Source organism: Comamonas brasiliensis (assembly GCF_018292285.1).
GTDB classification, from domain to species: domain Bacteria; phylum Pseudomonadota; class Gammaproteobacteria; order Burkholderiales; family Burkholderiaceae_C; genus Comamonas; species Comamonas brasiliensis.
In genome coordinates, this window is record NZ_JAANES010000002.1 from 275650 (window position 1) to 733841 (window position 458192).

Annotated in this window: 406 protein-coding genes, 4 tRNA genes and 1 other RNA gene (2 of these 411 only partly in view); 165 read left to right on the top strand and 246 right to left on the bottom strand. The window is 62.4% G+C overall.

Annotated elements, in window-relative coordinates:
• From DJFAAGMI_RS09680 to DJFAAGMI_RS09695, 4 genes are all read right to left on the bottom strand, one after another.
• Positions 1-866 carry the beginning of a BbrUII/HgiDII family restriction enzyme gene (locus tag DJFAAGMI_RS09680; RefSeq protein WP_211456980.1) on the bottom strand. The gene continues 1165 nt to the left of window position 1, outside the view, so only the first 866 of its 2031 coding nucleotides appear in the window; its start codon is at positions 864-866; the stop codon falls past the left edge of the window.
• A 267-nt stretch (positions 867-1133) separates the two neighbouring features.
• The gene (locus DJFAAGMI_RS09685; protein WP_249334123.1) at positions 1134-1652 is read right to left on the bottom strand and encodes a hypothetical protein; all 519 of its coding nucleotides are present in this window, start codon (positions 1650-1652) and stop codon (positions 1134-1136) included.
• 64 nt (positions 1653-1716) lie between these two features.
• Positions 1717-2058, bottom strand: coding sequence for a helix-turn-helix domain-containing protein (locus DJFAAGMI_RS09690; RefSeq protein WP_211456981.1), 342 nt, complete (start codon positions 2056-2058; stop codon positions 1717-1719).
• 213 nt (positions 2059-2271) lie between these two features.
• On the bottom strand, positions 2272-2583 hold the full coding sequence (locus DJFAAGMI_RS09695; protein ID WP_249334125.1) for a hypothetical protein: 312 nt from the start codon (positions 2581-2583) through the stop codon (positions 2272-2274).
• Positions 2584-2834: 251 nt separating this feature from the next.
• Here DJFAAGMI_RS09695 and DJFAAGMI_RS09700 point away from each other — a divergent pair, with 251 nt between their 5' ends.
• From DJFAAGMI_RS09700 to DJFAAGMI_RS09770, 15 genes are all read left to right on the top strand, one after another.
• Positions 2835-3296, top strand: coding sequence for a hypothetical protein (locus tag DJFAAGMI_RS09700; RefSeq protein WP_211456982.1), 462 nt, complete (start codon positions 2835-2837; stop codon positions 3294-3296).
• A 7-nt stretch (positions 3297-3303) separates the two neighbouring features.
• Positions 3304-3864: an Ogr/Delta-like zinc finger protein gene (locus tag DJFAAGMI_RS09705; protein WP_211456983.1), complete on the top strand. Its 561-nt coding sequence runs from the start codon at positions 3304-3306 to the stop codon at positions 3862-3864.
• Between the two features lie 94 nt (positions 3865-3958).
• Entirely contained in the window at positions 3959-4297 is a 339-nt protein-coding gene (locus tag DJFAAGMI_RS09710; RefSeq protein ID WP_211456984.1) for a hypothetical protein, read from the top strand.
• Entirely contained in the window at positions 4294-4437 is a 144-nt protein-coding gene (locus DJFAAGMI_RS09715; RefSeq protein ID WP_211456985.1) for a hypothetical protein, read from the top strand. The genes DJFAAGMI_RS09710 and DJFAAGMI_RS09715 overlap by 4 nt, the downstream gene beginning before the upstream one ends.
• Entirely contained in the window at positions 4438-5046 is a 609-nt protein-coding gene (locus DJFAAGMI_RS09720; protein ID WP_211456986.1) for a hypothetical protein, read from the top strand. It abuts the gene before it with no gap.
• A 6-nt stretch (positions 5047-5052) separates the two neighbouring features.
• Positions 5053-7155: a replication endonuclease gene (locus DJFAAGMI_RS09725; protein WP_211456987.1), complete on the top strand. Its 2103-nt coding sequence runs from the start codon at positions 5053-5055 to the stop codon at positions 7153-7155.
• Between the two features lie 21 nt (positions 7156-7176).
• Positions 7177-7404 carry a hypothetical protein gene (locus tag DJFAAGMI_RS09730; protein ID WP_050872404.1) on the top strand — a complete coding sequence of 76 codons (228 nt, stop codon included), beginning with the start codon at positions 7177-7179 and terminating at the stop codon, positions 7402-7404.
• Between the two features lie 26 nt (positions 7405-7430).
• Positions 7431-7631, top strand: a complete 201-nt coding sequence (locus DJFAAGMI_RS09735) for a hypothetical protein (protein WP_043375036.1) — start codon at positions 7431-7433, stop codon at positions 7629-7631.
• 3 nt (positions 7632-7634) lie between these two features.
• Entirely contained in the window at positions 7635-8012 is a 378-nt protein-coding gene (locus tag DJFAAGMI_RS09740; RefSeq protein WP_211456988.1) for a hypothetical protein, read from the top strand.
• Positions 8009-8527: a DUF4406 domain-containing protein gene (locus DJFAAGMI_RS09745; protein ID WP_211456989.1), complete on the top strand. Its 519-nt coding sequence runs from the start codon at positions 8009-8011 to the stop codon at positions 8525-8527. Before DJFAAGMI_RS09740 ends, DJFAAGMI_RS09745 begins: the two co-directional genes overlap by 4 nt.
• 17 nt (positions 8528-8544) lie before the next feature.
• Entirely contained in the window at positions 8545-8781 is a 237-nt protein-coding gene (locus DJFAAGMI_RS09750) for a hypothetical protein (protein ID WP_211456990.1), read from the top strand.
• A complete protein-coding gene (locus DJFAAGMI_RS09755) occupies positions 8766-9884 on the top strand; it encodes a tyrosine-type recombinase/integrase (protein ID WP_211456991.1) in 1119 nt (372 codons plus the stop codon). Before DJFAAGMI_RS09750 ends, DJFAAGMI_RS09755 begins: the two co-directional genes overlap by 16 nt.
• 329 nt (positions 9885-10213) lie before the next feature.
• Positions 10214-10588, top strand: coding sequence for a DUF6864 domain-containing function (locus DJFAAGMI_RS09760; protein WP_211456992.1), 375 nt, complete (start codon positions 10214-10216; stop codon positions 10586-10588).
• Entirely contained in the window at positions 10575-10841 is a 267-nt protein-coding gene (locus DJFAAGMI_RS09765) for a hypothetical protein (RefSeq protein WP_211456993.1), read from the top strand. Before DJFAAGMI_RS09760 ends, DJFAAGMI_RS09765 begins: the two co-directional genes overlap by 14 nt.
• A gap of 806 nt (positions 10842-11647) precedes the next feature.
• Positions 11648-12487 carry an AlpA family phage regulatory protein gene (locus DJFAAGMI_RS09770; protein WP_211456994.1) on the top strand — a complete coding sequence of 280 codons (840 nt, stop codon included), beginning with the start codon at positions 11648-11650 and terminating at the stop codon, positions 12485-12487.
• 561 nt (positions 12488-13048) lie between these two features.
• Here the strand turns inward: DJFAAGMI_RS09770 and DJFAAGMI_RS09775 are convergent.
• The 7 genes from DJFAAGMI_RS09775 to DJFAAGMI_RS09805 form a co-directional block, all read right to left on the bottom strand.
• A complete protein-coding gene (locus tag DJFAAGMI_RS09775; protein ID WP_211456995.1) occupies positions 13049-13552 on the bottom strand; it encodes a macro domain-containing protein in 504 nt (167 codons plus the stop codon).
• A 637-nt stretch (positions 13553-14189) separates the two neighbouring features.
• The gene (locus tag DJFAAGMI_RS09780; RefSeq protein WP_211456996.1) at positions 14190-14861 is read right to left on the bottom strand and encodes an NAD(P)H-binding protein; all 672 of its coding nucleotides are present in this window, start codon (positions 14859-14861) and stop codon (positions 14190-14192) included.
• A gap of 355 nt (positions 14862-15216) precedes the next feature.
• Positions 15217-15561 carry a DUF4148 domain-containing protein gene (locus DJFAAGMI_RS09785; RefSeq protein WP_211456997.1) on the bottom strand — a complete coding sequence of 115 codons (345 nt, stop codon included), beginning with the start codon at positions 15559-15561 and terminating at the stop codon, positions 15217-15219.
• 224 nt (positions 15562-15785) lie between these two features.
• Complete coding sequence (locus DJFAAGMI_RS09790; RefSeq protein ID WP_211456998.1) at positions 15786-16403, bottom strand: YdeI/OmpD-associated family protein; 618 nt, start codon at positions 16401-16403, stop codon at positions 15786-15788.
• A 150-nt stretch (positions 16404-16553) separates the two neighbouring features.
• A complete protein-coding gene (gene chrA, locus DJFAAGMI_RS09795; protein ID WP_043006376.1) occupies positions 16554-17912 on the bottom strand; it encodes a chromate efflux transporter in 1359 nt (452 codons plus the stop codon).
• 342 nt (positions 17913-18254) lie between these two features.
• On the bottom strand, positions 18255-19538 hold the full coding sequence (locus DJFAAGMI_RS09800; RefSeq protein ID WP_211456999.1) for a TolB-like translocation protein: 1284 nt from the start codon (positions 19536-19538) through the stop codon (positions 18255-18257).
• Between the two features lie 79 nt (positions 19539-19617).
• Positions 19618-20616 (bottom strand): Bug family tripartite tricarboxylate transporter substrate binding protein, encoded by a 999-nt coding sequence (locus tag DJFAAGMI_RS09805; protein WP_211457000.1) that lies wholly within the window; start codon positions 20614-20616, stop codon positions 19618-19620.
• A gap of 168 nt (positions 20617-20784) precedes the next feature.
• Between DJFAAGMI_RS09805 and DJFAAGMI_RS09810 the strand changes: the two genes are divergently transcribed.
• Positions 20785-21675 (top strand): LysR family transcriptional regulator, encoded by an 891-nt coding sequence (locus tag DJFAAGMI_RS09810; protein WP_211457001.1) that lies wholly within the window; start codon positions 20785-20787, stop codon positions 21673-21675.
• A 128-nt stretch (positions 21676-21803) separates the two neighbouring features.
• On the opposite strand, the gene DJFAAGMI_RS09815 is transcribed toward DJFAAGMI_RS09810, so the two are convergent.
• The 9 genes from DJFAAGMI_RS09815 to arsC all read right to left on the bottom strand — a co-directional run bounded on the left by DJFAAGMI_RS09815 (position 21804) and on the right by arsC (position 31590).
• Positions 21804-22088 carry an MliC family protein gene (locus DJFAAGMI_RS09815; protein ID WP_230630214.1) on the bottom strand — a complete coding sequence of 95 codons (285 nt, stop codon included), beginning with the start codon at positions 22086-22088 and terminating at the stop codon, positions 21804-21806.
• Between the two features lie 135 nt (positions 22089-22223).
• Positions 22224-23693: a sensor domain-containing diguanylate cyclase gene (locus tag DJFAAGMI_RS09820; protein ID WP_211457002.1), complete on the bottom strand. Its 1470-nt coding sequence runs from the start codon at positions 23691-23693 to the stop codon at positions 22224-22226.
• Positions 23694-23813: 120 nt separating this feature from the next.
• Positions 23814-24836, bottom strand: coding sequence for a sensor domain-containing diguanylate cyclase (locus DJFAAGMI_RS09825; RefSeq protein WP_211457003.1), 1023 nt, complete (start codon positions 24834-24836; stop codon positions 23814-23816).
• A 156-nt stretch (positions 24837-24992) separates the two neighbouring features.
• On the bottom strand, positions 24993-26360 hold the full coding sequence (locus tag DJFAAGMI_RS09830; RefSeq protein WP_211457004.1) for an ATP-binding protein: 1368 nt from the start codon (positions 26358-26360) through the stop codon (positions 24993-24995).
• A complete protein-coding gene (locus tag DJFAAGMI_RS09835; protein WP_003051565.1) occupies positions 26357-27016 on the bottom strand; it encodes a response regulator in 660 nt (219 codons plus the stop codon). The genes DJFAAGMI_RS09830 and DJFAAGMI_RS09835 overlap by 4 nt, the downstream gene beginning before the upstream one ends.
• A gap of 157 nt (positions 27017-27173) precedes the next feature.
• Entirely contained in the window at positions 27174-27578 is a 405-nt protein-coding gene (locus DJFAAGMI_RS09840) for a hypothetical protein (protein ID WP_003051562.1), read from the bottom strand.
• An 87-nt stretch (positions 27579-27665) separates the two neighbouring features.
• Entirely contained in the window at positions 27666-29219 is a 1554-nt protein-coding gene (locus tag DJFAAGMI_RS09845) for a phosphatase domain-containing protein (protein WP_211457005.1), read from the bottom strand.
• A 282-nt stretch (positions 29220-29501) separates the two neighbouring features.
• Positions 29502-31037 (bottom strand): Do family serine endopeptidase, encoded by a 1536-nt coding sequence (locus DJFAAGMI_RS09850; protein WP_211457006.1) that lies wholly within the window; start codon positions 31035-31037, stop codon positions 29502-29504.
• Positions 31038-31209: 172 nt separating this feature from the next.
• Complete coding sequence (arsC, locus tag DJFAAGMI_RS09855) at positions 31210-31590, bottom strand: arsenate reductase (glutaredoxin) (protein WP_211457007.1); 381 nt, start codon at positions 31588-31590, stop codon at positions 31210-31212.
• 122 nt (positions 31591-31712) lie between these two features.
• Between arsC and DJFAAGMI_RS09860 the strand changes: the two genes are divergently transcribed.
• The gene (locus tag DJFAAGMI_RS09860) at positions 31713-32723 is read left to right on the top strand and encodes a Bug family tripartite tricarboxylate transporter substrate binding protein (protein ID WP_211457008.1); all 1011 of its coding nucleotides are present in this window, start codon (positions 31713-31715) and stop codon (positions 32721-32723) included.
• Positions 32724-32741: 18 nt separating this feature from the next.
• Here the strand turns inward: DJFAAGMI_RS09860 and DJFAAGMI_RS09865 are convergent, their stop codons facing one another.
• The 9 genes from DJFAAGMI_RS09865 to DJFAAGMI_RS09905 all read right to left on the bottom strand — a co-directional run bounded on the left by DJFAAGMI_RS09865 (position 32742) and on the right by DJFAAGMI_RS09905 (position 41884).
• A complete protein-coding gene (locus tag DJFAAGMI_RS09865; protein WP_211457009.1) occupies positions 32742-34094 on the bottom strand; it encodes a nucleobase:cation symporter-2 family protein in 1353 nt (450 codons plus the stop codon).
• A 286-nt stretch (positions 34095-34380) separates the two neighbouring features.
• Positions 34381-35769 carry an 8-oxoguanine deaminase gene (locus DJFAAGMI_RS09870; RefSeq protein ID WP_211457010.1) on the bottom strand — a complete coding sequence of 463 codons (1389 nt, stop codon included), beginning with the start codon at positions 35767-35769 and terminating at the stop codon, positions 34381-34383.
• Between the two features lie 102 nt (positions 35770-35871).
• On the bottom strand, positions 35872-36780 hold the full coding sequence (locus DJFAAGMI_RS09875) for a LysR family transcriptional regulator (RefSeq protein ID WP_039049770.1): 909 nt from the start codon (positions 36778-36780) through the stop codon (positions 35872-35874).
• A gap of 51 nt (positions 36781-36831) precedes the next feature.
• Complete coding sequence (locus DJFAAGMI_RS09880) at positions 36832-37593, bottom strand: lysophospholipid acyltransferase family protein (protein WP_211457011.1); 762 nt, start codon at positions 37591-37593, stop codon at positions 36832-36834.
• 186 nt (positions 37594-37779) lie between these two features.
• Positions 37780-39072, bottom strand: a complete 1293-nt coding sequence (locus DJFAAGMI_RS09885) for a dihydroorotase (RefSeq protein ID WP_211457012.1) — start codon at positions 39070-39072, stop codon at positions 37780-37782.
• 223 nt (positions 39073-39295) lie between these two features.
• A complete protein-coding gene (locus DJFAAGMI_RS09890; protein WP_211457013.1) occupies positions 39296-40258 on the bottom strand; it encodes an aspartate carbamoyltransferase catalytic subunit in 963 nt (320 codons plus the stop codon).
• Between the two features lie 2 nt (positions 40259-40260).
• Positions 40261-40779, bottom strand: coding sequence for a bifunctional pyr operon transcriptional regulator/uracil phosphoribosyltransferase PyrR (gene pyrR / locus DJFAAGMI_RS09895; protein WP_034366447.1), 519 nt, complete (start codon positions 40777-40779; stop codon positions 40261-40263).
• Positions 40776-41288, bottom strand: coding sequence for a Holliday junction resolvase RuvX (gene ruvX, locus DJFAAGMI_RS09900; RefSeq protein WP_039049773.1), 513 nt, complete (start codon positions 41286-41288; stop codon positions 40776-40778). Before ruvX ends, pyrR begins: the two co-directional genes overlap by 4 nt.
• Positions 41285-41884 (bottom strand): YqgE/AlgH family protein, encoded by a 600-nt coding sequence (locus DJFAAGMI_RS09905; protein WP_003071169.1) that lies wholly within the window; start codon positions 41882-41884, stop codon positions 41285-41287. The genes ruvX and DJFAAGMI_RS09905 overlap by 4 nt, the downstream gene beginning before the upstream one ends.
• A 22-nt stretch (positions 41885-41906) precedes the next feature.
• Between DJFAAGMI_RS09905 and DJFAAGMI_RS09910 the strand changes: the two genes are divergently transcribed.
• The gene (locus tag DJFAAGMI_RS09910; RefSeq protein WP_211457014.1) at positions 41907-43397 is read left to right on the top strand and encodes a cryptochrome/photolyase family protein; all 1491 of its coding nucleotides are present in this window, start codon (positions 41907-41909) and stop codon (positions 43395-43397) included.
• A gap of 217 nt (positions 43398-43614) precedes the next feature.
• Here the strand turns inward: DJFAAGMI_RS09910 and DJFAAGMI_RS09915 are convergent, their stop codons facing one another.
• Genes DJFAAGMI_RS09915 through DJFAAGMI_RS09940 form a run of 6 tightly spaced genes read right to left on the bottom strand, consistent with a single transcriptional unit; the run spans position 43615 to position 54170 of the window.
• Positions 43615-50334 carry an Hpt domain-containing protein gene (locus tag DJFAAGMI_RS09915; RefSeq protein WP_211457015.1) on the bottom strand — a complete coding sequence of 2240 codons (6720 nt, stop codon included), beginning with the start codon at positions 50332-50334 and terminating at the stop codon, positions 43615-43617.
• Between the two features lie 59 nt (positions 50335-50393).
• Positions 50394-52637 (bottom strand): methyl-accepting chemotaxis protein, encoded by a 2244-nt coding sequence (locus tag DJFAAGMI_RS09920; protein WP_211457016.1) that lies wholly within the window; start codon positions 52635-52637, stop codon positions 50394-50396.
• Between the two features lie 19 nt (positions 52638-52656).
• Entirely contained in the window at positions 52657-53184 is a 528-nt protein-coding gene (locus DJFAAGMI_RS09925) for a chemotaxis protein CheW (RefSeq protein ID WP_211457017.1), read from the bottom strand.
• Between the two features lie 15 nt (positions 53185-53199).
• Positions 53200-53562, bottom strand: coding sequence for a response regulator (locus DJFAAGMI_RS09930; protein WP_003051510.1), 363 nt, complete (start codon positions 53560-53562; stop codon positions 53200-53202).
• Complete coding sequence (locus DJFAAGMI_RS09935) at positions 53562-53966, bottom strand: response regulator (protein ID WP_043006395.1); 405 nt, start codon at positions 53964-53966, stop codon at positions 53562-53564. Before DJFAAGMI_RS09935 ends, DJFAAGMI_RS09930 begins: the two co-directional genes overlap by 1 nt.
• A gap of 51 nt (positions 53967-54017) precedes the next feature.
• Entirely contained in the window at positions 54018-54170 is a 153-nt protein-coding gene (locus DJFAAGMI_RS09940; RefSeq protein WP_034399566.1) for a rubredoxin, read from the bottom strand.
• A 115-nt stretch (positions 54171-54285) separates the two neighbouring features.
• Here DJFAAGMI_RS09940 and thiD point away from each other — a divergent pair, with 115 nt between their 5' ends.
• Both thiD and hemL read left to right on the top strand, forming a co-directional pair.
• Positions 54286-55254 carry a bifunctional hydroxymethylpyrimidine kinase/phosphomethylpyrimidine kinase gene (thiD, locus tag DJFAAGMI_RS09945; RefSeq protein WP_211457018.1) on the top strand — a complete coding sequence of 323 codons (969 nt, stop codon included), beginning with the start codon at positions 54286-54288 and terminating at the stop codon, positions 55252-55254.
• Entirely contained in the window at positions 55238-56542 is a 1305-nt protein-coding gene (gene hemL, locus DJFAAGMI_RS09950; RefSeq protein WP_211457019.1) for a glutamate-1-semialdehyde 2,1-aminomutase, read from the top strand. Before thiD ends, hemL begins: the two co-directional genes overlap by 17 nt.
• A 163-nt stretch (positions 56543-56705) precedes the next feature.
• Here hemL and DJFAAGMI_RS09955 read toward each other — a convergent pair whose 3' ends face one another.
• The 8 genes from DJFAAGMI_RS09955 to DJFAAGMI_RS09990 form a co-directional block, all read right to left on the bottom strand.
• Positions 56706-57341 carry a DNA-3-methyladenine glycosylase I gene (locus DJFAAGMI_RS09955; protein WP_211457020.1) on the bottom strand — a complete coding sequence of 212 codons (636 nt, stop codon included), beginning with the start codon at positions 57339-57341 and terminating at the stop codon, positions 56706-56708.
• A 138-nt stretch (positions 57342-57479) separates the two neighbouring features.
• On the bottom strand, positions 57480-58964 hold the full coding sequence (locus DJFAAGMI_RS09960) for an amino acid permease (protein ID WP_211457021.1): 1485 nt from the start codon (positions 58962-58964) through the stop codon (positions 57480-57482).
• 569 nt (positions 58965-59533) lie between these two features.
• Positions 59534-60244, bottom strand: a complete 711-nt coding sequence (locus tag DJFAAGMI_RS09965; protein ID WP_249334130.1) for a phosphatase PAP2 family protein — start codon at positions 60242-60244, stop codon at positions 59534-59536.
• A 113-nt stretch (positions 60245-60357) separates the two neighbouring features.
• Positions 60358-60810, bottom strand: a complete 453-nt coding sequence (locus tag DJFAAGMI_RS09970; protein WP_211457022.1) for a c-type cytochrome — start codon at positions 60808-60810, stop codon at positions 60358-60360.
• Between the two features lie 190 nt (positions 60811-61000).
• On the bottom strand, positions 61001-62599 hold the full coding sequence (purH, locus tag DJFAAGMI_RS09975; protein ID WP_211457023.1) for a bifunctional phosphoribosylaminoimidazolecarboxamide formyltransferase/IMP cyclohydrolase: 1599 nt from the start codon (positions 62597-62599) through the stop codon (positions 61001-61003).
• An 86-nt stretch (positions 62600-62685) separates the two neighbouring features.
• The gene (locus DJFAAGMI_RS09980; protein WP_003051481.1) at positions 62686-62919 is read right to left on the bottom strand and encodes a Fis family transcriptional regulator; all 234 of its coding nucleotides are present in this window, start codon (positions 62917-62919) and stop codon (positions 62686-62688) included.
• Positions 62916-63980 (bottom strand): tRNA dihydrouridine synthase DusB, encoded by a 1065-nt coding sequence (gene dusB, locus DJFAAGMI_RS09985; RefSeq protein WP_211457024.1) that lies wholly within the window; start codon positions 63978-63980, stop codon positions 62916-62918. The genes DJFAAGMI_RS09980 and dusB overlap by 4 nt, the downstream gene beginning before the upstream one ends.
• Before the next feature lie 153 nt (positions 63981-64133).
• Positions 64134-64898: a M15 family metallopeptidase gene (locus DJFAAGMI_RS09990; RefSeq protein ID WP_249334132.1), complete on the bottom strand. Its 765-nt coding sequence runs from the start codon at positions 64896-64898 to the stop codon at positions 64134-64136.
• Positions 64899-65077: 179 nt separating this feature from the next.
• Here DJFAAGMI_RS09990 and DJFAAGMI_RS09995 point away from each other — a divergent pair, with 179 nt between their 5' ends.
• Complete coding sequence (locus tag DJFAAGMI_RS09995; RefSeq protein WP_211457026.1) at positions 65078-65599, top strand: YqaA family protein; 522 nt, start codon at positions 65078-65080, stop codon at positions 65597-65599.
• 1 nt (position 65600) lies between these two features.
• Here DJFAAGMI_RS09995 and DJFAAGMI_RS10000 read toward each other — a convergent pair whose 3' ends face one another.
• The 10 genes from DJFAAGMI_RS10000 to DJFAAGMI_RS10045 all read right to left on the bottom strand — a co-directional run bounded on the left by DJFAAGMI_RS10000 (position 65601) and on the right by DJFAAGMI_RS10045 (position 79482).
• A complete protein-coding gene (locus DJFAAGMI_RS10000) occupies positions 65601-66953 on the bottom strand; it encodes a carbohydrate porin (RefSeq protein WP_249334134.1) in 1353 nt (450 codons plus the stop codon).
• A 243-nt stretch (positions 66954-67196) separates the two neighbouring features.
• Positions 67197-67808 carry a response regulator transcription factor gene (locus DJFAAGMI_RS10005; RefSeq protein ID WP_249334136.1) on the bottom strand — a complete coding sequence of 204 codons (612 nt, stop codon included), beginning with the start codon at positions 67806-67808 and terminating at the stop codon, positions 67197-67199.
• Position 67809: 1 nt separating this feature from the next.
• A complete protein-coding gene (locus tag DJFAAGMI_RS10010) occupies positions 67810-68907 on the bottom strand; it encodes a sensor histidine kinase (protein ID WP_211457410.1) in 1098 nt (365 codons plus the stop codon).
• Between the two features lie 101 nt (positions 68908-69008).
• The gene (locus tag DJFAAGMI_RS10015) at positions 69009-70346 is read right to left on the bottom strand and encodes a TolC family protein (protein WP_211457028.1); all 1338 of its coding nucleotides are present in this window, start codon (positions 70344-70346) and stop codon (positions 69009-69011) included.
• Positions 70347-70374: 28 nt separating this feature from the next.
• A complete protein-coding gene (locus DJFAAGMI_RS10020; RefSeq protein WP_211457029.1) occupies positions 70375-73545 on the bottom strand; it encodes an efflux RND transporter permease subunit in 3171 nt (1056 codons plus the stop codon).
• A complete protein-coding gene (locus DJFAAGMI_RS10025; protein ID WP_211457030.1) occupies positions 73542-74687 on the bottom strand; it encodes an efflux RND transporter periplasmic adaptor subunit in 1146 nt (381 codons plus the stop codon). The genes DJFAAGMI_RS10020 and DJFAAGMI_RS10025 overlap by 4 nt, the downstream gene beginning before the upstream one ends.
• A 392-nt stretch (positions 74688-75079) precedes the next feature.
• On the bottom strand, positions 75080-76087 hold the full coding sequence (locus DJFAAGMI_RS10030; protein WP_211457031.1) for a tripartite tricarboxylate transporter substrate binding protein: 1008 nt from the start codon (positions 76085-76087) through the stop codon (positions 75080-75082).
• A gap of 1 nt (position 76088) precedes the next feature.
• A complete protein-coding gene (gene nadC, locus DJFAAGMI_RS10035) occupies positions 76089-76958 on the bottom strand; it encodes a carboxylating nicotinate-nucleotide diphosphorylase (RefSeq protein WP_211457032.1) in 870 nt (289 codons plus the stop codon).
• A gap of 151 nt (positions 76959-77109) precedes the next feature.
• Positions 77110-78048, bottom strand: coding sequence for an NUDIX hydrolase (locus DJFAAGMI_RS10040; RefSeq protein ID WP_211457033.1), 939 nt, complete (start codon positions 78046-78048; stop codon positions 77110-77112).
• 45 nt (positions 78049-78093) lie between these two features.
• Positions 78094-79482 carry a sensor domain-containing diguanylate cyclase gene (locus tag DJFAAGMI_RS10045; protein ID WP_211457034.1) on the bottom strand — a complete coding sequence of 463 codons (1389 nt, stop codon included), beginning with the start codon at positions 79480-79482 and terminating at the stop codon, positions 78094-78096.
• A 480-nt stretch (positions 79483-79962) separates the two neighbouring features.
• On the opposite strand from DJFAAGMI_RS10045, the gene DJFAAGMI_RS10050 reads away from it, so the two are divergent.
• Both DJFAAGMI_RS10050 and DJFAAGMI_RS10055 read left to right on the top strand, forming a co-directional pair.
• Positions 79963-80871 carry an SDR family NAD(P)-dependent oxidoreductase gene (locus tag DJFAAGMI_RS10050; RefSeq protein WP_249334140.1) on the top strand — a complete coding sequence of 303 codons (909 nt, stop codon included), beginning with the start codon at positions 79963-79965 and terminating at the stop codon, positions 80869-80871.
• Positions 80868-81791, top strand: a complete 924-nt coding sequence (locus tag DJFAAGMI_RS10055) for an NAD-dependent epimerase/dehydratase family protein (protein ID WP_211457035.1) — start codon at positions 80868-80870, stop codon at positions 81789-81791. Before DJFAAGMI_RS10050 ends, DJFAAGMI_RS10055 begins: the two co-directional genes overlap by 4 nt.
• A gap of 107 nt (positions 81792-81898) precedes the next feature.
• Here DJFAAGMI_RS10055 and ychF read toward each other — a convergent pair whose 3' ends face one another.
• The 3 genes from ychF to DJFAAGMI_RS10070 all read right to left on the bottom strand — a co-directional run bounded on the left by ychF (position 81899) and on the right by DJFAAGMI_RS10070 (position 84586).
• Complete coding sequence (gene ychF, locus DJFAAGMI_RS10060) at positions 81899-82993, bottom strand: redox-regulated ATPase YchF (protein ID WP_211457036.1); 1095 nt, start codon at positions 82991-82993, stop codon at positions 81899-81901.
• Between the two features lie 265 nt (positions 82994-83258).
• Entirely contained in the window at positions 83259-83582 is a 324-nt protein-coding gene (locus DJFAAGMI_RS10065; RefSeq protein WP_211457037.1) for a hypothetical protein, read from the bottom strand.
• A 116-nt stretch (positions 83583-83698) separates the two neighbouring features.
• Entirely contained in the window at positions 83699-84586 is an 888-nt protein-coding gene (locus tag DJFAAGMI_RS10070; protein WP_211457038.1) for an MOSC domain-containing protein, read from the bottom strand.
• Positions 84587-84749: 163 nt separating this feature from the next.
• On the opposite strand from DJFAAGMI_RS10070, the gene DJFAAGMI_RS10075 reads away from it, so the two are divergent.
• The 7 genes from DJFAAGMI_RS10075 (at position 84750) to DJFAAGMI_RS10105 (ending at position 91381) form a co-directional block, all read left to right on the top strand.
• Complete coding sequence (locus DJFAAGMI_RS10075) at positions 84750-85877, top strand: FAD-dependent monooxygenase (RefSeq protein WP_211457039.1); 1128 nt, start codon at positions 84750-84752, stop codon at positions 85875-85877.
• 127 nt (positions 85878-86004) lie between these two features.
• Positions 86005-86712 carry a DsbC family protein gene (locus DJFAAGMI_RS10080; protein WP_087080495.1) on the top strand — a complete coding sequence of 236 codons (708 nt, stop codon included), beginning with the start codon at positions 86005-86007 and terminating at the stop codon, positions 86710-86712.
• Positions 86713-86806: 94 nt separating this feature from the next.
• The gene (locus tag DJFAAGMI_RS10085) at positions 86807-88624 is read left to right on the top strand and encodes a M61 family metallopeptidase (RefSeq protein ID WP_211457040.1); all 1818 of its coding nucleotides are present in this window, start codon (positions 86807-86809) and stop codon (positions 88622-88624) included.
• An 86-nt stretch (positions 88625-88710) separates the two neighbouring features.
• Positions 88711-89490 (top strand): enoyl-CoA hydratase, encoded by a 780-nt coding sequence (locus tag DJFAAGMI_RS10090; RefSeq protein WP_211457041.1) that lies wholly within the window; start codon positions 88711-88713, stop codon positions 89488-89490.
• 73 nt (positions 89491-89563) lie between these two features.
• Positions 89564-89640, top strand: a tRNA-Met gene (locus tag DJFAAGMI_RS10095).
• 121 nt (positions 89641-89761) lie between these two features.
• Positions 89762-89838 (top strand) — tRNA-Met (locus DJFAAGMI_RS10100).
• A 373-nt stretch (positions 89839-90211) separates the two neighbouring features.
• Positions 90212-91381, top strand: a complete 1170-nt coding sequence (locus DJFAAGMI_RS10105; RefSeq protein WP_003051435.1) for an MFS transporter — start codon at positions 90212-90214, stop codon at positions 91379-91381.
• Between the two features lie 150 nt (positions 91382-91531).
• Here DJFAAGMI_RS10105 and DJFAAGMI_RS10110 read toward each other — a convergent pair whose 3' ends face one another.
• Positions 91532-92437: a LysR family transcriptional regulator gene (locus DJFAAGMI_RS10110; protein WP_211457042.1), complete on the bottom strand. Its 906-nt coding sequence runs from the start codon at positions 92435-92437 to the stop codon at positions 91532-91534.
• A 113-nt stretch (positions 92438-92550) separates the two neighbouring features.
• On the opposite strand from DJFAAGMI_RS10110, the gene mdlC reads away from it, so the two are divergent.
• Complete coding sequence (mdlC, locus tag DJFAAGMI_RS10115) at positions 92551-94164, top strand: benzoylformate decarboxylase (protein ID WP_211457043.1); 1614 nt, start codon at positions 92551-92553, stop codon at positions 94162-94164.
• 119 nt (positions 94165-94283) lie between these two features.
• Positions 94284-95285, top strand: coding sequence for a Bug family tripartite tricarboxylate transporter substrate binding protein (locus DJFAAGMI_RS10120; RefSeq protein WP_211457044.1), 1002 nt, complete (start codon positions 94284-94286; stop codon positions 95283-95285).
• Positions 95286-95452: 167 nt separating this feature from the next.
• On the opposite strand, the gene DJFAAGMI_RS10125 is transcribed toward DJFAAGMI_RS10120, so the two are convergent.
• Positions 95453-96325 carry a TOBE domain-containing protein gene (locus tag DJFAAGMI_RS10125; protein WP_249334142.1) on the bottom strand — a complete coding sequence of 291 codons (873 nt, stop codon included), beginning with the start codon at positions 96323-96325 and terminating at the stop codon, positions 95453-95455.
• A 97-nt stretch (positions 96326-96422) separates the two neighbouring features.
• On the opposite strand from DJFAAGMI_RS10125, the gene modA reads away from it, so the two are divergent.
• The 13 genes from modA to DJFAAGMI_RS10190 all read left to right on the top strand — a co-directional run bounded on the left by modA (position 96423) and on the right by DJFAAGMI_RS10190 (position 112437).
• Positions 96423-97229 (top strand): molybdate ABC transporter substrate-binding protein, encoded by an 807-nt coding sequence (gene modA, locus DJFAAGMI_RS10130; protein WP_211457045.1) that lies wholly within the window; start codon positions 96423-96425, stop codon positions 97227-97229.
• 183 nt (positions 97230-97412) lie between these two features.
• Complete coding sequence (gene modB / locus DJFAAGMI_RS10135) at positions 97413-98093, top strand: molybdate ABC transporter permease subunit (protein WP_211457046.1); 681 nt, start codon at positions 97413-97415, stop codon at positions 98091-98093.
• Positions 98090-99175 carry a molybdenum ABC transporter ATP-binding protein gene (modC, locus tag DJFAAGMI_RS10140; protein WP_211457047.1) on the top strand — a complete coding sequence of 362 codons (1086 nt, stop codon included), beginning with the start codon at positions 98090-98092 and terminating at the stop codon, positions 99173-99175. Before modB ends, modC begins: the two co-directional genes overlap by 4 nt.
• 380 nt (positions 99176-99555) lie before the next feature.
• The gene (fdnG, locus tag DJFAAGMI_RS10145) at positions 99556-102609 is read left to right on the top strand and encodes a formate dehydrogenase-N subunit alpha (RefSeq protein ID WP_211457048.1); all 3054 of its coding nucleotides are present in this window, start codon (positions 99556-99558) and stop codon (positions 102607-102609) included.
• Between the two features lie 11 nt (positions 102610-102620).
• Entirely contained in the window at positions 102621-103526 is a 906-nt protein-coding gene (gene fdxH / locus DJFAAGMI_RS10150) for a formate dehydrogenase subunit beta (RefSeq protein ID WP_211457049.1), read from the top strand.
• On the top strand, positions 103523-104185 hold the full coding sequence (locus tag DJFAAGMI_RS10155; protein ID WP_211457050.1) for a formate dehydrogenase subunit gamma: 663 nt from the start codon (positions 103523-103525) through the stop codon (positions 104183-104185). Before fdxH ends, DJFAAGMI_RS10155 begins: the two co-directional genes overlap by 4 nt.
• On the top strand, positions 104182-105132 hold the full coding sequence (gene fdhE / locus DJFAAGMI_RS10160; protein WP_211457051.1) for a formate dehydrogenase accessory protein FdhE: 951 nt from the start codon (positions 104182-104184) through the stop codon (positions 105130-105132). The genes DJFAAGMI_RS10155 and fdhE overlap by 4 nt, the downstream gene beginning before the upstream one ends.
• A gap of 75 nt (positions 105133-105207) precedes the next feature.
• Positions 105208-106071, top strand: a complete 864-nt coding sequence (gene fdhD, locus DJFAAGMI_RS10165; protein ID WP_211457052.1) for a formate dehydrogenase accessory sulfurtransferase FdhD — start codon at positions 105208-105210, stop codon at positions 106069-106071.
• Positions 106072-106167: 96 nt separating this feature from the next.
• On the top strand, positions 106168-106572 hold the full coding sequence (locus DJFAAGMI_RS10170; RefSeq protein ID WP_211457053.1) for a hypothetical protein: 405 nt from the start codon (positions 106168-106170) through the stop codon (positions 106570-106572).
• A gap of 157 nt (positions 106573-106729) precedes the next feature.
• Complete coding sequence (gene miaB, locus DJFAAGMI_RS10175; protein ID WP_211457054.1) at positions 106730-108058, top strand: tRNA (N6-isopentenyl adenosine(37)-C2)-methylthiotransferase MiaB; 1329 nt, start codon at positions 106730-106732, stop codon at positions 108056-108058.
• Between the two features lie 187 nt (positions 108059-108245).
• Positions 108246-110558 carry a hypothetical protein gene (locus DJFAAGMI_RS10180; RefSeq protein WP_211457055.1) on the top strand — a complete coding sequence of 771 codons (2313 nt, stop codon included), beginning with the start codon at positions 108246-108248 and terminating at the stop codon, positions 110556-110558.
• Positions 110540-111742 carry a hypothetical protein gene (locus DJFAAGMI_RS10185; RefSeq protein WP_211457056.1) on the top strand — a complete coding sequence of 401 codons (1203 nt, stop codon included), beginning with the start codon at positions 110540-110542 and terminating at the stop codon, positions 111740-111742. The genes DJFAAGMI_RS10180 and DJFAAGMI_RS10185 overlap by 19 nt, the downstream gene beginning before the upstream one ends.
• Complete coding sequence (locus DJFAAGMI_RS10190; RefSeq protein ID WP_211457057.1) at positions 111739-112437, top strand: DUF1266 domain-containing protein; 699 nt, start codon at positions 111739-111741, stop codon at positions 112435-112437. Before DJFAAGMI_RS10185 ends, DJFAAGMI_RS10190 begins: the two co-directional genes overlap by 4 nt.
• Before the next feature lie 63 nt (positions 112438-112500).
• Here DJFAAGMI_RS10190 and DJFAAGMI_RS10195 read toward each other — a convergent pair whose 3' ends face one another.
• Together DJFAAGMI_RS10195 and ffh are read right to left on the bottom strand one after the other, a co-directional pair.
• The gene (locus DJFAAGMI_RS10195; protein ID WP_043005608.1) at positions 112501-113079 is read right to left on the bottom strand and encodes a C40 family peptidase; all 579 of its coding nucleotides are present in this window, start codon (positions 113077-113079) and stop codon (positions 112501-112503) included.
• 253 nt (positions 113080-113332) lie between these two features.
• Positions 113333-114724 carry a signal recognition particle protein gene (ffh, locus tag DJFAAGMI_RS10200; RefSeq protein ID WP_003070990.1) on the bottom strand — a complete coding sequence of 464 codons (1392 nt, stop codon included), beginning with the start codon at positions 114722-114724 and terminating at the stop codon, positions 113333-113335.
• 453 nt (positions 114725-115177) lie between these two features.
• Here ffh and DJFAAGMI_RS10205 point away from each other — a divergent pair, with 453 nt between their 5' ends.
• From DJFAAGMI_RS10205 to DJFAAGMI_RS10235, 7 genes are all read left to right on the top strand, one after another.
• Positions 115178-115984 (top strand): cytochrome C assembly family protein, encoded by an 807-nt coding sequence (locus tag DJFAAGMI_RS10205; RefSeq protein WP_211457058.1) that lies wholly within the window; start codon positions 115178-115180, stop codon positions 115982-115984.
• Entirely contained in the window at positions 115981-116226 is a 246-nt protein-coding gene (locus DJFAAGMI_RS10210) for a PP0621 family protein (RefSeq protein WP_211457059.1), read from the top strand. The genes DJFAAGMI_RS10205 and DJFAAGMI_RS10210 overlap by 4 nt, the downstream gene beginning before the upstream one ends.
• A gap of 4 nt (positions 116227-116230) precedes the next feature.
• On the top strand, positions 116231-118036 hold the full coding sequence (locus DJFAAGMI_RS10215; RefSeq protein ID WP_211457060.1) for a sensor histidine kinase: 1806 nt from the start codon (positions 116231-116233) through the stop codon (positions 118034-118036).
• A 5-nt stretch (positions 118037-118041) separates the two neighbouring features.
• Positions 118042-119550 carry a sigma-54-dependent transcriptional regulator gene (locus DJFAAGMI_RS10220; RefSeq protein WP_419095608.1) on the top strand — a complete coding sequence of 503 codons (1509 nt, stop codon included), beginning with the start codon at positions 118042-118044 and terminating at the stop codon, positions 119548-119550.
• On the top strand, positions 119543-120169 hold the full coding sequence (gene ampD, locus DJFAAGMI_RS10225) for a 1,6-anhydro-N-acetylmuramyl-L-alanine amidase AmpD (protein ID WP_211457061.1): 627 nt from the start codon (positions 119543-119545) through the stop codon (positions 120167-120169). The genes DJFAAGMI_RS10220 and ampD overlap by 8 nt, the downstream gene beginning before the upstream one ends.
• 506 nt (positions 120170-120675) lie before the next feature.
• Positions 120676-123585 (top strand): ribonucleoside-diphosphate reductase subunit alpha, encoded by a 2910-nt coding sequence (locus tag DJFAAGMI_RS10230; RefSeq protein WP_211457062.1) that lies wholly within the window; start codon positions 120676-120678, stop codon positions 123583-123585.
• Between the two features lie 226 nt (positions 123586-123811).
• Positions 123812-124903 carry a ribonucleotide-diphosphate reductase subunit beta gene (locus DJFAAGMI_RS10235; RefSeq protein ID WP_003070968.1) on the top strand — a complete coding sequence of 364 codons (1092 nt, stop codon included), beginning with the start codon at positions 123812-123814 and terminating at the stop codon, positions 124901-124903.
• Between the two features lie 796 nt (positions 124904-125699).
• Here DJFAAGMI_RS10235 and DJFAAGMI_RS10245 read toward each other — a convergent pair.
• From DJFAAGMI_RS10245 to DJFAAGMI_RS10280, 8 genes are all read right to left on the bottom strand, one after another.
• Entirely contained in the window at positions 125700-126599 is a 900-nt protein-coding gene (locus DJFAAGMI_RS10245; protein ID WP_211457064.1) for a carbohydrate kinase family protein, read from the bottom strand.
• Between the two features lie 111 nt (positions 126600-126710).
• Positions 126711-127994, bottom strand: coding sequence for a zinc-ribbon and DUF3426 domain-containing protein (locus DJFAAGMI_RS10250; protein WP_211457065.1), 1284 nt, complete (start codon positions 127992-127994; stop codon positions 126711-126713).
• A 61-nt stretch (positions 127995-128055) separates the two neighbouring features.
• Entirely contained in the window at positions 128056-128946 is an 891-nt protein-coding gene (gene prmA, locus DJFAAGMI_RS10255) for a 50S ribosomal protein L11 methyltransferase (RefSeq protein ID WP_167004443.1), read from the bottom strand.
• A 144-nt stretch (positions 128947-129090) separates the two neighbouring features.
• Positions 129091-130449 carry an acetyl-CoA carboxylase biotin carboxylase subunit gene (accC, locus tag DJFAAGMI_RS10260; RefSeq protein WP_043006024.1) on the bottom strand — a complete coding sequence of 453 codons (1359 nt, stop codon included), beginning with the start codon at positions 130447-130449 and terminating at the stop codon, positions 129091-129093.
• Between the two features lie 124 nt (positions 130450-130573).
• Positions 130574-131029 (bottom strand): acetyl-CoA carboxylase biotin carboxyl carrier protein, encoded by a 456-nt coding sequence (accB, locus tag DJFAAGMI_RS10265; RefSeq protein WP_043006025.1) that lies wholly within the window; start codon positions 131027-131029, stop codon positions 130574-130576.
• Positions 131030-131176: 147 nt separating this feature from the next.
• Positions 131177-131728, bottom strand: coding sequence for a TlpA family protein disulfide reductase (locus DJFAAGMI_RS10270; RefSeq protein ID WP_211457066.1), 552 nt, complete (start codon positions 131726-131728; stop codon positions 131177-131179).
• A complete protein-coding gene (locus tag DJFAAGMI_RS10275) occupies positions 131721-132323 on the bottom strand; it encodes a hypothetical protein (protein ID WP_211457067.1) in 603 nt (200 codons plus the stop codon). The genes DJFAAGMI_RS10270 and DJFAAGMI_RS10275 overlap by 8 nt, the downstream gene beginning before the upstream one ends.
• Entirely contained in the window at positions 132320-132598 is a 279-nt protein-coding gene (locus DJFAAGMI_RS10280) for a hypothetical protein (protein WP_211457068.1), read from the bottom strand. The genes DJFAAGMI_RS10275 and DJFAAGMI_RS10280 overlap by 4 nt, the downstream gene beginning before the upstream one ends.
• On the opposite strand from DJFAAGMI_RS10280, the gene mpl reads away from it, so the two are divergent.
• Positions 132597-134015 carry a UDP-N-acetylmuramate:L-alanyl-gamma-D-glutamyl-meso-diaminopimelate ligase gene (gene mpl, locus DJFAAGMI_RS10285; protein WP_211457069.1) on the top strand — a complete coding sequence of 473 codons (1419 nt, stop codon included), beginning with the start codon at positions 132597-132599 and terminating at the stop codon, positions 134013-134015. The genes DJFAAGMI_RS10280 and mpl overlap by 2 nt on opposite strands.
• A 144-nt stretch (positions 134016-134159) precedes the next feature.
• Here mpl and DJFAAGMI_RS10290 read toward each other — a convergent pair whose 3' ends face one another.
• Positions 134160-134477, bottom strand: coding sequence for a hypothetical protein (locus DJFAAGMI_RS10290; RefSeq protein WP_167004434.1), 318 nt, complete (start codon positions 134475-134477; stop codon positions 134160-134162).
• Between the two features lie 381 nt (positions 134478-134858).
• On the opposite strand from DJFAAGMI_RS10290, the gene DJFAAGMI_RS10295 reads away from it, so the two are divergent.
• Positions 134859-135230: a YqcC family protein gene (locus tag DJFAAGMI_RS10295; protein ID WP_043006034.1), complete on the top strand. Its 372-nt coding sequence runs from the start codon at positions 134859-134861 to the stop codon at positions 135228-135230.
• 94 nt (positions 135231-135324) lie between these two features.
• Here the strand turns inward: DJFAAGMI_RS10295 and DJFAAGMI_RS10300 are convergent, their stop codons facing one another.
• From DJFAAGMI_RS10300 to rodA, 3 genes are all read right to left on the bottom strand, one after another.
• Positions 135325-136485, bottom strand: a complete 1161-nt coding sequence (locus DJFAAGMI_RS10300; protein WP_249334144.1) for a 3-deoxy-7-phosphoheptulonate synthase — start codon at positions 136483-136485, stop codon at positions 135325-135327.
• A 534-nt stretch (positions 136486-137019) separates the two neighbouring features.
• Positions 137020-138480 (bottom strand): metalloprotease TldD, encoded by a 1461-nt coding sequence (gene tldD / locus DJFAAGMI_RS10305; RefSeq protein ID WP_003051333.1) that lies wholly within the window; start codon positions 138478-138480, stop codon positions 137020-137022.
• A 383-nt stretch (positions 138481-138863) separates the two neighbouring features.
• Positions 138864-140045, bottom strand: a complete 1182-nt coding sequence (rodA, locus tag DJFAAGMI_RS10310; protein ID WP_003051327.1) for a rod shape-determining protein RodA — start codon at positions 140043-140045, stop codon at positions 138864-138866.
• Positions 140046-140223: 178 nt separating this feature from the next.
• On the opposite strand from rodA, the gene DJFAAGMI_RS10315 reads away from it, so the two are divergent.
• From DJFAAGMI_RS10315 to ruvC, 6 genes are all read left to right on the top strand, one after another.
• Positions 140224-140808: a YqiA/YcfP family alpha/beta fold hydrolase gene (locus DJFAAGMI_RS10315; protein ID WP_211457070.1), complete on the top strand. Its 585-nt coding sequence runs from the start codon at positions 140224-140226 to the stop codon at positions 140806-140808.
• A gap of 158 nt (positions 140809-140966) precedes the next feature.
• Complete coding sequence (locus tag DJFAAGMI_RS10320) at positions 140967-143036, top strand: ribonuclease catalytic domain-containing protein (RefSeq protein ID WP_211457071.1); 2070 nt, start codon at positions 140967-140969, stop codon at positions 143034-143036.
• 29 nt (positions 143037-143065) lie between these two features.
• Positions 143066-143926, top strand: a complete 861-nt coding sequence (locus tag DJFAAGMI_RS10325) for an energy transducer TonB (RefSeq protein ID WP_211457072.1) — start codon at positions 143066-143068, stop codon at positions 143924-143926.
• Positions 143927-143973: 47 nt separating this feature from the next.
• The gene (gene aroE / locus DJFAAGMI_RS10330) at positions 143974-144840 is read left to right on the top strand and encodes a shikimate dehydrogenase (protein ID WP_211457073.1); all 867 of its coding nucleotides are present in this window, start codon (positions 143974-143976) and stop codon (positions 144838-144840) included.
• Between the two features lie 13 nt (positions 144841-144853).
• Entirely contained in the window at positions 144854-145582 is a 729-nt protein-coding gene (gene mtgA / locus DJFAAGMI_RS10335) for a monofunctional biosynthetic peptidoglycan transglycosylase (protein ID WP_211457074.1), read from the top strand.
• Between the two features lie 124 nt (positions 145583-145706).
• A complete protein-coding gene (gene ruvC / locus DJFAAGMI_RS10340) occupies positions 145707-146255 on the top strand; it encodes a crossover junction endodeoxyribonuclease RuvC (RefSeq protein WP_211457075.1) in 549 nt (182 codons plus the stop codon).
• 117 nt (positions 146256-146372) lie between these two features.
• Here the strand turns inward: ruvC and DJFAAGMI_RS10345 are convergent, their stop codons facing one another.
• From DJFAAGMI_RS10345 to DJFAAGMI_RS10505, 33 genes are all read right to left on the bottom strand, one after another.
• The gene (locus DJFAAGMI_RS10345; protein WP_211457076.1) at positions 146373-146789 is read right to left on the bottom strand and encodes an RcnB family protein; all 417 of its coding nucleotides are present in this window, start codon (positions 146787-146789) and stop codon (positions 146373-146375) included.
• A 202-nt stretch (positions 146790-146991) separates the two neighbouring features.
• The gene (locus DJFAAGMI_RS10350; RefSeq protein WP_211457077.1) at positions 146992-147168 is read right to left on the bottom strand and encodes a hypothetical protein; all 177 of its coding nucleotides are present in this window, start codon (positions 147166-147168) and stop codon (positions 146992-146994) included.
• Positions 147169-147178: 10 nt separating this feature from the next.
• A complete protein-coding gene (gene lpxC / locus DJFAAGMI_RS10355) occupies positions 147179-148102 on the bottom strand; it encodes a UDP-3-O-acyl-N-acetylglucosamine deacetylase (RefSeq protein WP_211457078.1) in 924 nt (307 codons plus the stop codon).
• Between the two features lie 249 nt (positions 148103-148351).
• Positions 148352-149545 (bottom strand): cell division protein FtsZ, encoded by a 1194-nt coding sequence (gene ftsZ / locus DJFAAGMI_RS10360; protein ID WP_003051295.1) that lies wholly within the window; start codon positions 149543-149545, stop codon positions 148352-148354.
• Between the two features lie 146 nt (positions 149546-149691).
• The gene (gene ftsA, locus DJFAAGMI_RS10365; protein ID WP_003051293.1) at positions 149692-150921 is read right to left on the bottom strand and encodes a cell division protein FtsA; all 1230 of its coding nucleotides are present in this window, start codon (positions 150919-150921) and stop codon (positions 149692-149694) included.
• A 72-nt stretch (positions 150922-150993) separates the two neighbouring features.
• Positions 150994-151803 carry a cell division protein FtsQ/DivIB gene (locus tag DJFAAGMI_RS10370; RefSeq protein WP_003051290.1) on the bottom strand — a complete coding sequence of 270 codons (810 nt, stop codon included), beginning with the start codon at positions 151801-151803 and terminating at the stop codon, positions 150994-150996.
• On the bottom strand, positions 151800-152771 hold the full coding sequence (locus DJFAAGMI_RS10375; protein ID WP_211457079.1) for a D-alanine--D-alanine ligase: 972 nt from the start codon (positions 152769-152771) through the stop codon (positions 151800-151802). The genes DJFAAGMI_RS10370 and DJFAAGMI_RS10375 overlap by 4 nt, the downstream gene beginning before the upstream one ends.
• The gene (gene murC / locus DJFAAGMI_RS10380; RefSeq protein WP_211457080.1) at positions 152768-154201 is read right to left on the bottom strand and encodes a UDP-N-acetylmuramate--L-alanine ligase; all 1434 of its coding nucleotides are present in this window, start codon (positions 154199-154201) and stop codon (positions 152768-152770) included. Before murC ends, DJFAAGMI_RS10375 begins: the two co-directional genes overlap by 4 nt.
• Positions 154198-155283, bottom strand: a complete 1086-nt coding sequence (gene murG, locus DJFAAGMI_RS10385) for an undecaprenyldiphospho-muramoylpentapeptide beta-N-acetylglucosaminyltransferase (protein ID WP_211457081.1) — start codon at positions 155281-155283, stop codon at positions 154198-154200. The genes murC and murG overlap by 4 nt, the downstream gene beginning before the upstream one ends.
• The gene (ftsW, locus tag DJFAAGMI_RS10390; RefSeq protein WP_003051279.1) at positions 155280-156551 is read right to left on the bottom strand and encodes a putative lipid II flippase FtsW; all 1272 of its coding nucleotides are present in this window, start codon (positions 156549-156551) and stop codon (positions 155280-155282) included. Before ftsW ends, murG begins: the two co-directional genes overlap by 4 nt.
• Positions 156548-158458, bottom strand: a complete 1911-nt coding sequence (murD, locus tag DJFAAGMI_RS10395) for a UDP-N-acetylmuramoyl-L-alanine--D-glutamate ligase (protein ID WP_211457082.1) — start codon at positions 158456-158458, stop codon at positions 156548-156550. Before murD ends, ftsW begins: the two co-directional genes overlap by 4 nt.
• 5 nt (positions 158459-158463) lie before the next feature.
• Positions 158464-159642, bottom strand: a complete 1179-nt coding sequence (gene mraY, locus DJFAAGMI_RS10400) for a phospho-N-acetylmuramoyl-pentapeptide-transferase (protein WP_211457083.1) — start codon at positions 159640-159642, stop codon at positions 158464-158466.
• Positions 159633-161060 carry a UDP-N-acetylmuramoyl-tripeptide--D-alanyl-D-alanine ligase gene (locus DJFAAGMI_RS10405; protein ID WP_211457084.1) on the bottom strand — a complete coding sequence of 476 codons (1428 nt, stop codon included), beginning with the start codon at positions 161058-161060 and terminating at the stop codon, positions 159633-159635. The genes mraY and DJFAAGMI_RS10405 overlap by 10 nt, the downstream gene beginning before the upstream one ends.
• Positions 161057-162562 (bottom strand): UDP-N-acetylmuramoyl-L-alanyl-D-glutamate--2,6-diaminopimelate ligase, encoded by a 1506-nt coding sequence (locus DJFAAGMI_RS10410; protein WP_211457085.1) that lies wholly within the window; start codon positions 162560-162562, stop codon positions 161057-161059. Before DJFAAGMI_RS10410 ends, DJFAAGMI_RS10405 begins: the two co-directional genes overlap by 4 nt.
• Positions 162559-164307 carry a peptidoglycan D,D-transpeptidase FtsI family protein gene (locus DJFAAGMI_RS10415; RefSeq protein ID WP_043006065.1) on the bottom strand — a complete coding sequence of 583 codons (1749 nt, stop codon included), beginning with the start codon at positions 164305-164307 and terminating at the stop codon, positions 162559-162561. The genes DJFAAGMI_RS10410 and DJFAAGMI_RS10415 overlap by 4 nt, the downstream gene beginning before the upstream one ends.
• Entirely contained in the window at positions 164304-164585 is a 282-nt protein-coding gene (gene ftsL / locus DJFAAGMI_RS10420; protein ID WP_211457086.1) for a cell division protein FtsL, read from the bottom strand. Before ftsL ends, DJFAAGMI_RS10415 begins: the two co-directional genes overlap by 4 nt.
• Positions 164586-164628: 43 nt before the next feature.
• Positions 164629-165558 carry a 16S rRNA (cytosine(1402)-N(4))-methyltransferase RsmH gene (rsmH, locus tag DJFAAGMI_RS10425; protein WP_211457087.1) on the bottom strand — a complete coding sequence of 310 codons (930 nt, stop codon included), beginning with the start codon at positions 165556-165558 and terminating at the stop codon, positions 164629-164631.
• Positions 165559-165567: 9 nt separating this feature from the next.
• Positions 165568-165996, bottom strand: a complete 429-nt coding sequence (mraZ, locus tag DJFAAGMI_RS10430) for a division/cell wall cluster transcriptional repressor MraZ (RefSeq protein ID WP_003051254.1) — start codon at positions 165994-165996, stop codon at positions 165568-165570.
• A gap of 355 nt (positions 165997-166351) precedes the next feature.
• A complete protein-coding gene (gene hslU, locus DJFAAGMI_RS10435) occupies positions 166352-167671 on the bottom strand; it encodes an ATP-dependent protease ATPase subunit HslU (RefSeq protein WP_211457088.1) in 1320 nt (439 codons plus the stop codon).
• A 76-nt stretch (positions 167672-167747) separates the two neighbouring features.
• Complete coding sequence (gene hslV, locus DJFAAGMI_RS10440; RefSeq protein WP_003051248.1) at positions 167748-168293, bottom strand: ATP-dependent protease subunit HslV; 546 nt, start codon at positions 168291-168293, stop codon at positions 167748-167750.
• Between the two features lie 100 nt (positions 168294-168393).
• Positions 168394-170121: an STAS domain-containing protein gene (locus tag DJFAAGMI_RS10445; RefSeq protein WP_211457089.1), complete on the bottom strand. Its 1728-nt coding sequence runs from the start codon at positions 170119-170121 to the stop codon at positions 168394-168396.
• A 46-nt stretch (positions 170122-170167) separates the two neighbouring features.
• On the bottom strand, positions 170168-170911 hold the full coding sequence (gene dksA / locus DJFAAGMI_RS10450) for an RNA polymerase-binding protein DksA (protein WP_211457090.1): 744 nt from the start codon (positions 170909-170911) through the stop codon (positions 170168-170170).
• 254 nt (positions 170912-171165) lie between these two features.
• Positions 171166-172287, bottom strand: coding sequence for a CobW family GTP-binding protein (locus DJFAAGMI_RS10455; protein ID WP_211457091.1), 1122 nt, complete (start codon positions 172285-172287; stop codon positions 171166-171168).
• 212 nt (positions 172288-172499) lie between these two features.
• Complete coding sequence (locus DJFAAGMI_RS10460) at positions 172500-173546, bottom strand: tyrosine recombinase XerC (RefSeq protein ID WP_211457092.1); 1047 nt, start codon at positions 173544-173546, stop codon at positions 172500-172502.
• A gap of 24 nt (positions 173547-173570) precedes the next feature.
• Positions 173571-174284 (bottom strand): DUF484 family protein, encoded by a 714-nt coding sequence (locus DJFAAGMI_RS10465; protein WP_003051227.1) that lies wholly within the window; start codon positions 174282-174284, stop codon positions 173571-173573.
• Complete coding sequence (gene dapF / locus DJFAAGMI_RS10470; protein ID WP_211457093.1) at positions 174281-175159, bottom strand: diaminopimelate epimerase; 879 nt, start codon at positions 175157-175159, stop codon at positions 174281-174283. Before dapF ends, DJFAAGMI_RS10465 begins: the two co-directional genes overlap by 4 nt.
• Before the next feature lie 50 nt (positions 175160-175209).
• Positions 175210-175776 (bottom strand): MarR family winged helix-turn-helix transcriptional regulator, encoded by a 567-nt coding sequence (locus DJFAAGMI_RS10475; protein WP_211457094.1) that lies wholly within the window; start codon positions 175774-175776, stop codon positions 175210-175212.
• A gap of 96 nt (positions 175777-175872) precedes the next feature.
• Positions 175873-177636: an acyl-CoA dehydrogenase family protein gene (locus tag DJFAAGMI_RS10480; RefSeq protein ID WP_211457095.1), complete on the bottom strand. Its 1764-nt coding sequence runs from the start codon at positions 177634-177636 to the stop codon at positions 175873-175875.
• A 168-nt stretch (positions 177637-177804) separates the two neighbouring features.
• The gene (locus tag DJFAAGMI_RS10485; protein WP_211457096.1) at positions 177805-178812 is read right to left on the bottom strand and encodes a Bug family tripartite tricarboxylate transporter substrate binding protein; all 1008 of its coding nucleotides are present in this window, start codon (positions 178810-178812) and stop codon (positions 177805-177807) included.
• Positions 178813-178901: 89 nt separating this feature from the next.
• Positions 178902-179909, bottom strand: a complete 1008-nt coding sequence (locus DJFAAGMI_RS10490) for a Bug family tripartite tricarboxylate transporter substrate binding protein (protein WP_211457097.1) — start codon at positions 179907-179909, stop codon at positions 178902-178904.
• A gap of 96 nt (positions 179910-180005) precedes the next feature.
• Positions 180006-180773 (bottom strand): SDR family NAD(P)-dependent oxidoreductase, encoded by a 768-nt coding sequence (locus DJFAAGMI_RS10495; protein ID WP_211457098.1) that lies wholly within the window; start codon positions 180771-180773, stop codon positions 180006-180008.
• 60 nt (positions 180774-180833) lie between these two features.
• The gene (locus DJFAAGMI_RS10500; RefSeq protein ID WP_211457099.1) at positions 180834-182738 is read right to left on the bottom strand and encodes a feruloyl-CoA synthase; all 1905 of its coding nucleotides are present in this window, start codon (positions 182736-182738) and stop codon (positions 180834-180836) included.
• 38 nt (positions 182739-182776) lie between these two features.
• Positions 182777-183559 (bottom strand): crotonase/enoyl-CoA hydratase family protein, encoded by a 783-nt coding sequence (locus DJFAAGMI_RS10505; RefSeq protein WP_211457100.1) that lies wholly within the window; start codon positions 183557-183559, stop codon positions 182777-182779.
• Between the two features lie 158 nt (positions 183560-183717).
• Between DJFAAGMI_RS10505 and DJFAAGMI_RS10510 the strand changes: the two genes are divergently transcribed.
• The gene (locus DJFAAGMI_RS10510) at positions 183718-185412 is read left to right on the top strand and encodes an MBL fold metallo-hydrolase (RefSeq protein WP_211457101.1); all 1695 of its coding nucleotides are present in this window, start codon (positions 183718-183720) and stop codon (positions 185410-185412) included.
• A 66-nt stretch (positions 185413-185478) separates the two neighbouring features.
• Complete coding sequence (locus DJFAAGMI_RS10515; protein ID WP_043008211.1) at positions 185479-186246, top strand: pseudouridine synthase; 768 nt, start codon at positions 185479-185481, stop codon at positions 186244-186246.
• A 57-nt stretch (positions 186247-186303) separates the two neighbouring features.
• On the opposite strand, the gene DJFAAGMI_RS10520 is transcribed toward DJFAAGMI_RS10515, so the two are convergent.
• Positions 186304-187332: a Bug family tripartite tricarboxylate transporter substrate binding protein gene (locus DJFAAGMI_RS10520; protein WP_211457102.1), complete on the bottom strand. Its 1029-nt coding sequence runs from the start codon at positions 187330-187332 to the stop codon at positions 186304-186306.
• Between the two features lie 27 nt (positions 187333-187359).
• A complete protein-coding gene (locus DJFAAGMI_RS10525; RefSeq protein WP_211457103.1) occupies positions 187360-187845 on the bottom strand; it encodes a DUF3237 domain-containing protein in 486 nt (161 codons plus the stop codon).
• A gap of 100 nt (positions 187846-187945) precedes the next feature.
• Here DJFAAGMI_RS10525 and DJFAAGMI_RS10530 point away from each other — a divergent pair, with 100 nt between their 5' ends.
• Positions 187946-188746 (top strand): helix-turn-helix transcriptional regulator, encoded by an 801-nt coding sequence (locus tag DJFAAGMI_RS10530; RefSeq protein ID WP_211457104.1) that lies wholly within the window; start codon positions 187946-187948, stop codon positions 188744-188746.
• A 41-nt stretch (positions 188747-188787) separates the two neighbouring features.
• Here DJFAAGMI_RS10530 and rnpB read toward each other — a convergent pair.
• Positions 188788-189125: RNase P RNA component class A (gene rnpB, locus DJFAAGMI_RS10535), an RNA gene on the bottom strand.
• A 21-nt stretch (positions 189126-189146) separates the two neighbouring features.
• Positions 189147-189971: an AraC family transcriptional regulator gene (locus tag DJFAAGMI_RS10540; protein ID WP_211457105.1), complete on the bottom strand. Its 825-nt coding sequence runs from the start codon at positions 189969-189971 to the stop codon at positions 189147-189149.
• 91 nt (positions 189972-190062) lie between these two features.
• On the opposite strand from DJFAAGMI_RS10540, the gene DJFAAGMI_RS10545 reads away from it, so the two are divergent.
• Positions 190063-190977, top strand: a complete 915-nt coding sequence (locus tag DJFAAGMI_RS10545; protein ID WP_211457106.1) for a DMT family transporter — start codon at positions 190063-190065, stop codon at positions 190975-190977.
• Here the strand turns inward: DJFAAGMI_RS10545 and DJFAAGMI_RS10550 are convergent.
• A complete protein-coding gene (locus DJFAAGMI_RS10550) occupies positions 190961-191125 on the bottom strand; it encodes a hypothetical protein (RefSeq protein ID WP_223305621.1) in 165 nt (54 codons plus the stop codon). The two genes, DJFAAGMI_RS10545 and DJFAAGMI_RS10550, sit on opposite strands and share 17 nt — an antisense overlap.
• A 414-nt stretch (positions 191126-191539) precedes the next feature.
• Between DJFAAGMI_RS10550 and DJFAAGMI_RS10555 the strand changes: the two genes are divergently transcribed.
• The 3 genes from DJFAAGMI_RS10555 (at position 191540) to DJFAAGMI_RS10565 (ending at position 194990) form a co-directional block, all read left to right on the top strand.
• Complete coding sequence (locus DJFAAGMI_RS10555) at positions 191540-192859, top strand: MFS transporter (RefSeq protein WP_211457107.1); 1320 nt, start codon at positions 191540-191542, stop codon at positions 192857-192859.
• A gap of 74 nt (positions 192860-192933) precedes the next feature.
• Positions 192934-193611, top strand: coding sequence for a DUF2848 domain-containing protein (locus DJFAAGMI_RS10560; RefSeq protein WP_034377128.1), 678 nt, complete (start codon positions 192934-192936; stop codon positions 193609-193611).
• A 14-nt stretch (positions 193612-193625) separates the two neighbouring features.
• Positions 193626-194990 carry an amidase gene (locus tag DJFAAGMI_RS10565; protein ID WP_211457108.1) on the top strand — a complete coding sequence of 455 codons (1365 nt, stop codon included), beginning with the start codon at positions 193626-193628 and terminating at the stop codon, positions 194988-194990.
• 174 nt (positions 194991-195164) lie between these two features.
• Here the strand turns inward: DJFAAGMI_RS10565 and DJFAAGMI_RS10570 are convergent, their stop codons facing one another.
• Complete coding sequence (locus DJFAAGMI_RS10570) at positions 195165-196106, bottom strand: LysR family transcriptional regulator (RefSeq protein WP_167004329.1); 942 nt, start codon at positions 196104-196106, stop codon at positions 195165-195167.
• A 156-nt stretch (positions 196107-196262) separates the two neighbouring features.
• Between DJFAAGMI_RS10570 and cysK the strand changes: the two genes are divergently transcribed.
• From cysK to DJFAAGMI_RS10585, 3 genes are all read left to right on the top strand, one after another.
• On the top strand, positions 196263-197183 hold the full coding sequence (gene cysK, locus DJFAAGMI_RS10575) for a cysteine synthase A (protein ID WP_057093557.1): 921 nt from the start codon (positions 196263-196265) through the stop codon (positions 197181-197183).
• Between the two features lie 216 nt (positions 197184-197399).
• Positions 197400-199244 (top strand): ABC transporter ATP-binding protein, encoded by a 1845-nt coding sequence (locus DJFAAGMI_RS10580; RefSeq protein ID WP_211457109.1) that lies wholly within the window; start codon positions 197400-197402, stop codon positions 199242-199244.
• A 232-nt stretch (positions 199245-199476) separates the two neighbouring features.
• Positions 199477-200718, top strand: a complete 1242-nt coding sequence (locus tag DJFAAGMI_RS10585; protein WP_211457110.1) for a helix-turn-helix transcriptional regulator — start codon at positions 199477-199479, stop codon at positions 200716-200718.
• Between the two features lie 78 nt (positions 200719-200796).
• On the opposite strand, the gene DJFAAGMI_RS10590 is transcribed toward DJFAAGMI_RS10585, so the two are convergent.
• Together DJFAAGMI_RS10590 and DJFAAGMI_RS10595 are read right to left on the bottom strand one after the other, a co-directional pair.
• The gene (locus DJFAAGMI_RS10590) at positions 200797-201741 is read right to left on the bottom strand and encodes a LysR family transcriptional regulator (RefSeq protein ID WP_211457111.1); all 945 of its coding nucleotides are present in this window, start codon (positions 201739-201741) and stop codon (positions 200797-200799) included.
• A 15-nt stretch (positions 201742-201756) separates the two neighbouring features.
• Positions 201757-202731, bottom strand: coding sequence for a quinone oxidoreductase family protein (locus DJFAAGMI_RS10595; RefSeq protein WP_211457112.1), 975 nt, complete (start codon positions 202729-202731; stop codon positions 201757-201759).
• Between the two features lie 393 nt (positions 202732-203124).
• On the opposite strand from DJFAAGMI_RS10595, the gene DJFAAGMI_RS10600 reads away from it, so the two are divergent.
• Genes DJFAAGMI_RS10600 through DJFAAGMI_RS10615 form a run of 4 tightly spaced genes read left to right on the top strand, consistent with a single transcriptional unit; the run spans position 203125 to position 208376 of the window.
• Positions 203125-203391 (top strand): DUF2164 domain-containing protein, encoded by a 267-nt coding sequence (locus DJFAAGMI_RS10600; RefSeq protein ID WP_043375203.1) that lies wholly within the window; start codon positions 203125-203127, stop codon positions 203389-203391.
• Positions 203392-203395: 4 nt separating this feature from the next.
• Positions 203396-203671 (top strand): hypothetical protein, encoded by a 276-nt coding sequence (locus DJFAAGMI_RS10605; protein ID WP_249334146.1) that lies wholly within the window; start codon positions 203396-203398, stop codon positions 203669-203671.
• Between the two features lie 29 nt (positions 203672-203700).
• Positions 203701-204945: an exonuclease subunit SbcD gene (sbcD, locus tag DJFAAGMI_RS10610; protein ID WP_211457114.1), complete on the top strand. Its 1245-nt coding sequence runs from the start codon at positions 203701-203703 to the stop codon at positions 204943-204945.
• Positions 204942-208376 (top strand): SbcC/MukB-like Walker B domain-containing protein, encoded by a 3435-nt coding sequence (locus DJFAAGMI_RS10615; protein ID WP_211457115.1) that lies wholly within the window; start codon positions 204942-204944, stop codon positions 208374-208376. Before sbcD ends, DJFAAGMI_RS10615 begins: the two co-directional genes overlap by 4 nt.
• Before the next feature lie 8 nt (positions 208377-208384).
• Here the strand turns inward: DJFAAGMI_RS10615 and DJFAAGMI_RS10620 are convergent, their stop codons facing one another.
• Positions 208385-209419 carry a dioxygenase family protein gene (locus tag DJFAAGMI_RS10620; RefSeq protein WP_211457116.1) on the bottom strand — a complete coding sequence of 345 codons (1035 nt, stop codon included), beginning with the start codon at positions 209417-209419 and terminating at the stop codon, positions 208385-208387.
• A gap of 208 nt (positions 209420-209627) precedes the next feature.
• Here DJFAAGMI_RS10620 and DJFAAGMI_RS10625 point away from each other — a divergent pair, with 208 nt between their 5' ends.
• Positions 209628-211412 (top strand): NAD(P)/FAD-dependent oxidoreductase, encoded by a 1785-nt coding sequence (locus tag DJFAAGMI_RS10625; RefSeq protein ID WP_211457117.1) that lies wholly within the window; start codon positions 209628-209630, stop codon positions 211410-211412.
• Between the two features lie 173 nt (positions 211413-211585).
• On the top strand, positions 211586-212140 hold the full coding sequence (locus DJFAAGMI_RS10630; protein ID WP_211457118.1) for a hypothetical protein: 555 nt from the start codon (positions 211586-211588) through the stop codon (positions 212138-212140).
• An 18-nt stretch (positions 212141-212158) separates the two neighbouring features.
• On the opposite strand, the gene DJFAAGMI_RS10635 is transcribed toward DJFAAGMI_RS10630, so the two are convergent.
• The 6 genes from DJFAAGMI_RS10635 to pyrC form a co-directional block, all read right to left on the bottom strand.
• Positions 212159-212953 (bottom strand): oxepin-CoA hydrolase, alternative type, encoded by a 795-nt coding sequence (locus tag DJFAAGMI_RS10635; RefSeq protein WP_211457119.1) that lies wholly within the window; start codon positions 212951-212953, stop codon positions 212159-212161.
• Between the two features lie 86 nt (positions 212954-213039).
• A complete protein-coding gene (locus DJFAAGMI_RS10640; protein WP_003068115.1) occupies positions 213040-213408 on the bottom strand; it encodes a YXWGXW repeat-containing protein in 369 nt (122 codons plus the stop codon).
• Between the two features lie 124 nt (positions 213409-213532).
• A complete protein-coding gene (gene htpX / locus DJFAAGMI_RS10645; protein WP_003051126.1) occupies positions 213533-214405 on the bottom strand; it encodes a protease HtpX in 873 nt (290 codons plus the stop codon).
• A 73-nt stretch (positions 214406-214478) separates the two neighbouring features.
• On the bottom strand, positions 214479-215297 hold the full coding sequence (locus tag DJFAAGMI_RS10650) for a DUF3025 domain-containing protein (RefSeq protein WP_211457120.1): 819 nt from the start codon (positions 215295-215297) through the stop codon (positions 214479-214481).
• Positions 215298-215311: 14 nt separating this feature from the next.
• On the bottom strand, positions 215312-216181 hold the full coding sequence (locus tag DJFAAGMI_RS10655) for an NYN domain-containing protein (RefSeq protein ID WP_211457121.1): 870 nt from the start codon (positions 216179-216181) through the stop codon (positions 215312-215314).
• A 149-nt stretch (positions 216182-216330) separates the two neighbouring features.
• Positions 216331-217377 (bottom strand): dihydroorotase, encoded by a 1047-nt coding sequence (gene pyrC / locus DJFAAGMI_RS10660; protein ID WP_043008166.1) that lies wholly within the window; start codon positions 217375-217377, stop codon positions 216331-216333.
• A 129-nt stretch (positions 217378-217506) separates the two neighbouring features.
• Between pyrC and DJFAAGMI_RS10665 the strand changes: the two genes are divergently transcribed.
• Together DJFAAGMI_RS10665 and rocF are read left to right on the top strand one after the other, a co-directional pair.
• Positions 217507-218613, top strand: a complete 1107-nt coding sequence (locus DJFAAGMI_RS10665; protein WP_211457122.1) for an ornithine cyclodeaminase — start codon at positions 217507-217509, stop codon at positions 218611-218613.
• Positions 218614-218626: 13 nt separating this feature from the next.
• On the top strand, positions 218627-219580 hold the full coding sequence (rocF, locus tag DJFAAGMI_RS10670; RefSeq protein WP_211457124.1) for an arginase: 954 nt from the start codon (positions 218627-218629) through the stop codon (positions 219578-219580).
• A 78-nt stretch (positions 219581-219658) separates the two neighbouring features.
• Here the strand turns inward: rocF and DJFAAGMI_RS10675 are convergent, their stop codons facing one another.
• The 5 genes from DJFAAGMI_RS10675 to DJFAAGMI_RS10695 all read right to left on the bottom strand — a co-directional run bounded on the left by DJFAAGMI_RS10675 (position 219659) and on the right by DJFAAGMI_RS10695 (position 224241).
• Positions 219659-220396 carry an amino acid ABC transporter ATP-binding protein gene (locus DJFAAGMI_RS10675; RefSeq protein WP_003051120.1) on the bottom strand — a complete coding sequence of 246 codons (738 nt, stop codon included), beginning with the start codon at positions 220394-220396 and terminating at the stop codon, positions 219659-219661.
• A gap of 24 nt (positions 220397-220420) precedes the next feature.
• Entirely contained in the window at positions 220421-221092 is a 672-nt protein-coding gene (locus DJFAAGMI_RS10680; RefSeq protein WP_043008631.1) for an amino acid ABC transporter permease, read from the bottom strand.
• 1 nt (position 221093) lies between these two features.
• Positions 221094-221846, bottom strand: a complete 753-nt coding sequence (locus DJFAAGMI_RS10685) for an amino acid ABC transporter permease (protein ID WP_043008634.1) — start codon at positions 221844-221846, stop codon at positions 221094-221096.
• Positions 221847-221960: 114 nt separating this feature from the next.
• Positions 221961-222860: a transporter substrate-binding domain-containing protein gene (locus tag DJFAAGMI_RS10690; RefSeq protein WP_003051113.1), complete on the bottom strand. Its 900-nt coding sequence runs from the start codon at positions 222858-222860 to the stop codon at positions 221961-221963.
• Positions 222861-223290: 430 nt separating this feature from the next.
• Positions 223291-224241: a LysR substrate-binding domain-containing protein gene (locus tag DJFAAGMI_RS10695; protein ID WP_003051111.1), complete on the bottom strand. Its 951-nt coding sequence runs from the start codon at positions 224239-224241 to the stop codon at positions 223291-223293.
• 424 nt (positions 224242-224665) lie between these two features.
• Between DJFAAGMI_RS10695 and DJFAAGMI_RS10700 the strand changes: the two genes are divergently transcribed.
• The 3 genes from DJFAAGMI_RS10700 (at position 224666) to DJFAAGMI_RS10710 (ending at position 227729) form a co-directional block, all read left to right on the top strand.
• Positions 224666-225229, top strand: a complete 564-nt coding sequence (locus DJFAAGMI_RS10700; RefSeq protein WP_211457125.1) for a TRAP transporter small permease — start codon at positions 224666-224668, stop codon at positions 225227-225229.
• Positions 225226-226524, top strand: coding sequence for a TRAP transporter large permease (locus tag DJFAAGMI_RS10705; RefSeq protein ID WP_043008640.1), 1299 nt, complete (start codon positions 225226-225228; stop codon positions 226522-226524). Before DJFAAGMI_RS10700 ends, DJFAAGMI_RS10705 begins: the two co-directional genes overlap by 4 nt.
• A 167-nt stretch (positions 226525-226691) precedes the next feature.
• Positions 226692-227729: a DctP family TRAP transporter solute-binding subunit gene (locus DJFAAGMI_RS10710; RefSeq protein WP_043008642.1), complete on the top strand. Its 1038-nt coding sequence runs from the start codon at positions 226692-226694 to the stop codon at positions 227727-227729.
• An 88-nt stretch (positions 227730-227817) separates the two neighbouring features.
• On the opposite strand, the gene DJFAAGMI_RS25045 is transcribed toward DJFAAGMI_RS10710, so the two are convergent.
• The 10 genes from DJFAAGMI_RS25045 to DJFAAGMI_RS10760 all read right to left on the bottom strand — a co-directional run bounded on the left by DJFAAGMI_RS25045 (position 227818) and on the right by DJFAAGMI_RS10760 (position 238828).
• Positions 227818-229134, bottom strand: coding sequence for a PIN domain-containing protein (locus tag DJFAAGMI_RS25045; RefSeq protein WP_211457126.1), 1317 nt, complete (start codon positions 229132-229134; stop codon positions 227818-227820).
• Positions 229135-229241: 107 nt separating this feature from the next.
• Positions 229242-230183 (bottom strand): 2-hydroxyacid dehydrogenase, encoded by a 942-nt coding sequence (locus DJFAAGMI_RS10720; protein WP_211457127.1) that lies wholly within the window; start codon positions 230181-230183, stop codon positions 229242-229244.
• Between the two features lie 93 nt (positions 230184-230276).
• Positions 230277-231245 (bottom strand): PDR/VanB family oxidoreductase, encoded by a 969-nt coding sequence (locus DJFAAGMI_RS10725; RefSeq protein WP_211457128.1) that lies wholly within the window; start codon positions 231243-231245, stop codon positions 230277-230279.
• A gap of 30 nt (positions 231246-231275) precedes the next feature.
• Positions 231276-232355, bottom strand: coding sequence for a Rieske 2Fe-2S domain-containing protein (locus DJFAAGMI_RS10730; RefSeq protein WP_211457129.1), 1080 nt, complete (start codon positions 232353-232355; stop codon positions 231276-231278).
• A gap of 14 nt (positions 232356-232369) precedes the next feature.
• A complete protein-coding gene (locus tag DJFAAGMI_RS10735; protein ID WP_211457130.1) occupies positions 232370-233725 on the bottom strand; it encodes an MFS transporter in 1356 nt (451 codons plus the stop codon).
• A gap of 140 nt (positions 233726-233865) precedes the next feature.
• Positions 233866-234345, bottom strand: a complete 480-nt coding sequence (locus DJFAAGMI_RS10740; RefSeq protein WP_003081275.1) for a MarR family winged helix-turn-helix transcriptional regulator — start codon at positions 234343-234345, stop codon at positions 233866-233868.
• A gap of 108 nt (positions 234346-234453) precedes the next feature.
• Complete coding sequence (locus DJFAAGMI_RS10745) at positions 234454-235530, bottom strand: aromatic ring-hydroxylating dioxygenase subunit alpha (RefSeq protein WP_211457131.1); 1077 nt, start codon at positions 235528-235530, stop codon at positions 234454-234456.
• 72 nt (positions 235531-235602) lie between these two features.
• Positions 235603-236367 (bottom strand): GntR family transcriptional regulator, encoded by a 765-nt coding sequence (locus DJFAAGMI_RS10750; protein ID WP_211457132.1) that lies wholly within the window; start codon positions 236365-236367, stop codon positions 235603-235605.
• A gap of 182 nt (positions 236368-236549) precedes the next feature.
• On the bottom strand, positions 236550-238379 hold the full coding sequence (locus DJFAAGMI_RS10755) for an ABCB family ABC transporter ATP-binding protein/permease (RefSeq protein WP_211457133.1): 1830 nt from the start codon (positions 238377-238379) through the stop codon (positions 236550-236552).
• Positions 238337-238828: a hypothetical protein gene (locus DJFAAGMI_RS10760; protein ID WP_211457134.1), complete on the bottom strand. Its 492-nt coding sequence runs from the start codon at positions 238826-238828 to the stop codon at positions 238337-238339. The genes DJFAAGMI_RS10755 and DJFAAGMI_RS10760 overlap by 43 nt, the downstream gene beginning before the upstream one ends.
• 212 nt (positions 238829-239040) lie before the next feature.
• Here DJFAAGMI_RS10760 and DJFAAGMI_RS10765 point away from each other — a divergent pair, with 212 nt between their 5' ends.
• Complete coding sequence (locus DJFAAGMI_RS10765; protein ID WP_211457135.1) at positions 239041-239508, top strand: acyl-CoA thioesterase; 468 nt, start codon at positions 239041-239043, stop codon at positions 239506-239508.
• A gap of 68 nt (positions 239509-239576) precedes the next feature.
• Here the strand turns inward: DJFAAGMI_RS10765 and DJFAAGMI_RS10770 are convergent, their stop codons facing one another.
• The 14 genes from DJFAAGMI_RS10770 to argB all read right to left on the bottom strand — a co-directional run bounded on the left by DJFAAGMI_RS10770 (position 239577) and on the right by argB (position 255660).
• Complete coding sequence (locus DJFAAGMI_RS10770) at positions 239577-240215, bottom strand: bactofilin family protein (RefSeq protein WP_211457136.1); 639 nt, start codon at positions 240213-240215, stop codon at positions 239577-239579.
• A gap of 241 nt (positions 240216-240456) precedes the next feature.
• Positions 240457-240969 (bottom strand): thioesterase family protein, encoded by a 513-nt coding sequence (locus tag DJFAAGMI_RS10775; protein ID WP_211457137.1) that lies wholly within the window; start codon positions 240967-240969, stop codon positions 240457-240459.
• 345 nt (positions 240970-241314) lie between these two features.
• Complete coding sequence (locus tag DJFAAGMI_RS10780; RefSeq protein WP_211457138.1) at positions 241315-242109, bottom strand: enoyl-CoA hydratase; 795 nt, start codon at positions 242107-242109, stop codon at positions 241315-241317.
• Between the two features lie 46 nt (positions 242110-242155).
• Positions 242156-242989 (bottom strand): acyl-CoA thioesterase, encoded by an 834-nt coding sequence (locus DJFAAGMI_RS10785; protein ID WP_211457139.1) that lies wholly within the window; start codon positions 242987-242989, stop codon positions 242156-242158.
• A gap of 37 nt (positions 242990-243026) precedes the next feature.
• Positions 243027-243992 carry an alpha/beta hydrolase family protein gene (locus DJFAAGMI_RS10790; protein ID WP_211457140.1) on the bottom strand — a complete coding sequence of 322 codons (966 nt, stop codon included), beginning with the start codon at positions 243990-243992 and terminating at the stop codon, positions 243027-243029.
• Between the two features lie 14 nt (positions 243993-244006).
• A complete protein-coding gene (locus DJFAAGMI_RS10795) occupies positions 244007-245203 on the bottom strand; it encodes an acetyl-CoA C-acyltransferase (protein WP_211457141.1) in 1197 nt (398 codons plus the stop codon).
• Positions 245204-245383: 180 nt separating this feature from the next.
• The gene (locus tag DJFAAGMI_RS10800; RefSeq protein WP_211457142.1) at positions 245384-247786 is read right to left on the bottom strand and encodes a 3-hydroxyacyl-CoA dehydrogenase/enoyl-CoA hydratase family protein; all 2403 of its coding nucleotides are present in this window, start codon (positions 247784-247786) and stop codon (positions 245384-245386) included.
• A gap of 201 nt (positions 247787-247987) precedes the next feature.
• Positions 247988-248431 (bottom strand): DUF2147 domain-containing protein, encoded by a 444-nt coding sequence (locus DJFAAGMI_RS10805; protein ID WP_043006786.1) that lies wholly within the window; start codon positions 248429-248431, stop codon positions 247988-247990.
• Between the two features lie 87 nt (positions 248432-248518).
• The gene (locus tag DJFAAGMI_RS10810; RefSeq protein WP_211457143.1) at positions 248519-250315 is read right to left on the bottom strand and encodes an acyl-CoA dehydrogenase C-terminal domain-containing protein; all 1797 of its coding nucleotides are present in this window, start codon (positions 250313-250315) and stop codon (positions 248519-248521) included.
• A 74-nt stretch (positions 250316-250389) separates the two neighbouring features.
• Complete coding sequence (locus DJFAAGMI_RS10815) at positions 250390-251196, bottom strand: TetR/AcrR family transcriptional regulator (protein WP_167004217.1); 807 nt, start codon at positions 251194-251196, stop codon at positions 250390-250392.
• Positions 251197-251383: 187 nt separating this feature from the next.
• Entirely contained in the window at positions 251384-252079 is a 696-nt protein-coding gene (slmA, locus tag DJFAAGMI_RS10820; RefSeq protein WP_019044025.1) for a nucleoid occlusion factor SlmA, read from the bottom strand.
• Positions 252080-252254: 175 nt separating this feature from the next.
• Positions 252255-253754 carry a sensor histidine kinase gene (locus DJFAAGMI_RS10825; protein ID WP_211457144.1) on the bottom strand — a complete coding sequence of 500 codons (1500 nt, stop codon included), beginning with the start codon at positions 253752-253754 and terminating at the stop codon, positions 252255-252257.
• A 129-nt stretch (positions 253755-253883) separates the two neighbouring features.
• A complete protein-coding gene (locus tag DJFAAGMI_RS10830) occupies positions 253884-254603 on the bottom strand; it encodes a response regulator transcription factor (RefSeq protein WP_003051054.1) in 720 nt (239 codons plus the stop codon).
• A gap of 157 nt (positions 254604-254760) precedes the next feature.
• Complete coding sequence (argB, locus tag DJFAAGMI_RS10835) at positions 254761-255660, bottom strand: acetylglutamate kinase (protein ID WP_167004212.1); 900 nt, start codon at positions 255658-255660, stop codon at positions 254761-254763.
• A 148-nt stretch (positions 255661-255808) separates the two neighbouring features.
• Between argB and DJFAAGMI_RS10840 the strand changes: the two genes are divergently transcribed.
• On the top strand, positions 255809-256918 hold the full coding sequence (locus tag DJFAAGMI_RS10840) for an MraY family glycosyltransferase (RefSeq protein ID WP_211457145.1): 1110 nt from the start codon (positions 255809-255811) through the stop codon (positions 256916-256918).
• Here DJFAAGMI_RS10840 and DJFAAGMI_RS10845 read toward each other — a convergent pair.
• The 12 genes from DJFAAGMI_RS10845 to glyQ form a co-directional block, all read right to left on the bottom strand.
• Positions 256904-257404, bottom strand: coding sequence for a WbuC family cupin fold metalloprotein (locus tag DJFAAGMI_RS10845; protein WP_211457146.1), 501 nt, complete (start codon positions 257402-257404; stop codon positions 256904-256906). The two genes, DJFAAGMI_RS10840 and DJFAAGMI_RS10845, sit on opposite strands and share 15 nt — an antisense overlap.
• Positions 257405-257406: 2 nt before the next feature.
• Positions 257407-258597, bottom strand: a complete 1191-nt coding sequence (locus tag DJFAAGMI_RS10850) for a glycosyltransferase family 4 protein (protein ID WP_211457147.1) — start codon at positions 258595-258597, stop codon at positions 257407-257409.
• Between the two features lie 15 nt (positions 258598-258612).
• Positions 258613-259743, bottom strand: coding sequence for a non-hydrolyzing UDP-N-acetylglucosamine 2-epimerase (gene wecB / locus DJFAAGMI_RS10855; protein ID WP_211457148.1), 1131 nt, complete (start codon positions 259741-259743; stop codon positions 258613-258615).
• 4 nt (positions 259744-259747) lie between these two features.
• Positions 259748-260791, bottom strand: coding sequence for a polysaccharide biosynthesis protein (locus DJFAAGMI_RS10860; RefSeq protein WP_211457149.1), 1044 nt, complete (start codon positions 260789-260791; stop codon positions 259748-259750).
• A gap of 24 nt (positions 260792-260815) precedes the next feature.
• Entirely contained in the window at positions 260816-261676 is an 861-nt protein-coding gene (locus tag DJFAAGMI_RS10865) for a dTDP-4-dehydrorhamnose reductase family protein (protein ID WP_211457150.1), read from the bottom strand.
• The gene (locus DJFAAGMI_RS10870) at positions 261666-262703 is read right to left on the bottom strand and encodes a glycosyltransferase (protein ID WP_211457151.1); all 1038 of its coding nucleotides are present in this window, start codon (positions 262701-262703) and stop codon (positions 261666-261668) included. The genes DJFAAGMI_RS10865 and DJFAAGMI_RS10870 overlap by 11 nt, the downstream gene beginning before the upstream one ends.
• Positions 262693-263874: a glycosyltransferase family 4 protein gene (locus tag DJFAAGMI_RS10875; RefSeq protein ID WP_211457152.1), complete on the bottom strand. Its 1182-nt coding sequence runs from the start codon at positions 263872-263874 to the stop codon at positions 262693-262695. The genes DJFAAGMI_RS10870 and DJFAAGMI_RS10875 overlap by 11 nt, the downstream gene beginning before the upstream one ends.
• Complete coding sequence (locus DJFAAGMI_RS10880; protein WP_211457153.1) at positions 263871-265217, bottom strand: oligosaccharide repeat unit polymerase; 1347 nt, start codon at positions 265215-265217, stop codon at positions 263871-263873. The genes DJFAAGMI_RS10875 and DJFAAGMI_RS10880 overlap by 4 nt, the downstream gene beginning before the upstream one ends.
• Entirely contained in the window at positions 265196-266476 is a 1281-nt protein-coding gene (locus DJFAAGMI_RS25180) for a lipopolysaccharide biosynthesis protein (protein ID WP_211457154.1), read from the bottom strand. The genes DJFAAGMI_RS10880 and DJFAAGMI_RS25180 overlap by 22 nt, the downstream gene beginning before the upstream one ends.
• Complete coding sequence (locus DJFAAGMI_RS10890; protein ID WP_211457416.1) at positions 266477-267904, bottom strand: mannose-1-phosphate guanylyltransferase/mannose-6-phosphate isomerase; 1428 nt, start codon at positions 267902-267904, stop codon at positions 266477-266479.
• 83 nt (positions 267905-267987) lie between these two features.
• The gene (glyS, locus tag DJFAAGMI_RS10895) at positions 267988-270102 is read right to left on the bottom strand and encodes a glycine--tRNA ligase subunit beta (RefSeq protein WP_211457155.1); all 2115 of its coding nucleotides are present in this window, start codon (positions 270100-270102) and stop codon (positions 267988-267990) included.
• An 87-nt stretch (positions 270103-270189) separates the two neighbouring features.
• The gene (glyQ, locus tag DJFAAGMI_RS10900) at positions 270190-271128 is read right to left on the bottom strand and encodes a glycine--tRNA ligase subunit alpha (protein WP_003068041.1); all 939 of its coding nucleotides are present in this window, start codon (positions 271126-271128) and stop codon (positions 270190-270192) included.
• 390 nt (positions 271129-271518) lie between these two features.
• Between glyQ and DJFAAGMI_RS10905 the strand changes: the two genes are divergently transcribed.
• The 3 genes from DJFAAGMI_RS10905 to DJFAAGMI_RS10915 all read left to right on the top strand — a co-directional run bounded on the left by DJFAAGMI_RS10905 (position 271519) and on the right by DJFAAGMI_RS10915 (position 274224).
• Positions 271519-272628 carry an SPFH and helix-turn-helix domain-containing protein gene (locus DJFAAGMI_RS10905; protein ID WP_211457156.1) on the top strand — a complete coding sequence of 370 codons (1110 nt, stop codon included), beginning with the start codon at positions 271519-271521 and terminating at the stop codon, positions 272626-272628.
• Between the two features lie 29 nt (positions 272629-272657).
• Entirely contained in the window at positions 272658-273041 is a 384-nt protein-coding gene (locus DJFAAGMI_RS10910) for a bleomycin resistance protein (RefSeq protein WP_043006820.1), read from the top strand.
• Between the two features lie 88 nt (positions 273042-273129).
• Positions 273130-274224 carry a TFIIB-type zinc ribbon-containing protein gene (locus DJFAAGMI_RS10915; protein ID WP_211457157.1) on the top strand — a complete coding sequence of 365 codons (1095 nt, stop codon included), beginning with the start codon at positions 273130-273132 and terminating at the stop codon, positions 274222-274224.
• Positions 274225-274330: 106 nt separating this feature from the next.
• Here DJFAAGMI_RS10915 and DJFAAGMI_RS10920 read toward each other — a convergent pair whose 3' ends face one another.
• The 4 genes from DJFAAGMI_RS10920 to DJFAAGMI_RS10935 form a co-directional block, all read right to left on the bottom strand.
• On the bottom strand, positions 274331-275446 hold the full coding sequence (locus DJFAAGMI_RS10920; RefSeq protein ID WP_211457158.1) for a TIGR03364 family FAD-dependent oxidoreductase: 1116 nt from the start codon (positions 275444-275446) through the stop codon (positions 274331-274333).
• Positions 275447-275543: 97 nt separating this feature from the next.
• A complete protein-coding gene (locus DJFAAGMI_RS10925; RefSeq protein WP_211457159.1) occupies positions 275544-277301 on the bottom strand; it encodes a putative 2-aminoethylphosphonate ABC transporter permease subunit in 1758 nt (585 codons plus the stop codon).
• Between the two features lie 2 nt (positions 277302-277303).
• Positions 277304-278380 carry an ABC transporter ATP-binding protein gene (locus DJFAAGMI_RS10930; RefSeq protein WP_211457160.1) on the bottom strand — a complete coding sequence of 359 codons (1077 nt, stop codon included), beginning with the start codon at positions 278378-278380 and terminating at the stop codon, positions 277304-277306.
• Between the two features lie 201 nt (positions 278381-278581).
• Positions 278582-279631: a putative 2-aminoethylphosphonate ABC transporter substrate-binding protein gene (locus DJFAAGMI_RS10935; RefSeq protein WP_211457161.1), complete on the bottom strand. Its 1050-nt coding sequence runs from the start codon at positions 279629-279631 to the stop codon at positions 278582-278584.
• A gap of 346 nt (positions 279632-279977) precedes the next feature.
• Between DJFAAGMI_RS10935 and DJFAAGMI_RS10940 the strand changes: the two genes are divergently transcribed.
• Entirely contained in the window at positions 279978-280844 is an 867-nt protein-coding gene (locus DJFAAGMI_RS10940; RefSeq protein WP_211457162.1) for a LysR substrate-binding domain-containing protein, read from the top strand.
• Here the strand turns inward: DJFAAGMI_RS10940 and rfbC are convergent.
• The 5 genes from rfbC to DJFAAGMI_RS10965 form a co-directional block, all read right to left on the bottom strand.
• On the bottom strand, positions 280841-281392 hold the full coding sequence (gene rfbC, locus DJFAAGMI_RS10945) for a dTDP-4-dehydrorhamnose 3,5-epimerase (RefSeq protein WP_211457163.1): 552 nt from the start codon (positions 281390-281392) through the stop codon (positions 280841-280843). The genes DJFAAGMI_RS10940 and rfbC overlap by 4 nt on opposite strands.
• Positions 281389-282279 (bottom strand): glucose-1-phosphate thymidylyltransferase RfbA, encoded by an 891-nt coding sequence (rfbA, locus tag DJFAAGMI_RS10950; protein WP_211457164.1) that lies wholly within the window; start codon positions 282277-282279, stop codon positions 281389-281391. The genes rfbC and rfbA overlap by 4 nt, the downstream gene beginning before the upstream one ends.
• A 62-nt stretch (positions 282280-282341) precedes the next feature.
• Positions 282342-283247: a dTDP-4-dehydrorhamnose reductase gene (gene rfbD / locus DJFAAGMI_RS10955; protein WP_211457165.1), complete on the bottom strand. Its 906-nt coding sequence runs from the start codon at positions 283245-283247 to the stop codon at positions 282342-282344.
• Positions 283244-284314: a dTDP-glucose 4,6-dehydratase gene (gene rfbB, locus DJFAAGMI_RS10960; protein ID WP_211457166.1), complete on the bottom strand. Its 1071-nt coding sequence runs from the start codon at positions 284312-284314 to the stop codon at positions 283244-283246. Before rfbB ends, rfbD begins: the two co-directional genes overlap by 4 nt.
• 55 nt (positions 284315-284369) lie before the next feature.
• Complete coding sequence (locus DJFAAGMI_RS10965) at positions 284370-285143, bottom strand: type III pantothenate kinase (protein ID WP_211457167.1); 774 nt, start codon at positions 285141-285143, stop codon at positions 284370-284372.
• A gap of 170 nt (positions 285144-285313) precedes the next feature.
• Between DJFAAGMI_RS10965 and lysM the strand changes: the two genes are divergently transcribed.
• Both lysM and galE read left to right on the top strand, forming a co-directional pair.
• Positions 285314-285784 carry a peptidoglycan-binding protein LysM gene (gene lysM / locus DJFAAGMI_RS10970; protein ID WP_211457168.1) on the top strand — a complete coding sequence of 157 codons (471 nt, stop codon included), beginning with the start codon at positions 285314-285316 and terminating at the stop codon, positions 285782-285784.
• 82 nt (positions 285785-285866) lie between these two features.
• Positions 285867-286877 (top strand): UDP-glucose 4-epimerase GalE, encoded by a 1011-nt coding sequence (gene galE, locus DJFAAGMI_RS10975; RefSeq protein WP_211457169.1) that lies wholly within the window; start codon positions 285867-285869, stop codon positions 286875-286877.
• Between the two features lie 24 nt (positions 286878-286901).
• On the opposite strand, the gene DJFAAGMI_RS10980 is transcribed toward galE, so the two are convergent.
• The 10 genes from DJFAAGMI_RS10980 to DJFAAGMI_RS11025 all read right to left on the bottom strand — a co-directional run bounded on the left by DJFAAGMI_RS10980 (position 286902) and on the right by DJFAAGMI_RS11025 (position 296057).
• Positions 286902-287318 carry a rhodanese-like domain-containing protein gene (locus DJFAAGMI_RS10980; RefSeq protein WP_211457170.1) on the bottom strand — a complete coding sequence of 139 codons (417 nt, stop codon included), beginning with the start codon at positions 287316-287318 and terminating at the stop codon, positions 286902-286904.
• Between the two features lie 26 nt (positions 287319-287344).
• Entirely contained in the window at positions 287345-288328 is a 984-nt protein-coding gene (locus DJFAAGMI_RS10985; RefSeq protein WP_211457171.1) for a M48 family metallopeptidase, read from the bottom strand.
• A gap of 13 nt (positions 288329-288341) precedes the next feature.
• Positions 288342-289082 (bottom strand): lysophospholipid acyltransferase family protein, encoded by a 741-nt coding sequence (locus DJFAAGMI_RS10990; protein ID WP_211457172.1) that lies wholly within the window; start codon positions 289080-289082, stop codon positions 288342-288344.
• 131 nt (positions 289083-289213) lie between these two features.
• Positions 289214-289801 carry a D-glycero-alpha-D-manno-heptose-1,7-bisphosphate 7-phosphatase gene (locus tag DJFAAGMI_RS10995; RefSeq protein WP_211457173.1) on the bottom strand — a complete coding sequence of 196 codons (588 nt, stop codon included), beginning with the start codon at positions 289799-289801 and terminating at the stop codon, positions 289214-289216.
• A gap of 78 nt (positions 289802-289879) precedes the next feature.
• Positions 289880-291103: a beta-ketoacyl-ACP synthase I gene (fabB, locus tag DJFAAGMI_RS11000; protein ID WP_114863304.1), complete on the bottom strand. Its 1224-nt coding sequence runs from the start codon at positions 291101-291103 to the stop codon at positions 289880-289882.
• On the bottom strand, positions 291100-291624 hold the full coding sequence (gene fabA / locus DJFAAGMI_RS11005; protein WP_003050986.1) for a 3-hydroxyacyl-[acyl-carrier-protein] dehydratase FabA: 525 nt from the start codon (positions 291622-291624) through the stop codon (positions 291100-291102). Before fabA ends, fabB begins: the two co-directional genes overlap by 4 nt.
• A gap of 218 nt (positions 291625-291842) precedes the next feature.
• Entirely contained in the window at positions 291843-293486 is a 1644-nt protein-coding gene (gene lnt, locus DJFAAGMI_RS11010; protein ID WP_419095609.1) for an apolipoprotein N-acyltransferase, read from the bottom strand.
• 152 nt (positions 293487-293638) lie between these two features.
• The gene (locus DJFAAGMI_RS11015; RefSeq protein ID WP_211457174.1) at positions 293639-294520 is read right to left on the bottom strand and encodes an HlyC/CorC family transporter; all 882 of its coding nucleotides are present in this window, start codon (positions 294518-294520) and stop codon (positions 293639-293641) included.
• 188 nt (positions 294521-294708) lie between these two features.
• Positions 294709-295431, bottom strand: coding sequence for a GNAT family N-acetyltransferase (locus tag DJFAAGMI_RS11020; RefSeq protein WP_211457175.1), 723 nt, complete (start codon positions 295429-295431; stop codon positions 294709-294711).
• 143 nt (positions 295432-295574) lie between these two features.
• Positions 295575-296057 carry an Lrp/AsnC family transcriptional regulator gene (locus tag DJFAAGMI_RS11025; protein ID WP_003050977.1) on the bottom strand — a complete coding sequence of 161 codons (483 nt, stop codon included), beginning with the start codon at positions 296055-296057 and terminating at the stop codon, positions 295575-295577.
• 219 nt (positions 296058-296276) lie between these two features.
• Here DJFAAGMI_RS11025 and hppD point away from each other — a divergent pair, with 219 nt between their 5' ends.
• The 4 genes from hppD (at position 296277) to DJFAAGMI_RS11045 (ending at position 302399) form a co-directional block, all read left to right on the top strand.
• Entirely contained in the window at positions 296277-297398 is a 1122-nt protein-coding gene (hppD, locus tag DJFAAGMI_RS11030; RefSeq protein ID WP_043006862.1) for a 4-hydroxyphenylpyruvate dioxygenase, read from the top strand.
• Positions 297399-297696: 298 nt separating this feature from the next.
• Positions 297697-298731, top strand: coding sequence for a Bug family tripartite tricarboxylate transporter substrate binding protein (locus tag DJFAAGMI_RS11035; protein WP_211457176.1), 1035 nt, complete (start codon positions 297697-297699; stop codon positions 298729-298731).
• Positions 298732-298825: 94 nt separating this feature from the next.
• Entirely contained in the window at positions 298826-299710 is an 885-nt protein-coding gene (gene phhA, locus DJFAAGMI_RS11040) for a phenylalanine 4-monooxygenase (RefSeq protein ID WP_211457177.1), read from the top strand.
• 241 nt (positions 299711-299951) lie between these two features.
• Complete coding sequence (locus tag DJFAAGMI_RS11045) at positions 299952-302399, top strand: DUF3772 domain-containing protein (protein ID WP_211457178.1); 2448 nt, start codon at positions 299952-299954, stop codon at positions 302397-302399.
• On the opposite strand, the gene DJFAAGMI_RS11050 is transcribed toward DJFAAGMI_RS11045, so the two are convergent.
• Positions 302339-303334 (bottom strand): esterase/lipase family protein, encoded by a 996-nt coding sequence (locus DJFAAGMI_RS11050; protein WP_211457179.1) that lies wholly within the window; start codon positions 303332-303334, stop codon positions 302339-302341. The genes DJFAAGMI_RS11045 and DJFAAGMI_RS11050 overlap by 61 nt on opposite strands.
• Before the next feature lie 184 nt (positions 303335-303518).
• Between DJFAAGMI_RS11050 and DJFAAGMI_RS11055 the strand changes: the two genes are divergently transcribed.
• The 5 genes from DJFAAGMI_RS11055 to DJFAAGMI_RS11075 all read left to right on the top strand — a co-directional run bounded on the left by DJFAAGMI_RS11055 (position 303519) and on the right by DJFAAGMI_RS11075 (position 307119).
• Positions 303519-305228 carry an AMP-binding protein gene (locus tag DJFAAGMI_RS11055; protein WP_211457418.1) on the top strand — a complete coding sequence of 570 codons (1710 nt, stop codon included), beginning with the start codon at positions 303519-303521 and terminating at the stop codon, positions 305226-305228.
• Between the two features lie 66 nt (positions 305229-305294).
• A tRNA-Val gene (locus DJFAAGMI_RS11060) sits at positions 305295-305369 on the top strand.
• Between the two features lie 6 nt (positions 305370-305375).
• Positions 305376-305450 (top strand) — tRNA-Val (locus DJFAAGMI_RS11065).
• A gap of 159 nt (positions 305451-305609) precedes the next feature.
• Positions 305610-306062 (top strand): bacteriohemerythrin, encoded by a 453-nt coding sequence (locus DJFAAGMI_RS11070; protein ID WP_211457180.1) that lies wholly within the window; start codon positions 305610-305612, stop codon positions 306060-306062.
• A 94-nt stretch (positions 306063-306156) separates the two neighbouring features.
• Positions 306157-307119 (top strand): MBL fold metallo-hydrolase, encoded by a 963-nt coding sequence (locus tag DJFAAGMI_RS11075; protein WP_211457181.1) that lies wholly within the window; start codon positions 306157-306159, stop codon positions 307117-307119.
• Between the two features lie 7 nt (positions 307120-307126).
• Here the strand turns inward: DJFAAGMI_RS11075 and DJFAAGMI_RS11080 are convergent, their stop codons facing one another.
• Both DJFAAGMI_RS11080 and DJFAAGMI_RS11085 read right to left on the bottom strand, forming a co-directional pair.
• Positions 307127-307402, bottom strand: coding sequence for a DUF2798 domain-containing protein (locus DJFAAGMI_RS11080; RefSeq protein ID WP_211457182.1), 276 nt, complete (start codon positions 307400-307402; stop codon positions 307127-307129).
• On the bottom strand, positions 307395-308195 hold the full coding sequence (locus tag DJFAAGMI_RS11085; protein WP_211457183.1) for a siderophore-interacting protein: 801 nt from the start codon (positions 308193-308195) through the stop codon (positions 307395-307397). The genes DJFAAGMI_RS11080 and DJFAAGMI_RS11085 overlap by 8 nt, the downstream gene beginning before the upstream one ends.
• A gap of 67 nt (positions 308196-308262) precedes the next feature.
• Here DJFAAGMI_RS11085 and DJFAAGMI_RS11090 point away from each other — a divergent pair, with 67 nt between their 5' ends.
• From DJFAAGMI_RS11090 to DJFAAGMI_RS11100, 3 genes are all read left to right on the top strand, one after another.
• Complete coding sequence (locus DJFAAGMI_RS11090) at positions 308263-308706, top strand: MarR family winged helix-turn-helix transcriptional regulator (RefSeq protein WP_043007802.1); 444 nt, start codon at positions 308263-308265, stop codon at positions 308704-308706.
• A gap of 338 nt (positions 308707-309044) precedes the next feature.
• Positions 309045-311360 carry a catecholate siderophore receptor Fiu gene (locus DJFAAGMI_RS11095; RefSeq protein ID WP_211457184.1) on the top strand — a complete coding sequence of 772 codons (2316 nt, stop codon included), beginning with the start codon at positions 309045-309047 and terminating at the stop codon, positions 311358-311360.
• Between the two features lie 213 nt (positions 311361-311573).
• Positions 311574-312254 (top strand): Fe2+-dependent dioxygenase, encoded by a 681-nt coding sequence (locus DJFAAGMI_RS11100; RefSeq protein ID WP_043007806.1) that lies wholly within the window; start codon positions 311574-311576, stop codon positions 312252-312254.
• Between the two features lie 15 nt (positions 312255-312269).
• Here the strand turns inward: DJFAAGMI_RS11100 and DJFAAGMI_RS11105 are convergent, their stop codons facing one another.
• From DJFAAGMI_RS11105 to DJFAAGMI_RS11115, 3 genes are all read right to left on the bottom strand, one after another.
• A complete protein-coding gene (locus DJFAAGMI_RS11105; RefSeq protein WP_211457185.1) occupies positions 312270-312842 on the bottom strand; it encodes a DUF4124 domain-containing protein in 573 nt (190 codons plus the stop codon).
• Positions 312843-313051: 209 nt separating this feature from the next.
• Positions 313052-315232: a TonB-dependent receptor domain-containing protein gene (locus DJFAAGMI_RS11110; RefSeq protein ID WP_211457186.1), complete on the bottom strand. Its 2181-nt coding sequence runs from the start codon at positions 315230-315232 to the stop codon at positions 313052-313054.
• A 370-nt stretch (positions 315233-315602) separates the two neighbouring features.
• Positions 315603-317582: a lytic transglycosylase domain-containing protein gene (locus DJFAAGMI_RS11115; protein ID WP_211457187.1), complete on the bottom strand. Its 1980-nt coding sequence runs from the start codon at positions 317580-317582 to the stop codon at positions 315603-315605.
• A gap of 15 nt (positions 317583-317597) precedes the next feature.
• On the opposite strand from DJFAAGMI_RS11115, the gene DJFAAGMI_RS11120 reads away from it, so the two are divergent.
• Together DJFAAGMI_RS11120 and DJFAAGMI_RS11125 are read left to right on the top strand one after the other, a co-directional pair.
• A complete protein-coding gene (locus tag DJFAAGMI_RS11120; RefSeq protein ID WP_019044041.1) occupies positions 317598-318170 on the top strand; it encodes a 5-formyltetrahydrofolate cyclo-ligase in 573 nt (190 codons plus the stop codon).
• Between the two features lie 19 nt (positions 318171-318189).
• A complete protein-coding gene (locus tag DJFAAGMI_RS11125) occupies positions 318190-318450 on the top strand; it encodes a hypothetical protein (RefSeq protein ID WP_211457188.1) in 261 nt (86 codons plus the stop codon).
• A gap of 117 nt (positions 318451-318567) precedes the next feature.
• Here the strand turns inward: DJFAAGMI_RS11125 and queC are convergent, their stop codons facing one another.
• Positions 318568-319329 (bottom strand): 7-cyano-7-deazaguanine synthase QueC, encoded by a 762-nt coding sequence (gene queC, locus DJFAAGMI_RS11130; protein WP_211457189.1) that lies wholly within the window; start codon positions 319327-319329, stop codon positions 318568-318570.
• Positions 319330-319445: 116 nt separating this feature from the next.
• Between queC and DJFAAGMI_RS11135 the strand changes: the two genes are divergently transcribed.
• From DJFAAGMI_RS11135 to adhP, 3 genes are all read left to right on the top strand, one after another.
• Positions 319446-320126 (top strand): glutathione S-transferase family protein, encoded by a 681-nt coding sequence (locus DJFAAGMI_RS11135; protein ID WP_211457190.1) that lies wholly within the window; start codon positions 319446-319448, stop codon positions 320124-320126.
• A 59-nt stretch (positions 320127-320185) separates the two neighbouring features.
• Positions 320186-321448 carry a multifunctional CCA addition/repair protein gene (locus tag DJFAAGMI_RS11140; protein WP_211457191.1) on the top strand — a complete coding sequence of 421 codons (1263 nt, stop codon included), beginning with the start codon at positions 320186-320188 and terminating at the stop codon, positions 321446-321448.
• 237 nt (positions 321449-321685) lie between these two features.
• On the top strand, positions 321686-322720 hold the full coding sequence (gene adhP / locus DJFAAGMI_RS11145) for an alcohol dehydrogenase AdhP (RefSeq protein WP_211457192.1): 1035 nt from the start codon (positions 321686-321688) through the stop codon (positions 322718-322720).
• A gap of 55 nt (positions 322721-322775) precedes the next feature.
• Here the strand turns inward: adhP and trxC are convergent, their stop codons facing one another.
• Complete coding sequence (trxC, locus tag DJFAAGMI_RS11150; protein ID WP_211457193.1) at positions 322776-323210, bottom strand: thioredoxin TrxC; 435 nt, start codon at positions 323208-323210, stop codon at positions 322776-322778.
• Positions 323211-323409: 199 nt separating this feature from the next.
• Complete coding sequence (locus tag DJFAAGMI_RS11155; protein WP_012839950.1) at positions 323410-323610, bottom strand: DUF2905 domain-containing protein; 201 nt, start codon at positions 323608-323610, stop codon at positions 323410-323412.
• 208 nt (positions 323611-323818) lie between these two features.
• Here DJFAAGMI_RS11155 and DJFAAGMI_RS11160 point away from each other — a divergent pair, with 208 nt between their 5' ends.
• On the top strand, positions 323819-324805 hold the full coding sequence (locus tag DJFAAGMI_RS11160) for a Bug family tripartite tricarboxylate transporter substrate binding protein (protein ID WP_003073508.1): 987 nt from the start codon (positions 323819-323821) through the stop codon (positions 324803-324805).
• 29 nt (positions 324806-324834) lie between these two features.
• Here DJFAAGMI_RS11160 and DJFAAGMI_RS11165 read toward each other — a convergent pair whose 3' ends face one another.
• Positions 324835-325962: a class I SAM-dependent methyltransferase gene (locus DJFAAGMI_RS11165; RefSeq protein WP_172590566.1), complete on the bottom strand. Its 1128-nt coding sequence runs from the start codon at positions 325960-325962 to the stop codon at positions 324835-324837.
• A gap of 9 nt (positions 325963-325971) precedes the next feature.
• Between DJFAAGMI_RS11165 and DJFAAGMI_RS11170 the strand changes: the two genes are divergently transcribed.
• From DJFAAGMI_RS11170 to DJFAAGMI_RS11200, 7 genes are all read left to right on the top strand, one after another.
• Positions 325972-326757 (top strand): SDR family oxidoreductase, encoded by a 786-nt coding sequence (locus tag DJFAAGMI_RS11170; protein WP_003073512.1) that lies wholly within the window; start codon positions 325972-325974, stop codon positions 326755-326757.
• A 25-nt stretch (positions 326758-326782) separates the two neighbouring features.
• Positions 326783-327154 carry a dihydroneopterin aldolase gene (locus DJFAAGMI_RS11175; RefSeq protein WP_003050921.1) on the top strand — a complete coding sequence of 124 codons (372 nt, stop codon included), beginning with the start codon at positions 326783-326785 and terminating at the stop codon, positions 327152-327154.
• Positions 327148-328143 carry a tRNA 2-thiocytidine(32) synthetase TtcA gene (gene ttcA, locus DJFAAGMI_RS11180; RefSeq protein WP_211457194.1) on the top strand — a complete coding sequence of 332 codons (996 nt, stop codon included), beginning with the start codon at positions 327148-327150 and terminating at the stop codon, positions 328141-328143. The genes DJFAAGMI_RS11175 and ttcA overlap by 7 nt, the downstream gene beginning before the upstream one ends.
• A gap of 83 nt (positions 328144-328226) precedes the next feature.
• Positions 328227-328958, top strand: coding sequence for a DUF4136 domain-containing protein (locus DJFAAGMI_RS11185; RefSeq protein ID WP_003073515.1), 732 nt, complete (start codon positions 328227-328229; stop codon positions 328956-328958).
• Between the two features lie 102 nt (positions 328959-329060).
• Positions 329061-329543: a YjjA family protein gene (locus DJFAAGMI_RS11190; RefSeq protein WP_003050913.1), complete on the top strand. Its 483-nt coding sequence runs from the start codon at positions 329061-329063 to the stop codon at positions 329541-329543.
• A gap of 212 nt (positions 329544-329755) precedes the next feature.
• Positions 329756-330397 (top strand): histidine phosphatase family protein, encoded by a 642-nt coding sequence (locus DJFAAGMI_RS11195; protein WP_003073518.1) that lies wholly within the window; start codon positions 329756-329758, stop codon positions 330395-330397.
• On the top strand, positions 330381-331565 hold the full coding sequence (locus tag DJFAAGMI_RS11200) for a DSD1 family PLP-dependent enzyme (protein WP_211457195.1): 1185 nt from the start codon (positions 330381-330383) through the stop codon (positions 331563-331565). The genes DJFAAGMI_RS11195 and DJFAAGMI_RS11200 overlap by 17 nt, the downstream gene beginning before the upstream one ends.
• A gap of 139 nt (positions 331566-331704) precedes the next feature.
• On the opposite strand, the gene DJFAAGMI_RS11205 is transcribed toward DJFAAGMI_RS11200, so the two are convergent.
• The 9 genes from DJFAAGMI_RS11205 to DJFAAGMI_RS11245 all read right to left on the bottom strand — a co-directional run bounded on the left by DJFAAGMI_RS11205 (position 331705) and on the right by DJFAAGMI_RS11245 (position 341473).
• Positions 331705-333072: an LLM class flavin-dependent oxidoreductase gene (locus tag DJFAAGMI_RS11205; protein WP_211457196.1), complete on the bottom strand. Its 1368-nt coding sequence runs from the start codon at positions 333070-333072 to the stop codon at positions 331705-331707.
• Positions 333073-333097: 25 nt separating this feature from the next.
• Positions 333098-333958 (bottom strand): ABC transporter ATP-binding protein, encoded by an 861-nt coding sequence (locus DJFAAGMI_RS11210; protein WP_211457197.1) that lies wholly within the window; start codon positions 333956-333958, stop codon positions 333098-333100.
• 37 nt (positions 333959-333995) lie between these two features.
• Positions 333996-334772 (bottom strand): ABC transporter permease, encoded by a 777-nt coding sequence (locus DJFAAGMI_RS11215; RefSeq protein WP_211457198.1) that lies wholly within the window; start codon positions 334770-334772, stop codon positions 333996-333998.
• A complete protein-coding gene (locus DJFAAGMI_RS11220) occupies positions 334769-335617 on the bottom strand; it encodes an ABC transporter permease (RefSeq protein ID WP_211457199.1) in 849 nt (282 codons plus the stop codon). The genes DJFAAGMI_RS11215 and DJFAAGMI_RS11220 overlap by 4 nt, the downstream gene beginning before the upstream one ends.
• Positions 335617-336735, bottom strand: coding sequence for an ABC transporter substrate-binding protein (locus DJFAAGMI_RS11225; RefSeq protein ID WP_034391158.1), 1119 nt, complete (start codon positions 336733-336735; stop codon positions 335617-335619). The genes DJFAAGMI_RS11220 and DJFAAGMI_RS11225 overlap by 1 nt, the downstream gene beginning before the upstream one ends.
• A gap of 102 nt (positions 336736-336837) precedes the next feature.
• Positions 336838-338346, bottom strand: coding sequence for an amidohydrolase family protein (locus DJFAAGMI_RS11230; RefSeq protein ID WP_034391161.1), 1509 nt, complete (start codon positions 338344-338346; stop codon positions 336838-336840).
• 138 nt (positions 338347-338484) lie between these two features.
• A complete protein-coding gene (locus tag DJFAAGMI_RS11235) occupies positions 338485-339240 on the bottom strand; it encodes a phosphoribosyltransferase (protein ID WP_211457200.1) in 756 nt (251 codons plus the stop codon).
• Between the two features lie 7 nt (positions 339241-339247).
• Positions 339248-340477, bottom strand: a complete 1230-nt coding sequence (locus tag DJFAAGMI_RS11240; RefSeq protein ID WP_211457201.1) for a M20 aminoacylase family protein — start codon at positions 340475-340477, stop codon at positions 339248-339250.
• A gap of 3 nt (positions 340478-340480) precedes the next feature.
• Positions 340481-341473 carry a Bug family tripartite tricarboxylate transporter substrate binding protein gene (locus DJFAAGMI_RS11245; protein ID WP_205244651.1) on the bottom strand — a complete coding sequence of 331 codons (993 nt, stop codon included), beginning with the start codon at positions 341471-341473 and terminating at the stop codon, positions 340481-340483.
• Positions 341474-341735: 262 nt separating this feature from the next.
• Between DJFAAGMI_RS11245 and DJFAAGMI_RS11250 the strand changes: the two genes are divergently transcribed.
• The 5 genes from DJFAAGMI_RS11250 to DJFAAGMI_RS11270 all read left to right on the top strand — a co-directional run bounded on the left by DJFAAGMI_RS11250 (position 341736) and on the right by DJFAAGMI_RS11270 (position 348270).
• Complete coding sequence (locus tag DJFAAGMI_RS11250) at positions 341736-343538, top strand: lysoplasmalogenase family protein (protein ID WP_211457202.1); 1803 nt, start codon at positions 341736-341738, stop codon at positions 343536-343538.
• Between the two features lie 390 nt (positions 343539-343928).
• Complete coding sequence (locus DJFAAGMI_RS11255; RefSeq protein WP_211457203.1) at positions 343929-344126, top strand: hypothetical protein; 198 nt, start codon at positions 343929-343931, stop codon at positions 344124-344126.
• A 236-nt stretch (positions 344127-344362) separates the two neighbouring features.
• Complete coding sequence (locus tag DJFAAGMI_RS11260; RefSeq protein WP_211457204.1) at positions 344363-344686, top strand: hypothetical protein; 324 nt, start codon at positions 344363-344365, stop codon at positions 344684-344686.
• Positions 344687-344698: 12 nt separating this feature from the next.
• The gene (gene mgtA / locus DJFAAGMI_RS11265) at positions 344699-347446 is read left to right on the top strand and encodes a magnesium-translocating P-type ATPase (RefSeq protein ID WP_211457205.1); all 2748 of its coding nucleotides are present in this window, start codon (positions 344699-344701) and stop codon (positions 347444-347446) included.
• A 104-nt stretch (positions 347447-347550) separates the two neighbouring features.
• Positions 347551-348270, top strand: coding sequence for an MgtC/SapB family protein (locus DJFAAGMI_RS11270; RefSeq protein WP_211457206.1), 720 nt, complete (start codon positions 347551-347553; stop codon positions 348268-348270).
• A gap of 112 nt (positions 348271-348382) precedes the next feature.
• On the opposite strand, the gene ruvB is transcribed toward DJFAAGMI_RS11270, so the two are convergent.
• On the bottom strand, positions 348383-349480 hold the full coding sequence (ruvB, locus tag DJFAAGMI_RS11275; protein WP_003050864.1) for a Holliday junction branch migration DNA helicase RuvB: 1098 nt from the start codon (positions 349478-349480) through the stop codon (positions 348383-348385).
• 185 nt (positions 349481-349665) lie between these two features.
• On the opposite strand from ruvB, the gene DJFAAGMI_RS11280 reads away from it, so the two are divergent.
• Positions 349666-351909 carry a ParB/Srx family N-terminal domain-containing protein gene (locus DJFAAGMI_RS11280; protein WP_211457207.1) on the top strand — a complete coding sequence of 748 codons (2244 nt, stop codon included), beginning with the start codon at positions 349666-349668 and terminating at the stop codon, positions 351907-351909.
• A 119-nt stretch (positions 351910-352028) separates the two neighbouring features.
• The gene (locus DJFAAGMI_RS11285) at positions 352029-352565 is read left to right on the top strand and encodes a peroxiredoxin (RefSeq protein WP_211457208.1); all 537 of its coding nucleotides are present in this window, start codon (positions 352029-352031) and stop codon (positions 352563-352565) included.
• 27 nt (positions 352566-352592) lie between these two features.
• On the opposite strand, the gene DJFAAGMI_RS11290 is transcribed toward DJFAAGMI_RS11285, so the two are convergent.
• Positions 352593-354158 carry a trypsin-like serine peptidase gene (locus tag DJFAAGMI_RS11290; RefSeq protein WP_211457209.1) on the bottom strand — a complete coding sequence of 522 codons (1566 nt, stop codon included), beginning with the start codon at positions 354156-354158 and terminating at the stop codon, positions 352593-352595.
• A gap of 49 nt (positions 354159-354207) precedes the next feature.
• Positions 354208-354783: a Holliday junction branch migration protein RuvA gene (gene ruvA / locus DJFAAGMI_RS11295; protein ID WP_003050853.1), complete on the bottom strand. Its 576-nt coding sequence runs from the start codon at positions 354781-354783 to the stop codon at positions 354208-354210.
• A gap of 49 nt (positions 354784-354832) precedes the next feature.
• Here ruvA and DJFAAGMI_RS11300 point away from each other — a divergent pair, with 49 nt between their 5' ends.
• Both DJFAAGMI_RS11300 and ybeY read left to right on the top strand, forming a co-directional pair.
• The gene (locus DJFAAGMI_RS11300; RefSeq protein ID WP_211457210.1) at positions 354833-355846 is read left to right on the top strand and encodes a PhoH family protein; all 1014 of its coding nucleotides are present in this window, start codon (positions 354833-354835) and stop codon (positions 355844-355846) included.
• A 49-nt stretch (positions 355847-355895) separates the two neighbouring features.
• Positions 355896-356354, top strand: coding sequence for an rRNA maturation RNase YbeY (gene ybeY / locus DJFAAGMI_RS11305; protein WP_003050847.1), 459 nt, complete (start codon positions 355896-355898; stop codon positions 356352-356354).
• Positions 356355-356499: 145 nt separating this feature from the next.
• On the opposite strand, the gene DJFAAGMI_RS11310 is transcribed toward ybeY, so the two are convergent.
• Complete coding sequence (locus DJFAAGMI_RS11310; RefSeq protein ID WP_211457211.1) at positions 356500-357483, bottom strand: Bug family tripartite tricarboxylate transporter substrate binding protein; 984 nt, start codon at positions 357481-357483, stop codon at positions 356500-356502.
• A gap of 189 nt (positions 357484-357672) precedes the next feature.
• Here DJFAAGMI_RS11310 and DJFAAGMI_RS11315 point away from each other — a divergent pair, with 189 nt between their 5' ends.
• Complete coding sequence (locus tag DJFAAGMI_RS11315) at positions 357673-358437, top strand: sulfite exporter TauE/SafE family protein (protein WP_211457212.1); 765 nt, start codon at positions 357673-357675, stop codon at positions 358435-358437.
• Between the two features lie 101 nt (positions 358438-358538).
• Here the strand turns inward: DJFAAGMI_RS11315 and dbpA are convergent, their stop codons facing one another.
• On the bottom strand, positions 358539-359948 hold the full coding sequence (gene dbpA, locus DJFAAGMI_RS11320) for an ATP-dependent RNA helicase DbpA (RefSeq protein ID WP_211457213.1): 1410 nt from the start codon (positions 359946-359948) through the stop codon (positions 358539-358541).
• A 163-nt stretch (positions 359949-360111) separates the two neighbouring features.
• Between dbpA and DJFAAGMI_RS11325 the strand changes: the two genes are divergently transcribed.
• The gene (locus DJFAAGMI_RS11325) at positions 360112-361437 is read left to right on the top strand and encodes an amidohydrolase (protein WP_211457214.1); all 1326 of its coding nucleotides are present in this window, start codon (positions 360112-360114) and stop codon (positions 361435-361437) included.
• Positions 361438-361468: 31 nt separating this feature from the next.
• On the opposite strand, the gene DJFAAGMI_RS11330 is transcribed toward DJFAAGMI_RS11325, so the two are convergent.
• From DJFAAGMI_RS11330 to DJFAAGMI_RS11340, 3 genes are read right to left on the bottom strand one after another with little or no spacing between them, the layout of a single operon-like run.
• On the bottom strand, positions 361469-363250 hold the full coding sequence (locus DJFAAGMI_RS11330) for a dipeptidase (protein ID WP_211457215.1): 1782 nt from the start codon (positions 363248-363250) through the stop codon (positions 361469-361471).
• A 54-nt stretch (positions 363251-363304) separates the two neighbouring features.
• The gene (gene dtd / locus DJFAAGMI_RS11335; RefSeq protein WP_211457216.1) at positions 363305-363754 is read right to left on the bottom strand and encodes a D-aminoacyl-tRNA deacylase; all 450 of its coding nucleotides are present in this window, start codon (positions 363752-363754) and stop codon (positions 363305-363307) included.
• Complete coding sequence (locus tag DJFAAGMI_RS11340; RefSeq protein ID WP_211457217.1) at positions 363751-364725, bottom strand: cation diffusion facilitator family transporter; 975 nt, start codon at positions 364723-364725, stop codon at positions 363751-363753. Before DJFAAGMI_RS11340 ends, dtd begins: the two co-directional genes overlap by 4 nt.
• A gap of 159 nt (positions 364726-364884) precedes the next feature.
• Between DJFAAGMI_RS11340 and DJFAAGMI_RS11345 the strand changes: the two genes are divergently transcribed.
• From DJFAAGMI_RS11345 to DJFAAGMI_RS11355, 3 genes are read left to right on the top strand one after another with little or no spacing between them, the layout of a single operon-like run.
• Positions 364885-366963, top strand: a complete 2079-nt coding sequence (locus tag DJFAAGMI_RS11345) for a putative bifunctional diguanylate cyclase/phosphodiesterase (RefSeq protein WP_211457218.1) — start codon at positions 364885-364887, stop codon at positions 366961-366963.
• Positions 366964-367008: 45 nt separating this feature from the next.
• On the top strand, positions 367009-368460 hold the full coding sequence (locus DJFAAGMI_RS11350) for an AMP nucleosidase (RefSeq protein ID WP_211457219.1): 1452 nt from the start codon (positions 367009-367011) through the stop codon (positions 368458-368460).
• A 9-nt stretch (positions 368461-368469) separates the two neighbouring features.
• Positions 368470-369684, top strand: coding sequence for a GGDEF domain-containing protein (locus tag DJFAAGMI_RS11355; protein ID WP_211457220.1), 1215 nt, complete (start codon positions 368470-368472; stop codon positions 369682-369684).
• Position 369685: 1 nt separating this feature from the next.
• Here DJFAAGMI_RS11355 and DJFAAGMI_RS11360 read toward each other — a convergent pair whose 3' ends face one another.
• Positions 369686-371278, bottom strand: coding sequence for a GMC family oxidoreductase (locus DJFAAGMI_RS11360; RefSeq protein ID WP_211457221.1), 1593 nt, complete (start codon positions 371276-371278; stop codon positions 369686-369688).
• A gap of 197 nt (positions 371279-371475) precedes the next feature.
• On the opposite strand from DJFAAGMI_RS11360, the gene DJFAAGMI_RS11365 reads away from it, so the two are divergent.
• The 5 genes from DJFAAGMI_RS11365 (at position 371476) to DJFAAGMI_RS11385 (ending at position 375648) form a co-directional block, all read left to right on the top strand.
• Positions 371476-372324: a 3-hydroxybutyryl-CoA dehydrogenase gene (locus tag DJFAAGMI_RS11365; RefSeq protein WP_211457222.1), complete on the top strand. Its 849-nt coding sequence runs from the start codon at positions 371476-371478 to the stop codon at positions 372322-372324.
• Between the two features lie 75 nt (positions 372325-372399).
• On the top strand, positions 372400-373215 hold the full coding sequence (locus DJFAAGMI_RS11370; protein WP_211457223.1) for a crotonase/enoyl-CoA hydratase family protein: 816 nt from the start codon (positions 372400-372402) through the stop codon (positions 373213-373215).
• A gap of 21 nt (positions 373216-373236) precedes the next feature.
• On the top strand, positions 373237-374562 hold the full coding sequence (locus DJFAAGMI_RS11375; protein ID WP_211457224.1) for a serine hydrolase domain-containing protein: 1326 nt from the start codon (positions 373237-373239) through the stop codon (positions 374560-374562).
• Positions 374563-374705: 143 nt separating this feature from the next.
• Complete coding sequence (locus DJFAAGMI_RS11380; protein ID WP_211457225.1) at positions 374706-375179, top strand: MarR family winged helix-turn-helix transcriptional regulator; 474 nt, start codon at positions 374706-374708, stop codon at positions 375177-375179.
• A gap of 52 nt (positions 375180-375231) precedes the next feature.
• Entirely contained in the window at positions 375232-375648 is a 417-nt protein-coding gene (locus DJFAAGMI_RS11385; RefSeq protein ID WP_057093717.1) for an organic hydroperoxide resistance protein, read from the top strand.
• Here DJFAAGMI_RS11385 and DJFAAGMI_RS11390 read toward each other — a convergent pair.
• A complete protein-coding gene (locus tag DJFAAGMI_RS11390; protein ID WP_211457226.1) occupies positions 375645-376310 on the bottom strand; it encodes a 2'-5' RNA ligase family protein in 666 nt (221 codons plus the stop codon). The two genes, DJFAAGMI_RS11385 and DJFAAGMI_RS11390, sit on opposite strands and share 4 nt — an antisense overlap.
• Before the next feature lie 178 nt (positions 376311-376488).
• On the opposite strand from DJFAAGMI_RS11390, the gene DJFAAGMI_RS11395 reads away from it, so the two are divergent.
• Positions 376489-377523, top strand: a complete 1035-nt coding sequence (locus DJFAAGMI_RS11395) for a serine/threonine protein kinase (RefSeq protein ID WP_211457227.1) — start codon at positions 376489-376491, stop codon at positions 377521-377523.
• Between the two features lie 22 nt (positions 377524-377545).
• Here DJFAAGMI_RS11395 and DJFAAGMI_RS11400 read toward each other — a convergent pair whose 3' ends face one another.
• A complete protein-coding gene (locus tag DJFAAGMI_RS11400; protein WP_211457228.1) occupies positions 377546-378007 on the bottom strand; it encodes a hypothetical protein in 462 nt (153 codons plus the stop codon).
• Between the two features lie 21 nt (positions 378008-378028).
• On the bottom strand, positions 378029-378763 hold the full coding sequence (locus tag DJFAAGMI_RS11405) for a TetR/AcrR family transcriptional regulator (protein ID WP_249334152.1): 735 nt from the start codon (positions 378761-378763) through the stop codon (positions 378029-378031).
• Between the two features lie 93 nt (positions 378764-378856).
• Between DJFAAGMI_RS11405 and DJFAAGMI_RS11410 the strand changes: the two genes are divergently transcribed.
• The gene (locus tag DJFAAGMI_RS11410; RefSeq protein WP_211457229.1) at positions 378857-380065 is read left to right on the top strand and encodes an MFS transporter; all 1209 of its coding nucleotides are present in this window, start codon (positions 378857-378859) and stop codon (positions 380063-380065) included.
• Positions 380066-380071: 6 nt separating this feature from the next.
• On the opposite strand, the gene soxR is transcribed toward DJFAAGMI_RS11410, so the two are convergent.
• Positions 380072-380539, bottom strand: a complete 468-nt coding sequence (gene soxR / locus DJFAAGMI_RS11415) for a redox-sensitive transcriptional activator SoxR (protein WP_211457230.1) — start codon at positions 380537-380539, stop codon at positions 380072-380074.
• Positions 380540-380740: 201 nt separating this feature from the next.
• Here soxR and DJFAAGMI_RS11420 point away from each other — a divergent pair, with 201 nt between their 5' ends.
• Positions 380741-381235, top strand: coding sequence for a RidA family protein (locus DJFAAGMI_RS11420; protein WP_211457231.1), 495 nt, complete (start codon positions 380741-380743; stop codon positions 381233-381235).
• Positions 381236-381254: 19 nt separating this feature from the next.
• Entirely contained in the window at positions 381255-382463 is a 1209-nt protein-coding gene (locus tag DJFAAGMI_RS11425; protein ID WP_211457232.1) for an MFS transporter, read from the top strand.
• Positions 382464-382577: 114 nt separating this feature from the next.
• On the opposite strand, the gene htpG is transcribed toward DJFAAGMI_RS11425, so the two are convergent.
• The 3 genes from htpG to DJFAAGMI_RS11440 form a co-directional block, all read right to left on the bottom strand.
• Complete coding sequence (gene htpG, locus DJFAAGMI_RS11430) at positions 382578-384527, bottom strand: molecular chaperone HtpG (protein ID WP_211457233.1); 1950 nt, start codon at positions 384525-384527, stop codon at positions 382578-382580.
• A gap of 323 nt (positions 384528-384850) precedes the next feature.
• Positions 384851-386818, bottom strand: a complete 1968-nt coding sequence (locus DJFAAGMI_RS25060; RefSeq protein ID WP_249334154.1) for a pseudouridine synthase — start codon at positions 386816-386818, stop codon at positions 384851-384853.
• A gap of 84 nt (positions 386819-386902) precedes the next feature.
• On the bottom strand, positions 386903-387634 hold the full coding sequence (locus DJFAAGMI_RS11440) for a Crp/Fnr family transcriptional regulator (RefSeq protein ID WP_029158367.1): 732 nt from the start codon (positions 387632-387634) through the stop codon (positions 386903-386905).
• A 226-nt stretch (positions 387635-387860) separates the two neighbouring features.
• Here DJFAAGMI_RS11440 and DJFAAGMI_RS11445 point away from each other — a divergent pair, with 226 nt between their 5' ends.
• The 8 genes from DJFAAGMI_RS11445 to DJFAAGMI_RS11480 all read left to right on the top strand — a co-directional run bounded on the left by DJFAAGMI_RS11445 (position 387861) and on the right by DJFAAGMI_RS11480 (position 397811).
• Positions 387861-389798, top strand: coding sequence for an AMP-dependent synthetase/ligase (locus DJFAAGMI_RS11445; protein ID WP_211457234.1), 1938 nt, complete (start codon positions 387861-387863; stop codon positions 389796-389798).
• An 11-nt stretch (positions 389799-389809) separates the two neighbouring features.
• Complete coding sequence (locus DJFAAGMI_RS11450) at positions 389810-390595, top strand: ABC transporter ATP-binding protein (RefSeq protein ID WP_003073630.1); 786 nt, start codon at positions 389810-389812, stop codon at positions 390593-390595.
• Positions 390596-390605: 10 nt separating this feature from the next.
• Positions 390606-391535 (top strand): branched-chain amino acid ABC transporter permease, encoded by a 930-nt coding sequence (locus DJFAAGMI_RS11455; RefSeq protein ID WP_211457235.1) that lies wholly within the window; start codon positions 390606-390608, stop codon positions 391533-391535.
• 17 nt (positions 391536-391552) lie between these two features.
• Complete coding sequence (locus DJFAAGMI_RS11460; protein WP_211457236.1) at positions 391553-392617, top strand: branched-chain amino acid ABC transporter permease; 1065 nt, start codon at positions 391553-391555, stop codon at positions 392615-392617.
• A gap of 167 nt (positions 392618-392784) precedes the next feature.
• A complete protein-coding gene (locus DJFAAGMI_RS11465; RefSeq protein ID WP_211457237.1) occupies positions 392785-394101 on the top strand; it encodes an ABC transporter substrate-binding protein in 1317 nt (438 codons plus the stop codon).
• A 199-nt stretch (positions 394102-394300) separates the two neighbouring features.
• Positions 394301-395140, top strand: a complete 840-nt coding sequence (locus DJFAAGMI_RS11470; RefSeq protein ID WP_003050780.1) for an ABC transporter ATP-binding protein — start codon at positions 394301-394303, stop codon at positions 395138-395140.
• A 160-nt stretch (positions 395141-395300) separates the two neighbouring features.
• Positions 395301-396548: a phenylacetate--CoA ligase family protein gene (locus DJFAAGMI_RS11475; RefSeq protein ID WP_211457238.1), complete on the top strand. Its 1248-nt coding sequence runs from the start codon at positions 395301-395303 to the stop codon at positions 396546-396548.
• A 273-nt stretch (positions 396549-396821) separates the two neighbouring features.
• Positions 396822-397811, top strand: a complete 990-nt coding sequence (locus DJFAAGMI_RS11480) for a tripartite tricarboxylate transporter substrate-binding protein (RefSeq protein WP_003073641.1) — start codon at positions 396822-396824, stop codon at positions 397809-397811.
• Between the two features lie 73 nt (positions 397812-397884).
• On the opposite strand, the gene DJFAAGMI_RS11485 is transcribed toward DJFAAGMI_RS11480, so the two are convergent.
• From DJFAAGMI_RS11485 to DJFAAGMI_RS11495, 3 genes are all read right to left on the bottom strand, one after another.
• Positions 397885-398205 (bottom strand): DUF1840 domain-containing protein, encoded by a 321-nt coding sequence (locus DJFAAGMI_RS11485; RefSeq protein ID WP_211457239.1) that lies wholly within the window; start codon positions 398203-398205, stop codon positions 397885-397887.
• Positions 398206-398216: 11 nt separating this feature from the next.
• Positions 398217-399488, bottom strand: coding sequence for an SAM-dependent methyltransferase (locus DJFAAGMI_RS11490; protein ID WP_211457240.1), 1272 nt, complete (start codon positions 399486-399488; stop codon positions 398217-398219).
• Between the two features lie 75 nt (positions 399489-399563).
• Positions 399564-400181 carry a hypothetical protein gene (locus tag DJFAAGMI_RS11495; protein WP_043004021.1) on the bottom strand — a complete coding sequence of 206 codons (618 nt, stop codon included), beginning with the start codon at positions 400179-400181 and terminating at the stop codon, positions 399564-399566.
• A 42-nt stretch (positions 400182-400223) separates the two neighbouring features.
• Here DJFAAGMI_RS11495 and DJFAAGMI_RS11500 point away from each other — a divergent pair, with 42 nt between their 5' ends.
• A complete protein-coding gene (locus DJFAAGMI_RS11500; protein ID WP_211457241.1) occupies positions 400224-401405 on the top strand; it encodes an aminopeptidase in 1182 nt (393 codons plus the stop codon).
• Between the two features lie 104 nt (positions 401406-401509).
• Positions 401510-403207 (top strand): phosphoethanolamine transferase, encoded by a 1698-nt coding sequence (locus DJFAAGMI_RS11505; protein ID WP_211457242.1) that lies wholly within the window; start codon positions 401510-401512, stop codon positions 403205-403207.
• 101 nt (positions 403208-403308) lie between these two features.
• On the opposite strand, the gene DJFAAGMI_RS11510 is transcribed toward DJFAAGMI_RS11505, so the two are convergent.
• The 5 genes from DJFAAGMI_RS11510 to DJFAAGMI_RS11530 are packed head-to-tail and all read right to left on the bottom strand — an operon-like array spanning position 403309 to position 407607.
• On the bottom strand, positions 403309-404079 hold the full coding sequence (locus tag DJFAAGMI_RS11510; protein ID WP_003050766.1) for an ABC transporter permease: 771 nt from the start codon (positions 404077-404079) through the stop codon (positions 403309-403311).
• 8 nt (positions 404080-404087) lie between these two features.
• On the bottom strand, positions 404088-404936 hold the full coding sequence (locus DJFAAGMI_RS11515) for an ABC transporter ATP-binding protein (protein WP_211457243.1): 849 nt from the start codon (positions 404934-404936) through the stop codon (positions 404088-404090).
• Between the two features lie 57 nt (positions 404937-404993).
• Entirely contained in the window at positions 404994-406022 is a 1029-nt protein-coding gene (locus DJFAAGMI_RS11520) for an ABC transporter substrate-binding protein (RefSeq protein ID WP_211457244.1), read from the bottom strand.
• 53 nt (positions 406023-406075) lie between these two features.
• Positions 406076-406576: a nucleoside deaminase gene (locus DJFAAGMI_RS11525; RefSeq protein ID WP_211457245.1), complete on the bottom strand. Its 501-nt coding sequence runs from the start codon at positions 406574-406576 to the stop codon at positions 406076-406078.
• 14 nt (positions 406577-406590) lie between these two features.
• Complete coding sequence (locus DJFAAGMI_RS11530; protein ID WP_211457246.1) at positions 406591-407607, bottom strand: ABC transporter substrate-binding protein; 1017 nt, start codon at positions 407605-407607, stop codon at positions 406591-406593.
• A gap of 474 nt (positions 407608-408081) precedes the next feature.
• On the opposite strand from DJFAAGMI_RS11530, the gene DJFAAGMI_RS11535 reads away from it, so the two are divergent.
• Positions 408082-409080, top strand: a complete 999-nt coding sequence (locus DJFAAGMI_RS11535; protein ID WP_211457247.1) for an isopenicillin N synthase family dioxygenase — start codon at positions 408082-408084, stop codon at positions 409078-409080.
• A 224-nt stretch (positions 409081-409304) separates the two neighbouring features.
• Here the strand turns inward: DJFAAGMI_RS11535 and DJFAAGMI_RS11540 are convergent, their stop codons facing one another.
• The 6 genes from DJFAAGMI_RS11540 to DJFAAGMI_RS11565 form a co-directional block, all read right to left on the bottom strand.
• The gene (locus tag DJFAAGMI_RS11540; protein WP_003050754.1) at positions 409305-409559 is read right to left on the bottom strand and encodes an acyl-CoA-binding protein; all 255 of its coding nucleotides are present in this window, start codon (positions 409557-409559) and stop codon (positions 409305-409307) included.
• Between the two features lie 183 nt (positions 409560-409742).
• Positions 409743-410948: a porin gene (locus DJFAAGMI_RS11545; protein WP_211457248.1), complete on the bottom strand. Its 1206-nt coding sequence runs from the start codon at positions 410946-410948 to the stop codon at positions 409743-409745.
• A gap of 250 nt (positions 410949-411198) precedes the next feature.
• Positions 411199-412170, bottom strand: a complete 972-nt coding sequence (locus tag DJFAAGMI_RS11550; RefSeq protein WP_211457249.1) for a quinone oxidoreductase family protein — start codon at positions 412168-412170, stop codon at positions 411199-411201.
• A gap of 107 nt (positions 412171-412277) precedes the next feature.
• Positions 412278-413246, bottom strand: a complete 969-nt coding sequence (locus DJFAAGMI_RS11555) for a Bug family tripartite tricarboxylate transporter substrate binding protein (protein ID WP_211457250.1) — start codon at positions 413244-413246, stop codon at positions 412278-412280.
• A gap of 17 nt (positions 413247-413263) precedes the next feature.
• Complete coding sequence (locus tag DJFAAGMI_RS11560) at positions 413264-414322, bottom strand: beta-keto acid cleavage family enzyme (protein WP_012840017.1); 1059 nt, start codon at positions 414320-414322, stop codon at positions 413264-413266.
• Between the two features lie 117 nt (positions 414323-414439).
• Positions 414440-415288: a TauD/TfdA dioxygenase family protein gene (locus tag DJFAAGMI_RS11565; protein ID WP_211457251.1), complete on the bottom strand. Its 849-nt coding sequence runs from the start codon at positions 415286-415288 to the stop codon at positions 414440-414442.
• 157 nt (positions 415289-415445) lie between these two features.
• Between DJFAAGMI_RS11565 and DJFAAGMI_RS11570 the strand changes: the two genes are divergently transcribed.
• Positions 415446-416480, top strand: a complete 1035-nt coding sequence (locus DJFAAGMI_RS11570) for an AraC family transcriptional regulator (RefSeq protein WP_211457252.1) — start codon at positions 415446-415448, stop codon at positions 416478-416480.
• Here DJFAAGMI_RS11570 and DJFAAGMI_RS11575 read toward each other — a convergent pair.
• Both DJFAAGMI_RS11575 and DJFAAGMI_RS11580 read right to left on the bottom strand, forming a co-directional pair.
• Positions 416467-417678, bottom strand: coding sequence for a M20 aminoacylase family protein (locus tag DJFAAGMI_RS11575; RefSeq protein WP_211457253.1), 1212 nt, complete (start codon positions 417676-417678; stop codon positions 416467-416469). The genes DJFAAGMI_RS11570 and DJFAAGMI_RS11575 overlap by 14 nt on opposite strands.
• Positions 417679-417762: 84 nt before the next feature.
• Complete coding sequence (locus DJFAAGMI_RS11580) at positions 417763-418926, bottom strand: ABC transporter substrate-binding protein (protein WP_211457254.1); 1164 nt, start codon at positions 418924-418926, stop codon at positions 417763-417765.
• Between the two features lie 161 nt (positions 418927-419087).
• Here DJFAAGMI_RS11580 and DJFAAGMI_RS11585 point away from each other — a divergent pair, with 161 nt between their 5' ends.
• The 5 genes from DJFAAGMI_RS11585 to DJFAAGMI_RS11605 all read left to right on the top strand — a co-directional run bounded on the left by DJFAAGMI_RS11585 (position 419088) and on the right by DJFAAGMI_RS11605 (position 425891).
• The gene (locus DJFAAGMI_RS11585; protein ID WP_211457255.1) at positions 419088-421151 is read left to right on the top strand and encodes a molybdopterin-containing oxidoreductase family protein; all 2064 of its coding nucleotides are present in this window, start codon (positions 419088-419090) and stop codon (positions 421149-421151) included.
• A gap of 144 nt (positions 421152-421295) precedes the next feature.
• Positions 421296-422906, top strand: a complete 1611-nt coding sequence (locus DJFAAGMI_RS11590) for a sensor domain-containing diguanylate cyclase (RefSeq protein ID WP_211457256.1) — start codon at positions 421296-421298, stop codon at positions 422904-422906.
• 297 nt (positions 422907-423203) lie between these two features.
• Positions 423204-424799 (top strand): flavin monoamine oxidase family protein, encoded by a 1596-nt coding sequence (locus DJFAAGMI_RS11595; RefSeq protein WP_211457257.1) that lies wholly within the window; start codon positions 423204-423206, stop codon positions 424797-424799.
• A gap of 30 nt (positions 424800-424829) precedes the next feature.
• Positions 424830-425327, top strand: a complete 498-nt coding sequence (locus DJFAAGMI_RS11600) for a c-type cytochrome (RefSeq protein ID WP_211457258.1) — start codon at positions 424830-424832, stop codon at positions 425325-425327.
• Positions 425328-425345: 18 nt separating this feature from the next.
• Positions 425346-425891, top strand: coding sequence for a RidA family protein (locus DJFAAGMI_RS11605; protein WP_211457259.1), 546 nt, complete (start codon positions 425346-425348; stop codon positions 425889-425891).
• A gap of 64 nt (positions 425892-425955) precedes the next feature.
• On the opposite strand, the gene DJFAAGMI_RS11610 is transcribed toward DJFAAGMI_RS11605, so the two are convergent.
• The 5 genes from DJFAAGMI_RS11610 to DJFAAGMI_RS11630 all read right to left on the bottom strand — a co-directional run bounded on the left by DJFAAGMI_RS11610 (position 425956) and on the right by DJFAAGMI_RS11630 (position 431503).
• Complete coding sequence (locus tag DJFAAGMI_RS11610; RefSeq protein ID WP_211457260.1) at positions 425956-427590, bottom strand: MFS transporter; 1635 nt, start codon at positions 427588-427590, stop codon at positions 425956-425958.
• A complete protein-coding gene (locus tag DJFAAGMI_RS11615) occupies positions 427580-427990 on the bottom strand; it encodes a DoxX family protein (RefSeq protein ID WP_211457261.1) in 411 nt (136 codons plus the stop codon). The genes DJFAAGMI_RS11610 and DJFAAGMI_RS11615 overlap by 11 nt, the downstream gene beginning before the upstream one ends.
• A 1-nt stretch (position 427991) precedes the next feature.
• On the bottom strand, positions 427992-429881 hold the full coding sequence (locus DJFAAGMI_RS11620) for an amidohydrolase (protein WP_211457262.1): 1890 nt from the start codon (positions 429879-429881) through the stop codon (positions 427992-427994).
• 157 nt (positions 429882-430038) lie between these two features.
• Positions 430039-430716 (bottom strand): isochorismatase family protein, encoded by a 678-nt coding sequence (locus DJFAAGMI_RS11625; protein WP_211457263.1) that lies wholly within the window; start codon positions 430714-430716, stop codon positions 430039-430041.
• Between the two features lie 61 nt (positions 430717-430777).
• The gene (locus DJFAAGMI_RS11630; protein WP_211457264.1) at positions 430778-431503 is read right to left on the bottom strand and encodes a pirin family protein; all 726 of its coding nucleotides are present in this window, start codon (positions 431501-431503) and stop codon (positions 430778-430780) included.
• Positions 431504-431681: 178 nt separating this feature from the next.
• Here DJFAAGMI_RS11630 and DJFAAGMI_RS11635 point away from each other — a divergent pair, with 178 nt between their 5' ends.
• Entirely contained in the window at positions 431682-432584 is a 903-nt protein-coding gene (locus DJFAAGMI_RS11635; RefSeq protein WP_003050708.1) for a LysR family transcriptional regulator, read from the top strand.
• A 109-nt stretch (positions 432585-432693) separates the two neighbouring features.
• Here the strand turns inward: DJFAAGMI_RS11635 and DJFAAGMI_RS11640 are convergent, their stop codons facing one another.
• The 3 genes from DJFAAGMI_RS11640 to DJFAAGMI_RS11650 form a co-directional block, all read right to left on the bottom strand.
• Positions 432694-433668 carry a Bug family tripartite tricarboxylate transporter substrate binding protein gene (locus tag DJFAAGMI_RS11640; RefSeq protein WP_043003993.1) on the bottom strand — a complete coding sequence of 325 codons (975 nt, stop codon included), beginning with the start codon at positions 433666-433668 and terminating at the stop codon, positions 432694-432696.
• 100 nt (positions 433669-433768) lie between these two features.
• Entirely contained in the window at positions 433769-434791 is a 1023-nt protein-coding gene (locus tag DJFAAGMI_RS11645) for a TraB/GumN family protein (protein ID WP_249334156.1), read from the bottom strand.
• Between the two features lie 24 nt (positions 434792-434815).
• Entirely contained in the window at positions 434816-435886 is a 1071-nt protein-coding gene (locus DJFAAGMI_RS11650; protein ID WP_211457266.1) for a fumarylacetoacetate hydrolase family protein, read from the bottom strand.
• Positions 435887-435995: 109 nt separating this feature from the next.
• Here DJFAAGMI_RS11650 and DJFAAGMI_RS11655 point away from each other — a divergent pair, with 109 nt between their 5' ends.
• The 3 genes from DJFAAGMI_RS11655 (at position 435996) to DJFAAGMI_RS11665 (ending at position 438549) form a co-directional block, all read left to right on the top strand.
• Positions 435996-436787 carry an IclR family transcriptional regulator gene (locus DJFAAGMI_RS11655; protein WP_211457267.1) on the top strand — a complete coding sequence of 264 codons (792 nt, stop codon included), beginning with the start codon at positions 435996-435998 and terminating at the stop codon, positions 436785-436787.
• A 25-nt stretch (positions 436788-436812) separates the two neighbouring features.
• On the top strand, positions 436813-437964 hold the full coding sequence (locus DJFAAGMI_RS11660) for a DUF3108 domain-containing protein (RefSeq protein ID WP_211457268.1): 1152 nt from the start codon (positions 436813-436815) through the stop codon (positions 437962-437964).
• A gap of 285 nt (positions 437965-438249) precedes the next feature.
• Positions 438250-438549: a BTH_I0359 family protein gene (locus DJFAAGMI_RS11665; protein ID WP_003050692.1), complete on the top strand. Its 300-nt coding sequence runs from the start codon at positions 438250-438252 to the stop codon at positions 438547-438549.
• An 84-nt stretch (positions 438550-438633) separates the two neighbouring features.
• Here the strand turns inward: DJFAAGMI_RS11665 and DJFAAGMI_RS11670 are convergent, their stop codons facing one another.
• Both DJFAAGMI_RS11670 and DJFAAGMI_RS11675 read right to left on the bottom strand, forming a co-directional pair.
• Complete coding sequence (locus DJFAAGMI_RS11670; protein WP_211457269.1) at positions 438634-438867, bottom strand: hypothetical protein; 234 nt, start codon at positions 438865-438867, stop codon at positions 438634-438636.
• A gap of 8 nt (positions 438868-438875) precedes the next feature.
• Entirely contained in the window at positions 438876-439976 is a 1101-nt protein-coding gene (locus DJFAAGMI_RS11675; RefSeq protein WP_211457270.1) for an AbrB family transcriptional regulator, read from the bottom strand.
• Positions 439977-440123: 147 nt separating this feature from the next.
• Between DJFAAGMI_RS11675 and DJFAAGMI_RS11680 the strand changes: the two genes are divergently transcribed.
• Positions 440124-441020: a ChaN family lipoprotein gene (locus tag DJFAAGMI_RS11680; protein ID WP_211457271.1), complete on the top strand. Its 897-nt coding sequence runs from the start codon at positions 440124-440126 to the stop codon at positions 441018-441020.
• Positions 441021-441044: 24 nt separating this feature from the next.
• Here DJFAAGMI_RS11680 and DJFAAGMI_RS11685 read toward each other — a convergent pair whose 3' ends face one another.
• Positions 441045-443747, bottom strand: a complete 2703-nt coding sequence (locus DJFAAGMI_RS11685; RefSeq protein ID WP_211457272.1) for a GGDEF and EAL domain-containing protein — start codon at positions 443745-443747, stop codon at positions 441045-441047.
• Positions 443748-443798: 51 nt separating this feature from the next.
• Between DJFAAGMI_RS11685 and purU the strand changes: the two genes are divergently transcribed.
• The 6 genes from purU (at position 443799) to DJFAAGMI_RS11715 (ending at position 451859) form a co-directional block, all read left to right on the top strand.
• Positions 443799-444647 (top strand): formyltetrahydrofolate deformylase, encoded by an 849-nt coding sequence (gene purU / locus DJFAAGMI_RS11690; protein WP_003050678.1) that lies wholly within the window; start codon positions 443799-443801, stop codon positions 444645-444647.
• Positions 444648-444671: 24 nt separating this feature from the next.
• Entirely contained in the window at positions 444672-445574 is a 903-nt protein-coding gene (locus DJFAAGMI_RS11695) for a LysR substrate-binding domain-containing protein (protein ID WP_003050675.1), read from the top strand.
• 80 nt (positions 445575-445654) lie between these two features.
• Positions 445655-447574 (top strand): UvrD-helicase domain-containing protein, encoded by a 1920-nt coding sequence (locus DJFAAGMI_RS11700; protein ID WP_211457273.1) that lies wholly within the window; start codon positions 445655-445657, stop codon positions 447572-447574.
• Between the two features lie 156 nt (positions 447575-447730).
• Entirely contained in the window at positions 447731-448849 is a 1119-nt protein-coding gene (locus DJFAAGMI_RS11705; RefSeq protein WP_211457274.1) for an ABC transporter substrate-binding protein, read from the top strand.
• Between the two features lie 138 nt (positions 448850-448987).
• Positions 448988-450535: an FAD-linked oxidase C-terminal domain-containing protein gene (locus DJFAAGMI_RS11710; protein WP_052223838.1), complete on the top strand. Its 1548-nt coding sequence runs from the start codon at positions 448988-448990 to the stop codon at positions 450533-450535.
• A gap of 52 nt (positions 450536-450587) precedes the next feature.
• Entirely contained in the window at positions 450588-451859 is a 1272-nt protein-coding gene (locus DJFAAGMI_RS11715; protein ID WP_211457275.1) for a PQQ-dependent sugar dehydrogenase, read from the top strand.
• 24 nt (positions 451860-451883) lie between these two features.
• Here DJFAAGMI_RS11715 and DJFAAGMI_RS11720 read toward each other — a convergent pair whose 3' ends face one another.
• From DJFAAGMI_RS11720 to DJFAAGMI_RS11735, 4 genes are all read right to left on the bottom strand, one after another.
• On the bottom strand, positions 451884-453215 hold the full coding sequence (locus DJFAAGMI_RS11720) for a D-serine ammonia-lyase (RefSeq protein ID WP_211457276.1): 1332 nt from the start codon (positions 453213-453215) through the stop codon (positions 451884-451886).
• A gap of 70 nt (positions 453216-453285) precedes the next feature.
• The gene (locus DJFAAGMI_RS11725) at positions 453286-455520 is read right to left on the bottom strand and encodes a phosphocholine-specific phospholipase C (protein ID WP_211457277.1); all 2235 of its coding nucleotides are present in this window, start codon (positions 455518-455520) and stop codon (positions 453286-453288) included.
• A gap of 25 nt (positions 455521-455545) precedes the next feature.
• Positions 455546-455719 carry a hypothetical protein gene (locus DJFAAGMI_RS11730; RefSeq protein ID WP_211457278.1) on the bottom strand — a complete coding sequence of 58 codons (174 nt, stop codon included), beginning with the start codon at positions 455717-455719 and terminating at the stop codon, positions 455546-455548.
• Positions 455720-455947: 228 nt separating this feature from the next.
• Positions 455948-458192, bottom strand: the 3' portion of a protein-coding gene (locus tag DJFAAGMI_RS11735) for an efflux RND transporter permease subunit (RefSeq protein WP_211457279.1). It continues 878 nt past the right edge of the window; only the last 2245 of its 3123 coding nucleotides appear in the window; the start codon falls outside the window, past its right edge; it ends in the stop codon at positions 455948-455950.

Sequence of the window (458192 nt, forward strand, 5' to 3'; positions counted from 1 at the left end):
GGACGTGCCGCTGTACCCAGCCATCCACGAACTTTCCACTCTTGACCATCAACATTAACTACATCATTAATAGTAGCTTTATATTTAATATTTTCACACGCAGAAACGATTTCAGAGTGCTCACTTCCGAACTCCCATAGAAACTCAATTTTTGCTAGATCATCACGATCACTTGCATTCACATGGTGATTATCAATAATGACATCAAATGGCCCAATCCCCGGAGTTTTAGTACCAAGAATAGAAAATCGCCTTGCTATTCTTTTGACGAGAGCATTAGAAGTATTTTTAACTCTATGGGTCTTTAGATTCGTTAAAATTATCTTCGTGCCTCTTTCCTCTCCCAGATAAGAAATTGGAATTGGACGATATGGCTCTTTCTTTTCTATTGCTTCCTCAATATCAGGAACGGACATTCTGAAACCATGCTTTTGTCCATTTTTAGATGTATGAATCTCAACAGTATCTGCAATTGAAAAGAGAGAGAGTTTACCAATCCCTTTTCTTCCCATATAGTCTCGTCCACGAGGAGACTTAGTGCCTTCTTTCTTCCGCTTGTCATACCCAACGGTAAGAAATCTCTCATTGATTGCGGCAAGATCCATTCCTATGCCATCGTCAATGATTTCTATCATCTGGGGTTGCAACTTTATTTTTACTGAATCAGAGTCAGCATCCCATGCATTTGCGACGACTTCAGACAAAACTGCAGCAGCATTGCTATAAAGACGAATACCCAAATGATCTAAAACTCTTAATCCGATATGCATTATATACGGACTCTCGCCATTATTAGTAGATGTCAACATTGCTTCATACACAGGAGCAATCTGACTATTATCTTCACTCAAAACAACATCATTCATATACCACCCTGTACAAATATAATCTTCTGTTGAATTACAATTTTGTTGCAATCAATAAGATATATCAACATACTGATTTTCTAACGTATTACCTTGCATGAGCTTTTGGTCAATTGTGTTGACAATACCAGCATCAGAAGCCACGCGGCTCATTGTAACCATGTGTGTCACTTCAATATATAAACGCCTATTGACTTTTGCGCTTATGTTCGACCTAAAAGCAGACGGCAGCAAGATTTATGCTGGAGTGGGCTAGTCCAAGCAGATTCAGAGAAATATCTGCACTAGCGTTGAAGTGGGGCCGGTGGTCAGCCCAACGCGCTTGCCGGCAAATTTGCCGTCCCGGACAGGATCGCCGTTCTTGACGCTTTCCAGCAACTGACGTGCGGCGTCCTCGCCAAGCGCATAGGTCAATACCTGAGCGGCCAACTGCAAGTTTTCGGCGTTCTTTACTTCAAAGGTCTCGCCGTCGTCGTCCCTGAAAAACTCCCAATACACGTTCACGCGACCGCGGCGGAATTCAAGGCCAAATTCCGGCCCGCACACGCTCTTGCCGCACTTGTCGGTCAGAAAGCTATAGCCCTTGCCATCATTGAGGCGGGTTTCGCTGACCACAGGGCGGCCAACGGCGGCGATCAATCCGGCCTCATCCAGCTGCGCTTGTTGGCTTCCCCCGGCATTGCTGCCGTTCTGCTGCGAGCAACCTACGAGCAAACCCAATACAGCAACGCCCAAGGCTGTGAAAAGACCTCGCCGTGCTAAACGAGTGTTCTCTAAAACCAGCATTGCACTCCCCCTCTTGAATGAGCTGCAGTCTCTCCGGACCGTCAGCTGCATAGTCAGTTCTTAGTTAAGTCTCTTTCGGGAGAAAAATAACTCGGGCCATCGCTTCAAGTGCGCTGCGTCCATCTGGCGAGCCATTGCGCCACGCTTGCAGCAGTTCACGCTCAGCGGGCGCAAGCGTGCTTTCCGATGCATTGGCCCTCTGTCCCGTGACCACATAGAGCACATCTACACCAAGACCGGCCATTAGCGCCAAAACGCCAGCATTTGGGGTGGCTTCGCCTTTCTCCCATTTGAGCAAAGCACCTCTCGAGACATTGCATGCCTCTGCAAATGCAAGCTGTGGCATATCCAGGCGAAAGCGCTCTTCTTTGATTCGCTCGCCTATAAGCTCACAAAATTCATCCATGATGTATTGACACGCTCACTTTTGTGAGCGAAGATGCAGTTACGTTGTAAATCTCAGTTCTCATCGTACATGACCACCATCACCACCCCGGCAGGCCGTGCGTGTGCAAATCGAGGAACTCGCTGTACCGGTGGTTCTTCCGTGCAGCGCTACACCCTCAAGCTCGTGCGCAAGAGCATGCGACCTGCGGCGTTGCGTGCAGCGGCTGGCAGGTCAGGAAAAGATGGCGTCGCATTCTTCACGCATTCCGATCGTGTCCAGAAGCTGCTCCTGCAAATTGATGGCTTCCAGTGTAGAGATCAAGTGCATGAACTCACCCATGCCACTGGCAATGACGTGCCGGTAGATCTGGCCCGACTCGTTGCGAAGGCCAATAACTCTGTCCTTACCAGTTCCGCGCCACTCGATATGGGATTGAGCTTCGACCATGGCCATGATGTGCTGGTCGTCAACGCGTGGAGCTACCCCCTCCAGGAGCTTTGTCTGCATTCCTGCCTCTCCGGGTTTGATGTTGTATTGCTTCATTGTGCCGTCAGACAGCTGCGCATAACAACGTGTGGCTGGCAAGTTGCCGAGCTGCCAGGGACGGCATCCATAAGGCTGGCACATGCGTCGCACAGGGTGATGAAGCGCAACCGGCCGGATACACAGGGCTGCTCACGCTTGGATGCTTCAAAAAATGAAGCTCGCAGCCGCATTGATGCGGCTTCCTGTGGTGTAGCGCATTTGCCTCTATCCGCTCCATCTGCAAGCTGCAACAGCCCAGCTCAACGTACATGACCACCACTCACAACCAGCAGACCATCACACCGCATACGCATCTGGTCGTATCGGCTGTGAACAAGCCCATCGCCATACGCCTGGGCCAGCAAGAGCTGGACGAAGTGCTGCAATTGGCCCGCGCAGAGGACCGCCCTGCAGGCAACTTTGCCCGCATGGTCTACCTGCTGGGTCTGGCCGTGTACCGCGAGCAAGGCTTTCTGACGCTGCAGGCCGATGTGGCCCAGCCCGCCCGCAGCCGCTGGCAGGCCGCCAGTGGTCTGGTCAATGAAAAGCCGATTGCCATGCGCCTGCCACCCGCTGAACAGGCCGATGTCGAAGAAATGGCCCGCAACGAATCGCGCCGCCCCGGCAACTTTGCGCGGGCCGTGTTTCGCATGGGCATGCCGATCTACCGCCAACGCATACAGCAGCGCGCTGTGCCCTCGCCCGCTGTGGGTGCTGTCAGCTATGAATGAGGTGCCCATGGTCGAAAACGATCCTTTCAATGCAGAGCCCGGTCTGCAGGCGCATCGTAGTTTTGCGCAGGCTGCCCTGGGCGTAGGCGTGCGTAAGGTCAGCATGGGCGTGGTGGAGTCTCAGGCTGTGGGACAAACCGGGCAAGGCTGTAACACCGCGAACGGACAAGCTCAGGCGCCCGCCAAGAAGCAGCCGCCGCTTGTTCTGGAAACCAAGCCCAAGAGCATTCCGCGTGACAGAACCCGGCTGCGCTGCCCGCATTGCAAGTCGCCTTGCAACTCGCGCACCAGCTTTGAAACCAGCGCGCTGACTCGCACCTTCATCTATTGCTGCACCAACTACGAGTGCGGCCATACGTTCAAGGCAGTCATGGAGATTCACTACACGATCTCCCCCAGCGCCACCCCTGACCCGTCAGTGAACCTGCCCATATCCACCCATGTGCGCCGTGACTTGGTACGTACCCAGATGGATGTGGCGCGGTCTGCAGAGCATGTGCCCGAGCACACCGAGCCGGTAACGGGCGACCTGTTCGCAGGCATACCGCCCGACCCGCCGCGCACCTAGCGCCCTAACCGCTTCCCCCTTTTCCACACCGCTGACAGAGCCAGTTTGCTGGCCCTGCGGCCCTTTTCACGCCCAAAAACCGGAGGAACCAGCCATGACACAAGCCTTGAATGTCGTTCAACCCAAGCCATTGGCTGAGCGCGTCTCAGTTGTTGACCGCATAGACCTTGGCAAGAACACATGGATAAGCGTCTGGGCTATGTCCAGTGCGGACGGCCAGCGCGGCCATGTCTCCATTAGCTTCCATGCCGACGGCGGTGCGGCGCGCTTCGTATCCGACCTTGAATTGCCAGTGGATGCTGCGTCAAAGCTCGGTGCCCTGCTGTGTGTCGCGGTCGAGTCAGTCGAGGTCATAAAAGAAATGTCTGCGGCGCAATGGGAGCGCTTTAAAGAGTTTCGAGCAGCGGCCGAGGCCCAAGGCGGTGCCGCATGAGCCGCTTTGCTATCACCCACATCGACAAGGACTATGTGCGCCGCCGCATGGTGATTGGTGCGCCCAACAACGCCATGGCCAGGGATTGCGCAGTGCGTATCTATGGCGCCGCATGGTTCATGAGCTGCGTGAGGGTCTGAATGAACGCCCCGATGCGCAATGCCTTGGTCATGCTGTCGCCCAAGCTGGCACCCGCTGACGCGGTGCTGGCTGATGGTCAGTCTGCGGGCGCTGCTGTGCTTCTGCCTGCGGCTGTGGAGCTGCTGCGCATCACCAATGGAGAGTGGTTTCCGCCATTTCCCGGTTACAGGGTCGTGCAGCTGCTGGAAAGCCTGCTGCGCATTGGCAAGGACAAGCAGATACCTCTGCACACCAGCCGGGAGGCAATGCGTGACTTCGCAGAGATTGACGCCATCCTGCGAGCCGCAACTGAGCAGGAGACTCGCAAAAACGCCGTGGCCGTGCCGCCCTCGTATGAAACGCGCGCGCAGTTGTACCGGCTGCGTAAGGACTTCCGCAAGAAGTCAGGCCATGGCTATATCGACGCAGAAAACAGTGAATGGCATGCCCTTCCCGTCCGCATTCGCATGGCTTTGCTGTTGCTGTGCGGTGTGGATGGCGACATTGACGCCCTGGCCAACCGCGACTTTCAGTCCATGCCGCCACCTGAGCGGCAAGCCATCAAAACAGAGGTGCGCCTTGCCAAGCGTCACTTTGAGCGCGTCAGGGCGCTGGGAAGCGTCTGGTAGATCGCCATGGCCAAGATACTGCGCGAACTGCCCAAAGGGCTTGCCGACTGGAAAAAGAGCAAGCCACAGCTGCGCCATGTGGCGGAGCATCTGGAACGCATCATTGACGATGCGCCTGAGACATGGCGCGCAGTCATTCGCACTCGCTTCAAAAAGATTGAGCCGGTGCCGCCCATGGGTGCAGATGCCAGCGAGCTGGCTAAGTGGGACCTGGAGCAGCCGCCCGAGTGGGTCAAGGCCTGGGACGGCCTCAAGGATTTGGCCGCATTCCAGGATGCCTACGGCGATGCCATGCGCTGGAATCTGGATGACCACGACATTTGCAAATGGGCCAAGGCGCTGGCAGACCAAGCGGGAGAGCTGGAGGCCATTTGCGTGGCCGATGAAACAGCGCTGCGCGCAGAAGAAGCCGAGCGGCGTAGCGCCCAGGGCAAGTATCTGACCGAGGACGAGCAGAACGCCCAGGCGGCCCGCAGTGTTGCCCGCAGGGTGGATGCCATTCGCATGCTGGTCCGCATGATTGGCGTGGATGAGGACAAGCCCATCAAGGGGCTGCCTGCCGTCAAACGAGCACAAGACCCGCGCTGGTGGCGTAGGCGTCTGCGCACCCATGTGGCCCGTGTGGTGGAGGGCGGGCACATCCGTCTTGGCATGGTGCACCGCGCCAGTGGTGGCTATGTCAGCCATCTGGGCCTCATGCGCCGTACCCATCAAATCAAGCGCAACGCGGACGGTTTGGCTCGCACCCTCTACACCAACGAGGCGGGACAGGTCTTCAATCTGGCCGAGCTGGCTGCGCTTGGCACTTCCAATCCCGTGGTGCGCGGTGGTGAGCTGATGACCCGCATCCGTGGCGCCGAGGAATATGCGGACGCCCGCGCCCATGTGGGCCTGTTTCTCACGCTGACGCTGCCAAGCCGCTTTCACCCCGTCAAGCTGGGCAAGAGCGGGCGCCCTATGCCCAATGAAAAGTACGTGCCGGGCCTGACGCCCCGCGATGGCCAGAACTGGCTTTGCAAGAACTGGCAGCGCCTGCGCAGCGCCGCCAAGCGCAAGAAGATCGGCATGTATGGCCTGCGTGTGGCTGAGCCCCACCACGATGCCACGCCGCACTGGCATGCGCTGGTCTGGGTCGAATGCGAAGAGGATGCCGTCCGCCTGGAAGCGCTGATTCGCAAATACTGGCTTGAAGACGATGGCGATGAGCCGGGTGCACAAAAGAACCGTGTCTGCATCAAGCGCATGCTGGCAGGTGGCGCCGCTGGCTATGTGGCCAAGTACATCGCCAAATCTGTGGGCCACCATGCCCTGGCTGAGCACACGGACGTTGTGCAAGGTCATGAAGTGCAGATTGCTCTGGACCTGGACAAGCCTGAGCAGCCCGAGAGCAATGCATCCGACAAGGACGGGTTTGCAGGTTATCGCCGCGTGGATGCATGGGCCAGTCATTGGGGCATTCGTCAGTTTCAAACCATTGGCATGCCCAGCGTGACTGTGTGGCGCGAGCTGCGCCGCGTCAGCAAGGACCAGCTGGAACTGTTTAGCCGCGAAGGCGACCGCGAAACCAGCCGCGCTTACACCGCCTGCCATCGCCACGGCGACATGCGCGCGAACTGGTGCTTGTTCATGGAGGCTATGGGCGGCCATGCCTGCAAGCGTCATGAGTGGCATCTGCGCGTTGTGCATCGCACGCCGGAGGCTGGTGCCGTCAATCAGTACGGTGAAGAAGTCACACAGGGAAGCGTTGCAGGTCTGACCCCGCAGCGCGGACGCATGCGCGGCCGCTGGCTCGTCAGCCGCCGCATTGCATGGACCCCCTACGTATCGACATTTGCAGCTGACAACAGCGCTGAAACCACCCAAGGGGACGAAGTGGCGCAGGGCACAGGCGAGGCCGTGTCCCGGCCGCCGCTGGCGGCCCCTTGGACTCGTTTCAATAACTGTACGGCCCGGCTCACGGGCAAGACCGCCAAGGCCTTTTTCGGGCGCGGCGATCACGAGGCAGAGGACTGGACCAGCCCTGACAGCCCCGATTCGGTGCTCTACCAGCCCAAAACGATGGCCCAGCGCTTCCAGCAAGCGGCCCATTTCTTCCAAACCACCCATTGATCCATCACAGGAGGACTCGTCATGCCCGCAAAACGCACCGAACCCAGCCGCGCTGCCGTCAATCCGGCCGCTGGCTTCAAGTACACGCGCGCCGAGAGCACTGATTTGGCCAAGCGCTTTGCCGCCATCCGCCGCGAGCAAGCCAAGGCCCAGCGCGAAGCCGCTGCCGCTGAGTTCGCACAGGCCCAGCAGTCGCTGGAGCTGGAGCCGACCGCCCAGGTTGTCCCACTTTTCAAGCACGCCGTCTAACCCAACTCACATCAGGAGGTAACACCATGGACCAGAACATCACAGCCCTGCATAGCTATCGCGCCATCCTCATTCCTGCCGACGCTTCCAGCAACGTGGAAGCACTGGCCGACGCGGGCCTGCTGCCCACCATTCGCGTCAAGGCAAGCAATGCCACCCAGGCCGAAGTCAACGCGCATGTGGCCAGCGGCCAGGGCGTGCTGCGCGTTGAGCGCGTGGAGGGCTGAGCAATGAATCAAATTCACACTGGCGGCCCAGCATTTCCCGAAAAACAGCGCCTGCTTGGGCATCTGGGGTCTGAATATGAAGTTCCGACTCCCGGAATGACCATGCGCGACTATTTCATGGCCCATGCGCCAGCAGTGCCGCAGCCTTGGTTTGAGCCAGTAATGGCGAACGCATGCCCGTCCGACAAGTGGCAAGGCGATGACGGAAAGCCCTACGAATCTGCGCGCCGAGCCGAGAACGAATGCGGCGACTGCTACAGCAACGTGAATGAGGCGGCCCAGAAAGCATGGGAAGCGGAGCGCCAGAAGCAGCGATACATCCAGTGGCCTGCTGCATGGGCAGACGCCATTCTGGCAACTCGTGCGGAGGTCCTGCGATGAACACGCTGAACCTCATTCGACTGATCGTCCTCAAGCTGGTGCTGCTCGGCGGCGGCGCCATGGGCTGGGCCTTTGCGCGCCACTACATCGCAGACAGGGTACGCCACATGGGCCAGATACTGCTGGGCAAGCAAGACCTGCGCTGCATCTTCTCCATGCTGGAGGTCATGCAGGCCCGCCAGAGCGCAAAGCGTGTGTATCTGTCCGGCCCCATGAGTGGCCTGCCAGAGCTGAACTACCCGACCTTCAACGACAAGGCCACCGAGCTTCGTGCGCGCGGCTGGCATGTGGAGAACCCGGCAGAGAACCCGCCACCGCCCTGCGGCTCCTGGCGCGGCTATATGCGGATGGCCCTGTGGCAGCTGGTGAGCTGCGAGGCCATCTACCTGCTGCCCGGCTGGGAAAACAGCAAGGGCGCTCGCCTGGAATACAGCATTGCCCAGTCCCTGGGCCTGGAAGTGATCGAGGCCGCAATCAGCATCCACATCAACAGAACAAACAAGGCCGCCGCCTGAGCAAAGGAGAAATGAACATGAATCAATCGAACTGGGTCACCATCGCAAAGGCCGGCGCAGACACAGGACTGCCGGAATCCTTTTTCAACGAACGCACCGGGCTTTCCGGCATCTGGCCAGAGGGGCCAGTCTGGAAGTGGTTTGAAGGCCGCAAGCTCATCAACATGAACGGGTTCTATTCGCTGGTTGACAAGTCGCCCAGCGTCCGCAGCAACCGAGGCCGCAAAAAGGCGAAGACATGCCAAGAGCAGTAACCAGAACCACAGGGGTGATTGTTCGGGAGTCACACCTGCAGATCGACCTGCGCGCCCAGGGCTTCGGGCGCGAGCGCCTGGACTTGGCGCCGACGCCGGCAAATATCCAGTACGCAGCCCGGCTGCGGCTGGAGATTCTGGCCAAGATCGAGCGCGGGGCATTTGCCCTAGCAGACTACTTCCCGGACTCACCGCGCGCGGTCAAGGATGCGCAGTCCCTCACCTTCAAACAGTTGGCCGGTGAGTGGCTGCGCGTAAAAAAGCCGCAAGTACAGCACAGCACTTTTCACCACTATGAGCAGACCTTGACCAGCTACCACTACAACGAGCTGATGGAAATGCGGCTGGCCAGCCTGGACTACCGCGCGTTGATGAAGCTGCTGGCGGACTTCCCGTCCAATGGCAAGACCTTCAACAACGTGGCCACCGTGTTGCGCCAGGTGCTGGAATATGGGTTCAAGGCCAAGCTCCTGGCAGAGCCGTTGCATGACCATGTGCAGATGCGCCGCCATCAGAAGCCAGGGCCGGACCCGTTTCCGCTGCATGAGGTCAATCAGATCATCCAGTCCATGCCTGCCGGTCAGGCTCGCAACTATTTCGAGCTGGCTTTTTTCTCGGGCATGCGGCCGTCCGAGCAGATTGCAATGCAGTGGAGCAAGGTGGACCTCAGGGCCGGAAAAATGCTGGTCGATGCCGCCAGGACGCGCGGCGAAGAAAAGGGGACCAAGACCGGCAACACTCGCACCGTGGAATTGACGGCCAATGCCCTGGAGGCATTGCGCCGCCAAAAAGCAAGCAGCCACAAGAATGCCGTCTATGTGTTTGAGACTGAGCAGGGCAAGCCTTTTGGATCCACTGACATTCCGCTGGATGCATGGTGGCGCCCCACGGTCAGCGCGCTCGGGCTGCGTTACCGAGATGCCCGGCAGACCCGCCACACCTTTGCGACCATGTGCCTGATGGCTGGCATCACGCCGGGCTGGGTGGCCATGCAGATGGGGCACTCCATCGAGATGTTCTTCCGCGTGTACAGCCGATGGATTCAAGGTGCAGACCAAGGCGCAGAGCGCCGCAAGCTGGATGCGTTTATTGCTCAAAATTAAGGCACTTCGACTTAAATTTTGGACTCTAGACACGTTCGCAACTTCAAGTACGAGTGGTTAACCTATCGTACAGAACGCCTACGCAGCAAAGGAGAATGCCCTAAGCTGGGTTCGGGTACCACGACAAAATGCTCACCTTGCTGGGGCTATGGAACTGATGCCAATACGTGCCGATCAGGCGAATTTTTAAGAACAGCCATTAAAGCAAAAACCTCATCAACGCTCTAAAACTGAAACCATAGGAACTTAAGTCAGAAGCGATGCTCAATTTGCTTGAGCTTCGAGTTATAGTACCTGTAACGGAAAGTTATTTAACTAAGGAGCTATCTGTGATTACCATTAAGACTGGAGGCAAAGATGTTTTGGATTCTAAAACATTTTTGTCATTAGACCTTGGAGAAACGACAATTACTCTAGGACAGGGTAATGAAGCTCTTTCTTTCATTTTTAATTTCATCACAGCAGACGACCAAGATCCAAAGATTGGGTATCAGGCTATTGATGAAAAAACTCTTAAGATTAGCCTTACCAACTGGAAAACACCACTAGGCGCAACGCTAACTGAACCCACACATGTTGGGACATTTTCAAACAGAAACCTTTACATCATGTTTTACGTAAAAAAGGTTGGAAGCGTTGGAGAGTATCGGGAGATCACATTCACTGCATATCTTGGCGAGGAAGTGAATGATGGCAAAAATTGACGTAAGGACAACCGTAACAGCACCAGCCGAAATTAATATTCCACTTATTCGAGCTGATCATGCAGGCACATCAAGTGTTTTCAGAGTTTGTTTTGAAGTATCTCTTTCTATATTCTCGACACTAACAGGATATACATTGGGACTAAATCAAGCACAGCCTATACATTGGTTATTTATTGCCGTTTGCTTTTTTGCTGCTATTGCATTTTTAGTACTAAGCTATAAATTCGGAAAGGCATCTAAAGTTTCTTAAAAATAACGATTCCATTTCTGTTTATTTTTCTATCTAAATTTAGTACAGCATAAAATTGCATGTTTTTTAAGAAAATAAAGCACGCCATATCAACAATGCTGGGACATGCTATGGGACACAGAGAGCGAAATACAGGAAATTCAGCGAGGCTTAGCCTGTGCTCCTAGAGGGAGAAATTCTAGGAATTTGACTGAAACAATGAAGTAACGGGTTCGATTCCTGTCGGGGGGACCAAATTCAAGGCCGCGAAGGTGCATAACCTTCCGGCCTTTTTCTTTTTTCCCTCTGCAGACTTCAATTGGAAGTACGCTGAAGCCCGTAGACAGTGCCTCAATCCGAGGACTTCCTGGGGCACATTTGGGGCATATCTCATTTGCCCATGCATTCAGCCATCAAGAACCGATAGGCGCGCAGGCCCAGATTCGCCTGATCTTTGGCGTTTGCCTGCGCCGGTTCTCACTACCCAGCGCCCTCCCTGCTGTTCGGTGGAAGCACATTTCACTTGACTCCCCCTCAGGCAGCTCATCAAACAGTCCGACAACTTGGCTGAAGTGCCCTCTTCCAGTCCAAGCCGGAAGGACTCGTGCTCGACCGATGGGGTCGCAATTGCAACTGCACGAAGCATCAGGCGTGGCAAGGACGTCAAGGACGAAAGGTGGTCAAGCGAAAACCGTGAAATAAAAATCGTTCGTATTTCACAGCAATGTTAGAGTCTCGCCTACATTGAACACAACTATCGAAAATCAATACTTATTGCATCGATCAACTACGCTTCATTCACCCGACGTCCGAGCTAGAGAGACCATATGCCGAGGAAAAGCACGTTACGCTCCACCAAGCATGTCATTCCCATGGATGAGGTTCTGGCACGGACAGCGCTTTCCAAGTCAACGCTCTACAAGCTTTTGCGGCAAGACAAGTTTCCCCATCCCACGCCGATGAGCAACAGAAGCATTGGCTGGTTCGAGGTTGATGTCGAAAACTGGCTGCAAGGCAGCAAAGCAAATCGTCAAGCGAACCTCGCGCTTCCCGTTATCTACATGGCAGGCAAAATGGGAGGGCCTGAAGGCAATCAGAAGCCAGACAGCAATTTCTCTTGCTGGCGAATCTTCGACGTTTCCAGATCCAGTGCTCGCGGATATCTGGGAACTGAAAGTTCGGAAACCGATGTGCTGATTGCTCCGCCGCGAGAAATGGTCTTTCACGGAACGCGTACGAGGTTCATGTATTCAGGTCCCTGGAAAGCTCAGAGCATCGACCACGGATACCCGAATGGCGCCAGCTCATCCTCGCCCGATAGAGCTCAGAATGCCGCATACCGTGGAGCTCTTCAAGGCATCTCACGGGCCGATGTCGTTGTGGCCTATCTCGAAGACCTCGAAGCCTATGGCACCATGGTTGAGATCGGCTACGCACGTGCGACAAACAAGAGGGTGATTGTGATTACTTCACCAGCACTTCATAAGCCACCGCTCAACAACGGCTGGGGCAGCGGGCTCTGGTTTGCGATCAGGGCGGCCGACCGGCATATTGAATTACCCGATCGGCCCGGCAGCACACCAAAGGATCACTGGCGCTTGGCCCATGCACATGCAGCAATGACCATTTCGGAGTGGTATCCGAACACCATAGCCCACGCCCCCTGAGCGCCTGTTTTCCACCGACCCACAAGAGACAAAAGCTGTGCCCTCCATTAGCTTGAAACCTCGCATGTTTCATGCTCTGCCACTTCTTGAAGGTCTCAAACGCGCCAGCAACGGCAGAGTTTCGCCCCCATAGAACATGACCGACATCGCCAATGCTTGCCCGATGCCTGGCAGGCGGCCGCAGCGATGCGCGGCAACAGATTGCCCTTGCCGGCTATTGCCAAGAGTAAGGGCTCTGATATCGTTTTGCGCCGCAACCTCGCAGACGGACATCCGCTTGAGCAATCCGGTTTGCCGTTCAAGGCATAGCGATGCTCCAAGGCACTACTCAACCACTCCAATGCATTCAATCGAACCGCCTGCCCCACAGCAGTCGGTGGCTGACTGGCTCAGGGTTTGAGAGATCGAGTACCTGCATGCGCGTCGAATCACTCCGTCTCCCGCCTAGCCTAGAGAAGGCGCAGACCGCGGACGCGGCACAGGCGTGCAATAGCAGCGCGATGCCGAGCATAAAAAAGGCAGCTGAAAAGCTGCCTTGCACTGCGAAGTTGAAGTTGCCGATCAAAGGCCCTCGTCGGCCTTCTCCCCCTTGCGGTAAGTCGAATAAATGATCACCGGGATGCCTGCCTCACCAAGGTACTGAGAAATAAGAGGTTTCACATCCTCCCATTCCAGGCCACCCACACCGGTTGCAAGACGGGGCAATGCAACGCTTTGGATTTTCTCTTCCTTGATATATCTCGACAGGTTCTGCAGTGCGCGGCGCACGTTTTCCACGCTCGCTTTGCCGGGCTTGGCGCCAGGCCCCTGCCCCATCGTGTTCTGTGTGACCAGATTGATGATCTTGCGCACACCGCCACCTTCCTGCACGCCCGTCCAACCCCAGACATCACCGGGAACAATGGACTTGTTGCGCGTGTCGTGACGGTAATCCTTCACCAGAGAGGGCCAGCGCTCACGCAAGGCCAGAGCCAGGCCACTGTCAAAGGGATCGAACGCCGAGATACCGTGCCCCAGCAAATCTGCATTGCTCAAGAGAATATCGCCGCTAACTTCCTTGATCATCAATTACTCCTTTGTCGGTGACATAATAATTATCTGCATTCACAATTGCATATATTTAAATGGAGATCTCCAAATGGAAAACTGACTACAGGCAATTCGATGAAATAGTCATGAATTATTTAAGAATAAAGTTAACCACTCCCATTTAAAACAAATCTTCACTTGATTTCATTGATTTAAATCAGAATCAGTTCAAAGAAAATACTAATACAAAATCTCTTTTTCATATGCTCATCCAGTCTGCCACTCGCGCCGCAAGATGTGACGCCGCAACTGCAGATGTCTCTCTGCAGAGGTCCCTGCACACCTGAGCAGCAGAGACCGAGCCGGCCAGTTCATGCTGCACACCAGAAGCTTATGCTGAAAATAAAACTGCCGAGAAGCTTTTCTCTCCCATGAATACCAATAAAGATGCAGCCGAATGCTATCGCCAAGTATTCAATCAGCACTGAAAATAGCGACCCAACTTTGAAGTTTTGGTATTGACGCCACTTTCATTCATCGCTTTAACAATGACGAATGCGGACATGCGTCCAAGGCTTTCATTGCGTTTCATGAAAAGAACCTGGCCGTGTTCTCTTTTTTACCGAACCGAAGAATCAGCCGTCAGAGTTCTATTTCCATCATGCCGTCGACTTCAGCGGCCGACCTCCAGGCGAGCCATCTCGTCCGAAGCCAGAACGACCAGCCCCAGTGCCACCGGTACGGTATGCAACAGCGCCAAAGCGACTGCCCGCGCACGGACTGGTCGGTACTTGCCGGGGAGCAGCGGAGCCAACAGCCTGGCGATTGGAATTGCAAACCGCTCGCCAAGGCGCGGCGGTTGCTGCAGGCCATCACGTTTATCGAGAAGCAGCGATGGTTGGGCGATCACCAGCGCCAGGAGATCCAGAGCCTTCAACGCATCCTCCAGCTCGCCCTTGACGCGGTTGTAGAACGTCGAAGAGCGTGCGCTGGCACCCACGGCACTGACCAGACCCACTCGCCGGGCTCCCGCAGCCACCGCCGCCCTGGCTACGGCCAGATTTGCGTTCAGGTCGACGGCACGGAATGCGTCTTGGCTACCCGCCACCTTGATGGTCGTCCCCAAAGCCAGATAGACCTCATCGACCTCAGGCAGCGCGGGAAGGTGGCTGAAATCGACGATATGCACCTGAAGCTTGGGATGGCGGATGTTCAGCGTCCGACGACTCAGCGCATGTATCTGCTCGACCTGTGCGTCGACCAGCAAGGCTTGAAGCATCATGCTGCCGACCAGGCCCGTCGCGCCCGCCAGCAACACTCTTCTTCCATTGGACTGTGTGGTCATGACAGTAGCTCTCAACCCAAACGCATCGTATGGCGGCGGTTCGGGCGCCTGTCCGCTCCAGCCGTAAAACCGTCGATGGACAAGCTCAGGAATTATCAACGTCGATCACACAAGGCGACCACTCATCCTCGCATCACCAGCATTCTCATAGCGGCGGCGAGCTGAGCCAGCGCGTTTCATTATCCAGGAAAGAGCAACTGATCATGCCCCCTCGCCCAGACTCGTGCGCAGACATGCCCGAGGACTGCAGACCGACTTGCAGATGTGCAAACATCCTTTCCGCCTGCACATTCTGCCGCTCAATGTGAGTTTGCTTGGGCCAGACACTCGCACTTGCTGCTGGCGCCAACTTTCTCTAGCCCGAGATGGACCGCAGGCGCGCCTCTCGCGCGGACGGCGATTCGTCACGCAATTCCTGAATCACTTGCTCGCGGGTTTTGCTGGACCCGCTGCGGGGAATCTCTCTCGGAAAACTGCTTTCGCCAAACGACAGACCTCCCTGCTTGAGGGCTGCTTCGGTCTCGGCTTTGACCTGTGCCCGGGTTTTCTGGCTCACGAAATGGTCCGGATGAACGGTCACGCCTTGTTCATTGTTTGCCGGATGCTCATAGGCGGCAGAGGCTGTACCCGGAAGAGCAAGTGTGACGGCTGTGGCCACACCGGCCAGTGCAAGGGACAGTGAAATGCGATGTTGAGACATGGTTGGCTCCAAAAAAAGTCTAGGGAACACAACTCCTTGGCCTGCTTCAAGCTGAGGAGAAGATGTGTTGATGCTAGAGATCGGAGCCCATCAAAATCAGGACAGCGCGATGACATTCCTGTCAGCTCTGCCGCAGCCTTGGCGCATGACTCGGAGGCTTGGCCACCGCCGCCCGAGCACGGGCAGCTCAACGCCCAAAACAAGGGCGTACACGTGTCGCGCCATCAAGCCTTGGGGTGGGGTTTGAAGATATGGATGGCCTCACCGCGAGCAAGCATCGCCACCAACTGCTCGATGCGCCTGGCACGTGTCTCGGCCTTGGCGGCCGTCTGGATACGCCACAGTATCGCGTAGCGATTGGAGGCGTTGAGGCCGGCAAAAAAAGCCTTGGCCAAAGGCTCGGCTTCCAGCGCAGCCTGCAGGTCCTCGGGTACGGTGGAGGTACGCGCACCGTCATAGGCGCGCGCCCAGCGCCCGTCAGCCTTGGCTGCCTCTATCTGGGCCTGACCCGGTGCCTGCATGCGGCCCGCCTCAATAAGAGCCTGCACCTTCTCGACATTGATCTTTGACCAGACGCTGCGCGCGCGACGCGGCGTGAAGCGCTGAAGATAGTGCTGGTCGTCGAGACTTTTCTTCTGTCCATCGATCCAGCCCCAGCACAGCGCAATCTCCACCGCCTCGGGATAGGTGACACTGGGCTCATTGGCTCCTCGCTTGGCGATCTTGAGCCAGAGCCCTTCGGAAGCAGCGTGATTCTTCTTCAGCCAGGCCTCGAAGGCTTTGGCGCTCTTGAACAGGGTCGGAGCCAATTCGAGCGGGATGACAGATTTGACGGAAGGCATCACCTGGACCTATGCGGCATGAGTACCAGCGCGGCTCGTGCCAAGGAAACGGGAGCCTGGTGGATGGTACGGGAGGTCAAGTTTAACCAGAGCTCCCGGCCAGTGGCAGTCGCTGGACGCCCATGACTTCCCCCAGTGCAAGGTCTTGGCCTATCTCCACAATTGCATGAGCAGCCCCATCATCCCGGCAGCGATGATGACGTAGATGACATTGATCTTGAAGCGGAGCAAGGCGATGCCTGCTGCCAGCCCGATGGCAATCGAGGGCCACTCCATGTGCCCTGCAAAGCCTTGGGGCCAAATGACGTGGTAGGCAAAGAAGACGGCCAGATTCAGGATGACTCCCACGACCGCAGCGGTGATGCCGACCAATGGCGCAGTGAACTTCAGCTTGCCGTGGGTGGACTCTATGAAGGGGCCGCCCAGCAAAATGAAAAAGAACGACGGTAGAAAAGTGAAGAAGGTCGCGATCACTGCCGCGACGACTCCGGCCAGCAGCAGCGAGTCCGCACCGAAGATCGCTTTGGTCCAGCCGCCTACAAAGGCCACAAAGGACACCACCATGATGAGAGGGCCTGGAGTGGTCTCTCCCAAAGCCAGGCCATCGATCATTTGCGTTGCAGTCAACCAATGGAAGTTCTCCACCGCGCCCTGGTAAACATAGGGCAGCACCGCATATGCGCCCCCAAAGGTCATCAGCGCGGCCTTGGTGAAGAACCACCCCATTTGCACCAAGGCAGACTCCAGGCCAAACGCCGTGGCGAGCACGCCCATCACGCTGGTCCACAGCGTCAGGCAGACCAGCAATACCCGCCAGAATCCTCGCCAGGAAAATCGCGCATGCGGCGGAGTGGGAGTGTCGTCATCGATCAATGCAGCCCCTGGTGACTGATGCGCATTGCCTTTTTCATGGCTGGAGCCACCAAAGACCTCGGGACGCAATTTCCCCCCTATGAAGCCGATGGCTGCAGCCGCAATGACGATGAGCGGAAACGGAATATTGAGTGTGAATATGGCGAGAAAGGCAGCTGCCGCAATGCCCCAATGCCAGCTGCTCTTGAGCGATCTGGAGCCCACCCGGTAGGCGGCCTGTGCCACAAGCGCCGTCACCGCTGGTTTGATGCCGTAGAAGAAGCCCGCAATCAGCGGTATGTCGCCATGGGCCATATACAGCCAGGCCAGAGCCATGATGATGAACAGCGACGGCAGGACAAAGAGAACCCCTGCCAGAATTCCGCCCCATGTCCGGTGCAGCAACCACCCCAGGTAGGTGGCAAGCTGTTGAGCCTCTGGCCCCGGCAACAGCATGCAGTAGTTCAGGGCGTGGAGAAATCGCTTCTCGGAAATCCATCGACGCCGATCCACCAGCTCCTCATGCATGAGTGCTATTTGACCTGCTGGGCCGCCAAAGCTGATGAAGCCCAGCTTCAACCAGAAACGCAGCGCTTCTGAAAGCGAAAGAGAGACGGGCGCAACCGGATCGGTGGGCCTGGGCAAAGCGGTGTCCATAAAAGCTCCATAGGGAATATCCAGCTCTTGGACGGGACACCGTCTACCCTTGCGGGACGGGAGGCTGCTTTCCCGATGCAGAAATTCTAGCCCAGTCGCCCGGGCGCTCGTACATGCCGAGGACAAAGTCTGCAGTCACCGAGATCAGCGCCAGCACATGGAACACAACCGCACTTGCTGTGTTCCAGCGAAAAAAGCATGTCAGCCCTCTACGCCCAGGGCTTCTTCGCCTCAGATATCTCCTGCAGACGAAGCCACCAGGCGCCAGAGTTTTCACTCCCTTGAGGCACAGTGCAGCTCGGATCGCCAAAATCTCATCACCGATAAAGCTGCTTTCAGTCTTCAGGCTGCATCCACAATCGACGAGACATCCAGCACATACATCTGGCGTTGGCCCTCGTGCACCGAGTCAATGCAGACCTGCTTGCCATCCCGACTCCAGCGTGGGTGCAGGTCACAGCGGTTTTCCTTGCTCAGTTCCGGAGTGGCATAGAAGCTGCCCAGATTGCGACGCTGGCCGGTCTGCATGTCGAACAGGAACAGAAAGCGCTCGTGCGTGCTGTCGTCTGGATAGGTATCACTGAGCATCCAGCGGGTACTGACCGGAGAGAAGGTCATATGGCCGTTTTCCACCAGCACATCGCGGCCGATCACCAGTACCTCGCCTTCGTCGACATCGTGGTAGAGGTGATAGTGGATCTCGCCGGCATGCGGCCCCCAGACGATGATGTGCTCGTTGTCCTGCCACAGCGGGTGAGAGATCTGGTACTCCGACTTTTCATAGTCAAACGTGCCCACCGCATCGGGGTCGAAGTCGTCGGCCAGTTGCGGCAGCGGATGATCGGAGCACTCCAGCAGGCGCATGTCGGAGCCGTCCGGATTCATGGTGATCAGGCGGTGCAGAAAGCAGGTCTCGTCCTTCACGCGCTCTGTCCAGCGATGCAGAAAAAGTATGCGTGAGGAGGCCGGATTGACCTCGATATGACTCACCCAGTGGATGGCCTTGTCCATCGAAGCCACTGGATGGAATGCCTTGAGTTGCGCATAGCTGACCAGTAGCCGGGCATCGCCTGTCGCCAGCTCCATGCGCCAGATGCCGTCATCGGCGGGCGCCAGAGGCAACTCAAACGGCTGGCCCGGCTCGCTGTAGCCAATGGTCTCGTGCGTGATGTAAAGGCGCCGGTAGTTGACCGACAGTGCCCAGTCACTGCTGGGTGCCACCACGTACACGGGCATGGGCAGAACGCGGTGCTCTTGCGTATCCACATCCACCACCACGGCGCCAAAGCCCGGGTAAGGAGCGGTCATATCGCCCGTGCGATCGTTATAGATCAGCTTGCGGCCCGAGGCACCATCCAGCCATTGCAGCTGGCTGCCCATCTGGAAGTTCCAGGCGCCAGTCTCGCCCACCGCGTGAAAGCGGTCGCTGTCCTGGGTGTCGAAATAGCCGATCGTGGCCCTGGCCTCTGGGGTCAGATAGATGTCCATCCAGGGTGTTTGCTGCGCCGCGAGCAGGCTATTGCTTCTGTCCCAGTTGGACTTGTTGTAGTAGCCGAAGAAGTGGTGCAGGCTGCTGCTGCCCACGCGTCGGCAGGGAACAAAGGAAGAGTCAAGGGAAGTAGTCATTGGATGTCAAGCAGTAGCGTCGCAGCGCCGGGCTGCGACTCGAAAGCGGTTCCAGGCCTGCACAGAGGCCCGGCTCTGGTCAGTTCGCCGTGATCTTTCCGGCAGCGATCACCTGATCCCAGCGCTGTTTTTCCCTGGCCACAAAGCTCTGCGCTTCTGGCAAGGTATTGGCCACGGCACTCATCCCCTGCTCTTGCAGCCCCTTGCGGAACTCGGGCGTATTGACCACCTTGCGGATGTCTTCGCTAAGCTTCTGCACCACGGCCTGGGGCACCTTGGAAGACACGGCGACCGTGGTCCACGACGTGGCCACATAGTCCTTCATCCCAGCCTCGCTGGCCGTCGGAACATCCGGCAATGCCGCCAGGCGTTCATTGCCGGTCACCGCCAGCGCCTTGAGCTTGCCGCCCTTGACGTGCGCCAGCACTGTCGGAGGGTTCTCGAACATCAACTGGATCTGGCCACCCAGCAAATCGTTGAGCGCTGCCGAGCTGCCACGATAGGGAACATGAACGATAGGCGCACCGGACTGCAGCTTGTACAGCTCCCCCATCATGTGAACCGACGAGCCCACGCCGGCAGAGCCAAAATTGATGCTGCCTGGCTCCTGCTTGGCAAGCGCGGTCAGCTCCTGCAGGTTCCTGACTGGCAGATTGGGGGTTGCCACCACCACATGAGGCATCTCTGCCAGCACGGTGACAACGCGCAGCTCCTTGGCGGGGTCGTAAGGCAGTTTTTTGTAGACAGCGTAGGCAGCATGCAGTCCTATGGACCCCACCATCAGCGTATAGCCATCCGCGGACTGGTCGGACACGTATTTCCCGCCCAGATGACCGCCCGCCCCAGGCTTGTTTTCCACCACCACTGGCTGGTTCCACAGACGACCCAGCCTATCGGCGAGCATGCGGGCTTGTACATCCGAGCTGCCACCTGCAGTGAACGGCACGATGATGCGAATCTGACGAGCAGGATTGGGATATGCAGAGCTTCCTTCAGCCTGGGCAGAACCGATTCCTGCCAGTGTTGCGGCAGCCAGCACACCCAGACACAGAGAGCGACGAGCGCTAATGCAAACCATCTAATGACTCCTTGGATTTATTTCTGCGCTCTCGATGCCAGAGAACGCATGCATTGTTTCGTTGGAAGTCAGTGTAGAAAGCCAGCTCTACTCAGAAAAATTCATTTTTCAAACCTACCTATACGCGGCTGGTATACCCTTGCATCTCACCATCGAACCGCCTGCGCCATGCCACGCCCCTTGAGTTTTAAGGAAATCGAAGCCTTTCGTGCCGTGATGCAAACCGGCACCACGACCGCTGCAGCCCAGTTGCTGCACACCACGCAGCCATCCATCAGCCGCCTGCTGGCTCAGATGCAGACAGGCGCGGGCCTGAAGCTGTTTGACATGCATAAAGGACGGCTGCGCCCGACCGCAGAGGCAAGAGAGCTGTTCTCGACCGTGCAGCAGCACTTCGTCGGTCTGGACCGCATAGAGCGCGACCTGCAGGGGCTGCGGCAATTCGGTGCCGGTACCTTGCGCATAGGCTGCACTCCGGCACTGGGCTTGTCCATTGTTCCTGCGGCACTGCACAACTTTTTGCCCTACTACCCGGGCACCCACATCAGCCTGCAGACGCTAGGCACCACGCATCTTCGGGAAGGGCTGCTGCACGGTCAGTTCGATCTGGTGGTCAGCACCATGGCCATTGGCTCGCCCGAGCTCAACGCAAGCGTGCTGCATCAGACCCGTGCAGTGTGCGTCATGCATCCAGGCCATCCGCTGGCGCAGCGCAGCAGCCTGCATGTCAAAGATCTGGAGGGCCAGCTGCTGCTGACCTTGAATTCGGACGACAACATCTACCTGCAGCTTCAGCGAACCATGCTCGAGCATGACGTCCGTCCAAGCTCAACCGTCGAAACCACCTACTCCTCCACCATCTGCTGCCTAGCTGCGCAAGGTACGGGATTGGGTGTGGTTAATCCCTATGTGGCGGCAACGTTTGCCTCAAGCCTCTGTATCAAGCCCTTTCTCCCCGAATGCTCCGTAGAAGTCGTGCTGGCACTGCCAGGCCATTCCGCCCCTTCGGAGCGCACGCAACGCTTTATCGAGGAGTTGCAAAAGCAGCTGACAGCATAAGGCGATCAGATTCGCGAAAAAGGCCGGTCTCTCACCCGGCCTGCCGCATCAGAGACGGCGCGGCTATAGGCCTGTACCCTCGACCGAGCCCATAGACTGGAATGGAGTGATGACAGGCAAGCTCGGTCTCAACGGGCCTTGCATTGAATCGGCACCATGCGGCCGATCTCCACCGTCAGGTCCAGCCCTTTGCCTCGAATGGTGTTGGGCCCGTTGCTGTACACAAACCCGGAACCGCTGGGTTGCTGCGACAACTCAACGCTTTGACCGCCACGTATCAGGACCGCCTTGCTGCTGGCCGGCAAAAAGCGCACCGAGATCGATTCTCCATTGGTACAGGTGAAGGCTACTTCACGCTCCGCATCCCGAGGTGGCACAGCACTGCAGGCACTGACAGCGATGGCGATGAACAAGGCGGATCCGGCGACTCTCATAGATTTCTCCCCTGACATTTCAAAGCAGGACCGAGGCAGTCATTGGGCAATATGTGCGGTCGATGCCAGTTTCAACGTCTGCCGAGCGATCTGGACCGCGTCGCCCAACCTGATTCAGGCAGGGCTCACACGCCTGTCGCGCTCCTTGTCCCGATACAGGCGCGCCTTTTCAGCATACATCGCCTTGTCGGCCCCCTGAACAATGCTCTCTATAGAGGTTCCCTCCTGGCCGCAGGCATGGCCCATCGAGACCTGAATACTGTGGCCCGGATAGAACTGATTGTTCAACTCCAGCAAGGACAAGATGCGCTCCTGCAATGCCACGGCACCGCGCTCATCGGTTCCCGGCAGGAGCACAACAAACTCGTCGCCGCCGATACGAGCTGCGCAGGCCGGCGCATCGACGGCCTTGGTCAGAACCTCTCCCATACGCCTCAGCATGGCATCGCCTGCCGTATGCCCATGTTCGTCGTTGACGACCTTGAGGCCATTCATATCTATGGCGATCATGGACAACGGCCAGGGGCCCTTGCGCGACAACCGGTTCAGTTCTTCGGTATAAAAAGCGCGGTTGCGCAACTGTGTAAGTACATCGTGCTTGCCCAGATATTCAAGATAAGCCTCAGCCTTCTTGCGCGCCGTGATATCCACCAGCGACAGCAACACCAAGCCCCATTTTTCAGCGTGGCTGCTCATAATGGCGAACTCCATGTGAATATGGAGCACATCACCGGCCAGTCCGTAGTTCACCACTTCCCGCTGCTGCACCAGCTTGCCATCCCACAGGTCTATCAGTTGCTCGGCAAACGAGTCATACATTTCGCCCCTGAAAACCCTGGACAGGTTCTGCAGCAGCTGCTGCTTGCTCTCGGCACCGAACATCTGCAGCGTCTGGCGATTCACATCAAGGACCTGGATCTCCTGCATGCAGCGCGTCACGAACTCCGGGTGCACCTTCAGAAAGGTTCTGAAATCGGTGATCCCGCGCGCCCGAACATCGTCCATCAGGCGCTTGACCACGCTGAAGTCCTCAACCCACAGCGACACCGGAGAGTACTCGAACAGGTCCCTGGCGTACTGCTCGCTGCTCTGCAGCCGCGTCGTGCTCTGCACTTCGGCCGTCACATCCTCCAGGGAGACCAGCACCCGACTCCAGCTTTGCTCGTAGCCCGGCAGCACACGTGCCCTCACCTGCACATCGAGTCGCCGCCCATCTAGGGCATAGTTGACCGAACGGGTCTCGAAACTCAGCACTCCGTCCCAGAGAGCGAGCAGCTCGTTCATGATGCTGTCGAGCATGTCGCCGCGAAAGACTTCGTTCAGCCGGCTCTTCAGGGTTTGCTCGTCTGCGGCCTTGAACAGATCCAGCGTGTATTGGTTGACCCGCAGCACCTTGTAGGACTGACTGCACAGCTTGAGCCGCTCCGGATCCTCTCTGAGGAAGCTCAGCAGATCGCTGACCCCATCCGCTCGCCACTGATCGAATATCTGTCTGAGGCCGCTGTAATCCTCCATCCAGAGCGATACCGGAGCCAGGTTGAACATATCCTCGAAGTCCAGACCTTCAGCGAGAGAATTTTTCACAAACGATACCTCCGTCAACAATTATTACCGAGACGACGGGCCTGTGCGCATGCTCTCTTGCGCAGGGTCGATGGGCTATCCCGGCGCCATAAAAAAAGACTCCCGCAGGAGTCTCTCGGCTCAGATCGCCTCGGGCAGCCTCTGCCTTGCGGCTTTTACCTTGTACATGGCGGCATCGGCTTTCTGCAGAGCATCGTCCACATCGGTCTCATCGGGCATCAAGCAGACCATGCCCACGCTGGCGCCGGCATAGTCGATCTTGCGCCCGTCGGCCAGCTGCAAGCTGGCGACAGAGGCCTTGCTCAGCCTGAGCTGCATCTCCCTGATCACGCTGTCACCGTCCTCATCGAGCAAAGGCCCTGTGCCGACCATGACGAATTCATCGCCGCCAAAGCGAGCCAGCATGTCACTGCTACGCAGGCCGGCGCGCAATTGCTCGGCCATGACTCGCAGCAATGCATCCCCGGCTTCATGACCAAACTGGTCATTGATCTGCTTGAAGCGATCAAGGTCCACGAAGCCCACCAGCACCCATTCACGGGTGCGTCGGCAATGGGCGATGAGCCGGTTGAGTTCCTCGGTCACGCAGCGGCGATTGGGCAATCCGGTCAGGGCATCAAGCATGGCGAGCGAAGCCAGCTCCTCGTTGGCATGCTGCAGCGAGCGCACCAGCTGCTCGCGCTCTGCAAAGCCCGCGATGATCTTGGCGAACAGGCGCAGCAAATCCTCGGCCTCGCCCGCCAGCGCAACGGAGTGATCGCTGGCGGCACACAAAGTGCCGAACAATGCGCCATCGGAAAAGCGCACGGGCGTGCTCACATAGGTCTGGATACCCAGCTGGCGCGCGGCATCCGAGTCGCCCCAGCACTCGGCCACATTGCCGGTATAGCTGCGCCCTTCATCGAGCGAGCGCTTGCACAAGGTGTCGTTCCACGGCACCTCCAGTCCTTCGGGAATCGTCATCCCTCCAGTGTTGAGCGAATACAGCACATTCTGAATGCCGCGTCCCTCGTCCACGGTGGTGAGATAGGCCGACTCGAGATCCGTTACTTCGACCATGATTTCCAGCAGAGGCCGCGTGAAGCTGGGCAGATTCTGAGAATTGGATACGGTCTGGGAAAGGCGCTGAACAATTGATGGCATGGTGCAATTTTGGGGAAGGAACACACGACAAGTGCGGCTGCTCAAACAAGGTCTGAAGTCTCGACATCATCACTTGCATGCGGCTCAGACAATCCGCCAATCATGCAATGAAAGCCGGATTTCAACGCCCGTATTTTCATGCAATCGACTGTGGGACTAGGCCTGAGGCCAGATCACTCTGACACGCAGGCCGCCCAGTTGCGGTGACTCGTCAAGCAAAAGCTCAGCACCACTGCTTTTTGCAATGCTCTGCACAATTGCTAGCCCCAGTCCACTGCCGCCGGCCATGCCACCAGCTCCCTGACCACGCACAAAGCGCTGCAGAACGCGCTGGCGCTCGGCCGCGGCGATGCCAGCGCCCGAATCCTCCACCACCAGCGCCCGGCCTTGCTCGTCCTGCAGCCAGCCCACGTCGACACGCCCGCCTGCAGGCACGTACTTGATCGCGTTGTCCAGCAGATTTCGCAGCAGTACTGCCAGCGCCTCCGTGTCTGCAGGCACGCTGAATGAGGACTGCTGCTGCGGCTCCTCACTCAAACCCATGTCCAGCCCTTTGGCCTGGGCTTCCGGTGCGGCATCCACCAGAGCCTGTTCAACCAGCAAGCGCAAGTCGGCCAGCGGTACGCCTTCGGTCTGCGGCTTGGCCTCCTGCCTGGCCAATGCCAGCAATTGCTCCACCAGGCGTCTGGCGCGCTCGATACCTTCCGCGAGGCGCGCCTGCGCAGCCTCACGCTCGGTGCTGTCCGTAGCTTTGCGCAGCAGCTGCAATTGCAGCTGCAGGGCGGCCAGCGGCGAGCGCAACTCATGTGCTGCGTCTGCCACGAAATTCTGCTGAGTCTCAAAAGCCTCGCGCACACGCTGCAGCAAGCTGTTGAACTCCTGCACCAGAGGGCGCATTTCATCCGGCAAATCATGCTCCGCAACCGGCGCCAGATCCTGGGGCTGACGCAGGGCCAACTCCCTGCGCACCCGCTGCACGGGCGTCAGCGAACGGCGAATCACCCACCACACAGCCAAAGCCAGCAGCGGCAGCAGCAAGACCACAGGCAGCAGGCTTCGCCAGGCCGCAGCGCGCGCCAGAAGCTGACGCACGCGCATGTCCTGGGCAACCTGAATCACCTGAGAGCGTGTCTGCAGCGAGAACACACGATAGGTGGTGCCACGCGCTGGCACATCGGCAAAGCCAAGCACAGCCATCTGGGGCAAAGCCTCGCCCAGGGCCGACTCGAAGACTCTCAGGCCCTCATTGGTCCAGACCTGCACGATGAATTCGTTGTTCTCATCTTCGGGCGGTGCCCCCTGCGCCCGGCCTTTGACATCGACTGGCAGACCCGCTCGCAGCGCAAACGCCGTCTGCTGCATCTGGTAATCGAACAAGGTATCGGTCTGCTCCAGTGCATTGCGATAGGCAAATGCCCCCTGCAGAACAGCTACCAGCAAAATCGCCATGCCGATGAACAGCAGCAGACGTCCGCCCAGCGAACCGGGTAGCTTCAGCCGCTTCAATGCCTGGTTTTTGCTCATGGTCTGGGCACCATATATCCAAGACCGCGCACATTGAGCACTGCTGCGGCACCGAGCTTTTTACGCAGCCCGTGGATATAGACCTCCACGGCATTGCTGCTGACCTCATCGCCCCAACCGTAAAGCTTGTCTTCGAGCTGCTGGCGCGACAGCGTGGCCCCGGGCCTTGCCAGCAATGCCTGCAGCACCGCCCATTCACGGCCTGACAGGGTGACCGGCTGACCATTCACGCTGGCTTCGCGGGTATTGGGGTTCAGCATAATGCCGCCATGCTCGTACACAGCCTCCAGATGCCCGGCCGCGCGGCGTGCCAATGCACGAATGCGAGCCAGCAGCTCATCCATGTCATAAGGTTTGATGACATAGTCATCGGCCCCTGCGTCCAGGCCTGCAATGCGATCACGCACTCCATCACGCGCCGTGGCGACCAGCACGGGCGTTGCGTCCTTGCGCGCGCGCAGCTGGCGCAGCACCTGCAGGCCGTCCATTTCCGGCAGCCCCAGATCGAGCAGAACCAGATCGTACTGATGCCCGCGCAAGGCCGTATCGGCCCGGGCTCCGTCCTGAACCCAGTCCACCACATAGCCTTCGCCACGCAGCAGTGCCTGCACGGCCTGGCCGATCATGGTGTCATCTTCAACGAGCAGTAAACGCATGGCGCAAGGATAGCGCCGCTAACGCGGGAATGCCCGGTACCAGAAACAAAGGGTGCATCGCAAGCCACCTGCATGCATGCACGCAAGGCGAAACGTGACAAGCGATGCAGCCTCACCCCAAGTGGGCAAGCCGCCGCCTCACATGAAGGGCTGCCGGTTACACCGCAGCTTCGATGCCCGGCATCGCCATACGCGCCTTGGTCAATGCCATGCCCAGGTTGGCAGTACGGCGGCAGACAAAGACAGCCACATAGTCGGGGACTGCCTTGCTGCGCAGAAAGACATGAATCAGGTTATCGCTGTTGATGATGATTTCCTGAAAGTAGTGATGGCCATCATCGCTGATGCCGCGCGAACGCTTGAACAAGGTCTCGATCATGGAGACATTGGGGCCGTTGAACAGATCGGCCGTGGCAGCCGCCACCAGATCAATCACTTCGCGCGGATGGGAATCCACGGTGCGAATCGATAGCAGCATGCCTGAGGCAGCATCCACATAACCAGCGGCCAGACATTCAGGCACCGAAGCCACGGCCTGCGTCAACACAGCATCCAAACTCATTGGGTTCTCTCTTTCCTATTGCTTATCTTTGGCGTCATGCCCCCTTTCGCCGTCGGCAGGGAACATGTCAAAGCGGTCTTGAAAACATCACGCCATCTTTTGCAGCAATGCGTTTTCGAATTCGTATAGCAGCGCCTCCTGCGCCTCGGACTGCACGTACTGCGCGTCAATCAATCGCACGCGACGCAAAGCCTCTTCGGCAGTCAGGCCCTCGCGCACCAGCCAGGCCGCCAGCACGGTGCCGGTGCGACCCAATCCGGCCAGACAGTGCACGGCCAACACCTCGCCACGACGCAGGGCGGCAGACATGCGCGCCAGCAGCATCTGCATCTGCGCCACGGTCGGCGGCTCGTGGTCATAGACCGGCAGGTGAAAGTTCCTGAGTCCGTTGCGGGCCAGAGCTTCCTGCGGAAAATCCCTCTCTGTCAGCGTGATCAGCATGGTGACGCCGCAGCGGCCCAAGGCCTTGAGATCGGCGTCCATGTCGTGCACCACGCCTGGCCAGGGAGTACCTGCCAGCCGCCCTGGCACCAGCCAGGAAAATCCGCTCGGACCACGGCTGGCTGGCACGGCATTTTCAGCGGCCTGCAATGGCTGCATTTCCATCAGCACGGCCGCATTGACGGGGCGAGGCTGATAACGGTCTCTAGCGGTCGTGTCAGATACCGCAAGCGCTGCGGCCGCGACCGTCCTAGGCGCCGCAGGCTCTGATGCCGATACAGGCTTTGCCGCAGGCAGTACGGGTTCCACGACTTCGCTCGCGGCTGAAGACGATATGCAGGGGTCGGCAAATTCAGCAATGGCGGCCAGAGCTGCGGCAGGCAAGGGAGGCGGCGGCAGCACATCGTCGGCCAGCTCATGCACAGGCGTTCCCGGCATGGGGACGGCGCAGCTGCCGCTGCGCACAAACTGCTGACCGGCAGAGCTGAGCGGATGCTGGATGAACTCCGCCATTGCCGCAGCTTCCTGGATACGCCCGCCGGCGAGCAACAGCATCTGCTGCGCAGCTGCCTGCGCATGCTGCTGTTGGTGCGTGACCAGCAGCACACTGCGCTGCTGACCGATCTGCTTGATCACGTCCAGCAGCAAAAAAGCCTCATAGCCCTCCAGCTCGGCCGTGGGCTCATCGATCATCAACACCGCCGGCCTGGCCCAGGCCTCGCGCAAAATGGCCACGGCACGTTGCTGCACCGCACTCAACAGCATGGTGGGCTTGTCCAGTACCTGGGCCAGCTCGGCCAAGCCATAGTGCTGCAGCTGCTCGCTCACCCAATGGCGCCATTGCAGTGGTGCACGTGACTCGCTCTGGCGCGCCTTTTCGATCAGCGCATCAAGGGTGTTGGCGCGCATCAGCCTGGCATGCTGCTGCACCAGACGAGGCAAGGCCTGCTCGCCATCGGCACTCAGAGGCATGTGCATTGGATGATCGGCATAGACCACCTGCCCCCAGCTGCGAAAGCGCGGATTGCTCGCATTCAGTCCAGCCAGCGTGCGCAGCAGCGTGGACTTGCCCGTGCCCGCAGGACCCATCAAAGCGGTTACGCCTGATTGCGGCAGCGTGAAATCCACTTCGGCCAGAACCACTCGTGGACCAAATGAAGCGCCCAGGCCTTGCACTTGCAGACTGTGTTGCTGATCCAAGAATGTCCCCTTCGCAGCGCCTGCTTCGAGGGCCGTCACGATTTGTTTGCGGTCACACCGAATCGCCACCGCATGACGCCAAAAAGGCGAATGAATGTTTTGGCCGGCAGTCTATGGCATTACATCCTCAGCAACTCGTTACCTCTGGAAACATGACAACAACATGGGGAAATCCACTTAAAAATCATTTATTTAGATGTTTTTTGTTTTAAATCAATAAAAGCAGATAAAGAAAAACCGCAACCGGAGCGGTTGCGGTTTTCTGCGTAGTCAAGGCGCCAATCAACCCAGTCGCACCGGCACAAAGATCTTGTTGCCATCGCGCCAGATCAGCACGGCCACGGTCTTGTCCGCCTTGGCGACTGCGGCCCGCACCTCGTCGATATTCCCGGCAGGTGCGCCGTTGATGGACAGCAGCACATCACCCTGGCTGATGCCTGCGGCAGCAGCCGGACCGCTGGCCTGGGCCACCAGCAGACCGGAATCCACGCCGATCTGCTGCTTCTCCTCGGGCTGCAGGGGGCGCAACGCCAGACCCAGCTTGCCCTTGTCACCATCGGGTGAGGACTTGGCCACCTTCACCGCCTTGTCACTGGCATCGCCCAGGGTCGCGCTCAGGGTCTTGGATTCACCCTTGCGCCAGACTTCCAGCGTCACCTTCTGCCCGGGCAGGGCCTGGCCGATGAAGGCTGGCAGATCGCCGGAGCCAACCACAGGCTTGCCATCCACCTTGCGCACCACATCGCCCGGCTCCAGCCCGGCCTTGGCGGCGGGGCCGTTCTTTTCGACACTGGCCACCAATGCACCTTCCGGCTTGTCCAGCTTGAAGGAGTCGGCAAAGGCCTGGTTGACCTCCTGCACGCTCACGCCCAGCTTGGCATGCTGTGCCTTGCCTGTTGTCTGAATCTGCTGTTGCACACGGGTTGCTAGTTCGATGGGAATCGCAAACGACACCCCCTGATAGCCCCCCGAGCGGGTGTAGATCTGGCTGTTGATGCCAACGACCTCGCCCTGAGCATTGAACAGCGGGCCACCGGAATTGCCGGGGTTGATTGCCACGTCCGTCTGCAGAAAAGGCACAAAGGAGTCATCAGGCAGAGAACGCCCCTTGGCACTCACCACACCGGCCGTCACGCTGTTTTCAAATCCGAAGGGCGAGCCTATCGCCAGCACCCAGTCCCCCACACGCAGCTGGCTGGTCTGGCCCAGCTTGACCGTGGGCAGGCCGCTGGCGTCAATCTTGAGTACCGCCACATCGGTCTTGGGGTCGGCTCCCAGCACCTTGGCCCTGAACTCGCGGCGGTCGTTGAGCTTGACCGTCACTTCCTTGGCTCCGCGCACCACATGGGCGTTGGTCAGAATCACGCCATCGCTGGACACGATAAAGCCCGAGCCCTGTCCGCGCATGGGTGTATCGGGCTGCTGCGCACGCGGCCCCATGCCCTGACCACCTGGCATACCTGGAATGCCGAACTGGCGGAAGAATTCAAAGAAGGGATCGTCAGGACTGATGCCCGGGCCCTGTTGCTGACGTTCGCTGGCCTGGTCGCCTTCATCGTCGCTCATGGCACGAGAGGAACCCACCACGCTGATATTGACCACGGCCGCGCCGTTACGTGCCGTGATATCCGCAAAATTGGGAGCATTCACCGCAGGCAGGTTAAGCGCTGCGGGCTGTGCAGCCACAGCAGACTCGGTAGCCTGGGCTGCGCTGCGGGTTCCCACCAGACCGGCACCGGTGGCGCCCAGTGCGCCAATCGCACCAGCAGCCACCAGGGCCATCACCAGTCGGCGAGGCGTGGACAGAATTGTGTTCATGGTCATCCTTTCAAAGAAAAGCACCGGATCGGTGTCATTGAAGGGAAGTTTGACCATCCACACTTAGGCGAGACTTAGGCGCTCGCGGTTTTCCGCAGGGCTCCTGAATCGGCAGCCACCGCCACTTGCCGCCCCGTGAGCTCAGGCCTCTTGCGCCTGAGACTCGCCTCACTCAGATCAGCTCCAGCACCAGCTCCGGCGGACGGCACAGCTTGGCGCCCTTGGGCGTGACCACGATAGGGCGATTGAGCAGCACCGGATGCGCAGCCACGGCCTGAATCAGCTGCACATCGCTGACAGCGGCGTTGTCCAGACCCAGTTCCTTGAACTGGGCCTCCTTGCTGCGCAGCAAGTCACGCACAGGCACGCCCAGATGCGCCACCAGCTCGGCCAGCTCGGGCGCAGTCAGTGGCGTGGCGAGGTAATCCACGATATTGGGCTCGATGCCCCGCTCGCGCAGCAATGCCAGTGCACCACGCGAATTGCTGCAGCGGTTGTTGTGGAAGATGGTGATGTCGGGACGGTTCACGGGGGTGTCTGTACTTGTGCTCATGGCTGCAGTGTAGCGAGCCCGGCTTTGCCCGCAGTCGCTGCATAGCAGCTATGCCGGCAGCGCCAGAGCCAGGCTGTGCGCCATCTCATAGACTGTCTGCAAAACATCAACAGGAGACATCAATGACCGCTTTCACCGAGCGCGAGCCCCTGACGCTGACCCGTCGCCAATGGAGCCAATGGGCTGCAGCAGCCGCCCTGGGAGGGCTGGCCGGGACAGCCCTGGCGCAAGATGCCAAATATCCCGCCAAGGCCATACGCCTGGTCATTCCGTTCACTCCCGGCGGCTCTGCCGACATTCTTGGACGTGCCATCGGTCACGAGCTGACCCTGGCCTGGAGCCAGAGCGTGGTGCCGGAAAACGTTGCCGGCGCGGGCGGCAGCATTGGCGCGGACCGCGTGGCCAAGGCCGGTGCCGATGGCTACACCCTGCTCATGGGCCATGTGGGCACGCTGGCCGTCACTCCCACGCTCTACCCCAGACTGCCTTACGACCCTATCAAGAGCTTTACGCCCCTGGCCTGGGTGGCGCGTGTGCCCAATGTGCTGGTCGTGCATCCTTCGCTGCCGGTCCATGATCTGGCATCGTTCATCAGCTACGCCAAGGCCAATCCCGGAGCGGTGAACTTCAGCTCGGGCGGCAACGGCAGCGCCGCGCATATGACCATGGCCTATCTGAGCCTGCAAGCAGGGCTGAAGATGCAGCATGTGCCCTACAAGGGCACGGCCCCGGCCGTCAATGATCTGGTCGCCGGTCAGGTGCAGGCCCTGTTCACCGGCATTCCCGCCGTGCTGGCGCAGATCCGCGCAGGCCAGATCAAGGCGATAGCTGTGTCATCACCGCAACGCATCCCTGCGCTGTCCAATGTGCCCACCGTGGCCGAAGCAGGCCTGCCCGGCTTCGAGGCCGACCAATGGTATGGCGTGGTCGGCCCGGCCAACATGCCTGCCGATGTGGTCGCCAGAATCAATCAGCAGATCAATGCTTCACTCAAAAGCCCGGCCATTCTGGAGCGTCTGCAAAGCGAAGGCGCCCAGCCCATGCCCAGCACGCCCAAGGTCTTTGGCGATCTGATCGCCAAGGACCTTGCGCGCTGGCGCAAGGTCATCATCGACAGCAAGATGACGCTGTGAGCGGGCAGCACGGAGGCGTCAGGCCGTAGCAGAAGTGGCGGCTACGGCAGCCGTCGCCGGCTCCAGCTCTTCCTCATGCGCATCGAGCTCGCGCCCCGGCAGCAGCAGATTCAGGCCTACGGCCACCAGCGCACCCACGGTGATGCCCGAGCCGAAAACCTCGCGTACAAAGGCCGGCATCTTGGACAGCAGATCGGGCCGCACCGTCACGGCCAGGCCACAACCCAGCGAGACCGCAATGATCAGACCGCTGCGGCGTGTTTGCTCGGCGCTGCTGAGCATGCGGATGCCGGCCAGGATGATCATGGCAAACATCATCAGACCCGCGCCGCCAAGCACGGGCTGGGGAATCGTCACCACCAGCGCGCCCAGCACCGGGAACAGTCCGGCCAGCAGCAGCATCACGCCGGTCAGCATCACCACATGGCGGCTGGCCACGCCGGTGAGCGAAACCACGCCCACGTTCTGCGCGAAGGTGGAAACCGGCGGGCTCGACATCACGGCAGCAAAGGCCGAGCCCACGCCGTCGCACAACATGCCGCTGGCCAGGCGCTTGCCGCGGATCGGCGTCTGCGTTGCCGCTCCCAGTGCCATGAAAGTGCCCGTGGTCTCGACAATGGTCACGAGAAAGGCGATGGACATGGCAACGATGCCCGATACCGGAAAGCTCATGCCGAAATGCAGCGGCTGCGGAATCGCGAAGATCGGCGCTTCGCGCACCTGGGTGAAGTCGATCAGACCCAGGGCCAGGCACAGCAGATAACCGCAGGCAATCCCCAGAACCACGGCCGATGCCGAAATCACGCCCTTGCCCCATTGCACAAAGCCGATCACCAGCGCCAGCACAAAGCCCGCAATCGCCAGATTGCCCACGGCGCCGTAGCTGCCGCTGCCCACGCCGCCTGCGGCCCAGTCCACGGCGACGGGCGTGAGCGACAGCCCGATCATGGTCACGACCACGCTGGTCACGGTATGCGGAAAGAAGCGACGGATCACCGGCATGAAAAAGCTGCCGATGATCATCACCAGCGAGCCCACCAATGAAGAGCCCAGGATGCCGGGAACGCCATGCTCCAGCCCCACGCTGATGCCCGCGCCGACAAAAGCAAAGCTTGTACCCATCACGCAAGGCAGGCGTATGCCGACAGGCCCCACGCCGCGGCACTGGATGATGGTGACGACGCCCGAGCCCAGCAAAGCCGCATTGACCAGGGCCACGATCTGGTCGGCCGGCAGCTTGAGCGCACCGCCGAACACCAGCGGTACGGCGATGATGCCGCCCAGCGCGGCGAGCAGATGCTGCAGCGAAAGCAGCGTGGTGGTGATGAGGCTGGGCGGACGGTCTTCCACCCCGTAAAGCAGTTTTTCCATGGTCTTGTCTCCTGTTTTTTAGGTATGCAATCGCCGGGGAATAGGCTTCCCCGCGAAGGCCACAAGACTAAGCACGCAACCGGGAGCTCTCATATGCCGTTGCCGATACAGCCCATGCGCGGCGCCGTATAGCTTGTCCGGTATCGAGAAAGAATTTCTGGCACTCCAAGTCACCTGACACCAGTCCCGAGCCCACTTTTCTTCCAGTGCCGCAAAGGCTTGGAATCTCTCTCACACCGATGTCCGGCCATCGCAATGGACCCGCGATGGCCGTCACCGAAAAGTCTCAATGTCCTGCTGCAGCCCGCTCGAACAGGCTGCGCGCAAGATTGCGGTGCTGGCCCAGCACCACGGGCAGGTCGGCAGTCAGCAGGCGTCCATCCTCGACCACCACGCGGCCGTTGATGACGCTGCTGGACACATTGGCCGGCGTGCAGAACACCAGCGCCGCCACGGGGTCGTGGCCTGCGCCCGCATAGCCGACAGCCTCCATGTCGAAGGCCACGAAGTCGGCCGACATGCCGGGGGCCAGCGCGCCGATGTCGTCGCGGTTGAGCACGCGTGCACCGCCCAGCGTGGCAATTTCCAGTGCCTCGCGGGCACTCATGGCCGCCGGGCCGTAGCCTACGCGCTGCAGCAGCATGGCCTGGCGCGCCTCGCCCAGCATGTGGGCTCCGTCGTTCGATGCGCTGCCGTCCACACCCAGGGCCACGGGCACGCCCGCATCGCGCATGCTGCGAATGGGCGCAATGCCCGAGGCCAGGCGCATGTTGGAGCATGGGCAGTGCGCCACACCGGTGCCGGTGCGCGCAAACAGCGCAATGCCTTCGGGATCGAGCTTGACGCAATGCGCATGCCAGACGTCGCGCCCCACCCAGCCCAGGTCCTCGGCGTATTGCGCCGGGGTCAGGCCGAACTTCTCCCGCGAGAAAGCCACGTCGTTGTCGTTCTCGGCCAGATGGGTGTGCAGCGAGACGCCGTGCGCACGCGCCAGCACCGCCGATTCGCGCATCAGATCGCGGGTCACCGAGAACGGCGAACAGGGCGCCAGCACCACGCGCAGCATGGAGTGGCGCGAGCCATCGTGATACTGCTGAATCAGTCGCAGGCTGTCGCGCAAAATGGCCTCTTCCTCCTCAACCACCACATCGGGTGGCAAGCCGCCCTTGCTGCGGCCCAAGCTCATGGAGCCGCGTGCGGCGTGAAAGCGCATGCCCATCTGCTGCGCAGCCGCAATGGAGTCGTCCAGGCGCGAGCCATTGGGAAACAGGTACAGATGGTCGCTGGTCGTGGTGCAGCCCGACAGCATGAGTTCGGCCATGGCGGTCTGGGTCGAGACATGGATCATCTCGGGTGTCAGGTGCGACCACAGCATGTAGAGGTTCTGCAGCCACGAGAACAGCTCGGCATCCTGAGCGGCCGGCACGGCACGCGTCAGGCTCTGATACATGTGGTGGTGGGTGTTGACCAGGCCCGGCGTCACGACCTTGCCGCGCATGTCCAGCACGCGCGCCTGGCCCTCGTCTGCCATGCGGCGATACTGCGCCGGCAGCTCGGCCGTGGCGCCCACCCACAGCAGGGCTGGGCCGTCCGCCACCAGAGCGCCATCTTTGATCTCGCGGCGCTGCGCATCCATGGTGACCAGTACGTCGGCATTCAGGGCTATCAGGGTCATGGTTTCTTTCTCTCTAAACAAGAAGCGCAAGTCTAGAGAGCCGCCCAGGCGCGCGATAGCGCTGAATTCCGCCAACCATGTCCACAAAATGTGGACAAAGAATCAGTGTTTTCTGGCGTAGAGCCGCGCCAGCGCGGATTCGATGCTTGCCGCCATGAGTGCTGCGGCGGCACTCAGCTCCGCGCCCTTGCGCACGAACAGCATCAGAGTCTGGCGCTGCAGATGTGCGTCGCGCAGAGGCACGAAACTGAGCGAGCCGCGATCCAGCTCCTCCAGCACATCCAGCGCGTTGAGCAGGGCAATGCCTTCGCCCAGCATGACCAGGCGCTGTATCAAGGCCATGGAGGTGGACTCGGCCACCGGCGTCACCTCGATGGCACTGCGCGCGAAGGCTTCGTTGAGCAGACTGCGTATGGTCAGGGCAGGTGCCGGCAGAATCAGCGGATGACCCACGCATTCGCTGAGCAGCAGCGACGACTGATGGGCCAGTGGGTGCTTGACCGGCAGGATGGCTCCGATCTGCCATTCGCTGGCTGCCAGCATGCGCAAACCGGGTCTGGGCGCCAGATCGTAGGCAAGACCCAGGTCCACCTCCCCTGCTTCCACGGCAGACACAATGGCCTGTATGGGCAGGTCGATGACACGCACGACCATCCCCGGATGGCTGCTGCGAAAGTCATGCACCAGCGATGGCAGCAAGGAGCCCGCCAGGCCCGACGTCGCCGCCACCGTGATCTCGCCGCGTCTCATGCCCTTGAAGTCGGCAATGCGCTCGCGCAGCGCTGCATGTTCGCGCAAGGTGCTGCGCACATGGGTCAGCACCATCTCACCCAGAGGCGTCAGGCGTAGGCGATTGTGGATGCGGTCGAACAGCGGCGCACCCAGTTCGGCCTCCAGATCGAGGATCTGCCGGTTCACGGCCGTGGGAGCCACATGCAGGTACTCGGCCGCCTTGCGGATGGAGCCGCGGCGGACCACTTCATCGAGATAGCGCAAAACTCTGGCGTGCATGCGCGCAGCCTACACGGGTTTGACCGACCGCGGAAAGCGCCGGCAGAGCACCTAGCTCTGGCGCAGCCTGTCCACCTCGGTGTGCAGGTCCTTGGCCCAGGCGCGGCGGTCGCGTCCCTGGGCAGTCTCTGCCTCGCCGTAATGCACCACGGCAATCAGCTGGTCCGAGCAAAGCACGCGCCAGATGGAGCCCAGCAGGGTCTCGTCGCCCACATAGGTGGCGGCATAGCTGGTGCCGCCGGTTTTGCCATCGACAAAGCGCAGCCCCACGGGCTGCACCGGCGCATCGCATTGCACGGCGGCTTCGAGCAGATTGGAGTGAAACGAGAGCAGGCTGCGCCCGTCACCCGTCGTCCCCTCGGGGAAGACGGCCAGGATTTCGCCGCGTTTGAAGGCCTCTTCCATGGCACCCACCATGCGCACTGCATCGCGGCGCGAGCTGCGCTGGATGTAGAGCGTGCCCGCTGCCGTCGCCAGCGTGCCGATGATGGGCCAGCCCTTGACATCGGACTTGGAGATGAAGCGGCAATGGCGTGCCGCATGCAGCAGGGGAATATCGAGCCAGGAGATATGGTTGCTGACCATCAGCACCGGCCCTTTGGCTGGCGGCAGGCCTCTGACCTCCAGCTGCACCCCGGCGCGCAGCAGCAGCGCTGCGGCCCAGGCCTGCACATGCTCGTGCTGCTGCTGGTAGTGCAGCTGCGGAAAGCGAAACGCCACGATCCAGGCGCCCTTGGCCACATGGGCCAGCAGACGCAGTCCGCGCCAGACTGCGCGCAAGCCGGTTCTGATTTTGTGCAAGCCGTTTGCCATGATTCTCAAAGAGTTTAGCGACTCGCCCCGCACAAGTTGCACCAACTTGAAACCGGCAAGCGCCTAAGACTGGCGCAATGCAAAGTCAGAGGCACCGAGCAAGCGCCGCCACGCACCGAGGGTGTCGCCCCCTCCCGATGCAACGCATCGAGAGAGGGGGAAGCGGCAAAGCCGCTCAGGGGGAGCCTATCGTTGATAAGCGACAGCGCCGTCAACGATAGTCGTTACCACGCGCGCAGGCAGCTCGTAGCCATTGAAGGGAGTGCTCTTGCCCTGGCTCTGCAGCGCCTTGGGATCAACCGTCCACTCGGCCTCGGGGTCGACGATGCACAGATCAGCCACGCCGCCCACGCTGAGCTGCCCCAGCAGGGACTGCTGCTCGCCCAGCGCACTGCCCAGCACGGCCACGGGCGCCGAAGTCACGACTGCCAATGCGCGGTTCAGCGGCACCTTGTAGTCACGGCTCCACTTCACGGCGATGGACAGCAGCAGCTCCACGCCGGTTGCACCGGGTTCGGCTTCGGCAAAAGGCAGCACCTTGGCGTCTTCGTCCACCGGGCAGTGATCGGACACCAGCGCATCGATGGTGCCGTCCGCCAGTGCGGCAGACAGCGCATCGCGGTCGCGCTGCTGGCGCAGCACGGGCACCACACGGGCGCTGCTGTCGAAGTAACCGATATCGTTCTCGGTCAACAGCAGCGAGTTGATGGACACGTCGGCGGTCACGTTCAGGCCTTCGGCCTTGGCCCGGCGCACCAGCTCCACGCCTGCTGCGCTGGAGATGCGGCACAGGTGAATCCGGGTCTGCGAGCCACGGATCAGCTCGAAGATGGTGTGCAGCGCAATCGTCTCCGCCGCCACGGACACCCCGGCCAGACCCATGCGGGTCGCCAGCGCGCCACTGGCGGCCACGCCCTTGCCCAGATCCTTGTCCTGCGGGCGCAGCCACACGGCATAGCCAAAGGTGTTGGCGTAGCTCAGCGCACGGCTGAGCGTGGTGATGCTGGACAGCGGCACGTCCGCCTGACCGAAGGCCACGCAGCCGGACTCGGTCAGCTCGGCCATCTCGGTGAGCGTTTCGCCCTTGAGGCCTACGGTCAGTGCTCCCATGGGGAACAGACGCGACTTGTGCTGCTTCTCGGCACGGAACTTGAGCATTTCCACCAGGCCCTGCTCGTCGAGCACGGGCTCGGTATCGGGCGGGCAGACCAGGCTGGTCACGCCGCCGGCCACGGCAGCCGCCATCTCGGACTGCAGCATGCCTTCATGCTCGTGACCGGGCTCGCGCAGGCGCACGGCCAGGTCCACCAGACCGGGCAGCACCCACTGGCCCGAGGCGTCGATTTCACGCTCGGCCACAAAACCCTCAGGCACCGTGCCGATGGCGGCGATCACGCTGCCATCGATGGCGATATCGGCCTGCTGGTCGAAACCTCGTGCCGGGTCCATCACCCGGCCATTGCGAATCAGAATCTTCATGGTTTGGCACCAAATTGGCTGCCAGCCCTTGCCACACAAGCGCTAGCAGCTACAAAAAACATATTGAACCCAATGCCACCCTGCCCTGTGTACCGGCCAGCTGCCGCGAGAGACGCCGAGCAAGAGCCGCCTCGCGGCGAGGGCGTCGTCCCCCTTCCCGCAGCAGCGCTGCGAGAGAAGGGGGAAGCGGCGCAGCCGCTCAGGGGGATGGCCTGATGTCCCATCAAGCCTCATTCCCCGCGACGATGGACATGACAGCCATGCGCACGGCGATGCCGAAGGTCACCTGAGACAGGATCACGGCCTGCGGTCCGTCCACCACGGCGGAGTCGATCTCCACGCCGCGGTTGATGGGGCCGGGGTGCATGACGATGGCATCGGGCTTGGCCAGCTCCAGGCGCTTTTCGGTCAGGCCGAAGCTCTTGAAGTATTCCTGGCTCGAAGGCAGCAGCGCGCCACTCATGCGCTCGTTCTGCAGGCGCAGCATGATGATGACGTCGCAGTCCTTGATGCCCTCCTCCAGATTGTGGAAGACGCGCACGCCCATGCTAGCCATGTCCGAGGGCACCAGAGTACGCGGGCCGACCACGCGCACCTCGGCAGCGCCGAGCGTGGTCAGGGCGTGGATGTCCGAGCGCGCCACGCGCGAGTGCAGCACGTCGCCCACGATGGCCACGCGCAGATTGGAGAAATCCTGCTTGTAATGGCGGATGGTGTACATGTCCAGCAGGCCCTGGGTGGGGTGGGCATGGCGGCCGTCGCCGGCATTGACCACATGCACATGGGGCGCCACATGCTTGGCGATCAGATAGGGAGCACCGGACTCGCTGTGGCGCACGACAAAGATGTCGGCCGCCATGGCCGAGAGGTTGTCGATGGTGTCCAGCAGGGTCTCGCCCTTGCTGGCCGAGCTGCGCGCGATGTCCAGGTTGAACACATCGGCCGACAGGCGCTTGGCCGCAATCTCGAAGGTGGTGCGGGTACGCGTGCTGTTCTCGAAGAAGAGATTGAACACGCTCTTGCCGCGCAGCAGAGGCACCTTCTTGACTTCACGGTCGTTGACGCTGACGAAGTTGCTGGCCGTGTCGAGAATCTGGGTCAGGATGTTCTTGGACAGGCCTTCGGTGGAGAGCAGGTGGATCAGCTCGCCGTTCTTGTTGAGTTGGGGGTTGCGCTTGTACAGCACGATCAGGCCTCTTGAATGCGGAAGTGGAAAACACCGCTCTCGTCGCGCGCCAGCGCCAGGGAACGGTCGGCCGGCAGCGCCACGCGCGCTGCGGCAAAGTCGGCCTGGATGGGCAGCTCGCGCCCTCCCCGGTCCACCAGGACGGCCAGTCGCACGCTGGCGGGACGGCCGTAGTCATAGAGTTCGTTGAGCACGGCGCGCACGGTGCGGCCGGTGTAGAGCACATCGTCCAGCACCAGCACATCGGCGCCGTTCACATCGAAGGCAATCTGGGTCTGGGCGCTGGAAGCCATGCCGCGCTGGGCAAAATCGTCGCGGTGCAGCGAGGAAGACAGCACGCTGGGCTTGCCCTTGAGGTTCAGATCCTTGTGCAGACGCTCGACCAGCCAGGCCCCGCCCGAGGTTATGCCCGCCAGACGGGTATTGGGGCCCATGATGCGCTGCACGCCGCGCAGCAGCTCGCTATACAGGGCTTCGGCGTCCAGGATCAGGCTGCCCTGACCTGCAATGGTTTCACTCATGGGAGACTCCTCAAAAACTGTTCAAGAATGATGCAGGCCGAAGCCGCGTCGGCGTCGCGTGCGCCACCCGCCAGGGCTTCGGTCGTGCTGTAGCGTTCGTCCACCTCGTACACCGGCAGCTTGAAGCGGCTTCTGAGCTGGCGGCCGAATTTCAGGGCCCGGGCCGTGTTCTCGTGCGCCGCGCCATCGGGGTGGTAGGGCACGCCTATCACCAGGGCATTGGGCTGCCACTCGCGGATCAGCTTCTCCACTGCGGCCAGGCGTGCATCCGCCCCTTCGGCCTTGATGGTGGGCAGCGGGTTGGCGCCGCCCAGCACGCGGTTGCCCGAGGCGCAACCCGTGCGCTTGATGCCGAAGTCAAAACCCAGGAACTGCTGGAAATGGGCCGGCACCTCGGGCTTTTGCGGTGCGGGTGCCGCTGCAGGCCTGGCAGCCGCATTTTCGGCCGAGGAAAAAGTCGAGGAAAAGGCCGCATCGGCGGCCTTGTTGGAAGAGGAAATATCGTTCATGCGCGACCCGACTCAGGGGACAGCATCCAGCGCTGCAGACCCAGCAGGCCCAGGGCGCGGTCATAGCGCTCGTCCACCGGGGTGCTGAAGATCACCTCGGGGTCGGCTTCCACGGTCAACCAGGCGTTTTCGCCGATTTCGGATTCGAGCTGGCCTTCATCCCAGGAGGAGTAACCCAGCGTGACCAGCACGCGCCTGGGGCCGGCACCGTCCGACAGGGCTTCGAGCACATCCTTGGACGTGGTCATCTCCAGACCGCCTGGAATGGTCATGGTCGAGGCATAGGCCGATTCGTTCTCGGGTGCGCCTTCGATGACCATGGGCTCATGCAGCACAAAGCCGCGATCGGTCTGCACCGGGCCACCGGTAAAGACCTGCTGATCGCGCAAATCATCGCGTTTGAGACCCAAATCCACTTTTTGCAGCAGGCCTTGCAGGCTGAGCTTGGAGGGCTTGTTGATAATCAGACCGAGCGCGCCACGCTCGCTATGCTCGCACAGGTAAACAACGCTGCGCGAAAACGACTCATCTTCCAGGCCGGGCATGGCAATCAGGAAGTGGTGCGTCAAGTTGATAGGCGCAGATTCTGCAGACATGCAGCGATTTTAATGGCGATCCATGACTCCTTCTTACCCTGTGGGCTTGATCTGGCTGCGGCGCGACCTGCGCCTGGCCGATAACGCGGCCCTTTATCATGCATTGCAGCAATGTGAAAAGCTGTATTGCGTCTTTGTCTTCGACGACAGCATTCTTGCCGCCCTGCCCCGCGCCGACCGCCGCGTGGAATTCATCTGCCAGAGTCTGTCCGAGCTGGATGCGGCCCTGCGCGAGACCACGGGGCGCCCGCAGACAGGGCTGATCACGCGGCGCGGTCTGCCCCAGGACATCATCCCGGCCCTGGCCCGGCAGCTGGGCGCGGGTGCGGTCTTCTGCAACGACGACGACGAACCGGCGGCTCTCGCCCGCGATGCCCATGTGGCGCGCAGCCTCAAGAGCCAGGGGCAGTTGCTGCTGCGCTTCAAGGACCACCGCATCTTTGCGCGCGACGAGGTGCTGACCCAGAGCCTGTCGCCGTTTTCGGTCTTCACGCCTTACAAGAATGCCTGGCTGCGGAAAATCACGCCGTTCTATCTCTCGGCCTACCCCAGCGAGCGCGATCTGGCGAGCAAGCTGGCCGACCTGCCGGACACCGAGCGCCGCGCGATTCCCACGGCTGCGGATCTGGGATTTGCCCCAGACACGCTGGCCGGCCTGCGCCTGCCCACCGGAGTCAGCGGTGCGCGCCAGTTGCTGGCCGATTTTCTGCCGCGCCTGCCGCAGTACAAGACGGCGCGCGACTTTCCTGCCCTCAAGGGGCCCAGCTATCTCAGCGTCCATCTGCGCTTCGGCACCGTGTCGATACGCGAGCTGGCCCGGCTCGCCCATGAGGCGACGCACAACGAGGACTGGTCTGCCGCAGCGCGCGAAGGGGCGGCCACCTGGCTCAGCGAGCTGATCTGGCGCGACTTCTACTTCCAGATCCTGGCCCACCAACCCTATGTCGTGGAACGCAGCTTCAAGCCAGCCTATGACGCTATCGAATGGGAGACGGGAGCCGAAGCCGACGCCCTCTTTGCCGCCTGGTGCGAAGGCCGCACCGGCTACCCGCTGGTCGATGCCGCCATGCGCCAGCTCAATACCAGCGGCTATATGCACAACCGGCTGCGCATGGTCACGGCCAGCTTTCTGGTCAAGGACCTGGGTCTGGACTGGCGCCGGGGCGAAGCCTATTTCGCCGAAAAGCTCAATGACTTCGATCTGGCGGCCAATAACGGCGGCTGGCAATGGGCGGCCTCCACGGGCTGCGATGCCCAGCCCTGGTTCCGCATCTTCAACCCGGTGACCCAGAGCGAGAAGTTCGATCCGGACGGCAAGTTCATCGTGCGCTACGCGCCCGAGCTGACGCCCTTGCCGGCCAAACTGCGGCATGCTCCCTGGCTGGCCAAGCCGCTGGAACTGGCCGAAGCAGGCATCGCACTGGGGCGCGACTATCCCTTGCCCGTCGTGGATCATGCGGCGGCGCGGGAGAAAACCCTGGCGCGCTACGGAATCCTCAAGAAGGAATCCTGATCTGCCTTTCTGCCTTTCTGCCTCCTGCCTTCAGGCCCTGTGATGGTCCTGCCCAAAGGCACGGTACATGCTGCTTTACACGAGGCTGTCAGGTGGCCAGTAGGATCGCTTTCAAAAAAAGAAGCAGCTTGCGCAAGTCCCTCCTACATTTCAGACTGATATCAACCTGAAATGCAATACTGACCGGCGCAAGCCGCTTCCTTATCAGGAGCAGTGCTTATTCGACCACCACTCCCGGCTCCTCGGCAGGCCCGCCAAGCGGGCTGCGCTCGGGTGCAGGACCGCTGCGCTGCAGTGCGTAATGCCGGATCAGGCCCAGCAGTTCCTCATCGGAATAGGGCTTGCCCAGATAGTGATTGGCACCCAGATCACGGGCCATTTCACGGTGCTTCTGGGCAATGCGTGAAGTGATCATGACCACGGGCAGGCCTTCCAGCGTCTGATCGGCGCGGATATTGCGCAGCAGATCGAAGCCGTCCATGCGCGGCATTTCGATGTCCGACAGCACCAGGGTCGGGCGCTCGTCCTGCAGACGCTCCATGGCTTGCAGGCCGTCGGCAGCCAGCGTGACTCGGTAGCCTTCGCGCTGCAGCAGACGCTGGGTGACACGGCGCACGGTGATGGAGTCATCCACCACCAGCACCAGCGGCACCGTGGTCTGCGCGGCATCGGCGCCGAGCAGATCGACGCCGCCGGCCTCGGCCTGCTGGCCGCCCTCGGCTGCTGCCTGCTCGGCCCTGGCCAGCATGGCGCGCACATGCTCGCCATGGACGTTGGCCAGCGCCACCGGGTTGTAGATCTGCACGACAGCACCCGAGGGCAGCACGGACATGCCGGTCAGGCCCGGCAGGCGCGACAGCTGCGGGCCCAGGTTCTTGATCACCACTTCCTGGTTGCCCAGCACTTCGTCCACATGCAGCGCCACGCGCTGCGAGGCACTGCGCACAATCACCACAGGGCGCGTGCGGCCGAGGTTCTCCTCGCTGCGCAGCGAGGTCTGCCACAGCGCGCCGGCCCAGTAAAAAGGCATGACTTCGCTGCCGTCCTGGAACTCCTGCCGGCGATAGCTTTCCTCCAGCACATCGACGGGTACGCGGCGCACGATTTCCACCAGATTGGCGGGCACGCCCATGGACACGGCACCCATGCGCAGCATCACCACCTGGGTCACGGCCGTGGTCAGCGGCAGTACCAGACGGAAGGCGCTGCCCCTGCCGGGCTCGGTATGGGTCTCGATACGACCGCCCAGGGCATTGACCTCGGAGCGCACCACATCCATGCCGATGCCGCGACCGGCAACGCCCGTCACCTCGGTGGCCGTGGTGAAGCCCGGCTCGAAGATCAGGCGCGCAGCATCTTCCAGCGTCATGGGACGCTCATCAGCCCACAGCTTGAGGCTGAGGGCCTTGCTGCGAATCCGCTCCAGGTCCAGGCCGGCGCCGTCGTCTTCCACCGACAGTGCCACGTCGTTGCGCTCCTGGCTCAGCACGATCTCGATCGTGCCAACAGCCGGCTTGCCCAGCGCCTCGCGCTGCTCGGGCGATTCAATGCCGTGAGCCACGCAGTTGCGCAGCAGATGCTCGAAGGCCGGCATCATGCGCTCCAGCATGCCGCGGTCCATTTCGATGGTGCCACCCAGAATGTTCAGGCGCACCTGCTTGCCCATCTCCTTGGAGGTCTGGCGCACCACGGCATACAGTCGCTCGGCAAAGGAGTCGAACTCCACCATGCGCGTGCGCAGCAGATCGCGCTGCAGATCGCGCGCCTGCCGGCCCTGGGCCACCAGATCGTCTTCGGCAGCCGCCAGATCCCGCTGCAGATTGCGCTGCACCGTGGCCACGTCGTTGACCGACTCGGCCATCATGCGCGTGAGTTCCTGCACGCGCGTGAAGCGGTCGAACTCCAGCGGATCAAAGCCGGCCGCCGTGTCCTTGGACAGGGCCAGACGCGACTGCATCTGGCTTTCGGCCTGCACCTCGATGTCGCGCAGCTGCGTGCGCAGACGCTCCAGGTTACCCGTCAGATCATGGAGCGCCGAGCGGGCCTGCGACAGACGCGCATCGACACGCGAGCGCGCAATCAACACTTCGCCGGTCTGGGAAATCAGGCGGTCCAGCAGTTGGGCACGCACGCGCACGGTCTGCTGCGAGGCGGCGCGTGGCACCACCGGCGCCGGCAGCTGAATCGCCTGCGCGGTCTCTGCGGCGCTCTTCTCGCCGGCCTCGGCAGCCGTCGCGGTCGGCGTCGCCTCGGTCTCTGCCGCCCCCAGATGCAGCGCTGCCTGTGCCAGATGGTCGTCCAGCTGCGCCAGCGGCTGCTCGGGCTCCTGCTCGCCGGCCATGCGCAGCACATCAAAGCTGGCCTGCAAAGCGTCGAAACTGCTCAGCAGCGGCTCTATTGCGTCGGCAGCGGGACGCTCTTGGTCGATGCGTTCCACCGCCGATTCCAGACGGTGGGCCATTTCGCCCATGCGCATGGCACCCGCCAGGCGGGCGCTGCCCTTGATGGTGTGCAGGGCACGCAGGGCTTCGTTGCGGGCTTCATCCAGCGCCGGGCGACCATGCCAGCGGCGCAGTGCAGCGCCGAGCTTGGGCAACAGGTCGATGGCTTCTTCCTCGAAGATGGGGAACAGGTCGGGATCGACCTGATCGAGCACATCGATGTCGTCTTCGTCATCGCCGGCATGCACCGCCAGTGCGATGGCTTCATCGATACGGCGCTGCAGCTCGGCCTCATGCTCCACGCTGCCTCCGGCAGGGACCATGGAATATGGCGGTTGCTGCGCTGGCGGCGGCGCCACATCCAGCAAGGGGTCGGCTGCCGCTGCATTCACGGCTTCCTCGGCGGGCTCCACGGCAGAGGCTTCGGCTTCGGCTTCGGCTTCGGCTTCGGCTTCGGCTTCGGCTTCGGCATGCTGGGGCATAGCCGCTTCCTCGGACAACTCGGCGGCAAAGTCCAGCGGCAAATCCTTGGGATCGGCCGGCTGCTGCAGCGCCTGCACCTCGGGCCACTCGGCCTCGTCCAGCCCGGCCAGATCGACCGGCTCGAGATCGAGCGGCTCGGCCAGGGCGCTGGCATCGATGGGGGTGTCCAGAATTTCGCGCAGCGCCTCTTCGACAGCCGGCAGTGCCTCCTTGAGAAAGCCCGCGGCAAACTGATGCAGCAGACGGCGCACCTCATCGGAGGCGCTCAGGCATTGCTGAATCTGCAGTGCGCTGGCGTAGCCCTGAGGCTGCAGATGCAGAAGTGCATGCTCGAGCAGGCGTGCCAGCTCCGACAAGGCCTTGAAGCCCACGGTGCCGGAGCTGCCTGCCAGCGAATGCGCCAGCGCGATTGCATCGTCGGGAATGGCTTCGGCCGGCTCCAGCAACCACTGCTGCAACACCTCGCCGAGACGCTCGGACCAGTCGTCTGCTTCATTGAGATAGACGTTGTACAGCGCTGCGCTGATGCGCAGGCCGTCGATATTGCGATAGCCGTCGTCCGGCTCGGCTGGCTGCTCGGGCTGCTGCTCCGTCGCCGGGACTTCAGGCTCTGCTGCCTGAGCCGGCTCTTCGGCCACGACTGGCTCGGGCGCACCATCCAGCAAGGCTTCAATCGCCTCCAGCTCAAGCACTGCCTCTGCGGACGGCAACTCGGTCGCAGTGTCCACGGCGACCGTCTCCACGGAAGCCGCATCTGCGGAGGCCGTCTCAACGGAGGCCGTATCCGCCTCCAGGGCGGTCTGCACGGCAATGGCAGCCTGTTCGCTTTCGCGCATGGCCGCTTCGAAGGCGGCGAAGTCCAGCTCCTGCACCTCGTCCGCACTGCTGCTTTGCTCTGGCGAGGGCTGAGCCTCGATCACGGCATCGACAGCAGCGCCTTCGGTCTGCTCTGGCGCTGGCTCGCCTTCCGACTCCAGCGTGGGCAGCGCGGATGCGTCGAGCAGCTCCGGGGCCGCCAGCTGCTGCAGCAGATCGTCGGGAATATCCAGCTGCGGCAAGGCAAAGTCGGTCGTTGTCGCCTCAGGGTCAGAAACAGGCTCCTGCCCGGGCACGGAAGACAGCTCCTCCAGGGAGAAGTCCAGTTCCGGCATGGCAAATGCGGGCTCGCTCCGGGCAGTCTGGGCATCGGAGCCGTGCTCTGCAGCCTCGGCTTCGAACTCCTGCGGCCATTCCTGCACTTCGGCGGCCAGCGCGGGAGGCAGCTCTGGCACTGGCTCGTGCGCTGCAGCTGCTTCCACCTCGGCCACGTCCCACACCGGCTCCGTGCGCTCCGCGCGCTCGGAGCGACGTGGGACCAGGGCCACGTCGGCACGCTCGCCCTGCAGACGCATGGCGTCGGCGGCAGCTCGGAAGGCCGTGGCCGACCAGTTCTGCGCCTGCCGGTTCTCGATATCCTGGGCCCAGGCAGCAAAGGCTTTCAGGGCATCCTGAGCCAGCTGCTGCATGGCCTGCGGCATGGGCCGCTGCTCTGCCAGCCAGGCATTGAGCATCTGCTCCATGGCCCAGCCGGCTTCGCCAAACTCATCCAGCCCCACCATGCGCGAGCTGCCCTTGAGCGTGTGAAACGCACGGCGCAGCGTGGTCTGCTCGCTCAGATTGCCGGGCTCATCGGCCAGAGCCTGAAGAGCCTGCAGGCCGTTATCCACGACTTCACGGGCTTCCTCCAGGAAGATGGACAGCAGCTCATCATCGCCATCCAGCTCTTCGGCGCTCAGCTCGGCAACAGCGGACAGGGGCTCTGTCGCAGCAACTGCGGCGCTGCCCGGGCCGGCCGGATCCTGGCCTGCATGAGAAGCGGTGACGGCCTCATCCGCTGCCGGTCTGCCCGATTGCATGTCCGCAAACACCTGGGCCATGGCATCAGCCAGGGCATCGGAGCCTGCCACCGCCGGCTCGGACGCCACAGGCGCAGGCCTTGCCTCGAAGTCGGGCAAGGCACCTGGCTCGGTTGCGGCCCAGGGCGGGGTATCCTCATCGTCTGTGAGCCCAACCTGCAAGGGCTGCGGCTGTGCCGCAGGCTGCACTTCGGTGGGCGGCGGCGGTGCGGCGACCGAAGGCTCGATGGCCACTGCAGCTGTTGGGATGGCTGCTGTGGCAACCGCTGCGACCGCAGGCTGCGCGGATGGCACGCCATCCATGGGAATATCCACGGTCGGCCGGAAAGCTTCGGGGCCGCGACTGCGGCTGTGACCCATGACGATGCGTAGCTCGTCCTTTTCCTCGTCATAGACAAACAGCTTGCGCGCCATATTGCGCTGGTAGCTGAGCATGTCGATGAGAAAGCCCATGGCACCCAGGCTGCTGCCCAGCTTCTCGAAGATACGGGGCTGATTCTCGACCGCCACCTCGCCAAGCATCAGATGCTCGACGGTGTCACGCATGCGCTGCATGGCGGTCGCGGCCTGCTCGAAGCCCAGCACCGACAGCACGCCGCGCATCTGCGCCATCTGGCCCGGCACCGAGGCCAGCACCGAGATGTCGGAGGGGTTGCGAAAGAACAGATCCAGCTGCTTCTCTGCCTCGCCCAGGGTGATGCGCAGCTCGCCAACCACCGATCCCATGGTCTGCTGGTCGCTGGCCTGACGGTAGAGCTCCTCCATCCAGATTTCCAGCGGCTCGGACTGCGCGCCATGCAACGCTGCATCCAGGCGCTGGACCAGCACGCTGGACTGGGCGGCCTGTATCTCGTCGTCATGCCCGGCGGTCATGAAGCTGGCCTGCAGATACAGCACTGCGGTCGCCACCTCCATGGCCAGCTCGGCCGGTGGTGGCTCGCCAATGCGCTCCACCGTCTCGGCGACACGAATCAGTGCGCGCGCCAGACCGTGACTGACAGGCTGCAACTTGACCAGCGACTCGGACACCAGCCCGAACTGCTCGGCCATGGACCGGATCTTGCTGCGGTCGCCGCCGGCGACCGCTGACCAGGTTTCGGCGGCGGCGGCAATGCGCTTGCGCGCCTGCACCAGCACCGAGGGATCGAAACGCCCATAGCGCGCCACGTGGTAGTCCACCACCGGCATGTGCTCCATGGCATAAGCCTCGTGCACGGCCTTCAGGCTCTCGCCAGCCTGCTCGCGGGGCTTGGCCTGCGCGCAGAAGAACATCAAATCCTGCAGCAGGCGGGCGGGCGGAAGGCTGTCGCCCTTGGCCATGCTGGCGTACTGCATGAGCACGCGCGAAGCCATGCGCTTGACATAGATGTCGGCGGTAATGAGTCCGCGCGCCAGGCCGTCAAAGAAGGCTGCGGCAATCTTCCAGAAACTGCGCGCCGCCACATCTTCGGGCTGAGCGGCCGCAAAGCGCCGGCAGAGCTCGCACATCTGCGCAGCTGCCTCACGGTCGTCGCTCTTGACCATGCGCAGCACCACGCCGTCCAGCATGGCACGTGCATGCGGGCCATAGGCCAGCGGCTCGGGCATGGTTCCGGTCCAACGGGGCTCGCGCGCACGGCGCTCCGCAGGCCACAGGTCTGCCGGGTGCGCCTTGTCATTGCCGGCCAGCACCTGGGTCTCGCGGTACTGGGGGAACAAGGCTACGGCCGAGACCTGCTGACCGGCCAGCACGGCCTCCAGGAATTCCATCAGCGCAAAGTGCGTGCGCTCCAGCGTGGTCGCCGCCTCCTGCGTGCAGTATTCGGGACGCTGTACAAAGCGGTTGACTGCAGCTTCCATGCTGCGCATCACCTGCGCCGGAGCGGTGACGCCCACCATCTCCAGGGCGCCGCAGGCCTGGTGCAGCTGCTGGCGAGCAATGCGCAGTGCCGATGTATCCAACTCCTCAAGATCAGACAAACGGGCTGCATCCGCATCGCGCATGAAACGGTTCACCGCCTTGGACGCTGCCTCCAGCGACTTGCGCACTTCATCGAGCACCCAGGCCAGCGGGCCCAGGTCCTGCTCTGCAGTTGCAGACATGGCTGCACGTATTGGCGAGTCGTCAACCACTGACATGCTCTAGTTCCTTAACCCTCAAGGGTCGTGCATTTTTATGAGAGAAAGAGCCAGTCAAATCAGGCAATCTTGAATCGGGAAACGGACTGACGCAGCTCTTCAGCCATATGGGAGAGCTCGCGCACCTGCTGTGCAGTGGTACGGGTGCCCTCGCCGGTTTGCTCGGTCACGGCAAAAATGTGCTGAATGTTTTCCGCCACGCCGTTGGCCATATTGGCTTCACGCGAAGTGGAGTTGGAAATCTGCTCGATCAGCTCGGCCAGTCGGCGCGACACGCTGTCGATTTCAGACAGTGCGGTACCCGCAGAGTCGGACAGACGGGCTCCTTCGACCACGCCCTGGGTAGAACGCTCCATGGCGGCCACGGCATCCTGGGTATCGGTCTGAATGGCCTTCACCAGCGCGGCAATCTGTCGCGTGGCGTCGGCGGAGCGTTCCGCCAGACGCTGCACTTCTTCGGCCACCACCGAGAAGCCGCGACCGGCTTCACCGGCGGACGCGGCCTGAATGGCGGCGTTCAGCGCCAGCACGTTGGTCTGCTCGGTAATGTCCGAAATCAGTTCGGTAATTTCACCGATCTCCTGGGACGATTCGCCAAGGCGCTTGATTCGCTTGGAAGTGTCCTGAATCTGATCGCGGATGGAGTTCATGCCGCCGATGGCGTTCTGCACGGCCTTGAGACCCGAATCCGCAGCCTGCAGCGACTGACGGGCCACCTGGGCCGATTCCTGCGCCTGGGCAGAGACGTTGTTGATACGGCCGGCCATGTCCAGAATCGATTTGCCGGTTTCGCGAATTTCATGCAGCTGCTCGTTCGATGCTGCCAGCAGCTCGGTCGAGGTGACGTCCACCTGCTCGGTGGTCTGGGCCACGCGGGTCACGGTGTTCTGCACCGAACCCACCAGAGCGCGCAGCTCTTCCACCGTGTAGTTCACCGAGTCGGCAATCGCGCCGGTAATGTCCTCGGTCACGGTGGCTTCCTGCGTCAGATCGCCTTCGGCCACCGATTGCAGCTCGTTCATCAAACGCAGAATCGCCGCCTGGTTGGCGTCGTTGATGCGCTTGGCTTCCTGCTCCTGCAAACGGGCATCGACCTGGTGGCGCTCGGCTTCCTGCTGACGCGCACGGCTGTCCAGCAGCTGCACGCGCGAGATGCCGATACCGCTCAGAACCGCGGCCAGAATGGCCACGGCCAGCAGCGCCAGCTGCAGCATGCTGGCTCCGCCCAGTCCCTGCAGCGCCGTCTGCAGCTGCTCCAGCTGCTGACGCAGCGGTTCGCTGTCGTTGTTGATGCTGGCCTGCGCTTCACGGGCCGACACCAGACCTTGCAGATTGCCCAGAATGGCGCTGGCCTGCGTACGCGTGTCGTCGTACTGCTTGATCAGCGTCTCGAGCTGTTCGCGCACCTGGGGATCGCGTGCCGCCGAAAGCCGCATTTCGGCACTGCCGTTGAGCAGACCTTCGGAGATTTCCTTGAAGGAGTTCAAGTCCTTGCCGAGCAGGAACACCGCCTCGGGGCTCACGCCCTCCAGGGTCTGAAACTCGTTGGCAGACTTGGCAATCCGCTGAGTCAGCATCACCAGCTGGCCGGCAGCAGAGATCTCGGCCGCGCCGGCGCCCTGCTGCAGCTTCAGCGAGGAAATGGTTTCAGCGGTTTCCAGCAGGTCGGAGGACTGACGGTTGATGGTGCGCAGCGCCTCGCCCACCTGGGTCAGCGTCTTTTGCTGTCCGAGAATCAGCCCCGCACTCTTTTCCGCGCGCTCCATCAGGGTGCTGATGGAGCTGAGCTCGTCCTGCAAGCCGCCGCTCAGCGCATTCACGCCCAGATCGGAATCGCCGCCAGCCAGCGCTCGTACGTTGCGCGCCAGAACGCCGGCGCTGTCCTTGACGTCGGCAAACGCAGGAGCGGCCCCCGTCATGGCGATGGAGACCGACTTGGCCAGACGCTGCGACTGCATCAGCGCCTGACCGGTTGCCGCCAGCTGCTGGTTGGAGTTGTTGGCTTCGCGCAGCATCCAGGCCGACAGCACCACCAGCACCAGCACCGAGCCACCCAGCAGGGTGAACAGGGTGCGCTGGTGCTTGGCGGTCGTGGCCGTGCCGAGAATGGGCAGACTCACCAGCTCATCCGCACGGGCAGCCTCCTCGACGCCGAAGACGGAAGGTGCCCCCTGCACGCTGTTGAGCGAGCCGTCATACAGATCCTGTACGACCGTGTCTCCCATCATGCTGCTATCACCACTGGCGGCTGCCGCGATGGGCTTGCGTCGGAACAACTGATTTATTTTCTGTGCAAAGGACATAGCGCTGTATCCAGGAACCTCAAGCACGAATGCTCAAAAATTTGGCGGTTTGAGACAGGGGCTGCAATTTCAGCTCCTGCCAGCGGCGGCCGCTCGCATCGATATGGACGGCTCCAAAGAAACTCGGGGAGTGATCAGGCGCGGGCTCGGACCTGGAAAAAGCGTCTGCGGCACGCAGGCCCAGCAGACGATCGGCCAGCAGGGCTGCGTTGACCTCCAGAGCCGGATTGAAGGCCAGTAGACTGCAATCCATCAGCTCCTGCTCATTGCGGGCGTTGCCATGGCCCAGCAACTGGGCCAGGTCCACAACGCCCATCAGGGAGCCGCGCAGATTGGCGATGCCCAGAAACCAGGCCTGTGTGTAGGGGACGGGCTGAACGCCAGTCCAGGGGAAGATCTCTCCCGCCTGATTCAGCGGCAGCAAATAGTCCCGTCCGCCAGCCTGGACTGCCAGCCAGGCAGCCACGCTGACGCCTTCGCTGCGTGCTGCCTGCAGGCGCCCGGCCAGACGGGATTGAAGATCTCGGAGGGCTTCGCGGTTCGCCATAAGCAGCGCAGCTCGTTATAGAGCGGCGATCTTGGCTTGCAGCTCGGCGGCATCCACGGGCTTGGTGATATAGCCACGTGCGCCCTGGCGCATGCCCCAGACCCGGTCGGTTTCCTGATTCTTGCTGGTGCACATGATGATGGGCACATCGGCATACAGGGGATCGCGCGAGATGGCGCGCGTCAGCTGAAAGCCGTTCTGTCCGGGCATGACCACGTCCATCAGGATCAGATCTGGCTTGTCTTCGGCCAGACGCTTCATGGCTTCCTCGCCGTTTTCCGCAGTGCGCACCTGCAGGCCCTGCTTTTGCAGGATATCGCTCAGAGCCATCAGCTCCGTCTTGGAATCGTCAACGACCAGAACTTTTTGAATTGTCATCATGCAGCTCCCACATCTGCAGCTTGCAGCGCGAACTGTTGTACGGCTTGCAGCAATTGATCTTTGGTGAAGGGTTTGGTCAGGTAGTCCTGACAGCCCACCATGCGTCCACGGGCCTTGTCGAACACACCGTCCTTGGATGACAACATCACGACGGGCGTATTGGCAAAACGCGCATTGCGCTTGATGATGGCGCAGGTCTGATAGCCGTCGAGCTTGGGCATCAGAATGTCGCAGAAGATGAGTTGCGGCTGGTAGTCGTTGACCTTGGACAAGGCATCGAAGCCGTCATCGGCCAGAAGAACCTCGTAACCACCTTGCTTGAGGAAAATTTCAGCGCTGCGGCGGATGGTATTGCTGTCATCCACGACCAGAACGCGCAAAGGCGCAGCAGGTGCTGTCACGGTGAAATCCCTCCCAATTCGGTCGTCAATGGAATCGAGTGTCTCTGGCACTCAGATTTCCACCATTTCAAAGTCTTCCTTGCGCGCACCGCATTCCGGGCAGGTCCAGTTCATGGGCACATCTTCCCAGCGGGTGTTCGGAGCAATTCCATGTTCGGGGCAGCCTTGGGCTTCGTCATAAAGCCAGCCACAGGTCAAACACATCCAGGTTTTAGGGTCAGTCACAGCTTAAAGGGGCTTCACATAGAATGCAACGATTGTATCTAGTCACAACCCCGGCTCCCACCCTTGCATTCCCGGGTGCAAACTGGGGTGCGCCATGGCATTGAACCCCATCTCCTCCTCCCCCCCTCGCCGCACCCGCCAGGAAGAAGCGACAGAATCCGCTCCTGTCTGCGTGCTGTCCTTCAACAGCAGTGACCCCAGCGGAGCCAGCGGACTCTCGGCCGACATCGCCACCATCTCCTCCATCGGCGGTCATGCGCTGCCGGTGGCCTGCGGCGCCTACGCCAGAGACACGGCGCGCATCTACGAGCACTTTGCACTCGACGACGATGCGGTGACCGAGCAGGCGCGCACGGTGCTGGAGGACATTGCCGTCACCGCCATCAAGGTCGGTTTCGTGGGTAGCCCCGCCAATCTGGCGGCCATCGCCACGATCTCGTCGGACTACCCCGACATTCCCATCATCAGCTACATGCCGGACCTGTCCTGGTGGGAGGACGACAAGCAGGATCAGTACCTCGACGCGTTCAAGGAGCTTGTCCTGCCTCAAACCTCGGTGTTGGTTGGAAACCACAACACGCTGTGGCGCTGGCTGCTGCCGGACTGGGAAAACAGCCGTGCGCCCACGGCGCGTGACATTGCCATGGCCGCCGAGGCACTGGAAGTGCCTTATGTGCTGGTGACCGGCATCCCGCTGCCCGACCAGTTCGTGGACAACGTGCTGACCACGGCCCAGTCCGTATTGGGCAACAGCAAGTACGAGATGTTTGACGCCACGTTCACAGGTGCCGGTGATACGCTGTCCGCAGCGATCACGGCCCTGCTGGCCACCGGCAACGACCTGGGCGCTGCGACCCTGGAGGCGCTGGAATACCTGGACCACAGCCTGGATGCAGGCTTTCGCCCCGGCATGGGCCACTACCTGCCGGATCGTCTTTTCTGGGCACAGCCCACCGAGGACGAGGAGTCCGAAGACGAGCAGGCCGAAGACTCCACCGATGACGAACCCGACTCCAAGCCGATTGAAGGCTTTGTGATTCCCTCTCATGACACAAAACACTGATCTGAATACTGCACTGTTCGAGCGCGCCAAGGGCGTGATCCCCGGTGGCGTGAACTCGCCCGTGCGCGCGTTTGCCGCCGTGGGCGGCACGCCGCGCTTCGTCAAGCGTGCGCAAGGCGCTTATTTCTGGGACCAGAACGATCAGCAGTTCAACGACTACATCGGCAGCTGGGGCCCCATGATCCTGGGCCATGGCCACCCCGAAGTGGTCGAGGCCGTGCAGGCCGCAGTGCTCGAAGGCTTCAGCTTTGGCGCTCCCACCGAGCGCGAAGTGGTGCTGGCCGAGAAGATTCGCGCCCTCGTGCCGAGCATGGACATGGTGCGTCTGGTCAGCTCCGGCACCGAAGCCGGCATGAGCGCGCTGCGCCTGGCGCGCGGCTACACCGGCCGCAACAAGATCATCAAGTTCAACGGCTGCTACCACGGCCATGCGGACTCGCTGCTGGTCAAGGCCGGCTCGGGTCTGGCCACCTTCGGCGCCTCGTCCTCGGCCGGTGTGCCCGCCGATGTGGCCAAGGACACCATCGTGCTGGAGTACAACGACATCGCCCAGCTCGAAGAGGCCTTTGCCAAAATGGGCGGCGACATCGCCTGCGTCATCATGGAGCCGATTGCCGGCAATATGAACTTTGTGCGCGCCTCGGTGGACTTCACCCGCCGCATCTCCGAGCTGACCCGCGAACATGGCGCGCTGCTGATCTATGACGAAGTCATGACGGGCTTCCGTGTGGCCCTGGGCAGCGCACAAAGCCTGTATGCCAAGGAGATCGAAGGCTTTGCACCCGACATCACCGTGATGGGCAAGGTCATCGGCGGCGGCATGCCCATGGCGGCCTTCGGTGCCCGCCGCGAGATCATGGAAAAGCTCTCGCCGCTGGGCCCCGTCTACCAGGCCGGCACGCTGTCGGGCAACCCGATTGCCACGGCCTGCGGCCTGAAGACACTGGAGCTGATCAGCCGCCCCGGCTTCCACGCCGAGCTGCACCTCAAGACCGGTCACCTGATGCAAGGCCTGAAGGCCGAAGCCAATGCCGCCGGCATTCCCTTCAGCGTGGACTGGCAAGGCGGACTGTTCGGCTTCTACTTCCTGCCCGAGCTACCCACGCACTACGCCCAGGTCATGAAGACCGACGGCAAGGTCTTCAACAAGTTCTACCACGGCATGCTGGAGCGCGGCCACTACTTTGCTCCGGCGCTGTACGAGGCCGGCTTTGTCAGCGCCGCGCACAGCGACGAAGACATCGACCGCACCATTGAAGCGGCACGCGAAGTCTTCAAGACACTGTAAATCTCAGCCCGCCCACCAGGCCCTGCAGCCTATGTCTGCAGGGCTTTTTGTTTTTTGCGGCAGACGGTGACCGGACCTCGGCAGCCGGCCATCCCGGCCCAGCCATCGATGCCCTGCAAGCCACACGCCTGGGACAGCTGCCGGGGCCCACTCTGGAAGTTGCTCAGGGCCGCTGGAAAGCGGCTCTGGCGCGCTCCACTTCGGCTCTGGTGATGCAGCCCGGCGCATGGTCGTTGACCATGCCCATGGCCTGCATCAGCGCATACATGGTGGTCGGCCCGACAAACTTCCAGCCGCGCTTCTTGAGTTCCTTGGACAGGGATTGCGACTCCGGCGTCTGGGCCTGAATGGTCGTTCCCGTCGATGGCACAACCGGCTGATAACGCCAGAAGAACGCGGCCAGCGAGCCTTCGGACTGGACCATTTCGATGGCCCTCTGGGCGTTGTTGATCACGGCCTCGATCTTGCCGCGGTGGCGCACGATGCCCGCGTCCTGCAGCAGGCGCTGCACATCGGCCTCGCCGAACTGCGCGACGCGCCGGAAATCGAAACCCGCAAAGGCGGCCCGAAAGTTCTCGCGCTTGTTGAGAATGGTCAGCCAGCTGAGGCCGGACTGAAAGCCTTCCAGGCAGAGTTTCTCGAACAGGCGCTGATCGCTGTCCACCGGGAATCCCCATTCCCGGTCGTGATAGTGCACATAGCCCGGCGTGGCCAGACACCAGCGGCAGCGCTGCTGGCCATCTTCTGCGGACTGTGTGGGGGAGCGGGTCGGCGTGGTCTCGGTGGGTTCGGTACTCATGCCCAGCACTCTAACCAATGCAAAAGCCCTGCAGGGCGTTCCGTGCAGGGCTTTTGTTTTGATAGCTTCTTGCGACTGATATCAAACGATTTCAGATACAAAACATATTGAAATCAAGCAATACCATGCGCTTGTAGCTCACTTTTTATCCGCCTGAGCCAGGCGCGAATGGCGCATGCCATAGGCCATGTAGATCACCGCACCCAGCGCCATCCAGCCCAGAAAGCGCAGCCAGGTCAGCGTGGTCAGATTCAACATCAGATAAAAGCACAGCAGGGCCGAAAGCAGGGGCAGCACCGGCACCCAGGGCACGCGGTAACCGGTGCCGGCGTCAGGGCGCTTCCTGCGCAGCAGCAGCACGCCGATGCTGACCAGCACAAAGGCCGACAGCGTGCCGATGTTGATCATCTCCTCCAGCAGCTCCACCTTGGTGAAGCCCGCCAGGACCGCGACCACGGCGCCCACCATCAGTTGCAGGCGTACCGGCGTCTTGCGCCTGGCCGAGGTCACGCTCCAGCTGCGCGGCAGCAGGCCGTCACGCGACAACGCCATCAGGATCCGGGCCGAGCCCATGAGCAGCACCATGACCACCGTGGTCAGGCCCAGCAGCACGCCCACGGCGATCACCTGGGCGGCCCAGTTAGCGCCCACGCTGATGAAGGCGGTGGCCAGCGAGGGATTCTCGGCCTTGGCCAGCTCGGTATAAGGCACCATGCCGGTCAGCGCCAGCGTGACCAGGATGTAGAGCAGGGTCACCAGCGCCAGGCCGCCGAAGATGCCGCGCGGCAGCGTTTTCTGTGGCTCCCTGACTTCTTCGGCCGAGGTGGCGACCACGTCGAAGCCGATGAAGGCAAAGAACACCAGCGATGCGCCCGAAATCACGCCCAGCCAGCCGTACTGACTGGGGCGGGCACCGAACAGCCAGGCCAGCATGGGCTGGCCCCAGACATCGGCGGTCACGCCATGGCCTGCCACGGGCGGCTGGGCCGGCGGCACAAAGGGCGTGAAATTCTTCAGGTCCATATAGGTGAAGCCCACCACGATCACGAACAGGGTGATGGCGATCTTGATCAGGGTGAACACATTGTTGACGCGGGCCGACTCCTGCGTGCCCAGGATCAGCAGACCGGTGAACACCGCCACGATGAAGAACGGCCCCCACTCCAGGCTGATGGCTCCCAGATGCAGGGTGCTGGGAATGTCCACGCCTGCCGTGGCAAACACCGTGGACAGGTAGATGCCCCAGTACTTGGCGATCACCGCGCCGGCGGCAATCATCTCCAGCAGCAGATTCCAGCCGATGATCCAGGCCACGCCCTCGCCCAGCGTCAGATAGGTATAGGTATAGGCGCTGCCCGTGACCGGCACGCTGGAGGCGAACTCCGCATAGCACATGGTGGCCAGCGCGCAGGTGGCGGCCGCCAGGATGAAGGAGAAAATCACGGCCGGCCCGGCAAAGCTGCCCGCCGCGCGCGCGCCCACCGAGAAAATGCCGGCGCCCACAGCCACGGCCACGCCGAGAATCATCAGGTCGAACGCGCCCAGGCTACGTTGAAGTTGACGGCCCGGCTCGTCCGAATCGGCCAGCGCCTGTTCAATGGTTTTGGTTTTCAGCCACTGCATGCATATCTCCAGGCTTTGAGAACGTGTTTACGATCTCTACGCAGCCGCGTTGGCGCGCAATCGGGATGAGTTCGAAGCGATGGCTCGCCGCTTGCACCGGGGTGCAAGCAAGAGACAGCGCGCAGCAAATCGCCCGATTTCGCTCCAACCCTCCGGGACAGTGTCTTTGCGGGCAGTCTGCGGCGTTGCCTCGCCGGCCGCGCGAATCCTCGCAATAGCAGAGCTATTGCTGCGGTATCGCGCCTAGCATCCCATCCCGCAAAGCCTCTGTCGCGGCGCGAGGAGGTCGTAAACACGTTCTTAGCCACGCTTTTGGCGCGGCGCTTTCGGCCTGGTCCTTTTGTTCAAAACAGCATCCTAGGGATTTCACCAATAACGCGCAGATTCCCTGCAGCATCACCAGTCCGATTGCATGTTTTGTGCACGTCCGGCAGCACAGCCTTCGCAAAACCGACTAGCCAGTCGAGCGCTTCACGAAGCCTGCACAGGGCGCATGAACAGCGCCGCAGAACTGCATGCAAGCGATCACTGACGCAGGATTCGCAATCGGCCGGGCCTGCCCCGAAGACTCAGATACGCGGCGGCTGCGGCGGCACATCGGCCGGGCGAATCAGCACGCAGAGAACGGCCGTCAGCAGCAATGCCGTGACCACGTCCAGCACATGGTGCTGGTGCACCAGCATGGTGGAGGCGCAGATGGCCACACTCCACAGCACCATGAGCACGCACAGCGCGCGGCGACCGCGCGGCCATTGCGCCTGGCAGATGGCCAGACAGGTCAGCGCCGTGTAGACGATGTGCAGCGAGGGCAGCAGATTGTGCGGCTGGTCCACGAAGAACATGGTCGAGAAAATGCTGCGATAGGGCTCCAGCTCGGGGATCACGCGGTCGAAGGCCAGATTCGCCGGAAACAGCACAAAGACCAGGCCGCAGATCAGCGTGCCCAGCACCTGGCGCTTGCCCAGCGCCGCCGTGTCGGGCTGACCCACCAGCCAGAACGGCAGGGCCAGAAACGGGAAAAAAGAGAAATAGACAAAGATGAATTCCGGCACCAGCGGAATCATCGCGTCCCAGCGCGTGATGAAGTCATAGCGATGATCGCGCAGGCTGGCCAGCCAGTTGGCCGTGGGGTAGATCGCGTAGGTGGCGATATTCACCCAGATGGCCCAGAAGACAAAGCCGCGCTGGCGGGCCTGGGCATGCACAGGCCTGTGCAGGGCTTGATCGGCTTGGCTCACCACAGAAGCGGGCGCGGGCACGGGCGCGGGCGGTTTTCTCATGTGCGGATTATGAAAGCAAGGCCGGCCGCCCTGCGCAGGCTGCAAAGCAAAAAAGGCCACCAGCGCCAAGCGCTGGCAGCCTTTGAATTCACGCCGGATCTCGGCAACCCGGCCTATTGAGCCGCAACCGATGGCGCCTGAGCCGACAGCACCCAGCGGGCCATCTGCAGAGCATCGGCCTCGCTGATTTGCGGGTGGCGCGGCATGATCACATTGCCCCAGACACCCACGCTGCCGCTGCGAATCTTGTCTGCCAGATAGCTCTGGGCATCGGCTTGCGAGCCGTACTTCTGTGCGATCTCCGTAAAGCCCGGGCCCACAAATTTGCGGTCCAGACCATGGCAGCGCATGCAATCTGCGCCCTCCACCAGCTTTCGGGCCGCCGCCAGCTCGGGCTTGGCTGCCACCAGCGCATCGGCGGCCTTCTCGGCTGTGCTGACCCGCATGATGCGCCAGCCAATATTGGCCACGCCCAGGGCCGACGCCAGCATGACCAGCCCGATCAGCCAGCCAATCCAGCGCGGCCTGGGCGGATAGTTTTCTTCGTTGTCGATGGGATCTGTCATACCAAGCAATCACAGCTAAAAAGACAATGGCCAGCGAACGCCAGCCATTGAGCACATTACCCGAACAGGCATGTCCCATCAAAGGGACAGCGAGCAAGAGCCGCCTCGCAGCGAGGCTGTCGTCCCCCTCCGCGGCGCGCAGCGCCAGAAAGGGGGAAGGCGCGATAGCGCCTCAGGGGGTGTTTCCTGATCAATGCCTGAAATGACGCACGCCGGTGAACACCATGGCCACACCACGCTCGTTGGCAGCATCGATCACTTCCTGATCGCGCATGGAGCCGCCGGGCTGGGCCACGCAGGTTGCGCCTGCATCGACCACCACGTCCAGACCGTCACGGAAGGGGAAGAAGGCATCCGACGCCACGACAGTGTTCTGCAGCGACAGCTTGGCGGCTTCGGCCTTGATGGAGGCGATGCGGGCCGAATCCAGGCGCGACATCTGGCCGGCACCCACGCCCATGGTCATGCCGTTCTTGCAGAAAACGATGGCGTTGGACTTGACGAACTTGGCCACATTCCAGGCGAACAGCAGGTCGTTCAGCTCTTCGGGCGTGGGCTGCTTGACGGTCACGACCTTCAGGTCGGCCAGCTTGAGCTCGTGGTTGTCGGAGGTCTGCAGCAGCAGGCCCGAGCCGATGCGCTTGGACTCGATGGCGTTGCGGCCGTTGTCCCAGTCGGTTGCGCCGCCGGCGGGCAGAGCGATCTTCATCAGGCGCACATTGACCTTAGCCTTGAAGATTTCCAGGGCTTCGGCGCTGAAGTCAGGAGCCATCAGCACTTCGACGAACTGCTTGGACACGGCTTCGGCAGCAGCCTTGTCCACGGGGCGGTTGAAGGCGATGATGCCGCCGAAGGCGCTGGTGGGGTCGGTCTGGAAGGCCTTGGAATAGGCTTCGAAAGCATTGGCGCCCACGGCCACGCCGCAGGGGTTGGCGTGCTTGACGATCACGCAGGCAGGGGTGTCAAAGCTCTTGACGCATTCCCAGGCCGCATCGGCGTCGGCGATATTGTTGTAGCTCAGCTCCTTGCCCTGCAGCTGCACGCCCGTGGCCAGCGAGCCGGGAGCGGGGTACAGGTCGCGGTACCAGGCGGCTTGCTGGTGGCTGTTTTCACCGTAGCGCAGATCCTGCACCTTGATGAAATGGCCGTTGGACTGGCCGCCGAACAGAGCGCGCTCGGGCACATATTCTTCGCTGAGCTTTTCGTCTTCGAACTTGACGCTGGACAGGTAGTCGCTGATCGCTCCGTCGTACTGGGCAATGCGGTTGAAGGCCGCCACGGACAGTGCAAAACGCAGCTTGTTGGACAGCTTGCCGTTCGCCTTGAGTTCGGCCAGCACAGCTTCGTACTGGTCGGCGGCAGTGACCACGCCCACATCCTTCCAGTTCTTGGCGGCGGAGCGCACCATGGCGGGGCCGCCGATGTCGATGTTCTCGATGGCGTCGGCCAGGGTGCAGCCCGCCTTGGCCACGGTGGCTTCGAAGGGATAGAGATTGACCACCAGCAGGTCGATGGTCTCGATGCCATGTTCCTTGAGCGCGGCCATGTGCTCGGGCAGGTCACGGCGAGCCAGCAGACCGCCGTGCACCATGGGGTGCAGGGTCTTGACGCGGCCATCCAGCATTTCGGGGAATCGGGTGACTTCAGCGACTTCGGTCACGGGCAGGCCCTTGTCGGCCAGCAGCTTGGCAGTGCCACCGGTGGACAGCAGCTGCACGCCAAGAGCGTGCAGGGCCTGCGCAAATTCGACGATACCGGTCTTGTCAGAGACGGAGATCAGAGCTTTCATGGGCGTCAATTCAAAGTTTGGATAAAAACAAGCTGCAAGTGCAGATGGATCAGCGCTTGCAGCTATGGATTCGGTAGCCTCGTCGTTCAGAGCAACTCGTGATCGACCAGCTTTTTGCGCAGGGTGTTGCGGTTCAGGCCCAGCCATTCGGCGGCGCGCGACTGGTTGTTGTCGGCCTGGCCCATCACCACTTCCAGCAGCGGCTTTTCAACCAGACGAATCACCATGTCGTAGACATTGGCTGGTGTTTCGCCCTCGAGATCGCGGAAATAGCCCTCCAGGCTATCGCGAACGACTTGTTCTAAATTCTGATGGCTCATGCAGTCATTTCTGCCGGTTCATCCAGCTCGCTGCTTGCTTCAGCAGCGGCCGTGGCCGCCGGGATACGATCCATCTGCTGCCCCAAGGCATCCAGATAGTCGGCCACGGCCTGCCATTGCACCGCACAGTCCTCAATGGTGTTGATGTGTTTTCTGAACTCTTCCCCGCCCGGCAGAGCACGCAGATACCACGCAATATGCTTGCGGGCACTGCGCACGCCGGTTCCCTCGCCGTACAGGCTGTAGTGATCTTGCAGATGCTCGAGCAGCAGGCGGCGCAGCTCGGCTACCAGGGGCGCAGCCATATGCTCGCCGGTGGCCAGAAAGTGCGCAATCTCGCGGAAGATCCACGGCCTGCCCTGCGCTGCGCGGCCGACCATGATGGCGTCCGCCCCCGTGTAGGCCAGCACATCGCGGGCTTTTTCGGGGCTGTTGATATCGCCGTTGGCCACCACCGGCACCCGGACCGCCTGCTTGACGGCCGCAATCGTGTCGTACTCGGCAAAGCCCTTGTAGCCCTGCTCGCGCGTGCGTCCGTGCACCGTCAGCATCTGGATGCCGACATCCTCGAACTGGCGCGCCAGCAAGACAGCGTTCTTGTGTGTGTCGCACCAGCCCGTGCGCATCTTCAGGGTGACGGGCACGTTGTAGGGGCGTGCGGCCTCCACAACGGCCTGGGCAATTTCCACGGCCAGCGGCTCGTTCTGCATCAGGGCGGAGCCCGCCCATTTGTTGCAGACCTTCTTGGCCGGGCAGCCCATGTTGATGTCGATGATCTGCGCGCCGCGCTCGATGTTGTAGACGGCGGCTTCGGCCATCATGAGCGCTTCGGTACCGGCGATCTGCACGGCAATCGGCCCGGGCTCGCCTTCATGGTTGGCACGGCGGCTGGTCTTGAGACTGTTCCACAGATCCTTGCGGCTGGTCACCATCTCGCTGACCGCATAGCCGGCCCCCAAGGCCTTGCACAGCTGACGAAACGGCCGGTCCGTCACTCCCGCCATGGGAGCGACAAACAGACGATTTGCCAATGGAATATGACCAATGTGCAGGGCGGGCATGGAGAAATCTGGCTTCGGCGGCAGACAGGGTCTGGCGCAAACCGGGCGCTGGAAAAGAGGGCCGGATTATACCTGCCCAAAATTTCAGCAGAACCAAACGCCATGCATCACCCTGCGGGTCGAATCACTATCGGGTGCTGCGGCGCCGGCGCTTCAGTTGCTGCGCACCGGCATGTCGAAGTACTTCTCGGGATAGGGCTCTCCGACCAGCGTGTAGTGCCACCACTCCTCGGGCAGATTCTTCCAGCCGTTGCGCTGCATCAGGCTGCGCAGCCAGCGCCGGTTGTGCTGCACATCGGGCGACTGCTGGGCATTGTCGGTATGCGACTGCTCGTCAAACAGATCGAAGGGCGTGCCCATGTCCACCTCGATGCCTTCGGCCAGCGGGCCGCGCACCCACTTGCTGGCGCGCCTGGCATCCACCACCAGCAGCGTCACGTCCACGGTGCTGGCACGGCTGTGACCCGACTTCTCGGCGATATAGCCGCGCTTGAACAGCTCGCTCTTGGGCACGCGCGGGTAATACATGTCCTTGTTCTTCTGGTCGGCCAGATCACGACCCCAGCGCACAAAGTCGTCGACGGCCTTCTGCGGGCGGTAGCAGTCGTAGACCTTCAGGGCCAGGCCCTGCCCGGCCAGCTCGCTTTGAGCGGCGGCCAGGGATTCGGCGGCCGCGCGGCTGAGCCAGCATTCCCCGGCCTCATAGCCGGCCACGGGGCGGCCCAGGAAGTTGTGGCGCGTGGCATAGCGCATATCCTGGCGCACGCCCGGAGCCCGCGTCGCCAGCGGCACCAGATCGGCGGTGACTGCGGTTGCAGGTCTGGCACCAGATGGCGCTATGGTCTTGATTCCATTGACACAACCAGCTATCAAAAGCAAAGCAACAATCAGGCCTGCTGCCTGACTTGGTCGCGTCATTTTTTTCAGAGGGCCCAAAGCCATTCTTACTCCCATTAATCTGGCGTTACCGGACAACACCCGTGTACGCATTTGTAAAGGCAACCATACATCAGCAGCCTGCCACTATGGCTCATGACTGATGAATGACAGGAGGCAAAATTCAGGGAATTGGATGAGCCGCCTAAACTAGCCGCCCTATGGAAGCATGGATACATCAGTTGCTGCAATGGCTGACCCTGCCCGAGATGGGCCTGAGCACCGTGTTTGTCGTGGCCCTGGTCTCGGCCACCCTGCTGCCGCTGGGCTCCGAGCCCGTGGTGGCCGCACTGGTCTCAGCCAACCCCGACCTGTTCTGGCCCGCCATTGTGGTCGCCACCGCAGGCAACACGTTGGGAGGGGCCATCAGTTGGTGGATGGGACTGGCCGCCCACCAGGCTTGGAACAAGGCCAAAAAGCTGCGTCGGCATGGAGAGCCGCCCCCCCAGAACATGCACCACAAGTCGCGCTGGAACCGCATCGCCCGTTACTGGCTACGCAAGTACGGCGCCAAGGCCTGCCTGCTGAGCTGGCTGCCCGTCGTCGGCGACCCACTGTGTGCGGTCGCCGGCTGGGTGCGCCTGCCTTTCTGGCCCTGCGTCGCCTATATGGCAGTTGGAAAATTCCTGCGCTACGCCTTGATGACGGCAGGCCTGCACCAGATCATCCTGCGGTTTTTCTAGATCAGAACTCGGTATGCAAACGCACAGCCAGTGCGTTGACGGGTCCACGGTCCGCGTTGTATGCAGGGTTGCGGATATGCTGCCAGTCAAAGCTGATGCTGGATTGTTTGCTGATCCCCACGCTGTAGAACATCTCCAGAATGTTCTCAGGCTTATAGCTCAGACGCCCGTCGCCAATAAACGGACCCGTCCCGCCCTTTGCCAGATACTGGCGGTGTGTGGACGAAAGGAAATTGCGCGCCACGCCAACACCCAGCGTATCGTTCGCTCTTCCCCATTTGCGCCCCTGAATCAGCAGGCCTGCAGAAAGCGAGCGGTCGATTTCCGTGAAGGCATAGATTTCCGTTTTGCCATCCGCCCAGCTGCCACGAGCAAACAGGCCCACGTCATCGCTCAATGCCTGCTCCAGGTTGATGCCGACACCATGCTTGCTTCTGGCACCGTAGCGCGCGGCATTGAGATCAGGCACCCCTCCGGTCTGCGCCGCCAAGTTCAGGGCATCGTCATAGCGGGTCATCACAGCGTGGTTGCGGAATACCAAAGCCCGCAACTTGCCCGGCTGGCCCGCCAGCGTGTGCGCGTGAGCAACTTCCAGCTGATCGCCATAGTGTTTGAAAAATCGATAGTCCAGCGGCTGACCGTTGGGCTCCTTGGGCTGGATGAAGCGGCCGAAACGCACCTCCCAGTCATCGTGAAACCATTCGAGCACCGCACCCCAGCTATAGCCCCTGGCATCGGCTGCATAGTCAAACGCGCCTTGAGTCATCAGCGACCAATTCATGAACTGCGTGCGCGGATCATGGTTGTAGCGGTTGTCGTCAAAGACATCGATGACCGCCAGATTACCCACGGTGAGCACAGTACGACGCTTGTCCACCATGCCTGCCAACTGCCTTGCCTCTGACTCCACGGCCTCTTGCTCGCCGCCATGGCTCCAGGTCTGGCGCAAGAAGGCTCGGGCGCGATAAAGCTTCAATCTTGCGCCCGAAGTTTTAGCCAATTCCCCATTGGTAAAACCGCCCAGGCCAGTCAGTCCCGACAGCGGAATGCCCTGCGCGCCTTCCAGATCAAGATAGACCTCAGCCCCGGCCCAGGGACGGTATCCGAAAGATGCAGTGGTCGTGAAGGAGTAGCTGCGTTCACGCTCTGGCCGCAGGCTTTTCTCTCCGGTATAGGGGGCAAAAAAGGACGGTTTGCGCTGCCAGACATAGGTGGCCTGGAACTTGGCATTCCACTTCTCAGGCTCTATGGTTTCCCCACTCAAATCAGCTACCGGCCCTGCAGCAGCAGCTTCACTGCCGACCTGAGCTGACGCTGCACTCTGCTGCGCATGAGCGGTCAAACCCCATGTCATGCACAAGGACACCAAGCTACCGGTGCAAAGCTTGCCGAAAAAATTTTTGTTATTGAATGTTCTTTGCTGACGCATTGACAGCTCCTGGCGAGCCATCCATTGTGAACTGGCAACCCGCACATGCTCCAGAAAATTCATGCGCGATCGGCACATGGAAACCGACACGAACAAGTTTTACGTTCACCGTACAGGCACCTGCGACCCAGAAGGTGACTGCCCTGTGGGCCAACTAAGCGCCCACAATCAGCGAATGCTCAGCTTCTCCAGCATGCGCACCAAGTCGGCGACCGAGCCGGCCCCCATCTTGCGCATGGCTTGAGAGCGCCTGACCTTGATCGTGATTTCGCTGACATCCAACTCGCCTGCGATCTGCTTGTTGAGCAGGCCTCGCACCACTCCAGTCAACACGGACTGCTCTCCACTGGACAGCGAATTCCAACGCGAACGCAGCTCCAGCAACTGCCCATCCTGCGCACGGCGCTGGCGATCAATGGCAATGCCTTGCTGTATGGCATCCAGCAAATCCTGATCGCGAAACGGCTTGGGCAGAAACTCTATGGCCCCGGTCTTCATGGCTTCCACACTCATGGGAATATCGCCATGCCCGGTAATGAAGATGGTGGGAAAACGCAAACCCAGCTCCAGCATCTGTCGCCTGAACTCCAGGCCGCTTTGGCCTGGCATGCGAATGTCCAGCACCAGGCAGGCAGGCCCTTCAGGCGGGCTCAGTTCCAGATGCGTGAGGAAGTCCCGCGTTGCACCAAATGCCGATACGGACAAGCCCACGGACAGCAGCAAATCTTCGATGGCGACACGCACCGAGGCATCGTCATCGATCACATATACGGTTTCCATCTCAGCCAAGCTTTTTCCCTCCTGCTGCATCCCCTGCAGCCACGAAAGAGGCGATGGTGACATGGAACACAACTCCGCTGCGGTCGTCCTCACGATCGGTGGCCCAGATACGGCCACCATTGGCTTCCGCCATATTGCGGCAGATGTTCAGTCCCAGTCCCATACCCTCGCGCTTGGTAGTCCAGAAGGCATCGAAGAGATGGCTTTTTGCAGACATTGACAGCCCTTCCCCGGCGTCCGTCACCGTCAGCTCCAGCTGCTGTCCCAGGGACTGCGTGGCAACCATGATGCGCCGCTGCACGACCGGTGTGTCCTGCATGGCGTCCATCGCATTGAGCAGCAGATTGCCCAGTACCTGCAGAAACTGCACGCGGTCGCACCATGCTGGCGCCAACCCTGAGGCCAGTTGCAAGTCCATGGCAATGGAGCGCTGATTCAGATCGGCCCCCGAAAGATGCACCATCTCGCGCACGGCGTCATTCAGATCGAACTTCTGCTTGCTTGGTGCCTCGCCACGCGCCATGGAACGGATGCGCGCAATGACATCGCTGGCCCGCTGGGCATCGCCGAGGATGCGCTCCAGCGCCTGACCCGCCTTTTCAAGATTCGGCGGCTGCTGGGCCAGCCAGCGCTGGCAGGCATTGCCGCTGGTGACAATGGCTGCCAGCGGCTGGTTGACCTCATGCGCAATCGAGGCAGTCACCTGCCCCAGGCTCGTGGCCTGGGTGATGCGCAGCAGCTGGGTCTGTGCCGCATGCGCGGCATTCTGGGCCGCAACCATCTTCAGGCCCAGATAGGCCGTAATCACGATGGCCAGAATGCTGATACCGGTATTGATAAGCCCCGTGCGATAAGCACCAGCCGGGGTCAATGCAAAGCTGGCCAGGGTCAGTGCGATGCACAAGCCCGTGATGGCGATCACCAGCAGAGGATTGAACCAGCGCACTGCTACCAGAATGATGGCCGTATGAAAAACAGCTGCTGCCACCGCGTATTCGGTCAGCGTATCCAGCGCAAAAATGACGGCCATGGCCGCAGCCATGGCAAGCAGGATCAAGGCCTGGCGCAGATGCAGAAAGCGTTGCGGTTCGGCGGTCATGGCGTGCAAGGTCGTGCTCAGAACGTGAAAGATTCGACGATTGTGACTCATGGCACAGCGCATGATGTGCGCCCGCCGTCCCTGCTCGCCCGATTCACCCGTCACAGCGCAGGCCGCTGACCTATGCTCAGTTGCAGATCGACCGTGGCCTTGGCCAGATCGGCTTCGGCCTGCAGATAGCCCAGATAGGCATCATCGGCCGAGCGCTGAGCCGACAGCAACTCCAGCAACGAAGCTTCGCCATGGCGGTAGGACAGGCGAATGCTCTCCAGCACGCGCTGCGCATCAGTCAGCACATTGCTGCGGTAGCGATCCACGTTCTCCCTTGCTGCAGCAAAGCGGAAATAGGCCGAGCGCACATCGGTCTCGGCCTTGTGCTGCGACTGCTGCAGGCCCAGCATGGCCTGAGTCACGACAGCCTCGGCCTGCAGCACCTCGCCACGGTTCAGGCGCGAGAACGGAATCGGCACGCTGACCGATACCGACAGCATGCGCGAGCGGTTGCCCGCGTCATAAGGGTTGCCCTGGTTGTCGACGCCCGCAACCGTGGCCGGGATGGTGGCCATGCCCACGGCCAGCGTGGGATTGACCCAGCGGTTGGCCTGCGCCACGCCGGCGTTGTCGCGCGCATTGTCCAGCGTGGCCTGGGCCACCCGCACATCGCTGCGCGCATCAAGCGCCTGAACCACCAAAGCCTCGATGTTCTTGTTGTTGGCAAAGGGCTGGAAATCGCATTGCAGGTCTTCCGAGCTGAAAACCTCGGACAGCCTGCGTCCCAGAGGAACGCTCAGTGCCAGACGCGAAGTCTGGGCATCGGCACGTGCCTGAGTGACATCGGTCTGAAACTGGTCGCGCTCCACGCGCGACTGCCGCCATTCCACGGCACCGATGTCGCCAGCCTTGCGTCGCACCTCGTTGGCCTTGACCACATCGGACAGTGCCTTGAGTGTCTGCTCCTTGCGCTGCAGCGCCTGCTGGTCGCGGCAGGCCTGGGTGAAGTCCTGGGCCGCATCGGAAAACAGCTGAGTGCGAAAGCCCTCGACACCGGCTTCAGCCAGTCTCATCTGACTGCGCGCGGCACGGACGCGGGCCGAGCGCTTGCCGCCGGTCTCCAGTTCCATGCTGACTTCGTAGTTGCGGTTCAGTGGGCGCGGCGTACCGGCTCTGACCTGCTCACGCGAGACGCCCAGCGTCAGCTGCGGATCGGGACGTATGCCCGAGATACCGATGCCAGCCCTGGCCGACACCACGTTCTGTTGCTGGGACTGCAGGTCTAGGCTGTTCTGCTCGACAGCGCTCAGATAGTCGGCAAAGTTCAGCCCCGCTGCTGCTGACAGTGCCGGAGCCTGCGCGGCAGTCTGCGCCAGCGCAGCACCGCCCAGGCCCAGCGCTGCCAGCAGCAGGGTCAGGCACTTGAGGGAAGAAATGGGAAATTGCATGCTATGTCCAGTTTGATCGGCAACCCGCTCAGGGAGCCATGCGCTCCGCAGCGGCAACAGTCGTCACCGGGCCTTCGCTGTCATCGTCGAGTTCGCCTCGCTCGGCGGCGCGCCTGCGCTTGCGCTCGGCCGCACGCTGGGCACGCAGCTCGATCACGTAATAGAGGTTGGGCAGCAGCAGTAAGGTCAGCAGCGTGGCACTGACCAGGCCGCAGACCACCACGGTGGCCAGGGGCCGCTGCACATCGCTGCCCAGGCCCGTGGCCAGCATGGCCGGCGTGAGGCCGAAGGCCGCCACCGTGGCCGTCATCAGCACCGGGCGCATGCGACTCGAAGCTCCTTCATGTACCGCAGCACGCAAATCCAGTCCGTCCTCCCGGCGCAGCCGGTTGATCTGCGAGACCATGAGCACCCCTGACAGCACGGCCACGCCGAACAGCGCAATAAAGCCCACGGCGCTGGAGACATTGAGCGTCATGCCGCGCAAATGCAGGCCCGCAAAGCCGCCGATCATGGCCAGCGGCACCACGCCCAGCACCAAGAGCGGCTGGCGCAGATTGCCGAACTCGCCGAACAGCAGCACCAGCATGATGCCCAGCGTCAGCGGCAGAATGACCAGCAACCGCGCCTCGGCGCGCTGCAGGTTCTCGAACTGGCCGCCCCACTCGATGTGGATCTTCTGGCGGTCGTATTGGAGCTGGGCGTCGATGGCGTCGTGTGCATCCTTCAGAAAGCCCGCGAGGTCACGATCGCGCACATTGAGCTTGACCAGGATGTGGCGCTCGCCGCCCTCACGCACGATGACACTCTGACCCACGGTGGTGCTGATGCGCGCCACCTCGGCCAGCGGCACCTGGGCGCCATTGGCAGCGGCCAGGCGCAGCGCACCTATGGACTCCGGGCTGTTGCGCGTGCCGGGCGCAAAGCGCACTGTCATGTCGTAGCTACGCTCGCCCACATAGAGCTGGCCGATGGAAGCACCGCCCACGCCGGTGGAGATCAGCTGCGCCACTTCGGCCGCGTTGATGCCGTAGCGTGCAGCGGCCGCACGGTCCAGATCGATGCGCAGATTGGGCAGCGGCGGCTCGATGTCCACGGCCACATCGGCCGCGCCGGGAACCTTGGACAGAATGGCCACCATTTCATCAGCAACGCGTCGGTCCTCGGCCAGGTCCTGCCCATAGACCTTGACGGTCAGATCGCTGTGGGCACCCGAGAGCTTGTCCTGCACGCCGTCGATCATGGGCTGCATGAAGCCCACGGTATAGCCGGGCAGCTTCTCAAAACGCTGGGCCATCTTGGCGATCAGCTGCTGCTTGGTCAGTCCGGATTTCCATTCGCCATAGGGATACAAACCCACGCTGGCCTCGATGTGCGAGGGCGTCCAGTAGTCCGTGCCATCGTCGTTGCGCCCCGTCTGGGTCACGATATAGGACACCTCAGGAAACTCCAGCGTGGTGCGGCGCAGCTCATCGGCCATGTCGCGCGCCTTGTCCAACGTGATGCCGGGCGGCATCTGCACCTGCAGCCAGATCGAGCCCTCGTCCAGATAGGGCAGGAAGTCACGGCCTATGGTTCCAGCCAGCAGCACCAACGCCACCAGCGCCGCAGCTACCGCTCCGACCAGCCAGCGCATCTGTCCCACGGCAACGCCGAGGAAGTGGTCGTAGCGCTCACCCAACCAATGCAGCACGGGGTTGTGGAAGATCTTGCGCGGTTTGCGGAACGCCAGCCAGGCCAGAGCCGGCGTGAGCAGCAACGCCACAGCCAAAGCACCTACCAGGGCCGCCCCCACGGCGCTGGCCATGGGCGAAAATAGCTTGTACTCGATGCGCTCGAAGCCAAACAGCGGCAGATAGGCAGCGGCGATCACGCACATGCCGAAGAAGATGGGGCGTGCGACCTGCAGCGTGGCTGAAATCGCGTCACGCGGTGTCAGATGCCGATTCTGCTCGGCCTCGCGCCGCCGCAGAATGTTCTCGACCACCACCACCGAGCCATCGACCAGAATGCCGAAGTCAATGGCTCCCAGCGACAACAGGTTGGCCGGAATCTTAGCGTGATGCATGAACACAAAGGCCAGCAGCAGCGCCATGGGAATCGTCAGCGCCACGATCAATGCCGCACGCGGACTGCCCAGGAACAGCAGCAGCACCAAGGTCACCACAATCATGCCCTCGGCCAAAGTCTTGCCCACGGTATGCGTGGTGCGCTCAATCAGCGTGGTGCGATCCAGGTAGGGTACGACCTTGACATCGGCAGGCAGCAGCTTTTCATTGAGCTCCTTCACCGCGGCGTGAATGCCTTCCAGTGCCTGCGATGGGTTGGCCCCCTTGAGCAGCAGCACAATGCCTTCCAACGTGTCGGAGTTGTCGTCCTTGCCCAGAATGCCGCGACGCTCCACATTGCCGTAGGTCAGGCGCCCCAGGTCCTTGACCAGGATGGGCGTGCCGTTGTCCGAGGTCTTGACCACCACATTGCCCATGTCGTCCAGCGAGCGCAGCAGACCCACGCCGCGCACCACATAGGAGACCTCGCCACGGTCGATGACACTGCCGCCACCGCTGGCATTGTTGGCATTGATGGCCTCGATCACCTGCGACAGGGTCAAACCATATTGCAGCAGACGCGCGGGATCGAGCTCCAGCATGAACTGCGTGGTCAGACCGCCAAAATTGGTCACGTCCACCACGGACTGGGCTTTCTTGAGGCGCGGAATCACCACCCATTGCTGCAGCTCAGACAGCTCGCGCAGGCTGTGCGTGGCGCTTTCCAGCGTGTAGCGATAGACCTCGCCCGTGGGCGAGCTGTAGGGGTCCAGCGAAGCGCGCGCGCCATAGGGCAGATCGACCTCATCCATACGCTCCTTGAGGCGCTGGCGTGCCCAGTAGCCATCAACTCCGTCCTCGAACACCACGGTGATCAACGACAGGCCGAACAGGCTGCGCGAGCGCAGCACATGCATGGCCGGCGTGGCCAGCAGTGCACGCTCCAGCGGAATCGTGATCTGCTGCTCGATTTCCTCGGCCGCCAGGCCGGGCACCTGGGTGACGATCTGCGAGGTCACGTCGGCGATGTCCGGGTAGGCTTCCAACGGCAGCTGCTTCCAGCTGAACACGCCATACAGGGCCGCGAAAATGAAGATCAGCCAGACCACGCCGCGGCGGGCAAAGCTGAGATTGACGATGCGCTCGATCATTGCAGCAGCACTCCACCGTTGACGACGATGCGCTCGCCTGCCGCCAGGCCAGAACGGATCTCGACCTTGCCATCCTGCTGCACGCCAACCTGCACGTCACGCGGCTCGAAGCGCGCCCCCTTGCCCGTGCGGCCCTTGTCCACAAACACCCGCGTACTCACATTGCCCTGCAACAGCGCCGTGGCCGGCACCATGAGGGCATCGCGCCCCGGGCCATCAAAGCTCACGCGCGCAAACATGCCGGGGCGCAACCGGCCCTCGCGGTTGTCCACGGCCACGCGCACCTTGACGCTGCGCGTGGCGGTATCGACGATCTCGCCCACATACTGCACACGGCCTTCAAGCTTGAGATCGGGATAGGCTGTCAGCGCAATGTGCGCCTCCTGGCCCACATCCACATGGGCCAGATCGCGCTCGGGCACGTTGGCACTGAGCCAGACCTTGCTGAGGTCGGCCACGGTCATCACCGAAGCATTCACATCGTTCCAGTAACCGCCTTGCGAGCCCTCCATCTCCACCACCCGACCGCTGATGGGAGACTTGACCACATAGCTGCCGCGCGAGCTGGCTTGCACATCGGCGCCCAGCTGGGACAGCCGGTCTGTCGCGGCGCGCGCATCAGCACTGGCTGCGGCCAGCGACTGCTGCGCAGCTTCATAGTCCTTACGCGCTGCAATTTCTGCATCGAACAGCAGTTTCTGGCGATCAAACTCCTGCTTCGCATGCAAGAGCGCGGACTGCGCCTTGGCGTTGTCGGCGCGAGCGCTGGAGATATCGGACGAATCCATGGTGATCAACGCTTCGCCAGCTTTGACAGGGTCACCCAGTTGGCGATGCAGGCGCACCAGACGACCGGCAACCGGCGGCGTGATCTTGACCAGCTTCTCGGGTTCGGCCTCGATATTGGCGGTGGCGGAGATCAGCGTCTGCATCTGCTCCTGCGTGACTTCGGCCAGCTTCAGTTGTGCCAGCACCGGTGATTGCGCTGGCACCACGACCAGATTGCCTTCGCGACGCAAAGCTGTCTGGCTATCGGCATCGGTGGCCGGGGCTTGTTTGTCCCCAGTGCATGCGCTGAGAGCCAGGCACAGCAGCAGACATGCGGCCCCCACGGGGCGATGAAAATTCAGAACTGGTTTCATAAGAAGCAAACAGTGGCATCAATATGGTCAGGGCAGATCCCGGCCCGAGGCCGATGCTGCCCTGTCCTCACAACTCCTTCGTGACAGGAGCACGCGTGCAGCGAAACAGATAAGCACAAAGACACGGGCAAGGCCGTGCTCCATGGCACCGCAAATCCAATGGAAACCCCTCCTTAAGATGGACGGCAAGGTCTGCTGCCCTGCTCCTAGCCTCAAATTATCAAATCCGGCCTGCAACAAAGCGAGTCTTCCTTGGGAAGATGGGACTGTTTTTTAGTTGGCCTCGTCTATACCTTGGTATAGCCAGTTCGTCACAGGCCTGAAACAAAACAGGCTACCGCCGGTAGCCTGTCAGAACACTTCAACCAGGGGCAACAAGCGCCCGGTACGTCTCAGTCTGCCTTGAGCCCAAGCTGCGCCGTCACAGCCGCATAGCGTTCCATATCTGCCTCAATGAGCTGACCGAACTGTTCCGAGCTTTGACGAACCAAGGTGTAGCCTTGCGTGCGCAAAGACTGCTGCATCGCCGGCTCGGCCAAGATCTGCGTCAACTCCCGATGCAAACGGACAACAGCCGCCTCTGGTGTTGCTGCTGGAGCCAGCAAGCCATGCCGCTGCTCCACGGCAAAGCCTGTCACACCCTGCTCGGCCAGGGTCGGAACATCTGGCAGAGATGCCACGCGAGTCGATGCCGTGACGGCAATCGCCCGTGCACGCCCGGCATCAATCAATGGCGTCGCACTGCTGGCCGTCACCATGCCCAGCGGAACCTGGGCCGCAGCCACTGCCGTGATGGCCGGGCCGCAGCCCTTGTAAGGCACATGCTGCATGCTGGCGCCAGTGACCTGAGCCAGCATCTCGCCCGCCATATGCTGGGGCGTACCGTTGCCGCAACTGGCGAAGGCCAGCGGTCTGTCGTGTGAGGCCTGTGCCAGCATATCCGCCAGGCTGTGAATGCCGCTGGACTCAGGAACCACCAACACCGAAGCAATGGTGCCCGCATTGAACACTGCCTTGAAGTCTTTGAGCGGATCAAAGCCCAACTCTCGGTACACACCAGGGTTGATGGCAAAAGAGCTATTAGCCATTAGCAGGCTCGTACCATCGGGTGCGGCCTCGGCCACAATGCGTGCACCGATGTTGCCGCTGGCCCCCGGGCGGTTGTCCACCACCACGCTCTGGCCTATGCGCTCCTGCAGGGCCGTGCCCAGTCGGCGGGCCAGCAGATCCGTGCCGCCGCCGGGCGGAAAGGTCACGACGATGGTGATGGGCTTGTCAAAGCGCATCGCAGCCGCCGCACCGGTATGCGACTGCCACAGGCCGGCAGCGGCCACGGCCAGCAGTGCGGCAGCCGCCATCCAGAGGCGGCGAGCGGCCGGTCCTGCCGTGAGACGCGCCATCTCAGGCATCCAGGCCAATGTCGAGCACGCGTGCGCTGTGCGTGAGCCAGCCCACGGCGATCTGCTCGACCCCCGTGGCGGCCACGGCTGCTGCGGTCTCTGGCGTGATACGGCCCGAGGCTTCGGTGATGGCCCGGCCCTTGCACATGGCCACCGCCGTGCGCAGATCCTCCAGGCTCATATTGTCCAGCAGCACCACATCCACGCCCAGTTGCAGCGCCACCTCGAGTTGCGCCAGCGTATCGACCTCCAGCTCGATCTTGACCATATGGCCCACACCGGCACGGGCGCGCCCCACGGCCGTGGCCACATCGCCGGCCAGGGCAATGTGGTTGTCCTTGATGAGCACGGCGTCATCCAGGCCAAAGCGATGGTTGCTGCCGCCTCCGACGCGCACGGCGTATTTCTGCAAGGCACGCAGGCCCGGCATGGTCTTGCGCGTGCAGGTCACCCGCGTGCCGAAGGGCTCGATGGCCCGGGCAATCGAATGCGTGGCCGTGGCCACGCCGCTGAGATGGCAGAGGTAATTGAGCGCCGTGCGCTCGGCCGTGAGCATGGCCCGGCTCTTGCCGCGAATGCGGGCGATCTCCATGCCGGGCTGCAGCAACGTGCCGTCTGCGCAGCGGACATCAAACTCCAGGCGGCCGTCCATCAGTACAAAGGCCAGGCGCGCCAGATCGAGCCCGGCCAGCACGCCCTCCTGCCTGGCCATCAGGCGCAGCTCATTCACGGCGTCGGCGGGAACGATGGTGTCGGTGCTCAGGTCTCCGGCGCGCCCCAGGTCTTCCAGCAAGGCCATGCGCACCAGCGGCTCCAGCATCACATCGGGCAGGGAAGGAATGGGCAGGGCCGCAATTTTATTAATGCTCATTTTGAGTATTTATAGTTCAATAAAAAGCGCGAAGGCGTCCGGATCAATGCCGCAGCTCGCGCAAGCCGACTTATGCTAAATCTGAGCATTATTTAAGTCAAGCCGCTGCCGCAGTGAAAACAGTCCTTCATCCACAGCAGGGATCAGGCAGTCAATGACTTCTGGCCAGCGGCAGCTTGTTGCCCGCGATGGCGCGCTCCAGCATCACATTGCGCCGGAAGCGGAACAGCTTGGCCGGGCGGCCCGCGCCCACGGCCGTCACCTGGCCGGTTTCCTCCACCAGCGCCTGCTGCTCGATCAGGCGGCGGAAGTTCTGCTTGTGCAGACCGCGCCCGGCCAGCGCCTCCACGGTCTGCTGCAGCTGCAGCAGCGAGAATTCTTCGGGCATCAGCTCGAACACCACGGGCCGGTACTTGATCTTGGCGCGCAAGCGGGCCATGCCGGTGGCGAGAATGCGGCGGTGGTCGTTGCTCATGGCCGCACCGGGCAGCAGTGAAGCGGTGGCATCGCCCTCCCCCTCTCCCCAGGCTTCGGGCACCACGGCGGCCTCGAACAGCAGCTCGTAGCGCTGCAGCACCAGCTCCTCGTTCCACTCGTGCTCATCGAGACCAAAAGTCATGGCCGCTCTTTGCCATCTGGCGCTTCTGGCCACGCTGTCCGAAGCGCTTTCGCTCCAGGCATGCAGCGCTGGCGCAATGCGTTCGGCGATCACGCCGGGCATGCCTTCGCGCCAGTCCTCCCAGGGGAAGTAGCGGTACCAGTCCTGCCAGCCCGGCTGGGCGGCACCGGTCTCGTCCAGCTCCTGCGTCAGCGCCAGATAGCTGATGGAGATGACATGCATGCCCAGTTGCTGCGAGCGCTCGCGATCCGCAAAGGTATAGAGCTGCTCCACAAAGCCCAGCGGATGATGGGTCTGCTTCTCCACCCAGGCGCGCAGGCTGGCCTGCAGCGAGCGGTGGTTGCTGGTAAAGGGCCCGGCAGGCAAGGCCCGCCCGGACCCGGTGGTCAGGATACGGGGCTGGCCACCCGTGACGGCGACCAGCACTGCCACCAGATCGGCCTGCACGGAATGCAGTTCTGAATTGTTCAAACCACTCAAAAGCTTTGGAGACAAGGACGGGAGGAAAGGCAAATTCTACGGTGAGGCAGACCCTGTCCAGGGCTTGTCCGGGCTCTGCCCTGAAAAGGCCAGGGCATCGCGCTGTGCCAGAGCCTCGGGCACCTGCACCAGCGGCATGTTCATCGACCCCGTGGCAACGGCCACCTGGTTGCGTCCTCTGTGCTTGGCCCGGTAAAGCGCTGCATCGGCACGCCTGAGCAGATCGTCCTCGGTCTCGCCAGGCTCCCAGAGCCCGACCCCCAGGGAAAGGGTGAAACGTCCGACTTCGGGATCGGAGCAGGCCTCCACGGCGCCCCGAATGCGCTCGGCCAGGCTCACGGCCACGCCGAGGCTGGCATCCGAGAGAATGATCAGAAACTCCTCGCCGCCCCAGCGCACGGCGTGGTCGTAGCGCCGAACCTTGCCGGAAAGCACCTGCGCCACCATCTTCAGCACGCGGTCTCCGGCGACATGGCCGAAGCGGTCGTTGACCTGCTTGAAGAGATCGATATCGCCGAGAATCACGCCATAGGGACGCAGCTGGTTCTGGGCCTGCAGCTGGCTGCGCTTGAGCTCGGCCTCGCCCGCATGGCGATTGAGCAAGCCGGTCAGCTTGTCCCGGTTGGCGCGCTCGCGCAGCTCCATCTCTCGCTTGACCATGCGGCTGATGTCCTTGGATGCCCCCACATAGTGGCTGACCTGGCCCGACTCATCGCGCAGGGCCGCAATGCTTTGCTCGGCGTAGTACACGCCGCCACTCTTGTGGCGGTTGATGAAGGTGGCGCGAAAGTTGTGCCCCAGACTCAGGGCCTCCTGCAGCTGGGCATAGAACTCGGGCTCGTGCAGGCCCGAGCGCAGCATCTCGGTGGGCTGGCCCAGCAGTTCCGCCGCGCTATAGCCCGTCAGGGCTTCAAAAGCCTGGTTGACGAAGACGATGGTGGAGTTGCGGTCCGTGATCAGAATGCCATCATTGGCCGCATTCAAGGCCCTGGCCAGCAGCGCGCGCTCCTGCTCGGCCTGCACGCGCTCCGAGATATCGCGCTGCACGGCCACAAAATGCCGGATCACGCCCTGATCGTCACGCACCGGAGAGATGTTCCACTCCACGTGGTAGCTACCGCCATCCTTGCGGTAGTTCACCACACTGCCCTGGAACGGCAGGCCCTGCTCCAGCGAGTCATGCAGACGCTGCAACACCTGCTGGTCCGTGAGAGGCCCTTGCAGCATGCGCGGCGAGCGGCCCAGCAGCTCCGCTTCGGCATATCCGGTCATCTCGCACAGGGCCGCATTGCAGTACTCGATCACCGGCCCTTCGCCGCCCAGACTGGCATCGGTAATCATCACCGCACAGAAGGACTGGCCCATGGCGATCTCCAGCAACTGGCCGGTGATGGTTCGCTTTGCGGTGGCATTGGCACGAATCATGTTGGGGACCTCGAACGCGCTTGCAGTCGTGAGGGCTCATTATTCGTTACTTTGCGTCACTTGCGTATACCAAGAATACAAGGCCGGCTCGCCCGCACCGGGCGGCGCTCAGCCCGGCCACGGCGCATGCATCAGCCTCAAACTCTAGGGCTTTTCCCGTAGCCGCCCTGCCTGCCCCCTCTTCCCGCGCGTATCACCCAAGCACCCGGACGTCGATAGTCCGAACCGGGTATATCCAATCCCTGTCTGACACGAATACTGAAGACAGCTCCGGCGACACCAGCCGATTTTCCGGCCTGCCCTCGGCGGCCCGTGGCAAGACGCCACGGTGCCCCTGCTGGCGGTCGGCCGCAGCATGACTGCCGCCCGATCGGGCTTGCCGGAGCCGCTGCATGGCAGGACCGGGAAGTGCCGCCACTCCGGCACTGGTCCCAGCCATTTCCATATTTCAACAAACACAGATGAATGGAAGAAAGCTAGATGATTGACTTCAAAGGTAGAACCGTTCTGGTGACAGGCGGTGGCTCCGGCATAGGGCGTGCGGTTGCCGAGGCATTCGGCCAGGCCGGTGCGCGCGTCGTGATTGCCGAAATCAAGCCCGAGCTGGTTGCCGATGCGCGCGAATCGCTGAAGCAAGCCGGCATCGAGGCGCTGGTGGTGCAGGGCGACATGACCCGTGAAGCCGATGTGCGCGCCCTGGCGCAGACCATAGAGCAGCGCTACGGCAGCCTGGATGTGCTGGTCAACAACGTGGGGGACTTTGTCATCGCCAAGCGCTTCGAGGAGTTCAGCGATGAGGAGATCGACAAGGTGTATGCGCTGAACATGCGCCATGTCTTCAGCGTCACCCGGGCCATGATCCCGCTGCTGCGCAGGAACGCTCCCGGCTCCAGCATCATCAGCATCTCCTCCATCGAGGCCTTGCGCGGTGCTCCGACCTGCGCCGCCTACTCGGCCTTCAAGGCCGCTGTCGGCGGCTTCTCGCGCACCCTGGCACTGGAGCTGGGCCCCGAAGGCATCCGCGTCAATGTGATCGCCCCCGAGACCACCGAAACCCCTCAGGTGCCGGTGAGTCTGGCCATCCCTGAAGGCAACAAACACCATATCCCGCGCTGGATCCCGCTGGGCCGCTTCGGCCAGCCCAGCGACTGTGCAGGCGCGGCCCTGTATCTGGCCAGCCCCCTAGCCTCCTGGGTCACCGGCACCACGCTCAGCGTGGACGGAGGGGCATTGGCTGCCGGAGGCTGGATGCAGGCTCCCGGCGGAGTCTGGACCGTCATTCCGGTCATCACAGGCACCGGCTTTGTGGATTCCAATGCCGACAACTCCATTCCCACGGCGATCTTCGACCGCACCGAAACCCTTCAAACCACCACCGAGTCCGCATGAAAATTCTTGTCGTCGGAGGCACAGGCCTTCTGGGCGGTCACGCCGCCCTTCACCTTCAGTCCCTGGGTCATCAGGTCAGCATCGCCGCACGCAAGCCGGCGCCAGCCGGCACCCCCATGGCGCAGCTGCCCTTCAAGGCCATCGATTACGTGTCCGGCCACACCCGCCCTGAAGAGCTGCAAGGCTTCGATGCTCTGGTGTTTGCTGCAGGCAATGACATCCGCCATGTACCGCCCGACTCGGATGCGGCAACCCACTGGCTGCACGCCAACGGCGAGGCCCTGCCCCGCTTCTTTGCCCTGGCACGCGATGCCGGCGTGCGCAAGGCCGTGCTGATCGGCAGCTTCTACCCCCAGCTGGATATCCGGCTGACCGAGAGCGACCCCTATGTGCGATCGCGCCATCTGGCCTGCGTGGGAGTCCGCGCACTGGCGGCCCCGGGCTTCGAGGTCTGCAGCCTGAACGCGCCCTTCATGGTCGGCGCCGTACCCGGTCTGGCCAGCCCCATCTTTGAAGCCTATACCGCCTATGCCCAAGGCCTTCTCGGCGACATGCCGGTCTTCGGCCCCACGGGCGGCACCAACTTCATGTCGGTACGCTCGCTGTCCGAGGCCATAGCCGGTGCGCTGGAAAATGGCGAATCGGGCAAGGCCTATTTGCTGGGCGATGAAAACCTGCGCTTTGCCGACTTCTTCAAGCTGTTCTTCGAAGCCGTGGGCAGCGACGCCAAAGTGCCCGAAAAAGACCAGAACCACCCGCTGATGCCCGATGAAGTGCTCTACGTCGGGCGCGGCACCCCCGTCAACTATCAGCCAAGCGCTGAAACGCAAAAGCATCTGAACTACCGCCGCAACGACATCCGGGCCGCCGTGCGAGAAGCTGTGAAACAGGTGCTGGGCGCACAGCTCCAGTCAGCCTGATCAGTCCGGCCCGGCGCCCTCAGCCGCCAGCCGATGCCGAAACAGGCAATAAAAAAGCCCCGCCATGACCGGCGGGGCTTTTTTGGCGCTGCACTACGCAGCAGGCGTCAGACGTTGAACAGGAAGTTCATCACATCGCCGTCCTTGACGATGTATTCCTTGCCTTCGGCGCGCATCTTGCCGGCGTCCTTGGCACCCTGCTCGCCCTTGAAAGCGATGTAGTCCTCAAAGGCAATGGTCTGGGCACGGATGAAGCCGCGCTCGAAGTCGCCGTGGATCACGCCCGCAGCCTGGGGGGCCGTGGCGCCCACGCGCACGGTCCAGGCACGCACTTCCTTTTCACCGGCGGTGAAATAGGTCTGCAGGCCCAGCAGCTTGAAGCCGGCACGGATCAGGCGGTTCAGGCCCGGCTCTTCCAGACCCAGCTCCTGCAGGAACATGTCGCGGTCTTCATCTTCCATCTCGGACATTTCGGCCTCGATCTTGGCACAGATGGCCACCACGGGTGCGCCCTGGGCTTCGGCGTATTCCTTGAGACGATCCAGCAGAGGATTGTTCTCAAAGCCGTCTTCGGAGACATTGCCCACGAACATGGCAGGCTTGGCGGTGATCAGGCAGAAAGGCTTGAGCAGGGGCGCGTCTTCCTTGGACACGGCCACCACGCGAGCGGGCTTGCCTTCATTCAGGGCAGCCTGAATGGGCGTCAGCAGTGCCACCAGCTTGGCGGCTTCCTTGTCGTTACCAGACTTGGCGGCCTTGCTGTAGCGGTTCAGCGCCTTTTCCACCGTGGCCAGGTCGGCCAGGCACAGCTCGGTCTGAATGACTTCGATGTCGGAAATCGGATCCACCTTGCCTGCCACGTGGATCACGTTGGGATCTTCGAAGCAACGCACCACGTTGACAATGGCGTCGGTCTCGCGGATATGGGCCAGGAACTGGTTGCCCAGACCTTCGCCCTTGGAGGCGCCAGCCACCAGGCCGGCGATGTCCACAAACTCCACGATGGCAGGAACGACGCGCTCGGGCTTGACGATCTCGGAGAGCTGATCCAGGCGCGGATCTGGCACTTCCACGACGCCGGTATTAGGTTCGATCGTGCAGAAGGGGTAGTTCTCGGCGGCGATGCCGGCCTTGGTCAGCGCGTTGAAAAGAGTGGACTTGCCCACGTTGGGCAGGCCCACGATGCCGCATTTGAGGCTCATGGAAATTCCTTATGTATCAATGCACTATCGAGCACCACACCCATGTGGCGGAAGTGCCCGATCCGCATCGGCGCGAATCTGGTTCTTCTGAAGCGTGACCTCTGGGCACTCTGTTCGTGCAGAGTTTCGTCCCGGTTTGGCCACGGAAAGCCCATGATTGTAATGACCCGGCAATCTCTGCTCTTGTGCGGTAGATTGCGCCGCCCTTGCAGCTGCAAAGCAAAAAGCCCGCCGCAAGGCAGGCTTGAGAGAGAAAGATGCCGAATCAGCTCGCGCTCAGCACCGGCGAGCCAGTCCGCATGGGGCCAAACAACTGCTCCAGCCCTGCGGTCTCTTCCAGCCGCCGGAACTGGGACTGCGAGCGGCACAGGTACTTGGTCATGCAGGGAGTCTGGCAGCCGCGCATCAGGGCCGGCACCTTCTGGGCAAACTCCAGCACCCAGTCTCCGGACTCGCAGCCTATATGGCCATGGCCGTCCGGCAGGCTGAAGTCGCCGTCAGGCGCACGAAACGTCAGACGGGCGATCTTTCCGGCAAAGGCGCTGCTGCCGGTGAGAACCACGAAATCGCCGGATTTGAATTCAGTCATGCTGCCCTCCCCTCTTTGCTGCTGCCAATGGCCTTATTGGACACTGGTTCGTGGACATCACTATTACAGAGAAGCCCCAAGTCCTTGAAAGACAAAGGCTTACATATTCAGGAGCCTCAATCAAAGCGCAGATTGCCCGCCAGCTGCTGGCCCACGGCCAGTTCGGCCCCTGCATCGGCGACATCGGACAGGCCCAGCACCATCGCATTCATGCCAAAAGTAATGGCGCCATCCACACGAGGGTCCTGGCGGTAACCGGAAATTGAATCCCCAACGGCAGTGCCGGGCACGGCGGTATCGGGGTCCACATCGGGAATCGGGCAGCGCGTACAGGGCTTACAGGGCTTCAGGCTCAGGCCAGGCAGCTCCTGCAGATCCAGCTGCTCCACGCGGTCTTCATCGTGGGCCTCCATATCGGCAATCACGATATTCGGACGAAAGCGCCGTGCATCGACGGCAGCTTCGCCGGCCTGCGTGAGTCGCTGGTTGAGATCGTCCACGGCCGACTGGCTGAGCAGCAGCAGGGGGTAGCCGTCGGCAAAGTGCACCGGGGCATCGCCATCACCCACCCAGCGCTCGCTGGCCCGGCGCGGCCGGGAGGCATCGAAGCGCACCAGGCGGCAATCCTCGGCCAGCACCTGGCTCAGCCATCTGCGCGCGGGCTGCGCCCATTCACCGAGATCCCAGGCATCGACCGTGTCCTTCCAGACCCGAACGCGGCATTGGCCGCCCTGCAGTTCCAAGGGAATCTGCAGGCTGTCCATGCCCGGAAAATGCAGCAGCAAATACGCATCCGTAATCTCGGGCCGGATCAAAGCCATGCGCGGATGACTGCGCTGGGTCAAAAAAACTCCATTCGCATCCACCACCATCCAGTGCCTGTCCCATTGAAGGCCATGGCGCGAGAGCCTGGCCCTGGGCAGGGCAATGCCGGCACAGGACTTGACAGGGTAGATCCACAGTTCGGCAATCCTGCCCTGCACGTCATAGCTGGAGTCGGTCATCACATCTCCTTCGATTACGGATTCTTCATCATTTTGCCGTCAATCCCTTGCCTGATATCCGCAGGCCGCTATCAACAACATAGTTGCCCGCAACGGGTTGTCAACGGGCCTGAGGTTTCCTCTATGAGCGCAGGCCCTGTCCGCGCCTCCTACAATGCCGGACATGGCGCAAACCTTTGATGTATGTATTCGTGGAGCCGGCATTGCGGGCCGGACCTTGGCTCTTTTGCTGGCGCGTGAGCGTCTGCGTGTCGCGCTAGTGGTGCCGCCGCAGCCTCGATCCCAGCAGCACAAGGATGTGCGTGCCTATGCGCTCAATGCCAGCTCCAGGACCGTGCTGCAGTCGCTGCGCTGCTGGCCCGACGAGCAGGATGCGACGCCCGTGCTCGGCATGCAGGTGTTTGGCGATCTCGACGGCCAGATTCAGTTCAATGCAGCGTCCCAGGACGTTCAGGCCCTGGCCTGGATCGTCGACGTGCCTGCGCTGGAGCAGCGCTTGGCCGAGGCCGTGCGCTATCAGCCTCAGGTGGAGATCGTCACGGAACCCGCAGAGGCCGCCCTCACCGCCGTCTGCGAAGGCCGTCACAGCAGCTCACGCAGCGAATTCGGCGTGGAGTTCTCCGTCACGCCCTATTCCCAGCACGCAATTGCCACACGCCTGCGCTGCGAGCTGCCCCATGGCGGCATTGCGCGCCAGTGGTTCACTCCCGAAGGGATTCTGGCCTTTCTGCCTTTGGGCGGGGTCGAAGGTCACGAAGTGGCCGTGGTCTGGTCGCTGGAACATTCGCTGGTGCCCGACTGGCTGGAAAGCGATGAAGAGAGCTTCACCACCCGCCTGCAATCCATCAGCCAGGACGCACTGGGCCAGCTCGAGCTGGTGGCCGAACGTGCCACCTGGCCGCTGCAGCAGGCCGTGGCCGACCGCTGGTGCGGACCGCTGGACAGGAACAGCCAGCAAAGCTGGGTGCTGGCAGGTGACGCCGCCCACAACGTCCATCCGCTGGCCGGCCAGGGTCTGAACCTGGGCCTTGGCGATGTACAGGCGCTGGCGCGCATTTTTCAGGAGCGCGACTACTGGCGCAGCCCCGCAGACCTGAAACTGCTGCGCCAGTACGAGCGCGAGCGCAAGGCGGCCCTGGCCCCCATGGGTCTGGCCATGGACGGACTGCAGCAGCTGTTTGCCCGCCCAGAAGTGCCGGTGCAGATGCTGCGCAACTGGGGCATGAAGGGCTTCGAGCGCAGCGGCCCGCTCAAGTCCTGGATGGCCCGGCAGGCCATGGGCCTGCTCTGAAAAACGCGCTCGGGGAACCCTTGGCGCGGCCTGCACTCCAAGCAACAGATCTGCCATCCGTGTACCGTGGATGGCAGCCGACCTCAATCCTTTCGCGCTGCAGCCCGCTGCAGCCAAGACACCATCCATGAAACTTGTTGCCTGCCTGCTGGCCACCGCCAGCCTGACCTTCGGCCTGAGCGTGCACGCCCAGGACGCCAACCTCAAGAAGACGCTGACCGAGCGCATTCCCCAGCTCGAGAAGATCGACGAGGTGCGCTCCACCCCCATGAGCGGCCTGTACGAGGTGCGCGTGGGCACGGACATCTTCTACACCGATGCCAAGGGCAACTATTTGATTCAGGGTGAGCTGATCGACACCAAGGCGCGCCGCAACCTGACAGAAGACCGCATGACACAGCTCACGGCCGTGGACTTCAAGCAGTTGCCCATCAAGGACGCCATCACCATCGTGCACGGCAAGGGCGAGCGCAAGATGGCCGTGTTTGAAGACCCGAACTGCGGCTACTGCAAGCGCTTCGAAAAAGATCTGCAGAGCGTGGACAACGTCACCATCTATCTCTTCCTCTACCCCATCCTGAGCCCGGACTCGGCCGAGAAGTCGCGCAATATCTGGTGTGCCAAGGATCAGGCCAAGGCCTGGCAGGATCAGATGCTGAACAGCAAGAACGCGGCTGCCGCCCAGTGCGACCCCGCTGCCATCCAGCGCAATCTGGCTTTCGGCCGCAAGTACAAGATCACCGGCACCCCCACCGTGATCTTCTCCAACAATGTGCGTGTGCCCGGCGCCATCTCGGCTGCCGAGGTCGAAAAGCACCTGGCCGCCGCCAAGTAATCTCTGTCTCATTGCCGGAGCAGCGCGCACCTGATGCAGTTTCAGGCGCGCTGCGCTAGGTTCGCATGCTCCGGCCCGCATTTCTGGAGCTGCCATGACCTCTGTTCTCAACACATCCGGCATTCGCCCCGACATCCGCTTCGTCGTGCAGGCCAACGCGGTGGACGCCCATCTTTTCGATGTGCAGCTGCATATCGCCCGGCCCAAGGCGCAGCAGCTGCTGTCGCTGCCGGTGTGGATTCCTGGCAGCTATCTGGTGCGCGAGTTCTCCAAGAACCTGCAAGGCTTGAGAGCCGTGCAGAACGACCAGCCCGTGGCCGTTCTTCAACTCAGCAAAAATCAATGGGAAATTACCTGCAACGCAGACTCAGCATGCGTTGTAAGCTATCAAGTTTGCGCCTACGACACCTCGGTGCGCACGGCCTGGCTGGATCGCCGCCGCGGTTTCTTCAACGGCACCAGCCTGTGCCTGCGCGTTCATGGCCAGGAAGAGCGCCCCCATGCGCTGGAACTGCTTGGCAGCCCCGCCACCGAGGGCTGGCAGGTGGCCACCGGCCTGAAGCCGGCACAGGTCGACGCCAACGGCTTCGGCCTCTACCAGGCAGCCCACTACGACGAGCTGGTGGACTGCCCCGTCGAAATGGGCAGGTTCTGGCGCGGCAGCTTTGAGGCCGGCGGCGTGCCCCATGAATTTGTGGTCGCTGGTGCAGCGCCCAGCTTTGATGGCGAGCGCCTGCTGGCCGATACGAAAAAGATCTGCGAAGCCGAGATCGCCTTCTGGCATGCCGACGGCAGCCAGCCGCCCATGGACCGCTATGTCTTCATGCTCAATGTGGTGGATGACAACTATGGCGGGCTCGAACACTGCAACAGCACGGCGCTGATCTGCGGCCGCCGCGATCTGCCGCGCAAGGGTGAGGCCAAGGCCGGCGAAGGCTATAACACCTTGCTGGGCCTGATCAGCCACGAGTACTTCCACACCTGGAACGTCAAGCGCTTGCGCCCGGCCGAGCTGGCCCGCTACGACTACGAGCAGGAGAACTACACCGAGCTGCTGTGGTTCTTCGAGGGCTTTACCAGCTACTACGACGATCTGTTCCTGCGCCGTGCCGGACTGCTGGACAACAGCCAGTACCTCAAGCTCGTCACGCGCACCATCAACCAGGTGCTGCAGACACCGGGCCGCCTGGTGCAATCCGTGGCCGAGGCCAGCTTCGATGCCTGGGTCAAGTATTACCGCCAGGACGAGAACACCGCCAATCACACGGTCAGCTACTACACCAAGGGCTCGCTGGTTGCCCTGTGCCTGGATCTGGCCCTGCGCGCCAATGGCACGAGCAGCCTGGACGATGTGATGCGCGGTCTGTGGCGCAAGAGCGAAGGCGGCCCCATCAGCGAAGCCGATGTGCTGGCCGTGGTCAGCGAAGTGGGCAACCCCGACATTGCCGGACAGCTGCAGACCTGGGTGCATTCCACCGGCGAGCTGCCGCTGCGCGAGCTGCTGGCCACGCATGGGATCAAGAGCAGGGCCGAGCCTGCACAACTGGCCCAGAAGCTGGGTCTGCGGGTGCAGGAAAACCATAGCGTGCAGATCAAGACCGTGCTGCGCGGCGGTGCGGCCGAACAAGCCGGCATGATGGCTGCAGACGAGTGGCTGGCCGTTGACGTCAATGGCCAGTGCTGGCGCATCAGCAAGCTCGACGATGTGTTGCTGTACGCGGCCGGAGCCGATCAGCTCACCGCCTGGGTGGCACGCGACCAGCAGATTCTGCAGCTGACGCTGAATCTGGGCGGCCTGCTCGCCAAAGCCGCCAGCGAGGATGCAGATAGCGCCAGCCCCATCAGCAATCTGGGGCTTGAAATCAGCGACAAGGCCGCGGCAGAGCGCTGGCTGACGGGCCTTGCGGCCTGAACCAGCCCGCTGCTGCGCGACAGCCGGCAGCCAGACTCAGCGGTTATTCTTGGCAGCAGCGATTCATTCTTTAGCAGGAGACAAACTTGGCCTACGAAACCATCGAAGTCCGCGTGGAAGCGGAAAAAGTCGGCATCATCACGCTGAACCGTCCCAAGCAGCTCAATGCCCTGAACGACCAGCTCATGGACGAACTGGGCGATGCGCTCAGGAAGTTCGATGCCGACAAAAGCATTGGCTGCATGATCATCACCGGCAGCGAACGTGCTTTTGCCGCCGGTGCAGACATCGGTGCCATGGCCAAGTACAGCTTTGCCGACGCCTACGGCGGCGACTACATCACGCGCAACTGGGAAACCATTCGCAGCATCCGCAAGCCCGTGATTGCCGCCGTCAGCGGCTTTGCCCTGGGCGGTGGCTGCGAGCTGGCGATGATGTGCGACTTCATCATCGCCGCCGACAATGCCAAGTTCGGCCAGCCCGAAATCAAGCTGGGCGTGATTCCCGGTGCCGGCGGCACGCAGCGCCTGCCGCGTGCCGTGGGCAAGGCCAAGGCCATGGACATGGCGCTGACAGCCCGCATGATGGACGCCACGGAAGCCGAGCGTGCCGGCCTGGTCAGCCGCGTCGTGCCTTTTGACAAGCTCATGGAAGAGACACTGGGCGCCGCCATCGTCATCAGCGGCTTCTCCCAGCTGGCCGTGATGGCAGCCAAGGAGTCCGTGAACCGCGCCTTCGAAAGCGGACTGTCCGACGGCGTGATGTTCGAGCGCCGCCTGTTCCACGCCCTGTTCGCCACCCAGGACCAGAAGGAGGGCATGGACGCCTTTGTGAACAAGCGCCCCGCCAACTTCACCCACCAGTAAGCAGCAGATTTTTCGCGAGAAATTTCGGCAAACCGATTGAAGCAGCGATTTTTTGCATATAATCGCTGTCTTCGGTCGTGTAGCTCAGTTGGTTAGAGCGCAGCATTCATAATGCTGATGTCGCAGGTTCAAGTCCCGCCCCGACCACCAGACAGGAAACCGCAGTGTTTGCAAAAGCACTGCGGTTTTTTCTTTGCCTGGTGCTGCCGGATAAAAAAATTCCCAAGTTTGCCGCCGGACCACTGTTTTACCTCTAGAATTGCGCACTGTCGGTCGTATAGCTCAGTTGGTTAGAGCGCAGCATTCATAATGCTGATGTCGCAGGTTCGAGTCCCGCTACGACCACCAAATACAAGCCCCAGTTGCTCACGCAGCTGGGGCTTTTCGCTTTTTACAGAGGCGACATGGCGCCGCACTGCCCTTTCTGCCCTGCAGAAATCAGCGCAGATCGCGCCGCCATGCTCCAGCCGCTCAAACTCCCCTTCAAGGACTTTTTCGTGCCCGTTGCACCTCAAGGATGCCGCACGCACGCTGCGTGCCCGCGCGCTGGTCTTGCGCCCAGCGAGGGCCTGCTTTTTTCTGCAAAAGCCGGCCAGCAGGCACCCAAAGTCCGTCTTCGCTCAAGGACTCTCCCGTGACCACACAAACCACAGGCGCCGTGGCAGGCATAGCCGCGCCCGCCGCTCCAACAGAAGTCAACGGATACAGCTGGAAAGCACTCATGGGTTCGGCCGTCGGCTACGCCATGGACGGCTTCGACCTGCTGATTCTGGGCTTCATGCTCTCGGCCATCTCCAAGGACCTGAACCTCACGCCCGGCCAGGCCGGCTCTCTCGTGACCTGGACCTTGATCGGCGCCGTCTTCGGCGGCATCGTCTTCGGCATGCTCAGCGACAAATACGGCCGCATCCGCGTGCTGACCTGGACGATTGTGCTGTTTGCCGTCTTTACCGGCCTGTGCGCTTTTGCACAAGGCTATTGGGACTTGCTGATCTACCGCACCATTGCCGGCATCGGCCTGGGGGGAGAGTTCGGCATCGGCATGGCTCTGGCCGCCGAAGCCTGGCCCGCACGCCATCGCGCACGCGTCTCGTCCTATGTGGCGCTGGGCTGGCAACTGGGCGTGCTGGGCGCAGCCATGCTCACCCCGCTGCTGCTGCCTTCCATCGGCTGGCGCGGCATGTTTCTGGTCGGCGTGATTCCCGCTGTGGTGGCCTGGGTCATACGCAACAAGCTGCATGAGCCCGAAGTGTTCGTGGCACGCAGCAAGAAGGAGCAGCCCTCGGCCATGCAATGCCTGAAGCTGCTGATGAAGGACAAGGCCACGCGCAAGATCAGCCTGGGCGTGATCGTGCTGACCTCGGTGCAGAACTTCGGCTACTACGGCATCATGATCTGGATGCCCAGCTTTCTGTCCAAGCAGATGGGCTTCAGCCTGACCAAGTCGTCGGTGTGGACGGCCGTCACCATCATCGGCATGTCGCTGGGTATCTGGGTCTTCGGCCAGCTGGCCGACCGCATCGGCCGCAAGCCCACTTTCCTGATCTTCCAGGTTGGCTCCGTGATCTCGGTGCTGGCCTATTCCCAGCTCACCGATGCCACGGCCATGCTGTGGGTGGGTGCCATCATGGGCCTGTGTGTCAACGGCATGATGGGCGGCTATGGCGCCGTCATCAGCGAAGCCTATCCCACCGAAGCCCGCGCCACGGCACAGAACGTGCTGTTCAACATCGGCCGCGCCGTCGGCGGCCTGGGCCCGGTCGTCATCGGTGCGCTGGCCATGGCCTACTCCTTCCAGGTGGCGATTGCGCTGCTGGCAGCCATCTATGTGCTGGACATGCTGGCCACGGTGTTTCTGATTCCCGAGCTCAAGGGCAAGGAACTTCAGTAAGAATCGCTGCCACCGCAATCCTGCAAAGCGCCAGAGCCTGAAAAGCCTGGCGCTTTTTTCATGACCGACGGGCTGCCCCAGGCCGCAAGCGGCTCCCTCGAAATGTCCGGCGCGAGCGCAAGCGCGTGGGCTTTTGATGAGCCGGGCACACTATCTGCGCTGCCGGAACACTTCGCTGACCAGCTCCCGCAACCACTGGTTCGCGGGCTCCCGGGCAAAGCGCCAGCTCCAGTGCAGCGACACATCGAAGGCACTCTCGGGCAGATCGGCCTGCAGCACCACATAGCCGCCCTGTGCCTCAAAGGTTTCGGCAATCTCGGCAGGCATGATGACGGCCAGATCCGTCTGGTGCACGATGGAGGGCACGGCCATGAAGTGTGCCGCCGACAGGCGCACCTGATCCTGCAGCTCGAGCTTGCGCAGAATGCGCAGCGTCTCGGAGTGCGAGCGCACGGCCACATAGTCGAGACCGCGCAAATGCTCGGCATCCAGCCTCCGGGACTTCAGGCCTCTGAGCACCGGATGCCCCTGACGCAGCAATAACGCGTAGTGATCGGAAAGCAGCACCTTCTGCTGCGTACCCGTCACACCGGGCAGAAAACCTATCGCGATATCCAGGGAGCCACGATCCAGCGCATCGGCAATCTCGCCCATGGGCATGGGCAGGGTTTCCAGCTGCACATGGGGCGCCCGCCCGCGCAAGGCCTGCATCAGCGGCGGCAGGAAGCGCGCTTCGCCGATATCGCTGAGGTGAATGCGAAAGCACTGATTCGCCTGCAAGGGGTCGAAGGTGTGCGCCTCCGCCAGAGCCACTTCCAGGGTTGCCAGCGCCGTCCTTACCGCCTGCGCCAGCCGCTCGGCACGCGGCGTGGGGCGCACGCCGCCATGCATGCGCTCGAACAGCGGGTCGCCCAGCAACTGGCGCAGCCGCGTCACCGCCTGGCTGGCCGCGGGCTGAGACAGGCCCAGCTCCTGCGAAGCACGGCTGACGCTGCCATGGCGAAACACCGCATCGAAAACACGCAGCAGATTGAGATCCAGGCCCGATATATCCATAAAACGAATATCTCTTAGATGCTTTATTCAATTGCTGGAAATTATGCCGACATGCAAGATAGGCCTGAAGCGCTCCCCCCCCACGAAGAGCGGCCAGATCAAGGAAATCTACTGTGCAAGTCACGTCTCAAGTCGCCACCCCGTCCGATAGCTACACCGTTCGCCACGCCGTCATCGCCATGCTGCGCGAGCTGGGCATGACCCGCATCTTTGGCAACCCCGGCTCGACAGAGCTGCCGCTGTTTCGCGACTACCCCGAGGATTTCTCCTATGAGCTGGGCCTGCAGGAGGCCGTGGTCGTGGGCATGGCCGATGGCTATGCCCAGGCCACACGCAATGCCAGCTTTGTGAATCTGCACTCCGCCGCCGGTGTCGGTCACGCCATGGCCAATATCTTCACGGCCTTCAAGAACCGCACGCCCATGATCATCACGGCCGGCCAGCAGGCGCGCTCGCTGCTGCAGTTCGACCCGTTTCTGCACTCGCGCGATGCCGCCGAGCTGCCCAAGCCCTATGTGAAATGGAGCTGCGAGCCGGCCCGCGCCGAGGACGTGCCCCAGGCACTGGCCCGTGCCTACTACATCGCCATGCAGGAGCCGCGCGGCCCGGTGTTCGTCTCGATTCCCGCGGACGACTGGGATAAGCCCTGCGAACCTGTCACGCTGCGCCACGTAGGCTTCGAGACCCGCCCCAACCCGCAGACGCTCAGCGCTATCGGCGAGGCGCTGGATGCGTCCCGCTCCCCGGCCTTTGTGGTCGGTGCGGCCGTGGATCGCGGCCAGGCCTGGGATGCGGTCGTGGCGCTGGCCGAGCGCCATCAGGCCCGCGTTTTCGTGGCCCCCATGAGCGGGCGCTGCAGCTTCCCCGAGGATCACCCCCTGTTCGCCGGCTTTCTGCCTGCCATGCGCGAGCGCATCGTGGAACTGCTGGGCAGCCACGACAAGATTTTTGCGCTGGGCGCAGCTGCCTTCACCTATCACGTCGAAGGCGCGGGCCCCTTCATCCCCGTGGGCTCCGAGCTGTTTCAGCTGATTGACGATCCCGCCATTGCTGCCTGGGCCCCCGTGGGCACGGCGGCCGTGGGCAATATCCGCCTGGGCGTGCAGGAGTTGCTCGATCGCCCCCGCATCGCCGAGCGCCCCGCCCCGGCGCGCAAGCCCGCACCGGCCACTCCCGCAGCCCCTGCGGCTGGCGAACGCATGTCGGTAGCCTATGCCATGCACACCCTGGCCAGCGTGCGTGATCCGCAAAGCATCATCGTGGAGGAAGCCCCCAGCTCGCGCCCCACGATTCAGACCCATCTGCCCATCTTCCACAGCGAGACCTTCTTCACCATGTGCAGCGGCGGCCTGGGCCACAGCATGCCCGCAGCGGTCGGCGTGGCCATGGCCAAACCCGAAAAAAAGGTGATCGCCGTCATCGGCGACGGCTCGGCGATGTATGCGATTCAGGCCCTGTGGAGTGCCGCCAATCTGCGCCTGCCCATCACCTTTGTGATCCTGAAAAACCGCCGCTATGCGGCACTGCAGGATTTCTCCAAGGTGTTTGGCTACCGCGACGGCGAAAAGGTCGAAGGCACGGAGCTGCCCGATATCGACTTTGTGGCCATGGCCAAGGGTCATGGCTGCGACGGTGTGCATGTCGAGAACGCCGCCGAACTGGCGCAGGTGCTCAAGCAGGCCATTGCCCATCCACGCCCCATCGTGGTGGAAGTCGAGGTGGCCTGACCGCTTTCCCGAGCCGCTTCGCGCCTTGCCTTCTTTGAGGGCGAAGACGGCTTTCTCGCAATGCCCCAAGCGGGCATGGCAACGCTCACAAACAGAATCCAAACAGGAGACAAAAAACCATGGCCTCAAAGCCTGTCATCAATCGCCTGCGCCGTCTGGGCCTGGCTGCTCTTCCAGCCCTGCTCTGCGGCGCCTTTGCCACCACTGCCACGGCCTCCGACAAATGGCCGGATCGCCCCATCCGCCTGATCGTGAACTTCGCCCCCGGCGGTGCGGCCGATGTGATGGGACGCGCGATTTCTCCCACCATGAGCCAGGTGCTCGGCCAATCCGTGGTGGTGGACAACAAGCCTGGGGCCAACGGCAATATCGGCATCGGCGAAACCGTGCGCTCGGCCAAGGATGGCTACACGCTGCTGCTGAGCAGCGGCGGCGGCATCAGCATCAATCCGCTGATCTACAGCAAGCTGCCTTTCAATCCCGAAAAAGACCTGATTCCCGTGGCCGCCGTGGCACGCGTTCATGTGTTTCTGGAAACCAACCCCAGCCTGCCCGTGAGCAATGTGCAGGACTTCATCAAGCACCTGCAGGCCAATCCCGGCAAGCTCTCCTATGGCTCGCCCGGCCCCGGCAGCTCGCCCCATCTGGCCGGCGAGATGTTCAAGCGCGCAGCCAAGGTCGATGCCAGCCATATCCCCTACAAGGGTGCCGGCCCGGCCCTGACCGATGTGCTCAGCGGCCAGTTGCAGTACTGGTTCGATCCGGGTCCCGGCCTCAAGCAGGTGGAGGCCGGCAAGCTCAAACTGCTGGCCATCGGCAGCCCACAGCGCTCTCCTCTGTACCCCAAGGTCCCCACGCTGGCCGAAAGCGGCCTGCCCGGCTTTGATGCCGACACGCTGTTCGGCATCTATGCTCCCACCGGCACTCCGGCCCCCGTGGTGGAGGCCGTGCGCGCCGCCGTGCTCAAGGCTCTGGAGCAGAAGAACGTGATCGAGGTGCTGCAAGGCCTGGGCTCGACGCCCGAGCCTCGCATGAGCCGCCAGGATTTCGTGGACCATCACGCCAAGGAACGCGCGCGCTTCGCTCCGCTGATCAAGGAAATCGGCTTGAAGGTGGACTAGAGAATTTCGACTCAATGCGGGAGTCCGGTTGCCCGAACACTCCCTTTTGGCCGCTCGTCTGCAAGGACCAGCGGCCTTTTTTTACCACTCTTGCGCAGACCGGCATGCACGAGAGGCATGCCCATCGACGGACACCAGACCCGACCCGTCGGGACGCAGGCCGTGCTTCAGTGGGATGCCACCGCCACCACCACCGCAGACTCGGCCACTTCGAGCCAGACATGGTCATTGGCCACCAGCCCGCTCATGGCAGGTGCAAAGCCCACGATCTGCGCGCCCCAGCCCAGGCGGCAGATGGCCTCGTCGCTGGCCAGGCTTTCTTCGGTCACCGTGGCTGCGCCATAGGTCGCGCGCTGCACCACGGCCGGCCAGAGATTGATGGGCTGCGAGGCCGCCGCAGGCCGCTCCTGCCCCAGCCAGACCTTGACCGCCGTGGCCTTGCACAGCGCCAGCACCTGCACGCCGGGCGCCAGACCCAGCAGCTCATAGCTTTCGGGCGTGATGCGCGCGGCAATCGTCCAGTCCGAGCCCGCATCGCTTGCGGCACGCAGCCAGACACGAATCTGCCCGCCGATGGACTCGACCTTGAGCACGCTGCAAGGCCACTGGTTGCGCATGCTGGTCATCAGGCCCAGATTGGGCTGGCCGCCACCGGGCGTGCCGGCCTGCATGCGCTGCAGCAATTCGCTACGCAGGCGCATCATGGCCTCGGCAGCATGCAGCAACTCCTCGCCCGCCGGCGTGATCTGTGCGCCGCCGCCCCCGGCGCCGCCCACACTGCGCTCGACCAGCGGCACGCCGGCCAGATTGGTCAGGGTGTCGATGGCCTGCCATGCCGCCTTGTAGCTCACGCCCACATCGCGTGCGGCCTGGGAGATCGAGCCACTATGCGCAATGCCGCGCAGGATGGCGATGCGGCGATCGGCCATGTCGTAGCCCAGCGCCTGGGAGACCGAATCGGACGATAGCGCACCACCCTGGCCGGCCTCGTCGTCGGGCATATCCAGTTGTTCTTGTTCGAGATTTTCTGTGTCAGACATAGGCCGCCATCATGCCTTGACAGCCAATTTCCTCGCTCGACCTCAGTTGTTCATTCACGTTACACTCGCTATTCCATCAATGAATAGCGAAATCTCAATGACTCAGATCACTGCCCGCACCACCGGTTTCTCCTTTCAGCTGGCCCGCTCTGCGGCCGTGATCGCGACCGTGACCAGTTCGGCCGTGCTGGGCCTGTGGTCTGCGCAAGCACAGGCGGCCGAAGTGGCGGTCGCCGTGGCGGCCAACTTCACCGCGCCCATGAAGAAGATTGCGACCGAGTTCGAAAAGGACACCGGCCACAAGGCCGAGCTGTCGTTTGGCGCCACCGGAAAGTTCTACGCCCAGATCAACAACGGCGCGCCGTTCGGCATTCTGCTGGCCGCCGACGACACCACGCCTGAAAAGCTGGCCAAGGAAGGCAAGGGCGTGGCCGATTCGCGCTTTACCTACGCCATCGGCACCCTGGTGCTGTGGAGCCCCAAGGCCGGTTATGTGGACGACAAGGGCGAAGTGCTCAAGACCGGCGACTACAAGCACATCGCGATCGCCAACCCCAAGCTGGCCCCATACGGCACGGCGGCCATGGAAGTGCTGAACAAGCTCGGCCTGAGCGCACAGGTGCAGCCCAAGGTGGTGATGGGCGAGAACATTGCCCAGACCTATCAGTTCGCGGCCACCGGCAATGCGCAGCTGGGTTTTGTGGCCCTGTCCCAGGTCATGGAAAGCGGCAAGATCCGCGAGGGTTCTGCCTGGCAGGTGCCCGGCAACATGCATGAGCCCATTCGCCAGGACGCCATCGTGCTCAACGGCGCCAAGGACAACGAGGCCGCCACCGCTCTGATGAAGTACCTGCGCAGCCCCAAGGCGCACGACATCATCCGCTCCTACGGCTATAGCTTCTGACGCCTGATCGGCAAGCGCTAGAGCCCGCCTCAACCCAGCGATCCGCTCTACCCTTGGCGCTGCTCGGCTAAGCTGGGCACTCCAAGGGTCTTTTTTTGCGGCCTGTGCGGATCGGGAAGGGTGCGGGGTCGATGGAGACATCCCTCGCGCATCCCGGTTTGCGCCAGTCCTGTTTTTGATTCCATGCAACTGAATGCCGAAGACTACGCAGCCATCTGGCTCACGCTCAAGCTTGCGGGCGTGACCACCGTGCTGCTCATGCTGCTGTGCACGCCACTGGCCTGGTGGCTGGCCCATACCCGTTCGCGCTGGCGCGGCCCGATCGGTGCGGTCGTGGCGCTGCCGCTGGTGCTGCCGCCCACCGTCATCGGGTTCTATCTGCTGGTCACCATGGGCCCCAACGGCCCCATAGGCAAGCTCACGCAGGCCATGGGCCTGGGCAATCTGCCGTTCACCTTTGCCGGCCTGGTGGTGGGCTCGCTGATCTACTCCATGCCGTTCACCGTGCAACCGCTGCAGCGTGCGTTTGAAGCCCTGGGCCCGCGCCCCATAGAGGCGGCTGCCAGCCTGGGCGCCAGCCCCCTGGACCGCTTTCTGACCGTGGCCCTGCCGCTGGCGCGGCCCGGCTTCATCACCGCCGCCGTGCTGACCTTTGCCCACACCGTGGGCGAATTCGGTGTGGTGCTGATGCTGGGCGGCAACATCCCCGGCGTCACACGCGTGGTCTCGGTACAGATCTACGACCATGTGGAAGCCATGGAGTACGGCCACGCCCATCTGCTGGCGGCCGGAATGGTGGTGTTCTCCTTCATCGTGCTGCTGGCCCTGAACTGGCTGCAACCCAAAGCGGAGCGCCGCGCATGACCGCTGCCCACTTCATCACCGCCCAGCTCAAGCTGACCCGGCCGGACTTTGCACTCGATGTGGATCTGCAGCTTCCCGGCCACGGAGTGACGGCACTGTTCGGCCCCTCGGGCTGCGGCAAGACCACCTGCCTGCGCAGCCTCGCCGGACTGGAGCGGGCCCAAGGCCGCGTCACCGTCAACCAGACCGTATGGCAGGACGATGCCGGCCGGCAATGGCTGCCCACACACCAGCGCGCGCTCGGCTATGTGTTCCAGGAGGCCAGCCTGTTTCCGCATCTTTCGGTGCAGCGCAATATCGATTACGGACTCAGGCGCACGCCGCAGGAACGCCGCAAGGTCTCCAAGGAAAGAGCCGTCGAACTGCTGGGCATTGCCCACCTGATGGAGCGCATGCCCGCCACGCTCTCGGGTGGCGAGCGCCAGCGCGTGGCGATTGCAAGAGCGCTGGCCACCAGCCCCGAAGTGCTGCTGATGGACGAGCCGCTGGCCGCGCTCGATGCCCAGCGCAAGGCCGAAGTCCTGCCCTATCTGGAGCAGCTGCAGCGTCATCTGCAGATTCCCGTCATCTACGTCAGCCACTCCATGGACGAGGTCGCACGCCTGGCCCAGCACATGGTGCTGCTTGGCGCGGGCAAGGTGCTGGCGCAGGGCTCCGTCACCGAGCTGCTGTCCAGCCTTGATCTGCCGCTGGCCCATGGCGACGTGGCCTCCAGTGTGGTGCATGCCACGGTGCATGACCATGACGCCGCCGATCATCTGAGCACCCTGGTTTTTGACGGAGGCCGGCTGCAACTCGTCATGGCCCGCCCGCGCGAACCCGGCAGCACGGTGCCGCTGCGCGTGCAGGCGCGCGATGTCAGCCTCAGCCTGCTCAGGCCCGAAGGCAGCAGCATTCTCAACATCCTGCCGGTGCAGGTGCTGGACCTGCGCGAAGACGGGCCGGGCCAGGTCATGGTCTCGCTGCAGGCGGGCGGCACGCGGCTGCTGGCCAGAATCACCCAGCACTCGGCCCGGGCCTTGCAGCTGCAGCCCGGCATGCCGGTGTATGCCCAGATCAAGGGCATGGCGCTGCTGGACTAAGTGCTTGATGAATATCAAGAATTCTCCGTGTCATACCCGAGGCCTGCGCTAGCCTTTGCTGGACAAACATTCGCTTACTGAATAGATTCGCCATCCTTTGACTTTTATCTAAAAGTCATATGACAAAAAGCTTGAGGGCTTTTGTCGCGCATCCTCGCTTTGCGAACCGAGCTGTGTCAGCCGGTTCAATTGCTTGCCATTGGCATCCCTCAACATTCGACGTGGCCCGTGAGGTCCGGCAATGCGTGAGCAATCGTCAAGGTCGAGGCCCCGAGTCCGGGCTGTTCCCCCGGCTCACGGGTGGCTGCATCTGCGCATGCCGCCGCCTGCAAACCTAACGCCCTCCATGGTCATGGGAGCGCGGTTGAAGAAAACAACACATGATGAATCACGGCAGAAGACGTTTCTTCAAGCTGTGCGGTGCCGGTGTCGCCGGCGCCACTGCTGCATCCCTGGGCTTCGCCCCCTCTGTGGCCTTAGCCACCTTACCCCGCCAGTACAAGCTGCTGCGCGCCAAGGAAACCCGCAACAACTGCACCTACTGCTCAGTGGGTTGCGGCATGCTGATGTACAGCCTGGGTGACGGCGCCAAGAACGCCAAGTCCAGGATCTTCCACATCGAGGGCGACCCCGACCACCCCGTCAGTCGCGGCTCTCTGTGCCCCAAGGGGGCTGGTGCCCTGGACTACATCCACTCCGACCAGCGCCTGAAATACCCCGAGGTGCGTGAAGCCGGCAGCAACGAGTGGAAGCGCATCAGTTGGGACGAAGCCAACGAACGCATCGCGCGCCTGCTCAAGGACGATCGCGATGCCAACTTCATCGAAAAGAACGACAAGGGCCAGCGCGTCAACCGCTGGCTCAGCACCGGCATGCTGGCATCATCGGCCGCCTCCAACGAAACCGGCATCCTAGACTTTCGCTTCGGCCGAGCGTTGGGCATGGTGGGCTTCGACTGCCAGGCCCGCCTGTGCCACGGCCCCACGGTGTCGGCCCTGGCGCCCTCTTTTGGTCGCGGCGCGATGACCAATCACTGGGTAGACATCAAGAACGCCAATGTGATCCTGGTCATGGGCGGCAACCCTGCCGAAGCCCACCCCGTGGGCTTCAAGTGGGCCATCGAAGCCAAGATCCACAACAAGGCCCACCTCATGGTGGTGGATCCGCGCTTCAACCGCACCGCGTCGGTGGCCGACTTCTACGCTCCCATCCGTGCGGGCTCGGACGCCGCCTTTCTCATGGGCGTGGTCAACTACCTGCTGCAGCACGACAAGATCCAGCACGAATACGTCAAGGCCTACACCAATGCCAGCCTGATCGTGCGCGAGGACTATGGCTTCGACGAAGGCCTGTTCAGCGGCTACGACGCCGACAAAAAGGCCTACGACAAATCCAGCTGGACCTATGAGCGCAATGCCGAAGGTCATGCGTTGACCGACGAGAGCCTTCAGCACCCGCGCTGCGTGCTGAATCTGCTGAAAAAGCATGTGGAGCGCTACACGCCCGAGATGGTTGAAACCATCACCGGCACCAAGATAGCGGACTTTCTACATGTCTGCGAACAACTGGCCAGCACCTGCGTGCCGGACCGCACGGCCACCTTCCTCTACGCCCTGGGCTGGACCCACCACACGGCCGGCGCGCAAATCATCCGCGGCGCGGCCATGATCCAGCTGCTGCTGGGCAATATCGGCATGGCCGGCGGCGGCGTCAACGCGCTGCGCGGTCACTCCAACATCCAGGGCTATACCGATCTGGGCCTGCTCTCGACGCGCCTGCCCGGCTACCTGAACCTGCCCGAGGACAGGCAGCAGACCATAGAGCAGTACCTGGCGGACGCCACGCCCAAGGCCGACCTGCCCGGCCAGGTCAACTACTGGAAGAACACGCCCAAGTTCTTCGTCAGCCTGATGAAGGACCTGTACGGCGAGCATGCCACGCGCGAGAACAGCTGGGGCTACGACTGGCTGCCCAAGTGGGACCGCAGCTACGACATGCTGGCCTATTTCGATCTGATGTACCGCGGCAAGGTCAACGGCTACATCGCACAGGGCTTCAACCCCGTGGCCGCCATGCCCGACTCGGGCAAGATCCGCGACGCCCTGTCCAAGCTGAAGTTCCTCGTCATCATCGATCCGCTGCAGACCGAGACCTCCACCTTCTGGAAGAACCACGGCGAATTCAACAACGTGGACCCCGCGAAGATCCAGACCACGGTGTTCCGCCTGCCCTCTTCCTGCTTTGCCGAGGAGAACGGCGCCATCGTCAACTCCGGCCGCTGGCTGCAATGGCACTGGGCCGCGCAGGAGCCGCCCTTCGAGGCGCGCCACGACGGCCGCATCCTGGGCGGCATCTTCATGAAGCTGCGCGAGCTGTACGCCAAGGAAGGCGGCACCTGCCCCGAGCCCTTGATGAATATGCGCTGGGACTACCACGACCCTCACGACCCCCATCCCGAGGAAGTGGCCAAGGAAGCCAACGGCTACGCACTCGCTGACCTGTTCGACGACAGCGGCAAGCTGATCGCCAGAAAGGGCGAGCTGCTGTCCGACTTCGGCATGCTGCGCGACGACGGCACGACCTCCAGCTACTGCTGGATCTTTGCCGGCTCGTGGACAGAGGCCGGCAACCAGATGGCCCGCCGCGACAACACCGACACCGGCCTGGGCAACACGCCGGGCTGGGCCTGGGCCTGGCCGGCTAACCGCCGTCTGCTCTACAACCGCGCATCGGCCGACCCGGCCGGCAGGCCCTGGGATCCCAAACGCCAGATCCTGCATTGGGACGGCCGCAAATGGGGCGGCTCCGACGTGCCCGACTATCCCTTGACCGCCGCACCCAACAGCGGCGTGAACCCCTTCATCATGCAGCCCGAGGGCCTGGGACGCCTGTTCTCCGCCAAGGGCATGAACGACGGTCCCTTCCCCGAACACTACGAGCCCACCGAAAGCCCGATTGCAGCCAATCCGCTGCACCCCAAGGTCAGCAAGAGCCCCGTGGCGCGCGTGTTCGCTGACGACGCGGCGCGCATGGGATCGCGCGAGCAGTTCCCCTATGTAGCCACGACTTACTCGATTACCGAGATGTTCCGTCACTGGACCAAGCACTCGCGTCTGAACGCCATCGTGCAGCCTGAGCAGTTCATCGAGCTATCGGAGAAGCTTGCGGACCAGAAAGGCATCAAGGCCGGGGACATGATCCGCGTCTCCAGCAAGCGCGGTCATATCAAGGGCAAGGCCGTGGTGACCAAGCGCGTGATGACGCTGCAGGTCGATGGTCAGGAGATCGAGCAGATCGGCATCCCCTGCCACTGGGGCTACGAAGGCACGACGCGCAAGGGCTATCTGGCCAATACGCTGAGCCCCGGCATCGGCGATGCCAATGCCCAGACCCCCGAGTTCAAGGCCTTTCTGGTCAACATCGAAAAGGCATAAGGCGAGCACCCATGACCATGCAATCCCAAGATATCGTGCGGCGCTCGGCCACCAACGAGCTCACACCCGCCGCGCACGCCCGTGACCACAAGGCAGAGGTCGCCAAACTCATCGACGTCAGCATCTGCATTGGCTGCAAGGCCTGCCAGGTGGCCTGCAGCGAATGGAACGATCTGCGCGACGATGTGGGCGAGAACTTCGGCGTCTACGACAACCCGCGCGATCTTTCGCCCGAGAGCTGGACGCTGATGCGCTTCGACGAGTATGTCAACGAGCAGGGCAAGCTGGAGTGGCTGATCCGCAAGGACGGCTGCATGCACTGCGAAGACCCGGGCTGTCTGAAGGCCTGCCCCCAGCCCGGTGCCATCGTGCAGTACGCCAACGGCATCGTGGACTTCCAGTCCGAGCAATGCATTGGCTGCGGCTACTGCGTGGCCGGCTGCCCCTTCAACATCCCTCGCATCAGCAAGAAGGACAACAAAGCCTACAAGTGCACGCTGTGCTCCGACCGCGTGGCTGTGGGTCAGGAGCCGGCCTGCGTCAAGACCTGCCCCACAGGCGCCATTGCGTTCGGCAGCAAGGACGACATGCTGGTCAAGGCCGAAGGTCGCGTTCAGGAAATGAAGACCCGCGGCTTTGACCAAGCTGGCATCTACGACCCGCAAGGCGTGGGTGGCACCCATGTGATGTATGTGCTGCACCATTCCGACCAGCCCGAGCTCTATCACAAGCTGCCCAAGGATCCCAAGATCAGCGCCGTGGTCGAGGGCTGGAAGGGCTGGTTCAAGCCGCTGGCCGCCCTGGGCTTCGTGGCCACACTGGCCGGTGCCGCAGCCCATTACATGGCTACTGGCCCCAACGAAATCGACGAAGACGATGCCGGCGAGGATTGCGCCAAGAAAGGAGAAACGGCATGAAAAAAGATCGCATGATCTTGCGAACCCCACTGCCTGATCGCCTCTGCCACTGGGCCATGGTGGTGTGTTTCTTCCTGGTCGCCATGTCGGGCCTGTCCTGGGTCTTTCCCAGCCTGAACTGGCTCAATAGTGTCTTCGGCACGCCGCAGCTGGCACGGTTGCTGCACCCCTTCTTCGGTATCGTGGTGTTTGTTGCCCTGGTCTATCTGTTCGTGCGGTTTGTGAAATACAACCTGTTCGTCAAGGAAGACCGCATCTGGGTGGAAAACGTGAAATCGGTGGTGGCAGGAGATCACAGCCAGCGGCTGCGCATCGGCAAGTACAACGCCGGCCAGAAACTGCTGTTCTGGGGCATCATGAGCCTGATCTGCGTGCTGCTGTTCACGGGCCTGGTGATCTGGCGCGCCTACTTCGCCCATCTGTTCCCTATCCCCGTGCTACGTGTCGCGCTGCTGCTGCACGCTCTGGCGGGCGTGGGCCTGATATTGCTGATCCTAGGCCATATCTATCTGGCCTTCTGGGTCAAGGGATCGATACGCGGCATGGTCACCGGCTATGTCAGCCATGCCTGGGCCCGCGCCCACCACGACCGCTGGCATGAGGAGATCAGCACCAAACCTGCGGCAGCAGGCAAGGCCAAGACAGGGAGAACACGATGAGCATCCATCTGGTTCCCGAATCCGAACGCTCGCCCGGTGTGGGCCATATCGCCCCCCTGCGGCTGCCCGCCGCCAAGCTGCCCTATGCCCATCGCGCCAGCCGCCTGCAGCATCTGGCCCAGGGCCATGCCATGGGCGAGTATCTGCTGTGGGCCGCCGAGATGGCCAGCGCCCAGCAGGCCACGGCCAAGGCCCTGCCCCTGCCCGAGCAGGAAGCCGCTGGGCTGGGCGCGGCCCTACAACAGCGCACGCAAGCGCCTTTGCATTCGGCCCAGTGGCCACGCTCGGCGCACTGGCTGGCCTTGCTCGACGAGCTGCTGAACCGCATGACCCAGCAGCCCCGCATGCAGACTGCCGCCATTCGCCAAGCATTGGAGTGCTTGCAACAGGCCGATATCACGCAACGCCAGGCCTGGGCCGATGCCCTGCTGACAGCGTTGCGCAGCGAAGCCCTGACTGACGACACGGTCCTGCCCGAAGCGGGCGTGGCCCAGCTACTGTGGAGCGCGCTGTCGCTGTACTGGCGCCAGTTAGCCAGTCAGCTGCCTGCCGCAGGTCGGGCCGAGCCGGGCGAGCAACGGCATCTCTGCCCCGTCTGCGGCCATGTGCCCACCGGCAGCCTGGTGCTCGGTGGCGCCCAGACCGGCGTGCGCTATCTGCAATGCAGCCTGTGCGAATGCCAGTGGCATGTGGTGCGCAGCAAGTGCAGCAACTGCGACAGCACGCATGCACTGGACTACTGGTGCCTGGAAGACGAAAAAGCGCCCATCAAGGCCGAGGGCTGCAACGAATGCCAGACCTACCTCAAGGCCTTCTACCAGCCGGCGGACCACCAGCTGGAACTGGTGGCCGACGACCTAGCCAGTCTGGCATTGGATGCAGAGATGGAGGAAAAAGAGCTTGCGCGCAGCGGCATCAACCCGCTGATGCTGCCGCTGCTGGCCTAGGCCCGCTGTGCAAAGCCCCGAGCCGCAGTCCGCCCCTTGCCGGCAAGGGATGCACCTGCTGACTATCATCGGCCCATGACCGAGTCCTCCTGCCCCATCCCGGCCCAGCCGATCGCACCGCTGCACACCCGTGCCGTGCGCTTCTTCAACGCCGGGCAGCAGGAACGGCAGGAGCGCGTGCTGGCGGCCGAGGTACCGATCGCACTGGTCTTCAACGGCATCTCGCATGCGGTGATGATGGGCTCGCCCACCGATGCGGAGGACTTTGCCCTGGGCTTTGCGCTGACCGAAGGCATCATCGACAGCGCTGAAGACTGCTACGGCATCGAAGCCCGCGCCATCTCTGCCGCCGCGGCCGGTCTGCCCGAAGGCATGGACGGCATGGAAGTGCAGCTCGACATCGCCTCGCGCTGCTTTGCGCGACTCAAGGACAGGCGCCGCAGCATGACGGGCCGCACGGGCTGCGGCGTCTGCGGAGTGGAGAGCTTTGCGGCGCTGGATCTGTCGTTTGACGCCCTGCCGCCCCAGGACTGGCTGGAGCAGGTCGATGCCGCCACCGTGCTCAAGGCGATCGGCGCCCTGGCCCCGCATCAGATCCTGAATGCCGAGGCCGGCGCCATCCATGCCGCAGGCTGGGCCACGCTGGCGGGCGACATCACGGACGTGCTGGAAGACGTGGGCCGCCACAATGCGCTGGACAAGCTGGTCGGCCGGCTGGCGCGCACGGGCCGCCTCGGCGAGCCCGGCTTTGTACTGCTGTCAAGCCGCGGCAGCCATGAGCTGGTGCGCAAATGCGCCAAGGTCGGCATCGCGGCGCTGGCCACGATTTCGGCCCCCACGGACATGGGCGTGCGCATGGCGGAGCTGACCGGACTGCGTTTCTGGGGGCTGTGCCGCCCGCCCCGGGCCGTGCTCTATGCCGCAGGCGGCAAAGCCTGAGCAAGCCCTGCTGCCAAACTCCAGCCTCTAGAATCACGGCATTGCGGCCATGACTCCAGCTCTGACCGCCCCACGATCAGCCCCTGGATATACACCATGAACCGCTGCACCACCACCCGCTTCAGCCGTCGCTACGTGGCCTGCGCCCTGCTGGCCGCTGCCGCCAGTGCCGGCCTGCCGGCCCTGGCCCAGGGCCTGCCCTCGGACGAGACGCGCAACTTCCCGCCGACAGTCCAGTTCGGCGAGCTGACGGTGACCAACTTCCCAGAAGTGGCCATCAACGGCACGGCCATCCGCACCACGCCGGGCTTTCGCCTGTTCAGCCGCGAGCGCAGCATTGTTTTTGCCAGCAACTATGCAGGCCAGAAGATGCTGGTGGGCTATGTGATCGAGCCACAGACCCAGGGTCTGCACACGGCCTGGATTCTGACCCCTGCCGAGATCGAGAAATACAAGCCGATTCAGCCGCGCACCCTGCTGCAGCGCGTTTTCGGCAGCTGAGTTCGGCCCGCGCCGACCGCTATTGATTAAAGAGCTGCTTGCGCTTTTTCTGCAAGCTTCTCGAACTGTTTCCATATCCAAATCGAGTGATGGCAGGCGCCAGCCGCTATCACTTTGTGCTTGCAGATACTGCAGGCCCACCTGACAAGAGCGCCCCATGAGCAAGAAAGTCTTTATCAAAACCTTTGGCTGCCAGATGAACGAGTACGACTCGGACAAGATGGCCGATGTGCTGGGCGCGGCCCAGGGTTACGAGCCCACGCAGAACGTGGACGAGGCCGATCTGATCCTCTTCAACACCTGCTCGGTGCGCGAGAAGGCCCAGGAAAAAGTGTTCAGCGATCTGGGCCGCATCCGCCATCTCAAGGAAAAAGGCGTGCTGATCGGCGTGGGCGGCTGCGTGGCCAGCCAGGAAGGTGCCGAGATCATCAAACGCGCTCCGTTCGTGGACGTGGTCTTCGGCCCCCAGACCCTGCACCGCCTGCCCGAGCTGCTCAATCAGCGTGCGGCCAAGGCCAAGCCCCAGGTCGATATCTCCTTCCCCGAAATCGAGAAGTTCGACCACCTGCCGCCGGCACGCGTGGAAGGCGCCTCGGCCTTTGTCTCCATCATGGAAGGCTGCTCCAAGTACTGCAGCTACTGCGTCGTGCCCTATACGCGCGGCGAGGAAGTCAGCCGCCCGTTCGAGGACGTGCTGGTGGAAGTCGCGGGCCTGGCCGAGCAGGGCGTGAAGGAAATCACGCTGCTGGGCCAGAACGTCAACGCCTACCTGGGCAAGATGGGCGACACCAGCGAGATGGCCGACTTCGCGCTGCTGCTGGAATACGTGGCCGAGATTCCCGGCATCGAGCGCATCCGCTACACCACTAGCCACCCCAACGAATTCACGCCGCGCCTGATCGAGGCCTACGCCAAGATTCCGCAGCTGGTCAGCCACCTGCACCTGCCCGTGCAGCATGGCAGCGACAAGATTCTCATGGCCATGAAGCGCGGCTACACGGCCATGGAATACAAGAGCACCATCCGCAAGCTGCGTGCCATCCGTCCCGACCTGGCCATGAGCAGCGACTTCATCGTGGGCTTTCCCGGCGAGACCGAGGAAGACTTCCAGAAGATGATGAAGCTCATCCACGATGTGCGCTTCGACAACTCGTTCAGCTTCATCTTCAGCCCCCGCCCCGGCACGCCGGCGGCCAACCTGCAGGACGACACGCCGCACGAGGTCAAGCTGCGCCGCCTACAGGAGCTGCAGGCCGTGATCAACAACAACATCAAGGAGATCAGCGAGGAGCGCGTCGGCACCGTGCAACGCCTGTTGATCGAGGGCGTGAGCAAGCGTGACGGCAGCGAACTGATGGGCCGCACCTATTGCAACCGCGTGGTCAACTTCCCCGGTAACGAGCGTTTGATCGGACAGATGGTGGACGTGAAGATTACCGAAGCCAAGGCTTACACCTTGCGCGGCGAAGTCCTGGTCAAGGATTGATGGCCCGACATTCCCTGGCCTCATCTACCCGAAGCCTGCCGGCCATGCCGCGCAGGCTTTTTTCATGACTGGTTATAAATTCTGTAACAAATGGTGATGCCTTGCCGGATGGCACACGCCTCTTCAATCCGCCGCTAGGATGGTGGCCTATTGGGGCCAAGCTGCCTCGGATTGAACTCTGGACACCATGAACCAAACTGCTGCACTGCAGGGCGATGCCATCTACGCCCTGCTGGATCAAGCCCATGAGCTACTGAACGACTACAACGACGACAAGCCCGGCAGCATCAGCCGCCAGGACCGCATCGCCGCAGCGGTGGAGTTGATGGGGCAACAGAACTTTGCCCCAGCCACCGTGCAGGAGCTTGAACGCGTTCACGACTTCTGGCTCTACCTCGATCAGCCCGAAGCGGCCAACACCTTGCTGCAGCAGCATCGCGCCGCCGTTCTTTCCGGCGCCGACGAGCTGAGTCCTGCCGAAGCGATGCTGCGCCTGAGCCTCAGCGACATCCAGAGCCGCATGGGCTTTGACCAGCCCTCCGCGCAAGCCTTGCTGGGTGCGGCGGCACAAGCCATTGCCCGGCTGCCCGAGGATGTGGACAGCGACAACTACTGGCATGGCTGGCACTGGATGGCCTCGCAGCTCCAGGCCTGGGACGCTGCGGCCACGGGCCTTGAGCTGCAACGCGCCCAGGAGCGTCGCAACCCCGATCTGGCCGAAGATGCGGCCTATCTCGATGCCATCGTCTGCGTTCGCAAGGCGGAAATGGCCCAGAAAAGCGGCCACGCCAGCGAGGCTGCCAGCCTCGTGCAAAACGCCATCAATATATTGCGCGATGCTGCGCCCGATCAGCAGGTGGACTTTGACCGCTGGATGACACTGGCCGACCATGTGCTGCCGCTGGCCCCGCAAAGCCTGCCCGCGCTGCTCATGGCCTGCGAGCAACAGCTCGCCCGCCTGGAGAACCCGCCCCCATCGCAGGCCGTCAAGGCGCATCGCCAGGTCAAGATCGTGCGACTGCAAGCCCAGGCCTGTGCGCAGGCCGGTCAGCTGGAGGCCGCATTGCAGCTGGCGCCTCAGGGACACTTCGGCCTGACGGATGACTCGGGCGATCCCTTCAGCGCTTCCCAACTGGATTGGCTGGTGCAGACCGGCCGCTTGAAGGAAGCCGCCGATCTGGCGCTGGAGAGCGTACTCCACGCTCGCCCCGTCTCGGCCGTGGCCGCTTTTCAGCTCGCCAAGGAACAGTTCAGCAACGACCCGGCCAACGCCATCACCTGGGCGCTGGTTCTGGCCATGGGCCAGACCGACGAGGACATGCGCCAGTTGCTCGCACAAGAGGAAGTGCCGCTGCACCCGGCGGATTTCTATCTGAACATGGTGCGCGCAGCCCAGCCGGCCCATCCGGTGCTGGCTCTGCTCGACGGCCTGCGTCTGGCACGCAAGCGCCAGATGGAGCAGGCTCTGCCGCTGCTGGAAATTGGCGTGGGCCAGCACCCCGAGATGGCCGACAGCGACAAGTTGCCCACGCTCTGGGCGGCGCGCTTTGCCGCACTGCCGCTGGAAGAAGCGCTGGCCCGCCCCTTCCCCGACGCCCATGGCGCGCACTGGTGCTATGCCGCCGGCGTGGTCCTGGACGATGCCGACGATCTGGCGCCGCTGATGGGCGGCAAGAAGAAGGTGCCGGCACAGGAGGTGCGCGAGCCTCTGGTCGTGCGCTACTACGAGCAGGGCCTGGCCCGCTTCGAGCATTTCTGGGCCAGCGGCCAGGGCCGCTTCAAGGACGCCGACCTGCATGTCTATTCCATGCTGTGCAACAACCTGGCCATCAAGTACCGCTTCATGGACCGCTACGACGAGGCCGCCGAGCTGCACCACAAGGGGCTGGGCAGCAGCCCGTTTGCCGAGCACCACAACGGCCTGCTGTGGTGTGCCGTGGGCAAGGACGACGACGCGCAGACCGTGGTCGAGGCCGAGCGCCTGTGGCATTTCGCCCAGGAGCATGGCTACAGCCGTCATGAGCCCACGCGCTATTTCTCCACCGTCGCGCTGTCGCTCTACAAGCTCGACCGCGATGACGAGATCAGCATCTGGATGGAGCGTCTGGACCAGTGGTTCCACGACCTCGACGAGGAAGAGCAGCGCGACGTACGCCGCAACTACCTGGCGTCCCTGATGTCCATGCTGGACTTTTTCTCGAGCACACGCCCCGAGCTGGTGCTGCCGCGTCTGCGCACGCACCAGCAGGAGATCATTGCGCTGCAGGACTGCTATCCGCTGCGCCGCCTGGCCTGTGCGCTGGAAGCCTATCCCGAGCTTCTGGAAGAGTCCGTGGCGCTGCACAAGCAGGCCAACAGCTATCTGGACCAGGACGACGACGAAGACGAGCGGCGCATGTCGCAGTCCGGCATCGAGCGTGCCGAGCGCAAGCTGGCCGAGCGCGATGCCCAGGCCGGTGCTGCAGCATCGGGTCGCAAGCCATGGTGGAAATTCTGGTGAATCAGGTCATAGAGAAAACCGCTGCCGCCAGCGCCTACAAGGCGCGCGATGTGGTCAACGCGCCGGCCATCAAGCAGCGCATCAAGGAGCGCAGCATGGAGCGCGGCGACGCCGCCGATGTCGCCGCCTGGCTGGGCAACCACTTCTACCGCCATGTGGTGGGCAATCTGCAGGCCGACGAGCCTGCCGTGCTGCGCATTGCCGACGTCCGGCAGTTGCAGGAGCTGGCCGGCCGCCAGGAGCCGCCGGCCTGGGCGCTGGAGCGGCTGGCGCGCAAGCAGGCCGGCTTCGAGCTGCCCGACCTCTGGTGGGTGCAGCCTGACAGCGCCGCCCTGCTGGCGCTGGAGACACGGCTGGTGGAATTTCTCTCCACCCGCAAGGGCACCTCTCTCGAAGGCAAGCTGCAGCGCGTGAACTGCCCACAGGCGCTGGCGCGCTGGACGCTGGAGCATCTGGCTTTCGAGAAAAAACAGAACAGCGGCCGGGTTGAACACAGCTCGGGCGCCGTGCACGGACTGCTGCGTGGCCAGCACGGCACCTTTGTGGAGTTTGACGGCACAAGTGCGCAGATGCGCCAGGAAATGGCCTACGAAAGCCAGATGATGGGCCACTGCGTGGGCCAGTTTGCCAACCGCAAGTCCTTCAGCGGCGGCTATGGAGAACATTACGCTGAGGGTCTCGAGTCGGGGCGCATGCGGCTGTTCAGCTACCGCACGGGCACTGCACAGCCCCGCATCACCGTCAATGCCTATGTGCAAAAGGACGGCAAGCTTCAGATCGAACAGATCAAGGGCAAGCAGAACCGACCGCCGATTGCACGCTATATGCCCGATGTGGTGACTCTGCTCAACCATCTGCCGCTCAATGACGAGGTGCCCGAGGACGCACTGTCCATGGGCATTGTGCGCCGCCCGCCCGAGCTGCTGAAGTCCCATCCGGGGCTGGCGCCCTGGTGCTCGGTGCAGGAGCTGCAGACCGATGCCGAGCAGCTGTGGCTGATGCAACAACACCCCGCACTGCTGCCGCAGCTCAATCTGCAGTCGCCGCTGATGCAGTGGATGGTGGCGGCACGCAAGGACTCGCTGGACAGCGAAGTCATCGAGCGCATGCCCAAATCCGCCGCGCTGAAGCAGACCTTGCTGATGGCCAGAAAACGCCCCGGCCGCCAGGGAGTTCGCTCATGAACGCATGGACGATTCTGCTGCTTGTCGTGGCCGTGATTTTCTGGGTGCTGCGCGGCGGCTTCAAGCGCCTCAAGGAGGCCAAGCAGCGCGGCGACATCATCAGCTACCAGGCCGGCAGCCAGGAGCGCAACTGGGCTCTGGCCCTGGCCCACCCCATGGCCTACCACGCCATGCAGGGCGGCTTTGCCAGCGATCTGCATGGCGCCGACGATGCGCTGGCCAAGCAGCTGCGCCCCATGATCCTGCACCATCTGGGCCTGCGCACCGACCTCAGCGACGAACAGGTGCGCCAGCAGCTGCCCGATGCCATGCGCCAGCGCTGGTTCATGCTGGATCTGCAGCGCCTGCAGCGCAGCGACGATGCGCGCGCCGCCATGGCGTTTGCCTGCGCGCGCGTGACCTTTTTTGTGCGCAGCGCCAGGCTGCTGGACTGGGTGGACGAAGCCCTGCACTGGGACATCCTGCAGCTCAATGCCCAGCGCGCCCAGCAATGCTTCGACAGCTGGCTGGCCTTCGGCCAGGCCTATGCCCAGGGCCGCACCCAATGGCTGGCGCAGGGCCGCAGCGATGTGCTGGGCAAGGCCTTCACGATCGAAGAGGTGGCCCAGTGGGTGACGCAGGAGCAGCACCCCTGGCATGCGATGCGCTGGGATCTGCCGCTGAGCGGCGATGGGGCTGCAGCACCCGCGGCATAGGCAGACAATGCACGTAAAAAAGGGACTGCCAGGCAGTCCCTTTTCGCATTCGCCGCGCGCCGCTCAGGCAAAGATGCTGCGCGCTTCGGTGAATCGCTTGGCGAAGTACACATTGTCCATGCGCACCCGCTGCACCGTCCCGCCGCTGGACGGCGCGTGCACAAACTGTCCGTTGCCGACAAAAATGCCCATATGGGAATAGCGCCCGCCCAGAGTGTTGAAGAACACGAAGTCGCCGCGCATCAGGTCGCGCCCGTCCACCGGATTGCTGGCCTGTGCCCATTGCGATGTGGTTCGGGGCAGACGGGTTTCCGTGATGCCGCCAACGGCCCACTGGATAAGTCCGCTGCAGTCAAAACCGCCCTCGGGGGAGTTGCCGCCGTAGGTGTAGGGCGTGTTGACCACCAGCATGGTGCGCGCCAGCAGGGACTCGCGCAGCTCGGCATCCAGGCTCAGCGCATTGAGCGGGCGCACCGATGAGCCGCCTTGCGCGGCAGGCCGTGGTTTGTCCCTGGTGGTGGAGCAGCCTGCCAGCAGTGCAAGCAGCGAGCCCGCCAGCAGCAGCGCGCTGCGGCGCTCCAGACATTGAGGCAGAGCTTGCCGCTGCCCCGCCTCCACGAAAGTCCTGTCTTGTAGCTTCATGGAAAGGCATGTTCTCAGAAAGCCGCCTGCACATCCAGCAATTGCCCCGGATTGGCGCGCTTCTTTACAAAAAAGTGAGCTGCTAACGCCTGCCAGATCAATGATTCAGATGTATTTCTCATCCAAACCAAGATCTGACCTGCGTCAGCTGCTCACTTTTTATAGATCGCTGATCTCACCCCCAACTCAGGGACAGCGAGGCTGTCGCGCCCGGCCAGGGGAAGCCGCGCAGCGGCTCAGGGGGAATCAAATATCAGAACGGCAGCTTGGGCATGCCGCCGCCGCCCATCATGCCCTTCATGGCCTTCATGCCGCCCATCTTCTTCATCATCTTCATCAGGCCGCCGCCCTTGAACTTCTTCATCATGGTCTGCATCTGCTCGAACTCCTTGAGCAGGCGGTTGACTTCCTGCACCTGCACGCCGGCGCCGTCGGCGATACGCTTCTTGCGCGTGGCCTTGATCAGGGCGGGGTTCTTGCGTTCCTTGAAGGTCATGGAGCAGATGATGCCTTCCTTGCGCTTGATCTCGCGCTCGGCCTTGTCCATATCGACCTGACCGGCCTTGCCGGCCAGCTCTGCGGGCAGCTTGTCCATCAGGGTCGAGAGACCGCCCATCTGCTTCATCTGCTGCAGCTGGGCCAGAAAGTCGTTGAGGTCGAAGCCGTCGCCGCTCTTGAGCTTCTCGGCCATCTTCTGCGCGGCTTCCATGTCCACGCCCTTGGTGACCTGCTCGACCAGGGCCACGATGTCGCCCATGCCCAGCACGCGCTGTGCGTGGCGGTCGGCGTCAAAGACTTCCAGGCCGTCGATCTTTTCCGAGACGCCGGCGAACTTGATCGGCGCGCCCGTGATCTGGCGCACCGACAGCGCCGCACCGCCGCGCGAATCGCCGTCGAGCTTGGTCAGCACGATACCGGTCAGCGGCAGTGCTTCCTTGAAGGCCTTGGCGGTGTTGACCGCATCCTGACCCTGCATGGCATCGACCACGAACAGGGTTTCGACAGGCTTGAGCGTGGCGTGCAAATCCTTGATTTCGGCCATCAGCAGCTCGTCGATGGCCAGACGGCCGGCCGTATCCACCAGCAGCACATCGAAGAAATGCTTCTTGGCGTAGTCGATCGCGGCCACGGCGATATCGTGGGGCTTCTGGTCGGGCGTGGAAGGAAACCACTCGGCACCGGCCTGGGCCGTGACGGTCTTGAGCTGCTCGATGGCCGCGGGGCGATACACGTCACCCGAGACCGTGAGCACCTTTTTCTTGCGCTTCTCGATCAGATGCTTGGCCAGCTTGGCCGTGGTGGTGGTCTTGCCCGCGCCCTGCAGGCCGGCCATCAGAATGACGGCGGGCGGCTGGGCATTGAGGTTGATGTCGGCCACCCCTTCGCCCATGGTCGCCGCCAACTCCTTGTTGACGATGGACACCAGCACCTGGCCGGGCTGCAGCGAGCTGATGACTTCCTGGCCCAGCGCCTTTTCCTTGACGCGGGCGATGAAGTCGCGCACCACGGGCAGGGCCACGTCGGCCTCCAGCAAGGCCATGCGCACTTCGCGCAGCATGTCCTGGACGTTGGATTCGGTGATGCGGGCCTGGCCGCGCATCTCCTTGACAAGGCGCGAGAGTTTATCGGTGAGTGCGGAGGCCATAAGCAAAAAGCATTCGAAAGTTATGGATGGGGAGTCGTGCGCGAGCGCGGCACGGGTCTCCGGGCAGCTTGCAGGCCGAACCTGGCGGGACCCAGACGGGCGGGACGAAGCGGCATGAACCCGCATTTTACCCGCTGCCCTTCGCGAACGATGCCTGCAGGCTTGCCGTGACCTGCCCCGGGCGCGCAAAGCCCGTGCAACCCCTTCCCAAAGGCGGGGCAGGCCCGCAAGAGAGCGACCCGAAGCACTCTGCAAGACCTTGGGCATCGCGGGAGATTGCGCCAGCCCGGCTACCGGCCGCGAGGCGAAAGCCCTTGGAAATGGGGTTAGGCGGCTGCCCAGGCGCTCAAACCCGGGGCGCAAGCGGCTTCGGCTGCGCTTTATGCGCAAATTTGACGCATGGCAGCATCCTGCAAAGCATGAGTGCAGGCCTGCGGCACTATCATAGAAAGCATGCTTTCCCAACCGCTCACTGCAGCTGGCCCCATTGGCTGGATTCTGGCCCTGGCAGCAGCCATTGCCTATGCCATCCCTGCACTTGCCAGCCGGCATCTGCAAGAAACCGGCGCCCGCCGCTGCCTGCGCCTGGCCTGGGCAGTGCATGCCCTGCTGCTGGGCTGGGGCCTGCTGGGCGAGCAGCCGCGCTTCGGCTTCGCCCCCGCGCTCTCGATCACCGCCTGGCTGGTGCTGACCGTGTACGTGGTCGAGCAGCAGCTGTACCCGCAGCTGCGCTCACGCTGGCCGCTGTCCATACTGGGAAGTGTGGCTGTGCTTCTGGCCGTGGTGTTTCCCGGCACTCCGCTGCATGTCAACGCCTCGGCCTGGCTGCCGCTGCATCTGGCCCTGGGCATTGCTTCCTACGGCCTGTTTGCTGCAGCCGTCGTGCACGGGGCGCTGATGAGCCATGCCGAGCGGCAGATGCGCCAGGGCGGCGACCATGACAGCGGACTGCCTCTGCTGACGCTGGAGCGGCTGACCTTCCGCTTTGTCGGTGCCGGCTTTGTGCTGCTGACCGCCACGCTGGCCGCAGGCTGGCTGTTTGGCGAGCAGCTCTACGGCAAGGCCTGGGTGTGGAATCACAAATCCGTTTTCTCGCTGCTGTCCTGGCTGGCTTTCGCCGTGCTGCTGTTCGGGCGCAAGCGATTTGGCTGGCGCGGCCAGAGCGCCGTGCGCGTTCTCTATATCGGCGCCATCTTTCTGCTGCTGGCCTATGTCGGCTCGCGCTTTGTGATTGAAGTCCTGCTGGAGCGCGCGGCATGAAGTATTTGCTGGTCCTGCTGGTCGTGGTGGTGGCTGTCGGCATCTGGCGCAGCAAGCGCCGCGCCGAAGCGGCAGAGCCCACCCGGACGGCCACCACTCTCCCGAAAGCTCAGACCATGGTGGCCTGCGCACACTGCGGCCTGCACCTGCCGCAAGCCGATGCCGTAAGCGATGCCTCGGGCCAGAGCTTCTGCAGCGCAGAGCATCGCCGCCTGGCCCAGCAAGACACCGGCAGCCACTGATCCCATGGTGAACTCCGCCTCACCCTGGCAGCACACCGCCATTCCACTGGATGCGGCCATCAGCCGGCGCGCGGACGCCAGCCTCAACGCCCCGTTTGTGCGCCTGTGGCAGGCCTTCCTCAGCGGCCGCGTGCTGCTGGCACTGGCCCTCATCCTGCTTCAGACGCTGAACCTGCAGCTGCAGAACATCAGCTCGCCCCTGGCCTGGCTGATCTGCTTCACCTATCTGGCGCTCACCGTGGTGCTGCGTCTGGCTGCAGCACGGCATTTGCCAGCACCTCGCGCCGCCCTGCAATGGCTGCCCGTGATCGGCGTCGACATCGCGGTGATCTTTCTGCTGCAGATCTTTCAGGTCGGCTCGCTCAACTACATGGCGCTGCTGGCCATTCCGGTCCTGATCTCCTCGGCGCTGGGCGGACTGATGCTGGCCTTTGGCGCCACGGCCGGCATCACGCTGCTGACGCTGGCCTACACCTTCTGGCAATACCATGGCGGCCTCAACGACGGCGCCCAGTCCTATTACCAGGCGGCTTTCTCCTGCGCCGGCTATTTCTGCGTGGCCTATCTCACGCACGAACTGGCCAAGCGTGTCCGGCGCGAGCGCTCCCAGGCCTTGTTCGACCGCCTGCGCACCCAAACCCAGGAGCAGGTCAACAGCCTGGTGATCAACCACTTCTCCGACGGGGTGCTGGTGGTCGACTCCAGCCTGCAAGTGCTGCAGGCCAATCCTGCCGCGCTGCAGCTGCTGGGCCTGGCCATGGATCACCCCCAGCCTTTTTCCCTGCAGGCCCACAGCTGGTGGGAGCCGCTGGCGCATGCGACACAGGCCAGCTTCGCCCATGCCCGCCCGCTGTCCGCCACCATCCATCTGCAGGCCCATGAGCGCCACGGCGCCACGGGCATCCATGTGCGCACACGCATCACCGAGGTTTCGGCACCCTACCTGGACGAGGGCCCGCAAGCGCAAGCCAGCCACTCGCTTTGTGTCATGTTTCTTCACGACCTGCGCGAAATGGAGGCGCAGCTGCGCACCGAAAAGCTGGCCTCCATGGGCCGCATGTCGGCCGCCGTGGCGCATGAGATACGCAACCCTCTGGCCGCCATCACCCAGGCCAACGCGCTGCTGGCCGAAGACCTGAGCAGCCAGCCCGGCCCCCAGCAGCTATGCCGCATCGTGGGCCAGAATGCCGACCGGCTAGCCCGCATTGCCGAAGAGATCCTCAATCTGGCGCGCGTACAACAGGACTCGGAAACCCATCAGGGTCAGTCGCTGCCGCTGGACAATCTGCTGGCCCAGATCAGCCATGAATGGCGCATGCAGGCCACGCCATCCCGCCAGCTCTTGCTGCGGCTCAATGCCACGGCCCGCCATATCCTGTTTGATGAAGAGCATCTGCGCCGCGTACTGATCAACCTGCTGGACAATGCCCAGCGCCACCGCAGCAACGCCGGCCATGAGACGGGCCTGCAGCTGATCAGCGGCCATGGGCCTTTGAACGGCCAGCTCCAGGGTCTCGCGCCGCAGGATGACGTCTGCTGGTTCATGGTCTGGAGTGACGGGGCACCGCTGGATTCCAGCGTCGAGCGCCATCTGTTCGAGCCCTTCTTCTCCTCCCAGAGCCGCTCCAGCGGCCTTGGACTCTATATCTGCCGCGAGCTCTGCCAGCGCTACGATGCCTCCATCAGCTATCAGCGCCTGAGCCTGCGCACGCCGCAAAGCGATGTGGACGGCAACGCCTTTATCGTGACTCTGCGCAGCGGCCCTGCCTCGCTCGCAAGCCACGGCCTGTTTGACTCGATCATGGTGTAAGCCCAGTGACATCCTCGCCTCACTCCTCCGCAGCAGCCAGCATTCTCGTGGTCGACGATGAACCCGATCTGCGCACGCTCTACGAGCTGACGCTGCTTCGCGAAGGCTACCGCGTGGAAACCGCAGGCTCGGTCCAGGAAGGCAGGGCCCAGTTGCAGGAGCGCCATTTCGATGTGGTGATCACCGATATGCGCCTGCCCGACGGGATCGGCATGGAGCTCTTGCTGCAGCTGCGCGATCCCTCGCGCAGCGAGCGCTGCATCGTCATGACGGCCTACGGCTCGGCCGAGAACGCCGTGGAAGCCTTGCGCGCCGGTGCCTTCGACTATCTGACCAAGCCCGTGGACCTGCGCCAGTTCCGCCAGGTCGTGGCCTCGGCTGTGCAAGGCATGGGCGCAGTGCTCAAACCCGGCAATCCACAGGCCGGCGGCAGCGCACCGGCCCATGACGCGGGGCCGGCAGCCCAGCCGGACGCCCTGGAAGCGCTGGTGGGCAACTCTCAGGCCATGCAACGCGTCAAGCAGCGCATCGCCAAGGTTGCCAAGGGCATGGCTCCCGTGCTGATCCACGGTGAATCCGGCACGGGCAAGGAACTGGTGGCGCGCGCCCTGCATGCCTGCAGCCAGCGGGCCGACGGCCCCATGGTCGCCGTCAACTGCGGCGCCATCCCGGAAAACCTGCTCGAAGCCGAATTCTTCGGCGCCCGCAAGGGCTCCTATACCGGAGCCACGCAGGACAGGCCCGGCTACTTTCAGGCCGCTCAGGGCGGCACCCTGTTTCTCGACGAGATCGGCGATCTTCCCCTGGCCATGCAGGCCAAGCTGCTGCGCGCCATCCAGGAGCGCAAGATCCGCCCGCTGGGCAGCACCCAGGAAGAAGCTGTCGATGTGCGCATCCTCAGCGCCACCCACCGCGACCTGAGCGCGCAAGTGCAGTCCGGCAATTTCCGCCAGGACCTGTTCTACCGGCTCAACGTCATCGAAATCGAGCTGCCCGCGCTGCGCGAGCGCCGCGAAGACCTGGGCCAGCTCTGCCAGGCTTTGCTGCAAAAGCTGGCCCGCGAGTCCGGACTGGCCACGCCGGAGCTGGACGAGATCAGCCTCGGCCAGATCGCCGGACTGCCGCTGCCCGGCAATGTGCGCGAGCTGGAGAACGTGCTGCACCGCGCCATTGCACTGGGCGATGAGGGCCCGCTGCGCCTGCCCGAATCCGGCCCCGGCGCCGGTGCTTCGGCAGCGACGCCAGCCCCGGCCTCCGGCACTCAGGCATCGGAGACCGGTGCACCGGCACCCCATCACGCCGGCAGTCCGGCCACGCTGCCCGAGGATCTGCAAGGCTGGCTCGACGAACAGGAGCGCAGCATCCTGGTCCGTGCCCTGCAGGACAACGGCTTCAACCGCACGGCCACCGCGGCCAGGCTGGGCATCAGCCTGCGCCAGATCCGCTATCGCATCGACCGGCTGGGCATAGACCTGCCGGCCGAAGGCTGCAAACAACAGAACGACAATGCCTGATCCCGCCCCCCTCGCTCAGGACCTGCCGCAGCCGCTGTGGCAGGCAGGCTGGTATGGCGCGGCGCGCCACCTGGTCTCGCCCAATTTCGGCCCGCGCCCCGAGGGGGCACAGATCGACCTTGTCGTCCTCCACTCCATCAGCCTGCCGCCGGGCCAGTACGGCACGGGCGCGGTGCAGCAACTGTTCACCAACCAGCTCGACTGGGACGCCCATCCTTATTACCAGGGCATTCGCGGCCTCGAAGTCTCGTCCCATTTCTTTGTCACACGCCAGGGCGAGATCTGGCAGTTCGTCAGCTGCGACGACCGCGCCTGGCATGCCGGCGTGAGCCAGTGGCGCGGGCGCGATCGCTGCAACGACGACTCCATCGGCATCGAGCTGGAAGGCCTCGAAGGCCTGAGCTTCGAAGCCCCCCAGTACCAGGCCCTGAAGCAGCTTTGCAGCGCCATCGCCGCGCAATACCCGGTGCACTACATCGCCGGGCACGAGCACATCGCCCCCGGACGCAAGCAGGACCCTGGCCCGGGCTTTGACTGGCAGCGTCTGCAGCAGCAGCTGGGCAGCGCGGACGGCTCCCAGTCATGGGAATTTCCGCCGCACGCTTCACCGCGGCCCTGATCTTTTCATAGCAGCTTCCGCACGCTATCTCTTGAATTCCTGGTGATTTAGCACTGAAGTCTCCTGATGACAGGCGTCAGGCGCTCCTCTTTTTGTAGGCCCGCATCATCCACCGCTTCTGCACCTGGAGGCGGCATGTCAATGGCGCGCGCGCAACAACTGTAGCCTGCATCAAACACGCAAATTTTTTACATATTTCCGGCCCGCGCTCCCGCCGCGCGCAACCGCGCCACAGGCCTTTATTCATGCGGGATGAAGTCATTTTTTTCAGCTGTCAAGCGGTGGCCGAAATGTCAGATTCAGTAGTTTCATCAGGTCAGCCAGTTTTAAGCGCGATACACTACCGGTAGTGTTTAAGGGCGCCTCAGACCCCATATCTAGTGTTTACAAGTTGTGCACACCCTGTGCAAACCATGTGTAGACCAAGGCGCCGAATCGTGTTTTTGATGGCCTGCCCACAGTGCAGGCCTTTGTCTGCCTATCCACATACTGACTCAGAGGAACTTATGCAAGAAGCGTTGAACTCACTGCCTTCTGCCGCACCTGCCGGTGCAGCCAATTCTTCCTCCCCCAATGACAGCTACCAGATCATCCGCCGCAGCGGCGATGTGGTGGCTTTCGCACCCCAGAAGATTGCCGTGGCCCTGACCAAGGCTTTCCTGGCCGTGCGCGGCGCGCAGGGCGCGGCTTCCGCCAGCGTGCGTGACACCGTCAACGAACTCACCGACGGCGTGGTGCGCGCCCTGGTGCGTTCGCGTCCCGATGGCGGCACCTTCCATATCGAAGATGTGCAGGACCAGGTCGAACTGGGCCTGATGCGCGCCGGTCACCAGGACGTGGCCCGCGCCTATGTGCTGTACCGCGAGCGCCGCAACCAGGAACGTGCCGAGCAGAAGAAGGTCGCCGAAGTGGCTGCCGCCGCCGCCTCGAAACCCGTGCTGCATGTGACCGACAACGGCCAGCGCGTGCCGCTGAACCAGGAGCGTCTGGAAGCCCTGATCGTCGCTTCCTGCGGCAATCTGAATGCCGACATCCAGTCCGGCCCCATCGTGGCCGAAACCCTGCGCAATCTGTATGACGGCGTGCCTCTGGCCGAGGTCTACAAGGCGTCCATCCTGGCCGCCCGTACGCTGATCGAAAAAGACCCCGACTACACCTACGTCACCGCCCGCCTGCTGCTGCACACCATCGTGCGCGAAGTCATGGGCCGCGACGTGCAGCCCGCAGAAATGCAGGCCGCCTATGCCGACTACTTCCCCGGCTTTGTGCAAAAGGGCGTGGACAACGAGCTGCTCAACCCCGAGCTGCTGAACTACGACCTGCCCCGTCTGGCCAAGGCCCTGAAGGCCGAGCGCGACGAACAGTTCGACTATCTGGGTCTGCAGACCCTGTACGACCGCTACTTCCTGCACGTGCGCAAGACCCGCATCGAGCTGCCCCAGTCCTTCTTCATGCGCGTGGCCATGGGCCTGGCACTGAACGAGCCCGACCGCAACGCCCGTGCCATCGAGTTCTACGAACTGCTGTCGTCCTTCGACTTCATGTCGTCCACTCCCACGCTGTTCAACAGCGGCACGCTGCGTTCGCAGCTGTCGTCCTGCTACCTGACCACCGTGCCCGACGATCTGGACGGCATCTACGAATCCATCAAGGAAAACGCTCTGCTGTCCAAGTTTGCCGGCGGCCTGGGCAATGACTGGACCCGTGTGCGTGCCCTGGGCTCGCGCATCAAGGGCACCAACGGCGAATCGCAAGGCGTGGTTCCCTTCCTCAAGGTGGTCAACGACACGGCCGTCGCCGTGAACCAGGGCGGCAAGCGCAAGGGCGCTGTCTGTACCTATCTGGAATCCTGGCACCTGGACATCGAAGAATTCCTGGAGCTGCGCAAGAACACCGGCGACGACCGCCGCCGCACCCACGACATGAACACGGCGAACTGGATTCCCGACCTGTTCATGAAGCGCGTGATGGAAGCAGGCCAGTGGACCCTGTTCTCGCCCGCCGACGCTCCCGATCTGCACGATCTGTACGGCGAAGCCTTCGAGAAGGCCTACACCGCCTATGAAGCCAAGACCGACAGCGGCGAGCTCAAGCTGTTCAAGCGCGTGCCTGCCGTGGATCTGTGGCGCAAGATGCTCTCGATGCTGTTCGAGACCGGCCATCCCTGGATCACCTTCAAGGACCCTTGCAACATCCGCTCGCCCCAGCAGCACGTGGGTGTGGTGCACTCGTCCAACCTGTGCACCGAGATCACGCTCAACACCAGCGACACCGAAACCGCTGTCTGCAACCTGGGCTCGGTGAACCTGGTCCAGCACATCAAGGACGGCAAGATCGACCACGACAAGCTGCGCAAGACCGTGAACACGGCCATGCGCATGCTGGACAACGTGATCGACATCAACTACTACGCCGTGCAAAAGGCCAAGGACTCCAATCTGCGCCATCGCCCCGTGGGCATGGGCCTGATGGGTTTCCAGGATGCGCTGTATGAAATGCGCACCGCCTACGCCAGCCAGGGCGCCGTCGAGTTCGCCGACGAAGCCATGGAAGCCATCTGCTACTACGCTTACTGGGCATCGACCGAGCTGTCCAAGGAACGCGGCACCTACTCCACCTTCAAGGGCTCGCTGTGGGATCAGGGCATCCTGCCCCCCGACACCCTGAAGCTGCTGGAAAAGGCCCGCGGCGGCTATGTGGAAGTGGATCGCTCCGCCAAGCTGGACTGGGACGCCCTGCGCGCCAAGATCGCCAAGGACGGCATGCGCAACTCCAACTGCGTGGCCATCGCCCCCACCGCCACCATCTCCAACATCGTGGGTGTGGATGCCTCGATCGAGCCTTCGTTCGGCAACCTGTCCGTGAAGTCCAATCTGTCGGGCGAATTCACCGTCATCAACCAGTACTTGGTGCGCGACCTCAAGCGCCTGGGCCTGTGGGACGACGTGATGGTCATGGATCTCAAGCATTTCGACGGCTCGCTGCGCGCCATCGACCGCGTGCCGCAAGAGATCAAGAACCTCTACGCCACCGCGTTCGAAGTCTCGCCCGAATGGCTTGTGGAAGCCGCCTCGCGCCGCCAGAAGTGGATCGACCAGGCCCAGAGCCTGAACATCTACATGGCCGGTGCATCGGGCAAGAAGCTGCACGACACCTACATGCTGGCCTGGCTGCGCGGTCTGAAGACCACCTACTACCTGCGCACCACCAGCGCGACCAATATCGAGAAGTCCACCGTGCAAAGCCGTGTGCTGAACGCCGTGTCCTCCGGCGCTCCTGCCGCTTCGGCAGCCCCTGCGGCCAAGCCTGCGGTCAGCGCACTGGAAGCGGCTGCCGCCGCTGCCCGTGCCCAGGCACCCGCCACGGACATCAAGTTCTGCGCGATTGACGATCCTGGTTGCGAGGCTTGCCAGTAATTGACTGGCTCCCCCTGAGGCGCTTGGCCTAGGCGGCCCCCGCGCCTTCCCCCTCTCTCGATGCGTTGCATCGGGAGGGGGACGACACCTTCGCTGCGAGACGGCTCTTGCTTGGTGTCTTTGGTTTGGAATGCGCCAGTTTTTTAGTGGTGCCTGCCAAATAGATAAATCAGAAGGCTGGATGTCGATTGCACTGCACCCAGCTTTTGCCCTTGAAGGAATAAATATGCTGAGCTTTGACGACGACACCTTTGCCTCTTCCGCCACCAGCGCAGAAGCCGGCGCGTCCACCAGCACTCACAAGCGCGTGAATGCCGCAGACAAGCGCATCATCAACGCCAAGACCGACGTGAACCAGCTGGTTCCCTTCAAGTACAAGTGGGCCTGGGAAAAGTATCTGGCCACCTGCGCCAACCACTGGATGCCGCAGGAAGTGAACATGACGCGCGACATCGCGCTGTGGAAGGACCCCAACGGCCTGACCGAAGACGAGCGCCGCATCGTCAAGCGCAACCTGGGCTTCTTTGTGACGGCCGATTCGCTGGCCGCCAACAACATCGTGCTGGGCACCTACCGCCACATCACGGCACCCGAATGCCGCCAGTTCCTGCTGCGCCAGGCTTTCGAGGAAGCCATCCACACCCATGCCTACCAGTACATCGTGGAATCGCTGGGTCTGGATGAATCGGAAATCTTCAACGCCTACAACGAAGTCCAATCCATCCGCGACAAGGACGAGTTCCTGATCCCCTTCATCGAAGCGATCATGGACCCCAACTTCCACACCGGCACGCCCGAAACCGACCAGACTCTGCTGAAGTCGCTGATCGTTTTTGCCTGCCTGATGGAAGGTCTGTTCTTCTACGTGGGCTTCACGCAGATCCTGGCCCTGGGCCGCCAGAACAAGATGACGGGCGCTGCCGAGCAGTACCAGTACATCCTGCGCGACGAGTCCATGCACTGCAACTTCGGCATCGATCTGATCAACCAGCTCAAGCTCGAGAACCCCCATCTGTGGACGGCCGAGTTCAAGCAGGAAATCACGGAGCTGTTCCAGAAGGCCGTGGAGCTCGAATATCGCTACGCCGAAGACACCATGCCGCGCGGCGTGCTGGGCATGAATGCATCCATGTTCAAGGGCTATCTGCGCTACATCGCCAACCGCCGTGCCACGCAGATCGGTCTTGAAGAGCTGTTCCCCGGTGAAGAAAATCCCTTCCCCTGGATGAGCGAAATGATCGATTTGAAGAAAGAACGTAACTTCTTTGAGACACGAGTGATCGAGTATCAGACCGGAGGCGCACTTTCTTGGGATTAATTGCTTCTAAGCAGGCACAATGCGAGTCATGACTTGCTTCACTTCATTGCTACAAAAAACTGAGATTTTTGGCGTGAAGCAAATTTGTGTTCCTAGCGATGCGTAACTCCACATCGCTTTGAATCGTCCGGCACTGCAAAGAGCCGGACGTCTTATGCAAATCAACGAAGGAGAAAATGATGGCAACTGCGAAGAAGACGGCCGCCAAGGCCACAACCGAGAAAAAGACACCTGCCAAGAAGGCGGCCGCGCCCAAGGCTGAAGCTGTGAAGAAAACAGCTGCAACCAAGACTGCTGCCCCCAAGGCTGCTGCTCCTGCAAAGGCTGCACCGAAGAAGGCCGCAACTGCTGCCAAGGCNGCTGCTCCCAAGAAGGCTGCAACAACCGCTAAGGCTGCTGCTCCTGCCAAGGCNGCTGCTCCCAAGAAGGCTGCAACGACTGCCAAGGCNGCTGCTCCTGCCAAGGCTGCCGCTCCCAAGAAGGCTGTAGCTGCCAAGGCTGCCGCCCCCAAGAAGGCTGCAACTGCTGCCAAGGCCGCAGCTCCCAAGAAGGCTGCAAATGGTGCCAAGGCTGCTCCCAAGAAGGCTGCCACACCTGCACCTGCCGCCGTGACCGAAACCACCGCACCCGTGGCGCAGACCCGCCTGGCACCTCAAGCCGCCTGGCCCTTCCCCACAGGTAACAAGCCCTGATCGGTTCGCTGACCTGCACGCCATAAAAAAGCCCGAGCTCTCTTGCGAGAGCCGGGCTTTTTTACATGCGCCGCGATCAGTACCCTCAGGGCACTAATATCGCATCAGGGCTGGAAGTCCAGCTGATAGTTCTGCGGGCCGCGTTGCGCAATCTTCAGCGCCCCCAAGCGGTTGCCCAGTTCGGCGCAGCGCAGCAGATCCCAGCCACGTTCCAGACCAAACAGGAAAGCACCGCGCCAGGCATCGCCACAACCCGTGGGGTCAACCACAGCGGCGGGCTTCACCGGCGCCACCAGGGTCTTCTCACCCTGCTGCCAGACTTCGCAGCCTTCGGCACCCAGGGTCACGACCAGGCCGCGCACCTTGCGCGAGATCTCGTCAAAGCTCAGGCCCGTGCGCTCGCTGAGCATCTTGCCTTCATAGTCGTTCACCGCCACCCAGTCAGCCTGCTCGATAAAGGCCTTGAGTTCATCGCCGTTGAACATGGGCAGGCCCTGACCCGGATCGAACACGAAAGGAATGCCTGCAGCCTTGAACTGGGCGGCGTGGTCGATCATGGCCTGGCGGCCATCGGGAGCAATGATGCCGACCTTGACCTCGGCGGCCATATCGGCCGTGATCCGGTTCTCGTGCGCCTGCATCATGGCTCCAGGATGGAAGGCCGTGATCTGGTTGTTGTCACGATCGGTCATGATCATGCACTGCGCGGTGTGCGTACTCTGCAGCTGGCCCACATGGCGGGTTTCGATACCCAGGTCCCTGAAACGCTGCACATAGTCCTCGCCGTCGCTGCCCACCATGGCCATGGGGTGAGCATCGCCACCGAGCAGCCTCAGGCTATAGGCAATATTGCCGGCGCAACCGCCAAAATCGCGGCGCAGCGTGGGCACCAGAAACGACACATTGAGGATGTGCAGCTGGTCGGGAAGAATCTGGTCGGCAAAACGACCTTCAAAGGTCATGATGTTGTCGAATGCCAGCGACCCGCAGATCAAAGCGGCCATGGTGCGTTCTCTTTCAGAAATGAATGAAGGGGGGCTTGCGCCAACAAGGATGTACAACGGGCATTTCTATTGACGAGACACCTTGCCTGATCCGAATTGGCACAAGCCGTATTAGGGGTAAAAAACCAGCGCCCGGTAACCCGCCACGGCAGCGCCAAGATCCTGCACTTGCACAGGCACGTTGACGCTCCACTCCTGGCGGGCTTGCAGCTGCTCCGGGGCACCCAGAGGCTTCAGGTCGATGACTCGGCGCAGCAAGGGTCTGTCCTGCGCATCGGTCAGGGTCAGCTCGGCCATGGGCATGGCCACCGGTACATCGGAGCGATTCTCAAGGGTCAGGCTCCACTGGTACTGACGGGCATCGGCAAGCTGCTTGAAGCCCGAGCCACTGATCACCACGTCGGCAATCGCGCGGCGGGCCTGCAGCTCGCAGCCTGCCAGACTGCAGGCCTTGGCCAGCACGGGAGCCAGTGCCGGATACTGCGCTGCCAGCACATCGCGCTGCTGCCAGGCATGCTGTCCGACGACACCGGCAACAGCCAGCAGCGAACCCAGCACCAGCGCCACGCGCATTCCTGCCGAGTGCCAGAAGGCCTTCCGGCGGGCCTGGCGCACAAAGCCAGGCTCATCGCCTGCAATGGCAACAGCCTCATCCTGATCCGCATCCGTGACGGCCTGCGCCCGGTCCCTGGCGGGTTGTATATCGCCGATATCGGCGTGCAGCGGCGCCTCGCTCCGGGCTTTATCCTCGAGGCCATGCTCGGCCTCGGGCATCAGGGCCTCGCTTGGCGGCGGCGATACCAGCAGCTCCGGCTCCAGCGCCGGCTCGGCGGGAGCGGGAATATCACGGGTTTGCAGCCTGTCTTCCGGCTCCCTCACCTCGGGATGAGGCTCATGCCGAGCAGCCTCTGCATCCTCTTCAGTCAGAGGACGCGCCTGATCGACAAACGAGGACTGTCCATCCGCCATCCCGGACATGGACCCAGAAGGCTCTGGTTCGGAAACCACATCGGCAGGCTCCGCTGCCGGCGCGGCTTCTGCGGTCTGAGCAGCAGTCGCTGCCGCGTCTACCCAATCCGAAGCCGAATCCTGCGGGGCCTCAGCCTTCTGCGCATCGGAGGCGGGAGCATCTGCGGCATCCTCATCCTGCTGCGGCCAAGTCGGCGCCGGCTGTTCGTCCGCTTTCGTCGGCAGCACCTCCTGGACGGCCGGCTTCTGCGGCGCATCAGCCGCTTCCGGCTGCAGCAGTTCGTCGGGCACGGACTGCAAATCCTGCGAGGCATCAAAGACGCTTTGGCACATCCCGCAGCGCACCCAGCCCTGCGAGATACGCAGCTGGTCGGCAACCACTTTGAAGCGGGTTCCACAGGAAGGGCAACGGGTGACTTGGCTCATCAAGATGTCATTGTAGGCAGCAACCACCCGCACACCTGCTGGCGGCGGGTCTGTCTCGCGATCAAGCCGCGCGCCGGGCGGTCATGAGAATCCAGCCGTCCTCGCTATCGGCCACCTCGAGCTTGAGGTAGGGCGCATAAGCCTCTTTCAGCTCGTCGGCCTGGCGCTCCAGAATGCCAGCCAGCACCAGATTGCCACCGGCCTGCACCCGGCCGCACAGCAGCGGAGCCAGCACCTTGAGCGGAGTGGCCAGGATATTGGCCAGCACGGTCTGGTACTCGCCATCGGCCGCATCGGGCAGACCGGCCTTGACCTCCACATGATTGGCGCTGCTGTTGTAGTTGGTCGACTCCACGGCGGCAGGATCGATGTCCACCGCATCCACATCGGTCGCGCCGAACTTGGCGGCACCAATGGCCAGGATGCCCGAGCCGCAGCCGTAGTCCAGCGTGCGTCCCAGAGTCGCCTGGGGCTGGCGCGCAATCCAGCGCAGACACATGCGGGTGGTGGGATGGGTGCCGGTACCGAAAGCCAGACCGGGGTCCAGACGGATGCTGACCTTGGCCTGCTCGGGCAGCTCGTGCCAGGTGGGCACGATCCAGAACTCGGGCGTGATGTCCACGGGCTCGAACTGCGACTGCGTCAGGCGCACCCAGTCCTGCTCGGGCACGGGCTTGACGGCCAGAATCTTGCAGCCTTCGAAAAAGTCCTGCGGCAGCAGCAGATCACGCGCCTCGGTAGCCGCGGCTTCGCTGGGATAGAGGGCGATCACGCGGCTGCGGTTCCAGCCTTCCTTGGGCGCGGGCATGCCGGGCTCGCCGAACAGCGCCTGCTCGGCCTCGGTCTGCGCATCGGCATCTTCGACGGACACGCTCAATGCATCGAGTGCATCCAGCGCTTCGCTAATGGTTTCGACCCGATCTTCGGGGCACAGCAGGCTCAGCTCGAACATGGCCATCCTTTCTAGCAACTGCGTCATTCATGTCAAGCCGGGGCCGAAGACGAGAACGCAAGTTGTACTTTCCTGAAAAACGAAAATGCTGGCCTCCGTTGCCAGAGGCCAGCATGGGAACTCAGAGCTGCAAGGCTCCTGATCTCATCGCTTGTTGGGCGTGCGATGCGTCAGCCACTCTTCCAGGTAGTGGATGTTGGTGCCGCCTTCCATGAACTTGGAGTCGACCATCAAATCCTGGTGCAGCGGGATATTGGTGTTGATGCCTTCCACCACGGTCTCCAGCAAGGCGGTACGCATGCGGGCCATGGCCTGCTCGCGGGTGTCGCCATAGGCGATGATCTTGCCGATCATGGAGTCGTAGTTGGGCGGCACAAAGTAGTTGTTGTACACATGGGTGTCCACACGCACGCCAGGACCGCCTGGAGCATGCCACATGGAGATGCGACCGGGCGAGGGGATAAACTTGTACGGATCTTCCGCGTTCACACGGCACTCGATGGCGTGGCCCTTGAACTCGATCTGGCGCTGTGTGAAAGGCATCTTCTCGCCGGCCGCGATCATGATCTGGGTGCGCACGATGTCGATGCCCGTGATCAGCTCGGTGATGGGATGCTCCACCTGCACGCGGGTGTTCATCTCGATGAAGTAGAACTCGCCGTTCTCGTACAGGAACTCGAAGGTACCCGCACCGCGATAGCCGATCTTCTTGCAGGCCGCGGCGCAGCGCTCGCCGATCTTCTCGATCAGACGGCGGGGAATGCCGGGTGCCGGAGCTTCCTCGATCACCTTCTGGTGGCGACGCTGCATGGAGCAGTCGCGCTCGCCCAGATACACGGCGTTCTTGTGCGTATCGGCCAGCACCTGGATTTCCACGTGACGTGGGTTCTGCAGGTACTTTTCCATGTAGACGGCAGGATTGCCGAAAGCAGCGCCGGCTTCAGCCTTGGTCATCTGCACGGCATTGATCAGTGCAGCTTCGGTGTGCACCACGCGCATGCCGCGACCGCCGCCGCCGCCCGAGGCCTTGATGATCACGGGATAACCGATGGTCTTGGCAATGCGCTTGATGAGTGCGGGATCGTCGGGCAGTTCGCCGTCCGAGCCGGGCACGCAAGGCACGCCGGCCTTGATCATGGCTTGCTTGGCCGACACCTTGTCACCCATGGTGCGGATGTTCTCGGGCGTCGGGCCGATAAAAGTGAAACCGCTCTTTTCCACGCGCTCGGCAAAGTCGGCGTTCTCGGACAGGAAACCGTAGCCGGGGTGGATGGCTTCCGCATCAGTCACCTCGGCAGCCGAAATGATGGCCGGCATGTTGAGGTAGGACAGCGGGGAAGGAGCCGGGCCGATACACACGGCCTCATCGGCCAGCTTGACGTACTTGGCATCACGGTCGGCTTCGGAATACACCATCACCGCCTTGATACCCAGCTCACGGCAAGCGCGCTGGATGCGCAGGGCGATCTCGCCCCGGTTGGCAACCAAAATTTTCTTAAACATGAAGTTCCTCGCAGCTTGGTGCCTGTGCCGCAGCACAGACCACTGCCAATGACTCAGTCGCGCAGCCAGTGGCTAGCGCACCTCGGCGCTGCGATGCGAACTGCATGCAACGCCTCATGATCTATCACTCGATCACGAACAGAGGCTGGCCGTATTCCACAGCCTGGCCGTTTTCACCCAGAACGCGAACGATGGTGCCGGTCTTGTCGGCTTCGATTTCGTTGAGGATCTTCATGGCTTCGACGATGCAGATGGTGTCGCCTTCCTTGACCTGGCTGCCCACATCCACAAAGGCCTTGGCGCCGGGGCTGGAGGCACGGTAGAAGGTACCGACCATGGGCGACTTGACCACATGACCTTCTGCAACGGCCGGAGCGGCCACTGGTGTGGCGGCTGCGGGAGCGGCAGCCACGGGGGCGGCCATCATGGGAGCAGCTTGCACGGGGGCAGCGACGTATTGGTGGACCACACCTTCGCTCTTGACGATACGGACCTTGCCCTCTGCTTCGGTGATCTCCAGTTCCGACACATTCGATTCGGACACCAGATCAATAAGGGTCTTGAGTTTTCGCAAATCCATGGGAGCTCCAGCGACGTAATTCTAAACAGGGCGCGAATTTACCTCAAATCCGGCCTTCTGCGTGCATTGGCAGATATTTTTCACTAACGTCGCCATGGAATTTAGTTACCTACACTTTTCTGACGACAAGAGCAATGTTCGTTCGCTCTATTTGCTCCAATCTGTCAGATCTTCGCGGGAAAGCTCGCCTATTTTACGTTGTCGCACTTGCCCCTTCGCGTCAAAAAGAACCGTGAACGGCAGGCCACCCTGCAAGTTACCGAGGCTACGGGTCAGCCCCAATCCCCCTTGCATGGCGATGGCTACCGGAAATTGCACGGGTTGGCGCTGCAAAAAACGCATCACTGCTTCGGATTTGTCGACCGCCAACCCCACGACCTGAATGCCTTTTGCGCCCTGCTGCGCCGCAAACTCGCTGAGCATGGGCAGCTCCTTGACACAGGGCGGACACCAGGTGGCCCAGAAGTTCACCAGCAGGGGACGGCCCTGCAAGCCAGCCATGGCAAAAGGCTTGCCATCGGGGGTTTCAAACGTCTGACTCCATAACTGAGCCTCGACGCCAGGGCCCATGGCCTGCGGCTGGCTGCGCCACCAGGCCACACCGGCGCCGGCCCCGGCCGCCACTGCGGCCACCGCGCCGGTCAGCCACAGACGGCGAGAGCCATTGGTCGACTTGTTCTCAGGGGTGTTTTCACTCATCGCGGCTCTCCTGCAGCAGCTTGCGCAAGGCCTTGGCATCGCCACGCGGGCTGCGGCCATGGCTGTCGGGCTTCATGGCGCCGCGCATATCGTCATGATCGTAGACCAGCAGGTGCACGCCCACGGTTTCGTTGATCGGCTTGCACAGTGCGTGAACGGAAAGCGCCTCGACCGGCTTGCCCTGAAAGCCGGTGACCGTGCTCGGCTCGTACTGCACATGATTGTTGATGAGCGCTATTTCGGCTGACTTGGGATCGTCGCAGAACAGCTGCAGATAGATGTCCGACAGCCGCGTGGCCGTGCCGCGCCAGACGGCTCCGGCCAGATGCGGGCGAAACTCCTGCAGCCTGTCCATCCAGACCAGGGCCAGCTCGCGCAGCGCCTGAAGCTCCTGCGGCTGCGTGTCGCCGCAGAACAGCTCTATATATTCGCGCACCGCCTCTTCAAGCTGGTCGTTATCAGGCAGCGCCGAGCGGCCGGGCAGGCCGAGCTGACGCACGGCCCGCTGCTTGGCAGGACCCCATTCCAGGCCTTCCTCCACCACCAGACGGGCCGCTGTCTGAGCGATTTCAGCAGTCACGTTATCCAAACTCATAGCGCCATTTCATCACGCCCGCCGCAGCAAGCGCAGCAGGTCATGCACGCATTGTGACCCAGATGAATGACCGCACTTTGACCTGGCCCGTAGAGGTCAATGTTTTGATAGCTGCTAGCACCCGCTTTGTATGGAACTGAAAGTAAAAACACATTTAGATCTATATAGATCATGCGCAGTAAGCTATCAATTTGATAAGAAAGGTTACCGCCAGCGCCCAGGCGGGCCATGGCTTGCCGCCAGGTCATGCCGGCAAACGTAGAATCCCCGGCCATGCACATACATATTCTGGGCATTTGCGGCACCTTCATGGGGGGCCTGGCCGCCTTGGCACGAGAAGCCGGTCACAAGGTGACGGGCTGCGATTCCGGCGTTTACCCGCCGATGAGCGATCAGCTGCGCCAGCTGGGCATCGAGCTGATCGAGGGCTATGGCGCCGACCAGATCGCACTCAAGCCCGATATGTATGTGGTCGGCAACGTGGTCAGCCGCAAGCGCCTGGCCGACGGCTCACCCAAGTTTCCGCTGATGGAAGCGATTCTGGACACTGGCGCCGCCTATACCAGCGGTCCGCAATGGCTGGCCGAGCATGTGCTGCACGGTCGCCATGTGCTGGCCGTGGCCGGCACCCACGGCAAGACGACCACCACCTCCATGCTGACCTGGGTGCTGGAGTGCGCGGGGCTGCAGCCCGGGTTTCTGGTCGGCGGCGTACCGCTGGACTTCGGCATCTCCGCCCGCCTGGGTGCGGCCAAGCGCCCTGTCACAGGCCCTGGCCCCGTGGGCAATCAGCCAGTGTTCGTGATCGAGGCCGATGAATACGACACCGCATTCTTCGACAAGCGCAGCAAGTTCGTGCACTACCGCCCTCGTACGGCCGTGCTCAACAACCTGGAGTTTGATCACGCCGACATCTTCGACGATCTGGCGGCCATCGAGCGCCAGTTCCACCATCTGGTGCGCACCGTGCCGTCGACCGGCCGCGTGGTGAGCAATGGTCTGGAAGAAAGCCTGAGCCGCGTGCTGGCCCAGGGCTGTTGGAGCGAAGTGCGCAGCTTCGGCGCCACTGTCAGCGATTTCAGCGCCGATGGCGATCCCGGCGACTTTGCCGTGCTGCATCGCGGCAACAAAGTGGCGCAGCTGCGCTGGAGCCTGACCGGCGTGCACAACCAGCTCAATGCGCTGGCCGCAATCGCCGCCGCCGATCATCTGGGCGTCAGCGCCGAGGTGGCTTGCGAAGCCCTGTCGCGCTTTCAGAACGTCAAGCGCCGCATGGAGCTGCGCGGTACGGTCAACGGCATCGAGGTCTATGACGACTTCGCGCACCACCCCACAGCCATCCGCACCACCCTGGACGGCCTGCGCCGCAAGCTGGGTGCGCAGGCCCGCATCCTGGCGGTATTCGAGCCGCGCAGCAACACCATGAAGCTTGGCACCATGAAAAGCCAGCTGCCCTGGTCGCTGGAAAGTGCCGATCTGGTCTTCTGCCACACTGCGGGCCTGGACTGGGATGCCGCCGAAGCGCTTGAATCCATGGGCGTGGGCCCCGGCCAGCGCGCTCAGGTCGCCGGAGATATCGAGACCCTGATAGCGCAGATCACCGCTGTCGCACGCCCCGGCGACCATATCGTCTGCATGAGCAACGGCGGCTTTGGCGGCATACACGCCAAGCTGCTCGAAGCGCTGAAATAAGTCCGAATAAAAGCAAATGCCCGCTCAACGCGGGCATTTTTCATTGCTCGGGAACAGACCAAGCCAGAGACGCCAAGCAAGGGCCGCCCCGCAGCAAAGGCGTCGTCCCCCCTGGGGGGAAGCCGCAAAGCGGCTCAGGGGGGATCAATAGCTAATCGACATCGCCGGCACATCCACCCGGATCAAGGGTTTGGCCAGTACGGCCTGGGCAGCCAGGGCATAGCTGTTGCGCCAGTCCTGGTTATCAAACAGCTCGGGACGATTGCGTGCCTCTCGCGCCACCACCACCAGCTTGTCGGCCAGCAACACCTTGCCGGTAGCCCGCAAAGGCTCGCATTCGAGCGAGACAAACTGCTGGTCCAGCCAGCGTCGGCCTTCGTCCGAACTCACAGGGGACAGCGACTGGGTATCGACCCGGTATTCACGGTCGCCATCCAAAACCACGATTACTTCACTACGCATAAATCTCCTCTGACCTGGTGACTCTTGCACCATTCGTTGTCGTGGCCACAGCTTAATGGTGACCGCGGTGCTGAAGACGCTGCAAGCTGACGGCTTGCAAACAGCTGCGGCAAACAATGCAGGCCTCAAGGGCTTGCATCAAGCATCACAGTGGTTACGGAAACATGGGCTGCAAAGCCATGCAAAATCATTAAATTTCATAGCATCATCCGCATGCTTCGCATGAATATAAGGGCAAAACTGTGTTTTTCAAGTGCCATTACGGTCTCGTAACCCGCCAGTTATCGACATGGTGTGCCCTGTCTTGAAAATGCCAGCAGAGCACTCACATACTGGGCAACTCTTTGCCGAATGCCGGCAATGCCTTCAGGAACCATCACCATGACCGCTGAAAACATCCACCAAGAAATACGCGAGCATCTGCTGCAGCTGGAGGCCGAACTTCAAGTCCAGAAACTCTGGTCTGCCGTTGCTCCGGACCCCAAGGCACTGGAATCCACCACACCCTTCATGTACGACACACTCAAGCTGCACGAGTGGCTGCAATGGGTGTTCATCCCGCGCCTGCGCGCCGTGATCGATGCCAAGGGCAGCCTGCCCCACCAAAGCCATGTCTATCCGCTGGCCGATCACGAGTGGCAGCAGCGTACCGACTTTGATAAGCAGCATCTGCTGCGCCTTCTCAATCGCATCGATGCCACGCTCAACGGCTGCGATATGACGCCTGAGCCGGCACCAGACACCAAGCACTGAGCCGGCAGACAACCCGCTCCACTCCATCTGGAAAACCAAACAGGCCACAGGGAACACTCCCTGTGGCCTGCGTCGTTCATGCCCGCTCTGTCGATCAGGCGGGTACTTCGGCTTCCTGCTTGCATGCAGCCGCGGCCGCACGGCGCTGGCTCACGGCCTGCGACAGCTCTTGCAGCGTTGCCAGGGAATCGTCCCAGCCCAGGCAGGCATCGGTAATGCTCTGGCCGTAGGTCAGATCGCAGACCTCGTCCTTGCCGGGAGTGAACTTCTGTGCACCGCCGATCAGGTGGCCTTCGATCATCACGCCGAACACGCTGCTGGAGCCACCGGCGATCTGCGCCGCGATATCGCGGGCCACATCCTTCTGGCGTTCATGCTGCTTGTTGCTGTTGGCATGGCTGCAATCCACCATCAGCGAAGGCGTAAGGCCAGCAGCCTCCAGATCCCGGCAGGCGGCCGCCACATGCTCGGCATCGTAGTTGGGGGTCTTGCCGCCGCGCAGAATCACGTGGCAGTCCTGGTTGCCTCCCGTGTGCACGATGGCGACCTGGCCGTTCTTGTGCACCGACAGGAAGTGGTGACCGCGGCTGGCCGACTGAATCGCATCGGTGGCAATGCGGATATTGCCGTCCGTGCCGTTCTTGAAACCGATCGGAGCCGAGATGCCCGAGGCCAGTTCGCGGTGCACCTGGCTTTCCGTGGTGCGGGCACCGATGGCGCCCCAGCTGATCAGATCGCCGATGTACTGGGGCGAGATCACGTCCAGGAACTCGCTGGCCGCAGGCACACCCAGGCGGTTGATGTCGATCAGCAGCTGGCGCGCGATGCGCAGGCCTTCGTCGATGCGGTAGCTCTGATCCAGGTAGGGATCATTGATCAGTCCCTTCCAGCCCACGGTGGTACGGGGCTTCTCGAAGTACACGCGCATCACCACTTCCAGCGTGTCCTTGTACTGCTCGCGCACGGCGGCCAGGCGGCGGGCGTAGTCCAGGGCAGCGGCCGGATCGTGAATCGAGCAAGGACCGACGATGACCAGCAGACGGTCATCCTGCGCACGCATGATGTTGTGGATGCTGCGACGGGTGTCGCTGATCAGCGTCTCCACGGCGGTGCCGCGAATGGGGAAGAAGCGGATGAGGTGCTCTGGAGGAGGTAACACTGTGATTTCCTTGATACGTGCGTCGTCGGTCTGGCCTGTCTTGGGAGAGCCGGCGCGATACCAGGAATCGGTGGATGAAGTGTTCAGAGCAGTCATGGCTATCTTTCGTGAGGTGTTTGATCGTTGAAAACCGGGGGTGCTGAAACGTAGGGGTGAAAAAAAACCGCCGGGCTTTGCAGCTTCGGCGGTTCTTTGGGAGGTGTTTGCAGGGTGCGCGCGTTTACCTCTCAGCCGCCGGGGGCGAGAACCAAAAGTAAAAGAAATAGGCGCGTTGCGTTTGCATGTCTTTCAATGTAGCACAGCTCTTTTGCATTGCAACATCCGTGGCCGGCGCAGTTGTTCTGTCAAAAACAGGTTTCCCCTCTGACATGACGCATTTTTCATTATTTTCTTTCATGCAATTTTTTTGCGTTTTTTTTATTTTTTCAGAATTTTATTGATATAAATTTCCAAAAATCCAGATTGAATGCAATCTTTCAGCGAATCGACAATATTCACGCTCAGACATCAAAACACCCTCAAAAGACCCTGCTGGCAGACGATTACCGCACCCAGAAACGACAAGACCCCGGTCTGCCATGCAGAGCGGGGTCTTGCTTTCGGCGGGAAGACCCGCCGGGGGAATCTCCGTCAGGCCGTGCCGCCGACCGTCAGGCCGTCGATGCGCAGCGTGGGCTGGCCCACGCCCACAGGCACGCTCTGACCTTCCTTGCCGCAGGTGCCCACGCCCGAGTCCAGGCGCATGTCGTTGCCTATCATGCTGATGTGCTTGAGCGACTCCGGGCCGCTTCCGATGATGGTAGCGCCCTTGACGGGGTACTGGATCTTGCCGTTTTCCACCCAGTAGGCTTCGCTGGCGGAGAACACGAACTTGCCGCTGGTGATGTCCACCTGACCACCGCCGAAGTTGGTGGCGTACAGGCCCTTCTTGATGGAGCCGATGATCTCCTGCGGATCCTTGTCGCCACCCAGCATGTAGGTGTTGGTCATGCGCGGCATGGGGATGTGGGCGTAGCTTTCGCGACGGCCATTGCCCGTGGGCTTGACGCCCATCAGGCGCGCATTCATCGAGTCCTGGATATAGCCCTTGAGAATGCCGTCCTCGATCAGCACATTGCTCTGGCTGACATGGCCTTCGTCGTCCACGTTCAAGGAGCCGCGGCGATCGGCAATCGTGCCGTCGTCCAGCACGGTCACGCCCTTTGCGGCCACGCGCTGACCGATACGACCGCTGAAGGCGCTGGAGCCCTTGCGGTTGAAGTCGCCTTCCAGGCCGTGGCCCACAGCCTCGTGGAACAACACGCCGGGCCAGCCCGAGCCCAGCACCACCGTCATCACGCCTGCCGGTGCGGGACGCGATTCGAGGTTGACCAGGGCCGCGTGCACGGCCTCGTCCACATACTGGCTGATCTGTTCGTCGCTGAAATAGGCCAAGCCGAAGCGACCGCCACCACCGGAGGAGCCCACCTCGCGGCGGCCCTTCTGCTCGGCGATCACCGTCACCGACAGGCGCACCAGCGGGCGCACGTCGGCCGCCAGCGTGCCGTCTGCGCGGGCCACCAGCACCACATCGTATTCACTGGCAAGGCCGGCCATGACCTGCACCACGCGCGGGTCCTTGGCGCGGGCCAGCTTTTCCACCTTGCCCAGCAGTTCAACCTTGGCCGTGCTGTCAAGCGTGCTGATGGGGTCCAGCTCAGGATACAGGGAGCGGCTTTGCGCAATCTTCTGAGCCCCTGCCTTGACGCGGCGCGTCTGGGTCGCGCTGGAGATGGAGCGCACGGTGCGTGCAGCATCCAGCAGCGAGGCTTCGGAAATGTCGTCGGAATAGGCAAACGCCGTCTTCTCGCCGCTGACCGCGCGAACACCGACACCCTGATCGATGGAGAAGGAGCCGGTCTTGACGATGCCTTCTTCCAGACTCCAGCCCTCGGCGCGGGTGTACTGGAAGTAGAGATCGGCGTCGTCCACCTGGTGCGAGCGAATTTCGGCAAGCGCACGCGCAAGATGGGTTTCGTCCAGGCCGAAGGGCTCAAGCAGCAACTGACGGGCCGTGGCCAAGCGTTCGATGGTGGGTTCGCGGGAAATCATGAGAGCATTGTAGAGATAGCTGCAAGTCCTGACTTGTCTCGGGCTGCGCATAAAAAAGAGCGGAATGCTGCCCCACCAGGCTGAACAACATTCCGCTCCATTCACTTAGCTTCTCACTTGCCGGGTTCCGCCCTGCCCGCTTTGCATGGCAGAACCCCACCTGGGTCTTTGCCGCTCCCGCTTGATCGGTCTTTTGACCCCCAGAACCGTTTGTAAACGCTGTTTACAGTCCAGGCAAGGCCCTGGACGGAACTACTGACATTTTTCAACGATCTAAGCCTGCCGCCCCGCCGCGCAATTTCCCATAAAACCATTACTCAAAGCTTGCAAAGCATGAGATAGCAGCTCTTTTTTTAAGAGCACAGCAGCCCGATCACGGGTCTTCACGCATGGGGAATATGCCCATCACCGCCGGGCAGTTGCCGCTGTGCCCGCGACACCGACATCAAAACGCCCAGCGCCAGCCCCAGCGTGACCATGGCTGTGCCGCCATAGCTGATGAAAGGCAGGGGCACGCCCACCACCGGCAGGATGCCGCTGACCATGCCCATGTTCACGAACGCATAGGTGAAAAAGATCATGGCCACGGCAGCCGCCATCAGCCGGCCGAACAGCGAGTTGGCGTTCATGGAAATGGCCAGCCCGCGCCAGACCAACAGCAAGAAGCCGACGATGATGAACAGATTGCCTATCAGGCCGAACTCTTCGGAATAGGCGGCAAAGATGAAGTCGGTGGTGCGCTCGGGAATGAATTCCAGGTGGGTCTGCGTGCCTGCCATGAAACCCTTGCCCCAGACGCCGCCCGAACCGATGGCGATCATGCCCTGAATGATGTGAAATCCCTTGCCCAGGGGATCGCGCGTGGGGTCCAGCAAGGTGCACACGCGTGTGCGCTGATAGTCATGCAGAAAATACCAGCTCACGCCATCGGCGCAGAGCTGGGGCTCGAACCAGACGATAAGGAAAATGCCGACCACGGCCAGCAGCACGGGCGGCACGATGAGCTTCCAGGGCAGGCCGGCAAAAAAGATCACGGACAGGCCGGCTGCCATCACCAGCAGCGAGGTGCCCAGATCGGGCTGCTTCATGATCAGGCCCACGGGCACCATCAACAGCACAAAGGCGATGACAAAGTCCGAGGCGCGCAGATTGCCCTCGCGGCGCTGGAACCACCAGGCCAGCATCAGCGGCGTGGCGATCTTCAAAAGCTCCGAGGGCTGAATCACTACCCCCACGTTCACCCAGCGCGTGGCCCCCTTCTTGGTGATACCGAACAAGGCTACCGCCACCAGCAGCACCACGCCCAGGGTGTACAGCGGCACAGCCACCTTCATCAATTGCTGGGGGGATATCTGGGCCAGCACGAACAGCAGACCCGCTGCAATCAGCATATTGCGTCCATGGTCCACAAAACGCGTGCCGTGATCGAAACCCGCCGAATACATGGCCAGCAGCCCTGCCCCCGCCAGCATGGCGATGAAGAGAAGCAACAGGAAGTCAAAGCCGCGAAACAGCGGAACAATGCGTTGCAGCAGCGAGGGCTTATCGAATTCGATGGCGGACATGGGCCGCAATTATCGGGGGAGCCGGCTGCCGTGCAGTCTGCAGGGTTGAGCTTTGCTGACGGCTCAGCACTGCCTGACCCCATTCACCCTGTCATAGGCCTGCACCGCCTGATAGTCTTGAGGCAGACAGTCCACAATGGCCGTGACCAAAGCGCATTCACAAGAGGAGATTGCCACCATGACAACCACCCACCTGCTGTACCTGCACGGCTTTCGCTCCTCCCCCCAGTCCAACAAGGCACGCATCATGGCGGACTATGTGGGTGCCAGGCATTCCAAGGTACGCTGGTGGTGCCCGCAGTTGCCGCCCTCGCCGCGCGAAGCGGCAGCCGTGATCGTCGAGGGCATCGCCAACTGGCCGCGCCAGAACATGGCCGTCATGGGCTCGTCGCTGGGCGGCTATTACGCCAGCTGGGTGGCCCAGCTGGCGCGCTGCAAGAGCGTGATGATCAACCCCGCCGTGAACCCGGCCCGCGACCTGGAAAAATACATAGGCGAGCAGTCCAGCTGGCATGACCCCGAGGAAACCTTCTTCTTTCGTCCCGAGTACATCGAGGAACTGCGCCAGCTCGACACCCGCACCATGACGCCTGCAGCGCCCGAGATGGTGTTGATCGCCCAGGGCGACGAGGTGCTGGACTGGAACGAAATGAGCGAGCGCTACCCTCACGCCCTGCAACTGGTGCAGGAAGGCGGTGACCACGCCCTGAGCAACTTTGCCGAGTACCTGGACCGGATCGACGAATTTCTGGCGTTGGCCTGATTCCCTACGGGCGCCATGCGCCGTCCTCCCGACAGCAGCTGCCGCACTGCAGATCGCCCCTTTGTTCGCAGCGCCCGCCTCAGATATTGACCGATCTCAGGCATGAACTGAATCACTTCTGAGCGCCGAATGTTCGGCTCGTGGGAAAATGCGCGGTTATGCACGCACTGTTTGAAGAAGCCGGCAAATTTCTGGCCGGGCGCATCCTCTCCGAAGCCGAATCCTCGGCCCAAGTCGAACTGGACTCGGGCAAGCGGGTCAAGGTCAAGGCCGCCAATATCCTGCTCAAGTTCGAGAAGCCGGCCCCTGCCGAGCTGATCGCTCAGGGCCAGGCCCAGGCCGCCGAGATCGATCTGGATCTGGCCTGGGAATTTGCGCCCGAGGAAGAGTTCGGCTTTGCCGACCTGGCGCGTGATTATTTCTCCGAATCCGCGACGCTGGCCCAGCAGGCCGGCGCGCTGTTCTGCCTGTACGACGCACCGCATTATTTCCGTCGTGCAGGCAAGGGCCGCTTCAAGAAGGCCCCTGCGGAAATCCTGCAGCAAGCCCTGGCTGCCATCGAGAAGAAAAAGCAGATCCAGGCGCAGATCGATGCCTGGGCAGAGGAGCTGGGCCGCGGCGAGTGCCCGCAGGCGATTCGCGAACAGCTCTACAAGATTCTGTTCAAGCCCGACAAGAACGCTCCCGAATACAAGGCCGTGGTCGACGCCAGCCGCGCCACCAAGCTGGCCCCTCTGGAGCTGCTGCACCGCGCCGGCGCCATCGACTCTTCCTACCAGTTCCACTGGAAGCGTTTCCTGTTTGACAACTTCCCCAAGGGCACGGGCTTCCCCGCCGTGCAGGCTCCCCAGCCGCCGGCCGATCTGCCCGTGGCCAATGTGCAAGCTTTCTCCATCGACGACTCGGCCACCACCGAAATCGACGATGCGCTGTCCGTCACCGGCCTGGGCACGGGCACCGTCACCGTGGGCATCCACATTGCCGCTCCCGGTCTGGCCATCACGCCCGGAGGCGAGCTGGACAAGCTGGGCCGCGCCCGCCTGTCCACCGTCTACATGCCCGGCTACAAGATCACCATGCTGCCCGACGACGTGGTGCATATCTACACGCTGGACGAGGGCCGCTCCAACCCTGCAGTCTCGCTGTATGTGCAGATCAACGAGGAGACGCTGGAGACCATCTCCAGCGAAACCCGTCTCGAGCGCGTGCCCGTGGAAGTCAACTTCCGCTACGACAAGCTCGATCACATCGTCACCGAGGAATGGCTGACCGACTCCTCAATCCAGGTTGAAAACACGCCTGACTCCTTGCTGGGCAAGCGCAAGGAGCTCACCTTTTTGCAGCGCTGGTCCAAATTCCTCAAGGCCAATCGCGAAGTGGTGCGCGGCAAGCCCGAGAACTTCAACCGCCCGGACTACAACTTCCGCCTCGTCGGCAACGACGGTGCCGAGCCCAACGGCAGCGAGCAGGTCCAGATCACCGTGCGCAAGCGCGGCGCACCGCTGGATCTGATCGTGGCCGAGGCAGCCATCGTGGCCAACAGCACCTGGGGCCTGATGCTGGCCGAGCATGGTGTACCCGGCATCTATCGCAGCCAGGCCAGCCTGGCACCTGGCGTCAAGGTGCGCATGAGCACCAAGGCCTTGCCGCATGCCGGCATCGGCGTGAAAGCCTACTCCTGGGCCACCTCCCCGCTGCGCCGCTATGTGGATCTGGTCAACCAGTGGCAGATCATTGCCTGTGCCCGCCACGGCAAGACGGCGGCCCTGGCCGCCCCGTTCAAGCCCAAGGATGCCGAGCTGTTCGGCATCATCAGCAGCTTTGACGGCGCCTACAGCGCCTACAACGGCTATCAGGCCGGCATGGAGCGCTTCTGGACGCTCAAGTATCTGGAGCAGAACGGCATTACCGAGCTCACGGCCAGCGTCTTCAAGGAAGGCCCCAACGGCTCCTTCCTGGTGCGCGCCGACAATCTGCCGCTGGTGCTGCCCGTGCTGGGTGCGCAGAATCTGCCGCGCGGAGCCCATGTGCGCGTCAGGCTCGGCGAGATCGACGAGATCTCGCTGGACATCTCGGGCACGCTGATCGAGCGCCTGGATGCAGGCGCCGAGGCCGGGAGCGACAGCGAGGACAGCGGCGAGGACGATGACGACGCCGTGGCCGGCCCCATCTCCATTGCGGTGGACATGAACGACGCCGATCCCGCTGCAGACCAGCCAAAGTCCTGATCTCCACCCCTCATCGCCCTGACGCTGCCGTGAAACTGCCCACCTCTCTTCAACGACTGAGTACGCTGCAACTGGCGCTGGGCGTGTCCATCGCCGTCCATGCCGTGTTGCTGACCATCCGGTTCGTGGATCCGGAAAGCTTCGAGCGCGTGTTTCAGGACACGCCGCTGGAAGTGATTCTGGTCAACGCCCGCGCCAACGAAGTGCCGGACAAGGCGCAGGCCATCGCCCAGACCTCGCTGGCCGGCGGCGGCGATGCGGACCAGGGCCGGGCCACCAGCCCCATGCCCTACTCGGCCCTGACAGCCATAGGTGACGACTTCGAGGAAAAGCAGCGCCAGCTTGATGCCATGCAGGAGCAGCAGCACCAGTTGCTGACGCAGCTGCGCCAGCAGGTGGCCGCGCTACCGCCCATCGATCCCCGCCTGAGCGCCGAGAACAAGGCCCTGGAAGCCCAGGAAGAAAAGCGCCTGCAGCTCATCAAGCTGCTGGCCGAGATTGAAAAGCGCATCAACGAAGAAAATGCGCGGCCCAAGAAGCGCTATATCAGTCCAGCCACCAAGGAGGCCGTGTACGCCGTCTACTACGACGCGCTGCGCCGCAAGGTGGAAGACAAAGGCACGGAAAACTTTCCCGAAAACAAGGGCAAGAAGCTGTATGGCGAGCTGGTCATGATCCTGACCGTGAACCATGACGGCCGCGTACTCTCCACCGAAGTCGTGCAGGGTTCGGGCAACCGCATGCTCGATACCCGTGCCGAGGCTATCGCCCGGGCCGCCGGCCCCTACGGCCACTTCGGCCCGGCCATGCGAACCAAGGCCGATCAGATCGCCGTCGTCTCGCGCTTCAGATTCACACGCGAGCAGATACTGGAAACCAGCGTCCAATAAACCCCTTCACCAGCCTTTTCAGCGGGCTGCCCGGCGGCCCTTTAACCATGAGCGCCACTTCCGATCGATACTGCGTCATGGGCAACCCCGTTGCCCATAGCCGCTCCCCCTGGATTCATGCCCGCTTTGCCGAGTTGACCGGCCAGCCCGTCAGCTACGAACGCGCCCTGGTGCCGCTGGATGGCTTTGCCGATTTTGTGCGCGACTTTGCCGCGCGCGGCGGCAAGGGCTGCAATGTGACCGTGCCCTTCAAGCTGCAGGCAGCCGAGCTGGCCACCAGCGCCAGCGAGCGCGTACGTCTGGCGGGTGCCGCCAACACTCTGGTATTCAGTGCCAACGGCATTCATGCCGACAACACAGACGGCCTGGGCATCGTGGCCGACATCACCCGCAATGCCGGCGTGCCCATCGCCGGGCGCGATGTGCTGCTGCTGGGTGCGGGTGGCGCAGCAGCCGGGGCACTCGGTTCGCTGATCGAGCAACAGCCGCACCGCGTCGTCGTCACCAACCGCACACAGGCCAAGGCCGTGGCGCTGATTGAGCAGCACGCGACCATTGCCGCACTACATAAAGTAGAGCTGGTAGCACTTGAAAGACAAGTGCTTGAGACCGATTTGACCCAAAACTTCGACATCGTCATCAACGCCACGGCCAGCAGTCTGGCCGGGGCTGATGTGCCCGCACCCACCAGCGTGCTGCACGCACGCAGTCTGGCCTACGACATGATGTATGGCCCCGCCGCCCAGAATTTTCTGAACTGGGCCAGCAGTCATGGCGCGCTGGCGCGTGATGGCCTGGGCATGCTGGTGGAGCAGGCCGCCGAGTCCTTTGCGCTCTGGCGCGGCGTGCGTCCGCCCTCTGCGCAAGTCCTGGCCGAGTTGCGCGCTCTGCTGCACGCCGAAGCCGCTCACTAAACCCCACTCCACCATGAAAGCTCTCGGCCGACTGCTATTGCTGGTGCTTTGCGCCACCCTGCTGCTGCAATTGTTTTTTGTGGCACGCATCGCAGTCATGGCCTGGCTGGATCCGGAGTCCACCAGCTATCAGCGCTCCGAAGCCTGGCAGCTTGCGCAAAGCAGCGAGGGCCTGCGCTGGCGCCAGCAATGGGTGGACTATGACCAGATCTCCGGCAACCTCAAGCGCGCGGTGATTGCTTCCGAAGATGCCGGCTTCATGGAGCATCATGGCGTGGAATGGGATGCTGTTCAGAAGGCCTGGCAGCGCAACGCCAAAGCCGAGGCCAGAGCCATGCAGGCAGACAAAGCCGGAAGCCACAGCAAGCCCGCCAAGATCTATGGCGGCTCCACCATCACCCAGCAGCTGGCCAAGAACCTGCTGCTGTCGGGCGAGCGCAATTTTCTGCGCAAGGGCCAGGAGCTGGTGCTGGCGCAATTGCTGGAGCTGATGCTGAGCAAGCAGCGCATTCTGGAGATCTACCTCAACAATGTGGAATGGGGCCAGGGCGTGTTCGGCGCCGAGGCCGCCGCCCGGCACTACTTCCGCAAGAGTGCGGCCCAGCTCAATGCAGCTGAGGCGGCACGACTGGCCGCCATGCTCCCGGCGCCCAAGCGCTTCGAGAAAATGCCGCAATCGCGTTATCTGGCGCAGCGCAGCCGCACGATTGCACGCTATATACCGATGGTGACATCCCCCTGAGGCGCTTCGCCTGGGCGGCCCCGCACCTTCCCCCGGAAAAGACGGCAGCATCGCCGCGAGGCGGCTCTTGCTTGCAGTCACCCGCATGGAGTGTGAAGGGTTTGTACGTGGATAATCGACAGCCATGCGAATTCTCGGAATCGACCCCGGTCTGCAGACCACGGGTTTTGGCGTCATCGATATGGAAGGCCAGCGCCTGTCCTATGTGGCCAGCGGCACCATATGCACCAACAAGATGGAACTCGGCGACCTGCCGGGCCGTCTCAAGGTGCTGTTCGACGGCATTTCCGAAGTCGCCTCGCGCTACCAGCCCGAGGTGGCGGCCGTGGAAATCGTCTTCGTCAACGTCAACCCGCAGTCCACGCTGCTGCTGGGCCAGGCCCGCGGCGCGGCGCTGACGGCCCTGGTCAACGCCAATCTCGCGGTTTCCGAGTACACCGCACTGCAGATGAAAAAAGCCGTGGTAGGCCATGGCCGCGCGGCCAAGAGCCAGATTCAGGAAATGGTCAAGCGCCTGCTGCAACTGCCCGGCCTGCCCGGCACCGATGCCGCCGACGCACTGGGACTGGCCATCACCCATGCCCACGCGGCTGCCGCCATGGGGCTGATGGCCAAGTCCACCGATCTGCGCCGCAAGCAACATGCCATGTACCGGGGCGGACGGGTTTATTGAGTTCCTGGGGCGCCTCTGCCACTGCCTGTCACCCCTGAATTGGACTGCTTGCAGGACTTTCCAGATACAAAAAAGCCGCGGCATGTCGCGGCTTTTTTGTGGTCGGGGTAATGAGCTTTAGTAATTGCCCAGCACCATGGAAGCGATCACGCCGGTGGCGATGGCCACCAGCAGATAGTCGCCGCCGTTCTGAATCCAGTGATAGCCGCGCGGCGGCGCCGACAGACGGTGACCGCGCCAGTCATTCACCACATAGTGCTGGCTGCGGTATTGCGGCGGCACGCGACTGCCTTTGTACCAGTTGTGGTCGGGACCGCCGCCACGGCGGCCGTTGTCGTGGCGCTCCGCACGCCGGTCATAGCGCTGGTCATGCCGGCCACGATCATCATGACGACCGTCATGACGCATGTCCTGCGGCCCATGACCATTGCCACGGCCGGGGGGCGGTCCGGGCTGTGCCTGTACGGCCAGACTGCCCAGACCCAGGCAGGCGGCAACGGAGGCGGAAAGAATGCGGGTAGTCAAACGGGACATGGAGACTCCTTTGTCGAATCGTTTCAGTCAACAAGGTGTGCGGCCCATCATTGCGACCGCAGCCCGTCCATCTTCACCCCATTTCGGCAGCGCACGGCGTGAGCCAATACCGATTTACCACTTTTTGCCAGCCGTTTACAGAACAGAAACCAATGAAACGCCTGTCGGGCTTGCGCAAGCAGCTATCAATATGAATAGCTTCTCAAACGATGCGCCCCACCAACATCACGGCAAAAAAGGCCAGACCGGCGATCACCGTCCACTTGAACAACAGGAAGCCCAGGCGCTTGTAGTGCGCCTTGCCGGTTCCCAGATAGAAGGCAAAGCTCAGCGCCGAAGCCAGAATCAGCAGGCTGGCCAGCCAGCGAAAGATCAGCATGAATTCCCGCTCACCAGGCCTGGGCAGGGATGGCAAAGCCCTGAGGAGCTTGGCGCTCGCTCTCGAAGGTCACCATCTCCCAGGTCTCGGGCTGGGCGATCATGGCGCGCAGCAGCTTGTTGTTCAGGCCGTGACCCGAACGGAAGGCGCTGTAGGCACCGAGAATGGGCTTGCCGATCAGATACAGATCGCCGATCGCATCGAGGATCTTGTGCTTGGCAAACTCGTCGTCATAGCGCAGGCCGTCGCTGTTCAGGACCTTGTAGTCATCCATGACGATGGCGTTGTCCAGCCCGCCGCCCAGTGCCAGACCGTTGTTGCGCAACATTTCCACATCCTTGGTGAAGCCGAAGGTGCGCGCGCGAGCGATATCGCGTGTGTAGTTGTCCAGACCCATGTCGAACTCCACGCACTGACCCGTGGAATCCACGGCGGGGTGAGCGAAGTCGATCTCGAAACGCAGCTTGAAGCCATGGTAGGGATCGAAGCGCGCCCACTTGAGGTTCTGCCCCTCGCCTTCGCGCACCTCGATCGGGCTCTTGATGCGGATAAAGCGCTTGGGCACCTTCTGCAGCTCGATTCCGGCGCTTTGCAGCAGAAACACGAACGAAGACGAGGACCCATCGAGAATCGGCACTTCTTCGGCCGTGATGTCCACATAGAGGTTGTCGATTCCCAGACCGGCGATGGCTGACATCAGGTGCTCGACCGTATGCACCTTGGCGCCGCCGCTGCCAATGGTGGAGGCCATGCGCGTATCGGTCACGGCCTCGGCGGAAATAGGGATATCCACAGGCTCAGGCAAGTCCACGCGACGGAACACGATGCCGGTATCAGGCTGGGCAGGGCGCAGCGTCAACTCGACACGCTGGCCGCTGTGCAGGCCCACGCCTACGGCACGGGAAATGGTCTTGATGGTACGTTGCTGAAGCATGCTGGTATTTTAAATGGGACAACCCCGAGCCGGCTTACGCCAACCCAGGGTTGTCTTAATCGCTGCGATACAGCGAACTGATGGGCCTTCAGTCCTTAACGAACCAAAGGCCTTTGCGGCTGACCTCTCAAATACTGACGCACTCGAAGGCAGAGACACCGAGGAAGGGCCGCCCCGCACCAAGGGTGTCGTCCCCCTCCGGCGCAAAGCGCCAGAGAGGGGGAAGCGGCAAAGCCGCTCAGGGGGAGCTTAATCAGCCTGCTTGCGCAGGAAGGCAGGGATCTCCACATCGTCCATGCCGCCAGATGCCAGAGCGCTCACACGCTCCGAAGCCTGGGTGCGGTTGGTACGCCAGACGCTGGGCACATTGGTGTTGGCCGTGCCGTATTCCATGCCGCCCAGGGGAGGTAGGCCCACGGCCACGTTGTCGGTACCGGTACGCAGGCCGCCTTGCACCACCTGGATGTTCTGGCGACGCACATTGGGACGCGACAGGCCGGTAGCCACCACCGTCACGCGGATCTCGTCACCCAGCGAGTCATCGTAGGCTGCGCCATAGATCACGTGGGCATCGGGAGACGCGTAAGCGTTGATGGTGGACATGGCCAGACGCGACTCGGACAGCTTCAGGCTGCCCTTGGCGGCCGTCACCAGCACCAGCACGCCCTTGGCGCCGGACAGGTCGATACCCTCCAGCAGCGGGCAGGCCACAGCCTGCTCGGCGGCGATACGGGCACGATCGGGACCGGCGGCCTTGGCCGTGCCCATCATGGCCTTGCCGGGTTCGCCCATCACGGTGCGCACGTCTTCGAAGTCGACGTTCACATGGCCGTACTCGTTGATGATTTCGGCAATGCCGCCCACGGCGTTCTTCAGAACGTCGTTGGCATGGGCAAAAGCCTCGTCCTGGGAGATATCGTCGCCCAGCACATCGAGCAGCTTTTCATTGAGCACAACTATCAGCGAGTCCACATTCGCTTCCAGCTCGGCCAGGCCGGCGTCAGCGTTCTGCATGCGGCGGCCACCTTCCCACTCGAAAGGCTTGGTCACCACACCCACCGTCAGAATGCCCATTTCCTTGGCCACTCGTGCGATCACAGGCGATGCACCGGTACCCGTACCACCACCCATGCCTGCCGTAATGAAGAGCATGTGCGCGCCTTCGATGGCAGCGCGAATATCTTCCACAGCAGCTTCTGCAGCGTCGCGACCCTTGTCGGGCTTGCTGCCGGCACCCAGGCCGCTGCCACCCAGATGGATGGTGCGGTGAGCGCGGCTGCGCAACAGAGCTTGAGCATCGGTATTGGCCGTAATGAATTCGACGCCCTGGACGCTGCGTTCGATCATGTGGTCGACGGCATTGCCGCCGCCACCGCCGACGCCGATCACCTTGATCTGCGTGCCTTGGTTGAATTCTTCGGTTTCAATCATGTCGATAGGCATGGTGGTGCTCCTGTTCTCTAGTGGTGGTTTGTCGCTGCTGTGGAAAAGAAATTTCGAACTCTTGATGTCTTCGCGGTCTTCGTCGTCGATGCCGCGAAAAATCCATCGATGGTGGTCCGGTGATGAACATGCGATAGGTGCTCATATCAGAAGTTCCCCACGATGAAGTCTTTGAACCGGCCGAAGGCGGTCTTCATGGAACCGCTCTTCTGGGCCACCTTGTAGCCACGCAGACGTGCCAGACGCGCTTCGTCCAGCAGGCCCATCACGGTGGCGGCCCGGGGTTGGGCGACCATGTCGGCCAGCGCGCCGGAATATTTGGGAAGACCGCGACGCACGGGCTTGAGGAAGATGTCTTCGCCCAGCTCGATCATTCCGGGCATGACGGCGCTGCCGCCCGTGAGCACGATGCCCGAGGACAGCACTTCTTCGTAGCCCGACTCGCGGATGACCTGCTGCACCAGCGAGAAGATCTCTTCCACGCGGGGCTCGATCACGCCGGCCAGGGCCTGCTTGCTGATCATGCGCGGGCTGCGGTCACCCAGGCCCGGCACTTCGACCTGGGCATCGGGATCAGCCAGCAATTGCTTGGCATAGCCGCTCTCGACCTTGATGTCCTCGGCATCCTTGGTGGGAGTGCGCAAGGCCATGGCGATATCGCTGGTGATCAGGTCGCCGGCAATCGGTATCACGGCCGTGTGGCGAATCGCACCGCCGGTGAAGATGGCCACATCGGTCGCGCCCGCGCCGATATCCACCACGGCCACGCCCAGCTCGCGCTCGTCGTCGGTCAGCACGGCCTGGGCCGATGCCAGCGGGTTGAGCAGCAACTGCTCGACTTCCAGGCCGCAGCGGCGCACGCATTTGATGATGTTCTCGGCCGCGCTCTGGGCACCGGTCACGATATGAATCTTGGCTTCAAGGCGAATGCCGCTCATGCCGATGGGCTCGCGCACCTCGTGGCCGTCGATGACGAACTCCTGCGCCTCGACCAGCAGCAGGCGCTGGTCGGACGAGATATTGATGGCCTTGGCGGTTTCCATCACGCGGGCCATATCGGTGGACGAGACCTCCTTGTCCTTGATGGCCACCATGCCGCTGGAATTCAGGCCGCGGATATGGCTGCCGGTAATGCCGGTGCACACGCGCTGAATCTTGCAGTCGGCCATCAGCTCGGCCTCTTTGAGGGCCTGCTGGATGCTCTGCACGGTCGCATCGATGTTCACGACCACGCCGCGCTTCAAGCCGTTGCTGGGGGCGACGCCCAGGCCCGCCAGCTTCAGCTCGCCATTGGACATGACCTCGGCCACCACCGCCATGACCTTGGCCGTGCCGATATCCAGCCCAACAATCACATCCTTGTATTCTCTTGCCATATCAGCTTCCGCCCCCGGTAGGTTCTGTCTTGTCTTTGTGTGCGCCTTGCATGTCTGTTCCCCTGCTCCCGCTCATCGTCTGGCCCTGGCAGCAGCTGCCGGCGCGGAGGTTCCAGTGGTCACGCCCTTGAGTCGCAAGGCATAGCCGTCTTCGTAACGCAGGTCTGCAGACTCCACTGCTGCAGCCGAGCGCTTGTATTGAGATGTGATCTGAGGCAACGTGCGCACGAAGCGCTGCACACGCTGCAATATGTCTTCGGTGGTGCCGCCGCCCAGTGTCAGCAGTGCATCGTTGTCCAGCACGAGTTCCCAGCTGCCACGCGCATCCAGGGTCAGGCTGTCCAACTCCACATCGAGCGGCTTCAGTGCCGGCGCCAGTGCGTGATACATCCGCAGCACACGCGGGGCCGAGCCCTCGGGGCCCTGCAGACGCGGCAGTCCTTCTCGGTCCAGCTCGCCCAGATTGGCTTCGAACACTTCGCCGGCCTTGTTGACCAGGCCGGTGCCGGTCTCGGGGCCCCAGAAGGCCTCGGCCACATGCTCCTTGAGCGCCACGCGCAAGCCGTTCGGATACTCGCGGCGCACCTGCGCCTCCTGTACCCAGGGCACCTGCTCGAATGCGTGCTGCGCCGCCTTCAAGTCCACCGTGAAGAAATTGCCCTTGAGCACCGGTGCCACATTGGCACGCAGCGTCACGGCGTTGTTATGCACCAGCTCGCCTTCCACCACGATGCGGCCGATATTGAAGGCCGGAGTTCGCATCAACCACCATCCCACGGCCATCACGCACGCCGTCAAGCACCCCATGAACATCACCGTGGCAGTGATGTTCATGAGCTTGACGTCGAACGGGACGACGGCTGTGGGCTGGCTGCGGTTCATGGCTGCTCCGCTTCTCCATCCAGCGTGCTCATGGCCAGGATGCCAAGGCACAGGTTCTCGTAGCTCACGCCGGAGGCGCGCGCCGCCATGGGGACCAGAGAATGCCCGGTCATGCCTGGCGAGGTGTTGATCTCCAGCAAGAAAGGCTTGCGGTCGCTGGCGCGAATCATGATGTCGGCACGCGCCCAGCCGCGGCAGCCCAGGGTGCGGAAGGCTTTCTCCACGATGCGCTGGATCTCGGCTTCCTCGGCAGCTGGCAAGCCGCTCGGGCAGTGGTACTGCGTCGTATCGGTGAAGTACTTGTTCTGATAGTCGTAGTTGCCTTCGGGCGCCACGATGCGGATCACCGGCAGCGCAGCGGCCTTCGCTCCCGAGCCCAGCACGGGGCAGGTGGTCTCGTCGCCGGCAATGAACTGCTCGCACAGCACTTCTGCGTCGTACTGGGCCGCCAGCTCGTAGGCCCTGGCGCATTCGTCGGCATCCATCACCTTGGTCAGGCCGATGCTGGAGCCGTCGCGTGCAGGCTTGACGATCATGGGAGCGCCCAGCGCCTGCAATGCGGCGCGTGTGGCTTCGGCCGAATCGACCATGCGCCAGTCCGGCGTGGGCAGACCTTCAAAGCGCCAGATGCGCTTGGTCATGATCTTGTCCATGGCGATGCTGGAAGCCATCACGCCCGAACCCGTATAGGGAATGTCCAGCAACTCCAGCGCGCCCTGCACCGTGCCGTCCTCGCCGTAGCGGCCATGCAGCGCGATGAAGCAGCGGTCGAAGCCTTGCACCTTGAGCTGGTCCAGGCCCTGCTCGGCAGGGTCGAACTTGTGGGCATCGACGCCCTTGGACTGCAGTGCGGCCAGCACGCCGGTGCCGGACATCAGCGAGACCTCGCGCTCGGACGAGCGCCCCCCCATGAGCACTGCGACCTTGCCCAGTGCCTTCACGTCGATATTGGAACCAAACATGCTCATTGCGCGCTCCCTGCGGGCGCAGCCGGCTCTTGTTTTTGAAGCATTTCAACCAGTTTCCCGGGTACGGCACCAATCGATCCCGCTCCCATGCACAGCAATACATCACCTGCTTGCGCATTGGCGGCGATGGCTGCCGGCATATCGGCAATGTTTTCCACAAATACAGGCTCGACTTTGCCCGCCACGCGCAAAGCGCGGGCCAGGGAGCGACCGTCGGCAGCCACGATGGGAGCCTCGCCTGCGGCATAGACCTCGGCCAGCAGCACCGAATCGGCGCTGCCTATGACTTTCACGAAGTCCTCGAAGCAGTCGCGTGTACGGCTGTAGCGATGCGGCTGGAAGGCCAGCACCAAGCGCTGACCCGGGAAAGCACCACGTGCCGCAGCCAGCGTGGCGGCCATTTCCACGGGGTGGTGACCGTAGTCGTCAATGACGGTGAACATGCCGCCATTGGCAGCCGGCAGCTCGCCATAGCGCTGGAAGCGCCGTCCCACGCCCTTGAAGCCTTCCAGCGCACGCAGCAGCGCTTCATCGGAAATCTCGAGCTCCATGGCGACCGCCACGGCAGACAGGGCGTTGAGCACGTTGTGCTCGCCGGGCAGGCTCAGCACGACTTCGAGGTCGGGGTAGCTCTGTCCGTTCTGGCGGCGCACGGTAAAGCGCATGCGGCCGGCTTCGGCACGGACGTTCACGGCTCGCACCTGGGCGTCTTCGGCAAAGCCGTAGGTCGTGACCGGGCGGGCCAGCCTGGGCAATATCTCGCGAACGGCAGGGCTGTCGACGCAGAGAATGGCACGGCCGTAAAACGGCATGCGGTGCAGAAAGTCGACAAAAGCCTGCTTGAGACGGCCAAAGTCATGGCCGTAGGTTTCCATGTGGTCGGCGTCGATATTGGTGACGACGGCCATCACGGGCAACAGGTTCAGGAAAGAAGCATCGGACTCGTCGGCCTCGACCACGATGTAGTCGCCGTGACCCAGCTTGGCATTCGCGCCGGCGCTGTTGAGCTTGCCGCCGATCACGAAAGTGGGATCCAGGCCGGCCTCGGCCAGCACGCTGGTCACCAGGCTGGTGGTGGTGGTCTTGCCATGCGCGCCGGCAATGGCGATGCCCTGCTTGAAGCGCATCAGCTCGGCCAGCATCAGGGCACGGGGAACCACCGGAATCTTTTTCTCGCGGGCCGCCAGAACTTCGGGGTTGTCGCCCTGCACGGCCGTGGAGGTCACCACGGCATCGGTGCCGGCGACGTTCTCGGCCGCATGACCGACAAAGGTCTTGATGCCCAGGCCGGCCAGGCGGCGCAGCGTGGCGCTGTCAGCCAGGTCGGAGCCCGAAATGGCGTAACCCAGGTTGTGCAGAACCTCTGCAATACCGCTCATGCCGGCGCCGCCAATACCGACAAAGTGAATGTGATGAATGGCGTGTTTCATGCTGCCAACTCCTCACAAGCGGCGACCACCTTCGCGGTGGCATCAGTCTTTTGCATTTTCTTCGCGAGTTCAGCGCGCTCCAACAGCGTCGCACGCTGCATATTTTGTAGCATTTCCGCCAACCCTTGGGCGCTCAAAGTACTTTGAGGCTGTAACCAACCGCCACCGGCATCCACAAGGAAGCGGGCATTGCTGGTCTGGTGGTCATCCACCGCCGCCGGGAAGGGCACATAGACCGCAGCAGCCCCTACGGCAGCGATCTCGGTCACGGTGCTGGCACCGGCACGGCAGACGACGAGATCGGCATCGGCAAAAGCCTTGGCCGTGTCGTCGATGAAAGGAGTCAGCTCGGCCTGCACGCCTGCAGCCTGATAGTTGGCACGCAGCGCATCGATCTGGGCGGTACCGCTTTGGTGCAACACCACGGGGCGCTGATCGACAGGCATCAGAGCCAGAGCCTGGGGCACGATCTCATTGAGCGCCCTGGCTCCCAGGCTGCCGCCCACGACCAGCAGCTTGAGCGGGCCGCTGCGGCCGGCAAAGCGCCGGGCCGGCTCGGCCTGCTCCAGAAACGCCTGACGCAGCGGGTTGCCCACCCATTCGCCCTTGGCAAACACCTTGGGGAAAGCCGTGAACACGCGCTTGGCCACCTTGGCCACGACCTTGTTGGCCATGCCGGCCACGGAGTTCTGCTCGTGCAGCACCACGGGCACGCCGGACAGCGCGGCCATCAGGCCTCCAGGCACGGTGAGATAACCGCCCAGGCCGATGACCACATCGGGCTGCACGCGCCTGATGACGCTGCGCGCCTGTGCAAAGGCCTTGGCGAGCTTGAAGGGCAGCTGCAGCAAAGTCTTGACGCCCTTGCCGCGCACGCCGCCGAACTCGATGGTCTCCAGTGCGAAGCCCTGTGGGGGCACGATGCGCGACTCCATGGAGCCCGGCGCGCCCAGCCAGTGCACATTCCAGCCGCGTGCACGCAGTTCCTGCGCCACGGCCAGCCCGGGGAAGATATGGCCGCCGGTCCCGCCGGCGATCACCAGCGCGGTGCGCTGCCTGTTTTGCTGAACGGGAAGCGTCATGCGTGACCTCCCTTCATCAGCAGCTTGTTTTCGTAATCGACTCGGAGCACCACAGCTATCGCAATCAAATTCATCAAAATGGCCGAACCGCCAAAACTCATCAACGGCAGAGTCAGACCTTTGGTTGGCAGGGCGCCCAGATTCACGCCCATGTTGATAAAGGCCTGGAAGCCCATCCAGATCGCTACGCCCTCTGCCACCAGGCCCGCAAAGACACGGTCCAGCGCGATGGCCTGACGCCCGATCAGCATGATGCGGCGGGTCAGCCAGAAGAAGACTGCCGCAATCAGCAGCAGACCGACCAGACCGAATTCCTCGCCGATCACGGCCAGCAGAAAGTCGGTATGCGCTTCGGGCAGCCAGTGCAGTTTTTCCACGCTGCGGCCCAGGCCCACGCCAAAGATCTCGCCCCGCCCGATGGCGATCAGCGCATGCGAGAGCTGGTAGCCCTTGCCCAGCGCATGCTTTTCATCCCAGGGATCGAGGTAGGCAAAAATACGTTCGCGACGCCACTCAGAGGTGGCGATGATCATGCCGAAGGCCAGCACCACCAGCAGCGCGATGATGAAGAACATGCGCGCATTCACGCCGCCCAGGAACAGAATGCCCATGGAGATCACGACGATCACCATGAAGGCCCCCATGTCGGGCTCGGCCAGCAGCAGCACACCCACCACGACCACGGCCAGCCCCATGGGCAGCACGGCGCGGAAGAAGCGCTCCTTGACCTCCATCTTGCGCACCATGTAGTCGGCCGCATAGATCAGGATGGAGAACTTGGCCAGCTCGGAAGGCTGGAAGTTCATGATGCCCAGCGACAGCCAGCGCCGTGCGCCGTTGACCACCGTGCCCACATGCGGAATCAGCACCGCCACCAGCAGCACGATGGAGATCAGGAACAGCTTGCGCGCCACCTTCTCCCAGACATTCATGGGTACCTGGAAGGCCAGCAGCGCGGCCACAAAAGCCATGCCTATGGACATGGTGTGGCGCAGCAGGAAGTGATAGGGCTCGATCTTGCCGAAGCGCGGGTTGTCGGGCATCGCAATCGATGCCGAATACACCATGACCAGACTCCAGGACAGCAAGGCGATGACGACCCAGATCAGAGCCTGGTCCAGCCCCAGGACGCTGGCGGGCGTGCGGGTCGGACGGTCGTACACGGGCCCGCCAACGCGCACCGGCAGCACGTCGATGGGCTTGTCCCCGACCGTGCGGAACCACGAACGCATGCGGCCGGAGAGGCTGGTCATGAAGGCGGCTGTCATGCGCCGTCCTCCAGTTGCTGGCCGGCTTCCAGCGCCAGCTCGCGCACCGCTTCCACAAACTGGTGAGCGCGATCCGCATAATCCTTGAACATGTCCATGCTTGCGCAGGCCGGCGAGAGCAGCACCGCATCATTGGCATGGGCCAGACGCGCGGCCTGCTGCACGGCATCCTGCATGGTGCCAGCATCGACCAGGGTCACGCCGGTGTCGCCCAGGGCCTCACGAATCTGCGGCGCGTCCTGGCCGATCAGCACGGCCGCGCGCACATAGCGCGAGACGGGAGCAGCCAGCGGCGTGAAGTCCTGGCCCTTGCCCAGACCGCCCAGAATCACCACGATGCGGTGGTCCGGCCCCAGGCCCATGAGGGCGGCCACGGTGGCGCCCACATTCGTGCCCTTGCTGTCGTCAAAGTATTCGACATCGCTCACCCGGCCCACGGGCTGCACGCGGTGCGGCTCGCCCCGGTATTCGCGCAGGCCGTAGAGCAGCGGTGCCAGCGTGCATCCCGCACCGGTCGCCAGCGCCAGGGCAGAAAGTGCATTGATGGCGTTGTGGCGGCCGCGGATGCGCAGCGCATCGGCGGGCATCAGGCGCACGATGTGCAGATCGTCGACGTTCTTGCCCTTGCTGGTTTCGTCGGCCTCGTGGGCACGCACCAGCCAGGTCATGCCGTTGACCACCTCCAGACCGAAGTCGCCGGGGCGGCGCGGCATGTCGCCGCCAAAGGTGACATGGGCGCGTTGGAAAGTCTTGCCGCGCTTGCCGGGTACCGCCACGGGCGCGGGCAACATGGCCATGACGACGGGATCTTCGCGGTTGAGGACCATCAGAGCCTGCTCGCCAAAGACATGGGCCTTGGCGTCGGCATAGGCCTGCATGCCTCCATGCCAGTCCAGATGGTCCTGGGTGATATTGAGCACCGTGGCCGCCGTGGGCTCGAAGCCGTGGCAGTCATCGAGCTGGAAGCTGGACAGCTCCAGCACCCAGGCTTGGGGCAGAGTCTCGGCATCAATGCGACCGGACAGGGTGTCGAGCAGCGTGGGACCGATATTTCCGGCCACGCCCACGCTCAATCCGCCATGCTCCAGCAGCTGACCGGTCAGCGAGGTGACCGTGGTCTTGCCATTGGTGCCGGTGATGCCCAGCACCTTGGGCGCATAGCCATGAGCCTCGCGCAGGCCCTTGAGCGCAAAGGCAAACAGGTCCAGCTCGCCCCCCGTGGGCAGGCCGATGCTGCGCGCGGCATTGAAGACCGGCGCCACGCTGGCCGGGCTCAGGCCCGGCGAACGATAGACGGAGCTCAGGCTCTGGCCGTCGACCAGCGCCGCCGTGAACTCGCCTGCGACAAAGCGCGCGCCGGGCAGCTCGGTCTGCAGCGCAGACAGATAGGGAGGCGCTTCGCGGGTGTCTGCCACCGTGACCTCGGCACCGGCACGCACGCACCAGCGAGCCATGGCAATGCCCGAGATGCCCAGACCCAGAATCAGCACGCGCTGACCCTGCAGATGCTGGGCCGCGCCTTGCGGCCAATGCACGGGGACAGGCGGCAGTTCCACCGCCTCCTGCTGCTCGGCTTCGGGCTGCGGCTCGGCGGCAGTCACTTCGGCGTCGGCCGCGTCGGAGATGCTGGGATCGGCAAAGATCTGTGCCACAAAGGCGGCCGCATCCCTGGCGGCCGTCAAGGTGGAGATATCGGGCACCGGCTCGGCATCCAGCGTCTTGGCGATGATGGCTGGCGCTTCCATTTCAGGAGCTTCTTGCGCTTGCCCCTGAATCACTTCAGACATATTTTCATCTGAAATGCTTTGCAGATCAGCGATAGGCGCTTGCATTTGCATAGCATCCACCCCCGCATCCGCATCCGGCTGCAGAACCTGATCGTCGAGCTTGAGGTCTTCGGCTTGCATGGCGACTACCTCAGCTTCAGGGTGGACAGGCCCAGCAGGCACAGCAGCATGGTGATGATCCAGAAGCGGATCACGACCTGGGTCTCCTTCCAGCCGCTCTTTTCAAAGTGGTGGTGCAGCGGCGCCATCTTCAGCAGACGACGGCCCTCGCCATAGCGTTTCTTGGTGTACTTGAAGTAAGTCACCTGCAGCATCACCGAGATGGCTTCTGCCACAAAGATGCCGCCCATCACGGCCAGCACGATTTCCTGGCGCACGATCACGGCAATCGTACCGAGAGCAGCGCCCAGCGCCAGCGCGCCCACGTCGCCCATGAAGACCTGGGCGGGGTGTGCGTTGAACCAGAGAAAAGCCAGACCGGCGCCCGCCATGGCGCCGCAGAACACCATCAGCTCGCCCGTGCCGGGGATGCTGGGAAACAGCAGATAGCGCGCATAGGTGGCGTTGCCGGTCACATAGGCAAAGATGCCCAGGGCCGTGCCGACCATGATGACGGGCATGATGGCCAGGCCATCGAGGCCGTCGGTCAGATTCACGGCATTGCTGGCGCCCACGATGACCAGATAGGTCATGACGATGAAGCCCAGCACGCCCAGCGGGTAGCTGACTTCCTTGAAGAAGGGCACCATCAAGCCGGCCTTGGGCGGCAGGTCCATGGAAAAGCCCGACTGCACCCAGGAGATGAACAGGCCGAAAACCTCGGCGTTGTTGTTCTCGGAAATGCAGAACACCAGATACAGCGCAGCCAGCAGGCCGATGACGGATTGCCAGAAATACTTCTCGCCCGAGCGCATGCCCTCGGGGTCCTTGTTGACGACCTTGCGCCAGTCGTCCACCCAGCCAATCGCACCAAAGCCCAGCGTGACCAGCAGCACGATCCAGACAAAGCGGTTGGACAGGTCAAACCACAGCAGGGTGGAGACGGCAATCGAGAACAGAATCAGCACGCCGCCCATGGTGGGCGTGCCGCTTTTGACCAGATGGGTCTCCATGCCGTAGCCGCGCACGGGCTGACCGATCTTGAGTGCGGTCAGCATGCGAATCGCCTTGGGGCCGACGATCAGGCCGATCAGCAAGGCGGTGACGGCGGCCAGCACGGCACGCAGCGTCAGGTATTGAAAGACGCGCAGAAAGCCGAAATCCGGCGAAAGCCCTTGCAGCCATTGAGCCAGCATCAGCAGCATGCGGCCTCCCCGCAGTTGCCCTGCTTGTTGTCTGCGCAGGCTTCAATGCTCTGCACCACTTGCTCCATCTTCATGAACCGCGAACCCTTGACCAAAACGCTACCTACCTTGGGTAAAACTGCGCACACCGCCTGCTGAAGGGCGGCCATGCTATCAAAATGCCTAGCGCCACTGCCGAAGGCAGAGGCCGCAAACGCGCTTTGCTCGCCCAGAGCAAAGAAATGGGCAATACCTGCCTGCTGCGCCAGCGCGCCGGCCTCGGCATGGAACTGCGGGCCGTTGTCGCCGACCTCGCCCATATCGCCCAGCACCAGCAACTGCGGCGCAGGCAGCTCGGCGAGCACCGCAATGGCCGCGGCCACGGAGTCGGGATTGGCGTTATAGGTGTCGTCCACCACGGTCACGCTGCGGCCCGCGAGTTGCACGGCCAGCGCGCGCGAACGGCCGGTCACGGGCTCGAAGCCGGACAGTCCCTTCGCAATGGCCGCCAGAGACACACCTGCGGCATGGGCACAGGCAGCCGCGGCCAGTGCGTTGCGCACGTTGTGGCGGCCGGCAATATGCAGCTGCACGGCTGCCACGCCTTGCGGCGTGTGCAGTGCAAAGCTCCAGGCGCCGTCGGCCCAGACCACATCACTGGCAAAAACCTGGGCACCGGCAGCGGCCTCGCCAAACATCAGGCAGGGGCGGCCGACAGCCAGCTGCGTCCACAGCGGGGTGTACGTATCGCCGGCGGGGAAGACGGCCACGCCGTCCCGGGGCAGAAAGCCCAGCACCGAGCCGTTTTCACGCGCCACGGCTTCCACCGTGCCCATGAACTCCTGGTGTTCGCGCTGGGCGTTGTTGACCAGGGCCACCGTGGGCTGGCCGATGGCGGCCAGCTCGGCGATCTCGCCGGGATGGTTCATGCCCATCTCCAGCACCGCAATACGATGCGCGCCCGTCATGCGCAGCAGGTTCAGCGGCATGCCGATGGAGTTGTTGAAATTGCCGCGCGTGGCCAGCGCCGCCTCGCCCTGCGCGCCCACATGCGCGCGCAGGATGGAGGCAATCATCTGCGTGACGGTGGTCTTGCCATTGCTGCCGGTCACGGCAATCAGCGGCAGATCGAACTGCGCACGCCAGGCCCGCGCCAGCGCACCCAGCGCCAGCAGGGTGTCCGGAACTTCGATGCCGGCCATGCCTGCGGCCTCCAGTCCGTGGCTGGCAACAGCAGCCACGGCACCTGCGGCCTGCGCCTGGGACAGAAAATCATGGGCGTCAAAACGCTCGCCCTTCAGTGCCACGAACAAGTCCCCGTCCTGCAGCGTGCGCGTATCGGTGTGCACGCGTGCCAGCTCCAGCTGGCCGTTGCCGACCAGGCGGACTTGGGGGATATGCGTCTGGATCAGCTCCAGCGCTTTTGCCAGGGTCATCATGACCGAATCTTTCCTTCGCGGGCTGCGAGCGCCTTGTGCGCCTCAGCCATGTCGGAGAACGGATGGCGCACGCCCTTCGTCTCCTGATAGTCCTCATGTCCCTTGCCGGCAATCAGCACCACATCGCGCGCATCGGCACGGGCAATGGCTTGGGCAATGGCCGCCGCGCGGTCGGCCTGAACATGCAATGTCTCTCCCGCCTGCATGCCGGCCAGAATCTGGTCGATGATGCTTTCGGGCACTTCACTGCGCGGGTTGTCGCTGGTGACGAAAACGCCGTCGGCATTCGCCTGGGCGGCCTGCCCCATCAACGGGCGCTTGCTGTTGTCCCTGTCACCGCCGCAGCCGAACACGCACCACAGCTTGCCCTGGCGCTGCCGGGCGGCGGGCTGCAGGGCGCGCAAGGCTTTCTCCAGCGCATCCGGGGTATGGGCATAGTCCACGGCCACCAGAGGCTGGCCGGGCTTGACGATCTGCTGCATGCGACCGGGCACGGGCTCCAGATGGGCACAGGCAGCCACAGCCTCTTCCAGCGTCAGGCCCAGGCAACGCAGAGCGGCCAGTACCCCCAGCAGGTTGGAGACGTTGTACTGACCGACCAGACGCGTATTCATGCGCAGGCTGTGACCGGCTTCCAGCACGGTAAAGCTCAGGCCCTCGTCGCCCAGACCGATGTCCTTGGCCTGCAGGCGTGCCGGCCCCTGGATGGAGACACTCCACACATCCATTGCGCGACCCTGCAGCCTGGCCCAGAGCCTGGCGCCGTGTGTGTCATCGATATTGACCACGGCCGCCGGCAGGCCGGGCCAGTCGAACAGCTGGGCCTTGGCCTGCCAGTAGGCATCCATGCTGCCGTGGTAGTCCAGGTGGTCCTGCGTGAAATTGGTGAACAGAGCCACGCGAATCTTGCTGCCGTCCAGGCGGTGCTCGACGATGCCGATGGACGAAGCCTCGATGGCGCAGGCCGCGAGGCCCTGGTCGGCGTAGCTGCGGAACACGCGCTGCAGCAGCACCGGATCCGGCGTGGTCATGCCCGTCGACTCCAGTGCAGGCGGCACGCCCACACCCAGGGTGCCGACCAACGCGCAACCGGTGCGGGTGTTCAACGTCACTTTCGAGAGCGCATGCGCCAGCCACCAGGCGGTGGTGGTCTTGCCATTGGTGCCGGTCACGGCCAGCACGTCGAGCTCGCCACTGGGATGCGCAAACCATTGGTCGGCAATCAGCCCGGTCGCAGCTTTCAGGCCCTTGAGCGCGGCAATGTGGTCGCCACTCAGATCAAAGGCCTGCAGGCCATCGGCCTCCACCAGCACGGCAGCGGCGCCCTGGGCCAGAGCCTGGTCCACATAGGCCCGGCCATCGGTGGCCGCACCGGGCCAGGCGACAAAGGCATCGCCGGCCTTGACCTTGCGGCTATCGGTCTGCAGTTCACCCTGCACGCGGCTGCGCAGCCAGGCGACGGCCTCGGCTGCATTGTTCAGGATTTGAATGGGGGTGCTCATAGCACAGGCTCCTCAGCGGGTGCAGCCACGATCTGAGGCTTGACTTCCTTGTCGGGCTGAACGCCCATGAAACGCAATGTCTGCTGGACCACGTCCGCAAACACGGGACCGGCCACCGTGCCGCCGTAGTAGGAACCGGCCGTAGGCTCGTCCACCATCACGGCCACGATGATGCGCGGCTTGTCGATGGGGGCGATGCCCGTGAACCAGGCACGGTACTTGCCCGCGGCATAGCTCTTGCCCACCTGCTTGCGGGCCGTGCCCGATTTGCCGCCGATGGTGTAGCCCTCGGCCTGGGCCTTCTGGCCGGTACCGCCAGGGCCTGCGGCCATGCGCAGCATGTGCAGCACCGCCTCGGCGTTTTCCTTGGAGATCACGCGCACGCCCACAGGAGGCTCGGTCGTTTTCAGAATCGTCGAGGGAATGACATTGCCCTCGTTGGAGAACACGGTATAGGAGCGCGCCATCTGGAACAGCGAGGCCGACAGGCCGTAGCCATAGGACATGGTGGCCTGCTCGATGGGCTTCCAGGTCTTCCAGGCACGCAGACGACCCGAGACCGCGCCCGGGAACTGAATCTGCGGCTTCTGGCCAAAGCCCAGGGCGCTGAAGTACTCCCACATTTCCTGGGGCGACAGCCTTTGCGCGACCTTGGTCGCCCCCACGTTGCTGGACTTCTGGATCACGCCCTCCACCGTCAGCGCGCCGTAGTTGTGCGTGTCGGTGATGGTGGATCCCGTCACCGTGTAGCGGCCGGGCGAGGTATCGATGATGGTGGACGGCTTGACGCGCTTGAGCTCCAGTGCCGTGGCAATGGTGATGGGCTTCATGGTCGAGCCGGGCTCGAAGGTGTCGGTCAGCGCGCGATTGCGCAGCTGCTCGCCCGTCAGGTTCTTGCGATGGCCGGGGTCATAGCTGGGATAGTTCGCCAGGGCCAGCAGCTCGCCGGTATGTGCGTCCATCACCACCACGCTGCCGGCCTTGGCTTTTTGCGACTCCACCTGCTGCTTGAGCTTCTGGTAGGCGTAGTACTGAACCTTGCTGTCGATGGACAGCTGAATGTCCTGACCGTCCTGAGGCGGCACTTCCTCGCCCACGCCTTCGACCACACGGCCCAGGCGGTCCTTGATCACGCGACGCGAACCGGGCCGTCCCGCCAGTTCCTTGTCAAAGGCCAGCTCCATGCCTTCCTGACCATGGTCTTCCACATTGGTGAAGCCCACGATATGCGCCGCCGACTCGCCTTCGGGATACTGGCGCTTGTATTCCTTGCGGTTGTAGATGCCCTTGATATTGAGCGCCACGATCTTCTGGCCCACGTCCCAGTCCAGCTGGCGTTTGACCCAGACAAAGGTCTTGTCCTCGACATCCAGCTTCTCCATCAGGGAGCGCAGCGGCATGTCCATGAGACGCGCCACCTCCTTGAGCTTTTGCTGCACGTCGGGATCCTTCAGATCCACGTCTTCCGGAATGGCCCAGATGCTGGCCGCCGGCACGCTGGAGGCAAGGATCAGTCCGTTGCGATCCAGCAAACGGCCACGGTTGGCCGGCAGCTCCAGGGTACGCGCAAAGCGCACCAGACCCTGGCGCTTGAAAAAGTCGTTGCCGAACACCTGCACATAGGCGGCACGCGCGCCCAGGCCCACAAAGCCCAGCGCCAGCGCCGCCACGATGAACTTGCTGCGCCACAGCGGCGTCTTGGAGGCCAGCAGTGGACTGGTGGTGTAGAGCACGCTGCGTGTCATCGCACCGCTCCCGCTGCAGACTCCTGCACATACTGGGTGATCGCGGGCGAAGCGGGCTTCATCTGGAGCTTTTCGCGCGCCATGGTCTCGATGCGCTGGGGCGTGGCCTGAGCACGCTTTTCCACCTGCAGCCGCAGCTGGTCGGTCGCCAGACGACGCGCCTCTGCCTCGGCGCGGTCCAGCTCGGTGAACAGGCGACGCGACTCATACTGGGTATGCACCAGAAAAATGGCACTGGTCATGACCGCCAGCAGCAGCAGCAGGTTTATGCGCAGCATGGCAGCCCTCCCGCAGCCATGCTCGAGGCGGCATGGCGATGCATCATGCAGGCACCTCGGTGCGCTCGGCGACGCGCATCACGGCAGAGCGCGAGCGCGGATTGGCATCCACCTCGGCAGCGCTGGGCTTGATGCGCTCCAGCGCCTTCAGTCGCATCGGCGTGGGAGGCGCAAACGGCGCACGACGGTCGTAGACCTCCTTGGAGTGCTTGGCAATGAACTGCTTGACGATGCGATCTTCCAGCGAGTGGAAGCTGATAACAGCCAGGCGGCCGCCAGGCGCCAGCACGCGCAGACTGGCTTCTAGCGCTTGCTCAAGCTCCTGAAGCTCGGCATTGATGAAAATCCGAAGAGCCTGGAAGGTCCGTGTTGCCGGGTTCTGCCCAGCCTCGCGGGTCTTGACCGCGCCAGCCACGAGTTGGGCCAGCTCGGCAGTGGTGCGTAATGGGCCCTGGCTCTCGCGCCTAGCAACAATCGCCTTTGCAATGGGGCCAGCAAACCGTTCTTCGCCGTAGTCACGTATCACCTCCGCAATCTGCTGCACTTCCGCATCTTCAAGCCACTCGGCAACGCTTTGGCCACGCGTGGTGTCCATGCGCATGTCGAGGGGGCCGTCAAAGCGGAAGCTGAAGCCCCGGTCCGGGTTGTCGATCTGCGGCGAGCTCACGCCCAGGTCCATCAACACCCCTTGCACACTGCCTTCGGGCAGCTCGCCCAGATGGCGAAATCCTTCATGCCGAATCGAAAAACGCGCATCGGTGATGCGCGCCGCCTCAGCAATTGCGTCCGGGTCTTTGTCGAACGCAATCAAACGCCCATCCGGCCCCAGCCTTCGCAAAATGAGCCGGGAATGACCGCCCCGACCGAACGTCGCATCGACCCACTGGCCGGCAGGCGGCTCAGCGGCACCACCCAGCAGGGCGTCCACGGCCTCGTCCAGCAAGACGGTGATATGTTGCAACGGCTGATTCACAAGCACTTCCTACAAAACAAAATCCTGGAAAGCCGCCGGCATCGGTTGCTGGCGCGCTTCCGCTTCGCGCATTTCATAAGTGGCCTTGTCCCAGACCTCGAAATGCGCCCCCATGCCCAGCATCAAGACCTCTTTGGTCAGACCTGTGGCCTCACGCAACTCGGGCGAAATCAGCAGCCGACCGGTTGCATCCATCTCCGCATCCATGGCATTGCCCAGAAAAATCCGCTTCCACCACTGAGCCGTAATGGGCAGTTGCGCGACACGCTCGCGAAACTGCAGCCACTCGGGGCGCGGAAACAGCAACAGACAGCCATCGGGATGCTTGGTGAAAGTGACCTGACCCTCAGCCAAGGACAAAAGGGCGTCACGATGCCGGGTCGGCACTGAAAGCCGCCCCTTTCCATCGAGATTCAGCGAAGACGCCCCTTGAAACACGGCTGGTTACTCCGGTCATCTGGAGCCGCTCACTCCCCAAAAATGGGACGCGAGGGCAGCTTTCACCACTTAATTGCACTTTTTTGCACTGTAGCAGCAATTTCAGGTGATTCCAAACCCGAAGGAACAATTATTTGCAATGAAATCAAGCACTTAGAGAGAAAAAGAAAAGCCTCATTCCGAAAATACCTTTCCTTTACAAGCACTTAGCAAAGTCAATGCAAGTGGACTCTCATTAGGTGGCGTCAATTGCAACCATTCAATTCAATGGAAAGAACTGATTGAAGTCTCGACCTTCTCCTACAAATGCAAACTGCCCGCACAGGCGGGCAGCTGGTTTCAAGCGCTGCGTTCCTTACAGAATGAAGCGCGACAGATCCTCATCCTTGCTCAGCACCTGCAGGCGCTGATCGACATAGGCTGCATCGATGACCACGGTCTGACCCGAAAGCCTGGCCGCATCGAAGCTGACCTCGTCAAGCAGACGCTCCATCACAGTGGACAGACGCCGCGCACCGATGTTCTCGGTACTCTCGTTGACGTCAAAGGCAATCGTCGCCAGACGCGTGATGCCCTCGGGCTTGAACTCCAGGGTCACGCCTTCGGTCGCCAGCAGCGCCTGGTATTGCTTGACCAGGGAGGCGTGAGTCTGCATGAGAATCGCCTCGAAGTCCTGCACCGACAGAGATTCCAGTTCCACGCGAATGGGAAAGCGCCCCTGCAGCTCGGGAATCAGGTCGCTGGGCTTGGACAGATGGAAAGCGCCCGAAGCGATGAACAGAATGTGGTCTGTCTTGACCACACCGTACTTGGTCGAGACGCTGGTGCCCTCGACCAGCGGCAGCAGATCGCGCTGCACGCCCTGGCGCGAGACGTCGGAGCCGCTGGTTTCCTGACGCGTCGCCACCTTGTCGATTTCATCGATGAAGACAATGCCGTTCTGCTCGGCATTGGCAATGGCGCGGGTCTTGACGTCTTCCTCGTTGACCATCTTGGCCGCTTCCTCGTCGGTCAGCAGCTTCATGGCCTCGGCGATCTTGAGCTTGCGCGTCTTGCGCTTTTCCTGGCCCATGTGGCTGAACATGCCGCGCAGCTGCTCGGCCATCTCCTCCATGCCCTGGGGGCCCATGATCTGCACCTGGGGCATCTGCTCGGCGATGTCGATCTCGATTTCCTTGTCGTCGAGCTGACCTTCGCGCAGCTTCTTGCGGAAAACCTGGCGCGCCGTGTTGTCGGCCGGCACTTCGCCGGTGCGAGCCTGCGGGATCAGCACGTCGAGAATGCGTTCCTCGGCAGCGTCTTCGGCGCGGGCACGCATCTTCTTCATGTCCGACTCGCGCGTCTGCTTGACGGCGACCTCGGCCAGATCGCGGATGATGGCATCCACGTCCTTGCCCACATAGCCCACCTCGGTGAACTTGGTCGCCTCGACCTTGATGAAGGGGGCATCGGCGAGCTTTGCCAGGCGGCGGGCGATCTCCGTCTTGCCCACGCCCGTAGGGCCGATCATCAGAATGTTCTTGGGCGTGATTTCCTGGCGCAGGCCCTCGGGCACCTGCTGACGGCGCCAGCGATTGCGCAAGGCAATCGACACCGCGCGCTTGGCACCATGCTGGCCGACGATGTGCTTGTCCAGCTCGGAGACGATCTCCTGGGGAGTCATGGCAGAAGACATGTGAATTCTCAGTCAAATATGCCTCTAACGCCTATCAATAAAGCGCTAGCAGCTATCAATTTGGATAGACGAGTGCTTACAGCGTCTCGATCGTGTGATTCATATTGGTGTAGATGCACAGCTCGCCGGCAATCGCCAGGGATTTGCGCACCACATCCTCGGCCGACAGCTCGGTATTGTTCAGCAAGGCCTTGGCGGCGGAATGCGCATAGGCACCGCCGGAGCCGATGGCCACGATGCCCTGCTCGGGCTCAAGAACGTCGCCATTGCCGGTGATGATGAGCGAGGTCGTCGCATCGGCGACTGCCAGCATGGCTTCGAGCTTGCGCAGCACACGGTCGGTACGCCACTCCTTGGTCAGCTCGATCGCGGCGCGGGTCAGATTGCCCTGGTGTTTTTCCAGCTTGGCCTCGAAGCGCTCGAACAGCGTGAAGGCATCTGCGGTGGCCCCCGCAAAACCCGCCAGCACCTTGCCGTGATAGAGCTTGCGCACCTTGCGCGCCGTGCCCTTGATGACGATGTTGCCCAATGTGACCTGACCATCACCGCCGATGGCGACTTGCACGCCCTCGGGTGTCTGGCGGCGCACGCTCAAAATGGTGGTGCCGTGAAACTGTTCCATCTGCTGCAGATGGGGGCTGCCCGCGGCAACCTCAAGAGCGTCGGCAAAAAGAAATTGCAGGGCTCACAAGCACGGGGCACTGCAAAGCGGCCCAAGCCGACTAATCCCGCCTTGGAAGCACCTGGGCGTGCTCCTGAATGCCCACCACATTGAAGAACACCGCCAGCAGCTGATGCAGCTGACTGAACTGAAGCACATGACCCAGCTCCTGCATCTGAGCCGACCAGTTCAGCACCGAGCCGGCGGCCGCAAAGTCCATGCGCACCAGACGCGTACAGTCAATCGCGATAGCTTCGCCAAGCTTGGCCTTCTCCTGCACTTCGGCCAGCCAGGGCAATGCGTCGCCGTCTATCACGCCTTGCAGCGCAAAACGTGGCTTGTGCTCTTTCCACAGCATGCCGGGCTGAAGCGTATCCGGCCCCAGAAGCCGGCTGTCCTGGGCACGCGGGTTCTGCGCCTGCCCTTCGTTCGCATACGCGCACAGCGGATCTTCCCAGGACGGCGGCGACAACTCGTAGGTCACGCAGTAGTCGAGCGCCGTCAGCTCAAATTCGTCCTGCAGATGCATCAGGCGCTGCATGGCCAGACGCAAATACCACCAGTCCTGATCGACAGAGCGGTTGCCGGACGGGGTGTGCTTGCTGAGCACCGCCAGCAATCTCTCGTGACCGGCAAAAACCAGAGATCCTTTTTCGTCAGCCCAGCGCTGCGCCGCATCCAGCAGCGGTTTCTGGACGCCGGAGCCAAAGCCTTCCAGAGCGCTCCAGTCCATGACTGCACCGCCGACGCTGCGCGCCTTGTTGGCCAGCAAGGCCTTGAAGCCGGATTCATCCAGCTGCACCGGCGCCTGCCAGCGCAGGCCTGTCGACGCGGCAGCGGCATCCGACGGGGTTTCGCTGAGTCGGCCTGCCTGCTGCGGCATCACAAACCACTGCGGGGCCGAGCGACCGAAGCGCGCCACGAAGTCCATGGCCGCGTCTTCGAACCGGGCCTGCATGCCGGCCGCACGGTACATGTCCAGCAAGGCCAGCCAGACCTGCAGCTGCGCTGGCGTATCCTGGACGCGCTCGGCAATCAAGGCCTTGAGACAGGCCTCTGCCGCAGCGTTATCACCGCTGGCAAACACAATCGCGGCATCCTCCAGCGCGGCGTCGTGCTCGAAGCGCGCAAAGGATGGCGGCACCATATTGATATCGGTCGGGGCTGAAACCTCGGTCGTCGCAAACCCCGGCGAAAAATCCGTCTCGCCACGCAGACCGGGCATGCCCGCGGGATGGCCCTGCCCTCCCGACGGCGGCAGCTTGAGGTCGCTGGGCAACACATCCTGCAGCAAAGGCAGGGTGCTAATCGAAGGCGGCTGGGTTTTGAACACCGAAGGCATGGTGTTCCCCTCCTCGGGCAGCTGCAGCGGCATGGTCGCGGCATCGGCAGCCTGCTTGCCGCGCCACCATTGCTGGGCCATCTGCGCTTCGATCTCGTCGATCTTCTTGATCGTCTCCGCGCGCTCGCCGGGCACGGAGCTTTGGGCGGTATGCAAAAAAGAGGACGCCGCCAGCGGCGTGGGCGTATCGAGGGGTGCCCTGGCGCTCAGCGCCGCCTTGGACAACTGGGCCTGACGCAGCTTGCGCAGCTGCTCAAACTCGCGCTTGCGCACAAAGTCGTTCTGGCGCTTGCGCTCCAGCATTTCCTTGAGCGCCTGCTTGCTGTACTGGCTCTCTTCGCTGTCCTGGTTGAGATTCTCCAAATCGGACCAGTTCACGGTCGGGTGACGCACAAAACGCGCCACCTTGGACAGCAGCCCTCCCGATTTGTTTTCTTCTTTCACCATGGTCCTCTAGTTTGCTGCCTGCTGCCCCACCAACACCTGACGCAGATCAATCGCCGTACATCTTCTGCTTGAGCTCACGGCGCTGCTGGGCTTCCAGCGACAGTGTAGCCGTGGGACGCGCCAGCAGTCGACCGACGCCGATGGGCTCGCCGGTTTCATCGCAGTAGCCGTAGTCGCCGGCATCAATGCGGGCGATGGACTGGTCGATCTTCTTGAGCAGCTTGCGCTCGCGGTCGCGGGTGCGCAGCTCGAGAGCATGCTCTTCCTCGATGGTGGCGCGATCGGCGGGATCGGGCACCACCACGGTGTCTTCACGCAGGTTTTCTGCGGTTTCACCGGCGTTCACATGCATGTCGTTCTTGAGCGCGACCAGCTTGCGACGGAAGTACGCCAGCTGTGCGTCGTTCATGTAATCGTCATCGGACATGGCCAGCACTTCAGCATCGGTCAGCTCCTCTACCGACTTGGTCTTCCATGCGTTGGCCAGCTTGGGGTCTTTCTTGGGCACAGCTTGCTTTGTGTTGGTCATTGCTTTCGTATCTCTCATGGTTGCCGCTGCCTTGGCTACCGAAGCGGCCACGGGCGGAACATCTGTTTCAGGCTGCCGCGCAGGAGGCGATGCAGAACGCTTGGATCTGGACGATTTGGAAGAGTTTTCCGTTGCTGCAGGTGCCAGCACCGGGTTGTCCAACGCGGCGTCCACCAAAGAGGTCTCGACGCTGCGGGTGTGCACAGCCGCTGCCGCAGTCTTGACTGCAGCCTTGGGCGGTTTACTTTTCACAGCGGTCACGTCCTGTCTCCTTACAGTACAGAGCCCTTTCCGGGCCGGATTGCTCCAACACCCTCTTTAGGGGCGGCATTGTAGCCACGCAACTCACCCCTGCCCGTCTCCGTTGCACATACCCCACAATTTGCAACAATGCCTGCGCCTGTTTCGAGCAGTTTGCGAGAAATAACAGACAAAAAAAACGGCCTGCTTGGCAGGCCGTCAGTGATTGTCAGCAAACCGTTAGCTTTCGCCAAAACGGCAGGCAAACCCAGGGTTTACACCAGACATTGGTCCAGTCCCTGGCGCAGGATGTCCTGGGGCAGATCGATACCGATGAAGACCATTTTGCTTACACGCTTTTCGTCGGCTTCCCACTCCGGGCCCAGATCGCTGCCCATGAGCTGGTGCACGCCCTGGAAGATGACCTTGCGGCTGGTGCCCTTCATGTCAAGCACGCCCTTGTAGCGCAACATCTTGGGGCCGTAGATATTGACGATGGCGCCCAGAAAGTCTTCCAGCTTGGCAGGGTCGAACGCGCGATCGGCGCGGTAGACGAAGCTCTTCACATCATCGTCGTGGTGATGGTGGTGCGGGTGATTGCAGTGCTCGCCATGTTCGTGGTCATGGTGGTCGTGGCCGCAATGCTCGTCATGCTGGTGTCCATGGTCGTGATCGTGCTCACATTGGCCGTGGTCATGGTCGCAGGCACTGTGGTCATGATGATCGTGCTCGTGACCCTCTTCCTTGAGAAAGTCGGGGTCGATGTCCAGCTTGGCGTTCAGGTTGAAGCCACGCAGATCGAACACTTCGCTCAGGGGCACATCGCCAAAATGTACGGCGCGAATGGGTGCGCGTGGGTTCATGTGCTTGAGACGATGGATCAGAGCCTCTTTTTCCGCTTCCGTCACCAGATCGGTCTTGGACAGGAACATCTGGTCGGCAAAGCCCACCTGGCGGCGCGCTTCCTGACGATCGTCGAGCTGCTGGTTGGAATGCTTGGCATCCACCAGAGTGATGATGGAGTCGATCAGATAGGTCTCGGCGATCTCGTCATCCATGAAGAAGGTCTGGGCCACGGGACCGGGATCGGCCAGGCCGGTGGTCTCGATCACGATGCGGTCGAAGTCCACCAGTCCCTTGCGGCGCTTGGCGGCCAGCAGTTGCAAGGCCTCGCGCAGATCTTCACGGATGGTGCAGCAGATGCAGCCGTTGCTCATCTGCAGAATCTGTTCTTTCGACTCGGTCTTGAGAATATCGGTGTCGATGTTCTCCTCGCCGAATTCGTTCTCGATCACGGCAATCTTCATGCCGTGGGATTCGTGCAGCACGCGCTTGAGCAGCGTGGTCTTGCCCGAGCCCAGAAAGCCCGTGAGGATGGTGACTGGAATGAGAGCCATGCGTTGAAACCTCTTGCTGCGGCCAGCCGCCACATGCGGCTGTCCAAAAAACACCTGGGCGGCGCATCCCTATGCGCGCTCCGGTGATAACAGCTGGGGAGTGTAGCGGCGCTTTCAAGCGCGCATGGGCAGCAGGGGCGGCATATATTTTATTAAAAATACACCTCAAACGCTTACCCAATAAGCGCTTAAAGCTATCAAAAAAGGACTTCTCAGTCCTCTTCCTTGTCCTCGGGCTTGCGGCGTGCCCCGGGTTGCTCGGCTGCGCTGCTGCGCTGGGCACGCGGGTGGGCTTTTTCATAGGCCTGGGCCAGGTGCTGAAAATCCAGGCGCGTGTAGATCTGCGTGGTGGCGATGCTGGCGTGCCCGAGCAACTCCTGCACGGCACGCAGATCGCCACTGGACTGCAGCATATGACTGGCAAAGGAGTGGCGCAGCACATGCGGATGCACGCCGGAGGCCAGCCCCGCCCGCTGGCCGCGCAGCTTGAGCCGTGACCAGACCGACTGGCTGCCGAGCCGTTCACCTCGACGACCGATGAACAAGGCCGCCTCGTCCTGCGCCTTGAACTGTGCCGCCCCGGTCAGCGCGCTGCTGCGCAGCGCCAGCCAGCGCTGCAAGGCCTCGATCGCCATGCGCCCCACGGGCACGATGCGGCGCTTGCTGCCCTTGCCCTGCACATGGGCGTCGCCCGCTTCCAGGTCGATCCAGCCTCTGCCTTGCTGCAGGCTTTGCTGGTCCGGCCTCAGATCCAGCCCTACCAGCTCGGCCACACGCAGGCCGCAGCTGTAGAGCAGCTCGGTCATGGCGACGTCGCGTGCCTCCATCCACGGATCGGCCTCGGGGTTCTGAAAGCTGGCCAGTTGCACGGCGTCGTCCACGGCCAGTGCCTTGGGCAGGGGCTTGGCAGCCTTGGGGCCGCGCACCCCCTCCACGGGATTGAACGGCACCAGCTCCCGCTGGGCCGCCCAGCGGAAAAAGCTGCGCCAGCCCGAAAGAATCAGTGCGATGCCGCGTGCGCTGCGGCCGGCGCTATGCATTTGCGCAGCAAAGCGGCGGATATGCGCCGGCTGCAGCGCCAAGAGCTCCTGGTCTGCTGCCTGCGCCAAGCTCTGCAGCTTGATCAGGTCCAGTGCATACAGCGTATGCGTGCGATCGGCCAGGCGCTTTTGCACCCGCACATGCTCCAGATAGCTGTGGACAACTTCCGGCAGCTGCGCGTACCGCTCCTCAAAAGAGAGCTGCTCGCGCTCTTGCATCAACGCCTGCAACCTTTTGCAGCGTCAGCCGTGCGCCAGCGTCAGCGTCGGAGCACGCATGCGCGAGAGCGAGGCACTGGCCAGCTCGGAGATACGCGAGAGAAACTCCAGCCCCATGGTGGCATCGAAGCGCAGCGGATCGGGCGAACCCAGCACCAGCATGCCGAAGGCATTGGAAGTGCTGTCCATCGCGCCATCATGCAGAGTCAGCAGCGCGACCGACTGCACAGCGTTCGGATTAGGCAGCCAGGTCACGGGCTCGAAGCCCATATTGGGACCGCAAAACGGCATCGTGAGCGACGAGGCAAAGGCCTTGGCATCATCGCTCACTCCCATGGTGTAGACGGTACCGCTGTGCGCACCCGCCACATTCCACAGACGCAGCGCGACCTGGGGCACATCGAAGGTGTGCTGCAGGCTGGCGGTGAGCGCATGGGGCAGCTCGCGCAGGTCCTGCACCTTGACCAGGGCATGGGTCCACTGATGAATCTTGTTGGCGATGGAGGCGTTTTCGCTGCCATGGCGCACCATGTCCATGATGCGATGCTCCAGACCCTTGATCTTTTCGCGCAGCATCTCTGCCTGACGCTCCTGCAGGCTGACGGCACGCGGGCCGTGGCCGCTGATCAGGCGCACGCTCGTCAGCATTTCGGCATGGCGCTCGAAGAAGTCGGGATTTTCCTGGAGATAGTCGGCAATCGACTCTTCAGTCATGGCGGTGTCGGTCAAGCTGTTCATAAGGTATCAGGTATGTCGATCTGGCCTTCAAAAACAAATTCGGCTGGGCCTGTCATGCGCACGCGATCCTGCGCTGCGCCGGCCCATTCAATGGTCAGCAGACCGCCTCGGGTATGCACATCCACGCGCTGATCCAGCAGACCCCAGCCAATGCCTGCCACCACAGCGGCGCAGGCCCCTGTGCCGCATGCCAGGGTCTCGCCGGCACCGCGTTCATAGACGCGCAAATTGACTTCGCCGCGGTTGACGATCTGCATGAAGCCCGCGTTCACGCGCTGAGGGAAACGGGTATGGCTCTCGATCAGCGGTCCGTGGACCTCCAACGCAGCGGCATTCACGTCGTCCACCAGTTGCACCGCGTGCGGGTTGCCCATGGAAACAGGCGCTATCCAGACTGTAGCTGGCTGGACAGGCGTATCAAGCGTCAGCGGCCATTTTTGCGCTGAGCCCAAAGTTTCGGCCTGCAGACCCTCAGTCGAGAAAGGCACCTTGACCGGGTCCAGCTGGGGCGCCCCCATATCGACCGTGACGCGGCCATTGCCATGGATTTCGGGAGCGATGACGCCTGAGAGCGTCTGCACGCGGATCACGCTCTTGTCGGTCAGGCCCTTGTCATGCACATAGCGCGCAAAGCAGCGCGCGCCGTTACCGCATTGCTCGACCTCTCCCCCATCGGCGTTGTGGATGACATATTCAAAGTCCACGCCTTCCGAGGGCGCCGGGCGCACGGTCAGGATCTGGTCGGCGCCTACGCCAAAGTGACGGTTGGCCAGGTAGCGGTACTGGGCGGCACTCAGGCCCAGACGAGCCTGGGTCTCGTCGAGCACGACAAAGTCGTTGCCCGCGCCTTGCATCTTGGTAAAGCGAATCTGCATGATGCCGCACATTATCGCGCCGGGCGCAGGATCTGCGCCATGCCACGAGATCAGCGGTACAGCTTTTGCAACAACTCCATGAGCTGCGCCTGCTCGGTCGCACTCAGATGCGCGATGGAGCGAGCCTCACTGCTCTTGAGTTCGGGCTCGGCGGTGTCCACCAGTTCGCCCCCGGCGGCGGTCAGATACAGCCCTGTGGCGCGCCCGTCACGCGGATGTGGACGCCGTTCCAGAAAACCGCGTTTGCCCAGTGCATCAATCATGCCCACCATATTGGGCGGCAGCACGGCCAGTTGCTGGCAGAGCTGGCGCGAGGTGATGCCCGGATTGCTGCCCACCAGCGACAGCACGGAGAACTCGACGATCTTGAGGTCAAAGCGCTCCATGCAGCGCATGAAGACGCTCACCAGCGACAGCGAGGCACGCCTGGCGTTGTAGCCCAGCAGCGACTCCAGAAAGCTGGCATCAACCTGATCGACCGCAAAGACCTCGGCAGCGCTGCCGGAATCGTTCTCCGGGCCCGAACCGGCCGCCTCGGCCTCGGCCTCTCTGGAGCGAGAACTACGCGCAGGGCGCACAGGTTTGGATTCTGATTCGGCAGTCTTGTGAGCGAGCATTGGGGATGTCAACTTCGATGGCAAAAGAGCAATCCAGGAGCGCGATGAAAAGACTGCAATTGTGCCGGTCTTGCCTGCATCTTGCAGCCTTTTTGGTCAGTGAGCAGGGCTGAACAGCTGGTTGCCGTGTACGACGGAAGCCTGCGCCCACTGCGCCTTCATCAGACCCAGACGCCAGTCCATCTCGGGCAGGATGCGCTGCTGCACCTGCTTGCATGGACCTTGCCAGCGCTCGCCGTCGCTACCCTCGGTGGCCGCAATACGTGCCCAGGCCCAGCCCAGCAACACCACGGCCACACTGCGCAGATAGTCATCGGCCACGCGCCAGGCCAGGGTGTCATCCTCCTTGCAAGCCTGTGCCAGCACCGTGGTGAAGTAGCGCAGTTGGGCCAGGCAGCGCAGCACCTCCGCATCCAGCGCCCGGCCTGCATCCAGGCTTTTGCGCAGGCCCAGCAGCCATTGCCCCATGGCCTGGCCGCCATCGGGCAAAACCTTGCGCACCAGCAGGTCGATGGCCTGAATCTCGTTGGTGCCCTCGTAAATCATGGCCACGCGCGAATCGCGCACGATCTGCTCTATGCCCCACTCGCGGATGTAGCCATGACCGCCAAATACCTGCAGACAGGCGCTGGCCCCCTCGAAAGCCTGTTGGGTCCAGGCGGACTTGAGTATGGGCGTGATCAGGCTGCACCACTGCTGGGCCAGCTCGCGCTCACGGGCGCTTTCGGCATGTCGCGCCACATCGAGATAGATACCGGTCTGGTAGGCCAGCACGCGCCCGCCATCCACCCAGGCACGCTGCAGATCTAGCGTACGGCGAATAGCCGGATGCTCGATGATCAGATCCGCTGCATCATTCGGGCCACGCGAGTCCGGCACCGCCCCCGGTGCGCGCATCTGGCGGCGCTCCAGCGCATAGGCATGGGCCTTCTGCCATGCTGCATCCAGCAGACCTATGCCCTGCAGTGCCACATGCAGACGCGCGGCATTCATCATGACGAACATGGCGTTCAGCCCCGCGCCGGGCTGACCGATCAGCCACCCCTGAGCCGCCTCAAAACGCATCACGCAGGTGGGGCTGCCATGCAGGCCCATCTTCTCCTCGATGCGCTCGCAGACCACGCCGTTGCGCTCGCCACCCGGCAGCAGCTTAGGCACGAGAAACAGCGACAGGCCCCTGGGCCCGGCCGGAGCTCCGGGCAGACGCGCCAGCACCAGATGCACGATGTTCGCGCTCAGGTCATGCTCACCGCCGGAGATGAAAATCTTGCTGCCACTGATCTCGAAGCGCTCGCCCAGCTCAGATTCACCAGTCGGCACGGCCTGGGTGCGAACCTGTCCCAGATCGCTGCCCGCATGGGCCTCCGTCAGGCACATGGTAGCCAGCCATTCGCCGCTGGCTACCTTGGGCAGATAGGCACTCTTCAAGGCCTCGCTGCCATGGTGCTTGAGACACTCATAAGCGCCATGCAGCAAGCCCGGAGCCATGGTCCAGCCATGGTTGGCGGCACTCAGCCATTCATAGAGCACACCTTCCAGCACCCAGGGCAGCCCCTGACCACCGTCCTCCTCGGCACAGGCCAGCGCAGGCCAGCCCGCCTGCCAGAAGTCCTGATAGGCCGTCGCAAAACCGGGTGGCGTAGCGACTTGACCGCCCTCAAACCTAGCTCCGGTCTCGTCGCCAGAACGTGACAGCGGAGCCACCACCTCGCCCACCCATTTGCCGGCCTCTTCCAGTACCTGCTGCATCAGCGCCTGATCCGTTGCGGCATGCGCCGGCAAGCGCTGCAACTGCTCATCGGCCTTGAGTACATCAAAAAGAAGAAACGCGTTATCGGTGCTGAGGGGCAAATAGGACATACAAAACCGGCTGCGACGCAGCAAATGAAAATCTCTAAATAACGCCCCATACGCGCCGAGCGCGGCCCATGCCATAGATGCCAAGCAAGGGCCGCCCCGCCGCGAAGGCATCGTCCCCCTCCCGCGCAGCGAGAGAGGGGGAAGCCGCGAAGCGGCTCAGGGGGTGTATCAGGTATCCGCAGTAAAGCCGATCTGCTTGACCAGCGGCCCCCAACGCTCGAACTCCGCCTGCTGCGAACGGGCCATCTCCTCGGGCGTGGAGCTGGTGGCAATCAGGCCGACCACACCCACGCTTTCCTTGAGAGCCTCGCTCTTGAGTGCAGCCGTGATGGCCGTATGGGCGCGTGCACGCACATCGGCGGGCGTCTTGGCATTGGCATAGAAGCCAAACCATTCCTCAGCCGTCAGATCGGCAAAACCCTGCTCGGCAAACGTGGGCACATTGGGCAGATAGGGGTTGCGCTGCGGGCCACTGGTGGCCAGCACGCGCAGCTTGCCGGCCTTGTAGTAACTCAGGAAGTCACCGCTGGGGCCCATCACGGCAGCAATCTGGCCACCGGCCAGATCGGACACGGCAGGCGCCGTGCCACGATAAGGCACATGGCTGAGTTTGATGCCGGAACGCAGGCTGAGCAGGGAGCCGATCAGATGCGGCTGGGTGCCCGCACCGGGGCTGCCGAAGCTGGCCTTGTCAGGGTTGTTCTTGCACCAGGCCAGGAAGTCCTTGAGCGTCTTGACCTCGGCCGGCACGGCGGGGCCGACGGCCAGACCGTGGTGCATGATGGCTCCGATGGAGATCGGCTCGAAGTCCTTGGCCTGATAGGTCAGCTTGCTGTAGATATGCGGGTAGATGGAGAAGGCCGAGACCTGGGACAGCACGATGACCGAGCCATCGCCCACGGAGTTGCGCAGATTCTCCAGCGCGATGCGACCACCGGCACCGGGCTTGTTCTCCACCACGCCCATGTTCTTGGAGTAGCTGGTGCCGCCGATCTTTTCCGCCACGCGGCGGGCCACCGAGTCCCCGGCGCTGCCTGCGGGAAAGCCGTACAGGATACGCACCTGCTCCAGCGGGCCGCTGCCCTGGGCATAGGCGCTGCGGCCGGCGATGCCGCCGAATGCGGCCAGGGCGGCTCCAGCGCCCAGGCCTTTGACGAAATTGCGACGATCTTGCATGTTTGTCTCCTCTATTGTTCGATCACTATGTGCAGGCTTGAGCCCGTCTGAAAAATCCCGACCCGAATGCTATTCGATACTGGGGGCCCTCAGGAGTCCCCCGTGAAACCGATCTGTTTGACCAGGGGGCCCCAGCGCTCGAACTCGGCCTGCTGCGAACGGGCCATTTCCTCAGGCGTGGAGCTGGTGGCAATCAGGCCGACCACGCCCAGGCTTTCCTTGAGCGCATCGCTCTTGAGCGCTGTCGTGATGGCCATATGAGCGCGTGCACGCACATCGGCGGGCGTTTTGGCATTGGCATAGAAGCCAAACCATTCCTCAGCCGTCAGATCGGCAAAACCCTGCTCGGCAAACGTGGGCACATTGGGCAGATAGGGATTGCGCTGCGGCCCGCTGGTGGCCAGCACGCGCAGCTTGCCGGCCTTGTAATAGCTCAGATAGTCGCCGCAAGTGCCCATGATGGCTGCGATCTGGCCGCCCACAACGTCCGAGACGCCGGGAGCCATGCCGCGATAAGGCGCATGGCTGAGCTTGACGCCCGAGCGCAGGCTGAGCAAAGCCCCCAGCAGATGCGGCTGACTGCCGGCGCCGGGGCTGCCGAAGCTGGCCTTGTCGGGGTTGTTCTTGCACCAGGCCAGAAAATCCTTGAGCGTCTTGACCTCGGCCGGCACGGCGGGGCCGACCGCCAGGCCATGGTGCATGATGGCGCCGATGGAAATCGGCTCGAAATCCTTGGCCTGATAGGTCAGCTTGCTGTAGATATGCGGGTAGATGGAGAAGGCCGAGACCTGGGACAGCGCAATCACCGAGCCATCGCCCACGGAGTTGCGCAGGTTCTCAAGCGCGATGCGGCCACCGGCACCGGGCTTGTTTTCCACCACGCCCATATTTCTGGTGTAGCTGCTGCCGCCCATTTTTTCGGCCACACGGCGGGCCACCGAGTCACCAGCACTGCCTGCGGGAAAACCGTACAGAATGCGCACCTGCTCCAGCGGGCCGCTGCCCTGGGCATAGGCGCTGCGGCTGGCGAAGCCGCCGAATGCTGCCAGCGCTGCGCCAGCGCCCATACCTTTGACGAAATTGCGACGACCTTGCATGACTTGTCTCCTGCTTGAAATACGGACTCTTCGGTCCTGTGGAATCAATACACGTCTCGATAGCAAACAAACGGGCTGTCAGCAGCCCGCACTGCCTCAGCGCGGAGCCATGCGCAGCGCACCATCCAGGCGAATCACCTCGCCATTGAGATGATCGTTATGCACGATATGCACGGCCAGGTCGGCAAACTCCGAAGGCTTGCCCAGGCGCGAAGGGAAGGGAATGGACGCAGCCAGCGACTGCTGCACGGGCTCGGGCAATTCCTTCATCAACGGCGTGGCGAACAGGCCTGGCGCCACGGTACAGACACGAATGCCGTGCTGGGCCAGGTCACGCGCCATGGGCAGCGTCATGCCGACCAGTCCGCCCTTGGATGCGCTGTAGGCCTGCTGCCCCACCTGGCCGTCAAAGGCTGCCACCGAGGCGGTATAGAGAATCACGCCACGGGCGCCATCCTCCAGCGCCGCCAGCTTGGCGCAGCGTGCGGCAAACAGTCGCGTCATGTTGTAGCTGCCGATAAGGTTGACGCGAATCACGCGCTCAAAGTCTTCCAGCGGTGCGGGCTCGCCATCGCGGCCGATCACGCGCTTGGCCGTCCCGATGCCGGCCACATTCATGAGAATGCGCGCATCGCCACCCCATTGCTCGCGAACGGCATCCAGTGCAGCCGTCACGCTGGCCGCATCGCAGATATCGCACTCCAGCGCCAGTCCGCCGATCTCGGCGGCCACCGCCTTGGCCTTGTCGATCTGACGATCCAGCACGGCAACCCTGGCGCCTGCGGCAGCCAGCGCACGCGCCGTGGCTTCGCCCAGGCCCGAGGCCCCCCCGGTCACGATGGCAATCTGATCCTGAACTTGCATATCACTATCCTTTCAAAAGCTGCTTGCGCTTTCTGTTATCGGGCTCAAGCCGGTACGGGCTCAGAGATTCGGCTTCAGGATCAGGGCCAGTGTTTCGTCATACAGGCCGCTCACCACATCGGCACGGTGCTGGAGCACGGCACGCTGGTTGATGGAGCCCTTGTCCGTGACTTCGCCCAGGTCCAGCGATGGCGGCTTGATCGCCGCCACTGCACGCGCAATGCGGGTGGCGCTGCCGGTCGCCGTTTGCGCCAGCTGGTTCAGAACCGTCTGCAGATGCTGCTGCACCGGCTCGCTGTGCATGATCTGCTCCAGCGTCGCTCCCGCTGCCAGGCCGCTCAAGGCCGCACAGGCCGGGGTCCCGAAAACGATGGCACCGACCTCCTTGCGATCCAGGCCGGTCAGCACCACGTCCTGGATATAGGGCGCGCCTGCGTGAATGATCCTCGCGCGCAACGGCCCCACGTTGACGAATGTGCCCGTAGCCAGCTTGAAGTCTTCGGCAATGCGGCCATCGAAGCGCAGACCCTGGTCTCTATCCTGCGGGTCGCGCCACTGCACGGCGTCGCCGGTGCGGAAAAATCCGTCCTCGTCAAATGCCTCTGCCGTGGCTTCGGGCGCGCGCCAGTAGCCGGGCGTGACGTTCGGCCCGCGATAGCGGACCTCCAGCTTGCCATCCACGGGCGCCAGCTTGAGCTCCAGACCCGGCACCGGTACGCCCAGGTCTCCGGAGCGCACGTCGGGACGGTTGATGAACAGGGCCGATGGCGAGGACTCGGTCATACCCAGTCCTGTTCCCATCACGATGCGCTCGCCGCACTCGGCCTCCTGCGTGCGGTGCAGGCTATCCCAGACGGGCTGCGCCAGAGAGGCTCCGGCATAGAAGAACAGCTTGACGCGCTTGAGCAGGCTGCTGCGCAGCTGCGCATCGCTCTCCATGGCGCGGGCGATGTATTCAAAGCCGGTGGGTACGTTGAAGTAAACGGTAGGTGAGAGCTCGCGCAGATTGCGCAGCGTCTCGGCAATGCCCGTCGCCGTCGGCTTGCCTTCATCAATGTAGACCGTGCCGCCGTGGTAGAGCGCAAGGCCGATGTTCTTGTTGCCGCCAAAAGTGTGGTTCCAAGGCAGCCAGTCCACCAGCACGGGCGGGCCTTGGACCATATCGGGCATGGTCTGGGCAATCTGCTGCTGGTTGGCACACCACATTCCGTGGGTGTTGATGACGGCCTTGGGCAGCTTGGTCGATCCCGAGGTGAATAGAAACTTGGTAATGGTGTCGGGCCCGGTGGCCTGCATGGCAGCATCCACTGCAGCTGTGGGCTCGGTCGCCAGCAGGTCGGCAAACAAGGTGCAGCTCGGGGCCTCGACGGTGGGCTTGCGGTACACCACCTCACAGCCCTCGGGCAGCACGGCGCGTACCGCTTTGTCATAGCGCGCCGCATCGGCAGCAAAGATCAGGCCGGGCGTGAGCGTATCGACCACATGGCGCAACTTGGCGTAATCGGTGCTGACCAGGGAGTAGGCCGTGGAGACCGAGCAATAGGGCACGCCCGCATACAAGCAGCCCATGGCCAGCATGGCATGGTCCAGGTCGTTCTCGCTGAGGATGATGACGGGTCGCTCTGCCGAGAGTTTTCTGTCCGCCAGTGCCTGCGCAATGCCGCGTGCCGCAGCCAGCGTCTGGGCATAGCTGATGCGTTGCCAGTCTCCTGTGCTGCCGTCGGCCAATCGCTGCCGCTGGGCGATGAAGGTCTGCTGCGGCGTGGTCTGCGCCCAGTGCACCAGCCTGTCCGTCATACGCGCTGCATGCCCTGCCAGCTCCTGGTCGGAGCGCACGTAGAAAGTGCCGTCGCCCGCTTCCCTGACCCGGATGCTGCGCACACCGAACTCCAGCTCGCGGTAGCGGGGCCTGTCCCCCTCTGCCACCTGGCCCAGGGCCTGCATGGCTGTGTCTGTCTCCTGCATTGTCTTTGTCTCCACAGCGTTGTTTTTTGAGCTTGCTTTCAGTCCTTGCTGACCTTGGCGGCCCGCCCGGACAGAAATTCCTGCAAACGGAACTTGGCTTCTGGCGCGCTCTGCGCCACGGCGGCCATCAGAGCTTCGGTCATCAGCCCCTGATCGGCAGGCTGATCGGCAATCCGGGGCAGCGCATGCATGAGCGCGTAATTGGTCATGGGGGCGTTTTCGGCAATGCGCAGCGCCAGCTCCACAGCCTTGTCCAGCGCATGTCCTTCTGGCACCAGATATTGCGACAGACCGATACGCTCGCCTTCTTCGGCCTTGTACACACGGCCCGTGAACATCATGTCGGCCATGCGCGCCGCACCGATCAGGCGCGGGATGCGCACCGAGCCGCCGCCGCCGACAAAAATGCCGCGCGAGCCTTCTGGCAAGGCATAGAAGGTGCTGCTGTCGGCCACACGGATATGACAAGCACTGGCCAGCTCCAGACCGCCGCCCACCACGGCGCCATGCAGGGCGGCGACCACGGGCACCGCGCCGAACTGCACCTGACGCAAGGCCTCATGCCACATGCGCGAATGCAGAACGCCCTGGGCCGCATCGCGCTCGCTGAGCTCGCTCAGATCCAGGCCGGCGCAGAAATGCGGGCCATCGCCATCCACCACGGCCGCGCGCACGCTGGTGGGGAGATTCATGAATACATCGCGCAGACCCAGCACCAGTCCATCGGACAAAGCATTGCGCTTGGCAGCGCGCATCAGGCGAATGACGGCAACCTGTTCGGCTTCGCCACGGAACTCAACTGCAATTTCTTTATGAGTCATAACCATTCCTTTTGCATCATTATTGTTATTTCAAATAACTAAATGCAAGACATCCTCAGAGGTTTGCTCTCAGTGCTTTCCCCGATTCGGGCGCCGTTGTGCGCAACTAGTCCAGGCGTGACAGGCACGAAGCCTGCGACTTCGCATAATGTGACCTCATGACATCAACCAGCCAGCCCCGTCCCAGCCAGCTCCTTCTGCCCCAGCGCGAACCGGTGCCCACGCGTGACGCCTCGACCTTGCTGTTGCTGCGCGACTGCGCCGACGGCAACGGTTTCGAAGTGCTGATGACGCGACGCGCCGATCAGGGTATTTTTGCCAATGCCTATGTGTTTCCTGGCGGAGGCCTCGAGGATCAGGACGCGGCCCCTGCCAACCACGCGTTGGCGCGGGTTCGTCCCACCATGGCGGAGATTGCCGGCACCGGCCGCATCACACAGGCATTGGCAGGCATTCGCGAGACGTTTGAGGAGCTGGGCATCCTACTGGCCTATGACCAGGCCGGCCGGCCCGTGCCTGCGGCCGAAGTCGAGCAGCTGGACCGCAAGGCATCGCTGTACGAGCAATGCCGCGCGCGCGGCTGGAGCCTGGCCGTGGATCAGCTCTGGTATCTGGCCCACTGGACGGCGCCGCTGAACCTGGCAAAGCGCTTCAACGTGCCGTTTTTCGTGGCCCGCATGCCCGAGGGTCAGACGGCGGTGGCTGACGAGACCGAGCAGTTCGAGCCCACCTGGATCCGCCCCCAGCAAGCCCTACAGCGCTTCGAGGAAAAGGAATTGTTCATCCTCTTCCCTACCCAGCGCACCTTGCAGCGCCTGACGGGCTATGCCGACACGCAGGCCGTGCTGGATGCCCTGCAGGGTGAAAAGCCGCTATGGCACGCCCACCCTCGTGCGGGCTATCTCAAGGGGCAGGACACAAGACAGCTGGAAACCGATACGGCCTACGGCGAACTGGAGATGGTCCACCCCGACGGCCAGGCCGCCCACCATCTCGACTGGCAGTTTGAAAAAGCCGTGCCGCTGCGCAAGAACCTGATGCGTCTGACGGCCCCCAACCCCGGCATGATGACCGGCCCCGGCACCAACAGCTATCTGGTCGGCGATGCGCATACCGGCTATATCGCCATCGACCCCGGACCGAACGATGCCGAACATCTGCAGCGACTGCACGATGCCGCCGGCGGCGATATCCGCTACATCGTCTGCACCCATTCCCACCCCGATCACTCGCCGGGTGCCGCACCGCTGCAGGCCATGGTCCTGCTCTCCGGCCATGCCAGCCCCCCCATCATGGGCCTGCCGTCTGCGCCCACGGCACGTGCCAACAGCCGCTTCAGACCCGAGGTGACACTGCAGGACGGAGAGCGCATCACACTTCGCGGACAAGGGGAAGAAGGCGAAATCACGCATACGCTGCAAGCCATCTTCACGCCCGGCCACGCGGCCAACCACCTGTGCTTTCTGCTGGTGGAGGACGCACTGCTATTCAGTGGCGATCACATCCTCAATGGCAGTACCACCGTCATCAGCCCGCCGGACGGCAACATGATCGATTACCTCGATTCGCTGGACCGGCTGCACTCCATGTGTCTGGAGTACGACATTCGCTACATCCTGCCTGCCCACGGCTATGTGCTGGGCTTTGCGCAGCATCAGATCACCCGCCTCAAGGCCCACCGCCTGGCGCGCGAGGCCAAGGTGCATCAGGCCATGCGTACCAAGCCGGACGGCAGCATTCAGGACTGGGTGGCGATTGCCTATGCCGACACGCCGCAAGCGCTGTGGCCCGTGGCCCAGCAATCGTTGCTGGCGCATGTGGAGCGCATCCAGAAGCTCTGCCTGGGCCGATAGCGCGCCGCAAGCGCCGCGCTAGACCTGTGGACAACTAGGACATGGCCGGAGCATTAAGCTCTCGCCATGTCTGAATCCCTGCCTGAACAAGAAAGCATCCGCCTGGCCAAGCGCCTGGCGGAGCAAGAACAATGCTCGCGCCGCGAGGCCGAGCTCCATATCGTCGCGGGCAATGTCCAGGTGGATGGCAAAGTGGTGCAAGTGCCCGAAACACGTGTCCGCCCCGACCAGGTAGTGGTCCTGCGCAAGGACGCCAAGCCTGAAGCCATTCCGCCCGTCACCATCCTGATGAACAAGCCCGCGGGCATGACCCAGGGCAAGGCCTATGGCCGCGTGCGCAGCGCGCATTCGCTGCTGAGCGAGGACACCAAGGCCAAGCTGGACACGCCCATGCCCCAGCTAGTGCTGGACCATCACTTCAGGAATCTGGAGTCGTTTCTGACGATTCCGCTGCCTGCCAGCGGTCTCATCGTCTACACCCAGGACAAGCGCGTGGCACGCAAGCTGGCCGAGGAAGGCATGTGGCTGGAGCAGGAAATCATCGTCGGCGTGGAGGGCCAGATCATTGAAGATGGCCTGGAGATCCTGTACGAAGGTCTACCCATTCCCGGCGGCAACGGCCATCGCCGCATGCCTCCCTGCCATGTCAGCTGGCAAAGCGAAAACCATCTGCGCTTCGCTCTCAAGGGCATTGCGCCCGAAGAGATCGAGAAGATGTGCGCCGCCATCGGCCTGACGGTGCTCAGCATGCGCCGGCTGCGCCTTGGCCGCGTATCGCTGGCCAAGGTACCCGAGGGCCAGTGGCGCTATCTGATGCCCTGGGAAAGGTTCTGAGCGGAACCGCCTTCGCGTGCCGCCAACCGGACTCGGCCGCGGCACGCACCGATTCGTTCAATCCGCCTTGAAGCCCGTCGCAGCCACCGCCTTGCCCCATTTGACGGTATCGGCAGCAATGATGTCGGCAAACTGCTGCGCGCTGGTGCCCGTAACTCTGAAGCCTGCCTCCTGCAGCCGCGCCCTGCCGTCGCCCGATTGCAGGACCTTGAGCAGATCGGCATTGAGCTTGCTCACCACCTCCGCAGGTGTCCTGGCGGGCGCAACGATGCCGAACCAGGAGCTGAATTCCAGGTTGCCAAAGCCCTGCTCCTTCATGGTCGGCAACTCGGGCAACTGCTCCACACGCGCGCTGCCCGTGCTTCCCAGGGCCACCAGCTTGCCGGCGCGCACCTGCGGGATTGCCATGCCGGAGGAAGCAAACACCCCCTGCACATCGCCGCTGAAGATGCCGCTCAAGGCATCCGAAGTGCTCTTGTAGTGCACCACCTCGGGTTTGGACTGCACGGCATCGCCAAACATATAGGCCCCGAAATGCCCCGGCGTGCCCGCTCCGAAAGTGGCCATGAACAAGCCGTTTTGCTGCCGGGTCCAGGCCACAAAGTCCCTGACGTTGCGCGCCTTGACCTTTTCGGGATTGACCAGCAGCACGAAGTCGGAGCTCACCACCTGGCTGACGGGGGCGAAATCCTTGCGCGGCTGGTAGGCAAGCCGTTGGTAGGTATTGGGCGCAATGCTGAGCTGTCCGGTCTCGGCCAGCATGATGGTGTAGCCGTCGGCCGGCGCGCGCGCCGCCTCGCTGGCTGCGATCAGGCCGGCGGCACCGGGCTTGTTGTCCACCACCACGCCCACGCCGCCCCATGCTTCAGAGAGCTTCTGTGCGAGCAGGCGGGCCACTACATCGGGTCCCGTGCCCGCCGGAAAGCCCACGATCATGCGCACCGTCTTGCTCGGATAAGCCGTCTGGGCCTGAGCGACGCCCAGGGCTGCACTGCCGCCGGCCAGCAGTGCCAGGGCCATCAGCCGACGTCGCCAGGCCCGTGCAGAAGCGGGTCCGGGCAGGTTCTGGACTTGCAGTACTTTCATGTTTTGTCTCCTTGTTGCGATGCTGTTTCACAGCACTTCGAAAAACCGCATGACGACCTGCTCCGGAAAGCGCGCTCCCGCGCCCACGAACAGGCGCTGCCCCAGCCAGGCAAAGCGCTTGGAGGCCGTTTCAAAGCGGGGCGCACAGCGAAAGTAGATCGCCGAGGGATCGACGCTCTCGCCGCGGCGCAGACGCTGCATCAGCTCGGCCGGCCCGGTGCGCAAGGCATGGTTGCTCACATAGATCAAATCGCCGCCGTCGGTTTCGATGACATAGCGCGCGTCCAGCTCGGCCATTTCCTCGCTGACCAGCAGCTGGAAGTCGGCCCCGCCCGGCAGCACACGCGCCGACCAGTCCTCTCCCTGCACCTGGCCGCCGACGATGGGAATCACACGCCGCAAGCCGCGTGTCGTTTCTCCCACCTCCTGCGCCGGCCCCACCTGCACGCGAAATTCGGCAAAGTGGCGCAGCCCTGGAGCGGCAATCTGGAAATCATGGTTTGGCGACAGCATTGCTCTCCTTGCGATGTCTAAGCACAGGAACATGAGCGTAAGCACTGTTGAAGATTTCGCTGTCCCCCAAGAAGATGACAGCCCACGCCAAGACACACCGATGAGAACCTGGACGCTACCTTCGACGAATGACGCCATGCCGGCCAGCGGCATGGCCCAGGCCAGCACCTTGCTGGCCGGTCTGGTGGAGCATCTGGGACAGAGCTGTTTTGCCCAGGCCGCACTGGAGCAGTTGAGCGCCATCGCGCCCACGGCCTCGCTGTCGGTGTATCGCATCGGCAGCTGCCGGCCGCGGCTGTTTCTGTCGGCCTCCCAGGGCGTTGCGGACACCACACGCCAGTGCTGGAGTGCCTATCTCTCGGGGCCTCAGCACGAGGACAGAAGCTGGGGCCAGGAATGGCCCGGACATATGCGGATGTCAGGCGCCCGCAATCTGGTCCATGTGCAGGCCAACGAGGTCACGCCCTTGCATCGCCAGTGCGTGTATGACGCGCATGACGTGGCTGAGCGCATCTCGATTGCCGAGCCCGGTTCCGACGGCTCGGTGTTTGCCGTCAACCTCTATCGCCATGCTCACCAGAAACCCTTTGCCGACCGGCATCTGAGCGACTTCGCGGACCTATCCAGCGCCCTGATGGCCCTGACGCACAAGCACCTGGCGCTGACGGCGGACATGGCTGCTGGAGATGAGAGGTGGCCGGCTCGCCTGCAGGAGCTGGCACCGGGTCTGACGGCGCGCGAACTCGAGGTCTGCCTGCGCCTGCTGCGCGGCATGACCCAGGACGGCATCGCGGCCGATCTCGGGGTGAGCGCAGCCACGGTCAAGACCTATCGCAACCGCGCCTTTGCGCGGCTCGATATCCACCACCGCCATCAGCTGTTCGCGCTGATGGTGGAGTGAATGCAGTGGATTCGCCGGACTGTGCCCCGCCGAGGAAGAAGATGTGAAGTGCGCCGATAAGCCGGATTCTGTGCACAACGGTTGCCCGCCATGTGACCGCCATTAATCTTGGCCATCAGTCGCCTGATGGCTCGGTGCTACCTACCCGCACACTCCGGGGGCCCCGTCAACGTGTGCCTACTTGGTATTGCTGCGCGTAGAGATTGCCCGTTTCACCCTGGTTGGTCTGCCTTGCGGCACTCCTGCCAGACTCGTCTCTGTTGCTCTGATCCTCACCTCACGGTGGACAGCTGTTAGCTGCTACGCCGCCCTATGCAGTCCGGACGTTCCTCCAGTACGGCCTTTCGGCACTTGTACCAGCGGCGGTCTGGCGCACTTCACGGCGCGCATTATCCCGCGTTCAGAAAGAACTTGCACAGAACTCGCGCCTGAACTGCTCGGGAGGCAGGCCTGATTCGCGCTGGAACATGGCAATAAAGGCCGATGGCGTGCTGTAACCAAGGTCGTAGGCGATCTGCTGCACGGTGTGGCCGGCCTCCAGCGCGTCGATCGCCTGCAGATAGCGCATGCGCTGGCGCCATTCCCCCAGACTCATGCCCAGCTCGCGCTGGCAGTGGCGGGCCAGGGTTCGTTCCGTCATGTGCACGGTCTCTGCCCATTCGGCCAGGCTGCGGTGGTCGTCGGGGCGCGACTGCATGGCGTCCAGCACCTGCACCAGCGCGGGATGCCGGGCCACGGGCAGAAAGCTCAGCTCCAGCGGCGTGGCTCGCAACTGGTCATGCACCACCCGGGCCAGCCGCAGATCGGCGTCCGTCACCGGAATCTGCACGCCCCTGGCACCGAAGTCCGCGAGCACGGCTTTGACGATGGGTCCCAGGCGCATACAGCCCGCCGTCTGCGGCAGGTCCGCACACAGATCGGGGGCCAGATAGACGGAGCGGTACTGCACCGCATGCTGCAGATAGCAGCTGTGCACCACGCCCGGCGGAATCCACACCCCGTGCTGCGGCGGACACAGGATATGGCCGCTGGGCACATCCATGCTCAGACTGCCGTGGGCCGCATAGTTCAGATGCCCCCAGCGGTGGCTGTGCGGCGGAGCCTCGCTGTGTTCGCCGAACTCGTCATAGCGAAAGTAATAGCTGCCAGGCACTGTGTCGGTGTCCAGTATCTGTACGGCGTACCGCTTGGCGGCCGGGCCGGGAGTCGAAGCAAAGGCTGGCATGGGTTCGTCCGGCTTGAGTTATGAAATGTCTGAAATCAGCAATGCGCTTCAAATACGTCAAGCGCATCATAAGCACCTCAAGGAGTTTCATATGGGTGCATACCTATTACCACTGGGCGCGGTGCTGATCTGGTCGGTCAACACCGTGGTCAGCAAGCTGGCCGCAGACAGCATCAGCGCGGCCGAGATCGGGTTTTTTCGCTGGCTGGTGGCGGCCGTGCTGTTCACGCCCTTCGTCCTGCCCTCGATCTGGCGCCAGCGCGCCGACATCAAGCCCCTGCTGCCACGGATAGTGGTGCTGGGCGTGCTGGGCATGGTCATCTACCAAAGCCTGGCCTACTACGCCGCCCACTTCACCACGGCCACGCACATGGGCATCATCGGCTCGCTCACGCCCATGCTGGTGCTGGCCCTGGCCGTGTTCATGCTGGGCCAGCCGCTGACGCATGGCGGCATCTGGGGTTCATTGCTGGCAATTCTGGGAGTCGCGCTGGTGGTTTCATCGGGCCGGCTCAGCCATCTGGCTTCCGAGGGCCTGAACCTGGGCGACGCCATGATGTTCCTGGCCATGCTGGCCTATGCGGTCTACAACATCCTGCTCAAGCGCTGGCCCATGCCGCGCCTGGCCACGGTGCAGCTGCTGTATCTGCAGGTGCTGGTTGCCGTGGTCGTGCAGTTCCCGCTCTATCTCTTCTCGCCCAAGACCGGGCTTGACGCCGGCAATCTGCCGCTGGTGGGCTATGCCGGCATCATGGCCTCCATTGCCGCGCCGCTGCTGTGGATGAAGGCGGTGCAGACGCTGGGCCCCGGGCGATCGAGCATGTTCTTCAATCTGATTCCGGTATTCACCGCCCTGATTGCAGCCTTCGCCCTGAACGAGCCCCTGGCGGCCTACCACGCCGTGGGCGGCATCATGACGATTGCCGGTCTGCTGCTGGCCGAACTCTGGAAAGCCCCGCTGCGCGCGCGTCCCGCCCTGGCCTGCGGTGCTAAAGCAGCAGATTGAGAATCGCGTAGCTCATCAGCGACAGCAGACTCACCACGAACACCAGCATGACCCAGGGGCCCCAGCGCTGCTCGCGCCAGGAAAAACCGACCAGCAGGCCTACGCAACAGACCCCCAGCAGCACCAGAATTGTGTTGAACGTGAGCAAGAGCAGTCCTCCCTCAAACAGACTTTGCCTCATTGTTCCCGATTGCAGGCCCAAGGGGAAACACCATCTCCCCTGGTCTTGATGTGAATCAATCACCAATCTCTGGCACCAGGCGCAGACCCGGGCTTTGAGCGGCCCGGCAGCGCGATCCGGAGCGCATGAATCCTAGGGTTTTCCCGCGCCTTATCGGTGCACGCCTGCCTCATGCCGGTGCACAGCCCGCACCACCTCTGCTCATAAGAATTTGCATTCAGGGCCGCTCAGAATTTCTTGTTGGACAGCCCCTCGCTGCCTTTCGATACTGCCGCCACAGGAACACCGGCCCGCGCCGCATTCCACTGTTCCAAGACACACAGGAGCGCCAGCAAAAGCGCCCCATGTGCCCGCTGCACTTTCGCATACAGGAGACTCCCCATGAGCAGCCCGGCTTCCGCCACCCACCCTCTTGCCGGCCATGCCGGTGCGCACGCGCACCCCGACATGGACGCCACCTACCGCAAGATCACCTGGCGCCTGATCCCCTTTCTGGTCTTTCTCTTTGTCCTGGCCTGGATAGACCGCGTCAACGTCGGCTTCGCCAAGCTGCAGATGCTGCAGGACCTGCAGTTCAGCGAGGCTGTCTACGGCCTGGGCGCCGGCATCTTCTTCATCGGCTACTTCCTGTTCGAAGTGCCCAGCAACCTGCTGCTGGAGAAGATCGGCGCACGCAAGACGCTGGCGCGCATCACCATCCTCTGGGGCGCGGCGTCCATGGCCATGGCCTATGTGACCACGCCCACCATGTTCTATGTGCTGCGCTTCATCCTGGGCGTGGTCGAGGCGGGCTTCTTCCCCGGCGTGGTGCTGTATCTGACCTACTGGTTCCCGGCCCGCCACCGCGCCCGCATCAACGGTCTGTTCATGACCTCGTTCGCCATCGCCGGCGCCGTGGGCGGCCCGATCGCAGGCGCCATCATGAACGGCATGCAGGACGTGGGCCATCTGGCCAACTGGCAATGGCTGTTCATCCTTGAAGGCATTCCCTCGGTGATCGCCGGCTTCTTCGTGCTGGCCTGGCTGCCCGAGAAGCCCGAGAACGCCAAGTGGCTGAGCGTCGCCGAGCAGCGCGCCGTCAGCGCCGCCGTGGCCCAGGAGAGCCAGCAGGGCCACAAGCAGCATTCCTTCGCCGATGCCTGCCGCAACTACCGCGTCTGGCTGTGCGCTGCCGTGTACTTCTGCATCGTCAGCGGCAACGCCACGATCGCCTTCTGGTCGCCGTCCATCATCAAGGAGATCGGCATCCAGAACAATCTGCAGATCGGCCTGATCTCGGCCATTCCCTTTCTCGCCGGCACGCTGGCCATGGTCTGGAACGGCATGCATTCGGACAAGACCGGCGAGCGCCGCATGCACAGCGCCATCGCCGCCTTGATCGCCGCAGCAGGCCTGATCCTGACCGGCATGTTCCTGCACAACGCCGTGCTGGCCCTGTGCGCGCTGACGCTGGCCTCCGTCGGCATCCTCGCCGCCTTCCCCGTGTTCTGGTCCATCCCCTCAGCCTTTCTGGCCGGCACGGCGGCCGCCGGCGGCATCGCCCTCATCAACTCCGTTGGCAACCTGGCCGGCTTTGTGGCGCCCTACATGATCGGCGCGCTCAAGACCAGCACCGGCTCGCTGTCCTCGGGGCTGTACTTCGTGGCCGCGCTGGAGTTCCTCGCCGCCTTCCTGGTCGTGCTCTTCGTCAAGAAGCAGTGACCGCCTGACGCTGCCTGCGCAGCGCCGCCATGCGGGGCCCAAGGCCCCGCCTTCCCCTTTTTGAGCTTTCCGCCATGCAACTGCAATTCACCACCCCCGAAGGCCAGACCCTGGCCCCCATCTTCGACACCCTGATCGTCGCCGGCTGGGCCGGACGCGACCATGCGGCCATCGAACACCACATCGAAGAGCTTGCCGCGCTCGGCATTCCGCGCCCCAGCGCCGTGCCGCTGTACTACCGCATCGCCAGCAACCAGTTGAGCCAGAGCAGCACGCTGCAGGTACTCGGCCCGGACTCCTCGGGCGAGGCCGAGGTCTTCGTCTTCAGCCATGACGGCGAGATGTTCGTGAGCCTGGCCTCGGACCACACCGATCGCAAGCTCGAAGCCTATAGCGTTGCCTTCTCCAAGCAGGCCTGCATCAAGCCCGTGGCCACCCAGGCCTGGCGCTTTGCCGATGTGGCCGGCCACTGGGACGAGCTGATCCTGCGCTCCTGGATCGTGGAGGACGGCCGCGAAGTGCTGTACCAGGAAGGCACGCTGGCCAGCCTGCGCACGCCCCAGGACCTGATCGCGGGCTACACCGGCGGCCAGAGCCAGCTGCCCGAAGGCAGCGGCATGACCTGCGGCACCATGGCCGCCATCGGCGGCATCCGCCCTGCCACGCAGTTCGCCATGGAGCTGTACGACCCGCGCAGCCAGCGCAGCATCCGCCACCGCTACCGCAGCGAGCTGCTGGACATCGTCGCCTGAACACGGAGCTACCCATGACTTCAGTCTCTCCCCGCCTGGACCAGGTCTCCGAGCGCCTGGCCCAAGGCCAGACCAGCGCCGTGCAACTGGCCGAGCAGGCACTGGAGCGCGCCACGCAAGGCGAAGGCCCGCGCGTCTTCACGCGCCTGCTGCCCGAGCAGGCCCTGGCCGAAGCCCGCGCCAGCGATGTGCTGCGCGCGGCCGGCCTGGCACGCTCGCCCCTCGAAGGCCTGCCCATCTCGGTCAAGGATCTGTTCGACATCGAGGGCCACCCCACGCTGGGCGGCTCCAGGCTGCTGGCCTATGCCGCACCCGCCACGCAGACGGCCGAAGTCGTGCAGCGCCTGCGCCACGCGGGTGCGGTCATCGTGGGCACGACCAATATGACCGAGTTCGCCTACTCGGGCCTGGGGCTGAATCCGCACTACGGCACGCCGCGCAATCCCTGGCAACGTGAAAACGACGGCGGCCGCATTCCTGGCGGCTCGTCCTCGGGCGCGGCCATCTCGGTGACCGACGGCATGGCGCTGGCCGCCATCGGCTCGGACACCGGCGGCTCGGTGCGTATTCCCTCGGCGCTGTGCGGCCTGACCGGCTTCAAGCCCACGGCGCGCCGCGTTTCCATGCAGGGCGTGCTGCCGCTGTCGGCTAATCTGGACTCCATCGGACCGCTGGCGCCCAGCGTGCGCTGCTGCGCCGCGCTGGACGCGGTGCTGTCGGGCCAATCGCATGGCGAACTGCGCGCAGCCTCGCTGCAGGGCCTGCGCCTGCTGGCGCCCACGAATGTGGTGCTGGACGGCATGGACAGCGCTGTGGCCGCGGCCTGGCAGCGCGCGCTGTCGCTGCTGTATGCGGCCGGCGTGCAGATCACCGAGGCCGTGGTGCCGCCCTTCTCCGAGCTTGCGCAGATCAATGCCAAGGGCGGCTTCACGGCCGCCGAGGCCTGGGCCTGGCACCGCAGCCATATCGACGGTGCCGGCCGCCTGGCCGAATACGATCCGCGCGTGGGCACGCGCATTCTGCGCGGCAAGGACATCAGCGCGGCCGACTATATCGAGCTGCTGGCGCTCCGCCAGCAGTGGATTGCCCGCGTCGAGGCGCAGATGGCCGATCACGACCTGATGCTCATGCCCACGGTGCCCGTGATCGCGCCCAAGATTGCCGAGCTGCAGGCCAGCGACGAAGCCTATTTCGCGGCCAACGGGCTGATGCTGCGCAATCCCACGCTGATCAACTTCCTCGACGGCTGCGCGGTGTCCCTGCCCTGCCACCGCGCGGGCGAAGCGCCCGTGGGCCTGAGCCTGGCCGGCACGGCCGGTCAGGACCAACGCCTGCTGTCAGTGGCATTGGCGGTGGAGACCCTGCTCGCCCAAGCCTGATTGCTGAGCAAAAAACAGGAGCTGCTAGCACTTGACTGCAATCGATTTCAGATAGAAAACACTCTGAAATCGATTGGCATCAGGCGCTAGCAGCTCCTTTTTTATTCAGTACTGAGGCACACCCCATGCTCGGCAGGCATTGGCGCCAGCACCATTGGTGCCTGCTCCTGCGCTTTATGCGTCCCCTGCCAGACGGGCGCCCGGCAGCCGCGCCACAGCCTGGCCGTGGTTCAGCGCAAACGCCGTGGCCACCTCTTCGGCGGCGCGCACCACGGTTTCGGCCAGCGGGTTCTGGTGATCGTTGCGCCAGCAGGCCATCAGCGGCAGCGAAGGAAACTCGCGATCTACGCGCAGCAGGCGCAGACGCTGCTCGGCCAGCTCGCGCTGGATGATGGCCGGCGGCACGGCCGCCACGCCCAGGCCGTCGCAGACCACGCGAATCATGGTCGCCACCGAGGCAATGCAGTTCATGTGCGGCGAGGCGTTGCCTTCGGCGCTGAACAGTTGCTCGATCACCGCATACGGCTCGGAGCCGCGCGCAAAGCTCATGATGGGAAAAGCCGCCAGCTCGGCCAGGCTCAGGGTCTCGTCGCCTATGCCCAGCTTGGGGCTGCCCACCCAGGCCATGGCGAACTCGCCCAGCGACAGATTGGCAATGGCACCGCCGGACACGGGCTTGGCCTGCAGCGAGACATCGAGCTGGCCCTTGAGAAGCTGCTCCGACATATGGATGGTGGTGTCGCAGGCGATCTCCACCTGCAGGCGCGGATAGCGCTGCTGCAGCAGCGCGAGAAAGTCGGGGAACCAGCTATGCACGATGGATTCGATGGCGCCGATGCGGATCACGCCCGCATAGGCCTGCTTGTCCAGCATGTCCTCGCGCATCTCGCGCATCAGCCTGAGCATGCGCTCGGCATGCACCAGGGCCTTGGCACCGTCGGCCGTCAGCGTGACCTCGCGCACGCCGCGGTCGAACAGGCGCACGCCGAACTCCTGCTCCAGCGTGGCGATGCGGCTGGAGACGGCCGCCTGTGTGGTGAACAGCCGCTCGGCCGTCATGCGGAAGTTGCGCAGCTCGGCCAGCAGCACAAAGGTTTCCAGAAACCGTAGATTCATGGGCCGATGTTAATCACCGCCCGCTGCCTTGCCCACTTTTCGGGTCATATCGATATAGCCCATTCGCAGAACGCTTGCGTGCACAATGCTCTGTGTCTGCGCAGACAGCCTGCGCTGCGATCCACTGTCCCACCATCCCTTATTCGCGGAGGTCCGATGAGAGCTGACAACATTCTGCAAACGATTGGCGACACGCCCGTCATTCACATCAACCGTCTGTTCGGCAGCAATACCAACGTCTGGATCAAGTCCGAGCGCAGCAACCCGGGCGGCTCCATCAAGGATCGTATTGCGCTGTCCATGGTGGAAGATGCCGAGAAGTCCGGTGCGCTCAAGCCCGGCGGCGTCATCATCGAGCCCACCAGCGGCAACACCGGCGTGGGCCTGGCCCTGGTCGCGGCCGTCAAGGGCTACAAGCTGATCCTGGTCATGCCCGAGAGCATGAGCATCGAGCGCCGCCGCCTGATGCTGGCCTATGGCGCATCCTTTGACCTGACTCCCAAGGAAAAAGGCATGAAGGGCGCCATCGCCCGCGCCCAGGAACTGGCCGCCCAGACGCCCGGCGCCTGGATTCCCCAGCAGTTCGAGAACCCCGCCAACGTGGCCGTCCATGAGGCCACCACGGCCCAGGAAATCCTGCGCGACTTCCCCGACGGCATCGACGCCTTCATCACCGGCGTGGGCACGGGCGGTCACCTGTCCGGCGTGGCCAAGGTGCTCAAGGCCAAGTTCCCCAATCTCAAGGTCTATGCGGTCGAGCCGGCCGCATCGCCCGTGATCTCCGGCGGTCAGCCCGCGCCCCACCCCATCCAGGGTATCGGCGCCGGCTTTGTGCCCAAGAATCTGGACGTCAGCCTGCTCGACGGCGTGATCCAGGTGGAGGCCGAGCCCGCACGCGAATACGCGCGCCGCGCCGCTCGCGAGGAAGGCCTGCTGGTCGGCATCTCCTCTGGCGCCACGCTGGCCGCCATTGCCCAGAAGCTGCCCGAGCTGCCGCCCAGTGCCAAGGTGCTGGGCTTTGCCTACGACACGGGCGAGCGCTATCTGTCTGTGGAAGGCTTCCTGCCCAACGCCTGATCGCGCCGCGCGCTTTCCTGCCACGCCGCACAAGATGCGGCGTTTTTCATGCCCGTCGCCAACCTTGCGCATAGCCCGAGTTCGCTGCGCGGTCATCGGCCCATGCCAATGGCCCATGGGACAAGCGGTCATCTGGTCCCCTTGACACCAAACCAGGTCACTCCCCTACCATGGGGACAAGATATGCCACAAGCATGACACGGGAGTATTTCCATCTTGTTCCGATTTTTTGAAAAACAGGTAGCCCCCTATCCCAGCCAGGAGCCCAAGGTTCCGCCCAAGGGATTCTTTGCCTTTGTCTGGGCCTGTACCCAGGGCATGCGCGGCTGGATTGGCCTGATGACCCTGACCTCGGCCCTGCTGGCCGCCTACGAAGCGGTGCTGTTTGCCATCATGGGGCGCGTGGTGGATTGGCTGGGCACGGTCTCGCCCGCCAACTTCTGGGCCGAACAACAGGCCACGGTGCTGGGCATTGCCGCCATCCTGCTTGGCAGCGTGGCGCTGCTGGCCCTGCACACCACCGTGATGCACCAGGTGCTGGCCATCAACTTCCCCATGCGGCTGCGCTGGGTGTTCCACAAGCTGATGCTGGGCCAGAGCATGTCCTTCTATGCGGACGAGTTTGCCGGCCGCATCACCACCAAGATCATGCAGACCGCGCTGTCGGTGCGCGAAGTGGTGTTCATGGTGGTGGACGTGTTTGTGGGCGTGGGCGTCTACATGATCGGCATTCTGATCCTGGCCGCCAGCTTCGAGTGGCGGCTGATGATTCCGTTTGCGCTGTGGTTCTTCGCCTATGCCGCTGCCTGCTTCTATTTCGTGCCGCGCCTGGGCCAGATCGGCAAGGAGCAGGCCGATGCGCGCTCCATGATGACGGGCCGCGTCACCGATGCCTATACCAATATCGCCACCGTCAAGCTGTTTGCCCACACGCGCCGCGAAGCAGAATACGCGCGCAATGCCATGGAGGCCTTCAAGGCCACGGGCTATGCGCAGATGCGTCTGGTCAGCCTGTTCGAGATCACCAACCACCTGATGATTGCCCTGCTGCTGCTGGGCAGCGGCGGCACGGCGCTGTATCTGTGGACGCAGGGTCAGGCCTCCGCCGGCGTGGTGGCGGCCGTGATTGCCATGGCGCTGCGGCTGATGGGCTACTCGCACTGGGTAATGTGGCAGATGACGGGCCTGTTCGAGAACGTGGGCACCATCCAGGACGGCATCACCACGCTGACCAAGCCGCGTACCATCGTCGATGCTCCCTCGGCCAAGCCGCTGCAGGTCACCCGGGGGGCGATTGCCTTCGAGGATGTGAGCTTTGGCTACAAGGCGGACGGCAAAAAGGTGCTGGACCATCTGAACCTGCACATCCGTCCCGGCGAACGCATCGGCCTGATCGGCCGTTCGGGCGCGGGCAAGTCCACGCTGGTCAATCTGCTGCTGCGCTTTCACGAGCCGCAAAGCGGGCGCATCACCATCGACGGCCAGGACATCCGCAGCGTGACGCAGGACAGCCTGCGCAGCGCCATCGGCATGGTGACGCAGGACACCTCGCTGCTGCACCGCTCCATGCGCGACAACATCCTCTATGGTCGCCCGGACGCCAGCGAAGCCGAGATGCACGCCGCGGCCGACAAGGCAGAGGCGTCGGACTTCATCGCCACGCTGACCGACCTCAAGGGCCGCAGCGGCTACGACGCCCAGGTCGGCGAGCGCGGCGTCAAGCTCTCGGGCGGCCAGCGCCAGCGTGTGGCGATTGCACGCGTGATGCTCAAGGACGCGCCCATTTTGCTGCTCGACGAAGCCACCAGCGCGCTGGACAGCGAGGTGGAAGCCGCCATCCAGGAAAGCCTGGATTCGCTGATGGACGGCAAGACCGTGATCGCCATTGCCCACCGTCTGTCCACCATCGCGGCCATGGATCGCCTGATCGTGATGAACGAAGGCCATATCGTGGAGGAAGGCACGCACCAGCAACTGCTGCAGCGCGGCGGTATCTACGCCAAGCTCTGGGCGCACCAGAGCGGCGGCTTTCTGGCCGACCAGGACGAGGCCGTGCAATAAGCCGACGAGCCGGCCTGCCTGCAGCATGACATACAGCAGCGCAGCCGGCTTGGTGCCCGGGGCTGACGACTCCCGGGTTGTCGCCGCGAGGTGGCCAGCAAAACCTGGCCCTTGCATACCGAAGAAGCCGCAGTCCGGGGGGCAGCCAACTGCATGCACCAAGGTTGAAGTCTTGTGAATCGAAGCCGGGCAATGAGGCGCTGATAATGCGATCCAGCAAGAGGTCAACGCAATGAGCCCCACCTACGGCAAACTGAAACCCATCGATTACGCACAAGCTTCCACGAGTTTTGCAATCAAGGATGGCCCGCTATCCGCCATTCAGAGCCCAGCGACCGAAGAGCTGATCAGCGCGGAGCGTTTCAGCGAATTCATCAATCACCTCTATGACGCGGCTTCCCTGCCGGAAGCCTGGGTATCTTGCCTGGAAGTGATTCGCACGCATATGCGCAGCAATTTTGCCGTGCTGATCATCCGCCAGACCGAGGGCGACAATATCGGCCTGGTGGTCACCGCGTCTGGTGGGCTCAAGGACTTGCTCACACATGATGTCTACAGCGAGCACAGCCCGTTTCTTGGCATGCCCAAGGAGCAATTCAAGACCATTCCGGACCTGATGTCCGAAAGCGAATGGCGCAGCAGCATCTATTACAAGGACTGGTGCCGTGTGCACAATATTTTCCATGTAATGGCTGCCGATATCGTGACCACCGATGGCAGCGTCTACGGCCTGCGGATCACGCGTCCCGAGTCGGAACCCGCCTTCAGCCAGAGGGATCTGGATCTGGGGCGCATGATCATGCCGCATATCCGCCGTGCGCTGAACATGCATCTGGCGCTGCACCATGACCGCCAGGTCATGTCGCTGTACAGCAGCGTCACGGCACGCCTGATGGTCGGTGTCGTCATCCTCGACCAGAATGGCCAGTTGCTGGAAAGCAATCCTGCGGCCAAAGGCATTCTCGATGCCCAGGACGGCATCCGGATCTCCGGCAGCATGCTGGAGGCTGAATATGCGAGCGACAACCGCAAGCTCCAGCGCCTGATCAAGGATGCCTTGCTGTCCTCCCGGACATCAACCTCGGTCATGACCGAAGGCATCTCGATTGCGCGTCCTTCGGGTCAGCTCAACTGGGGGCTTGTCGTACAGAGCATTTCCTCGGATGAAAAAGCAGAGGCCAAGAGCCGTCCCTGCGTCGCGGTGTTCATGCGCAACACCGATGGCAAGGCCGATCCGTCCGCGCATCTGGCCCAGCAGCTGTTTCAGCTCACGTCGGCGGAGACCGCTCTGGTGATCCAGCTGACCCATGGCCTGACGCTGGAGGAGGCCGCCAAAGCGCTGGGCATCCGCCTCAATACCGCAAGAGCTCACCTGCGTTCCATCTTCTCCAAGACCGGCGCCCGCCGCCAGAGCGAGCTGGTACGCTTCTTTCTCAATAGCGCGGCCTGGCTGGGAAGCAAGAGCGGCAACTAGCCCTTGCGCGGCAACCGCGCCGCAGTCCTTGTGCGGCCCGCCCTCATCGCCCTGGAGCAGCGGGACAGGCAGGGTTCCTCAGCGGTCTGCGGGCCGCCAGGGCGCTGCCGCAAAAGCCTCGGTCATCCATTGCTTGAACGCCTTCATGGCGCCCGTGTTGTACTGCCCCGATGGGCGCACCAGGTGGATGCCGCCGGCTTCCCCCAGCGTCCATTGCGGCAATATGCGGACGAGCTCTCCGGCATGGATGGAGGGCATGAGGTGCCAGTCGCTGCCGGCGATGATGCCCACACCTTTGAGAGCCGCATGAAGCAGCGCTTCATTGTCGTTGCTGAGCATGGAACCGCTGACGCGCACCGATTCGACCACCCTGGCTGAGCGCTTGCCTGCGGACCTGACGAGCCGCCATTGCGGAAAATCCAGCAGACCGGTGTAGCCCAGACAGTTGTGACGGGCGAGATCCTCGGGTCTGCGGGGTGCTTCATGGCGCTCGAGATAGCGGGCGGATGCACACAGAAGACGGTACTGGTCGCACAGTCGCGTGGCCACCAGCCGGCTGTCCGACAGATGGCCGATGCGTATGGCGGCATCAAAACGCTCTCCCACGATGTCCACGATGCGGTCGCTGTACTCCACTTCGAGCACGACCTCCGGATAGGCCAGGGAAAAATCGGCCAGCATGGGACTGATCCAGCGCCGCCCCATCGACGCGGGTATGGACAGGCGCAGGCGTCCTCGCGTTTCCTGAGCTCCCTGCGCCGCTTCCTGCTCCGCCTCACGAATCAGGAGGCTGGCCTGACGCACCTTCTCGACCAGCCGCAGGCCTTCGCTGGTGAAATGCAGCTGACGCGTGGTGCGCTCCACCAGCCGCACGCCCAGTCTTCGCTCGAGAGCCTGCATGCGCTTGGAAAGCACCGAAGGATGGCGCCCGAGAGACCGTCCCGCAGCGGCAAATGAACCCTGCTCTGCCAGTGCGAGCAGCGTGGCGAGCTCGTCCGTGCGCTGACTGTCGAGTATGTCCATGGTGTCTGTGGCGATTCAGGGAATGAGGATGATCGATCCTTGCGAGCGGCCTAGCTCCAGGTCCGCGTGCGCCGCAGCTGCATCCTTGAGCGCGTAGCTTTTCCAGACGTGGGGCCTGAGTATGCCGGCGGCGATGGCATCCAGCACGTCCTGCGCGCGGCCCTGGTATTCCTCTATCGTTGCCGTATGTGCAGCCAGCGAAGGGCGGGTCAGAAACAGCGAACCTTTGGCATTGAGCACTCCCGGCTCAACGGCCGGCGGCAAGCCCGAGGTGGCGCCAAACGACACCATCAGCCCTCTGGGCCGCAGGCAGTCCAGCGAGGCGGAGAAGGTGTCTTTTCCAATGGGGTCGTAAACCACGTCCACCTTGCTCCCCTGCGTGGCCTGCATCACCTGCGATGGCAGCGACTGCGCCTCGAAGACAAACACCTGGTCGCAGCCTGCAGCCTTGGCGCGCTCCACGCTGGCCGGCTTGGAAACGACGCCCAGTACCTGGGCCCCCAGGTGCTTTGCCCAGGCGCACATCAGCTGCCCCAGCGCCCCCGCCGCGCCATAGATCAGCACGCGGCTGCCCTGCTTCACCTGGCCGGTGCTCTTGAGCAGATACTGGGCCGTGATGCCCTTGAACAGGACCGACGCGGCAACGTCATCCCCGAGTGCGTCCGGGAGCCTGATCAGGCGATCGGCGGGGAACAGGCGCGCACTGGCATAGGCGCCAAGCGGCCCGGTGGCGTAGCCGACGCGATCCCCGGACTTCAGACCCGACACTCCGGCCCCCACTGCGGCCACGATCCCCGCACCTTCCAGGCCCAGCCCCGAAGGCAATGCAATCGGAACCAGGCCCTTGCGCTGGCTGACATCCAGAGGATTGACGCCGATGGCGGTCTGCTCGAGAAGAACCTCGCCCGGCCCCGGCGATGGCAGATCCAGCGTTTCGAGCTGCATCACTTCGGGCGCACCTGCGCTGTAGATTCGAATGGCGAGGGCCATGGCTTTTCCTTGGCAATGATGAAGAGGCCATGGTATTCATGCCACCTGCCTGCATCAACACGAGCACATGCACATGATAAGTGCATGTGATGCAGCAATATCTGCATGCTGACATGCACCAGGGCCGGCAGCCAAAATCAGACACTCTTGGCCCATCGCCAGCCGCGAGGCGACGCAGCGGCCTGCCTGAACAAGAGTACCGAGCCCGCGTCCATCCATGAAAGACTGCATGCCAGGCCGCGCAGCGACAGGCGGTTGCAGCAGTGAAGGCGGCCAGAAATGCATCGACTTGCAACACCGCTCGTTCAGGAGCCGATGAAACATCGATACGCCACAATAATCCTTGTCCATCAGACGCTTGAAGCGCCAGAAATTTACAGGAACGCTTGATCGATGAGCATAGAACTCCCCAAACACGCACAGCAGCAGGCCATTGCCTCCATAGAACGCTATTTCCGCGAAAACATGGACGAGCCCATAGGCAATATGCAATCCGGGGCCCTGCTGAATTTCTTTCTCGCGGAAATAGGCCCCAGCATCTACAACCGTGCCGTGGCCGATGTGCAGGAGAACCTGCAGGCCAGGCTGCAGGAGTTGGACTATGAGGTGGGCAAGGAGGAGTTCAGCTACTGGACGGCCAAGCGCGCTGGCAGGCGCTGAGATGATGTCCGCACGGCGCCTGCAGGCAGCTCTGCGGCCAGACCAGCCGCCACCGCCTGTGGCGACGCTGGTGGCGCTGGCCAAGGCACTCAGGGATGAAGGCATGACCCAGGCCGCGCTCTACCGCCTGTTCCAGGCCGAACATGCGCGCTCGGATCTCGACGAACGGCATCTGGAGGCACTGGCCGGGACCATGGATCTGATCTGGGGCGGCGGCTGGGCCAAAGGCCGTGCCTTGTTCGGACAGGAGCTTTCGCAAGAACGGCTGAACAGCGAGTAAGTCGGGGCCGGCTGGCATACCATCGCCGCATGCGTCTTCTCCATACCTCCGACTGGCATCTGGGCCAGCACTTCATGGGCCGCAGCCGTCAGGCCGAGCATCAGGCCCTGATCGACTGGTTGCTCACCCAGGTCCAGACCCATGCCGTGGATGCCGTGCTGATCGCCGGCGACATCTTCGACACCGGAGCCCCGCCCAGCTATGCCCGCGAGCTGTACAACCAGCTCATCGTGGGCCTGCACGACGCTGGTGCGGCCTTGCTGCTGCTGGCCGGCAATCATGACTCGGTCAGCGTGCTCGATGAAAGCCGCGAGCTGCTGAGCTACCTGGGCGCCCAGGTGGTCAGCTCGACCGGCGATGAGGCCCGGCATGTGCTCACGCTGCCGCTGCGCGGCACGGCCCGCAAGCCGGGCTGCATCGTCTGCGCCCTGCCCTTCATCCGCCCGCGTGATGTGCAGCAAAGCCAGGCCGGGCAAAGCGCGCAGGACAAGCAGCAGGCACTGCAAACCGCGATAGCTGCCACCTACCAGCGCGTGTATGCCGCCGCCCTTCAGACTCAGAAGGAGATACAGGCCAGCAACGGCGAACTGCTGCCCATCATTGCCACCGGTCATCTGACCACGGTGGGCGCCAGCAGCAATGAATCGGTACGTGAGATCTATGTGGGCGCACTGGAGGCCTTTCCGACCAATGCCTTCCCGCCTGCCTGCTATATCGCCCTTGGCCATATCCACAAGCCGCAGCTCGTCGGCGGACTCGATCACATTCGCTACAGCGGCTCTCCCATCGCGCTGGGCTTTGACGAAGCCAGGCAGACCAAGCAGGTCCTGCTGGTGGATCTGAATGCCGACGGTCTGCAGACCGTCACCGCTCTGCCCGTGCCGGTGTTCCAGCCCATGGCCTCCATCACCGGTAGCCTGGCGCAGATGCCTGACTTGCTGGGATCTGCCTCGGCCCAGGCACAGGCCGGTCGACCGGTCTGGCTGGAAGTGACGGTACAGGAAGACGACTATCTCTCCGACCTCACGGCGCGCGTGCAAGCCATGGCCGAGTCACTGCCCGTGGAGATTCTGCGCATCAAGCGCCAGCGCGGCCAGGGTGCGGCGCAGCTGTCCGGCGAGGCCCGCGAGTCGCTGGATGAACTCACCCCGCTCGATGTGTTTGCACGCCGACTGGCCCTGGAGAGCCTGGAGCCGCCACTGCAATCGGCGCTGACCGAGCGCTATCAACAGGTGCTGCAGGGTCTCCATGACCAGCCGGGAGCTGTCGCATGAGAATTCTCAAACTGCGGCTGAAGAACCTGAACTCGCTCAAGGGCGAGTGGAACATCGACTTCACCGCCGCCCCCTTTGCCGGCAACGGCCTGTTTGCCATCACCGGCCCCACGGGCGCGGGCAAGTCCACGCTGCTCGATGCCATCTGCCTGGCGCTTTACCACCAGACGCCTCGGCTTGACAAAATTAACAAAGGCGACAACGACATCATCACCCGGCACACTGCCGATTGCTTGGCCGAAGTGGAGTTTGAAGTCAAAGGAGTGGCCTATCGCGCCTTCTGGAGCCAGCGTCGCGCCCATAACAGGTCTGACGGGAAGCTTCAAGATCCCATTGTGGAGCTGGCGCATGTTGCTGACGGCAGCATCATTACGACGCGCATCAGCGATAAGCCGAATCACATCGCCCACATTACTGGACTTAATTTCGAGCGCTTCACCAAGTCCATGCTGCTGGCCCAGGGAGGCTTTGCCGCTTTCCTGCAGGCCACGCCCAATGAGCGTGCCGAGCTGCTCGAAGAGCTGACCGGCACCGATATTTACGGCCGCATCTCGGAGAGCGTCTTTGCACGCGCGCGCGACGCACGCCAGGCCCTGGAAAAGCAGCAGGCCCAGGCCCAGGGCATGCAATTGCTGGATGTCAGCACGCGCGAACAGCTGCTGTCCCAGGCCGCGCTGCTGCAGACCGGCTTGACGGATCTGCAGACACGCCACCAGCAACTGCAAACCGTGCAACGCTGGCAGGCACAGACCATGCAGGCCATGGAGGACGTGGAGCAGGCACGCAATGCACAAGCGAACGCCCAGCAAGCGCTGACTGATGCCGCACATGATTTGCTGCGCCTGCAGGCCCACGGACCCGCGCAGGCAATCCGGCCCGTGCATCAGCGCTGGCAGCAGGCGCAAGAACAGCAAAGCGCACAAGTTGCACAGCTGCAGCAGCTGCATGCGCTGCGGCTGCAGGCCCGGGGCGCGCAATGGCAGCAACACCAACAGGCCCGGCAACTGGCTGGCGATCAGCTGCAGCACTCAAGGCTGCAGCTGGAGTCTGCACAGGCCCGGCAGGCCGACTTGACGGCCTGGCAGCAGGCCCATGCCAGCCATGCCCTGCTGGGTGAAAACCTCAGCGGCTGGCGCGAGCAGCTGCAGCAAGCTCAGCAACTGCAGCAGCAAGCCGCTCAGACAAAAGCGCAGGCAATGCAGTTGCAGCAAGTCGCCCTGCAGCTGCAGCAGCAAGTCGAGGCACAGACACAGCAAGGCGCGCAGTCGACACGGCAAGCCGCCCTGGCGCTGCAACAGCAACAGGCCGCTGAACAAGACCTGCAGCGGCAGCTGGCCATGCATGGCAGCCTGCCTCAGCTGCGCAGCCACTGGCAAACCGCAGAGCGCCAGCTGCATCACTGGCAGCAGTTGCAGGAGCACGCTGCGCTGCGCCAGCCCCTGGATGCACAGCAGCAGCGCCATGCGCAGGCGCTGAACGCCGTTGAAGCCCGCATCCAGGAGCAGCTTGCGCAACGCGATGACCTGCGTGCGCAGTACAAGGCACTCAAGGACAAGGTGAGCGACAAGCAAGCCCTGCTTGACCAGGAGCGCCTCATCCAAAGCCTGCAAGACCACCGCGCTGCGCTGCAACCCGGCGAAGCCTGTCCGCTGTGCGGGTCTCAGGATCACCCGGCCATCACCGAGTACACGGGGCTGGATGTCTCCGCTACCGCTGCTGCACTGCAGCAGGCACAGAGCGCGCTGGAATCGCTGCAACGCCAGGGCGAGCAGCTGAACACTGCGCTGGCCACTGCCCAGGGCCAGCAGCACCAGCAGCAGGAACAGCACCAGGCCATTGCTCAGCAGATTGAAAAATGGCTGGCACGCTGGGCCGATCTACGTGCACAGAGCACAGTGCCGCTGGATGAGGCGGCATGGCAGCAGCCCGAGTCACTGCGCACCGCGTACGCTGAAGCCACGCAGCAGATCGCAAGGCTGCAGCAGAACATGGCCGATGCCGAGGCCGCCGAACGCCGGCTGCAACAGGCCAAAGAGGCATGCCAGACGGCCTTGCAACACCAGCAGCAGATCGAGCATGCACAGGCCAGCACCCGGCAGTCTCTGCAGAGCAATCTGAGCCAGCAGGAGCAGACCGCTCAGGCACTGCAAGCCCTGGAGCAGCAGGCCGGCAACCTGCAGACCCGCTTGCAGCAAGCCCTGCAGAAGGCGGGCCATGCATTGCCCGATGGCCCGGACACGACAGACTGGCTGGCTGCGCGCCAGCAGGAATGGCAGCAATGGCAGCGCCAGCAACAGGCAATGCAAGAGCTGACCCAGCAGATCGATCTGCTGCAACGCCAGGTCGTGCAGGCCGCAGAGGATGCCGAGCACTGGCAGCAACGCAGCCAGGCCCTGCCCGATCTGCCCGCCGACGCCAGCGCCGGTGCAGCGCCACCCGCCGCCACGCTGCAAGACTGCAAAATCCTGCTCGAGCAGACTGCGCAGCAACTGGCCACGCTGCAAGGTCAGGCAAGCCAGGCACAAGCCACCCTCGAGCAGCTACATCAATCGACGCAGCAGACCCAGGCCGAATGGCAGCAAGCACTGCAGGCCAGCCCGTTTGCCGACGAAGCTCAGTACGCCGCCGCCCTGCTGCGCGATGCCGAACAGCAGCGACTGCAGGCGCTCAGCGAACAGCTGCACGGAGCAGCGCAGCGCGCCACCACCTTGCTGGCCGATGCCAGCCAGCGACTGGCCGCATTGCAGGCCCAGGCGCTCAGCGAGGAAGCGCCCGAAGCCATTACCGAGCAGCTCACGCAACTGGAGGCCGAGCGCAACCAGCAGGCCGAACAGCTGGGCGCTCACCGCGCCCGCCTCCACGATGACGACCAGCGCCGCGCAGGCCAGCAAGCCTTGTTGGCCCAGATTGCCGAGCAGGAACAGGACAGCGATCTCTGGCAACACCTGGACAGCCTGATCGGCTCCGCCAGAGGCGACAAATTCCGCAAGTTTGCCCAGGGGCTGACGCTAGACCATCTGCTGCATCTGGCCAACCGGCACCTGGAGCGCCTGCACGGTCGCTATCTGCTGCGGCGCAAGCCCACGGGCGAGCTGGAACTGGACATCGTGGACGGCTGGCAGGGCGATGTGGCGCGCGACACGCGCACGCTCTCGGGTGGCGAGGCCTTTCTCGTCAGCCTGGCACTGGCGCTGGCGCTGTCGGATCTGGTCAGCAGCAAGACCTCGATTGACTCGCTATTCCTGGACGAAGGCTTCGGCACGCTGGACGGCGACACGCTGGAGATCGCCCTGGCCGCGCTAGACGCACTCAACGCCAGCGGCAAGATGATTGGCGTCATCAGTCATGTGGAAGCGCTCAAGGAGCGTATTCCGGCGCAGATCCGCGTGGAAAAAGCAGCCGGAATCGGTTACTCCAGACTGGTGATCTGAAGCCTGGTTCAGGTGCCGGGCGGAGGTGGCGGCATCATGCCCGGGCGCGGCGGCCGCATGCCGCCGGGCCGCCCCGGACCTCCTGGCCCACCCGGGCCGCCTGGCGGCATGGAGCCCTTGACCTGGCAGAGCTTGTCGGCACTGTCGCTGCGCACCACCACGGTCTTCGATGCCAGCATCACCCCACCCAGGTTCTGCACATCGAAGACATAAGGCGTCTTGTCCGGCTCCTGCCCGAGCACGTTGTCCACATCCAGGCGGGTATCGGGCTGGCCCTTGTCCTTGTAAAGCGGTGCCTGCGCAAAGATCTCGCTGTTGAGCGCATCGCTGAACAACAGCTGGCTGGTCAGCCACGATGCAGCGCTGTCCGCCGGGTCGTAGCTGCCTTGCAGAATGCGAAAGTGCACATGCACGGCACGGCCGCGATACCAGCCGGGGTAGCAGCTGTCGAAGCGCGCCACGCCATTGCCGTCGGTGCGCTGATAGCCGCGAAAGAACTTCTTGTTCACATCGGCGGCATCGTTGTTGCACATGCGGTGAATCTGGCCGGAGTAACCGCCCGTGTGATTGGTATGCCAGATCTCCACAATCGTGCCCGCCACCGGCTCGCAGCGCTCGTTGACCACGCGAATCTGCATATGCAGCGGCAGGCCATCCCAGCCATCGCTGACATCCATGCGCTCGGGCGACAGCGTGTGGCAAGGGCCGATGGTGGCCTCGCAGGTCAGGCGGCAACCGCCCGCCAGCCCGGCCGCAGCAAATGGATTGATGCCGCGCACGGCAGCGGTGATGGCCTTGGTACCGCCGCCGAGCCAGGGAGCAGCGGCCTTCGCCGCGCCGGCCGTGGCCGGCGCTGCTGCCGAACCGATTGCGGCGGGCGCGGCACGACCGGGCAATGGCATGAAGGGAAGCGCCCCCAGCAGGGCTGCGGATTGCCGCAGCCAGCTTCTGCGCGAGGTTGCGCACGCGGCCGGTACAAGCGTTTCGGATGAGGAGTGCGGCTGGGTCATGGGCGATAAGGACTCGTCTGTGAATCGCACCATGCTAGCGCCACAGCCGCCAACGCAGTCAGCGCCTGCCTCATCTTTACCGATGCTATACAAAAATGCTTTTCATGCCTTTTCTATAAAGCGTTATGCGCTACTGTTTTTGATAGTTTCACCGATCAGACGCCAAGGTCACCCCGCCGGCGCCAAGCCGGCCCAAAGGCTTTGGCTTACCATCCAGACCCTTGCTTGATAGGTACAAGCCATGATCCGGATCGCAGAACTCAAACTCCCTCTCTCGGCGGTTGAATACCACCCCGAGAACCACACCGAATATCAGCCCACGGACCAGCTCACCCAGCTCGCGGCCGAGCGTCTGGGCATTCCATCCTCCGCCATTGCCAAGCTGCATGTGCACAAGCGCAGCTTCGATGCGCGCAAGGCCGAGTTGCTGGCCGTCTACATCGTCGATATCACGCTGGCCGACGAGGGCCAGGAGGCCGCGCTGCTGACGCAGTTTGCCGACCATCCCCATGTCAACCCGACGCCAGACATGAGCTGGCAGCCCGTGGGCCAGGCCCCGGCCGATCTGGACGAGCGCCCCGTGGTCGTGGGCTTTGGCCCCTGCGGCATGTTTGCCGGGCTGGTGCTGGCCCAGATGGGCTTCAGGCCCATCGTGCTGGAGCGCGGCAAGACCGTGCGCGAGCGCACCAAGGACACCTGGCGCCTGTGGCGCAAGCGCGAGCTGACGCCCGAGTCCAATGTGCAGTACGGTGAAGGCGGCGCCGGCACCTTCTCAGACGGCAAGCTCTACAGCCAGATCAAGGACCCGCGCCATCTGGGCCGCAAGGTACTGACCGAGTTCGTGACCTATGGTGCACCGCCCGAAATTCTCTACGCGGCTCACCCCCATATCGGCACTTTCAAGCTGGTCAAGCTGGTCGAAGGCATTCGCGAGGAAATCGTGCGCCTGGGCGGCGAAATCCGCTTCGAGCAGCGCGTGACCGATGTGCAGATCGAAGAGGTCGACGGCCAGCGCCAACTGGTCGGCCTGCAGGTGCTCGACCAGGCCACGGGCCAAAGCTATGCACTGCCGACCCATCATGCCGTGATGGCTCTGGGCCACAGCTCGCGCGACACTTTTGCCATGTTCTACGAGCGCGGCGTGGCCATGGAGGCCAAGCCCTTCTCCGTGGGCTTTCGCATCGAACATCCGCAAAGCGTGATCGACCGCGCCCGCTGGGGCAAGGATGCCGGCCATCCGCTGCTGGGCGCCGCCGACTACAAGCTGGTGCACCATGCCAAAAACGGCCGCGCCGTCTACAGCTTCTGCATGTGCCCGGGCGGCACCGTGGTGGCCGCGACCAGTGAACCCGGGCGCGTCGTCACCAACGGCATGAGCCAGTATTCGCGCGCCGAGCGCAATGCCAATGCCGGCATGGTCTGCGCCATCAGCCCCGAGGACTACCCTCAAGACGCCGAGAGCTTTGCCTGGGCCTTTGACGGCAAGACCTTTGGCGTCGAAAAGCTGCAAAAAGGCGAGCATCACCCGCTCTCCGGCATTGTGCTGCAGCGCCAACTGGAGTCCAAAGCCTATGTGCTCGGCGGCCAGAACTACAGTGCGCCCGGCCAGCTCGTGGGCGACTTTGTGACGGGCAAGCCATCCACCGAATTTGGCGAAGTTCAGCCTTCCTACAAGCCCGGCATCAGCCTCGGCGATCTGCACCAGGCCCTGCCCGCCTATGCGATCGAAGCCATGCGCGAGGCCCTGCCCGCCTTTGGCAAGAAGATTCGCGGCTACGACATGAAGGATGCCGTGCTGACCGGCGTGGAAACCCGCACCTCGTCCCCGGTCAAGATCGGCCGCGGCGCCGACTTCCAGAGCGACAACACGCGCGGTCTGTACCCGGCCGGCGAAGGTGCCAGTTACGCGGGCGGCATTCTGTCGGCCGGTGTGGACGGCATCAAGGTCGGCGAGGCCGTGGCTGCGGCGATTCTCGGCGTGGCAGTCCCCTCCTCGGGCGCACGCGGCTCGGGCGGCGCCCTGTAAGCCACGCGGCCTGCCTCTCGTTGCTCGCGAGGCATGCCAGCCCCGGCTGGCTGCCTTTGAGGGGCGCGAGCACACCGCAGGTCATGGCTCTTACAAGTTTTTGGACGCTGACTGACATTGCGCCAGGCTCGGCATCGGTACGCTGGGGACTTCATCGCACGCCAAGCGTCACCATGAAACCTCTGCGACTCGCACCTGCCTCTGTAACCCTGGGACTGGCCTGCTGGCTGGCTGCCGCCAGTGCCAGCGCTCAAACCAGTGATTCCACTGCCGCCGACAAGCCCTCTGCGCTGTCGGGCTGGATGTTTGGCTACGCCCCCCTGGACTGGCATTTCTCCGATGCCAAAAAGGAAAACGATTTCGAGCCTGACGAACAAAAGCATGCCTATGTCTGGCTGATCCAGGCCGAGAAGGAGCTGGACGAACGCCATATCGCAGGCTTTGCCTATTTCAAGAATTCATTCGGTCAGCCCAGCCAGTACGCCTACTATGGCTGGCGCTTCAGGCCCTTCGACAGCGTGCCAGGCCTTTTCTTCAAGGTTACGGGCGGCATCATTCACGGCTACAAGTTTCCGTACAACAAGAAGATCCCGTTCAACAACCGGCATGGCTGGGGCATCACGGCCATTCCGGCCGTGGGCTATGACTTCAACCGGAACTGGGGAGCCCAGATCAATGTGCTGGGCAATGCCGGCGTGATGTTCCAGCTCAACTACACGGTTCGCTAGGTCGCCAGGAGCGCTCCATCAGGCTCCGCGCAGCCTGGCAAAGTCGGGCGCACGCTTTTCCAGAAAGGCCGCAATGCCTTCGCGGGACTCCTCGCTGCCCTGGGCCTCGACCATGTAGTCAGCCTCCAGCGCCAGCTGCTGCTCCAGGCTGTGGCTGTGAGCCACCCGGCACAGTGCCTTGATACGCGCGGTCGCCACCTCGGGCCCCTGGGCCAGTTGCCGCGCCAGTTCCAGCGCTTGGGCCAGTGCCTGACCCGGCTCCGTCAAGCGGTTGACGCAGCCATACGCATGCATGCGCTCACCGCTGATGCGCTCACCCGTCAGGCAGAGCTCGGTCAACAACTGACGGGACATGAACTCAGCCAGAAACGAGGTCGCGCCGCCGTCGGGGGTGAGGCCGACCTTCACATAGGCCACCGAGAAAACCGCAGACCTTGCCGCCACCAGCATGTCGCAAGCCATTGCCAGAGACAGGCCCGCACCTGCGGCGGCACCTTCCACCGCCGCAATCACGGGCTTGGGGCAGTCGCGTATGGCACGCATCAGATGGTTGAGATCCTCGAGCCTGATACGGCGTTCGGCCAGCGGCATCTCGCGCCGCGTTGCCAGCTGGTTCAGATCGCCGCCAGCGCAGAAATGACCGCCCTCGCCCGTGAGGATCACGGCGGCCACCGAGGCATCGGTGCCGGCCGTACGCAACGCTTCCATGACCGCGTGGTAATACTCGGGCGACAGCGCATTGCGCGCGGCCTGGTTGTTGTTGGAGAGAACGAGAACAGCGCCTTCGCGGCGGGTGACAAGAGCAGGATTCACGGCAAACCTCCTGCATCCGACTCTAGCGATGCCGGCGTGGCCCGCCTAGCGGGCTTGTGCCATTTCTTGTCACCTAGCGGACGCCCTCAGCGGCGCGGCCCCCAATGGCCACCGCCATGATGCCAGCCTCCAGGGCCATGGTTCCAGCCCCCTTCATGCCATCCGTAACCGGGACGTGGCGGCATGGCCCAGCGACCGGGACGCCAGTTGTAGCGTCCGCCGCCCCAGCCCCAGGAGCCGCCGATCCAGACATAGGCCGGCGAGGGAGCCACCGGGATCACCTCGTTGATCAGGGGAGGCGGGGCCATGGGTGCATAGACGTCGCCCGCAACCACCTCGGTTCCATAAGCCGGATAGGCCGGGGCCACCACACAGCCAGTAAGCAGGGCAGCGGAGCCGCCCAGCAGCAAGACCGGCAGCAGGCGGCGGGTCATGGTTTGAGAGATGAAGGACATCACAACTCCTGAAAGTCCGGGGACATGTATATGCTCTTACAACGCAAAAGCCCCTGCCGGTTGTTGACAGGGGCTTGTGAAGCAGCGGTAAAGACCGGCTACTGCCGTTTACACATGTGTAAGCTTAACGGGCGTTTTGCAGTGCAGCAATGCGCTGCTCGATGGGCGGGTGGGTGGAGAACAGCTGGCCGATGCCGCCGGCAATGCCCATGGCCGCCACGCTCTTGGGCAGCTCGCCCGGATGCATGCCGCCCAGGCGGGCCAGCGCATTCATCATGGGCTGCTTGCGACCCATGAGCTGTGCGGCACCCGCGTCAGCACGGAACTCGCGCTGACGCGAGAACCAGGCCACGATGATGGCGGCGACAAAGCCCAGCAAGATATCCAGCACCACGGTGGTGATCATGTAGCCGATGCCGGGGCCCGAGCTTTGCTCATCGTTGCGGCGCAGAAAGGAGTCGACCGCATAGCCGATCACACGCGAGAGGAAGACCACAAAGGTGTTCATCACGCCCTGGATCAGCGTCATGGTGACCATGTCGCCATTGGCGATGTGGGCCACTTCGTGACCGATCACGGCCTCGACCTCTTCACGCGTCATGCCTTCGAGCAGACCGGTGGACACCGCCACCAGGGCCGAGTTCTTGAAGGCGCCGGTCGCAAAGGCGTTGGGCTCGCCCTCATAGATGCCGACTTCGGGCATGCCGATGCCGGCCTTCTCGGCAAAGCCGCGCACGGTGTTGACGATCCAGGCCTCATCGGCATTGCGCGGCTCGTTGATGACCTGCACGCCCGATGTCCACTTGGCCATGGGCTTGGAGATCAGCAGCGAGATGATGGCGCCGCCAAAGCCCATGATGAAGGCAAAGCCCAGCAGGGCGCCCAGATTGAGGCCGTTGGCAGTGAGGTAGCGGTTGACGCCCAGCAAGCTGGCGACAATGCCCAATACCGCCACCACGGCGATATTGGTCAGTAGAAATAAGGCAATACGTTTCATCGAGGGTGTACTCCACACAGGGGACAAAATGACCAGAACCCTTGAGGCACCGCCTGTGCAGGGCGAATGCGCATCAAGCCAGTTCTCTTTCTGGCGGTACCCGTTGTTGTGTTGTTTGTGCGGTACGTGGGGCTCGGAAAACTAGAGAGTCATCATAGAAGGAAAAGTTCTGGTTTTGCAGGCACCAGTCCGGGATTCCCAATATGGGAATTGGTAGATAGGGCTTGTCGGCCAGATTGCAAGCCTGTGTGCGCAGCTGTTCGCACAACCAGCCATCGGCCTCGACCGGCGACGCCAGGCGCGGCGCCTGCTCAGTCGGTACACAGATCACATGCGCCGTGATGGCCTTGCGCGGCTGGACCAGCTTTTCCAGCAGGGCATGGCCTATGGGCAGGAAGCGCGCCTGCTGCCACAGCGCCCGCCGGCCCACGAACAGCTCCTGCCAGCGCTTGTCGCGCAGCGCATCGCACAGAGCCTGAGGCGCCAGCAGCAGGCCGCCGTTCTCGTCCAGCACCGTGATCGAGTCGCGCAGGCGCCCGCGCTGCGCACCCACGCCCTGGCGTGCGATCTCGGCCGCCTGCAATGCATTGAGCCGCTGCTTGAGCAGCGGCCAGTGCAGCCAGATCAGGCCGTTGAAGAAATCATGCAGATTGTCGCGTGTGGGAATGCAGCGCCGGCTGTGGATAAATGCCTCATAGGCTTGGCCGGCAGGCAGCTGCAGCTGATCGACGAACTGCCAGCCCGGCAGCAGTCCGTGGGCGGCAGCCACCTCCTGCAAGGCCCGGGCCACGCCGGCGCCGTCCAGCACCCGGTCATGCACTTGGCGGCCCAACACCTGCAGCGGGGCCAGCCAGGGCGGCTGCCAGTCAATGGCCCAATCTACCGTCTGCATTGCAGCGGGCTGCATCAAGGCTGCAGACCACGCAGATCGCGCACTGCGACGCGGGCCGTGCCTTCGTCGCGCAGCTCGAACACCTGGGTCGCGGCCATGAGCTTGGTCAGCGATGCATAGCCATAGTTGCGTGCATCGAAGGACAGCTTGTTGCCGATATGCGTGCCCACCGCCGCCACACGCGCCCAGCCGGCCTCGTCCTGCGTCGCCTTGACGGCATCGCGGAGCATGGCAATGAGCTGCCTGTCTTCCTTGAGCATGTGCGAGGGCACGCGCAGCGTGGTGCAGGCCGGTGCGGCCACACCGGTGCCGCCAGCCACCCGGCCATTGCCGGCGTTGGGGCTCGATCCCTGCGGCTGGCTTGCCGCGGGAACGGCACGCGGTACGGCTTCGGCTTCCAGAGCCTCGCGGCGTTCGCTGCGGCTGACAATGCCGTCGCCCAGCTCCTTGAGCGCATCGAAATACAGAAAGCGCGAGCAGGCGTTGACAAAAGCCCTGGGCGTCTGCTCGGCCCCGAATCCATAGACAGCAGCGCCCTTGGCGCGCAAATGCATGACCAGCGGGGTGAAGTCGGCATCTGACGAGACGATTCCGAAGGCATCGGGCTTTTCGGTATAGAGCAGCTCCATGGCATCCACCGTCATGGCCATGTCGGTCGCGTTCTTGCCCTTGGAGTAATCGAACTGCTGCATGGGCCGCACGGCATATTCGAGCAGCTTGCTCTGCCAGCCATGCAGACCGGCCTTGGTCCAGTTGCCATAGGCACGGCGGATATTGATCAGGCCGAAGGTGGACAGCTCGGTCAATATCTCGTCAATCATCTCCGCGGGCGCGTTGTCCGCATCGATCAGCAAGGCAATCCTGGGCTGGACATCGTTGGGCATGCAATCTCCTGAGCGCTGTTTGGCCAAGCCTAACCGAGGCCTTGCGTAAAGCCAAATTAAAAAAGGAGCAGCTTGCGCAACTCCTTTCTTGATTTCAGACCGAAAACACCTTTAATTCAAGTGAACACAGGCGCTTGCAGCTACTGTTTTTAATCCAGCATCTTCCAGGGCAATGCTTCGCCAAAGCGCAGGGGCTTGAGCTGCGCACCTTCGCCGTATTCAAAGCTCACGGGAGGTGTCCAGCTTTCCTTGACCAGGGTGATGGTGTCGGTGTTGCGGGGCAGGCCGTAGAAATCGGCGCCGTTGAAGGAGGCAAAGGCTTCCAGCTTGTCCAGGGCGCCAACGCCGTCAAACACCTCCGCATACATCTCGATGGCGGCGTGGGCGCTGTAGCAGCCGGCGCAGCCGGTCGCGGCTTCCTTCAGGTGCGCGGCATGGGGAGCGCTGTCCGTGCCCAGGAAGAACTTGCTGCTGCCGCTGGTGGCGGCCTGCACCAGTGCCAGGCGATGGGTTTCGCGCTTGAGGACCGGCAGGCAATAGAAGTGCGGGCGCACGCCGCCCAGGAAGATGGCATTGCGGTTGAACAGCAAATGCTGGGGCGTGATGGTGGCCGCCAGAAAATCGTCGGCAGCGGCCACGTACTCGGCGGCTTCCTTGGTCGTCACATGCTCCATGACGATCTTGAGCTCGGGGAAATCCTTGCGCAGAGGCTTGAGCTGCTGCTCGATGAACACGGCCTCGCGGTCGAACAGGTCGATGCTCTGATCGGTCACTTCACCGTGCACCAGTAGCACCAGGCCTTCGCGCTGCATGGCCTGCAGCGTCGGGTAGATCTTGCGCAGATCGGTCACGCCATGGTCGGAATTGGTCGTGGCCCCTGCGGGGTACAGCTTGCAGGCCACCACGCCGGCCGCCTTGGCTCGCACGATTTCCTCGGGGCCCAGGTTGTCCGTCAGATACAGCGTCATCAGCGGCTGGAACCGGCTGCCTGCAGGCACGGCCGACAGAATGCGGGCGCGGTAGTCCGCTGCCATCTCCGCCGTGGTGACCGGGGGCTTGAGGTTGGGCATGATGATGGCACGGCCCATCTGGCGGGCAGTGTGCGGCACCACGCAGCGCATGGCATCGCCATCGCGCACATGCAAGTGCCAATCATCGGGGCGGGTAATCGTGATGGTCTGAGTCATGGCCGATATTGTCCCATCTTCCCTGACGGCAAGGCCGCACCCGACCCCGCAAGAGCAGCGCTCCCACGGCGGTCACAGGCTCTTCTCTCTGGCATTTGGCGCAAAAATCCTCAAAAATGAAGCCAAGGAGGAGGTCTTATGTCTGTTCCTCAAGCTCTGGCCAACACACCATTGCGCACCGACTTTCTCAGCGCCAGCGACGCTGCCCGGCTGGTCGCGCGCATCGGCATCACCCAGGTGCTGCGCCTGGTCAGCGAAGCCCTGGAGGCCGATTTCGGCCGCTGGCAGGACTTCGACAAAAGCGCACGTACGGCTGCCCATTCGGCCAGCGGCGTGATCGAGCTGATGCCTGTGGCCGATGCACGGGACTACGCCTTCAAATACGTCAACGGCCATCCGCACAATCCGCGCCTGGGCCTGCCCACGGTGATGGCTTTCGGCGCGCTGGCCGATGTCGCCACCGGCATGCCGCGCTTTGTCAGCGAGCTGACGCTGACCACGGCCTTGCGCACTGCAGCCACATCGGCCATGGCAGCGCGCCATCTGGCACGCGCAGGCAACCGCAGCATGGCGCTGATCGGCAATGGCTCGCAAAGCGAATTTCAGGCACTGGCCTTCATGGAACTGCTGGGCGTGCGCGAGCTGCGCCTGTTCGACATCGACCCGGCCGCCTCGCAAAAGCTGCTGCGCAACCTGCAGCCGTTCCTGCCCGGCTTCTGCGCCACGGCCATTGTCTGCGCCAGCGTGCGGGATGCCGTGGCCGGCACCGACATCGTGACTACCGCCACCGCCGACAAGACCCGCGCCACCATCATCCCCGGCCATCTGCTGGAGCCCGGCATGCATATCAATGCCGTGGGCGGCGACTGCCCCGGCAAGACGGAGTTCGATGCCAGCGCCCTGCAGCGTGCGCAGGTCTTCGTCGAGTACGAGCCGCAGACGCGCGTCGAAGGCGAGCTGCAACAGATGCCGGCCGACTTTGCCGTGACCGAGCTGTGGCGCGTGCTGCAGAAGCTGGCGCCGGGCCGGACATCGGATGCCCAGATCACCTTGTTCGACTCCGTGGGCTTCGCGCTGGAGGATTACTCGGCGCTGCGCACCATGCACCGCCTGGCAGGCGAGGCGGGCCTGCTGTCGCAGATCGAGCTGGTGCCTGAACTCGCCGACCCCAAGGATTTGTTTGCCATGGTGAGACAGGCAGCCAGTCCTCAGATCATCAATCTTGCAGCGCGCAGAACGGCCTGAAGCGGAGCGGCTTATGACACACACTTTGTCCACACTGATAGGCCTGCCCACCGATGTCGGCGCTTCACGCCTGGGCGCCGCCATGGGGCCCGACGCACTGCGCGTGGCCCAGCTCGGTCCGGCGCTTGAACGACTGGGCGTGCAGGTCAGCGATCTGGGCAACCTGGCCGGCCCCGGCAATCCGCGTGGCGCGCGCGATGCCCAGGGCCTGCGCAATCTGGCCGAATGCCTGAGCTGGAACCAGATCGCCCATGACGCGGTACTGCAGGTGCTGCAGCAAAACCGGCTGCCCATACTGCTGGGCGGCGACCACACGCTGGCCACGGGCTCCATCAGCGCCGTGGCCCGCCATTGCCGCGCCACGGGCAAGCAGCTGCGCGTGCTCTGGCTGGATGCCCATTCGGACTGCAACACCCCCGACAGTTCGCCCACGGGCAATCTGCACGGCATGCCGGTTTCAAGCCTCTGCGGACTGGGGCCGGCGCAGCTGGCTGCGCTGTCCGGGGCAACTCCCGCCCTGCCCGCTTCATCGTTCTGCCAGATCGGGCTGCGCAGCGTGGACGAGAGCGAGAAGCACATGATTCGCGAGCTGGGGCTGGAGGTCTACGACATGCGCGCCATCGACGAGCTGGGCATGCGTGAAGTGATGCGCCGCTCCCTGGTCAGCCTGCTGGGGCGCAACGACAGGGACATCCATCTGCATCTGAGTTTCGACGTGGACTTCCTGGACCCCGATATTGCCCCCGGCACGGGAACGCCGGTACGCGGCGGCCCCACCTACCGCGAGGCCCAACTGTGCATGGAAATGATTGCCGACACCGGTCGCCTTGCATCGCTGGACATCGTGGAGCTGAATCCGGCACTGGACCTGCGCAACCAGACGGCGGAGCTGGTGGTGGATCTGGTGCAAAGCCTGTTTGGTCAGAGCACGCTGATGCGCGAGCCTCGCGGCGTGCTGCAATGCTGAGCGACTCAGTCTGAGTCTGGCGAGAGGCCATGAAAAAAGGCGCTCCTGGGAGCGCCTTTTTTCGGCTTGCCTGCGGCATCAATGCTGCAGGATCTTGTTGAGAAATTCCTTGGTACGCGGCTGACGGTTTTCGGGATGGCCGAAAAACTCTTCCTTGCTGCAGTCTTCCAGGATCTTGCCGCCTACGTCCATGAAGATCACACGGCTGGCCACCTTGCGTGCAAAACCCATTTCGTGGGTCACGCACATCATGGTCATGCCTTCGTTGGCCAGGCCCATCATCACGTCCAGCACTTCGCCCACCATTTCCGGGTCCAGCGCCGAAGTGGGTTCGTCGAACAGCATCACGATGGGATCCATGGACAGAGCGCGCGCAATGGCCACGCGCTGCTGCTGGCCACCGGAGAGCTGACCGGGGAACTTGTCCTTGTGAGCGGTCAGGCCCACGCGGTCCAGCATCTTGAGGCCACGGGTCTTGGCATCGGCCGCGCTGCGGCCCAGCACCTTCATCTGCGCGATGGTCAAGTTCTCCGTCACCGACAGATGAGGGAACAGCTCAAAGTGCTGGAACACCATGCCCACGCGGCTGCGCAGCTTGGGCAGATCGGTCTTGGGATCGTGCACGGCCGTGCCGTCCACAAAGATCTCGCCCTTCTGGAAGGGCTCCAGCGCATTGATGGTCTTGATCAGCGTGGACTTGCCAGAGCCCGAAGGGCCGCACACCACCACCACCTCGCCCTTGTTGATATTGGTGGAGCAATCGGACAGCACCTGAAAGCTGCCGTACCACTTGGAAACGTTCTTGAGTTCAATCATTGCAATTCCTCAAAGGGAGCCGGCTTAACGGATGATGGCGATCTTCTTGTGCAGACGCTTGACGAACCAAGACAGTGCAAAGCAGATCACAAAATAGGTCACGGCAGCCGCCAGATAGGACTCGATGGGTCGGCCATAGTTCTTGCCGGCAATTTCGAAGCCCTTGAGCATGTCGTAGGCGCCGATCGCATAGACCAGCGAAGTATCCTGAAACAGGATGATGGTCTGGGTCAGCAGCACGGGCAGCATGTTTCGGAAGGCCTGAGGCAGCACCACCAGACGCATGTTCTGACCATAGGTCATGCCCAGTGCCTGGCCCGCAAACACCTGTCCACGTGGAATGGACTGGATGCCGGCACGCATGATTTCAGAGAAATATGCGGCTTCGAAGGCCACGAAGGTGATGATGGCCGAAGTCTCCGCGCCGATGGGCTTGCCGATCAGCATGGGCATCAGCAGGAAGAACCACAGGATCACCATCACCAGCGGGATGGAGCGCATGCCGTTGACATAGATGGTGGCGGGCAGCTCCAACCACTTCTTGCCCGACAGGCGCATCAGCGCCAGCAAGGTGCCGAAGAAGATGCCGCCCAGCGTGGCGACCACCGTCAGGAACACGCTGAAATACAGCCCCTTCAGCACAAAGTTGCTGAACAGTTCCAACGAGAAAAACGACCAGTCGAGGTTGAGATTCATATCAGTGGCCTCCACCGCTGGCTGCAATCAGGCCGGGAACGCGAGAACGCTTCTCGATGAAGGCCATGATGCGGTTGATGATGAAGGCAGAAATCACATACAGACCCGTGACAGCCAGATAGATCTCGACGCCGCGCGCCGTTTCTTCCTGTGCCTGCATGGCGAACATGGTCAGCTCGGCCACGGACACGGCAAATGCCACGGACGAGTTCTTGAACACGTTCATGGCCTCGCTGGTCAGCGGCGGGATGATGATGCGAAACGCCATCGGCAGCAGCACATAGCGGTAGGTCTGGAAGGTCGTGAAACCTACGGCCATACCGGCGTAGCGCTGGCCTCGCGGCAGGGCCTGAATACCGGATCGCACCTGCTCGGCAATACGCGCCGAGGTGAAGAAACCGATGGCAAACACCACCAGCACAAAGCCCGGCAGGGACTTCATTGCAGGGAAGATGGCCGGAACCACGTGATACCAGATGAACACCTGGACCAGCAAGGGAATATTGCGGAACAACTCCACCCAGGCATTGCCCAGGCGCACGATCCACGGACGGTCGGGCAAGGTACGCAAGGTACCAATGACTGCGCCCAGCACCAGGGCAATGACCAGCGACAGCAAAGCCACCGCCACGGTCCAGCCCCAGGCCGACATCATCCAGTCCAGATAGGTGATGTCACCGTTCTTGCCAAAACAACTCTGCCCGACCTCTTGGGTAATGGTGTCCTCACAGAACACCTGCCAATCCCAACTCATACGAGCACCTCTTTCATTCTTGGTTTATGAGGGCAAACGCTCACACCGGCCCTCGCAACAAAAAAGCCCCTTCTAACCGCTTGGCAGAAGGGGCGGTACACCTATTGGGCGGGATTACTTGACTTCGTAAGCTTCCATGGGCTTGTCGTTGGGGTGAGCCCACGCATCCTTGGTGGCAGCCGACAGTGGCAGACCCACCTTCACGTTGTTGGGAGGAATGGGCTGCAGGAACCACTTGTCGTACAGCTTGGTCAGGGAGCCATCCTTGATCTGACGCACGATGGATTCGTCCACGGCCTTCTTGAAGGCGGGATCGTCCTTGCGCATCATGCAGGCAATGGGTTCCACCGACAGCACTTCACCCACGATTTTGTAATCGTTGGGGGCCTTGGACTTGGAGATGTTGGCGGCCAGGATGGAGCCGTCCATGATGAAGGCGTCGGCACGGCCGGTTTCCAGCATCAGGAAGCTGTCGGCGTGATCCTTGCCCATGACTTCCTTGAAGGTCAGGCCGTCGGCGCGCTTGTTCTTGCGCAGGGTCTGCACGGAAGTGGTGCCCGTCGTGGTCACGATGGTCTTGCCGTTCAGGTCCTTGATGCCGGTGATGCCCGAGTTGGCACGGGTGGCGATGCGCACTTCTTCCACATAGGTGGTGAAGGCAAAGGCTGCGTCCTTCTGACGAGCCGTGTTGTTGGTGGTGGAGCCGCATTCGATGTCCACGGTGCCGTTCTGCACCAGAGGAATACGGTTTTGCGAGGTCACGGGCTGGTACTTCACTTCCAGCGCTGTCAGGCCCAGTTGCTTCTGGATGTCCTTGAGGATGCGCTCACCCATTTCGGTATGGAAGCCCACATATTTGCCATTGCCCAGCGTATAGCCCAGGCCGGACGACTCACGCACGCCCAGAGTGACGCTGCCGGTGGACTTGATCTTGGCCAGGGTGTCATTGGCCTGTGCAAACACGGTGCCAGTTGCCAGTGCGGTTACGGCGATGGCCAACAAATGCTTCTTCATACGGATCTCCTATTGGTAAGGACCAAAAACGCTTGCCACTCCTTAACGCATCGCCCTTTGTGAGGGTGGACAGGTTGCGTTAACAAATGTACCGCACACATTGTGCAGTCATGAAGATGGCTGGATTGCAATCATTTCTAAGACTTTTCCCGTAGGGAATTCAGGAAGGCAACCACCTACTCACCGCCTCAATCTTGTGTTGCAAAGCAGCACCTCTTTTTGTGCAAGCTGCGAACTCTAATGCTTTCGTGATTTCACAAGCCAATGCCGATGGCAAAAATCCTTATGCGCAACTTGCATATTCAGTATTTACCCGATGCATAACATTAGGGTTTTCACCAGTAAAACGCCCAAAATCACTCAAACCCGGTCACACAAGCAAGAAAAGGGCCAATTGGCCCTTTTGGAAGAAAAGCAACACTCGGTCGGGTTACACAGCCTTGACCTCGCCACCCGCAATCTCGCCCTGCTCCTTGAGGAAGTTCCAGAGCGCGGCAGCTCCTCCCTGTGGTGCATCGCCCGTGGGTTTTTCCCGATAGGCCCGCACTTCCATGTCCATCTGGAAACCGGTCACGCCCTCGGGCACGGCGCGCACCAGACGGCCGGACTCCAGCTCGCCACGCACCGCGCTATAGGGCAAAAAGGCCACGCCATGACCTTCAAGCGCCATGGCCTTGAGGCCTTCGGCCATATCGGTTTCATAGACACGCTCGAGGTGCACGGCCTCGGACGCTTCCTTGAGGATCAGCTCCGTCACGCGGCCCAGGTAGGCGCCGGCGGCATAGCCCAGGTATGGCAGCGGCTGGCCCTGGCGGCCGGGCAGCGCAAAGATGGGGTTGCCGTTCTCGTCGGGCTTGGAGTAGGGAGCCAGCACCTCATGCCCCAAGCTCACCATTTCATAGCGCGATGGGTCCAGCTGGAAAGGCTGGGAAGAGTGGTAGTAGGCAATCAGCAGATCGCAGCCGCCTTCCACGAGGCGCATCACCGCATCATGCACATTGAGGGCGAACAGACGGCTGCGGAAAGGGCCGAACTTCTCATGCACGGCCGACACCCAGTTCGGAAAGAACGTGAACGCCAGCGTATGCGGCACGGCAAAGCCCACCATGCCCTTGCCGGCACTGACGTGGGCACGCAGCATGGTCCGGGTGCTCTGCAGGGACTGCAGAATCTCCAGCGCCTGCTCGTACATGGTCTTGCCTGCTGGTGTCAGTCGCGTCGGGTACGAGCTTCTGTCGACCAGATCCGTGCCCGCCCAGGCCTCCAGCGCCTGGATGCGGCGCGAGAACGCAGGCTGCGTCACGTGGCGCAGCTGGGCCGAGCGGCTGAAACTGCGGGTTTCAGCAAGGCTGACAAAATCTTCAAGCCATTTGGTTTCCATAGACTCTCATTATCCGCTGCCCTGCACCAAAGCTGTGCAACGGAGGTAATCCTTGTTGGCTGCTAAACGGGATGCAGCACGGACTCGGCGCCAAGCCTGCCGTGCTCGTCAGACCCTAGGGTAATGCCTGCTGCACGACGTAAGCCATGCGACATAGATACCTTGATAATATTTGCTCACATCTATCCGGTGTGTCTACTCGCTCCAAGCCATCCCGGTGCACAACGCCGTGAAGGTCAAGGAACAACATAAGGACTTACGCAAACCAGATTGCAACAACGGCCTGCCTCCTGAGGCAATCGTGTTGCCTGAACCCGTTTTGCGTAAGTCGTGAACATAAGGGCATTTTCATCGAGTGCGCGCGGATCACGCCATTCAGGCGAGCTGCCCTGACCCCTGTGTGTTTTTCTGACTTTCCGCGTTCATGTCCTCCACTCCTCCCGAGACCGATGGTGGTGCCGATACCGGCGCGCGCCCGGACGAGCCTCGCTCCCTGCGCATTGAAGACTGGCTGACCGTGATCATCATGGCCGCTCTGGCCCTGATCACCTTTGCCAATGTGCTGGTGCGCTATTTCACCAACTCCTCCTTTGCCTGGACCGAGGAAATCTCGGTCTTTCTGATGATCTTGCTGGCTCTGGTCGCAGGCTCTGCCGCCGTGGCGCGCAATCAGCATATCCGCATCGAGTTTTTCTCGGACAGCGGCTCCGTCCAGCGCCGCAAGGCTCTGGCCCGTTTCGGCTCGCTGATGGTGGCGCTGCTGTTTGCCATCATTGCCGTGCTCAGCGTGCGCGTGGTCTGGGACGACTTCCGCTTCGAGGAAACCTCGCCCGGCATCGGCCTGCCGCAGTGGTGGTATTCGATCTGGCTGCCCGTGGTCTCCGCCCTGATCACGCTGCGCGCCATCGGCCTGTTCATCCGCCAGGGCAAGCCCGGCGCCTTCCCTGACGAGCCCGTGGAAAAAGACCACAGCAAGGAGATCGCATGATCGCCACCTTGCTGTTCGTGGCCTTTCTGGGCCTGATGTTCATCGGCGTACCCATTGGCGCGGCCCTCGGCCTGGCCGGGGCGGCCGCGATTGCCCTGGCCAATGCCGATACGCAGTGGTTCGGCCTGCTGGCCGTGCCGCAGAATTTCTATGCCGGGCTGGGCAAATATCCGCTGCTGGCGATTCCCATGTTCGTGCTCGTGGGCTCCATCTTCGATCGCTCGGGCGTTGCCCTGAGGCTGGTGAACTTTGCTGTGGCCATCGTGGGCCGCGGCCCCGGCATGCTGCCGCTGGTGGCGATTGCCGTGGCCATGTTCCTGGGCGGCATCTCCGGCTCCGGGCCGGCCAATGCGGCGGCCGTGGGCGGCGTGATGATTGCCGCCATGAGCCGCGCGGGCTATCCCAAGAGCTTCTCTGCCAGCGTGGTCGGAGCGGCCGCAGCGACGGACATTCTGATTCCGCCTTCGGTGGCTTTCATCATCTACTCGGTGCTGGTGCCCGGTGCTTCGGTGCCGGCCCTGTTCGCGGCCGGCATGATTCCCGGCGTGCTGGCGGGTATCGCGCTCATCATTCCCGCCGTGTGGATGTCGCGCAAGCACAAGATGGGCGCACTCGAAGCCTCCATGCCCCGCCCTCCGTTCTGGAAGAGCCTGCGCGAGGCCTCCTGGGGCCTGGCGGCTCCAGTGCTGATCCTGGGCGGCATGCGCATGGGCTGGTTCACGCCCACCGAAGCCGCCGTGGTTGCCGTGTTCTACGGCCTGTTCGTCGGCATGGTGATTCACCGCACCATCGGCGTGCGCGACCTGTTCCCGATTCTGCGCGAAGCGGGCGAGCTGTCGGCCGTGATCCTGCTGGTCGTGTCGCTGGCCGGCATTTTTGCCTTCTCGCTGTCCACCCTGGGCGTGATCGATCCGGTGGCCAATGCCATCGTGAATTCCGGTCTCGGCGAATACGGCGTGCTGGGTCTGCTGATCCTGCTGCTGATCACCGTGGGCATGTTCCTCGACGGCATCTCGATCTTCCTGATCTTTGTGCCGCTGCTGCTGCCCATCATGAATCACTACCAGTGGGACCCCGTCTGGTTTGGCGTGATCCTCACGCTCAAGGTGGCACTGGGCCAGTTCACGCCGCCACTGGCCGTGAACCTGATGGTCAGCTGCCGCATCGCGGGCGTGCGCATGGAGTCCACCGTGCGCTGGGTAGGCTGGATGCTGCTGTCCATGTTCGTCGTGATGATTCTGGTCATTGCCTTCCCGCAGCTTGCTCTGTGGCTGCCCGCAAAGATGGGGTACTAGCCTCCCCTGAGCGGCTTTGCCGCATCCCCTCTCTCTTCGGGGGGGACGACACCAGCGCGGCGGGGCGGCCCTTGCGCGGTGTCTACTGAGATGGGCCGTGCTTATTCAATGTGCAATGCATCTAACAAGCAAAGCATTTTTTCGTTTCTAAAAGGGAGACAAACCAAATGAAACTTCGTACCTTCCTCGCATCTGCCGTGGCGACAGCCGCCGCACTGGCTTTCGCATCGCCCATGGCCATGGCCCAGGCCAAGTACAAGAGCGAATACCGCATGTCCCTGGTGCTGGGCACGGCCTTCCCCTGGGGCAAGGGTGGCGAGTTGTGGGCCGACAAGGTGCGCGAACGCACCCAGGGCCGCATCAACATCAAGCTCTACCCCGGCACATCGCTGGTGCAGGGCGACCAGACGCGTGAGTTCTCCGCACTGCGCCAGGGCGTGATCGACATGGCCGTGGGCTCGACCATCAACTGGTCGCCCCAGGTCAAGTCGCTGAACCTGTTCTCCATGCCCTTCCTCTTCCCCAACTTCAAGGCCGTGGATGCCGTGACCCAGGGCGAAGTGGGCCAGGAAATCTTCAAGACCCTGGAAAAAGGCGGCGTCGTGCCTCTGGCCTGGGGTGAGAACGGCTACCGCGAAATCTCCAACTCCAAGCACGCCATCAAGACGCCTGCCGACCTCAAGGGCATGAAGATCCGCGTCGTGGGCTCGCCCCTGTTCCTGGACACCTTCACGGCCCTGGGCGCCAACCCCACGCAGATGAGCTGGGCCGATGCCCAGCCGGCCATGGCCAGCGGCGCCGTGGACGGCCAGGAGAACCCCATCGGCGTGTACATGGCCGCCAAGCTGCAGTCCGTGGGCCAGAAGCATCTGACCATGTGGGGCTACATGAACGACCCGCTGATCTTCGTCGTCAACAAGGACGTGTGGGCCAGCTGGACACCTGCCGACCAGGCCATCGTCAAGCAGGCCGCGCTGGATGCCGCCAAGGAAGAAATCGCCATTGCACGCAAGGGCCTGGTCGAGGCCGACAAGCCTCTGCTCAAGGACCTGGCCGGCCTCGGCGTGACCGTGACCACGCCTAACGCTGCCGAGCGCGAAGCCTTTGTGAAGGCCACGCGCCCCGTCTACGACAAGTGGAAGAGCCAGATCGGCGCACCGCTGGTCGACAAGGCCGAAAAGGCCATTGCTGCTAGTCAGAAATAATCTGCACACTTCATGAAAATCCCCGCCAGAGCGATCTGTGCGGGGATTCTTCATCTCTTAATCATTCAAGAAGCCAGCACATGCTGCCTTACTGCCGGTAGGACAGCTTTGATCCAGACTCATCCAGGCGGATATCACCTCGCGTCTGAAGCAGCGCATACACCTTCTGCACAATCGGTGCCTCAAGATTTTCGCTACGGGTCATCGCCTTGATGGCGTTGAGTAGAGCCGCAGGCTTTGCTGGACGATTTTGATTTTCACGCCAAGTGGTAAGCAGCCGATATGCATACTGTGCCGCCGATGGGTTCAGCAATCCTGCAGGAACGGCAGCGCTCTGAGACTTGACCTTGGCTGATGCGGGTTTGACTGCCGTCGCGTTTACGGGTGACGTTGAGGCCATGGGCTTGCTCACAACGCCCGCCTTAGCTGTAGACACTGCTGCGACTGTGCTCCTCTTCGGCAAGGGCTCGGAACGAGGAGAGGCCTCTGCCGTTTTTAGCACTGCACCCGCACTCGCACCAGACGCTTTTGCCGCAGAAACAGGCTCTGCAACCTTAGCCATAGACACACCAAGCCGCATTGCATCAAACCCCAGTAGCTTGGCATGCTTAATCATTGGCTCGTAGCCTAGATCGTTGGCTACAACGACCAGACGCTTTCCCCTCTTGGAAGCCAGGTAGCCACAATAGAACGAAAGCTGAAAGTCCAGTGAATTTTTACCGGCCTGTACTGATGGCACCGAGGTAAAGCGCTCTCCTAGCGCTTGATAGCCTGCATCCATTTGTTTTTGATGAGGGCCATGCAAAAGCCAGACATGCGTACAGTCGGGCACCATGGCTTGCACTTCACTCCAGGCTGGCTGGACGTTTTCCCAATCAATCAGAACGTGCACGCTATCGGCACTCTCCGCTTTTGTCGCTGCGGCGTTCGCCTCACTCGCATGAACGCAGGCATCCGACATGCCGTGCAACTCAATTGCCTCCTCTTGGACAGGTGTCACAGCATTCTGAACCGATAAGGCCGCCGGATGCTTTTGCGCATTCTTGAGGAGCTTCTGACCCACGGCCTGAGGAATATCGATACCAAGCTGATCCGCAAGCTGCAACAAATATAGCAACACATCTGCAATCTCATCGGCCGCCTTGGCTTTTTGCACAGGATCGACCTTGACACCTTGGGACTGCTGCGGCGTCATCCACTGAAAGATCTCCAGCAATTCGGCGCTTTCGACCATCAACGCCATTGCCAGGTTCTTCGGGGTATGAAACTCCTGCCAGTGACGCTCGCTGGCAAACTCCTTTAGTTGCTGCTGCAATGCGCTCAAATCCATGAATGCCCTCTCGTTGCTTCTTGCCCGCGCTTGTACCAGAAGGTAGACAAGCACGGCAAGCAGCAAGACCTTCATCTACTCAAAATCAATAGCAACCCATGCACTCTGTAGATATATTTCAGCATTAAATCATCTCAATATTGATATCTATAAAGCGCAAACAGCTTTCAATTCAATAGCATTCAGATGGGTGAGACCAAGGGCTTGCCATCCAGATGGCAGCGCATATTGGCGATGAAGCGGTCCACCGAGTTCTGCACGGCCTCGGGCGACCAACCGCCCACATGGGGCGTCAGCACCACGGCGTCCAGATCGATGAGCTGCTGCGGCGGCTGCGGCTCGCTTTCGTAGACATCCAGTCCGGCACCAGCCAGACGGCCTGCACGCACGGCTTCGGCCAGCGCCTCGGTATCGACCACCGAGCCGCGCGCGATATTCACCAGCACGCCTTTTTCGCCCAGGGCATCGAGCACCTCTGCATTGATCAGATGGCGCGTGCCCGCGCCGCCCGGCGTGGCCACAAGCAGCACATCGGCCCAGGTAGCCAGCGCCAGCAGATCGTCAAAGTAGCGGTAGTCGACGCCCTCGCGCGGCTTGCGGTTGTGATAGCCGACGGGCATGTCGAAGGCGGCTGCGCGCCTGGCGATCTTGGCGCCGATCTGGCCCAGCCCCACGATGCCCAGGCGCTTGCCCGAGACATTGGCCGGCAGCGGCAGGGCCGAGCGCCAGATGCCGGCACGCGTGGCCTTGTCCAGCTTGACGATGCCGCGCACCGCGGCGATCAGCAGACCCATGGCGTGGTCGGCCACGCAGTCGTCGTTGGTGCCCACGCCGTTGCCGACGGCAATCCCGTGCGCCTTGGCATGGGCCACGTCGATGTTCTCGTAGCCCGCGCCCATGGCGCAGACCAGCGAAAGCCCGGGCATGCGCTTCATCTGCGCGGCCGACAGGCCCGTCGCACCAATCGTGCACACGCATTGCACGCGCGCGCCGTGGGCGGCGATTGCGGCCTCGGCCTGATCGGCCTCGGGCGCATAGATCACATCAAAGTCGGCAAAGGTCTGCTCCATCTGCTGCAGATGGGCGGGGACCTGGAGATTCAGAACTAGCAGGACAGGCTTCATGGCGGGAACGCGGCGCTTTCATGGAAAACGCCTATTTTGAGCAGGCTGCGCCAGCCCTGCCCGCGCATGGTCAAAGCCTGCCCGATCCGCTGGTCACAGATCCAGCACCAGACGGCCGGACCTGGCGCGCGAGCAGCAAGGCAGGAACTGGTCATTGGCCGCCTGCTCGTCTTCGGTGAGATACATATCGCGGTGATCGGGCTGACCCGAGATGACGCGTGTCAGGCAGGTGCCGCAGACGCCCTGCTCGCACGAGGTCTGAACGCAGACGCCGATGGACTCCAGCGCCTGCACCACGGTCTGCGCCGGCGTGACGCGCACCACCTGGCCGCTGCTGGCGACTTCCACCTCGAAGCTCTCGTCGTCGGCGCGGTGCTCCACTTCGGCGGCAAAGAACTCGTAGTGCAGCTGCTCCGCAGGCCACCCCGCCTCTCGCGCCGTGTCGAGCACGGCGTCCATGAAGCCCTTGGGCCCGCACACATACAGATGCTGACCCTGCTCTCTTTGCTGCAGCAATTCGCTCAAACCCAGCGACGACTTTCCATTCGCGTCATCCACATGGATCTGCGCCTTGTCAGCCCATTGCGCAGTCTCGATGGTCTGGGCGAAAGCCATGCGCTCGCGCGAGCGGCCGCAGTAGTGCAAGGCGAACTCCGCACCGTCGCTCGCCAGCTTGCGCGCCATGGCCAGAATCGGCGTGATGCCTATGCCGCCTGCCAGCAGCAAATGCTTGCGGGCCGGCGCATGCAGCTCGAAATGGTTGCGCGGGTGGCTGATGGTGATCTGCTGGCCGGCCTGCAGCTGCTCGTGCACGGCCGCCGAGCCACCGCGCGAGGCAGGCTCGCGCAGCACGGCAATCACATAGCGATCCAGCTCGGCGGGATCGTTGCTCAGCGAATACTGGCGCACCAGCCCGCCAGGCAGGTGCACATCGATGTGCGAGCCGGCGCTGAACGGCGCCAGGCTGGCGCCTTCCAGAGCCCGCAATTCCAGGCTGCAGATACCGGCTGCCTGCTCCTGCTTGTGCGCAATGCGCACTTCGAACGTGGTTTCAGTCTTCATCTCGGGTACTTCTCTTTTGCTTGTGCGTCGCTAGGCCAGCGCCTGCGAGGCTTGCGCGCCGGCCTGGCGCAACCGCTCAATCACGCGCCGCGCACGGTTGGGCCCCACATCCACGTGGATATCCACCACGGCGCGTGAACCAAACCGCTGCTGGTTGCGGAACTGGGCTTCGATGACCACCTTGTCTTCCTCGAAAGTGGCCGCCGTCTGATCGATCACCAGCTGTGTGGTGTCCTGCATCTGCGGATGCGGATTGGTCGCAATCGTCCAGAAGTAATGCGCGCTGGTCTCCGTCTCCGGCGTCACGCCGTGAAAGCCGCGCATATGGAATCCTTCTCGAGCCGGGTTGTCCAGCCTGTCCTGGCCCGCATCCATGGCACCGGTCCAGATACGCACATGCGAGGGATGGAACTCCACTTCCTGCCAACGGTCGATGCGGCCCTGAAAAGGCCAGGCCTGTGCATAAGTAGGTGGGGGATCAGAGTCCGGCATCCAGCGCACCACCTTCACGCTGTCCCCGTCCTGGCTGACCTTGAGATCTGCGTTCATATGCACGCGGGCGTTGCCGCCGATGGTCTTGAGGTGCACATAGCCCAGATGGCTCAGGTCCAGCAGGTTGTCGTGAATCAGCTGATACGGAGCGTCGTAGTGGTACACGCCGCCGCCAAAACGATATTGCGGGTCGCTGTGCACGGCATAGGCCGGCGGCTCCGTTCCCGGCACGGAATCCGGCGTCGCGCCCATCCAGATCCAGAGAATCTGGTCGCGCTCACGCAGCTCGAAGGACTTCACGCAGGCCTTGGCCGGAATCCGTTCCTGGCCCGGTATTTCGAGGCACTGCCCCTCATGGCTGAAGAGCAGGCCATGGTAGCCGCAGCGCAGACCCGCAGCTTCCACCGTGCCGCAGGACAGCGGCAGCTCGCGGTGGCAGCAGCGATCCTCAAGCGCCGCGACCCGGCCATCTTCCGTGCGGAACAGGACCACCGGCTGGCCCAGCAAGGTACGCGCCACCGGCTGGTCCTTCAGCTCCCAGGCAAAGCCCGCCACGTACCATTGATCCAGCGGAAAGGCAGGCGCGACTGCGCTCATGGTGTGAGAAATTTGGTTCATCGAAGTCTCCCTGGTCAATGAGCGGCCACTGTTTCGGACGTGGTGCGCCTGGGCGCGACCTGCGGGCCGGCAATACGGTGCATGGACACGATGACGGCAGCCAGGACAAACGCCATGCCATAACCCAGGTACAGCTGGTCGGGCGACCAGGCCGCATCCAGCAGGCCGCCGGCCACCAGTGGCGACACAATCGCCCCGATGCGACCGATGCCGATGCCCCAGCCCACACCGGTGGCGCGCACATCGCTGCCGTAGACCACCGGCGCAATCGCATAGAGGCCGGCCACGCAGGCATTCACGAACACGCCGATCAGGAAGGCCAGCGTGTACGACATCCACAGCGCACCGGAGCTGCCCACCAGAAAGCACAGCAGCACTGCCGTCACCAGCATGAAGACCGCCAGCGCACGGTGAATCGCAAAGCGCGCCGCCAGCAGACCCAGCAAGGTCGCGCCCAGAATGCCGCCAAGGCTCAGCAGCACACCCGTGGTCACGCCCTGCTCGGGCGTCAGGCCCGAGGCAGCCAGCAGCTTGGGAGTCCAGCTCATCACGAAATAGAAGCCGAACATCACCGAGAAGAAGGACAGCCAGACCAGCAACGTGGGGCGCAGCAGCTTGGGAGACAGCAGCTGCAAAGGCCCCATGCGCTTGCTTTCACCGATGCCTGCCACCACGGCCTGAGGCAGGGAGCCCAGTGCGGGCAGGCCCATCTTGCGGATCAGGGCATTGAGACGCTGCAGCGCATTGGCGGGCCGCTTGACCAGCAGAAAGTCCATGGACTCCGGCAAGGCAAACCAGGCCAGAACCAGCACCGCCAGCGTGGAAAAGCCGCCAAACATGAAGACGGAGCGCCAGCCATGGTGGGCCAGCAGCCAGACCGCAATACTGCCGCCGATGGTTGCGCCCAGCGCATAGCCGGTCGATTGCAGCGTGACCGCCAGACTGCGCCAGCGCAGCGAGGCATATTCGCTGGCAATCACGTTGCTGCACGCCAGAATGCCGCCCACGCCCAGGCCCGTGATCACGCGCAGCACCGCAAGCTGCGTCGGCGTCTGGCTCCAGGCCGAAGCCAGCATGCCCAGCCCGGACACGGCCAGGCACAGCAGAATCAGGGGACGGCGCCCCAGCCTGTCGGCCATGGGTGCCAGCAGCAGCGAACCTGCGGCCATGCCGAAGAGGCCGGCACTGAGCAAAAAGCCCAGCTCCGATCCGCTGAGCTTCCAGTGCCCGGACACCGCCGAAGCCGTGAAGGCCATCACCAGCACGTCAAAACCATCGATCATGTTCAGGGCCATGCATACCGCGATGACCGACCATTGGAAGGTCGTCATGGGCCGCTGGTCCAGATGCGCGCGCAAATCCTGTTCCATCGTTGTCTCCTTGTTTTTTATCATTCATTCAGCATACTGAATCACATTCAGTTTACTGAATGAACTCTTGATCCAGCACAAGTGAATTCCCTAGTCGCGCCGGCTTGATCGTGGTGAAGCCGCCGAGCCAGAACGGGCTGTTAGCCGTTGATCGCCGCTTGCTCGCCGGCTTCAGTGCTGTCGTGCAACTGCACGAACTTGCGCAGCAGACGCTTGAACTCCGCCTGCTCTTCGGGCTCCAGCGCGGAAAGCATCCGCTGCTGCAGCTCGTAGACATTGGGCACAAACGCGGCCAGCATGGCTTCGCCCTCGGTGGTCAGACTCAGACGGCGCTGACGCCTGGGCAGCAACTCGCGATGAATCCAGCCCTTGCTTTCCAGACGCGCAGCGATATCGGCCGTGGTCGAGTTGTCCAGCGCGACAAGACGCGCCAGCGTCACCTGGTCGATGCCGGGAGACTCCTGCAGCATGCGCAGGATGGCGTATTGAACCGGCGTCACATCGGGGCCCAGCACTTCTCGAAACAGCAGCGCAGCAATCTGCTGGGCTCGTCGAATCAGATGACCTGGCTGGTCGTAGAGATCCAGGGAAAGCGGGTTGGGTGTGGTGGGCGATTCCATGCAGCAGCGTAGCAAGGGCAGCGCTGACTATGGACAGCGCTGACTCCGATTCGGGGAGCTGCAAGATTACTCCATCTACAGACATGATCTGCCCCTACCTGCCGCCGCTCAAGCCAGCGCCGCAACGCGCGACTCGTTTTTCTCCTCGTCGATCAGGCGCTCGATGATCTTGCGCGACTGCACGCCGCCGGCATCGATATTGAGCTTGAGCAGCTGACGCTGCGGATAGTCCTCGAGATTGCGCTGCTGCAGCTCCAGCATCTCCAGGTCTTCGCTGAAGATCTTGTGCTGGCCCTGCTTGATGGCTGCCGTCACCGATGCATCGCCGGGATTGAACTTGCGCGCCATGCCCCAGAAGTACCACATGCTGCCGTCGGTCTCGGGCGTGATGAAGTCCACCACCATGCTGTAGACCTTGTGCTCGTCCGCTGCGTCATAGCCGCCCTTGCCGGCATGTGCCACACCGACTTCGATCAGCACATGGCTGGGAGGGGTGAAGCGGCAGACTTGCCAGCGGTCCACAGGCACGTCATCGGCCAGACCGTTGCTGCGCAGAGCCATCTTCCAGAACGGAGGTGCCTCGATGTTTTCCATGAAGCGGCTGGTGACCACTTCGCTGTCACCCAAGACTTCAGTCTTGCAGGGCGTCTCGTCGATCTCGGCCTGACCGATGCTGCTGGCATGCACATAGGTCTCATGGGTCAGGTCCATAAGGTTGTCGATCATCAGGCGATAGTCGGCCTTGATGTGAAACAGGCCGCCGTCGTAGGCCCACTCGGGGTTGTCATGCCATTGGAGATCCGGGATCAGCGCTGTATCGGCCGCATCCTTGTCGCCCGGCCATACCCAGACAAAGCCGTAACGCTCTTCCACCGGATAGCTCTTGATGGCAGGAAAGCCGCGCACGCGCTGGCCGGGCATGGCAACCGTCTTGCCGTCGCAGCCCATCTCCAGCCCGTGATAGCCGCAGACCAGCTTGCCTTCACAGACGCGGCCCAGTGACAGCGGTGCACCACGATGCGGACAGAAGTCTTCGACGGCGGCCATCTTGCCTTCCAGTGCACGGTAGAAAACCATGCGCTCGCCACAGATCTGGCGCCCCAGCGGCTTGTCCGTGACCTCGGCTGCGGTGGCCGCCACATACCAGGTGTTGCGGGGATAAATGGCTTGTGCCTGATGGTTCATCGTGGATGTCTCCTTGTATTTATCGGTCGGGGGTTTTGATCCGGCGCAGCCTGCGGCGCGGCAGACCGGCCGTCAGCGGCTGGCGCGAATCAGTTGCGCACCGGGTACGCGTGTGGTCTCGGGCGAGCGCATGGCTTCGCGCAGATTGCGCCGCGCAATGCGCGAGTGCTCTTTCATCAGCGCCTCGGCACGCGCGCCTTCGCGGTGCTCGATGGCGTCAATCACTTCACGGTGCTGCTCCTGCGCCAGGATCAGGCTGCGAAGCGCGCGCGGAGACTCGGAGTCGGCCACCACAAAGCCCGAGGGGGAGGCAAAGGGCAGGCGCTTGACCCGCTCCAGCTCGCGCTGCATGAAGCTGCTGCCCGACATCTCCAGCAGGATGTCGTGAAATTCGGAGTTCAGGGCCACATAGGCGGAAAACGCTTCGTCGCCCCAGTTCTGGGCATCCAGCACACGGTCGATGGCATCGAGGCAGCGCGTGGCCCGCGCCAGCAGGGCTTCATCCACCCCGCGCTCGGCCGCCATGCGCGCCGCCAGGCCTTCCAGCGTGCCGCGCAGCTCGATGGCGTCCGACACATCGGCTTCGGACAGCACGCGCACCTTGTAGCCGCGCCCGCCAGCCGTGGCTTCCAGCATGCCCTCCTGCTCAAGCCGCATCAGCGCTGCACGTATGGGAGTACGGGAGATACCCAGACGCTCGGCCAGCACCAGCTCGGAGATGCGCTCGCCGGCAGCCATCTCGCCGGCAAGAATCATTTCGCGCAGTTGCAGCTGCGCCTTCACGACCTGGGAATGGTTTTCTTCCGCAGCAGCAGCGGTGGCAATGGAGGGTGGCATGTCTCGCGGGGTATTTAGTTCTTGGTAGACGGAAGAAATGTATACATAAAAATCAAAAAACAGCGATTTAATTGCAAATTCAAGGGTAAACACCTAACAACATGTATACATAAAAGCAAAGCGATCAAAAAGAAAGCCACCCGAAGGTGGCTTATCAAACGTCTGGCGAAAGGTAACCGTACTCAGGCGGAAATCTCCGATGACTCCGCCTGGTTGAGCTGCATATTCCACATGCTGGAGTAACGCCCTCCGGCGGCAAGCAACTCCTCGTGCGTGCCGCGCTCGATGATGCGGCCGCTGTCCATGACCAGGATTTCATGCGCTTCGACCACGGTGGACAGGCGGTGGGCAATGACCAGAGAGGTCTTGCCCTGCGCCGCGCTGCGCAGCTCGTTCTGGATGGCGCGCTCGTTGGCGCTGTCCAGTGCCGAAGTCGCTTCGTCGAAGATCAGAATCGGTGGATTCTTGAGCAGGGTGCGCGCGATGGCCACACGCTGCTTTTCACCGCCCGATAGCTTGAGGCCGCGCTCGCCCACTCGCGTGGCATAGCCCTGGGGCGTGCGCTCGATGAAGTCATGGATGCGTGCGGCCTTGGCCGCTGCAACCACCTGCTCCTGCGAGGCGCCCGGTTGCCCATAGGCAATGTTGTAGGCCACCGTGTCGTTGAACAGCACCGTGTCCTGCGGAACGATGCCCACGCAGTGCCGCACGCTGCTCTGGGTCACCGTGCGGATGTCTTGCCCGGCAATGCGCACATGACCGCCCTGCACGTCATAGAAGCGAAACAGCAGACGCGCCAGCGTGCTCTTGCCCGAACCCGAGGGACCGACCACGGCCACGGTCTTGCCTGCAGGAATGGTGAAGCTCACATCGTGCAGGATGGGGCGCGCGCTATCGTAGGCAAACTGCACGTTCTCAAACCGCACTTCAGGCGGGGGATTGTCGATATGCAAGGGCTGGGCGCCAGGCGCATCGGACACTTCGCGCTCCTTGTCCATGAGCGTGAACATGCGGTTCAGGTCGGTCAGGCTCTGCTTGATCTCGCGGTAGATCACGCCCAGGAAATTCAGCGGAATGTAGAGCTGAATCATGAAGGCGTTGATCATGACCAGATCGCCCAGCGTCAGCCTGCCGTCGACCACGCCCTGCGTGGCCCGCCACAGAATGGCCACCAGCGCAGCACCGATGATGAGCTGCTGGCCGCAGTTGAGCATGGACAGCGTGGTCTGGCTCTTGAGCCGCACGCGGCGCAGGCTCTCGAGGTTCTCGTCGTAGCGCGCGGACTCGAACTGTTCGTTGTTGAAGTACTTGACGGTCTCGTAATTGAGCAGGGAGTCGATGGCCTTGGTATGGGCCGCCGACTCCTGCGCATTGGCCTCTTTTCTGAAGCGGGTGCGCCACTCCGTCACGGTGACCGTGAAGCCGATATAGAACACCAGCGCTGCCAGCGTGATGACGGCAAACCAGATGTCGAAACGCACGGCCAGAATACCCAGCACCAGCGCCATCTCAATCAGCGTGGGCAGTATGGAGTAGAGCGAATATGAGATCAGCGACTCGGTGCTACGCACCCCGCGCTCGATGTCGCGCGTCATGCCACCGGTCTGACGCTCCAGATGAAAACGCAGGCTCAGGGCATGCAGATGCTCGAAGGTCGACAGCGCGATCGAGCGCGATGCACCCTGCGTGGCCTTGGAAAAAACCAGATCCCGCAACTCGGTGAACATGGTGGAGGAAAAGCGCAGCAATCCATAGGCCGCCAGCAGCCCCACGGGGACCACCAGCACGGCCTGCGCCTGCCCGGGCTTGATATCCAGCGCATCGACCAGATGCTTGAGCAGGATGGGCACGCCCACATTGGCCAGCTTGGCGCAGATCATGAACACCAGCGCTGCCAGCGCATGCCATTTGTAGCGCCAGATATAGGGAAAGAGGCGACGCAGCGTGGCGCCGTCTGACTGGTTTGCCGCTATTGCGGCTTCTTCAGGGGTTGCAGGTAACTGTGAACGCATTGTGGGGCTGTGTCGCCCTGCAGGCAGTCGGAGCCGCGGTAGAGGGCGTCTATTTCTATGACGGGAATCTGGGTACCTGCGAATTCTGCCTGTCCCGTCACTTTTGCGCTCACCCAGACCAGGGTGAAGGGCTGCAGCAACTGTCTGTCATACGGGCCAGCACCGCAGGCCTTGAAGAAGCCGGCCTCGCGCGGCCAGGACAGAAACCCCTGCTCATTGAACTCGGCATGCAGCAGAACCATGCAATCGCGCTGCTCGCTGACGGCCTCTATGGTGCGCAACCCGCCGGCCCAGCAGACACGCGCATTCAGTGCACCGGCCTGCAAGGCCTGCCGCGGCGACAGCTCGGTGAACGGCCCCGCCAGTGCCGCTGCACCGGTCAAGGGCTCCGGATGGCAAGATGGCTGCACGGCCTGTACAAGTGGCTTGAGCGACGTTGCAGATGTCACATCGTCTCTACCCGATACTGGGGCTTTTACCGGATGGCTGCTGCAGGCCGACAGCAGCACACTCAGACCCAAGCCCATCCACCACAAACACCGTCCCATAGTTACCCCCTACTTACTTGCCCGAACCGTCGCTAGTGGCTTTCTCCCGTCGACATGGTAGAAACCCGATGTTGAGGGACAATTCAATCTTTCCATTCGTGTCACAGATTTCCATGCCCCCCCGTTCGCCCGACCTTCCCAGCGTTGCCCTGCCCGCCGACAAGGAACTGGTTCTCAAAGTCGTGCCCATGCCTGCCGATGTCAATGCCAATGGCGACATCTTCGGTGGCTGGGTCATGGCGCAGGTGGACTTGGCCGGCTCGGTGCTGCCGCAGCGTATCAGCCATACCCGCATGGTGACCGTGGCCGTCAACGAATTCATCTTCAAGCAACCCGTGCGCGTGGGCGACATTCTGTCCTTTTACGCCGGCGTGCAGCATGTGGGCCGCACCTCGGTCGCTGTGGATGTGGAGGTCTTTGCCGAGCGTTTTTCCGACCAGGGCAAATATGTGAAGGTGACCGAAGCCCGTCTGACCTATGTGGCCATTGATGCCACCGGCAAGCCCCAGTCTCTGCCGGATACCGAGCAGACGCGCGCCTGGCGCGAAAAAATCCAGGCTCAGGCGGCCACGAAGAGCTGATCCACGCCATCGAGCATGAAAAAAGCGACCTCGGAAGGTCGCTTTTTTCATGGGCTGTGCGCAGAGATTCAGGCGACTGCAGCGCTACCCGTGGTTTCACTGCTGCTGGCTGCAGCCGTTGCCGTGCTGCTGCCGGCACTGCTCTTGCTCCAGGCCGAAGCGGAGGTGCTGCCTGCACTGCTGTTGCTGGAGCTGGTTCCTGCCTCAATTTGCCCCGTCAGCTCCCCGCCCTCTTCGATCACCACCTTGCCATAGCGGATCTTGCCGCTGACCTTGCCAGAGCCATAGATCACCAGCTTTTCACGGACGGTGAGCGAGCCGTCGAACTTGCCATGGATTTCTGCGATATCGATCTCGGCCGTGCCATGAAAAGCACCCTGCTCGGCGATCTTGATGACGCGGGAATTCATGGTCGCCTCGACCGTTCCTTCCACCACCAGGGTGTCGCAATCCGTGATCTCCACGCCTTTGAGCTTGATGTTCGGGCCGACGGTAAGCTTGCTGCCACCGGTTTCCTCTGCCACAGGCGCAGCGGGAGCTGCCGAGGCGCGCATGGAGCTGGAAGGCGCCGTGCCAAGGCCTGCACTGCTCAAAGAGCTGGCACCCGATGTCGCTGTGGCATTCGCTGTCGAAAGCCCGGTGACGGAATTGCGTGGAGGAAAGCTATCGTTTTCACGTTTGCCGAAGAACGGGTTTTGCACAGCCATGGCAGGAATCTCCTAGTCAGAAAACGCCATCCTATGCAGCATAAGCAGCAACATTTGCCCTTATCTCGCAATAACGGTAAGCAAAGCTTTCACAAGTTTCAGTTACTTGCATGCATTGCCTGATCTCACACAATGAAAGATCTGGCTGCATCCGGGCAAGCGTTCACTTGCCTTGTTTTTACGCATTTCGATCTCTACCCCATATTTCGCAAGCGCCAGACGCTCTCTTTTCTGAACAGCGTCAAGAGACGATATAGGCGGCCGTGCCGGTAGACAGCAACTCGCCGTCCACGGACAGAAACTCCATCTGGGTATTCGCCACCCGTGAGCCCAGGCGCAGCACTCTGGCGGTGAGCAGAAACTCCTTGCCGATGCCGGGGCGCATATAGTCCACACGCAGATCAATCGTTCCCAGCCGGGAAAACCGATGCAGTCTTTGCGCCGGCGTATCGTCCATATGCTTGGCCGCAATGGCCGCCATCACAGCCAGCCCGCCCATGGAATCCAGGCCGGCGCTGATCACGCCGCCATGAATGCGTTGGTAAGCCGAATGTCCGATCAGATCGGGTCTCATGGCGATATGCCCCTGCACCAGCGTGGGCGTGATCTCGCCGATCTTCAGACCGATCGTCTGATTGAAGGCCACGCGCGTTTCAAAGATCTCGCGCAAGCCGGAGATGAACTCAGGCTCGAACTGAACGGACTCTGCAGTCTCCTGCGCTGAGTTGCGGGATGGAACGGAACTAGATGTCATAGGCAACCCCCGAAAAATTGGTCAAAGAAAAATCGCCCGACAAGGGGCGATTTTCAGATCGGCACAGCTACAGGCTGGCGAAGCTGGCCTGGATTCGGCACTTGCCGGAATCCGGGCGGCGTTTTGGCGAAACCGCCACCCATCGCTGCGCTCGTCATGCTGCCGCAAGGTCTGACTTCAGCACTGGCTGAAGTCAGGGTGGCGTTTTTGGCGAAACCGCCACCCATCACTGCGCTCGTCCTGCTGCCGCAAGGTCTGACTTCAGCACTGGCTGAAGTCAGGGTGGCGTTTTTGGCGAAACCGCCACCCATCGCTGCGCTCGTCTTGCTTCCGCAAGGTCTGACTTCAGCACTGGCTGAAGTCAGGGTGGCGTTTTTCCATGAAGGCTGTCAGGGCTTCCTTGGCCGCGGGCTCGCGCAGCATGCGGGCGAAGACCGCGCCCTCTTCCACAATACGCTCGCCCACTGCCTTGGCCTGACCGCCCTTCATCAGGCGCTTGGTCTCGATCAGCGAGGACAGGGGTTTGCGCGCCAGCTTTCTGGCCTGGGCCTGCGCCACGGCATTGCATTCGCTGGGAGGCACCACGCGGTTGATCAGACCCACTTCCAGTGCGGCTTCCGCCATGAAGGGCTCGCCCAGCAGCAAGGCCTCGGCGGCACGGTGGTAGCCCAGCATCTGGGGCAGAAGCAGGCTGGAAGCGGCTTCGGGGCATACGCCCAGGTTGATGAAGGGCAGCGAGAACGCGGCGTTGTCGCCGGCATAGACCAGATCGCAGTGCAGCAGCAGCGTCGTGCCGATGCCCACGGCCGGGCCGCAGACTGCAGCAATCAGCGGCTTGGGAAAGGCCGAGACTTCCTGCAGAAAACGCCACACGGGGGCATCGGCCCCCATGGCATCGGGGGTGGCCGCCTGCTTAAGGAAGTCCGCAATATCGTTGCCTGCGCTGAAGATGGCGATGTCGCCCTGAAATACCACCACGCGCACGCCTGCGTCGACCTTGGCGGCCGCCAGTGCATCCGCCATCTGTGTGTACATGGCCTCGGTGAAGGAGTTCTTCTTCGTCGCGCGGTTGAAGGTGATGGTGCACACGCCCTCTTCGGTGTGCACCAGGATGTCCTGGCTATCCTGGGTATTGCTCATGGTCTTGCCTTGTGAATGATGTGAACAGCTTGCCGGTTTCGGCGCGCTATTCCTTGTAGTAAACAATCTGGTGGCTGGTTGCCAGCATCTGGCCGGACTGGCTCCACAGCTGGGCCGTCTGGTCGAAAAAGCCGTTGCGGAACTCCTGCCCGCGCGCCTGCGCCAGCAGCAGTCCGTCGCCCGCTTCGGCCAGTTCCTCGCGCCCGGCATGGAAGTAGACCGTGATGGACACCGTGCCCGCAGGCACGCGCTTGGAGCGGCGCAGCCACGCCCGCGGAAAGAAGACGTCGGAGACCGCAGCCAGCGACGCGAAATCCAGCGGACGCGGCGGATTGTCTCTCACCCAGAGCCGCGTCAGACTGTCGCGCTCGGCACCGTCCTCCTCACGCGGCAGGATGCCGTCCACAAATCGCATCTCGTAGCGGGTCAGCCACTCGGAGGCCTTGAATAGCGGCGGCACGCACTCCACCTCGGCAGCAGCCCGGACCTCGGGCATGGGCATATCGCTGACGCTCCAGGTCTGGCGACGCACCGCCGTCACGGCCGTGGCCGTGGTCACGATCTGCGGCTGGCCTTCGGCATCGGGCTGGGTGATGGTCAGCAACCAGTGCTGGGTGGAGCGGTTGGTACGCACCGGCCTGGCCTCGATCTCGAAAGCGCCCGGCCCAACGGCTGCCGCATAGTTGACGGTGATGGACAGCGGATCGCCCAGGCACTGCGGGTGCTGCTGAATGGCCTGCACCAGGCTGGCCGCCGTGATGCCGCCATAAGGGCCGACCATATTCCAGTAATCGGGCGAAGCCGTTCCCTGGTACTGATTGGGCACTCCCGTAGCGCTCAGCGCCACGGCACGATCAAAGGGGTGGAGGTCTGTGCTCATGATTGGCAGTGTTGCCCAAGGGCGGGAATGAAAGCCGTCAAACAGGTGACTCATGCGGCCCGAACAAGGGTTTGCCTGGGCCGCGATCACCGTTGCGCCAGCTCTGCAGCAAAGGCAGCAGGGGCTGCCACAGTAGCTCGCGCATCTCTTCCTTGAAATACCCCAGATGGCCTATGCGTCCGGCAGGAGCCAGCCCCGGGTCCACACGCTCCAGCGTGCTGGGCGCACTTTTGTACCAGTCCACCAGCGCTTGCACGCTGGCCAGCGACATCATTTCGTCGTCCTCGAAATACAGCGCATGCAAGGGGTAGTGGGCTGCTGCATAGGCCTCGGCCGCCCAGCGCCCCTCCACCCCCATGGCGTACAGAGGATTCAGACACCAGCGACGCCATTGCCAGATCACGCCTGCCGGCAGATCGCCCACAATGCCCAGCTTGCGTCCGGGAAACGCGCCGTACAAAGCCGTGACCAGCGGGGCGACACCCCACCAGAACAGCCTGATCATGCGCCGGGTGGGCGCCGCGTTGTCGCGCCAGTAGCCGCTGCCGCTGCCCACGGACAGCAAGCCGTTGATGGGCAGGGGGATGGAAGCCAGCCCCGGCAGTTGCGAGCCCACGCTATGGCCGATCCAGATCAGCGGCTGCTCGGGAAACTGCTGCTTGAGCTGCGCTGCCACCAGCTCGCAGTCCTTGGCCCAGTCCAGCAAGTCGGCCCTGGCGTCACGCAGCGGCACCTGCAGCGACAGGCCATGGCCACGGTAGTCGAAGGTGGTGACGCCATAGCCCTGCTCCGCGAGCCATCGGGCAAAGGCCTGGTAATAGCTTTGCTGCACGCCCATGGCGCCAGCCACCACCACCTGCGCCAGCGGCGCTACCGCCCTGGGCTGACACTGGCGCAGCGCCAGATGGGCCGAGCCCACGGAGATGGGCAAGGCCATCTCCGTCCATTGCACAGCGGCCTGCTGCGGAACCGACACAGAGGCTTGCGACTGGGCGGTATGCATGGCGGCTGCGGCGTTCAGACGCGCTCGAAGATGCCTGCCGCACCCTGCCCCATGCCCACGCACATGGTCACCATGCCGTACTTGAGCTGCTTGCGTTGCAGCGCATGCACCACGGTGGCGGCGCGGATGGCGCCGGTTGCCCCCAGAGGATGGCCCAGTGCAATCGCACCGCCCATGGGGTTGACCTTGCTCTGGTCCAGACCCAGGGTGTTGATGACGGCCAGGGACTGGGCCGCAAAAGCTTCGTTGAGCTCGTACCAGTCGATATCGTCCTGCTTGAGACCTGCGTAGCGCAGCGCGGCGGGAATGGCCTCGATGGGACCAATGCCCATGATGGCGGGCGGCACGCCCTTGCTGGCATAGCTGACAAAACGCGCCAGCGGCGTCAGGCCAAAACGCTTGACGGCGTCGCCGCTGGCAATGATCAGCGCGCCCGCGCCGTCGCTGGTCTGAGAGCTGTTGCCCGCAGTGACCGAGCCGCGCGCCGCAAACACGGTGCGCAGCTTGGCCAGGCCTTCGAGGCTGGTATCGGGGCGCGGGCCTTCGTCCAGACTCACGGTGCGCGTGCTGGCCACGGTTTCGCCTGTGGCGATGTTCAGCGTGCGGTCGGTGACTTCGATCGGCGTAATCTCGGCGGCAAACTCGCCGGCCTGCTGCGCGGCGATCGCGCGGCGGTGCGATTCGAGTGCAAACGCATCCTGCGCCTCGCGCGAGACCTTCCATTGCTGGGCCACCTTCTCTGCCGTCAGGCCCATGCCGTAGGCAATGCCCACATCGCCATCGCGCTCGAAGATGCTGGGCGAGAGGCTGGGCGCATTGCCCATCATGGGCACCATGCTCATGCTCTCCACACCGGCAGCAATCATCACATCGGCTTCACCGACGCGGATACGGTCCGCCGCCATGGCCACGGCCGACAGACCGGAGGCGCAGAAGCGGTTGACGGTGATGCCGCCGATGCTGGTGGGCAGCCCTGCCAGCACGGCACCGATACGCGCCACATTCAGGCCCTGCTGGGCTTCGGGAATCGCGCAGCCGCAGACGATGTCCTCGATCGCCTTGGGGTCCAGCCCGGGCACCTGGGCCAGCGCCGCCTTGAGCGTGGTGGCCAGCAGATCGTCGGGACGGTAGTTGCGGAAAAAACCCTTGTGCGAGCGACCGATGGGCGTGCGCGTGGCAGCAACGATATAGGCGTCTTGTACTTGTTTCATGACCAAATTCCTTGGTTGTCTCTTAGCTCTTTAACCTGTGTGCAAGGCTTCAATTGCTTCGCGGCGCATATCAGCAGCCAGCGAGCAAGGGCCGCCCCGCAGCGTTGCTGGCGTCCCCCTTCCCGCAAAGCGAGAGAAGGGGGAAGGCGCGCAGCGACTCAGGGGGATGCTCATATCAAATCAGTTGCGAACCGGCTTGCCGGTATTCAACATGCCCAGGATTCGTTCATGGGTCTTGGGGTGGGCAATCAGATGACAGAAAGCCTTGCGCTCCAGGCTCATCAGATAGGCCTCATCCACCAGCGTGCCGGCATCGACATCGCCGCCACAGACCACATTGGCGATCAGGCCCGCAATATGCTGGTCGAACTCGCTGATGAAGCCGCCGTCGCGCATATTCACCAGCGAACCCTTGATCGTTGCCTGGCCGCTACGGCCCGCCACGGGGAAGCTACGCTTGTGCGGCGCACGCCAGCCGCCGGCCGCCATGGCCTTGGCCTCGTTGATGGCCACGAACAGCACCTCGTCCTTGTGGGCCACGACGATGTCGCTGTCCAGCAGATAGCCGAGCTTGCGCGACTCCAGCGCGCTGGTCCCCACCTTGGCCATGGCCGCGGCCGTGAAGCCTTCGGTCAGGAAGGGCAGCAAATCCTTGCCGGTGCTGGTGGCCGCATTCTCGGCAGCACGGCGCGCGATATAGGTCAGGCCGCCGGCGCCGGGCACCAGACCCACGCCGACTTCCACCAGGCCGATATAGCTTTCCATGTGGGCCACGCGACGCGCCGAGTAAACCGCCATCTCGCAGCCGCCGCCCAGCGCCAGCCCGTGAATGGCAGACACCACGGGCACCTGTGCATAACGCAGGCGCAGCATCAGATTCTGCAGCTCCTGCTCGATGCTCTCGATGGCGTCCGCTCCACCGATCACAAAGGCAGGCATGGTGGCCTCCAGGTCGGCGCCCACGCTGAAGGGCGCATCGCCGGACCAGATGACCATGCCGTCGAAGTCGCTCTCGGCCGTATCCACCGCCTCCATCAGACCTTCCATGACTTCGGGGCTGATGGCATGCATCTTGTTCTTGATGCTGGCGATCAGGACCTTGCCGTCCAGCGTCCAGGTGCGCAGCGCCCTGGTTTCGGCAATCGTCGTGCCAGCCGTCTGCCAGTCGGGCAGATCGGTTTCACCCAGCAGTTTCTCGGGGAAGAGCTGGCGCTCGTACACGGGCAGCACACGGCGCGGCACAAACCTGTTCTGTGCAGGGCTCCACGAGCCATTGCCCGTATGCACGCCGCCGGCCTCGGCCACCGGACCCTCGAAGACCCATCGGGGCAGCGGCGCCTTGCACAGCGCCTTGCCGGCGTCGATATCCTCCTGGACCATCCTGGCCACCTCCAGCCAGCCGGCTTCCTGCCACAGCTCGAACGGGCCCTGCTTCATGCCGAAGCCCCAGCGCATGGCCTGGTCCACATCGCGTGCGCAATCGGCAATGGATTGCAGATGCACGGCGGCATAGTGGAAGCTATTGCGCAAAATGGCCCAGAGGAACTGGCCCTCCTTGCCCTCGGCATTGCGCAGCAGCTTCAGGCGCTCTGCAGCGGGCTTTTTGAGCATGCGGCCGTAGACCTCGTCGGCCTTGCCGCCTGCGGGAATGTAGTCCTCGCTGTCGAGCTCGAACTGGAAGATGTCGCGGCCGACCTTTTTGTAGAAGCCCTTCTTGGTCTTCTGGCCCAGGTTGCCCAGCTCGATCAGCTTGGCCAGCACGGGCGGCGTGCCGAAGCTGCCGTAGAAGGGATCGGTCTCCAGGCTCAGATTGTCCTGCAGCGTCTTGACGACATGGGCCATGGTGTCCAGGCCCACCACGTCGGCAGTGCGGAAGGTGCCCGAGGAAGCACGGCCCAGCTTCTTGCCCGTGAGGTCGTCCACCACATCGAAGGACAGACCGAAGTTCTCGACCTCCTTCATCGTGGAAAGCATGCCGGCGATACCGATGCGGTTGGCAATGAAGTTGGGTGTGTCGTGCGCACGGACCACGCCCTTGCCCAGCGTGCTGGTGACAAAGGCTTCGAGCTGGTCCAGCACCTCGGCCTGCGTGGTGGGCGTGTTGATTAGCTCCACCAGCTGCATATAGCGCGGCGGGTTGAAGAAGTGGATGCCGCAAAAGCGCGGCTTGATGGCGTCGGGCAAGGCCTCGGACAGCTTGGTGATCGACAGGCCCGAGGTATTGGATGCCAGCAGTGCATGCTTGGCGACGAAGGGCGCGATCTTGTGATACAGGTCCAGCTTCCAGTCCATGCGCTCTGCAATGGCCTCGATCACCAGGTCGCAGCCCTTGAGCAGCTTCATATGCTCTTCGTAGTTGGCCGGCTGGATCAGCTCCACATCCTCGGCCACGCCGATCGGCGAAGGCTTGAGCTTTTTCAGATTGGCAATGGCACGCTCTGCAATGCCGCTCTTGGAGCCTTCCTTGGCCGGGAGGTCAAACAAAATGACCGGCACCTTGACGTTGACCAGATGGGCGGCGATCTGCGCACCCATCACGCCCGCGCCCAGCACGGCGACTTTTTTCACATTGAATCGGGACATGATTGCATTCATTTCAGTTATTCATAATGCGCACGGCGCATGAAACTGGCGCGCCCCAGATCAGGGCAGCCGAGCAAGGGCCTCGGCCGGCCGCACCGCCCCGCAGCAAGGGCTGCGTCCACTCCACCAGCGCGTAGCGCGAAAGAGAGGGGGAAGGCGCGCAGCCGTCCAGGCGCAGCGACTCAGGGGGCTTCATTTCAATTACTGAACGCGGATCCAGGTCTGGGTACGCCAGAAAGGACCAATGGAGCCACGCACTTCCAGCTTCTGGCCTTCGTCGATGGGCGTCAGGCGCACGGCATAGGTCTTGCCGTTTTCGGGATCGAGAATCCTGCCGCCTTCCCAGACCTCCTTGCCTTCGACCTTTTTGACGCCGCTGATCAGCGTCATGCCCACCACGGGCTTGTCCTTGAGCTCGTCCTTGCACTCGGTGCACAGCGCATTCGGGTCCGCGCCCTTGCGCAGCAGGGCCTCGACCTTGCCCGTGACCACGCCGCCGGCCTCGGTGATCTTCACCTGCGCCTTGGGCGTGTTTTCCTTTTCATCCATGCTGCGCCAGGTGCCTACGGGCGACATCTGCGCCCAGGCTGCGGACATGCTACCCGCTACCAATACAAGAGCTGCTACCGCTTTGATCTTCTTCATTTCCGAGTCCTTTATATTCAAAACAAGGGATGAATAAGCGCATGCTGCTACTCTTTAAATAGCGAAGCAGCACGCACCTGCGGAACATCAGGCCAGGGCCGCGTCGCTGTCCATCAGCGACTGGCTGCCAGCGCGAGCAGTGCGCATCAGCGTCGCCGTCTCGGGGAACAGCTTGGCGAAGTAAAAGCGCGCGGTCTGCAGCTTGCCCAAGTAGAAGGGATCTGCATTGCCGGCCGCGATCTCGCGCAGCGCCACCTGGGCCATGCGGGCAAACAGGTAGCCGAAGACCAGATGGCCGGCCACACGCAGATAGTCCACAGCGGCGGCGCCGACTTCGTCGGGGTTCTGCATGCCCTTGAAACCGATCTCGGTGGTGAACTTGGTCATCTGCTCGCCCAGCACGGCAATCGGCGTGATGAACTCGCTCATCTTCTCGTTGACGCCTTCTTCCTCCACCAGTTGGGCGATCAGCTTGCCGAACTTCTTGAGCGTCGCGCCCTGGTTACCCAGGATCTTGCGGCCCAGCAGATCCAGCGCCTGGATGCCGTTCGTGCCTTCATAGATCATGTTGATGCGCGCATCGCGCACAAACTGCTCCATGCCCCATTCCTTGATGAAGCCGTGGCCGCCGAAGACCTGCTGGCTCAGCGTCGTCGCCGTCCAGCCGTTGTCGGTGATGAAGGCCTTGACGATGGGCGTCAGCAATGCCACCAGCTCGCCGCTGTCCTTGCGTACCTTCTCGTCGGGGTGGTGCAGCTCCTTGTCCAGCAGCAGACCGCAGAAGGTGGACAACGCGCGACCGCCTTCGGCATAGGCCTTGGCCGTGAGCAGCATGCGGCGCACATCGGGGTGGACGATGATGGGATCGGCCGGCTTGTCCTTGGCCTTCACGCCCGACAAGCTGCGCATCTGCAGGCGGTCCTTGGCATAGGCCAGCGCATTCTGGTAGGCCACTTCGGTCAGCCCCAGCGACTGGTTGCCCACGCCCAGACGGGCCGCGTTCATCATCACGAACATGGCCTGCAGACCCTTGTTGGGCTCACCCACCAGGGTGCCGATGGCACCGTCGATATTGATCTGGGCCGTGGCATTGCCGTGAATGCCCATCTTGTGCTCCAGCGCACCGCAGAAGATGGGATTGCGCTCGCCCAGCGAGCCATCGGCCTTCACCTTGAACTTGGGCACGACGAACAGGCTGATGCCCTTGGAGCCGACGGGCGCATCGGGCAGACGCGCCAGCACCAGGTGCACGATGTTGCTGGTGAAGTCATGCTCGCCGGCCGAGATGAAGATCTTGTTGCCGGTGATCTTGTAGCTGCCGTCTGCCTGAGGTTCGGCCTTGGTGCGCAGCATGCCCAGGTCGGTGCCGCAATGGGGCTCGGTCAGGCACATGGTGCCGGTCCACTCGCCGCTGGTCAGCTTGCCCAGGTAGATCTTCTTCTGCTCCGGCGTGCCGTAGGCATGCAGGGCCTCATAGGCGCCGTGCGACAGGCCGGGATACATGGTCCAGGCCTGGTTGGCGCTGTTGAGCATTTCATACAGCGCCGAATTGAGCACGAAGGGCAGGCCCTGCCCGCCATACTCCGGATCGCAGGACAGAGCAGGCCAGCCGCCTTCGATGAACTGCGCATAGGCCTGCTTGAAGCCCTTGGGCGTGGTGACCTCGTGGGTCTCCTTGTTCAGCGTGCAGCCCTCTTCATCGCCGGAGATATTCAATGGGAACGCGACATTCGCCGCAAATTTGCCCGCCTCCTCGACCACCGCGTTGATGGTGTCGGCATCGACCTCCGCGTACTTGGGAATCTGCTGGTAGGTCTCGGTGACCTTGAAGACCTCGTGCATGAGGAATTGCATGTCACGCAGTGGCGGGTTGTAGCTGGGCATGGGTCGTCTCCTGTGATGGTTGCGCGTTGAACGGTTTGCTTTTGGTTGTGAACTGACGCAGGTTGCGGACGGCCTCAGGCGGCCGGCGGCTCGCTGGCATAGCGCGCCAGAATATTGTTGAAGCCTGCATGGGCCCGCTCGATCGAGCCCTCGCTATGCAGAAAGCGGGCCTCGTAGTGCAGGGCCAGAATCAGGCCGTGAATCTCGAACAGCAACTGGCTGGCGTCCGCATCGGCACGCAGATCGCCGCATTCCTGGCTTTGCACGATGGTGCGGCGCATGGCGGCCAGCCAGGTGCTGACGGACTCGGCCAGCGCATCGCGCACCGGCCCCGTACGATCGTCGAACTCCACCGCCCCGCTGATATAGATGCAGCCGGAATCGATCTCCATGGAGGTGCGCTTCATCCAGTTGCCAAACAGCTCGCGCAGACGCGGAATGCCGCGCGGCGCCTCGATGGCGGGGTAGAAGACTTCCTGCTCGAAGCGGTCGTGGTACTCGTGCACCACGGAGATCTGCAATTCCTCACGCGAGCCGAAATGGGCAAACACGCCCGATTTGCTCATGCCCGTGAGCTCGGCAATCGCGCCAATGGACAGGCCTTCCAGGCCGATATGGGTTGCCAGATTGAGCGCCGCCTCCACAATCGTGGCCTTGGTCTGCTGGCCTTTGGCGAGCGAGCGGCCCGCAGACCGGGCGGCTGCAGCCTCGGCGGCCTTACTGGGGCTAACCGCAGCTTGCGCCGGAGCGTGCAGCTTGCGAGACTTTGCGCTAGTCTTCGCAGTCCCGGCCTCCCCGTGCTGCCCCGAACGGCCGGCCCTATGCGCCGCATCCCTGACTGCGGGAGAAGTGGAAGAACGGGAAACGGGAGACGAGGCCATGAAACTCTCAATAAAACGAACGTTCGTTCTATTTTGCACAGTTTCCAGCCTGTTTTGACTGCGTCAAGGGTAAATACTTAGGCTTTTTCTCGCCAGGTTTTCGCCGGCTCTCGTCCCTCGAGATGCAACAAAAAACGCCGCCAGTCCGGGGACTGCGGCGTTCTTGAAGAAGTGCCCGGGAAGGGACTCAGACCACGACCATCATGGCCAGGCTGGCATCCAGATGCTCGGTAGGCAGGCGGCGAAAGCCCGAGCGGGCATAGCGCTGCAAACGGCCCAGCGCAAATGAAGTCAGCACACTGGCCGCGACCGATGCCTCGGCCGTCGGCGCAGCAGAACCCATGGCGCCGGCCGCAGGACGCAGGCATTGGCGCAAGGTGGACTCGATGCGGTCAAAGAACTGGTTCATGCGGGTCTGCAGACGCTCGTGCTCGAAAACAATGGCGTCGCCGACCATCACGCGCACCATGCCGGGATTCTTTTCGCCGAACTGCAGCAGCAATGCCACCACGCGGTTGGCATTGCGCACGCCCGTGATCGGGTCATGCGCAGCCTCGGGCACATCGCGGCCCACGATCTGCTGCACCAATGTGAAGACGGACTGCTCGATGAACTCGATCAGGCCTTCGAACATTTGGGCCTTGCTGGCGAAGTGACGGTACAGCGCCGCCTCGCTCACACTCAAATGGGCTGCCAGGGCTGCCGTGGTAATGCGATCGGCACCCGGCTTTTCCAGCATGGAGGCCAGTGCCTGCAGGATTTGCTCGCGGCGTTCGCCGGGCTTGGGACGCTTGCGCGCGGGAGCCATGGCGGGAGCGGCAGGACTGTCCTCCGCGGGATTTTCAATATTGGAAACAGGCGACAGGACTTCAGACTCAGACATAGGCGACTCAGTATTTATTAGCAATTTTCTCACAGCCAGTTGCACTGTTAAGCACACGACTATCCTTACCGGCAGGCGTCAGGTGCGTCAAACCAACCTTAATAAACAGCAGGCTTGCGGTCTCCACCCCAACTTTCACCCCCGCTCTCACCAACACGCAAGCGTAACCGAGAAATTAACCTTTGAGAGCTTCAGATACCGTTTGAATGCCTTCTGAAACTGATTGAACCGGAATTTCAAGTCTTACTAATAAGCCTTTACCGAAACTTCCATCTGCAAAACTCAGTACACCTTGATGCAATTGCGTTATTTCGTCTGCAATTGCGAGGCCCAAACCGGTGCCCTCTTCGACTACGCCCTGGGCGCGATAAAAGCGCTGGGTAATCTGGCTGCGCTCTTCCTCGGGCACGCCAGGTCCGTCATCGTCAACCTCGACAAAAGCCCATTGCTGCACACCCGCCATCTGCAGCAAGGTGGCATCGTCCGTGCCCACGGGCCGGGGGCGCAGACCGCAGCGCAAGGTGACGCTGCCGCCTCGGGGCGTGTACTTGATGGCGTTTTCCACCAGGTTGGAAACCAGCTCGCGCAACAGCCAGCTATGGCCCCAGACCGATGCCGGCTCGACCTCCAGACCGAAGTCCAGCTCCTTGATCGACGCGCGATCGATAAAGCTCTCGAGCATGCTCTCGCAGAGTTCCTTGAGATCCACCTCCTGCAGCGGCTGCACCTCGGCATTGCGCGCATCGGCACGCGACAGGGCCAGCAACTGACGCGCCAGCTGCGAGGTGCGCCGCGTTGCATCACGCAATTGCTCGATCTGCTCCACCGTGAGCACGACGTGTGCCGGCTCCCCGGTCCTCTTGGCCAGGCGTCTGGCCTCCTGGCCGCTCAAGGCCCAGGCTTCCACCTGGGTCTGCAAGGCCGCCAGCGGCGTGCGCAGCTGATGGGCCGCATCGGCGACGAAACGGCGCTGGCCCTCGGCCTGCGCATTGACCAGCGAGAACAGCCGATTGAGCGAGCGCACCAGGGGCCGCACCTCGGCCGGCGAAGTCTGCTCGTCAATCGGGCTCAGATCGCGCGGCGAGCGGCGCTCGACCGCCTGAGTCAGCTTGTGCAGCGGCTTGAAGGCCCGGCTTACCGACCAGTAAATGGCCACGGCCGCGCCCGCGATCAGCAGCAGATTGGGCAGCAGCACATGCATCAGCAACTGGCGCACCCATTGCTGGCGCACATCGCTGCTGTCGGCCAGCATGACGACCATTTCGCCGGCGCCATAGGTTTCGGCCTTGAGCACGGCAACGCGATAAGTCACCCCGTCATGCTCCTGGCTATGGAATTCCGCCGTGCCGGTCGCCGGCACATCGAAGCTGATCCAGGCATCCCCGGCCACCACATTGCCTTGCAGATCGCCCACGGCATAGCCGGCTTCGTCGCCCTGATTGCGCAAAAAGTCTTCGACACTGGGCGTCAGCGACACCAGCGGCGGCGTGCCGTCCGCAATCGAAGGCGCTAGCACCGAGTCGGCCAGCGCCGGCAGCAGGCGCAGCAAGCGCTGGTCATGCTGGGTGGACGCCTCGTCCGCGGCGCTGTAGCTGAACCAGCCGCCCATGGCCGCCAGCAGCATCAGCGGCACCAAAAGCAGAACCAGCAGCCGAAAACGCAGATTGGCGGTCATTAATGCTTATTGAATGAAACTTTGAGTATTCTATTTTCATAGCTGCAAGCGCTTCATTAATAACCAGTTCAGCTATATAAATAACCAAATCCCATATCAATCGGGCGCAAGCAGCTATCAAATAGAGAATCAAACGGATTCTGGCATCAGCTCCAGCCGATAACCGAAGCCGCGAATGGAACGCAGGGCCACGCCATGCGGCTCCAGTTTGCTGCGCAGGCGGGACACATAAACTTCCACGGCATTCGGCGTGATTTCACGGTCCCAGCCGGTCAGGGCCTGCAGCAGCTTCTCCTTGCTGGCGGGCTTGGGAGCATTGAGCAGCAGATACTCCAGCACCGTCCATTCACGCGGCCCCAGATCAATGGGCAGCAGGCGGCCTTCGGTCTCACCCTCCTGAGGCAACTGGCGCGCGCCGGCACGACGGCCCGCCGTATCCAGTTCGATGCAGCCGAAGTTCAGCACTGCCGAAGTCGCCGCCTGCGAGCGGCGCATCAGCGCACGCAGGCGCGCCAGCAACTCGGGCAGCTCGAAAGGCTTGACCATATAGTCGTCGGCGCCCCAGTCCAGGCCCTGCACCCGGTCCTGCAGCGCATCGCGCGCCGTGAGGATCAGCACCGGCATGGCCTTGCTCTCCACATCGCTGCTGCGCAGGCGGCGTGTCAGCTCCAGGCCATTGATGCCAGGCAGGCCGATATCGATCACCGCCACGTCAAACGCCTCCTGGGCCAGCACCTCCAGCGCGCGCTCGGCGCTGCCCACCCAGTCCACGGCATAACCGGCATCGGAAAGACCCAGCTTGATACCGCTGGCCACCATCACATCATCTTCCACCAGAAGCAAACGCATAAAGTCCTACCTCGCTCAAAAACAAAAGCCGCCCAAAGGCGGCTTGCGGCAGAGTCTCGAGCACGGCTCCGCCCGGGAAAGCCCTGCGGCGATGTTAACGCCATATGTGAAAAGTCACTCGAGAAGAGCAACCACATGTCAGGGCCAGACAGGCTCATCAATGACTGCGAATCATCGTGCCATACGCTTGGTCCGTCAAAATTTCCAGCAGCATGGAGTGCGGCACGCGTCCATCGATGATGTGCACCGCATTCACGCCGGCCTTGGCAGCGTCCAGGGCGCCGGCAATCTTGGGCAACATGCCGCCGGAAATCGTGCCGTCGGCAAACAGGCCATCAATCTCGCGCGCCGTCAGATCCGTCAGCAGATTGCCGGCCTTGTCCAGCACACCCGGAGTGTTGGTTAAAAGCACCAGCTTTTCAGCTTGCAACACTGTTGCGAGTTTGCTTGCAACCACGTCGGCGTTGATGTTGTAACTTTCATTCTCTTCACCAAAACCGATAGGGCTGATCACCGGAATGAACGCATCGTCCTGCAGCGCCTTCACCACGCTGGGGTCGATGGCAACGATGTCACCCACCTGACCCACATCGTGCTCGATGCTTGGATCCTTGTTGTCCAGCATCTTGAGCTTCTTGGCGCGAATCAAGCCGCCATCACGCCCCGTCAGGCCCACGGCCTTGCCACCCGCCTGATGGATCAGACCCACGATGTCCTGCTGAACCTCGCCAGCCAGCACCCACTCCACCACTTCCATGGTTTCTTCATCCGTGACACGCATGCCCTGAATGAATTCACCCTTCTTGCCAAGACGGCCCAGCGCCGCCTCGATCTGAGGTCCACCACCATGAACCACCACCGGGTTAATCCCCACCAGCTTGAGCAACACCACATCTTCCGCAAAGTCGGCCTGCAAGGCAGGATCGGTCATGGCGTTGCCGCCATACTTGATGACCATGGTCTTGCCATGGAACTTGCGGATATAGGGCAGTGCTTGCGCCAGGATTTCAGCTTTGTCGCGGGGTGCGATCTGGGTGGTGGGGTCAATGGTGGTCATAGATCAAGGCTCTGTCCCGTGGGACAATGTTCAAGTCAGATGGGCTGCATTGTGCCGCAAATGCTCTTGGAGACGAGCAAGATGCCAACTTCCCCGAGTCAGCTACCATCGATATAAAACATAAAACGATTCCACATCCACTCACTCCATGAATTCGATAATTCTCTCTGTTCAAGAGTTATTCAGGTATGACGCGTTTCTTGCAGGTTTGGCTTCGTTTATCACCTGCGTGTTGCTGGTTACCACCCAAAAATGGCATGGGAGCTTTTCCATGGACTCTAGTAGTGGGGTACAGAAGGTTCACACCACCCCGACTCCACGAATTGGTGGCATCGGTATTGCCATAGGCGTCTTTGCAGGTTTCGCGGCCTCGAGCCATGATGCAGCTGCCGCAGAGAAGCGAATGATTCTTAGTGCTATCCTCATGGCAGGGATACCCGCTTTCATTTTTGGCCTTTTGGAAGATTTGACAAAAAAGGTATCGGTAAAAATCCGTCTCCTAGCCACCATGGCCTCTGGCGTTCTAGGCTGGGGAATTACAGGAACATCGCTCACCCACGTCGATATTCCTGGCCTTGATTTCTTACTGGGCTTTACCATCATCTCCGTGATATTTACTGCCATCGCTGTTGGCGGGGTTGCCAACTCTATCAACATCATTGATGGCCTGAACGGTCTTACAGCGGGCACCGCAATGATTATTCTTGCCGCCTTCGGTATCATCGCAAGGCTGGTGGGGGATATCCCTCTTGCCTTTACCTGCTTGATTATTGCGGGTTCTGTTGCAGGTTTCTTTTTTGTCAACTGGCCAAAGGGAAAGATATTTTTGGGAGACGGAGGCGCGTATTTTCTTGGGTTTACACTGGCATGGATTGCCGTGCTTCTTCCAGAGCGCAATCATTCTGTTTCCCCATGGACCAGCCTGCTGGTTTGCTCCTATCCTATTATTGAAGTAGGCTTTAGCATTTTGCGGCGATCTCTCCGAGAAGGCTATAGTCCAACTGAGCCGGACTTCTTTCACCTGCACTCTTTGGCCAACAAACGCTGGGCACGAAAAATATTCTCCAATTTTTCAAAGCCTATGCAAAACGGGTTAACCGCCCCTTTTCTCTGGATCTATGCAGCAATCCCCTGCACATTGGCAGTCCTGACCTATCAGAGCAAACTATTGACTGCTGCGTCTTTCATACTCAGCTCTTTATGCTATTTGATGTTCTATCGAAAGCTGGCATTCTTCAGATGGCTACCCAGGAAGTGACACATGCTTCTTCAAGGCCTCCAGGTAAATCTGACCTTCTTGAGTCATTTCCTCGGGAGCCCAGGAGGCGAAATACTTAGGAGCTTCCGGATCGAAGGGCCCCCCCTTCATTTCAAGCAATATAGAGCCGCTTTCAAGTGAAATGACTGTGTGCCATTGCCCCGGCTGAACCTCGACCCCCACGGCCACGTCCAGCTCCTCTGCGTGATTTCCTGCGCCGAATAGGTGAACAGCCTGCACTTCCCCTTTGCTTCCAAACACCATGAAAGCCAGCAAACCCTTGATGGCAATCAGAGTCTCCGCCCCCTGGTAGGGGCCGTGGCAGTGAGGCCTTAGATAGCTATCGGGCTCAATCGCATTGAAGAATCGCTGGCATGCCTCCTGATAGTCAGCGTGCAGGTTCTTGTGCTTTCGCCTTCTGGGATTGGATTTAGCCTCATCTATCAATGAGCCCATCAAATCCCCAGAGAAAACTCGTACCGACATTATTATCTTTCTAGTTCCTGAACGATTTGTCTCACAGCCTGCGAAGGCGAAAACATTTTTTCATATACAGCTCTACATCTTTTCTGAAAATCGGCATCCGTCTCGACAGAATTGATCAAAGCATTAGCCTTTCGCTCTAAGTCCAGGATGTCAGCGCTCTCGCAAGCCACACCAACACCTTCGCTCCTTATGATCTCCGCAAGATCATTGCCAGGGTTTATGTTTGCCAGAACGGGAATGCCGCTTTGCATATATGAAAGAAATTTCCCGGGAATGTTGTGGGATTTATGCCTCTGGTCCAAAGAAACAATACCTGCGAAGCATTGCTCATAAAGTGCAGGAATCTCATCAGGATGGATCTCATCCTTGAATTCCATGTTATCCAAAGACCTTCTCCGAGATTCCTCAGCCAGCCTTTTGGCCTCACTACCACGACCAACAAACAAAAATCCAATATCGCGACGATCTTTAAGTTTTTCTGCCAGATCTATCAGGATATCCATTCCCTGAGCGACGCCCATATTCCCAGCATACACAAATATCTTTCGACCAGCCAGAGTCGTCCTATTGATCGATATCGAGCAACTACCTGGCTTCGTATCCGCAAGCCAGTTCTGAAGCACCACCAGCTTTTTTCCCTTGCCCTTTTTCCAATCCTCAAAATATGCGATGTTCCCAGGAGTTTGAACGCCGATGATATCGGCCACAGAATATTGATAGCGGGCCACTGCGCTGAAGAAACGGTAAATAATTCCCCTTCCCATCAAGCCCATATCAACAGCCCACTCAGGGAATATATCTCTTATTATCAGATAACCTTTGCAATCACTGGCTTTCTTCAAGTCATTGACAAAAGGCGCATGAAATATGGAAGGGGCATACCAAGCAACGCCATCCCATTTTTCGTGACGCAAAGGGGACTTTTTATAGCCCCTTTTCATAAAAAATGGCATCAGAAATTCTGACAATGTTCTTCTCGCGTAACTAACGTCCTTTGTTTTAGGGGACTTCAGCCTCAAGACCTGGAAACCATCCATTTTTTCAAGAAGAAAATCCTCCTTAATTTCCCAGGATGGAAGAATGACCGTCAACTGATGGCCTTGTAAAGTAAACTCACGCGATAAATCCCTGAGCTGAACAGCTCCAGAACTCCGCAATGGAGGAAAAGTGTCAGCGATCAGGGCTATTTTCATCGGTCCGAGCCAAATTTAGTACTTTTTCCAGATTACCCGATTCACATAATCGGTATAGCTGTGAATGATACGAAGCACTTTGTCGCTTACATTTGGCATGCTGTAATCTGCTACTTGAAGCAACAGTCGTTCATCGCCGCGCGGCTGATTCTGCAAGATCGCCAGTCCCTGCAACACTCGCTCCTCTTCCAAACCAACCAGCATCACCGCAGCTTCTTCCATGCCTTCATGACGCTCCTGCGCCTCGCGCAGGTTTAGCGCAGGAAAATTCAGAATAGATGACTCTTCGGTGATCGTACCACTGTCCGACAGGACAGCCTTCGCCGACATTTGGAGCTTGACGTAATCACTGAAACCAAGAGGCTTGAGCAGTTGCACCTTGGAATGAAACGTCACACCCATCGTGTCTACTCGCTTCTGCGTACGCGGGTGCGTAGAGACAATTACAGGCAATCCGTAGTTCTCCGCAACCGAATTCAGCAAATTCACCAATTTACGGAAGTTAACGTCGGAGTCCACATTTTCTTCGCGATGCGCGCTAACCACAAAAAACTGATCGGCTGACAGGCCCAAGCGTTCAAGCACATCGGATGCATCTATTCGAGGCTGATAGTGAGCAAGAACCTCAGCCATTGGACTACCCGTCTTGATCACAAGATCCGTTGGCAGCCCTTCGCTCAAAAGGCACTCTCGTGCGATAGAGCTGTAAGTCAGGTTCACATCGGCCGTATGGTCCACAATACGACGATTGATCTCTTCGGGTACACGCTGATCAAAACAGCGGTTACCTGCTTCCATATGGAATACCGGAATCTTACGCCGCTTGGCGGGAAGCACCGCCATGCAGCTATTGGTATCTCCCAACACCAACAATGCATCGGGCTTCTCCAAAGCCAACACACTATCCACTGCAATGATCACCTTCCCGATAGTCTCTGCAGCGCTGCCGCCAGCTGCATTGAGGAAGTGGTCAGGCTTACGTATGCCCAGATCGTCGAAGAAGATCTGATTTAGCTCATAGTCGTAGTTCTGGCCGGTATGCACTACAACATGGTCGCAGTATTCATCGAGCTGCGCCATCACGCGCGAGAGACGGATGATCTCCGGACGAGTTCCCACTACCGTCATGACTTTTAGTTTTTTCATCGTCTTAGTCCTCTGCTACGACATGCTCACCTTGAGCAATACGCTGCATAAATTCCAGCTTCAGAAGCAATGCTTTCATCCCATCGACATCCAAACGAGTCGTATTGTGGGAGTTGTAATCTTCCCCGTGGGTGTTGTCCGTCAGTTTGAGCTCACCCTCTTCGAAATACTTGCCGTAGTTCAAATCACGACCGTCTGGCGACACTCGAAAGTATTCACCCATGTCCTCAGCGTTGATCATCTCTTCACGGCTAAGCAGTGCTTCGTACAATTTCTCACCATGGCGAGTACCTATTACATTTACTGGATGCTCAGGTTGACCCATTACTTGTAGGATCGCTTTTGCCAGAGTTTCAACTGTTGCTGCTGGCGCCTTCTGAACAAATATGTCGCCGTTATTACCGTGCTTGAATGCATACAGCACCAAATCCACCGCATCCGCCAGAGTCATCATGAAGCGTGTCATGGATGGATCTGTGATAGTAATAGGCTTTCCTGTCAACACCTGATCGACAAACAACGGAATCACCGAACCACGAGAGGCCATCACATTGCCATAACGAGTACCGCAAATCACTGTATTTGTGTTCTCCAGGTTACGGCTAGCCGCGACCATTACCTTTTCCATCATCGCCTTGCTAATACCCATGGCGTTGATGGGATATACAGCCTTGTCAGTGCTGAGGCAGACCACCCGCTTGACGCCGGCCTGGATAGCGGCTTCTAACACGTTTTCCGTACCCAGTACATTCGTTCGTACTGCTTGCATAGGATGAAATTCGCATGAAGGCACCTGCTTGAGCGCCGCAGCATGAAAAACATAGTCTACGCCGCGCATTGCTTGCTCCACGCTGCGTGCATCACGTACATCGCCAATATAGAACTTCAGCTTTGGACTGTTGTATCGCTTGCGCATGTCGTCCTGCTTCTTCTCATCGCGACTGAAGACACGGATTTCCCGAAGATCAGAATTTAAGAATCGACGCAACACTGCATTACCAAATGAACCGGTCCCACCGGTAATCAACAAGACTTTATCTTTGAACATAGATTAATCTTCTGAATATTGATATTAATGAAAATCGTGCATAGCTTGCACTAAATCCTGCCAAGGAAATGGCTGAAACCCTGTCGCATTGCGAAATCGCGTTGAGTCCAATGAGCGATCAATAAGCAAATGATCATCTGGTAGGATTTCTATATCCTTTTGATAAACCTTTGCCACTATCTCCAATAAGTCAAGCTTATTGATTGGCTCGGCTGACACATGATAAAGACCACTAATTTCTGGGTGGGGAATAACGTGATTATGGATTAGGCGCGCAATTTCTACGGTAGGAAGACCAGAAAATATCGCGCGACGATAACCCTTCACAGCCCCTTGCTGAGAAAGGAACCACCCAACAAGACTACGCGCGCCACTCAACTCATGGCCTATGATTGAAGTTCTTAGAGTAATTGCATGTGGATAGTCAACCTCTCCCAACAATTTACTTCGGCCATACATATCTTGAGCGTCAGGGATATCACTTTCAGTATACATCCCTCGATATCCAGAGAATACACAATCAGTACTGAAGTGTATTAGTCGAGCATTAATCATCTCACACATAGAAGCCAGACGATGTGGCAATAGAGAGTTTATTGGAATTGCTGCCAATGCATTTTTCGACACCGATAGCTGCTTTACCAAACCTACACAATTAATAACCAAATTTGGTTTGACAGAGGAGAATAAAGCAATCAGGCTATCTGAGCTCTCAACATCCACACCCGAAACGATCCTCGATCGCATCGCTTTAGGAAACAACAAAGAAGAGTCTGAGGAACGCACGCTCCCCCAAACCTCATAAGAAGAAAACTGTGATAAGAATCTAAAAATAGAACTTCCCAGCATTCCAGAAGCTCCAATTACAAGAATTTTATACGTCATGTCTCACCTCAAACACTTGATGTAGGAAAGCAGCAGGGGAATCGAAGCAAAAATCTGGCTCTTTATACTGCATAAACCTCTTGACTGCACGAGCTATTGACAAAGGAGACTTCGGATCAAAAGTTTGAACAGGAGTACAAACATCTCGAACATAATCAAGCTCTGATGCCACAATAGGTACATCCAAAATACTGGCTTCCACCAACGGCAATCCGAAAGACTCCAGAAGAGAAGGATATATTAAGGCATGAGATGATTTATACAAAGAACTTATATCCTTGTGTGGAACGAAGCCCAAATCAACAATTTTTATTTTGTGTTCTTTTATCAAATCATCGAGCAAAGTCTTGATCCGTGAATCCCTATCACTTAATGTAATAGCCAATTTCGGATAAATCCCCTCTTCACTCAATATCTTCCAAGCTAAAAATAAATTACAATGATTCTTATGCGCCTCACCATCGGCGACATAAACAAAGTCCCAGTCATTTTTTATATTCCTGGAGTCATCTACCTTCAGATATCCAAATGGTGAAATTTTTATGTGTTGTCTTTTTTGGTTAACCCTCTTTACAAGAAGACTTCTCATTGAAGCCGTTTGCACAAAGAAAGTATTTACTTTCTTTTTTAAGAAAGAAAACAATAATTTTTCAATCGATATACGAATTCTGGTTTTTAGCTTAAATTTACTTAAGTCAATTTTATCTATAATGATTCTGTTTTGAATAAACAAAAAAATACCAGCATTACTGCTTATTAATGGAGGAATTCCATTGAGGCATAAGACCCTTGCCCCCTTAGAAGAGGACATCCAAAGATCCACCTCGGAAAGAAGCCGCCCCCAAATCCCTGTTCTTACCCAGGTAATATTTTTATCATCTGCATCAATACAAATTATTTTCTTAAATCGGCAATCCAAGTAATATCTTATCTCATAGCTTTTAGCGCTCTTGATTAAATCATTCAATAGAACAGCGCCTCCACCAGCATGGATATTTGGAGCAAACACTATATTATTATTTTTCATATACTTTATTCAACGCCAAGAATTTCTCCACTCTGCTATTCCATGAAAAATTTTTCATCATTAAATTTCTTGAACTCTCCCCAATTTCCCTTGCGAGTTCTTTATTTTCCAGAACAAGCTTAATCTTTTCAATAAATTGAGATTCGGAGTTGGCAACCAGTCCATGAGTAGAATCCAAAAATCCCTCAATCCCATTGAACGCGGTCTCATCGCCAACAACAACACATGCTGAAGCCATCGCTTCAAGCACCTTATTGATTGTCCCGTAGCCCTTGAATATAGGGGCAACAAGTATCTTGGATTTAAAATAGAATGAATCCAGTTCATCAACAAAAGGTATGTATTCTATCGATAAACTCTTAAAGAATTCTATGTCTTTATTCGTTGCGCCTTTGCCAATAATTATAAAAGATGGACGAGGCTTACTCAATTTAGAATAAACATTACTAATAAACCAATTTAAGGAATTTTTATAGAAATCATCCAAGGTACCAACAAATATCAAATCATATTCTTTATCTGAATTACCGATAAAATAATTCTCAGAAACACCATTTTTGAGTTCGATTACGTTGAGTTTCTTATTATTTTTCTCTTCAAAGAAATCGACTTCCTTCTGAGACTGAACAGCCACAAAACTCGCCTTCTCCAACAAGCCACTCTCAATAGAAGACATTGCAGAAGCTCTCAAACTATAAAGCTTCCTGAGTAAGAAGTTATTCTTTTTCTTTGATAGAGCACGCAAAGTTAATTCATAGGAATCATTAACTGATGCAATTGTATCTTTCGCGTCTATTCGTAATTCATTCTTGAATTTTAACCACAGAGCAAAAGGACGAATTGGACTAGCCCATATCAAGTCATAAGACGTGAGAAATTGATGAGGCTCTTTCTCACCAGCTAAATTCCAGCTCTCGAAAATTGCTTCATGTCCACGCAATTCATTGAAGAGGCCTCTGAATTTATTTTTTCGTGTTAATGGAACTCTATGAAAATAATTAATGAATGGCATTAGACCAGCATCAATCGGATAATTGTCGCCTGTATCAAAATACAGTAAGTCAACCAAATATCCCCTCGAATGAAATTGCTTAATGAAGTTAGCAACCGGGATAGTCACGCCATTTCTAGCAGGGAATGGAAATTCATCGACGACAAAAAGTACTTTCATATTTTCCTCTGACCTGCAAAATAGCTAAATACGTATATTATTATGGAGAATATAATCATCTTTTCAATCCCCCCATAATACCCATCTGCACATAGATATATAATTAATGCGGGAAGAGTCCCTAACAAGCAATACTTTAAAAGTATATTATTTGATTTACATACGAACAATATTAAGAAATTAATTAAAAATCTAAATGAAAATCCATAGAGAACACATAAAAGTGCATCGTCTAGAATTGCAAGCATTCCTAGAATTCCAGGCGCAAATGTACTCTGCACCGAATCGTGTTGACCTAGTAACTCTTGGGCAATATAGAAGTCCAATGGCTTCTGGTTAAATTGATTTCCAGGAACTATCCTTTCCAAAAAATCAAAAAACAAATATCCAAAAGAAAAAACACCCCTAACCAAATTATTTTCAATTAAAGAAACACCAAAGAACGTTCCCTCAGTCAATCTATTGGAGAATGGATTAATATCATAAATATTGGATGAAGTACTACCATCGCCTCCCCGGACGTAATTCGCAATGGGATTCAACAAAAACACATAAATCAGCAACAATATTACTAACGGAAGAATTAACTTATAAATTTCCTTGTATTTCTTCCTTGAAGCATATCCAAAGAAAAAAGATAAGAAGATATTTAACAATGGACTTTTCCAGCCACATGCCAATTTATATAGTACGTAGCCAGAAATCAAAATTAACAGCGTTCTTTTATACTTCAAAAAAGAAGCATCATCAAAACCGATGGCAAAACTTATGAGGCATGCCAAATAATCTATCGGAAATGCATAATAGTAAATGCCGGAATTCCCAAGAGTTGTCGAGCGCCCCGCAATATTATAATCAAACAAAAAACTAATCAAAATCATAAAAAATAGCGACCCGAAAAACCAAACAATAGCGCTTCTCACAACAAAGTCCGGTTGCAAAGAATTAATTTTTATTGTTTTTATTTTAAACTTCACTATAGATCCAATCCACCATCCGAAAATACATAAAATCAGATAACATATTGAATAATTAACTGTTTTTCTTTCTACAAAGATTTCGCGGAAATCACCACCAATAAAAGTATTAAAGCTCCCCCACTTCAATAAAGAAATCAAAGGAACCCCAACAAAAAAAGTCACACTTATATAAAACAAAATATCAAATACATCACCTTTTTTTATTATAAATAATAGAAAAAAAAGCAAAAACACAACAAAAAAATACGGATAAAGACTATCCGCACAAAATGAAAGTAAAAATATAAAAAATATGGGAAGCAACAGAAAAATTATAGTACCACCACTATAATTAGCCCTTATTAATATTGTTTTACTTTCCATTTTATATGTTTTTTCGCAAATAGAAAAGCGATAAGGCACTGCGCCCCAAAATAGATCGGAACCGCTATCGCAGCCCCACTTAATCCATAATGATATATAAATAGAATGCCCACACCAACAGATATAAGAGCACCAAAAAATTCAGTTACCAAAATAGCTCTGGTATTTTTATGCGTGTAGCAAATTCTATTCGCCACATAGGATAGAACAAGTAATCCATTACCAGCAATAATCCAAGGGAGCAAATGTGCAGCATCTCTATAACTTTCTCCCAGAAATAAACGTGCAATATAGGACTGGAAGAAGTATGCAGTAAGGAGAGCGACAGATACCCCGGCAGTAATCAAAAAACCCCACGCAATAATGTATTTATTTTGCTGCCTAAAATTTTTCTCAATTACAGCTGCGACATAAACAGGCCTTATTGCTGACTCAACGACCGACCCCATCATTAATATGGGTTTGCTTGCCAGACTGTAAATAGCCACATACAAACCCACATCAGTTGCAGTTAGCAAGCCCCCTATAATATATCTGTCAGACATTCCTGAAATCCAGCCAATTATCCCCAGAGGCAGCAAAGGCAATGTATATATCCATATTTCTTGATTAAGAGAATTGCCTTCAATTTTTGATTTGACTATTCTTATTTTAAAATCTTTATCTAAAAAGCTCTTCACAAAGAAATATGATAGAACAGCACCAACCAATGACCCTGCAAGCAAAGCCGTCAAGCTGCTGTCAAAAATATATACAACTCCCGCACCGAATAAGGGGCGCAACCATGAATCACAGACAATCCAAATTGAACTGACTTTATGGGACCTCTTTGCATTGAGAAAGGTCACATGCTCAAGTCTCAAGACTTCAAAAAAAATCAAAAATACAACAAAAATTAAATCAATTATCGTCAGGTAGCCAAATAGCAGGCACGCTATTGATAAAATTAGCAATACGGGTGACAAAAAAAACAGTAGCCTCGATACTTGACTTTGCGTTATTTCCCACAAGTCATTAACTTCTCCTTTCTTTGAAAACTTCGGATAATAGGTAAACACTGCTTGCATTGTTGGATTAACGAATCCATTAGCAACAAGTATAATAATTCCGAGTATTAAACTAAATTGTCCAAATATTTCCGCAGGAGATATTTCAGTTAAAAGTCTAATCCCTATTAACTGACCTGCACCAGCAAATATACTTAAAATCAATAACCAGAGTCCATCCGAGATAACCGATTGCTTTACTACTTTAGGCACCTAATTAACTCTTCCGTATTGATCAAAAAATCTGACAATGTCATCCTCTCCCAAATAGTCTCCGCTTTGAACCTCAATTATTACCAAGTCTAGCATCCCAGGATTTTCCAATCGATGCTGGCATCCCGCCGGAATATAGGTAGATTCATTTGCGCGCACGAAAAACTCTTTGTCGCCATTAACGACCTTAGCCATACCACTTACCACAATCCAGTGTTCGCTTCGATGATGGTGCATTTGCAGACTTAGGCTCGCACCCGGCTTGACTTCAATACGCTTCAGCTTGAAACGGCCCCCCTCCCCAAGCACTGTGTAACTACCCCAAGGGCGACTTACTGTGCGATGCAATTTATAGGCTTGATGTCCTTTTGTTTTCAGATTAGCGACGACTTTCTTTACGTCTTGCGCGCGCGAAGGGTTGACAACCAACAATGCATCTGGCGTATCGATGATCATCAGGTCGTGTACACCGACCGTAGCCACTAGACGCTCATGGCTGTGCACATAAGTGTTATGGCTATCAACAAACACGACATCATCACATGTCGATCGGTTTCCATTTTGGTCAGGAGTGGACAAATCGCTAACCGCAGCCCAAGATCCAATATCATTCCAGCCGATATTGGCGGGAACTACTACGACATTATTGGAGCGCTCCATGACTGCATAGTCAATCGAAATATCTGGTACTTGACTAAACGCTTGCGCGGGAATATCGAGCATCTCTCCATGAATTTTCCCTTTCTCCATAGCATTCCAGCAAACTTGGATTGCATTTGCGACATCGGGAGCATGTAATGCCAGTTCATCAAGAAATACACCTGCTTGAAAGCAGAACATCCCTGAGTTCCACAAAAAATTTCCAGAGGAGACGTATTCGCGCGCGATGTCTAAAGATGGCTTTTCCACAAAACGTGCCGCTTTAAAACCTGCGGCACATGCTTCACCAGTTTCTATATAGCCAAATCCAGTCTCTGGCGTGCTGGGAACAATGCCAAAAGTCACAAGTTTTCCGGCCTCTGCGCTAATCCGCGCAGCCGAAACAGCTTCTGCGAAGCGTTCTTGGTCTTGAATCAAATGATCTGCAGGCATGACCAACATCACCGCATCTCGACCGTACTCCGCAGTAACAGCGATTGCCGCCAACGCAATCGCAGGCGCAGTGTTACGCCCCACAGGCTCCAACAAGAATTTCCCTGTAGCTCCTTGTCCAAGTAAGGACAGTTCGTCCTTACTCATAAAGAAGTAGTCCCGGTTAGTGACTGTCATCAGCGCGCTGCCCTCAGCGACCGCTGCTGCACGACGGTAGGTCTTCAACAGCAAGCTCTCGCCATCTGCAAGTTTCATAAAGGGCTTGGGGAAGCCTTCACGAGAGACAGGCCATAACCTTGTGCCAGCGCCGCCGGACAGAACAACGGGAACAATCATCTTTTTATCCATGAACAAATGCGCCTCGTTGTGGGTATCTAAAAACTGTGCGACTACCCAAAAAGGTGGTCATTGGAACTTCGTTAAACAGCAATTCTTGCCAGATCAGCTACTCGATTCATTGCAATGTGCAGACTCGCCAACAACCCCAGTCGATTGGCCTTGAGAGCCGGATCTTCGGCATTGACCATGACTTGTTCGAAGAACGCATCGACCGAGGCACGCAATGCTGCCAGGGTTTGCAGGCTGGCGGTGTAATCACCTGCTGCAAACTGTTGCTGAGCTTTGGGCGCCACCTGCTGCAGCACCGCATACAGGTCTTTTTCAGCCTGTTCCACCAACAGCGCTTCGTTCACCTGGGGCTGAACATCCGTTTCGGCCTTCTTCAGAATGTTACCCACGCGCTTGTTGGCCGCGGCCAGGGCAGGAGCTTCGGGCAGGGTCGCAAAGGCACGCACTGCTTCCAGGCGCTTTTGCACGTCGGACAGGCGCTGGGGTTGCAGGGCCAGCACGGCTTCCACTTCCTGGGCGCTGTAGCCTTGTTCGCGGAACATATTGGCCAGGCGGTCGTAGATGAATTCGACCAGTTGGGGCGTGGCGTCCTGGATCCTGTCGCCAAAGGCGGGCAAGGTGCTGACCAGCAGCGTTTCCAGATCCAGCTCCAGATCCTTTTCGACCAGCATGCGGATCACGCCCAGCGCATGGCGGCGCAAGGCAAAAGGATCGCGGTCACCGGTGGGCAGGTTGCCGATACCGAACATGCCGACCAGGGTTTCGAGCTTGTCGGCCAGGGCAACGATCACGCCGACATCGCCGCGTGGCAATTCGTCGCCGGCAAAGCGGGGCTTGTAGTGGTCTTCGATGGCGTCGGCCACGGCCACATCCAGGCCGTCGTTCTGGGCGTAGTAGCGGCCCATGATGCCTTGCAGCTCGGGGAACTCACCCACCATGTCGGTGACCAGATCGGTCTTAGCCAGCATGGCGGCCTGATCGGCCAGACGGCCCAGCTCGGAGTTGCCCAGTTGCTGGGCAATGCTCTTGGCGATGGCGCGTACGCGGGCGATGCGCTCGCCCTGCGTGCCCAGCTTGTTGTGATAGACCACCTTGTCCAGTTGCTCAACGCGACTGGCCAGAGTCTTCTTGCGGTCCTGGTCGAAGAAGAATTTGGCATCGGCCAGACGGGGGCGCACCACACGCTCGTTGCCGCCGACCACGGCCGAAGCGTCCTGGGGCTGGATGTTGCTGACGATCAGGAACTGATGCGTCAGCTTGCCGTTGGCGTCCAGCAGTGGGAAGTACTTCTGATTGGCCTTCATGGTCAGAATCAGGCATTCCTGGGGCACGGCCAGGAATTCCTTCTCGAATTCGCAGACCAGCACGTTGGGGCGCTCGACCAGGGCCGTCACCTCGTCCAGCAGGGCCGGGTCGTCGATGGGGCGCACTTCGCCACCAATGCGCTCGGCAGCGGCCTGCAACTGGCGGGCGATATCGGCACGGCGCTCGGTGAAGCTGGCGATCACGGCGCCCTCTTCGCGCAGTTGCTCGGCATAGCTGTCAGCGTTCTGGATGACCACGGGGTCCACTGCGGCTTCAAAGCGGTGGCCATGGGTGGCGGCACCGGCCGTCAGGCCCAGGGCCTTCACGCCGATCAGCACCTGGGTGCCATGCAGCACGACCAGACCGTGGGCCGGACGCACAAAGTGCACGCTGGTCCAGCCGTCCTGCAACTGGTAGCGCATGACCTTGGGAATGGGCAGCTTGGCCAGCGCTTCGTCCAGCGCCTTTTGCACGCCATCGGTCAGCAGCACGCCCTTGGCCGTGGATTCGTAGAACAGGGCTTCGGCCTTGCCTTCGCCCTGGCGCTTCAGAGCAGCCACGGCGGACTCGTCGGCACCCAGGGCCGCCAGTTTCTTGATCAGTGCAGCCGTGGGCTTGCCCTCGGCATCCAGCGCCACGGAGACAGGCATCAGCTTTTGCGAGACAGCCTTGTCTTCGGCCTGGGGCAGCACTTCGGTGATGTGCACGGCCAGGCGACGGGGCGATGCGTAGGCCGTCAGGCGCGACTCGGTCGATGCCAGCAGTCCCTGGGCCTTGAGCTGCTCGAAGATGACAGCGGCAAAAGCATCGCCGAGCTTTTGCAGCGCCTTGGGAGGCAGCTCTTCGACAAACAGTTCAACCAGTAGATTCGATGCGTTCATGATGATCTTGATAGCTGCCAGCGCTTGCTAGATCCAGGCTGGCCGCTGAAATTTTGGGATATGGGTCGGAATGAAGCCTGAAGCCTCTTATGCGGCTTTCTTGGCTGCCTGCTCTGCGGCCTTGGCCAGCTCGGCCAGCACCTCGTCGGCATGGGCCTTGGGCGCCATGGGGAAGCCCAGGCGCGCGCGGCTGTCCAGATAGCTCTTGCCCACGGCGCGGGCCAGGTTGCGGATACGGCCGATATAGGCAGCGCGCTCGGTCACCGAGATGGCACCACGGGCGTCCAGCAGGTTGAAGGTGTGGGCGGCCTTGAGCACCTGCTCATAGGCGGGCAGCGCCAGTTGGGCGTCGATCAGCTGATTGGCCGTGCCTTCGTGGGCCGCAAAGGCACTGAACAGGAACTCGGCATTCGAATGCTCGAAGTTGTAGGTGGACTGCTCCACCTCGTTCTGGTGGAACACGTCGCCATAGGACAGGCCGTCGGTGTAGACCAGGTCGTAGACCGATTCCTTGCCCTGCAGATACATGGCCAGACGTTCCAGGCCGTAAGTGATCTCCCCGGTGGCGGGCTTGCAGTCGATGCCGGCGACCTGCTGGAAATAGGTGAACTGGGTCACTTCCATGCCGTTGAGCCAGACTTCCCAGCCCAGGCCCCAGGCGCCCAGCGTGGGGTTTTCCCAGTCGTCCTCGACAAAGCGGATGTCGTTCTTCTTCAGATCGAAGCCCAGGGCTTCGAGCGAGCCCAGGTAGAGCTCGAGAATATTGTCAGGTGCGGGCTTGAGCACCACCTGGAACTGGTAGTAGTGCTGCAGGCGGTTGGGGTTCTCGCCGTAGCGACCATCCTTGGGGCGACGGCTGGGCTGCACATAGGCGGCCTTCCAGGGCTCGGGGCCGATGGCGCGCAGAAAGGTCGCGGTGTGCGAAGTGCCGGCGCCGACTTCCATGTCATAGGGCTGGAGCAATGCACAGCCCTGTTCGGCCCAGTAGGACTGCAGTTTCAGAATGATTTGTTGGAAGGTCAGCATGACTTGTATACGTTCGCGCGTCTGCAATCACTGGCGATTGCGGGCGGCATCTTCATTAAGAGGTGTTCTGGCGGTATCGACCGCATAAGCGGTAGATTCTAAGTCTGTGCCACTGATCACGGACGTAGTCTGTCTGCGCGGCCCCACAGCAGGCATTTTCACGAAAGGGCTCCAGCCGGTGATTTCAAAATGTGGAAAAGCAAAACGCTAGCACTTACCACCCGTGAATAGGCAAATACAGCATCAATTGATGCTGAAACTGTTGTATGGCATGCGCTATGCGCTCACTTTTTAACAATTTCCGCGCAACTGCCATGCATCCCGGAACCGGCCGCTGCGGTTTGCCTCCTAGAATGATTCCTTTCCCGTCATCCTCTTTCGGAGCACGTCATGGATTTCATGAAAATCATCACCAAGCAACTGATCGAAATCATCGAATGGACCGATGATTCGCGCGACACGCTGTCGTATCGCTGGCCCGATGAAGACAAGGAAATCAAGAACGGCGCCCAGCTCATCGTGCGTGAGTCGCAGCAGGTGCAGTTCGTCTCCGAAGGCCAGTTCGCAGACCTGTTCAATCCGGGCCGCCATCTGCTGACCACGCAGAACATCCCGATCCTGTCCACGCTGCGCGGCTGGAAGTACGGCTTCAACTCTCCCTTCAAGTGCGATGTCTACTACATCAACACGCGCTTGTTCACGGGCAACAAATGGGGCACCTCCAACCCCATCATGATGCGCGACAAGGACTTTGGCGTGATCCGTCTGCGCGCCTTCGGCACCTATGACTTCCGCATCACCAACGCCGCCCTGTTCCTCAAGGAAGTGGCGGGCACGGACCAGAATTTCCGCATCGACGAGTTTGCCGACACCATGCGCTCGCGCATTGTCAGCATCTTCTCCGAAGCCCTGGCCAAGGCCCAGGTGCCGGCACTCGACGTGGCCCAGCGCTACAGCGAGCTGGGCGATGCGCTGCTGCAGCTCATCAACCCGGCCGTCAGCGAGAAGTACGGCCTGGAAATCACCAGCTTCCTGCTGGAAAACGTTTCCGTGCCGCCCGAGGTGGAGCAGGCCATCGACAAGCGCTCCAGCATGGGCGCCATCGGCAACCTCAACGACTATGTGAAGTACCAGATGGGCCAGGCCATGGCCAACGGCGGCGAAGGCGCTGCCGCAGCCACCATTCCGGCCACCATGGCCATGGGCTTCGGCATGGCCCAGGAAATGATGAAGGGCATGCAGGGCGGCGGTGCGGCAGGCACGCCAGCCGCTGCAGTGGCAGACCCCTTCTCGCCGGCGGCAGCCCAGGCCGCCCAGACGCCTGCAGCCCCGGCCGCCGCCGGCCTGCAGGTGCTGACCCCCGCCCAGGCCGCCCAGGTGCTGGGCGTGGCCGAGGCCGATGTGCTGGCCGAAATCCAGGCCGGCAACCTCAAGGCCCGTCAGATCGGCAGCCAGTGGCGCATCGCCCAGGCTGCGCTGGACGAATTCCTGCGCGGCTGACCCGCAATCCACGGCCTCAGGTGCACGTCATGAATGAACACAAACCGGTTTTCATCAGCACCACTCCGGTGCTGGCATCGCTGGACATGGAGCGCACCGTGGCCTTTTACGCCCGCGTGCTGGGCGCCAGGACCGTCCACGCCCAGCCAGGCGAGTACGGCATCGTCTCGCTGGGCGGGCTGGAGCTGCATTTCTGGGCCTGCCAGGACCCGGAGATTCCCAGGCAGACCAGCTGCCGCATCCAGGTGGTGGGGATTGCCGCCCTGCATGCACAGTGTCTGGCCGAGAACGCGGTTCACCCCAATGGCGGTCTGCGCCAGCAGCCCTGGGGTACCCAGGAATTCAGTCTTCTCGACGAAGATGGCAACTGCGTGACCTTCTACGAAACCCATCCCGTCGCTGCTGCCGCCTGAACCCTTTTTTGCCGTGGTCACACCCGCTTCCTCCTCCCGCTCTTCCGGATCTGCATTCACCCCTGTCTCCGAGACGGCGCCGCCCTCCATGGTGGGCAAGCATGTCTGCCCCGAATGCGGCGGCAATCTGGAGTGGAATGCCAAGGCCCAGTCGCTCAAATGTCCTTACTGCGGCACCGTCGTTCCCTGGAGCGAGCAGACACAGCCCGAATTGGGACGCGCTGTGGTGGAGCAGGATCTGGCCGAGGCCTTGCGCAACCCGGCCAGCGGTCGCGGCTGGGGCTCGGACGAGCGCTATGAGGTGCAGTGCCAGAACTGCCGCGCCATCTCGGTGTTTCTCGGCAAGAACGTGGCCCAGCGCTGCGACTTCTGTGGCTCGCCGGCCATCGTCGCCCATGAGGAGCGCAGCGACGCCATCACGCCGCAGAGCATCCTGCCGTTCAAGATCAGCGACGGCCAGATTCGCGACAAGATCCGTCAGTGGTACGGCAGCCGCTGGTTTGCGCCCAGCAAGCTCAAGAGCGCCGCGCTGACGGACACGCTGCACGGCGTCTATCTGCCCTACTGGACCTTTGACGCCCATGCCAGCGCCCAGTGGTGGGCAGAGGCCGGCTATTACTACTACACCACCGAGTCCTATCGCGACGCCAACGGCAATCTGCAGACACGGCAGGTCCAGCATGTGCGCTGGGAGCCGGCATCGGGCAGCCTGCAGCATTTCTTCGACGATGAGCTGGTGCCAGGCACCGTGGGCGTGCACGCCCATCTGCTGCGCCAAGTGGAGCCCTTCCCGACCACAACCCACCTCAAGCCCTACAGCCCGGAGTTCGTGCGAGGCTGGACGGTGGAGCGCTACCAGGTGGACCTCTCCAAGGCCGCCAGGATCAACGAAGAAGACATGGACAGCCAGTTGCGCAGCATGTGCTCGCGTGAGGTGCCGGGCGACACGCAGCGCAATCTGCAGGTCCAGCGCCAGTACTCGGGCCGCAGCTTCAAGCACACGCTGGTACCGGTCTGGCTGGTCGGCTACACCTATGGCAGCAAGACCTACCAGATCGTGGCCAATGGCTACACCGGCCAGATTGCGGGCGAGCGGCCTTACAGCTGGGTCAAGATCCTGTTTGCCGTGCTGGCCGCCATCTTGCTCGTCATGCTGATTGCACCACTGTTCGTGCAGCAGTGACGCTCATGCTTTGATAGCTGCTTGCGTTTGTCAGATATAGCTTTTGATTTCATTTTCTTGAAATATGACAGCCTGCAAGCGCTAGCAGCTATTCAATCCGTAGCAGTTACCAGGCCGTCCAGACTTCCTCGGCCAGACCAAAAGCCGTGCTCGCACCCGAGCCGCTGGTCACGGCCACCACGCGTGTCGCTGCATCAGGTGCTTTGACAAAACAAGGGGCTTCGGCACTGGAGGGGTAGATGCCCGTCCAGCGCTCCACGACCTGGGCGTTGTCAATATGCAGTGCCTCGTTCATATGGCGCAGCATGAGCTGGTCGACGGCTTCGCTGGCAAAAGGCTGGGGCGCGCTGCCGTAGTGGTGCGAATCGCCCACCACCAGCGAGCCGTCGGCGCTCTGAACGGCAATCAGGTGGATGCCGTGCTTAAGGCTTTGCGCCTCCTCGCGCTCCAGCTCGGCGCGCAATGCAGCGGCTTCGGGCAGCGCGCTATAGCCCTCGTAGCGCACCAAGCTCAGATCCCCCATGACCGATCCCTCGAGCTTGAAGCCTGCTTGCGGCTGCACGCGCAGCATCTGCAACTGGCACAGCTGCACCTGGTTGTCAGTCCATTCGCCAGCGAACAGCCCGCCTGGATCGGCGTTGTTGCAGACCACCACGCGTTCAGCGTGATAGCGGCCACGCGAGGTGGTCACGCGCGGCGTTGCCACCTCCGTCACGCTTTCACCAAAGCGGAAATCCACTCCCAGTGCCTGCTGCAGCCACAGTGCCAGTTGCGGGATGGCGGTGCGCGACTCCACGCGCAGCTCGTGCGGGCTGTAGAGCACGGATTGCAGCCCTTCGGTGCGCAGCGCCGGATGACGCGCTGCGGCCTGGGCGGGCGTCAGCAACTCGCAGCCCGCGCCCATCTCGGTTTGCATGAATGCCTCAACCACAGCCGCCGCAGCTGGGCGGCGCGCCGTCAGCCAAAGACCGGCATGCAGGACATCGATACCAGCCTTGGGCGCAATCTCGGCCCAGACATCGCGTGAGCGCATGGCGCGCCGCCAATGGGCACCGGCGCGCTGGCCCGTGATGGTGACAAAGCCAAAGTTGCGAATCGAGGCGCCCAGGCAGGCAGCGTCGCGCTCTATCACCAGCACGGAGCGGCCGCGCGTTGCTGCGGCATAGGCATGGGCCAGGCCGACAATGCCTGCGCCGACGACGATCAGATCGTAGTTTTTCATAGCGTTACAGAAAAAGCAGACAAGCCAGGTCCCTGCCGCAGCGCCAAGGCGATGCAGCGAGAGACGTTCGGAGAATCAAGTGATGTGGAGAAAGTCCTCAGCGCTGGCGCCAGTGCTGGGTACGCCGCTGCAGCCAGGCATCGAGCAGCGCAATCAGCAGGCGACCGGCGGCTGCGGTCGCAAAGATCAGCGTGGCCATGGCGGCGGCGGGAGCGGTATCGCCCGCGTCATCCATGGCCAGCACGGCCACCGAGGCCAGTGTGGTTTCGGGCGAGTACAAGAAGACCACTGCCGACACCGTGGTCATCGCATTCACGAAGAAGTAGCCCGCCACCTGCATCACCGCAGGCAGGCACACGGGCAGATGCACACGCCACAGCAGCGTCCAGAACGGCACGCCCATGGAATCGGCCACGCGCTCATATTCGGCGTCCAACTGCTGCAAGGCGGTGAGCTGGGTGATGTGTGCCACCGAGAAAAAATGCGCCACCGAGCACAGCACCAGAATGCCCATGGACCCGTACAGAAAGTGCAGCGGATTGCTACCCGCATTGAAGAACAGGATATAGCCCAGGCCCAGCGCCAGCCCTGGCACCGCCATGGGCAGCGTAGCCACCGCGTGCAGCCACTGGCGCGCGCGCACCCAGCCCGTGGGCCTTGCCACCAGATAGGCGCTCAGAAAGCTCAGCAAGGCACCGATCACTGCCGTGGCCACGGCCATGGTCAGCGAGTTGGCGTAACTGGCCCAGCCGCCGCCATCCATCATGTCGAACTGGTAGTGCTTGAAACTCAGGCTCAAGTTGTAGGGCCAGAAGCTGACCAGGGATGCCAGCACAGCCATGCCCATCATCGCCAGCAGCGCCAAAGCCATCAGGCTGCAATACACCAGCAGCGCGCGGTCAAGCACCGCGCAGGGCTGCGGCACCAGCGGCACGGCCCGCACGCTCATGGCAGCGGCCTGCCGGGCTCGCAAATGGCGCTCGGCAGCAAAGGCCAGGCCCGCAGGCACCAGCAGCAGCATGGCCACCACGGCACCCATGGACAGGTTTTGCTGGCCAATCACCTGCTTGTAGATATCGGTGGCCAGCATCTGCGTGTTGCCGCCAATCACCTTGGGCACGCCAAAGTCGGTGACCACCAGGACGAACACCACAATCCAGGCAATCATCAGCCCGTAACGGCTGGCTGGCAGCGTGACCTGGCAGAAGCTGCGCCAGCGGCCCGCGCCCAGCGTGGCGGCAGCCTCATACAGGCGCGCATCGCCCGAGGCCAGCGTGGTGCACAGAATCATCAGCGCATGCGGAAACGTCCACAGCACCGAGCCAAGAACGATGCCAAACGGGCCGTAGGCCGTGCCGCCCGCCAACCAGCTCTTGAGCAGGCCCTGCGCGCCAAAGAGATAGATCAGGCTGATGGCCATGAGCAGCGACGGCGCCAGCAGCGGCACCAGGGCAATGGCGCGAAAGAACCTGGCCAGCGGCATGCAGCTGCGCATCACGCCATAGGCATAGCCATAGGCCAGGGCCACACACAAGGTGCTGCTGACGGCCGACAGCCACAGGCTGTTGAACAGCGACTGGCCTACGCCCGGCGTTTGCGCATAGACGAGGTACTGGGCCAGGCCCGAGAACCTGCCATCGGCCGACACAAAGCTGCGGCCCAGCAGCGCCCCCACGGGCAGTGCAACGGCCACCAGCAGCGCACCAAGCAGGCCCAGCACCAGTGCGCCCAGCCACAGCTTTTCCCAATGAAAAAAACGCGTTTGCCGTGGCGCAGGGCCGGTGCGGTGTTGCTGGCACGATGCCGCTGCGGGTGCATAGCTACCCACGGGCAGCGCAGAGGAAGAGGCATCCATGCTCATGCCGCCTTTCGCAGAAGCTCGGGGGCTGCCAGCGACTGCAGCGCGGCAGCCGGCAACTCCACCAGCACCTCGCCCTGCAGCCAGTCGGGCAGACGCGCGTCATGGCGCAGCGGCCATTGAACATCGATCTGGCATTGCAGCGTGGGGCTGAACACGCGCACCAGGACCAGCGAGCCCAGGAATGAGGTCTCGACCACCCGTGCGCGAAACAGATTGGGCAGTGCTGCAGGCTGGGCCGGGTGCAGCACCACGCTCTCGGGCCTCACGCCCACCAGCAAGCCATCACCGGCCTCAAAGCCGGCAGTGCTGCATTCAAGCCGTCCCTCGCCCACGCGCACCGCGTCGCCCGACTCGGCCACGGCGGGCAGCAGATTCATGCGACCCACAAAACCGGCCGCAAAGTGGCTGACCGGCTTGGCGTAGAGCTGCTCGGGCGAGCCCTGCTGCTCGATACGCCCCTGGTGCATCAACACCACGCGGTCGGCCATGGAGAGCGCTTCTTCCTGGTCGTGCGTGACCATCACGCAGGCAATGCCCAACTGACGCTGCAACTGGCGGATTTCGCTGCGCAGCTCGGTGCGCACCTGGGCATCCAGTGCGGACAGCGGCTCGTCCAGCAACAGCAGGCGCGGGCGCGGCGCCAGTGCGCGGGCCAGCGCAATGCGCTGCTGCTGGCCGCCCGACAATTGCGCCGGGTAGCGCTGCGCCTGCGCACCCAGGCCTACCAGAGCCAGCATCTCCTGCACCCGGGCCTGCACTTGCGCCACGGGTTGGCCCTTGAGGCCGAAAGCCACGTTCTGGGCCGCCGTCAGGTTCGGAAACAGTGCGTAGCTCTGGAACACCACGCCAAAGCCCCGGCGTGCGGCGGGCCAGCGCGTGATGTCCTCGCCCTGAAACAGAATGCGGCCCGCGTCGGCTTGCTCGATGCCGCACAGAATGCGCAGCAGCGTGGTCTTGCCGCAGCCCGAAGGACCCAGCAGGCTGACGAACTCGCCCCCCTCCACCAACAGGTCAATGTCGCGCAGCACCGGCTGGTCCCTGTACTGCTTGGCGATATGGTCAATGCGCAGCATGTATCTCTTTCAACGTGCAAACAATCCGAAGGTCGTTCCGATCTGTATCGCTCGAAATGCCCACCGCTGCATGTGCAGACCCGTTTCGCCAGTGACAGCGAGCAAGGGCAGCCCCGCAGCGAGGCTATCGTCCCCCTCCGGCGCTCAGCGCCAGAGAGGGGGAAGGCGCGGCGCCGCCAAGGCGAAGCGCCTCAGGGGGTGTTATTTCTTCTCCGCCTTGGCTTCGTACCGACGCGACCATTCGGCCAAGATACGATCGCGGTTAGCCGCTGCCCAGTTGAAGTCGTTTTTGGCCAGGCGCTTTTCCAGATCGGCCGGAATGAACTCGTGCTTTTCCTGGGCCTCGGGCAAGGCCAGCACGGCAAAGTTGGCTGCGTAGAGCTTGTTGGCATCGGGCGTCACAGCCCAGTCGGCCAGGGCCTTGGCAGCCTCCTGCTTTTTGCTGGTCTTCAAAATGGCCGTGGCTTCCACATCCCAGCCCAGGCCTTCCCGGGGGAAGACGATGTCGATGGGCGCGCCATCCTTCTTGGTCTTGTTGGCGCGGTATTCAAAGCTCAGGCCCACGGGAAACTCGCCCGCGCCGGCCTGGCGACAGGGCTTGGAGCCGCTGTGCGTGTAGACGCCGATGTTCTGGTGCAGCGCATCCATATAAGCCCAGCCCTTGTCCTCGCCCATCATCTGCAGCCACGCGGCCACCATCAGATAGCCCGTGCCGCTGGACGCCGGGTGGGGCATGGTGATCGCACCCTTGAACTCGGGCCTGGTCAGGTCGACCCAGGTGGCTGGCGTGGGCAGCTTGCGTTTTTGGCCTTCCACGGTGTTGAAGCAGACGGTGGACGACCACAGATCCATGCCCACCCAGCTCGGCGTGGCTGCTGCATCGCGCATGCTGGAGCGCACCCTGGCCAGGTTCCTGGGCGCATAGGGCTGCAGCATGCCTTGCTTGTCCAGCAGCATCAGCGAAGTAGCGGCCACGCCCCAGATCACATCGGCCTGAGGGTTGGCTTTTTCGGCCAGCAGACGGGCGGTGATGATGCCTGTGCTGTCACGCACGAACTTCAGTTCGATCTCGGGATGGGCTTTTTCAAAATCCGCTTTATAGGCCTTGATCTGGTCGGCCTCCAGGGCCGAATACACCAGCAGATCGGTCCTGGCCTGGGCGGCGGAAGCCAGGCCCAACAAGGCCGTGGCAACCGTGGCAACAGCACTCAAGGTGAAGCGGCGAGTGGCGGGTGCAAAAGCGTGACGCATGAATGACAGTCCCTTGGATTGATCTTTGCCGCCCGACCAACGCGGCCGTTTGCGACATGAGGGAACTGTAGAAACTCACTGTGAAACGCTGGTGTCACAGAACTGAAATCTGCCAAGGATGTCATCAGCAAACTTTGTAGTCAGCGCGCCGTGCCAGCGTCCGTCATCGATATGCTATTGATTCAAAAGCATATTGCGCTTTATTTGTCTCATATTTATATATAAAACCATCCAAATACAAACACATACAAGCGTAAGCAGCTATTGATATCAAAGCAAACCATCCGCGTTGCCGGCTGCAGCGTTCATGTTGAAATCCGGGGACTGCTTTCTTGAAGACTTGGTCATGTTTGCCACACAGCTCAAATCCTTTTTCTGGGTCGCCCGTCTCGGCAGCATTACGCAGGCTGCGCGCCAGCTGGGGCTGAGCCAGCCCACGGTCACGGCGCAGATCAAGGCCCTGGAGGAGCAGTATGAGGTCGAGCTGTTCACGCGCCAGAGCGGAAGGCTGGCCATCACCGATGCGGGCCTGAAGCTGCTGCCCGGGATAGAGAAGCTGTTGCTGCAGTCGGCCCAGATCGAATCGGCGCTGCGCCAGTCGGGTCATGTCAACCAGGGCCAACTGCGCATAGGCGCCACCGCACCCTACTATGTGCTGGACATCGTCAAGCGCTATCAGCAGCAATATGCACTGGTGGAGGTGAGCATCGTCAATGGCAATTCGCGCCAGATGATTCAGGCGCTGGCCGAGTACCAGGTGGATCTGGCGACCTCTTCGCATCTGGACACCGATCCGCGCCTGCTGCGCCTGGAGCTGGGGCGCGACCCGCTGGCACTGGTGGTGCACCGGCAGCATGCGCTGGCCGGGCAGAAGTCTGTCGCCATCAGGGATCTGGCAAAGAACACGCTGATCCTGCGCGAGCGCGGCTCCATGACCCGGCAGATGACCGAGCAGATGCTGGAAGCCGCCCAGGTCAGCCCGCAGCGGATTCTGGAAATTGCCAGCCGCGAATCCATACGCGAAGCCGTGATCCGCCAGATGGGCATCAGCATTTTTGCGCGGCACGAAGCGTCGGCCCACCCGGACCTCGTCCTGCTTGATCTGAAAGGCGAGGTGCCTTGCCTGCCCGAATACCTGTACTGCCTGCGCGAGCGATGCGATGCGCAGCTGATTCAGCCATTTCTGCAGATGGCTGAATCAAGCAAGCGCTAATCGAACAGTTCGGCTTGCTTGAATGCGGGCTGATTCCTGTCCTTATCGGACAAGGAAAACTCGATATCGAGCTGGGGCCAGGCAATACCCAGGTCTGGATCGTTCCAGAGCAGGCCCCGATCCGACTCGGGCGCGTAATAGGCCGTGGTCTTGTAGACAAAGTCCGCAGTGTCGCTGAGCACCACAAAGCCGTGGGCAAAGCCCGGCGGAATCCAGCGCTGGTGGTGATTCTCGGCACTCAGCTCCGCGCCCACCCATTGGCCAAAAGTGGGCGAGCTGCGGCGGATATCCACGGCCACATCAAACACCGCACCCGAGATCACACGCACCAGCTTGCCCTGGGCATGGGGCGGCAGCTGGTAGTGCAGCCCGCGCAGCACGCCCTTGCTGCTGCGGCTGTGGTTGTCTTGAACAAACGCGTGGCTGGTACCCGTGCCCTGGTTGAAGAGGTCCTGGCGAAAACTTTCCAGAAAAAAGCCGCGCGCATCCCCAAACACCTTGGGCTCGATCAGAAGGACATCGGGAATCGCCAAAGGCGTGAACTTCATACGCGCACCTTTTCCCTGAGCACCTGCAGCAGATATTCACCATAGCCATTCTTGACCAGTGCCTGGCCCAACTTCTCCAACTGAGCGGCATCAATCCATTTCTGGCGATAGGCGATTTCTTCCGGACAGGCCACTTTCAGACCCTGGCGCTGCTGCAAGGTGGCAATGAATTGCCCGGCTTCGAGCAGGCTGTCATGGGTACCGGTATCCAGCCAGGCATAACCTCGCCCCATGAGTTCGACATTGAGCTTGCCTTGCTGCAAATACATGCCGTTGAGATCCGTAATCTCCAGCTCGCCCCGCGCTGAAGGCTTGACCTGCTTGGCTAGCTCCACCACCTGCTCGTCATAGAAATACAGACCGGTGACCGCATAGTTGCTCTTAGGCTGCTTGGGCTTTTCTTCGAGCGACAGCACCTTGCCTGCAGCATCAAACTCAGCCACGCCATAGCGCTCGGAATCTCGCACATGGTAGGCAAACACCGTGGCGCCTTCGTGCCTTGTATTCGCTTTTTTGAGCAGCGACTGGAAATCGTGGCCGTAGAAGATGTTGTCCCCCAGCACCAGGGCACTGGGAGCGCCGTCGAGGAATTCCTCGCCAATCAGAAAGGCCTGCGCCAGGCCATCCGGGCTGGGCTGCACAGCATATTGAAGATTCAGGCCCCACTGGCTGCCATCGCCCAGCAGTTGCTCGAAGCGCGGCGTGTCCTGCGGCGTGCTGATGATCAGAATGTCCCGGATACCCGCCAGCATCAGCGTGCTCAGCGGGTAGTAGATCATGGGTTTGTCGTAGATCGGCAGCAGCTGCTTGCTGATGGCAAGGGTGGCGGGGTGCAAACGAGTACCGGAGCCGCCAGCCAGAATGATGCCTTTGCGCTGTGTCGTCATGATGAATCGATGAATGGCTTCCAACACCTTACAGGTATGCAATGGAAGCGAGTTTTTGAAAATTACAGGATCTCGCGCAGCATGCGCTCCACGCCATGCTGCCATGCTGGCAGATGCAATTGCATTGTCGTTTGCAGCTTTTGCGTATCCAGACGCGAGTTCAAGGGTCGCTCGGCCGGTGTCGGGAAGGCCGTGGTCGGCACGGCGGCAATGCTTTGCACCTTCCAGTCCAGATCCGGGCGCAGGCTTTGAGCGCGTTCGATCACATGACTGGCATAGACATGCCAATTGGTTTCCCCTGCGGCAACCAAATGGTAGAGACCGCCATCGCCTTCATGAGCACTCATATGGCGCACGGCATGGGCCGTGACATCGGCGATCAGATCGGCGCCGGTCGGCGCGCCCCATTGATCGTTGATCACGCTGAGCGCTTCACGCTCCTGCGCCAGGCGCAACATGGTCTTGGCAAAGTTGCCGCCACGCGCTGCATAGACCCAGCTGGTACGAAAAATCAGATGGCGGCAATGCGTGGCCGCAATCCGCTGCTCGCCTTCGAGCTTGGTGCGGCCATAGACCGAGAGCGGCCCGGTCGCATCACCCTCCTTGCGCGCCGCACTGCCGGAGCCATCAAAGACATAGTCGGTGCTGTAATGCACCAGCAAGGCGCCCAGGCTTTTGGCTTCCTGTGCCATGACTTCGGGCGCCTCGGCATTCAGGCGCAGGGCCAGATCCGGCTCGCTCTCGGCCTTGTCCACTGCCGTATGCGCTGCGGCATTGACGATCACATCCGGGCGTACGCTACGAATGGTCTGCGCCAGCGTCTGCAGATCGCTGACATCGCCGCACAGGCCATTTCCATCCACATTCACGCTCTGCCGGTCCAGTGCAATCACCTCACCCAGAGGGGCAAGACTGCGATGCAGCTCCCAGCCGACCTGACCGTTCTTGCCCAGCAGCAGCAGCTTCATTCCGAAGCCTCGCCGGTGTACTGCTTTTGCACCCAGTCGCGGTAGGCGCCCGACTGCACATTGGCCACCCACTCGGGGTTGGCCAGATACCACTGCACGGTCTTGCGGATGCCGGTCTCGAAGGTCTCGGCAGGCTTCCAGCCAAGCTCACGTTCCAGCTTGCGTGCATCGATCGCATAGCGGCGATCATGACCAGGACGGTCGGTCACATAGGTGATCTGCTCGGCATAGGTCTTGCCATCGGCGCGCGGGCGCAGCTCGTCGAGCAAGCTGCACACGGTCTTGACGATATCGATATTGGCCTTCTCGTTCCAGCCGCCCACGTTATAGGTCTCGCCCAGCTGCCCGGCCTCCAGCACACGGCGAATGGCGCTGCAATGGTCTCGCACATACAGCCAGTCACGCACCTGCATGCCGTCGCCGTAGATGGGCAGCGGCTTGCCTGCCAGCGCATTGACAATGACCAGCGGGATCAGCTTTTCGGGGAAGTGCAGCGGGCCGTAGTTGTTGCTGCAATTGGTGGTCAGCACCGGCAGGCCGTAGGTGTGATGCCAGGCCCGCACCAGATGGTCGGAAGCCGCCTTGCTGGCCGAGTACGGGCTGTTGGGCTCGTAATTGTGCTCTTCGGTAAACGCAGGGTCCGTGGGCGCCAGCGTTCCATAGACCTCGTCGGTGGAGACATGCAAAAAACGGAAGCCGGCCTTGGCCTCGCCTTCCAGGCCATTCCAATAGGCCCGCACCGCCTCCAGCAGACGGAAAGTACCCAGCACATTGGTCTGTATGAAGTCCTCGGGGCCACGGATGGAACGGTCCACATGCGACTCGGCCGCAAAGTTCACCACGGCGCGAGGCTGGTGCTGCTCCAGCAATTGCGCAAGCTTTAAGCTATCGCCGATATCGGCCTGGACAAACACATGGCGGGCGTCGCCCTTCAGGCTGGCCAGATTCTCGAGATTTCCCGCATAGGTCAGCTTGTCGATATTGACCACGGGCTCGCTCGCATGCGCCAACCAGTCGAGAACAAAGTTGGCGCCGATAAAGCCTGCACCACCTGTCACGAAAATCATAGAGAGCCGCCTCTCGGTTTCAGTGATCGCACCACGGCTATCGAACCTGGCACGCTCAGCCCCAGCGCTTTTCGGCCATTACCAGCAGGCCATCAAAGATCAGGTTGTTGATCAGCTCAAAAGGTCGGGTCATGCTGGGAGACATTTTCCAGCCGGCGCCGCCCGCCATGATGCACATAGGCTCTGCGCCGCAGTGCTCCGCCAGATGCTGGTACATGCGCTCCACGGCACCTGCAATCGCATAAGTACCGCCGCTGGTCAGCGCATCGCTGGTGTTCTTGGGAAAGCATCGGACTTCACCGGTCGGCACATGCAGGCCCGCAGTACCACCTTCGAGGGCCCTGAGCATGATGCCATGCCCAGGAATGATCAGGCCGCCCAGAAAATGGCCTTGCGCGTCCATGGCATCGACCGTCACTGCTGTACCCACCATAACCGTGATCAAAGGCCTAGCCTTGCCCAATTGCAACATGTGGTGACGCGCACCAATCATTGCCACCCAGCGATCCGCCCCCAGCCTGGAGGGATGGTCGTAGCCATTGGTCACGCCAGCTTCTGCAACGGAAGGAACCACCCACTGAGGCTCGAGATTCCAGCCCAGCATGAGTTCGATCTGCTCGTGCACGCGACGCCTTGCCGTCTCACCGGCAACCACGCAGCCCAGCATGCGCTCTGGAGCCGGCAGCCCCGCCCAGGCACCTTCTGCCAGACGCTCTATATGCTCCAGGAACTCCGCCCCATGGGCCAGCAAGGCAGCACCTGGGCGATGATCTTCATACATGGCCCACTTCAAACGGGTGTTGCCAATGTCTATGGCCAAAAATGTCATGCGGCGGATTATCAGCACTTTTCTCTGTGACAGGCAGCCGCTTGTCACATTCATTACAAGCGGGCGGGAAATTGTCAAAGAAAGCGCTCAGTCCATATCCTGCAAGGAATCATTTCGATTTCCCGTTAAAGTGAACCGCTTTCTTCCACTACTTTTGAGGAGTCGAAACCATGGGTCTGTTCAGTTTCATCAAGGAAGCCGGAGAAAAACTGTTTGGCGGCAGCGACGCACATGCGGCTGTCCCAGCCGAAGACTTGAATGCCAAGGCGGCTCAAGCAATCGCCAGCTATATCAATACCCAGAATCTTGGCGTATCCGACCTGCAGGTCCAGTTCGATGGCTCTCAAGGCAAGGTGACGGTCAACGGGATCGCCCCCACTCAGGCCACCAAGGAAAAAGTGACGCTGTGCTGCGGCAATGTGGCCAATGTTCAATCCGTGGACAACCTGATGACGGTTACCAACCCCGAGCCAGAAGCCCAGTACCACGATGTGGTGCGTGGCGACACGCTGTCAGCCATCTCCAAGAAGTACTATGGCGACGCCAACAAGTACAACGTGATTTTTGAAGCCAACAAGCCCATGCTCAGCAATCCGGACAGGATTTATCCGGGCCAGAAGCTGCGCATTCCGGCGCCTTAAGTCCGGCTCTACCGGTACGGTTACACATGAAAGCGCTCGGATGAGCGCTTTTTTCATTGACGCAAAAGCTAGACTGCCGTTTATGAAAACTCTGCTCACAGGTGGTGCCGGCTATATCGGCAGCCATACCGCCATCGAACTGATAGGCCGGGGCCATGAAGTTGTGATTTTTGACAACTTCAGCAACAGCCATCCCGAAGCCATCCATCGTGTGGAGAAAATCACGGGACACACCATTGCGGTCATCCATGGCGATGTACGAGATCAGGCGGCACTCGAGCAGGCATTGCGGGAGCATGGCATTGACAGTGTTATGCACTTTGCCGGCAAGAAGGCCGTGGGCGAATCCTCAACACACCCGCTCGACTACTACGACAACAACGTCAACGGAACCCTGGTCCTACTGCGCGCGATGCAAAGTCTGGCGATACACAAGCTTGTCTTCAGCTCGTCTGCCACCGTCTATGGCACACCCCAATACCTGCCCTATGACGAAAAGCACCCCACGGCAGCCATGAATCCCTATGGGCGGACCAAGCTCATGGCCGAGGAAATCCTTGCCGACCTGGCGCACTCGGACTCCAAATGGAGCATGGCTGTGCTGCGCTATTTCAACCCCATCGGAGCACACCCAAGTGGCTTGATCGGTGAAGACCCCGCAGATATTCCCAACAATCTGCTGCCCTACATCGCACAGGTTGCAGTAGGCAGAAGAGACAAGTTGCAGATTTTTGGCGGCGACTACAACACACCGGACGGCACGGGAGTGCGCGACTATCTGCATGTCGTGGATCTTGCCCGCGGACATGTCAAGGCCCTGGAAAAGCTTGAGCCCGGCGTCATGACCTTCAACTTGGGCACCGGCAAGGGCTTTAGCGTGCTAGACGTCCTGCACGCCTTCGAGAAGGCCTGTGGCAAGGCCATTCCATACGCCATTACCGAGCGACGCCCCGGCGACCTGCCAAGCTATTACGCCGACCCCGAACACGCCCTCAAAACCCTGGGCTGGCAAGCCGAGCATGATCTGGACACCATGTGCGCCGACACATGGCGCTGGCAAAGCCAGAACCCCAATGGCTACCGGCCGGACTAGAAGCAGCGGCCCAAGCCCTGCATCTTACTGATGCCAGGGCAGGCCGCGCTTGCGCCAGCCTCCGAGCCGGCCGCGCTGGCCGCTGGCATCCACATCGCCTTCGAAACCCTCAAGAATGTTGTAGGCCTCGATCCCCAGACCGGCTGCACGCTGGGCCGCCGCCACAGAGCGCACTCCGCTGCGGCACAGCAGCACCACTTTCCGGCCCTCGGGGACTGCAGCTCGCAGCTCAGCATCAAAGTTCGGGTTGGCGGCCATGCCTGGCCATTGTTTCCAGGCCACGGCGACAGCGCCCGGCACCTTGCCCACCCACTCACGCTCGGCATCGGTGCGCACATCGACCAGCACCGCCTCGCCAGCCTGCAGCCATTGCCAGGCCAGCTCTGGCGGCACATCACCCGCATAGCCGGCTGCGGGTTGAATCTGGGTGGTATTGCTCATTTCATTCCTCGTCTTGGTCGTTGCCTCTATTCCCAGGCGGGCAGAGGCCGGTCTCTCAATGCTCTGCGCAACTGCTTCCAGTCGGGCAGCACCTGCGCCACCACCGCCCAGAACTGTGGGCTGTGGTCCATATGGTGCAGATGTGCGAGCTCGTGCACCACCACATAGTCGATGATTTGCGGGCTGTGCTGCATCAGCCGCCAGTTCAGACGAATGATTCCGCTGCTGTTGGCGCTGCCCCAGCGCGTGCTGGCGCTAGTCAGGCGCAGCGCATTCCAGCGCACATCCATGGTGGCCGCATGGTGCAGCATGCGGGCCGTGAAATAGCTGCGTGCCTCGCGCAGTATCCAGGCCTGAACGGCTGCGCGCACCTGGGCCGCCGGCGCCTGCGCTGGCAAAGGCAGATGCAGGCTTTGCGATCCATCGGCCCCCTGCTCTCGGTGCGTCTGGCGAGTCGCCAACAGAGTGGATGCCCCTCCTGTCAGCCGCAAGGTCATAGGCTGTCCCAGATAGTCCAGCACGCCCCCGTCCTGCCAGAGAATGCGTGCCTCCTGTTTGATCTGCTGTCGCTGGCCTGCTTCCTGCAGCTTGCGCACGATCCAGCCGGCCTTGGTCTGCAGCGCTGATTCGATCTCGGGCATGGCCACCCATTGCGGAGCGGTGACTTCAAGACCTTGCTGCCCTACGCTGAAGCCTATGCTGCGGCGCGCCGAACGGCGCAGCAGATAAGCCACCTCACGCCCCTGCAACCTGGCGCTGTGGCTGGCTTCCGGATGTACGAGGAAGGTGGCGGCCTCGTTTTTCTCTAAATCAATAGCATCCACCGCAATTCCGGCAAGCGTTTCGATCCGATTTCTCTCAAATTCCAGCTCGGCTTGCTCCGAACGCTGTGCGGTGGCCTCAGGGCCGGTGGGTCGGCGCCTGCGGGGCATCAGCCCGCCCCGCCCATCCTCCACCACAGGCGGCACCAGCCATTGCCAAGCTTGCTGCAAGCTATCGCCTGTGGACATGGGCAGTTTTGCGTTATTTACGATAAGCCTCAGGGTCCAGGCGCTGCATTTCGGACTCTATCCAGGCCTCGACTTCGGCCATCAATTCATCATGCTTGCGACCCACCGAAGCAATGGGCTTGCCGATGGACACATCCACCACGCCAGGCTTTTTGATAAAGGCCTTGCGCGGCCAACACTTGGCCGAGGTGACGGCAATCGGCACCACGGGTGCGCCCGTCATGATGGCCAGACGGGTGGCACCGGTCTTGTACTCTCCCACTTCGCCACGATTGACACGTGTGCCTTCGGGAAACATGATGACCCAGATGCCTTGATCGAGCAGGCGCTTGCCCTGTTCCACCACCTTGTGAAAGGCGCGCGAACGCTGGGCCCGGTCGATGTGAATCATGTCCAGCGCACCAATGGACCAACCAAAGAACGGCACCTTCAGCAGCTCCTTCTTGAACACATAGGCCAGCGGGCGCGGCATGATGGCGGGCATGAGAAAGGTCTCGTAAGTGGACTGGTGCTTGACCAGCAGTACCACCCCCTGATTCGGGTCCGCAGGCAGGTTCTCCATGCCCTGCACCTGATACCGGACTCCCATGATCACGCGGGCGCTGTCCACCGATAGCTTGAGCCAGGCGCGAGCAGCGCTATATGCCTTGGCCGACGAACCGCTGGTCCACTTGGCCAGCAGCACCGCGAAAGTGTAGGGAATGACGGTAATGGCCATCCACAGCATATGGAGGACAGAGCGAATCAGGGACATGACAGCAATCGAAGGACGTGAGCGCAGACCTGAGGCCTGGCCCATTGATTTGGCACGGTTATCGACAAGAAACATAGCAGCTTGCGCTGCTCTTTCAAGCAGTTGAGTCTATTTTGACCTGAAACCCGAACTCAATGCGGGGCAGGCGCCGAATCCAGGGGCTGAGTATCCTCATCCCCCCCAAGCGGCAGCAGCCTATTCACCACGGCCTCCAGATCGGGATAGCGCTCGCTGCCTTCGGGAAGATCGGCATCGCTGCTGCACTCGGGCCTGGCAGTGGACTCCACAAACACCAGATGGGCCCCCAGTGCCTGACCCGCCTGCAAATGCTCGACACCGCTGCCAATGGCCCAGATCTCATGGCCTTCCGCACCGTAGCGGTCGGCAATCTGCTCGAACAGCGCTGCGCCGGGTTTGCGGCACTGGCATTCTTCATCGGGAGCATGGGGGCAGAAAAACACGGCCTCCACCCGGGCGCCGACGGCAGCCATCTCCCGGTGCATCTTGGCATGCACGGCATTGAGCTCGATCACATCGAACAGTCCGCGGCCCAGCCCCGGCTGATTGGTGGCGACCACCACATGCCAGCCGGCACGGTTCAGGCGCGAAACAGCCTCCAGAGCGCTGGGGACTGCAACCCATTCATCGGGCCGTCCAATGAAGCCTTGGGCACCCCATTGGTTCAGGGTGCCATCACGGTCAAGAATTGCGATCTTCATGAGAGAGACGGTAGTCGATGACAGAAAAAAGCCCGCTTACCTCAAGGCCAAGCGGGCTTGCGATCCAAGGATGCCAGCTTACTGGCCTTCCCAGCGCTTGAGCACCAGGGAGGCATTGGTGCCGCCAAAGCCAAAGCTGTTGGACAGCACGGTCTTGAGCTCGGCATCCCGGGTCTGGGTGACCAGAGGCATATCGCCCAGCAGCGGATCGGGTGTGTCCACGTTCACGGACCCTGCGATAAAGCCCTTGTTCAGCATGATCAGGCAGTAAATCGCCTCTTGCACACCGGTCGCGCCCAGCGAGTGGCCGGTCAGCGACTTGGTGGACGAGAACGCAGGCACCTGGTCGCCGAACAGCTCGCGCATGGCACGCACTTCCTGCATATCGCCCACAGGGGTCGATGTGCCATGGGTGTTGATGTAGTCGATGGGCGCATCCACGGTTTCCATGGCCTGCTTCATGCAGGCGATGGCGCCGTCGCCCGAGGGAGCGACCATGTCCTCGCCATCGCTGGTGGCACCAAAGCCCACCACTTCGGCCAGGATGTTGGCACCGCGTGCCAGCGCATGGTCCAGGCTTTCGAGCACCACCGCACCGCCGCCGCCGGCGATCACAAAGCCGTCACGGTTGGCATCGTAGGCACGTGAGGCTTTCTCGGGTGTCTCGTTGTACTTGCTGGACATGGCACCCATGCCGTCAAACAGCAGCGACATGCCCCAGGACAGCTCTTCGCCGCCGCCGGCAAACATCACATCCTGCATGCCCCAGGCGATCTGCTGGGCCGCAGCGCCGATGCAGTGGGCCGAGGTGGAGCAGGCCGAGGTGATGGAATAGTTGATGCCCTTGACCTTGAAGTTGGTTGCCAGGCAGGCCGACACCGTGGAGCTCATGCAGCGTGTGACCTGGTAAGGGCCCACGCGGCGAATACCTTTTTCACGCAGCGTATCGGCTGCCTCGATCTGATTGGCCGGCGAGCCGCCGCCCGAGCCCATGATCAGACCGGTGCGCGGGTTGCTCACCTGTTCTGGCGTGAGACCGGCTTGCTTGATCGCGTCTTCGAGAGCGATCTGCGAATAGGCCGCAGCATCGCCCATGAAGCGCAGCTGCTTGCGGTCGATGCGCGCCTCGATATCGATCTCGGGAATGCCTGCCACCTGCGAGCGCATGCCCAGCTCCGTGAACTGGGGCATGGCCTTGATACCGCTCTTGCCCTCGCGCAGCGAGGCCTCCACGGTTGCCAGGTCATTTCCGATGCACGAGACAATGCCCGCGCCGGTGATCACTACCCGCTTCTTGCTCATGCTGCCGTTCCCTTGGCATCACCTTCACGCAGGAACAGACCCACGCGCAGGTCATTGGCCACGTAAATTTCCTTACCGTCGGCCAGCAGGCGTGCGTCGCCGATGGCCATGTTCAGCTTGCGCTTGATCACTCGCTTGATATCAATTTCATATGTCACGAGTTTGACGTCGGGGCCTACTTCACCGGTGAACTTGACTTCACCGGCGCCCAGGGCGCGACCACGACCCGGCAGGCGCAGCCAGGTCAGGTAAAAACCGATCAGTTGCCACATGGCGTCCAGGCCCAGGCAGCCGGGCATGACGGGGTCGCCCTGAAAGTGGCAATCAAAGAACCACAGGTCGGGCCTGACGTCCAGTTCCGCAACAATCTTGCCCAGACCGTGGGCACCGCCGTCCTCGGAGATATGTGTGATGCGATCGAACATCAGCATGGGAGGCAGGGGCAGACGTCCGCTATCGGCACCAAACAGCTTGCCTTCGCCGGACGCGATCAGTTGTTCGTAGGAAAAAGATTCAGCCATTCTCTCAATTGCTCCGCGGCAGCCTGTGCAAGCTACCTGTTACTCTATATTTGGGTGACGGGACCCGCGCCCGCTGCGCGCGCCCACTCAGGGCGGTACAACCGGGGATTATCAAGGCTCGCAGCCCTACCCGGGACACAATACCCGTTTTCAGGCCCAAGACTCTGCCACAAATGCCACAGCCGCTGATGTCAGCGTGGCTTATTCCGTGCGCGCCACTACGCCTTCTGCGCTCTTTTCGTCAGCCGCCAGGCCAGCGCGCACAGCACCAGGCACAGCAGCGTCAGAGGCAACAGACCCAGGGCATGTACCCAGCGGGCATAAGGCGTCAGGCCGTCGCGCCCCTGAACCCGGCCCTGCAATACTGCGCGTTCGAACGGTGCCAGTGCTTTCACCACTTGCCCCCTGTGATCGATCACCACGGTGGCTCCGGTATTCGTTGCGCGCAACATGGGGCGCTCGAACTCCAGTGCACGCATGCGGCTGATGGACAGATGCTGATCAATGGCCACGGAGTCCCCAAACCAGCCGATATTGCTCAGATTGACCAGCACCGTGGGTGCCGTCGCCGCATTGCCGAAATGGGCCGCCAGCTCTTCACCGAACAAGTCCTCGTAGCAGATATTGGGTGACAGGCGCTCGCCAGCCCAGCTCATGGATGGCTGGCCCAGTGCGCCGCGATTGAAGTCGCCTAGCGGAATATTCATCAGTTCCGTGAACCAGCGGAACATGGGCGGAATGAACTCGCCGAACGGCACCAGGTGATGCTTGTCGTACTGATAGGCCTGGGTCTGTCCGGGCAGCCAGCCTTCGACCGTATTGGTAAAGCCTTTGTCCCAGTTGCCCAGCGGCAGCCCCACCAGGGCCGCGCGGTTGGAGTCCTTGGCGACAAAAGGTGCACGCACGAAATCCAGATAGCCCTCGGGAAGCTGCTGAGGCAGCAGCGGAATGGCCGTCTCGGGCGCCACCACCAACTGAGCACTGGCGTCATGCAGCTGCTGGGCATACCAGCGCAGTGCGACCACCACGCCCGAGCCCAGCTCGAACTTCTCATCCTGGGGAATATTGCCCTGCAGAAGCTCCACGCTCATGCCGGGCTGCTGGCCGGGCGCGGCAACGGCGCTGTCGCGCGACCACCAGAGCCCGCCCCATACCAGGCCCAAGGCCAATGCGGATGCCAGGGCTGGCACGAAACTCAGCACCACGCCCCTGGTCTGGGCGCGCCAGACCAGCAGCGCCAACCAGGCCGCAGCCCAGGCAGCGACAAACCCAGTGCCGTAGACGCCTATCCAGCGCGGCAGCATGGACAGCGGGCCCTCCACATGGGCATAGCCGCCGGCTCCCCAGGGGAAACCGGTCCAGAGCCAGCCGCGCGCGAGTTCGGCCAGTGTCCACAGTGCCGTAAAAACCAGGGTCGATAGCGCGACAGGGATCTGCGCCAGACGCTTGAAACACCATGCAGCCACAGCGTAATAGCCACCCAGAAAGCCCGCCAGCGCCAGCACGGCAGCCACGGCCAGTGGCGCGGCCAATCCGCCATAGGTGTGCATGGAAATGAACAGCCACCAGAAGGTAGCCACAAGCCATGCCGTGCCAAACAACCAGGCCCGGCCTGCCGCTTGGGCCGCGGAGCGGGCAGCCAGCAGCGCATGAACCAGCACCGCCAGCGACAGAATCTGCAGCCACCACAGCGGACGACCGTAGCCTCCAACCAGGCTCAACCAGCCGTCGCCCTGACCGCGAGCCCAGGGCCAGGCCAGCGAAAGAGCCTGCAGGCCGCCTGCAAGGACTAGCAACAGCGCACTCATCCAGCCATGAGGCCTGGCAGAAGCAGTCTGAACGGTGGGGGCAGAGGTGGTCATAGGAATCGGCTGGCAAGAGCAAAACACCCAACCGGGTGGTTGGGTGAATTCAAGCATACGAGGTATGGCCAGGACTTGTGCAAACCAAGAGGTACAACCGGTATTTCCACCGGCATCACCCCAGGCCTGACCCGGATTTGCGCAAGTCGCGATCAGTTGCGAACAAGGCTGTCCGGCGAAGGATCGCGCACCACCTTGAACCAGCGCACCGCGCCGCCCTTGGTGTGGAGCACGGTGAACTCCAGCCCGCCCAGGTGGACCTGCTCGCCGCGCTTGGGCATATGTCCGATTTCGTGCGCGATGAGGCCCCCGATGGTGTCGAACTCGGCATCGGGGTCGCTGGCATGCAGCGTGGTTTCGAACTCCTCGCTCACATGTTCGATGCTGGCATCGCCTGCCACGCGGTAGCTGTTGTCGGCCAGGGCAAAGATATCGCCCTCATCCTCGGGGATGTCGAACTCGTCCTCGATCTCGCCGACGATTTCTTCCAGCACATCCTCAATCGTCACCAGACCGGCCACACGGCCAAACTCGTCGATGACCACCGCCAGATGGTTGCGATTGGCGCGGAACTCGCGCAGCAGATCGTTCAGGCCCTTGCTCTCGGGAACGAAGACGGCGGGCCGCACCAGAGCACGAATATTCAGGGTGGGAGAACGCTGCAACTTGAGCAAATCCTTGGCCATGAGAATGCCAATGATGTTCTCGCGCTCGCCCTGGTAGACCGGAAAGCGCGAATGCGCCGTGGTGAGAACCTGGTGCAGGATTTCTTCATACGGAGCGTCGATATTGATGAGATCCATGCGTGGCGCAGCCACCATGACCTCTCCGGCGCTCATGTCGGCCATGCGAATCACGCGTTCCAGCATGACGCGAGACTCGGTGCCGATGACCTGATTGTCTTCGGCTTCGGCCAGGGTTTCGATCAGTTCATCGGGAGATTCCGGTGCCGGATGAATGAACTCAGCCACCTTTTGCAGGAAGCTTCGCTTGTCTTCCTTCTCGGGAAGTCGCGCAGGATGGGGGTCAGACACTGTCTTGGAGTGCAGGACGTGCGGTAGTCAAACAAGTCCCCAAGAATAACGGATTGTGTTGACAGACGGCTTGCTAGCTCACAAAAGCCATGACCAGCTGTCACCGAGGGCGCTCGGAAAAAGCTATTTTGATAGCTGCTTGCACTTGTCTTTATTGGGCTGCAGCGTTGCCTGCTTCACAAGCCGACTTACTCGCCTGATTTATGGCGGCCTTCCTGCACACCCTTGCGCACTTCCTGCACACCGGCCAGAAAAGTCCAGAAATTGACGGCCTGCTTCTTGAGCTGATAGTCCATCTCGCCCAGATGCTCGGTCACCAGGTCGCTGACATGGGTCTCGAAGTCGGCAGGCGGCAGCTCCAGATAGGCTTCGGATTCCGAGCCTTCTCGCTTGACGGTGGCACCCGCGTTGCGCGCAATCTTGAGCATGGCCGTGTTCTCGGACAGCGCATGGATGAACATCATGCTCACGTTCTTGCTGCGCGCATGCAGCACTGCACGCGCGAACAGACGTGCACCCAGCCCCTTGCCGCGTGCACTCTTGAGCACGGAGACGCCGAACTCCGCGCATTTCTCATGCTCGGGGTGGCCGGCAAAGGCCAGATGCGCCATGGAGATCAATTCCAGGCGGCGGTTGAAGATGCCGAAGATATCGTCGCGCTCGAAATCGAGCTGCTCGACATAGCGACGCACCTGTTCGTCATTGGCCGCATAGCCAAAGCGCAGATAGCGATCACGCGAATCCAGCTTGAGCAGATGCTTGGTGATGCGGTCGCGGTGACGCGGACTCAGCGAACGGATGGGGACCAAGGACGGCGAGCGACGCTCGGCGCCATGGGACTTGCCCATGTCTCGCAGCCAGCCGGAGCCAGCCTGCCAGGGCGATGTCAACCAGTCTTTGGGGAGGTTCATAGCCTGAAATATAGGTAAAAACCCGAATCTTCACAAGCACCATATTGCATTGCAACAATCTTGTAAGGATTTTGCGTTAATTCAACACCTTAGCGTCTATTTCCGGCTAGGCCATGGTCCGTATGAGGGACCTCTGCGAAGGCTTAGAGCGGCACGGCCGTCGTGACCTTGACCCGGTCCATGACAAAGCTGGTTTTGCAGTCCTGCACGCTGGGATGTTTGAGCAGCGTGTCCATGATGAAACGACTGTAATGCTGCATGTCCGCCACCACCACCCGCAGCAGATAGTCCATCTCGCCAGTGAGGGAGACACACTCCACCACCTCGGGCCAGGTCTGTACGCTGGCGCGGAACACGTCCATGGGATTGCGCTTGCTGGTTTCGGTGTATTTTTCCAGGCGCACATTGATATAGGCCGTCAGACCCAGGCCCACGGTCTCGGGCTGTACCAGTGCTACATAGCGGTCGATGACGCCGTTTTCCTCCAGCCGCTTGACTCGGCGCAGCACGGCGCTGGGCGACAGACCGACCTGCTCCCCGATGACGTCGTAAGTTTCTCGGCCATTGGCCTGCAATCGGCGCAAAATCGCCTTATCCAGTTTGTCGATGGTGTGCATGGGACTCATGGCGGCAGATTATAAAAACAGCGCAGTTTTTATTAATGGTTAACCCTTGATAACCATTTAAATTGCATGAAATCGAATTTTTGCGCAATTTTCATGCAAAGGCAGGTTTACTGCCAAGGCATTTTTGCATGAAGCTTGCCAGCTGCCTGTCCTACAGTGAATCCATCGTCGACACCTGTTCTTCATGTGTTGTGCCCCTTCCCGATGGAGACCTCTGCCATGAACGCCCCACTGCCCCAAAGCAACGCTAGCCCATTCCAGACCTGGGACAACCCCATGGGAACGGACGGCTTCGAGTTCGTCGAATATGCCGCCCCCGATCCCGTGGCCATGGGTCAGCTGTTCGAACGCATGGGCTTTCAGGCTATCGCCAAGCACCGCCGCAAGAACGTGACCCTTTATCGCCAGGGCGAGATCAACTTCATCATCAATGCCGAGCCCGACAGCTTTGCCCAGCGCTTCGCACGTCTGCACGGCCCCAGCGTCTGTGCCATCGCCGTGCGTGTCAATGATGCCAAGTACGCCTATGAGCGCGCCACCTCGCTGGGTGCCTGGGGCTATGCCCAGCAGGCCGCTCCCGGCGAACTGAGCATTCCCGCCATCAAGGGCATTGGCGACTCCCTGATCTATTTCATCGACAAATGGCGCGGCAAGAATGGTGCCAAGGACGGCGATCTGGGCAATATCAGCTTTTTCGACGTGGACTTCGAGCCCCTGCCCGGTGCCGATCTGCACCCCGAGGGCCTGGGCCTGACCTATATCGACCACCTGACCAACAACGTCTACCGCGGCCGCATGGCCGAGCTGGCCGAGTTCTACGAGCGCATCTTCAACTTCCGCGAGATCCGCTACTTCGACATCGAAGGCCAGGCCACAGGCGTCAAGAGCAAGGCCATGACCAGCCCCTGCGGCAAGATCCGTATTCCCATCAACGAGGAAGGCAACGACAAGGCCGGCCAGATCCAGGAATACCTGGACATGTACCACGGCGAAGGCATACAGCACATCGCGCTGGGCTCGACCAATCTATACGACACCGTGGACGGCCTGCAGATGAACGGCATCAAGCTGCTGAACACCAGCGAGACCTATTACGAGCTGCTGCCCAAGCGCATCCCGGACCTGCAGGAACCCGTTCCCGAGCTGCTGGCGCGCAATATCCTGGTGGACGGCCAGCCCGGCGAACTGCTGCTGCAGATCTTCAGCGAAAACCAGCTGGGCCCCATCTTCTTCGAATTCATCCAGCGCAAGGGCAATAGCGGCTTTGGCGAAGGCAATTTCAAGGCCCTGTTCGAGACCATGGAGCTCGATCAGATGCGCCGCGGCGTGCTCAAGACCTGAGCTACGGCGGAGTCGACCATGCGCCCTCCCGGCCTGCATCTGCCCCTTCCGGCTGCTGGCAGCATGGCCGGCGCGGGCTCCGGCGCTACGCCTTTTATCAAAAAGATACCAATGGTTACCACTCCGTCAAACGGACCATGTGGCGACCGGTTTCCGTCCCTATACTTTCCGTCATGCTGCACTGCCGCATTCACGTCTGACGTGGGCCGTCGCAGCCAGCTTCAACGCCCGGAAGGATCAAGTGCCGCGACCCCATCAGCTCCCCGCTACAGCCCCAGAGGACTGCAGAACGCCGGGGATGGATGCGCCTGCCGGTACCTCGCACCTTTCTCGCCGTCAGGCCTTGTCGCTGGCGGTGGCATCAGCGACCGCTCTGATCGCCGACAGCGCGCATGCGGCCAGGGATGCGAGCGCCCTGCCGTCGAATTCCAGCCGCAGCCGCAACGAACTCTCCCTGGTCGTGCCCTATACAGCGGGCGGCCCGCTGGACCGTGCGGCGCGCAAGCTGACGCAGGAAACCACGGCCCTGGGCAACATCAATGTACTCAATGTACCGGGCGAGGGGGGCGCCACGGGCGCGGCCATGGTGGCCAGAGCGGGAGCGCGCGAACCCATGCTGCTGATGGGCGCCGTGGCCACACATGCCATCCTGCCCTGGCTCAACCCCCAGCTGCCCTACGATCCGCTGCGCGACTTTCAGCCGCTGACACTGGTGGCCCGCATGCCCCATGTGCTGGTCATGCGCAGCGAGCTGGCCATGCAGTGGCGCATCTATACGCCCGAAGATCTGCTGCGCTTCATGTCCAAGCACCGGCAAGCCCTGCGCTATGCGTCGGCGGGCAATGGCAGCATCGGCCATATCGCGGGCCAGTGGTTCCAGTCGCTGACCCAGGTGCCGCTGCAGCATCTGCCGTTCGGCGGGGCCAGACCGGCTCTGTCGGCTCTGCTCGAAGGCACGGCCGATCTGATGTTCGACAATATTGCCTCTGCCCTGCCCCATCTGCGCGCCGGCAGACTCAAGGCCATCGGCGTGACCTGGCGCTCGCCGCTGCCGGCTCTGCCGGAGGTCCCCAGCCTGGACGACAGCATCAAGGGCATGAATCTGACCACCTGGTTCGGCCTCTTTGCCACTGCGGGAATTACGGACAGCCAGGCCAGACGCTGGTCGGACGCCTTTGCGCAGACGCTGCAAAGACCCGAGGTACAGCAGTACTTCGACGCCATGGGCGTGGTGCGCGACGACCTGCGCCTGCAGGACTTTGCCCGCCTGGTGCAGGCCGAGCACGCCCGCTACGGGCAGCTCGTCAAACGCGCCCAGATACAGATGCACTGAGCCAGCTTCCGGCTCACCACTCCTTTTTCCTGCTGCGACCGGGCCACGAGCTCCGGCCGCAGCCTTCGCGACCCCTCATCTCAGGGAGTGCCTCATGAACAACATCCAGAGCAGCGCCGCCACGACCGGCAGCACAGGTGCAGCGCCCGTCGTCTATGGCCAGTCCGATCGACCACCACGTGGCGACTACACACGGGCCCATGCCGACTACACCTGCACGCAGGACTATGCCTCCTATACCGAGGCCGAGCATGACACCTACCACCGGCTCTACGAGCGTCAATCCGCGCTGCTGCCGGGCCGCGCCAGCCAGCATTTCATTGATGCACTGCCCTCGCTGGGCGCCAAGGAGCGCATTCCGCGCTTCGAGGAAGTCAACGAGCGACTATTCAAGGCCACGGGCTGGGAGATCGTGGGCGTTCCGGGCCTGATTCCCGAGGTGCCGTTCTTCTCGCTGCTGGCCCAGCGCAAATTCCCGGTCACCGACTGGATACGCAAGCCCGAGGAGTTCGAATACATCGTCGAGCCCGACATCTTTCATGATCTCTTCGGCCATGTGCCGCTGCTGTTCAACCCCGTCATGGCCGACTTCATCCAGGCCTACGGTCAGGGCGGCCTCAAGGCCGCCGAGCTCGGCGTCTGCGAGATGCTGTCGCGCCTGTACTGGTACACGGTGGAATTCGGCCTGATCCGCGAGAACGGCGGCGTGCGTGCCTATGGCGCCGGCATTCTCAGCTCCGTGGGCGAGCTGGAGTACAGCGTCAACAGCCCGCAGCCGCATCGTCTGCCGCTGCAGCTGGAGCGCACCATGCGCACGCTCTACAAGATCGACACCTATCAGCAGACCTATTTCGTAATCGACGACATGCCCCATCTGCTGAACCTGGCCGATACCGACTTTGCGCCGCTGTACGAGCAACTGCGCCAGCTGCCCACCATTGGCGCCAAGGAACTGCTGCCCGGCGAACAGCTGATTTAGTCAGCGGATGTATACCGGCACGGGCCCCGACAAGCGCAAGTCCATGCGCCGAATTTTCTGACGAAAATCCGGCTCCACCCCTTTTCAGCAAAGCGCATGCAGCTCCATTTCCGATAGCAATCGATGCCGAATATCCGGGCTGCAAGCCCTGTTTGACCCGGCTGCGCCCTGAAACCCTGCCCGCTGCATTGCACCTATAGTGAGCGCCAGAGGCAAACTGCCGCCCACTCACTTCTTCACAATGCATTACCGCTGCAACCAACTGCTGCGCTGGCTTTTAGCGCTCCAACTTTGCATAGGTCTGGCCGTTGCGGCCGAGCTGCCTGCCAACGGCGATATCCAGACCACTTCCATCGCCCAGATTCAACAGGCATCGACAACGCTGGACAAGGTACGCCAGTCGCTGGACGATGCCGACACCTCCGAAACGCTGCAGGCCCTGTCCGAAAAAGCCCTGCAGTCCAAGCGCGATGCCGACAACGCCGTCACGGCGCTGGAGCCGCTGCTCAAACAGATCGATGCCCGCATTGCCCAGCTGGGGCCGGTGGCCGAAGGCAGTGAGGAATCGCCGGAGCTGAGTCTGCAACGCAAGGATCTGGCCCAACAGCACAGCGAGCTGGACTCCGCGCTCAAGCGCGGCAAGCTGCTGTCCATGGAGGCCAAGCAGACCACGGACAGCATCGAGAAAATCCGCACCCAGCAGTTCAACGCGCAGATCGCCCGCAAGGTGGCGTCCCCGCTGTCGCCTTCGTTGTGGAAACAGTTTGCCGAGCATCTGCCGACCGATCTGCAACGCATTGCGGCCCTGACACGCCAGGGCCGCACAAGCTTTAACGCCGCCATTGCCGAACATGGCTGGTCGGCCACGCTGACCGGCATTGCCCTGGCTCTGTTCGTGATGTTTCCGCTGCGCGTCGGCCTGCGCTATGCGGGCCGCAAATTTGCGGCCTCCGACCACGCCCCCAACGGACGGCTGCGCCGCACGGGTCTGGCCGTCTGGATGCTGGTGGTGGGCACGGCACTACCCGGCTTGGCCAGCCTGGTGTTCATCGAGAGCCTGCGCTCCATAGACGCGATTGCGCCGCGCCTGCAAACCGTGGCCGACGCCTGGATTCAATCCTCATTTGTCGCGGCCTTTTTCCTCTCCGTCAGCGCCAGCCTGCTGGTGCCCAAGCGCCCCACCTGGCGACTGCTCAATATCGACGACATCGCCGCCCCGGCGCTCACACGCTATGCCTGGGGAGCCGCAGGCCTGACCTGGTTCTCCATGATGCTCAACGCGGTGGACATAGCCGCGCGCACCAGTGCCGTCAGCAGCGTGGCACTGGACGGGCTGATTGCACTGATCTATGCCGTGCTCATCATGTCGGTGCTGATGGTCATCAACAAGCAACGCAAGCGTCAGCAGCAGGCCGAGCGCGAAAAAGCCGCCCACCATGGCGACGACTACCGCCCTGCGACAACCAGCCGCTGGCTGATGCTGGCCTGGCTGGGCGGACATCTGACGGTGCTGGCCGCATTGATCGCAGCACTGATCGGCTATCTGAACTTTTCGGTCTTCGCGGCCACGCAGATGGTCTGGATCACGGTGGTGGTTCTGGCCACCTCGCTGCTGATGAAGTTTGCCGACGACCTCTTTACCTGGCTGTGCTCAAGCGATAGCCGTATCGGTCAGGGCTTCGCTGCCGGCACGGGGCTCAAGCAATCGCGCCTGGAGCAGGTCGGCGTTCTGCTGTCGGCCTTCACGCGTGTCTGCCTGCTGCTGCTGGGGCTGATGGCGCTGATCGCGCCCTTCGGCAACTCCAGCAGCCTGATCGTGCTGGCCGATACGCTGACCAACGGCCTGCCCGTGGGCGACTCCTTCCTGCGCCCCATGACCATCTTGCGCGGCCTGCTGGTGCTGGTGGCGGGGCTGACGCTGTTTGGCGCCCTGCAGCACTGGCTGGTGGAGACCTTTCTGCCCAAGACCGAGCTGGACATAGGCGCACGCAACTCCATCAGCACCGTGGCCCGCTACACGGGCATTTTGCTGTCCGGCCTGTGGACGCTGGCAGCCCTGGGCATTGGCTTTGAAAAAGTGGCTCTGCTGGCCAGCGCCCTGTCCGTCGGCATCGGCTTTGGTCTGCAGGCCATCACGCAGAACTTTGTCTCGGGCCTGATTCTGCTGGCCGAGCGCCCCGTGAAGCTGGGCGACCGCGTGCGCATCGGCGATCAGGTCGGCGATATCCGCCGCATCAGCGTGCGCGCCACCGAGATCCAGACCGATGACAAATCCACCGTCATCGTGCCCAACTCGGAGTTCATCACCAAGTCCGTGCAGAACCTGACCATGGACGGTGCGCTGGGCCGCATCTCGATCGCGTTCTCGGTGCCGCTGAACACCGATATCGTCAAGCTGCGCGAGGTGCTGCTGGGCCTGTATGCCGAGCATGAGGCCGTGCTGAGCAACCCCGCTCCGTCCATGTATGTGGACTCCATCAACGGCAGCGTGGTCAACATCACCAGCTTCGGCCATGTCTCCAGCTCGCGCAATGTCTACAGCACGCGCAGCGACCTGCTGTTCGGTCTGCTGCAGCGCTGCGCCGAGCAGAAGATCGCCCTGGTCTCCGCCACCGACATCCACCTGATTCAGGACCCGCAGGCCCGTGCCCCGGCACCGGCTGCGGAGGCGCCTGCCTCGGCAGCCTGATAGCACCCTTGCGATCGCCCCTGCAACTGCTCCCGCAGCTGCAGGCAGTGCTGCCAGACCCGCAGGTCAAACAGCAGCTGCATATGCGCTGCATCGTCGACCTGATGACACTGCGCATTCGGCAGGACCGCCAGATCGGGAGGAAAGACGATGTTGTCGCTGCTGCTGCACCAGCAGCTGAATGGCACATCCTGGGGCGGCGGCCCCAGCCGCTGCAACCAGTCGCTGCCCTCGCGCATGTCCACAGCCGGCAGGCGCTGCGCAAACCTCGCCAGCCAGGCGCCACCATGCGGCGTGGCCACCGTGACCACATGGGCTGCATAACGCGCGCGCTCACCGGCATCGAGGCGCTTGAGCCAGGCACGCACCACCAGGCCGCCCATGCTGTGCGCGACCAGAAGCGGCGCGCGATGCGTGCGCTGGACGATCTCCTTCACGCATCTGTCGAGATCGTCCACCATGGCATCGACAGGACTGCCATGCGCGGGCTCCAGCGTCATGGCCATGCAGGGAATTCCGCGTGCCTTGAGCCCGCGCAGCCAGACGGCCCACACGCCACGGTTGCAAAAATAGCCGTGCACCAGCACCACGCCCACCCGCCCTTGTACCTCCTTGCCCTCGCGATCCTCAGGCACTCCATCGGGCTCGGCATGTTCGCCAAAGGGAATCTGCCAGCCAAACAAGCGCCAGGCCCAGCGCCACTCCGACAGCCAGGCCCGCAGCGCGACCATGGCAGGCGGCAGCGGCAAGCCCCGACTGCGCAGCACCGCCCGCATCATCAGCATCTGCGTGCCCAGTTGCAGCCCGGCTCCGCCCGCAATCAGCATCGCGCCCAGCAGGGTCACGGCAGCTGAGCGCGGCCACCAATAACTGCACCAGAGCAGCAGTGCCAGCCAGCTGCCCATCACCACACAGCGCCAGAACCAGGTATTCAAAGCGGCACCTCCTCATGCGCAGCGTAGCAAGCATGCCGGTCAACGCCTAGGACAAGCCCCCGTAGACCCTGGCAGACCGCATCCGCAGAATCAGCCGCAGCGCAGGTTTTGCATGCTGGCCCCTTTGTTCAACCCGCCGCCCGCGTCCCAGGACGACGAGCGGCTTCTGCAAGGTAACTCTTCTATGGACGCTGCCGCTCCCTGGTTCAAGAACTATCCACCCAATGTGCCTCACGATGTACAGCCCGAGCAGTACCGCTCGCTGGTGCACCTGCTCGAAGAAGCCTTCACCCAGCATGCAGAGCGTCCGTTTTCGGTCTGCATGGACCGCTGGATGAGCTATGCCGAGCTGGACAGGTTCTCCGCACAGATGGGGGCATGGCTGCAGAGCCTGGGCCTGGAGCCAGGGGCGCGCGTGGCCATCATGCTGCCCAATGTGCCGCAGTTCGCAGTCACCATGGCCGGCGTGCTGCGTGCGGGCTTTACCTGTGTCAACGTCAACCCGCTCTACACCGCGCGCGAGCTCGAGCATCAGCTCAAGGACTCGGGCGCCACGGCCATCATCATTCTGGAGAACTTTGCCCGCACCCTGGCCCAGGTGCTGGAGCGCAGCCATATCCGCCATATCTGCCTGACCAGCATGGGCGATCTGCTCGGCGGTCTGTATGGCAGCTGGATCACTTTTGCCGTACGCCATCTGGCCAAGATGGTGCCGGCCTTCGATCTGCCCCTTGGCGCGGCTCCTGGCAGCACCGGCCCGCAGCGCCAGGTCACGCTGTTCAGCAAGGCCCTGGCAGAGGGCGCCGGGCGCAAGCTCGTTGCCAGCACGGCCACGCTGGACTCGGTGGCCTTTTTGCAATACACAGGCGGCACCACCGGCCTGTCCAAGGGCACGGTGCTGACCCATCGCAACATCGTTGCCGCCACGCTGCAGGCTCATACCTGGTTCACCCCTGCGCTGGAAGGCCGGGTCAAGGCCAACGAAACCCATATCGTCGCGGCCTTGCCGCTTTATCACATCTTCGCGCTCACCGTGAGCCTGTTCGCCATGCGACTGGGCGGCAGCCTGAGCCTGATCCCCAATCCGCGCGATATCCCGAAATTCGTCAAGGTGCTCAAGAAGCGCCCCTTCCACGTGCTGCCGGCCGTGAACACCTTGTTCAACGCGCTGCTCCACAACCCCGAGTTCCGCCAGCTCGATTTCTCCCAGCTGTTCATCTCCCAGGCTGGCGGCATGGCCGCCTCCGAAGGCACGGCACGTCAGTGGCAGCAGACCACGGGCTGCGCCATGATCGAAGGCTGGGGCATGAGCGAGACCTGTGCCATCGGCACGAACAATCCGGTGACCAACAAGGAGTTCACCGGCACCATCGGCCTGCCGCTGCCAAGCATTTCGGTCGCCATCAAGGACGATGAAGGCCACAACCTGCCCAACGGCCAGGCGGGCGAGCTATGCATCAAGGGCCCCAACGTCATGCAGGGCTACTACAACCAGCCGGCAGAAACCGCCAAGGCCTTCACGGCCGACGGCTATATGCGCACCGGCGATATCGGCGTTCTGGACGACGAGGGCTACACCCGCATCATCGACCGCAAAAAGGACATGATGGTGGTCAGCGGCTTCAACGTCTATCCGAACGAGCTGGAAAACGTCATCTCCATGTGCCCCGGAGTGCTCGAATGCGCCGCCGTGGGCGTCAAGGACGACCAGCAGGGCGAATCCATCAAGGTCTATGTGGTGCGCAGCGACCCCTCGCTGACGGAAGAGCGTGTCATGCGCTACTGCCAGGAGCAGCTGACGGGCTACAAGCGACCACGCCATATCGAATTCCGCGACGAACTGCCCAAGACCAATGTGGGCAAGATCCTGCGGCGCGAGTTGCGGTCGAACTGAGTTTTTTCAGAAAATTTACGAGTTTTCCCGAAGACATCCAAAGTTGCTGCTAGAATTGCGGTCTTCGGGTGATTAGCTCAGCGGTAGAGCACTGCCTTCACACGGCAGGGGTCACATGTTCGATCCATGTATCACCCACCAGTTAAAGCGCGATTAGCTCAGCGGTAGAGCACTGCCTTCACACGGCAGGGGTCACATGTTCGATCCATGTATCGCGCACCAGACAAAGCCTCTTGAATTTCGGTTCAAGAGGCTTTTTCTTTGGCCGCACAGCAGACCGCCCCCTCTTTTTGGAGGATGCCTGCCCACGGATACGGCTTGCATAATGGTCTTCAGAGACAAGCTGCGCACACTCCGAAGCATTCACAAGAAGACATTGCCATGAGCCACACCGCCACCCTGGTCTGGGGAGACCATCTGCTCATGGGCAACGGGCCCATGGACGAGCTGCACGAGGAATTCGTCGAGCTGATTGCCCTGCTGCAAACCGCCGAAGACAGCGAGCTGCCCAGTCTGCTGCAAGCCATGGAAAGCCATCTGCAGCACCACTTTGCCGAAGAAGACCAGTGGATGCTGAGCACCGGTTTCCCGCCGCGCGACTGCCATATCGACGAACATGCTGCCGTGCTCAAGTCCGTGGCGGAAGTCCGCATCAAGCTCGCCGAAGGCAATGTCGCGCTCTGCCGCGATCTGACCCGGGCCCTGGTGGACTGGTTCCCGGGCCATGCCACGCATCTTGATTCGGCCCTGGCGCACTGGCTGTCCAAGCAGCGCTTTGGCGGCAAGCCCGTGGTGATTCGCCGCAACATCCTGTCTTCAGCCGAATCGCACTGAGCAGCACTGAGCGGCTCGCCCGCGCGACAGCTGCACGATGAGCGGTCTGCTAGGCTTGTGCAAAACACAAAGCACCGCACAGGAGACCAGCCCGATGAATGCATCCCCGGCAATGCATGTCCCACTGCCCCTCGGCATGACCGTGCTGGAGCGCGGCTGGCTGTCGGCCAACAACATCGTCTTTGCCGCGCAGGCCGACGATGCCGAAGGCGCCGCCGTCATCGACACCGGCTATGTCGCGCATAGCGCGCAAACCCTGGCGCTGATCGAAAGCACGCTGGCCGGTCAGCCGCTGGCGCGCATTCTCAACACCCATCTGCATAGCGACCATTGCGGCGGCAATGCCGCACTGCAGCAAGCTTATCCACAGGTGCAGACCTTTATCGCACCGGGCCAGGCCGAGCAGGTGCGCAACTGGGACGAAGCCGCCCTCAGCTATGCCCCTACGGGCCAGGAATGCCCGCGCTTTGCCATCACAGGCCTGCTACGGCCCGGCAGCACGGTGCGCCTGTCGGGGCGCAACTGGCAGATCCATGCAGCCCCCGGCCATGATCCGCATTCGGTGATTCTGTTCGAGCCCGACAGCCGCATCCTGATCTCTGCCGATGCGCTGTGGGAGAACGGCTTTGGCGTGGTCTTCCCCGAAATCGAAGGCATTGCCGCCTTTGACGAGGTCGCCGCGACCCTGGACGTGATCGAGCGCCTGGAGCCCCGCCTTGTCGTGCCCGGACACGGTGGCTTGTTTGGCGATGTGCAGACGGCTCTGGGCATTGCCCGCAAGCGGCTGGCCGGCTTTGTCCAGGCGCCGCAACGCCATGCCAGCTATGCCGCCAAGGTGCTGCTCAAATACAAGCTGCTGGAGTGGCAAAGCATCAGGGTGCAGGAGCTGCAAAGCTGGGTTCATGCCACTCCCTATTTCGGCACTCTGCACCAGAGCTACTTTGGCGCGCAAACGGCACAGCAATGGCTGGACAGCCTGATCGAGAGCCTTGTGGCCAGCGGCGCAGCGGAGCTGCGGCGCGATGCGGCCGGTACTCCAATCCTGCTCAATCAGTGAGGCACGCTCAGTGCTGCACGGTGGCGGCAACCAGCCGCATGACCAGCGGACGCACCAGCACCACGCAAGCAAAGGCCGAGGGCATGGCCAGCGCATAGGCCTTGAGCACTCGCCATCCATAGCCAGCCCCCAGACCGCCGCTGGCCGCCACGATGATGCAGCACATGAAGAACGCCATGATCAGCGCCATGTAGAAGGCAAACACCAGGGATGTGTAGCGCTTGTGCAGCTTGCGACGCGGTATTGCGGTGAGTCGTGAAGGCGGACTTGTCTCTTCAGTCATTCGCGCTCAGTTCCTCGTGGTGGGCGGCCTCGCCCTGCTTCCAGTAGGAAGCAATCCGCATGCGCTTGGGATTGGCACCGGACTTGGCCAGAATGCGCTTGCGCAGATCGGCCATAGCACTATTCTCGCCCGCCGCCCAGACAAAGCCATCGCCCTCCGGCAGCTCCAGCGCATCGACGGCAGCGGCCAGGGACTCAACCCATTGCAGATCCAGCTGCGCAGCACTGCTCCAGCGGCGCTGGTCTGCCGGGTTGCCGATCTGCACCCGCACGATGGCGCGGCTGCCGGCCGGCAGTTCCGCCAGACGGCGCTCCATCGCGGGCATGGCGCTTTCATCGCCCAGCAGCACATGCCAGTCCAGATCGGCGGGCACGACCAGGCTGCCGCGCGGGCCGGCCAGACCCAGCCACTGACCAATGGGGGCTGTGCGCGCCCATTCCACGGCGGGGCCAGAGCCATGCTCGGCGAACTCCAGCTGCAGTGTGTTGCGGGCGGCGTCGTAGTTCAGCGGCGTGTAGTCGCGCATGGTGGGGCGCTCGCCGTCGATATGCGGGCGACCGTCGACCATCTGGGGCAGATTCGGCCTGTCCATCCCGGCCTGGGGCAGGATGAGCTTGGTATGGTCGTCAAAGCCCGCGCTGACAAAGCCTGCCAGTTCGGGGCCGCCCACGGTCAGGCGGATAAAGCCGGGGCTGAGCTGCTCGCGCGCCAGCAACTGCACATGGCGCGAGCGGAATTCGTGGCGTACACGCTGCATGATGGACACTGTCTCGGTGTTGGACATGATTTTCATTAAGTTGATAAAGTCCACGAAATATCCCTTAATAAGTTGACTAAGTCAACAAACAACCTTTCCCACCATGAGTTCATCCATTGCCGCCGATGTGTTCGAGGTGCTGCACGATCTGCTGCACCTGTTTCGCGCGCGCCTGCTTGAGTCGCTTGAAGCGGTGCAACCGGGTCTGACCTTCAACGAATTCCGCATCCTCATGCACACCGGCCGCCACCCCGGCATCACGCAAAAGGAACTGGTCGAGCACAGCCACACCGACAAGGCCCAGATGGCGCGCACCCTGGCCCAGTTGCAGGACAAGGGCTGGCTGGAGCGCTCGGCCAGCGAAGCCGACAAGCGCGTGCGCTGCCTGCAGCTCAGCGCCCGGGGACAGCAGCTGTTCGACCAGCTCAGGCACCGGCGCGAGCAGATAGCCACCGAGCTGCTCAGCGACTTTCCCGAAGCCCAGCAGGGCGTGCTGCACGGGCTGCTGCTGCAGGCCAGGGACAGCGCCCAGGCTACGCGACCGTAAAGACTCTCAAAAAAGAAGCAGGCAGCACATGCTGTTAGATGATTTCAATGTCCTAGCACCTTGAAATGCATGTAGGAAAGGCGGTAGCCGCTCTCATATCCGAAGTGAAGCGAGTGCCCGCCTATCCCGACCATGTTGCTGTGCAACAACGCCAGACATGATTCTCCGTAAACTTTCGCAAAGTTATATTAAGAATCATTATCATTCGCTGCATTCGTACCCGAGTACGCTTTAGCCAGCCAGGACTTCGCCGGACGCCACCCGCGTCTGCGCTCGCATCACAAGTGCAGACAGCCCGTACCAGCCAGCCAACGGTCTTCACTTCCAGTCCTTTCAACATGGCTCAATCCAACATCTATATCCAAAGCCGCAAGCATTCCGCGGGCCGCTTGCCTTCCTCCGCCGGTCTGGTCGCCTGCGCCACCGTGCTGGCCGGTGCCACCCTGGCAATGCCAGCAATGGCCCAGTCTGCGGAAACCGCACTCAAGGAAGTCAAGGTGGAAGGCAATGCCGACACCGGCTACACGCCCGGCCAGCTGTCTTCGCCCAAGTTCACCCAGCCGCTGGTCAACACCACGCAGACCGTCAACGTCATCAAGGAGCAGCTGCTGCAGGAGCAAGGCGCCACCACGCTGACCGAGGCACTGCGCAATGTGCCCGGCGCCGGCACCTTCTACGCAGGCGAGAACGGCAACACCAGCACGGGCGACGCCGTCTATATGCGCGGCTTCGACAGCTCCAGCAGCATCTATGTGGACGGCGTGCGCGACATCGGCTCGATCTCGCGCGATATGTTCAACATCGATCAGGTCGAAGTCACCAAGGGCCCGGCCGGCACCGACTACGGCCGCAGCGCCCCCACCGGCGCTATCAACCTGGTGAGCAAGCAGGCCAATCTGAACAACAGCTTCGGCGGCTCGCTGGGCCTGGGTTCGGCAAGCTACAAGCGTGCCAGCATCGACCTGAATCGCGTCGTCAATGCCGAGACCGGCACGGCCGTGCGCCTGAACGCCATGGCGCAGGACGCCAATGTGGCGGGCCGCAACGGCATCGAGAACAACCGCTGGGGCATTGCACCCTCGTTTGCCTTCGGCCTGAACTCGCCCACCCGCGTGTTCGTGAACCTGCTGCACATCAAGCAGAGCAATGTGCCCGACGGTGGCGTGCTGACCATGGGCCTGCCCGGCTACACCTCGCCGGACCCCGCCAAGCGCGGCTATCTGAGCGGCGCAGCGCGCGTCAACAGCAAGAACTTCTACGGCACGGCCTCGGATCACGACGATGTGACGGCCACCATGGCCACGCTGAAGGTGGAGCATGATTTCTCCGCCACCACCAAGCTGCGCAACACCACGCGCTGGGGCGAGACCAAGCAGGACTATCTGCTGACCGCCTTCATGGCCGGCAGCACCCAGCTGGTCACGCCCAATGCCAACGATCCGTCCACCTGGACCATGTCGCGCAACATCAACACCAAGGATCAGGTCAACCGTATCCTGACCAACCAGACCAATCTGAGCACCAGCCTTGCCACCGGCAGCGTGCAGCATGATCTGAGCCTGGGCCTGGAGCTGACGCGCGAGGAACAGACCAACTACGGCCTGGCCACCAAGGGCACGGTGCCCGCAGTCAGCGTCTACAACCCGGACTCCAGCATCTCGCTGCCCGACTACCAGCGCAACGGCGCCGACAGCAAGGGCAAGACCGACACCGTGGCGCTGTATGCCTTCGACACGCTGAAGTTCAACGACCAGTGGCAGGCCAATCTGGGCCTGCGTCTGGACCGCTACAAGACCTCGTACAACGCCATGGCGGTCTGTACGGCCACCTCGACCACCCAGCCCTGCGGCAGCAACCCCGTGGGCACCGTGGTGCCCACCACGTCGGACGGTCTGAGCAAATCCGGCACCTTGCTGAGCTGGAAGGCCGGCGTGCTCTACAAGCCCGCCCCCAATGGCAGCGTCTATCTGAACTACGCGCTCTCGCAGCAGCCACCTGGCGGCAGCAACTTTGCGCTGTCGGCCGCGGTGAACAATGCCGCCAACCCCAATATGGACCCGCAGAAGGCCAAGACGCTGGAACTGGGCAGCAAATGGGAACTGGCGGAAAAGAATCTGATGCTCAGCGGCGCGCTGTTCCGTACCGAGGTGACCAATGAAATCGTCACCAACTCCGACGGCACCGTGGGCCAGACCGGCAAGAAGATCGTGCAGGGCCTGGAACTGGGCATGATCGGCCAGATCAACAAGGCCTGGGGCGTGAGCGCGGGCTACACCGTGCAGAACACCAAGGTCGACACCGGCGCACTGGTGGCAGCCGACGCCAGCAACGGCCTGACCTATACGCCCAAGAATGCCTTCAGCCTGTGGAGCACCTACCAGTTGCCCTTCGGCCTGACGGTCGGCGGCGGCGCGCGCTATGCCGGCGGACTCAAGCGTGGCACCGACGGCGCCGTGGGCACGCCCAACCACACGGACTCCTACTGGGTGTTCGACGCCATGGCCAGCTACCGCGTGAACAAGAATCTGGACATCCAGCTCAATGTCTTCAATCTGTTCGACAAGGACTATGTGGCAGCCATCAACAAGAGCGGCTACCGCTACTTCCCCGGTATTGCACGCTCGGCTCGTCTGACGGCAAACTTCAAGTTCTGATTGGAACTTCTCCCCTGAGGCGCTGGCGCGCCTAGGCGGCCCCGCCTTCCCCCTCTCTGGCGCTGAGCGCCGGAGGGGGACGACAGCCTCGCTGCGCGGTGGCGCTTGCTCGCTGCCCCTTACCTGGATCGCGCCGTCTTCAGCGGCAGCGATCCGCTTTCCGACTTGCAGCCTCGCCCAAGCGGGGCTTCTCCATTTCAAAGAATTCTCACCATGATGCTGCATATCCCCCAGGTCCTGAGCCGCGAGCAGGTCGCCAGCATGCGTGCCGCCATCGATGCCGCCGACTGGGTCGACGGCCGCGCCACCGTGGGCAGCCAGGGCGCCCAGGTCAAGCGCAACCGGCAGCTGCCCGAGCACTCTCCCGTGGCCCAGGAGCAGGGCCGCATCATCTTGCAGGCGCTGGCAGCCAGCCCGCTGTTCTTCAGCGCCGCCCTGCCTGCGCGCACCATGCCGCCGCTGTTCAATCGCTATAGCGACAGCGAGACCTACGGCCTGCATGTGGACGGCGCGGCACGCCGCGTCGCGGGCTCCGAGCAATGGCTGCGCACCGATGTGTCCTGCACGCTGTTTCTCTGCGAGCCCGAGGACTACGAGGGCGGCGAGCTGGTCGTGGTCGACACCTACGGCACGCACGAGGTCAAGCTGCCTGCGGGCGACCTGATCCTCTACCCCTCCACCAGCCTGCACCGGGTCGAGCCTGTGACACGCGGCGAGCGGGTCTGCTCCTTCTTCTGGGCCCAGAGCATGGTGCGCGACGACGCACGCCGCGCCCTGCTGTTCGAGATGGACCAGGCCATCACCGGCCTGCGCGGAAAACTCGGCGAAACCGAGGAGACCGTGAGCCTGACCGGCCACTATCACAACCTGCTGCGCATGTGGGCCGAGACCTGAGGCCCGCCGGAATGCTCAAGGCCGGTGCTTTTCGGCGCAGCCGACCAGATGGTTGTACACGCTGGTCATGCACTGGTACATATCGCGCGAGCGTCCCGTGGCGGCCTTGCAGTCGCTGACAGTGGCCTGGGAGCGCAGCTTCACGAAGTTGCCCGCCGAGCTGTCGTACTGGGCCTGGGTGATATAGCCGCCCTTGAGGTTTTTCTGGCCGTTTTCCAGCATGGTCTCGATCTGGCTGCGAATGTTGTCCACCGCCAGCGCGCAGTTCAGCGCCACTTCCTTGCCATCGACCTTTCTCAGGCCCTGGGCCAGACCGTCGACCATTTCCTGAGCGCCCTTGGGCAGCTTCCTGGTGCCGTCGGGATTGCGTGCCTCGGCTCCTTCGCCAAAGCGCCCCGCCCCCGCACCCGAGCTGCCATTGGGCGAGACCTTGACCTGTGATGCATCGGCCTGCTGCGGCGGCAGTTGCGAGCCGTAATGCGTCTGCCCCTGCGCATCCACCCATTTGTAGACGGGCTGTGCCATCAGGGCACCGGCCCAGACCAGTCCCAGCGTGGCGACGAGCACGCGGCTTCTTGCTGCTGACATTGCGACTTTCTCCCTCACTCGGTATGGGTCTGCCATGCGCAGAACCGGCACTTGTAAAGAAGTGTAAACAATAATCGCTAATATGAAAACAGGAGCTGCCAGCGCTTCTTCACCCTTGATTTCAGACCTGAATCAGTTTGAAACCCATGAGTAAAGTGCGCTGACAGCTCCTGATTCAGAAGCTCATGCCGCTGCTGAAGCGCTCAGCCTCAGAACTTCATGTTCGCGGTGATCCAGAAGGTACGACCCGCCTGGGTCACGCCCGACACCGAGGAGCCGCCCTGGAAGTAGCTGTTCACCCAGGTCGGCGTGCCGTTGACGCTGACTTGCTGGTACTTGCGGAAGTCCTTGTCGAACAGATTGAAGATGCTGGCGTTCAGGCTCAGGCTCTTGTTGACCTGATAGCTGCCGCCCAGATGGAACAGCGCATAGCCCTTGATATCGCCCACGGCATCAAACACGGCCTTGTTGGCGTTGCTCAGATTGTCGTAGGAGCCGCTGAAGCGCGGGCTCTTGCTGCGGTACTCACCGCGTGCCCACAGACGCCACTGGCCGCTCGGGGTCCAGTCCAGCTGGGCGCTGGCAATATGCTTGGCGGTATTGGCCAGCTGACCGTTCTTGCGGCCGCCTTCGATCACCTCGCTATTGGTCCAGGTGTAGCCGGCCTTGACGGCCCAGTCCTTGGCCAGCTGGGCGCGGCTGCTCAGCTCCAGACCCCAGGTCTTGGCCTTGTCCACATTGATGGCGTAATCGGCCGTGGGGTTATAGGCGCAGCTGGAGATGGCTGCCGTGGCGCAGGAACCGCCCGAGGCAATCTTGTCCTTGACATCGTTGTGGAAGAAGGTGGCCGAGCTGGTCCAGCCCGCCTTGTTGTCGAACAGGGCCGACAGCTCCACATTGGTACTGGTCTCGGGCTTGAGATTCGGGTTGCCGATATTGATGGTCGTGCCCTGGCCGCTGACGCCGCTGACGCCGTCGATCAGCTGGTTCAGGCGCGGCGCCTTGAAGCCCTGGCTCACGCCGCCCTTGAAGGTCCAGTTCGTTGTCGCATCCCATACCAGATAGGCGCGCGGGCTGAACTGGCCGCCAAAGGCGTCGTGGTGGTCATAGCGACCGCCCAGCGTAGCGGTCAGGCCCTGGCGCAGACGCCATTCGTCTTCCACGAACAGCGACCACATGGTCTGCTTGTGGCTTTGCGGCAGCAGGCCGTCCTTGAGCTTGGCATCCCAGAACTGGCCGCCCACGGTCAGCATGTGGGCATCACCCACGGGCGCCACCAGCTTGCTGTCCAGCACCAGATTGGTGGTCTTGAGCTCGCGGTCTGCGCCGCGGCGTGGGTCGTTGGTCGGCACTGCCGCGCCGGGAATGGTGCGGCCGATGGTCTCGGTTTCGGTATGCATCAGGCTGCTTTCCAGCGTGCCGAAGCCCAGACGGCCGGTATGACCGATGGTGACCTGATCGCGGTTGAAACGCAGCGCATCCTTGTAACCGGGCGGATTGCGTGGCGCTTCCGCATCACGATTGCCCAGGCGGCCATCTTCGTTGTTGTACCAGGTGCGGCCCTGGTCCACGTCCAGCCAGATGTCGTGATAGCGGTTGGGCGTCAGCGTCAGGCGGGCGCCCAGATTGTGCTGGCGGCTTTGCGCAGGCGCGGGGTTGCGTGCACCCGCGGGCTGGGCCGCGCCGGGTGCCAGCACCCAGTCGGAAGCATCGCGGCTATAGGTGCTGCCGCGCACGGCCAGACCCAGCAGATCCTGCTTGATGGGACCGTTGACATAGAAGTTGCCGCGGTACTGGTTGCCCCATTCGCTGTCCTGCGGCAGGCCCATGCCCACGCTGACCTCGCCGCCCCACTCCTTGCTGACCTTGCGCGTGATGATGTTGATCACGCCGCCCATGGCGTCCGAGCCGTAGAGCGTGGACATGGGGCCGCGAATGACCTCGATGCGTTCGATGGCCGAAATCGGCGGCATGAAACTGGTCAGTGCCGCACCGAAGCCGTTGGGCGTGACATCGCCGGCCACGTTCTGGCGGCGCCCGTCGATCAGGATCAGCGTGTAGTCGCTGGGCATGCCGCGGATGCTGATGTCGAGGCCGCCGGTCTTGCCGGTGCCGCCCATCACGTCGATGCCTTCCACGCCCTGCAGGGCTTCGGCCAGATCGCGGAAGTTCTTGGTCTCCAGCTCCTGGCGCGTCACGACGGAGATGGAGGCCGGGGCATTCTTCAGCTCTTGCTCGAAGCCGGAGGCCGAGACCACCACCTCCTCCATGGTGGACTCCCTGGCTTGCGCAAAAGCGGCAGTGCTGGCGCAGGTGGCGGCAGCGGCCAGGGCCAGTAAACGGGGTTGCCAGCCAATGCGGCGGGCGCGGCTGATAGCGGCGTTGGACATGATGACTCCTCGGCCTGCCCTGGGGGCAGGTCGTTCACAAACAGGGGTAGAAAGCGGTGGCCCGTGGGGCCTTCTTGACAGCTGGCAAGCAGCTTGAGGGAGACAAAGCCGAGGTTGTATGTAGCGTTATGGGCTTTGACGGTTGCAATTATGTATTTTTTGTAAACGCAAACCAGTCTCATTCGCCATCTGTTTGTAGGTTATTTACCTACATCAAACTTTGCGTGGTATTTCGCGCGCGCCCCGGCACGCCCGGGCAAAATGGCCGGTTTATCGAAAGCCGGAACACCATGAAAAAAGCGCCCTGACCCTTTCGGGCAGAGCGCTGCAGGCGGTGAATCGGCGAGCCGTCCGCTCGCACTGCCGATGCTTACGGCAGGTCCTTCATGGTTTCGGGATCGTTGGCCGGGCGCGGGCCTATGGTGCCCAGACGGCTTTTGAGCGACTGCGGCTGGCCGGTGATCAGCGCCGCATAGCTGGTGGTGTTGGAGAGCACCTTCTTCACATAGTCGCGGGTCTCGCTGAAGGGCACGTTTTCGGCCCAGATGGCGGCGTCCAGTGTGGGCCCGTTGCGCCAGTTGCGCGGGCGGCCCGGACCGGCGTTATAGCCTGCGGCCGCCAGCGCCATCGAGCCCTCGAAGTCGTCCAGCGCCAGCTTGAGGTAGGAGGTGCCGATGGTGATATTGGTGTCGCGGTCATTGATCATGTCGGGCGTGAAGCCCGTCATGCCGATCTTCCTGGCCGTCCAGCGCGCCGTGGCCGGCATCACCTGCATCAGCCCCGAGGCGCCCACGCCCGAGCGCGCATCCATGATGAAGCGGCTTTCCTGGCGGATCAGGCCGTAGACATAGGCCGGGTCCAGCCCGATATTGCGCGACTTGGCCAGCACCGTGTCGTGATAGGGCATGGGAAAGCGCTGCTTCCAGTCGGCAAAGGTCTTGGTGCGCTCGCTGGTATTGATGCAGCGATCCCAGACCTGGCGCTCGCAGGCCAGATCAGCGGCCGCATACAGCTCGCGGTCTTCCATGCCGCCGGGCTGGTGCAGATTGGTGGAGTAGTTCCACTCGCGCACGCCCTCGCTGCGCAGCCCCATGCCTATGGCATACAGGCCGCGATTGAGGCCCGGGTTGCTGCGCGCAGCCGCCTTTTCCTGCGCCGTCAACGGTGCCGGTGCAGGCGGCACCGTGATGCGCTGGCCGATCTCCTCCAGCGCCAGCTGCTCGTAGAAGCTGCCGTTGCCGGCCGTGTCTTCCAGCAACTGCCGGGCTTCGGCCTTTTCCTCGGCATTGGGGCGGCCTGCCAGCATGGCCCTGGCCTTCCAGTAGGCCCAGGTCGGGTCGGTACGCTCCGGGCCCATGGCGTCGATGGCGCGGCGAACAGCCTTCCAGTCGCCGGCGCGCAGCGCGGCACGGGCCTTCCATCCCAGCAGGTCGTCGCTCAGGTCTTCGTTGCGGCGCACCTTGCCGAAATAGGTATTGGCATCGGGCGAGAGCTTGAAGGCGGCCTGCTTGCCGGCCACGGCCCAGGCCCAGTTGCGCTCCTCGCCATTGAGCTGGGCGCCCCAGCCGCCGTCGATCTGGGTGGCGGCCGCATCGGGGTCGCTGGCCGCCATGCGGATCAGCGCCAGCAGGGCCAGCTCCTTGCGCTCGCGGCCGCGCGCCTTGCTCTGGCCTGACAGGTATTTGGCGGGCGAGGCAAACACCTGCGCCACCTGGTCGGCCGCTTCGGGGGCGACGATGGCCACCGCATCACGGGCCGCCTTCTGGCGATTGGCTTCGGTGGCCACACGGGCACGGCGCCAGACATCGGCGTCGGTGATCAGCTTGCTCGCATACAGCTGGCCGGCGGCCGTGGTGCAGCCGTCATCGGCATCTTTTTGCGCCATCCACAGATCGCGTACCTGCTGGCCCACATTGGGTGCGCCCCGGCCTTGCAGGGCGTCGGCGAGCAGGGCGTAGCAGGTGACGGACTTGTCGTCGCGCATGCGGAACCTGGGATAGACCTGGCTGAAGGTGCTCCAGTCGCGCTGCTTGCCCAGCAGCAGCAGCCAGTCGTTGCGCAAGCGGTCTTCCTGGTAGGTGCCGGCGTAACGGTTCAGAAAGCCCTGGATTTCATCGGGCGATGCGGTCTCCAGGCGGTTCTTGAGCTCCCAGTAAGCGGCCCAAGGTTCGAGGGGGTGACCGGCAGCCTGGGGCAGGAGCTGGGTCAGCGCCGCCTGATTGCGGCTGCGGAATGCTTTTTGCATGTCCAGCAACACGGCATCGCCCGGGTTCTGTGCCTGCGCAAAAGGAGCAGCTACAGTCAACAGGGAAGCCGCACAAAGCGGTGTCAAAATCTTCAGCCAGTGCATGGAGGAAATTATCCGATGGACAAAGCAGCGTTACGCCGCAAGTTGATTGAACTGCGCCTCAACCTTCCAGATCGCCTGCAACGCGCCGATGCGCTGCAGCAGGTGATGCGCTTTTGGCTGATGGAACGGCCCGATACCGTGATTGGCGCCTACTGGCCCATCAAGGGTGAATTCGATCCACTGCCAGCTCTGCATCGCTGGAAGGAAGATGGCGAGCTACAGGGTACTCCACAACGGCGCAGGATTGGGCTGCCGGTGATCGACAAACAGCGCAAGACGCTGAGTTTTCACGCCTGGTACCCCGGTTGCCCCATGGAGGAGGACGCCTATGGCATTCCAAAGCCCAAGGATACCGAACTGCTGGTGCCCACGCTGCTGTTTGTCCCCTGCGTGGGTTATGCGGCCGGCGGCTACCGTCTCGGCTATGGCGGCGGTTTCTATGACCGCACGCTGGCCGAGCTGAGCCCGCGCCCCTTCACCGTGGGCCTGGGCTACACCAATGGCTATGTCGATGACTTCCAGCCCGAGACGCATGATCTGCCGCTGGACGCCATCCTCAACGACAACGGCGTGGTCTGGCCCGTCTGAACCCCTATTTCGCTTTGCCATGAGTCGTCCCCGCAAGAACATTCCCCAGCGCAGCTACCGCCCGCGCCCCCCGCTGACCGTGATGCGGCTGCCGCTGACCGAGCTAGAGCTGCAGCGGCTGCAAGCCCATATGCGTCGCCATGGCCCGCTCAGCCTGACAGCGCGCCAGCACGATGCCATCTGGGACTTTCTGTTCGAGCGGCCGGAAAGCCAGGCCTGGCTCAGCCAGATGACGGCGCAGATTCAGGCAGGGCAGATCGCCACACGCCCCAGCGCCTGAATCGGGCCCATAGCGCAGATGCTCCTCATTGAGGAGCATCTACCGCATTCAATAAAAGGATTTCAGAGTCCTTTAGACCTGAAATCCTTTTTTATCAAGCGCAAGCAGCTATCAATTTCAAGCCGACTGGCTGGCGCGCCAGTTGTGCCAGCCCGATGCACGCAGCTCGCAGGCCGGGCAGCTGCCGCAGCCATAGCCCCAGTCGTGCAGCACATCGCGCGTTCCCTGGTAGCAGGTGTGGGTCTCGGTGCGAATCAGCTCCACCAGATCGCTGCCGCCCAGGTCATGGGCCAGCTGCCAGGTCTGGGCCTTGTCCAGCCACATCAGCGGCGTATCGATGCGCAGCCGGCGCTCCAGGCCCAGGTTCAGCGCCAGCTGCTGGGCCTTCATGGTGTCGTCGCGGCAATCGGGATAGCCGGAGTAATCGGTTTCGCAGACGCCGGTGACGATCACCGTCAGCCCGCGACGATAGGCCAGCGCGCCGGCCAGCGTCAGGAACAGCAGATTGCGGCCCGGCACAAAGGTGTTGGGCAGGCCGTCGGCCTGCATGGCAAAAGCCACGTCCTCGGTCAGGGACGAGCCGCCGATCTGCTTGAGCACGTCGAGCGACAGCACATGGTCCTCGCCCAGACGCGGCGCCCACAGCGGAAAGCGCTCGGCCAGTTGCTCGCGTACGCCGGCGCGCACCTGCATCTCCACGCTGTGGCGCTGGCCGTAGTCAAAGCCCAGCGTCTCCACGCGCTCGAACATGGCCAGGGCCTGGGCCAGGCAGGTGGTCGAGTCCTGACCGCCGGAGAACAGCACCAGCGCGCCCTTGTGGTGACCAGCCCCTGCCACATGCGCGGCCAGGTTTGCAGAAGAAGTCGAAGTATTTGCCATAGTGCTGCGATTACATCATCAGGCGCGGCGCCCCGGCATGACTGTGGAATCAAAACACACAGACCGCCCGGCCCAAGCTTGATAAGCTCGGCGGCAGATACACACAGGAGTCCGCCATGAAGCTCTATATCGGCAACAAGAATTACTCATCCTGGTCCATGCGTCCCTGGGTGCTGATGCGCCAAAGCGGCATCAGCTTCGAAGAGCTCACGCTGCGCTTTGACAGCTTTGCCCCCGACTCCAGCTTCAAGCTGCAGGCGCTGGCACTTGCTCCCACCGGCAAGGTGCCGCTGCTGGTCGATGAAGGGCTGACCATCTGGGACAGCTTGGCCATCTGCGAATACCTGGCCGAGCGCTTTCCCGACAAGCACCTGTGGCCGCAGACCGTGGCCCAGCGCGCCCGCGCCCGCAGCCTGGTGGCGCAGATGCACAGCGGCTTCGGTGCGCTGCGCAGCTTCTGCCCCATGAATATCGAAGCCCAGCTGCAGGAGACCGGTGCCCGGCTCTGGGCCGAGCATGCCGATCTGCGCAGCGATGTCCAGCAGCTCGAAGAACTCTGGACCCCGCTGCTGAGCGCCGCCAGCGGCCCCATGCTGTTCGACCAGTTCAGCATTGCCGATGCCTTTTTTGCGCCGGTCTGCATGCGCATCAACAGCTACGGCCTGCCGACCTCGGCCCCGGTACGCGCCTATGTGCAGCGCGTCACCCAGCTGCCCGCCACCCAGGAATGGATTCAGGCCGCCCTGGCCGAGCAGGACTTTCTGCAGTTCGAAGAGCCCTATCGCCAGCAGCGCTGAGGCAGCAATCCCGCGATTGCGGTATCTGCAGGCCGATGCGCAGCCACTACCATTGCAGCATGAGTGAATTCAAGGTTTTCAAGGTAGGCGGCGCCGTGCGCGATGCATTGCTGGGCCTGCCCGTCAACGACACGGACTGGGTGGTGGTCGGAGCCACACCGGAGCAGATGAGCGCGCGCGGCTTCGTGCCCGTGGGGCGCGACTTTCCGGTATTCCTGCACCCTCAGACCCATGAGGAATACGCGCTGGCGCGCACCGAGCGCAAGAACGGCATGGGCTATCGCGGCTTTGTGGTTCACACCGCCGCCGATGTGACCCTGGAAGAAGACCTGGCGCGGCGCGATCTCACCATCAACTCCATCGCCGCTCCCGCGGACTGGAGTGGCAAAGACGAGCTCCAGGGCCTGGTGGATCCCTATCACGGCCAGCAGGACCTGAAGGACCGCGTGCTGCGCCATGTGACCGATGCCTTTCGCGAAGATCCGGTGCGCATTCTGCGTCTGGCGCGCTTTGCGGCGCGCTTCACCGATTTCCGCGTCGCGCCCGAAACCATGGAGCTCATGCGCGAGATGGTGGCGGCCGGCGAGGTCGATGCCCTGGTGCCCGAGCGCGTGTGGCAGGAAATCAGCCGCGGCCTGATGGAGGAGCGGCCCTCGCGCATGTTCGACATCCTGCGCGAATGCGGGGCGCTGGTCCGGCTGCTGCCCGAACTCGACAGACTCTGGGGCGTGCCCCAGCGCGCCGAATACCACCCGGAGATCGATTGCGGCGTGCATGCCATGATGGTGCTGGACATGTCGGCGCGCCTGCAGGCCCCGCTGTCCGTGCGCTTTGCCTGCCTGTGTCATGACTTCGGCAAAGGCACCACGCCGGCCGATGTGCTGCCCCGCCATATCGGCCATGAACAGCGCAGTGCCCGCCTGCTTTTGCAGGTCTGCGAGCGCTGGCGCGTGCCCAACGACTGCAAGGAACTGGCCGAGGTCGTGGCACGCGAACATGGCAACCTCCACCGCAGCAATGAACTCAACGCCGCCGCCCTGCTGCGCCTGCTGGAGCGCTGCGACGCCATCCGCAAGCCCCAGCGCTTCGAGGAAGCCCTGCAGGCCTGCGAATGCGATGCACGCGGCCGGCTGGGTTTCGAAGAGACGGCCTACCCCCAGCGCCAGCGCCTGGGCAATGCCCTAAAAGCGGCACTTGCCGTGGAGACCGCTCCCGTTGCCCAGGCGGCAGCGCAGCGCGGCCTCAAGGGCAAGGCCATTGGCGATGCCGTGAGCAAGGCGCGCGAGCAGGCGATTGCCACCTATCTGGAAGGCGGCGCCTAGCCGTCAACGCACCGAGGCCCGCGAGACAGGGATGGGCACGGCTTGAGTTAAGTCAAAGAAGGTATGCTGCAGCCATTGCACAGTACGAGACGGCGGTGGCGATGCGCTCCGCCAAGGCCATGCAGCGGGTCACGAAACCCGCTGTAACACCCATGCCTTGACGGCGTGGTTCTTTGACGGGCAAGTGTCCGGCCCACAGGCCACGACCTTGCCCTCTTGCTTCAAGGAGGTGCTCTGATGTCCTTACCCCAGACCATGAAAGCCGCCGTGGTGCGTTCCTTCGGGAAACCGCTCACGATCGAGGAGATGCCGGTTCCCCGACCGGCAGACGATCAGATCCTGGTCAAGATTGCCGCCTCCGGCGTCTGCCACACCGATCTGCATGCGGCCGAAGGTGACTGGCCTGTCAAACCCCAGCCGCCCTTCATCCCCGGCCATGAAGGCGTGGGCTATGTGGCCGCAGTGGGCAAGAATGTCAGACATGTCAAGGAAGGCGATCGCGTGGGCGTGCCCTGGCTGCACAGCGCCTGCGGCTTCTGCCGCCACTGCATAGGCGGCTGGGAGACCCTGTGCGAATCTCAGACCAATACCGGCTATTCGGTCAACGGCGGCTTTGCCGATTACGCACTGGCCGATCCCGCCTATGTGGGCCATCTGCCGTCCAACGTGAGCTTTATCGACGTCGCTCCCGTGCTCTGCGCCGGAGTCACGGTGTACAAGGGCCTGAAAGTCACCGACGCCAAGCCCGGCGACTGGGTGGTGATTTCCGGCATCGGCGGCCTGGGCCATATGGCCGTGCAATATGCCAAGGCCATGGGCTTCAATGTCGCAGCGGTCGATATTGACGACGGCAAGCTCGCGCTGGCGCGCCAGCTGGGCGCCACAGTCACCGTCAACGCCATGAACACCGATCCGGCGGCCTATCTGCAAAGAGAGATCGAAGGCGCTCACGGCGTGCTGGTCACGGCCGTATCCCCCAAGGCTTTCGAGCAGGCACTGGGCATGGTGCGTCGCGGCGGCACGATTTCGCTCAACGGTCTGCCGCCGGGCGACTTTCCGCTGCCGATCTTCTCCATGGTGCTCAAGGGCATCACGGTACGCGGCTCCATCGTCGGCACGCGCCTGGACCTGCAGGAATCGCTGGACTTTGCCGCCCAGGGCAAGGTCAAGGCCACCGTTTCCACCGACAAGCTGGAAAGCATCAACGACATCTTTGCCCGCATGCACGAGGGCAAGATCGAAGGCCGCGTGGTGCTGGACATCGCCGCCTGAGAGTCTGAACCGGGCCGGGGCCGGGTGAGCGGGCCGGCTCCCGCAAAACCGCCGCTCAGATCACCGAGCGCACCCAGCGCACGATCTCCGAGGCCGGCAGGGCCCCGGAGATGCGGGCCAGCTCCCGGCCTTCCTTGAAGATCACCATAGTTGGAATGCTGCGGATGCCCAAGGGCGCCGCAGCCTGTGGATAAGCCTCGGTATCGAGCTTGGCCAGCTGTGCCTGCCCCGCCAGTTGCTGGGCCGCCTGGGCAAAGGCCGGCGCCATCATGCGGCAGGGGCCGCACCAGGGAGCCCAGAAATCCACGACCACGGGCAACTGGCTGCGGCCGGTGTGCCTCGCAAAGCTGTCGTTGTCCAGGGCCACGGGCTCGCCCGTCACCAGCGGCTGATGGCAGTTGCCGCAATCGGGCTGATTGCCCAACTGGTCGCTGGCGATGCGATTGGTGGTGTGGCAATGAGGGCAGACGTAGTGCAGGGATTCGGACACGGGGCAACCTTTCTGGGATTTACGCAAACAGGAACGCGACAACGGCCTGCTTCCCGAGGCAGTCGCCTTGCCTGAACCCGCTTTGCGCAAGTCGTACTTTCTTTGGCAATACCCGGCTTGCGCCGGCAGGCGCAGGTCGGGCTCAGGCCTGTATGTGCAGCCAAAGCCCGCAGATTCAAGCCGGAACCTGCCTACGCTCTCAGAGCTTCACAAAGCGGGCAATCAGCGCCGCCACCACGCTGAGCAGCACCGTACTGGCCACCGGCAGGAAGAACTCCTTGCCGAACAGCCGAAAGCGGAAGTCGCCGGGCAGACGCCCCAGCCCTATGCGCTGCAGCCAGCCGTGCAGCCCGTTGACGAGCAACAGGGCCAGAAAAATGACGATCAACCAGCGAATCATGAGGCCGCAAGTATAGAGGCGCACCGCCCTGGCGACCCGCGCGCCCATGCTGTCAGGCAGCCATTCCGTTTATGCATGACATGCTTCCCAAAGATTGATTGACCTCAATTACACCCTCTGCCCATGATGTCCAAGCCCTGCGCCATGCAGGGATCGGGCCCATGCGTCTGCCGTCACGGCCCGCCAACTACAAACAACGAGACATACCGTGCCCCAGACCTTTTCACGCAAACAGTTTCTCCTGAGCGCAGCGCTGCTAGGCGCCAGCCTGGCCCTGCCGGCCGCGGCCGACAGCTTCCCCAATCGCCCGCTCAAGCTGGTCGTGCCTTTCTCGCCCGGTGGCAACACCGATGTCGTGGCGCGCCTGGTCGGCCAGGGTCTGGCCGAGGCCCTGGGGCAGCCGGTCGTGGTGGAGAACGTCCCCGGCGCCAACGGAGCCATCGGTGCCAGCCGCGTCGCAGCGGCCGCCAATGACGGCTACACCCTGCTGTTCGGCACGGCGGGCACGCAGGCCATCAATCCCAGCCTGTACCGCAATCTCAGCGAGAAAAGCCTGGACGACTTCGAGTACATCGCGCTGGTGACCTCGATTCCCAACGTACTGGTGGTCAACGAGTCCAGAACACCGGTCAAATCGGTGGCCGAGCTGGTGAGCCATGCGCGCGAGCGCCGCACCGGCATGAGCTATGGCTCGCCGGGCATGGGCTCCACCGTGCATCTGTCGGGCGAGCTGCTCAAGAGCGCCGCCAAGCTCGACCTGATCCACGCGCCCTACAAGGGCAGCGCTCCGGCACTCACCGATCTGATCGGCGGGCAGATCGATTTCATCTTCGAGAACATCACACCGGCGCTGCCCTTCATCCAGAGCGGCAAGCTCAAGGCGCTGGCCGTGACCTCGGCCGAGCGCCTGCCGATGTTGCCCCAGGTTCCGACCATGAAGGAAAGCGGCTTCCCGTCCTTTGTCACCGCCACCTGGAACGGCGTTCTGGCACCCAAGGGAACACCGCGCGCCGCAGTCCAGCGCCTGGAAGCGGCCACGCTCAAGGTGGCCAGCAGCCCCGAGTTCAAGGCCCGCGTCGCGGCCCTGGGCGGCGAGCCCCGCCTGCTTGGCTCGACCGCCTTCCGCGACTTCACACGCACCGAGTACAAGCACTGGGGCAGCATCATCCAGGCCGCCAAGCTCGAAAAGCAGTGAGCGCGCCAGGCACGCAGACGCTATAGCCGCTATAGCCGGTACGTGCGGTCGCCCTGCACAAAGCCCAGCGGCGTCCAGGGCTCCACGCCCTTGGACAGGGCAACGACCTTGAACAGCTCGCCCATCTCATGCTCCATGACCAGCTTGGAGGCCATGGAGCGGGCCTTGATGCCGGCCGCATCCAGGCGGGGCGCAAGCCCGCAGTTGATGAGAAAGTGCGCCTGATTGGTATAGCCCAGCACATCGAAGCCCGCATCCTGGGCCGCCACGGCCGTGCCCGTGAAATTGACGTGGGCCGTGATGTCCTTGAGGCCGACCAGCACCAGCGGATCGTTGTCCACCTGATGCTGGTAGTGGCAGACCAGGGTCCCCATATGGCGCTGCTCGTGGTAGTACTCGCTCTCGCCAAAGCCGTAATCGATGAAGAAGGCGGCTCCCCGGGTCAGACGCTCGCCCAGGGTGTGGATAAACGCCTCGCCCTGGCGGTGGATTTCGGTCAGAAAATCATGCGGCCCGCCGATATCCACAGGCGGGCGCAGTTCGGTGGCTCGGTCCTCCCAGGCGAAGGCCGCTTCATCGCCACCCGCGCCGAGCACCACGCCGCGCTCATGCCATTGGCCTGCGGTGCGCTGCAGCAGCTGCACCGGCATGGCATCCAGCACCTCGTTGCCGATGATCACGCCTTCCATGGTCTCGGGCAGCGCGTCCACCCAGCGCACCAGATGTTCGTACCGCATCAGCGCCAGCTTCTGGCGCGCACGCAGCGTGCCCGAGAGATCGACGATGGTGTAGCGCTCTGGCAACGCCTCCTGAGCCGCCAGCTCGTCGAGGATCTGCAGCGCCAGCGCGCCCGTGCCGGCGCCGAACTCCCAGATCTCGCGGGTATTCGTTTTTTGTAGCGCTTCGCGCAATTGGGACGCCACCAGCTGACCAAAAATAGCTGAAATTTCCGGCGCTGTTACAAAGTCGCTCCCCGACTCCGGCATGGTGCCGAACTTGGCCGTTTCATTGGCGTAATAGCCCAGTCCCGGCGCATAGAGCGCCAGCTCCATGAAACGGTCGAAAGGCAACCAGCCGCCCACGGCGGCAATCTCCTTGGCAATGCGGGATTGCAAGGCGCTCGTTAAACTTGAGGGTTCTGTCGTCACAACCCGCATTTTCCACGAATGTCCTCACCCGCCCGACCACGCACAGTATTGGTGACCGGTTCTGCCCGTCGCCTTGGACGTGACATGGCCCTGGCCCTGGCCCGCGCGGGCTGGCAAGTGGCTGTGCACTACCGCGACTCCCGCGATCAAGCTATGCAAACCGTAGCTTCCTGCGCAGAGCTGTCGGGCGATAGCGCCGCTTTTGATGCTGATTTCTTTGACGAGGAATCGGTACGCTCGCTGGTGCCGCGTGTGGTGGAGCGCTTTGGCCGCATCGACGCCGTGGTCAATAACGCCTCGCTGTTCGAACATGACGATGCCCAGAGCTTCAGCTATGTGGCGCTGGAAGCGCATCTGCGCAGCAACACGGGCGCGCCCATCCTGCTGTCCCAGGCGCTGCACGCCCATGTGCAGGAGCGCGTGGTGGCGGGCGAAGAGTCGGCCCAGGGCGCCGTGGTCAATGTGCTGGACCAGAAGCTCTGGAACCAGAACCCCGACTTCCTGAGCTACACCCTCTCCAAGGCGGCCCTGGAAGCAGCCAACACCATGCTCGCCCTGGCTCTGGCACCAAGCGTGCGCGTGGTGGGCGTGGCGCCAGGCCTGACGCTGACCAGCCATATGCTGAGCCAGGAAAAATTCGAGGCCCTGCACGCCATGAGCCCGCTGGGACGCTCCTCCTCGTCCGAGGACATTGCCGCCGCCGTGTGCTTTGCACTGGAAAACCGTTCCATGACGGGCACCACCATGCTGGTCGATGGCGGCCAACATTTACAGCGCTTCGAGCGCGATTTTTCGATGATGTGAGCCCGCCGAGGCCGCACCCTTTTCCATGACTTCCACTTCCGGACAACAGATTCTCACGCTCACCGGCCTGCGCTTTGACGCCAGCCTGGGGATTCTTGCGCATGAGAAACAAGAGCCCCAGCCGATCCAGGTCGATGCCGAACTCAATCTCGGCCCCCAGCCCCTGGCTCCGCGCGATGACGACATCCTCCATGTGCTGGACTACCGCAAGGTGCGCCAGATCATCATCGACGAATGCACCTCCGAGCATGTAAACCTGCTCGAGAGCCTGATCGGCAAGCTGGCCCAGCGCCTGCTGCAGCTGCCAGGCGTGCGTGGCGTGCGTGTGAAAATTGCGAAGCTGGAAATTTTTGACGACTGCGAAGTAGCCATTCGCATCGAAACCGGACAATGGTGAACCCCATGAATGCAGTAAACGACAACCCCTGGATTGCCGAAGAGGCAGAAGCCGCCGATGCTGCGGCCGCAGAGAACGCCAACGGCGAAGAAGCTACCAAGCCCGGCAAGATCAAGATCGAGCGCGAACAGATCAAGCTCGAAAAGCGCCTGTGCCGCGAAGTGGGCAAGGCCATCCTCGACTACAACATGATCGAGGAAGGCGACAAGGTCATGGTCTGCATGTCCGGCGGCAAGGACAGCTACACCCTGCTCGACATTCTGCGCAAGCTGCAAAAGCGTGCGCCCGTGAAGTTCGACATCGTGGCCGTGAACTTGGACCAGAAGCAGCCTGGCTTCCCCGAGCACGTGCTGCCCGAGTACTTCCAGAGCATCGGTGTGGACTACCACATCGAGAACCAGGACACCTACAGCGTCGTCAAGCGCGTCGTGCCCGAAGGCAAGACCACCTGCGGTCTGTGCTCGCGCCTGCGCCGCGCCATCCTGTACAAGGTGGCCGACCAGCTGGGCTGCACCAAGGTGGCTCTGGGCCATCACCGCGACGACATCGTGCAGACCATGATGCTCAATATGTTCTACGGCGGCCGCATGAAGGGCATGCCGCCCAAGCTGGTCAGCGACGACGGCAAGCATGTGGTGATCCGTCCCCTGTGCTATGTGCCCGAGAAGGACACGACGCGCTGGGCCCAATACCAGAACTTCCCCATCATTCCCTGCAACCTCTGCGGCAGCCAGGACGGCCTGCAGCGCGTGGCCGTGGGCAATATGCTGCGCGAGTGGGACAAGAAGTTCCCCGGCCGCATCGAGAGCATGTTCCGAGCCATGGGCAACATCGTGACCACGCACATGATGGACCCCCAGCTGCACGACTTCAGGAACGCCAAGGCCACGGGCATTGCCGATCCCAACGGCGACATGGCCTTTGACCATGAAGAGCTGCCAACCATGGCCGCCCTGCCCGGCGGGGTACAAGTGGTACAACTGTCCTGAACGGACTTTTGAACTAAAACCGGACCCAGCGGTCCAATCAAAGGCCCATCCCATGGGCCTTTGTCGTTTTCAGAGAAATCATCATGAACCTGCGCAAAACCTCCTTACGCTGGATCGGCCTTGTGGCCCTGACTGCGACGGCTCTGCTGGCCGGCTGCAGCACGGTGCGCGAGGTCAACAGCACGGTGCAGAGCTTTTCCGCACTGAACACCATCCCTGTGCCGGCCACCTACCGGCTGGAGACCCTGCCCTCGCAGCAAGGCCAGGTGAACTTCGCGGCCGTGGAAGCCCAGGCCCAGCATGCGCTGGCCCGCGTCGGCCTGACGCGCGATGACTCGCGCGCCAGCCTGGTGGTGCAGATCAGCGCCATGGCCCGCTATGCGCGCGACTACGCCAGCTGGCCTTATTACGACCCCTACTGGGGTCCGCGCTGGGGCTGGGGCATGAGCTACGGGCGCGGCTTCGGCTGGGGCTTTGGCGGCGGCATGATGTTCAACGAACCGCCGCTGGAGTATTACCGCGCCGTGAGCATCGTCATGCGCGACATCAAGACCCAGCAGATCGTCTACGAAACCTCGGCACAGCGCCAGGATGTATGGACCGACGACCCGGCCATCTTCGGCATTTTGTTTGATGCCGCGCTGACGGGCTTCCCCAAGCCGCCGCAGGGCCAGCGCAATGTGCGCACCGTCATCCAGCCGCCGGGAGCCCAGCCGGCCAGCGGCACGCCGGCAGCTCCTGCACAGCCCGCTGCATCGGCTGCACCAGCCGCCCCGGCCACCGTGGCACCGGCCACCGCGGCGCCGGTACGTTGATTTGCAATCTTCAACAGTTGCCGGGCCTGACGCGTGCTAACGTGCAGCTCGGCTTGAACCGGGGCCTCCTGCCCGGGCCTTCGCCATGAAAAGGATGAAGTCATGAAGAAATTTGCTCTCTCCACCCTGCTTTGCGCCACAGTGGCCGCGGGCTCCTTCAGCGCCCATGCCAGCGGTCTCGGCGACGCCTTGCGCGGTCAGCTGGGCGGCGGCGCGGCCGAGAGCAGCTCCAGCACCTCGGGCCTGGGCGGCATGCTCGGCGGCTCCGGAGGCTCTTCGGCACTGTCGGCCCTGGGCCTGGGCAACCTGAGCTCCGGCACGGCCAGCAATGCCGCCGGTGTCCTCACCTACTGCATGAAGAACAACTACCTGAACGCCGACAAGGCTGCCCAGGTCAAGAATCAGCTGCTGGGCAAGCTGGGACTGGGCCAGAAGGAAGAGCCCAAGGATCAGGGCTACCAGAACGGTCTGATGGGCATGGTCACGGGCGCCGACGGCAAGAGCTTCAGCCTGGACAAGGTCAAGAGCAACCTCAAGGAAAAGGCCTGCGACTTTGTGCTGGACAATGCCAAGTCACTGATCTGACACCGAAAGCCATGGCAGCCGGCGCTTGAAGCGCGGATGCTGCAATGCCCGAAAGGCCTGCGACCGTGGTTGCAGGCCTTTTTTCTTGCCGGCTGCTCCTCGATGCAGGCCGGGCGTCGAAAAGTCTGTAACAACAGACCGGGGTACAGGCAGACTTTGTTTGCAAGACAATGACTGCCTAATAAAACAACCTACGCTGAACGAGCCAAGACATGCACGCCACGCGCATCATTGCCATCCGGCACGGAGAGACAACCTGGAACGTCGATGGACGCATCCAGGGGCATCTGGATATTCCCTTGAACGACACCGGCCTGTGGCAGGCCGAGCAGGCCGCCCAGGCGCTGGCCGACGAGAGCATTGCAGCCATCTACAGCAGCGACCTGCAGCGCGCCCATGTCACGGCGCAGGCGATTGCCCGCACATCCGGCGCCCCGCTGCATGCCACCACCGGCCTGCGCGAGCGCTGCTTCGGCGATTTCCAGGGCCGCACCTTCAAGGATGTGGAAGCCACCCAGCCCGAGGACGCACAGCTGTGGCGCACGCGCAACCCGGTCTATGCCCCGCCCGGCGGCGGCGACTCGCTGCAGGCCTTGCGCGAACGCATCTCCACCACGGTGGACCGGATTGCGCGCCAGCACGAGGGCGAGCAGATCGTGCTGGTCGCCCATGGCGGCGTGATGGACGTGCTCTACCGCCTGGCCACGCGCCAGGACTTCCAGACGCCCCGCACCTGGGAGCTGAGCAACTGCGCCATCAATCGCCTGCTCTGGACGCCTGACGGCCTGTCTTTGGTAGGCTGGGCAGATACCGCACACCTTCAGCAAGGCAGCCGAGATGAAGCACATTCCTGAGCATCTGCAAACCCTGGTCGGCCAGGCCGTCAAACGCATAGACACGCCCGCCCTGGTCATAGACCTGGACGCCATGGACCGCAATATCGAGCGCATGGCCCGCTTTGCCCAGCAGCATGGCGTGCTCTGGCGCCCGCATGCCAAGCTGCACAAGAGCGCGCATATCGCCCATCTGCTCGAGCATGCCGGCGCCTGCGGCCACTGCGTGCAGAAAGTCAGCGAGGCCGAAGCCCTCGCCCAGGGCGGCATCACCAATATCTTCATCAGCAACGAAGTCATCGCCCAGACCAAGCTGGCGCGCGTGGCGGCTCTGGCCAAGGCACTGAATGCCCAGGGCGGCCGACTGGCCCTGGCCGTCGATTGCGAGGAAGGCATCACGCGGCTGGCGCGGGCCCTGCAGGATGCGCAGGCAGGCGATGCGGCCATGGATGTGCTGGTGGAAATCAATGTCGGCCAGAACCGCTGCGGCGCAGAGCCCGGCGAAGCCGCCCTGGCACTGGCACAGGCGATTGCGGCCCAGCCCGTGCTGCGCTTTGCGGGCCTACAGGCCTATCACGGCGGCGCCCAGCATCTGCGCGGCGCCGAGGAGCGCAAGACCGCCATCGAGCAGGTGCTCAAGCTCGTCAACCGTACGCGCCACGAGTTCGACCGCGCCGGCCTGGCCATACCGCTGATCACGGGCGCCGGCACGGGCACCATGGTCAACGAGGCCGCCAGCGGCATCTATGGCGAAATCCAGCCCGGCTCCTTCCTCTTCATGGACGCCGACTACGCGGCCAACCAGCGCGACGCGGCCCAGCCCCTGTTCGAGCATGCGCTCTACGTCAAGACCCAGGTCATGTCGCTCAGCAGCGATCACGCCGTCTGCGACGCCGGCCACAAGGCCCATGCCATAGACTCCGGCCTGCCCCGGCTGCATGCGCTGGCGCCCGAAAACGCACTGCGCTTTGCCAACGGCGGCGACGAGCATGGAGTGCTGCACCCCGATGCCGATGCGGGCAACCACAGCGGCTGGCTGCCCGCCCTGGGCGAGACGCTGTGGCTGATTCCCGGCCACTGCGACCCCACGGTCAATCTGCACGACCATCTGATCGGCGTGCGCGGCGGCCGGCTCAAGGGCGTGGTCGAGCGCATCTTTACCGTGGACGGGCGCGGTGCGCTGACCTGATAGAGGCTTCTATCACTATCAAAAACAGAGCTTGTACCGCTTTTTATGCATTGATTTCAAGGTGAAAACAACCTGAAATTCATAATTGACAAGCGCAAGCAGCTCTTCTATTGATAGAGCCTTGCCAAATGGCGCGGCATCAGGCCGCGATCTTGCGCGACGCCTGCAGCCGGCGCAGGGCTTGCGGATGCTCCGGCCTTTGCAGACCCAGGTGCTCGCGCAGGGTGCTGCCCTCGTACTCGGTGCGGAACAGGCCGCGTCGGCGCAGCTCGGGCAGCACGAGTTCGATGAAATCGTCGAGCCCGCCCGGAAACCACGGCCCCATGATGTTGAAGCCATCGGCCGCTCCCTCCTCAAACCATTGCTGCAGCTGGTCGGCAATGGTTTGCGGCGTGCCCACGATCTGCTGGTGGCCGCGCGCGCCGGCGATCTTCAGATAGAGCTGGCGGATGCTCAGGCCGTCGCGCCGCGCCAGATCGACGAGCAGGCGCTGGCGGCTCTGCGGCCCCTCGGTGGGCGGCAGTTCCGGCAAAGGGCCGTCCAGCGGATAGGCCGAGAGATCCAGCTCCCCCGCAATGCCCGCCAGCAGCGACAGCCCGACCACGGGGTCGATCAGCGACTGCAGCTGCTCGAACTTGGCTTCGGCCTCGGCCTGGGTGCGGCCCACCACGGGGAAGATGCCGGGCATGATCTTCACATCGTCGGGGTGCCGACCGTAGTGCTGCACGCGTGACTTGATACTGCGGTAAAAGCGCTGGCCTTCCTCCAGCGTCTGATGCGCCACAAAGATGACTTCGGCCGTGCGCGCGGCCAGCTCGCGCCCCTCGTCCGAGGCACCGGCCTGCACCACCACCGGCCGCCCCTGGGGCGAGCGCGCCACATTGAGCGGGCCGCGCACCTGGAAATGAGCGCCCTGGTGGTGCAGCGCATGGAGCTTGCCGGGATCGAGGTAGATGCCGCTTTCCTTGTCGCGCACAAAGGCATCGTCCTCCCAGCTGTCCCACAGGCCCACGACCACGTCATGGAACTCGGCTGCACGGCGGTAGCGGTCGCCATGCGCATCCTGGGCGCTGCGGTTGAAGTTCAGGGCCTCGGCCGTGGTCGCCGAAGTCACCAGGTTCCAGCCCGCGCGGCCGCCCGAGATCTGGTCGAGCGAAGCGAACTTGCGCGCCAGGTTGTAGGGCTCGTGGTAGCTCGTGGAGGCCGTGGCGATCAGACCGATGCGCTGCGTCACGGCGGCCAGTGCCGACAACAGGGTCAGCGGCTCGAACTGGTCGCTACGTGCAATGCGGGCCAGCGCCTGATCGTTGTCGGAGCGCACCGCCACGCCATCGGCCAGGAATACCGCATCGAACTTGGCGGCCTCCGCCTTCTGCGCCAGCGCCGCATAGTGGCCGAAGTTCACGCCCGCATCGGCCTGCGCGCCGGGATGGCGCCAGCCTGCGATGTGGTGGCCGGTCTGCATGAGGAAGGCTCCGAGCCTGATCTGCTTTTTCTGTGTGGTCATGAGAGGCTTTCAATGAAGGGAAAAGTCACCAGGCAAAGCGCAGGCCGCCATGGGGCAGCCAGTGCGCCGCGCGCGGCTCGGCCGGGGGCGGCACATCGCTGGGGCCACGCCGCTCGGGGCCCAGAAAGTCGGCCAGCAGCGCATCGCGGATGCGGAGGAAGGCCGGGTCGCTGCGGTTGCGCGGATGGGGCAGGTCCACGGGTGCGATGCGCCGGATGCGGCCCGGATGCGGCTGCATGACCACCACACGGTCGCCGAGGAAGACGGCTTCCTCCACATCGTGGGTCACCAGCAGCATGGTGATGCGCTCGTGCTGCCAGATGCGCTGCAGCTCGCCCTGCAGCCGCGTGCGCGTGAGCGCGTCCAGCGCGCCGAAAGGCTCGTCGAGCAGCAGTACGCGCGGGCGGTTGACCAGGCCGCGCGCAATGGCCACGCGCTGGGCCATGCCGCCCGAGATCTGGCGCGGAAAGGATTGCTCGAAGCCCTGCAGGCCCACCAGCGCCACGTGCTCGGCGATCAGCTCGCGCTTTTCGGCCGCGCAGCGGTCGGCGTTGCGCAGACCCACGGCAATGTTCTGCTCCACCGTGAGCCAGGGAAACAGCCGGTGATCCTGGAAGACGATGCCCCGGTCCAGCCCGGGCGCCGTGATGCGCTCGTCGCCCAGTGCGATGTGGCCCTCGTAGTCCACATCGATGCCCAGCACCAGACGCAGCAGCGTGGACTTGCCGCAGCCGCTGGCGCCCACGATGCTGATGAACTCGCCGGCGCGCACCTGCAGGTCGATGTCCTGCAGCACCTGCAGGCTGCCGTTGGCGGCCTGGGCATGATCGAACTGTTTGGAGGCGACGTGGATATGCAGATCGTCTGTCGCGGTCGTCGTTGCCATAGGGAAGATGCTTTCCTGGAAAGAAGAGAGAGGACGCTCAGCGCCCGAGCCGCCGCGCCAGCGCGCGTTCGAGCGCACGGGCACTGGCGTTCATGAGCCAGCCGACGAAGCCGATGGTGACCATGCCGAACAGCACCAGGTCCATGCGGAAATGCTCGCTGCCCTCGATGAGCAGATTGCCCACGCCGCGCCCGGCCACCAGCAGGTATTCGGCTCCTATCGTGGCCAGCCACGAATAGACCAGCGCCAGATAGATGCCGGTGAAGATCGAGGGCGCCGCCGAAGGCAGCACCACATGCCAGGTGGTCTGCCAGCGCGTGTAGCCGTAGACGCGCGCCACCTCCAGCAGCGAGGCAGGCGTGCTGCGGATGCCGTCCACGGTGTTGACCACCACGGGCACCAGGGCCGCGAGCGAGAGAAAGACCACCTTGGCCACGTCGCCCAGCCCGAACCACACCGAGATCAGCGGAATCCAGGCAAACAGCGAGATCTGCTTGAAGGTATTGAAACTGGGCCCCACGAGGCGGCCGAAGCGCGGCCACAGCCCCAGCAGCCCGCCCAGTACCAGCCCGCCCGTGCTGCCGATGACAAAGCCGGTCAGCTCGCGCAGCAGACTGGCCCGCAGGTTCAGCCAGAGCTGGCCGCTGGTGATGAGCTCCAGGCCCGTGCCCAGCACCTGCAGCGGCGACACCAGCAGCGCCGAGTTGACCAGGCGCAGGTGCGACGCCAGCGCCCACAGCAGCACGGCCGCCACTGGCAGCACGAGGCCGCGCCAGCGTGCGGGCACGGAAGACAGGGTGTTCGGTGTGCTCACAGCAGTCCTCCCTCGACGACCGGGCGCACGCCGTTGCGCGCCGCCAGCCGCGCCTCGGCCGCATCGAGCAGGCGGTCGATCAGATAGCCCAGAGCGCCCACGATGATCACGGCGGCCATGACCAGATCGAGCTGGAACAGCTGGCGCCCATAGACGATGAGGTAGCCCAGGCCTTCGCTCGATGCCACCAGCTCCACCACCACCAGCGACAGCCAAGCCTTGGTAAAGCCCAGGCGCAGCCCCGTGAACAGCGTGGGCAGTGCCGTGGGCAGCACGATCTCCAGCACCTGCTGACGACGCGTGTAGCCATAGACGCTGCCCACCTCCAGCAGGTTCTGCGGCGCCTGCCGAAAACCCTGCAGCGTGGCCAGCGTGACGGGCACCAGGGCGGCCTTGGCGATGAGGATGTACTTGAGCGGCTCGCCTATGCCCACCAACAGCAGCACAAAAGGCATCCAGCCCAAAACGGGAATCTGCACCAGCGCATTGAAGCTGGGCAGCAGATAGGCTTCCACGGACCGCGACAGGCCCATGAGCGCGCCCAGCAGCAGGCCCAGCAGACTGCCCGCCACAAAGCCCACCAGCACGCGCTGCAGGCTCGCGGCTGTGTGGGTCCACAGTTCGCCATTCGTGGCCAGCTCGGCCAGGGTTTCCCAGACGAACTGTGGCGATGGCAGCACCTGCGGCGAGATCCAGCCGCGTGCCGCGCCCAGGGCCCAGAGCAGCAGCAGAGCCAGGGGCAGGAAGAAAGGCTCGGCACTGCGCAGCAGACTTCGCCAGAACGGTGGGCCGGCAGGACGCTGGCGCGCCGCAGCGGCATCAATCAGGATATCGGCCATGGGCATCAGCGCAGTGCCACCGGGCTGGCATCAGGGTTCTGGCCCCGGACCTTGACCTGGCCCTTGGCGTCGAATACGGTCCAGCGCTTTTCCAGCCCCTGCTGCTTGAGCGCGGCCTGCAGATAGCGCGGCTCGAACCAGCCCTCCAGCGAGACCGGCCGGCGGATCAGCTTGAGCTTGGCCGCATCCTCGGCCACCGAGCGGTAGCGCGCCACGATGAAGTCATCGAGCAGCGGCGAGTTGCGCACGGCCAGCGCCTGCTTGTCGAACTCCGCTTCCCAGGAGGCCGCAGGCGTACCCGTTCGAGCCCAGAGCTGGAACAGCTCGCTGCGGTTCTTCTCGTCCGAAGCCCAGTTGGCTGCGCGCACGAACTGGTTCACCACCTTCTGTACCTGCTCGGGATGCTCCTTCTCGAACTCCTCGCGCACCAGCAGCGCCGCCTGGCGTGTCAGAGCCGGGTCCTTGCCCTGAGTGGAATACACCACCCTGGCCAGACCCTGGTCGCGGATCTTGAACCACTCGTAGCCGCCGAACGAGGCATCCACACCGTTGGAGACCAGGGCCGCCTGGGCGCTTCCCGTGTCGAGGTTGATGGCCTTGAGATCACGCTCGGCCAGCCCCACGCTTTGCAGCGCGTTGATCGCCACCAGATGGCCGTTGGTGCCACGGAAGATCGCCACCTTGCGGTCCTTCAGCTCCTCGATGCGCTGAATGCCCGACTGCGGCGGCACCACCACATAGAGATTGTTGCGTGCACCGCTGGTCACCAGCAGCCGCGTCCTGAGTCCGTTGGCGCGCCCCACGATGGAGGGCAGGTCGCCCTGATAGGCGAAGTCGATCTGCTTGTTCGACAGCGCCTCGTTCACGGCCGGTCCCGCACCCTTGAAGAACAGCCATTCCACCTTGATGCCGGAGTCCTTGAAAGCCTCTTCCAGCCACTGGTTGGCACGCACCACACCGCCGGGCGAGCCGCCCCAGTTGATGGGTTCGCCGCCGCCCGCCGTGGCCACGCCGATGCGTATGGCCTGGGGCGGCGCCGCGTGGGCCAGGGAGCCGAACAACAAGCCCAGGGCCGCCAGAGCGGCACGACGGCCCCAGGGCCGGGAAATCAGGGAATGGGTCATCTGCAGTCTTTCAAAGGCAAAGGCTGGCCCCGGCGCCGCGCTTGTGGCGCGCCGCCCTCTGAGGCAGGAACGGGAAAAAATCGGGAGAGAGATCGCGGCCGCTCAGCGCGCAGCCAGCTTGCTGGCGATGTCGGTGCCCGCGAAGAAGTCGGGCCTGGCCTCGGTGTAGAAGCGGTAGGGGTTGTCGAACACCAGTGCGCGGAAGTCCTCGGCGCTGATGACGCCCTGCTCCACCAGATCCCAGCTCTCGGCCAGCGGCTCGGTCAGATCGGGAACGTCCCAGTGGCCGATATCCGAGGACCAGATGGCATTGATCCTGGCACCCAGCGGATTCACCCGGGTGTTGAAGGCCGCGGCCACGGTGCGGTCGTCGGCCTCGGCACCGAAGAAAAAGGGTTTGACCCAGCGCTCGCGGATGTCCTCCACGCTCTCGATGCCGGCGGCCAGGAAATCGTCCAGCTCGTCGCCCTGCGGGTCGCGGCTGTGCGGCAGCGCGGAAATACCCAGGCTGTCGCGCAGCAACGTCTCCTTGTTCAGCGGCCTGCCCTTGGTGAGGTCGGCGCCGTATTGCTCGAACAGCGCGGCCAGCAACTCCACATCGGCATGCGCGGGGTTGTAGTTCTGCACGGCATGGCGGTTGCGCTTTTCAAAGCGATCCACCAGATGCGTGTACACATGCGAGCCCCAGTCTGCCCCGCCTTCGAGCAGACCCACGCGCAGCCCCGGAAAGCGGCGCGTCACGCCGCCGAAGAACAAGGCCTTGGCAAAGGCCTGCGAGCCATCGGCAAAGTGGCCGATGTGGTTGAACATGTAGTTGCTGATGGACTGGCGCCCCGTCCAGCCCTGGCTGCCGTAGTGCGTGGTGACGGGCACGCCCAGCTCCACCACCTTGGCCCAGAACGGGTCGTAGTCGTAGGGGCTGTCCAGGCCGTAGAAGTCGGTGTAGCTCGCGTGACGCGCCACCTCGGGGTGCTCGGCCTTGGGGTATTTGGCCGCAATCGCCGCAATCGGCCTGCGCACCCCGCCCGCGATATTGATGACCTTGAGTCCCAGCGTCTTCACGGCGAACTCCAGCTCCTCGATACCTTCCTGCGGGGTATTGAGCGGAATGCCCGCCACGGGCGTCAGCCGGTGCGCATGCTTGCGATACAGGTCGGCATGAAAGTGATTGATGGCGCGGTGCAGCGGCTGACGGAATTCGTCGCCCGCAGCAGCCGGTGCCAACACATCGTTGGGAAACAGCACCGAATAGTCCGCCCCCTGCTCCTCAAGCCGCTCGGCGAGCAGATCGGGCAAGGTGTAGGTCGCCAGATCCAGCGTGTTGCGCGTCACCCGGGCCCACCAGGGCGAGCGCAGCGTGCGGTGGTGCTGGCGCTCCTCGGGGCTCTGCTGGTACCAGTCCCTGCCCTCGGCAGAGCGCGTCGCGAAACGCCCGCCCAGCGCCTTGCGCAGCGCATCCACCAAGGCGCTGCCGCCGTAGTGCTGAACATAGTCCTCCAGTGCCGGCGTGTAGTCGTTGACATGCACGTCGGTGTCGATCACTGGGTAGTCGAGCCGCGCTTTCACGGCCACCGAGCGCGAGGAGGTCTTGTTCGGAAGTCTGTTCGTCATGACATTTTCCTTCGTGGATGCGTAAGCGCAGAGTACGCAAGCCCGAGGGAAAACAGAACGAATAAAAAATACGCTTCTTATGAACGATTTGACTTAGATATTTGCGTCATTTCGCCATGCGCGCGAGCAGCCCTCTTGCTATGGACTTTCAGGCCACCAGCCGTCGGCCCGGCGCTCCATGCGCGGGCAGTCGTAGGCCGCGACCACGGGGATGGTGCTGCCATCTGCACGCACCAGCTTTTGCTGCCACTGCGTGCCCTGGCGCATGGCCACGGCAATGGCGGCCACTTCGGCGCCGCAACGCTCCAGCAGCTTGAGGCCGGACACCATGGTCGTGCCCGAACTCACGGCATCGTCCACCACCAGTACGCGCTTGCCGGCAATCAGGCCCAGCTGATTCGGGTCGATATAGAGCAGCTTGCCCTTGCCCGGCGTGGTGATGGAGCTGACGGGCTCGGAGAGCTCGTCGCGATACCAGTATTTGCGCGAATAACCCAGGGGCACATAGCGGCTGTGGCCCAGTTGCTTGGCCACCAGCGGTGCAAAAGCCAGGCCCAGCGTGGGCAGGCCCATGACCACGTCGAAGTCGTGCGCACCAGCGCCTTGCGCCATGTGCAGCGCCAGCTGCTCCACCACCTCCATCGAGGCCTGGTTGGCAATCAGGGAGGCCACGCAGCGGTCCGGCGCCGAGCCATCGGCTGTCGGCATGCCGCGCAGCGGCAGCAGCAGATAGCGGCCGTCGGGCAGTCTGGCCGGGTAGCTCTTCGCATAGGGCGGCAGCGGCGACTGGCTCAGCTCGGCCTCGGTGACGATGGCTTGCCAGTAGTCGGTCGTGGCGTCGAAGCCGGGCAGGTTCTGGCCGGAAAGATCGGCCACGGATGCAATTTTACTCATACAAAACTCAGTCGCGGCGCAGATAGCTCTCGGCCAGCTTCACCCAATACGAGGCAGTCACGGGCAGCAGGTTGTCGTTGAAGTCATAGGCCGCGTTGTGCACCATGCAGCCACCTTCGCCCATGCCGTTGCCGACGATGAAATAGTTGCCGGGGACCTCGTTGAGCATGATGGCGAAGTCGTCGCTGGCCTGCAGCGGCTGCAGATCGGGAATCAGCCATTCCTCGCCCAGAAATTCGCGCGCCACCTCGACGGCAAACTCCGTCGCGGCCTTGTCGTTCATGACGGGCGGATAGCGCCATTTGTAGTCCACCTCGGCCGTGGCGCGGTGCACGGCAGCCTGGGCATGGGCCATGGCCGTGATGCGCTCGCGCAGCTGCTGGCGCACCTCGGGGCAGCGCGCGCGGATGGTCACGCGCAGCTCGCAGGTTTCCGGAATCACATTGGGTGCATCGCCGGCATGGATGGCACCGATGGTGACCACGGCCATGTCGTTGGGGTCGATCTCGCGCGAACGAATGGTCTGCAGCGCCAGCACCAGATGCGAGGCCACGACGATGGGGTCCACGGCCACATGGGGCATGGCGCCATGGCCGCCCTTGCCGCGGATGGTGATGATGGCGGTGTCCGAGCTGGAATACATCACGCCCGGGCGAAAGCCGAACTGCCCCGCCGGATAGCCGGGCTCATTGTGAAAGGCGTAGAGCGCATCGCAGGGAAACAGCTCGAACAGGCCCTGCTCCACCATCTTCTGCGCACCGCCATGGCCTTCCTCGGCAGGCTGGAAGATCAGATTGAGCGTGCCCTGGAGCTGGTTCTTGCGCCCGGCCAGCACCCTTGCTGCGGCCAGCAGCGTGGCCGTGTGCCCGTCGTGGCCGCAGGCATGCATCTTGCCGTCGTGACGGCTGGCATAGGACAGGCCCGTGGTTTCACGGATCGGCAGCGCATCCATGTCGGCGCGCAGGCCAAGACGTTTGCCGATGTGCTTGCCATTCGAGTGATCGCCGCAGCGCAGCGTCCCCACCACGCCGGTGTCGCCCAGGCCGCGATGGACCTCGTAGCCCCATTCGGCCAGCCTGGCGGCCACGATATCGCCGGTGCGATGCTCTTCGTAGGCCAGCTCGGGATGGGCATGCAGATCATGGCGCAAGGCCAGCATCTCGTCCGCGACGGCAGCCACTTCGGGCAGCACGGGCGGATGGATCTCGGCATGCACCGGGTTCAGAGGCGCGGCCATGGCTTATTCCGCCTGGATGTTGGCCGACTTCACGATCTGGGCATAGCCGGCTTTTTCCTTCTTCAGGAACTGGACAAAGCTGGCCTGGGTGCCGGAGCCGGGCGTGGCGCCGCCATCTTCCAGGCGCTTGCGCACATCGGGCATCTTGAGCACGGCATCGAGCTCGGTAGCCAGACGCGTGACCACGGCCTGAGGCGTCTTGGCGGGCACGAACAGCCCCGTCCAGGTGTTGAGGTCAAAGCCCTTGAGTTCGGCCGTCTCGCCAAAGGTGGGCACGGCGTGGATGGCATCGATGCGCTTGGCCGATGTCACGCCCAGACCTTCGAGCTTTTTCTGCTGGATCATGGGCACGGCGCTCACGGTGGTGAGCATGCCCACATCGACCTGACCGCCCATCACGTCGCTGGTGATCTGGGCACCGCCGCGATAGGGCACATGCACCAGCTTGATCTTGGCGCGCTCCTGCAGCATTTCCATGGCCAGATGCAGCATGGTGCCCACGCCCGAGGTGGCATAGGTCAGCGAGCCGGGCTTGGAACGCGCCAGGGCAATCAGCTCGCTCAGATTGTGCGCCGGCAGACCGGGACGGGCCACGGCGACCACGGGTGCGATGGTGGTCAGCCCCACAGGGGTCAGATCCTTTTCGGCGTCGTACTTGACGGCGGAATTCACCAGCTGGGCAATGCTGATGGGGCCGTCAAAGCCCATGAGCAAGGTGTAGCCGTCGGCAGGGGCCTTGACGGCCTTGCTCACCCCGAGCACACCGCCGGCGCCAGGCACGTTGTCCACCACGATGGACTGGTGCAGGCGCTCGCCCAGCTTCTGGCCGATCAGGCGCGCCGTGGTGTCCACATTGCCACCGGCGCTGAACGGCACGATCAGCGTGATGGGCTTGGTGGCGGGCCAGGCATCGGCGGCGGCGAAAACGGCGGGCGCGGTAAAGCCTGAGGCCAGCAAGGCGGCGGCGGCAACAAAGGAGCGGCGGGATGTGGACATGGGCATGCAGCAAGAAAGCAGACAGGCTGACGGCTCCAGGCCCATCCCGGCGTCGCAGCGTCGCTGTACTGGCCGGTAAATTTGAGTGCGCCCTCCGGCGGACGGGCAAGCCGCCGATTATCCCAGAGCACCTTGTTGACTGCCATAACTGGAAATACTTAGCAATCCCGATTCACCCTTGAAACCTGGTGAGGCCTGCAGCGCCGGGCGCTAGGGTTCATGCCAAGCCGCCGGACACCGGCCCGCTCCAGAATCGGAGTCCATGCTCTCACCCAGCCAAGTCATCGTTCTGGCAACGCCGGTCTTTTTCGCTCTGATTGCCGTGGAATGGATCATCAGCCTCAGACGCGGGCGCAATGCCTATGCGCTGGCCGATGCCATCAGCTCGCTGAACCTGGGCATCCTGAGCCAGACCAGCGCCGTCTTCACCAAGCTGCTGACGCTGGGCATCTACACCGTCGTGGCCAGCCACGTAGCGCTGATCGAGGCCGATGCCTTCTGGCTCAGCCTGCCGGGCTGGCTGCTGGCCCTGCTGTTCTACGATCTCTGCTACTACTGGCTGCACCGCATGGGCCACGAAGTGGGCGTGCTCTGGGCCGCCCATGCCGTGCACCACCAAAGCCAGGCCTACAACCTCTCCACCGCGCTGCGCCAGACCAGCTCCGGCGCACTGCTGGGCTGGATCTTCTACCTGCCCATGGCCCTGGCCGGCGTGCCGCCGCTGGTGTTTGCCGTGGTAGGGCTGATCGATCTGCTCTACCAGTTCTGGGTGCATACCGAGCAGGTCAAGAAACTGGGCTGGTTCGACCGCTGGTTCTGCGCGCCCAGCAATCACCGCGTGCACCATGCCGTCAACGAGCGCTATCTGGACCGCAACTACGGCGGCATTCTCATCGTCTGGGACCGGCTCTTCGGCACTTACAAGACCGAGGACGACGAGGAGCCCTGCGTCTACGGCACGCGCGGCCTGCTCAAGAGCTGGGACCCGCTCTGGGCCAACTTCAGCGTCTACCGCCAGCTGGCCCATGACAGCTGGCATGCACGCAGCTGGCTGGACAAAATCCGCGTCTGGTTCAAGCCGCCGGGCTGGCGGCCGGCCGATGTAGCGCAGCGCTTTCCCAAGCCCGCCTTCGATCTGGACGAGCACCGCATCATCTATGCCCCGCCCATGGGCCGGGCGCTGCGCTGGTTTGCCGGCCTGCAGTTCGCAGCGCTGATTGCGGGCACCTCGATCTTCCTCTGGCATGCCGACCAGTCGCCGCTGGCCACCAACCTGATCTGGTTCGGCGTGCTTCTCACCGGGCAATGGGCCTTGGGCGCTGCCATGCAGGGCCGCATCAGCCTGTGGCTGGCACTGATGCTGCAAAGCGGCGCACTGGCCACGGCCACGGCGGCGCTGGGACTGCAGGCATGGCATTGGCTGTTCAAGCCTGCCACCATGGTTTTTGCTCTCATATGCGTAGCTTCTTGCGCAATACAGGCATCAAAAAAGATACAAAACCTGCCTCAAAGGCATGTCCATCTGCTGCTGGCAGCTATTGTTTTCTCCATGTCAGGCGATGTCTTCCTGATGCTGGACGGACAGCTGCCCACCAGTCTGTTCATTCCCGGCCTGGTCAGCTTTTTGCTGGCCCATGTCTGCTACGTTGCGCTGTTCAGGCTTGATGTGACCTGGTTTGCCGATCGCGGCGCACTGCTGCTGGTGGCTGCGATCGGCGCCGCCATGTATGTCTTTCTCTGGACCCATGGCCTGCCTGCCGCCCTGCGTCTGCCCGTGGCCGCCTATGTCGGCGTCATCGCCCTGATGGCGGCTCAGGCCTGGGGACGCTATCGTCAGCTGCGCAGCCGCGCCGCACTGCTGACCGCCCTGGGCGCCAGCTTTTTCATGCTCAGCGACTCCATCCTCGCCATCAACCGTTTTGTGCAGCCGTTGCCCTGGTCCGCGGTGAGCGTGCTCGGCAGCTACTACGCAGCGCAGTCACTCATCGTCTGGGGCTGCGTGCGGCAATGGGCCGAGCCCGCAACCCGCCAGGCCCCGGCGCAATTGCAACTGAAAGCCACCTAGGGTTGACCCTGGGACCGGTCTCGGCCGATAATCTGCAGATCGCAATTTCAGGAGTCCCCACGTGGACAGTGCCAGTTCAACCAGTGATTTATCGCACGCCGCAATGGCTGCGAAGCTGGCCGACTGACAGACTCCCCCGGATCGGGAGTCGTCATCGACCGCCCCGCATCCCTTGCCCCGCGCCCCTCGCAACTTGCTGTTTGGCTTCCCGACGTTCGGGGTGGCCTGCCGTGCTCAGCACGGATAGTGGCCTCAAGCTCGCAAGCTCTGCTCATCACTGAGTTCTCGCGTCGCCATCCCGCTCCGGCAGCATGCCGGTTCGTGGCCGCGCCAGAACGCTTGTGCCGCACTGCCGCCTGGCCCGCTCCCTCAACCGATGAGGAGACCGCCATGAGCAATCGCCTGACCCGCACTCTGCACCAGCTGCGCCCTCTGCTGCTGCGCGCCCGCGCCACGCCTTCCCAGGCTGCGCCCGCCGCACCGGCAGCCTTGCCGCAAGCGCTGGAACAGACGCTGGAGCTCGATGCCCTGACAAGCTGGCCCACGCACCGCATCCGCAGCTATCTGAGCAGCCGCAGCGTGCGCTGAGCAACCCGGTCGCGGACCGGCTCCGGCCCGCTTTCACTCACTCTTAACCAAGGAACACGTATGGATCCCGACCCTAGTCGATCTTGCAGCGCGCCCCATGCGGCGCGCTGTCAAGCCATTGGCCTGCGTGTGACCTTGATGGCTGCACGCAGGGACTGGAACCCCGACCTCGGGGCTGGACGCCTGATGCAGTAGCAGCGGCGGGCAGCTCCCGGGTCACCCCAAGGAGTATGCCCATGCAACGCCTCGCCTGGCTGCGCGTGCTGCAACGCAGCCGCCCCACCCCCCGCCTCGATGACACCACCCGCCACCATGGCCTGACCCATGCCGTGAGCTCGGCACTGAGCGAGCGCCGCACCGATGTGCTGCGCCACCTGGTCGATCGCCATGCCGCACCCCTCATGGCCAGTGCCATGGCCAATCTGAGCATCCGCCAGCGCGCCGATGCGCTGTCGCTGCTGACCCGCGAGCAACGCAGCCGCCTCGACGCACAACTGCGCTCCAGCCAGGCGCAGCTGCCATGGACGCAGCTCGCTAGCTCCGGCAAGACGCTGCACTGACAGGAGGCCGTGATGCAAATCCTCAAAAACCTGTTCCGGGCCTTTTTGCGCAGCCACCGCCTGGCCGGCCTCTTCGGCCGCCGGCCGATGCCCGCTGGCGGCCCCTCCACCGCCGTCACCGTGCCACCGGCACAGGTACAGGCCCTGCAATCCGCCGCCTGCAGCCCCGTGGCTGCCCTGCTGCAGCAGCTGGACACATCGAGCCGGGGCCTGAGCCCCGAGCAGGCCCAGCAGCGCCAGCTCCGCCATGGGCCCAACGAGGTCGCGCATGAAAAGCCTCTGCCCGCATGGCTTCACCTGTGGCATTGCTACCGCAACCCCTTCAACCTGCTGCTGACGCTGCTGGCCGTGGTCTCCTACCTCACCGAGGACGAGAAGGCCACCATCGTCATCGCCAGCATGGTGCTGCTGTCCACGCTGCTGCGCTTTGTCCAGGAAGGGCGCTCGCGGCGCGCCGCCGCGCGCCTGCAGGCCCTGGTCAGCAACCGCGTCACCGTGCGCCGCAGCAGCGATGCACCGGTCGCAGACTTTCGCGACAGCGGCGGCGGCCATGACGCCTCGCTGTCCGAGCTGCCCATGCGCGAGCTGGTGCCCGGGGACATCGTGGCCCTGTCGGCCGGCGACATGATTCCGGCCGACTGCCGCCTGCTGTCTGCCAAGGACCTGTTCGTGAGCCAGGCAGCCATGACAGGCGAATCGCTGCCCGTGGAAAAGGATGCACGCACCCTGGCTGCCCTGCAGACAGGCCAGTTGCTGGAAGCCGGCAACCTGCTCTTCATGGGCACCAATGTGGTCTCGGGCTCGGCCATGGCCGTGGTGGTCGCCACCGGCAACCAGACCTATTTCGGCACGCTGGCAGCGCGCATCACCCACCAGGACCGCACGGCCACGGCCTTCGAGCAGGGCGTGAACAGCGTCAGCTGGCTGCTGATCCGCTTCGCAGCCGTGATGGTGCCTGTGGTGCTGTTCATCAACGGCTACACCAAGGGCGACTGGGGCGAGGCCTTTTTGTTCGCGCTGTCGGTAGCCGTGGGCCTGACGCCCGAGATGCTACCCATGATCGTCACCTCCACGCTGGCCAAGGGTGCGGTGGTGCTGTCGCGCCAGAAGGTGATGGTCAAGCGCCTGGACGCGATTCAGAACTTCGGCGCCATGGATGTGCTGTGCACCGACAAGACCGGCACGCTGACGCAGGACCGCATCGCGCTGGAGCGCCATACCGATGTGCAGGGCCGCCCCAGCGACGAGGTGCTGCAGTTCGCCTACCTCAACAGCTACTACCAGACCGGGCTCAAGAACCTGCTGGACCGTGCCGTGCTCGAGCATGTGGAGCTGCACACGCGGCTGCATGTTAACGAGGACTATCGCAAGGTCGACGAAATTCCGTTCGACTTCCAGCGCCGGCGCATGTCCGTGGTGGTGGCCGAGCGCAATCACCACCACGAGCTGATCTGCAAGGGGGCGGTCGAGGAGATCCTGGAGGTCTGCACGCATATCCGGGACAGCGGGCCGGACGGCGAGACCGTGCAGGCCCTGACGCCGCAGCGCCGCGAGCAGGTGCGCGCCGTCACCGAAGGTCTGAACCGCGAGGGCCTGCGCGTGGTGGCCGTAGCCATGAAGGAAGTGCCGCCCGACAAGAGCACCTACGGCATCGCCGACGAGTCCGAGCTGACCCTGATCGGCTATGTGGCCTTTCTCGATCCACCCAAGGAATCCACCCAGGCCGCCATCGCCGCGCTGCTGCAGCACGGTGTGACGGTCAAGGTGCTCACGGGCGACAACGAGCTGGTGGCACGCAAAGTCTGCCGCGACGTAGGTCTGCAGGTGGACGAGGCGATTGTCGGCAACGACATCGAAGCCATGGACGAGGAGCAGCTGCGCCGCTGCGTGGAGTCGCACCTACTGTTCGCCCGCCTGACGCCGCTGCACAAGGAGCGCATCGTGCACGCGCTGCGCGCCAACGGCCATGTCACGGGCTTCATGGGCGACGGCATCAACGACGCGCCCGCGCTGCGCGCGGCCGATATCGGCATCAGCGTCGACAGCGGCGTGGACATCGCCCGCGAGGCGGCCGACATCATCCTGCTCGAGAAAAGCCTGATGGTGCTGGAGCAAGGCGTGCTCGAAGGACGCCGCACCTTCAGCAATATGCTCAAGTACATCCGCATGACGGCCAGCTCCAACTTCGGCAACGTGTTCTCGGTGCTGATCGCCTCGGCCTTCATCCCGTTCCTGCCCATGCTGCCCATGCAGCTGCTGATGCAGAACCTGCTCTACGACCTGTCGCAGATCGCCATTCCCTTCGACAACGTGGACGAGGAAATGGTGGCCAGGCCGCTGCGCTGGAACCCTCAGGACCTGGGCCGCTTCATGCTCTTCTTCGGCCCCATCAGCTCGCTGTTCGACGTACTCACCTTCGCGCTGATGTGGTTCGTCTTCCATGCCAGCACGGCCGCAGACCAAAGCCTGTTCCAGTCTGGCTGGTTCGTGGTGGGACTGCTGACGCAGACGCTGATCGTGCACATGATCCGCACGCCGAAGATCCCGTTTGTGCAAAGCCGTGCCTCCTGGACCCTGCTGGCGGCCACGGCGGCCATCATGGCCATAGGCATCTTCCTGCCCATGGGCCCGCTGGCCGGGCATTTCAAGCTGCAGGCCCTGCCGCTAGGCTATTTCCCCTGGCTCATCGTCATATTGCTGGCCTATGCTGTGCTGACGACGCTGCTCAAGCGCGTCTATATCCGCAAGTACGGCTGGTGAGCACCGGCCGCTTCGCGTCTACCCTGCGGGGCAGGCGCGCCAGCCCGGGCCACATGTTTCATGAACCCAGACACCGACCCATAACCAATAACAATCGGAACTTCATGCAATCCCTACAGAACTTCAATCTGCTCGCCACGCTGAACACGGTGCTGTGCCTTGTCGTGGCCTTTGTCTGCGGCAGCATCATCGGCCTTGAGCGCCAGATACGCCAGCGCACGGCGGGCCTGCGCACCAATACCCTGGTCGCCGTGGGCGCGGCCGTGTTCGTCGACCTGGCCATGCGCGTCTCGGGAGCCGACGGCGCCACGCGCGTCATCTCCTATGTGGTCTCGGGCGTGGGCTTTCTGGGCGCCGGCGCCATCATGAAGGAAGGCGCCAACATCACGGGACTGAACACCGCCGCCACGCTGTGGGGCTCGGCTGCCGTCGGCGCCTGTGCGGGCGCGGGTCTGCTGCCAGAGGCCGGCATTGCCACCCTGTTCGTGCTGGCCAGCAACACCTTGCTGCGCCCCGTGGTCAACTACATCAACCGCCACCCCGTGGCCGAGCATGCCAGCGAGGCTACCTACTATGTCTACGTGATCTGCGGCCAGCAAGCCCAGGCCGATGTGCGCGAGGGCATGCAGAAGCTGCTGGAAGCGGCCAACTACCCCGTGCGCGCGGTGGAAAAGCACGAAATCCCGCCACACAACACCGAAATCGAGGCCGAGCTGTTCGCCACGGCCGTGCATGCCGAGGAGCTGGACCAGGTGGTCACGCAGATCGAAGCCTTGCCCGGCGTGCTGCAAGCCTTCTGGAACGCTGGACCACAGAACAATTGACCCCCTGAGCCGCTTTGCGGCTTCCCGTTGCACGTCGCCCCTGGAGGGGGACGACGCCCTTGCCGGCCGCCTCTCACTGGAGGCGTGCCGATTTTTTGCGTCGTTACCTTGCTTACGCAGCCGTATCGTCTGCCGGGGCCTGCAGGCCCAGATGGCGGTAGGCGGCCTGCGTGGCCATGCGCCCGCGTGGCGTGCGCTGCAGAAAGCCCTGCTGGATCAGATAGGGCTCGATCACATCCTCGATGGTGCCCGACTCTTCGCCGATGCTCGCCGCGATGTTGTCGAGGCCGACCGGGCCGCCATCGAAACGATGCACCACGGCCTCGAGCAGCTTGCGGTCCATGATGTCAAAGCCCTGGGGGTCCACATCGAGCATGGCCAGTGCCTTGTCGGCGATCTCGCGCGTGATGCGGCCGTCGCCCTTGACATCGGCATAGTCGCGCACGCGGCGCAGCAGGCGGTTGGCGATACGCGGCGTGCCGCGCGAACGGCGTGCAATCTCGAAGCAGCCCTCCTCGTCAATCGGCGCATTGAGCAAGCCCGCGCTGCGCTTGACGATGCGCGAGAGTTCCTCGGAACTGTAGAACTCCAGCCGCGCCACGATGCCGAAGCGATCGCGCAGCGGATTGGTGAGCATGCCGGCGCGCGTGGTCGCCCCCACCAACGTGAAAGGCTGCAGGTCAAGCTTGATGGAGCGCGCGGCCGGGCCTTCGCCGATCATGATGTCGATCTGATAGTCCTCCAGCGCCGGATAGAGGATTTCCTCGACCACCGGGCTCAGGCGGTGAATCTCGTCGATGAACAGCACATCGTTGGGCTCGAGATTGGTGAGCAGCGCCGCCAGATCCTTGGGCTTTTCCAGCACCGGGCCGCTGGTCTGGCGCAGGTTCACGCCCAGCTCGGCCGCAATGATGTGGGACAGCGTGGTCTTGCCCAGGCCCGGGGGGCCGAACAGCAGCACGTGATCGAGCGCCTCGCTGCGCTTCTTGGCAGCGCTGATAAAGATCTCGAGCTGCTCGCGCGCCTTGGCCTGGCCCACATATTCATCGAGCTGCTTGGGGCGCAGAGCCCTCTCCAGCGCTTCCTCTCCCATGAAGGCGCTGCCTGCCGACACCACGCGTGGCGCCGGCTCGCGCACGGCTTCACGCGATGAATCACGCACTGGCTTGGGGGATGGCGTTGCCGCAAATTCGTCCACATGAATCGTCATAGGCCTCAATTGTGCCGTGCATCGGCACCGCACTGTTGCGCACAGGCTGTTGACGCCGCCTGCATGTCACAGCTTCGTCACAGATGTTTCACAGAATGCAGCGCAAACGCCCCGCGCAGTTCTGCACGGCAGATACATCGATGCGCTTGCACCGATATCCCACCACCTCTTCCTGAAACCCCTCCATGCGCCTCAACCCTCCCACGCCAACTGGCGCTGCCTTTCGCAGCCTCGCCCAAGTCTCCGTTCTTGTTGCGGCCTCGGCAGCCCTCGCGGCCTGCGGTGGTGGCGATGGATCCCCAGCCCCAGCCCCGGCCCCCGCGCCAGCGCCAGCGCCAGCGCCCGCACCCGCTCCAGCACTGGCTCCCCTTGCAGGCAGCAACAGCTACCTGGGCACGCTGAGTTTTGGCGATACCGTGGCATTGAGCCTGGACAGCACCACCAAGCAGATCACACTGCGCTTTGTGGATTCGCGCTTTGGTCTGGCCGGAGCCATCACCAGCGTCTACAGCGTGGATGCCAACGGCCAGTTCGTGGCCCAGAAATTCCAGGCTGTGGCAGGCAGCAATCTCCCTGGCGCTCTGGTGAGTCGTCTGAGCGACGTCACCCTGCGCTTTTCAGCGGAAACCGGACTGGTCACCGGCAACGTTGACGGTTTGCCCAATTTGCTGGACACCTCGGCCACATCGACGGCATCGCTGCAGGGCGTGCTCACCGCCTCCAACCAGGGGGCGGCACAGATCAGTGCACTGGCCGGCACCTACAACTATCTGCGCAATGAGGCTGTGTATTCCCCCTCGGGCAAGCCCGGCGCACCCAGCGCCAGCGCGGGCCAGTTGCGCATTGCCAATGACGGCGTTGTGCGCGTCTGCCCGGGCCAGGGCGCAAGCGACACCTGCACCAACGGCATCACCGGTCGCGTGACGGTAGATCCCGACCAGACCACCTATCCCGGCGCCCTGGTGCTGGAGCTGGGCGGCCAGCGCATCGGCCGTGCCGTGGTGGGCAAGCGCAGCGACGGCGCGGCCATCTCCGTCGATGTCTACAGCGCCGCTGCGGGTGGCAGCTTCACCTCGGGTAACTGGACCCTGCAATCTGCCGCCACGGCCCCCGTGGCCGCCACGGCGCTGGATGGCGAGTGGCTGTGCACCCATCCCGAGCAGGCAGGTACGGGCCGCAGCATGCGCCACTATGTCTCCATCGGCAACGGCCTGCTGCAGACCGACACCATCGACATCGATCTGAAGCTCAGCGCCAACGCCGCGTCCGGCACAGGCGGTGCGGCCAATGGCCTGTTCGGCGGCCAATGGGTCGGCGGCAACGGTGCGGCGCGCACGCTGCTGCCGGTCTCGGCCAACAGCTTCTACTACGCAGGCAGCAGCGGCCCTGCAGATACCGACACCAGTGCACTGGGCGCGTGCCAGCGGTTGCCCGAGCAGGCAGTGCTGCCCAAGTACCTGGACAAGAGCGCAGCCAGCACCGACCCGGTCATGATCACGCTGGCAGATGCACTGCCCACGCAGCCCGCCATCGGCTACGACCAGATCTACTACAAGCAGGGTCGCTACACCCACACTGCGACCGGCAGCGTGGCCTCCTCGCAATGGCAAAAAGCCTTTGATGACTTGTGCGAAGACAGCGGCCAGGATTCCACGGCCAAGAATGGCATCACGGCCAGCTCCAGGCTCAACGACCGCAGCAGCTTCACCTGCAAGGCCCAGGTCGCCAACTACCAGAGCCTGCTGAAGACAGCCGTGGTCGGCCCCAAAGGCCAGCTCTTCCTGACCGACGGACATCACAGCTTCACCAGCCTCTGGGAAGCCCCCAACAGCAACGGCAATGTGGCCAACGGACTGGCCGGTGGTCAGGTGCAGATGCCGGTGATGATCAAGGGCAACTACAAGGACGCCAACAACGCCAGCTTCTGGCGCACCATGCGCGCCAACAAGTTCGTCTGGCTCAAGCTGCCTGACGGCTCGTCCATCACCCCCGCCGATCTGCCGCGCCAGCTGGGCCTGTCCAATGGTCTCAAGGACGACCCCTTCCGCTCGCTGGTCTACTTCACCCGCGAAGTGGGCTACAACAAGCCGGTCAACCCTTCCGAGTTTCTGGAGTTCTACTGGAGCGAATGGCTGCAGGCCTCACCGCGCAGCTTCAAACTCAGCCAGTACAACCTGAACCAGGCGGGCAACGGCTCCGACGGCGGCTATATGCAGGCCATCAAGGATGCATCCAACCTGATGCTGGCCGCCAATCCCTCGGAAATGATCGGCGCTTCGGGCTACAACGCAGTGCAGATGGGACAGATGGCGGCCTTTGGCACGGCCACCTATACCGACCTGTCCACGCCCAAGCCCGCAGATGGCAAAAAGGCCGGCAAGCTGGCCTATGCGCTGGAATACCGTGCGTCACTAAGCAGCGCAAAGTAAGCACGCAAGCCAAGGGGCCGGCAAGAATGCAGTAGGCCGGACAAGAGCAGGGCGAATGAGGGATGACGAACAATCCATGGCATCGTAGAGACCACACACATGTTCTTAAAGGCTTTGCCATGTTCAAGATCCATCAGCTCGCCCCTTGGCTGCTTGCCGCCCTGCTAGCCCCCGCTGCCCAGGCCGCACTCAAGGCCGGCGATGCAGCACCCGGCTTCAAGACGCCCGCCGCCGTGGCCGGCAAAGCCTTTGACTTCGACATGGCCGAAGCGCTCAAGAAAGGGCCGGTGGTGCTGTATTTCTTCCCCAAGGCCTTCACCCAGGGCTGCACGCTGGAAGCCCATGCCTTTGCCGAAGCCACGCCCCAGTTCGCGGCCATGAAAGCCACGGTGGTGGGCATGTCGCATGACGATATCGACACCCTCAAACGCTTTTCCACCGAGGCCTGCCGCGACCAGTTTGCCGTGGCCTCGGACCCGCAGGCCGTCACCATCAAGGCCTATGACGCAGGGGCTGCATCGAATCCGGCCAGGGCCGACCGCATCTCCTATGTGGTGGGCCAGGACGGCAAGGTGAAGTTCGCCCTTGTCAGCAGCGACCCGCTGGCCCATGTGGAGCAGACCAAGGCGGCCGTCAGGCAGCTGCAGGGGAAATAGCCATGCCCGGCCTGGCCCGGCCCTCCATCACTGCGCCAGCCAGTTCCCGATCTGGCTGCTGAAGGTCCGGTCGAAGCGGCTGTAGACGTCCGAGCCCCCGCTGACCGTGCACGAGCTGCTGCCGCCGGACAGCGTGCCCACCACGCGTCCGCTCGCAAACATGGCCGAGCCGCTGCTGCCGCCTTCGGTCACGCCCTTGCTCCAGCCGACATTCACGAAATCGCTCTGGGCATTGCCTGGGTTGCAGGTGATGCTGCCGGCGCCCAGGGTGCAGTTTCGGTAGCTCTGCACCTGGCCTTCGCTGTATTTGAGCAAATCGCCCTGTGGGTGATGCAGCCCGTAGATGGCCGTCCCCGTCACCGCCGTTCCTCTCGCATCCCAGCCGGCTAGCGTCGCACCGGCGGGTGCTGCGTCATTGAGCCGCATCAGCGTGGCATCGTGCGCCGCAGTGGCATACAGCAAGGTGGCACCGCTCTGCAGCGCCATGGTCTGGGCACTGGGCTCGAAGCTGTTGCAGCTGGCCGAGCGGAAGAACCAGTCCGTGCGCAGCGAGGTGGCCGATGCCTGGGTGGAGATGCAGTGATTGGCCGACAGGAAATACGGCGTGAAATCGCGCCGCGTGTTGTTCAGCAGGGAACCCGTGCAGTAGTAGTAGCGGTTGTCGGAGCCCACATAGGTCATGCGCGCCACGGCGTTGCGCTCGGTGGCGTACTGATCGGCGCAGCTGGCATCGAGCTCGCAACCCGCGGAATCGCCCACATTCCGGGGCACGAGGCTGTCGCGCAGTTCCAGCTCCGTCGGCAGGGCCAGGTTGACATAAGCATGGGTGAGCGTGGGAATGGCAATGCGCAGCTGCGATGTCGAGAGTCCTGCAGGCAGTGCGATCTCCAGCGTGACCTCATCGGCTCCGAGGTCGGGAGTCCACCAGATGCCGGCCGCCCGGGTGTCGCCGTCGGCACGACGATTGCGCGCAATGGCCTCGTTGATAGCCTGGCCCGTGGTCTCGAACCCGGTCTTGCTGCGATCCTTGCGGTACAGCCTGAGTTCGGCAGCATCGGGCATGGCGTCGACCACCAGGCCCAGCCGCAGGCCATGGGCGCCGGCCGAGGTGATGCTGATCGCCGCCACCTGACCGCCCCCCGGGGTCTCGGACCAGTGCAGCGTGCGCGCCATATCGCCAGCGGACTGCAGCGAAGACAGCTCGCGCGGCGCCCCGATCTGCATGGGCAGGCCGGGCATGGGCATGACCGGTGAAGGCGCGTCGCTCCACTGCGGCAATGCCAGACTGACGGCCTTGGGCCGCACCGCCACGGATGCCACCGCCACGCTTCTGGCCACCGCCGCAGCCTGGGCGGCGGGCACGATCAGTGAATCCAGCACATTGGCCGTGGGCGGCCCCAAAGGAGAACTGATCTCTGCCGCGCCGCCGATGATCGCGCCATTGCCTCCCCCGGTCCCGCCGCCGCCGCCAGGGCCGGGACCGGGGTCCGGAACACTGCCTCCACCCCCGCCGCCGCCGCAAGCCGTCAGCACCACCAGCATCAGGCCTGCGCATCGGGAGGGAATGCGTCTGCCCTGTATCCACCAATGCATATCGTGTTCTCCTGCAGTTCACGACCGGACTGGCACAGGGCCAGCGGAGCTATTTGGTCAAAGCCTTGAGCGCGAGCTTAATGCCCTCGCTCACCCCTACTTCGGGTGGGAGTTTCTTGAGGGCGGCCGAGGCTTCCTTGTCGGAATAGCCCAGCGCCATCAGCGCCTGCTGGATATCGTTTTGCTCGCTGTTGTTGGCAAACAGCGACTGCGCACCGGTATCCGCGCCGATCTTGCCCTTGAGCTCCAGCAGCAGACGCTCGGCGGTCTTCTTGCCGATGCCCGGCACCTTGACCAATCGCCCTGCTTGCTGCTGCGATACCGCGTCCGCGAGATCATCGATGCTCATGCCGCTGAGCACGGCCAGCGCCATGCGCGGACCGATGCCGGTGATCTTGATGAGCTCACGGAAGGTCTGGCGCTCGCGGGCCGTTGCAAAGCCGAACAGCAGCTGGGCGTCTTCCCGCACCACAAAATGGGTCAGCAGGGCCACCTTGGCGCCATTGGCGGGCAGGTTGTAGAAGGTGCTCATGGGCACCTGCACCTCGTAGCCCACGCCAGCGCAGTCCACCAGGACTTCGGGCGGGTTTTTTTCCAGCAGCGTTCCCGTCAATTTGCCTATCATTGAAATCCTTTGCCGCACCGTGCGGCGATTCTTTTGAGAAATTATCCGCGTGATCCTGCGCCATACCTTCACTCCCCATAACAATACGCGCCTGACCCATCTCTGCGGCCCGGCAGATGCGCATCTGCGCACCATCGAAGTCGCGCTGGGCGTCAAGATCGCTCACCGCCACGAGCAGTTCAAGATCGACGGCCCCAAGGCCAAGGCCAATGAGACGCTGGAGCTGCTGCAGGCGCTCTATGAAATCGCCGACTACGTGATCGCCGAAGACACGCTGCAGCTGATGCTGGCCGGCGATGTCGAGATGCTGGAGGCCGATCTGACGGCTCCGCAGCTGACCACGCGCCGTGCCGATCTGCGCGCCCGCACGCCCAACCAGGCCCTGTATCTGGAAAACATCGCCAATCACGACATCAGCTTCGGCATCGGTCCGGCCGGCACCGGCAAGACCTATCTGGCCGTGGCCTGTGCCGTGGACGCTCTGGAGCGCAGCGCCGTGCAGCGCATCGTGCTGACCCGACCTGCCGTGGAAGCCGGCGAACGCCTGGGCTTTCTGCCCGGCGACCTGACGCAGAAGGTGGACCCCTATCTGCGCCCTCTGTACGACGCGCTCTACGACCTGATGGGTTACGAGAAGGTGCAGAAGGCCTTCGAGCGCAATGCGCTGGAGATCGCGCCGCTGGCCTTCATGCGCGGTCGCACGCTGAACAATGCCTTCGTGATCCTCGACGAGGCACAGAACACCACGCCCGAGCAGATGAAGATGTTTCTGACCCGGATCGGCTTTGGCGCCAAGGCCGTGGTCACGGGCGACGTCAGCCAGGTCGACCTGCCCAAGGGCGCGCCCAGCGGCCTGGTCGATGCCGAGCGCGTGCTCAGGCGTGTCAAGGGCATCTCCATCAACCACTTCACCAGCGCCGACGTGGTGCGCCACCCGCTGGTGGCCCGCATCGTGGACGCGTACGACGCGCGCGGGCGCGTGTCCGAAGGCACTTCGGCGCCCAAGCACCGCAGCAGCAGCCCGCGTACGACCCGCTCCCTGCCCACGGCCGACGAGCTTTAATCAAAATCCATAGCTACTAGCACTTACCAAATAAGGGCTAAAAGCCAAAATGACCTTGAATCAACTGCAACTATCGCTGCAATTCGGCCCCAGCGCCGAGGCGGCCGCCCACCGCGAACTGCTGAGCCGCAGCCGGGTCACGCGCTGGATCCGCCATGCGCTGGCCGTGGATGCCGAGATCACGGTGCGCATCGTCGATGCCGAGGAAGGCCGCAAGCTCAACCGCGAGTACCGCCAGAAGGACTACGCGACCAATGTGCTGACCTTCGACTATCAGCAGGAGCCGACCGTGATGGCCGATCTGGTGCTCTGCGCCCCCGTGGTGGAGCGCGAGGCCCAGGAGCAGAACAAGACGCTGGAAGAACATTACGCCCATCTGCTGGTGCATGGCACGCTGCATGCCCAGGGCTGGGACCACGAGACCAGCGAGGAAGACGCCGAAGAGATGGAGGCCTACGAGACCGACATCATGAAGGAAATGGGCTACGAAGACCCCTACGCCAAATAGCGGACAGGCATCGGCCCACGTGCCGCGGACTCCTGAAAAAAGAGCTACCTGCGCAGGTCGATCATGTATTTCAAAGGCATTTAGCCTTGAAACTCAAGAATGACAAGCGCAGGCAGCTCTTTTTATGAGAGTACCCCGACCGGGCTTACTCCACGCTCAGGCCGATGCTGCGCACCAGCTGGGCCACGCGCACATCTTCGGTCTTGATCTGTCTGGCAAACACCTGCTGGCCCTCGCCCACGGGAGTGATGCCCTGCTGCAGCAGGCTCTTGCGCAGCTCGGGGTCCTTCAGCGCCTTGTCGGTATCCTGGGCAATGGCCTGGACCACGGCAGCCGGCGTGCCCTTGGGTGCGAACAGGCCGAACCAGGCACCGGCCTCAAAGCCCTTGTAGCTCTCGGCCAGGGTCTGCACCTGGGGTAGCAGCGCGTGACGCTGCAGGCCGGACACGGCCAGCGCCGTGAGCTTGCCGCTCTGGATCTGGGTGAGCGCCGGAGCGATCGCAATCAGCATCACATCGACCTGGCCGGCGAGCACATCCTGCAGGCCCTGAGGGCCGCCGCGATAGGGAATGTGCGTGGCGAAAAAGCCTGCGCGCTGCTTGAACTGCTCCATGGCCAGATGCTGGGCACCGCCCGTGCCCGAGGAGGCGTAGTTGATCTTGCCCGGGTGGGATTTGGCGTAGGCCACAAAGTCCTGCAAGGTCTTGAAGCCCTTCCTGGGATTGGCCACCAGCACGAAGTCGGACTGACCCAGCTTGGTCACCGGCACCAGATCGTTCTTGACGTCATAGGGAAGATTGCGCTGCACATTGGGCATGATGGTGATGGCGCTGTCGCCGCCCACCAGCAAGGTGTAGCCGTCGGGCTGGGCCTTGACCACGGCATCCACGGCCGCGACGCCGCCGGCCGCCCCCTTGTTTTCCACCACGACGGCCTGCTTCCAGTCCCTGCCCACCAGATTGCCCACCTGGCGGGCCAGCAGATCCGGAGCGCTGCCTGGGCCGTTGGCCACCACCAGCTTGACGGAATGCGCCGGAAACTCCGGCTGCTGCGCCATGGCTGCGCCCGACACGCAGGTTGCGGCCAGCATGGCCCATGCGGTGCGGGAGAGGAAACGGGGCAGATTCACGGCAAAACTCCTTAACTAAGGAGTTGATTGTCAAAACAATCACTTATTCCTCAAAATACTGTTTTCAAATTCTTTTATTTCCAAAAATAATTAACTACACAAGAAAAGAACAGGGGCGACGCAGACCTACGCCTAAGATCGCCCCATCACAAGGCGCAAAGCCGACAGAGAAAATCAGGAGACAAGAACATGGAGAACCTGGGCCACCTTGCCCTTTTGCTGGCCGCAGCTTTCACGGCCGGCACGCTCAACGCCGTCGCCGGTGGCGGCAGCTTTCTGACCCTTCCCGCCCTGGTCTTCACGGGCGTACCGCCCGTGATTGCCAATGCCACGGGCACCGTGGCCCTGCTGCCAGGCTATATCGCGGGCGCCTGGGGCTTCAAGGACGATATGCAGTCCCCGCCAGGCCTGTCCATGAAGCAGGTGGTGGCTCTGTCCCTGATCGGCGGCTCCGCCGGCGCGGCGCTGCTGCTGTTCACGCCCGACGCCACCTTCCGCAAGGTCGTGCCCTGGCTGCTGCTGGCCGCCACCGCCATGTTCGCCTTCGGCCCGCAGCTGCGCGCCTGGGCCTCGGGCAAGAATGCCGACCACGCCGCCACATCAGCAGCCAAGGCCGCTGCAGGCATGCTGATCGTGGCCATCTACGGCGGCTACTTCAACGGCGGGCTGGGCATCTTGCTGCTGGCCTTGTTCGGGCTGCTGGGCCAGACCTCGCTGAACGCCATGAACGGCATGAAGAACCTGGTCTCGGCCCTGCTGACGGCGATTGCCGTGGTGATCTACGCCGTGGGCGGCATTGTGGAGTGGAAGCTGGCCCTCCTCATGATGGTGGCCGCCACCCTGGGCGGCTATCTGGGAGCCCGCACGGCTCGCAGGATTGCCCCCCATGTCCTGCGCTGGGGCATTGTGGCCACGGGGCTGGTGATGGCCGGGCTGTTCTTCGCCAGAGGCTGAAGCTCCACCAAAGCAAAAAGCCTTCTCGGTCACGAGAAGGCTTTTAGTGAGCATCCAGCGCCTTGTGGACAGGCGCTGGAGATCCATCTGACGGCTGATTCTTAGAGCAGCCGCGCCTTCACGGTCTTGCCCTTGACCTTGCCCGCATTGAGCTTGGCGCAGGCCGCCGAGGCGATCTTGCGGTCCACGGCCACATAGGTGGAAAAGTCGTTGACGCTGATCTTGCCGATCTGGTCGCGGCTGTAGCCGAAGTCGGCGCACATGGCACCCATCACGTCGCCGGCGCGGATCTTTTCCTTGCGCCCGCCGATGATCTGTATGGTCATCATGGGCGGCAGCAGTCCGCCGCCAGCGGCGGGCGTGAGCTCGTCCACGGGGAAGAACTGCGAAGCACGGCCTTGCAGCTGCTCGATCTTGCCCACGCTGCCCATCTCGTCCATGGACACCAGATTCAGCGCCAGCCCTTCGGCATCGCCACGGCCGGTGCGGCCGATACGGTGGATGTGGACCTCGGGGTCGGGCGTGACATCCACATTGATGACGGCAGACAGGTCGGCGATGTCCAGGCCGCGCGCCGCCACATCGGTGGCGACCAGCACGCTGCAGCTCTTGTTGGCAAATTGCACCAGCACCTCGTCGCGCTCGCGCTGCTCCAGCTCGCCGAACAGGGCCAGGGCGCTGAAGCCCTGGGCCTGCAGCTCGCTCACCACATCGCGGCATTGCTGCTTGGTATTGCAAAAGGCAATGCTCGATTCGGGACGGAAGTGCGCCAGCAGCTTGGCAACGGTGTCCACCTTGTCACGAGCGCCCACCTCGTACCAGCGCTGCTCGATCTTGCCGGCGCTGTGCTGGGTCGCGACCTTGACGGTCTGCGGGTCGCGCATGAAGCGGCTGGCCAGCGAGGCAATGCCTTCGGGATAGGTGGCCGAGAACAGCAGGGTCTGGCGATCCGCAGGGCATTGGCGCACCACGGTTTCGATGTCGCCGAGAAAGCCCATGTCCAGCATGCGATCGGCCTCGTCCAGCACCAGGGTCTTGAGGTTGCCGATGTCGAGCTTGCCGCGCTCCATCAGATCCATCACGCGCCCGGGTGTGCCGACGACGATGTGGGCGCCGTTTTCCAGCGAGGCGATCTGGTTGCGCGAGGGCACGCCGCCATAGACGGTGACGACCTTGATGTTGTCCTGCGCGCGCGCCAGGCGGCGGATTTCGGTGGCGACCTGGTCGGCCAATTCGCGCGTGGGGCACAGCACCAGGGCCTGGACGGCAAACCAGCGCGGGTTCAGGCGATCGACCATGGGCAGGCCGAAGGCAGCCGTCTTGCCGCTGCCGGTGCTGGCCTGGGCGATCAGGTCCTTGCCCTGCAGGGTCAGCGGCAGGCTGGCGGCCTGTATGGGCGTCATCTGCGCATAGCCGAGCTGCTGGAGATTGGCCAGCATTTCGGGGGACAGGGGCAGCGCCGAGAAAGCGGAGGAATCAGAGGCCTGGGCGGCGCTGGTGGAGGTATTCATGGGAGCGGATTATCCCGGGCCTGCGCCACAAAAGCCTTGTGCCATCGTTATTCACGGTGCCATTTGCGGGTTGCCCCTCTTCAATTCAAGCCGGCCATGCTCCTAGTCTGAAAGCGCGCTCTCCATGAGCTGCCTATGTTTGAAGCCAACCACAGACCCTCACATGCACCCTAGCCTTACCCGCAAGTTCTGCGCCGTCGCCGCGCTGGCCGTCACTCTGGGCTCGGCCCAGGCAGCGGAGCTGGATCCCCAGCCGCTCAAGCCCCAGCTGCAGCAGCTGATCGCCCAGATGTATCCGCAGATGCGCGGCATCTACGAAGACCTGCATGCCAATCCCGAACTGGGTTTTCAGGAAACACGCACCGCCGCGAAGCTGGCTGCCGAGATGCGCAAGCTGGGCTTTGAGGTCACCGAGGGTATTGGCAAGACCGGCCTGGTCGCCATCTACCGCAATGGCGCGGGCCCCACCGTCATGGTGCGCACCGAGCTGGACGCCCTGCCGATGGAGGAAAAAACCGGCCTGCCCTATGCGAGCAAGGCCAAGGCCCAGTACAACGGCAAGGAGAGCTTTGTCGCCCATAGCTGCGGCCACGACATGCATATGACCAGCTGGCTGGGCACGGCGCAGGCGCTGCTGGGCCTGAAGAACCAATGGAAGGGCACGCTGATGTTCGTGGCCCAGCCGTCCGAGGAAACCGTGACAGGAGCCAAGGCCATGCTGGCCGACGGTCTGTTCAAGAAATTCGGCAAACCCGACTACGCTTTTGCTCTGCATACCGGCTCCATGCCCTACGGCATGGTCGGCTATGTGGCCGGGCCGGCGACCTCCAATTCGGACTCGCTGGACATCACGTTTCATGGCCGTGGCAGCCATGGCTCCATGCCGGACAAAGGCATTGACCCCGTGCTCATGGCCTCACGCTTTGTGGTCGATGTACAGGGCGTGATCAGCCGCGAAAAAGATCCCATGGAGTTCGGTGTGGTCACCGTGGGCGCCTTCAACTCGGGCAGCGCGGGCAATATCATTCCCGACCAGGCGCGGCTGCTCGGAACAATCCGCAGCTACAAGAGCGAGGTGCGCACAAAAATGCACGAAGGCATTGAGCGCACGGCCAAGGCCGAAGCCGCCATGTCGGGCGCTCCTGCACCCGAGGTCAAGCTGGTCAAGGGCTCGGATGCCGTGGTCAATGACGCGGCACTGGTAGGCCGCACGGTCAAGCTGTTCAAGGCCGCACTCGGCGACCGCAATGTGATCCCCATCTCACCCATCACGGCCAGCGAAGATTTCTCGGACTTCATCAATCAGGGTGTGCCATCCATGTTCTACACCCTGGGCGTGTACGACCCCAAGAAGGTGGCCGAGGCCAGTCAGCCCGGTGGCAAGCCCCTGCCCTTCAATCACTCACCCTTCTTCGCCCCGGAGCCCGAACCCACGTTCAAGACCGGCGTGGAAACCATGACCCTGGCGGTCATGAACGTGATGCAGTAATCGCAAGCCAGCCCCGCCACCGGGGCTGGCGTCACTGCATCTGCTGCAGATTGCCGATGCGCACCAGCATCTCGGTGAACATCTGCATGTCCGTGCGCAGATCCGGCAGTTCCTGGTACTCCAGCGCATTGTGGGCCGTGTACTTCTTGCCGGGCATGGCCGGGCCGAAGTTGATGGCGTTGGGCATGAGCTTGGCCGTGGTGCTGCCTGCGGTAGGCACGGGCCTGGCGTCCAGCCCCGTGGTGTCGCCAAAGATATTGAGCAAAGTGCTCAGCCATGCGCCCTTGGGGTCGCGGGCCATCCAGTTGCCCTGGGTGTATTGCACCGTCACCGGGACCTTGGCCGCATCGCTCCAGCGGGCAATGCCCTGCTCCACCGCAGCGCGCAGCTGCTCCGGCGTCTTGCCCCGCGGCATGCGCGCATTGGCCGTCACCTCCAGCTTGCCGTCCGCAGACTTGATGAGATTGGGCGACAGCGTGAGCGGCCCCATGAAATCATCGGCATAGGCAATACCCAGCTGCCGGCCCAGATAGTCCAGGCCAAACACGCCATTGATATAGCGCACGGCCTGGCTGTACTGATTGGGCTGCACCAGTGCTGCGCCCTGCTCCGGCATCAGGCTCTGCTGCAGGAACAGCGCCAGGCGCGGCACGGGATTCACCCCTTCCTCGGGGCGCGAGCCATGGGCCGATGCGCCGCTGACCTTGACCGTGACCTGGCCCTCGGCGCGCTGCACATCGATGGAGAACTTCCCCTGCGCCTCGTGCCGGCGCACAAAGTCGTCCTTGTCCTTGGACAGCCGCTGCGCAATCTGATCCAGCGCAGCCGCATCGGTGGCGGAGACGGTGGCCGAGGCCGTCTGCGCAATGGAGTTGGCCGAGGCGGCGCCGGTCATGGCGGTGATGGCGGGCTTGGCGGCATCCACGGCGACATCCGCAAACAAGGCCTTGAGCGCGCCCGTGCCCTTTTCAGCGACCACGGCCGGGTACTTGCTGTCCAGCACGATGTTGTACTGCGGCAGCGAGGTCTTGCTCTGGTAGTACTTCATGGCATCGCCGCCGGTTTCCTCGGTGGTCTCTATCATCAGGCGAATGCTGCGCGACAGCGGCAGACCGCTGTCCTTGACCGCCTTCATCGCATACAGCACGGTGGCGATGGAGCCCTTGTCGTCAATCGTGCCGCGTCCATAAAGCTTATCGCCCACGCGGGTGACCTGGAACGGGTTGATCTGCTTGCCATCCAGCACCCATTCGGCGGCCACCACCGGCACCACATCGGCATGGGTCAGGATGCCGAACTCGGTCGCCTCGCTGGCACGGCTCACCGCATTGGCAGGCAGCGTCACTTCAAAGATGCGGTTGTCCACATTGCGAAAGTGCAGCCCGAACTCGGCGGCCATGGATGCAACGAGCTTGCCGAAGTCCAGGATGGCCGGGCTCTCATGCGGGGGCACCTTGGGATCGCGCACCGTCGGCAGCGCCACCATGCGCTGCAGGCTTTCCAGCACCGCCGTCTCCTGCGTCAGACGGTTGTACACGCCCAGCAACCGGGCGATATCCGCGAGCTCGCCGTCCGACAGCGTCTGGCCTCGCGTATAGCGCTGCACGGCTGCCGCCACGCCAGGCTCGGCCCTGGCAGCCCGCTGCGCAAAGGCCTTGAAGGATTCGGGCGGAGTCGCAGCAGACGATGCGATCAGGGCGTCCAGCGCGGGTTTTTTCAGGGTCTGCGCCTGGATGGGCAGACTGGCGCCTGCCAGACCCAGAATCAGGCCGGCTACGATGAGGGACAAAGAGGGCTTGCAGGATGGCTTCATGGACAGCTCTTGTTGAAATCGTGGTGACGGACGGGGTCGCAAGACCGGCCTTGCCTAGGCCTGCGGCTCCATGCGCATGGGAATGGTGACGGGCCCGTCATTGACCAGATGCACCTGCATGTCGGCGGCAAACTCGCCGGTCTGCACCTCAGAGTGGGCAAGCCTGGCCTGGTCCACAAAATAGTCATAGAGGCGCCGGCCTTCGTCGGGCGCGGCGGCAGCGGTAAAACTGGGGCGGCTGCCTCCCCTGGTATCGGCCGCCAGCGTGAACTGGCTGACCACCAGCAGCCCCCCGCCGACGTCCTGCAGGCTTTTGTTCATCTTGCCGGCCTCGTCACTGAAGATGCGCAGCTTGAGCATCTTGGCCAGCAGCTTGTCGGCCTCGGCCTCGGTATCGCCGCGCTCGGCACAGACCAGCGCCAGCAGACCCTGGCCGATCTGACCGGTAATGCGGCCGTCGACCTCCACGCGCGCCTGCTTGACGCGCTGAATCACACTCATCATGTACTGAAACCTTCCTTGGCCGCGCCCTGTGCTTCGCCGCCCTGCTCCCCATCGGCCACTTCACTGACCGTGTTCATGCCCATGGGCAGCAGCTCGATGCGGGCGTACAGGCCTGGTATGGCCTGCAGCAGCGCGGCTTCAATCTCGGAACGCAATTGTGCCGCCCGCTGGACGCTCCACTGGCCGGGAACATGCATGTGAAAGTCCACAAAGCTGCGCTCCCCCGCCTGGCGGCTGGAGATATTGTCGAAACTCACGCCTTCGCTGCGCCCGGCGAAGCTGTCCAGCAAGGTGTCTATCCTGAGACGCTGCGGCGCATCCAGCGCCTGATCCATCAGGCCTTGCGAGGACTGCCAGACCAGGTGCACACCCTGCACGCAGATATGCACGGCCACGGCCAGAGCCACCACCGCATCCACCCACAACCAGCCCGTCAGGGCCGCAGCCAGCAGGCCGACCACCACGCCCACCGAAGTCCAGACATCGGTGAGCAGATGCCGTGCATCGCCCTCCAGCGCCATCGAGCGGTATTTGCGCGAGGAGCGCAGCATGACCCATGCCAGCAGCCCGTTGAAGACCGTGCTGAGCAGCGACAGCATCAGGCCCCAGCTCAGCTGCTCCAGGGGCTGCGGGTTCCACAGCCGCGACAGCGCTGCCCAGGCAATCGCCAGACTGGCGCCTATGACCAGCACGCCTTCGAAACCGGCCGAGAAATACTCAGCCTTGTAATGTCCATAGGGGTGTTCGGTGTCCGCCGGTCGCTTGGCCACGGTCACCATGGTCAGTGCAAACATGGCACCTGCCAGATTCACGAAAGACTCCAGCGCATCGGACAGCAGGCCGACCGAGCCGGTCAGCCACCAGGCCAGGGTCTTGAGCACGATGGTGAGCAGCGCCACCACCACGGACAGGCGCAGCAGATTGTGCGGCTGCAGCCATTTTGAAGAGCTTGAGAGGTCGGACTTGAGCATATTCGGGTTCCTGAGCCTCTATATCACCAAGTGTTCTGATACATCAATAGTCTTTGCAAGTTGTCTGAAAAGCAATTCACAATCCCTTCGGTGATGGACATATCATGGTCGTGGCTGACCTGATTCCTATATAAATACTCCCAGAAAAAAGGGAGGCGCATGCCTGATACGTTGACAGCACAGCAAACGAGGGATGAGGACGCCATTCTTCGGCTGGTGGCCGATACAGCACCCGCAATGCTGGCTTATTTTGATGCCGAGACACGTGCCTGCCGCTTTGCCAACGCGCGCTACGCAGAGCACTTCGGTCACACCATGCAAAGCATTGTGGGCATGGATGTGCGCGACATCGTGGGCGAGCCGGTCTGGACACAGATCGAACCTTATCTGAACTCCGTGGCGGTGGACAGCACCCAGACGCTGCGCTATACGCGCCAGGTCGAGCACGAGATCGGTCGACTGCAGCACATCGAGGCAGTGCTGCGCCCGCATGAGGAAAATGGCGTACTCAAGGGAGTCGTGGCGCTGATGACCGATGTCAGCCACCACCATCTGGCAACGCAGCAGATACGCGACAGCGAAGAGCGCATGCGCAAGTTCGCGGCCATCACCACCGAAGCCATCGTGCTGCACCGTGATGGCGTCATCATGGACGGCAATGACGCGCTTTCCCGGCTGGTTGGCTATTCGCTCGAAGAGCTGCGCGGCACGCCGGTGCTCGATTACGTGGCGCCCGAGGCGCGTCTGCGGGCGCTGCAGAACATGCGCAGCGAACGTGAAGATCGTCTTGAGTCCGTGGTCGTGCACAAGAACGGCCAGCTCGTTCCGGTGGAGATAGAAGCCAGCACCATGCCCGGGGAAAAAGACCGGCACCGCATCGTCCTGCTGCGCGACCTGACCGCAAACCTCCAGACCCGGCAGCGCATGGACTATCTGACCCAGCATGACCTTCTGACGCATCTGCCCAACCGGGCCCGCCTCAACCATTTGCTGGCCGATGCCATCGCCAGGGCTGCCGGCGAGCAATCGCGACTGGCGGTACTGTCGCTGGACCTGGACCAGTTCAAGTCGGTGAACGATTCGCTCAGTCATCAGGCAGGAGATCTGCTGCTGTGCGAGCTGGCGCAGCGGCTCAGAAGCACCGTCGGCACTCAGGATATCGTGGCCCGCACCGGCAGTGACGACTTTGTCATCGTGCTCCCCGACAACCCAAGCCTGCTGGAGACCGAGGCCCTGCTGGCCAGGCTGCGCGCCACGGCAGAGGCGCCCTATCTGATAGAGGGCACCCAGCTGGTGATTTCCGTCAGTGTCGGCGTCGCCATGTATCCCAAGGACGGGAAATGCCCGGCATCCCTGCTGAGCAATGCCGAGGCCGCCATGCAGATGGCCAAGAGCCGCGGCCGCAGTTTCTCCCAGTTCTACACGCCGGCGCTCGAGAGCCGTGCAACACGCATGCTGATGCAGGAGCAGATGCTGCGCAACGCCGTGGAACGCGGCGAATTCGAGCTGCATTACCAGCCGCAGACCCTGATGCAGACAGGCGAGCTTGCCGGCTTCGAAGCCCTGGTGCGCTGGAGGCACCCGCACCGCGGCCTGGTCTCGCCCGACGAATTCATCGGCTTTGCCGAGAACCGGGGGCTGATCGCGGCCGTGGATCGCTGGGTGCTCAATCAGGCCTGCCGTCAGGCCCATGCCTGGCAGCAACAGGGTTTTCCCGCCATCCCCGTGGCCGTCAACCTGTCGGCACAGGAATTCCGCCAGCGCGATGTCGTCAAGGAAGTGGCCCAGGCTCTGGCCGACACGGGGCTGGAAGCCTGCTATCTGCATATCGAAGTGACTGAAACCACGCTGATGCTCTCGGGCAACCAGATGCAGCAGACCCTGCATGCCCTCAAGGCGCTGGGGGTGGGCCTGGCCATCGACGATTTCGGCACCGGCTACTCGTCTCTGGCCTATCTACGCAAGCACCCTATAGACCGGCTCAAGATCGACCGCTCATTCGTGACCGATCTGCCACACAACCCGGATGCCGCCGCCATCGTCAATGCCATCGTGCAGATGGGCCAGAGTCTGCATCTGGAGATTCTGGCCGAGGGTGTGGAAAGCACTGAACAGCTGGACATGCTCAGAGAGATGGGCTGTGCCATGATGCAAGGGTTTCTCGTGTCAGCGCCATTACCTGCCGAGCAGGCTTCGGCATGGATGTCGCAACACTGTCAACTGCTACAAAGACAATAGTGCATGGCCTCGAATACACCGACACCCTCTCATAAGAACAGCAGCATGTTCCATACGGACGCCCTCCAGGCGCTAGCCCATGTGCAGCAGTTGTACCGCGAGCAGATCGATCATCTGCGAGCTGCCATGCAGCGCTTCGTGGCGGGAGAAACCCCGGCAGCGCCGATTCACGCCTACTACCCGTTTGTGCGTATCAAGACCACCACGGTGGCGCAGGCCGATACCAAGCTGACCTACGGCTTTGTGGAGGGCCCCGGCACCTATGAGGCCACGCTGACTAGGCCCGACCTGTTTGCCAGCTATTTTGGCGAGCAGCTGCGCCTGCTGATCCTGCACCACCAGGTGCCCATCGAAGTGGGTCTCAGCGACAAGCCCATCCCCATCCATTTCTCGTTCGCCGACAACGACCATATCGAAGGCTCGCTCTCGCCGGAGCGCCGCATGCTGATGCGCGATGTGTTCGATCTGCCGGATCTTGAATCCATGGACGACGGCATCGCCAACGGCACCTGGCGCGCTGCGGCCGGCGAGGCCCTGCCTCTGTCCCTGTTTACCGCGCCGCGCGTGGATTACTCGCTGCACCGCCTGCGCCACTACACGGGCACGGCCCCGGACTGGTTCCAGAACTTCGTGCTGTTCACCAACTACCAGTTCTATATCGACGAATTCATCCGTCTGGGCCATGCCGAAATGGCCAAGGAGGACAGCGAATACATCGCCTTTGTCGAGCCCGGCAATGTGGTGACCCGCCGCGCGGGCCTGCCCGCGGAACCCGTCGACGAACTCGGAAACGCGCCGCCGCGCCTGCCGCAGATGCCGGGCTATCACCTGGTGCGCGCGGACAACAGCGGCATCACCATGGTCAATATCGGGGTGGGCCCGGCCAATGCCAAGACCATTACAGACCATATCGCCGTGCTGCGCCCCCATGCCTGGATGATGCTGGGCCACTGCGCGGGTCTGCGCAACAGCCAGCAGCTGGGCGACTATGTACTCGCCCATGCCTATGTGCGCGAGGACCATGTGCTGGACGAAGAGCTGCCGCTGTGGGTGCCGATTCCGGCACTGGCCGAAATCCAGGTCGCGCTTCAGCAGGCCGTGGCCGACGTGACGCAGATGGAGCGTGCCGATCTCAAGCGCATCATGCGCACCGGCACCGTGGCCAGCACCGACAACCGCAACTGGGAGCTGCTGCCCGACAACCTGCCCCAGCGCCGCTTCAGCCAGAGCCGCGCCGTGGCGCTGGACATGGAATCTGCCACCATTGCCGCCAACGGCTTCCGCTTCCGCGTGCCCTACGGCACCTTGCTGTGCGTCAGTGACAAGCCGCTGCACGGCGAGATCAAGCTGCCCGGCATGGCCAACCATTTCTATCGCGAGCGTGTGGACCAGCATCTGCGCATCGGCATGCGTGCCGTGGACATACTGCGCGAAGGCGGCTCCGACCGCCTGCACAGTCGCAAGCTGCGCAGCTTTGACGAGGTGGCCTTCCAGTAAGGCCTTGCCATGCTCGAGGTCGACCAGTTCTCCATGACATTGATGGTCGCCGTCAATTTGATGCTGGTCGCCTTCTCCCTGCCATGGTTCATGGGCCCCCAGCTGAGCCGGGCAGCCCGCAATGCGCAGCAATTCCTGTTGCTGCAAGGCCTGGCCTGGCTGCTGGTGCTCAGCGCCACGCGCTCCACCTCGCTGACCTGGAACACGCTGCTGTCGGTGGCGGCGACCGCCGCCTCTACAGGCGCTCTGTGGCAGCTGCAAAAGGCGCTCAAGGGCTGGCTGGGCCCCAGAAGACAGTCGCTGGTGCGCGCGCTCGCCGTGCTCTGCCTGCTTGCCCTGGCCGGCGAGCTGATACTGATTCAAAGCCAGCCTTACCGGCTTTTCTGGTTCAACATCTGCTATGGCCTGGCGATTGCCTCGCTGGCCAGCCTGGCCTTGTTTCCGCGTACCCCGGCGGCCCGGACCTGGCGCTATCTGTTCTTCGGCACCGGTCTGTGCACAGCCCTGGCCCTGCTCGCTCGCAGCTATCTGGCTCTGCATGCGCATCGGGTCTACAGCTTTGAACAAGAGCTCGATCCCGGCCTGTCGCCGTCCTGGCTGGTGCCCCTGTTCACCGCCATCCTGTTTGTGGCGATCCTGATGGCCTGGCGTGACGAGGAACACCGCCGGCAGCAGGCGGACAAGCCCGAAGACAGCCTGACCGGCCTGCCACTGCGCCAGGCCATCCGCAACCAGGCCCGCCACATGCTCAACCGGGCACAACGCGAAGACCTGCCGCTGGCCTTGATCCTGATCGACATGGATCATTTCTCGCACATCAATCGCCGCCATGGCTATCAGACCGGAGACGAGGCCTTGCAGCTGATGTCACGCACGCTGAGAAAGCAGATGCGCGGCGACGAGGTCGTGGCCCGCTGGCAGGGGGAGTCCTTTTGCCTGCTGATTCATGCAGACCAGCAGGGCGTCAGATCGCTGCTGACGCGCATCAAATCCACACTGCAGATTGGCGCGCAATACGAGCTGCAGGTGGAGCTGGACTTCAGCGCGGGTTGCGCACTGGTCCCTGCGGCCTGGAAGGGCCTGAGCCTCAACGAGCTGTCCAGCCACGCCAATGCTGCCTTGCAGCAAGCCAAGAAGCAGGGCCGGGGGCGGGTGGAGTACACCACCCTGACTCCTCCACCCGACGAAAAACCTGTCGAATCCGACCTGGCTCCGCTGGCCTGAGTCAGCAGGCAGCCTTGATCAGATCGGCCGCCTTCTCGGCAATCATGATGGTCGACGCATTCGTGTTGCCGCTCACGATGCGCGGCATGACCGAGGCATCGACCACTCGCAAAGCCTGGACACCATGCACGCACAGCCTGGCATCGACCACGTCCAGAGCGCCCGGGCCCATGCGGCAGCTGCCCACGGGGTGATAGATGGTGTCGGCGTAACGGCGGATGAACTGTTCAATCTCCTCGTCGCTGCGCGCCTGCGCCGAATGCTCCAGCTCCCGACCCTCGAAACGGGCCAGCGCGGGCTGATCGAGAATGTCGCGCATACGGTGCACGCCGCGCACCATGCGCTGCATATCGTCGGCCTCGGCAAAAAAGGCCGGGTCTATGAGCGGCATGGTGCCCGCGTCGGCAGATGCCAGCCTCACGCGCCCCCGGCTCTTGGGCTGCAGCAGGCAGACATGGCAGGAGTAGCCATGGCCCAGCAAGGTCTTGCGGCCATGGTCGACCAGCTTGCCCACCACAAAATGCAGCTGCAGATCGGGCACCGGCTCCTGGGGCCGACTGCGGATAAAGCCACCGGCTTCGGCGAAATTGCTGGTCAGCATGCCCCGGCGCTCATGGCGCCAGCGGCCAATGCCCTGCCAGACGCTCCTGAGACCGGCAAGCGAGATGCCGAAGCTGTCCTTGAGCTGAGGGCCATCCACCACCTGGACCACATCGGGATGGTCGTGCAGATGCTCGCCCACGCCAGGCAGGTGGTGGACGACATCGATGCCCAGCTGCTGCAGATGCTCACCCGGACCTATACCCGAGAGCATCAGCAACTGCGGCGACTGCAGTGCGCCGGCGCAGAGCAGAACCTCGCGCCGGCAGAGCAGTTGCCTGACATGCCCTCCCTGCACATATTCCACGCCGACGGCCTTGCGTCCGTCCATCAGAACCCGCCGCACCTGAGCGCCGGTGATGATTTCCAGATTGGACCGGCTGCCGCGCATCGGCGTCAGATAAGCCTTGGCCGCACTGCAGCGCTCGCCATTGCGGTGCGTGACCTGATACAGACCCACGCCTTCCTGAGCAGTGCCGTTGAAGTCGAGGTTGTGTGCATGACCGGCCTGCACGCCTGCGCGCACAAAGGCCTGGGCCAGCGGATTCGGGTCGCAGAGATCGGAGACATGCAAGGGACCGCTGGCACCATGCAGCGCGTCCGCGCCGCGCGTATTGCATTCGGCCTTCAGAAAATAGGGAAGAACATCGCTCCAGCCCCAGCCTGGATTGCCCTGAGCGCTCCAATATTCATAGTCCCCGGGCTGGCCACGCAGATAGATCATGGCATTGATGGAACTGGAGCCGCCCATCACCTTGCCGCGCGGCTGGTAGCCCCGCCGGCCACCAAGCCCGGGCTGCGGCACCGTGCTCATGGCCCAGTTGTAGTTTTTCTGCTTGGCCATCAGCGCCAGCCCTGCGGGGCAGTGGATAAGCACGCTTGTGTCTTCGCCACCCGCCTCCAGCAAGGTCACGCTGACCTGTGGGTTCTCGCTGAGCCTGGCTGCCAGAACCGCACCAGCGGAGCCGCCTCCCACCACCAGATAGTCACGCATGTCCGCACTCCTTTTGCTGCAAATTCTGACCAGAGGTCTGCAGCGGCGAAACGCGGAAAAACACGGTCGTGCAGAAGAAACACTGTCATCGTGATGACTCCTAACACGCCAACCATGCCCGACTAGGGTCAAACCCGGTCAGAACCGGGATAACATTTTCCCGTTCAAACGCACTTATCTGAATGGAGACAAAAAAGATGGCAATCCAAACCGTAGGCATCATCGGCGCCGGCACCATGGGCAACGGCATCGCGCAGGCTTGCGCCGTGTCGGGCATCGACGTGGTGATGGTCGACATCTCCGAGGCCGCCGTGCAAAAAGGCCTGGCCACCGTGGCCGGCAGCCTGGACCGCCTGATCAAGAAGGAAAAGATCAGCGAAGCCGACAAGAACGCAGCGCTGGCACGCATCAAGACCTCGACCAGCTACGACGATCTGAAGTCGGCACAGCTGGTGATCGAAGCCGCCACCGAGAACTACGAGCTCAAGGTCAAGATCCTCAAGCAGCTCGATACCCTGCTGGCACAGAACGTGATCGTTGCCACCAACACCTCGTCCATTTCCATCACCCAGCTGGCGGCCGCCACCCAGCGTGCCGACAAGTTCATCGGCATGCATTTCTTCAACCCCGTGCCCATGATGGCCCTGGTGGAGATCATCCGCGGCCTGCAGACCAGTGACGCCACCCACGATGCGGTCAAGGCCCTGTCGGAAAAACTGGGCAAGTCGCCCATCACCGTCAAGAACGCTCCCGGCTTTGTGGTCAACCGCATTCTGGTGCCCATGATCAACGAGGCCTTCCAGGTGCTCAGCGAAGGCACGGCCTCCGCCGAGGACATCGACGCTGGCATGAAACTGGGCTGCAACCAGCCGATTGGTCCACTGGCCCTGGCCGACATGATCGGTCTGGACGTCTGCCTGGCCGTGATGGAGGTCTACCTCAAGGAATTCGGCGACAGCAAGTACCGCCCCTGCTTCCTGCTGCGCGAAATGGTGGCTGCCGGTCGTCTGGGCCGCAAGACCGGCCAGGGTGTTTACACCTACTAAATCGCCGGCCTTCAGGTCTTGTGCGCGACTGCGGCGGCTGCGACAGCCGTCTAAGGTTGCAGCAGGAGACCTGCCATGCAAATCGACCATCCCAGCCCTCCGCCCGAGGGCTGCATTTCTTGTGAAGTCCGCGGCCATGTGCTGCTGATCGGCATCAACCGCCCGGCCAAGCGCAATGGCTGGACGCCGGCCATGTTCCAGCAGCTGGCAGAGGCCTACACCCGGCTCGACGACGAGCCTGAGTTGCGCGTGGGCCTGCTCCATGCTTTCGGCGATCATTTCACGGCGGGGCTGGATCTGCCCGTCATTGCCGAATTCATGAAGACTGGTCAGAAAGCCATCCCTGCCGGCCTCGTGGAGCCGCACGACTATGGCCTGCCCGGCTACCGCCGCCGCACCAAGCCCATGGTTGCTGCCGTCAAAGGCATCTGCTTTACCGTCGGCATAGAACTGATGCTGGGCGCCGATATCGTCGTCGCTGCCGACAGCAGCCGCTTTGCACAGATGGAAGTGCAGCGCTGCATCATGCCCACGGGCGGCGCCACGCTGCGCATGCCCGAGCGCGCCGGCGTAGGCAATGCCATGCTGCATCTGCTGACCGGCGACGCATTCGACGCGGCCGAGGCCCTGCGCTGCCACTTTGTGCAAAAGGTCGTGCCCGCAGGCCAGGAACTGGACGAGGCTTTTCGCATTGCCGAGCGCATTGCCGCCCAGGCACCGCAGGCCGTGGTGGCCACGCGCCTCAATGTTCTCAAGGCCATAGAGCTGGGCCAGGCCGCCGCCGTGGCCGACTTCATTCCCGTGCAGCAGCGCCTGGCCAACAGTGAGGACGCCGCCGAAGGCGTGCGCTCCTTCATCGAGAAACGCCCAGCCCGTTTTACCGGTCGTTGATCCCAAGTTCAAGAGGTGATGATGAGTTTGAAGTCTTTTACGCGCAGAACGCTTGTGCCACTTGCGCTGACAGCTATGGTTTCTGTAGTCCATGCACAGGCTGCAGCACCCGCGTTGCCCGACCCGGCCAGCACCAGCGTGCAGGCCATGGGCTGGATGCAGGGCTTTCCGCCCGCTGCCGACAAGCTCATCACCTTCGACAACCCCGTGGGCAATACCTTTCCCCGCATACGCTGGACCTTCTCGCATATCCGAGAAATCACGCCCACGGCCAATGTCTGGCGCGGCCCGGGCGCTCCCAGCACCCTGCGCTCGGCTCCGGTCGACATCGAGCAAGTGCGCTTCAAGGTCATGGGCACGGGCGAGGAACTGACCTTTGCCCAGGCACTGGATCGCAACTACACCGACGGCATTCTGGTCATGCACAAGGGCCGCGTGATCTATGAGAAATACCTGGGCGCGCTGGAGCCGCAGCGCCCGCACTTGGCCATGTTGGTCACCAAGTCCTTTGTCGGCACCCTGGCCGCCCTGCTGGCCCACGAGGGCCTCATCAAGCCCGAGGCACCGGTGACCGACTATCTGCCCGAGATGAAGAACACCGCCTATGGGGACGCCACGGTGCGCCAGGTGATGGACATGACGATCGGCGTGAAGTACTCCGAGAACTACGCCGACCCCAAGGCCGAGGTCTGGGACTACGCCCGCGCCGGCGGCATGATGCCGCAGGGCAAGGACTATGCCGGCCCCAGGAGCTTCTACGAATTTCTGCAGACCCTGCAGAAAGAGGGCGAGCATGACCAGGGCTTTGCCTACAAGACGGCCAACGCCGAGGTCCTGGCCTGGATCGTGCGCCGCGCCAGCGGCAAGCCTCTGGCCCAGCTGCTGTCCGAACGCATCTGGAGCCGCATCGGAGCCGAGCAGGACGCCTACTTCATGGTGGATCGCATAGGCACGGAATCGGGCGGCGGCGGCCTCAACACGACGCTGCGCGACCTGGCCCGCTTCGGCGAGCTGATGCGCAACGAAGGCCGCACCGCCAGCGGCGAGCAGGTGCTGCCCAGGGCCGTGGTCCAGGACATCCGCCGCGGCGCCGACCCGGCCAAGTTCGTGAAGGCCGGCTATGCCACGCTGCCCGGCTGGTCATATCGCAATATGTGGTGGGTCTCGCACAACCCCAACGGGGCCTATATGGCGCGCGGCATTCACGGTCAGGCCATCTATATCGACCCCAAGGCTCAGATGGTGGTGGTGCGCTATGCCTCCCACCCGATTGCAGGCAATGCGGGCATAGACCCGACCAGCCTGCCCATGTACCAGGCCCTGGCCGATGCACTGACCGCCCGTTAGGCACGGGACGTTTCAGCCGCGACAGGCTCCGCTCACGGAGCCTGTTTGCATTGCTCCGGACCTCTGCACTGCCCCCTCCGGCCTGACGATCTGAATTCAAAATTAAATTGCACACAATTTAATTGTCTGCAATAATTCAACCCATGCGATCCGATGACGACCTTCTCCCCGACAGCTCCGAGCTGCTGCGCCTGGACAACCAGGTCTGCTTTGCGCTGTACTCGGCATCGCTGGCCATGACCAAGCTCTACAAACCCTTGCTGGATGCCATAGGCCTGACTTACCCTCAGTATCTGGTCATGCTGGTGCTCTGGGAAGGCGACCAACTCACGGTCTCGGAACTGGGCGAACGTCTTTACCTGGATTCAGGCACGCTGACGCCCCTGCTCAAGCGACTGGAGAGCGCAGGCCTGCTGGCACGCCAGCGCGATGCACAGGACGAGCGCCGTGTGCGCATCGCCCTCACGGATACCGGCCGGGCGCTGCGCGCCGAAGCCGAAAAGATACCCGCCTGCGTGCTTCAGAGCACGCAGTGCACCCTGCCCGAGCTGCAGGCCCTTACGGGCCAGCTCGGCACACTGCGCGCACGACTGGCGCCGCGCCGCAGCCACTCCTGACGATTTCCTCCACCCGCCCGCATTGCCGGGCAATCTCGCAAAGGAAGACACCATGGCCCAACTCGACAAGGTTCTGTACACCGCCCACGCCCACACCACCGGCGGCCGCGAAGGCGCTTCGCGCACCGATGATGGCCGCCTGGACATCCAGCTGAGCTCGCCCGGCGGGGCCGGCAAGGGCACCAACCCCGAGCAACTGTTTGCCGCCGGCTATTCCGCCTGCTTTATCGGCGCCATGAAGGCGGTCGCCGCTCGCCAGAAGATCACCCTGCCCGCCGACCTGTCGGTGGATGCCGAAGTCGATCTGGGCCCCGTGGGCGAAGTGTTCGGCATCGCTGTGCGCATGAAGATCAGCCTGCCCGGCATGGACAAAGCTGCGGCCCAGCAACTGGTGGACACTGCTCACCAAGTCTGCCCCTACTCCAACGCCACACGCGGCAATATCGGCGTGACGCTGACCATCGCCTAAAGCGGCTCAGACCACAGGGCACCGGGCGCAGCCACATAACGCCCGGTGTCCAGTTCGAAGACGCCCTCCAGCGTCAGCGGCCCCGCAATATCGGCCGCCGCATAGCGGGCCAGCGCCAACTGCCTCACCTCGATAACCGGCAAGTTCCGGGTCAGTGCCAGCAACTTGTCCACAACCTCTCTCAGCGGCAGCCTTCTCGCATAGTGGCCCAGGGTTACATGGGGCACATAGCGCCAGCCCGGCGCGGGCTCTGCAGGCACCAGTGCTGCATGCAGCTGCTGCAGGCATTCCTGCCCCTCGCCTACGCCCAGATAAGGCACGGTGGTAAAGCTGCCAGCCCCCGCGATCTGCACGGCAAAAGGGCGCAGCCGCAGGCTTTGCAGCATGGCAACATCGGCGCGCAGCGCCAGCCGGTCATATTCCCGCGCCGCATGCTCGTCCCCTCCCCCGCACAGCCCTCTATAGGCCAGCGTGATATGCGGCTGGCGCGCATGGCGCGGCAGCAGGGCATCACCGAGCCTGGATCTGGCCTGCTGCAGCACGGACTCCAGACCATGGCCTTGCAGCATCACCACCCAGACCGCACACCAGGGGCAACCTTGATGCCACTCGGCAAAATCCCGGTCCTTCCAGGGCTGTGAAAATGCTTCGCTCTCTTGCATGCGGGCAGTGTGCCAGCGCGGACGACATGCACGGCATTCCGGTCAGTTTTCCCGGGATTTCCGGCCACCAACATCCGCCGGGGAAACGGCAACAGCTATCAAATCAAAAGCAATTTTGCCCACGCATGTGCCATGCCATCCGGTTCGCAAGAGCCTGTTTGAGCCTGACAATGCGGGGATGAGCGATACCCAAGACCCTTCTCACCCTTATGCAGACCTCACGCCGGACTGCGTGATCGATGCACTGTGCAGCACGGGCCTTGTGCCGGACGGGCGGCTGACCGCGCTGAGCTCCTATGAAAACCGCGTCTATCTGGCCCACCAGGACGAGGGCGACAAGGTCGTCGCCAAGTTCTACCGCCCAGGCCGCTGGAGCCGCGCCCAGATCGAGGAAGAACATGCCTTCTCCCAGGAGCTGGCGGCTGGCGAGGTTCCCGTGGTGGCGCCGCTGGCGCTGCAAGGGCAGACCGTGCATGAGCATGCGGGCTTTCTGTTCAGCATCAGCCCCTGGCGCGGCGGGCGCCGCCCCGAGCTGGACGACTGGGAGGTGCTGGAATGGATAGGCCGTTTTCTGGCCCGCATCCACACCGTGGGGGCCGCCCAGCCCTTCACCCATCGCCCGGCGCTGAACCTGAAAAGCTTTGGCTACGAATCCATGCACTACCTGCTCGAACACGAGGTCGTCGCGCTCGAAGTACGCAGCCGCTGGCAGCAGGCTTGCGACAAAGCTCTTTCATTGATAGCACCATCCGCTGATGGATTAAGCGCTGCAGGCCATTTTGGCTTGCATTCTGCGACACAGATTCGGTTGCATGGCGACTGTCACCCGGGAAACATTCTCTGGACGCCGCTGGATGACGAAGGCCATGGCGGCCCGCATTTTGTCGATCTGGACGATGCACGCAGCGGCCCCGCCGTGCAGGATCTGTGGATGCTGCTCTCGGGCGACCGAGGCCAGCAGACCCAGCAGCTGTCGGCCCTGCTCGAGGGTTATGAGCAGTTCCGCAGCTTCGACCGGCGCGAGTTGGCGCTGATCGAGCCGCTGCGCACCTTGCGCCTGCTGCATTACAGCGCCTGGCTGGCGCGCCGCTGGCAGGACCCGATCTTTGCCATCAACTTCCCCTGGTTCGGCAGCACCGACTACTGGCAGGGCCAGGTGGGCATGCTGAACGAACAGATCGAAGCCATGCAGCAGGAGCCGCTCTACGCCTAGGGCGGTCCATGTCTGCAAAGAGCTAGCAGCGCCCCTGCAAACGGCATTCGGGCACGAGCTGCCCTCGTGCATCGCGCCATTGCACGGCATCGCCGCTCTGTGCGGGGGCCGGCGGCGGCGCGGGTTGCGCCTCTGGTGCCTGTGGGCGATTGGGATCATGCAGCACGGTGGAGGATCCCACCCCGACACCCACGCTGGCACCGCCCACGCCGGTGGACGCGCCGACGCCGGCACTGCCCAGCACCTGCCCGCGCTGGTTGACGCCTACGCCCACGCCGACAGGCCCGACACCCGTGCCGACGCCTGCGCTGAGACCGCCGCTGCCCAGACCCACGCCCACGGAAAACGGGCCCACCGGAATCCCGACGCCCACTCCGGCCCCGACGGAGCCGCAGGCGGGCAAGGCCAGCACCAGAGCAGCGGCGCAGACCGTGCTCAGGATTCTGTGATAACCGGGCTTGATGGTGACTGGCATGGAATTCATCTCACTGACTCTCACTGACTCTCACTGACGTTTGACAGCCGCATTGTCACCGGCCGTGCCCGCAAAAAGGTTATCAATCAGTAGCTCGACCAGCGGCTTGAGGGCCAGCTTCTGCGAGCCCTCGGAGGCCAGCAGGTTGTTGTGCACCAGCGCCATCCAGAACGGGCTGGCCAGCAGCTGGGCACTGCGGCTGACCGAGCGGGTCCTGAGCTCCCCCTCTTTCACGGCCAGCGCCAGCAGATCCTGCACATAGTTCTGCCAGGCATCAAAAGCCAGCTCTTTGTACAGTCTAGCCAGCTCGGGCGCATGCCGTGCCTCGCTGAGCACCAGGCGTGCCAGCATGCCGCGCTCGCTGCTGTCCACGGCCTCCAGCGTCGGCAGCAGACTGCGGCGCAGTAAGGCGCGCACCGTCTCGCCCTTGCGGCGCCGGAGCGGCTGATAGACGGCCGAATGCCGCAGCGCATGCTCCACCACACCCCGCAGCAGCTCGTCCTTGGACGGGTAGTAGAGATACAGCGTGCCCTTGGCCACCTGCGCGCGGCAGGCAATGCGCTCCATGGTGCTGCGAGCCACGCCGCACTCCACGAACTCGGCCAGCGCGGCCTCGGCAATCTGCTGACGCGTCTGCGCCGTCTTGTCGAGACTCGGGCCACGCGTGCGCCGCTGACGCTTTGCCTGCGTACCGATATCCGGGTCTGCACAAGGGGCAGCCGCCGCGCCATCCGCCATGCGCTGAAATCCTTTTCTAGAATTCATAAAATTGACCAAATAGTCATTTTTAATAATTCTAGGTCAAGCCGACTTGCCCACACCGGACATGCGGATGCCTGCTCCACCCATGCTTTCCCAATGCAATCCCGTCTGAGTCCCTATGCCTGGGTGTGCTTTTCCATGTGCGTCGGCGTCATGGGAACAGCGCTTGCCAGCCCGCTCTACCCGCTCTATCAGCAGGCCTGGGGGCTGCAGCCCAGCCATATCACGCAGATTTTCGTGACCTATATGTTGGGCGCCTTGATCAGCCTGCTGTTTCTGGGCCGTCTGACCAACCTCTTCGGTTTTCTCAAAGTGCTGCGCCTGGGGCTGATGGTGATGACCGTGGGCGTCATCGGCTCGGCCCTGTCCTGGAATGCCTGGAGCCTGGGTGCCTCCCGCTTCATCATCGGCCTGGCCTCGGGGTTGATCACCACCTCGGCCTCCATAGGCATGACCCAGCTCAATAACAAGGGGGACCTGCAGCGTGCGGCTGCAACCACCAGCCTGACGATTGCCTTCGGCTTCGGCCTGGGGCCCGTGGTTGGCGGCCTGATGGCGCAATGGGTGCCATTCCCCCTGGTCAGCAGCTATCTGCCGCCCATCGCACTGAGCTTTCTAGGCATCCATGCGCTGTTCAAGGTCCAGCTACCGATGGCCACTACGCCCGTGCATAGCGCGCCCGGCCTGACGCTGAAAGATGTTCTGCCCAGCATCTCCCAGCCGCGCAAGCCTTTTCTCTACCACTATGCGTTGGGGTGCATGGCGGCGTTTTCCGCCTTCGGCATGTTCAGCCTGTTTGCTGCCATGGCCCCCAGCTTCATGGCCCAGATGCTGCCCTGGCATGGACCTGCGGTCTCGGGCCTGTCCATCGGCGTCATCCTGTTTCTGTCGGCCGGCATCCAGCTGATTGCCCGGCCCTATCCCACCAAGCGGCTGATCATCATCGGCTTCTTCGCCCTGGCGGCGACCAATGCCCTGCTGGTTCTCAATCTGTTTGCCGGCTCGCCATGGCTTTTCGCACTGAGTGTGCTGAGCATGTCCTGCGGTCATGCGCTGTGCAACCTCTCGGGCATGGCCGTGGTCAACAAGGTCTCCAAGCCCGCTAACCGCACGGGCCTGCTTTCAACCTATCTGGTGGTGGGCTATGTAGGCACCATCGTCCCAATCCTGGGCATGGGCTGGCTGTCCGACCATATCGGGCTGACAGGCGCACTGATAGCCTTCTGTGCCTGTCTGGGCCTGCTGTCGGTACTGCTGGGCGTCATCAGCGCAAGGGCACGCGTGCTGCCCGTTCCGCGCCAGTAGGCCCGGCTATCTGAAATGCGGGCCGGCCCCTTGCGCCGCCAGACAGTCCTGGTCGTTGCGCAGCGGGCAGGCCTGCAGAGACAGGCAGCCGCAGCCTATGCAGGAGTCGAGCTGATCCCTGAGCTGGGTCAGCATGGCAATGCGTGCATCGAGCTGTGCCTGCCAATGCGAGGACAGGCGACTCCAGTCGGCCTTGCCGGGTACGCGGTTGGCCGGCAGATGGGCCAGTGCCTGCGCGATCTCGGCCAGGGGCACGCCCATGCGCTGAGCTACCTTGATCACAGCCACCCGTCTCAGCACCGCTCGCGCATAGCGGCGCTGGTTGCCCGCAGTGCGCGCACTCTCGATCAAGCCCTGCTTCTCATAGAAATGCAGGGCCGATACCGCCACCCCGCTGCGGCTGGCGACCTCTCCCACACTGAGATCCGGCATTCCCTCAGCCTCGGCAACCAGGCCGCTTCCGCATCCATTCATATCGCCAGTCTCTTCACACTGCACAGTCATCTCCCGCTGCTTTCCCTTTGTCCCTGCCTGGCTGCCATGACCGCAATCCTGTGTGGTCATACAAACCTCTTGACCTCAAGCTTAGTTGAGGTTGAACAATTCCAGCAGCTTCCGGAACAAAGGCCTGCTGCTCGCGGGCCCTGCCGGACAAGCCTTGCCTGAAAGACTTTCATGGACGCCAAGCCCAGTTTCATTGCCCAAGCCCCCGCCCCTCAACCGCGTTTCCTGCAGCCCGCCGGTCTCTATGACAGCCTACCCAACGGATACACCCATGTGGTCACCGTCCAGGAGCCGCTGCGCTGGCTCTTCGTTTCGGGCCAGGGCGGAGAAAACGCCCTGGCCGAGCTGCCAGACAGCTTTGCCCTGCAGGCTGCGCAGGCTCTTGCCAATATCAAGACCGCCCTGGCCGCCGGTGGCGCGGACATGGGCCATGTGCTCAAGCTCACCGTGCTCATCGTCGATCATTCGCTGGAGCGCTTCGAGCACTGGCAAAGCGCAGTGAGACAGCATTGGGGCAGCGGCGAGCCCGGCGACAGACGGCCGCGCTTTCCGGCCTGCACGCTGATTCCCGTGCCCAAGCTGGCCCTGCCCGGCATGCTGATCGAGGTCGAGGCCACGGCGGCCCTGCCCATGGCGATGGACGCCAAAGCCGCCATTCCCGCCTGACCCTGCACCTGAGCGCCTCATGAAAACCACAACACCAGCGGCCACCCCAGTCCTCTCCAGAACCACCCTGCTGCTCATGGCCACGGCCTGCGGTCTGTGCGCCGGAGCCAATTATTTCAATCAGCCCTTGCTCAACTCCATGGTCCGGCATTTGCAGATCAGCGATGCCCAGGCCTCCAGCACCGTGACCATGGCCCAGGTCTCCTATGGCCTGGGACTGCTGTTTCTGGTGCCCCTGGGCGATATGCTGGAGCGCCGCCGCCTGGTTCTGACCCTGATGCTGCTGGCCGCCTGCGGCATGCTGCTGTCGGGCATCAGCGGTCTGGCGGGCAGCTTCGCGCTGCTCGCCGCCGGCACCCTGATGGCCGGCGTGTTCTCGGTGGCCGCCCAGGTGCTGGTGCCCATGGCCGCCACCTTTGCCGCCCCCGGCGCCAGCGGGCGTGCCGTCGGCCTGGTCATGAGCGGCCTGCTGATCGGCATTCTGGCCTCGCGCAGCGTGGCGGGGATTCTGTCCGATCTGGGCGGCTGGAGTACCGTCTACTGGGTGGGGGCCATCAGCACCGCCTTCATGGCCGTGCTGCTGGCACGGGCCCTGCCCAAGGCGGCTCCCGCCGCTCCCGTCAGTTATGGCGCAGTCATGAAGTCCCTGGGAGACTTGCTGCGCCGGCATCCGCGCCTGCGCAGCCGTGCGCTGATTGGCGGCACCGGCTTTGCCACCGTGAGCGTGCTGTTCTCCACCATGGCGCTGCTGCTGGCCGGGCCGGGCTTTGAACTCTCGGATCTGATGATCGGCCTGATCGGCATCGTGGGCATTGCCGGCGCACTGATGGCCAACGTGGCCGGACGCATGGCCGACAAGGGACTGGAGCAGTCCGCCACGCTGGCCGGCGCCATTCTGATGCTGCTGGGCTGGCTGTGCCTGTGGCTGGGCGGCAGCAGCATCTGGTGGTTTCTGCTGGGTCTGCTGGTGGTCGACGGCGCCCTTCAGGCCCTGCACATCAGCAACCAGAACGTGGTCTACGCATTGGCGCCCGAGGCCCGCTCGCGCATCAATGCCGTCTATATGACCACGTACTTCCTCGGCGCCTCCCTTGGCTCTGCCCTGGGCTCGTGGGCATGGCTGGCACATGGCTGGACCGGCACCAGTCTCATGGGCGGCCTGCTGGGACTGCTCACCCTGACCATGGTGCTCTGGGATCGCAACCTGCTTGCACGTTCACGCAGCTAATCAATTTTGATAGCTGTTAGCGCCCTACCCATAAGCGATACAGCCAGAAATCATGAAAAAATCCCCGCAGAGCACTTCACTCTGCGGGGATTTTTATCGGGGAGAACGAACCGCTCAGGCCAACAGCGCGTTCACACGCTTGACATAAGCCGCCGGATCCTCGGGCATGCCGCCCTCGGCCAGCACGGCCTGGTCGAACAGAATCTGGGCCAGATCGTTGAAGTGGACGGAGCCGTCCAGCTTCTTGACCAGGGCGTGATCGGGGTTCACTTCCAGCACCGGCTTGGATTCGGGCGCGGCCTGGCCGGCCTGCTTGAGCAGGCGGGCCAGTTGCAGGCTCATGCCGCCGTCGCTGACCACCAGGCAGGCGGGCGAGTCGACCAGACGGCTGGTGGCGCGCACGTCTTCGGCACGGTCCTTGAGTGCTTCCTTGAGCTTGGCCAGCACGGGCTTGAAGGCTTCGGCAGCTTCCTCGGCGGCCTTCTTCTCTTCCTCGTTCTGCAGCTTGCCCAGATCCACGGCGCCCTTGGCCACGGACTGCAGCGGCGTGCCGTCAAAGTCCTGCAGATAGTTGAGCGCCCACTCGTCCACGCGATCGGTCATCAGCAGGACTTCGATGCCCTTCTTCTTGAACACTTCGAGCTGCGGGCTGTTCTTGGCCGCAGCCAGGGTGTCGGCCGTGATGTAGTAGATCGCGTCCTGACCTTCCTTCATGCGTGTCTTGTAGTCGGCAAACGATGTGTTCAGACCTTCATGCGTGGTGGTGGCGAAGCGCAGCAGCTTGGCAATGCGTTCCTTGTTGCCGAAGTCCTCACCCAGCCCTTCCTTAAGCACGGCACCGAACTCGTTGTAGAACTGCGTGAACTTGCCTTCCTTGGCCTTGTCCTCTTCGCTGACGACATCCTGCACGCCATCCGCAGCCTCGGCCGCTGCTTCATGCCTGTCATGCCGTGCCAGGTCTTCCAGCATCGAAAGCACGCGCTTGGCCGAGCCGTCGCGGATCAGGCGCACATCGCGGCTTTCCTGCAGCAACTCGCGGCTCACGTTCAGCGGAAGATCGGCAGAGTCGATCACGCCCTTCACAAAGCGCAAGTACTGGGGCATCAGCGCCTCGGCGTCGTCCATGATGAAGACGCGCTTCACATAGAGCTTGATGCCGGCATGCTTGTCACGCTGGTACAGGTCGAACGGGGCCTTGGCGGGGATATAGAGCAGCTGCGTGTACTCGGTATTGCCTTCGACGCGGTTGTGGCTCCAGGTCAGCGGGTCCTCGAAGTCATGGCTGATGGCCTTGTAGAACTCCTTGTACTGCTCTTCCGTGATGTCCTTCTTGGCGCGGGTCCACAGGGCGCTGGCCTTGTTCACGGTTTCCCATTCGCCGGTCTTGACCATCTCGCCGGGCTGATCGTTCTCGCCTTCCTTCCACTCCTCCTTTTCCATCAGGATGGGCAGGCTGATGTGGTCGGAGTATTTGGAGATGACCTGCTTGAGCTTGTAGCCGTTGAGAAACTCCTCGGCGTCGTCACGCAGGTGCAGGATGATGCTGGTGCCGCGCTGGGCGCGTTCGATCTGCTCGATCTCGAAGTCGCCCGTGCCGCCGCTGATCCAGCGCACGCCGGCCGATGCCGGCGCACCGGCGCGGCGGGTTTCTACGGTGATCTTGTCGGCAACGATGAAGCCCGAGTAGAAGCCCACGCCGAACTGGCCGATCAGCTGCGAGTCGGCCTTCTGGTCGCCGCTGAGCTTTTCCATGAAAGCCTTGGTACCGCTCTTGGCAATGGTGCCCAGATTGTCAATGGCTTCCTGCTCGCTCATGCCGATGCCGGTATCGGTGATGGTCAGCGTGCGGGCAGCCTTGTCAAAGGAAACGCGCACTTCCAGCTCGGGCTGATCGCCGTAGAGGCTGGCGTCGCCCAGCGCTTCAAAGCGCAGTTTGTCGCAAGCATCCGAAGCATTGGAGATCAGCTCGCGCAGGAAGATTTCCTGGTTGGAATACAGCGAATGCGTGACCAGGTGCAACAGCTGGGCCACTTCGGCCTGGAAGGAATGGGTTTGCTTTGTCATGTCTTTGTGAGCGAAAAACTGAAATCAAAAGCCGCCCGGAGATCCTCTCAAGGCGATTCGCAGTCATAGCTAGGGCCTGCCCCTGATATTTCAAGGGCTATTCGGGCAAGAAAAAAGCGCAAGCGCTTATTCAAAAAGAATAGCTACTTGCGCTCATAAATAAAGAACCAGAGGCCAATTTCACTCAAAAAACTGTCGAACTACACGTCAGAGATGCCGAGCAAGAGCCGCCTCGCGGCGGGGGCCGCCCCGACGAAGGCATCGTCCCACTCCCGATGCAACGCATCGAGAGAGGGGAAGGCGCAAGGCGCCTCAGGGGGAGCTTAGAAACTCTCGTGTGGAGCCAGATAGCGCCATTGGCCGGTGGGCAGATTGCCCAGAGTCACGCCGCCGATACGGATGCGCTTGAGGCCCACGACCTTGAGGCCGACCTGCTCGCACATACGGCGAATCTGGCGCTTCTTGCCTTCGGTCAGCACAAAGCGCAGTTGCTCGGGGTTCTGCCAGTCCACCTGGGCCGGCTTGAGCGGCTGCTCGTCCAGCGACAGGCCGTGGCGCAGCAAGGCCAGTTTCTCTTCGGGGAAGACGGACTGCACATCCACGTCGCGGTCGCCAAAGGTCACGCGCACCAGGTATTCCTTGTCGACCTCCGAGTCCTCGCCAATGATCTGGCGCGCCACGCGGCCGTCCTGCGTCAGCACCAGCAGACCCACGGAGTCGATATCCAGACGGCCGCAGGGAGCCAGGCCCTTGAGCTGGCTGAAGTTGAAGCGCGTCTTGCTGCGGTCTTCGTTCCAGCGGTTCTCGTTGGTGATCAGCACCACGGCGGGCTCATGGCCGTCCTCGGCCTGACCGCTGACATAGCCCATGGGCTTGTTCAGCAGGATGGTGACCTGCTGGTCCTGGCGGTCCTGAGCCTTCTGGTCGATCTCGATCCTGTCGCCGGGCACCACGTTCTGACCCATGGTTGCGACTTCGCCGTTGACCGTGACCCAGCCGTTTTCCACCCATTCATCGGCTTCGCGACGCGAGCACAGGCCCATATCGGCAATGCGCTTGTTGATGCGCACAGCACCGGGACGGTCGTCCTGGCGCGCTTCGGCTTCGGGTGCGCGCTTGACGGGAATTGCGCGGTCCGAGCCATCGGCAGCGGGACGGTAGGTGCGGATGCCCGTCGTCGGGCGGCGTGTGGCCTCCGACACAAACGAGCCGGGGATATGACGCTTTTCAGGCTCGCCACCACGCTCGTCGCGGCGTTCGCCACGGCGCTCGTCGTTGCGGCGTTCATCACCGCGACGGTCACCACGATCAAAGGAGCGGCCTTCGGGACGGTCACCATAGCCACGGTTCTGTGGACGATCACCAAAATCGCGGCCTTGCGGGCGATCGCCACCACGGCGCTCACCATCACGGGACTGGTATTCGCGGCGTTCGCCACCTTCGGAGCGATCTGGGCGACCAGAACCGCGGTTTTGCGGACGGTCACCAAAGTCACGGCCTTGAGGACGCTCATCACGGCGGCCTTCAAAGCGATCACCGCCACGACGTTCGCCGTCACGAGGACGGAATTCACGGCGCTCGCCACCTTCGGAGCGCTCAAAGCGGCCCTGGTCGGGACGGCCAAAACCGGTCGAACGTGGACGGTCACCAAAGTCACGGCCGCCTTGCGGACGGTCATCACGGCGGTCGTCACGCGGACGGAATTCACGACGCTCTGCACCTTCGGAGCGCTCAAAGCGGCCCTGGTCGGGGCGGCCAAAACCGGACGAACGTGGACGGTCACCAAAGTCACGGCCGCCTTGAGGGCGGTCATCACGGCGGTCATCACGGGGACGGAACTCGCGGCGCTCGCCGCCACGATCACCATCACGCGACTCGCCGTAGGGCCTGAAGCCGCGATCACCGCCGCCAAAGCGACGCTCGCCGCCTTCGGCAAAGCGGTCATCGCGATCGGCGCGGGGGCGACGCTCGTCGCGCTGCGAGAAGCCGCCGCGACGTTCACCGTCGTCACGAGCAGGGCGGCCGCCATCGGGGCGACCAAAGCCGGAAGCACGGGGGCGCTCGTCGCGCTCACGCTGAGGGCGTGCGCCACGCTCACCGCGAGCGCCTTCGCCGCGCGGGCCGCGCTCGGAGCCGCCTGCGGGCCGGGGGCCGCGGGCTGCCGCCGGCTTTTCCGCCTTGGCAGGCTTGGCCGGTGCACGCAAAACAGGGCGCGCCGACGATGCATCGGAGGGCGCGGAGGAATTGCCGGAACCTGGGGCGCCGGACTCTTTAGGAGGTTTGACTGACATTTGGGCGTAATTGTCTCGCGACGCGCGGGCGCGAGGCGAGAGTTATCCACAATTCCAGCGCGGGGCTAGGTTATAGGACGGGCCTCAGGCAAGCGCCTTGCGCGACGCGCAGAACTCGCCATGGCGTAGCGCCTCCAGGTCCAGCACGCGCAGGCCGCCATATTCGATCTGGATCACGCGCTCGCGCTGCAGCACGGACAAGGCCTCGTTCACACGCTGGCGCGAGAGGCCGACCAGATTGGCCAGCTCCTGCTGGGTGATGCGCAGAATCTGCCCCACACCGGGGTAGAGCAAGGGGTTGAACAAGGCGGCTAGGGTGCGCGCCACGCGCAGATCGGGATTGCTCATGCGGTCGATCTCGCGCGCCGCGATGAACTGCCCCAGTCGCTCGTTGAGCTGATTCATCACAAACCGGTTAAAGCCTATGGAGTGGTCGAGCAGCCAGTGGAACATGTCTATGGGCAGACCGCCCACCACGCTCCTGCGGATGGCCTGCACGTTGTAGCGATAGGGCTCGCGCTTGATGACCGTGCCTTCGCCGAACCAGCCGCCGGGCGGCAACCCGGCCAGCGTCATGCTGACGCCGTCGGCGCTTTCGGTGTTCATCTTGAGCAGGCCGTCGACCACCCCAAACCAGTAGGTAGGCGGACGACCGGTGCGGCAGACATAGTCACCGGGCTCGGCATCACCGACAAGCAGCACGCGCGCCACATTTTCACGCTCCAGCGGCAGCAGGACAGGCCACCAGGGAATTCCATCGAGTTCTGAGCTCAAAGGCTTGCGCCGCCTTTGGTGCAGGGACAGTTCTTGACTCATGCCCAGCAGCATTGCCAAAGCCGCGCTGGCGCAACAGCGGGATTTCCACGAGGCAGCAAATGCGCCATTTTCAGCAGCATTTGTTACAGCGGATTTCCACTATGCAGACTTTCCCTCAGATTGTCGTCAAACAGACATCCTGACGTCAAAGTCACCCATAGCATGCCTGCAAGACTTTCGTGAAGGGTAGCCGCTGCGGCTCCGCCCCCAACCAAGAGGATCAGGCATGACAACCACGTTCCCGCAACTGCTGCTCAAGCACGCGACAGAACGCCCCGATGCGCCCGCCCTGCGCGAGAAGGAATACGGCATCTGGCAAAGCTGGAGCTGGCGCGAAGCCGCGCAGGCCGTGCGCCACATGGCCTGCGGCCTGCGCGCGCTGGGGCTTGAACGCGGCCAGAACCTGGCCTTCATCAGCGACAACCGGCCCCATGTCTACATGGGCTTTCTGGCCGTGCAGACCTGCGGCGCCGTGCCCATTCCGCTGTACCAGGATGCCGTGGCCGTGGAGATGCGCTTTGTGATGGAAGACGCGGAGATTGCGTTTGCCTTCGCCGAGAACCAGGAGCAGGTGGACAAGCTGCTGGAAGTGCGCGAGAGCGTGCCAGGCATTCGCCACATCATCTATGACGACCCGCGCGGCCTGCGCAAGTACGATCAGCCGGGGCTCATCAGCACCGAGGAGCTGCTGGCCAAGGGCAAGGAGTGGGATGCGCAGCACGCGGGAGCCTATGAGGCCATGGTCCAGGCCGTCTCGCCGGACGATGTCTCGGTCATCCTCTACACCTCGGGCACCACGGGCAAGCCCAAGGGGGTGTGCCAGACCCATGCCAGCTTTGGCGAATCCGCCCGCGGCGGCGTGCAGACCGATGGCCTGAATGCTTCGGACAATGTGATCTGCTATCTGCCGCCGGCCTGGGTGGGAGACCATCTGTTCTCGTTTGCGCAATGGCTGGTGGCGGGCTTCACCATCAACTGCCCCGAATCCGCCTCGACCATCGCCATCGATCTGCGCGAAATCGGGCCCAGCTACTACTTTGCGCCGCCACGCATTTTCGAAGGCATGCTGACCTCGGTCTCGATCCGCATGGAAGATGCGTCGCCGCTCAAGCAGTGGATGTATGCCAAGGCCATGGAAGTGGCGCGCCGCGTAGGCTCGGACATTCTGGACGGCAAGAACGTCGCACTCCTGGATCGCCTCAAATACCAGTTGGGCAGCCTGTTCATCTATGGACCGCTACGTAACGCCATGGGTCTGTCGCGCATCCGCGTGGCCTACACGGCAGGTGCCGCCATCGGACCGGAGCTGTTCCGTTTCTTTCGCTCCATCGGCATCAACCTCAAGCAGCTCTATGGGCAAACCGAGACCTGCGCCTATGTCTGCCTGCAGCGTGACCGTCAGGTGGAACTCTCCAGCGTGGGCCAGGCGGCGCCAGGCATCGAGCTCAAGATTGCCGACAACGGCGAGGTGCTGGTCAAGGGCGTGTCCGTGCTCAAGGAATACTACAAACGCCCCGATGCCACGGCCGAAGTGATCGACGCCAGCGGCTACTTCCATACCGGCGATGCCGGCGTGATCGACGCCAACGGCCAGCTGCGCATCATCGATCGAGCCAAGGACGTGGGCAAGACCAGCCGCGGCGCCATGTTTGCGCCCAACTACATCGAAAACAAGCTCAAGTTCTTCCCGCATATCAAGGAGGCCGTGTGCTTCGGCCATGGCAAGGACGAGGTCTGCGCCTTCATCAACATCGACTACGAAGCCGTTGGCAACTGGGCCGAGCGCCAGGGCCTTCCCTATGGCGGCTATGTGGACCTGGCCAGCAAGGCAAAGGTGCTGGAGCTGGTGGCCGAATGCATAGACAAGGTCAATGCCGATCTGGCCAGCGAGCCCGGCATGGCCGACACCCAGGTGGCGCGCTTTCTGGTGCTGCACAAGGAGCTCGACCCCGATGACGACGAGCTGACCCGCACCCGCAAGGTGCGCCGCAACTTCATCGCAGACAAGTACGGCGTGCTCGTGGAGGCGCTCTACACCGGCAAGCAGCAGCAGTTCATCGAGACCCTGGTGAAGTTCGAGGACGGTCGCACCGGCAGCGTCAGCGCCACGCTGACCATCGTCGACGCCAAGCGCCACCCGGCTTCGGCCAAGGCTGCCGCCTGAGAGGAATTTTCATGAATACAAGAACCAGCGGCGACGTGATCCTGGATATCAAGAACATCAGCCTGCGCTTCGGCGGCGTCAAGGCATTGACCGACATCTCGTTCAATGTCAAAGAGCACGAGATCCGCTCCATCATCGGCCCCAACGGCGCCGGCAAGAGCTCCATGCTCAACTGCATCAACGGCGTCTACACGCCGTCCGAAGGCTCCATCACCTTTCGCGGCCAGACCTTCAGCCACATGAACAGCCGCCAGGTGGCCGAGATGGGTGTCGCACGCACCTTCCAGAACCTGGCGCTGTTCAAGGGCATGAGCGTGATCGACAACATCATGACCGGCCGCAACCTCAAGATCAGGAGCAACATCCTCATGCAGGCACTGCGCATCGGCCCTGCACAACGCGAGGAAATGCAGCACCGCGAGTTCGTCGAGCACATCATCGACTTCCTCGAGATCCAGGCCTATCGCAAGACTCCCGTGGGCCAGCTGCCCTACGGCCTGCAAAAGCGCGTTGACCTGGGCCGGGCCCTGGCCATGGAGCCGCAGGTGCTGCTGCTGGACGAGCCCATGGCCGGCATGAACGTGGAAGAGAAGCAGGACATGTGCCGCTTCATCCTCGATGTGAACGAAGAGTTCGGCACCACCATCGTGCTCATCGAACACGATATGGGCGTGGTCATGGACATCTCAGACCGTGTCGTGGTGCTGGACTACGGCAAGAAAATCGGCGACGGCGCTCCCGATGAAGTACGCAACAACGAAGACGTGATCCGCGCCTACCTGGGCGCTGGCCACTGAAGGAGCAGTCATGGGATTTTTCTTAGAGACATTGTTCGGCGGCCTCATGGTGGGCACGCTGTACGCACTGATCGCCATCGGTTTCGTGCTGATCTTCAAGGCCTCGGGCGTCTTCAACTTTGCGCAAGGCGCCATGGTGCTGTTTTCGGCCCTGGCCATGGCGCGCTTCTCGCAATGGATTCCCGGCTGGCTGGGCATGGAGCCCGGTCTCGTCGGCAACCTGCTGGCCATCGTCGTCACTCTGACCCTGATGGTGGGCGTGGCCTGGGTGATCGAGCGGCTGGCCCTGCGCCATCTGGTCAATCAGGAGCCCATCACCTTGCTGATGGCCACGCTGGGCATTGCCTATCTGCTCGACGGCCTGGGCCCCATGGTCTTTGGCAGCGAGGTCTACAAGATTGACGTCGGCATGCCCAAGGACCCCGTCTTCATCATGGACAGCCTGTTTCAGGGCGGTGTGATGATCAGCCTGGAAGACCTGTATGCGGCCTGCATCGCCGCCATTCTGGTGATCTGCCTGAGCATCTTCTTTCAGAAAACCAAGACCGGGCGCGCCCTGCGTGCCGTGGCCGACGACCACCAGGCCGCGCAGTCCATCGGCATTCCGCTGTCGCGTATCTGGGTCATCGTCTGGTCGGTGGCCGGCGGCGTGGCTCTGGTCGTCGGCATCATCTGGGGCAGCAAGCTGGGCGTTCAGTATTCGCTGTCGCTGGTGGCCCTGAAGGCTTTGCCCGTGGTGATTCTGGGCGGCCTGACCTCGCTGCCCGGCGCCATCATCGGCGGCCTGATCATCGGCGTGGGCGAGAAACTCTCCGAGGTCTATATCGGCCCCATGGTGGGCGGCGGCATCGAGACCTGGTTTGCCTATGGTCTGGCCCTCTGCTTCCTGCTGGTACGGCCCCAGGGTCTGTTCGGCGACAAAATCATTGACCGCGTTTAAGGCCGGAGGACTGACAGATGTTTTATCGTGAAAACGGCCAGTTCAAGACCAGCTATGTGGCAGACCAGCAGATCTTCGGCGTCGCCCAGGACCGCTGGGTCATCTTGCTGATCCTGGCCTTTGCCTTCCTGGCCATCCCCTTCATTGCCAGCGACTACACCTTCCAGGCGATTCTGATTCCCTTTGTCATCATGTCGCTGGCGGCGCTGGGTCTCAACATCCTCGTCGGTTACTGCGGCCAGATCTCACTGGGAACGGCCGCCTTCATGGCCGTGGGAGCCTATGCGGCCTACAACCTCCAGGCTCGCATCGAAGGCATGCCCTTGCTGGTGGCGCTGATCGGCGGCGGCCTGGTGGCCATGGTGTTCGGCGTGGTGTTCGGCCTGCCCAGCCTGCGCATTCGCGGCCTGTATCTGGCCGTGGCCACGCTGGCCGCCCAGTTCTTTGTGGACTGGCTGGCGACCCGTGCGGCCTGGGTGACGAACAACTCCTCGTCCGGCTCCGTCAGCGCCAAGCCGCTGGCCATTCTGGGCTGGGCCATCGACACGCCCATGGAGAAATACCTACTCTGCCTGGCAATCCTGTGCCTGCTCGGCCTGGCCGCCAAGAATCTGGTGCGCAGCTCGGTAGGACGTGAATGGATGGCCATGCGCGACATGGACGTGGCGGCTGCCGTGATCGGCATCCGCCCCACCTACGCCAAGCTCTCGGCCTTTGCCGTGAGCAGCTTCATCGTCGGCGTGGCCGGTGCGCTCTGGGGCTTTGTCCACCTGGGTGCCTGGGAACCCGCTGCCTTCAGCCTGGATCGTTCGCTGCAGCTGTTGTTCATGATCATCATCGGCGGCCTGGGCTCTGTGGTGGGCAGCATCTTCGGCGCCGCCTTCTTCGTGCTGCTGCCGCTGCTGCTCAACCAGGTGCCCCACTGGCTGGGGCTGCCACTGTCAACGGCCACGGCAACCTATCTTGAGCACATGATTTTTGGTGCGCTCATCGTGTTCTTCCTGATTGTGGAACCCCACGGATTGGCCAAGCTCTGGGCCACGGCCCGTCAGAAGCTGCGTGTCTGGCCGTTCCCGCATTGAGCATGAAGCATCTGCTGAAACGCTGCGAGTCGGCACCTTTGTTCGATGCCGCGCAGCGAGTCATGCAGGTTCATGGACCGTTGAGCTACCTCAGTATTCTTTTCTTCAAGACACCGCAGAGTGCCTGCAACCGGGACAGCGTCCCATACAACCCAAGGAGACAGTCGATGATGTTCAAGAAAGTTGCGATTGCTGCCGCTGCTGTTGCTGCAGGCATGGGAGCCTTGATGGCTTCTCCGGCCGCTCAGGCTCAGGAGCAGTTTGTGCCCCTGCTGGTGTATCGCACAGGCCAGTTCGCGCCCCTGGGCATTCCATGGGCAGACGGCAAGCAGGATTACCTCAAGCTGGTCAACGCCAAGGGCGGCATCAACGGCGTGAAGATCAAGTTCGAGGAATGCGAAACCGCCTACGACACGGCCAAGGGCGTGGAATGCTACGAGCGCCTGAAGAACAAGGACGGCGGTGCCTCAGGCTTTGACACCCAGTCCACCGGCATCACCTTTGCCGTGACCGACAAGGCCCCTGGGGACAAGGTGCCGGTGGTCACTCCGGGCTACGGCCTGTCCCAGTCCGTGGACGGCAAGGTCTTCGAGTGGAACTTCCCGCTGCTGGGCAACTACTGGACCGCCGCGGACTCCATCGTGCAGGACATCCTGAAGAAGGAAAAAGGCAGCCTCAAGGGCAAGAAGATTGCCCTCGTCTATCACGACTCGCCTTACGGCAAGGAGCCGATTCCGCTGCTGGAAAAGCGCGCTGCCAAGGAAGGTTTCGAGCTGATCAAGCTGCCCGTGACCGCCCCCGGTGTGGAACAGAAATCCACCTGGCTGCAGATTCGCCAGAACCGTCCCGACTATGTGCTGCTGTGGTCGGCCGGCGTGATGACACCCACGGCCGTGCGTGAAGCACAGGCCACAGGCTACCCCCGCGAGAAGATGTATGCCGTGTGGTGGGGCGGCTCCGACCATGACGTCAAGGACATCGGTGCCGGCGCCAAGGGCTACAACACGGTGACCATCCACAACACGGCCGAAAGCGACAAGGTGCATGGCGACATCAAGTCCATGCTCTACGACAAGGGTCAGGGCACGGCCAAGGACGCCAAGGAGCTGGGTCAGCTGGCACATACCCGCGGCATGGTGATCTCCATGCTGCAGGTCGAAGCCATCCGCACCGCACAGGAGAAGTTCGGCAAGGGCAAGGTCATGACACCCGAGCAGGTGCGCTGGGGCTTGGAGAACCTGAACATGACGCAGGAACGCCTGAACGAGCTGGGCTTCGGCAAGATCATCCGCCCCTTCAAGACCAGCTGCGAAAACCACCTGGGCGCCGACTGGGCGCGTATTGCCACCTGGGACGGCGCCAAGTTCAAGGTGACTTCCGACTGGTACCAGGCCGACAAGTCCATGGTCGATCCGCTCTACAAGGAGTTCGCGGACAAGTACGCCAAGGAAAAGAACGTCAAGGTAAGGACCTGCACTCCCTGAGTGCGCTTCGCGCCGTCCCCCTCACTGGCGCCTAGCGCCTGAGGGGGCGACATCCCCGCTGCGAGGCAAGCGGCCGGCATCGGCCCTGCCTGATGTCTCTGACCAAGGCTCGCCTCGCCGCAACCGGATTAAAAATCAGCCTCAATCGCTTACCTACAAAGCGCTTACAGCTATCTATTTTGAGTTACCAGGTGACCGCATGACCGATAACGCGCACACAGTTTCCACTTCCCCGCAGGCCACGCCCCTGGTGGAAGTCAATGGCATCGAGGTCATCTACAACCATGTGATCCTGGTGCTCAAGGGCGTCTCTCTGCAAGTGCCGCACCAGAGCATCGTGGCCCTGCTGGGCGGCAACGGCGCGGGCAAGACCACCACGCTGCGCGCCATCTCCAATCTGCTCAAGGGTGAACGCGGTGAAGTCACCAAGGGCGGCATCACTCTGGAGGGCGAGCAGATCGCCAACCTCTCGCCGGCCGAACTCGTCAAGCGCGGAGTGGTCCAGGTCATGGAAGGGCGCCACTGCTTTGCCCACCTGACAATCGAGGAGAACCTGCTCACCGGCAGCTACACGCGCACCGACAAGGGCGAGATTGCCGCCAATCTCGAGAAGGTCTACAACTACTTCCCGCGCCTCAAGACCCGGCGCACCAGCCAGGCCGCCTACACCTCGGGCGGCGAACAGCAGATGTGCGCCATCGGCCGCGCGCTGATGAGCAACCCGCGCATGGTGCTGCTCGACGAGCCCTCCATGGGCCTGGCCCCGCAGATCGTGGATGAGGTATTCCACATCGTCAAAGACCTCAACAGCAAGGAAAAAGTCACCTTCCTGCTGGCCGAGCAGAACACCAACATGGCGCTCAAGTACGCCGACTACGGCTACATCATGGAGAGCGGACGCATCGTCATGGACGGCTCCGCCAAGGATCTGGCCAGCAACGAGGACGTCAAGGAGTTCTACCTGGGCGTGGGCGGCGGCGAACGCAAGAGCTTCAAGGACGTGAAAAGCTACAAGCGCCGCAAGCGCTGGCTGGCCTGAAAACTCCCCCTGAGCGGTTTCGCCGCTTCCTCAGAGGGGACGGCAACCTCGCCGCGAGGCGGCGGGGCCGCCAAGGCTCTTGCTCGTTGCCTCTTTCATGGATTTCGCCAGTTTCAAAGGCTACACCCTTACCGCTTGAATTTTCCCTACAGGATTTGCCATGAGTGACTTCTACGACTCCCTGGAAATACGCAGCCCTGATGAGCGCGAAGCGACATTGATGGCTGCATTGCCCGCGCAGATCGCCCATGCCCAGCAGCGCTCGGCTGCGTTTGCCGAGATCCTCAAGGGCGTGGATGCGACAAGCATCACGAACCGCAGCGCACTGGCCCAGCTGCCCGTCACCCGCAAGAGCGAACTGCTGGAACGCCAGGCTGCGCAGCGACCGCGCCAGATCTTCGGAGGCTTCAATGCCATTGGCCTGGGCCACGACATGCCCAGACTGTTTGCAAGCCCCGGCCCCATCTACGAACCCGAAAGCCGTCGCACCGATTACTGGCGCATGGCCCGCTCAATGTACGCGGCAGGCTTCCGATCGGGCGAGCTGGTGCACAACTGCTTCAGCTATCACTTTGTGCCCGCAGGCTCGATGATGGAAACCGGAGCCCAGGCCCTGGGCTGCACGGTGTTTGCGGGCGGCACGGGCCAGACCGAGCAGCAGGTGCAGGCCATGGCCGATCTGCGACCAGCCGCCTATGTGGGCACGCCCAGCTTTCTGAAAATCATTGTGGAAAAAGCCCAGGAGATGGGGGTGAAGCTGCCCAGCCTGACCAAGGCCATGGTCAGCGGCGAAGCCTTCCCGCCCTCGCTCAGCCAATGGATGCGCGAACATGGCATCGATGCCTACCAGAGCTATGGCACCGCTGATCTGGGCCTGATTGCCTATGAAACCAGCGCCCGCGAAGGCCTGGTGCTAGACGAAGGCGTGATCGTGGAGATCGTGCGTCCTGGCACCGGCGACCCCGTGGCCGAAGGCGAGGTGGGCGAGCTGGTCATCACCACGCTCAACCCCGACTATCCGCTGATCCGCTTCGGCACGGGCGACCTCTCGGCCTATCTGCCGGGAACCTGCCCTACGGGCCGCACCAATGCCCGCATCAAGGGCTGGATGGGCCGCGCCGACCAGACCACCAAGGTACGCGGCATGTTCGTGCATGCCAAACAGGTGGCCGAGGTCGTCAAGCGCTTCCCGCAGATCGCCAGGGCCAGACTGGTGGTGACCGGCGAGATGGCCAACGACCAGATGCAGCTGCTCGTGGAAACCACGGAGACCTCTCCGGGCTTTGCCTTGCAGGTGATCGATGCCTTGCGCGAGGTCACCAAGCTGCGCGGCGAGGTACAGATGGTGGCCCCCGGCAGCCTGCCCAACGACGGCAAGGTGATCGAGGACGCACGCTCCTACCAATGAAGCTCCGCAGAGCGGCTGACAGCCGGCTCTGCGGCCGTCAGGCTTTTGCGCGACGGCTACGGCTTGATGCCAAACTCCGCCGCAGCTGTCGCCAATTCGCGACACCTCACCGGCTTGCTTTAGCGCAAATGCAATGTGATCCCCAGCTCCATCAAGGGATAACACTTAGAAAATAACAAAAACCCCACAGATTAGCGCTCCCTAGAATCCGGCTTTACGTCACGACAAGCCAACCGTCCTGGTCTGCTTGCACATTATTTTTAGGGAGACACTGTGAAAACTATTTTCAAGATCGCCACCATCGCTCTGGCCGCCACCGCCGCCATCAGCAGCCATGCCGACAGCTACCCAGCAGCTGGCAAGACGATCACGATCATCGTGCCTTTCACGGCAGGCGGCCCCACCGACAAGGTGGCACGCGACCTCGCCGAATCCATGCGCAAGCAGCTGAACAACGCCACCATCGTGATCGACAACGCCGACGGTGCCGGCAGCACGATTGGCACGGCCAAGGCCGCACGTGCACGCAATGACGGCTACACGCTGCTACTGACACATATCGGCATGTCCACCATCCCGACGCTGTACCGCAAGCTGTCCTTCAACGTGCTCAACGACTTTGAGTACGCCGGCATCATCAATGATGTGCCCATGACACTGATCGGCCGCCCCACCCTGCCCGCCAAGAACTTCGCCGAAGTCAAGGACTGGGTCAGCAAGAACCAGGGCAAGGTGAATCTGGCCAACGCCGGCGTGGGCTCCGCCTCGCACCTGTGCGGCCTGATGTTCCAGGCATCGCTGCAGCAGGATATGACGCCTGTGCCCTACAAGGGTGCGGCTCCTGCGATTGCCGATCTGATGGGCAACCAGGTGGACCTGCTGTGCGACCAGACCACCAACACCACTTCGCAGATTGCCGCCAAGAAGGTTCAGGCCTATGCCGTGACCACGGCCAAGCCGCTGACCACGCCTGCACTCAAGGACCTGCCTACGCTGCAGTCCCTGGGCCTGAAGGACTTCAACGTGACCATCTGGCACGGTCTGTACGCACCCAAGGGCACGCCTGCCGATGTGGTGCAGAAGATCAACGAAGCCATGAAGGCTTCGCTCAAGGACCCCGAGTTCATCAAGCGCCAGGAAGCCCTGGGTGCCGTGATTGCCACGGATGACCGCACCAACCCTGCCGGCCACAAGAAGTTTGTGGAATCCGAAATCGCCAAGTGGGGCAAGGTCATCAAGGCCGCCGGCATCTACGCCGACTGATAGGGCGCAAGCTCGTCAAAAAAGCCTGCATCTGCAGGCTTTTTTTGTTGGGGCGGCCAGAAGGTGGCGGGACTTACCAGGTCACTTCCTTGCCATCGGCCGCGCTGCGCCTGAGCATGTCGACAAAAGGCACGATGCGCTGGCCCAGGGCCACGCTGTCCTGACTCGCAGGCGCCGCATCCTCGTCCTGCGCATCGTCTTCCGGCTGCTTGCGCCTGGCGGCCTCTTCGGCAGAAGCAGCCTCCAGCGCAGCAATGGCGGCCGGAATCTGCTCCACGGTGATGATGCCGTGCACCTCGTCGGGCGACTTGCCGATGATTTCCAGCAGCTTGCGTCCGTTGGCGTCCAGCATGATGAGGTCTGCCGTGGCACGCGATTTGAATTTGTAGGGCATGAGCGGTTCCTTCAACGGTAGATGTATTCGCGGTTAAAAGGATAGCCGCTCTGCGCACCGGTCATCGCGCCGCTGCGCAGATCGCCATCGGGTTTGCAGCACAGCATCTGATGCAGCGCAATCCAGCCATGCTCGAAGCCCATGGCCGACCCCGCCAGATAGAGGCGGTAGGCACGCAGCGCCTTGACGGCTTTCTCCTCGTCATACTGGGCCTGCAACAGGGCCTGTGCCTCACCCAGCCGGGCCTCCAGCGCATCCGACCAGGCCCAGAGCGTGCGCGCATAGTGCGGGCGCAGGTTCTCGGTGTCCACCATCTCCAGCCCGCTGGCAGCCAGGTCATGCAGCACGCGGCTGACATGCATGAGCTCGCCACCGGGAAAGATGTAGCGGTTGATGAACTCGCCCATGCCGGCGCCCAGCTCCACATTGCTGACCCCGCCCGCCGTGATGCCGTGGACCAATGCCAGTCCGCCGGGCCTGAGCATGGAGTAAATGGTGTCGAAGTATTCCTGCAGATTGGCGCTGCCCACATGTTCGAACATGCCGACCGAGCCGATCTTGTCGAACGGCTCCACATCACCCATCTGCCGGTAATCGCGCAACTCGACCTGAACCTTGCCCTGCAGACCCTTCTCGGCAATCAGGCGCTGCACATGATCGAACTGGTTGCGCGACAGCGTGATGCCATGGGCCTGAACATCGTAATGCTCTGCCGCCCAGAAGATCAGCCCACCCCATCCGGAGCCGATGTCCCAGAAGCGCTCGCCAGGCTGGAGCTTGAGCTTTTTGCAGATGTGATCGAGCTTGGCCTCCTGCGCCTGGGCCAGACTCATGCCCTGCTCCTTGTAGTAGGCACAGGAATAGACGCGGCGCGGATCCAGCCACAGCGCATAGAAGTCGTCGGAGAGGTCGTAGTGAAACTGAATCTGCTCGGCATCGCGCGTCAGCGTGTGCATGGCCAGTGACCTGGCCTTGGAAACCGTCTGCCCCAGCCATGAGGGCGCGTGGCTGATCGGATCGCCGCGCAGCAGCCCGGCCGCAGCAGCCATGATGTCGCGGGAGCTGCCCTTGACCTCCACCCACCCCTCGACGATGGCCGAGCCGATCGAGCCGATCTGGCCGTCCAGCAGCGCCGCCAGGGCCTTGGGGGAGCGAAAAATGAGCTGCACCGCACTGTGTTCAGACCCGATGCGCTCGCCCGATGGAAGTTCTACCGATGCCGTCACAGGAAGTCTTGCTAGCAGCGGCTCCAATGTGCTCAACAGGTTTTTCATGAAAACCATTGTTCACATCGACTATGGCAGGGTCAAGACGGGAAACTTCTCCAACCCCCGAACGGCCCTGGGTCTGACAGGACCTCAGTTGCTGGCCTGCATCAGCTTTTCGTAGGCTTTGAGAGTGCCAGGGGCCACGGACTGCAGCACCTGCTCATAGGCCGTCTTGTGCCGCGCCAGCAAGCGCATGGAGGCAACGGTGCGGCTGCGGCAGAACCAGTGGCAAGTGTGTTGCATCAGCATCAGCTCGGCCGTCATGGTGAAGGCACGGCGCTTGCGCTCTTCCTCGTCGGCCGCATCACCCACGCGGGCAGCCGCCAGCGCCTGGGCATGCAGCTTCATGGCCTCGCGCACATCCATGGTGGCCGATGGCAGAACGCGGGTCATATAGGGCAGCGCCAGCGGCAGGGTGCTGGCGCGTGTCTGCTCGGCCGGCAAGGTGGCGAATTCTTCCGCAAAGCGCTGAAACTGGCTCACCAGGCTGCTCTCGGTATTGGCCAGCACGGGCCAGATCTGTTCACGTCGCTGGGCATCCTTCTCGCCGATGACACGCAGATACCCTTCCATCAGGTTGGCCATGAGCTTCTCGATCTGAAAGCGTGCCAGGTGCTGGGCCAGAAGCTGGGTGTGCTGGCGCTGCTCCTGCTTCTTGAGCACGTAGAGCACGGTGGTGACAATGATGGCGAGCGTTAGAAAATCCATGAAGCGAAACCAGACAGGCGGACAAGCGCAATGAGAAAAAGGATGAGTGTAGTCAGCCTGAGGGCTTTGCTGGGAATTAGCGTCGCAATTGCAGGCCTGACGGGTTGCAGCAGCGCCGGCTATTACTGGCAGGGCTTCAAGGGCCAGATGCAGATTCTTCAGGCCGCGCGGCCCGTCGAAGACTGGCTGAGCGAGGACAGTACCTCTGCGGCGCTGCGTCAGCGCCTGCAGACCGCACAGCAGATGCGCCGCTTTGCCAGCCAGGAGCTGGCCCTGCCCGACAACGCCAGCTACACCCGCTATGCCCAGCTGCAACGTCCGTTTGCAGTCTGGAACGTCGTGGCAGCCCCGGCCTACAGCCTGGAGATGCACCAGTGGTGCTTTCCCATCACCGGCTGCATTGCCTACCGAGGCTATTTCAGCAAGGAAGGCGCGCAGGCAGAAGCGCTGAGGCTTCAGGCCCAAGGGCTGGAGACCAGCGTCTATGGCGTGCCGGCCTACTCAACGCTTGGCTATCTGAACTGGCTGGGCGGCGACCCCCTGCTCAGCACCTTCACCTCCTGGCAGGAAGGCGACTTCGCCGGTCTGCTGTTCCATGAGCTGGCCCACCAGCTGCTGTATGTGAAGAACGACACGGCCTTCAACGAGTCCTTTGCCACCACGGTGGAACGCATGGCCACGCCTTTATGGCTGCAGGGCCATGCCAGCGCCGCCACACAACAACGCTGGCAGCAAGGCCTGCAGCGACGCAAGCACTGGCAGCAGCTGACACGCGAGGCCCGCCAACGCCTGCAACAGGTCTACAAGACGGAAGGCACCCAGCCGGTTGATGCACAATCGCTGCCCGCCATCAAAAGCAAGGTCTTTGAAGAATTTCGCAGCACTTATGCACAGCTCAGAGCGCAATGGATCGCCACTGACGAGCCCCTGCTGACCAGCCCAGCCCTGCGCGAGCAGTATGAGCGGCGCCTGGCCCAGACCGATGAATGGGTGGCGCAGGCCAATAACGCCAGCTTCGGCGCCCTGGCTGCCTACGATGACTGGGTCCCCGCCATGACCAGCTGGTGGCTGCAGCTGCGCGGCGATGGCCCGGCCACCCGAGAAACCTGGCGCAGCTTCTATGCGCAGATGCGCGATCTGTCGGTCCTGCCCGCTGAAGAGCGCAAGCAGCGGCTATGCGCCCAATGGGGAGAAACGGCGAAAACAGCGGCTCAGTGCCAATAAACACTTCAGACTGACATAAAACAATTATTTACAAGGGTTAACCATGTAGGAGGCTTCAGCGCTTTTTAAGAAAGTCCCGCCAGACTTATCCGATACCTTTTTTTTTGCCGTCTGCCGTGGCTACCCAAGACTCTGTTTCTGCACCCTTTTTCAAGGGGCTTTTTCAACCTCGCACCCCTCAGTTCATCGCTCTGGCATTGGCCGTATGGCTGACGCTGACCGCCAACTGGGCACTGTGGCTGCGCCTGCCCTCTCTGGATGGCTATCAAGGCAGCCTGCTCATGCTGGCCATGCGGGTTGCGCCGCTGGTGCTGGGCGCCAGCCTGTTGCTGACCTCCTTGTTCGCCTGGCCCCGCTTTACCAAGCCGTTCTGGGTTGCACTGCTCCTGGTGGCGGCCAGTTCCCAGTACTTCATGGTCAGCTACGGCACCGTGATGGACAAGGGCATGATCCACAACATTCTGCAGACCGATGCCCGCGAAAGCTCGGACCTTTTCAGCATCAAGCTGCTGGCCGACGTGCTGATCATCGCCGTCCTGCCTGCCATCTGGCTGTGGAAAACCCCGCTCAAACGCGCCAGCAGCGCCTGGCGCAATATGCTGCGCACCGCCTTGCTGCTGCTGAGCGGCATCGCCCTGATAGCCGCCTCCCTGGCCGTGTCCTACCGCGATCTGGCCCCGGTGGTACGCAACAATCTTTGGCTGCGCTACATGATCAACCCGATCAACCCCGTGCTGTCCGCAGCCTCTGTGGCACTGGATCCCCTGATCAACAAGCCCCGGCCTTTTGTCAGCATCACGGGCGGCGCTGCCCTGGGTGCCAGCTATGCGGCGGCCCAGAAACCGCCGCTGCTGGTGCTGGTAGTGGGCGAGACGGCGCGCGCCAAGAACTTCAGCCTCAACGGCTATGAGCGGGACACCAACCCCGAGCTGGCCAAGCGCGATGTGCTGAGCTGGCGCAACGCCCGCTCCTGCGGCACCAGCACCCGCGAATCGGTGCCCTGCATGTTCTCCAACCTGGGCCGAGAAGGCTTTTACGCCTCCAAGGTCGAGCATGACAACCTTCTCGACGTGCTGCAGGCCGCCGGACTGGCCGTGCTTTGGGTGGACAACCAGGCCGGCTGCAAAGGCGTGTGCAAGCGCATCCCCATGGCAGATACCGCCGACAGTGTGAACACGCCTGCCGGCAAGGCCCTGTGCGCCCAGGATGGCGAGTGTCTGGATGCCCTGCTGCTCGCCGGCCTGGACGAGCGCATCGCCAAACTGGACCCCGCGCGCCGCGCCAAGGGTCTGGTTCTGGTCATGCACCAGATGGGCAGTCATGGCCCCGAGTACTTCAAGCGCTCCACCCCAGACCTCAAGGCCTTCAAACCCGAATGCGCTACCAATGCCCTGTCCAGCTGCCCACAGCAAAACGTGGTCAATGTCTACGACAACTCCATTCGCTACACGGACCATTTCCTGGCCCAGACCATAGACTGGCTCAAGACTCAGCAAAGCCAGTTTGAAACCGGCATGTTCTACATGTCCGACCACGGCGAGTCGCTGGGCGAACTCGGTGTCTATCTGCATGGCATGCCCTATGCCATGGCACCCGATGATCAGAAACATGTACCCATGATTGCCTGGCTGGGAACGCTGGGTGCTCGTACCGGCCTGAATCAGAACTGCCTGAGCAAGACACTGGATCAGCCCCTCTCGCATGACAACCTGTTCCATACGGTCATGGGACTGATGGATGTCACCTCGCCGACCTACAAACAGCCGCTGGATGCATTTGCCAGCTGCCGCAAGGCCAGCTAGGCATTGACTGCGCAGCACAAAACAAAGGCCTGCCGGATGGACAATCCGGCAGGCCTTCTTCGTTTTCAGGTGCTGCGCTGGCAGCGATCAGCAGCAGCGCATCACTCGCCCTGAGAACCGCGGCGCGCCCAGCCCGTGGTGTGCTTCTCCAGCAGATTGAACAGCTCGTACATCACCATGGCCATGGCCCCCACCACGATCAGCCCCGCAAAGGCCAGGCCCATCTGCATGGAAGAGCCGGCGGAGACCAGCAGATATCCGATACCCTCGTTGGCAGCCGTCATCTCGCTGACTGTCGTGCCCACAAAGGCCAGCGTGATCGCGACCTTGAGCGAGCCGTAGAAATACGGCAGGGAACGCGGCAGGCCGACCTTGATCAGCACGTCCCAGCGCTTGGCTCCCAGCACGCGCAGCACATCCTCCAGTTCGGGCTCCAGCGTGGCCAGACCCGTGGCGATATTGACCATGATGGGGAAGAAGCTGATCAGAAAGGCCGTGAGAATGGCCGGGCCTGCGCCGATGCCGAACCAGACCACCAGAATCGGCACGAATGCGGCCTTGGGCAGAGCATTGAATGCCGTCATCAGCGGATAGAACGCCGCATAGGCCAGGCGCGAGGAGCCGATCAAAAACCCCAGCAGCACGCCCACCACGATCGCCAGCGCAAAGCCCGCCATCGTCACCCAATAGGTGCGCCAGGCATGCATGGCAATCGTGCCCGCAAACTCATAGAGCTGATGGCCTATGGCCCAGGGGCTGGGGAAGATGAATTCCGAGACGCCGAAGCCCGAGCAGATGATCTGCCAGAGCAGGACGATCAGCAGCAACAGCAGCCAGGGAGCCCAGCGCTCGGCGGTTTTTCTATGTTTCATGATGCGCCTTATTGAGGAATGGCTGCAGCAGTGTCGGCGCCGCTTTTGCGCAGGGCGCCAATATGGCCGCGCAGCTCGTAGACGATGTCCGAGAACTCGGGGGTGTAAGTGACCTCCAGGTCGCGCGGGCGCGGCAGGTCGATGTCGCGGCGCACCACGAAGCGGCCCGGGCTTTTGCTCATCACATAGACGGTATCGGCCAGGAACACGCTCTCGCGCAGATCATGCGTGACCAGGATCACATTGAACTTCTGCTCGGCCTGCAGGTCACGCAGAATGCACCACAGCTCTTCGCGCGTGAAGGCGTCGAGCGCGCCAAAGGGCTCGTCGAGCAGCAGCATCTGCGGCTCGTGAATCAGGGCGCGGCAGATGCTGGCGCGCTGCTGCATGCCGCCTGAGAGCTGCCAGGGGTATTTGCGTTCATAGCCCGCGAGTCCGACCTTGCGCAGCAGCTCTATGGCACGCGCCTCGTATTCCTTGCGCTTTTGCTTGAATTGCGAGCGGTGCGGCTCCACGATCTCCAGCGGCAGCAGCACATTGTCCAGCGTGGTGCGCCAGGGCAGCAGCGAAGAGGACTGGAACGCCATGCCCGAGATCTTGAGCGGCCCTGTCACGCGCTGGCCATCGACCGTGATGCGCCCCATGGACGGCATCTTCAGGCCCGTGGTGAGCTTCATGAAAGTGGACTTGCCGCAGCCCGAAGGGCCGACGATGGCGATGAACTCGCCGCGCTGCACCGTGAGGTCGATGGCCTCCACCGCAAAGTGGTTGGCCTGCAGCAGCTCTTCGTTATAGGCCAGCCAGACGTCTTTGAATTCGACAAATGGCCGGGCAGCTTCTGTATCTGATGACTTCATAAAAACAGGCTGTAGCGCCTGTCACACAAGCGCATCCAGCTATCAATCAATGAGCAATTACTTTTTGGGAAAAACGTCGAGTTCCGCTACGGGCGGCAGGAAACGGCCGTTCCAGAGCGTCTCCGGGTTCACGCGTGTCTTGGTCGCATAGACGTCCGAGATCTGGGAAGCCATCAGCGCCATGCGTGTGGGGCTGACCTGGCCAAAGCCCTCGCCGCGCGCATCGGCGGTGTTGATCACGGTATCGATCGCGAGTTGCAGACGGCGGGTTTCGAGCGCCGTGTTAACGATGCCGTCGCGCTCCTTCACATAGGCAATGGCGGCACCGGGGTTGGCCATGACTTCCTTGGCGCCCTTGCTGAAGGCCTTGAGGAAGGCACGCACGGCTTCGGGGTTCTCGCGCACCAGCTTGGCGCTGGCGATGATGGCGTTGCCATAGAGCTTGACGCCGTTGTCGGCAAACGGCATGACCGCCACATCGGCCGCCTTCACGCCACGCGCCTCCAGGTTCAGCAGCGAAGTAAAGGTAAAGCCCGTGATGGCATCGATATCGCCGCGCACCAGCATGGTCTCGCGCAGCGGCGGATCCATGGTGGTCCATTGCACATCGCCGACCTTGTTGGCCTTGGCAAACAACGGAAAGCCGCGTCGGCCTGCATCAAAGACCGGCGCTCCCAGCTTCTTGCCTGTCAGGTCCGCCGGCTTGGCAATGGCGCTCTTCTTGAGGGCCATGACCGAGGCCGGCGTGTTGTTGTAGACCATCATCACGGCCACGGGCTTGTCTTTGACATCGGGGTTGTTGGCATGAAACTCCATGAGTGCGGCCAAATCGGCAAAGCCCATGTCGTAGGAGCCCGATGCCACGCGCTGGATGGCGCCGCCCGAGCCGCTGCCGGCATCCACCGTCACATTCAGACCCGCAGCCTGAAAATAGCCCTTGGCGGCGGGCTGCAGAAACAGCGCAGCAGGTCCTTCGAAACGCCAGTCCAGCTGGAATTTGATGGGCGTTGCGGCAAAGGCTGCCGTGGCGCTGGCAAAGCTGCCCAGGGCCAGAACGGATTGCAGGAACAGGCGCTTGGTTTGCATGGTGGCTTCCCTCTCTCTATGTCAATGAATTGCGGTTGAACGAGTGCCGGGGCTCAGACCTTCCAGGCGCCCTGGTGCGAACTGCTGGCCTCTTCGATCAAGGCCGGCCCGATGCATTCGATGTCGTGCGAAGCGGCCTGAAACACATCGCGGCAGGACAGCTCGGCATCCTTCTGATCGAGCCGCTCGCCACGGAACACGCGCAGCCGCTCGGCATCGATGCCATAGACCACCCTGCCGATGGCGGACCAGAAGATCGCGCCGGCACACATCACGCAGGGCTCGGCAGACGAGTACAGCGTGGCGACGGCCAGCGCATCTCGTGAATGCAAGGGGCTGGCCAGGCGGATGGCGGACAGCTCGGCATGGGCCGTGCAATCGCCGCTTTCGCCGTTGGCATTGCTGGCCCGGGCCAGCACGCGCCCGTCGGCGGCCACGATCAGCGCGCCGAAAGGCCGGTTGCCGCGCTCGCGCGCCGTATCGGCAAGCGCAATCGCTTCGCGCAAATAGCGGCCATCGGCGTCATTCAAGGCCTGGGCTTGAGGCAATGACATGGTTGGCTCCTCCTTCAGGCCTTGAGCATGCGCGCCGACCTGGCGGGCAGCATGCTGCTATTGAACAGTGCGTCGGCAGATGGCGTGGTCTTGAGCGCAAAGGTCTGCACCACGCTGTCCAGCTGCTGCTCCATCAAACGCTTGCTGAAGTCGCCCAGTCCATGGCCTTTCGTGTCTGCCGCTGCCACATACTGTGCGGTGATGGACCAGCGCTCCAGCTCCAGCTTCTCATCGAGAATCGGCTCGCGCTGGCGCACGGCGGCAATGCCTGCTGCGGGGTTGGCAAGGCATTCCACAATCGCACGGTTGGTGGCGCGCAGGAAAGCGGCCACGACCTGCGGCTTCTCGGCAATCAACTGGCTGGACGCCAGGATCGCATTGCCATACAGATGAACGCCGGCATCGCTGTAGCGCAGTATGGAAAGCTCCTCGGGCTTGAGACGCGCAAACAGCGATACCGCCGAGTCATGGAAATAGGTGGCGGCATCCACATCGCCACGCACCATGACGTTGTCGCGTGCCGAGAACTCCGTTGTCGACCAGGCAAACAGATCGGCGGGCAGGTTCTTGCGCCGCGCCACCATGGGCCAGGCACGGCGCGTGGACTCCACCGCCGCTGCGGCCACCTTCTTGCCCTTGAGACTTCCAAAGTCCGAAGTGATGCCCCGGTCCTTGCGTCCGATGATCACAAAGGGGGCGCGGTTGTAGTACTGATAGACGGCCTGCACACGAGGCGTGCCGGCGTTCTGCGCATTGAACTCGATCAGCGAACTGATATCGCCCAGTCCCAGTTGGTAGGCGCCGCTGGCAATGCGGGTGATGGAGGCCACCGAGCCCGACCCCACATCCAGGCTCACATCCAGCCCCTCATCGCGGTAGTAGCCATTTTGCTGCGCCAGAAAGAAAGGAGCCGTCTGGCCGTTGACACGGAAATCCAGCGTGAATTTCAGAGGCGTCAGCGACTTGCCCTGGGCATGAACCCAGGGCGCACCGCAAAGAGGCAGGGCAGCAAGAAAATGGCGACGTTGCATGGGGGAACTCTCAGGTCTCTGGCGACAGGAATGCCGGCGGCGGCAGCCACTGGCAGGACTTGAGCAATTTCCTGGCACTGCATACGGATGCAGGCTGAACGCTTCTACTCGTTCAACCTTCTAGCAATAGGCGTGCCTGCTTTTGATTTCCACTTGTCGGGTATCAACAAGGTGCACGCCCGAGCAGCGCATGCATGGATTCATGCACGGCAGTGCACCAGTTTGAAGCCATGCACCAAAACCAAGAGCGCCTGTGCCCTGGTAAATGGCTGGCACGCTGTTTGCTGCACTCAAATCAAGAGTAGAAGCGTTCAGCACGGTGCTTCTGACCATCGCCGGTCAGCAGCTTCGCGGGTCATTGCTCTTGAAGTGGGTGCGGCACACAGCCGCACCTGGTATCCACACTTCAGGTGCCAGCAACCGCAAGCCTCACTGGCATCGCCGGTGTCTGAAGTCATCGCAAGAGAAATTCTTATGCAGAGCATGACCAACCACTCTTACAGCCTTGGCGAACTGGACAAGGAAGCCCGCATGGGCGGGCAAGGCGGAGAAACCTCGGCGCGCGAAGTTCGCGTCATAGACATCAGCGACTTCGAGCAGCGCAAGCAGGAGATTACCGAGCAGATCTGGAGCGCTTCGGTGGAAATTGGCTTCTTCCAGGTTTCCGGCCACGGCATAGCCCAGGCCGATATCGACGCCGCATTCGGCAGGGCCGAACAGCTATTCGCCCTGCCGCCCGAAACCAAGGCGCAATGGCCACTATCGCGCAATGCAGGCTGGGAGCACAAGGCGCAGATCCGCCCCTCCACGCGCACTCCCGACCAGAAAGAGTCCTATCAGGTCACACGCCCACGCATGCAGGGCCTGTGGCCCAGCGAGCAGGAGCTGCCCGGCTTCCAGCAGGCCACGCTGGCCTTTGAGCACCAATGCTGGCTGGTGGGTATGCAGCTGCTGTCCTGCTTTGCCTACAAGCTGGGCTTTGACGAGGAGTTCTTCACCCGCGCACATGACCCCGCCGTGCCCAGTTACCAGAGCACGCTGCGCATGCTGCATTACTTTGCCGTGGACCCTGCACTCAAGGACGAAATCGGCCTGTGGCGTGCAGGCGCACATACGGACTTCGACTGCCTGACGCTGTTGTTCCAGCGCGCCGGCCAGGGTGGGCTGCAGGTGCTGCCCGGCAAGGAGGCCGATGCCCAGCAATGGACGCCCGTGAAGCCCGTGGATGGCGTCATCACCTGCAATATCGGCGACATGCTGATGCGCTGGAGCGACGACCAGTTGCCCAGCAACTTCCACCGCGTGCGCAACCCGCAGCCTCATGAGTACCAGGGAGCCCGCTACAGCCTGGCCTTCTTCTGCCAGGCCAATGAAGATGCGGTGATCGAAGGGCCGGCGAAAAAATATCCTCCTATTACAGGGGCGGAATATTTGCGTCAGCGCATCAGCGCCAATTTCTCGAACAGGTACTGACACCCTCTGAGCAGCCCTGCCGTTTCACCCAAGGGGGACTACACCTTCGGGACGGAGCGGCCCTTCCTTGGTGTCCCCGGCTTGACAGTGCGCCAGTTTCCGGCCCCCGTCTTTGGCGCAGTGTGATGTGGTCTGAATTGAAACGACAAGGCCCCGGAACCCGGGGCCTTGTCGGCAATCAGCGTCGGAACGGAACGGAACGGAACGGAACGGAACGGAACGGATCAGCGCAGCGACTCGATGAGATCGATGTACTGCTGCTTGGCCTCATCAGGTGTCGTGCCTTCCAGCTTGGCCCAGGCATCCCACTTGGCGCGGGCCACCATGTCGGTGAAGCTGGGCTTCTTGGCTTCGTTGTCACCCTCGGTCGCCTGCTTGTACAAGGCATAGATCTTGAGCAAGGTGGCGTTATCGGGACGCTCGCCAAGCGAGGTGGAATTCTTGACGGTCTCTTCAAACCGGGCGTTCAGATCGGACATGAAAGGTCTCCTGGGCTTTAATAATCGAGGCCAGTGTAGCCAAAAATCAGTCAAATTAGAACGACCGTTCTTTTTATTTCACAAAGTACCGCAACGCCGGCAAGCGAGCAGCCCTTTGTGGCACGCCCTCCCTCAGATCCGCCTCTTCGTGATTCGCCTCGCGGCAGCAGCAACGTGCTGCCTTCAGAACATCATGCGCAGACCCGCATCAAAGCCCAATGCGCTGCGTGGCTGCATGCCGGGGCTGTTGCTGTAAGCCGGTTGCGGCATGATGACCGGGCTGCTGACGGCCAGCGGTGTCACACCCATCACCGCAGGATTGTTGTGTCCATTGCTCACGCTGATACGCGACACCGTGGTGTAGAGCGCCGTGCGTTTGGAGAGGTTATGCACATAACCCAAGGCCAGCTTGTTCACCGATGCGTCGCCGGCTCCCTGCCCATTCTTGAATTGCACCCTGGCCACCGACGCCCTGAACTGATGCAGCCCGACAGGGATTTGCACACCCGCCAGAAGCCCGTCATAGCGGTCTGTGGCCCGCACATCGCTGCGCGCGTTGCGCACCTGCGACCATTCACCCAACACGCGGACCGGACCGAAGTTGTACGAACCTCCCAGGTTCAGGGACTTGATGGTTTCCTTGCGGCCGTTGAAAGTGCCCAGCATGCTTTCGCCATAGCCCAGAGCAATATCGGTGGGGCCACTGGCCCAGCCAATGCGTCCACCGGCATAGCGGCCGCGCCTGGCATCATTCTCCGGAAAGGCATACATCAGTTGACCATAAATTCCGCCCAGTCCTGTCGGCAGGTGGTAGCCGATGGAGTTGTTGGCGCGAAGATAATTGTCGGTGCCTGCCGACAAACCGTTTCCCAGCAAGCGTTCGGGCAGCGTGCCGCTGGTCTGCGTACTCAGCGCACGGTTGATGGCCAGGTTGCTGCTGACCACCGCCAGCAAATTGACGCCCACGCCGTTGACGGAATAGGGATCAAAGGCCCAGTCATTCAGAAACGACGGCGTGTGATCACGCCCAAGGCGCAGCTCGCCCCAATTGCCCGCCAGGCTGACGGTGGAGCGTCGTCCAAAGTTCAATGCGCCGCCGCCCGTGTCGTTGGTCACAGGCGCTTCCAGCCACATGCTGGCAGACATTCCAGCTCCCAGATCTTCAACGGCACGAACACCCAGACGGCTGGCCAGATTGCCCGATGGTGACAGCGCCCAGATACCTTGGCTGGCCGTGCGACCGGAGCCGTCCCAGGAATTGCTGCGCACCATGTAGCGGCTGACGCCTGCATCCATGACACCGAACAGCGTCACGGATGACTGAGCGCTGGCCAGACTGCTTGCGGACAGGGCAAAAAAACTCCAGATATAGCGTGAAATACGTGGCATGTCATGTCTCCTTTTCGTTATGAGTTCGTGGTCTTGATCCGCGAAATCACTCTAGAAAAGGAAGGCTGCAGCTCTTGTGCAGTTGATGCCATTCATTGCTTATTTGGTGCCATCTGCCCAAGGTGAAATCCCTAGGAATGTCGCCCCGCCGCATGGCCAATGTCAGACAGAAAAAAGCCGGCACCTTGGAAAAGGAGCCGGCACAGATCTTCGCAATGGCTTTACGCGCTCAACATTTGCACCCTGGAGCTCATGGCACGAGTACCGTGGCCCCCACGGTCTTGCGCGCTTCCAATGCGCGATGGGCTTGTGCCGCCTCGGCCAAGGCAAACTCCTGCTGCGGCTCACTCAGGATGCGCCCTGCCAGCACGTGCTCGAACAGCTCTGTAGCCATCTCCAGCATATGTGAGCGGGGCTGGATGTAATGCATCATTGCCGGCCTGGTCATCCAGATCGAGCCTTTGGCAGCCAGCAGCGATGAGTCCACCACCACGGAGCCGGAAGAGGTTCCGTTGCTGACCAGCGAGCCACGCGGCTGCAGGCAATCGAGCGAGTCCATCAGTGTGTCCTTGCCTACCAAGTCATAAACCACGGGAACGCCCTTGCCTGCCGTGATTTCCTTCACTCGCTCGACGATGTTTTCACGAGACGTCACGATGGTGTGCGCGCATCCGTTCGCCCTGGCCAGCTCGGCCTTCTCATCCGTGCTGACCGTACCAATCATGTTGACTCCCATGGCGCGGGCCCACTGACAGGCAATCAGGCCTACGCCTCCGGCAGCTGCGTGGTAGAGAATGGTTTCACCGCCCTGCAGCGGATAGACCTGACGGAACAGATACTGGGCCGTCATACCTTTCATCATGAGTGTGGCTGCAGTACGGTCTGAAATTCCGTCGGGCAAGGGAATCAGCACTTCTGCAGGCATCACACGCGCCTGTGCATAAGCGCCTTGCGGACCGATCAGATAGCCAACGCGGTCACCCGCCCGGATATCCGTCACACCCGCTCCGACGGCCTCGACCACACCTACGGCATCCGAGCCCAGCCCGTTGGGCAAGGCCAACGGATAGCGTCCAGAGCGGAAGTACACATCGATGAAGTTGAGTGCGATATAGCTATGTCGCACACGCGCCTGGCCCGGGCCGGGATCTCCCACGGCAACGTTTTCCAGTCGCAGAACTTCTGGACCACCAGTCTCGTAAAAGCGAATGGCCTGAGTCATGAAATGCTCCTGTATCAATTGTTCACAGCAAAGTGCAGCAAGCGCTGCAAAGCAAAAGTCCGGGCATCCTCCGTCGCAGGCATGTCCGGACCGATAGGCGAGCCGATTCAGTTCAGCTTGATGCCGAAATTCCTGACGATCTCACCGTTGCGCTGATACTCGGCCTGCAGATCGGTAGACAGCTGCTCCAGAGTGCGCTCCTGTTTGATGGGCTCGAAGCCGGTGGACAGATAACGCGCCTGCACCGCCTGGCTGGCATTGACCTTCTGCAGCGTGGCATTGATCTTTTCCAGCAACGGCTGCGGCGTCTTTGCCGAAGCAAAGACGCCCGCCCAGTTGCTGAAATCAAGCTCCGGATAACCGATCTCGGCCATCGTCGGCACATTGGGAAAATCGGACAAGCGGCTCTTGTAAGCAACGGCCAGCAGCTTGACCTTGCCGCCGGGGACCAGCGGTTTGGTGGTCACGGAGCCGTCGAACATCAGCGGAATCTGATTGCCCATGATTTGTGCCAGTGCCGGTGCAGAGCCAGGAAACGGCACATGCTGCATGTCCAGGCCGGCCTTCTGATTCAGGATCGCCCCTGCGTACTGCGATGCCGTCCCCTGGCTGTAGGAGGCAAAGGACAGCTGACCCGGGTGGGCCTTGATATAGGCAATGGCCTCCTTGGCATCCTTGGCCGGGAACTGAGGCGAAGCAATGAAGACCATGACGGAGCGTGCCATCTGCGAAACGGGTCTGACATCCTTCATGGCATCAAAGCCCCCCTTGAGCACATGCGGAACCTCGGTAAGGATATTGGTCACCGTCACCAGCAGGGTATTGCCGTCTGAGGGCTGGGACAGCATGTATTTCACCGCCATGGCACCACCGGCACCGGGGCGGTTTTCCACAATCACAGGCTGTTTGAGCTCATGCGCCAGCTGATCGCTGATGATGCGTGCAAACACATCGATAGTGCCGCCGGGCGGGGCAGGAACAATGAGCTTGACGGGCTTGTCGGTGAAAGCGAGGGCGCTGCCAGTTGGCAAAGCTGCAGCCAGAGCAAAGGACAGCAGGACTGGAATGCGTTGCATCGTGCGCTCCTTTGACCTCAGGCGACTTTGCGCAGAAAACCCTGCTGAGCACCGTTGCGATTCGGAGCAAAGCCGTTCCTTGCCAGGCTCTCCTCCACGGTGTCGTAGAACACGCCGATCTGGCAGATCTCGCGCGCCTGGGCAGGAGTGGCGATAGGGCGGCTGCATTCCTTGGCAATGCGCACCAGTTGCTCGATCTGCTCCACCGTGCCCATTTTTCGGGTCCGGGTCTGATTCCACAGATTGTCTTCGGTGCCGCAACGCACATGCAGGCCCATGGCAATGCCCATGAGATTGATGGGCAGCACGTTCAGCACCGAGGCCTCTACCGTGAGCACCGCACCGTCGGGCACGGCGCGCACAAAATTGGCCAGGCTGTAGACGCTGGGCTGGTCCATGCCGCCGCCGATGGCCACCCAGTTCAGCACCAGCGGACCTTTGTAGATGCCGCGACGCATCAGCCGCTCCACCGACTCGAAGCTGTTGATGTTGTAGCACTGGAAGGCGCTCTGAATGCCGGCCGCACTCAGGCGGCGTATATGCTCTTCGGCCCAGCCCGGCTGTGCAGGCACGGTCATTTCCTTGTAGGCATTGAACACCGCTGGGTCCTCCATCGAAGTGCCCTCGATATCCCGCGCATCGAACTGCTCCAGAATGTTCATCTGCGAGGTATTGATGGTCACCGTCACCTGGTCGGGCTTGGGGTCCAGCTCGGCCAGCATGTGGCGGGTATCGTCAGACAGCCATTTGGCGGCCGCGCCATCGGTTTCGGGTGCAAAGCTGATCGACCCACCCACCTGGATGATCATGTCCGGGACGCGGGCACGCACGCCGGCAATCAGCTCGTTGAACTTGGAAAGCCGCTTGCTGCCGCGACCGTCGAGTTCACGCACATGCAAGTGCAGCACCTGGGCGCCGGCGTTGTAGCAGTCCACCGCTTTTTGAATCTGCTCCTCCATCGTGACGGGAATTTCGCCGGGGAAGTCCTCCGGCAGCCACGAAGGCGCATAAGGAGCTGCAGTGATGATGAGAGGCTGCTGGTTTTCGGCAACCAGGTGACCGTCGAGGAAATTCATGATGGTGTCTCCGTTGTTATATGAATGCCATGCCCGCGCTCGGAGCCTTGCGTGCAACTGTGCTTGCACCGCACCGCTCGGTCAGTTCAGCGCCTTGCCACGGGCGTCTTCCGATGCTCAGAAAGTCGGTGTGCCGATGATTCCGGCGCGCTCCATCTTTCGATGGCTGGGCGGGTAGTCCATCACCGCGTAATGCTGTGTCGCGCGGTTGTCCCAGATGGCGATGCTGTCGGGCTCCCAGCGCCAGCGGACCTGGTACTCGGGGATTGCGGCCTGGCTGATCAAGAACTGCAGCAGACTGGATGAGCCCTGGGTGAAGTCCTGGCCCACACGCACATTGGCGGGCGTGTGGAAGTTCGTGAAATGAGTGGTGAAGCCGCTGACAAACAGCACTTTTTCACCGGTTTCCGGATGTGTACGAACCACCGGGTGCTCGGCATCCGGAAACTGCGCCTTGAGGGCCAGACGCTTCTGCGCAGGCATGGCTGCGCCAAAGGTGCACTCAATGCTGTGACGTGCCCGCAGCGGGGCTATCACGTCCTTGATATGCGATGGAAGCATCTCGTAAGCCAGCGCCATATTGGCCCACATGGTGTCGCCGCCAACCGGCGGACACTCGACGCAGCGCAGTACGCAGCCCATGGGCGGCACCTCGCGCCAGGTGGCATCGCAATGCCAGGAGTTTTCATACCGGTCCAGCGGCTTGTCCGGCGTCTTGTAGATCTGCACCAGGCCGGGATGCTCTGGGTCGCTGCCGACCACCGGGTGATCTTCCAGCTCGCCAAAACGCCTGGCAAAACCGACATGCTCGGCGCGACTGATCCTCTGGCGACGCAAGAACAGCACCTTGTGCTTGAGCAAGGCCGCCTTGATCTCTGCGAAAAGCCCATCATCGCGCAGCGCATCCGCCAGTTGCACATCGACCAACTCCGCGCCTATGGCACAGGTCAGAGGGTTTATCTGCATGACTGTCTCCTACACTTTTTTGAACCCAGGCTTATTGCTAGTCTCTGCCGCCCGGTAAGTCCACTGTAGAAAACCTGTGTCACATAGGTTGTGCATTTCATGCCGCACGCTATGCATCTCATGCCAGAATTTCTCCGACTTTTTGCGTGGAGCAGTCATGGTCACTTTTGTGCGCGCGGCATCTCTGACGAATTTTTCGGAACTATTCAGCGAACTGGGAGGAGACCCTGATGCGGCATTGCGCCGTGCCGGCCTGCGCCCAGCCGTGGTGCGCGAGCAGGATCAGCTGATCGATGCGTTGACGGCCGGACGCCTGCTGGAAGAAGCTGCAAGCATCACGGGTTGCGAAAACTTCGGGCTGCGCATGGCGCAATCACGGCAGGTCTCAAACTTCGGTGTCGTCAGCCTTTTGTTGCTGCACCAGCCCACCTTGCGCAAAGTGCTGAGCACACTCATCGAGCATGTGCACATGCTCAATGAGTCGCTGGTGATTCATATGGACGACGCCAATGGCGTCGTGGTGCTGCGCGAAGAGTTCACCCTGCCGGATGCATTGCCGCAATCCATGGAACTGGCAATCGGCGTGCTGTTTCGCACCTGCAACCTGCTGCTGCAGGAGCAATGGCGCCCGCTGCGCGTCTGTTTCAGCCACCCCGCGCCCGGCGACACCGGCCTGCACAAGCAGATGTTTCGTTGCCGCGTGGAGTTTGATGCGGACTTCAACGGCATTGTGTTTCGCACCGAGGACCTGGATGCCCCCAACCCCTTGGCCGACCCGGTTCTGGTGCGCTATGCCAAGACTATGGTGGACACCACGCAGCAGGGCCGTCAGGCCTCCGTCGGCCAGCAGGTGCGCAAGGCCATCTATCTCATGCTGCCCTCGGGCAATGCCACCTGCATCTGCGTGGCCCAGGGCCTGGGGCGCAGCGTACGAACCCTGCAGCGCGAGCTGGACGGTGAAGGCCTGAGCTTTACCGACCTGCTGCAGGAAGTTCGCTCGGAGCTTGCCCAGCGCTATGTGCGCAACCCTGACTACCCTGTGGGCCAAATCGCCTCCATGCTGGGCTACAACAGCCACAGTGCTTTCACACGCTGGTTCAGCACGCACTTTGGCTGCCCGCCCGAGGTCTGGCGTGAAAGAAATCCTCCACCCAGCCCGCAACGGCGGGCCCAAGCCTTCAGGCGCGCGTAGGCTGGTCCAGCCAGCGCTGGGCCAGCTTGACCCAGAAAGTCGCGCCCAGCGGAATCAGCGCATCGTTGAAGTCGTAGCTGGGGTTGTGCAAGGTGCAGGGACCTCCGCCATGCCCCAGGGCGCGGTGATCACCGTCGCCGTTGGCGATAAAGCAGTAGGCACCGGGCTTTTCCAGCAGCATGAAGGCAAAGTCCTCGGCCCCCATGGATGGCTCTTGCGGCACCACACCGGCATCGCCCAGAATCTCGCGCATCACGGCCTGCGCAAACTCGGCCTCGGGGGCAGTGTTGATGGTGGGCGGGTAGTTGCGCACGAACTCGAACGTGCATTGCGTGCCATGCGCGGCACAGACGGCCTCGCTGATCTGCTGCATGCGCTGCTCGATGAGGTCCAGTACCTCAAGCGTGAAGGTACGCACCGTGCCCTGCAGCTCCACGCTGTCCGGCACGACGTTGGTAGCCTCGCCGGCATGGACCATGGTGACCGACACCACGCCCGCCTCAATGGGCTTGACGTTACGGCTGACGATGGTCTGGAAAGCCATGATGAGCTGAGCCGCCACGGGTACCGGGTCCACCACCATATGCGGCATGGCCGCGTGGCCGCCCTTGCCGCGTACCACGATCTTGAATTCGTTGCTGGATGCCATGGCGGGCCCTGCCCCCACGGCCATGGTGCCGGCCTTCATGCCCGGCCAGTTGTGCATGCCAAACACGGCCTGCATGGGGAACTGCTCGAACAGCCCGTCGTTGACCATCTCGCGAGCGCCGCCACCGCCTTCCTCGGCTGGCTGGAAGATGGTGTAGACCGTGCCCTCGAAGCTGTCGCGGTGTGCGGCCAGATATTGCGCCGCCGCCAGCAGCATGGCCGTGTGGCCGTCGTGACCGCAGGCATGCATCTTGCCCGCATGGCGGCTGGCATGGTCAAAGGTGTTGAACTCCTGCATGGGCAGGGCATCCATATCGGCACGCAGGCCGATGGCACGGCCGCTGCTGCCGCCGTCGCGGCCATGGATGATGCCCACCACACCGGTCTTGCCCAGACCGCGATGGATCGCTATGCCCCATTGCTCCAGCTTCGCCGCAACCAGATCCGAGGTCCGTATTTCCTCAAAACACAGCTCGGGGTGGGCGTGGATATCGCGACGCAACGCGGCAATGTCAGGGGCGCTTGCTTGAAGTTCGGGCAGCAGGGCCATGCGCTCTCTCCTTGGGGTCATCAATGGCAAAGATGCCATGATGGCCCAAAGCGAGAGAGCTTGCGCCCTGCACGCCTCAAAGCCTCACACGCGGACCTTGCCGTCGCCTGTGAGCATGGACAGCTCGACAAAACGCGGCTTGCCGGCCTGTGGGCGGAAGGCGATCGGAAAACCCGCCACCTGCTGACCATTCATGGCCTCCAGCGCCGCCACCAGGCCATCGCGCTGCAACCGGCCAGCGGCAGCGGCGGATTTCAGCGCCTCGCCCGCGACACGGGCAGCCAGATAGCCCTCCATGCTCGAGTAATCGGGCTGCAGCGACGCACCGCTTTTCTGCAAGGCGGCCTGAAACTCGCGTGCCAGCGGATGCGAGGTCTTGAACGGCGATGGCACGACCTGGGTGACCACCACCCCCTCGGCCTCCTTGCCCAGTGCCTGCGCCAGTGCCGAAGTGCCCACGAACGAGACGTTGTAGAACTGCCCGCCATAGCCGGCCTGGCGTGCTGCTCGCACAAAGGCGGCACTGGCTGCATAGGTGCCGACCTGCACGATCACATCGGCCCCCAACGGCACCAGGGTCTTGACGGCCTTGGCCACATCCCGGGAATTGCGCTCCACCGTGGCGGCGCCCACGGGCTTGAGGCCGTGACTTTGCAGCGCCTGTGTCACTCCCTCAAGACCAGACTGACCATAGGCATCGTTCTGGTGAAACACCGCGATCTTCTGCAATCCCAGCGAGACCAGCTGCCTGACCATGAGCGCGGTTTCATCGGCATAGGAGGCACGCAGATTGAAGACCGTCTGGGCGAGCTTGGTTTCGCGCAGGCCCGCCGCCCCCGTCATCGGCGCAATCAGTGGCAGCCTGGCTTTCTGCAGCAAAGGCAACGCCGCCATGCTGGTGGGCGTTCCCAGATAGCCGAACAAGGCCATCACGTCGTCGGCAATGAACTTCTGGGTATTGGACACGCAGCGTTCAGGCTCGTAGCCGTCGTCCAGCGTACGCAGCTCCACCTGGCGGCGACCGATGCCGCCCTGGGCGTTGAGCTGATCGAAATACAGCTTGGCGCCCTGCGCGAACTGCGTCCCCAGCTGTGCCGAGGGGCCGCTCAGCGCGCAGGATTGCCCGAGCACGATGGGCCCGCCCGCATCCTGTGCATAACCGGCGCCGGTCAAGCCTCCGGCCGCCGCCGCAGCAGCTGCTGCATTCATGAATTGACGACGACTCCACTCCACTCGCTTGTCTTGCATTGCTCTCGATCTCTCTCTTCGGGCTACTCATTGCTACGGGCTGGATCGGCCCGTTTCTGGGGTCTTGCACCTCAGGCTTTTTGGCATGGATGCGCGCCGCATAATAGGCCCACAAAACGGTCTTCAGCCGCAATTCGGTCCAGATTTTTCGAGCCCACGACATGCCTCATATCGTTCAAGTACGCGGCGCCTGCCCGCATGACTGTCCGGACACCTGCGCCCTGGTCACCACGGTGGTCGACGGCACGGCCACCAAGGTCCAAGGCAATGCAGACCATGGACACACGGGCGGCGTGCTTTGTGCCAAGGTCAGCAAGTACACGGAGCGCACCTACCACGCCGGGCGGGTGCTGCAGCCGCTCAAACGCAGCGGCCCCAAGGGCAGCGGCCAGTTCACTCCCGTGAGCTGGGACGAAGCCCTGAGCGATATTGCCCAGCGCCTGCACGGGATTGCCCGGCGCGCGCCCGAAGCCATACTGCCCTACAGCTATGCCGGCACCATGGGTCTGGTGCAGGCCGAAAGCATGGACCGGCGCTTTTTCCACCAGCTGGGCTCCAGCCTGCTGGATCGCACCATCTGTGCCAGCGCCGGCAGCGAAGCACTGACCGCCACCTATGGCGGAAAACTGGGCATGCGCGTGGAGTTCTTTGCCGAAAGCCAGCTGATCCTGATCTGGGGCAGCAACAGCATTGCCAGCAATCTGCATTTCTGGCGCTATGCGCAGGAAGCCAAGCGCCAGGGCGCCAAGCTGATCTGCATAGACCCGCGCAAGAGCGAGACCGCCGACAAATGCCACGAGCATCTGCAGCTTCTGCCGGGCACCGATGCGGCATTGGCATTGGCGCTGATGCACGAGCTGATCGTGCACGACTGGCTGGACCACAACTACATCGCGCAACACACCCTGGGCTGGGAGGCACTCAGGGCCAGAGCCTTGCAGTGGCCGCCCGAGCGCGCCGCCAGTGTCTGCGGCCTGAGCGTGGAACAGATTCAGTCCTTGGCACGCGATTACGGCACGACCAGGCCTGCGGCCATTCGCCTCAATTACGGCATGCAGCGCGCACGCGGCGGCGGTAATGCCGTACGTGCCGTCGCCTGCCTCCCGGCCCTCGTCGGCGCCTGGCGTCACCGCGCGGGAGGACTGCTGCTGTCCGCCTCCGGCGTCTCACCGTTCAACCGCACGGTGCTCCAGCTTCCACAGCTGCTGGGCGAGCGTCGCCCACGCACACTGAACATGAGCCAGATTGGCGATGTGCTGCTGCATGAGGGTGGCGCCGGCTTCGGCCCCAAGGTGGAAGCCGTCCTGGTCTACAACAGCAACCCCGTCGCCGTGGCGCCCGAGTCAGCCAAGGTGGCAGCAGGCTTTTCCCGCGAAGACCTGTTCACCGTGGTTCTCGAGCATTTCATGACCGACACCGCGGACCATGCCGACTATGTGCTGCCCGCCACCACGCAGCTAGAGCATTGGGACATCCACGGCAGCTACGGTCATACCGACGTACTGCTGAATCGCCCGGCGATCGCCCCCCAGGGCCAGGCACGCAGCAATGCGCAGATCTTTCGCGATCTGGCCATGCATATGGCCAGGCTGGACCCCGCTTTTGCGGCAGCATGTTTTTCGGAATCCGACGAAGCTCTTTGCCGTGCAGCGGTTGCACATACTGCGATTGATTTCGAAGACCTTCTGCAGCAGGGCTTTGCCCATATTCCGCTGCCCGATGCGCCATTTGCCGAAGGTGGCTTTGCGACGGCTTCGGGCAAATGCGAATTCGACAACCCCGCCCTGGCGCGGCTGGGCGTCAACACCCTGCCCGACTATCTGCCCAACTACGAACCGCCCACGGCCGCCTACCCGCTGGCCATGATCTCGCCGCCGGCACGCAACTTCCTCAACAGCAGCTTTGCCAATGTGGCCAGTCTGTCCCGTATGGAAGAGCGCCCGCTGCTGGAGATGCATCCCGATGACGCGACTGAGCGCGGCATTGCCGACGGCGACCCGTTGCGTGTCTTCAACCGGCGCGGCGAGCATGTCTGCCATGCCGCCATCAACGGCCGTGCTCGCGCAGGCGTGGTGGTGGGCCTGGGCATCTGGTGGCGCAAGCAGGGAGCCAATGGCACGAATGTGAACGAGCTGACGCATCAGCAGCTCACCGACATAGGCCGGGCCCCGTGCTTCTACGACTGTGCAGTGCAGGTGGAAAAGTTCAAGGACTTGTCGCTGTAAAACAGTTGCATGGTGGTTGACCATGAGCAGGGCCCCGGCGCGAGGAACCATAATGCAGGCATTCAATGAATATGCGGCCGGGGTCTGAGCCTGTCAGAGCACACAGGTACAGCGCAGAGCCGCCCTGCTCTCGCGACATCATCTGTGAAGAAATCTCTCCCCTGGCAACGCCGCCTCGCACCGACCCGACTTGACCTGCGCCGCCTGATTCTGGTCCTGACCATCTGCAGCGCGCTGATCCCGTTTCTCAATACCTTCTACGCCGGCTATCTGGTGCAGCGCCAGCAGCTGATAGACAACACGCTGGAAGGTCACCACGCCTACGCGACCAAGCTGGCCAAGAGCACGGATGACTTTCTGCAGTCAGCCCTGCAACAACTGGAATACAGCGCCAGCCTGATGGGGGCGCACATGGATGACGTGGGCTATCTGGCCAAAGAGGCCACGCGTCTGCGCCTTCAGACCAAGAGCTTCAACTCCGTCACCATCATCGACCCCACGGGCTATGTGCTGGCGACATCGCCAGAAACTCTGCAGATCAAGGGCAAGACGCTGCAAAGTGCCGGGGTGACACAGACCTTGAGCACCCGGGGCCCTGTCATCAGCCAGCCCTATATGTCCACTGCCGGAAACTACATCGTATTTGTCTCGCAGCCCATTTTCGGTCCTCAGGGCGAATTTCTGGGGGCGGTGGGCGGCAGCATCTACCTCAAGGAAGACAGCATTCTCGACACCCTGCTGGGCTCGCACTTCTACCAGGACGGCACCTATGTCTATGTGGTGGACAGAAACAAGCACATCATTTATCACCCCGACAACCACCGTGTGGGCGATCAGGTGATCAACAACGATGTCATCAACGCGGTCATCCGGGGCGAGTCAGGCACGGCACCTGTCGTCAACAGCAAGGGCGTGGAAATGCTGGCCGGCTATGCCGTGATCCACGCCTCGGGCTGGGGCATCGTGGCCCAGCGCCCCAAGGCGGCCACGCTGGCCCCGCTCAACAAGATGATGCGCTCTGTGCTCTACAAGACCCTGCCCATCGCCCTGCTGATGCTGGTGGTCATCTGGTGGAGCGCACGCCGCATTTCCAGCCCGCTGCGCCAGCTGGCCAACGGCGCGCACGATATGGACAAGCCCGAAACCGCGCAGAACATTCAGGCCGTCAAGTCATGGTACTTCGAGTCCTATGAACTCAAGAAAGCCATGCTCAAGGGCCTGAACCTGCTGCAACGCAACATCACCAAGCTGCGCGAAGACGTGAACACCGATCCGCTGACGGGTCTGGGCAACCGCCGCCACCTGGAAGCCGCCATCGCCGCCTTCCAGACGCAGGCACTGCCGTTCTCGGTGATTGCCATCGACATCGATCACTTCAAGCGCATCAACGACGGCTTCGGCCACGATACGGGCGACGAGGTACTCAGGCAGCTCGCGCGCACCATGCGCGAGGTTTCTCGTATGGACGACGTGCCTTGCCGTGTGGGTGGCGAGGAGTTTCTGCTGCTGCTGCCCGGCACGGCGCCGGAGGCGGCCGCCCATGCCGCCGAGCGACTGCGTCAACTGGTCGAGAAGATGGAGATGCCACCGGTGGGCCACATCACCATCTCGCTGGGCGTGGCCCACTGGCCCGACAGCGCTCCCGATATCAAGGCCGTCTTCCAGCAGGCCGATGCCATGCTTTATGCAGCCAAGCGTGGCGGACGCAATCGCGTCATGGTCAGCGAAGCCAGCGTGCCTCCCGGCGAACTCTGAGCCCGGCAGCACTGTAGATCCCCCTCAAAGGCGTATCCGCTGTCACTGCGGATACGCCTTTTTTTCGCCTCATTGTGTGACTCCACTGCACCAATTTGGCCATTGATGCTTCAAATTAGTGAGCATGCACCACAAGCGTCGAAAGGGCAGGACACCAACCGTTCTGAATTGCATAACAAGCCACTGATTTCATTGAACTAATGCTTTGCGGTTCATCCCTGGCATAGCTCTTGCTGAAAACCCTTGCCCCGCACCCCCGGATGGACAGCGGAATACACAACAGCAAAGGAATTTCAGATGCCAGAGCCAAGCAAGCATGTCAGCCGCAGACAACTGCTCTCGATGATCGGAAAGGTCGCGGGCGGCAGTGCCATGTACCAGGCCATGAGTTCACTGGGTTACGCCGCCGAATCGCATTACAACGGTCCGGTCAAGCTCGGCAACGCCAAGCCGGGCGCATCGGTTCTGGTGCTGGGCGCAGGCCTGGCAGGCATGGTGGCCGCCCATGAGCTGCGCGCTGCCGGCTACAAGGTGCAGTTGCTTGAATACCAGGGCCGCGCCGGAGGCCGCTGCTGGACGCTGCGCGGCGGCGACGAGTTCAGCGAACTGGACGGCACGCGCCAGACAGTGGGCTTTGCCAAGGGCAACTACTTCAACCCCGGCCCCTGGCGTGTGCCCTACCACCACCATGCGATGCTGGACTACTACAAGCGCTTCGGCATCAAGCTCGAAGCCTTCAACCAGGTCAACTACAACGCCTATCTGCACAACAGCAAGGCCTTGGCCGGCAAACCCCAGCGCTTTCGCCATGTGCAGACCGATGTCTATGGCCATGTGGCCGAGCTGCTCGCCAAGGCCACCAACCAGGGTGCCCTGGACCAGAGCGTCAGCCTGGAAGACAAGCAGCGCCTGCTGGAGAGCCTGAAGGCCTGGGGGGTGCTGGACAAGGAGTACCGCTACCGCGCCAGCAACGCGGTCAGCGATTTCCGCGGCTACGACATCGACCCCGGCGGCGGCCTGATGGCGCTGGCCAAACCTTCGACGCCCATGGGCCTGCACGAGCTGCTGGAATCGAATCTGTGGCGCCAGATGGGCGTGGGCAATATCTACGAGTTCCACAGCGCCATCTTCCAGCCCGAGGGCGGCATGGACATGCTGGCCCAGGCCATGGCGCGCGATCTGGGCTCGGCCATCCGCTACAACGCCAAGGTCACCAGGATCGCTCAGAATGACAAGGGCGTGACCGTCGACTATGTGGACACCCTCAAGCCCGGTGCCACGCTGCAGGCCCGTGCCGACTGGTGCGTTTGCACGATTCCGCTGTCCATCCTGAGCCAGATAGAAGTGCAGGCCGGCAGCGCCATGCAGAACGCGATTGCTGCCGTGCCCTATGGCAGCTCCATGAAGGTGGGCCTGGAGTTCAAGCGCCGCTTCTGGGAAGAGGACGAGCGCATCTATGGCGGCATCAGCTACACCGATCTGCCGATCCAGCAGATCTCCTACCCCTCCACCGGCTACATGGGCCGCGGCCCCGCCGTGCTGCTGGGCGCCTATTCCTTCGAGAACTCCAACAGCTATCGCTTCTCCTCGCTCAAACCGGCCGAGCGCGTTCGCCTGGCGCTGGAGTACGGCGCGCAGATCCATCCGCAATACAAGCAGGAGTTCCTCAACGGCGTATCGGTCGCATGGCATCGCATGCCCTGGATCAACGGCTGCTTCGGCAACTGGACCGATGCAATGCGCGAGCAGCACTACAAGGACCTGGCCCAGGTCGACGGGCGCCTGGTGCTGGCGGGCGAGCATGTCTCGTACATCCCCGCCTGGCAGGAAGGTGCCGTGCTGTCCTCGCTGGATGCAATCCAGCGTCTGCACGCCAAGGCATCCAGCCTCTGATCGTCCATGTCTGCCACAAGGAACTTCACCATGCACACATTGCACCGTCTTTGCGCCGCTGGCGCCCTGGCCCTGGGTCTATCCGGCGCCGTCCTGGCCCAATCACAGGGCGTGAAAACCCAGGATGTGAAAAACCTGCAAACGCTGCAGTCTGCGGCTGTCCTGTCCATCTCGCCCGCCGACACCCAGGCGTTGATGCAGAACTTCTCGGCAGTCCGCCCACGCTTCAGCCAGAGCGGCGGAGAAACCCTGTACCAAGCCATCTGCCAGGGCTGCCACATGGTCAAGGGCGAAGGCGCCAAGGGTGCGGGCTTCTACCCTGCGCTGGCCGCCAACCCCAAGCTGGCAGCCGCAGCCTACCCAGCCTCGGTCGTCATGAACGGCCTGCACGGCATGCCGTCCTTTGCCAGCAAGCTGTCCGATGAGCAGATTGCAGACGTCGTGAACTATGTGCGCAGCAACTTCGGCAATCAGTACCCGGACAAACTGTCTGCCACCGATGTCAAACCCTTTCGCGTCACCCCATAAATCCATTCAGGAGATCACATGAACGTTCCATCCATCTTCAAGACCGCCACCACCGCAGCCCTGCTGGGCACGGCAGTCCTGCTCACCGGCTGCGCAGCCACCACCTCCGGAAGCGGCGATGTGCTGCGCTACAAGACACCGGGCTCGACTTTCCCCATCGCCGCCGCCGTGGAAATCCCCACCGATGCCCGCACCGTCTACCTCTCCGGCAAAGTGCCGCCCGTGGTGGACAAATCCAGGCCCGCCACTGATCCTGCGGCCTACGGTGGCGATACCGAGGGTCAGACCGTCGCCATCCTCAAGGGCCTGGAAGAGCAGCTCAAGAGCATAAATCTCACAATGAGCGATGTGGTGAAAATGCAGGTCTTCCTGGTGGCCGACCCCGCCAAGGGCAACAAGATGGACTTTGCCGGCTTCATGCGTGGCTACACCCAGTTCTTTGGCACGGCCGCCCAGCCCAACCTGCCTGCACGCTCGGCCTTCCAGATTGCAGCCCTGGCCAACCCGGCCTGGTATGTGGAAATCGAGGTCGTGGCCGTGCGCGCCGCCAAGCCCGTCAAGTAAGTAGCGCGCCGGCCTTGCATTCATCGCTTGCCCCGTCAGCGATGAATGCCGATGCCAGCCCCGCTCAGTGAGCGGTGGAACCCGTTCCCTGCTGGGCGCTACGCGCATCGAGCGCCAGGAAGTGATGGACCACGGGCTTGTCCGACCCCTGGTGGTAGCGCAAAGCGGCTGCCTGCAGATCGGCATCGGCCTTGGACACACGACCATGCTGGCGCAGATGCTCCGCCCAGGATTCGACCAGGAACCACTCGATCACCCGGCCCGACTCACCAGTGTGCTCGGCCACGCCCCAGGCATAGGCACCGTCACGACGGCGCTCCTGGGCTACCTGCTGCATGGCTTGGAAAAAGGCGGCCAAGTCTTGATGCGCAATCCGGTACTCGATCTGAATCATGACCGGGCCACGGTCGTGGGCCAGGGGTTCGGCCAGCAAAGGCTCGGGCCAGTGGTTGGACGGCTGCAGATCGGCTTCGCCGGTGGGCAGCTTGACGCGGTGGAAGACCAGGGACACCAGCACCAGGCCCACGGCTCCGATCAGCAGCGTGACCGGCAGGCCCAGCTGGCCGGCGATCAGGCCCCAGCCCAGGCTGCCCAGGGCCATGGCGCCGTTGAACACCATGAGGTAGATGGCGAGACCCCGGCCGCGCACCCAGTTGGGCAACACCGCCTGGGCCACGCCGTTGAGCGTGGTCAACGCAACAATCCAGCCTAGACCCAGTACCAGCATCAGCGCCACAGCGGCCCATTGGGGCGGCGCCAGGGTCAGCACGCCCATGACCAAGGCCGTCACCACAGAAGCCAGCAACACCAGACCGTCGGTGTCGAGACGCTTGCGCAACTTGGGCAGCAGCACGGCGCCCAGGATGGCACCGGCACCTACGGCGCCCAGCATCACACCGTAGAAACCGGCAGTGCCACCCAGCATGCGGCGCGCCACCAGGGGCAGCAGGGCCCAGACCGAACTGGCGAACAGGAAAAAGACCGCGGCGCGCAGCAACACCACATGCAGCTCGCGGCTGGCACGGGCATAGCGCACACCCGCCCGGAAGGCGCCGAAGAACTGCTCGTTGAGCGCCGAGGCCTCGGCCTTGGGACGCTTCCACCAGATCAGGGCGGCGATCACGAACACATAGCTGAGCACATCCAGGCCGTAGGCAGCGGCGGCGCCGAAGCTGGCAAGCAGCAGGCCGCCGGCGGCCGGACCGATGGCACGGGCGATGTTGATGCCCAGGGAGTTCAGGGCCACGGCGCTCTTGAGCTCGCTGCGCGGCACCAGCTCGGGCACGATGGACTGCCAGGTCGGGCCCATGAGGGCGGCACCGATGCCGCCCACAAAGGTCAGGGCCACCAGGTATTCCACCGTGAGGGTGTTGGTCTGGGCCAGCACCAGCAGCGTGCCGCTGACGGCGCCCAGCAGTACCTGCACACCGATGAGGAAACGGCGGCGGTCCAGGATGTCGGACAGCACACCGGCGGGAATGGCCAGCAGGAAGACGGGCAGCGTGGCCGCCGTCTGGATCAAGGCCACGGCCGTGGGGCTGCTGGACAGCTCGGTCACCATCCAGGCGCTGGCCACATCGCGCATGAAGCTGCCGATGTTGCCCAGCACCGTGGCGGCCCACAGCACGGCGAAGACGGGGATGGCGAGCGGCGCGAAGCTGCCCGAGGTGTTGTTGGTGGTGGTTTTGTTATCCGGCACGGAGGCCTCCCAGGTCGTGCCAGGCGACGAGCAGCATGCCGCCCACCAGGCCCCAATGTTCAAAAAATGCGTTCGCTGTGCGCTGGCGTTCAGCCTGCGGCGCAGCCCAGAAACGGTCGGCCAGAAAGGCCGCGATGACGGTGAAGGCCGCCAGCGCCAAGGCGCCTGCCCAGCGGTACCAGCCCGACACGATCAGCGCCGAGGCGCCCAGCTGCAGCGCGATGGTGGCCACCGCGATGGGCGCGGCTGGCGCCAGGCCGAACTGGCGCATCTCGGCGACCGCGCCGCGGAAGTCGCGGACCTTGTCCAAGCCGCCCTGCAGGAAGGCGGCACACAGGCACAGCAGGGCCAGCGACTGCACCCAGGGTGCGGTGGCGGCGGCGTGCAGCGCGTTGCCCATGTCACACCGCCCAGCAAGCGCAGCCCAGGGCGCCCCAGAAGCCCTTGAGATCGGCCACGGGCAGCTTGCTGCTCCAGGCCGTGGCGTGGGAATGGCCGTGCATGTTGCAGCTGTTGGCGCAGCCGCAGTTCGCTGCCGCGTTGCGCATCACGGCCTGCAGCGGCGCGCCTTCCTGCACACCCCAGGCGCCATAGCCCTTGAAGGTGCGCACGGGCGACCAGTCGGGCATGGCCAGGGGCGGGGCCGATTCATCAAAGTCGGCGAAGGCACCAGCGCCGTAGACCACCTTGCCGCCCACCACGGTGAGCAGGGCCGAGGTGTCGGCGATGTCGGACTCGGGGCAGGCGAAGAAGTCGCGGTCGGGCACGATGAGGTCGGCCAGCTGGCCCACCTGGATGCGGCCCTTCTTGCCCTGTTCGTTGCTGAACCAGGTCACGTTCTCGGTCCACATGCGCAGGGCCTGGTCGCGGGTCAGGCAGTTGCGCTGGGGCGTGAGCTGCAGACCGCCCACGGTCTTGCCCGTGATCAGCCAGGACAGCGACACCCAGGGGTTGTAGCTGGCGACACGGGTGGCGTCGGTGCCGGCGGACACGTTCACGCCCTTTTCCAGCATGCGCTTGACAGGGGGCGTTGCTTCCGCCGCGGCCGCGCCGTACTGTTCGACGAAGTACTCGCCCTGGTAGGCCATGCGGTGCTGCACGGCCACGCCGCCGCCCAGGGCCGCGATGCGGTCGATGGACTTTTCGGAGATGGTCTCGGCGTGGTCGAAGAACCAGTTCAGGCCGGCCAGGGGGATGTCTTCGTTGACCTTCTCGAACACATTGAGGGCGCGGTCGATGGTCTCGTCGTAGGTGGCGTGCATGCGCCAGGGCCAGCGGTTCTGGGCCAGGATGCGCACCACCTCTTCCAGCTCGCCTTCCATGCCCGGGGCCAACTCGGGCTGGGGCTGGCGGAAGTCCTCGAAGTCGGCGGCCGAAAACACCAACATCTCGCCCGCGCCGTTGTGGCGGAAGTAGTCCGTGCCCTGCTTGTACTGCGAGGTGGCGGTCCAGCGCAGAAAGTCGTCCTTCTCTTCCTTGGGTTTTTGCGTGAACAGGTTGTAGGCCAGGCGGATGGTGAGCTGATCGGCATCGGCCAGTTCCTGGATCACGTCGTAGTCGTCGGGGTAGTTCTGCATGCCGCCGCCCGCGTCGATGGCACCGGTCACGCCCAGGCGGTTGAGCTCACGCATGAAGTGGCGCGTGGAATTGACCTGGTAGTCGCGCGGCAGCTTGGGGCCCTTGGCCAGCGTGGCGTAGAGGATGGACGCATTGGGCTTGGCCAGCAGCAGGCCGGTGGGGTTGCCGGCGCTGTCGCGCAGGATCTGGCCACCGGGCGGCTCGGGCGTGTCCTTGGTGTAGCCCACGGCGCGCAGGGCGGCGGCGTTGAGCAGGGCACGGTCGTACAGGTGCAGGATGAAGACCGGAGTGTCGGGTGCCACGGCGTTCAGCTCGGCCAGCGTGGGCAGGCGCTTTTCCACGAACTGGTGCTCGGTGAAGCCGCCCACCACACGCACCCACTGGGGCGCTGGCGTCACGTCCACCTGGGCCTTGAGCATGGCCATGGCATCGGCCAGGCTCTTCACACCGTCCCAGCGCAGCTCCATGTTGAAGTTCAGGCCGCCGCGGATCAGGTGCAGGTGGTTGTCGATGAGCCCGGGCAGCGCACTGCGCCCGCCCAGATCGATGCGCCTGGTCTGCGGGCCGGCCAGGGGCAGGACCTCGCGGTCGCTGCCGACGGCGCTGAAGCGGCCCTGGCTCACGGCCACTGCCGTGGCCGTGGGGTTGCTGCGGTCCAGGGTGGTAAAGCGGCCGTTGAACAGGATCAGGTCGGGGGTGGTGGGCTGGGTCATGGTGTGCCTAGGGGGATGTCAGCAACGCAAAAAAGGGAGGAAAAGGCCGGCGAGAGTGCAAAAAAGAAGACTGAGGCCGAGGACCGCAGCCGTACTTCCGTACGGCAAGGGCCACAGGCGCAGGATACGGCTGCGCAGCAGGCCCCTGCCGCTTTTTTTAGCCTTCGTGGGCGCCGAACATGGTCTTGGCGTAGGTGATGCCGATGCCGTAGCCGCCGCCCAGCTTCTTGGCGATGCCCGTGGTCATGTCATAGGTTTCGGTGCGGGCCCAATCGCGCTGCATTTCCAGCAGGTATTGCAGCGACGTGATGGGCTGGGCTCCGGCCTGCACCATGCGATCCATGGCGCGGTTGTGCGCTTCGGTGGAGATGTCGCCACAGGCATCGGCGATCACAAAGACCTCGAAACCTTGGTCCAGGGCCGACAGGGCCGGGCCCACGATGCACACGCTGGTCCACAGGCCGGCCAGCACGATGCGAGGCTTGCCGATCTCGTTGACCTTGTTGATCACGGCCTGGTCTTCCCAGGTGTTCATCGAGGTGCGGTCCAGCAGGGCCTGGCCGGGGAAAGGCGCGGTCACTTCCTCGAACATGGGGCCGGAGAAGCTCTTTTCGGCCACCGTGGTCAGGATGGTGGAGGCACCGAAACCGGCGGCGGCCGAAGCGACCAGGGCGGCGTTGGAGCGCAGTTGCACGGGATCGATGGAGTGCGTGGCAAAGGCCATCTGCGACTGGAAGTCGATCATGATCAGCGTGTGGTCATGAGGGTTCAGCAGCTTGGCACCGGGCTTGGCGACGGCGACGGGACGGGCGATGGAAGCGTTGGCGTTGGACATGGGAAGCTCCTGAAACAAAAGAAGGGATAAATACAAAGGGGGAGAAAGGGGACCGTCGGGATCAGCGGGGCATGGCGGGCAGCTCGTTGGGCCGCAGGTCGAACACCAGCACTTCGGCCTGTTCACCCTGGTCGAAACGCAGGGCACCGGCGTTGCGGATGCGGGCGCCGTCGCCTTCGGACAGGCGCTCACCGTTCACGCTGAGGCTGCCGCGGGCCACATGCACATAGACATGGCGGTCGGTGCCCACATCGAGTTCGGCGGATTCAGCGCCATCGAACAGGCCGGCATAGACCCGGGCGTCCTGACGCACGGCCAGGGTGCCGTCTGCGCCTTCGGGGGCGATGATCAGGCGCAGGCGGCCGCGCTTGTCGGCATCGTCCACATGGACCTGCTGATAGCGTGGAGCGGCGCCGCGTTCGGCGGGCACGATCCAGATCTGCAGAAAGTGCACCGGGTCCTGGGCCGAGTGGTTGAATTCGCTGTGCTCCACGCCGGTGCCGGCGCTCATCATCTGCACATCGCCAGGACGGATCACCGAGCCCGTGCCCATGGAGTCCTTGTGCTCCAGGGCGCCGTCCAGCACATAGGAGAAGATTTCCATGTCGCGGTGGCCGTGGGTGCCGAAGCCCTGACCGGGGGACACATGGTCGTCATTGATGACCAGTAGATCCGAAAAGCCTTGCTGGTTGGCGTCGCGGTAGTGGCCGAAGGAGAAGGTGTGGCGCGATTGCAGCCAGCCATGGTTGGCGCGACCGCGGTGGTTGGATGGGCGAACTTCAAGCATTTCTATCTCCTAAACAATCGATGGTGTTCACACTTCCTGCTTCTGGCCTGTCTGCCTTGTTTTGCTGCATTCCGTGTGGCGATGAATGAAGTATCCGCGGCCTGATATGCGGTTATGCTGAAAGAAAATCTCTTCAATAATCGATAATTTCGATGATTATTTTTTAGGCGCACCAAATATGCTCAAACTCTCTCTGGAAGCCATCGAACTGGTGGACACCATTGCGCGCCACGGCTCGTTCGCCGGTGCGGCAGAGCGTCTGCACAAAGTACCGTCGACCATCTCCTATGCCGTCTCCAAGCTCGAGGAACAACTGGGCCTGAACCTGTTTGTGCGCAACGGCCCGCGCGTCAGTCTCACGCCAGCAGGCGAGGAACTGCTCAAGGAAGGGCGCTGGCTGCTGGCTGCCGCGCGTCAGCTCGAATCTCGGCTGCGCCAGATCGCCACGGGATTCGAGACCGAGGTGCGCCTGGTGCATGACTCGTTGATCCCCACCAGCGCCTTCGGCGCCGACATTCAGGCCTTCGAGGCGCTGAACAGCGGCACGCGTCTGCGCATCGGCAGCGAGACGCTGACCGGCACCTGGGAAGCCCTGCGCGAAGGCCGGGCCGACCTGATCGTGGCTGCAGGCGAAGGCCCTGCCGGCGGCGGTCACAAGGCCGTGGCCGTGGGCCAGCTCGATTTCGTGTTCTGCGTGACAGCCAGCCATCCGCTGGCGCGCTTGGGCCGGCCACTGGCGCGCAGCGACCTGCTGGAACACACCGCCGTGGTGGTGGGTGACGGCGCGCGCTCCCTGACCGACCGCACCGTGGGCCTGCTCACCGGCCAGCGGCGCATCACCGTGCCGAGCATGCAGGCCAAGATCGAATGCCAGGCTGCCGGGCTGGGCCACGGCTTTGTGCCGCGCGCTTGTGTGCGTGTGGAGCTGGAGACCGGGGTGCTGGTGGAACTGGCGGTGGAAGAGCCGCGTCCGCCCGAAACCTTCTGGCTGGCCTGGCGCAGCGATGCCCGCGGCCGGGCCCAGCAATGGTGGCGCGAGCGCCTCAGCCGTCCACTGCTGCCGGGCATACTGCCCTATTGAAACGGCCCTGCAACTCAAGGAGGCAGGGCCGTGGTGATGCGAGCCTACGAGGTCTGCGGCAACGGCTCAAGCCATGCCCAGAACCTCGCGAAGCTCAGGGAAAGGACGATCAGTCCAGCTTCACGCCAGCCGTCTTGATGACCTCACCCCAACGCTTGGCTTCGGTGCGTGCCAGCTGGTGAAACTGCTCGGGCGTACCGGGCAGGGCTTCCATGCCGAAGTCGGCCATGCGCTTGACCACGTCGGGGTCCTTGAACGCTTTTTGCAGGTCTGCATTGAGACGCTGCACGATGGCTGGCGGCAATCCCTTGGGACCCAGAATGCCCTGGAAGGCATAGACCTCGGAATCCTTGAGACCCAGCTCGGCCAGCGTGGGCACATTGGGAAGATTGGGCACGCGCTTGGCCGTACCTATGGCCAGGGCTCGCACCTTGCCGGACTGAATCACGGGCAGGCCCGATGCCAGATCCAGGAACATGCAAGGCACCTGACCGCCCATCACATCGGCCAGCGCGGGCGCGGCGCCCTTGTAGGGAATATGGGTCAGGCTGGTGCCGGTGCGGTTCTTGAACAGCTCCATGGCCAGATGGTGGGGCGAGCCATTGCCGGGCGAGGCGTAGTTGAGCTTGCCGGGGTTGGCCTTGGCATAGGCCAGGAATTCCTTGAAGTCCTTGGCTTCGAATGCGGGGTTGACCACCAGCGCCATGGGGAAGCGGCTGATGCCGCCCACATAGGTGAAATCCTTGTCAGGGCTGAAGGGAAGCTTGCTGAACAGGTGTTCATTGAAGGCCAGGATGGCGTTGTCGGCCGACATGATGGTGTAGCCATCGGGCTTGGCCGAGGCAACGAGCTGGCCGCCGATATTGGTCGAGGCACCGGGACGGTTGTCCACCACGATGGTCTGGTTCAGCGTCTTGCGCATGGACTCGGCCACAGTGCGGGCCAGCACATCGGTGCCGCCTCCGGGTGGGTAGGGCACGACCCAGCGCACGGGGTTGGCGGGCCAATCCTGCGCCATGGCAAAGGGGGATGCGGCAGCAGCCGAGCTGGCTGCCACGGCAGCCAGGAATTGACGACGATCCATCGTTTGTCTCCTTGAGGGTGATGTAGGGGGTTGTGGAATGATTTTTGGACCCCGCCAAGCTGCCTGCTTTTTTAGAATTGATAGCAGCTCGCGCTTGTCTCTATTCGGTTTGAAGTGCTTTTGACTCCGATTCCTGTTTGGCTGGCAGCTTGAATCTCACACGCTCGACCTGATAGCCTTTTTGCCGCAGCAACTCGGGCAGGCCCATGGGCCCGACCATATGCAGCGCGCCGACGGCAGCAAACACCGTCTTGCCCTGTTTGAGCTGGTTCGCAATGCCTTGCGCCATGCCAGGATTGCGTCCCTCTATCAGGCGGGCGTATTTGAGCCGGTCACGCTCGGTCTTGATGCAGTCACACCAATCGGCATAGTTCTCCAGCGTTTTTTCATTGCCGCTGGCCCAGATGTTTGCCAGCTGTTGCAGGGTTTCCGGGGACTTGGGATCTTCGAGCTGCTCAAGCCCGTCGCGCACGCTTTCCCGGACCTCCTCGGGGTCGTCGGAAAGCAGCTCCTGGAGCTGGGTCTGGACCGACTCCAGCCCCAGCACGGGCTTGTGCAGCGCCTGGGCCATGCCCGCCAGCAAAAGGTCGGCGCCAAACTCGGCCATCAGCCCCTGCTTGCGCCCCAGTTGGCTGACCAGTCCCAGCAGCTGGGCATCCGGGCGCTCCGCGCTCAGGTGTTCGGCACAGGCCCGCTTTCGCTGCAGCGCCAGCCTGGCCTCCAGATCTGCGGGCAGTGCGGGGGCGTCGGCACGGGCCTTGAAACCTTCGATCAACTGCTGCATGACCTGCGGATTCAGCAAGTCCAGCTCCAGGGCCAGCAGGTCGGCGCCATACATGGAGCGCAGGATGGTGCGACCGGGCAACATCCATTCCCGCTTGCCTACATGCAAGGTGCCGTACAGCCAGCTGGTGCGCTCGCCATCCTGCACTCGCCAGAGCAGACCCCTGTCCTGCATATGGGGAGCCATGGCCTGCACTTCGGCCTGTGTGGGCGGGCTGAAGGGCGGCGGGCAGCCTGCTTCGGGCTCGGCAGCCATGGACAGGCCCGCACACAGTGCGAGCAACGCGGCCGGCACGGCCTTCAGGGAGGGCCTGCGGCGAGGCAGATTCAGACTTGGCATGGGCATGGCTGCTGCGTCGCGGCTTCAGTCCTCGGAGGCATTCAGGGACTGGCCCTGCGGCTCGTCATCCCTGCTGCTTCCGGGCGGCGCAATGTTCTGATCGATGGCGCCGAAGATACTCTGGCCATCCTTGCCCTTCATCTCGATGCGGATGGTGTCGCCGAACTGCATGAACTCGGTCTTGGGCGCGCCGTCCTGAATGGTCTCTATGCAGCGCTTTTCGGCGATGCAGCTATAGCCCTTGGGCCATTCCGTGCGCTTGTTCTTGCCGCTGCCGGTCTCCACGCCCTTGTTGCTCACCGTGCCGCTGCCCACGATGGAGCCGGCGCGTACATTGCGGGTCTTGGCGATATGGGCGATCAGCTGGCCGAAGTGAAAAGTCATCTCCTCGCCCGCATCGCACATGCCGACCTTGCGGCCGTTCCATGTGCTCTGCAGCGTCAGATGCAGACGGCCGCTCTTCCAGGCATCGCCCAGCTCATCCAGTGTCACGGCCACGGGGCTGAAAGCCGTGGCGGGCTTGCTCTGGAAGAAACCGAAGCCCTTGGCCAGTTCACCGGGAATCAGATTGCGCAGACTCACGTCGTTGGCCAGCATGACCAGACGGATGCCGTCCAGCGCATCTCTCGCGTCCGTGCCCATGGGCACATCGCCGGTGACGATGGCAATCTCGGCCTCGAAGTCAATGCCCATGGCCGTGCTGGGCACGATCACATCGTCGCAGGGGCCGATGAAGTCATCGCTGCCGCCCTGGTACATCAGCGGATCGGTGTAGAAGTTGGCCGGCACCTCGGCATTGCGCGCCTTGCGCACCAGCTCCACATGGTTGATGTAGGCCGAGCCATCGGCCCACTGATAAGCTCGCGGCAGCGGGGCCATGCAGCGCCGGGGATCGAAGGGGAAGGCATGGCGGGCCTTGCCGTGATTGAGCTCGTGCGACAGATCCTGCAACTGGGGCGCCATATAGCTCCAGTCGTCCAGCACCTGTTGCATGCGGTTGGCAATGCCGGTGGCATAGCAGGCCTGGCTCAGGTCACGCGAGACCACGACCAGTTGCCCGTCACGCGAGCCATCCTTGTACGTTGCCAGTTTCATTCTCTGTCCCTCTGCTCGCGGCAGCGGTGCTGGCACAATGCCTGACAACGCTAGCCAAAATTACGATTGGTTAAATTGATTTAACTAAACAAAACACGATTCTATTGCAATGGAAAAGGAACGCGCAGGGATTCAGTCGGTCGAAGTGGGTTTCTCCCTCATCGAGGCGCTGGCACAGGCCAGCGGACCGCTGATGCTCAAGGATGTCGCCGCTGCCGCCGGCATGAGTGCCGCCAAGGCGCACCGCTATCTGGTGAGCTTTCAGCGCATCGGTCTGGTGGCGCAGGACGAGCGCAATTCGCGCTATGACCTGGGCCCTGCGGCGCTGAAGATCGGCCTGGCATCGCTGGCCCGCCTCGACCCGGTGCGCCTGGCGCGCGAACGCATTCCGGCGCTGCTCGAGACCCTGAACCACACGCTGGCCATCGCCGTCTGGGGCAACCATGGCCCGACCATCGTGCATTGGGAGGAGTCGGCGCAATCCGTCACCGCCAACCTGCGCCTGGGCGACGTCATGCCCATGCTGGCCTCGGCCACGGGCCGCTGCTTTGGTGCCTGGCTGCCGCGCGAAATGACGGCGCCGCTGCTGGAGCCCGAAGTCGAGCGCGCCCGCAAGGCCAGACGCCAGGATCTGCCCCAGACCGAGGAGGCCGTGGCGGACATGCTGGCCGAAGTCCGTGCGCGCGGCACCGCCCGCGTGGTCGATACCGTGCTGCCGGGCATCGTGGCCTTTTGCGTGCCGGTCTTCGACGCATCCGGCCATATCGTGCTGGGTCTGATGACCCTGGGCTCGCTGGCGACTTTCGACCCCGACTATGGTGGAGCCATAGACGCGCCGCTGCAGGCCGCTGCCCGCCAGCTCTCCAGCGACCTGGGCTGGCGCGCCGATTCCAGCCACTGAAACCCGCATTCTCCGATCCACGTTCATGGGCCACACCCCTCAGGCGAGCCTGGCACGCAAGACACTGCTGCCCATCACCGGCTTGGTGCTGGCAGCCCATGGGCTCTTGCTCTGGGGCCTGCCCGAACTGAGCCCGCCGGACAAAGCGGCGGACGACCAGATCGTGATGGAGACGCGCATGCTGCAGGCGCCCCCTCCTCCCCCACCACCGCCTGCGGCATCCAAACCGGCTGCGCCGCCGGCGCCGAAGCCCCGGGCTGCACCCCGGACGCCAGCGCCGGCCCCCGTGCCAACGCCCATACCGGACGAACAGGAGCCCGCACCGAATCCGCCTCCAGCCCAGGATACACAAGCGCAAGCAGCTCCTGACACAGAAGCAGCTGCCAATACGGAGCAGCCCGCTGCTGCTGCAGAACCGGCACCAGAGCCCGCGACCGAGCCAGCCGAGGCCCATGGCGCAGACACGGCCCGCCCCATTGCGGTCACGCCCGCAGGCAGCGCGCCGCTGCCGCCAGGCGCCGTGCTGCCTGTCACCCTGCCGAACTCCGCCACGCTGGAGTTCAATGCCTCGGGTCAGGTCAAGGGTTTTCAATACTCGGCCGGCGCCCAGCTGCAGTGGCAGCATGACGGCCAGTACTACCAGGCCAGGCAGTCGATCAGCATGTTCCTGCTGGGAGAACGCGCCCAGACCAGCGAAGGGCTGATCACGCCCAAGGGCCTGCAACCACTCAATTTCAGCGACAAGGGGCGCAAAACCCAGTCTGCAGCCTTTGACGTGGCCAGCGGCAAGGCGCATTACAGCGGTGGCCAGACCGATGCTGCCATTGGCGACGGCGTGCAGGACCGCCTCAGCGTCTTTCTGCAGCTTTCGGCCCTGATGGCTGCCGGTCCCGAAAAATACCCACCAGGCACACTGATAGAGCTGACCACCAGCAGCGCACGCTCGGCGGTGCGCTGGCAGTTCCGCGTGGGTGCCAGCGAGGCGCTGGAGCTGCCCTTTGGCAGCGTCATGGCACTGCGCCTGGACAAACTTCCCGGCAAAAGCAGCAGCGACCAGCGCGGCTCGGTCTGGCTGGCTCCTGCCATGCAATACCTGCCGGTGCGCATCAAGCTCAGCCAGGGGCAGGATGACTTTGTCGATCTGCAGCTCAAGAAATATCAGCCCGCCCCGCAATAGCCCGGAGTGTCGCCTCCTGGCGTAAACCCCAGGGCTACTGCATCAAAAGCGCTCACTTACCTTCCAGCCAAGGCCCGCAACCTGCACCGGCACGGGCTGAACGCTGTCGCAGCGCTCAAGGACTTGCCTACTACAGCTTGGGAAAACCGGTTGCCCACAACCATGTCAAATCCATGGAATACTGTGCTCAAGTGCCAAGAGCAGGCATTTCCACCTTGAAATGCGGCACCCTGTCGCCATATCCATGGCAGGCATGCTCATAACGGAAGTGAAAGGAGGAACACCATGCAAATGCTTTACGACTCTGAATCCTTTGCGGTGCTCCATCTGCGTCCCGATATGGAGGCAGACGTTCCGGCAGGCACAGCCAAGGCCGAGATCCAGCAAGCCCATCAACTGCCGCGCCACGGCTTCGAGATCGTGGACAAGCGCTCGGGCAAGGAGGTGTATCTGGACGGCTCCTGGGCCGAAATGTTCCAGAAACAGATCCTCGCCTGGCAGCAGGATGCCCCCACCGAAGAGGAGGTGGAGGAAATTCTCGACACCTACACGGGCCTGGCCCAGCAGCCGGTCATCATTCACTGAACACCTTGCAAAAAGCCACTCGAAAGAGTGGCTTTTTTGATGCCTGCAAACACGCCTTGGTGCTTATCAGGAAGGCACGAGCCGCTATGACTTTCTGCACAGCAGCATCATCGCGCTGGCAGGCAGCATGCAGCCGAAAAAACCCAGCAGCCACCCTGCCGCGCCCAGCGCCAGCCAGTGACCCCAGTCAATGCCTTGCTCAGCGCAGTGAATCTCGCATTGGGGATTGTGGTCCCAGGCCATCCACATCAGAAGTCCGCCCAGCAGCAGGCCCACGCAGACACTGACGATCAGACAGAGCTTCCAGCGCTTTTGCATGCTGCGGGTTATGGCTGCGTCTTCTGTGGCGCACTGCTCAGCCACCGGTATAGCGGCGCCACCAGCAACAGCACGGCAATCAGGCGGCAGACCTGAAAGGCCGTGACCACGGGCACGCCCAGCTGCAGCACCTTGGCGGTGATGGCCATCTCGGTAATGCCGCCCGGCGATGTGCCCAGCAGCAAGGTGACCCAGGGCAGGCCTGTGGCACCGTGCAGCAGCCAGGCAAAGCCCGCGCAAACCGCCATCAGCCCCACGGTACCCAGTGCCACCATGCCCAGCCAGCGCGGAGCCGTGTGCAGGAATTCACGGCGAAAGCGCACCCCCAGGCTGACGCCGATCACCAACTGGGCGGCATTCATCAGCCATTGCGGCACGGCGGACAGCTCCAGGCCAGCCATGGTCAAGCCCATGGATACGGCCAGCGCGCCGAGAAACCAGGGGTTGGCGCGCCTGAGCTTGAGCATCAGCAGTGCCCCCGCGCCAGTGGCCAGCGCCAGCCAGGCAAAGCCCGGCCATTGCACATTGCGCACGCTGGGCAGCGTCAGGCCGGGGTCCCCCTGCAGCCCCGCCCATTGCAGGGCAAAAGGAATGCTCACCGTGACGATCACCAGCCGCAGGCTATGCGCCGCTGCCACCAGATCGGTACGTGCATGCTCGCGCTCGGCCAGCAGCGTCATCTCCGAAGCCGCGCCTATCGCACCCGAGAAATAGGTCGTGGCGCGCAAGCGCTCTTCGTCCATGCCCCGTTGCCCCAGCATGGAGGCTGCCTGCACGCGATACAGCCAGCGCCCGAAGCCCCAGCCCAGCAGCAAGGCCCAGGCAATGGCCAACGCAATCGCCCACCACAGGCCGGCCACCAGCTCGGTCACGGCAGGCGTGAAATACAGGCCCAGTGCGCCGCCTATCGTCCACTGCCCCAGATCGCGCAGCCTAGCCCAGCTTTGGGTAGGCGCTCCACCAATCGATAGCAAGGAGATGGAAATCAGCGGCCCCAGCATCCACGGCAGCGGCGTATGCAGCATCAGGCAGAGCTGGGCGGCCAGCCAGGCCAGCAGCAGGGTGGCGGCCACACGGGCCAGAAACGCGGGGGGAAGCAATACGGACATGTGCACGGGAATCCGGCAAGGCACGACAATGGACGCGCGACAGGGGCAATGCCCCGCAGTATCGCGGCAAAACTCGGTGGGCAAAGCCGGTACGAAATCTACAGCTACGAAGCCATGCCCCGTCTTAGACGAATGCAATCAGCTCATATGTGGACTTTCATTTCTGCGGCGCAGCCGCGCCAGCGTCTCAATCCTTTGGCCCTGACGGCTCTTGCCGGCGCCCTGCTGCTGGGCGGCTGCGCCCATCAAAGCGCCCAGCGAACCAGCGATGCCGAGTGGCAGCAGACACTGGGCCAGTGGGCGGGAACACCGGTCATCCTGCTCGGCGAGCAGCATGACCAGATCGCCCATCACCATTGGGAAGCCGCTACCGTGCGCCACCTGGCAGCGCAAGGCAGGCTCGCGGCCCTGGTGGTCGAGATGGCGCCCGCAGGCGGTAGCACCCGAAGTCTGCCGGCATCGGCCAGCGACGAGGAGGTGAAGGCCGCGCTGCAATGGGCCCAGGGCGGCGGCCCGGGCGGCTGGCCCTGGCAGAACTATGGTCCGGTGGTGATGGCTGCCGTGAAAGCCGGCGTGCCCGTGCTCGGCGGCAATCTGCCGCGCACCCGGATGAAGCAAGCCATGGGCGAGTCCCGCTACGACGCACACCTGCCGGCCGCAGGCTGGCAGCTGCAGCTCGACGCCATCAAGGATGGACACTGCGGCCTGCTGCCCGAATCGCAATTCGCGCCCATGGCCCGCATTCAGCTGGCCCGCGACGAAGCCATGGCCAGGGTGACGGAGACAGCGGTGCGCGAGCTGGGCCAGACCGGCAAAAGCGTGCTGCTGGTAGCGGGCCGTGGCCATGTGCGCAGCGATATCGGCGTACCGACCTGGCTGCCTGCCGACTTCAAGCAAAAAGTGGCTATAGCCCAATCAGACAAAGCGCAGACTGCTACCACAATGAAAGCAGACAAGCAGCTGACACTGGAAGGCAATGCCTCCGAAGATCAATGCCAGCAACTGCGCGATCAATGGAAAAACAGGCCCGCGCCCAAGCCTTGACGGCTGCTGCCGGGCTGGTGATCCTCAGTCCGCAGTCGCGACAGCCACCAGCGGCTGACCCTCGCGGGTCTGTTCCAGCAGGCGCGTGAAGTCTTCGGCCGGCAAGGGCCGGCTGCAGAAATAGCCCTGAAAGTAGTCACAGCCTTTTTGCTGCAGGAAGCTCAGCTGCTCCTGGGTTTCCACGCCTTCGGCCAGGACCTTCAGGCCCATGGCATGACCGAGGGCAATGACCGAGCTGCTGATGGTCATATCGTCCGCGCTGTGCGGAATGTCGCGGATAAAGCCCTGATCGATCTTGAGCAGATCAAGCGGGAAGCGCTTGAGGTGCGCCAGCGACGAATAGCCGGTGCCAAAGTCATCAATGGCCAGGCGGAGGCCCAGCTCGCGCAGGCGGTTGAGCACGGCCAATGCCTCCTCGGGCTTTTCGGCCAGTGCGCTTTCGGTGATTTCCAGCTCCAGCAGGCTGGCCGGAAAACCCGACTCGGCCAGCGCCTTGGCCGTGCCACCGGCAATATCGGTCAGCAAAAACTGATGCAGCGAGACATTTACCGCAATCGTCAGATCGGGCAGGCCTGCGGCGCGCCATTGCTGGCCCTGACGACAGGCCTCGCCCAGCACCCACAGGCCCAGCGGACCGATGACGCCCGAGTTTTCCGCCACGGTGATGAAGCGGGCCGGAGAGATCAGGCCGTCCTCGGGATCCAGCCAGCGCACCAGGGCTTCCGCCCCCATCAGGCGTCCCGTCGCCAGATCGATCTGCGGCTGGTAATGCAAGCGCATATGACCGAGGTCCAGCGCACGGCGCAGACGCGCCTCCATGGCCAGGCGCTCGCGGGCGGCCTGGGTCATGTTTTCATGGAAGAAGCACCAGGCATTGGAGCCCCTGGCCTTGGCCCCATAAACCGCCGCATGGGCACCCTGCAGCAGATCGCCAGCCGTCAGCGCATGCTCGGGGTACAGACAGATGCCGGCACTGACACTCACGACCACGGACAGCCCGTCAGGCGTGGTCCAGGGCTGGCCGGCAGCTGCCATCAGGCGCTCGGCCACGTCCACCGCACTGTCACGGTCGCATATGGATTGGGCCACCACGCAGATCTCATCGCCCGCCAGGCGGCCAATGATATCGCCATGGCGCAAAGCGCCCTGCATCTGCACTGCCACATGCCTGAGCACCTCGTCGCCGATGGAGTGGCCATAGCTGTCGTTCACGTCCTTGAAGCGGTTGATATTGAACAGCAGAACGGCCATGCGGAGGTTGTTGCTCTGGCTCAGCGCCACCGTCTCGCCCAGCATGCGCGTGAACTGCGCGCGGTTTGGCAGACCGGTCAAGGTGTCGCGATGGGCCAGGAACTCCAGCTGCTGCTCGCGCGCCTTCTCGGCCGAGATGTCGGTGAACATGCAGACGTAATGCGTCACCTTGTCGTTCGCGTCCTTGACCGCGCTCAGCGACATGCGTTCGGGAAAGATCTCTCCGTTCTTGCGCCTGTTCCAGATTTCACCCTGCCAGTGCCCGGTGGCATGCATGCTGGCCCACATGGCATCGTAGAAGGCCTTGTCATGCCGGCCAGACTTGAACATGCGCGGCGTCTTGCCCAGCATTTCGGCCTCGGAGAAGCCCAGCAGCCGCGTGAAAGCATGGTTGACCGAGAGAATGCGGCTGTTTGCATCGGTCACCACCACGCCCTCGATGGTGTTGTCCACCACGGTGGAAGCCAGACGGCTGCGCTCATCGGCTTCGCGACTTGCGGTCTGGTCGGAGAGCAGGCCCGAGATACGTATCAGACGTCCGCTCGCATCCCTGTATGCCTGACCGCGTGCGCGGAACCAGCGGTACAGACCGTCGAAGCACAGCAGACGCGCCGTCAGCACCAGCATGCTGCCCTGCTCCAGTGCCTGCTCGGCCTGGGCGCGCGCCGTTTCAGCATCTTCGGGATGCAGGCGCTGATCGAAATCGAATTCGCGGGCCAGATCCTGCCCCTGGTAGCGCAGCAAGGCACTCATGCCCGTGGAGAAGTTCAGTCGCCGCTCCAGCGCATCCCATTCCCACACGCCATTGCCGCTGCCTTCCAGTGCCAGACGCAGCATGGTCTCGCTGCGCACCATGGCATTGCGCGCACTCACCATCTCGCTCAGGTCCTGCAGCACGCAGACCAGGGCTACCGGCCCACCCACCCCCGACGCCGCCACGCGGCTGGTGGTGCATAGCACGGGCGTGACCTTGCCGGTTTCAGCATGCACGCACTGGCGCAGCACCTGAAAGTAGTCGGTGCTGCCGTCGAGCAGGCGCTGCAGCTGCAAAACCACCTCGTCGCGGTCATGGACCGGCACCAATACCCGAAAATCCTGGCCGCGCAGCGATTCCACGCTGCGGCCCAGCCAACCCGCCAGCTTGGCATTGGCCCAGACAATCTCGGCCCCGCCCACATGCACGCGGGCCATGCCGGCCGGTGCGTGGCGCACCACCAGCTCCAGCTCCTGCGCAGTCTCCCGGCCACGCTGGTCGGCGCGCGTCTTGCGCTGCATGAACCAGAGTGCGACCAGCGCGGTCGCCAGCAACCAAACAATGAACAGGCCTATCTGCCAACGCAGCGACTGTCGATTCAGCGATACATCAAAATAGTTGAGCACACCTGCCTGTGCCCCCAACCACAGCATCCCCGCACACAGATAGAGGGCGACAATCACCCTGGGTGTGAGCGCAGAATGCCCCTCCTCGCTTTTCATGAATTTCCTTTGTCCGCAGGGTCCTCGCCTTGCTGCGACAATTGCCCAGCTATGACCCAAGCCTATATTTTGACTTTATCCTGCCCAGACCGACTGGGCCTGGTGCATGCCGTTTCCGGATTCTTGCTTGAGCAAGGCGGCAATATTGAAGAAGCAGCGCAGTACAACGACCCGGTAACCGGCCTGTTCTTCATGCGCGTGCAGTTTGCCTGCGATGGCAAAGACGCCGCCTCCCTAAAGGCATCCGTTGCTCAATTAGCTGATCAATATCAAATGCAGTGGAGTTTGCACTCCAAAGCCGAGCGCATCAAGACCGTCATCATGGTCAGCAAGGAAGGCCACTGCCTCAACGACCTGCTGTTCCGCTGGAAGTCGGGTCTGCTGCCCATCGAGATCAAGGCCATCATCAGCAACCACCGCGAGTTCTATCAGCTGGCGGCAAGCTACAACATTCCCTTCCATCACATTCCCGTGACTGCCGCGACCAAGGCCCAGGCCGAAGAGCGCCAGTACGAGATCATCGAGGAAGAAGGCGCCGAGCTGGTGGTGCTGGCCCGCTACATGCAGGTGCTGTCCAACGACCTGTGCAAAAAGCTGGCCGGTCGCGCCATCAATATCCACCACAGCTTCCTGCCCAGCTTCAAGGGTGCCAAGCCTTACTACCAGGCGCATGACCGCGGCGTGAAGCTGATCGGTGCCACCGCCCACTATGTGACCGCCGACCTCGACGAAGGCCCGATCATCGAACAGGACGTGGCGCGCGCCGACCATACCGACACCGTCGAAGACCTGACGGCCCGCGGCCGCGACACCGAGAGCCAGGTGCTGGCCCGTGCCGTGAAATGGCACAGCGAGCGACGCGTCATTCTCAACGGTCACAAGACCGTGGTGTTCCGCTAAATCCCTGGGCTTGGGATTGACCATATGACCCGCAGCCCCGGCTCCTTGAACAGCATTACGGCCAGGCGGATTCCGCCGATACAGTGCCTGCTCACTTTCGAGGCGCTGGCGCGGCTGCGTTCGGTCACCTTGACGGCGGAGGAGCTGTGCGTAACGCCCAGCGCCGTCAGCCACCGGGTCAAGCAGCTTGAGCAGATTCTGGGCGCACGCCTGTTCGGCCGCACGGATTTCTCGCTGACCACGGACGGAAGCTCCTATCTGGCCCATGTACGCGAGGGCCTGGGCGCCTTGCAGCGCTTTCCCGGAGCATCGGCCTCGCCCGGACGCAGACGCCTGAAACTGGCCGTCACCCCCACTTTTGCGCGCGTGATCCTGATTCCACGCCTGCGCCAGTTCACCGAGGCCTATCCCGAAATCGACATCGCGCTGCAGGTTTCGATTCCGCTGCTGGATGTGATCGGTGAGGACGCCGACCTGATGGTGCGCTTCGGCGCCGGCCACTATGCCGACGTGGAGCATATCGAGCTGGCCCGCGACACCGTCACACCGCTGGCCTCGCCCAGCTTCATCCGCGAGCATGGACCGTTCGAGCGCCCGGACGACCTGGAAGGCATGCCGCTGCTTCGCAGCCCGCTGGAGCCCTGGCGCACCTGGTTCGCCGCGACCGGCCTCGACATGGCCGAACCCAACGAAGGCTCCCAGTTCAACGACATCGGCCTGATGTGCGACGCGGCATCGGCCAGCATGGGAATCGCCCTGGTACGCCACAAGCTCGGAGCCCCCTGGCTGGAAAACGGCACATTGGTGCGCCTGTTCGATGTCGATGCTCCCAGCCCCCACGCACACTATCTGTGTTGGAAGACCGGCATCATGGATCGCTGGGAATGTGCGGCCTTCGCAGAGTGGCTGCGCAAGGCCATGGGCTGAGCGGTACCCTGTCGGCCTCGCTGCGGCGCAGCCCATTGCACAGGCCGCGCGATGGATAACGAAGATGGAGCACCCACGGCATGAACCTGCAGCCCAGGCTGTACCCCGGCCTTGACCAGAACCAGGCACTCAACAGCGAAGCGTCCTCGCTGCTCATCCGCGCCCTGGCCGGCACGGGCAAGACGACCACGCTGGCCATCAAGGCCGTTGACCTGATCCGCACCCAGGGCGCGCGCAAGGTGCTGATGCTGGCCTACTCCGAAGCCGGCATCAAGGCCATTCAGGCACGCCTGGACCGGCTCACCGCCGTACGCCTCGAAGGCCTGCACCTGCTCACTCTGGAGCAGTTTTGCGCCCGCATACTCGAAGAGCTGGGCGACCCCGTGCCCATGCTCTCCTCTGCCCTGGAGAAGAACCTGCTCATCCAGCAGGCGCATCAGGCGTTGTCGCAAGAGGCCGAACGGCATGCCGAGCTCGACATCCCCGAGCTGTCCGACTATTTCGCACGCCCCCTGGACATCAGCGCCTTCCTCGCCTTCGAGGCCCAGGCCAAGCAGCGCATGCTGGAACTCGACATCGACGCCAGCGGCCTCGGAGCGCTGGCATATTGCCGCGACAACGCTCTGGACTACGGCCTGTACCGACTGCTGCGCAGCTATGAACGGCTGCGCGCGGGCCCCACCCAGGAGCCGCTGTTCTATGCGCCCGGCGACTGCACCTACGCGCTGGCCTGCCAGCTGGCCGCACTGGACTTCGATGCCGGCTTTCCGCTGCTGCAGGGCCGCTTCGAAGCCGTGCTGTTCGACGAACTGCAGGACCTGGACGAGGCCGCGCTGCTGGTGCTGCGCCATCTGGCACGCGGCAACGGCCGCTTCATCGGTGTCGGCGACTTCAACCAGCACATTCTGCCGGGCGCTTCCTCCATCTTTGGCGACAGCGCCCAACGCATCCTGCAGGAGCTGCCCGCAGGCACCGGCCAGGCCACGCTCAACACAACCTATCGCTTCGGCCCCCTCATCTGCCAGGAACTGAACCGGCTCTTCGGCGTGGAGTTCGAAGCCCATTACCGCAATGCCTCGGCCTGGTTCGAACATCGCCGTGGCGATGATGAGGACTGCTCCCGGCAGTTGCTGGACATCCATGCCGCCGTGGCCCGTCTGCCCCGCAAACCGCAGGACCCGCCCGCCGTGCTGCGCGTCATCCTGCGCTCGCCCGAAGATTCGATACGGCTTGAATGGCTGTTCGCCCACGAAGGCGTGCACTATGCCTGCAAAGGCATGCAGCGCTTCTACCAGCGCCGTGAAATCGCCCTGGTGCTGGCCATGCTGTGGGCCATGCCCGGCTGCAGCGGTGCCGCCCGGCTCTCGCAAGGCATTCTGAACAGCGCCGCCGAAGGCCTGATGCGCTATGTGCGCCATGCCAGCCCACCCGACCGGGATCTGCTGGCCAACGGCCTGTTCGACATGAGCGCATTGGGCGAAGCTCCGCCGGAGTCCGACACGCTGCGCATCGCTGCCGAACTGATGGGACGGCAGAGCGCCATGCGCCGTTTCCTTGCCGTCCAGATCGCACCGGACTCGGCCGCAGCCCGGCTGCTGGCCCTGCCCGCCGAGCAATGCGCCGATGCTGGGCAGCTGTGCAGCCATCCGCTGCTGCAGCAGTTCTTTGCCCAGGCTCCCATCAGCCAGGACGAGCTGCGCCAATGCCTGACCGGCCTGCAAGCGCTGTCGCAGATCTGCGCCGGGCTTTCCGTCGATGAATTCCTGGGCCGTCTCAGCCTCATGGTTCAGTCGAGCATCGCACAGCATCAGCGCCAGGAAAAACCCAGCCTGCAACTGCTCACGGTGGAGCGCAGCAAAGGCCATGAATACGAATATGTGGCCGTGCCCTTCGTCCATGCCAGGCATTTCTCCCCCGACGCGAACGACCCGCAGCGCAATCTGCTCTACGTCGCCATGACTCGCGCCAGCAAGCGGCTGTGGGTACTGGAAAGCAGCTGACGACGCAAGGCCAGGGGCTGATACAGGTCAAGCCTGCATCCCGCATGCGAGTCAAAACTGTGTAACGTCGCTGCGCGCAGACATTGCCGCAGTTGCCCTCTATCGCCGGTCTACTCCCCCTCCCACCATGGGCTCACAACAACGAGGAGGAGACCTATGCCAACCCCAATGCGCTGCGCCTGGCTTCTGGCCGCCGGCATTGCCGCCCTGCCCCTGCATGCGCAGGACAACCCCGTCACCATCGGTGCCAGCCTGCCGCTGTCCGGTGCACAGGCCGAGGCCGGCAAGGAAGGGCTGAGCATCATGCAGGCCCAGGTGGAGGCGTTCAACAAGCTCGGCGGACTGGGGGGCAAGCCTCTGACGCTCAGGGTACTGGACGATGGCTACGAACCGCAGCGCGCCGCCGGCAATGCACGCCAGCTGATCCAGGAAGGGGCCGTGGCCCTGCTCAACTGCTGGGGAACGGCCAGCTGCGCCGCCATGCAGCCCGAGATACAGCAGGGCCAGACCGCCCTGGTAGGGGTGATTGCAGGGGCCGGCAGCATGCGCCAGCAGCCCAGCCGATTCGTCTACCCGCTGCGCGCCAGCACCCAGGCCGAAATTGCAGCCATGTTGCAGCAAATGCAGACCATAGGTCTTCGACGAGTCGCCATCGTTCATCAGAACGACGGCTTCGGCAAAGACAGTCTGCAGATCGCCCTGACCGCCTTTACTTCCAAGGATCTCAAACCCGTCATCACGCTGGCCGTGGAAGCATCAGGCGCCAACTCCCCGGAGCTCGCCAAGCAGCTGGCCGCCCAGCCCGATCTCCAGGGCGTCATCGTGCTGGCGGGCGCTCCGGCCACCATAGGTCTGATCACCATGGCCAGGCAGGCCCATGTCACCGCACCGTTCTACAACCTGGCCGCTCAGGCCAATCGCGCCGTGGTGCAAGGGCTGGGATCGTATACGCGCGGCATCGCCTTCACCACCTTGGTGCCCAGTCCCTGGAAGGGTGCGATCCCGGCCATCAAGGATTACCAGCAACTCGTTGGCCAGCCAGGCATGCCGCCAGCCTCCTATCTGGGGCTGGAAGTCTTTCTCAACACTCGCACCCTGCTCGATGCGCTGCGCAAGGCCACGCCGTCCAATCAGCGTGCGAGCCTGACTGCCGCACTCGACGCGATGGGGGAGGTTCGCTATGGCGCCATGCACCTGCGCTTCACGCCGCCACGCAGCGGCTCCAGCTATGTCGGGTTGACCATGATCGACGCAGGCGGCCATTTCAGAGAATAAATCGACTCAATCGCTTACCCACAAAGCGGTTGATGCTCTCATTTCTAAAGCCTTCATGACTGTCATCGCAAAGCATTTCAAGCAGCTTTGCAATAAAGCTCACACCAAGGCGCGGGCGCATCCCCTACATTTGCAGGCATGACGTCCGCCAGCACATTCACCGATCTCGTCGCCACCTCCAGCACGGCGGCCAACGCAGCGCATCACCTGCCCGAGCCATCCGAGCGCGCCAGGCGCCAGGCCGAGGTGCTGGCGGCACTGCGCCCCCATGTGCCGGCGCATGCCCTGCTCTATCAGAGCGAAGACACCACGCCCTATGAATGCGACGGGCTGACGGCCTACCGTCAGCGCCCGCTGCTGGTCTGCCTGCCCGAGACTTATGCACAGGTGCAGGCCGTGCTCAAGGCCTGCCATGCCATAGCGGCTCCCGTCATTGCGCGCGGCGCCGGCACCGGGCTTTCGGGCGGCGCCATGCCCCACCCCATGGGCGTGACGCTGTCGCTGGCCAAGTTCAACAAAATCCTCGGCGTCGATGCCTACAGCCGCACGGCCCTGGTTCAATGCGGCGTTCGCAACCTTGCCATCAGCGAAGCCGCTGCACCCTACGGTCTGTACTATGCGCCCGACCCCAGCAGCCAGATCGCCTGCACCATCGGAGGCAATGTGGCCGAGAACTCGGGCGGCGTGCACTGCCTCAAGTACGGACTCACGGTGCACAACGTGCTCAAGGTCAAGGGCTTCAGCATCGAAGGCGAGCCCGTCGAATTCGGCTCGGATGCACTCGACACTCCCGGACTGGACTTGCTGGCCATCATGATAGGCAGCGAAGGCATGCTGGCCGTGGTGACCGAGGTCACGGTCAAGCTCGTGCCCAAACCCCAGCTGGCACGCTGCATCATGGCCAGCTTCGACGATGTACGCAAAGCCGGCGACGCAGTGGCTGCGGTGATCGCGGCCGGCATCATTCCGGCCGGGCTGGAAATGATGGACAAGCCCATGACGGCCGCCGTGGAGGACTTTGTGCGTGCCGGCTATGACCTTACGGCGGAAGCCATCTTGCTGTGCGAGAGCGACGGCACGCCCGAGGAGGTGGAAGAAGAGATCGCCCGCATGAGCGAAGTGCTGCGCCACGCCGGAGCCACGGCCATCACCGTGAGCGAGAGCGAGGAAGAGCGCCTGCGCTTCTGGAGCGGGCGCAAGAATGCCTTTCCCGCCAGCGGCCGTATCAGCCCCGATTACATGTGCATGGACTCCACCATTCCACGCAAGCGCCTGGCCGACATCCTGCTGGCGATCCAGGAGATGGAGAAGAAGTACCAGCTGCGCTGCGCCAATGTGTTCCACGCTGGCGACGGCAATCTGCACCCCTTGATCCTGTTCGACGCCAACAACCCCGACGAGCTGCACCGCTGCGAGCTGTTCGGTGCCGACATTCTGGAAACCAGCGTGGCCATGGGCGGCACAGTGACGGGCGAGCATGGTGTCGGAGTGGAAAAGCTCAACAGCATGTGCACCCAGTTCACCACGGCCGAGAACGCCCAGATGTTCGCGCTCAAGGCAGCGTTTGATCCGCAGTCCCTGCTCAATCCCGGCAAGGTGATCCCCACGCTCAACCGCTGCGCAGAGTACGGCAAGATGCTGGTGCGTGGCGGCCAGATCGCCCATCCCGACCTGCCGCGATTCTGAAGTCCGGCCATGGCAAGATCACGGCTGCTGAATGCATTTGTGGAGCCGTTAGATGATCTCTTCCATCGGTAAGACGCTGGGCCTGCTGCTGGCCCCGGTACTGCTGACGCTGGCTGCGACCCAGCCCGCGCAGGCGCGAGGCTACACATCCACCGGCAAATGCGGCATCTATCCGCGCCTGGCCATCACCAGCCCCGCCGGAACCTGCGTGGGGCTGATTGCCGACGAAGCCCACGGCCTGCGCTTTCCACGCCGCGTGCTGGAAATTGCGCCTGGCCGCATCTGGGTGCTGGACATGGGTAACTGGATGCCCCATGTGGGCCAGCTGATCGAGCTTCGGCTGCCTCCTGACGCGGCCACTGCCGCCAACGCCAACACCACGGCCAAGGCCGTGGAAGCCCGGGTGCTGCTGAGCAAGCTCAACTACCCTTCGGGCATGGTGCGCGGGCCGGACGGCAAGGTCTATATCGGCGAGGCCGACAAAATATGGCGCGCTGCGGTGCCCGTTCTCGGCCAGACGCCGCAACCCGAGATGCTGGCCAGCGGCCTGCCGGCCGACGGCGCCCATCTGCTCAAGGAACTGGCGTTTGCGCCGGACGGCAGCCTCTACGTGAACATGGGCTCGGCCACCGACGCCTGCCGCGGTGAAGACCAGAAACAACCCGTTCCCTGCCCCGAGCGCAGCGCGGCCATGCCGCGCGCTGCCGTCTGGCGCATGGTGCTGCAGCCTGGCCCGCAGAGCGTCAAGGAGTTCAAGCCCTTTGCCAGCGGCCTGCGCAATTCCATGGCGCTGGCCGTGATGCCCGATGGCCCGGCTGCGGGCACGATCTGGCAGGGCGAGAACAATATCGACTACCGCGACCCCAAGCAGCCGCCCGAGGAACTCAACCTGCTGCGCGCAGGTGCCGACTATGGCTGGCCTTACTGCATAGGCGCACGCCAGAACGCGCAAGGCTATGAAAAGCGCTTCGACTGCAGCAAGACCGAAGCGCCCCACATGCTCTGGCCCGCCCATGTGGCTCCCCTGCAAATGCTGGCGACACCGATCGGCAGTGCATTTGGCGGGCAATTGCTGGTGGCCTGGCATGGACAGCGGGCCGAGGGCCAGCGCCTCGTGGGCTTTGCACGCGACGGCAAGGGCCGGCCCTCGGGCCAGGCCATTCAATGGCTGAGCAACTGGGATGCCAAGCCCGGTCTGCGCCCTGGCGGGCGCCCCACGGGCATGGCCATCGACCATGCGGGCCGGCTGCTGGTGGTGGAGGACTTCAACCGCAGCCTGCTGGTGCTGATGAGCGAAGCAGGCATGGCGCCAAGGCCCAAGTAACCCAGGTAAACCGGGGCAAGGCGCTCAGTTCGCCAGATCGCGCCCGCGCGCCAGAAACCGGGCGTATTCCTCGCCCGGAACAAACAGGCCGCCTGTGGTCCAGACGATATGTGTGGCGTTCGCCATATGCGCCTGCAGCTTCTGGCGCTGCAGATAGTCCCGGCCCGCAGCACTTTCCAGCAGGGCACGCGGACCGCCAAAGCCCGCGGCAGCCGACGGCTCGATCTGCAACCCCTCGCTGTCCTGCAACAGGTACAGGTGGCGAAACAGCGTCTCGTCCGCCACCGTGAAAACGCCGCCGAGAAAACCACGCACCACGTCGGCAGCCAGCTCCGACGCCCGCGGCACGGCCAGGCCGTCGGCCTCGGTCCGGTTGTTCAGGCCCAGCGCATAGACCGAAGGATGGGCTTCCAGACCCGGCAGGGCCGAGGCACCGGCCAGCATCTCCACCATGAAGCAGGGCGACTGCACGGGTTCGGCAAAAAAACAATGCACATGTGGCCCGAATGCCTGCTGCAGACCCAGCGCCATGCCGCCGGGCGCCCCCCCAACGCCGCAGGGAATATAGACAAACAAAGGATGCGTCTCATCCACGGCAATCCCGTTCTCTGCAAGTTGCGCGACCAGGTATGGAGCCGCCGCCGCATAGCCCAGCAGCAGCGAGAGCGAATGCTCGTCATCCACAAAGTGACAGTGAGGGTCCCGGTCGGTCAGCGCGCGGCCCGCAGCCACGGCCTGGGCATAGTCACCAGCATGCTCCACCACCTGCACGCCACGCGCACGCAGGCGCTGCTTTTTCCATTCCTTGGCATCGGCTGACATATGGACCACCGCCTCGAAGCCCAGGGCCGAGGCCATGACGCCGATCGACAGACCCAGGTTGCCCGTGGAGCCTACCGCCACCTGGTAGCGGGCAAACACCGCACGCGCGGCATCGGAGGCCAGCTGCAGATAGTCGCCATCGGCCAGCAGGCCGTGCTGCAAAGCAATCTGCTCCGCGTACTCCAGCACCTCGTGCACGCCACCGCGCGCCTTGATGGAGCCGGCCACCGGCAGGCTGTGATCGGCCTTGAGCCAGAGTCGGCCCATCTGCTCGGGCAGTTGCAGCGCCCGCTGCATCTGCGGCACGGGCTGCAGCGCCGACTCAATGCGCCCGCCAGCCACCTGCAGCTCGGGAAACAGCCGCGCCAGCAAGGGTGCAAAACGCTCGAAGCGCTCTACGGCCTGCTGAACCTGGGCCGCGTCTATGACCTGCGAGGAGTGTTCTGCATCGCTGCGCCCGGCCCACAGCGTGGGCCGGGCATGGCGCAGATCTTCAACCAGGTCGTGCAGCACGGAAAAAGTCATGGCATGCATCCATCGTCATACAAGACAGCCATATTAGGGCCAATGGAGCATGCCGGACGGGACGGCCAAGGCGTGGCTGCTATGCCTCTCCCATGGCAGGGTCGCTGATCGTGTGCTGACCGGTTTCCAGGCGGCCCGCAAAGCGCCGGTAGTACGCCGGATCGCTGTCGCAGGTCACGGCGAAGTCATACCACTGGCCGCTGGCCTTCAGCTCCCAGTGCCTCTCGGCACTGGCGGCGGCGCCAACTTCGACCGTCCATGGGCCGTCGCTGCGGTAGGCCATGGGCGTGATGGTGAACACCGCAGCCTGCGCGCCCTTGTTCATCAGATCCACATAGACATTGCCGTTGGTGATGTCATAGCACACCCGCACCTCGAGGGCTGCCTGCACACTGCCCAGGCGATTCAGGTCGCCCTTGAAGTGGCGATGGAATCCGTTGGGGCCCAGCACCCAGAGGTCGTACTTGCCGAAGTTGTCGCGCACGGCATCCCAGGTATCGGACAGCGTCTTGCCCGCTTCCACCATGTAGCGGCGAGGCGTGCGGTCCAGCTTGTAACGGTCATAGACATGGAAGACGGCTGCCTGCGTGCCGGTGTTGGCAAACACCAGTTCCACCGGACCGTTGCTCTGGCAGCGCGCACTGGTATGCAGCTCGTAGGGCAAGGCCCGCGACGGACGTGTACCGCCGGCCTGCAAAGGCAGCTGCATATCGCGAGGCACGGGCACGGCGGGCAGCTTTTGCTGATCGGCACGCAGCTTGTCGGCAACATCGCGCGTGGAGCGGCCGGCCAGCACGGGCAGGGTCTCGTTGTTCGGCGTCTTGAAATTGAAGCTGCTCAGCAGGTCGCCGCAAACCGCCCGGCGGAACGGGCTGATATTGGGCTCCTTCACGCCAAAGCGGGCCTCCAGGAAGCGCAGCACCGAGGTGTGGTCGAACACCTGGGAGTTGACCCAGCCGCCGCGGCTCCAGGGCGAGATCACATACAGCGGAACACGTGGACCGGGACCGTAGACACGGCCATCGGGAGCAGGCTGGCTGCGGCTGCCGGCCGGTGCGCCATGCGTGAAGTATTCGGCCTGCAGATCGGCCTCCGGCAGCGTGGTCTTGCCTGCATAGGTCTTGTCGGCGTTCTGCGATGGTGCCGAGGGCGAAGGCATATGGTCGAAGTAGCCATCGTTCTCATCGAAGTTGACCAGCAGCACGGTCTTGCTCCAGACCTCGGGATTGGCCGTCAGCGCGTCCAGCACCTCCTGCAGAAACCAGGCGCCCTGCACCGGGCTGGATGGGCCGGGGTGCTCGCAATAGATGGACGGCGCGTTGACCCAGGACACCTGGGGCAGCTTGCCTTCGCGGATATCGCGCTTGAAAGCGTCCAGATACTCCTCGGGCTGATTGCCGGGCAAGGTGTTGGCCACGCCTTTGTACAGCGGGTTGGCAGCGTCGTCACTGGCCGCGTCATAGGCATGGTAGGGCAAAGCCTGGCCGGTGCTGGTATACGGCGAATTGGGCGCGCCGCCACTGGAGACCGGAAAACCCGAAGCCAGATTGGCGCGACGAAAGCTCTGGAACGCGCCCAGCATGTTGTCGCCCCACTCGTCAGGCATGTTCTGGTAGCTGATCCAGCTCACTCCGGCTTCCTGCAGCCGCTCCGCATAGGTCTTCCATGTATAGCCGGTGGTGGCATCGCTGGTCACGCCATTGATGGCATCCCACTCGTTATTCACGAAAGCCACGTTCTGGGGCACGGCACCGTTGGTGCCCGTCATGTGGAATGACCGGTTGGCGTCGGTGCCGGTGTGCATGGCGCAGTGGTAGGCATCGCAGATCGTGAAGGCATTGGCCAGCGCGAACTGATAGGGCAGCTCCTGCTCCTTGAAATAGCCCATGGAGGTGTCCGTCTTGGCCACGGGCCAGCGCGACATGCGGCCGTTGTCCCAGGCCTGCTGACTGTCCAGCCAGGAATGGGGGGTGCCGGAAACGCGCTGCGCATTGTTGGCCGTGCCGTCCAGGTGATAGGGCGTGATCACCGTGCCGTTGGCTCGCTCCTGCTGCCAGACCTTGCGGCCGTTGGGAACGGGAATGGTCATGCGGTCGCCAAAGCCGCGCACGCCCTTGAGCGTGCCGAAGTACTGATCGAAGGAGCGGTTTTCCTGCATCAGGATCACCACATGCTGCACGTCCATGACCGTGCCCGTGACATTGTTGGCGGGAATGGCCAGCGCACGGCGGATGCTGGGAGGAAAGGCGGCCAGTGCGGCAGCGGAAAAGGCAGCGTTCTTGCCGGCCTGCAGAAGATTGCGTCGCGAAATCATGGTGAAGCCTTGTTTGTCACCGCGCTCAGGGAGCACAGCGCATCTCCGGCTTGGCCGGCTCGGTGGGGTTCGTGGGGGTCGTGGGATTGGGCGGGGTCGTGGGAGCAGGCGGGCTGTCATCGCTGCCACCACAGGCGGCCAGCGTGGCGGCCGTCAGGCAGGCGAGTGCCAACGCCTTGATCAAACGCTTGTTTTGCATGGAGTCTTTCGCTTTGATGTCGACAGGTTTCGACCGGCAAGAATCTAGGAAAAGCTCATGTCATCCCGATGACGTCCATGTTTCAGTCCGTTTGCTCGCATCGCTGCTGCGTTCAAAGCTCGCGAGCCCTCTTCAGCGCGAAGCGCCATGCAAAAAGGGCCGACGCACCCACGTCAGCCCTCTGCAAGAAACATCGCAACGCCAGTCAGAACGCTGGCGCTTGCGCGGCTATTGCCGCTTTCCGTATCCCAGCCGATACAGCAGCGGCAGCACCAGCAAGGTCAGCACGGTGGACGAGAGAATGCCGCCGATCACCACGGTGGCCAGCGGGCGCTGCACCTCGGCCCCTGTGCCCGTGGCAATCGCCATGGGCACAAAGCCCAGCGATGCCACCAGGGCCGTCATCAGCACGGGGCGCAGGCGCGTGAGTGCCCCTTCGGTCACGGCCTGTTCCAGATCCATGCCCTGCTCGCGCAAGCTGCGGATATAGGAGATCATGACCAGGCCGTTGAGCACGGCGACACCACATAGGGCGATAAAGCCGATGGCCGCCGAAATGGACAGCGGAATGCCGCGCAGCCACAGCGCTGCAATACCGCCCGTCAAGGCAAACGGAATGCCGGTGAAAACGATGAGACCGTCGCGCACGTTGCCGAACATGACAAACAACAGCGTGAACACCAGCGCCAGCGCCACGGGCACCACGATCATCAGGCGCTTGCGTGCGGACTCCAGGTTCTCGAAGGTTCCGCCCCAGCGCGTCCAGTAACCGGCCGGCAGCGCAATGCCTTCGAGCTCCTGCTGGGCCTGGGCCACGAAGGAGCCGATATCGCGACCGCGCACATTGGCGCTGACCACGATGCGGCGCTTGCCGTCCTCGCGGCTGACCTGGTTGGGCCCCGGCGCCAGCTCCACCGTCGCCACGGATGACAGGGGCACAAAGCCCAGACGCCCGTCGCCGCCGCGCGGCAGCGCGATCGGCAGGCGGCCTATGCCGTCCACATCGCTGCGCATGGCCTCGGGCAGGCGCACCTGGATGGCGAAACGTCTGTCGCCCTCAAATACCGTGCCTGCCTCGCGTCCGCCAAAAGCCGTGCTGATGGCATCCTGCACATCGCCCATGTTCAGGCCGTAGCGCGAAGCTTTTTCGCGATCGATCTGCACCGTGAGCATGGGCAGGCCCGTGGTCTGCTCTACCTTAACCTCGGAGGCACCGGGGATCTTCTGCAGCATGGCGGCCACGGCCTGCGCAGACTTCTCCAGCTGGGCCATGTCATCGCCGAAGATCTTGACGGCCACATCGCTGCGCACGCCGGAAATCAGCTCGTTGAAGCGCAGCTGGATCGGCTGCGAGAACTCGTAGTTGCTGCCTGGGATCCCTTCCACGGCCTCCTGCACGGCGCTCAGCAGATCGTCGCGCGAACGCGCCGGATCGGGCCACTGATCGCGCGGCTTGAGCATGATGTAGCCGTCCGAGATATTGGGCGGCATCGGGTCCGATGCGATCTCGGCCGTGCCGGTACGCGCAAACACGCGCTCGATTTCTGGGAACTGCTTCTTGAGCTCGCTCTCGAGCTGCATCTGCATCTGCACCGACTGCGTGAGGCTGGTGCCCGGTATGCGCAGCGCCTGAATCGCAAAGTCGCCCTCGTTGAGATTGGGCGCAAACTCGCTGCCCATGCGCGTGGCCAGCAGCAAGCTCAGCGCGACGATGACACCTGCCGCCGTCAGCACCACGGCTGGCGCATGCATGACTTTTGCGAGCACCGGTGCATAGGCACGGCGCGCCCAGCCCATGAGGCGGTTTTCCTTCTCGGCCACCTTGTCGCCCATGAACAGCGCAATCGCTGCGGGAATGAAGGTGATGGACAGCAGCATCGCACCCAGCAGCGCAATCACCACCGTCAGCGCCATGGGATGGAACATCTTTCCTTCCACGCCGGTGAGCGCAAAAATGGGCAGATACACCACCATGATGATGAGCTGGCCGAACAGCAGCGGGCGCCGGGCCTCGCGGGCTGCCGCAAACACCTCCTCGAAGCGTTCGCTGCGGGTCAGCGGCCGGCCTGCTGCCGCCTGGGCATGGGCCAGACGGCGCACGCAGTTCTCCACGATCACCACCGCGCCGTCGATGATGATGCCGAAGTCCAGTGCCCCCAGACTCATCAGATTGGCGCTGACGCGCATCTGCACCATGCCCGTGAAGGTGAACAGCATGGAAAGCGGAATGATGAGCGCAGTGATCAGTGCGGCGCGCAGATTGCCCAGGAACAGGAACAGGATCGCCACCACCAGCGCCGCGCCTTCGATCAGGTTCTTCTTGACCGTGGCAATTGCCTTGTCCACCAGATTCGTGCGGTCGTAGACCGTCACGGCCTTCACGCCGGGCGGCAGGCTTTTGTTGATCACCTGCATGCGCTCGTGCACAGCCTGGGCCACGGCACGGCTGTTCTCGCCAATCAGCATGAACACC

Bases quoted from the DNA above. Each gene is read 5' to 3' on its own strand.
- DJFAAGMI_RS10300 (WP_249334144.1), bottom strand. From the start codon at position 136,485: ATGACTGCTCTGAACACTTCATCCACCGATTCCTGGTATCGCGCCGGC.
- DJFAAGMI_RS11285 (WP_211457208.1), top strand. From the start codon at position 352,029: ATGTTCAAGATCCATCAGCTCGCCCCTTGGCTGCTTGCCGCCCTGCTA.
- DJFAAGMI_RS11055 (WP_211457418.1), top strand. From the start codon at position 303,519: ATGGACGCTGCCGCTCCCTGGTTCAAGAACTATCCACCCAATGTGCCT.
- mtgA (WP_211457074.1), top strand. From the start codon at position 144,854: ATGAAAGCTCTCGGCCGACTGCTATTGCTGGTGCTTTGCGCCACCCTG.
- DJFAAGMI_RS10210 (WP_211457059.1), top strand. From the start codon at position 115,981: ATGAAGTATTTGCTGGTCCTGCTGGTCGTGGTGGTGGCTGTCGGCATC.
- DJFAAGMI_RS10605 (WP_249334146.1), top strand. From the start codon at position 203,396: ATGTCCGCACGGCGCCTGCAGGCAGCTCTGCGGCCAGACCAGCCGCCA.
- DJFAAGMI_RS11185 (WP_003073515.1), top strand. From the start codon at position 328,227: ATGAACCTGCGCAAAACCTCCTTACGCTGGATCGGCCTTGTGGCCCTG.
- DJFAAGMI_RS11165 (WP_172590566.1), bottom strand. From the start codon at position 325,962: ATGCGGGTTGTGACGACAGAACCCTCAAGTTTAACGAGCGCCTTGCAA.
- DJFAAGMI_RS10690 (WP_003051113.1), bottom strand. From the start codon at position 222,860: ATGAAGAAGCATTTGTTGGCCATCGCCGTAACCGCACTGGCAACTGGC.
- DJFAAGMI_RS11620 (WP_211457262.1), bottom strand. From the start codon at position 429,881: ATGACCCAGCCCACCACCCCCGACCTGATCCTGTTCAACGGCCGCTTT.
- DJFAAGMI_RS10045 (WP_211457034.1), bottom strand. From the start codon at position 79,482: ATGATTCGTGCCAATGCCACCGCAAAGCGAACCATCACCGGCCAGTTG.
- DJFAAGMI_RS11340 (WP_211457217.1), bottom strand. From the start codon at position 364,725: ATGCTCAAGTCCGACCTCTCAAGCTCTTCAAAATGGCTGCAGCCGCAC.
- dapF (WP_211457093.1), bottom strand. From the start codon at position 175,159: ATGCAGATTCGCTTTACCAAGATGCAAGGCGCGGGCAACGACTTTGTC.
- modC (WP_211457047.1), top strand. From the start codon at position 98,090: ATGACCGCTGCCCACTTCATCACCGCCCAGCTCAAGCTGACCCGGCCG.
- DJFAAGMI_RS10110 (WP_211457042.1), bottom strand. From the start codon at position 92,437: ATGGATATATCGGGCCTGGATCTCAATCTGCTGCGTGTTTTCGATGCG.
- DJFAAGMI_RS11095 (WP_211457184.1), top strand. From the start codon at position 309,045: ATGGCTCAATCCAACATCTATATCCAAAGCCGCAAGCATTCCGCGGGC.
- DJFAAGMI_RS11470 (WP_003050780.1), top strand. From the start codon at position 394,301: ATGACCGATAACGCGCACACAGTTTCCACTTCCCCGCAGGCCACGCCC.
- DJFAAGMI_RS09805 (WP_211457000.1), bottom strand. From the start codon at position 20,616: ATGGTTTGCATTAGCGCTCGTCGCTCTCTGTGTCTGGGTGTGCTGGCT.
- DJFAAGMI_RS10055 (WP_211457035.1), top strand. From the start codon at position 80,868: ATGAAAATTCTTGTCGTCGGAGGCACAGGCCTTCTGGGCGGTCACGCC.
- ftsL (WP_211457086.1), bottom strand. From the start codon at position 164,585: ATGCTGCGCATAAACCTGCTGCTGCTGCTGGCGGTCATGACCAGTGCC.
- DJFAAGMI_RS10540 (WP_211457105.1), bottom strand. From the start codon at position 189,971: ATGCCAGCCTTTGCTTCGACTCCCGGCCCGGCCGCCAAGCGGTACGCC.
- DJFAAGMI_RS10655 (WP_211457121.1), bottom strand. From the start codon at position 216,181: ATGCCCAACGATGTCCAGCCCAGGATTGCCTTGCTGATCGATGCGGAC.
- DJFAAGMI_RS11170 (WP_003073512.1), top strand. From the start codon at position 325,972: ATGTCCTCACCCGCCCGACCACGCACAGTATTGGTGACCGGTTCTGCC.
- DJFAAGMI_RS11080 (WP_211457182.1), bottom strand. From the start codon at position 307,402: ATGACTGAAGAGACAAGTCCGCCTTCACGACTCACCGCAATACCGCGT.
- slmA (WP_019044025.1), bottom strand. From the start codon at position 252,079: ATGTCTGAGTCTGAAGTCCTGTCGCCTGTTTCCAATATTGAAAATCCC.
- rodA (WP_003051327.1), bottom strand. From the start codon at position 140,045: ATGTCCGCCATCGAATTCGATAAGCCCTCGCTGCTGCAACGCATTGTT.
- DJFAAGMI_RS11315 (WP_211457212.1), top strand. From the start codon at position 357,673: ATGGAGAACCTGGGCCACCTTGCCCTTTTGCTGGCCGCAGCTTTCACG.
- DJFAAGMI_RS25045 (WP_211457126.1), bottom strand. From the start codon at position 229,134: ATGAAGGTCTTGCTGCTTGCCGTGCTTGTCTACCTTCTGGTACAAGCG.
- DJFAAGMI_RS09930 (WP_003051510.1), bottom strand. From the start codon at position 53,562: ATGACAATTCAAAAAGTTCTGGTCGTTGACGATTCCAAGACGGAGCTG.
- DJFAAGMI_RS10650 (WP_211457120.1), bottom strand. From the start codon at position 215,297: ATGCAGACGGTAGATTGGGCCATTGACTGGCAGCCGCCCTGGCTGGCC.
- ampD (WP_211457061.1), top strand. From the start codon at position 119,543: ATGCCTGATCCCGCCCCCCTCGCTCAGGACCTGCCGCAGCCGCTGTGG.
- DJFAAGMI_RS11290 (WP_211457209.1), bottom strand. From the start codon at position 354,158: ATGCATTGGTGGATACAGGGCAGACGCATTCCCTCCCGATGCGCAGGC.
- DJFAAGMI_RS10250 (WP_211457065.1), bottom strand. From the start codon at position 127,994: ATGAGCCAAGTCACCCGTTGCCCTTCCTGTGGAACCCGCTTCAAAGTG.
- DJFAAGMI_RS10025 (WP_211457030.1), bottom strand. From the start codon at position 74,687: ATGAAACCAGTTCTGAATTTTCATCGCCCCGTGGGGGCCGCATGTCTG.
- DJFAAGMI_RS10980 (WP_211457170.1), bottom strand. From the start codon at position 287,318: ATGAGCAATACCACCCAGATTCAACCCGCAGCCGGCTATGCGGGTGAT.
- DJFAAGMI_RS10875 (WP_211457152.1), bottom strand. From the start codon at position 263,874: ATGAAAGTACTTTTTGTCGTCGATGAATTTCCATTCCCTGCTAGAAAT.
- DJFAAGMI_RS11025 (WP_003050977.1), bottom strand. From the start codon at position 296,057: ATGAGTCCCATGCACACCATCGACAAACTGGATAAGGCGATTTTGCGC.
- DJFAAGMI_RS11445 (WP_211457234.1), top strand. From the start codon at position 387,861: ATGACAACCACGTTCCCGCAACTGCTGCTCAAGCACGCGACAGAACGC.
- DJFAAGMI_RS09990 (WP_249334132.1), bottom strand. From the start codon at position 64,898: ATGACGCGACCAAGTCAGGCAGCAGGCCTGATTGTTGCTTTGCTTTTG.
- DJFAAGMI_RS11560 (WP_012840017.1), bottom strand. From the start codon at position 414,322: ATGAATTTCCTCGACGGTCACCTGGTTGCCGAAAACCAGCAGCCTCTC.
- wecB (WP_211457148.1), bottom strand. From the start codon at position 259,743: ATGAAAAAACTAAAAGTCATGACGGTAGTGGGAACTCGTCCGGAGATC.
- DJFAAGMI_RS10640 (WP_003068115.1), bottom strand. From the start codon at position 213,408: ATGTCCTTCATCTCTCAAACCATGACCCGCCGCCTGCTGCCGGTCTTG.
- DJFAAGMI_RS10185 (WP_211457056.1), top strand. From the start codon at position 110,540: ATGGTGGAAATTCTGGTGAATCAGGTCATAGAGAAAACCGCTGCCGCC.
- DJFAAGMI_RS10780 (WP_211457138.1), bottom strand. From the start codon at position 242,109: ATGAGCAATACCCAGGATAGCCAGGACATCCTGGTGCACACCGAAGAG.
- DJFAAGMI_RS09685 (WP_249334123.1), bottom strand. From the start codon at position 1,652: ATGCTGGTTTTAGAGAACACTCGTTTAGCACGGCGAGGTCTTTTCACA.
- DJFAAGMI_RS09875 (WP_039049770.1), bottom strand. From the start codon at position 36,780: ATGCACGCCAGAGTTTTGCGCTATCTCGATGAAGTGGTCCGCCGCGGC.
- DJFAAGMI_RS11680 (WP_211457271.1), top strand. From the start codon at position 440,124: ATGTGGACTTTCATTTCTGCGGCGCAGCCGCGCCAGCGTCTCAATCCT.
- DJFAAGMI_RS10750 (WP_211457132.1), bottom strand. From the start codon at position 236,367: ATGCCACCCTCCATTGCCACCGCTGCTGCTGCGGAAGAAAACCATTCC.
- DJFAAGMI_RS10415 (WP_043006065.1), bottom strand. From the start codon at position 164,307: ATGACACGCAGCGTGCTCTACACCACCAGTCCACTGCTGGCCTCCAAG.
- dtd (WP_211457216.1), bottom strand. From the start codon at position 363,754: ATGATGAGTGTGATTCAGCGCGTCAAGCAGGCGCGCGTGGAGGTCGAC.
- DJFAAGMI_RS09720 (WP_211456986.1), top strand. From the start codon at position 4,438: ATGAACGCCCCGATGCGCAATGCCTTGGTCATGCTGTCGCCCAAGCTG.
- DJFAAGMI_RS10170 (WP_211457053.1), top strand. From the start codon at position 106,168: ATGAACCGCTGCACCACCACCCGCTTCAGCCGTCGCTACGTGGCCTGC.
- DJFAAGMI_RS10505 (WP_211457100.1), bottom strand. From the start codon at position 183,559: ATGACTCATAAAGAAATTGCAGTTGAGTTCCGTGGCGAAGCCGAACAG.
- DJFAAGMI_RS10315 (WP_211457070.1), top strand. From the start codon at position 140,224: ATGACAACCACCCACCTGCTGTACCTGCACGGCTTTCGCTCCTCCCCC.
- DJFAAGMI_RS11230 (WP_034391161.1), bottom strand. From the start codon at position 338,346: ATGACGAACAGACTTCCGAACAAGACCTCCTCGCGCTCGGTGGCCGTG.
- ftsW (WP_003051279.1), bottom strand. From the start codon at position 156,551: ATGACAGCCGCCTTCATGACCAGCCTCTCCGGCCGCATGCGTTCGTGG.
- DJFAAGMI_RS11720 (WP_211457276.1), bottom strand. From the start codon at position 453,215: ATGCATGCCATGACTTTTTCCGTGCTGCACGACCTGGTTGAAGATCTG.
- hslV (WP_003051248.1), bottom strand. From the start codon at position 168,293: ATGGAACAGTTTCACGGCACCACCATTTTGAGCGTGCGCCGCCAGACA.
- DJFAAGMI_RS10700 (WP_211457125.1), top strand. From the start codon at position 224,666: ATGTCCTCCACTCCTCCCGAGACCGATGGTGGTGCCGATACCGGCGCG.
- DJFAAGMI_RS11110 (WP_211457186.1), bottom strand. From the start codon at position 315,232: ATGTCCAACGCCGCTATCAGCCGCGCCCGCCGCATTGGCTGGCAACCC.
- DJFAAGMI_RS11555 (WP_211457250.1), bottom strand. From the start codon at position 413,246: ATGCAACGCATTCCAGTCCTGCTGTCCTTTGCTCTGGCTGCAGCTTTG.
- DJFAAGMI_RS10105 (WP_003051435.1), top strand. From the start codon at position 90,212: ATGGGTTCGGCCGTCGGCTACGCCATGGACGGCTTCGACCTGCTGATT.
- DJFAAGMI_RS10080 (WP_087080495.1), top strand. From the start codon at position 86,005: ATGAAACTTGTTGCCTGCCTGCTGGCCACCGCCAGCCTGACCTTCGGC.
- DJFAAGMI_RS10510 (WP_211457101.1), top strand. From the start codon at position 183,718: ATGACATCAACCAGCCAGCCCCGTCCCAGCCAGCTCCTTCTGCCCCAG.
- DJFAAGMI_RS10270 (WP_211457066.1), bottom strand. From the start codon at position 131,728: ATGAGTGAAAACACCCCTGAGAACAAGTCGACCAATGGCTCTCGCCGT.
- DJFAAGMI_RS11260 (WP_211457204.1), top strand. From the start codon at position 344,363: ATGCAACGCCTCGCCTGGCTGCGCGTGCTGCAACGCAGCCGCCCCACC.
- DJFAAGMI_RS10880 (WP_211457153.1), bottom strand. From the start codon at position 265,217: ATGGAAAGTAAAACAATATTAATAAGGGCTAATTATAGTGGTGGTACT.
- DJFAAGMI_RS10075 (WP_211457039.1), top strand. From the start codon at position 84,750: ATGGCGCAAACCTTTGATGTATGTATTCGTGGAGCCGGCATTGCGGGC.
- DJFAAGMI_RS11570 (WP_211457252.1), top strand. From the start codon at position 415,446: ATGGTCACTTTTGTGCGCGCGGCATCTCTGACGAATTTTTCGGAACTA.
- DJFAAGMI_RS25060 (WP_249334154.1), bottom strand. From the start codon at position 386,818: ATGTCAGTCAAACCTCCTAAAGAGTCCGGCGCCCCAGGTTCCGGCAAT.
- DJFAAGMI_RS10735 (WP_211457130.1), bottom strand. From the start codon at position 233,725: ATGGAACAGGATTTGCGCGCGCATCTGGACCAGCGGCCCATGACGACC.
- DJFAAGMI_RS10245 (WP_211457064.1), bottom strand. From the start codon at position 126,599: ATGGCCGCTTTGATCTGCGGGTCGCTGGCATTCGACAACATCATGACC.
- DJFAAGMI_RS09860 (WP_211457008.1), top strand. From the start codon at position 31,713: ATGACCGCTTTCACCGAGCGCGAGCCCCTGACGCTGACCCGTCGCCAA.
- soxR (WP_211457230.1), bottom strand. From the start codon at position 380,539: ATGAATGGATGCGGAAGCGGCCTGGTTGCCGAGGCTGAGGGAATGCCG.
- DJFAAGMI_RS11370 (WP_211457223.1), top strand. From the start codon at position 372,400: ATGCAAATCGACCATCCCAGCCCTCCGCCCGAGGGCTGCATTTCTTGT.
- DJFAAGMI_RS10705 (WP_043008640.1), top strand. From the start codon at position 225,226: ATGATCGCCACCTTGCTGTTCGTGGCCTTTCTGGGCCTGATGTTCATC.
- DJFAAGMI_RS11730 (WP_211457278.1), bottom strand. From the start codon at position 455,719: ATGCAAAACAAGCGTTTGATCAAGGCGTTGGCACTCGCCTGCCTGACG.
- DJFAAGMI_RS11390 (WP_211457226.1), bottom strand. From the start codon at position 376,310: ATGCAAGAGAGCGAAGCATTTTCACAGCCCTGGAAGGACCGGGATTTT.
- DJFAAGMI_RS11140 (WP_211457191.1), top strand. From the start codon at position 320,186: ATGAGTGAATTCAAGGTTTTCAAGGTAGGCGGCGCCGTGCGCGATGCA.
- DJFAAGMI_RS10920 (WP_211457158.1), bottom strand. From the start codon at position 275,446: ATGAAAAACTACGATCTGATCGTCGTCGGCGCAGGCATTGTCGGCCTG.
- DJFAAGMI_RS09810 (WP_211457001.1), top strand. From the start codon at position 20,785: ATGCCACGCCCCTTGAGTTTTAAGGAAATCGAAGCCTTTCGTGCCGTG.
- DJFAAGMI_RS09790 (WP_211456998.1), bottom strand. From the start codon at position 16,403: ATGCCTTCCGTCAAATCTGTCATCCCGCTCGAATTGGCTCCGACCCTG.
- DJFAAGMI_RS10215 (WP_211457060.1), top strand. From the start codon at position 116,231: ATGGTGAACTCCGCCTCACCCTGGCAGCACACCGCCATTCCACTGGAT.
- DJFAAGMI_RS11465 (WP_211457237.1), top strand. From the start codon at position 392,785: ATGATGTTCAAGAAAGTTGCGATTGCTGCCGCTGCTGTTGCTGCAGGC.
- ffh (WP_003070990.1), bottom strand. From the start codon at position 114,724: ATGGCCTCCGCACTCACCGATAAACTCTCGCGCCTTGTCAAGGAGATG.
- DJFAAGMI_RS09920 (WP_211457016.1), bottom strand. From the start codon at position 52,637: ATGTCCTTTGCACAGAAAATAAATCAGTTGTTCCGACGCAAGCCCATC.
- DJFAAGMI_RS10020 (WP_211457029.1), bottom strand. From the start codon at position 73,545: ATGATCGAGCGCATCGTCAATCTCAGCTTTGCCCGCCGCGGCGTGGTC.
- DJFAAGMI_RS11120 (WP_019044041.1), top strand. From the start codon at position 317,598: ATGGACAAAGCAGCGTTACGCCGCAAGTTGATTGAACTGCGCCTCAAC.
- DJFAAGMI_RS10545 (WP_211457106.1), top strand. From the start codon at position 190,063: ATGGGTGCATACCTATTACCACTGGGCGCGGTGCTGATCTGGTCGGTC.
- miaB (WP_211457054.1), top strand. From the start codon at position 106,730: ATGAGCAAGAAAGTCTTTATCAAAACCTTTGGCTGCCAGATGAACGAG.
- DJFAAGMI_RS10155 (WP_211457050.1), top strand. From the start codon at position 103,523: ATGAAAAAAGATCGCATGATCTTGCGAACCCCACTGCCTGATCGCCTC.
- rfbB (WP_211457166.1), bottom strand. From the start codon at position 284,314: ATGATTTTCGTGACAGGTGGTGCAGGCTTTATCGGCGCCAACTTTGTT.
- DJFAAGMI_RS09770 (WP_211456994.1), top strand. From the start codon at position 11,648: ATGCCGAGGAAAAGCACGTTACGCTCCACCAAGCATGTCATTCCCATG.
- DJFAAGMI_RS09925 (WP_211457017.1), bottom strand. From the start codon at position 53,184: ATGGCGAACCGCGAAGCCCTCCGAGATCTTCAATCCCGTCTGGCCGGG.
- htpG (WP_211457233.1), bottom strand. From the start codon at position 384,527: ATGACAAAGCAAACCCATTCCTTCCAGGCCGAAGTGGCCCAGCTGTTG.
- DJFAAGMI_RS09970 (WP_211457022.1), bottom strand. From the start codon at position 60,810: ATGACAGATCCCATCGACAACGAAGAAAACTATCCGCCCAGGCCGCGC.
- DJFAAGMI_RS11375 (WP_211457224.1), top strand. From the start codon at position 373,237: ATGAGTTTGAAGTCTTTTACGCGCAGAACGCTTGTGCCACTTGCGCTG.
- hslU (WP_211457088.1), bottom strand. From the start codon at position 167,671: ATGTCTTCTGCCATGACTCCCCAGGAGATCGTCTCCGAGCTGGACAAG.
- cysK (WP_057093557.1), top strand. From the start codon at position 196,263: ATGAGAGCTGACAACATTCTGCAAACGATTGGCGACACGCCCGTCATT.
- DJFAAGMI_RS10890 (WP_211457416.1), bottom strand. From the start codon at position 267,904: ATGATTGTTCCCGTTGTTCTGTCCGGCGGCGCTGGCACAAGGTTATGG.
- DJFAAGMI_RS11360 (WP_211457221.1), bottom strand. From the start codon at position 371,278: ATGCGTGACTATCTGGTGGTGGGAGGCGGCTCCGCTGGTGCGGTTCTG.
- DJFAAGMI_RS11195 (WP_003073518.1), top strand. From the start codon at position 329,756: ATGCACGCCACGCGCATCATTGCCATCCGGCACGGAGAGACAACCTGG.
- DJFAAGMI_RS11200 (WP_211457195.1), top strand. From the start codon at position 330,381: ATGAAGCACATTCCTGAGCATCTGCAAACCCTGGTCGGCCAGGCCGTC.
- aroE (WP_211457073.1), top strand. From the start codon at position 143,974: ATGAGCGCCACTTCCGATCGATACTGCGTCATGGGCAACCCCGTTGCC.
- DJFAAGMI_RS10800 (WP_211457142.1), bottom strand. From the start codon at position 247,786: ATGTCCCGATTCAATGTGAAAAAAGTCGCCGTGCTGGGCGCGGGCGTG.
- DJFAAGMI_RS09765 (WP_211456993.1), top strand. From the start codon at position 10,575: ATGGCAAAAATTGACGTAAGGACAACCGTAACAGCACCAGCCGAAATT.
- DJFAAGMI_RS10230 (WP_211457062.1), top strand. From the start codon at position 120,676: ATGCAAGAAGCGTTGAACTCACTGCCTTCTGCCGCACCTGCCGGTGCA.
- DJFAAGMI_RS10280 (WP_211457068.1), bottom strand. From the start codon at position 132,598: ATGGCCGGGGATTCTACGTTTGCCGGCATGACCTGGCGGCAAGCCATG.
- DJFAAGMI_RS11515 (WP_211457243.1), bottom strand. From the start codon at position 404,936: ATGAAGTCATCAGATACAGAAGCTGCCCGGCCATTTGTCGAATTCAAA.
- DJFAAGMI_RS11530 (WP_211457246.1), bottom strand. From the start codon at position 407,607: ATGCAACGTCGCCATTTTCTTGCTGCCCTGCCTCTTTGCGGTGCGCCC.
- DJFAAGMI_RS10840 (WP_211457145.1), top strand. From the start codon at position 255,809: ATGAATTCGATAATTCTCTCTGTTCAAGAGTTATTCAGGTATGACGCG.
- DJFAAGMI_RS09715 (WP_211456985.1), top strand. From the start codon at position 4,294: ATGAGCCGCTTTGCTATCACCCACATCGACAAGGACTATGTGCGCCGC.
- DJFAAGMI_RS09710 (WP_211456984.1), top strand. From the start codon at position 3,959: ATGACACAAGCCTTGAATGTCGTTCAACCCAAGCCATTGGCTGAGCGC.
- mraY (WP_211457083.1), bottom strand. From the start codon at position 159,642: ATGCTGCTGATGCTGGCTCAATGGCTGCAAGGGCTTTCGCCGGATTTC.
- DJFAAGMI_RS10865 (WP_211457150.1), bottom strand. From the start codon at position 261,676: ATGACGTATAAAATTCTTGTAATTGGAGCTTCTGGAATGCTGGGAAGT.
- DJFAAGMI_RS10205 (WP_211457058.1), top strand. From the start codon at position 115,178: ATGCTTTCCCAACCGCTCACTGCAGCTGGCCCCATTGGCTGGATTCTG.
- DJFAAGMI_RS11600 (WP_211457258.1), top strand. From the start codon at position 424,830: ATGCACACATTGCACCGTCTTTGCGCCGCTGGCGCCCTGGCCCTGGGT.
- DJFAAGMI_RS11670 (WP_211457269.1), bottom strand. From the start codon at position 438,867: ATGCAAAAGCGCTGGAAGCTCTGTCTGATCGTCAGTGTCTGCGTGGGC.
- DJFAAGMI_RS10810 (WP_211457143.1), bottom strand. From the start codon at position 250,315: ATGCCCAGCTACAACCCGCCACTGCGTGACATGCAATTCCTCATGCAC.
- DJFAAGMI_RS09690 (WP_211456981.1), bottom strand. From the start codon at position 2,058: ATGGATGAATTTTGTGAGCTTATAGGCGAGCGAATCAAAGAAGAGCGC.
- hppD (WP_043006862.1), top strand. From the start codon at position 296,277: ATGAACGCCCCACTGCCCCAAAGCAACGCTAGCCCATTCCAGACCTGG.
- DJFAAGMI_RS10625 (WP_211457117.1), top strand. From the start codon at position 209,628: ATGATCCGGATCGCAGAACTCAAACTCCCTCTCTCGGCGGTTGAATAC.
- modB (WP_211457046.1), top strand. From the start codon at position 97,413: ATGCAACTGAATGCCGAAGACTACGCAGCCATCTGGCTCACGCTCAAG.
- ftsZ (WP_003051295.1), bottom strand. From the start codon at position 149,545: ATGCCTATCGACATGATTGAAACCGAAGAATTCAACCAAGGCACGCAG.
- DJFAAGMI_RS10015 (WP_211457028.1), bottom strand. From the start codon at position 70,346: ATGCAATTTCCCATTTCTTCCCTCAAGTGCCTGACCCTGCTGCTGGCA.
- DJFAAGMI_RS11155 (WP_012839950.1), bottom strand. From the start codon at position 323,610: ATGATTCGCTGGTTGATCGTCATTTTTCTGGCCCTGTTGCTCGTCAAC.
- DJFAAGMI_RS11545 (WP_211457248.1), bottom strand. From the start codon at position 410,948: ATGCCACGTATTTCACGCTATATCTGGAGTTTTTTTGCCCTGTCCGCA.
- DJFAAGMI_RS10990 (WP_211457172.1), bottom strand. From the start codon at position 289,082: ATGTCCCTGATTCGCTCTGTCCTCCATATGCTGTGGATGGCCATTACC.
- DJFAAGMI_RS11625 (WP_211457263.1), bottom strand. From the start codon at position 430,716: ATGTCCAACGCCAACGCTTCCATCGCCCGTCCCGTCGCCGTCGCCAAG.
- htpX (WP_003051126.1), bottom strand. From the start codon at position 214,405: ATGAAACGTATTGCCTTATTTCTACTGACCAATATCGCCGTGGTGGCG.
- DJFAAGMI_RS11245 (WP_205244651.1), bottom strand. From the start codon at position 341,473: ATGTCCACATCCCGCCGCTCCTTTGTTGCCGCCGCCGCCTTGCTGGCC.
- purH (WP_211457023.1), bottom strand. From the start codon at position 62,599: ATGAAAGCTCTGATCTCCGTCTCTGACAAGACCGGTATCGTCGAATTT.
- DJFAAGMI_RS10570 (WP_167004329.1), bottom strand. From the start codon at position 196,106: ATGAATCTACGGTTTCTGGAAACCTTTGTGCTGCTGGCCGAGCTGCGC.
- fabB (WP_114863304.1), bottom strand. From the start codon at position 291,103: ATGAGCAAGAAGCGGGTAGTGATCACCGGCGCGGGCATTGTCTCGTGC.
- glyS (WP_211457155.1), bottom strand. From the start codon at position 270,102: ATGAACGCATCGAATCTACTGGTTGAACTGTTTGTCGAAGAGCTGCCT.
- DJFAAGMI_RS11235 (WP_211457200.1), bottom strand. From the start codon at position 339,240: ATGAGTAAAATTGCATCCGTGGCCGATCTTTCCGGCCAGAACCTGCCC.
- DJFAAGMI_RS11645 (WP_249334156.1), bottom strand. From the start codon at position 434,791: ATGCCAAGTCTGAATCTGCCTCGCCGCAGGCCCTCCCTGAAGGCCGTG.
- DJFAAGMI_RS09870 (WP_211457010.1), bottom strand. From the start codon at position 35,769: ATGACCCTGATAGCCCTGAATGCCGACGTACTGGTCACCATGGATGCG.
- DJFAAGMI_RS11085 (WP_211457183.1), bottom strand. From the start codon at position 308,195: ATGAAAATCATGTCCAACACCGAGACAGTGTCCATCATGCAGCGTGTA.
- DJFAAGMI_RS10790 (WP_211457140.1), bottom strand. From the start codon at position 243,992: ATGCATACCGCCCAGTCGCAAGCCTCTGTGTCGGTTCCGCAGCAGGCC.
- accC (WP_043006024.1), bottom strand. From the start codon at position 130,449: ATGTTTAAGAAAATTTTGGTTGCCAACCGGGGCGAGATCGCCCTGCGC.
- DJFAAGMI_RS09695 (WP_249334125.1), bottom strand. From the start codon at position 2,583: ATGAAGCAATACAACATCAAACCCGGAGAGGCAGGAATGCAGACAAAG.
- fdhD (WP_211457052.1), top strand. From the start codon at position 105,208: ATGACCGAGTCCTCCTGCCCCATCCCGGCCCAGCCGATCGCACCGCTG.
- DJFAAGMI_RS09735 (WP_043375036.1), top strand. From the start codon at position 7,431: ATGGACCAGAACATCACAGCCCTGCATAGCTATCGCGCCATCCTCATT.
- DJFAAGMI_RS11205 (WP_211457196.1), bottom strand. From the start codon at position 333,072: ATGACCACACAGAAAAAGCAGATCAGGCTCGGAGCCTTCCTCATGCAG.
- murG (WP_211457081.1), bottom strand. From the start codon at position 155,283: ATGACGCTTCCCGTTCAGCAAAACAGGCAGCGCACCGCGCTGGTGATC.
- rfbC (WP_211457163.1), bottom strand. From the start codon at position 281,392: ATGAAGTTCACGCCTTTGGCGATTCCCGATGTCCTTCTGATCGAGCCC.
- DJFAAGMI_RS10985 (WP_211457171.1), bottom strand. From the start codon at position 288,328: ATGTCCACAGGCGATAGCTTGCAGCAAGCTTGGCAATGGCTGGTGCCG.
- DJFAAGMI_RS10085 (WP_211457040.1), top strand. From the start codon at position 86,807: ATGACCTCTGTTCTCAACACATCCGGCATTCGCCCCGACATCCGCTTC.
- DJFAAGMI_RS10445 (WP_211457089.1), bottom strand. From the start codon at position 170,121: ATGGTGAAAGAAGAAAACAAATCGGGAGGGCTGCTGTCCAAGGTGGCG.
- DJFAAGMI_RS11410 (WP_211457229.1), top strand. From the start codon at position 378,857: ATGCAATCCCGTCTGAGTCCCTATGCCTGGGTGTGCTTTTCCATGTGC.
- DJFAAGMI_RS09825 (WP_211457003.1), bottom strand. From the start codon at position 24,836: ATGCCATCAATTGTTCAGCGCCTTTCCCAGACCGTATCCAATTCTCAG.
- DJFAAGMI_RS11280 (WP_211457207.1), top strand. From the start codon at position 349,666: ATGCGCCTCAACCCTCCCACGCCAACTGGCGCTGCCTTTCGCAGCCTC.
- ruvC (WP_211457075.1), top strand. From the start codon at position 145,707: ATGCGAATTCTCGGAATCGACCCCGGTCTGCAGACCACGGGTTTTGGC.
- thiD (WP_211457018.1), top strand. From the start codon at position 54,286: ATGGCATTGAACCCCATCTCCTCCTCCCCCCCTCGCCGCACCCGCCAG.
- DJFAAGMI_RS09840 (WP_003051562.1), bottom strand. From the start codon at position 27,578: ATGAGTTTGGATGCTGTGTTGACGCAGGCCGTGGCTTCGGTGCCTGAA.
- DJFAAGMI_RS09750 (WP_211456990.1), top strand. From the start codon at position 8,545: ATGAATCAATCGAACTGGGTCACCATCGCAAAGGCCGGCGCAGACACA.
- DJFAAGMI_RS11210 (WP_211457197.1), bottom strand. From the start codon at position 333,958: ATGGCAACGACGACCGCGACAGACGATCTGCATATCCACGTCGCCTCC.
- DJFAAGMI_RS11710 (WP_052223838.1), top strand. From the start codon at position 448,988: ATGACGTCCGCCAGCACATTCACCGATCTCGTCGCCACCTCCAGCACG.
- DJFAAGMI_RS10180 (WP_211457055.1), top strand. From the start codon at position 108,246: ATGAACCAAACTGCTGCACTGCAGGGCGATGCCATCTACGCCCTGCTG.
- DJFAAGMI_RS11705 (WP_211457274.1), top strand. From the start codon at position 447,731: ATGCCAACCCCAATGCGCTGCGCCTGGCTTCTGGCCGCCGGCATTGCC.
- DJFAAGMI_RS10765 (WP_211457135.1), top strand. From the start codon at position 239,041: ATGCCCCCCCGTTCGCCCGACCTTCCCAGCGTTGCCCTGCCCGCCGAC.
- DJFAAGMI_RS10915 (WP_211457157.1), top strand. From the start codon at position 273,130: ATGGTGGGCAAGCATGTCTGCCCCGAATGCGGCGGCAATCTGGAGTGG.
- DJFAAGMI_RS10480 (WP_211457095.1), bottom strand. From the start codon at position 177,636: ATGTCCTATTTGCCCCTCAGCACCGATAACGCGTTTCTTCTTTTTGAT.
- DJFAAGMI_RS11595 (WP_211457257.1), top strand. From the start codon at position 423,204: ATGCCAGAGCCAAGCAAGCATGTCAGCCGCAGACAACTGCTCTCGATG.
- DJFAAGMI_RS10375 (WP_211457079.1), bottom strand. From the start codon at position 152,771: ATGAGCATGTTTGGTTCCAATATCGACGTGAAGGCACTGGGCAAGGTC.
- DJFAAGMI_RS11460 (WP_211457236.1), top strand. From the start codon at position 391,553: ATGTTTTATCGTGAAAACGGCCAGTTCAAGACCAGCTATGTGGCAGAC.
- DJFAAGMI_RS11345 (WP_211457218.1), top strand. From the start codon at position 364,885: ATGCCTGATACGTTGACAGCACAGCAAACGAGGGATGAGGACGCCATT.
- DJFAAGMI_RS10345 (WP_211457076.1), bottom strand. From the start codon at position 146,789: ATGTCCCGTTTGACTACCCGCATTCTTTCCGCCTCCGTTGCCGCCTGC.
- DJFAAGMI_RS10600 (WP_043375203.1), top strand. From the start codon at position 203,125: ATGAGCATAGAACTCCCCAAACACGCACAGCAGCAGGCCATTGCCTCC.
- DJFAAGMI_RS10120 (WP_211457044.1), top strand. From the start codon at position 94,284: ATGGCCTCAAAGCCTGTCATCAATCGCCTGCGCCGTCTGGGCCTGGCT.
- DJFAAGMI_RS11635 (WP_003050708.1), top strand. From the start codon at position 431,682: ATGCTCAAACTCTCTCTGGAAGCCATCGAACTGGTGGACACCATTGCG.
- DJFAAGMI_RS11405 (WP_249334152.1), bottom strand. From the start codon at position 378,763: ATGAATTCTAGAAAAGGATTTCAGCGCATGGCGGATGGCGCGGCGGCT.
- DJFAAGMI_RS11250 (WP_211457202.1), top strand. From the start codon at position 341,736: ATGCTCTCACCCAGCCAAGTCATCGTTCTGGCAACGCCGGTCTTTTTC.
- DJFAAGMI_RS11070 (WP_211457180.1), top strand. From the start codon at position 305,610: ATGAGCCACACCGCCACCCTGGTCTGGGGAGACCATCTGCTCATGGGC.
- DJFAAGMI_RS11585 (WP_211457255.1), top strand. From the start codon at position 419,088: ATGCCTCATATCGTTCAAGTACGCGGCGCCTGCCCGCATGACTGTCCG.
- ruvX (WP_039049773.1), bottom strand. From the start codon at position 41,288: ATGAACGATATTTCCTCTTCCAACAAGGCCGCCGATGCGGCCTTTTCC.
- DJFAAGMI_RS10870 (WP_211457151.1), bottom strand. From the start codon at position 262,703: ATGAAAAATAATAATATAGTGTTTGCTCCAAATATCCATGCTGGTGGA.
- DJFAAGMI_RS10350 (WP_211457077.1), bottom strand. From the start codon at position 147,168: ATGCTGATCTTTCGCTGGCTGGCCAGCCTGCTGATTCTGGCTTCGGCG.
- DJFAAGMI_RS11700 (WP_211457273.1), top strand. From the start codon at position 445,655: ATGAACCTGCAGCCCAGGCTGTACCCCGGCCTTGACCAGAACCAGGCA.
- DJFAAGMI_RS09800 (WP_211456999.1), bottom strand. From the start codon at position 19,538: ATGACTACTTCCCTTGACTCTTCCTTTGTTCCCTGCCGACGCGTGGGC.
- fdnG (WP_211457048.1), top strand. From the start codon at position 99,556: ATGATGAATCACGGCAGAAGACGTTTCTTCAAGCTGTGCGGTGCCGGT.
- DJFAAGMI_RS10295 (WP_043006034.1), top strand. From the start codon at position 134,859: ATGACCGCTGAAAACATCCACCAAGAAATACGCGAGCATCTGCTGCAG.
- fdxH (WP_211457049.1), top strand. From the start codon at position 102,621: ATGACCATGCAATCCCAAGATATCGTGCGGCGCTCGGCCACCAACGAG.
- DJFAAGMI_RS10615 (WP_211457115.1), top strand. From the start codon at position 204,942: ATGAGAATTCTCAAACTGCGGCTGAAGAACCTGAACTCGCTCAAGGGC.
- DJFAAGMI_RS10675 (WP_003051120.1), bottom strand. From the start codon at position 220,396: ATGATTGAACTCAAGAACGTTTCCAAGTGGTACGGCAGCTTTCAGGTG.
- DJFAAGMI_RS09785 (WP_211456997.1), bottom strand. From the start codon at position 15,561: ATGTCTCAACATCGCATTTCACTGTCCCTTGCACTGGCCGGTGTGGCC.
- modA (WP_211457045.1), top strand. From the start codon at position 96,423: ATGACTCAGATCACTGCCCGCACCACCGGTTTCTCCTTTCAGCTGGCC.
- argB (WP_167004212.1), bottom strand. From the start codon at position 255,660: ATGACCACCATTGACCCCACCACCCAGATCGCACCCCGCGACAAAGCT.
- adhP (WP_211457192.1), top strand. From the start codon at position 321,686: ATGTCCTTACCCCAGACCATGAAAGCCGCCGTGGTGCGTTCCTTCGGG.
- DJFAAGMI_RS10125 (WP_249334142.1), bottom strand. From the start codon at position 96,325: ATGTCTGACACAGAAAATCTCGAACAAGAACAACTGGATATGCCCGAC.
- DJFAAGMI_RS10805 (WP_043006786.1), bottom strand. From the start codon at position 248,431: ATGAAGAAGATCAAAGCGGTAGCAGCTCTTGTATTGGTAGCGGGTAGC.
- DJFAAGMI_RS10830 (WP_003051054.1), bottom strand. From the start codon at position 254,603: ATGCGTTTGCTTCTGGTGGAAGATGATGTGATGGTGGCCAGCGGTATC.
- rfbA (WP_211457164.1), bottom strand. From the start codon at position 282,279: ATGACGACACAGCGCAAAGGCATCATTCTGGCTGGCGGCTCCGGTACT.
- DJFAAGMI_RS09980 (WP_003051481.1), bottom strand. From the start codon at position 62,919: ATGAGCCATCAGAATTTAGAACAAGTCGTTCGCGATAGCCTGGAGGGC.
- nadC (WP_211457032.1), bottom strand. From the start codon at position 76,958: ATGAGCATTAATAAAATTGCGGCCCTGCCCATTCCTTCCCTGCCCGAT.
- DJFAAGMI_RS10275 (WP_211457067.1), bottom strand. From the start codon at position 132,323: ATGAGTTTGGATAACGTGACTGCTGAAATCGCTCAGACAGCGGCCCGT.
- DJFAAGMI_RS09885 (WP_211457012.1), bottom strand. From the start codon at position 39,072: ATGAAGATTCTGATTCGCAATGGCCGGGTGATGGACCCGGCACGAGGT.
- DJFAAGMI_RS11105 (WP_211457185.1), bottom strand. From the start codon at position 312,842: ATGTCAGCAGCAAGAAGCCGCGTGCTCGTCGCCACGCTGGGACTGGTC.
- DJFAAGMI_RS11100 (WP_043007806.1), top strand. From the start codon at position 311,574: ATGATGCTGCATATCCCCCAGGTCCTGAGCCGCGAGCAGGTCGCCAGC.
- DJFAAGMI_RS10520 (WP_211457102.1), bottom strand. From the start codon at position 187,332: ATGAAAGTACTGCAAGTCCAGAACCTGCCCGGACCCGCTTCTGCACGG.
- DJFAAGMI_RS11640 (WP_043003993.1), bottom strand. From the start codon at position 433,668: ATGGATCGTCGTCAATTCCTGGCTGCCGTGGCAGCCAGCTCGGCTGCT.
- DJFAAGMI_RS11330 (WP_211457215.1), bottom strand. From the start codon at position 363,250: ATGAAGCCATCCTGCAAGCCCTCTTTGTCCCTCATCGTAGCCGGCCTG.
- purU (WP_003050678.1), top strand. From the start codon at position 443,799: ATGACCCAAGCCTATATTTTGACTTTATCCTGCCCAGACCGACTGGGC.
- DJFAAGMI_RS10515 (WP_043008211.1), top strand. From the start codon at position 185,479: ATGTCTGAATCCCTGCCTGAACAAGAAAGCATCCGCCTGGCCAAGCGC.
- DJFAAGMI_RS11725 (WP_211457277.1), bottom strand. From the start codon at position 455,520: ATGATTTCGCGACGCAATCTTCTGCAGGCCGGCAAGAACGCTGCCTTT.
- DJFAAGMI_RS11220 (WP_211457199.1), bottom strand. From the start codon at position 335,617: ATGCCCATGGCCGATATCCTGATTGATGCCGCTGCGGCGCGCCAGCGT.
- DJFAAGMI_RS09700 (WP_211456982.1), top strand. From the start codon at position 2,835: ATGACCACCACTCACAACCAGCAGACCATCACACCGCATACGCATCTG.
- fdhE (WP_211457051.1), top strand. From the start codon at position 104,182: ATGAGCATCCATCTGGTTCCCGAATCCGAACGCTCGCCCGGTGTGGGC.
- DJFAAGMI_RS10410 (WP_211457085.1), bottom strand. From the start codon at position 162,562: ATGAGCACCCCCATTCAAATCCTGAACAATGCAGCCGAGGCCGTCGCC.
- DJFAAGMI_RS10290 (WP_167004434.1), bottom strand. From the start codon at position 134,477: ATGCGTAGTGAAGTAATCGTGGTTTTGGATGGCGACCGTGAATACCGG.
- DJFAAGMI_RS11190 (WP_003050913.1), top strand. From the start codon at position 329,061: ATGAAGAAATTTGCTCTCTCCACCCTGCTTTGCGCCACAGTGGCCGCG.
- DJFAAGMI_RS10065 (WP_211457037.1), bottom strand. From the start codon at position 83,582: ATGACTGAATTCAAATCCGGCGATTTCGTGGTTCTCACCGGCAGCAGC.
- dbpA (WP_211457213.1), bottom strand. From the start codon at position 359,948: ATGAATACCTCCACCAGCGCCGCCCAGGCCTCTGATTCCTCCGCTTTC.
- DJFAAGMI_RS11020 (WP_211457175.1), bottom strand. From the start codon at position 295,431: ATGAACCTCCCCAAAGACTGGTTGACATCGCCCTGGCAGGCTGGCTCC.
- DJFAAGMI_RS10725 (WP_211457128.1), bottom strand. From the start codon at position 231,245: ATGAAGACTGAAACCACGTTCGAAGTGCGCATTGCGCACAAGCAGGAG.
- DJFAAGMI_RS11485 (WP_211457239.1), bottom strand. From the start codon at position 398,205: ATGCCCTACAAATTCAAATCGCGTGCCACGGCAGACCTCATCATGCTG.
- murC (WP_211457080.1), bottom strand. From the start codon at position 154,201: ATGAAACACGCCATTCATCACATTCACTTTGTCGGTATTGGCGGCGCC.
- DJFAAGMI_RS11535 (WP_211457247.1), top strand. From the start codon at position 408,082: ATGCAGAGCATGACCAACCACTCTTACAGCCTTGGCGAACTGGACAAG.
- lysM (WP_211457168.1), top strand. From the start codon at position 285,314: ATGGGTCTGTTCAGTTTCATCAAGGAAGCCGGAGAAAAACTGTTTGGC.
- DJFAAGMI_RS09835 (WP_003051565.1), bottom strand. From the start codon at position 27,016: ATGCGTTTACTGCTCGTTGAAGATGACACCATGATCGGCCAGGCCGTG.
- DJFAAGMI_RS11045 (WP_211457178.1), top strand. From the start codon at position 299,952: ATGCATTACCGCTGCAACCAACTGCTGCGCTGGCTTTTAGCGCTCCAA.
- DJFAAGMI_RS10495 (WP_211457098.1), bottom strand. From the start codon at position 180,773: ATGCAAGTTCAGGATCAGATTGCCATCGTGACCGGGGGGGCCTCGGGC.
- DJFAAGMI_RS11525 (WP_211457245.1), bottom strand. From the start codon at position 406,576: ATGTCATTGCCTCAAGCCCAGGCCTTGAATGACGCCGATGGCCGCTAT.
- DJFAAGMI_RS10190 (WP_211457057.1), top strand. From the start codon at position 111,739: ATGAACGCATGGACGATTCTGCTGCTTGTCGTGGCCGTGATTTTCTGG.
- DJFAAGMI_RS11490 (WP_211457240.1), bottom strand. From the start codon at position 399,488: ATGGTTTTCATGAAAAACCTGTTGAGCACATTGGAGCCGCTGCTAGCA.
- DJFAAGMI_RS11035 (WP_211457176.1), top strand. From the start codon at position 297,697: ATGGATGCGCCTGCCGGTACCTCGCACCTTTCTCGCCGTCAGGCCTTG.
- DJFAAGMI_RS11500 (WP_211457241.1), top strand. From the start codon at position 400,224: ATGAGTGTAGTCAGCCTGAGGGCTTTGCTGGGAATTAGCGTCGCAATT.
- ftsA (WP_003051293.1), bottom strand. From the start codon at position 150,921: ATGGCAAGAGAATACAAGGATGTGATTGTTGGGCTGGATATCGGCACG.
- sbcD (WP_211457114.1), top strand. From the start codon at position 203,701: ATGCGTCTTCTCCATACCTCCGACTGGCATCTGGGCCAGCACTTCATG.
- DJFAAGMI_RS10465 (WP_003051227.1), bottom strand. From the start codon at position 174,284: ATGAACAGCTTGACCGACACCGCCATGACTGAAGAGTCGATTGCCGAC.
- DJFAAGMI_RS11400 (WP_211457228.1), bottom strand. From the start codon at position 378,007: ATGAATTCCATGCCAGTCACCATCAAGCCCGGTTATCACAGAATCCTG.
- ruvA (WP_003050853.1), bottom strand. From the start codon at position 354,783: ATGATAGGCAAATTGACGGGAACGCTGCTGGAAAAAAACCCGCCCGAA.
- accB (WP_043006025.1), bottom strand. From the start codon at position 131,029: ATGGATTTGCGAAAACTCAAGACCCTTATTGATCTGGTGTCCGAATCG.
- queC (WP_211457189.1), bottom strand. From the start codon at position 319,329: ATGGCAAATACTTCGACTTCTTCTGCAAACCTGGCCGCGCATGTGGCA.
- DJFAAGMI_RS11675 (WP_211457270.1), bottom strand. From the start codon at position 439,976: ATGTCCGTATTGCTTCCCCCCGCGTTTCTGGCCCGTGTGGCCGCCACC.
- DJFAAGMI_RS11385 (WP_057093717.1), top strand. From the start codon at position 375,232: ATGGCCCAACTCGACAAGGTTCTGTACACCGCCCACGCCCACACCACC.
- DJFAAGMI_RS09730 (WP_050872404.1), top strand. From the start codon at position 7,177: ATGCCCGCAAAACGCACCGAACCCAGCCGCGCTGCCGTCAATCCGGCC.
- DJFAAGMI_RS10795 (WP_211457141.1), bottom strand. From the start codon at position 245,203: ATGAAACAAGTACAAGACGCCTATATCGTTGCTGCCACGCGCACGCCC.
- DJFAAGMI_RS10720 (WP_211457127.1), bottom strand. From the start codon at position 230,183: ATGAAGCCTGTCCTGCTAGTTCTGAATCTCCAGGTCCCCGCCCATCTG.
- DJFAAGMI_RS09905 (WP_003071169.1), bottom strand. From the start codon at position 41,884: ATGTCTGCAGAATCTGCGCCTATCAACTTGACGCACCACTTCCTGATT.
- DJFAAGMI_RS11665 (WP_003050692.1), top strand. From the start codon at position 438,250: ATGCAAATGCTTTACGACTCTGAATCCTTTGCGGTGCTCCATCTGCGT.
- DJFAAGMI_RS11325 (WP_211457214.1), top strand. From the start codon at position 360,112: ATGCACCCTAGCCTTACCCGCAAGTTCTGCGCCGTCGCCGCGCTGGCC.
- chrA (WP_043006376.1), bottom strand. From the start codon at position 17,912: ATGGACACCGCTTTGCCCAGGCCCACCGATCCGGTTGCGCCCGTCTCT.
- glyQ (WP_003068041.1), bottom strand. From the start codon at position 271,128: ATGCTGACCTTCCAACAAATCATTCTGAAACTGCAGTCCTACTGGGCC.
- DJFAAGMI_RS11450 (WP_003073630.1), top strand. From the start codon at position 389,810: ATGAATACAAGAACCAGCGGCGACGTGATCCTGGATATCAAGAACATC.
- DJFAAGMI_RS10770 (WP_211457136.1), bottom strand. From the start codon at position 240,215: ATGGCTGTGCAAAACCCGTTCTTCGGCAAACGTGAAAACGATAGCTTT.
- DJFAAGMI_RS10845 (WP_211457146.1), bottom strand. From the start codon at position 257,404: ATGTCGGTACGAGTTTTCTCTGGGGATTTGATGGGCTCATTGATAGAT.
- DJFAAGMI_RS10500 (WP_211457099.1), bottom strand. From the start codon at position 182,738: ATGCAGGAGACAGACACAGCCATGCAGGCCCTGGGCCAGGTGGCAGAG.
- DJFAAGMI_RS10815 (WP_167004217.1), bottom strand. From the start codon at position 251,196: ATGGCCTCGTCTCCCGTTTCCCGTTCTTCCACTTCTCCCGCAGTCAGG.
- DJFAAGMI_RS10455 (WP_211457091.1), bottom strand. From the start codon at position 172,287: ATGGCTCTCATTCCAGTCACCATCCTCACGGGCTTTCTGGGCTCGGGC.
- arsC (WP_211457007.1), bottom strand. From the start codon at position 31,590: ATGAGCACAAGTACAGACACCCCCGTGAACCGTCCCGACATCACCATC.
- DJFAAGMI_RS11475 (WP_211457238.1), top strand. From the start codon at position 395,301: ATGAGTGACTTCTACGACTCCCTGGAAATACGCAGCCCTGATGAGCGC.
- DJFAAGMI_RS11225 (WP_034391158.1), bottom strand. From the start codon at position 336,735: ATGACCCATTCCCTGATTTCCCGGCCCTGGGGCCGTCGTGCCGCTCTG.
- DJFAAGMI_RS11685 (WP_211457272.1), bottom strand. From the start codon at position 443,747: ATGAAAAGCGAGGAGGGGCATTCTGCGCTCACACCCAGGGTGATTGTC.
- DJFAAGMI_RS11365 (WP_211457222.1), top strand. From the start codon at position 371,476: ATGGCAATCCAAACCGTAGGCATCATCGGCGCCGGCACCATGGGCAAC.
- DJFAAGMI_RS11540 (WP_003050754.1), bottom strand. From the start codon at position 409,559: ATGTCCGATCTGAACGCCCGGTTTGAAGAGACCGTCAAGAATTCCACC.
- DJFAAGMI_RS10850 (WP_211457147.1), bottom strand. From the start codon at position 258,597: ATGAAAATAGCCCTGATCGCTGACACTTTTCCTCCATTGCGGAGTTCT.
- DJFAAGMI_RS10935 (WP_211457161.1), bottom strand. From the start codon at position 279,631: ATGCGTCACGCTTTTGCACCCGCCACTCGCCGCTTCACCTTGAGTGCT.
- DJFAAGMI_RS11395 (WP_211457227.1), top strand. From the start codon at position 376,489: ATGAGCGATACCCAAGACCCTTCTCACCCTTATGCAGACCTCACGCCG.
- DJFAAGMI_RS11565 (WP_211457251.1), bottom strand. From the start codon at position 415,288: ATGCAGATAAACCCTCTGACCTGTGCCATAGGCGCGGAGTTGGTCGAT.
- DJFAAGMI_RS11660 (WP_211457268.1), top strand. From the start codon at position 436,813: ATGGGCCACACCCCTCAGGCGAGCCTGGCACGCAAGACACTGCTGCCC.
- rocF (WP_211457124.1), top strand. From the start codon at position 218,627: ATGACACACACTTTGTCCACACTGATAGGCCTGCCCACCGATGTCGGC.
- dusB (WP_211457024.1), bottom strand. From the start codon at position 63,980: ATGCCCGCCCTGCACATTGGTCATATTCCATTGGCAAATCGTCTGTTT.
- DJFAAGMI_RS11605 (WP_211457259.1), top strand. From the start codon at position 425,346: ATGAACGTTCCATCCATCTTCAAGACCGCCACCACCGCAGCCCTGCTG.
- DJFAAGMI_RS11455 (WP_211457235.1), top strand. From the start codon at position 390,606: ATGGGATTTTTCTTAGAGACATTGTTCGGCGGCCTCATGGTGGGCACG.
- DJFAAGMI_RS10630 (WP_211457118.1), top strand. From the start codon at position 211,586: ATGAAACCTCTGCGACTCGCACCTGCCTCTGTAACCCTGGGACTGGCC.
- DJFAAGMI_RS09830 (WP_211457004.1), bottom strand. From the start codon at position 26,360: ATGAGCAAAAACCAGGCATTGAAGCGGCTGAAGCTACCCGGTTCGCTG.
- DJFAAGMI_RS11350 (WP_211457219.1), top strand. From the start codon at position 367,009: ATGTTCCATACGGACGCCCTCCAGGCGCTAGCCCATGTGCAGCAGTTG.
- DJFAAGMI_RS10010 (WP_211457410.1), bottom strand. From the start codon at position 68,907: ATGACCGCCGAACCGCAACGCTTTCTGCATCTGCGCCAGGCCTTGATC.
- DJFAAGMI_RS09955 (WP_211457020.1), bottom strand. From the start codon at position 57,341: ATGAGTACCGAACCCACCGAGACCACGCCGACCCGCTCCCCCACACAG.
- DJFAAGMI_RS10030 (WP_211457031.1), bottom strand. From the start codon at position 76,087: ATGGCGCGTCTCACGGCAGGACCGGCCGCTCGCCGCCTCTGGATGGCG.
- DJFAAGMI_RS09940 (WP_034399566.1), bottom strand. From the start codon at position 54,170: ATGTGTTTGACCTGTGGCTGGCTTTATGACGAAGCCCAAGGCTGCCCC.
- DJFAAGMI_RS10730 (WP_211457129.1), bottom strand. From the start codon at position 232,355: ATGAACCAAATTTCTCACACCATGAGCGCAGTCGCGCCTGCCTTTCCG.
- DJFAAGMI_RS11630 (WP_211457264.1), bottom strand. From the start codon at position 431,503: ATGCTTGAAGTTCGCCCATCCAACCACCGCGGTCGCGCCAACCATGGC.
- DJFAAGMI_RS10695 (WP_003051111.1), bottom strand. From the start codon at position 224,241: ATGGAAACCAAATGGCTTGAAGATTTTGTCAGCCTTGCTGAAACCCGC.
- DJFAAGMI_RS10490 (WP_211457097.1), bottom strand. From the start codon at position 179,909: ATGCAAGGTCGTCGCAATTTCGTCAAAGGTATGGGCGCTGGCGCAGCG.
- DJFAAGMI_RS10620 (WP_211457116.1), bottom strand. From the start codon at position 209,419: ATGGTGCGATTCACAGACGAGTCCTTATCGCCCATGACCCAGCCGCAC.
- DJFAAGMI_RS10910 (WP_043006820.1), top strand. From the start codon at position 272,658: ATGAATGAACACAAACCGGTTTTCATCAGCACCACTCCGGTGCTGGCA.
- fabA (WP_003050986.1), bottom strand. From the start codon at position 291,624: ATGGCTGAATCTTTTTCCTACGAACAACTGATCGCGTCCGGCGAAGGC.
- DJFAAGMI_RS09865 (WP_211457009.1), bottom strand. From the start codon at position 34,094: ATGGAAAAACTGCTTTACGGGGTGGAAGACCGTCCGCCCAGCCTCATC.
- DJFAAGMI_RS09725 (WP_211456987.1), top strand. From the start codon at position 5,053: ATGGCCAAGATACTGCGCGAACTGCCCAAAGGGCTTGCCGACTGGAAA.
- DJFAAGMI_RS11575 (WP_211457253.1), bottom strand. From the start codon at position 417,678: ATGGCCCTGCTGCCCGAACTTCAAGCAAGCGCCCCTGACATTGCCGCG.
- DJFAAGMI_RS10070 (WP_211457038.1), bottom strand. From the start codon at position 84,586: ATGACCGACTCCAGCTATGACGTGCAGGGCAGGATTGCCGAACTGTGG.
- DJFAAGMI_RS10050 (WP_249334140.1), top strand. From the start codon at position 79,963: ATGATTGACTTCAAAGGTAGAACCGTTCTGGTGACAGGCGGTGGCTCC.
- DJFAAGMI_RS10860 (WP_211457149.1), bottom strand. From the start codon at position 260,791: ATGTTCAAAGATAAAGTCTTGTTGATTACCGGTGGGACCGGTTCATTT.
- DJFAAGMI_RS10785 (WP_211457139.1), bottom strand. From the start codon at position 242,989: ATGAGCACAGACCTCCACCCCTTTGATCGTGCCGTGGCGCTGAGCGCT.
- DJFAAGMI_RS10320 (WP_211457071.1), top strand. From the start codon at position 140,967: ATGCACGCACTGTTTGAAGAAGCCGGCAAATTTCTGGCCGGGCGCATC.
- DJFAAGMI_RS11550 (WP_211457249.1), bottom strand. From the start codon at position 412,170: ATGACTCAGGCCATTCGCTTTTACGAGACTGGTGGTCCAGAAGTTCTG.
- DJFAAGMI_RS09780 (WP_211456996.1), bottom strand. From the start codon at position 14,861: ATGACCACACAGTCCAATGGAAGAAGAGTGTTGCTGGCGGGCGCGACG.
- DJFAAGMI_RS10555 (WP_211457107.1), top strand. From the start codon at position 191,540: ATGAGCAGCCCGGCTTCCGCCACCCACCCTCTTGCCGGCCATGCCGGT.
- DJFAAGMI_RS10485 (WP_211457096.1), bottom strand. From the start codon at position 178,812: ATGCAAGATCGTCGCAATTTCGTCAAAGGCCTGGGCGCTGGAGCCGCC.
- DJFAAGMI_RS10925 (WP_211457159.1), bottom strand. From the start codon at position 277,301: ATGGATGCCTCTTCCTCTGCGCTGCCCGTGGGTAGCTATGCACCCGCA.
- DJFAAGMI_RS11135 (WP_211457190.1), top strand. From the start codon at position 319,446: ATGAAGCTCTATATCGGCAACAAGAATTACTCATCCTGGTCCATGCGT.
- DJFAAGMI_RS09705 (WP_211456983.1), top strand. From the start codon at position 3,304: ATGGTCGAAAACGATCCTTTCAATGCAGAGCCCGGTCTGCAGGCGCAT.
- DJFAAGMI_RS10665 (WP_211457122.1), top strand. From the start codon at position 217,507: ATGTCTGTTCCTCAAGCTCTGGCCAACACACCATTGCGCACCGACTTT.
- DJFAAGMI_RS11355 (WP_211457220.1), top strand. From the start codon at position 368,470: ATGCTCGAGGTCGACCAGTTCTCCATGACATTGATGGTCGCCGTCAAT.
- DJFAAGMI_RS10905 (WP_211457156.1), top strand. From the start codon at position 271,519: ATGGATTTCATGAAAATCATCACCAAGCAACTGATCGAAATCATCGAA.
- DJFAAGMI_RS10460 (WP_211457092.1), bottom strand. From the start codon at position 173,546: ATGCAAGAGCGCGAGCAGCTCTCTTTTGAGGAGCGGTACGCGCAGCTG.
- DJFAAGMI_RS10965 (WP_211457167.1), bottom strand. From the start codon at position 285,143: ATGACATTTTTGGCCATAGACATTGGCAACACCCGTTTGAAGTGGGCC.
- rfbD (WP_211457165.1), bottom strand. From the start codon at position 283,247: ATGAAGCTGCTGCTGCTGGGCAAGAACGGTCAGGTCGGCTGGGAGCTG.
- DJFAAGMI_RS11520 (WP_211457244.1), bottom strand. From the start codon at position 406,022: ATGCAAACCAAGCGCCTGTTCCTGCAATCCGTTCTGGCCCTGGGCAGC.
- ychF (WP_211457036.1), bottom strand. From the start codon at position 82,993: ATGAGCCTCAAATGCGGCATCGTGGGCCTGCCCAACGTGGGCAAGTCC.
- DJFAAGMI_RS11715 (WP_211457275.1), top strand. From the start codon at position 450,588: ATGATCTCTTCCATCGGTAAGACGCTGGGCCTGCTGCTGGCCCCGGTA.
- DJFAAGMI_RS09960 (WP_211457021.1), bottom strand. From the start codon at position 58,964: ATGCAGTGGCTGAAAACCAAAACCATTGAACAGGCGCTGGCCGATTCG.
- DJFAAGMI_RS09995 (WP_211457026.1), top strand. From the start codon at position 65,078: ATGGAAGCATGGATACATCAGTTGCTGCAATGGCTGACCCTGCCCGAG.
- DJFAAGMI_RS10560 (WP_034377128.1), top strand. From the start codon at position 192,934: ATGCAACTGCAATTCACCACCCCCGAAGGCCAGACCCTGGCCCCCATC.
- tldD (WP_003051333.1), bottom strand. From the start codon at position 138,480: ATGATTTCCCGCGAACCCACCATCGAACGCTTGGCCACGGCCCGTCAG.
- DJFAAGMI_RS11420 (WP_211457231.1), top strand. From the start codon at position 380,741: ATGGACGCCAAGCCCAGTTTCATTGCCCAAGCCCCCGCCCCTCAACCG.
- DJFAAGMI_RS11655 (WP_211457267.1), top strand. From the start codon at position 435,996: ATGGAAAAGGAACGCGCAGGGATTCAGTCGGTCGAAGTGGGTTTCTCC.
- DJFAAGMI_RS10000 (WP_249334134.1), bottom strand. From the start codon at position 66,953: ATGACATGGGGTTTGACCGCTCATGCGCAGCAGAGTGCAGCGTCAGCT.
- DJFAAGMI_RS09775 (WP_211456995.1), bottom strand. From the start codon at position 13,552: ATGATCAAGGAAGTTAGCGGCGATATTCTCTTGAGCAATGCAGATTTG.
- hemL (WP_211457019.1), top strand. From the start codon at position 55,238: ATGACACAAAACACTGATCTGAATACTGCACTGTTCGAGCGCGCCAAG.
- DJFAAGMI_RS10930 (WP_211457160.1), bottom strand. From the start codon at position 278,380: ATGCTGCGCATTGACCATATCGCCAAGCAGTACAGGGACCAGCCGGTG.
- DJFAAGMI_RS11425 (WP_211457232.1), top strand. From the start codon at position 381,255: ATGAAAACCACAACACCAGCGGCCACCCCAGTCCTCTCCAGAACCACC.
- DJFAAGMI_RS10825 (WP_211457144.1), bottom strand. From the start codon at position 253,754: ATGACCGCCAATCTGCGTTTTCGGCTGCTGGTTCTGCTTTTGGTGCCG.
- murD (WP_211457082.1), bottom strand. From the start codon at position 158,458: ATGCAAGCCGAAGACCTCAAGCTCGACGATCAGGTTCTGCAGCCGGAT.
- DJFAAGMI_RS11440 (WP_029158367.1), bottom strand. From the start codon at position 387,634: ATGAGTCAAGAACTGTCCCTGCACCAAAGGCGGCGCAAGCCTTTGAGC.
- DJFAAGMI_RS11175 (WP_003050921.1), top strand. From the start codon at position 326,783: ATGACTTCCACTTCCGGACAACAGATTCTCACGCTCACCGGCCTGCGC.
- phhA (WP_211457177.1), top strand. From the start codon at position 298,826: ATGAACAACATCCAGAGCAGCGCCGCCACGACCGGCAGCACAGGTGCA.
- DJFAAGMI_RS09850 (WP_211457006.1), bottom strand. From the start codon at position 31,037: ATGAACACAATTCTGTCCACGCCTCGCCGACTGGTGATGGCCCTGGTG.
- DJFAAGMI_RS10995 (WP_211457173.1), bottom strand. From the start codon at position 289,801: ATGAAGATCGCAATTCTTGACCGTGATGGCACCCTGAACCAATGGGGT.
- DJFAAGMI_RS11695 (WP_003050675.1), top strand. From the start codon at position 444,672: ATGACCCGCAGCCCCGGCTCCTTGAACAGCATTACGGCCAGGCGGATT.
- DJFAAGMI_RS10590 (WP_211457111.1), bottom strand. From the start codon at position 201,741: ATGGACATACTCGACAGTCAGCGCACGGACGAGCTCGCCACGCTGCTC.
- DJFAAGMI_RS11270 (WP_211457206.1), top strand. From the start codon at position 347,551: ATGCAATCCCTACAGAACTTCAATCTGCTCGCCACGCTGAACACGGTG.
- DJFAAGMI_RS10565 (WP_211457108.1), top strand. From the start codon at position 193,626: ATGACTTCAGTCTCTCCCCGCCTGGACCAGGTCTCCGAGCGCCTGGCC.
- DJFAAGMI_RS10585 (WP_211457110.1), top strand. From the start codon at position 199,477: ATGAGCCCCACCTACGGCAAACTGAAACCCATCGATTACGCACAAGCT.
- DJFAAGMI_RS11090 (WP_043007802.1), top strand. From the start codon at position 308,263: ATGAGTTCATCCATTGCCGCCGATGTGTTCGAGGTGCTGCACGATCTG.
- mgtA (WP_211457205.1), top strand. From the start codon at position 344,699: ATGCAAATCCTCAAAAACCTGTTCCGGGCCTTTTTGCGCAGCCACCGC.
- DJFAAGMI_RS11115 (WP_211457187.1), bottom strand. From the start codon at position 317,582: ATGCACTGGCTGAAGATTTTGACACCGCTTTGTGCGGCTTCCCTGTTG.
- prmA (WP_167004443.1), bottom strand. From the start codon at position 128,946: ATGTTCGAGCTGAGCCTGCTGTGCCCCGAAGATCGGGTCGAAACCATT.
- DJFAAGMI_RS10745 (WP_211457131.1), bottom strand. From the start codon at position 235,530: ATGAACCATCAGGCACAAGCCATTTATCCCCGCAACACCTGGTATGTG.
- DJFAAGMI_RS11380 (WP_211457225.1), top strand. From the start codon at position 374,706: ATGCGATCCGATGACGACCTTCTCCCCGACAGCTCCGAGCTGCTGCGC.
- DJFAAGMI_RS09740 (WP_211456988.1), top strand. From the start codon at position 7,635: ATGAATCAAATTCACACTGGCGGCCCAGCATTTCCCGAAAAACAGCGC.
- DJFAAGMI_RS10775 (WP_211457137.1), bottom strand. From the start codon at position 240,969: ATGACATCTAGTTCCGTTCCATCCCGCAACTCAGCGCAGGAGACTGCA.
- galE (WP_211457169.1), top strand. From the start codon at position 285,867: ATGAAAACTCTGCTCACAGGTGGTGCCGGCTATATCGGCAGCCATACC.
- DJFAAGMI_RS10940 (WP_211457162.1), top strand. From the start codon at position 279,978: ATGTTTGCCACACAGCTCAAATCCTTTTTCTGGGTCGCCCGTCTCGGC.
- DJFAAGMI_RS10405 (WP_211457084.1), bottom strand. From the start codon at position 161,060: ATGATGACCCTGGCAAAAGCGCTGGAGCTGATCCAGACGCATATCCCC.
- DJFAAGMI_RS10525 (WP_211457103.1), bottom strand. From the start codon at position 187,845: ATGCTGTCGCCAAACCATGATTTCCAGATTGCCGCTCCAGGGCTGCGC.
- DJFAAGMI_RS11255 (WP_211457203.1), top strand. From the start codon at position 343,929: ATGAGCAATCGCCTGACCCGCACTCTGCACCAGCTGCGCCCTCTGCTG.
- DJFAAGMI_RS10475 (WP_211457094.1), bottom strand. From the start codon at position 175,776: ATGCTCGCTCACAAGACTGCCGAATCAGAATCCAAACCTGTGCGCCCT.
- DJFAAGMI_RS10195 (WP_043005608.1), bottom strand. From the start codon at position 113,079: ATGAAGCTACAAGACAGGACTTTCGTGGAGGCGGGGCAGCGGCAAGCT.
- DJFAAGMI_RS10235 (WP_003070968.1), top strand. From the start codon at position 123,812: ATGCTGAGCTTTGACGACGACACCTTTGCCTCTTCCGCCACCAGCGCA.
- DJFAAGMI_RS09755 (WP_211456991.1), top strand. From the start codon at position 8,766: ATGCCAAGAGCAGTAACCAGAACCACAGGGGTGATTGTTCGGGAGTCA.
- DJFAAGMI_RS11075 (WP_211457181.1), top strand. From the start codon at position 306,157: ATGAATGCATCCCCGGCAATGCATGTCCCACTGCCCCTCGGCATGACC.
- DJFAAGMI_RS09880 (WP_211457011.1), bottom strand. From the start codon at position 37,593: ATGGCAAACGGCTTGCACAAAATCAGAACCGGCTTGCGCGCAGTCTGG.
- DJFAAGMI_RS10755 (WP_211457133.1), bottom strand. From the start codon at position 238,379: ATGCGTTCACAGTTACCTGCAACCCCTGAAGAAGCCGCAATAGCGGCA.
- DJFAAGMI_RS09910 (WP_211457014.1), top strand. From the start codon at position 41,907: ATGACTCCTTCTTACCCTGTGGGCTTGATCTGGCTGCGGCGCGACCTG.
- DJFAAGMI_RS11650 (WP_211457266.1), bottom strand. From the start codon at position 435,886: ATGAAACTGGCAACGTACAAGGATGGCTCGCGTGACGGGCAACTGGTC.
- DJFAAGMI_RS10740 (WP_003081275.1), bottom strand. From the start codon at position 234,345: ATGGAATCGCCCACCACACCCAACCCGCTTTCCCTGGATCTCTACGAC.
- ttcA (WP_211457194.1), top strand. From the start codon at position 327,148: ATGGTGAACCCCATGAATGCAGTAAACGACAACCCCTGGATTGCCGAA.
- DJFAAGMI_RS11510 (WP_003050766.1), bottom strand. From the start codon at position 404,079: ATGAAACATAGAAAAACCGCCGAGCGCTGGGCTCCCTGGCTGCTGTTG.
- DJFAAGMI_RS09965 (WP_249334130.1), bottom strand. From the start codon at position 60,244: ATGAGAAAACCGCCCGCGCCCGTGCCCGCGCCCGCTTCTGTGGTGAGC.
- DJFAAGMI_RS10005 (WP_249334136.1), bottom strand. From the start codon at position 67,808: ATGGAAACCGTATATGTGATCGATGACGATGCCTCGGTGCGTGTCGCC.
- mpl (WP_211457069.1), top strand. From the start codon at position 132,597: ATGCACATACATATTCTGGGCATTTGCGGCACCTTCATGGGGGGCCTG.
- DJFAAGMI_RS10710 (WP_043008642.1), top strand. From the start codon at position 226,692: ATGAAACTTCGTACCTTCCTCGCATCTGCCGTGGCGACAGCCGCCGCA.
- DJFAAGMI_RS11125 (WP_211457188.1), top strand. From the start codon at position 318,190: ATGAGTCGTCCCCGCAAGAACATTCCCCAGCGCAGCTACCGCCCGCGC.
- ruvB (WP_003050864.1), bottom strand. From the start codon at position 349,480: ATGACGATTCATGTGGACGAATTTGCGGCAACGCCATCCCCCAAGCCA.
- DJFAAGMI_RS10530 (WP_211457104.1), top strand. From the start codon at position 187,946: ATGAGAACCTGGACGCTACCTTCGACGAATGACGCCATGCCGGCCAGC.
- DJFAAGMI_RS10680 (WP_043008631.1), bottom strand. From the start codon at position 221,092: ATGAATCTCAACCTCGACTGGTCGTTTTTCTCGTTGGAACTGTTCAGC.
- lnt (WP_419095609.1), bottom strand. From the start codon at position 293,486: ATGACCACCTCTGCCCCCACCGTTCAGACTGCTTCTGCCAGGCCTCAT.
- ybeY (WP_003050847.1), top strand. From the start codon at position 355,896: ATGACCTTGAATCAACTGCAACTATCGCTGCAATTCGGCCCCAGCGCC.
- DJFAAGMI_RS09745 (WP_211456989.1), top strand. From the start codon at position 8,009: ATGAACACGCTGAACCTCATTCGACTGATCGTCCTCAAGCTGGTGCTG.
- DJFAAGMI_RS10595 (WP_211457112.1), bottom strand. From the start codon at position 202,731: ATGGCCCTCGCCATTCGAATCTACAGCGCAGGTGCGCCCGAAGTGATG.
- lpxC (WP_211457078.1), bottom strand. From the start codon at position 148,102: ATGCTTCAGCAACGTACCATCAAGACCATTTCCCGTGCCGTAGGCGTG.
- pyrR (WP_034366447.1), bottom strand. From the start codon at position 40,779: ATGAGTGAAACCATTGCAGGTCAGGGCAGCCTGATCCTGGACGCCGAA.
- DJFAAGMI_RS10370 (WP_003051290.1), bottom strand. From the start codon at position 151,803: ATGAACCGCAGCCAGCCCACAGCCGTCGTCCCGTTCGACGTCAAGCTC.
- DJFAAGMI_RS11240 (WP_211457201.1), bottom strand. From the start codon at position 340,477: ATGGCCGCGCCTCTGAACCCGGTGCATGCCGAGATCCATCCGCCCGTG.
- DJFAAGMI_RS09915 (WP_211457015.1), bottom strand. From the start codon at position 50,334: ATGTCAGTGGTTGACGACTCGCCAATACGTGCAGCCATGTCTGCAACT.
- DJFAAGMI_RS11580 (WP_211457254.1), bottom strand. From the start codon at position 418,926: ATGCAAGACAAGCGAGTGGAGTGGAGTCGTCGTCAATTCATGAATGCA.
- DJFAAGMI_RS10685 (WP_043008634.1), bottom strand. From the start codon at position 221,846: ATGAGTTGGGATTGGCAGGTGTTCTGTGAGGACACCATTACCCAAGAG.
- DJFAAGMI_RS11615 (WP_211457261.1), bottom strand. From the start codon at position 427,990: ATGGGCAACGCGCTGCACGCCGCCGCCACCGCACCCTGGGTGCAGTCG.
- DJFAAGMI_RS11495 (WP_043004021.1), bottom strand. From the start codon at position 400,181: ATGGATTTTCTAACGCTCGCCATCATTGTCACCACCGTGCTCTACGTG.